Annotated in this window: 388 protein-coding genes, 19 tRNA genes, 3 rRNA genes, 1 other RNA gene, 1 CRISPR repeat array and 1 riboswitch (1 of these 413 running past the window's edge); of the genes, 148 read left to right on the forward strand and 263 right to left on the reverse strand. The window is 61.3% G+C overall.

Translation table 11 applies throughout. From position 1 onward, the window contains the following. Positions 1 to 3,112, forward strand: partial view of a DNA polymerase III subunit alpha gene (dnaE, locus tag FFA61_RS03980; RefSeq protein WP_005963606.1) — the 3' portion only. 614 nt of this gene lie to the left of the window's left edge; the window shows 3,112 of its 3,726 coding nt (coding positions 615–3,726); its start codon lies beyond the left edge, outside the window; its stop codon occupies positions 3,110 to 3,112. A gap of 252 nt (positions 3,113 to 3,364) precedes the next feature. Here the strand turns inward: dnaE and FFA61_RS03985 are convergent, their stop codons facing one another. After that, on the reverse strand, positions 3,365 to 4,120 hold the full coding sequence (locus FFA61_RS03985) for an HAD hydrolase-like protein (RefSeq protein ID WP_005963607.1): 756 nt from the start codon (positions 4,118 to 4,120) through the stop codon (positions 3,365 to 3,367). Here FFA61_RS03985 and FFA61_RS03990 point away from each other — a divergent pair. From FFA61_RS03990 to FFA61_RS04015, 6 genes are all read left to right on the forward strand, one after another. After that, positions 4,119 to 4,634: a MarR family winged helix-turn-helix transcriptional regulator gene (locus tag FFA61_RS03990; protein WP_005963609.1), complete on the forward strand. Its 516-nt coding sequence runs from the start codon at positions 4,119 to 4,121 to the stop codon at positions 4,632 to 4,634. The two genes, FFA61_RS03985 and FFA61_RS03990, sit on opposite strands and share 2 nt — an antisense overlap. A 161-nt stretch (positions 4,635 to 4,795) precedes the next feature. Then, positions 4,796 to 4,881 (forward strand) — tRNA-Leu (locus FFA61_RS03995). 74 nt (positions 4,882 to 4,955) lie between these two features. Beyond that, the gene (locus tag FFA61_RS04000) at positions 4,956 to 5,636 is read left to right on the forward strand and encodes a DsbA family oxidoreductase (protein ID WP_040314123.1); all 681 of its coding nucleotides are present in this window, start codon (positions 4,956 to 4,958) and stop codon (positions 5,634 to 5,636) included. A 2-nt stretch (positions 5,637 to 5,638) separates the two neighbouring features. After that, a complete protein-coding gene (locus FFA61_RS04005; RefSeq protein ID WP_005963613.1) occupies positions 5,639 to 6,679 on the forward strand; it encodes a GNAT family N-acetyltransferase in 1,041 nt (346 codons plus the stop codon). 91 nt (positions 6,680 to 6,770) lie between these two features. Then, a complete protein-coding gene (locus tag FFA61_RS04010) occupies positions 6,771 to 7,868 on the forward strand; it encodes an FAD-dependent oxidoreductase (protein WP_040314124.1) in 1,098 nt (365 codons plus the stop codon). A gap of 32 nt (positions 7,869 to 7,900) precedes the next feature. After that, positions 7,901 to 8,191: a hypothetical protein gene (locus FFA61_RS04015; protein ID WP_005963617.1), complete on the forward strand. Its 291-nt coding sequence runs from the start codon at positions 7,901 to 7,903 to the stop codon at positions 8,189 to 8,191. A 67-nt stretch (positions 8,192 to 8,258) separates the two neighbouring features. Here FFA61_RS04015 and FFA61_RS04020 read toward each other — a convergent pair whose 3' ends face one another. Next, positions 8,259 to 9,197, reverse strand: a complete 939-nt coding sequence (locus tag FFA61_RS04020; protein WP_005963619.1) for an aldo/keto reductase — start codon at positions 9,195 to 9,197, stop codon at positions 8,259 to 8,261. 86 nt (positions 9,198 to 9,283) lie between these two features. On the opposite strand from FFA61_RS04020, the gene FFA61_RS04025 reads away from it, so the two are divergent. Then, positions 9,284 to 10,141 carry an undecaprenyl-diphosphate phosphatase gene (locus tag FFA61_RS04025; RefSeq protein WP_005963621.1) on the forward strand — a complete coding sequence of 286 codons (858 nt, stop codon included), beginning with the start codon at positions 9,284 to 9,286 and terminating at the stop codon, positions 10,139 to 10,141. Further along, positions 10,141 to 10,812, forward strand: a complete 672-nt coding sequence (locus FFA61_RS04030) for an HAD family hydrolase (protein ID WP_005963623.1) — start codon at positions 10,141 to 10,143, stop codon at positions 10,810 to 10,812. Before FFA61_RS04025 ends, FFA61_RS04030 begins: the two co-directional genes overlap by 1 nt. 281 nt (positions 10,813 to 11,093) lie before the next feature. Here the strand turns inward: FFA61_RS04030 and FFA61_RS04035 are convergent, their stop codons facing one another. Further along, positions 11,094 to 11,942, reverse strand: a complete 849-nt coding sequence (locus FFA61_RS04035) for a RecB family exonuclease (RefSeq protein WP_005963626.1) — start codon at positions 11,940 to 11,942, stop codon at positions 11,094 to 11,096. Positions 11,943 to 12,021: 79 nt separating this feature from the next. On the opposite strand from FFA61_RS04035, the gene FFA61_RS04040 reads away from it, so the two are divergent. From FFA61_RS04040 to lnt, 36 genes are all read left to right on the forward strand, one after another. Then, positions 12,022 to 13,101, forward strand: a complete 1,080-nt coding sequence (locus tag FFA61_RS04040) for a tRNA (adenine-N1)-methyltransferase (RefSeq protein WP_005963628.1) — start codon at positions 12,022 to 12,024, stop codon at positions 13,099 to 13,101. Then, on the forward strand, positions 13,094 to 14,653 hold the full coding sequence (gene arc / locus FFA61_RS04045; RefSeq protein WP_005963630.1) for a proteasome ATPase: 1,560 nt from the start codon (positions 13,094 to 13,096) through the stop codon (positions 14,651 to 14,653). Before FFA61_RS04040 ends, arc begins: the two co-directional genes overlap by 8 nt. After that, positions 14,650 to 16,161, forward strand: a complete 1,512-nt coding sequence (gene dop / locus FFA61_RS04050) for a depupylase/deamidase Dop (protein WP_005963632.1) — start codon at positions 14,650 to 14,652, stop codon at positions 16,159 to 16,161. The genes arc and dop overlap by 4 nt, the downstream gene beginning before the upstream one ends. Before the next feature lie 17 nt (positions 16,162 to 16,178). Next, complete coding sequence (locus tag FFA61_RS04055) at positions 16,179 to 16,361, forward strand: ubiquitin-like protein Pup (protein WP_005963634.1); 183 nt, start codon at positions 16,179 to 16,181, stop codon at positions 16,359 to 16,361. Between the two features lies 1 nt (position 16,362). Beyond that, positions 16,363 to 17,751 carry a Pup--protein ligase gene (gene pafA / locus FFA61_RS04060; RefSeq protein ID WP_005963635.1) on the forward strand — a complete coding sequence of 463 codons (1,389 nt, stop codon included), beginning with the start codon at positions 16,363 to 16,365 and terminating at the stop codon, positions 17,749 to 17,751. Beyond that, on the forward strand, positions 17,748 to 18,719 hold the full coding sequence (locus FFA61_RS04065; RefSeq protein WP_005963637.1) for an FKBP-type peptidyl-prolyl cis-trans isomerase: 972 nt from the start codon (positions 17,748 to 17,750) through the stop codon (positions 18,717 to 18,719). Before pafA ends, FFA61_RS04065 begins: the two co-directional genes overlap by 4 nt. 76 nt (positions 18,720 to 18,795) lie before the next feature. Then, on the forward strand, positions 18,796 to 19,569 hold the full coding sequence (gene hisF, locus FFA61_RS04070) for an imidazole glycerol phosphate synthase subunit HisF (protein ID WP_005963639.1): 774 nt from the start codon (positions 18,796 to 18,798) through the stop codon (positions 19,567 to 19,569). A gap of 44 nt (positions 19,570 to 19,613) precedes the next feature. Next, a complete protein-coding gene (aroC, locus tag FFA61_RS04075; protein ID WP_005963641.1) occupies positions 19,614 to 20,825 on the forward strand; it encodes a chorismate synthase in 1,212 nt (403 codons plus the stop codon). Continuing rightward, positions 20,822 to 22,411 (forward strand): 3-dehydroquinate synthase, encoded by a 1,590-nt coding sequence (gene aroB / locus FFA61_RS04080; protein ID WP_005963642.1) that lies wholly within the window; start codon positions 20,822 to 20,824, stop codon positions 22,409 to 22,411. Before aroC ends, aroB begins: the two co-directional genes overlap by 4 nt. Further along, complete coding sequence (locus FFA61_RS04085; protein WP_005963644.1) at positions 22,408 to 22,938, forward strand: shikimate kinase; 531 nt, start codon at positions 22,408 to 22,410, stop codon at positions 22,936 to 22,938. Before aroB ends, FFA61_RS04085 begins: the two co-directional genes overlap by 4 nt. Positions 22,939 to 22,962: 24 nt before the next feature. Next, complete coding sequence (gene efp / locus FFA61_RS04090; RefSeq protein ID WP_005963646.1) at positions 22,963 to 23,526, forward strand: elongation factor P; 564 nt, start codon at positions 22,963 to 22,965, stop codon at positions 23,524 to 23,526. Beyond that, on the forward strand, positions 23,526 to 24,200 hold the full coding sequence (gene nusB, locus FFA61_RS04095; protein WP_005963647.1) for a transcription antitermination factor NusB: 675 nt from the start codon (positions 23,526 to 23,528) through the stop codon (positions 24,198 to 24,200). The genes efp and nusB overlap by 1 nt, the downstream gene beginning before the upstream one ends. 191 nt (positions 24,201 to 24,391) lie before the next feature. Beyond that, complete coding sequence (gene pyrR, locus FFA61_RS04100; protein ID WP_005963648.1) at positions 24,392 to 24,961, forward strand: bifunctional pyr operon transcriptional regulator/uracil phosphoribosyltransferase PyrR; 570 nt, start codon at positions 24,392 to 24,394, stop codon at positions 24,959 to 24,961. A 1-nt stretch (position 24,962) separates the two neighbouring features. Then, entirely contained in the window at positions 24,963 to 25,955 is a 993-nt protein-coding gene (locus tag FFA61_RS04105; RefSeq protein WP_005963649.1) for an aspartate carbamoyltransferase catalytic subunit, read from the forward strand. After that, on the forward strand, positions 25,948 to 27,267 hold the full coding sequence (locus FFA61_RS04110; protein ID WP_005963650.1) for a dihydroorotase: 1,320 nt from the start codon (positions 25,948 to 25,950) through the stop codon (positions 27,265 to 27,267). The genes FFA61_RS04105 and FFA61_RS04110 overlap by 8 nt, the downstream gene beginning before the upstream one ends. Further along, a complete protein-coding gene (locus tag FFA61_RS04115; protein WP_005963651.1) occupies positions 27,267 to 27,857 on the forward strand; it encodes a carbamoyl-phosphate synthase domain-containing protein in 591 nt (196 codons plus the stop codon). Before FFA61_RS04110 ends, FFA61_RS04115 begins: the two co-directional genes overlap by 1 nt. Beyond that, positions 27,857 to 31,153, forward strand: a complete 3,297-nt coding sequence (gene carB, locus FFA61_RS04120; protein ID WP_005963652.1) for a carbamoyl-phosphate synthase large subunit — start codon at positions 27,857 to 27,859, stop codon at positions 31,151 to 31,153. The genes FFA61_RS04115 and carB overlap by 1 nt, the downstream gene beginning before the upstream one ends. Next, positions 31,150 to 31,989 (forward strand): orotidine-5'-phosphate decarboxylase, encoded by an 840-nt coding sequence (pyrF, locus tag FFA61_RS04125; RefSeq protein WP_005963653.1) that lies wholly within the window; start codon positions 31,150 to 31,152, stop codon positions 31,987 to 31,989. The genes carB and pyrF overlap by 4 nt, the downstream gene beginning before the upstream one ends. A gap of 300 nt (positions 31,990 to 32,289) precedes the next feature. Continuing rightward, positions 32,290 to 32,601: an integration host factor, actinobacterial type gene (mihF, locus tag FFA61_RS04130; RefSeq protein ID WP_005963655.1), complete on the forward strand. Its 312-nt coding sequence runs from the start codon at positions 32,290 to 32,292 to the stop codon at positions 32,599 to 32,601. A 41-nt stretch (positions 32,602 to 32,642) separates the two neighbouring features. Beyond that, the gene (gmk, locus tag FFA61_RS04135; RefSeq protein ID WP_005963657.1) at positions 32,643 to 33,200 is read left to right on the forward strand and encodes a guanylate kinase; all 558 of its coding nucleotides are present in this window, start codon (positions 32,643 to 32,645) and stop codon (positions 33,198 to 33,200) included. 47 nt (positions 33,201 to 33,247) lie between these two features. Then, a complete protein-coding gene (gene rpoZ, locus FFA61_RS04140) occupies positions 33,248 to 33,514 on the forward strand; it encodes a DNA-directed RNA polymerase subunit omega (protein WP_005963659.1) in 267 nt (88 codons plus the stop codon). Positions 33,515 to 33,519: 5 nt separating this feature from the next. Continuing rightward, complete coding sequence (locus FFA61_RS04145; RefSeq protein ID WP_005963661.1) at positions 33,520 to 34,839, forward strand: bifunctional phosphopantothenoylcysteine decarboxylase/phosphopantothenate synthase; 1,320 nt, start codon at positions 33,520 to 33,522, stop codon at positions 34,837 to 34,839. Continuing rightward, the gene (metK, locus tag FFA61_RS04150) at positions 34,836 to 36,029 is read left to right on the forward strand and encodes a methionine adenosyltransferase (RefSeq protein ID WP_005963663.1); all 1,194 of its coding nucleotides are present in this window, start codon (positions 34,836 to 34,838) and stop codon (positions 36,027 to 36,029) included. The genes FFA61_RS04145 and metK overlap by 4 nt, the downstream gene beginning before the upstream one ends. Beyond that, positions 36,026 to 36,658: a vitamin K epoxide reductase family protein gene (locus FFA61_RS04155; protein WP_005963665.1), complete on the forward strand. Its 633-nt coding sequence runs from the start codon at positions 36,026 to 36,028 to the stop codon at positions 36,656 to 36,658. The genes metK and FFA61_RS04155 overlap by 4 nt, the downstream gene beginning before the upstream one ends. 81 nt (positions 36,659 to 36,739) lie before the next feature. After that, the gene (locus tag FFA61_RS04160) at positions 36,740 to 38,689 is read left to right on the forward strand and encodes a primosomal protein N' family DNA-binding protein (protein WP_005963667.1); all 1,950 of its coding nucleotides are present in this window, start codon (positions 36,740 to 36,742) and stop codon (positions 38,687 to 38,689) included. Between the two features lie 31 nt (positions 38,690 to 38,720). Continuing rightward, on the forward strand, positions 38,721 to 39,662 hold the full coding sequence (fmt, locus tag FFA61_RS04165) for a methionyl-tRNA formyltransferase (RefSeq protein ID WP_040314125.1): 942 nt from the start codon (positions 38,721 to 38,723) through the stop codon (positions 39,660 to 39,662). Then, positions 39,662 to 41,137 (forward strand): transcription antitermination factor NusB, encoded by a 1,476-nt coding sequence (locus FFA61_RS04170; protein WP_005963670.1) that lies wholly within the window; start codon positions 39,662 to 39,664, stop codon positions 41,135 to 41,137. Before fmt ends, FFA61_RS04170 begins: the two co-directional genes overlap by 1 nt. A gap of 36 nt (positions 41,138 to 41,173) precedes the next feature. Then, complete coding sequence (gene rpe / locus FFA61_RS04175; protein WP_005963671.1) at positions 41,174 to 41,836, forward strand: ribulose-phosphate 3-epimerase; 663 nt, start codon at positions 41,174 to 41,176, stop codon at positions 41,834 to 41,836. Positions 41,837 to 41,902: 66 nt separating this feature from the next. Beyond that, positions 41,903 to 42,028: riboswitch (FMN riboswitch) on the forward strand. 86 nt (positions 42,029 to 42,114) lie between these two features. After that, positions 42,115 to 42,858, forward strand: coding sequence for an ABC transporter permease (locus FFA61_RS04180; RefSeq protein ID WP_005963672.1), 744 nt, complete (start codon positions 42,115 to 42,117; stop codon positions 42,856 to 42,858). Positions 42,859 to 42,868: 10 nt separating this feature from the next. After that, positions 42,869 to 43,894, forward strand: a complete 1,026-nt coding sequence (locus FFA61_RS04185) for an ABC transporter substrate-binding protein (RefSeq protein WP_005963673.1) — start codon at positions 42,869 to 42,871, stop codon at positions 43,892 to 43,894. A gap of 112 nt (positions 43,895 to 44,006) precedes the next feature. After that, positions 44,007 to 44,270, forward strand: a complete 264-nt coding sequence (locus FFA61_RS04190) for a phosphoribosyl-ATP diphosphatase (protein WP_005963674.1) — start codon at positions 44,007 to 44,009, stop codon at positions 44,268 to 44,270. A gap of 153 nt (positions 44,271 to 44,423) precedes the next feature. Next, positions 44,424 to 45,269 carry an ATP phosphoribosyltransferase gene (gene hisG / locus FFA61_RS04195; RefSeq protein ID WP_005963677.1) on the forward strand — a complete coding sequence of 282 codons (846 nt, stop codon included), beginning with the start codon at positions 44,424 to 44,426 and terminating at the stop codon, positions 45,267 to 45,269. 39 nt (positions 45,270 to 45,308) lie between these two features. Then, the gene (locus tag FFA61_RS04200; protein ID WP_005963678.1) at positions 45,309 to 46,232 is read left to right on the forward strand and encodes a helix-turn-helix transcriptional regulator; all 924 of its coding nucleotides are present in this window, start codon (positions 45,309 to 45,311) and stop codon (positions 46,230 to 46,232) included. Next, a complete protein-coding gene (locus tag FFA61_RS04205) occupies positions 46,225 to 47,214 on the forward strand; it encodes a helix-turn-helix transcriptional regulator (protein WP_005963680.1) in 990 nt (329 codons plus the stop codon). Before FFA61_RS04200 ends, FFA61_RS04205 begins: the two co-directional genes overlap by 8 nt. Beyond that, the gene (locus FFA61_RS04210; RefSeq protein ID WP_005963681.1) at positions 47,211 to 49,976 is read left to right on the forward strand and encodes a DEAD/DEAH box helicase; all 2,766 of its coding nucleotides are present in this window, start codon (positions 47,211 to 47,213) and stop codon (positions 49,974 to 49,976) included. Before FFA61_RS04205 ends, FFA61_RS04210 begins: the two co-directional genes overlap by 4 nt. Then, positions 49,961 to 51,541 carry an apolipoprotein N-acyltransferase gene (gene lnt, locus FFA61_RS04215; RefSeq protein WP_005963682.1) on the forward strand — a complete coding sequence of 527 codons (1,581 nt, stop codon included), beginning with the start codon at positions 49,961 to 49,963 and terminating at the stop codon, positions 51,539 to 51,541. The genes FFA61_RS04210 and lnt overlap by 16 nt, the downstream gene beginning before the upstream one ends. Before the next feature lie 4 nt (positions 51,542 to 51,545). On the opposite strand, the gene FFA61_RS04220 is transcribed toward lnt, so the two are convergent. Then, on the reverse strand, positions 51,546 to 51,911 hold the full coding sequence (locus FFA61_RS04220; protein ID WP_005963683.1) for an RNA polymerase-binding protein RbpA: 366 nt from the start codon (positions 51,909 to 51,911) through the stop codon (positions 51,546 to 51,548). A 218-nt stretch (positions 51,912 to 52,129) separates the two neighbouring features. Between FFA61_RS04220 and FFA61_RS04225 the strand changes: the two genes are divergently transcribed. Together FFA61_RS04225 and FFA61_RS04230 are read left to right on the forward strand one after the other, a co-directional pair. After that, entirely contained in the window at positions 52,130 to 52,933 is an 804-nt protein-coding gene (locus tag FFA61_RS04225) for a phosphatase PAP2 family protein (RefSeq protein ID WP_005963685.1), read from the forward strand. Beyond that, entirely contained in the window at positions 52,930 to 54,441 is a 1,512-nt protein-coding gene (locus FFA61_RS04230) for an Hsp70 family protein (RefSeq protein ID WP_005963686.1), read from the forward strand. The genes FFA61_RS04225 and FFA61_RS04230 overlap by 4 nt, the downstream gene beginning before the upstream one ends. Before the next feature lie 53 nt (positions 54,442 to 54,494). On the opposite strand, the gene FFA61_RS09290 is transcribed toward FFA61_RS04230, so the two are convergent. From FFA61_RS09290 to pepN, 12 genes are all read right to left on the reverse strand, one after another. Continuing rightward, positions 54,495 to 55,142 carry an IS3 family transposase gene (locus FFA61_RS09290; RefSeq protein ID WP_217495741.1) on the reverse strand — a complete coding sequence of 216 codons (648 nt, stop codon included), beginning with the start codon at positions 55,140 to 55,142 and terminating at the stop codon, positions 54,495 to 54,497. Further along, positions 55,099 to 55,341 (reverse strand): IS3 family transposase, encoded by a 243-nt coding sequence (locus tag FFA61_RS09605; RefSeq protein ID WP_207382578.1) that lies wholly within the window; start codon positions 55,339 to 55,341, stop codon positions 55,099 to 55,101. The genes FFA61_RS09290 and FFA61_RS09605 overlap by 44 nt, the downstream gene beginning before the upstream one ends. A 41-nt stretch (positions 55,342 to 55,382) precedes the next feature. After that, positions 55,383 to 55,706: a helix-turn-helix domain-containing protein gene (locus tag FFA61_RS09300; RefSeq protein WP_217495740.1), complete on the reverse strand. Its 324-nt coding sequence runs from the start codon at positions 55,704 to 55,706 to the stop codon at positions 55,383 to 55,385. 468 nt (positions 55,707 to 56,174) lie between these two features. After that, complete coding sequence (locus FFA61_RS04240; RefSeq protein ID WP_005963688.1) at positions 56,175 to 56,555, reverse strand: hypothetical protein; 381 nt, start codon at positions 56,553 to 56,555, stop codon at positions 56,175 to 56,177. Beyond that, positions 56,552 to 56,761, reverse strand: coding sequence for a hypothetical protein (locus tag FFA61_RS04245; RefSeq protein ID WP_131247325.1), 210 nt, complete (start codon positions 56,759 to 56,761; stop codon positions 56,552 to 56,554). The genes FFA61_RS04240 and FFA61_RS04245 overlap by 4 nt, the downstream gene beginning before the upstream one ends. A gap of 408 nt (positions 56,762 to 57,169) precedes the next feature. Further along, positions 57,170 to 57,724: a MerR family transcriptional regulator gene (locus FFA61_RS04250; protein WP_005963691.1), complete on the reverse strand. Its 555-nt coding sequence runs from the start codon at positions 57,722 to 57,724 to the stop codon at positions 57,170 to 57,172. Between the two features lie 123 nt (positions 57,725 to 57,847). Continuing rightward, positions 57,848 to 58,621: a transcriptional regulator FtsR gene (gene ftsR / locus FFA61_RS04255; RefSeq protein WP_005963692.1), complete on the reverse strand. Its 774-nt coding sequence runs from the start codon at positions 58,619 to 58,621 to the stop codon at positions 57,848 to 57,850. Then, complete coding sequence (locus FFA61_RS04260) at positions 58,618 to 59,049, reverse strand: FHA domain-containing protein (protein WP_005963693.1); 432 nt, start codon at positions 59,047 to 59,049, stop codon at positions 58,618 to 58,620. The genes ftsR and FFA61_RS04260 overlap by 4 nt, the downstream gene beginning before the upstream one ends. A gap of 62 nt (positions 59,050 to 59,111) precedes the next feature. Continuing rightward, positions 59,112 to 59,885 carry a DUF881 domain-containing protein gene (locus tag FFA61_RS04265; protein WP_005963694.1) on the reverse strand — a complete coding sequence of 258 codons (774 nt, stop codon included), beginning with the start codon at positions 59,883 to 59,885 and terminating at the stop codon, positions 59,112 to 59,114. A 1-nt stretch (position 59,886) separates the two neighbouring features. Further along, entirely contained in the window at positions 59,887 to 60,219 is a 333-nt protein-coding gene (locus FFA61_RS04270) for a small basic family protein (protein WP_005963696.1), read from the reverse strand. 1 nt (position 60,220) lies between these two features. Then, the gene (locus FFA61_RS04275; RefSeq protein WP_005963698.1) at positions 60,221 to 61,078 is read right to left on the reverse strand and encodes a DUF881 domain-containing protein; all 858 of its coding nucleotides are present in this window, start codon (positions 61,076 to 61,078) and stop codon (positions 60,221 to 60,223) included. Positions 61,079 to 61,085: 7 nt separating this feature from the next. Beyond that, the gene (gene pepN / locus FFA61_RS04280) at positions 61,086 to 63,635 is read right to left on the reverse strand and encodes an aminopeptidase N (protein ID WP_005963699.1); all 2,550 of its coding nucleotides are present in this window, start codon (positions 63,633 to 63,635) and stop codon (positions 61,086 to 61,088) included. Positions 63,636 to 63,717: 82 nt separating this feature from the next. On the opposite strand from pepN, the gene FFA61_RS04285 reads away from it, so the two are divergent. From FFA61_RS04285 to FFA61_RS04295, 3 genes are all read left to right on the forward strand, one after another. Continuing rightward, on the forward strand, positions 63,718 to 65,301 hold the full coding sequence (locus FFA61_RS04285; RefSeq protein WP_005963701.1) for a UDP-N-acetylmuramoyl-L-alanyl-D-glutamate--2,6-diaminopimelate ligase: 1,584 nt from the start codon (positions 63,718 to 63,720) through the stop codon (positions 65,299 to 65,301). A gap of 94 nt (positions 65,302 to 65,395) precedes the next feature. After that, entirely contained in the window at positions 65,396 to 66,853 is a 1,458-nt protein-coding gene (der, locus tag FFA61_RS04290) for a ribosome biogenesis GTPase Der (protein WP_040314264.1), read from the forward strand. A 27-nt stretch (positions 66,854 to 66,880) separates the two neighbouring features. Next, a complete protein-coding gene (locus tag FFA61_RS04295; RefSeq protein WP_207382570.1) occupies positions 66,881 to 67,378 on the forward strand; it encodes a methylated-DNA--[protein]-cysteine S-methyltransferase in 498 nt (165 codons plus the stop codon). A gap of 104 nt (positions 67,379 to 67,482) precedes the next feature. Continuing rightward, positions 67,483 to 68,894: direct repeats of the CRISPR family, unit length 37 nt; unit sequence GTCTTAATGCACCTTATGGCGCGAGGTGCTTTCTGAC. Between the two features lie 393 nt (positions 68,895 to 69,287). Here the strand turns inward: FFA61_RS04295 and FFA61_RS04300 are convergent. The 4 genes from FFA61_RS04300 to FFA61_RS04315 form a co-directional block, all read right to left on the reverse strand. Continuing rightward, a tRNA-Pro gene (locus tag FFA61_RS04300) sits at positions 69,288 to 69,361 on the reverse strand. Between the two features lie 92 nt (positions 69,362 to 69,453). Next, positions 69,454 to 69,972: a signal peptidase I gene (locus FFA61_RS04305; RefSeq protein WP_165544468.1), complete on the reverse strand. Its 519-nt coding sequence runs from the start codon at positions 69,970 to 69,972 to the stop codon at positions 69,454 to 69,456. Positions 69,973 to 70,140: 168 nt separating this feature from the next. Next, positions 70,141 to 70,779: an alternate-type signal peptide domain-containing protein gene (locus tag FFA61_RS04310; RefSeq protein WP_005963713.1), complete on the reverse strand. Its 639-nt coding sequence runs from the start codon at positions 70,777 to 70,779 to the stop codon at positions 70,141 to 70,143. A gap of 163 nt (positions 70,780 to 70,942) precedes the next feature. Continuing rightward, entirely contained in the window at positions 70,943 to 73,618 is a 2,676-nt protein-coding gene (locus FFA61_RS04315; protein ID WP_005963716.1) for a sialidase family protein, read from the reverse strand. A gap of 449 nt (positions 73,619 to 74,067) precedes the next feature. On the opposite strand from FFA61_RS04315, the gene FFA61_RS04320 reads away from it, so the two are divergent. Then, complete coding sequence (locus tag FFA61_RS04320) at positions 74,068 to 75,240, forward strand: aminotransferase class I/II-fold pyridoxal phosphate-dependent enzyme (protein WP_005963722.1); 1,173 nt, start codon at positions 74,068 to 74,070, stop codon at positions 75,238 to 75,240. Positions 75,241 to 75,402: 162 nt separating this feature from the next. On the opposite strand, the gene cmk is transcribed toward FFA61_RS04320, so the two are convergent. The 7 genes from cmk to xerD are packed head-to-tail and all read right to left on the reverse strand — an operon-like array spanning position 75,403 to position 81,327. Continuing rightward, the gene (cmk, locus tag FFA61_RS04325; protein ID WP_005963725.1) at positions 75,403 to 76,134 is read right to left on the reverse strand and encodes a (d)CMP kinase; all 732 of its coding nucleotides are present in this window, start codon (positions 76,132 to 76,134) and stop codon (positions 75,403 to 75,405) included. Positions 76,135 to 76,179: 45 nt separating this feature from the next. Next, positions 76,180 to 77,319: a prephenate dehydrogenase gene (locus tag FFA61_RS04330; RefSeq protein WP_005963728.1), complete on the reverse strand. Its 1,140-nt coding sequence runs from the start codon at positions 77,317 to 77,319 to the stop codon at positions 76,180 to 76,182. Between the two features lies 1 nt (position 77,320). Next, complete coding sequence (locus FFA61_RS04335; protein WP_005963731.1) at positions 77,321 to 78,070, reverse strand: pseudouridine synthase; 750 nt, start codon at positions 78,068 to 78,070, stop codon at positions 77,321 to 77,323. After that, positions 78,067 to 78,642, reverse strand: a complete 576-nt coding sequence (gene scpB / locus FFA61_RS04340) for an SMC-Scp complex subunit ScpB (protein WP_005963734.1) — start codon at positions 78,640 to 78,642, stop codon at positions 78,067 to 78,069. The genes FFA61_RS04335 and scpB overlap by 4 nt, the downstream gene beginning before the upstream one ends. Next, a complete protein-coding gene (locus tag FFA61_RS04345) occupies positions 78,632 to 79,471 on the reverse strand; it encodes a segregation and condensation protein A (RefSeq protein WP_005963737.1) in 840 nt (279 codons plus the stop codon). The genes scpB and FFA61_RS04345 overlap by 11 nt, the downstream gene beginning before the upstream one ends. Continuing rightward, positions 79,455 to 80,318, reverse strand: coding sequence for a ParA family protein (locus tag FFA61_RS04350; protein WP_005963739.1), 864 nt, complete (start codon positions 80,316 to 80,318; stop codon positions 79,455 to 79,457). The genes FFA61_RS04345 and FFA61_RS04350 overlap by 17 nt, the downstream gene beginning before the upstream one ends. Positions 80,319 to 80,376: 58 nt before the next feature. Continuing rightward, entirely contained in the window at positions 80,377 to 81,327 is a 951-nt protein-coding gene (xerD, locus tag FFA61_RS04355) for a site-specific tyrosine recombinase XerD (RefSeq protein ID WP_005963742.1), read from the reverse strand. 135 nt (positions 81,328 to 81,462) lie between these two features. On the opposite strand from xerD, the gene tkt reads away from it, so the two are divergent. The 4 genes from tkt (at position 81,463) to pgl (ending at position 87,552) form a co-directional block, all read left to right on the forward strand. Continuing rightward, positions 81,463 to 83,571: a transketolase gene (gene tkt / locus FFA61_RS04360; protein WP_005963745.1), complete on the forward strand. Its 2,109-nt coding sequence runs from the start codon at positions 81,463 to 81,465 to the stop codon at positions 83,569 to 83,571. A gap of 365 nt (positions 83,572 to 83,936) precedes the next feature. Continuing rightward, on the forward strand, positions 83,937 to 85,463 hold the full coding sequence (zwf, locus tag FFA61_RS04365; protein ID WP_005963751.1) for a glucose-6-phosphate dehydrogenase: 1,527 nt from the start codon (positions 83,937 to 83,939) through the stop codon (positions 85,461 to 85,463). Further along, on the forward strand, positions 85,460 to 86,407 hold the full coding sequence (locus FFA61_RS04370) for a glucose-6-phosphate dehydrogenase assembly protein OpcA (RefSeq protein ID WP_040314129.1): 948 nt from the start codon (positions 85,460 to 85,462) through the stop codon (positions 86,405 to 86,407). The genes zwf and FFA61_RS04370 overlap by 4 nt, the downstream gene beginning before the upstream one ends. Further along, entirely contained in the window at positions 86,404 to 87,552 is a 1,149-nt protein-coding gene (gene pgl / locus FFA61_RS04375) for a 6-phosphogluconolactonase (RefSeq protein ID WP_005963756.1), read from the forward strand. The genes FFA61_RS04370 and pgl overlap by 4 nt, the downstream gene beginning before the upstream one ends. Before the next feature lie 656 nt (positions 87,553 to 88,208). Here pgl and secG read toward each other — a convergent pair. From secG to uvrC, 9 genes are all read right to left on the reverse strand, one after another. Beyond that, positions 88,209 to 88,454, reverse strand: a complete 246-nt coding sequence (gene secG, locus FFA61_RS04380) for a preprotein translocase subunit SecG (RefSeq protein ID WP_005963759.1) — start codon at positions 88,452 to 88,454, stop codon at positions 88,209 to 88,211. Positions 88,455 to 88,620: 166 nt separating this feature from the next. Beyond that, a complete protein-coding gene (gene tpiA / locus FFA61_RS04385) occupies positions 88,621 to 89,397 on the reverse strand; it encodes a triose-phosphate isomerase (RefSeq protein WP_005963762.1) in 777 nt (258 codons plus the stop codon). A 3-nt stretch (positions 89,398 to 89,400) separates the two neighbouring features. After that, entirely contained in the window at positions 89,401 to 90,591 is a 1,191-nt protein-coding gene (locus tag FFA61_RS04390; protein ID WP_005963763.1) for a phosphoglycerate kinase, read from the reverse strand. Between the two features lie 117 nt (positions 90,592 to 90,708). Then, a complete protein-coding gene (gene gap / locus FFA61_RS04395; RefSeq protein WP_040314130.1) occupies positions 90,709 to 91,716 on the reverse strand; it encodes a type I glyceraldehyde-3-phosphate dehydrogenase in 1,008 nt (335 codons plus the stop codon). Positions 91,717 to 91,913: 197 nt separating this feature from the next. Next, the gene (gene whiA, locus FFA61_RS04400) at positions 91,914 to 92,897 is read right to left on the reverse strand and encodes a DNA-binding protein WhiA (RefSeq protein WP_005963765.1); all 984 of its coding nucleotides are present in this window, start codon (positions 92,895 to 92,897) and stop codon (positions 91,914 to 91,916) included. A 71-nt stretch (positions 92,898 to 92,968) separates the two neighbouring features. Then, positions 92,969 to 93,973, reverse strand: a complete 1,005-nt coding sequence (locus FFA61_RS04405; protein WP_040314131.1) for a gluconeogenesis factor YvcK family protein — start codon at positions 93,971 to 93,973, stop codon at positions 92,969 to 92,971. Next, positions 93,973 to 94,911, reverse strand: coding sequence for an RNase adapter RapZ (gene rapZ, locus FFA61_RS04410; protein WP_242600900.1), 939 nt, complete (start codon positions 94,909 to 94,911; stop codon positions 93,973 to 93,975). The genes FFA61_RS04405 and rapZ overlap by 1 nt, the downstream gene beginning before the upstream one ends. 8 nt (positions 94,912 to 94,919) lie before the next feature. Further along, positions 94,920 to 96,143, reverse strand: a complete 1,224-nt coding sequence (gene purT, locus FFA61_RS04415) for a formate-dependent phosphoribosylglycinamide formyltransferase (RefSeq protein ID WP_005963770.1) — start codon at positions 96,141 to 96,143, stop codon at positions 94,920 to 94,922. Positions 96,144 to 96,215: 72 nt separating this feature from the next. Next, complete coding sequence (gene uvrC / locus FFA61_RS04420) at positions 96,216 to 98,228, reverse strand: excinuclease ABC subunit UvrC (RefSeq protein ID WP_005963772.1); 2,013 nt, start codon at positions 98,226 to 98,228, stop codon at positions 96,216 to 96,218. Positions 98,229 to 98,434: 206 nt separating this feature from the next. Here uvrC and glnA (FFA61_RS04425) point away from each other — a divergent pair, with 206 nt between their 5' ends. The 5 genes from glnA (FFA61_RS04425) to FFA61_RS04440 all read left to right on the forward strand — a co-directional run bounded on the left by glnA (FFA61_RS04425) (position 98,435) and on the right by FFA61_RS04440 (position 104,549). Then, positions 98,435 to 99,859: a type I glutamate--ammonia ligase gene (gene glnA, locus FFA61_RS04425; protein WP_005963774.1), complete on the forward strand. Its 1,425-nt coding sequence runs from the start codon at positions 98,435 to 98,437 to the stop codon at positions 99,857 to 99,859. A gap of 95 nt (positions 99,860 to 99,954) precedes the next feature. Beyond that, a complete protein-coding gene (locus tag FFA61_RS09180) occupies positions 99,955 to 100,116 on the forward strand; it encodes a hypothetical protein (RefSeq protein WP_165544469.1) in 162 nt (53 codons plus the stop codon). Beyond that, on the forward strand, positions 100,100 to 101,932 hold the full coding sequence (locus FFA61_RS04430; RefSeq protein ID WP_005963779.1) for an AMP-dependent synthetase/ligase: 1,833 nt from the start codon (positions 100,100 to 100,102) through the stop codon (positions 101,930 to 101,932). The genes FFA61_RS09180 and FFA61_RS04430 overlap by 17 nt, the downstream gene beginning before the upstream one ends. Then, a complete protein-coding gene (locus FFA61_RS04435) occupies positions 101,929 to 103,842 on the forward strand; it encodes an AMP-dependent synthetase/ligase (protein WP_005963782.1) in 1,914 nt (637 codons plus the stop codon). The genes FFA61_RS04430 and FFA61_RS04435 overlap by 4 nt, the downstream gene beginning before the upstream one ends. A 2-nt stretch (positions 103,843 to 103,844) precedes the next feature. Next, a complete protein-coding gene (locus FFA61_RS04440; protein WP_005963786.1) occupies positions 103,845 to 104,549 on the forward strand; it encodes an SDR family oxidoreductase in 705 nt (234 codons plus the stop codon). 192 nt (positions 104,550 to 104,741) lie between these two features. Here FFA61_RS04440 and uvrA read toward each other — a convergent pair whose 3' ends face one another. After that, positions 104,742 to 107,657 (reverse strand): excinuclease ABC subunit UvrA, encoded by a 2,916-nt coding sequence (gene uvrA / locus FFA61_RS04445; protein ID WP_005963788.1) that lies wholly within the window; start codon positions 107,655 to 107,657, stop codon positions 104,742 to 104,744. A gap of 813 nt (positions 107,658 to 108,470) precedes the next feature. On the opposite strand from uvrA, the gene FFA61_RS04450 reads away from it, so the two are divergent. After that, positions 108,471 to 108,752 (forward strand): YciI family protein, encoded by a 282-nt coding sequence (locus tag FFA61_RS04450; RefSeq protein WP_005963795.1) that lies wholly within the window; start codon positions 108,471 to 108,473, stop codon positions 108,750 to 108,752. 905 nt (positions 108,753 to 109,657) lie between these two features. Here the strand turns inward: FFA61_RS04450 and FFA61_RS04455 are convergent. The 6 genes from FFA61_RS04455 to coaE form a co-directional block, all read right to left on the reverse strand. Beyond that, positions 109,658 to 112,351, reverse strand: coding sequence for a cation-translocating P-type ATPase (locus tag FFA61_RS04455; protein ID WP_131247327.1), 2,694 nt, complete (start codon positions 112,349 to 112,351; stop codon positions 109,658 to 109,660). A gap of 12 nt (positions 112,352 to 112,363) precedes the next feature. Continuing rightward, positions 112,364 to 113,362, reverse strand: a complete 999-nt coding sequence (locus FFA61_RS04460) for a TerC/Alx family metal homeostasis membrane protein (RefSeq protein WP_005963804.1) — start codon at positions 113,360 to 113,362, stop codon at positions 112,364 to 112,366. After that, complete coding sequence (locus FFA61_RS04465; protein WP_005963806.1) at positions 113,362 to 114,462, reverse strand: TerC family protein; 1,101 nt, start codon at positions 114,460 to 114,462, stop codon at positions 113,362 to 113,364. The genes FFA61_RS04460 and FFA61_RS04465 overlap by 1 nt, the downstream gene beginning before the upstream one ends. A gap of 317 nt (positions 114,463 to 114,779) precedes the next feature. After that, positions 114,780 to 116,882: an excinuclease ABC subunit UvrB gene (uvrB, locus tag FFA61_RS04470; RefSeq protein WP_005963809.1), complete on the reverse strand. Its 2,103-nt coding sequence runs from the start codon at positions 116,880 to 116,882 to the stop codon at positions 114,780 to 114,782. A 15-nt stretch (positions 116,883 to 116,897) separates the two neighbouring features. Then, positions 116,898 to 120,149: a tetratricopeptide repeat protein gene (locus FFA61_RS04475; protein WP_051057861.1), complete on the reverse strand. Its 3,252-nt coding sequence runs from the start codon at positions 120,147 to 120,149 to the stop codon at positions 116,898 to 116,900. Positions 120,150 to 120,165: 16 nt separating this feature from the next. Further along, on the reverse strand, positions 120,166 to 120,828 hold the full coding sequence (gene coaE / locus FFA61_RS04480) for a dephospho-CoA kinase (protein ID WP_005963814.1): 663 nt from the start codon (positions 120,826 to 120,828) through the stop codon (positions 120,166 to 120,168). 118 nt (positions 120,829 to 120,946) lie between these two features. Between coaE and brnQ the strand changes: the two genes are divergently transcribed. Further along, positions 120,947 to 122,290 carry a branched-chain amino acid transport system II carrier protein gene (gene brnQ, locus FFA61_RS04485; RefSeq protein WP_005963816.1) on the forward strand — a complete coding sequence of 448 codons (1,344 nt, stop codon included), beginning with the start codon at positions 120,947 to 120,949 and terminating at the stop codon, positions 122,288 to 122,290. 1,045 nt (positions 122,291 to 123,335) lie between these two features. Here brnQ and rpsA read toward each other — a convergent pair. Then, a complete protein-coding gene (rpsA, locus tag FFA61_RS04490) occupies positions 123,336 to 124,775 on the reverse strand; it encodes a 30S ribosomal protein S1 (RefSeq protein WP_005963826.1) in 1,440 nt (479 codons plus the stop codon). Between the two features lie 324 nt (positions 124,776 to 125,099). Next, positions 125,100 to 127,814 carry a DNA polymerase I gene (polA, locus tag FFA61_RS04495; RefSeq protein WP_005963828.1) on the reverse strand — a complete coding sequence of 905 codons (2,715 nt, stop codon included), beginning with the start codon at positions 127,812 to 127,814 and terminating at the stop codon, positions 125,100 to 125,102. Positions 127,815 to 127,833: 19 nt separating this feature from the next. Here polA and FFA61_RS04500 point away from each other — a divergent pair, with 19 nt between their 5' ends. Continuing rightward, a complete protein-coding gene (locus FFA61_RS04500; protein ID WP_242600901.1) occupies positions 127,834 to 128,379 on the forward strand; it encodes a PaaI family thioesterase in 546 nt (181 codons plus the stop codon). 318 nt (positions 128,380 to 128,697) lie between these two features. Here FFA61_RS04500 and FFA61_RS04505 read toward each other — a convergent pair. Then, positions 128,698 to 128,771 (reverse strand) — tRNA-Leu (locus tag FFA61_RS04505). A 65-nt stretch (positions 128,772 to 128,836) separates the two neighbouring features. Between FFA61_RS04505 and FFA61_RS04510 the strand changes: the two genes are divergently transcribed. Then, a complete protein-coding gene (locus tag FFA61_RS04510) occupies positions 128,837 to 129,430 on the forward strand; it encodes an ANTAR domain-containing response regulator (RefSeq protein WP_005963833.1) in 594 nt (197 codons plus the stop codon). Between the two features lie 514 nt (positions 129,431 to 129,944). On the opposite strand, the gene FFA61_RS04515 is transcribed toward FFA61_RS04510, so the two are convergent. The 8 genes from FFA61_RS04515 to mltG all read right to left on the reverse strand — a co-directional run bounded on the left by FFA61_RS04515 (position 129,945) and on the right by mltG (position 137,563). After that, entirely contained in the window at positions 129,945 to 130,160 is a 216-nt protein-coding gene (locus FFA61_RS04515) for a hypothetical protein (RefSeq protein ID WP_005963835.1), read from the reverse strand. A gap of 599 nt (positions 130,161 to 130,759) precedes the next feature. Further along, the gene (gene pyk / locus FFA61_RS04520; protein ID WP_040314277.1) at positions 130,760 to 132,208 is read right to left on the reverse strand and encodes a pyruvate kinase; all 1,449 of its coding nucleotides are present in this window, start codon (positions 132,206 to 132,208) and stop codon (positions 130,760 to 130,762) included. Between the two features lie 115 nt (positions 132,209 to 132,323). Then, positions 132,324 to 133,412, reverse strand: a complete 1,089-nt coding sequence (gene lgt / locus FFA61_RS04525; RefSeq protein ID WP_005963841.1) for a prolipoprotein diacylglyceryl transferase — start codon at positions 133,410 to 133,412, stop codon at positions 132,324 to 132,326. A 104-nt stretch (positions 133,413 to 133,516) separates the two neighbouring features. Continuing rightward, positions 133,517 to 134,362 carry an indole-3-glycerol phosphate synthase TrpC gene (gene trpC / locus FFA61_RS04530; protein ID WP_040314280.1) on the reverse strand — a complete coding sequence of 282 codons (846 nt, stop codon included), beginning with the start codon at positions 134,360 to 134,362 and terminating at the stop codon, positions 133,517 to 133,519. Positions 134,363 to 134,509: 147 nt separating this feature from the next. Then, on the reverse strand, positions 134,510 to 134,875 hold the full coding sequence (hisI, locus tag FFA61_RS04535) for a phosphoribosyl-AMP cyclohydrolase (RefSeq protein ID WP_005963847.1): 366 nt from the start codon (positions 134,873 to 134,875) through the stop codon (positions 134,510 to 134,512). Positions 134,876 to 134,903: 28 nt separating this feature from the next. Next, positions 134,904 to 135,620 (reverse strand): prepilin peptidase, encoded by a 717-nt coding sequence (locus tag FFA61_RS04540; protein WP_005963849.1) that lies wholly within the window; start codon positions 135,618 to 135,620, stop codon positions 134,904 to 134,906. Then, positions 135,611 to 136,444 carry a shikimate dehydrogenase gene (locus FFA61_RS04545; protein ID WP_005963852.1) on the reverse strand — a complete coding sequence of 278 codons (834 nt, stop codon included), beginning with the start codon at positions 136,442 to 136,444 and terminating at the stop codon, positions 135,611 to 135,613. The genes FFA61_RS04540 and FFA61_RS04545 overlap by 10 nt, the downstream gene beginning before the upstream one ends. A gap of 3 nt (positions 136,445 to 136,447) precedes the next feature. After that, positions 136,448 to 137,563 carry an endolytic transglycosylase MltG gene (gene mltG, locus FFA61_RS04550; RefSeq protein ID WP_005963855.1) on the reverse strand — a complete coding sequence of 372 codons (1,116 nt, stop codon included), beginning with the start codon at positions 137,561 to 137,563 and terminating at the stop codon, positions 136,448 to 136,450. 203 nt (positions 137,564 to 137,766) lie between these two features. Here mltG and FFA61_RS04555 point away from each other — a divergent pair, with 203 nt between their 5' ends. Then, complete coding sequence (locus FFA61_RS04555) at positions 137,767 to 138,240, forward strand: hypothetical protein (RefSeq protein ID WP_131247329.1); 474 nt, start codon at positions 137,767 to 137,769, stop codon at positions 138,238 to 138,240. 24 nt (positions 138,241 to 138,264) lie between these two features. Here the strand turns inward: FFA61_RS04555 and ruvX are convergent, their stop codons facing one another. From ruvX to aspS, 8 genes are all read right to left on the reverse strand, one after another. Continuing rightward, complete coding sequence (gene ruvX, locus FFA61_RS04560; protein WP_005963860.1) at positions 138,265 to 138,747, reverse strand: Holliday junction resolvase RuvX; 483 nt, start codon at positions 138,745 to 138,747, stop codon at positions 138,265 to 138,267. After that, positions 138,744 to 141,443: an alanine--tRNA ligase gene (alaS, locus tag FFA61_RS04565; RefSeq protein ID WP_005963863.1), complete on the reverse strand. Its 2,700-nt coding sequence runs from the start codon at positions 141,441 to 141,443 to the stop codon at positions 138,744 to 138,746. The genes ruvX and alaS overlap by 4 nt, the downstream gene beginning before the upstream one ends. Positions 141,444 to 141,550: 107 nt before the next feature. Continuing rightward, entirely contained in the window at positions 141,551 to 142,174 is a 624-nt protein-coding gene (gene rpsD / locus FFA61_RS04570; RefSeq protein ID WP_005963866.1) for a 30S ribosomal protein S4, read from the reverse strand. 123 nt (positions 142,175 to 142,297) lie between these two features. Next, positions 142,298 to 143,641 (reverse strand): replication-associated recombination protein A, encoded by a 1,344-nt coding sequence (locus FFA61_RS04575; protein WP_005963869.1) that lies wholly within the window; start codon positions 143,639 to 143,641, stop codon positions 142,298 to 142,300. Positions 143,642 to 143,862: 221 nt separating this feature from the next. Further along, positions 143,863 to 144,480 carry an L-threonylcarbamoyladenylate synthase gene (locus tag FFA61_RS04580; protein ID WP_005963875.1) on the reverse strand — a complete coding sequence of 206 codons (618 nt, stop codon included), beginning with the start codon at positions 144,478 to 144,480 and terminating at the stop codon, positions 143,863 to 143,865. Between the two features lie 19 nt (positions 144,481 to 144,499). Next, positions 144,500 to 145,993: a hypothetical protein gene (locus tag FFA61_RS04585; protein ID WP_005963878.1), complete on the reverse strand. Its 1,494-nt coding sequence runs from the start codon at positions 145,991 to 145,993 to the stop codon at positions 144,500 to 144,502. A gap of 55 nt (positions 145,994 to 146,048) precedes the next feature. Then, the gene (locus FFA61_RS04590) at positions 146,049 to 146,414 is read right to left on the reverse strand and encodes a PadR family transcriptional regulator (protein ID WP_005963881.1); all 366 of its coding nucleotides are present in this window, start codon (positions 146,412 to 146,414) and stop codon (positions 146,049 to 146,051) included. A gap of 145 nt (positions 146,415 to 146,559) precedes the next feature. Next, positions 146,560 to 148,359, reverse strand: coding sequence for an aspartate--tRNA ligase (aspS, locus tag FFA61_RS04595; RefSeq protein WP_005963884.1), 1,800 nt, complete (start codon positions 148,357 to 148,359; stop codon positions 146,560 to 146,562). Between the two features lie 103 nt (positions 148,360 to 148,462). On the opposite strand from aspS, the gene FFA61_RS04600 reads away from it, so the two are divergent. Continuing rightward, a complete protein-coding gene (locus tag FFA61_RS04600) occupies positions 148,463 to 149,833 on the forward strand; it encodes an MFS transporter (RefSeq protein ID WP_005963887.1) in 1,371 nt (456 codons plus the stop codon). Between the two features lie 453 nt (positions 149,834 to 150,286). Here FFA61_RS04600 and FFA61_RS04605 read toward each other — a convergent pair whose 3' ends face one another. The 16 genes from FFA61_RS04605 to FFA61_RS04680 all read right to left on the reverse strand — a co-directional run bounded on the left by FFA61_RS04605 (position 150,287) and on the right by FFA61_RS04680 (position 168,573). Next, entirely contained in the window at positions 150,287 to 152,581 is a 2,295-nt protein-coding gene (locus tag FFA61_RS04605) for a DEAD/DEAH box helicase (RefSeq protein ID WP_083879498.1), read from the reverse strand. A gap of 450 nt (positions 152,582 to 153,031) precedes the next feature. Next, the gene (gene hisS, locus FFA61_RS04610) at positions 153,032 to 154,381 is read right to left on the reverse strand and encodes a histidine--tRNA ligase (protein ID WP_040314283.1); all 1,350 of its coding nucleotides are present in this window, start codon (positions 154,379 to 154,381) and stop codon (positions 153,032 to 153,034) included. Positions 154,382 to 154,453: 72 nt separating this feature from the next. Next, positions 154,454 to 155,170, reverse strand: coding sequence for an MBL fold metallo-hydrolase (locus tag FFA61_RS04615; protein ID WP_005963895.1), 717 nt, complete (start codon positions 155,168 to 155,170; stop codon positions 154,454 to 154,456). Next, positions 155,170 to 156,510 (reverse strand): DUF349 domain-containing protein, encoded by a 1,341-nt coding sequence (locus FFA61_RS04620; protein ID WP_005963897.1) that lies wholly within the window; start codon positions 156,508 to 156,510, stop codon positions 155,170 to 155,172. The genes FFA61_RS04615 and FFA61_RS04620 overlap by 1 nt, the downstream gene beginning before the upstream one ends. 168 nt (positions 156,511 to 156,678) lie before the next feature. Beyond that, positions 156,679 to 158,985, reverse strand: a complete 2,307-nt coding sequence (locus tag FFA61_RS04625; RefSeq protein WP_005963899.1) for a RelA/SpoT family protein — start codon at positions 158,983 to 158,985, stop codon at positions 156,679 to 156,681. 46 nt (positions 158,986 to 159,031) lie between these two features. Continuing rightward, a complete protein-coding gene (locus FFA61_RS04630) occupies positions 159,032 to 159,577 on the reverse strand; it encodes an adenine phosphoribosyltransferase (RefSeq protein ID WP_005963901.1) in 546 nt (181 codons plus the stop codon). Beyond that, positions 159,574 to 160,659: a protein translocase subunit SecF gene (gene secF / locus FFA61_RS04635; protein ID WP_005963904.1), complete on the reverse strand. Its 1,086-nt coding sequence runs from the start codon at positions 160,657 to 160,659 to the stop codon at positions 159,574 to 159,576. Before secF ends, FFA61_RS04630 begins: the two co-directional genes overlap by 4 nt. Next, the gene (gene secD, locus FFA61_RS04640; RefSeq protein WP_005963907.1) at positions 160,656 to 162,623 is read right to left on the reverse strand and encodes a protein translocase subunit SecD; all 1,968 of its coding nucleotides are present in this window, start codon (positions 162,621 to 162,623) and stop codon (positions 160,656 to 160,658) included. Before secD ends, secF begins: the two co-directional genes overlap by 4 nt. A 33-nt stretch (positions 162,624 to 162,656) precedes the next feature. Beyond that, complete coding sequence (gene yajC / locus FFA61_RS04645) at positions 162,657 to 163,049, reverse strand: preprotein translocase subunit YajC (RefSeq protein WP_005963910.1); 393 nt, start codon at positions 163,047 to 163,049, stop codon at positions 162,657 to 162,659. 89 nt (positions 163,050 to 163,138) lie between these two features. Next, on the reverse strand, positions 163,139 to 164,188 hold the full coding sequence (ruvB, locus tag FFA61_RS04650) for a Holliday junction branch migration DNA helicase RuvB (protein WP_005963913.1): 1,050 nt from the start codon (positions 164,186 to 164,188) through the stop codon (positions 163,139 to 163,141). Further along, entirely contained in the window at positions 164,172 to 164,774 is a 603-nt protein-coding gene (gene ruvA, locus FFA61_RS04655; RefSeq protein ID WP_005963916.1) for a Holliday junction branch migration protein RuvA, read from the reverse strand. The genes ruvB and ruvA overlap by 17 nt, the downstream gene beginning before the upstream one ends. A gap of 45 nt (positions 164,775 to 164,819) precedes the next feature. Beyond that, positions 164,820 to 165,449, reverse strand: coding sequence for a crossover junction endodeoxyribonuclease RuvC (gene ruvC, locus FFA61_RS04660; protein WP_005963918.1), 630 nt, complete (start codon positions 165,447 to 165,449; stop codon positions 164,820 to 164,822). After that, complete coding sequence (gene pdxT / locus FFA61_RS04665; RefSeq protein WP_005963921.1) at positions 165,446 to 166,045, reverse strand: pyridoxal 5'-phosphate synthase glutaminase subunit PdxT; 600 nt, start codon at positions 166,043 to 166,045, stop codon at positions 165,446 to 165,448. Before pdxT ends, ruvC begins: the two co-directional genes overlap by 4 nt. Next, positions 166,039 to 166,938 (reverse strand): pyridoxal 5'-phosphate synthase lyase subunit PdxS, encoded by a 900-nt coding sequence (gene pdxS / locus FFA61_RS04670; protein ID WP_005963923.1) that lies wholly within the window; start codon positions 166,936 to 166,938, stop codon positions 166,039 to 166,041. Before pdxS ends, pdxT begins: the two co-directional genes overlap by 7 nt. A gap of 2 nt (positions 166,939 to 166,940) precedes the next feature. After that, on the reverse strand, positions 166,941 to 167,702 hold the full coding sequence (locus FFA61_RS04675; RefSeq protein WP_005963926.1) for a YebC/PmpR family DNA-binding transcriptional regulator: 762 nt from the start codon (positions 167,700 to 167,702) through the stop codon (positions 166,941 to 166,943). 379 nt (positions 167,703 to 168,081) lie between these two features. Continuing rightward, on the reverse strand, positions 168,082 to 168,573 hold the full coding sequence (locus tag FFA61_RS04680) for a SixA phosphatase family protein (RefSeq protein WP_005963932.1): 492 nt from the start codon (positions 168,571 to 168,573) through the stop codon (positions 168,082 to 168,084). A 39-nt stretch (positions 168,574 to 168,612) separates the two neighbouring features. Here FFA61_RS04680 and FFA61_RS04685 point away from each other — a divergent pair, with 39 nt between their 5' ends. After that, positions 168,613 to 168,837: a hypothetical protein gene (locus tag FFA61_RS04685; RefSeq protein ID WP_005963935.1), complete on the forward strand. Its 225-nt coding sequence runs from the start codon at positions 168,613 to 168,615 to the stop codon at positions 168,835 to 168,837. 175 nt (positions 168,838 to 169,012) lie between these two features. Here the strand turns inward: FFA61_RS04685 and FFA61_RS04690 are convergent, their stop codons facing one another. From FFA61_RS04690 to glgA, 7 genes are all read right to left on the reverse strand, one after another. Further along, entirely contained in the window at positions 169,013 to 169,684 is a 672-nt protein-coding gene (locus FFA61_RS04690) for a histidine phosphatase family protein (protein ID WP_040314133.1), read from the reverse strand. Positions 169,685 to 169,790: 106 nt separating this feature from the next. Next, positions 169,791 to 172,733, reverse strand: a complete 2,943-nt coding sequence (locus FFA61_RS04695) for a bifunctional [glutamine synthetase] adenylyltransferase/[glutamine synthetase]-adenylyl-L-tyrosine phosphorylase (RefSeq protein WP_005963941.1) — start codon at positions 172,731 to 172,733, stop codon at positions 169,791 to 169,793. A 16-nt stretch (positions 172,734 to 172,749) separates the two neighbouring features. Next, positions 172,750 to 174,084 carry a type I glutamate--ammonia ligase gene (gene glnA / locus FFA61_RS04700; protein ID WP_005963945.1) on the reverse strand — a complete coding sequence of 445 codons (1,335 nt, stop codon included), beginning with the start codon at positions 174,082 to 174,084 and terminating at the stop codon, positions 172,750 to 172,752. A 46-nt stretch (positions 174,085 to 174,130) separates the two neighbouring features. Next, on the reverse strand, positions 174,131 to 175,027 hold the full coding sequence (locus FFA61_RS04705) for an SPFH domain-containing protein (protein ID WP_005963948.1): 897 nt from the start codon (positions 175,025 to 175,027) through the stop codon (positions 174,131 to 174,133). Between the two features lie 29 nt (positions 175,028 to 175,056). Continuing rightward, a complete protein-coding gene (locus FFA61_RS04710; protein WP_005963951.1) occupies positions 175,057 to 175,485 on the reverse strand; it encodes an NfeD family protein in 429 nt (142 codons plus the stop codon). Positions 175,486 to 175,496: 11 nt separating this feature from the next. Then, positions 175,497 to 176,288: an ABC transporter ATP-binding protein gene (locus FFA61_RS04715; protein ID WP_005963953.1), complete on the reverse strand. Its 792-nt coding sequence runs from the start codon at positions 176,286 to 176,288 to the stop codon at positions 175,497 to 175,499. A 41-nt stretch (positions 176,289 to 176,329) separates the two neighbouring features. Further along, positions 176,330 to 177,553 (reverse strand): glycogen synthase, encoded by a 1,224-nt coding sequence (gene glgA / locus FFA61_RS04720; protein WP_005963956.1) that lies wholly within the window; start codon positions 177,551 to 177,553, stop codon positions 176,330 to 176,332. Between the two features lie 119 nt (positions 177,554 to 177,672). On the opposite strand from glgA, the gene glgC reads away from it, so the two are divergent. Beyond that, a complete protein-coding gene (gene glgC, locus FFA61_RS04725; protein ID WP_005963959.1) occupies positions 177,673 to 178,911 on the forward strand; it encodes a glucose-1-phosphate adenylyltransferase in 1,239 nt (412 codons plus the stop codon). 5 nt (positions 178,912 to 178,916) lie between these two features. Continuing rightward, positions 178,917 to 179,606 carry a phosphoserine phosphatase SerB gene (gene serB, locus FFA61_RS04730; RefSeq protein WP_051057883.1) on the forward strand — a complete coding sequence of 230 codons (690 nt, stop codon included), beginning with the start codon at positions 178,917 to 178,919 and terminating at the stop codon, positions 179,604 to 179,606. Positions 179,607 to 179,766: 160 nt separating this feature from the next. Here serB and FFA61_RS04735 read toward each other — a convergent pair whose 3' ends face one another. The 12 genes from FFA61_RS04735 to FFA61_RS04790 form a co-directional block, all read right to left on the reverse strand. Next, positions 179,767 to 180,354 carry an NUDIX hydrolase gene (locus tag FFA61_RS04735; RefSeq protein ID WP_005963962.1) on the reverse strand — a complete coding sequence of 196 codons (588 nt, stop codon included), beginning with the start codon at positions 180,352 to 180,354 and terminating at the stop codon, positions 179,767 to 179,769. After that, on the reverse strand, positions 180,351 to 181,460 hold the full coding sequence (locus tag FFA61_RS04740) for a PrsW family intramembrane metalloprotease (RefSeq protein ID WP_165544470.1): 1,110 nt from the start codon (positions 181,458 to 181,460) through the stop codon (positions 180,351 to 180,353). The genes FFA61_RS04735 and FFA61_RS04740 overlap by 4 nt, the downstream gene beginning before the upstream one ends. A 221-nt stretch (positions 181,461 to 181,681) precedes the next feature. After that, positions 181,682 to 182,311, reverse strand: coding sequence for a phosphatidylinositol phosphate synthase (pgsA, locus tag FFA61_RS04745; RefSeq protein ID WP_005963966.1), 630 nt, complete (start codon positions 182,309 to 182,311; stop codon positions 181,682 to 181,684). Continuing rightward, positions 182,311 to 182,874: an HIT family protein gene (locus FFA61_RS04750; protein ID WP_005963968.1), complete on the reverse strand. Its 564-nt coding sequence runs from the start codon at positions 182,872 to 182,874 to the stop codon at positions 182,311 to 182,313. The genes pgsA and FFA61_RS04750 overlap by 1 nt, the downstream gene beginning before the upstream one ends. A gap of 1 nt (position 182,875) precedes the next feature. Beyond that, positions 182,876 to 184,903 (reverse strand): threonine--tRNA ligase, encoded by a 2,028-nt coding sequence (gene thrS, locus FFA61_RS04755; RefSeq protein WP_005963971.1) that lies wholly within the window; start codon positions 184,901 to 184,903, stop codon positions 182,876 to 182,878. Positions 184,904 to 185,147: 244 nt separating this feature from the next. Next, a complete protein-coding gene (locus tag FFA61_RS04760) occupies positions 185,148 to 186,179 on the reverse strand; it encodes a lipid II:glycine glycyltransferase FemX (protein WP_005963976.1) in 1,032 nt (343 codons plus the stop codon). An 11-nt stretch (positions 186,180 to 186,190) separates the two neighbouring features. Continuing rightward, positions 186,191 to 187,438 carry a carboxylate--amine ligase gene (locus FFA61_RS04765; RefSeq protein ID WP_005963978.1) on the reverse strand — a complete coding sequence of 416 codons (1,248 nt, stop codon included), beginning with the start codon at positions 187,436 to 187,438 and terminating at the stop codon, positions 186,191 to 186,193. Between the two features lie 142 nt (positions 187,439 to 187,580). After that, a tRNA-Val gene (locus tag FFA61_RS04770) sits at positions 187,581 to 187,655 on the reverse strand. A gap of 1 nt (position 187,656) precedes the next feature. After that, positions 187,657 to 187,727 (reverse strand) — tRNA-Cys (locus FFA61_RS04775). 39 nt (positions 187,728 to 187,766) lie between these two features. Beyond that, positions 187,767 to 187,839 (reverse strand) — tRNA-Gly (locus tag FFA61_RS04780). Positions 187,840 to 187,900: 61 nt separating this feature from the next. Further along, positions 187,901 to 187,972, reverse strand: a tRNA-Val gene (locus FFA61_RS04785). A 1-nt stretch (position 187,973) separates the two neighbouring features. Continuing rightward, positions 187,974 to 188,046, reverse strand: a tRNA-Gly gene (locus FFA61_RS04790). Positions 188,047 to 188,631: 585 nt separating this feature from the next. Here FFA61_RS04790 and FFA61_RS04795 point away from each other — a divergent pair. Then, positions 188,632 to 189,183, forward strand: a complete 552-nt coding sequence (locus tag FFA61_RS04795) for a DUF3000 family protein (protein WP_005963982.1) — start codon at positions 188,632 to 188,634, stop codon at positions 189,181 to 189,183. Positions 189,184 to 189,201: 18 nt separating this feature from the next. After that, positions 189,202 to 190,431: an HRDC domain-containing protein gene (locus tag FFA61_RS04800; RefSeq protein WP_131247384.1), complete on the forward strand. Its 1,230-nt coding sequence runs from the start codon at positions 189,202 to 189,204 to the stop codon at positions 190,429 to 190,431. 15 nt (positions 190,432 to 190,446) lie between these two features. Here the strand turns inward: FFA61_RS04800 and dxs are convergent, their stop codons facing one another. Continuing rightward, positions 190,447 to 192,336: a 1-deoxy-D-xylulose-5-phosphate synthase gene (gene dxs, locus FFA61_RS04805; RefSeq protein ID WP_005963988.1), complete on the reverse strand. Its 1,890-nt coding sequence runs from the start codon at positions 192,334 to 192,336 to the stop codon at positions 190,447 to 190,449. A gap of 175 nt (positions 192,337 to 192,511) precedes the next feature. Here dxs and FFA61_RS04810 point away from each other — a divergent pair, with 175 nt between their 5' ends. Both FFA61_RS04810 and FFA61_RS04815 read left to right on the forward strand, forming a co-directional pair. Further along, entirely contained in the window at positions 192,512 to 194,512 is a 2,001-nt protein-coding gene (locus tag FFA61_RS04810) for a S9 family peptidase (RefSeq protein WP_040314293.1), read from the forward strand. Beyond that, positions 194,509 to 196,350, forward strand: coding sequence for a chloride channel protein (locus tag FFA61_RS04815; protein WP_005963992.1), 1,842 nt, complete (start codon positions 194,509 to 194,511; stop codon positions 196,348 to 196,350). The genes FFA61_RS04810 and FFA61_RS04815 overlap by 4 nt, the downstream gene beginning before the upstream one ends. A 225-nt stretch (positions 196,351 to 196,575) precedes the next feature. Here FFA61_RS04815 and rnpB read toward each other — a convergent pair. Next, an RNA gene (rnpB, locus tag FFA61_RS04820) (RNase P RNA component class A) lies at positions 196,576 to 196,933 on the reverse strand. A 40-nt stretch (positions 196,934 to 196,973) separates the two neighbouring features. Here rnpB and yaaA point away from each other — a divergent pair. After that, positions 196,974 to 197,789: a peroxide stress protein YaaA gene (gene yaaA, locus FFA61_RS04825; RefSeq protein WP_005963994.1), complete on the forward strand. Its 816-nt coding sequence runs from the start codon at positions 196,974 to 196,976 to the stop codon at positions 197,787 to 197,789. A gap of 252 nt (positions 197,790 to 198,041) precedes the next feature. Here the strand turns inward: yaaA and FFA61_RS04830 are convergent, their stop codons facing one another. Both FFA61_RS04830 and FFA61_RS04835 read right to left on the reverse strand, forming a co-directional pair. Further along, entirely contained in the window at positions 198,042 to 198,782 is a 741-nt protein-coding gene (locus FFA61_RS04830) for a zinc ribbon domain-containing protein (RefSeq protein ID WP_005963996.1), read from the reverse strand. Then, complete coding sequence (locus FFA61_RS04835; protein WP_005963998.1) at positions 198,779 to 199,627, reverse strand: Nif3-like dinuclear metal center hexameric protein; 849 nt, start codon at positions 199,625 to 199,627, stop codon at positions 198,779 to 198,781. The genes FFA61_RS04830 and FFA61_RS04835 overlap by 4 nt, the downstream gene beginning before the upstream one ends. 150 nt (positions 199,628 to 199,777) lie before the next feature. Here FFA61_RS04835 and lipB point away from each other — a divergent pair, with 150 nt between their 5' ends. The 5 genes from lipB (at position 199,778) to FFA61_RS04860 (ending at position 205,049) form a co-directional block, all read left to right on the forward strand. After that, complete coding sequence (lipB, locus tag FFA61_RS04840) at positions 199,778 to 200,407, forward strand: lipoyl(octanoyl) transferase LipB (protein ID WP_005964002.1); 630 nt, start codon at positions 199,778 to 199,780, stop codon at positions 200,405 to 200,407. Then, positions 200,404 to 201,462, forward strand: coding sequence for a lipoyl synthase (gene lipA / locus FFA61_RS04845; protein WP_005964004.1), 1,059 nt, complete (start codon positions 200,404 to 200,406; stop codon positions 201,460 to 201,462). Before lipB ends, lipA begins: the two co-directional genes overlap by 4 nt. Before the next feature lies 1 nt (position 201,463). Further along, positions 201,464 to 202,978 carry a class I adenylate-forming enzyme family protein gene (locus FFA61_RS04850; RefSeq protein ID WP_005964006.1) on the forward strand — a complete coding sequence of 505 codons (1,515 nt, stop codon included), beginning with the start codon at positions 201,464 to 201,466 and terminating at the stop codon, positions 202,976 to 202,978. A gap of 79 nt (positions 202,979 to 203,057) precedes the next feature. Then, entirely contained in the window at positions 203,058 to 204,389 is a 1,332-nt protein-coding gene (locus FFA61_RS04855) for an NAD(P)/FAD-dependent oxidoreductase (protein ID WP_005964009.1), read from the forward strand. A gap of 327 nt (positions 204,390 to 204,716) precedes the next feature. Further along, positions 204,717 to 205,049 carry a NifB/NifX family molybdenum-iron cluster-binding protein gene (locus FFA61_RS04860; protein ID WP_005964012.1) on the forward strand — a complete coding sequence of 111 codons (333 nt, stop codon included), beginning with the start codon at positions 204,717 to 204,719 and terminating at the stop codon, positions 205,047 to 205,049. Between the two features lie 280 nt (positions 205,050 to 205,329). Here FFA61_RS04860 and FFA61_RS04865 read toward each other — a convergent pair. Then, positions 205,330 to 205,406 (reverse strand) — tRNA-Val (locus FFA61_RS04865). Positions 205,407 to 205,490: 84 nt separating this feature from the next. Beyond that, entirely contained in the window at positions 205,491 to 205,889 is a 399-nt protein-coding gene (locus FFA61_RS04870; RefSeq protein ID WP_040314299.1) for a DUF3052 domain-containing protein, read from the reverse strand. Between the two features lie 338 nt (positions 205,890 to 206,227). Here FFA61_RS04870 and aceE point away from each other — a divergent pair, with 338 nt between their 5' ends. Further along, on the forward strand, positions 206,228 to 208,975 hold the full coding sequence (gene aceE / locus FFA61_RS04875; RefSeq protein ID WP_005964023.1) for a pyruvate dehydrogenase (acetyl-transferring), homodimeric type: 2,748 nt from the start codon (positions 206,228 to 206,230) through the stop codon (positions 208,973 to 208,975). Positions 208,976 to 209,158: 183 nt separating this feature from the next. Here aceE and FFA61_RS04880 read toward each other — a convergent pair whose 3' ends face one another. The 22 genes from FFA61_RS04880 to rpsB all read right to left on the reverse strand — a co-directional run bounded on the left by FFA61_RS04880 (position 209,159) and on the right by rpsB (position 230,344). Beyond that, positions 209,159 to 209,794, reverse strand: coding sequence for a thymidine kinase (locus tag FFA61_RS04880; RefSeq protein ID WP_005964026.1), 636 nt, complete (start codon positions 209,792 to 209,794; stop codon positions 209,159 to 209,161). A gap of 272 nt (positions 209,795 to 210,066) precedes the next feature. Next, positions 210,067 to 211,539, reverse strand: a complete 1,473-nt coding sequence (gene aspA / locus FFA61_RS04885) for an aspartate ammonia-lyase (protein ID WP_005964029.1) — start codon at positions 211,537 to 211,539, stop codon at positions 210,067 to 210,069. 217 nt (positions 211,540 to 211,756) lie between these two features. Beyond that, positions 211,757 to 212,503, reverse strand: coding sequence for a succinate dehydrogenase/fumarate reductase iron-sulfur subunit (locus FFA61_RS04890; RefSeq protein WP_005964031.1), 747 nt, complete (start codon positions 212,501 to 212,503; stop codon positions 211,757 to 211,759). Beyond that, entirely contained in the window at positions 212,500 to 214,503 is a 2,004-nt protein-coding gene (locus FFA61_RS04895; protein ID WP_005964033.1) for a fumarate reductase/succinate dehydrogenase flavoprotein subunit, read from the reverse strand. Before FFA61_RS04895 ends, FFA61_RS04890 begins: the two co-directional genes overlap by 4 nt. After that, positions 214,500 to 215,210, reverse strand: coding sequence for a succinate dehydrogenase/fumarate reductase transmembrane subunit (locus tag FFA61_RS04900; RefSeq protein WP_005964034.1), 711 nt, complete (start codon positions 215,208 to 215,210; stop codon positions 214,500 to 214,502). Before FFA61_RS04900 ends, FFA61_RS04895 begins: the two co-directional genes overlap by 4 nt. Before the next feature lie 116 nt (positions 215,211 to 215,326). Further along, on the reverse strand, positions 215,327 to 215,644 hold the full coding sequence (locus FFA61_RS04905) for a phosphopantetheine-binding protein (RefSeq protein WP_005964036.1): 318 nt from the start codon (positions 215,642 to 215,644) through the stop codon (positions 215,327 to 215,329). A 1-nt stretch (position 215,645) separates the two neighbouring features. Further along, positions 215,646 to 216,149 (reverse strand): DUF3145 domain-containing protein, encoded by a 504-nt coding sequence (locus FFA61_RS04910; protein ID WP_040314308.1) that lies wholly within the window; start codon positions 216,147 to 216,149, stop codon positions 215,646 to 215,648. 153 nt (positions 216,150 to 216,302) lie between these two features. Further along, positions 216,303 to 216,794 carry a peptide deformylase gene (gene def, locus FFA61_RS04915; protein ID WP_040314135.1) on the reverse strand — a complete coding sequence of 164 codons (492 nt, stop codon included), beginning with the start codon at positions 216,792 to 216,794 and terminating at the stop codon, positions 216,303 to 216,305. Between the two features lie 2 nt (positions 216,795 to 216,796). Then, positions 216,797 to 218,608: a proline--tRNA ligase gene (locus FFA61_RS04920; protein ID WP_005964044.1), complete on the reverse strand. Its 1,812-nt coding sequence runs from the start codon at positions 218,606 to 218,608 to the stop codon at positions 216,797 to 216,799. 91 nt (positions 218,609 to 218,699) lie between these two features. Next, positions 218,700 to 219,134 (reverse strand): hypothetical protein, encoded by a 435-nt coding sequence (locus FFA61_RS04925; protein WP_005964046.1) that lies wholly within the window; start codon positions 219,132 to 219,134, stop codon positions 218,700 to 218,702. Between the two features lie 97 nt (positions 219,135 to 219,231). Next, a complete protein-coding gene (locus FFA61_RS04930; protein WP_005964048.1) occupies positions 219,232 to 219,723 on the reverse strand; it encodes a hypothetical protein in 492 nt (163 codons plus the stop codon). 35 nt (positions 219,724 to 219,758) lie between these two features. Continuing rightward, positions 219,759 to 220,895 (reverse strand): flavodoxin-dependent (E)-4-hydroxy-3-methylbut-2-enyl-diphosphate synthase, encoded by a 1,137-nt coding sequence (ispG, locus tag FFA61_RS04935; RefSeq protein ID WP_051057884.1) that lies wholly within the window; start codon positions 220,893 to 220,895, stop codon positions 219,759 to 219,761. Positions 220,896 to 221,039: 144 nt separating this feature from the next. Beyond that, positions 221,040 to 222,089: a threonine aldolase family protein gene (locus FFA61_RS04940; protein ID WP_005964053.1), complete on the reverse strand. Its 1,050-nt coding sequence runs from the start codon at positions 222,087 to 222,089 to the stop codon at positions 221,040 to 221,042. 24 nt (positions 222,090 to 222,113) lie between these two features. Further along, entirely contained in the window at positions 222,114 to 223,352 is a 1,239-nt protein-coding gene (locus FFA61_RS04945) for a M50 family metallopeptidase (protein WP_005964056.1), read from the reverse strand. Further along, positions 223,352 to 224,587: a 1-deoxy-D-xylulose-5-phosphate reductoisomerase gene (dxr, locus tag FFA61_RS04950; protein ID WP_005964059.1), complete on the reverse strand. Its 1,236-nt coding sequence runs from the start codon at positions 224,585 to 224,587 to the stop codon at positions 223,352 to 223,354. The genes FFA61_RS04945 and dxr overlap by 1 nt, the downstream gene beginning before the upstream one ends. Further along, positions 224,584 to 225,135 (reverse strand): DivIVA domain-containing protein, encoded by a 552-nt coding sequence (locus tag FFA61_RS04955; RefSeq protein WP_005964061.1) that lies wholly within the window; start codon positions 225,133 to 225,135, stop codon positions 224,584 to 224,586. Before FFA61_RS04955 ends, dxr begins: the two co-directional genes overlap by 4 nt. Beyond that, positions 225,132 to 226,367 (reverse strand): dual-specificity RNA methyltransferase RlmN, encoded by a 1,236-nt coding sequence (gene rlmN / locus FFA61_RS04960; protein WP_005964064.1) that lies wholly within the window; start codon positions 226,365 to 226,367, stop codon positions 225,132 to 225,134. The genes FFA61_RS04955 and rlmN overlap by 4 nt, the downstream gene beginning before the upstream one ends. After that, a complete protein-coding gene (locus FFA61_RS04965) occupies positions 226,364 to 227,251 on the reverse strand; it encodes a phosphatidate cytidylyltransferase (protein WP_005964067.1) in 888 nt (295 codons plus the stop codon). Before FFA61_RS04965 ends, rlmN begins: the two co-directional genes overlap by 4 nt. Positions 227,252 to 227,256: 5 nt before the next feature. Continuing rightward, complete coding sequence (gene frr, locus FFA61_RS04970) at positions 227,257 to 227,814, reverse strand: ribosome recycling factor (protein WP_005964070.1); 558 nt, start codon at positions 227,812 to 227,814, stop codon at positions 227,257 to 227,259. 17 nt (positions 227,815 to 227,831) lie between these two features. Continuing rightward, entirely contained in the window at positions 227,832 to 228,548 is a 717-nt protein-coding gene (gene pyrH, locus FFA61_RS04975) for a UMP kinase (protein WP_040314138.1), read from the reverse strand. A 95-nt stretch (positions 228,549 to 228,643) separates the two neighbouring features. Further along, positions 228,644 to 229,471 (reverse strand): translation elongation factor Ts, encoded by an 828-nt coding sequence (gene tsf, locus FFA61_RS04980; RefSeq protein WP_005964077.1) that lies wholly within the window; start codon positions 229,469 to 229,471, stop codon positions 228,644 to 228,646. A gap of 30 nt (positions 229,472 to 229,501) precedes the next feature. Next, positions 229,502 to 230,344 carry a 30S ribosomal protein S2 gene (gene rpsB, locus FFA61_RS04985; RefSeq protein WP_005964079.1) on the reverse strand — a complete coding sequence of 281 codons (843 nt, stop codon included), beginning with the start codon at positions 230,342 to 230,344 and terminating at the stop codon, positions 229,502 to 229,504. A 205-nt stretch (positions 230,345 to 230,549) separates the two neighbouring features. Here rpsB and FFA61_RS04990 point away from each other — a divergent pair, with 205 nt between their 5' ends. Beyond that, a complete protein-coding gene (locus FFA61_RS04990) occupies positions 230,550 to 231,488 on the forward strand; it encodes a M23 family metallopeptidase (RefSeq protein WP_083879485.1) in 939 nt (312 codons plus the stop codon). A 414-nt stretch (positions 231,489 to 231,902) separates the two neighbouring features. Here the strand turns inward: FFA61_RS04990 and FFA61_RS04995 are convergent, their stop codons facing one another. The 12 genes from FFA61_RS04995 to rpsP all read right to left on the reverse strand — a co-directional run bounded on the left by FFA61_RS04995 (position 231,903) and on the right by rpsP (position 241,170). Then, positions 231,903 to 232,826, reverse strand: a complete 924-nt coding sequence (locus tag FFA61_RS04995; protein WP_005964083.1) for a tyrosine recombinase XerC — start codon at positions 232,824 to 232,826, stop codon at positions 231,903 to 231,905. 1 nt (position 232,827) lies between these two features. Beyond that, complete coding sequence (dprA, locus tag FFA61_RS05000) at positions 232,828 to 233,967, reverse strand: DNA-processing protein DprA (RefSeq protein ID WP_005964085.1); 1,140 nt, start codon at positions 233,965 to 233,967, stop codon at positions 232,828 to 232,830. After that, on the reverse strand, positions 233,957 to 235,492 hold the full coding sequence (locus FFA61_RS05005) for a YifB family Mg chelatase-like AAA ATPase (RefSeq protein ID WP_005964087.1): 1,536 nt from the start codon (positions 235,490 to 235,492) through the stop codon (positions 233,957 to 233,959). The genes dprA and FFA61_RS05005 overlap by 11 nt, the downstream gene beginning before the upstream one ends. Further along, on the reverse strand, positions 235,489 to 235,941 hold the full coding sequence (locus FFA61_RS05010) for a YraN family protein (RefSeq protein ID WP_083879499.1): 453 nt from the start codon (positions 235,939 to 235,941) through the stop codon (positions 235,489 to 235,491). Before FFA61_RS05010 ends, FFA61_RS05005 begins: the two co-directional genes overlap by 4 nt. Before the next feature lie 171 nt (positions 235,942 to 236,112). Beyond that, a complete protein-coding gene (locus FFA61_RS05015; RefSeq protein WP_005964093.1) occupies positions 236,113 to 236,412 on the reverse strand; it encodes a DUF2469 domain-containing protein in 300 nt (99 codons plus the stop codon). Between the two features lie 75 nt (positions 236,413 to 236,487). Then, on the reverse strand, positions 236,488 to 237,156 hold the full coding sequence (locus tag FFA61_RS05020) for a ribonuclease HII (RefSeq protein ID WP_005964095.1): 669 nt from the start codon (positions 237,154 to 237,156) through the stop codon (positions 236,488 to 236,490). Further along, a complete protein-coding gene (lepB, locus tag FFA61_RS05025; protein WP_040314315.1) occupies positions 237,156 to 237,773 on the reverse strand; it encodes a signal peptidase I in 618 nt (205 codons plus the stop codon). Before lepB ends, FFA61_RS05020 begins: the two co-directional genes overlap by 1 nt. A gap of 208 nt (positions 237,774 to 237,981) precedes the next feature. Beyond that, a complete protein-coding gene (rplS, locus tag FFA61_RS05030; protein WP_005964099.1) occupies positions 237,982 to 238,338 on the reverse strand; it encodes a 50S ribosomal protein L19 in 357 nt (118 codons plus the stop codon). Between the two features lie 174 nt (positions 238,339 to 238,512). Further along, entirely contained in the window at positions 238,513 to 239,856 is a 1,344-nt protein-coding gene (trmD, locus tag FFA61_RS05035) for a tRNA (guanosine(37)-N1)-methyltransferase TrmD (protein ID WP_005964100.1), read from the reverse strand. After that, positions 239,853 to 240,377, reverse strand: a complete 525-nt coding sequence (gene rimM, locus FFA61_RS05040; RefSeq protein WP_005964101.1) for a ribosome maturation factor RimM — start codon at positions 240,375 to 240,377, stop codon at positions 239,853 to 239,855. The genes trmD and rimM overlap by 4 nt, the downstream gene beginning before the upstream one ends. A 102-nt stretch (positions 240,378 to 240,479) precedes the next feature. After that, on the reverse strand, positions 240,480 to 240,719 hold the full coding sequence (locus tag FFA61_RS05045) for an RNA-binding protein (RefSeq protein WP_005964103.1): 240 nt from the start codon (positions 240,717 to 240,719) through the stop codon (positions 240,480 to 240,482). Position 240,720: 1 nt separating this feature from the next. Continuing rightward, positions 240,721 to 241,170, reverse strand: coding sequence for a 30S ribosomal protein S16 (rpsP, locus tag FFA61_RS05050; RefSeq protein ID WP_005964105.1), 450 nt, complete (start codon positions 241,168 to 241,170; stop codon positions 240,721 to 240,723). 237 nt (positions 241,171 to 241,407) lie between these two features. Between rpsP and FFA61_RS05055 the strand changes: the two genes are divergently transcribed. Next, a complete protein-coding gene (locus tag FFA61_RS05055; protein ID WP_051057864.1) occupies positions 241,408 to 242,337 on the forward strand; it encodes an inositol monophosphatase family protein in 930 nt (309 codons plus the stop codon). 28 nt (positions 242,338 to 242,365) lie between these two features. Here FFA61_RS05055 and FFA61_RS05060 read toward each other — a convergent pair whose 3' ends face one another. The 5 genes from FFA61_RS05060 to FFA61_RS05080 all read right to left on the reverse strand — a co-directional run bounded on the left by FFA61_RS05060 (position 242,366) and on the right by FFA61_RS05080 (position 248,618). Next, positions 242,366 to 243,463, reverse strand: a complete 1,098-nt coding sequence (locus tag FFA61_RS05060; protein WP_005964110.1) for an amidohydrolase family protein — start codon at positions 243,461 to 243,463, stop codon at positions 242,366 to 242,368. Continuing rightward, a complete protein-coding gene (ffh, locus tag FFA61_RS05065) occupies positions 243,460 to 245,046 on the reverse strand; it encodes a signal recognition particle protein (RefSeq protein WP_040314145.1) in 1,587 nt (528 codons plus the stop codon). The genes FFA61_RS05060 and ffh overlap by 4 nt, the downstream gene beginning before the upstream one ends. 114 nt (positions 245,047 to 245,160) lie before the next feature. Further along, positions 245,161 to 246,396, reverse strand: coding sequence for a signal recognition particle-docking protein FtsY (ftsY, locus tag FFA61_RS05070; protein WP_005964115.1), 1,236 nt, complete (start codon positions 246,394 to 246,396; stop codon positions 245,161 to 245,163). Between the two features lie 53 nt (positions 246,397 to 246,449). Next, positions 246,450 to 246,785 (reverse strand): hypothetical protein, encoded by a 336-nt coding sequence (locus FFA61_RS05075; protein WP_005964119.1) that lies wholly within the window; start codon positions 246,783 to 246,785, stop codon positions 246,450 to 246,452. 234 nt (positions 246,786 to 247,019) lie between these two features. Then, positions 247,020 to 248,618 carry an RNA polymerase sigma factor gene (locus FFA61_RS05080; RefSeq protein WP_005964122.1) on the reverse strand — a complete coding sequence of 533 codons (1,599 nt, stop codon included), beginning with the start codon at positions 248,616 to 248,618 and terminating at the stop codon, positions 247,020 to 247,022. Between the two features lie 295 nt (positions 248,619 to 248,913). Here FFA61_RS05080 and FFA61_RS05085 point away from each other — a divergent pair, with 295 nt between their 5' ends. After that, the gene (locus FFA61_RS05085) at positions 248,914 to 250,011 is read left to right on the forward strand and encodes a polyprenyl synthetase family protein (protein ID WP_005964124.1); all 1,098 of its coding nucleotides are present in this window, start codon (positions 248,914 to 248,916) and stop codon (positions 250,009 to 250,011) included. Between the two features lie 163 nt (positions 250,012 to 250,174). Here FFA61_RS05085 and FFA61_RS05090 read toward each other — a convergent pair whose 3' ends face one another. Then, a complete protein-coding gene (locus FFA61_RS05090; protein ID WP_005964127.1) occupies positions 250,175 to 250,525 on the reverse strand; it encodes an Rv2175c family DNA-binding protein in 351 nt (116 codons plus the stop codon). 101 nt (positions 250,526 to 250,626) lie between these two features. On the opposite strand from FFA61_RS05090, the gene pknB reads away from it, so the two are divergent. Next, complete coding sequence (gene pknB, locus FFA61_RS05095) at positions 250,627 to 252,666, forward strand: Stk1 family PASTA domain-containing Ser/Thr kinase (protein ID WP_005964130.1); 2,040 nt, start codon at positions 250,627 to 250,629, stop codon at positions 252,664 to 252,666. A gap of 50 nt (positions 252,667 to 252,716) precedes the next feature. On the opposite strand, the gene FFA61_RS05100 is transcribed toward pknB, so the two are convergent. The 3 genes from FFA61_RS05100 to FFA61_RS05110 form a co-directional block, all read right to left on the reverse strand. After that, on the reverse strand, positions 252,717 to 254,156 hold the full coding sequence (locus FFA61_RS05100; protein WP_005964133.1) for a class II 3-deoxy-7-phosphoheptulonate synthase: 1,440 nt from the start codon (positions 254,154 to 254,156) through the stop codon (positions 252,717 to 252,719). Continuing rightward, on the reverse strand, positions 254,153 to 255,370 hold the full coding sequence (locus tag FFA61_RS05105; protein ID WP_005964135.1) for a pyrophosphate--fructose-6-phosphate 1-phosphotransferase: 1,218 nt from the start codon (positions 255,368 to 255,370) through the stop codon (positions 254,153 to 254,155). Before FFA61_RS05105 ends, FFA61_RS05100 begins: the two co-directional genes overlap by 4 nt. 123 nt (positions 255,371 to 255,493) lie before the next feature. Next, positions 255,494 to 256,312, reverse strand: a complete 819-nt coding sequence (locus tag FFA61_RS05110) for a lysophospholipid acyltransferase family protein (protein ID WP_005964138.1) — start codon at positions 256,310 to 256,312, stop codon at positions 255,494 to 255,496. Between the two features lie 48 nt (positions 256,313 to 256,360). Here FFA61_RS05110 and FFA61_RS05115 point away from each other — a divergent pair, with 48 nt between their 5' ends. Further along, positions 256,361 to 257,221 (forward strand): 3'-5' exonuclease, encoded by an 861-nt coding sequence (locus tag FFA61_RS05115; protein ID WP_051057865.1) that lies wholly within the window; start codon positions 256,361 to 256,363, stop codon positions 257,219 to 257,221. Between the two features lie 155 nt (positions 257,222 to 257,376). Here the strand turns inward: FFA61_RS05115 and FFA61_RS05120 are convergent, their stop codons facing one another. The 5 genes from FFA61_RS05120 to FFA61_RS05140 form a co-directional block, all read right to left on the reverse strand. Beyond that, positions 257,377 to 257,769 carry a response regulator transcription factor gene (locus FFA61_RS05120; protein ID WP_040314149.1) on the reverse strand — a complete coding sequence of 131 codons (393 nt, stop codon included), beginning with the start codon at positions 257,767 to 257,769 and terminating at the stop codon, positions 257,377 to 257,379. A 112-nt stretch (positions 257,770 to 257,881) separates the two neighbouring features. After that, positions 257,882 to 258,850 carry an FKBP-type peptidyl-prolyl cis-trans isomerase gene (locus FFA61_RS05125; RefSeq protein ID WP_005964147.1) on the reverse strand — a complete coding sequence of 323 codons (969 nt, stop codon included), beginning with the start codon at positions 258,848 to 258,850 and terminating at the stop codon, positions 257,882 to 257,884. A gap of 4 nt (positions 258,851 to 258,854) precedes the next feature. Continuing rightward, positions 258,855 to 259,208, reverse strand: coding sequence for an iron-sulfur cluster insertion protein ErpA (gene erpA, locus FFA61_RS05130; protein WP_040314324.1), 354 nt, complete (start codon positions 259,206 to 259,208; stop codon positions 258,855 to 258,857). A 151-nt stretch (positions 259,209 to 259,359) separates the two neighbouring features. Beyond that, complete coding sequence (locus FFA61_RS05135; RefSeq protein ID WP_005964153.1) at positions 259,360 to 260,340, reverse strand: glycerate kinase; 981 nt, start codon at positions 260,338 to 260,340, stop codon at positions 259,360 to 259,362. After that, the gene (locus FFA61_RS05140) at positions 260,337 to 261,710 is read right to left on the reverse strand and encodes a M20/M25/M40 family metallo-hydrolase (protein WP_005964156.1); all 1,374 of its coding nucleotides are present in this window, start codon (positions 261,708 to 261,710) and stop codon (positions 260,337 to 260,339) included. The genes FFA61_RS05135 and FFA61_RS05140 overlap by 4 nt, the downstream gene beginning before the upstream one ends. A 93-nt stretch (positions 261,711 to 261,803) precedes the next feature. On the opposite strand from FFA61_RS05140, the gene FFA61_RS05145 reads away from it, so the two are divergent. The 4 genes from FFA61_RS05145 (at position 261,804) to FFA61_RS05160 (ending at position 265,007) form a co-directional block, all read left to right on the forward strand. After that, positions 261,804 to 262,394, forward strand: coding sequence for a DUF3043 domain-containing protein (locus FFA61_RS05145; protein WP_131247335.1), 591 nt, complete (start codon positions 261,804 to 261,806; stop codon positions 262,392 to 262,394). A gap of 169 nt (positions 262,395 to 262,563) precedes the next feature. Continuing rightward, entirely contained in the window at positions 262,564 to 263,067 is a 504-nt protein-coding gene (locus FFA61_RS05150; protein ID WP_131247337.1) for a hypothetical protein, read from the forward strand. A gap of 18 nt (positions 263,068 to 263,085) precedes the next feature. After that, positions 263,086 to 264,144: a quinone-dependent dihydroorotate dehydrogenase gene (locus FFA61_RS05155; protein ID WP_005964164.1), complete on the forward strand. Its 1,059-nt coding sequence runs from the start codon at positions 263,086 to 263,088 to the stop codon at positions 264,142 to 264,144. Then, positions 264,141 to 265,007 (forward strand): TrmH family RNA methyltransferase, encoded by an 867-nt coding sequence (locus FFA61_RS05160; RefSeq protein WP_005964167.1) that lies wholly within the window; start codon positions 264,141 to 264,143, stop codon positions 265,005 to 265,007. Before FFA61_RS05155 ends, FFA61_RS05160 begins: the two co-directional genes overlap by 4 nt. An 89-nt stretch (positions 265,008 to 265,096) precedes the next feature. Here FFA61_RS05160 and FFA61_RS05165 read toward each other — a convergent pair whose 3' ends face one another. The 5 genes from FFA61_RS05165 to FFA61_RS05185 form a co-directional block, all read right to left on the reverse strand. Further along, the gene (locus FFA61_RS05165; RefSeq protein WP_005964170.1) at positions 265,097 to 265,237 is read right to left on the reverse strand and encodes a methionine/alanine import family NSS transporter small subunit; all 141 of its coding nucleotides are present in this window, start codon (positions 265,235 to 265,237) and stop codon (positions 265,097 to 265,099) included. Beyond that, complete coding sequence (locus FFA61_RS05170) at positions 265,234 to 266,820, reverse strand: sodium-dependent transporter (RefSeq protein WP_005964172.1); 1,587 nt, start codon at positions 266,818 to 266,820, stop codon at positions 265,234 to 265,236. The genes FFA61_RS05165 and FFA61_RS05170 overlap by 4 nt, the downstream gene beginning before the upstream one ends. Before the next feature lie 181 nt (positions 266,821 to 267,001). Beyond that, positions 267,002 to 268,141, reverse strand: a complete 1,140-nt coding sequence (gene glf, locus FFA61_RS05175; protein ID WP_005964173.1) for a UDP-galactopyranose mutase — start codon at positions 268,139 to 268,141, stop codon at positions 267,002 to 267,004. Between the two features lie 153 nt (positions 268,142 to 268,294). Continuing rightward, complete coding sequence (locus FFA61_RS05180; protein ID WP_040314150.1) at positions 268,295 to 269,314, reverse strand: glycosyltransferase family 2 protein; 1,020 nt, start codon at positions 269,312 to 269,314, stop codon at positions 268,295 to 268,297. A 252-nt stretch (positions 269,315 to 269,566) separates the two neighbouring features. Continuing rightward, positions 269,567 to 269,917 carry a TM2 domain-containing protein gene (locus tag FFA61_RS05185; RefSeq protein WP_005964179.1) on the reverse strand — a complete coding sequence of 117 codons (351 nt, stop codon included), beginning with the start codon at positions 269,915 to 269,917 and terminating at the stop codon, positions 269,567 to 269,569. 381 nt (positions 269,918 to 270,298) lie between these two features. On the opposite strand from FFA61_RS05185, the gene FFA61_RS05190 reads away from it, so the two are divergent. The 3 genes from FFA61_RS05190 to FFA61_RS05200 all read left to right on the forward strand — a co-directional run bounded on the left by FFA61_RS05190 (position 270,299) and on the right by FFA61_RS05200 (position 271,943). Continuing rightward, positions 270,299 to 271,120 (forward strand): HAD hydrolase family protein, encoded by an 822-nt coding sequence (locus FFA61_RS05190; RefSeq protein ID WP_005964182.1) that lies wholly within the window; start codon positions 270,299 to 270,301, stop codon positions 271,118 to 271,120. A gap of 134 nt (positions 271,121 to 271,254) precedes the next feature. Then, complete coding sequence (locus tag FFA61_RS05195; RefSeq protein ID WP_005964185.1) at positions 271,255 to 271,485, forward strand: PTS sugar transporter subunit IIB; 231 nt, start codon at positions 271,255 to 271,257, stop codon at positions 271,483 to 271,485. Further along, positions 271,482 to 271,943 (forward strand): PTS sugar transporter subunit IIA, encoded by a 462-nt coding sequence (locus FFA61_RS05200; RefSeq protein WP_005964187.1) that lies wholly within the window; start codon positions 271,482 to 271,484, stop codon positions 271,941 to 271,943. The genes FFA61_RS05195 and FFA61_RS05200 overlap by 4 nt, the downstream gene beginning before the upstream one ends. A 152-nt stretch (positions 271,944 to 272,095) precedes the next feature. Here FFA61_RS05200 and malQ read toward each other — a convergent pair whose 3' ends face one another. Further along, a complete protein-coding gene (gene malQ / locus FFA61_RS05205) occupies positions 272,096 to 274,246 on the reverse strand; it encodes a 4-alpha-glucanotransferase (RefSeq protein ID WP_005964189.1) in 2,151 nt (716 codons plus the stop codon). Positions 274,247 to 274,556: 310 nt separating this feature from the next. Next, positions 274,557 to 274,796: a PTS sugar transporter subunit IIB gene (locus FFA61_RS05210; protein WP_040314332.1), complete on the reverse strand. Its 240-nt coding sequence runs from the start codon at positions 274,794 to 274,796 to the stop codon at positions 274,557 to 274,559. Positions 274,797 to 274,938: 142 nt separating this feature from the next. Between FFA61_RS05210 and FFA61_RS05215 the strand changes: the two genes are divergently transcribed. Beyond that, a complete protein-coding gene (locus FFA61_RS05215; RefSeq protein ID WP_005964193.1) occupies positions 274,939 to 275,898 on the forward strand; it encodes an acyl-CoA thioesterase in 960 nt (319 codons plus the stop codon). 189 nt (positions 275,899 to 276,087) lie between these two features. On the opposite strand, the gene ettA is transcribed toward FFA61_RS05215, so the two are convergent. From ettA to orn, 3 genes are all read right to left on the reverse strand, one after another. Beyond that, positions 276,088 to 277,770, reverse strand: coding sequence for an energy-dependent translational throttle protein EttA (gene ettA, locus FFA61_RS05220; RefSeq protein ID WP_005964195.1), 1,683 nt, complete (start codon positions 277,768 to 277,770; stop codon positions 276,088 to 276,090). Positions 277,771 to 277,938: 168 nt separating this feature from the next. Continuing rightward, positions 277,939 to 278,649: a single-stranded DNA-binding protein gene (locus tag FFA61_RS05225; RefSeq protein ID WP_165544471.1), complete on the reverse strand. Its 711-nt coding sequence runs from the start codon at positions 278,647 to 278,649 to the stop codon at positions 277,939 to 277,941. 255 nt (positions 278,650 to 278,904) lie between these two features. Next, positions 278,905 to 279,492, reverse strand: coding sequence for an oligoribonuclease (orn, locus tag FFA61_RS05230; RefSeq protein WP_040314335.1), 588 nt, complete (start codon positions 279,490 to 279,492; stop codon positions 278,905 to 278,907). Between the two features lie 160 nt (positions 279,493 to 279,652). Between orn and ilvA the strand changes: the two genes are divergently transcribed. Continuing rightward, positions 279,653 to 280,954, forward strand: coding sequence for a threonine ammonia-lyase IlvA (gene ilvA / locus FFA61_RS05235; protein WP_040314151.1), 1,302 nt, complete (start codon positions 279,653 to 279,655; stop codon positions 280,952 to 280,954). A 223-nt stretch (positions 280,955 to 281,177) separates the two neighbouring features. On the opposite strand, the gene FFA61_RS05240 is transcribed toward ilvA, so the two are convergent. From FFA61_RS05240 to FFA61_RS05250, 3 genes are all read right to left on the reverse strand, one after another. Beyond that, the gene (locus FFA61_RS05240; protein ID WP_005964202.1) at positions 281,178 to 281,612 is read right to left on the reverse strand and encodes a winged helix-turn-helix domain-containing protein; all 435 of its coding nucleotides are present in this window, start codon (positions 281,610 to 281,612) and stop codon (positions 281,178 to 281,180) included. A 329-nt stretch (positions 281,613 to 281,941) separates the two neighbouring features. After that, positions 281,942 to 284,248 carry a 5-methyltetrahydropteroyltriglutamate--homocysteine S-methyltransferase gene (gene metE / locus FFA61_RS05245; protein ID WP_005964205.1) on the reverse strand — a complete coding sequence of 769 codons (2,307 nt, stop codon included), beginning with the start codon at positions 284,246 to 284,248 and terminating at the stop codon, positions 281,942 to 281,944. An 84-nt stretch (positions 284,249 to 284,332) separates the two neighbouring features. After that, entirely contained in the window at positions 284,333 to 285,319 is a 987-nt protein-coding gene (locus tag FFA61_RS05250; protein ID WP_005964207.1) for a methylenetetrahydrofolate reductase, read from the reverse strand. A 325-nt stretch (positions 285,320 to 285,644) separates the two neighbouring features. Here FFA61_RS05250 and FFA61_RS05255 point away from each other — a divergent pair, with 325 nt between their 5' ends. The 5 genes from FFA61_RS05255 to FFA61_RS05275 are packed head-to-tail and all read left to right on the forward strand — an operon-like array spanning position 285,645 to position 292,544. Next, the gene (locus FFA61_RS05255) at positions 285,645 to 286,232 is read left to right on the forward strand and encodes an ECF transporter S component (protein WP_005964209.1); all 588 of its coding nucleotides are present in this window, start codon (positions 285,645 to 285,647) and stop codon (positions 286,230 to 286,232) included. Next, a complete protein-coding gene (locus FFA61_RS05260; protein WP_005964210.1) occupies positions 286,229 to 288,133 on the forward strand; it encodes an ABC transporter ATP-binding protein in 1,905 nt (634 codons plus the stop codon). The genes FFA61_RS05255 and FFA61_RS05260 overlap by 4 nt, the downstream gene beginning before the upstream one ends. Next, positions 288,130 to 289,059: an energy-coupling factor transporter transmembrane component T gene (locus FFA61_RS05265; RefSeq protein ID WP_005964212.1), complete on the forward strand. Its 930-nt coding sequence runs from the start codon at positions 288,130 to 288,132 to the stop codon at positions 289,057 to 289,059. Before FFA61_RS05260 ends, FFA61_RS05265 begins: the two co-directional genes overlap by 4 nt. A gap of 6 nt (positions 289,060 to 289,065) precedes the next feature. Then, positions 289,066 to 290,796 carry an ABC transporter ATP-binding protein gene (locus FFA61_RS05270; protein WP_005964214.1) on the forward strand — a complete coding sequence of 577 codons (1,731 nt, stop codon included), beginning with the start codon at positions 289,066 to 289,068 and terminating at the stop codon, positions 290,794 to 290,796. Further along, on the forward strand, positions 290,793 to 292,544 hold the full coding sequence (locus tag FFA61_RS05275; protein WP_005964216.1) for an ABC transporter ATP-binding protein: 1,752 nt from the start codon (positions 290,793 to 290,795) through the stop codon (positions 292,542 to 292,544). The genes FFA61_RS05270 and FFA61_RS05275 overlap by 4 nt, the downstream gene beginning before the upstream one ends. A 58-nt stretch (positions 292,545 to 292,602) precedes the next feature. On the opposite strand, the gene FFA61_RS05280 is transcribed toward FFA61_RS05275, so the two are convergent. Further along, positions 292,603 to 292,675, reverse strand: a tRNA-Arg gene (locus tag FFA61_RS05280). A 327-nt stretch (positions 292,676 to 293,002) separates the two neighbouring features. Next, a complete protein-coding gene (gene rpmF, locus FFA61_RS05285; RefSeq protein WP_005964219.1) occupies positions 293,003 to 293,173 on the reverse strand; it encodes a 50S ribosomal protein L32 in 171 nt (56 codons plus the stop codon). A 531-nt stretch (positions 293,174 to 293,704) separates the two neighbouring features. Between rpmF and FFA61_RS05290 the strand changes: the two genes are divergently transcribed. From FFA61_RS05290 to FFA61_RS05305, 4 genes are all read left to right on the forward strand, one after another. Next, the gene (locus FFA61_RS05290) at positions 293,705 to 294,361 is read left to right on the forward strand and encodes a YigZ family protein (protein ID WP_040314154.1); all 657 of its coding nucleotides are present in this window, start codon (positions 293,705 to 293,707) and stop codon (positions 294,359 to 294,361) included. A gap of 211 nt (positions 294,362 to 294,572) precedes the next feature. Further along, positions 294,573 to 295,505 carry a cysteine synthase A gene (gene cysK / locus FFA61_RS05295; RefSeq protein ID WP_005964225.1) on the forward strand — a complete coding sequence of 311 codons (933 nt, stop codon included), beginning with the start codon at positions 294,573 to 294,575 and terminating at the stop codon, positions 295,503 to 295,505. A 182-nt stretch (positions 295,506 to 295,687) separates the two neighbouring features. Then, positions 295,688 to 296,296: a serine O-acetyltransferase gene (gene cysE / locus FFA61_RS05300; RefSeq protein ID WP_051057867.1), complete on the forward strand. Its 609-nt coding sequence runs from the start codon at positions 295,688 to 295,690 to the stop codon at positions 296,294 to 296,296. 68 nt (positions 296,297 to 296,364) lie between these two features. Then, positions 296,365 to 296,856 carry a GNAT family N-acetyltransferase gene (locus FFA61_RS05305; RefSeq protein WP_005964230.1) on the forward strand — a complete coding sequence of 164 codons (492 nt, stop codon included), beginning with the start codon at positions 296,365 to 296,367 and terminating at the stop codon, positions 296,854 to 296,856. A 7-nt stretch (positions 296,857 to 296,863) separates the two neighbouring features. Here FFA61_RS05305 and FFA61_RS05310 read toward each other — a convergent pair whose 3' ends face one another. Together FFA61_RS05310 and FFA61_RS05315 are read right to left on the reverse strand one after the other, a co-directional pair. Continuing rightward, complete coding sequence (locus FFA61_RS05310) at positions 296,864 to 297,826, reverse strand: Fpg/Nei family DNA glycosylase (protein ID WP_005964233.1); 963 nt, start codon at positions 297,824 to 297,826, stop codon at positions 296,864 to 296,866. 115 nt (positions 297,827 to 297,941) lie between these two features. Continuing rightward, positions 297,942 to 300,875: a leucine--tRNA ligase gene (locus FFA61_RS05315; protein WP_040314343.1), complete on the reverse strand. Its 2,934-nt coding sequence runs from the start codon at positions 300,873 to 300,875 to the stop codon at positions 297,942 to 297,944. Positions 300,876 to 300,990: 115 nt separating this feature from the next. Here FFA61_RS05315 and FFA61_RS05320 point away from each other — a divergent pair, with 115 nt between their 5' ends. Beyond that, entirely contained in the window at positions 300,991 to 301,437 is a 447-nt protein-coding gene (locus FFA61_RS05320; RefSeq protein ID WP_040314156.1) for an HIT family protein, read from the forward strand. 442 nt (positions 301,438 to 301,879) lie between these two features. Here FFA61_RS05320 and FFA61_RS05325 read toward each other — a convergent pair whose 3' ends face one another. Next, positions 301,880 to 302,623 (reverse strand): metal-dependent transcriptional regulator, encoded by a 744-nt coding sequence (locus FFA61_RS05325; RefSeq protein WP_131247341.1) that lies wholly within the window; start codon positions 302,621 to 302,623, stop codon positions 301,880 to 301,882. Between the two features lie 99 nt (positions 302,624 to 302,722). Here FFA61_RS05325 and FFA61_RS05330 point away from each other — a divergent pair. From FFA61_RS05330 to FFA61_RS05350, 5 genes are all read left to right on the forward strand, one after another. Beyond that, positions 302,723 to 302,795: transfer RNA gene (locus FFA61_RS05330), tRNA-Lys, on the forward strand. Positions 302,796 to 302,825: 30 nt separating this feature from the next. Further along, a tRNA-Lys gene (locus FFA61_RS05335) sits at positions 302,826 to 302,901 on the forward strand. Between the two features lie 831 nt (positions 302,902 to 303,732). After that, entirely contained in the window at positions 303,733 to 304,179 is a 447-nt protein-coding gene (locus FFA61_RS05340) for a hypothetical protein (protein ID WP_005964251.1), read from the forward strand. A gap of 1 nt (position 304,180) precedes the next feature. Beyond that, on the forward strand, positions 304,181 to 304,510 hold the full coding sequence (locus FFA61_RS05345; RefSeq protein ID WP_005964254.1) for a PadR family transcriptional regulator: 330 nt from the start codon (positions 304,181 to 304,183) through the stop codon (positions 304,508 to 304,510). A gap of 146 nt (positions 304,511 to 304,656) precedes the next feature. Then, positions 304,657 to 305,217: an SMI1/KNR4 family protein gene (locus FFA61_RS05350; protein ID WP_005964256.1), complete on the forward strand. Its 561-nt coding sequence runs from the start codon at positions 304,657 to 304,659 to the stop codon at positions 305,215 to 305,217. 104 nt (positions 305,218 to 305,321) lie between these two features. Here FFA61_RS05350 and FFA61_RS05355 read toward each other — a convergent pair whose 3' ends face one another. Next, positions 305,322 to 305,798 (reverse strand): peroxiredoxin, encoded by a 477-nt coding sequence (locus FFA61_RS05355; RefSeq protein ID WP_005964259.1) that lies wholly within the window; start codon positions 305,796 to 305,798, stop codon positions 305,322 to 305,324. A 528-nt stretch (positions 305,799 to 306,326) separates the two neighbouring features. Here FFA61_RS05355 and FFA61_RS05360 point away from each other — a divergent pair. Both FFA61_RS05360 and FFA61_RS05365 read left to right on the forward strand, forming a co-directional pair. Continuing rightward, positions 306,327 to 307,193, forward strand: a complete 867-nt coding sequence (locus FFA61_RS05360; protein WP_040314158.1) for a DUF1266 domain-containing protein — start codon at positions 306,327 to 306,329, stop codon at positions 307,191 to 307,193. Between the two features lie 102 nt (positions 307,194 to 307,295). After that, positions 307,296 to 308,342: a hypothetical protein gene (locus tag FFA61_RS05365; RefSeq protein WP_005964264.1), complete on the forward strand. Its 1,047-nt coding sequence runs from the start codon at positions 307,296 to 307,298 to the stop codon at positions 308,340 to 308,342. Between the two features lie 378 nt (positions 308,343 to 308,720). Here FFA61_RS05365 and FFA61_RS05370 read toward each other — a convergent pair whose 3' ends face one another. The 7 genes from FFA61_RS05370 to FFA61_RS05400 all read right to left on the reverse strand — a co-directional run bounded on the left by FFA61_RS05370 (position 308,721) and on the right by FFA61_RS05400 (position 314,476). Beyond that, the gene (locus FFA61_RS05370; protein WP_005964267.1) at positions 308,721 to 309,413 is read right to left on the reverse strand and encodes a hypothetical protein; all 693 of its coding nucleotides are present in this window, start codon (positions 309,411 to 309,413) and stop codon (positions 308,721 to 308,723) included. Further along, complete coding sequence (locus FFA61_RS09185) at positions 309,410 to 309,964, reverse strand: hypothetical protein (RefSeq protein WP_175406556.1); 555 nt, start codon at positions 309,962 to 309,964, stop codon at positions 309,410 to 309,412. The genes FFA61_RS05370 and FFA61_RS09185 overlap by 4 nt, the downstream gene beginning before the upstream one ends. Positions 309,965 to 310,005: 41 nt before the next feature. Beyond that, a tRNA-Leu gene (locus FFA61_RS05380) sits at positions 310,006 to 310,089 on the reverse strand. A gap of 215 nt (positions 310,090 to 310,304) precedes the next feature. Further along, complete coding sequence (mnmA, locus tag FFA61_RS05385) at positions 310,305 to 311,423, reverse strand: tRNA 2-thiouridine(34) synthase MnmA (protein WP_005964273.1); 1,119 nt, start codon at positions 311,421 to 311,423, stop codon at positions 310,305 to 310,307. Beyond that, on the reverse strand, positions 311,423 to 312,688 hold the full coding sequence (locus FFA61_RS05390; protein ID WP_083879490.1) for a cysteine desulfurase family protein: 1,266 nt from the start codon (positions 312,686 to 312,688) through the stop codon (positions 311,423 to 311,425). Before FFA61_RS05390 ends, mnmA begins: the two co-directional genes overlap by 1 nt. Further along, positions 312,685 to 313,683, reverse strand: coding sequence for an electron transfer flavoprotein subunit alpha/FixB family protein (locus FFA61_RS05395; protein WP_005964278.1), 999 nt, complete (start codon positions 313,681 to 313,683; stop codon positions 312,685 to 312,687). Before FFA61_RS05395 ends, FFA61_RS05390 begins: the two co-directional genes overlap by 4 nt. Position 313,684: 1 nt before the next feature. Further along, a complete protein-coding gene (locus tag FFA61_RS05400; RefSeq protein ID WP_005964281.1) occupies positions 313,685 to 314,476 on the reverse strand; it encodes an electron transfer flavoprotein subunit beta/FixA family protein in 792 nt (263 codons plus the stop codon). Between the two features lie 219 nt (positions 314,477 to 314,695). On the opposite strand from FFA61_RS05400, the gene glgX reads away from it, so the two are divergent. The 5 genes from glgX (at position 314,696) to FFA61_RS05425 (ending at position 324,704) form a co-directional block, all read left to right on the forward strand. Further along, positions 314,696 to 316,987, forward strand: a complete 2,292-nt coding sequence (glgX, locus tag FFA61_RS05405) for a glycogen debranching protein GlgX (RefSeq protein ID WP_005964286.1) — start codon at positions 314,696 to 314,698, stop codon at positions 316,985 to 316,987. Between the two features lie 179 nt (positions 316,988 to 317,166). Further along, positions 317,167 to 318,267, forward strand: a complete 1,101-nt coding sequence (gene trpS, locus FFA61_RS05410) for a tryptophan--tRNA ligase (RefSeq protein ID WP_005964289.1) — start codon at positions 317,167 to 317,169, stop codon at positions 318,265 to 318,267. 300 nt (positions 318,268 to 318,567) lie between these two features. Further along, positions 318,568 to 320,616 carry a maltotransferase domain-containing protein gene (locus FFA61_RS05415; RefSeq protein WP_005964290.1) on the forward strand — a complete coding sequence of 683 codons (2,049 nt, stop codon included), beginning with the start codon at positions 318,568 to 318,570 and terminating at the stop codon, positions 320,614 to 320,616. A 198-nt stretch (positions 320,617 to 320,814) separates the two neighbouring features. After that, entirely contained in the window at positions 320,815 to 323,010 is a 2,196-nt protein-coding gene (gene glgB, locus FFA61_RS05420) for a 1,4-alpha-glucan branching protein GlgB (RefSeq protein WP_005964293.1), read from the forward strand. Positions 323,011 to 323,261: 251 nt separating this feature from the next. Beyond that, a complete protein-coding gene (locus tag FFA61_RS05425; RefSeq protein WP_040314160.1) occupies positions 323,262 to 324,704 on the forward strand; it encodes a phosphotransferase in 1,443 nt (480 codons plus the stop codon). A 56-nt stretch (positions 324,705 to 324,760) separates the two neighbouring features. Here the strand turns inward: FFA61_RS05425 and FFA61_RS05430 are convergent, their stop codons facing one another. The 24 genes from FFA61_RS05430 to FFA61_RS05545 all read right to left on the reverse strand — a co-directional run bounded on the left by FFA61_RS05430 (position 324,761) and on the right by FFA61_RS05545 (position 347,369). Beyond that, a complete protein-coding gene (locus tag FFA61_RS05430) occupies positions 324,761 to 325,621 on the reverse strand; it encodes a tetratricopeptide repeat protein (RefSeq protein ID WP_005964299.1) in 861 nt (286 codons plus the stop codon). A gap of 39 nt (positions 325,622 to 325,660) precedes the next feature. After that, positions 325,661 to 326,665: a hypothetical protein gene (locus tag FFA61_RS05435; protein ID WP_005964301.1), complete on the reverse strand. Its 1,005-nt coding sequence runs from the start codon at positions 326,663 to 326,665 to the stop codon at positions 325,661 to 325,663. Further along, positions 326,662 to 328,074 (reverse strand): hypothetical protein, encoded by a 1,413-nt coding sequence (locus FFA61_RS05440; RefSeq protein ID WP_005964304.1) that lies wholly within the window; start codon positions 328,072 to 328,074, stop codon positions 326,662 to 326,664. The genes FFA61_RS05435 and FFA61_RS05440 overlap by 4 nt, the downstream gene beginning before the upstream one ends. Positions 328,075 to 328,254: 180 nt before the next feature. Then, positions 328,255 to 328,554 carry an Rv1322 family protein gene (locus FFA61_RS05445; RefSeq protein WP_005964307.1) on the reverse strand — a complete coding sequence of 100 codons (300 nt, stop codon included), beginning with the start codon at positions 328,552 to 328,554 and terminating at the stop codon, positions 328,255 to 328,257. Then, on the reverse strand, positions 328,551 to 329,768 hold the full coding sequence (locus FFA61_RS05450; protein ID WP_242600902.1) for an N-acetylglucosamine-6-phosphate deacetylase: 1,218 nt from the start codon (positions 329,766 to 329,768) through the stop codon (positions 328,551 to 328,553). The genes FFA61_RS05445 and FFA61_RS05450 overlap by 4 nt, the downstream gene beginning before the upstream one ends. Before the next feature lie 63 nt (positions 329,769 to 329,831). Next, entirely contained in the window at positions 329,832 to 330,530 is a 699-nt protein-coding gene (gene nucS / locus FFA61_RS05455) for an endonuclease NucS (protein ID WP_040314163.1), read from the reverse strand. 103 nt (positions 330,531 to 330,633) lie between these two features. Beyond that, entirely contained in the window at positions 330,634 to 330,984 is a 351-nt protein-coding gene (locus tag FFA61_RS05460; protein ID WP_425326410.1) for a DUF2550 family protein, read from the reverse strand. A gap of 124 nt (positions 330,985 to 331,108) precedes the next feature. Then, positions 331,109 to 331,372, reverse strand: a complete 264-nt coding sequence (locus FFA61_RS05465) for a F0F1 ATP synthase subunit epsilon (protein ID WP_005964318.1) — start codon at positions 331,370 to 331,372, stop codon at positions 331,109 to 331,111. Further along, positions 331,372 to 332,820, reverse strand: coding sequence for a F0F1 ATP synthase subunit beta (gene atpD, locus FFA61_RS05470; protein WP_005964321.1), 1,449 nt, complete (start codon positions 332,818 to 332,820; stop codon positions 331,372 to 331,374). The genes FFA61_RS05465 and atpD overlap by 1 nt, the downstream gene beginning before the upstream one ends. A gap of 23 nt (positions 332,821 to 332,843) precedes the next feature. Next, positions 332,844 to 333,773 carry a F0F1 ATP synthase subunit gamma gene (locus FFA61_RS05475; RefSeq protein WP_005964325.1) on the reverse strand — a complete coding sequence of 310 codons (930 nt, stop codon included), beginning with the start codon at positions 333,771 to 333,773 and terminating at the stop codon, positions 332,844 to 332,846. Between the two features lie 3 nt (positions 333,774 to 333,776). Beyond that, complete coding sequence (gene atpA / locus FFA61_RS05480; RefSeq protein ID WP_005964328.1) at positions 333,777 to 335,414, reverse strand: F0F1 ATP synthase subunit alpha; 1,638 nt, start codon at positions 335,412 to 335,414, stop codon at positions 333,777 to 333,779. A 41-nt stretch (positions 335,415 to 335,455) separates the two neighbouring features. Continuing rightward, positions 335,456 to 336,274 (reverse strand): F0F1 ATP synthase subunit delta, encoded by an 819-nt coding sequence (locus FFA61_RS05485; RefSeq protein WP_005964331.1) that lies wholly within the window; start codon positions 336,272 to 336,274, stop codon positions 335,456 to 335,458. Continuing rightward, entirely contained in the window at positions 336,271 to 336,834 is a 564-nt protein-coding gene (locus tag FFA61_RS05490) for a F0F1 ATP synthase subunit B (protein WP_005964334.1), read from the reverse strand. Before FFA61_RS05490 ends, FFA61_RS05485 begins: the two co-directional genes overlap by 4 nt. A gap of 5 nt (positions 336,835 to 336,839) precedes the next feature. Beyond that, a complete protein-coding gene (atpE, locus tag FFA61_RS05495) occupies positions 336,840 to 337,046 on the reverse strand; it encodes an ATP synthase F0 subunit C (RefSeq protein ID WP_005964337.1) in 207 nt (68 codons plus the stop codon). Between the two features lie 55 nt (positions 337,047 to 337,101). Continuing rightward, positions 337,102 to 338,007, reverse strand: coding sequence for a F0F1 ATP synthase subunit A (gene atpB / locus FFA61_RS05500; protein ID WP_005964340.1), 906 nt, complete (start codon positions 338,005 to 338,007; stop codon positions 337,102 to 337,104). Positions 338,008 to 338,116: 109 nt separating this feature from the next. Continuing rightward, the gene (locus tag FFA61_RS05505) at positions 338,117 to 338,521 is read right to left on the reverse strand and encodes a hypothetical protein (RefSeq protein WP_051057871.1); all 405 of its coding nucleotides are present in this window, start codon (positions 338,519 to 338,521) and stop codon (positions 338,117 to 338,119) included. Beyond that, a complete protein-coding gene (locus FFA61_RS05510) occupies positions 338,508 to 339,635 on the reverse strand; it encodes a glycosyltransferase family 4 protein (protein ID WP_005964345.1) in 1,128 nt (375 codons plus the stop codon). Before FFA61_RS05510 ends, FFA61_RS05505 begins: the two co-directional genes overlap by 14 nt. Before the next feature lie 45 nt (positions 339,636 to 339,680). Then, positions 339,681 to 340,328 (reverse strand): L-threonylcarbamoyladenylate synthase, encoded by a 648-nt coding sequence (locus FFA61_RS05515; RefSeq protein WP_005964347.1) that lies wholly within the window; start codon positions 340,326 to 340,328, stop codon positions 339,681 to 339,683. Next, the gene (gene prmC / locus FFA61_RS05520) at positions 340,325 to 341,212 is read right to left on the reverse strand and encodes a peptide chain release factor N(5)-glutamine methyltransferase (protein ID WP_005964349.1); all 888 of its coding nucleotides are present in this window, start codon (positions 341,210 to 341,212) and stop codon (positions 340,325 to 340,327) included. Before prmC ends, FFA61_RS05515 begins: the two co-directional genes overlap by 4 nt. Continuing rightward, positions 341,209 to 342,315, reverse strand: coding sequence for a peptide chain release factor 1 (gene prfA / locus FFA61_RS05525; RefSeq protein WP_005964351.1), 1,107 nt, complete (start codon positions 342,313 to 342,315; stop codon positions 341,209 to 341,211). The genes prmC and prfA overlap by 4 nt, the downstream gene beginning before the upstream one ends. Before the next feature lie 145 nt (positions 342,316 to 342,460). Then, positions 342,461 to 342,682 carry a 50S ribosomal protein L31 gene (rpmE, locus tag FFA61_RS05530; RefSeq protein WP_005964353.1) on the reverse strand — a complete coding sequence of 74 codons (222 nt, stop codon included), beginning with the start codon at positions 342,680 to 342,682 and terminating at the stop codon, positions 342,461 to 342,463. Between the two features lie 428 nt (positions 342,683 to 343,110). Next, positions 343,111 to 344,859, reverse strand: a complete 1,749-nt coding sequence (rho, locus tag FFA61_RS05535; RefSeq protein ID WP_005964359.1) for a transcription termination factor Rho — start codon at positions 344,857 to 344,859, stop codon at positions 343,111 to 343,113. 247 nt (positions 344,860 to 345,106) lie between these two features. Continuing rightward, complete coding sequence (gene thrB, locus FFA61_RS05540; RefSeq protein ID WP_005964362.1) at positions 345,107 to 346,060, reverse strand: homoserine kinase; 954 nt, start codon at positions 346,058 to 346,060, stop codon at positions 345,107 to 345,109. A gap of 1 nt (position 346,061) precedes the next feature. Next, positions 346,062 to 347,369, reverse strand: coding sequence for a homoserine dehydrogenase (locus FFA61_RS05545; RefSeq protein ID WP_005964365.1), 1,308 nt, complete (start codon positions 347,367 to 347,369; stop codon positions 346,062 to 346,064). 479 nt (positions 347,370 to 347,848) lie between these two features. On the opposite strand from FFA61_RS05545, the gene pflB reads away from it, so the two are divergent. The 8 genes from pflB (at position 347,849) to FFA61_RS05585 (ending at position 356,232) form a co-directional block, all read left to right on the forward strand. Then, positions 347,849 to 349,963 (forward strand): formate C-acetyltransferase, encoded by a 2,115-nt coding sequence (gene pflB, locus FFA61_RS05550; RefSeq protein ID WP_040314166.1) that lies wholly within the window; start codon positions 347,849 to 347,851, stop codon positions 349,961 to 349,963. 76 nt (positions 349,964 to 350,039) lie between these two features. Beyond that, a complete protein-coding gene (gene grcA2, locus FFA61_RS05555; RefSeq protein WP_005964370.1) occupies positions 350,040 to 350,291 on the forward strand; it encodes an autonomous glycyl radical cofactor GrcA2 in 252 nt (83 codons plus the stop codon). A 216-nt stretch (positions 350,292 to 350,507) separates the two neighbouring features. Next, positions 350,508 to 351,329, forward strand: a complete 822-nt coding sequence (pflA, locus tag FFA61_RS05560; RefSeq protein WP_051057886.1) for a pyruvate formate-lyase-activating protein — start codon at positions 350,508 to 350,510, stop codon at positions 351,327 to 351,329. A 195-nt stretch (positions 351,330 to 351,524) separates the two neighbouring features. After that, positions 351,525 to 351,950 carry a hypothetical protein gene (locus FFA61_RS05565; RefSeq protein WP_040314168.1) on the forward strand — a complete coding sequence of 142 codons (426 nt, stop codon included), beginning with the start codon at positions 351,525 to 351,527 and terminating at the stop codon, positions 351,948 to 351,950. 128 nt (positions 351,951 to 352,078) lie between these two features. Then, positions 352,079 to 352,843, forward strand: a complete 765-nt coding sequence (locus tag FFA61_RS05570) for a hypothetical protein (RefSeq protein WP_005964379.1) — start codon at positions 352,079 to 352,081, stop codon at positions 352,841 to 352,843. Between the two features lie 12 nt (positions 352,844 to 352,855). Then, on the forward strand, positions 352,856 to 354,169 hold the full coding sequence (locus tag FFA61_RS05575) for a hypothetical protein (RefSeq protein ID WP_005964381.1): 1,314 nt from the start codon (positions 352,856 to 352,858) through the stop codon (positions 354,167 to 354,169). Between the two features lie 394 nt (positions 354,170 to 354,563). Continuing rightward, the gene (locus FFA61_RS05580) at positions 354,564 to 356,024 is read left to right on the forward strand and encodes an NAD(P)/FAD-dependent oxidoreductase (RefSeq protein WP_005964383.1); all 1,461 of its coding nucleotides are present in this window, start codon (positions 354,564 to 354,566) and stop codon (positions 356,022 to 356,024) included. Between the two features lie 25 nt (positions 356,025 to 356,049). After that, entirely contained in the window at positions 356,050 to 356,232 is a 183-nt protein-coding gene (locus FFA61_RS05585) for a hypothetical protein (RefSeq protein ID WP_005964386.1), read from the forward strand. Between the two features lie 135 nt (positions 356,233 to 356,367). On the opposite strand, the gene FFA61_RS05590 is transcribed toward FFA61_RS05585, so the two are convergent. Then, positions 356,368 to 357,705, reverse strand: coding sequence for a C1 family peptidase (locus FFA61_RS05590; protein WP_005964389.1), 1,338 nt, complete (start codon positions 357,703 to 357,705; stop codon positions 356,368 to 356,370). A gap of 140 nt (positions 357,706 to 357,845) precedes the next feature. Between FFA61_RS05590 and FFA61_RS05595 the strand changes: the two genes are divergently transcribed. Then, the gene (locus FFA61_RS05595) at positions 357,846 to 358,745 is read left to right on the forward strand and encodes an aldose-1-epimerase (RefSeq protein ID WP_005964392.1); all 900 of its coding nucleotides are present in this window, start codon (positions 357,846 to 357,848) and stop codon (positions 358,743 to 358,745) included. Positions 358,746 to 358,893: 148 nt separating this feature from the next. On the opposite strand, the gene FFA61_RS05600 is transcribed toward FFA61_RS05595, so the two are convergent. The 5 genes from FFA61_RS05600 to FFA61_RS05620 form a co-directional block, all read right to left on the reverse strand. After that, positions 358,894 to 359,676 (reverse strand): 16S rRNA (uracil(1498)-N(3))-methyltransferase, encoded by a 783-nt coding sequence (locus FFA61_RS05600; protein WP_005964395.1) that lies wholly within the window; start codon positions 359,674 to 359,676, stop codon positions 358,894 to 358,896. Next, positions 359,673 to 360,788: a molecular chaperone DnaJ gene (gene dnaJ, locus FFA61_RS05605; protein WP_005964397.1), complete on the reverse strand. Its 1,116-nt coding sequence runs from the start codon at positions 360,786 to 360,788 to the stop codon at positions 359,673 to 359,675. The genes FFA61_RS05600 and dnaJ overlap by 4 nt, the downstream gene beginning before the upstream one ends. A gap of 67 nt (positions 360,789 to 360,855) precedes the next feature. Beyond that, positions 360,856 to 361,875, reverse strand: coding sequence for a heat-inducible transcriptional repressor HrcA (gene hrcA / locus FFA61_RS05610; protein WP_005964400.1), 1,020 nt, complete (start codon positions 361,873 to 361,875; stop codon positions 360,856 to 360,858). Between the two features lie 103 nt (positions 361,876 to 361,978). After that, entirely contained in the window at positions 361,979 to 362,779 is an 801-nt protein-coding gene (locus tag FFA61_RS05615; protein WP_040314354.1) for a DUF3097 family protein, read from the reverse strand. A 227-nt stretch (positions 362,780 to 363,006) separates the two neighbouring features. Beyond that, complete coding sequence (locus tag FFA61_RS05620) at positions 363,007 to 364,974, reverse strand: OPT family oligopeptide transporter (protein WP_005964406.1); 1,968 nt, start codon at positions 364,972 to 364,974, stop codon at positions 363,007 to 363,009. Here FFA61_RS05620 and FFA61_RS09190 point away from each other — a divergent pair. Continuing rightward, a complete protein-coding gene (locus FFA61_RS09190) occupies positions 364,907 to 365,095 on the forward strand; it encodes a hypothetical protein (protein ID WP_165544467.1) in 189 nt (62 codons plus the stop codon). The genes FFA61_RS05620 and FFA61_RS09190 overlap by 68 nt on opposite strands. Positions 365,096 to 365,173: 78 nt before the next feature. Here FFA61_RS09190 and hemW read toward each other — a convergent pair whose 3' ends face one another. From hemW to FFA61_RS05640, 4 genes are all read right to left on the reverse strand, one after another. Next, positions 365,174 to 366,427 carry a radical SAM family heme chaperone HemW gene (hemW, locus tag FFA61_RS05625; RefSeq protein WP_005964410.1) on the reverse strand — a complete coding sequence of 418 codons (1,254 nt, stop codon included), beginning with the start codon at positions 366,425 to 366,427 and terminating at the stop codon, positions 365,174 to 365,176. After that, positions 366,424 to 367,251 (reverse strand): tRNA (guanosine(46)-N7)-methyltransferase TrmB, encoded by an 828-nt coding sequence (gene trmB, locus FFA61_RS05630; RefSeq protein WP_005964413.1) that lies wholly within the window; start codon positions 367,249 to 367,251, stop codon positions 366,424 to 366,426. Before trmB ends, hemW begins: the two co-directional genes overlap by 4 nt. Then, positions 367,248 to 369,116, reverse strand: coding sequence for a translation elongation factor 4 (gene lepA, locus FFA61_RS05635; protein WP_005964414.1), 1,869 nt, complete (start codon positions 369,114 to 369,116; stop codon positions 367,248 to 367,250). Before lepA ends, trmB begins: the two co-directional genes overlap by 4 nt. A gap of 239 nt (positions 369,117 to 369,355) precedes the next feature. Continuing rightward, positions 369,356 to 370,405, reverse strand: a complete 1,050-nt coding sequence (locus FFA61_RS05640) for a tetratricopeptide repeat-containing protein (RefSeq protein WP_040314171.1) — start codon at positions 370,403 to 370,405, stop codon at positions 369,356 to 369,358. A gap of 432 nt (positions 370,406 to 370,837) precedes the next feature. On the opposite strand from FFA61_RS05640, the gene rpsT reads away from it, so the two are divergent. Beyond that, positions 370,838 to 371,101 carry a 30S ribosomal protein S20 gene (gene rpsT, locus FFA61_RS05645; RefSeq protein ID WP_005964416.1) on the forward strand — a complete coding sequence of 88 codons (264 nt, stop codon included), beginning with the start codon at positions 370,838 to 370,840 and terminating at the stop codon, positions 371,099 to 371,101. A gap of 159 nt (positions 371,102 to 371,260) precedes the next feature. Here the strand turns inward: rpsT and holA are convergent, their stop codons facing one another. Genes holA through FFA61_RS05660 form a run of 3 tightly spaced genes read right to left on the reverse strand, consistent with a single transcriptional unit; the run spans position 371,261 to position 374,641 of the window. Further along, positions 371,261 to 372,238 carry a DNA polymerase III subunit delta gene (gene holA, locus FFA61_RS05650; RefSeq protein WP_040314358.1) on the reverse strand — a complete coding sequence of 326 codons (978 nt, stop codon included), beginning with the start codon at positions 372,236 to 372,238 and terminating at the stop codon, positions 371,261 to 371,263. Positions 372,239 to 372,263: 25 nt separating this feature from the next. Continuing rightward, positions 372,264 to 373,826, reverse strand: a complete 1,563-nt coding sequence (locus tag FFA61_RS05655) for a ComEC/Rec2 family competence protein (RefSeq protein ID WP_005964419.1) — start codon at positions 373,824 to 373,826, stop codon at positions 372,264 to 372,266. Next, positions 373,823 to 374,641 (reverse strand): ComEA family DNA-binding protein, encoded by an 819-nt coding sequence (locus FFA61_RS05660; protein ID WP_005964422.1) that lies wholly within the window; start codon positions 374,639 to 374,641, stop codon positions 373,823 to 373,825. The genes FFA61_RS05655 and FFA61_RS05660 overlap by 4 nt, the downstream gene beginning before the upstream one ends. Positions 374,642 to 374,833: 192 nt before the next feature. Between FFA61_RS05660 and FFA61_RS05665 the strand changes: the two genes are divergently transcribed. Together FFA61_RS05665 and proC are read left to right on the forward strand one after the other, a co-directional pair. After that, entirely contained in the window at positions 374,834 to 376,774 is a 1,941-nt protein-coding gene (locus tag FFA61_RS05665; protein WP_005964425.1) for a helicase HerA-like domain-containing protein, read from the forward strand. A gap of 106 nt (positions 376,775 to 376,880) precedes the next feature. After that, a complete protein-coding gene (proC, locus tag FFA61_RS05670; RefSeq protein WP_005964428.1) occupies positions 376,881 to 377,699 on the forward strand; it encodes a pyrroline-5-carboxylate reductase in 819 nt (272 codons plus the stop codon). Between the two features lie 107 nt (positions 377,700 to 377,806). Here the strand turns inward: proC and FFA61_RS05675 are convergent, their stop codons facing one another. Both FFA61_RS05675 and FFA61_RS05680 read right to left on the reverse strand, forming a co-directional pair. Continuing rightward, on the reverse strand, positions 377,807 to 379,021 hold the full coding sequence (locus FFA61_RS05675) for an amidohydrolase family protein (RefSeq protein ID WP_175406557.1): 1,215 nt from the start codon (positions 379,019 to 379,021) through the stop codon (positions 377,807 to 377,809). A gap of 65 nt (positions 379,022 to 379,086) precedes the next feature. Then, positions 379,087 to 379,665 (reverse strand): TetR/AcrR family transcriptional regulator, encoded by a 579-nt coding sequence (locus FFA61_RS05680; RefSeq protein ID WP_040314175.1) that lies wholly within the window; start codon positions 379,663 to 379,665, stop codon positions 379,087 to 379,089. 206 nt (positions 379,666 to 379,871) lie between these two features. On the opposite strand from FFA61_RS05680, the gene valS reads away from it, so the two are divergent. The 3 genes from valS (at position 379,872) to FFA61_RS05695 (ending at position 386,075) form a co-directional block, all read left to right on the forward strand. Then, positions 379,872 to 382,607, forward strand: coding sequence for a valine--tRNA ligase (valS, locus tag FFA61_RS05685; protein WP_005964435.1), 2,736 nt, complete (start codon positions 379,872 to 379,874; stop codon positions 382,605 to 382,607). Between the two features lie 167 nt (positions 382,608 to 382,774). Next, positions 382,775 to 383,956, forward strand: coding sequence for an ATP-binding protein (locus FFA61_RS05690; protein WP_005964438.1), 1,182 nt, complete (start codon positions 382,775 to 382,777; stop codon positions 383,954 to 383,956). 226 nt (positions 383,957 to 384,182) lie between these two features. Continuing rightward, a complete protein-coding gene (locus FFA61_RS05695; protein ID WP_005964441.1) occupies positions 384,183 to 386,075 on the forward strand; it encodes an AMP-dependent synthetase/ligase in 1,893 nt (630 codons plus the stop codon). Between the two features lie 225 nt (positions 386,076 to 386,300). Here the strand turns inward: FFA61_RS05695 and FFA61_RS05700 are convergent, their stop codons facing one another. The 9 genes from FFA61_RS05700 to tig all read right to left on the reverse strand — a co-directional run bounded on the left by FFA61_RS05700 (position 386,301) and on the right by tig (position 394,660). Continuing rightward, positions 386,301 to 387,503: an ABC transporter permease gene (locus FFA61_RS05700; protein ID WP_005964445.1), complete on the reverse strand. Its 1,203-nt coding sequence runs from the start codon at positions 387,501 to 387,503 to the stop codon at positions 386,301 to 386,303. Then, a complete protein-coding gene (locus FFA61_RS05705) occupies positions 387,496 to 388,191 on the reverse strand; it encodes an ABC transporter ATP-binding protein (RefSeq protein ID WP_005964448.1) in 696 nt (231 codons plus the stop codon). The genes FFA61_RS05700 and FFA61_RS05705 overlap by 8 nt, the downstream gene beginning before the upstream one ends. Next, the gene (locus tag FFA61_RS05710; protein ID WP_005964450.1) at positions 388,188 to 389,330 is read right to left on the reverse strand and encodes a peptidoglycan-binding protein; all 1,143 of its coding nucleotides are present in this window, start codon (positions 389,328 to 389,330) and stop codon (positions 388,188 to 388,190) included. The genes FFA61_RS05705 and FFA61_RS05710 overlap by 4 nt, the downstream gene beginning before the upstream one ends. Next, positions 389,327 to 389,797, reverse strand: a complete 471-nt coding sequence (locus FFA61_RS05715) for a hypothetical protein (protein WP_005964453.1) — start codon at positions 389,795 to 389,797, stop codon at positions 389,327 to 389,329. Before FFA61_RS05715 ends, FFA61_RS05710 begins: the two co-directional genes overlap by 4 nt. A 231-nt stretch (positions 389,798 to 390,028) precedes the next feature. Then, on the reverse strand, positions 390,029 to 390,388 hold the full coding sequence (locus tag FFA61_RS05720) for a chorismate mutase (RefSeq protein ID WP_131247349.1): 360 nt from the start codon (positions 390,386 to 390,388) through the stop codon (positions 390,029 to 390,031). Positions 390,389 to 390,420: 32 nt separating this feature from the next. Then, positions 390,421 to 391,677, reverse strand: coding sequence for an ATP-dependent Clp protease ATP-binding subunit ClpX (clpX, locus tag FFA61_RS05725; protein ID WP_005964458.1), 1,257 nt, complete (start codon positions 391,675 to 391,677; stop codon positions 390,421 to 390,423). A 174-nt stretch (positions 391,678 to 391,851) separates the two neighbouring features. After that, complete coding sequence (locus FFA61_RS05730) at positions 391,852 to 392,496, reverse strand: ATP-dependent Clp protease proteolytic subunit (RefSeq protein ID WP_005964461.1); 645 nt, start codon at positions 392,494 to 392,496, stop codon at positions 391,852 to 391,854. After that, positions 392,496 to 393,101, reverse strand: a complete 606-nt coding sequence (locus FFA61_RS05735) for an ATP-dependent Clp protease proteolytic subunit (RefSeq protein WP_040314365.1) — start codon at positions 393,099 to 393,101, stop codon at positions 392,496 to 392,498. The genes FFA61_RS05730 and FFA61_RS05735 overlap by 1 nt, the downstream gene beginning before the upstream one ends. A 212-nt stretch (positions 393,102 to 393,313) precedes the next feature. Continuing rightward, positions 393,314 to 394,660, reverse strand: a complete 1,347-nt coding sequence (tig, locus tag FFA61_RS05740) for a trigger factor (protein WP_040314177.1) — start codon at positions 394,658 to 394,660, stop codon at positions 393,314 to 393,316. A gap of 207 nt (positions 394,661 to 394,867) precedes the next feature. Between tig and FFA61_RS05745 the strand changes: the two genes are divergently transcribed. Further along, on the forward strand, positions 394,868 to 396,289 hold the full coding sequence (locus tag FFA61_RS05745; protein ID WP_005964470.1) for an MBL fold metallo-hydrolase RNA specificity domain-containing protein: 1,422 nt from the start codon (positions 394,868 to 394,870) through the stop codon (positions 396,287 to 396,289). Positions 396,290 to 396,525: 236 nt separating this feature from the next. After that, entirely contained in the window at positions 396,526 to 397,449 is a 924-nt protein-coding gene (locus tag FFA61_RS05750) for a cation diffusion facilitator family transporter (RefSeq protein ID WP_005964476.1), read from the forward strand. 196 nt (positions 397,450 to 397,645) lie between these two features. Here the strand turns inward: FFA61_RS05750 and FFA61_RS05755 are convergent. After that, positions 397,646 to 397,719: transfer RNA gene (locus FFA61_RS05755), tRNA-Pro, on the reverse strand. Positions 397,720 to 397,829: 110 nt separating this feature from the next. Between FFA61_RS05755 and FFA61_RS05760 the strand changes: the two genes are divergently transcribed. Then, positions 397,830 to 397,903, forward strand: a tRNA-Gly gene (locus tag FFA61_RS05760). A 312-nt stretch (positions 397,904 to 398,215) separates the two neighbouring features. On the opposite strand, the gene FFA61_RS05765 is transcribed toward FFA61_RS05760, so the two are convergent. The 7 genes from FFA61_RS05765 to FFA61_RS05795 form a co-directional block, all read right to left on the reverse strand. Next, positions 398,216 to 398,593 carry a TRADD-N-associated membrane domain-containing protein gene (locus FFA61_RS05765; RefSeq protein ID WP_005964481.1) on the reverse strand — a complete coding sequence of 126 codons (378 nt, stop codon included), beginning with the start codon at positions 398,591 to 398,593 and terminating at the stop codon, positions 398,216 to 398,218. A 410-nt stretch (positions 398,594 to 399,003) separates the two neighbouring features. After that, positions 399,004 to 400,038, reverse strand: a complete 1,035-nt coding sequence (locus FFA61_RS05770; protein WP_005964484.1) for a hypothetical protein — start codon at positions 400,036 to 400,038, stop codon at positions 399,004 to 399,006. A gap of 356 nt (positions 400,039 to 400,394) precedes the next feature. After that, positions 400,395 to 400,470: transfer RNA gene (locus FFA61_RS05775), tRNA-His, on the reverse strand. A gap of 171 nt (positions 400,471 to 400,641) precedes the next feature. Next, entirely contained in the window at positions 400,642 to 400,995 is a 354-nt protein-coding gene (locus tag FFA61_RS05780) for a metallopeptidase family protein (protein WP_005964487.1), read from the reverse strand. 18 nt (positions 400,996 to 401,013) lie between these two features. Next, the gene (locus FFA61_RS05785) at positions 401,014 to 401,931 is read right to left on the reverse strand and encodes an ATP-grasp domain-containing protein (protein WP_040314179.1); all 918 of its coding nucleotides are present in this window, start codon (positions 401,929 to 401,931) and stop codon (positions 401,014 to 401,016) included. A gap of 114 nt (positions 401,932 to 402,045) precedes the next feature. Continuing rightward, positions 402,046 to 403,182 (reverse strand): D-alanine--D-alanine ligase family protein, encoded by a 1,137-nt coding sequence (locus FFA61_RS05790; protein ID WP_005964491.1) that lies wholly within the window; start codon positions 403,180 to 403,182, stop codon positions 402,046 to 402,048. 149 nt (positions 403,183 to 403,331) lie between these two features. Next, positions 403,332 to 404,363 carry an NAD(P)H-dependent glycerol-3-phosphate dehydrogenase gene (locus FFA61_RS05795; protein WP_005964493.1) on the reverse strand — a complete coding sequence of 344 codons (1,032 nt, stop codon included), beginning with the start codon at positions 404,361 to 404,363 and terminating at the stop codon, positions 403,332 to 403,334. Between the two features lie 51 nt (positions 404,364 to 404,414). Here FFA61_RS05795 and FFA61_RS09415 point away from each other — a divergent pair, with 51 nt between their 5' ends. After that, positions 404,415 to 405,062 carry an AMIN-like domain-containing (lipo)protein gene (locus tag FFA61_RS09415; protein ID WP_005964495.1) on the forward strand — a complete coding sequence of 216 codons (648 nt, stop codon included), beginning with the start codon at positions 404,415 to 404,417 and terminating at the stop codon, positions 405,060 to 405,062. A gap of 100 nt (positions 405,063 to 405,162) precedes the next feature. On the opposite strand, the gene FFA61_RS05805 is transcribed toward FFA61_RS09415, so the two are convergent. From FFA61_RS05805 to leuC, 5 genes are all read right to left on the reverse strand, one after another. Then, positions 405,163 to 405,942, reverse strand: coding sequence for a lysophospholipid acyltransferase family protein (locus FFA61_RS05805; RefSeq protein ID WP_005964497.1), 780 nt, complete (start codon positions 405,940 to 405,942; stop codon positions 405,163 to 405,165). 27 nt (positions 405,943 to 405,969) lie between these two features. Next, complete coding sequence (locus tag FFA61_RS05810) at positions 405,970 to 406,947, reverse strand: diacylglycerol/lipid kinase family protein (protein WP_005964499.1); 978 nt, start codon at positions 406,945 to 406,947, stop codon at positions 405,970 to 405,972. Next, the gene (gene murA / locus FFA61_RS05815) at positions 406,944 to 408,269 is read right to left on the reverse strand and encodes a UDP-N-acetylglucosamine 1-carboxyvinyltransferase (protein WP_040314369.1); all 1,326 of its coding nucleotides are present in this window, start codon (positions 408,267 to 408,269) and stop codon (positions 406,944 to 406,946) included. Before murA ends, FFA61_RS05810 begins: the two co-directional genes overlap by 4 nt. Positions 408,270 to 408,452: 183 nt before the next feature. Next, entirely contained in the window at positions 408,453 to 409,157 is a 705-nt protein-coding gene (leuD, locus tag FFA61_RS05820; RefSeq protein WP_005964506.1) for a 3-isopropylmalate dehydratase small subunit, read from the reverse strand. Between the two features lie 24 nt (positions 409,158 to 409,181). Further along, positions 409,182 to 410,582, reverse strand: a complete 1,401-nt coding sequence (leuC, locus tag FFA61_RS05825; protein ID WP_005964509.1) for a 3-isopropylmalate dehydratase large subunit — start codon at positions 410,580 to 410,582, stop codon at positions 409,182 to 409,184. 177 nt (positions 410,583 to 410,759) lie between these two features. On the opposite strand from leuC, the gene FFA61_RS05830 reads away from it, so the two are divergent. Beyond that, positions 410,760 to 411,494, forward strand: a complete 735-nt coding sequence (locus tag FFA61_RS05830) for an IclR family transcriptional regulator (protein ID WP_005964512.1) — start codon at positions 410,760 to 410,762, stop codon at positions 411,492 to 411,494. A 273-nt stretch (positions 411,495 to 411,767) separates the two neighbouring features. Here FFA61_RS05830 and FFA61_RS05835 read toward each other — a convergent pair. The 4 genes from FFA61_RS05835 to gltX all read right to left on the reverse strand — a co-directional run bounded on the left by FFA61_RS05835 (position 411,768) and on the right by gltX (position 414,036). Then, positions 411,768 to 411,840: transfer RNA gene (locus FFA61_RS05835), tRNA-Glu, on the reverse strand. Positions 411,841 to 411,908: 68 nt separating this feature from the next. Continuing rightward, positions 411,909 to 411,981: transfer RNA gene (locus FFA61_RS05840), tRNA-Glu, on the reverse strand. A gap of 26 nt (positions 411,982 to 412,007) precedes the next feature. Beyond that, positions 412,008 to 412,079, reverse strand: a tRNA-Gln gene (locus FFA61_RS05845). Positions 412,080 to 412,530: 451 nt separating this feature from the next. Further along, positions 412,531 to 414,036 carry a glutamate--tRNA ligase gene (gene gltX, locus FFA61_RS05850; RefSeq protein ID WP_040314182.1) on the reverse strand — a complete coding sequence of 502 codons (1,506 nt, stop codon included), beginning with the start codon at positions 414,034 to 414,036 and terminating at the stop codon, positions 412,531 to 412,533. 237 nt (positions 414,037 to 414,273) lie between these two features. Here gltX and FFA61_RS05855 point away from each other — a divergent pair, with 237 nt between their 5' ends. Beyond that, positions 414,274 to 415,455 carry a MalY/PatB family protein gene (locus FFA61_RS05855; RefSeq protein ID WP_005964528.1) on the forward strand — a complete coding sequence of 394 codons (1,182 nt, stop codon included), beginning with the start codon at positions 414,274 to 414,276 and terminating at the stop codon, positions 415,453 to 415,455. Between the two features lie 281 nt (positions 415,456 to 415,736). Here the strand turns inward: FFA61_RS05855 and FFA61_RS05860 are convergent, their stop codons facing one another. Beyond that, entirely contained in the window at positions 415,737 to 416,510 is a 774-nt protein-coding gene (locus tag FFA61_RS05860) for a fumarylacetoacetate hydrolase family protein (protein WP_005964534.1), read from the reverse strand. Between the two features lie 369 nt (positions 416,511 to 416,879). Further along, complete coding sequence (locus FFA61_RS05865; protein WP_005964536.1) at positions 416,880 to 418,337, reverse strand: alanine/glycine:cation symporter family protein; 1,458 nt, start codon at positions 418,335 to 418,337, stop codon at positions 416,880 to 416,882. 154 nt (positions 418,338 to 418,491) lie between these two features. Between FFA61_RS05865 and FFA61_RS05870 the strand changes: the two genes are divergently transcribed. From FFA61_RS05870 to FFA61_RS05885, 4 genes are all read left to right on the forward strand, one after another. Continuing rightward, entirely contained in the window at positions 418,492 to 421,164 is a 2,673-nt protein-coding gene (locus tag FFA61_RS05870; RefSeq protein WP_005964537.1) for a DEAD/DEAH box helicase, read from the forward strand. Positions 421,165 to 421,333: 169 nt separating this feature from the next. Beyond that, complete coding sequence (locus tag FFA61_RS05875; protein ID WP_005964539.1) at positions 421,334 to 421,636, forward strand: type II toxin-antitoxin system Phd/YefM family antitoxin; 303 nt, start codon at positions 421,334 to 421,336, stop codon at positions 421,634 to 421,636. Then, positions 421,633 to 422,040, forward strand: coding sequence for a type II toxin-antitoxin system VapC family toxin (locus tag FFA61_RS05880; protein WP_005964541.1), 408 nt, complete (start codon positions 421,633 to 421,635; stop codon positions 422,038 to 422,040). The genes FFA61_RS05875 and FFA61_RS05880 overlap by 4 nt, the downstream gene beginning before the upstream one ends. A 183-nt stretch (positions 422,041 to 422,223) precedes the next feature. After that, on the forward strand, positions 422,224 to 423,537 hold the full coding sequence (locus FFA61_RS05885; protein WP_005964543.1) for a CapA family protein: 1,314 nt from the start codon (positions 422,224 to 422,226) through the stop codon (positions 423,535 to 423,537). 140 nt (positions 423,538 to 423,677) lie between these two features. On the opposite strand, the gene FFA61_RS05890 is transcribed toward FFA61_RS05885, so the two are convergent. After that, positions 423,678 to 424,064, reverse strand: a complete 387-nt coding sequence (locus FFA61_RS05890; protein WP_040314184.1) for a YccF domain-containing protein — start codon at positions 424,062 to 424,064, stop codon at positions 423,678 to 423,680. 351 nt (positions 424,065 to 424,415) lie between these two features. Here FFA61_RS05890 and FFA61_RS05895 point away from each other — a divergent pair, with 351 nt between their 5' ends. Beyond that, complete coding sequence (locus FFA61_RS05895) at positions 424,416 to 425,114, forward strand: YggS family pyridoxal phosphate-dependent enzyme (protein WP_005964555.1); 699 nt, start codon at positions 424,416 to 424,418, stop codon at positions 425,112 to 425,114. 59 nt (positions 425,115 to 425,173) lie between these two features. Here the strand turns inward: FFA61_RS05895 and lplAB are convergent, their stop codons facing one another. The 8 genes from lplAB to FFA61_RS05935 form a co-directional block, all read right to left on the reverse strand. Then, positions 425,174 to 426,223 carry a lipoate-protein ligase LplAB gene (gene lplAB, locus FFA61_RS05900; RefSeq protein WP_005964558.1) on the reverse strand — a complete coding sequence of 350 codons (1,050 nt, stop codon included), beginning with the start codon at positions 426,221 to 426,223 and terminating at the stop codon, positions 425,174 to 425,176. A gap of 342 nt (positions 426,224 to 426,565) precedes the next feature. After that, positions 426,566 to 428,182, reverse strand: coding sequence for a citramalate synthase (gene cimA, locus FFA61_RS05905; protein ID WP_005964561.1), 1,617 nt, complete (start codon positions 428,180 to 428,182; stop codon positions 426,566 to 426,568). Positions 428,183 to 428,258: 76 nt separating this feature from the next. Further along, on the reverse strand, positions 428,259 to 430,130 hold the full coding sequence (gene ilvD / locus FFA61_RS05910; RefSeq protein WP_040314186.1) for a dihydroxy-acid dehydratase: 1,872 nt from the start codon (positions 430,128 to 430,130) through the stop codon (positions 428,259 to 428,261). A 96-nt stretch (positions 430,131 to 430,226) separates the two neighbouring features. Continuing rightward, positions 430,227 to 431,372, reverse strand: a complete 1,146-nt coding sequence (locus tag FFA61_RS05915; RefSeq protein WP_005964567.1) for a branched-chain amino acid aminotransferase — start codon at positions 431,370 to 431,372, stop codon at positions 430,227 to 430,229. A gap of 122 nt (positions 431,373 to 431,494) precedes the next feature. Then, positions 431,495 to 432,553: a 3-isopropylmalate dehydrogenase gene (locus FFA61_RS05920; protein ID WP_005964570.1), complete on the reverse strand. Its 1,059-nt coding sequence runs from the start codon at positions 432,551 to 432,553 to the stop codon at positions 431,495 to 431,497. Between the two features lie 230 nt (positions 432,554 to 432,783). Further along, positions 432,784 to 433,809 (reverse strand): ketol-acid reductoisomerase, encoded by a 1,026-nt coding sequence (gene ilvC, locus FFA61_RS05925; protein ID WP_040314188.1) that lies wholly within the window; start codon positions 433,807 to 433,809, stop codon positions 432,784 to 432,786. Positions 433,810 to 433,811: 2 nt separating this feature from the next. After that, positions 433,812 to 434,324: an acetolactate synthase small subunit gene (gene ilvN, locus FFA61_RS05930; protein WP_005964579.1), complete on the reverse strand. Its 513-nt coding sequence runs from the start codon at positions 434,322 to 434,324 to the stop codon at positions 433,812 to 433,814. Between the two features lie 3 nt (positions 434,325 to 434,327). Then, on the reverse strand, positions 434,328 to 436,112 hold the full coding sequence (locus FFA61_RS05935) for an acetolactate synthase large subunit (protein ID WP_005964582.1): 1,785 nt from the start codon (positions 436,110 to 436,112) through the stop codon (positions 434,328 to 434,330). Positions 436,113 to 436,368: 256 nt separating this feature from the next. Here FFA61_RS05935 and FFA61_RS05940 point away from each other — a divergent pair, with 256 nt between their 5' ends. Continuing rightward, positions 436,369 to 438,006: an aspartate:alanine exchanger family transporter gene (locus FFA61_RS05940; protein ID WP_005964587.1), complete on the forward strand. Its 1,638-nt coding sequence runs from the start codon at positions 436,369 to 436,371 to the stop codon at positions 438,004 to 438,006. A gap of 420 nt (positions 438,007 to 438,426) precedes the next feature. Here FFA61_RS05940 and FFA61_RS05945 read toward each other — a convergent pair whose 3' ends face one another. The 8 genes from FFA61_RS05945 to gatC all read right to left on the reverse strand — a co-directional run bounded on the left by FFA61_RS05945 (position 438,427) and on the right by gatC (position 450,975). Further along, positions 438,427 to 439,656 (reverse strand): threonine/serine exporter family protein, encoded by a 1,230-nt coding sequence (locus FFA61_RS05945; RefSeq protein ID WP_051057873.1) that lies wholly within the window; start codon positions 439,654 to 439,656, stop codon positions 438,427 to 438,429. 353 nt (positions 439,657 to 440,009) lie between these two features. Next, positions 440,010 to 440,126, reverse strand: a 5S ribosomal RNA gene (rrf, locus tag FFA61_RS05950). 147 nt (positions 440,127 to 440,273) lie between these two features. Beyond that, a 23S ribosomal RNA gene (locus tag FFA61_RS05955) occupies positions 440,274 to 443,413 on the reverse strand. A 329-nt stretch (positions 443,414 to 443,742) separates the two neighbouring features. Beyond that, a 16S ribosomal RNA gene (locus tag FFA61_RS05960) occupies positions 443,743 to 445,294 on the reverse strand. Together the 16S, 23S and 5S rRNA genes form the textbook arrangement of a ribosomal RNA operon. A 534-nt stretch (positions 445,295 to 445,828) precedes the next feature. Beyond that, a complete protein-coding gene (locus FFA61_RS05965; protein ID WP_005964600.1) occupies positions 445,829 to 447,280 on the reverse strand; it encodes an NAD-dependent malic enzyme in 1,452 nt (483 codons plus the stop codon). Between the two features lie 397 nt (positions 447,281 to 447,677). Then, positions 447,678 to 449,174, reverse strand: coding sequence for an Asp-tRNA(Asn)/Glu-tRNA(Gln) amidotransferase subunit GatB (gatB, locus tag FFA61_RS05970; protein ID WP_005964603.1), 1,497 nt, complete (start codon positions 449,172 to 449,174; stop codon positions 447,678 to 447,680). Beyond that, positions 449,174 to 450,679, reverse strand: a complete 1,506-nt coding sequence (gene gatA / locus FFA61_RS05975) for an Asp-tRNA(Asn)/Glu-tRNA(Gln) amidotransferase subunit GatA (protein WP_040314191.1) — start codon at positions 450,677 to 450,679, stop codon at positions 449,174 to 449,176. The genes gatB and gatA overlap by 1 nt, the downstream gene beginning before the upstream one ends. After that, positions 450,679 to 450,975: an Asp-tRNA(Asn)/Glu-tRNA(Gln) amidotransferase subunit GatC gene (gene gatC / locus FFA61_RS05980; protein ID WP_005964609.1), complete on the reverse strand. Its 297-nt coding sequence runs from the start codon at positions 450,973 to 450,975 to the stop codon at positions 450,679 to 450,681. The genes gatA and gatC overlap by 1 nt, the downstream gene beginning before the upstream one ends. 101 nt (positions 450,976 to 451,076) lie before the next feature. Here gatC and FFA61_RS05985 point away from each other — a divergent pair, with 101 nt between their 5' ends. After that, a complete protein-coding gene (locus FFA61_RS05985; RefSeq protein WP_005964610.1) occupies positions 451,077 to 452,342 on the forward strand; it encodes a phospholipase D-like domain-containing protein in 1,266 nt (421 codons plus the stop codon). A 103-nt stretch (positions 452,343 to 452,445) separates the two neighbouring features. Here FFA61_RS05985 and ligA read toward each other — a convergent pair whose 3' ends face one another. After that, positions 452,446 to 454,806, reverse strand: a complete 2,361-nt coding sequence (gene ligA / locus FFA61_RS05990; RefSeq protein WP_005964612.1) for an NAD-dependent DNA ligase LigA — start codon at positions 454,804 to 454,806, stop codon at positions 452,446 to 452,448. Between the two features lie 287 nt (positions 454,807 to 455,093). On the opposite strand from ligA, the gene FFA61_RS05995 reads away from it, so the two are divergent. Together FFA61_RS05995 and FFA61_RS06000 are read left to right on the forward strand one after the other, a co-directional pair. Further along, positions 455,094 to 458,582 (forward strand): FHA domain-containing protein, encoded by a 3,489-nt coding sequence (locus FFA61_RS05995; protein ID WP_005964614.1) that lies wholly within the window; start codon positions 455,094 to 455,096, stop codon positions 458,580 to 458,582. Between the two features lie 134 nt (positions 458,583 to 458,716). After that, positions 458,717 to 458,965 (forward strand): WhiB family transcriptional regulator, encoded by a 249-nt coding sequence (locus FFA61_RS06000; protein ID WP_005964615.1) that lies wholly within the window; start codon positions 458,717 to 458,719, stop codon positions 458,963 to 458,965. A 219-nt stretch (positions 458,966 to 459,184) separates the two neighbouring features. Here FFA61_RS06000 and FFA61_RS06005 read toward each other — a convergent pair whose 3' ends face one another. Then, positions 459,185 to 460,645: a sensor histidine kinase gene (locus FFA61_RS06005; RefSeq protein WP_005964617.1), complete on the reverse strand. Its 1,461-nt coding sequence runs from the start codon at positions 460,643 to 460,645 to the stop codon at positions 459,185 to 459,187. Between the two features lie 88 nt (positions 460,646 to 460,733). On the opposite strand from FFA61_RS06005, the gene FFA61_RS06010 reads away from it, so the two are divergent. Continuing rightward, positions 460,734 to 461,207 (forward strand): DUF2505 domain-containing protein, encoded by a 474-nt coding sequence (locus tag FFA61_RS06010; protein ID WP_005964619.1) that lies wholly within the window; start codon positions 460,734 to 460,736, stop codon positions 461,205 to 461,207. Positions 461,208 to 461,373 lie beyond the last annotated feature (166 nt).

Raw genomic sequence — 461,373 nt, forward strand, 5'->3', positions numbered from 1 at the left:
GCTTGCCCTTCTCGCACAAGAACGCGGGCTCCGACTCCTCGCAACGGGAGCGGTTCGCTGCGCGACTCCTCGCTCCCAGGGGCTTGCGGATGTTCTTTCGGCAATACGGATCGGGGAGCCCCTCGGGCGCGTCGAGCCTCATCTGGGTGCATTCCCGCCCTTCCTGCGTTCGGCGCAAGAGATGCTCCGCATTCATCATCGCAATCCCCAAGCCGTGTCCCAAGCAGCTCATATTGGAGGCGAGATCGCCTTCGACCTGCGTCTTCTCGCCCCGCGTCTGCCGCGCACCCACATACCGGAGGGATACAGCAACGCCTCCTGGCTCGCAGAACTCACCAGGCGCGGGGCCCTTGAACGCTACGGGACACGCGAGAAGCACCCGCGCGCCTGGGAGACGATTGACCATGAACTCGAGGTTATTGAGACTCTCGGATTCCCCGGCTATTTCCTTATCGTGAAAGAGATCGTCGATTTTTGTCAGGAGCGCGGAATCTTGTGTCAGGGGCGCGGCTCGGCTGCGAATTCGGCGGTTTGCTACGCCCTGGGGATCACCGCAGTCGACGCCATTCGACATCGTCTTCTTTTTGAGCGTTTCTTGTCGACGGGGCGCTCCTCTCCGCCCGATATTGACGTTGATATCGAAGCTGGGCGCCGAGAGGAAGTCATCCAACACGTCTACGAGTTCTACGGACGCGAGCGGGCCGCCCAAGTTGCGAATGTCATCACCTATCGGCCCAGATCCGCCATGAGAGACGCCGCTCGCGCCCTCGGATACCCTGCGGGGCTCGCTGCTGCCTGGTCGAAGGGGATATCTCGTCACTCCTTTGCGTCCCTGGAGGAAAACAGGGCTAAGGGGAGTGGGCGGGGAAAGAAAGAGGACGAAGACGGGGCAGAAAGGAACACGGGGGAAGGGAGAGCGGGAAAGAAGGACGAGGACGGGCCTGGAAGGAAGGACGAGGGAGGAGAGGGGAAGAGTGCGAGGGATAGGAGGCCGGGGAGAAAGGACTGGGACGGAGTAGGAGGGAGCGCAAAAGAGGATAGGCCGGGAAGGAAGAGGCGCGAGACGCGGGGGAATAGGGCTGAAAAGGGTGAAGACAACTTGGGGGCGCCCCCGCTCGTCGTCTCAGTTGCCTCCGCGCTACACAAACTCCCCCGACACATGGGGATCCACTCAGGTGGCATGGTGCTGAGCGATCAGCCGGTTTCGGGGATCTGCCCGATCGTGTGGGCGGCGAAAGAGGGCAGGAGCGTTCTGCAATGGGACAAGGAGGATTGTGCGGACGCAGGACTTGTGAAATTCGACCTCCTCGGGCTGGGAATGCTCTCCGCCCTGAGAATCGCTTTCGAGCGACTGAGGGAACGTGGAGTTCTTGGCAGGAACGGATCGCCATTGGGGCTGCATAATCTGCCCGAAGAAGATCCAAGAGTGTACGAGCTCCTCTGTGCGGCAGACACCGTCGGCGTCTTCCAAGTGGAGTCGCGCGCACAGATGAACACCCTTCCCCGGCTCGCACCCCGCTGCTTCTACGACATCGTCGTAGAAGTCGCCCTCATCCGCCCCGGCCCCATTCAAGGCAGGGCCGTGAACCCCTATCTGCGTCGACGCAGGGGCCGAGAAGAAGTCTCCTACCTGCATCCCCTGATGCGCCCCGCCCTTGAGAAGACCCTGGGGGTCCCCCTGTTTCAAGAGCAACTCATGCAGATCGCGATTGACGTCGCAGGATTCACTCCCGCTCAGGCTGATCGTCTGAGAAGGGCAATGGGTGCGAAACGATCTCCTGAACTGATGGAGGAACTCCGCGGGCCCCTCATGGAGGGGATGAAGGCTCGCGGCGTGGAAGAACAAGCACGAGAGGGGATATTCACTCAACTCAAAGGATTCGCGGACTTCGGTTTCCCCGAATCCCACGCCTTCTCCTTCGCGCACATTGTGTACGCCTCCGCATGGTTGAAAGTCCATCATCCGGAGGAGTTCTATGCGGCGATCCTTGCCGCCCAGCCGATGGGTTTTTACAGTCCGGCCTCCCTCGTGCATGACGCCCGAAGGCATGAGCTCAGCGTCCTCGCTCCCGATGTCAACGCCTCTGAGCTTGAGGCAAGCGTCGAGTTCTCAGCAAATAGCGATCCGCGTGCGAGAACAGGCGTCGGCGGGGAGGAGGGTCATTGCGCGAAAGCAACTCCTTCGGCGCCAATGAGCCCGCAAAGAGGAAGAAGCGATCAAAGAGGAAGCTGCACTCACAGGGGAATCGGCACTCACAGAGGCACCGGCCGCGAAAAGGGAATAAGCCCGGAAAGGGGAATCAGCCTGGAAAGGGGAAGGGACATCGATACCGCGGGTTGGCTTCGGAGTGAAAAGACAGAAGCGCCGCCCCCGAGTACAGCCCCGATCCGTCTCGACACGACCCCTGGTGCGCATGTGCGTCTCGGTCTCAACGACATCTCCGGCCTGGGCGCCGATGCCGAAGCGATCCTTGAAGCGCGCAGGGAGGGGCCCTTCACCTCCGTGGAGGACCTTGTCATCCGCGCCCAACTCGACGAGCCCTCGATCGTCAGACTCGCGAAGGCAGGAGCCCTCTCAAGTCTTGGCATCTCACGGCGAGAAGGAGTGTGGGCAGCAGGGGCCCTGGGAGTCTCCTCCTGGATTCAACCCTGCCTGCCCGGCACTCAAGTGGGCGCAAAAGCTCCGCTTCTGCCGGAGATGAACGAGGAGGAGGCCCTCATCAGCGACTATCAGTCCATGGGTCTTTCACCTCAGCGTCATCCTTTCGAGTTGCTGCGCGACGAACTCGCTGAGCGCGGAGTCCTTGCGGCCCAGCAGGTGGGGGCTGAGCACTGTGGTGAGGTGATCTGCGTTGCGGGCATCGTGACTCACAGGCAGCGGCCCCACACCGCCCAGGGAATCATTTTCCTCAGCCTCGAGGATGAAACGGGGATTGTGAATATTTCCTGCTCGCCGGACATGTGGAATGCGCATAAGGGGATTGCGCTCGGATCGAAGGCTCTTGAGATACGAGGACGGGTCGAATACGGGGATGGTGCCGTGAGCATCACGGCCCACCGGATGAAGGCAATCGCCCTGCCCGTGCACACCTCTTCACGCGACTTCAGATGAACATCACCTATAGGAAAGAGGAGGCCAGGTGCATAACGAAGCAGCTGCAAGACAATGTGCAAGCAGCGAAGGGGTGGCCACAATCGGCACTGAATGGAACGGTGCGTTGCAACGCGCCTGAAGCAAAGGAAACAACGCGTGCAAGGAGGCGCACAAAACCCTCTGGAAGGACTATCTCAACGCCAAAGCGAGGTCCTCGCCAGTATAGAAACTCGCATCGTGACCCCGTAGTGCGGTAAAAAGGAGGCGCCCTCACACGGGCTCTGAAAGCCCGAGAAGCTCAGCAAGCTCTTGAGGAGAAGAAACACGGGCCGTGCACGAATCCAAATCACCCGGCTGCGCATAGCCCCAGCTCACACCAATGACATCAATCTGAGCTAAAGCGGCTCCCTCGACATCCCAAATGGAATCCCCGATGAGGACCGGGCGGGACACATCATGACCTTGAGCTTCGAGTCGACTCAGCGCATCGGCGATGACACTCGCCTTCGTGGAATCACGCCCCGGGGTCGCGCCGGCGACCACATCAAAAGAATCCTCGAGCCCCAAGTGCGTGATCTGCGCAAGAGCCATGGGCTGCTGCTTCGAGGTGGCCGTGGCAAGAGGAAAACCAGCCGCGTGGAGCAGGGGGATGAGCTCCGTGATTCCGGGGAAAGGAAGGGGCTCAAGGTAGAACTCAATGTATGTGCGTCGATAAGAGGTGACGAGCTCTTCAACAAGATCACCCTCGAATCCCAAATCAGTGAAAGACCACCACAAGGGCGGACCAACATACTTCATGAGCGCCGATTCTTCAGGAACCGGGAATCCCCTTGACGAGAGCACGATCCCGAAGACTTTCGTCACGACGGAGGCTGAATCAACGAGGGTCCCGTCAATATCAAAAAGAACGCTGCTCCAGCGTGAGTGTGAACTCATCGGGATCTCCTTAGATGTGCGTTGACGAGCATCTTCGGCAAGGAATGCGACGAGGGTGAGCCTCTTTGTCGCGGTTATGATGATCGTCATGATCCAGCAGGACGAAGCTTCACGATATACGACGCCCGATTCATCGGATAAGCACGACCCTTCGGATGCGGAAGGCACGAGGATGTGTGCCTGGAGGATCTTCTTCGAAGCATCCGCCCGTCTTCAAGGGATCCTTGAGAACCGCTTGAAGCGCCAATTCGGCTTGACCCTGTCCGACTATAATGTCCTGCTCGCCCTCTGGGAGTCTCCGCATCATGCGCTCCGCATGGGAGAACTGGCCCAAAGAGTGATCTTCTCCCCTTCGCGATTGACCTACATCACGACTCATCTTGAACGTGACGGGTGGATTGAGAAGACGAGCGTGAAGGAGGATCGACGCAGCTCCTGCGCGTGTCTGACCTCACAGGGTGAAGAGGTTGTGAAAAAGGCGAACGCACTTCACCAAGGGATGATCCGCGAATACCTCCTCGAGGGCTTCAATGAGGAGGAAATCTGCGACATCGTGCGAATCGTCCAGGGGTTTGGCGACAAACTCTCCAAGATCCGCGCCTGAGTTCACTCATTCACCGCGAAAGGTGAATTCGGCCAGATCCGGCGAAAAACCCTGCTGGGAGCCTCAATCATGGACCTCGATTTGGTATTCGAAGGTGAGATCGTGTTAGAGTCTTCCTCGTCCGAAGCGAGGGAAACTTCGCTGAGAACACGCAGTCACCTGCGCGGGTGGCGGAATAGGCAGACGCGCTAGCTTGAGGTGCTAGTCCCCGTATTAGGGGGTGGGGGTTCAAGTCCCCCTCCGCGCACGATGAGAGCCCGGGGCTTTAGCTCCGGGCTCTCCTGTTATGTTCACAGCCTCTTGAGCCAAGGAGGAACCCTCGTGCATATCGATGTATGGGCGGAGCTGAGCTGCCCCTGGTGTTATCTCGGCATTCGCCACCTTCGGCGCGCTCTCGCCGAGTTCCCCCACGCCACGCAGGTTGAGGTCTGCCTGCACGCCTTCCTCCTCGAAGCAGAACTCGACCACGCCCTCGACGTCCCCAGGAAAGTTCACCGCATTGAGGACCTCGGTGAGAGTCTCGACGAGGTCCTCGCCGAGGACGCCCGCTTGGAGAAACTCGGAAGAGCGGAGGGGATCGTCTTCGACTTCGACCATGCGATCGTCGCCCCGACCACAAGCGCGCATCGTGCAGTCGCGGCCGCCACGGACTTCGACCTCGTCAATGACACGAGCTGCGGAGCAGATACGAGCGCCTTGAAGCTCGCCGAGGCGATCGGACGCGCATATTTCGAAATGGCGCTCGACATCTCCGACCCGGATGTGCTCATCGGATGCGCCCAAGACATCGGCATGCCCGCCGAATACGTCGTCGAAGCCCTCGCCTCAAGCGAGTACGCGTCCAGAGTCTTCTCAGACTTCCAGATCGGCATCCAAATGGGGATCGGGTGCCTGCCGACCTACCTTTTCGACCGCCGCTTCGTCGTCGAGGATCATCAAACGGTGACGGCGCTGAGCAACATCTTGGCAACCGCCTACGAGAACTCGGGAAAGGATCTTTGAAGATGCCCCAGGAAGAGCCGCGCCTGATCGGAGAAACGCTTATCCTCACGCCGATCACGAGCAAGGATGCCAAGGAGCTGTGCGAGTGCCTCCAAGATCCTCGGATCAGCGAGACGACGAGCGTGCCCTTCCCCTACACCCTCGACATGGCCCGGGAGAACCTCGCCGAATCTGAAGAGAAATGGGCGAAGGGAAGCGCAGACTTCGCGATCAGGAGCGCAGCTGACTCGGCGCTGCTCGGACGCATCGAACTCATCCGTTCCCCGAGAACCCCCGAAGCCTGCGAAATCGCCTTCTTCATTCGCCAAGACCAGTGGGGCAAAGGATTCATGACCGAGGCCGTGGGCCTCGCGCTCGACTACGCCTTCGGACACATGCGCGTCGAACGTGTCGAATGGCGCGCCCAGGTCGGCAATTGGGGATCCTGGAAACCCGTGTGGCGCAATGGCTTCACCCGGGAGGGAGTGCGCCGTTGCCTCAAGGGCCCGGACCAGTGGACTGCGGCCCTGTTGAAGACGGATCCTCGAAAACCCGTGGCTCCCTGGGACGGGCCGGGAGCTGGCCGCGGCCCCGCCCTCGACCCCTCCCAGCCTCAAAAGCTCGTTGAACAATTCCATCGGACCTATTCGATGCCGGTGCGCCTGGGGACGGGGAATGCACCGACGATCGACTACGAGCGCATCCACATGAGGATGTCGCTCATCCAAGAAGAGTTCGCCGAGCTCATGGGCGCGGTCTACGGGGCAGCCGCTCGCTCCATCGTGGAAGTCGCGAGCGAGCAGGCGGTCGATTCAGATGATTGCACTCGTGATCTCATTGAAACGGCCGACGCCCTCGCCGACCTCGTTTATGTCATCTACGGGATGGCGATCGAATCGGGGATCGACCTCGACAAGGTCCTCGCAGAAGTACAGGCCTCGAACCTGTCGAAGCTCATGCCCGATGGTTCCGTCAAGCTTCGTGAAGACGGGAAAGTCTTGAAAGGCCCCGGTTTCTTCGCCCCGAATATTCGCCGCGCCCTCGGACTCGACGCCGAGAACTAAGCCTTGCGCTTCAAATTCGCTCATCGTCCCAGGCGAGGAAGCGAAGGCAATGACACAATACGTACAGCTCGACACATTGAAGGAGAACACCATGGCTCGTGTTGTCGTCATCGGCGGTGGATACGGCGGAATCACCGTCGCGAAGGGCCTCGACCCGATCGCCGAGGTCGTCCTCGTTGAACAGAAGGACCAGTTCGTGCACCACGCAGCCGCTTTGCGTGCCGCCGTGGACGAGGTCTGGGAACAGGCGATCTTCATGCCCTACACAAACCTGCTCACCAGGGGGCGTTTCGTTCACGGCACCGTCTCGCGCGTCGAAGGCACCACCGTGCATGTTTACGGGCACGACCCGATCGAGGCTGACTACCTCGTGTTCGCCACAGGCTCGACCTACCCCTTCCCCGCGAAGTACTCCTCGTCGAATTCGGCGGTCGCGAGGGCGCGCCTCGCCCAATTGCATGAGAACTTCAAAGGCGCACGCTCCGTGATGCTCGTCGGCGGTGGCACGGTCGGCATTGAATTCGCCGGGGAACTCGCCCACACCTTCCCCGGGATGGAGATCATCATCGTCGAGAAGGAAGACACGATCCTTTCTTCGCCCGGATACTCCGAGGAACTGCGCGAAGAGATCTCCGCTCAGCTCGCCGAACTCGGCATACGCGTGATCACCGGATCCGAACTCGCTTTCCTTCCGCCGCATAATGTCGGCGAGCTCGGACACTTCCAGGTCTCGACCCTTGGCGGTGAGCAGATCGAGGGTGATATCTGGTTCCAGTGCTATGGGGCGGCTGCGAACACGGGCTATTTGCACGGCACCGACTATGAGGAGTTCCTCCACCCCAATGGCACCCTCCGGGTTAAGAAGAGCCTGCAGGTCGTGGGCCATGAGCGCAGCTACGCCGTCGGCGACCTGACGGATGTGCGCGAGTCGAAGAGAGCGGATGCGGCGCGCCAGCAGGCTCGAGTCGTGATCGCCAATCTTTCCGCTCTGATCGCAGGGGAGCCCCCTGAGGCCGTGTATGAGCCGACGAAGGAGTGGGTGATTTTGCCGCTTGGCCCGAATATGGGCGCTTCGCAGCTTGTAGACGCCGAGGGCGTGTCGCGCATCGTCGGTGCGGATCAGACAATGGAGATCAAGGGGGCTGATCTCATGGTCTCCGTTATCCGCTCGCAACTCAATCTTCCCTGATCGAATCGTGTTCTCAAGGCTAAGATCGAAGCATGACTGAGGATCCCCGCGGCGCCCTTGAGCGCCTCATCACAGCGTTTCATGAGCATTTCGCTATCGCCCGGCAGGGGGATGACGCGGATGCTGAGGCCTTGGAATCGGCCGAGGAAACGCTGCGCGATGCTTTCTTCACTTACGATGATGAGCTTTTCACCGGTTTCGGCGTTGAACTGCCCTTCGATCTTCTCGACGACGATTACGACGAGGACGAAGACTACGAAGAGGATGAGGATTTCGAGGACGACGAGGATTCCGATGATGGTTTCGTCGACGTTGATGACTGATTTTTCGGCGTGAGACCTGGGGCCTTGGACGTTGAGTCCAAGGCCCCAGCTGCGCCTCTACGGGCCTTCACAGACCAGCGATCTCATCAAGCACCCTCCTGATCGGCTGGGGAAGAGGAGCACCCCCTTCAAGGATCTGCTCCAATTGGCGCGATGCTCTCGGTCCGATCAGAGCAGTCGTCACACCGGCGGCATCTTTCGCCCACGTCAAGGCCACATCCAGGGGCGTGCGATCCAAGCCTTCAGCGGCCCTCACCACGCCTTCGGTGATCGCGCGATTCTCCGCATCAAGGAAAGGATCGACGAGCGCGCGCATCCGCGCAGAAGCAGCCCGAGAATCCGGGGGAGTGGAATGGCGGTATTTTCCGGTGAGAACCCCACCTGCGAGAGGAGAAGCTGCGATCACCCCGATACCCGCATCAGTGACCCGATTGCGAAGCTCCAGGCTCTCGCTCGCCGTGAGAATCGAGAAAGGCACATGGATCGCGGCAAGGGGAATGCCTTTGAGGGAGTGAAGAAGAGTGAGCGCTTGAGCCGCATCCCACAGTCCAAAGCCCGCGAGCCCGATGTAGCGCGCCCTTCCGCTTCGATAAGCGGTCTCCACAGCCCCGAGAGTCTCCTCCACAGGGATGGAAGGATCATAGGAGGCGAGCCACAGATCAACATCGTCGACCTCGAGACGGGCAAGGGCATCATCGAAAGAACGGAGCATGTCCCCGCGCGCCCCCGAGGACGCCCAACTCCCATCGGGAAGACGCCGGGCCCCTCCACGCAATGCGAGGACGAAACGATGGCGTCCGAGCGGGCGAATCGCTTCGGCGCACACATCGAGCGCACGCCCATCACCATCCAGGGGACCGCATTCAATGAAGGATCCCCCTTCGTCGGCGAAACGGGCGAGCATATCAACGGCCTCAGCCGCCTCGGTGTCTCGCCCCCAGGTGAGGGTGCCGAGTCCCAAGTCGGAGACGCGAAGGCCACTTGATCCGCACTGGCGAAAGTCCATGTGGCCAGGGTAGCCGTGTTCGGTTCCACACCGCGATCGGGCATCGTGAAAGCGGTGAAGGCGCGCCTCGCCCGTAGGGTGAGAACATGACGTGGTTTGATGCGATTTTCCTCGGTCTGGTCCAAGGCCTCACCGAATTTCTCCCGATCTCCTCCTCCGCGCACCTGCGCATCCTCGGTGAACTCGTGGGCAAGGAGGATCCGGGCGCGGCCTTCACAGCAATCACCCAGATCGGCACAGAGACTGCGGTGGTCATCGTGTTCTGGAAGGACATCGTGCGGATCCTTTCGCACTGGTGGAAAGCTTTGCCGTTCATCCCAGCTGCGAAACGCCTGCCCTCTTCAGATCCGGATGCCCGCATGGGGTGGATGATCATCCTCGGTTCTTTGCCGATCGGCGTCCTTGGCCTCCTCCTGCAGGACTGGATCGACACGAGTTTTAGGAACCTGTGGATCACGGTCGTCATGTTGGCCCTTTTCGGCGTGCTCCTCGGCTTCGTGGATTCGAAGATGCGTCAGGTCCGCACACTCGATCGCATGTCGTGGCGCGATGCAATCCTCTACGGCCTCGCCCAGGCGATGGCCCTGATCCCAGGCGTGTCGCGTTCGGGTGGGACGATCACCATGGGACGCGCCCTCGGGTATACGCGCGAAGCCGCCGCACGCTACTCCTTCCTCCTCGCAATGCCCGCAGTCTTCGCTTCGGGTCTGTACAAGGTGTACAAGGTCTTCTCAGGCGGAGATGTGGTCGCCGTCCCGCAGACGGCGGTCGCGACACTCATCGCCTTTCTCGTCGCCTGGGCGGTCATCATCTGGTTCTTGAAGCTCGTGTCGACGAAGTCCTATAAGCCCTTCGTCTACTACCGGATTGGCCTTGCGATCGTGGTCGCCGCCCTCTTACTCACAGGTGTTCTCATGCCCGCCTCCACCGCAGGGCTCGCCTGATGTTGCCCGAAGCCCTCCTCCTCGACCAAGACGGCACCCTCATCGACTCCGAACCTCTGTGGGAACAGGCCGAGGCGGAGATGATGCGTTCCCTTGGGGGCGAGTTGACGCGTGACATGCGCGAGAAGATGATCGGCGGTCCGCTGCGCACCACGATCGACATCATGCTTGAGGCGACGGGCGCGAATCGTGATCCTCAGGAGTTGGAGATCCAGCTCGTGTCCGAGGTCGCTCGACTTGTCCAATCGGGGGGAGTGCCGTGGATGCCGGGCGTTCATAGCCTCTTCAATCGGATGAACGCCGCAGGAGTGCCCCTCGGCCTCGTTACCTCCTCGTGGCGTCAGATCGCTGATGGGGTTGCCCAGGCCGCGCCAGAGCCGGGTTTTGCCCGCATTGTGACGGGTGAGGATATCGCTCGGCCCAAACCAGAGCCGGACGCTTATGTGAAGGCTGCGCGTCTTTTCGGGGCGGATATCCGCAGATGCGTCGCCGTCGAGGATTCTTTGACGGGGATTCGATCGGCCCTCGCGTCGGGAGCAATCGTCGTCGTGATCCCCGGGGTTGTGGATGTCCCCGCTTCGTCGGCCTACTCGCGTGTGACGTGCTTTGATGATGTGAGCATTGAGCTGCTTGAGGCACTGATGGCGGGGGAGCGCTTCGACCTCCTGTGAGTGTGAGGCGCACAGAAGGCATGGCCCCCGCCCGCGCCGCACATGCGTCTTTTCGTTCTTGTGCATCGCTTGCGAGTGCAGGCCTCCGCCTGCGGCGCATATGTGCCTCTTCGACCTAGCACATCGTTTGCGAGTGCATGCCCTCGCCCGCGCTCCTCGCAAGAAACTTGGGCCCTCTCCATCAGCTGAGCCCCGCACACACCAATGAGCCCCGCACACCAACGGGTCCTGCCACGAGCCTATCGTCGTTAGACACCCGAGTGCGCAGCTCAGGACACTCTTCACGACACCCTGGTACGCAAGAGACGCTCGAATCCCCCCTCAGGGGGCTCGGGGGCCCGCCCCTCGAAAAGAGGACACAGGTGCTTGACGCCGCACCAATTGCACAGCGGATTGCGGCGAGGCATGAACTCCTCGCGCCTGGCATCCGCTTCAATGCGCCCCCACAACTCAGAAATCTGATCGCTAAAACGCGCAATATCACCAGGATCGGGGTCGAAAGTAAGGACCTGCCCCGACTTCAAGTAGAGGAGCTGAGCCCTGGCGGGCAAACGATCCGTCAACTGCAAGAGCAGAGCGTAGAAACGCATCTGGAAGAGCGCCTCGTCCTGGAAACGCGGCGAGGGCGCACGGCCCGTCTTGTAATCCACGACCCGCAGATCTCCCGCAGCGGAACGATCAATCCGATCAATGAACCCGCGAAGACGGATCCCATCCGCAGTGACAGCATCGACCAACTGCTCACGGGCCGCGGGCGCAAGCCACTGGGGATCCTCAATCGAAAAATACGCGGTGACGATTTTGCGGGCCGACTCGAACCACGGGCCCTCTTCCTCGGGGGTCTCAAAAACAGAGAGAACCTCAGGGGAGGACACCTTCTTCGCATCCCATTCCTTTTCCAGCAGTCCGATCGCGGCCTCGACGCTGCGCTCTTTGAAAGGAAGATCGTAGAGGCGCTCCAACACCGAATGCACGAGGGTCCCCAGCGCGGTCGCTTTGCTCGGCGGGTCGCTGATCTTGTCGACGACATGGAGACGGTACTGGTAGGGGCAGCGCTCGTACTCCTTCGCGCGCGAAGCTGAAAGAGCGGGGCCCTTCAGGCCCTGGGTTCGTGGCGTCGGAGAACTCATGACTCAACGCTAGCGCGCCCCATCTTCATCTGCGGATCTCACAAAGGGCGAAGCGGACTCGGAGGATAGACTGAACAGGATGAATGAGACCCCCACGCCCGACAAAGCCCCCGCCGCGCACATCCAGCAGACTCGACTCAGCCAGCAGACACGACTGGGCCAAGAGAATCGGCGCGGCCCCCTCACCCAGGGCGATCGCGTCCAAGTCAAAGACCCCAAGGGACGTTTCCACCAGATCATCCTCGTGCATGGCGGGAAGTTCCAATCAAATCGCGGAGGCTTCTTACACGACGAAGTCATCGGCCGCCCTGATGGTCAGGTCATCATCACCGAAGAAGGACGCGAATTCCAGATCATGCGTCCCCTCATGGTCGACTACGTCATGTCAATGCCCAGGGGCGCGGCCGTTGTCTACCCCAAAGACGCCGGTGTCATCACCCATATGGGTGATATTTTTCCCGGCGCGACCGTTGTCGAAGCTGGAGCCGGTTCGGGAGCCCTCTCGATGGCGCTCCTCAACGCCGTCGGCCCAAAAGGCCACCTCATCTCCGTCGAGCGCCGACAAGAATTCGCCGATATCGCCAGAGCGAATGTCGATCTGTGGTTCGGGGCCGCTCACCCGGCCTGGGATCTGAGAGTCGGGGACCTCGCCGCCGAACTCGCCACAATGGAAGAAGGCAGCGTCGACCGGGTCGTTCTCGACATGCTCGCCCCCTGGGAGAACATCACGGCGATCACCCGAGTCCTCGCACCCGGCGGCGTCCTCGTCTGCTACATCGCGACCGTCACGCAGCTCTCGCGCCTCATGGAGGAACTACGCGGCGCCCAATGCTTCACAGACCCGATCACCTGGGAGGACATGCGCCGCGAATGGCATGTCGACGGCCTCGCCGTGCGCCCCGAACACCGCATGGTTGCCCACACCGGCTTCCTCCTTTCAACTCGGCGCCTCGCTCCCGGGGTCTCGCCTCAAACCCGTTCGACTCGTCCCGCAAAGTCCTCAGAAGGACTCGGGGGCCAATGGGACGAGGAAGACTCCTGGTCCGATACGGCGGTGGGCCTGAGAACAGCTTCCGAGAAGAAACTGCGCAAAGTCCGAAGGGACGTGCAGGCGAAGGCCGAAGCCTGGGTCGAGGGGAAGAAGAAGACCGATGAATGAGGACCTCAAGGCTGAGCCCACGGAGGACATGCGCCGCCTCATCGTCTCCCTCGAGGAGAAGAACGATCGCCTCGCGAAAGCCCTCCATCAGGCGCGCGGTGAACTCGTCAAAGCACAGGCGCAACTCCTCGAAGTGAATCGTCCGCCGCTTACTCTTGGGATCTTCCTCAACGCCGACATCGCTTCCCGGCAGGTCGAAGCAGTCGTCAATGGGCGCCACATGCGCCTCGCCGTCTCCCCCTCATTGGACTTGCACAGCCTCGCCTACGGTCAGCGCATCCGCATCGACGACAACCTTGTCGCCGTCGCTCCCGATCGTTTCCAACGCACAGGCTCGATCGTCTCCGTCCTTGAACTCGTCGGAGACGATCGCGTCCTCGTTTCAGGGGAGGGCGGGCAAGAGCACATGCTGTTCCTCGCGGGCCCTGTGCGTCACGGCAACCTGCGCCCCGGCGATTCCCTCGTGGTGGACCTGCGTTCGGGAATCGCCTTGGAACGCATTATCCGCTCCGATGTCGAGCAACTCCTCACCCCGGAGATTCCGGACACGAACTACGAGGACATCGGGGGCTTGGACGAACAGATCGCCCAGGTCCGCGACTCGATCGAATTGCCCTTCACCCACCCCGAGATGTACCGCGCCTACGGTCTTCGACCCCCCAAGGGCATCCTCTTGTACGGTCCGCCGGGCTCGGGCAAGACTCTGATCGCGAAAGCCGTCGCGAATTCCCTATCGAAGGCGGGCAGCGGGAAACGCACCTACTTCCTGTCGATCAAAGGACCGGAGCTTCTCAACAAGTTCGTCGGAGAGACGGAGCGGCAGATCCGCGCGATTTTTTCGAGGGCGCGCTCCCTGGCCGCTGGGGATGTGCCCGTCGTCGTGTTCTTCGACGAAATGGAAGCGCTTTTCAGGACCCGCGGAACCGGTGTCTCCTCCGACGTGGAAACCATGATCGTCCCTCAGCTCCTCGCGGAAATGGACGGGGTTGAAGCCCTCGACAATGTCGTCATCATTGGAGCCTCGAACCGGGCTGACATGATCGACCCTGCGGTCTTGCGGCCTGGTCGTCTTGATGTGCGCATCCGCGTCGAACGGCCCGACCGGGTCGGAGCGCGAGACATTTTCACGAAATACCTCACCCCCAGGATTCCGATCCGTGAAACGGAAATCGCGGCCCACGGCTCCCTCGACGCCGCGGTCGATCACATGATCGACCAGGCCGTGGAACGTCTCTTCGTCACAGACGAGACGAGCGCCCTTTTTGACGCGCGCCTCGCCTCGGGGCGGACACAACGGATCTACTTCAGGGACGTCATCTCAGGGGCAATGATCGCGGGAATCGTGGAGCGCGCGAAGAAACTCGCCATCAAAGATGCTCTCAAAGGTGAAGAACACGGCCTGTCAGTGGCCCACATCCTCTCAGGCGTTCACGAAGAGATGCGCGAGTCGGTGGAACTGGCCCAGACCTCCTCCCCGGAGGATTGGGCACGCACCATTGACCTTCGAGAAGAGATCGTTGCGATCTCACAACTCAGAGGAGGGGATGAATGAGGATCATCGGGACTGAAACCGAATACGGCGTCTACCGGCCCGATGACCCCTGGGCGAACCCGATCGCCTTGTCGACTCAAGCCGTTCGCCTCTACGCTGAGATCTCCCGGCACGGTACCGAGGCCGAGGGCGCGGCGCCGGTGCGTTGGGACTATACGGCAGAAGACCCCCTCAACGATATGCGCGGCATGCGTCTATCACGGGCGGCAGCCGACCCTTCCCTATTGACGGACGATCCCTACCATTTGGCGCCTTCGGGCGGCTCAGAGACGATCGCGCGCCCAAGTCCAGAAGAGCTCGCCCTTCCCGCGCAAACCACAGCGGTCTTGAAGAATGGTGCGCGCCTCTACGTTGACCACGCGCACCCCGAATACTCCTCCCCGGAGGCGCTCGGTGCATTCGACGCCGCACTGTGGGACCGTGCGGGCGAAGTCATCGCCCGGCGCATCATGGAACGCGCCGAAGCCGAGGGCATGCCCCTGGTCCTCGTGAAGAACAACACCGATGGGAAGGGCGCCGCCTACGGAACCCATGAGAACTACCGGGTCCAACGCAGCATCGACTTCGAGGACATTGTTCGGGGGATGACACCCTTCATGGTGACCCGTCCCGTGATCTGCGGAGCCGGGCGCGTCGGCCTCGGGCAAAAGTCCCAGATCCCCGGGTTCCAAATGTCGCAGCGGGCGGACTTCGTTGAGAACGAGGTCGGTTTGGAAACGACCTTCAACCGTCCGATCATCAACACTCGCGACGAAGCCCACGACAACCCGGCGAAACACCGCAGATTCCACGTCATCGGCGGCGACGGCAATCTTTTCGACGTGTCGATCCTGCTCAAACTTGGCACGACATCCCTCGTGCTTTGGGCCATTGAACAGGGGATCGGCCTCGAATGGGAAGCCCTCGGCCTCGACGACCCGGTTCAAGAAACCTGGAACGTCTCCCACCACCCCGAACTCGATTATCAGATCGCAACCGCTGGGGGACGCTCCTATAACGGGGCAGAACTCCAACAGCTCTACCTTGATCTGGTCCTGGAAACCTTCGAGCGTCTCGGAACCACTCCCGACGAGGTCGACGCCCGGGTCCTCGAAATGTGGCAATCCGTCCTCGACCGGATGCGCGCCGATCTTTTCTCAGTCGCCGCAGATGTCGAATGGGTCGGAAAATACCAGCTGCTCGCCCGCGCGCGCGAGCGAGCAGGCTGTGAATGGTCAGACCCGAGGCTCGCGGCAATGGACCTGCAATGGGCGGATCTTCGCCCCGAGCATTCCCTCGCGATGCGCCTCGCGAAGGCGGGGCGCGTCACGAGGCTCTTCACCGAGACACAGGTTGAAAAAGCGGCAGACACTCCTCCGACGAACACCCGCGCCTACGGGCGCGGCTTGGCGGTCGCCCAAAGAAAAGACCTCGTGAAGGCATCGTGGACCTCCCTCGTCCTCGACCCCGGGGTGGGCGACCTGATCCGTCACCCCATCGCCGATGCCGCGAGCAGCGGCGAACTGTGAACCCAAGGAGAACACACATGGACAGCAGGCAGATCTTCGCCCCCTCCGGCCCGGACAACGAGCCGGAGGAACTCGGCGGCGCAGGCCAGGTTCAGGCCTTCACCCAGTCCCTCGATGATCTTCTCGACGAAATCGACTCCGTCCTCGAAACCAATGCAGAGGCCTTCGTTCAGGGCTTCGTGCAGAAGGGCGGCCAGTGAGGTGAGGCGCCGAGTCGTCGGAATCGAGACCGAGTACGGGCTCATGGCCGCCACCGCCGAGGGCGGAGCCTCCAGCATGGACGCCGAGCACGCGGCAGCGCAGCTCTTCACCCCCTTCCTTCGCGCAGGACGATCCTCCAACCTTTTCCTGAGGAACGGGGGACGCCTCTATCTCGACGTCGGCGCCCACCCTGAATATGCGACCGCCGAATGCGACCGCCTCGAAGACCTCCTCGAACAAGACCGCGCAGGTTCGCTGATTTTGGCCGAGCTCGCCCTCGAAGCCGATAAGGCCTTCGAAGAACTCGGACAGCCTGAAAGGCTGCACCTATTCCGCAACAACCTCGATTCTCAGGGCAATTCCTGCGGCTGCCACGAGAACTACCTCCTGCACCGCAGACGCGACTTCCGCCAGGTCGCCGACGCCCTCGTCTCCTTCTTCACGACCCGTCAGATCCTCGTCGGCAACGGCAAGATTCGCCACAGCGCTTCAGGGGCGGCACTGAGCTTCTCCCAACGCGCCGAACAGATGTGGGACATGGTCTCCTCCGCGACGACGCGTTCACGACCGATCATCAACACCCGAGACGAACCCCTCGCCGATTCGGGCTCCTATCGACGCATGCACGTCATCGTCGGCGACACGAATGTCGCAGAACCAACAAGCGCCCTGAAGATCGGCATGACGGAGCTGCTTTTGCAGGCCGTGGAAGACGGACTTGTCATCGAGGATCTCGCTTTGGCGGACCCGATGCGGGCAATCCGCGAGATCTCAGTGGATCTGAGCGGCTCAACGCGGATCGAATTGGCCAATGGCCGCTGGGCGACTCCGATCGAGATTCAAAAAACGATCCGCGAGCGCGTGCTTGACTCCATTGACCCGGATTCAATGGATGAGATGCACCTGTACCTCGTCGACTTGTGGGGGCGCGGCCTCGACGCGATTTCAAGTGGCGACTGGTCCACTGTGGAAACGGAACTCGATATTGCGATCAAGCGCAAGCTCTTATCGACCTACGCGGCGAAGATCGGCACGACACTTGCAGACCCCAGAGTCGCGCGACTCGAACTGTCGTACCACGACATCACCGCCCAGGGGCTCTTGCCAAAACTCGAAGGCGCGGGCCTGGTCAAGCGCCTCACCTGCCCTGAAGGTGTCAGGCGCGCGATCACGACGCCCCCGCAAACGACCCGTGCGCGCCTGCGGGGCGCGATCATTGGCGCAGCGGAAGATGCTCGCGCCGATGTGAGTGTCGACTGGGTGCACGCCCGATTGGATGACCATATGACGCCCCCGCTCTCCCTCCAAGATCCTCTGGCAAGCGAGGATCCGCGCGTCGACGCTTTCATTGAGAAGATCTACGATCACGCCCCGGTGTTGCCAGCATGAGCTCTCCTTTCCCTGATCGACGCCACAGGAAACGTCCGAAGAAGAGGCGCCTGCCTTGGGTTCTCCTCGGCCTCGTTCTTGTGCTGCTTTTCAGCTTGGGCGTACTCGCAGTCCTGCGCCCCTGGGAAGAAGCGACAGAGACGGCCCAATCAGCGCCCCTCGGGGCTTTGGATGCGGTGTCTGTTTCCGGGCGCGCGGGAGCGACCCCCGTCATCTCTTTGACGAGACCACTGACAGTTGGGGCCCTGAAATTCAGAGTCCTGGAAAACGGGGAGGGCAGGGACATCAGCTCGGGTTCCCCGGTGCTCTTATCCCTCAGTTCTTTCGACGGGGCCTCCGGAGCGTCGAAGTCCCCAAGGGGGCGCCCCCGCCTCGTCGTCGGGCATGCGCATCCCGAAGCACTCGGCGTGGATCTGGCGAGCCTGGTCATCGGCCAGAAGGAAGGGGCCCGGATCGTCACGATCCGTCCCCTCGGTTCTCAGGCCGATGGTACGACGCCAAGTGAGATCACAGTGATCGATATTCTCGCTTCAAGCGCCTACGGGGATGAGAACACTGGAGAACATGCGGGGCCCCTTCAGGTTGAGATGACCGCAGACGGTCCCCTCGTTACGCACGATGCGAGTGTGCCGCGGGGGACGAGCGTCCAAACGCTCATCCGCGGCGACGGCCCCCAGGTGAGGGAACATGATCGCGTTGTCGCACAGTATGCCGTGATCGGATGGTCCGATTCCCTCGTCCGCTCGTCGACTTGGCTCGATGGGATGCCCCAACTTGTTCCCCTCGACTCGACGATGAAGGGACTTTCGGAGGCTCTGGTCGACCGCAGGGTCGGTTCACGCCTGGCGATCACGGTCCCACCCGATCTTGCTACCGGAGATGACACCTTGTGCATTGTCATCGATATTCTCGGAACGGAGCCCGCCGGGGAGGATGAGCCCGAAGCTGAGGACGAGTCCGCGCGTTGAACAGGGCGGGGTGGCGAGCGCCCACTTTTCTGGACTGCGCTCGAAGAAGCCGCATCCGGGCAACTAGGATCAGAGCATGCCCGTAGCTTTGCGTATCATCCCCTGCCTTGATGTTGATGCTGGTCGCGTCGTCAAAGGCGTGAATTTTGAGAATCTTCGCGATGCCGGGGACCCGGTGGAACTCGCCTCCCGCTACGGCACAGAAGGCGCTGACGAAATCACCTTCCTCGACGTTTCGGCCTCCTCACAGGGACGTGCCACAATGCTTGATGTCGTCGCCAAGACCGCCGAAGAGGTTTTCGTGCCGCTCACGGTCGGTGGTGGGGTCCGCAGTGTCGAGGACGTGGCCCGCCTCCTGGCCCACGGCGCAGACAAAGTCGGCATCAACACGGCCGCGATCGCAGACCCTGATCTCATCTCAAGGGTCGCGGATCGTTTCGGCGATCAGGTCCTCGTCCTGTCCGTTGACGCACGCAGATGTCCCGAGGGCGTGACCACGGCCTCCGGTTTTGAGGTGACGACCCACGGCGGCAAACGCTCCACCGGCATTGACGCCCTCGAATGGGCTCTGAAAGCCGCTTCCCTTGGCGCAGGGGAGATTCTGTTGAATTCCATGGACGCTGATGGGGTGCGCACGGGTTTCGACCTTGAGATGCTCAACGTGTTCCGCTCCGAAGTCACCATCCCACTGATCGCCTCCGGGGGAGCGGGCACTTCCGAGCATTTCCTGGAAGCGGCGCGAACGGGCGCGGACGCGCTCTTGGCCGCTTCGGTCTTCCACTTCGGGGAGGTCGCGATCTCAGACGTGAAGAGCGCACTTCACACGCAGGGGTTCGAGGTCCGCATCTGAGGACCACACCGGGCCAGGGCCCTTCGCTGTGGGAGACTGAGGGCATGCTCAGATGGATGACCGCGGGAGAATCACACGGACCGGCGCTGGTCGCTGTGATCGAAGGGGTTCCTGCAGGTTTGGAGTTGCAGACCTCGGACTTTGAAAGGGCGCTGTGGAGGCGCCGACTCGGACACGGGCGAGGAGCCCGTCAAAAGTTCGAGAAGGACCGGGTGAGGATCCTCGGCGGGGTTCGCCACGGCCTGACTTTCGGCGCTCCGATTGCCATTGAGATTGCGAACTCGGAGTGGCCGAAATGGGAGACCGTCATGTCGGCCGACCCAGTGGACCCCCAAGCCCTGCTCATCGATGCGGGAAGCGGGGACGAACGCGAAATCGCGCGCAACAAGCCCTTGACCAGACCCCGCCCCGGACACGCCGACCTGGCGGGAATGCTCTCCTACGAACTTGAAGACGCCAGGCCCGTCCTCGAGCGCGCCTCGGCGAGAGAGACCGCGGCGCGCGTCGCCCTCGGGGCGGTGGCGGAAGCGATCCTCTCCCAGGTCGGGGGAGTGCAACTCCTTAGCCACGTCATCCAGGTCGGAAACCTGCGCGCCGAAGAACCCATTCAGCCGATGCCGGGCGACGAGGAAGCGCTCAACGCCTCCGCGATGCGGACCCTCGACGCGGATCTCGATCAACGATTCCGTGAACTCGTGGACCACACGAAAGCCAATGGCGACACCATCGGAGGGGTCGTGGAGGTCATCGCCTGGGGTGTTCCAATCGGCTTGGGAAGCCATGTGAGCGCCCGCGCACGCTTGGACGCGAAGATCGCTCACGCCCTCATGTCGATCCAATCAGTCAAAGGCGTGGAGATCGGTGACGGCTTCGCCCAGGCGGCGATGCTCGGCTCTGAGGCCCACGATGAAATCCTCAAAGGCCCAGACGGCCACCTGCTGCGGGCCTCCAACCACGCCGGCGGAATCGAGGGCGGCACCTCGAACGGCCAACCGATCGTCGTGCGCGCCGCATTCAAAGCGATCTCAACCGTGCCCCGCGCCCTGCGCAGCGTTGACCTGGCAAGCGGAGAAGAAGCCCTCGGCCTTCACCAGCGTTCTGACACCTGTCAGCTCGTGCCCGGCGCACTGATCGCCCAGGCCGAACTCGCCCTCGTCCTCGCCGATGCCCTCTTCGAACACGCCGGAGGAAAAAGCGTCGCCGAAATGAGGCGCAATCTTGAGGCCTACCGCCAGCGAGTGGGGGAGCGCGCATGACGTCCCTCTCGCTGCCGATCGTGCTCGTCGGTCTTCCCGGTGCCGGAAAGACGAAAGTCGGGCGCCTCGCCGCTCAATCCCTCGGTGTTGCGCATATCGACACGGACCGGCTCATCGAAGAAGAAGCGGGATGCTCGATCTCGACGATCTTCGCCCAAGAAGGCGAAGCGGGGTTCCGTGAGCGCGAGGCTCAGGCCGTGGAACGCGCCCTCAAGATGAAAGCGATCATCTCCTTGGGAGGCGGGGCCGTCACTTCGCCCAGGGTACGTGAACTCCTCAAGAACGTTGACGTCGTACGGATCGAAGTCGAACACGAAGAGCTCTTACGCAGGGTCACGAAGAAGAACCACCGTCCACTGCTGCGAGAGGACCCTGATGGGGTACTGCTCAGGCTGCGCGAGGAGCGCGAACCCTACTACCGGGAGGTTGAAACCGTGACACTGCCCTCCGATGATGGCCCCGCCCTAGAGGTCGCCGAACGCCTCCTCGGTCTCATTGACACGCACAGGAGCACGATCCACGTCAAAGGCAGCGCCCCCTACGATGTGCTCATCACACGGGGAATCACCGCCGAAGCGATCCTGGAGGTCCTCCGCCCCCAGGCAACGAAGGTCCTCCTCGTTCACGCCTCCCCAGTGGAGGAGGCGGCGCAGGAAATTGCTGAGGGCTTGCGCGCCCAAGGACTCGAAGTTCATCTTGCCTCCCACCCCGAGGGCGAGGCCGCGAAGAGCCTCAACGTCGTCGCGGGCCTGTGGGATCTGGCGGGACGGATCACACTCGGGCGCGCGGACGCGCTTGTCGCGATCGGTGGTGGAGCGACCACCGACATGGCCGGTTTCGTCGCCGCGACTTGGCTTCGGGGCATCGACCTCGTGACCATGCCGACGACACTCCTGGCGATGGTGGATGCCGCAATCGGAGGTAAGACGGGGATCAATACGGCGGCGGGTAAGAACCTCGTCGGCTCCTTCCACCCTCCCAGGCGGGTCCTGTGCGATCTCGATTTCCTCTCAAGCCTTCCGGAGCGTGATTTTCGGGCCGGCATGGCTGAGGTCCTCAAATGCGGGTTCATCAGTGACGAGAAGATCCTCACCATCGTCGAGGAAGCGGAGCCGGACACTCTGATTGACCCGGCTTCACCTGAGCTTCGTGAACTCCTTGAACGGGCGATCGGTGTCAAAGCGCGGGTCGTCTCCGAAGACCTCAAAGAATCGGGGCTGCGCGAGATCCTCAATTACGGGCACACTTTCGCTCACGCGATTGAACGCTGCGAGGACTACACCTGGCGTCACGGTGAAGCGGTCGCCGTTGGCTGCGTTTTCGCCGCACACCTGGCGCAGCTGCGGGGGCTGCTCTCCCAAGAGGATGTGGCGCGCCATATTCGCGTGTTGTCGAAAATGGGGCTTCCAACATCCTACGAGGGCGCGACGCTCGGGGGATTGAAGGATGTGATCGCCTCCGATAAGAAGGCGCGTCAGGGGCGCATGAGGTTCATCCTCCTCAAAGGAATCGCCCGCCCTGAAGCCTTCCAGGTCGAGCCCTCTGAGCTGGATGAGCCCGCAGAGCGGATCGGGATTCACTCATGAACACGCCGCTCCTCGTGCTTGTCGGCGTGTCCGGCGCGGGCAAAACGAGCGTCGGGCGCCTCCTCGCCGACACACTCGGGGTCGACTTCCTTGAGGCCGATGACATCGTGGAGAACACCCTCGGAGCGCCCATCGCTGAGCTCGTGATCCGCAATGCGCCAGGGCTTGCCGAGGCCCGCAGGAATGCCGCACTGAGGGTTTTGACGAGCCCGGGGGCGGTGGTGACGCTGGGCGCCAGCCAGATCGAGGACGAGCAGACGCTGCGCGCCCTGCACGATGCGAAAGCCCAGGGCACGAGAGTCGTCGAGCTGAGTGTCGAGATCAGCGAGCTCGCGAGACGTCAGGGCTTGAACGCTCCACGTTCACTAGCTCTGGGTGCACCGAGGGCGCAGCTCGCCATGATGATGAAGACTCTTCGGGCCCGGTACCTGGATGTGGCGGATTCATCAGTACAAACCGGTGGCCGTGAGCCCCGGCAGATCGCGGAGTCGATTGTGCGGGAGTGTAGACTTACGGGCGATTCTTAATCTCCCCGACAGTGAGGTACCCCTGTGGCAACGACGAATGATCTGAAGAACGGCCTCGTGATGGTCATCGACGGCCAGCTCTGGCAGGTCGTCGAGTTCCAGCACGTCAAACCGGGCAAGGGCCCCGCGTTCGTGCGCACAAAGATCAAGAACGTCCTTTCCGGTAAGACCGTCGACAAGACCTTCAACGCTGGCCTCAAGATCGAGACTGCGACCGTCGACCGCCGTGACATGACCTACCTGTACCAGGACGGCACCGACTACGTCTTCATGGACCAGTCGACCTACGAGCAGATCAACGTGTCCGCTGAGACCGTCGGCGACGCGAAGAACTTCATGGTCGAGAACCAGGATGTCATCGTCTCCCTCCACGAGGGCACCGTACTCTTCGTTGAACTGCCCGCCACCGTCGTCCTCGAGATCACCCACACCGAGCCGGGCCTGCAGGGCGACCGCTCCTCGGCGGGCACGAAGCCCGCGACCCTCGAGACCGGCTACGAGATTCAGGTTCCCCTCTTCATGGAGGAAGGCACCCGCGTCAAGGTCGATACTCGCGACGGCTCCTACTCCGGCCGCGTCACCGACTGATGTCGCGCGCGTTCCGCTTCACCTCCCGCACGAAGGCCCGCAAACGCGCGGCCGACGTCGTTTTCGAAGCCGACCAACGCGGCATGGGACGCGACTCGGAGGTCCTGCGCGACCTTTTGCGTCAGCGCCGCGTCATCACCGCCGCGGAAACCCCCCTTCCCGAGTACTCGATTCAGATCATCGAGGGCGTTGCGAATAACCTGCGACGCATCGACGATCTCATCGCCGCTCGCGCGAAGGTCTCGGGACTGGACCGCATTGCGGCCGTGGACCTTGCGGTCATGCGCGTCGCAGTGTGGGAGATGCTCGAAAACTCTGAGGATGTCTCTGCGATCATCGCGATCGATGAAGCGATTTCGATCGTGAAGTCCTTGTCAACGGATGCTGCGCCGAGCTTCGTCAATGCGGTCCTCGATGCGATCCGTAAGGATCTTGAGGCTCCGGCGTGGACGCGCCGTGAAGCCTCAGTCGTTGAAGACGAGCCCGCACTCGATTCTGAAGACGGGCCCGCGCTCGACCTCGAGGACGAGGGCGAAGAGCCCACGGAAGAACACGACGACGCTGAAGACGCGCCACTATCACCCGAGCTTGCGGAACCTGGTGAGGAAGGGCCCACAGACGAGCTCAGCGATGAGGAACTCGCCGAGCTTGACGAACTCCTCGACGAATACTGATCGACTCACACGCCTGGGGCGGCCGACCATGAAGGTGGGCCGCCCTAAACGTGTCCCTGGGAGGGGATTGCCCCAGGATGGATTGTGTTCCACGGGATGAACGTCTGGCTATTCCCACCTTGGGCCCGCTATCGTTGAGCGCGGAAGCATTCCTTTAAGGACCGTCCAGAGAGGCGGGGAAGGAGATCCGCATGGGATCAGTGCATTCAACCGACGAACGAGCTTTGAGAGGCAAAGAAGTCCTCGGAGCCGATGACGTGGCCAGATCCCTGACCCGGATCGCCTTTGAAATCATTGAACGCAATGGCGACACCGAGGAACTCGTCATCGCGGGAATCCCGACGCGCGGAGCTTTTCTCGCCAAGCGCCTCGTGGAAAGGATCAGCGAAGTCGGCGGCCTCACTGCGGAGTACGCGATCATCGATCCGACAATGTTCCGCGACGACTTGGCCGACAAACCACTGCGCACTCCCAAACCCACGCTCATTCCCCCTGCGGGAATCGACGGGCGTACCGTGATCCTCGTTGACGATGTTCTCTACACCGGACGCACCATCAAAGCAACCCTTGATGCCCTCAGCGGCATTGGACGCCCCAGCCGCGTCCAGCTCGCCGTCCTCGTTGACCGCGGACACCGTGAACTGCCGATCCGTCCCGACTACGTCGGCAAGAACCTGCCGACCTCTCGCCAGGAGACTGTGACCATTCTCCTGAAGGAAAGTGACGGACGTGACGGCGTCCTGCTCGGAAAGGAGAATTGAAATGAGCCTCGATCACCTCATCTCCATCCGCGACCTCGAATACCGTGAGGCGCTCCTCCTCCTTGACACGGCCGAGCAGATGGCCGCAACCCAATCCCATCGAGTCAAGAAGCTCCCGACTCTGCACGGGCGGACGGTCGTCAACCTGTTCTTTGAGGATTCGACGCGCACCAGGATCTCCTTCGAGACCGCCGCCAAGCGCCTGTCCGCAGATGTCATCAACTTCTCCGCGAAGGGCTCCTCCCTGTCCAAAGGCGAGTCCCTCAAAGACACGGCCCTCACCCTCCAAGCGATGGGCGCCGATGCTGTTGTCGTACGACACTCCTCCTCCGGGGCGGCACACCGCCTCGCTCACGCGGGGTGGATGGAACTGCCGGTCCTCAATGCCGGAGACGGTACGCACCAGCATCCGACTCAGGCGCTCCTCGATGCGATGACCCTGCGCCGCCACTACAAGAGGGACCCGAGCTCGCCTGAAGTTGAGCCCCTCGCACCCGGCACTGACCTTGAAGGAGCCCGGGTCGTCATCGTCGGCGATGTCCTGCACTCGCGTGTTGCCCGCTCCAACGTTGACCTCCTCACCCTTCTGGGAGCGCAGGTCACCCTCGTTGCACCTCCGACCCTGCTGCCCGTCGGCATTGAGGGCTGGGCCTGCGACGTGGACTACGACCTTGACCATGCTCTCGCTTCAGAGCCCGACGCGGTCATGATGCTGCGCGTCCAACGTGAACGCATGAGCGCCGCAGGCGGAGGATTCTTCCCCTCACCCGGTGAATACCACGCAGCCTACGGCCTCGACCGTCAGCGTTTCGAAAAGCTTGCCGAGAAAACGATCGTCATGCACCCCGGCCCGATGAATCGAGGCCTGGAAATCAGCGCGGAAGCCGCAGACTCACCTCGTGCTGTCGTCGTCGAGCAAGTCTCGAACGGCGTCAGCGTTCGTATGGCCGCCCTCTACCTCCTGCTCGCACCCGAAGGACACTCTCATGACTGATTCGACTCGCACCTGGTTCATCTCCTCCGCTGATATCCTCGGCGAGGGGCGTCACGACATCCTCGTCAAGGACGGCGTGATCGCCGCGATCGGAGATGAGGCCCGCGATGGGGCGAAGGATGCCCGCAGGGTCGACGCCGATGGACTCATCGCCCTTCCCGGCCTCGTCGATATTCACACGCACCTGCGCCAACCCGGCCAAGAGGACGCCGAGACCATTGAAACAGGGACCCGAGCGGCAGCGGCGGGCGGCTACACCGCAGTTCATGCGATGGCGAACACCACCCCGGTTGCCGACACCGCTTCGGTCGTCGATCAGGTCTGGGAGATCGGCCGCGAATGCGGATGGGTGGAAGTCCGTCCCGTTGGCGCCGTCACCAAGGGCCTCAAAGGCGAACAGCTCTCCGCGATGGGCGCAATGGCGAACTCGCGCGCCAAAGTCCGTGTCTTCTCCGACGACGGCAAATGCGTCTCCGATCCGGTGCTCATGCGCCGCGCCCTCGAATACGTCAAGACCTTCGACGGTGTGGTCGCCCAGCATTCCCAGGACCCGCTTCTGACTGAGGGCGCCCAAATGAACGAGTCCCCGCTTTCGGGTGAACTCGGCCTGCCCGGCTGGCCCGCCGTCGCCGAAGAGGCGATTATCGCCCGCGATATTCTCCTCGCGAAGCACGTCGGCTCGCGCGTGCACGTCTGCCACCTGTCGACCGCAGGATCAGTCGAGCTCATCCGCTGGGGCAAGAAAATGGGAGTGAAGGTCACCGCCGAAGCGACCCCGCACCACCTGTTCCTCACGGAGGAACTCGCTCGCTCCTACGATCCGCTCTACAAGGTCAACCCGCCCTTACGTACCGCCGAGGACGTGGAGGCGGTCCGTCAAGGCCTGGCCGATGGGACGATTGACGTCGTCGGCACGGACCATGCGCCCCACCCGCTCGAATCGAAGGACTGCGAATGGCAGGCCGGAGCTTTCGGCATGACCGGACTGGAGACTGCGCTGCCGATCCTCATTGAAACAATGGTGAACACGGGCCGCATGACCTGGGCGGATATTGCGCGCGTCCTGTCGACCACGCCGGCGAAGATCGGCCGCGTCTCAACGCAGGGGCAGGGCCTCGTCGTCGGTGCTCTTGCGAACATCACCCTCGTCGATCCTTCGGTGCGCCGCATCGTCGATCCGGCGACCCAGCAGAGCCGCTCTTCGAACTCACCGTATCGTGGAATGGAACTGCCCGGACAGGTGCTCTACACCTTCCACCGGGGCGAATCCACGGTCCTCGCGGGCGAGCTCATCTCCAAGGAGAACCGCTGATGCCCGCTGTTGCACTTCTCGTCCTCGAGGACGGGAGCGTCCACCTCGGCGCCCCTTTTGGTGCCGAGGGGATCGCCCAGGGTCCCGCCGACTTTTGCGTGGAGATGAACGGCGAGTACAAGGCTCTTACCGACTCGGATCATGCGGGTAAGATCCTCGTGATGACGAGCCCCCATGTGGGGATTTCCGGTTTCGATTCTGAGGCTGAGCCGACGAGGATCACAGCCACGGGACTTGTCATCCGAGAGGGGGCCAGACCCGCCTCGTGGACCCGCAGGCGCGAACTCGTTGAAGAACTCAAAGATCAGGGCGTCGTGGGAATCAGTGGCATCGACACGAGGGCGGTGACGCGTCGCCTGCGCGCAAATCCCTCAATGCGGGCCTTCATCGTTTCCGGGCGGGCTTTGCCCGCTTCGGCCCAGGTCCTTGTCGATAGGGGAGTGCGCCGCCTCTCATTGGACGATGCGGCAGCACAATTGTTCCCGCAGGGCGTGGAGGAAGCGGGCGCGACGCCCCTTTTTGACCGCTTCCTTTCGCATGTCACCTCTAGGTGGGCCGCGACCGCCGATTGTGAAGGAAGAAGCCTCTGATGCCCCGCAGAACAGACATCGAATCGATCCTCGTCATCGGTTCTGGGCCCATCGTCATCGGTCAGGCCTGCGAATTCGACTACTCGGGAACCCAGGCGTGCCGCGTCCTCAAATCCGAGGGCTACCGCGTGATCCTCGTCAACTCCAATCCGGCGACGATCATGACCGACCCGGGAATGGCGGACGCGACCTACGTCGAGCCCCTGACCCTCGAGGTCATCACGTCGATCATCGACAAGGAGCGTCCTGACGCGCTGATCGCGAACCTGGGTGGGCAAACCGCGTTGAACGCGGCCGTTGAACTCGGCGAGGCCGGAGTCCTCGACAGTTACGGCGTCGAGCTGATCGGAGTGTCCCTCGAAGCGATCAAGTCAGGTGAGGACCGAGACGAATTCAAAGCCATTATTGAACGCTGCGGCGCCGAAGTGGCGCGCTCCTTCATTGCGCATAGCCTCAAGGAGTGCCACGAGGCGGCCCGTGAACTCGGCTACCCCCTCGTCGTGCGCCCCTCCTTCACCATGGGCGGCCTGGGCTCAGGATTCGCCCACACCCCTGAAGAGCTTGAACGCATCGCCGGGGAGGGCTTGGCGAACTCGATCACGAACGAGGTCCTCCTCGAGGAGTCCATTCTCGGCTGGAAAGAGATCGAGTACGAGGTCATGCGCGACAGCGCCGACACCTGCATTGCCGTGTGCTCGATCGACAATGTCGACCCTGTGGGCGTCCACACGGGAGACTCCGTGACCATTGCTCCCGCCTTGACGCTCAGCGAAGAACAGGCCTCGCAGCTGCGTGAACTGAGTTTCAAGATCATCCGCGAAGTCGGTGTGGACACGGGCGGCTGCAATATCCAATACGCACTCGACCCGAGCTCGGGGCGCGTCATCGTCATTGAAATGAATCCCAGGGTGTCGCGTTCTTCCGCATTGGCGTCGAAAGCGACGGGATTCCCGATCGCGAAGATCAGTGCGAAGCTCGCGATCGGCTACACCCTCGATGAGATCACGAATGACATCACGGGCAGGCCTGCCTCAAAGGATCCGAGCGTCGACTACGTCGTCGTGAAGGTCCCGCGTTTCACTTTTGAGAAGTTCCCGGGTGCCGACCCGAGGCTCACGACCTCAATGAAGGCCGTGGGTGAGGCGATGGCGATTGGCCGCACCTACACGGAAGCCCTGCAAAAGGCGTTGAGGTCGATCGACAAGCCGGTAGTCCAATTCCACTGGAACGAGCCCGCACCCACGCCGGAGGAGACCACGGCCCTCGTTGAAGCTGTGAAAGTGCCGACCGAGGCGCGCTTCGTGCAGATCCAACAGGCGATCAGAGGTGGAGCGAGCCTTGAAGAACTGCATGAGGCGACGAAGATCGACCCCTGGTTCCTTGACCAGATGTTCCTCCTCGACGAGGTCGCCCAGCGTCTGAAAGGCGCTCCGGCTCTGAACCGAGAGGTCCTCGAGGAGGCGAAGCGTCACGGGTTTTCCGACTCGCAGATCGCCACGATCCGTGGCCTGTCTGAGGAGACTGTGCGTGAAGTGCGCGGCGCCTTCGAAATTCACCCGGTCTTCAAAATGGTCGACACCTGTTCGGCCCGATTCGATGCGAGCACTCCTTACGCGTATTCCACCTACGAGGAGGAAAACGAGGTCCGTCCTCGCCAGCGTGAGGCCGTCATCATTTTGGGCGCGGGCCCGAACCGGATCGGCCAGGGCATCGAGTTCGACTACTCCTGTGTCCACGCCGCGATGGCCTTGCGCAGTCGTTTCGACACGATCATGGTCAATTGCAACCCGGAGACCGTGTCCACGGACTACGACATTTCAGACCGCCTCTACTTTGAGCCCCTCACTCTTGAAGATGTGCTTGAGATCTACCGCGCGGAGTTGGCCGCAGGTCCGATCCGTGGCGTCATCGTCCAACTCGGCGGCCAGACCCCGCTTTCTCTTGCGGAGGGTCTGAAGAAGGCGGGTGTGCCGATCCTGGGGACGAGCCCGGAGTCGATCGAATTAGCTGAAGACCGTGAGGAGTTCGGCAAGATTCTCGACCAGGCCGCTTGCCCCGCGCCGGCGCACGATGTCGCTCATTCGGTGGCGCAGGTCCACGAGGTCGCAGAAAGGGTTGGTTTCCCGGTCCTCGTGCGCCCGAGCTTCGTTTTGGGCGGACAGGGCATGGCGATCATTAATGACACTGCGGCCCTGTCCGACTATCTTGACCGGCCCGATATTGATCAGCTCTTCGAACGCGGCCCGCTGCTTATTGATCGTTTCCTCGATGCCGCAACCGAGATCGACGTCGACGCCCTGTACGACGGCGAGGAACTTTTCCTCGGAGCGATCATGGAGCACATTGAGGAGGCCGGGATCCACTCAGGCGACTCGGCGTGCGTCCTGCCTCCGATGACCCTTTCCTCACGTCAACTCGAAAGGATCGCCGCTTCAACGGAGCAGATCGCCCGAGGTGTTGGCGTGCGGGGCCTGGTCAATATCCAGTTCGCTCTGCTTTCCGACACCCTCTACGTCATTGAAGCGAACCCGAGAGCCTCACGAACGGTTCCTTTCGCGTCGAAGGCGAGTGGTGTTGCCCTCGCGAAGGCTGCGGCACTCATCCAGGTGGGTGAATCGATCGCGTCCTTGCGCGAGGAGGGGATCTTGCCCGCCCAGGATGCGCGTTTCATTGACGAGGGCGGGTCTATCGCCTTGAAGGAGGCTGTGCTTCCCTTCCGTCGATTCCGCCGCGAGGATGGTTCCGTGGTCGATACGATCCTTGGGCCTGAGATGCGTTCCACCGGTGAAGTGATGGGCATTGACCGGGATTTCCCGAGGGCTTTCGCGAAGTCCCAGTCGAGTGCTTGTGGTGAACTGCCGACTGAAGGGACGGTCTTCATTTCCATTGCGGATTCGGATAAGCGGGCGATTGTGTTCCCTGCGGCCCGGATGCGTGAGCTCGGTTTCACGATTCTCGCGACAGGGGGAACGGCTTCGGTACTGCGGCGTAATGGCATTGAGGCGACTGTTGTTCGGAAGAGTTCGGCTGGGCGGGGCCCCAATGGGGAGCCGACGGTTGTTGATCTCATCAATGACGGCCTCATTGATCTGATCGTCAACACGCCACAGAAGTCTTCGAATCGTCACGACGGCTATCAGATCCGCACGGCCGCTGCGGCGAATGACCGGACGATTATCACGACCCTGCAGGCCTTCAACGCGGTGGTCCAGGCGATTGAGGCTCGTCTTTGTGGGGCGTTTAGTGTGCGTTCACTCCAGGAGTGGGATGCCGTGCGCAAGGGGGAAATGAGATGAGCCTGGGATTCGGTGACCGCCTTGCGGCGTCCATGAGGGAGTGCGGCCCAGTGTGCGTCGGCATTGATCCGCATCCGGCCCTGCTCGACGCTTGGGGTCTTCCCCTTTCCCTTGAGGGGCTTCGTCACTTCTCCCTCGGTGTTGTTGGAGCGTTGGGGGGAAGGGTCGGCGCTTTCAAACCCCAGTCCGCGTTCTTCGAGCGTTTCGGTTCGAAGGGCGTGGGTGTCCTCGAAGAGGTGATTGCTGCCTGCACTGGGGTGGGGAGCTTGTGCATTGTGGATGCGAAGCGCGGCGATATCGGTTCAACGATGAAGGGTTATGCGGATGCGTATCTCGCTCAGGGCTCGCCTCTGGCGGCGGATGCGGTGACTCTTTCCCCCTATTTGGGAGTCGGGTCTTTGCGTCCTGCCCTGGAGCTCGCTGCCGAGAACAATAGGGGAGTGTTCGTGCTTGCCCTCACCTCTAATCCTGAGGGGGCCTCTGTTCAGCATTGCCGGGATAGTGAGGGCCGTTCGGTCGCAGCCCGGGTCGTGGAAGAGCTCGCGGCTTTCAATGCAGAGTGCGGTTTTGACTCCCTCGGCCCTGCGGGGGTCGTTGTTGGCGCGACTGTGGGAAGTGCGGTGAAGGACCTGGGGATCGACCTTGAATCCTTGCATGGGGCGATCCTCGCTCCCGGGTTCGGCGCCCAGGGTGCGGGGCCCGATGAGCTTGCTGAAGTGTTCGGGCGTGCGCGTCATGCGGTGCTCGCTTCTTCGTCGAGGGCGGTTCTGGCGAAGGGGCCGAGCCCGGATGCTTTGCGCGGCGCCTATGAGGAGGCGGTGAGTCTGCTTTCTTGAGGCGCGGGGGCTCATTGAGCGTGGCGGGTAAAGAAAGAACCCCGCCTCCTCTTATGAGGCGCGCGGGAGCGGAGTCCAGCGCCAGCTGGTGTGCCGACTGCATCCGCGCTTCGCTTGAGGCACGCCGGGGGCGGAGTCCAAGAACAGTCGAAAGGGGCGCTGGCGTGAGTTGTCTCTCCTCGGGCGCTTAGGGCACAGCCTCATTACGATTCGCCAAAGCGCTGCCCATTTCTTCCACGGAATGTGAGCTGAGCTATACACTTTGCGAAAGGTTACCTCCACGTGAAGGAGTGGGCAGCGATGGCACTACCGCATCTGACCCCCGAACAGCGTGCTGAAGCACTTGAGAAGGCAACCGTTGCCAGGCGTCGCCGCGCTGAGATCAAAGGCAAATTGAAGAACCGGGAGCTCAGCCTCTCACAGGTTCTCGCGCTCGCTGAGAATGACGAGGCCGTCGCGAAGATGCGAGTCCTCGCTCTTCTTGAGTCTTTACCGAGAGTCGGAGTCACCACCGCAGATCATCTGATGGATGAGTACGGGATCGCCAGGACCCGCCGCGTGCGCGGCCTCGGGCATGTTCAAGCCCAGGCCCTCATCGACAGGTTCGGGTGAAAGGATTCGGCTGAACGTCCACGCGATGGCAGGATGGTTTCATGGCGACTCCACGACTCACTGTTCTCGCAGGTCCGACGGCTGTTGGCAAGGGGACTGTCGTCCAGGCCCTTCGGCTCCGGCATCCTGAACTCGTCGTTTCGGTTTCGGCGACGACGCGCGCACCACGGCCCGGAGAGATCGACGGAGTCCACTATCACTTCCTCAGTGACTCCCAATTCGATGAGCTTGTCGAGGACGGGGGAATGCTCGAATGGGCGAAGGTCCATGGGCTTCACCGCTATGGCACTCTGCGCCGCCCCGTTGAAGAGGCTCTCACTGCGGGCAAGAGCGTGCTTTTGGAAATCGACTTGGATGGCGCGCGCCAGGTGCGTCGTTCCATGCCCGAAGCCCATTTCGTTTTCCTCGCACCGCCGAGTTGGGATGTGCTTGTTGCGCGTCTGCTCGGGCGGGGCACCGAGGACGAAGAGGAGAGGGCGCGGAGGCTGGAAACCGCGAAGACTGAGCTGGCAGCGGAGTCCGAGTTCGATGTGACTGTGACGAACGACGACCTCGATGTGGCCGTGGCGGAACTGGCCCGCGTTATGGGCCTGGAGTAGACTGACGAGCCGTGGCCGTTTGGCCGTGAAGAACCAGGAGGAGTCGAATGTCCGGAATTGTCGCGCAGCCCGAAGGCATCACGTCCCCGCCGATCGACGATCTTCTTGAGCACGTCGACTCGAAGTACGCGCTCGTGATCTTCGCCGCCCGTCGCGCCCGGCAGATCAACTCGTACAATCTTCAGCTCGAGCAGAACATGATCCAGTACGTGGGCCCCGTCGTTGAGACCGCTCCCGACGAGAAGCCCCTGGCCATTGCTCTGCGCGAAATCAACGAGGGCCTGTTGTCCCTCGAGGCCGACGAGAAGGCCTGAGAATCATGGCCCCCACGGTCGTCGTTGGGGTGGGTGCTGGAATCGCCGCCTATAAGGCGGCGATTCTTGTACGTGCACTCATGCGCGCTGGCGTGAATGTCCACGTCGTCCCGACTCCTCGCTCCCTTGATTTCGTCGGACGCACCACCTGGGAGGGGCTGAGTGGCCAGCCCGTCTTAACGGGAGTCGCGGATCTTCCCGGAGCTGACCATGTGGAGTTGGCTCGAGTGGCGCAGCTCATCGTCATCGCACCTGCCACAGCCGACCTCATTGCTCGTCTACGCTCGGGCGTTGCGGACGATCTTTTAACGACGAGTGTCTTGGCGGCTCACTGCCCGGTCCTCATCGCCCCGGCCATGCATTCGAATATGTGGACGAACCCAGCGACTCAGGACAATGTTCGTGTCCTCAGGGAGAGGGGAGTGCACGTCCTCGACCCTGATACGGGTGCCCTCGGCTCAGGAGATTCTGGGATTGGCAGGCTCGCCGATCCTGAGGCGATCGCCGAGAAAGCCCTTGCGCTCTTGGACCAGGGGAAGGCGAAAGACAGCCTCGAGGCAGCTGTGAAATTCGACGCAGCTGCGAAAACTGAAGCACCTGCTAGAACTGAAGCACCTGCGAAAACTGAACAGAAGCAGGTCCTCGTGGGTGCGCGCATCCTCATCACCGCAGGTGGCACCCGAGAACCTATTGACCCGGTGCGTTTCATTGGGAACTGCTCCTCGGGGCGTCAGGGCATTGAGATCGCGAAATCGGCTTTCGCGGCGGGCGCGCAGGTCACTCTCCTCGCCTCGAATATTGAATCCGAGATGCTATCCGAACTTGATCCTCAAATCGAAGTCGTCCCCGCGCACTCCTCTTCGGACGTTGAAGAGGCCGTGATGAGCAGGCTCAAAGACTGTGACGCGCTCGTCATGGCCGCTGCGATCGCGGACTTCAAACCCGGGGTGGCCAGGGAGGACAAGATCAAGAAGGACCCGGACTCTTCGGATGCGCCGATCCTTCACCTTGTTCGCACCACCGACATCCTGCGTTCAGTGTGCGTGTCCAAGGACCGGCCGAAAGTGGTGCTCGGTTTCGCCGCAGAAACCGGAACACCCGAGGACGTGTTGAAGCTCGGCACCGAAAAAGCCCTGCGCAAGGGAGCGGATCTGCTCGCCGTGAACCGCGTAGGCGGGGGAGTGGGTTTCGGTGAGGTCGATAATGAGGTGTGGCTTCTCGACTCGGCGGGCGTGATGCTTGAGAGCGCCAAGGGCTCGAAATCCAGGGTTGCTCAGGCCCTTGTCAGCGCGATCGGGGATCGACTCGCTAGACTGTCCAGGTGACTTCAAACCGCCTGCTTTTCACTTCTGAATCCGTTACCGAGGGCCACCCGGACAAGGTCTGTGATCGGATCTCCGATTCGATCCTTGATGCGATCCTCACCCAGGATCCTCATGCGCGTGTCGCCGTTGAAACGATGACGACGACGGGCCTGGTCCATGTCGCGGGTGAAGTGACGACGGAAGCGTACGTCGAGATCCCGCAGATCATCAGGGAAGAGGTCCTCGCGATCGGCTACAACTCCTCGCGAGTCGGATTCGACGGCGCCTCGTGCGGCGTGTCCGTATCGATTGATCAGCAAAGCCCCGACATCGCCGGTGGCGTGGACCGCGCACTCGAAGCGCGTGAAGGCAGTGCCCGTGACGAAAGGGATTCACAGGGCGCTGGAGACCAGGGCATCATGTTCGGCTACGCCTGCAATGACACCCCGGACCTCATGCCCGCGCCGATCTGGCTCGCACACAGGCTCGCGAAACGACTCGCTCAGGTTCGCCACAGCGGCGAAGCTGAGGGGCTGCGCCCCGATGGCAAAACCCAGGTGACTCTCGCTTACGAGGAGGGGCGCCCGGTTGCGATCGACACGGTGCTCGTCTCAACCCAGCATGACGAAGCCCTGTCGAACAGGGCCCTGACTGATCTCGTGACCTCAAAGGTGATCACCCCCGTCCTCGACGAATGCGGACTGGAACTGGCCCGCGCCGACATGTCCATCCTCGTCAACCCTTCGGGACGTTTCGTCATCGGCGGCCCAGCGGGTGATGCGGGCCTGACCGGTAGGAAGATCATCGTTGACACTTATGGGGGCATGGCCCGCCATGGGGGCGGCGCTTTTTCCGGTAAGGACCCCTCGAAGGTCGACCGTTCTGCCGCCTACGCTGCACGCTGGGCCGCGAAGAATGTCGTGGCAGCTGGGCTCGCCTCCAGGTGCGAGCTGCAGCTCGCCTACGCGATCGGACGCGCGCACCCTGTGGGACTCTACGTCGACACTTTTGGAACGGGAATCGTTGAAGACCACAGAATCGCTGATGCGATCACTGAAGTGTTCGATCTTCGCCCGGCTGGCATGATCGAAGATCTTGATCTGCTGCGCCCGATCTACAAGGAGGCCTCCGCTTACGGCCACTTCGGACGAGGACTCTTCCCCTGGGAGGCTCTCGATCGGGTTGATGCGCTGAAGGCAGCGATTGGATGAGCTCTTTAGATGAGAGCGCCAGCGAGCTTTCCCTGAGCACGCCTGACTTTGATCTGTCGTGGCGGCGAAGGTCTGCGATCGTTATGGCCGTGGCCTCGCTCCTTGGTTTCGTGTCCGCAATGGTCCTTTCTGTTGAAGCCTGGCACCTCGCGAAGGATTCTGCTGCGAGCTTCGCCTGCGATGTGAATTCGGTCCTGTCCTGTTCGGCGGTCGCGCAGACCCCCCAAGCCCAGGTTTTCGGCTTCCCGAACGCGTTCATGGGGATCGCTTTCGAAGCGGTCATTTTTTCTCTTGCAGTGGCCTTGGCTTCTGGGACGCGTTTTGCCAGGTGGTACCAGCTGGGTGCGACTCTCCTTGGAGCCGGTGGAATCCTTTTCGCAGGCTGGCTGTTTTACCAGTCCTACTTCGTGATCCACGTGCTGTGCCCCTGGTGCCTTGTCACCGCTGCGACGACCGTCTTCGTTTTTGCGACAATGACGCGCATTTCGATCCGCGAGGGCGCACTGCCCGCCCCCCGGGGGCTGCGCCGTATCATCGCCCTGGGCTACGACTGGGCTTTCACCTTCTTGCTGCTTTTCATCATGGCCGCGATGATCGTCGGACGATACGGGCTTGCACTCGTGTCGTGACCGCTCACACTCGTGTCGTGACCCTGGTGGGCAGGCCCCTTCAGGCACGCAAATGCCCATGGCGCGTGTTCCAATAGGAGCATGGACATGCAGGGTGCGTTCGAAGGATTCGAGGAGGACTCGGCCCCCATCCGGGTCGCCGGAGTCATCGTCGACGCGGACCTCGCACACCTCGACCGGCCCCTCGACTATGAGATCCCCGACGAGCTCGCTGATCGCGTCGAAGTGGGGGTCCTGGTTCGCGTCAGACTCGCAGGCAGGCGAATGAGCGGCTGGGTCCTCAGTGTTCGAATAGAACATCCGATCCATCGTGTCAACCCGATCGAAGCCGTCGTCTCAGCGCTTCCTCTCGTCACCCCCGAAATTTTTGCCGCCGCCCGCAGGATCAGTGACGCGAATGTCGCGACCCTCTCCCAGACCCTCTCCGTGGCGGTGCCGGCCCGCCACGCCTCCACGGAGAAGGCTTTCCTTGAAGAACCAGCCGTTCACCCCCCCACCCCGAGTGCGCCGAGTGGCCTGGCCTGGGCGGACCACCCGGCGGGCCCTGCCCTTCTCAGACGATTGGGTGAGGGGGATGCGCCCAGAGCCGTGTGGACGGCTCTGGGACCGACGCGCGATCAGCGGCTCATCGAAATGGTCTGGGCCTGCGCCTCCTCGGGCAAGGGCGTACTCCTCATCGCTCCGACCGCAGCCCAAGCCGAAGCTTTCTGGCAGATCCTCTCCGAGGCGCTGTCGATCCCGGTCGGCCTCGTGGATACGGATTCTTCTCCGGCGCAGCGCTACCGATGCCATCTCGAGGCCATGACGGGCAGGCTCCGCGTCCTCGTGGGAACACGTTCGACGGCCTGGACTCCGATGAAGGACCTCGGGCTCATCATCATCTGGGATGACGGGGATGATCGTTTGAGGGAACGGCGCGCCCCCAGATGCGATGCCCTTGATGTGGCGATCACCCGGGTTCTTATCGAAGGGTGCGCACTCGTCCTCGCTTCCTATTCGCGTTCCGTGAAAGCACAGTCCCTCGTGTCCTCCTCCTGGGCGGTCTCCCTCACGGATGATCTGCCCATCAGGCGTTCCTTGTGTCCGACAGTCAGGGTCCTCGACGACATTGATGCCGCCGCAGCGGGCGACGCGGGAACCTCCAGGATCCCACCGCAGGTGACCCGCACCATCAGGGAGAGCCTGGAGAACGGTCCCGTCCTCGTTCACGTCGCCTCCGCGGGCTACGTCGCGGTCGTGTCTTGTCAACGCTGCCGGGCGATCGCCCGTTGCCCCTCTTGCCAAGGACCCCTGCAGATGAATGCGGATGGGCAGGTGGCGTGCGCATGGTGTTCCAAACCCGTAAATGATTGGCGTTGCCGAAGCTGTTCGGGAACGCGCTTGAGGAACGCGAGGATCGGTTCAGAACGGACGGGCGAGGAGATCGCCCGAGCAATTCCAGGCGCCCCGGTCCTCGTCTCCTCTTCAACACACCAGATCACCAGAGAGATCCCGAACTCGAAGAAGATCGTCGTGGCGACTGCGGGCGCGGAACCGAGAGCCGAAGGCGGATACGCGGGGATCATTATTCTCGACGCGCGCGCGATCGCGGGCCGTGCGGAACTTTGGGCCCCCGAAGAGGCCTTGAGGCGCTGGTTCAACGCCCTTTCCCTCGCCCGGGCAGGAGCTCCCGCGCTCATCGCCGGAGGAGTCGAACCCACGATGGCGCAAGCCATGATCCGCTTCGACCCGGCCGACTACGCCCAGCGTCTCTTGGATGAACGCGTCGCCCTCGGTTTCTTCCCCGCAAAGACCCTTATCGCCATTGACGGCGAACCACGAGATGTCACGGCCGCAGCACAAGCCGCAGGAGGGGAGCTGATCGGCACCCTGCCCCTAAGTGACACGGAACCCACGGTGCGGGCGCTGGTGAGAGTCGAACGTGAGGAACGCACACAGGTCCTCCTCAGTCTTGCCTCCCTCCAAGCCCACCGCTCTTCAAGGAAACTCGAGCCGCTGCGCATCAGCGTCAATCCCCCTGAGCTCTTCTGAGCTCCCTTCCCCTCCCCGTTACACTGGCTTGGTGCGCATAGTCTTCGCGGGAACACCCGCCCCTGCCGTCCCCACGCTCCAAGCCCTCCTCGACTCTCACCACGAGGTCGTTGGGGTTGTGACGCGTCCGCCCGCACGGGCCGGGCGCGGTCGCAGCCTCGTCCCCTCCGCGGTCGCCACTGTCGCCGAAGAAGCCGGAGTGCCCCTGATCGAAGCGAGTGGCTTCACAGACACGAAGGTCATGGATGCTGTTGAAGCTTTGAACGCGGACCTGGGAGTCGTGGTCGCCTATGGTGCGCTCATCCCACCCGCGGTCCTCGACATGCCGAGATTCGGCTGGGTGAACCTGCACTTTTCTGATTTGCCGCGTTGGCGTGGAGCAGCCCCCGTCCAATGGGCGATCCTTTCCGGAGATGAAAGAACCGCGTCGAGCGTGTTCCAACTCGAAGAAGGGCTCGACACGGGGCCGGTTTTTTCACGCCTGCCCGTGCCGATTGGGCGTGAGACTGCCGGCGAACTCCTCGAGATCATGTCCGAGCTCGGAGCGGGGCAGATCCTCGAGGTCGTTGACTCTATCGCTGAGGGCACGGCGTGCGCCGTCCCCCAAGACGAGGAAGATCCGGCGAAGAGTCGGGCCCGCCAATTGACCCACGATGACGGTTTCATTGATTTTACGAAGAGCGCTCAAGAGGTCGATCGCATCATCCGCGCTGTCACCCCGAACCCTGGGGCGTGGACACTCCTGCCCGGGGGAGTGCGCCTCAAACTCGGACCCGTGACTCCTGATCCTCAGGGGCAGGCAGGAGCGGGCGTGATCCGCGCTTCAAAGAAGAGTGTCGAGGTCGGCTGCGCTCAGGGGCAGGTCAGCTTAGGGCGGGTCGCCCCGGCGGGTAAGGGGTGGATGGATGCTGCCGCCTGGGCTCGCGGTGCACGCCTCGAAGAGGGCACCCGCCTGGGCGTGAAGGAGGACTGATGGGGACCCGCAAGTACTCGGATGGATACCGTGCTCTTCGTGATGCGGATGCCCCGCGGAGGATCGCCTTCGATGTGCTCATGCAGGTCGAAAGGGACGGGGCTTTTGGGAACATCGCCCTCGCGAAGGCTCTGCGTCAAGCTCGACAGCACGAAAGGATCGATGCGAGGGACGCCGCTTTCGCTTCGGAACTCGTCAATGGGACTCTACGAGGGCGAGGTCGCCTCGACGCGGTTCTTGCGCGGTATTTGACGCGCCCCATTGACGAACTCGACCTGCCGGTCGCGGTGCTCCTGCGTCTCGGTGCCCATCAGCTCCTCAATATGCGTGTACCCGATCATGCGGCGGTTTCAACGACCGTTGATCTTGCGCGGATGAATCTGACCGACGGGCCGACACGAATGGTGAATGCGGTTCTTCGTTCCATCACCCGTGAGGAGGAGGGCGCGATCGAAGAGGCTTTGGATCAGATTGAGGATCCCATTGAGCGTCTCGGAGCACTGACCTCACATCCGACGTGGATGGTGGAGGCTTTCTCCCAGGCCCTCACAGCCCACGGGTATTCCTCAGACGAGCTCGAAGCTCTTCTCGAGGGCGATAACATTGCGCCCCATGTGACTCTCGTGGCCCGACCCGGGCTCATTGAAGCTGAGGAGCTTGCCGACGAGGCTGAGGAAGTGCTCGACACGCGTGTCGCGATGGGCACTGTGAGTTCCAGAGCGGTCCTGATCGAGTCGGGTGATCCTGCGGCCCTCGAATCGATCCGCAGTGGGGCTGCCGGGGTCCAAGATGAGGGTTCTCAGTTGTCGGCTCTGATCGCCGCTGCGGCTCCTCTCGAAGGCCCTGACGTGTCCTGGCTGGATCTTTGCGCAGGTCCTGGCGGTAAAGCGGCGTTGCTTGGTGCCCTGGCTCGCCAACGTCAGGCTCATCTTGTCGCCAATGAACTCCACCCTCACCGCGCCCGCCTCGTCGAGCGGGCCTGCCGCAGGCTCGACAATGTTGATGTCGTCTCTTCCGATGGTCGTAGCTTCGGTGGGCGCAACACTTCTTGGGCTCTGGGGTCTTTCGACCGGGTGGTTGTTGATGCGCCTTGCTCGGGAATGGGGTCGATGCGTCGTCGTCCTGAATCCCGGTGGCGCAGGTCACAGGCGGATGTTGGAGAACTCGTGATACTCCAGGCGCAGCTTTTACGTCGTGCCCGTGATCTTGTGCGCCCCGGCGGGGTCCTGACCTACATCACCTGCTCTCCGCATAAGGAGGAGACGGTCGATCAGCTTGAGGCTCTTCTTAGCGAGGGCGGGCTCGAATTGCTCGATACTGTCGCGATCGCAGAGGACCTGGTTCCCATGTCTTTGGAGATTCCCGAAGGCGCGGGACTCGTGGCCGGGGCGAAGGGAAGGAGCTTGCAGCTCTGGGAGCATCGCCATGGGACGGATCTGATGTTCATCGCCGCCCTTCGGCGAGTGGGAGAATAATCACAGGATGGTGCTCTGAGCTGTAGCATTGCCCCCATGACTGTGACTATTTCACCTTCCATCCTCAACTGCGATATTGCGAATCTGCGCGCTGAACTCGAGAAGATCTCAGGGGCCGATGTGGCTCATGTTGATGTCATGGACAATCACTTCGTCCCGAACCTCTCATGGGGCCTGCCGGTGGCCGAAGCGGTTGTGAAGTCGGGAATCCTCCCGGTCGACGCGCACCTCATGATCGAAGACCCGGACCGTTGGGCGCCCGCCTACGCTGAAGCCGGATGCTCCTCGGTGACTTTCCACGCGGAGGCCGCTCACGCGCCCCTACGTCTGGCCCGTGAACTTCACCGCCTCGGCTCGAAGGTCGGTCTGGGGTTGAAACCTGCGACGGATATTGCGCCTTTCGTGGATATCCTCTCCGAGTTCGACATGATCCTCGTGATGACGGTCGAACCCGGATTCGGAGGCCAGTCCTTCATTGACTCGATGATCCCGAAGATTCGCCGCACTCGCGAAGCGATCAACGCTTCAGGTTTGGAAGTGTCGATCCAGGTTGATGGTGGAGTGTCGAGGAAGACGATCGAACTGGCGGCCGAAGCTGGTGCGGATAACTTCGTTGCAGGCTCCGCGGTGTTCAAGGCCGAGGACGCCTACGCGGAGGTCGAGGCTTTGCGAGCTCTTGCGGCCCGCCACCAGCACTGATTCACAATCAATCCTGTTCATTTTTGAGCCCCGTTTCACATGAGACGGGGCTCAATGGCATGATGGAGTCAGCTCCGGGGTCGGTGTAATTCCGAACCGGCGGTGAAAGTCCGCGACCCGCTCGCATAGAGGGCGGTTGAATCGGTGTAATTCCGATACCGACGGTGAAAGTCCGGATGGGAGGAGCATGAGTACGCGCGTAGCGCGTACTTCGCGCCGCGCGTACCCGGATGCCGGAAGGGCTGGAAGTGGCACGCCGCCGAGTCACCTCGAGACGCATGACGATCATGGCACCCATTGTGCTGTTCATCGTTCTCATTGCAGCGTGGTGGGCCACAACCGCTTTCACCGGCATCGAATCTTGGCGACTCCCTTCGCCTCTTGATACGTGGAACCGCGGCGTTGCGATGACGATGAACACGTCGATGTGGCGCATGGCGGCACTTACCGCTTTAGAGGCTCTTGCGGGCTCCCTCGTCGGCGCTTGCGTGGCTTTGCCGCTCGCGTATCTCGTCTACCGCTCTCCACTCGTCTCGGCTGCGGTCGAACCCTTCCTCGGCGCCACTCAAGCTCTCCCTGCGATTGCGCTAGCGCCCCTCCTGGTCCTGTGGATCGGCTACGGGCTCTGGTCAATCACCGCCTTGTGCGCCCTTATCGTGTTTTTCCCGATCCTCGTTTCCACTGTCGTGGGCCTTCGCCATCTCGACATTGAAGTGCTGGAGGCGGCCGAACTTGATGGAGCCTCGGGGTGGCGAATGGCGTTCGGAGTTGAACTGCCACTCGCCGCGCCCTCCATTCTTGGCGGCCTGCGCAACGGATTCACCCTCTCGGTGACCGGCGCAGTCGTCGGTGAAATGGTGATGGGCGGCAAGGGCCTGGGCCAGGTCTTGGTCCAGGCGAGGTCGAATGTTGATACCGCCGGGATGTTCGTCGCGATCATCCTCCTGTGTCTCATGGCGACGGCGGTGTACATCTTCGTGTATCGGCTTGAGTGCACCAGCAAATACACGATCTCCGAATGAAAGCAGTCTCATGATCCCCAAGCGTTTCCTCACCGGCGCCTTCGCCCTTCTCGCTTCCCTCTCCCTTGCCGCATGCTCAACGGCGGCCACATCCTCAACTGGAGAGCCGGAGCTCAAGACGAGCGCTGAAGCGGTCACGGTCGGCTTGACATACATCCCGAATGTCCAGTTCTCACCCGTGTACCTTGCGGAGGACGCAGGCCTCTACAAGGAGGCAGGCCTTGATGCGACGGTCCGTCACCACGGCTCTGACGAGGGCCTGTTCACCGCGCTTTTGTCCGGCGAAGAGAACTTCGTGATCGCCTCCGGGGACGAGGCCCTTGTCGCCGCTTCACAGGGAATGGACCTAGTGTCGGTCGGCGCCTTCTACTCGCACCATCCGGGTGTCGTCATCGTCCCGGCCTCTTCGCCGATCCACTCTCTGGCGGATCTCAAGGGGCGCAGCCTGGGTATTCCCGGTGAATACGGCTCGAGCTATTTCGCAGCTCTCGCCGCAATCCAGGAGGCTGGCCTGACGACGGAGGATGTCGTGCTCACCTCCATCGGCTACACGCAGCGGGCGGCGATCGCCCAGGGCAGCGTCGACGCGGTCCTCGGTTTTTCGAATAATGATCTCGTCCAGATGCAGGTCGCGGGCCTTGATGTGCGCGCCATCCCCCTCAAGGAAGACACGCCCCTGGTCGCAGCTGCGATGATCACGACTCGCGAATGGGCCCAGGCGCATCCGGAAGCGACGAGGGCGCTCGTCCAGGCGACCTCTGCTGGTGCAGCCCTCGCGGTTTCCGACCCGGAGAAGGCCCTCGATTCGACGGCGACGCGCGATGAGTCCCTGTCGGACACAAACACTCGGGCGACTGCGAAGGCGGTCCTTGAAGCGACGATCCCGCTGCTGAAGAACTCCTCGGATCAGGTGAGCCCCGTCCAAGACGCTGACACTTGGGCGCGGATGGGTGATTTCCTTGCGAAGGTGCCAGGGCTTCTCCAAGGCCCGGTTGACGCGTCGAAGGTGATGACAAACGAGTACGCGAACAACTGAAACCCTAGGGTTCTGATCGGCCCAACAGGCTGATCGGAGCCGAGTAATGGGCGCGGGGTCCGGGGAGTGGTTGAATTCCTCGGACCCCGCCGCCTGTGGTTAGAGTGTGCGCGTGACTACTTTTGAAGATCTTTTTGCCGAATTGTCGAAGAAGGCCCAGACCCGCCCTGAAGGGTCGGGCACAGTCGAGGAACTCGACAAGGGCGTTCATTTCATCGGGAAGAAGATCATTGAGGAGGCCGGTGAAGTGTGGATGGCCGCCGAATACGAAAGCCTCGATGACTGTGCTTTGGAGATTTCTCAGCTCTTCTACCATGCTCAGGTGATGATGATCGCGAAGGGGCTGAGCCTCGAGGACGTGTACCGGCATCTCTGATCCGGGCTTCACCGGCGCTTGCGCCTGATCCGAGTCTCACGCCACTTGCGAATGGTCGGGGCTTCACCGGAGATGGCGCCCCCGCCCCAGCTCTCAGCGATCTCTCTTGTGAACGCCCCGCAAGCCCACTGACTCATCGACTTGAAGGAAAACATGCTCCGTATCGCAGTCCCCAACAAAGGGTCCCTGTCCGAACCGGCGATCTCGATCCTCGCGGAGGCCGGGTACAAGACTCGCCGCCGCGGCCGTGAACTCGTGCTCACTGATTCAACGAACGATGTTGAACTCTTCTTCCTGCGTCCCCGAGACATCGCCGTGTACGTGGGGCGCGGTTCCATCCAGGCAGGCATCACCGGCCGGGATCTGCTTCTTGACTCGGGCACGAGCGCGATCGAGCACCGAGCTTTGGGTTTTGCCCGCTCCACTTTCCGTTTCGCAGCCCCCCTCGGCAAGATGACATCCCTTGCAGACATTGCGGGCAAGAGAGTGGGCGCCTCCTACGATCACCTGGTCCGCCGCTACCTCACAGAACACGGTATCGAGGCCGAGGTCGTGCACCTCGATGGCGCCGTCGAATCCTCCGTCCGACTGGGCGTCGCTGATCTGATCGCCGATGTCGTGGAAACCGGTTCGACTTTGAAGGCTGCGGGACTCGAGGTTTTCGAAGAGCCCATCTTGGAATCGGAGGCGGTCCTCATCACCCGTGAGGATTGCGTGGACGACCCCGCCCTCGCGACCCTGGATCGGCGTTTGCAAGGCGTGCAACTCGCCCGCTCCTATGTGCTTGTCGACTACAACGTCCGCGAGGGTGATCTGGATGCGACGATCGAGATCGCCCCGGGTTTTGACTCTCCGACGGTGAGTCCGCTGATGAACTCAGAGTGGCGGGCCGTGCGCGTCATGGTGCCCGCGAAGGGCGTGAATCTTGTGATGGATCGTCTGCACGAGGCCGGGGCGCGCGGCATTATCGTCACCGAGTTGACGGCGTCCCGCCTCTGATCCGGCCCAGCCCCCTCCTCGCGTCTTAGGCTTGAGCCCGTGGATGGGAAAGTATCGACGAGTACGCGCGTATTGGGCCTCCTCATCGAACTTCTCGGCGCGGAACGCCCTCGGACGAAAACACAACTCAGGAGACTTCCGGGCTATGTCGGACTCGGGGACGCGGCCTTTGAATCACAGTTCCAACGCGACAAGGCCGCTTTGCGTGAAGCAGGGGTGATCCTTGAGATCGTGAACGCGGGCGCGGAGTCGTATCGGGTCGACCCCGCTTCTTTCCAGTCTTTACAGGCTTCGCTTGATGCCACGGATGTCGCACTGATCCAACTCGCCGTTTCAGCCTGGCAGTCTGCGGGCCAGGACCTGTACACGATCGGACCGAAGATCGCCGCCTCGAGCTCAGCAAAAGCAGAGGACACCCCGCTTTTACCTCTTGGCCTTGAGGGCGCGGAAACGGTCGCGAAGATTGTCGAAGCGATTGAGGAACGCAAAGTGATCGGCTTCGACTACCGTTCCGAGTCGGGCTCTTTCGAAAGGGCCGTTGAACCGTGGAAGCTCATCATCAGGGGCCGAGCCCTGTACCTGTGGGGCCGCGATCTTGATCGTGAAGATGAGCGCGTGTTCCGCTTGTCCCGCTTCAGATCCGAGGTCGAGTTCTTGGGCGAAGCCCAAGACGCGGCCCCCATGCCGAAGGACCTCGAGGATCCTTTCAGTCAGCTCATGGTCTCACCCGTCATGGCGCTTCGCAGCGGCGGAGCTCAACGGGTCAGAGCCTTCCTTGAGTCTGTGCACGAAGGCGATGAGGACGGGTGGGAGCGGGCGATCGGAGAGCCCGGCGAAAAGGGGGAGTGGATCTCAAGGATCTTGAACGAGGGCGAAGACATTGTCCTCCTTGAACCCGAGGAGCTTCGTGAAGAGCTGTATCAGCGTCTTGTGAGTGCCGCGCAATGGGGGAGTCATGCCTGAGCTTGTTCCCATCACGATTTCCCGACTCATTTCCCTGGTCGCCTGGATTGGTGAGCATCCGGGTGTGAGCCTGGGGGAAGCGGCTGCGCATTTCGGACGAACCCGTAAGCAGATGAAACGCGATATTGAGGCGATCGGCTCAGTCGGAGATTCATTGCCGGGACAGTCTTTCGAGATCGATTGGGATGCCTACGCCACTGAGGACAAGCTCCTCGTCCATTCGAATATGGGGATCAGCCTGCCCCCGCGTTTGACTGCTCGTGAGGTCACGGCGATCCTTGTCGGCCTTGAAGCTCTCGCCCCGAACCTCGATCCGGATTTGCGTGCCCGCATCCCGAGAACCGCGTGCCAGGTTCGCGCCCTCGTCAACTCGAGTGAGGAAACGACAACTCAGGACCCTTTTTCTCAAGAGGATTCGCAGGTGGGAGAGGCTTTTCCGCTCCTTGCACCCCAGCCGGACACTGATCTGTCCACTCGTCTTGAAACTGTGGCGGAGGCGATTTCGGCTCGCCGCCCGCTGTCTTTCACCTACACTCGCGCCGATGGGCTCCGATCACACAGGCGAGTCGACCCCTGGGAACTCAGATTCGAATCGGGCGGGTGGATGCTGCACGCCTGGTGTCACGACGCCCAGGATGAAAGGGTTTTCGCGCTTTCAAGGATTGATGACCTCCTCACCGAAGAAGGACGCTCCCAGCTGCGCACACACACCACCGTCGAAGCTCCGACCAAGATCGAACTCGAGCTCGGCCCCGGCGGACGCTGGGTGGGCGAGGAGTTCGGAGAGGGAGAACCAGTGGACACTCCCCATGGCTGCAGGGTCACGATCCCCGTGTGGAACCCCGCCTGGGTTGAAAGCCTTCTCATTGATGTGTCACCCGTCCTGATCAGCGCCCCAGACGAGCTCAAACGCCAGGCGGGGCTAAGGGCCCGAAGAATCCGTGAAGTATGGGACGAGTACGCCCGGAAGGATGCGCAATGAGTCCGAAACGTCGACGCGCCCACGCCCCCTCGCATGAGCCCGCCCAGGCGCCGGAACTATCAGCCGCCGAAAGGATGGCGGCTTTCAAGAAGGCCATGAAAGTTGAACGCTCGCAGCGTTTTGCCTACTCCGAGGGCCTCGACTTTTCTCTCGACGATTTCCAGATCCAGGCGATGGACGCTCTCGAAGCTGGACGATCAGTGCTCGTCGCAGCACCCACAGGAGCCGGCAAGACCGTCGTCGGCGAATTCGCGACCCACCTGGCCAGGACGCGAGGGAGACGCTGCTTCTACACGACTCCGATCAAGGCCCTGTCGAATCAGAAGTTCCTCGACTTGCGCGCCCGCTACGGCGAGGACGAGGTGGGCCTGCTCACCGGCGACACCTCAATCAACCCGGGCGCACCGATCCTCGTCATGACGACTGAGGTTTTGCGCAACATGATCTACGCAGGAAGTGACCTTTCGGACTTGGAATCGGTGGTTCTCGATGAGGTCCACTATCTTGCCGATCGTTTCCGGGGCCCCGTGTGGGAGGAAGTCATCATCCACCTGCCCGCTGATAAGACGATTATCGCCTTATCAGCGACCGTCTCGAATGCGGAGGAGTTCGGCTCGTGGATCGCGCAAGTGCGCGGCGGATGCGAGGTCGTCGTCTCCGAAGTCCGTCCCGTCCCCCTCTACCAGCACATGATCGTTGGGCGCATCCTTTACGACCTGTACGAACCGGGCAGGAAAGGGAGCACCGAAGGACGATTGAATCCCGAACTCCTGGCCGCAGTGAGCCCCCACGCTTTACAGCGGGGAGGACGGGGAGCGAGGAATTGGCAGGCTCGCGGCCCCGCTCGTCCGGAGAGCGAATCGAGGCCCTCGACCCTCATCGCCCTTGAACGCGCAGGACTCCTACCGACCATCACCTTCGTGTTCTCCCGAGTCGGCTGCGAGGCCGCAGTCGAACAGGTCATGCGCGCGGGTATTGTGCTCACCAGCGCCGAAGAGGCGCGCCTCATCCGCCAGGCGATCGAGGAAGTGACGCAGCTGATCGCGCCCGAAGACTTCGCCGTCCTCGGTATTGCACATTGGGCGAGCGCCCTCGAACGCGGCGTGGCGGCACACCACGCGGGAATGCTCCCACTGCTCAAGGAGACCGTCGAAAAGCTCTTCGCCCGCGGCTTGATCAAGATGGTGTACGCGACGGAAACTTTGGCCCTTGGAATCAATATGCCGACCAGGTCCGTTGTCATTGAGTCTTTGACGAAGTGGAATGGGGCGGAGCATGTGCGCCTGACACCGGGGGAGTACACGCAGCTTTCCGGTCGGGCTGGGCGCAGGGGCATCGACTCGGAGGGGCACAGCGTCGTCTTGCATCGCGGCACGGTCGCCCCCGAAGAGCTCGCCTCCCTTGCGTCGAAACGCACCTATCCTCTGATCAGCGCATTCAAACCGAACTACAACATGGTCGTGAATCTTCTCGACCATTCGACCCGCAAGTCGACGAGGGATGTGCTCGAGACGTCTTTCGCGCAATTCCAAGCCGATGGTCAAGTCGTTGAGCTTGCGACTCGGGCGAAACACCTTAGAGGGGAGCGCGACTCGATCGGACAGAGCCTTGTGTGCGAAAAGGGCGATGCCCAAGAGTACTTCCGCTTGCGCGACGAACTCGTCCTCGCTCAAAAGGCGGCTTCGAAGAAAAGGAATCAGACGCAGAGGATTGCTGATTCTCAGCTCCTCGCAAGACTCGTGCCCGGCGATGTCATCTCCTATGGGAAGGGGAGGCGCAGACTCTATGCGGTCATTGCATTCCAGGAGAAGACCGCGATCGGTCGGGTCGCGACAACAGTTGTTGGCATGGACGGGAGATTCCACACTCTTGCCCACGGTGACGCTTCCACCGGCGCCCAGCATCTCGCTCACCTGAGAATCAGTGGGGGTTCGGCTTTGCGTCGGAACAAGGAGCGCATGAGGATCGCCGAAGAGTTGAGACACCTGGTGCGTTCAGGGAACTTCAAGGCTCTTTCATCCCAAACGCTTCCTTTCGACAGCGCCGAGGTCGAGCGCCTCGAAGCCGCCTTGCGCGCTCACCCGGTGCATCAGTGCCCCAAGAGGGAAGAGCATGCTCGCGCCGGCCACCAGTGGGCGAGAATCGATCGGGAGCTCAGGAAGCTTGAAGAGTCGATTGATCGGCGCACGAACTCGGTCGCCAAGCACTTCGACCGGGTGTGTGATGTCCTCGAAGATTTGGACTTCCTTCGGGGCGATGAGGTGAGTGAACGCGGTCAAAAGCTCCGCATGATTTTCGGCGAAAGAGACCTCATTGTCATGGAGGCGATATCGCACGGCTGCTGGGATGATGTGACTGCCCACGAGCTTGCCGCGATCGTGTCCACCTGCGTGTACGAGTCTCGTTCAGAGGAGGCGAGCCTTGTTCCCCCAGGTCTTCCCGCCTCCCTCCTCAAGGCCTGGGGAAAGACTCTTCAGGCTGTCGACAGGGTTCATGCTGCTGAGAAAGCTCATAGCGTGGAGGCTTCCCCACAGCCCGATCCTGGTCTGCTCGCCCCCTGCCTTGCCTGGGCACACGGCGCTTCGCTATCGACTGCGCTCGCCGACGATGAGATGCAAGGTGGGGATTTCGTCCGTTGGATCCGACAGGTCATTGATCTGCTCGACCAGATCCGCGGACTTGAGGATCCGGTGCTCTCAGCGAAAGCGAAGCAGGCTCGTGATCTTCTCGTCCACGGGGTGGTGGCATGGTCCGCCCTATGAGGCTCTTTCACCGTGATCTGTTCCTCAGTGCTCTTGCCGGTTGGGGCGTGTGGGCGAGCTTTCCGAGCCTGTCTTGGTGGTGGGCGTTGATCCCCTCGCTTGCCCTGTTCTTCTCGCGGGTTGATGGGCCCTCCACCTCTCGTTCCCTGCTCAACACCCTGGTTTTCGCCTCATGCTGGTGGCTGCCTCTTGTGCATTGGGTGACGCTTGCGACGGGCGGGTGGCTTCCCTGGGTGGCTTTGGCTGCGACGCAGATCCTCCAGATCCTCGCTTGGACGCTGATCGCGCGTCTTTGCCGTGTGTGGGTTTGGGCGAGGACCCTGCCCGGGCAGGCTTTCGCTTACGCCCTGACCTGGGTGGGCGTTGAGCAGTTCCGTTCGCATTACCCCTGGTCGGGATTCCCCTGGGGAAATATTGCGATGCCGCAGGTGGATTCCCCTTTGGGGCACCTGGCTCCCTGGGGAGGCGAGGTTCTGGTCTCCGCTAGCGTCGTCGTGCTCGCTGTACTGGTCCGCAGGGTGTTCTCCTTGCGCTCCGGTTCAGATGCGGAGCATTGGTATACGAGGCCGCTGGCCCTGCTCGTGGGAGCCGGGGTGTTGTGCGCAAGTGCTTTCCTTCCTCTTCATACCGCGCAAGAAGCTGGTGCTGTGAAACTCGGGGTGGTTCAAGGAGATGTTGAACTTCCCGGAAACCAGACCTTCGGCATTGAGGGCAAGGTCGCTTCGAATAATGCGGCTCAGACCTTCTCCTTGGCTGAGAACGGGGGAGAGGTCGACCTCGTCATCTGGGGGGAGACTGGGGCGGACCGGGACCCTCGCGCCTCGACTCGTGTCGCCCAGATCCTTGAAGAATCTGCGACGAGGGCGCAGGCGCCGCTCCTTTTCGGTTTTGCGAACACCATCGAGGGTATGCGTTGGAACTGGTTGGGCGTGTGGAACGTGGGGGAGGGGCTTGATTCTTCCACCCTCTATGCGAAGCAAAAACCCGTTCCTTTCGGCGAGTTCATCCCGTATCGCTCGCTCATTTCGAAGCTCGCGACCGAAGCCGCGCAGGTGAGTGTGGATATGGCTGCGGGCAGCGAACCTGGCGTGATGAGGGTTCGTTTGCGTGACGGGCGAAGTGTTCCTCTTGCTGTTGGGATTTGTTTCGAGGCGGGGTATTCTTCGGTGTTTTCCGAGGGCGTGAATCTGGGCGGGCAGATCCTCATTGAGCCGTCGAATAACTATCATTTCCGTTCTTCTGCAGAGTCACTTCAGCAGGCGCAGCTCATGCGTTTCCGGGCGATGGAGTTTTCACGTTCAGCGGTTCAGGCATCGACGACGGGAGTGTCGATGGTGATTCGCCCTGATGGGGCGATCCAGGCGCAAACGGAGCCTCAAAGCGCTGCCTGGCTCACAGAGAGCGTTCCTTTGAGGACGAGCATCACTGTGGCTGCGCACATGGGTGAGCGTCCCGCGCAGATTGTGATGGTGTTGACGGGTGTGTTTCTGCTCGTGTCCCTTGGTCGGTGGAGCGCAATAAAGAAGGGCCCCAGGCGAAATAGCCCGAGGCCCTTGCGAGGATGAGAGCTCAGCCCTTGCGGTAGTGACCCTCGGGGCGCAGTCGTCCCTCACGGAAGAGCGTCAGCTGTTCATTGAGGACGACCTCGAGTTCTTCAAGGGAACGACGCTCGCAGAGCATGTCCCAATGAGTACGGACCGGCTTTGCGGGCTTGGCCTCCTCGTCTTCGGGAGCCTCACCGATGAGTTCCCCTTTGGCACCGCAGCGGCATTCCCAGTTCGCGGGCGGAGCGGCTTCGGTGGAGAGTGGAACTTCGAACTCGTGGCCGTTCGGGCACTCATAGCGGACGGTGTAGCGCTCCGCGAAGACGACTCCGTCCTCGGATTCCATCGACTTTGCACCGATCTGCATTCCTCGAAGCGCGCGATCCGCCATGGCATACTCCTTGCAAGCGTAGAGCTGAACATGCGCAGTCTAGCGGATTCTCCCCCTCCCCATAGATCCGATAATGTACATTATGTCAGAATCGCGGAAGAGTATTGAGGATCACCCCGACTCGCGCCGAAGTGGCCACTTCCACCATGCTCATCCCCCTCCCGCCCTCGTACGATGAAAAGCGGAAAGAATCGACTGGATCAAAAGGAAGAAGGCGCGTGAGTTCCACACCAGAACATGTCACCCCGGCAATGGCCGCGCCCAGGCGCTCCAGCCTATTGGAGATCCTCCTTGTCGCGGCAAGCGCCCTCGCATACTCCGTGCTGTGTTACATCGCTCCGGTCACACCCACACGCGCCTTCCTCAACGCCTACGACATCCTTCGAATCGAAGACGCCCTCGGCATTGATATTGAACTCGGGCTCAACCACTGGCTGCACTCCCATGAATGGATCGCCCAGCTTTCAACGAGCTTTTATTCCATTTCCTTCTTCCTCGTCACCTTCGCCTCACTCACCCTGATGTGGAGACTGCGCCCCGAGCGTTACCGCTTCGCACGAAATGGCCTCTTCATCATGACAATCGGCGCGATGATCACCTATTGGACCTACCCCCTCGCACCCCCCAGGCTCTTGTCGAACCTTGGATATGTCGATGCCGTGGCGACCCAATCTGCGATCGGATCCTCCTACTCCCAAGCGGCCGCTTCTCTGGCGAATCCCTATGGGGCGATGCCCTCCATGCACACGGGATGGGCCCTGTGGGCTGCAATCGTTCTCGGAGCTTTTGTTTTCAAGCGAGGGTGGCAACGCCTCCTCCTCGCGCTCCACCCCCTCGCGACAATCTGGATCATCATTGCGACCGCGAACCACTACGTCCTCGATGCTGTAGCCGGAGTCTCCTACTGCCTCGTCGGCCTGGCGCTTTCCGCGGTTCTCATGTCGTATCTCTCTGTCAAATCTCAGCCCTCCACGAGCGGCGCGCCCGAAGAGGCTCGCCTCAGCGATACCCTGAAGGTATGAAGTTTGGCGTAGATTTTGGCACTACTCGCACGACCCTCGCCCAAGTGGACAGGGGCAACTACCCGATCGTGTCCTTCGTGGATTTGTGCGGCGATGACCGCGACTACATCCCCTCGATCGTCGCATACGAGGACGGGCACCTGAGCTTCGGCTTCGACGCCGAGGAGGCGGCCCTGTCCGGCGCCGAGCATCTGCGCTCTTTCAAACGCCTCCTCGCAGACCCTGGGATTTCCCCCACCTCGACTCTGCGGCTCGGCAATCGTGATTTCCAGATCGTCGAGGTCGTCACCCGCTTCCTCCATTACGTGGCGCAGATGGTGCGTGAGAACTCCTCCGTGCCCCTTCCCTCCCCCGATGAGCCCCTCGAAGCGGTCATCGGCATTCCTGCGCACGCATGGTCCGCGCAGCGCTTCCTCACTCTCGAGGCTTTCAAGAACGCCGGATGGACCGTTCTAGAAATGCTCAACGAGCCCTCTGCAGCGGGCTTTGAATACACGCATCGCCACCCCGGCACCATCAACTCGAAGCGCACCTCCGTCCTCGTCTACGATCTTGGCGGCGGAACCTTCGATGCTTCCCTCGTTGAGGCGAAGGGAACGGCTCACTCAGTGATTGCCTCGCGCGGTGATAATCTGCTCGGTGGCGACGACTTCGACCTTGTTTTGGCACAAGAAGCCGCGAAAGCAGCCGATATCAGCCCCGCTGAACTCGGTGAGAAGGGCTGGATGCGCCTCATTGAGGATGCTCGCCTTGCGAAGGAGGCCCTTTCCCCTCAGAGTCGGGCGGTGGCTCTCGAGGTTGCGGGCAAGGCCGTGCGCGTGCCCGTCACCGAGTACTACGAGGCTGCGAAGCAACTCGTCGACCACACTCTCAAGATCCTCGACCCCCTGCTCGTGGACGGCCCCGATGGAGGGCGCGTTCTGCCTGAGTCTGTTGCCGGGCTTTACGTTGTCGGCGGCGCCTCCAGGCTTCCCCTGGTTGCGAGGATCTTGCGGGAGCGTTTCGGCAGGCGAGTGCATCGTTCCGCACTATCAGGTGGCTCGACCGCGATCGGTTTGGCGATTGCAGCTGACGAGGGTGCAGGCTACTCCGTGACGGATCGCCTTTCCCGCGGCGTTGGAGTCTTCCGTGAGGTTGACTCCGGGCAGGCTGTCTCCTTCGATCCGCTCCTGGGCCCCGATGCGAGGTGGACTCCTGGAGAATCGACGGTGCTGACGAGGCGCTACCGGGCGGCCCACAATATTGGCTTCTACCGTTTCGTCGAATACCGGGCCGTGGACTCTCAGGGTGTCCCGAGGGGCGAGGTCGCACCCTGCGGTGAACTGCTCATGCCCTTCGCTCAAGAGCTCAGGGACCCCAGAATCGACCTTAGTCGCCAGGAGATCCTCAGGACCGAGGAGGGGCCTCTGATCGAAGAGCGCTACCTCGTTGACGAGAACGGCATTGTTGACGTGGAGATCTCCGATCTCGACACGGGCTACACGGTTCGCGCAACTCTGGGTCGCTAGGAGAGCGTGCACTCGGGCATACTGTGGGGGCCGGCATTCTGGACTGCTCCCCGTTAGTTGGACGGGTTAAAGGGTACCTGTCGTTCTAGGCTGCAAGGGGCCTGGTTTCGGAATTCTTCCGGGGTCAGGCCCTTGAGTCGTTCTTGGATTCGGTGGTGGTTGTACCAGGTCAGGTAGTCCTGGAGCCTGGTGAGGAAGTCTTGGACGCTGGTGAAGCGTTGCGGGTGGTAGAACTCGGCTTTGAGGTGGCTGAAGAAGTTCTCGGCCAGTGAGTTGTCGTAGCAGTTGCCTTTGCGGGACATGGACTGGATCGCTTTGGCTGCTTCGAGCTGGGTGCGCCAGGAGATGTGTTGGTAGTGCATGCCTTGGTCGGTGTGAACGATCAAGCCTGGTTCTGGGTGTTCACTAGCAATGGCCTTAGACAGGCAAGCAGCGGTCAGCTTGGTTGTGGGGTGTAAGGCATGGGTAGCGGCGATGACCTTGCCGTCATACACATCAATCATTGGCGATAGGTAGACCTTGACCCCAGCGATGCGGAACTCGGTGACATCACTAACCCACTTCTGGTTAGGCCGCTCAGCGTGGAACTGGCGGTTTAGAACATTGGGCGCGATCTTGGAGACGCCACCCCGGTAGGAGCTGTAACGCCGCCGAGGCCTAGTGATACAGACAAGCCCCTTCTTGGGCCATGAGCTTGGCAACCAGTTTCTTAGAAACCTTTATGCCCAGCCGGGCCAGGGCCAGACGAACGCGCCGGTGACCATACCTTGCCTTGGCTGCGTGGAAGACTTGGCGGATGTGCTGGCGCAGCTGCGCATGCTTGCAAGGAACTCCCAGGCGGGCCTGGTGGTAGTAGAACGTGGAGCGAGCAAGACCAGCAATGGCTAGAAGAACCGTCAAGGGGTAGCGGGACTTGAGAGCAACAACAACCCGTACTCGGGTTAGGACTCGTTGTTCATCAAGTCCCTTAACGCTTTTAGGTAGGCGTTCTCAGCTTCCAGGTACTCCACCCGACGTTGAAGCATCTCCAGCTCACTGACCCCACCAGCGGCCAAGGATGAGGCCTTGGGTGGGCGTCCTTTGGGTTTAGGGCGTAGTCCGTCTTCACCATGGACCCGGTAGGCCCGTATCCACCTCTCCAAGACCTTGGGTGAGGACAGCCCCATGTCCTTGGCGATATGAGGCTTGGTCTGTCCAGCAAGGAAACGCTTGACCGCCTCTAGCTTGGTCTCAAAGGAGTAGAACGCTTGGGATGGCTTGCGCATAAGGGCAAGCCTGCCATGAAGACGCCACCGGTCCCACAAGTTCCTAGCCGTCTTGACCCCAACCCCAACCCCCCTAGCAGCGGCCGTGAAACCCCAACCATCCTCGAACAACTCAACCAACCGCTCACGCTGGACCTGGCTGGCCTTACTCGATGACAACACAGAAATACTCCCCGGAAGAAGGAACCCGATTACCAAGTCCAACTTCCGGGGAGCAGTCCATTCCGTTGGGAATGCCGACCCCCTTTCTGCGCCGCCCTTCGAAGCAGCCGGTGGCCTGTCCACAAGTCGAACGCTGCTCCTTGGTTCTTTGAGGAAAGTCCAGGTCAGAGTTTGAATCATCCGACTTGTGCCCCCTCGGTGTCCGACTTGTGCCTTCACTCAGTGGGCTTCCTGTCCCCCAATCTGGTCAAGCGTGAACGAGATAGGGATAAAAGATCTCGCCCGATAGACCGAACCCCCACCCGTTCAAGCGTGGGCGAGCTGGGACACGCGCTGGGGGGAGATTCCCATCATGGAGGCGACATCTCTGAGGGGCAGGCCATCTTCGCGCATCGCGGCGACGGCCCTGCGTGACGCGCTCGCGGCCTCATGTTCTGCTTCGAGGGCCTCATGGGCACGTATTTTGTATTCGTTCACGAGGTCGACGTATCGGGCGTCGGTGACCTCGTAATCGATGATGAAGTCGGATTCGGGCCGTCCAGTCATCAAGGAGGCAGCGTCGGCGACCATGTCGTTGATCTGGTCGAGGCGCTTGGCCTGGGTGCCGAACTCGGTCCCGTCCACGCTGAAGGTCACCACCCACCAGCCGTTGCCGCGTTCTGCGGTTGCGTGAATCTGCGTCGTCATCGTCCTTCCTCCTTCTTTAGGGCCTGCTCGCATCGCCGGATGATTGCTCGGGCGAGTAACTCGTCGACTTCCCGGTGTCGGGGAAGAGGCTCTTGCCAGGGGCCGATCTGGGCTTTTGAGTGTCGGCCGCCTTCGGTCAGTGTGAGGGTGTGCCCGTAGCGGTTGGCGATTCGCCTGAGTTCTCGCTCCAAGTCTCTCCGCTTCACACCGGGAACTCTAGCCGCATTGCTCACTGTATTCAAGGGGTGTTGATTATGGTGGTGTTCTCCTCTCAACTTCCCCTTGTATCGTGCCGGAGGCAGATATGAATGTGAATACTGGCGCAGGGAGTGTGTGAAGGCGTGTGGACAATGAGCATCCGTAAAAAATGAGCAATTCCTGAGGGATGAGTGAACGCTAAAGCCCCTCAATAAAGGAGTGGGGAGCCCTGAGGCAGACTTCAACTCACAGAGGAGGGCGCGGGGAGCCGCTGAAAGAAGGGGGAGCGCGAGGGGTTAGGAAGCGCGAAGGTTGAGAAGACGCGAAGATTCAGAAGGCGGGAGGGGCAGGAAGGCGCGACGGGTCAGAGGACGGGAGGAGGCAGGAGCCGCTGAAAGAGGGAATAGCGCGAAGACTTAGGAGGCGCTGCGCTTGCGCCGACGACGCTCCGCAAGCTCATCAACCGGTTCGCCGCCGAGCCTTTCGATCGGTAGATCCGCAAGGGTCCCTTCGACCTCGCGCCAGACGCGACCCACGGCAATCCCGAAAACTCCCTGGCCGCCTTGGAGCAGGTCAATAACTTCGTCGGTCGAGGTGCATTCGTAGACGGAAGCACCATCACTCATAAGGGTGATCGAGGCGAGGTCGTCCACTCCCCTGTCCTGGAGCTGCACAACGGCGGTGCGCACCTGTTGAAGGGAAACTCCCGTGTCAAGGAGTTTCTTCACGATCTTCAAGACGAGAATGTCTTTGAAGGAGTAGAGCCTTTGAGAGCCTGAGCCGCGCGCGGCGCGCACGGAGGGTTGAAGCAGGCCAGTGCGGGCCCAGTAGTCGAGCTGACGGTAGGTGATGCCGGCTGCAGTGCAGGCCACGGGACCCCTATAGCCGAGGCCATCGCCCTCAAGGCCTTCAAGAGGGTCGCCGAAGAGCATGGCCTGCCGCGTTGCGGCTTCATGGGGTTCGGCGCTCACTGAGCACTCCTTTGAGAAACGATCGACACCGATTTGGGATGGTGACTTCACGCTAGGCGCTTTGCAGGTGTGGGTCAACGAACCACGCGGAAAGTCTGAACTTCAAGTTCAAGGTGAAGGTTGTTAGGTGCCCTTGACTTGGAGCTGCGTCAGGCTCACCCGCAGCAACTCACGATGCAACTCAGCCAAAAGCTCCCCACACTCCAAGATCCTGGCATTCGCGCGCTCAGCATCACCCGAACGTACCCTCGAACGCTGAGAACTCACAGTCTGGTCGACAATATCGGCACTACGCTCCGCGCCAGTACGCACTGAACGCAAAATCCGCGCATCGAAACCCGCAGCCTCAAGACGCACGAGGATCTGAACGATCTGAACCGCCCGAGCAGGGAAATACCCCGCAATATCCGGGGAGATCAAACCGAAACGGACATAACGCTCCAGACCCTCAAGATCCACGCCGGTCAGGTCCGCGAGGTCCCTAGCCGAAATCGGCCGACCATTCGAGGGAGTGACAATCTTTCCCTCCGAAGCGACGACGCGGGCGTGACGGGCGGGCTCGACCTCGTGCCCAGCATCGAGGGCGCGAAGCTGATCCCCAATCACCTTCAAAGGGGTGAAGGAATCGCGCTGCGCGCTGAGCACGAAGCGGAGACGCTCAATATCGGCGCGCGAATACTTCCTGTATCCCGAGCCAGTGCGCGCAGGAGAGACGAGCCCCTGCTCTTCCAAAAAACGAACCTTGGAGAGGGAGATCGCGGGGAACTCGGCTTTCAACTCGGACACGACCTGGCCGATCGACAAGGAAGGAGTGCGGTCCACTCCCCTTGGCCAGGGTCCGATTTCAGCCTCCGATGCCTCCTCTTGGAGGACCTGACTCTTCACGGGTGTGCTCATGCCGTCCTAGGCGAGGGCTGGTAGGTGAGACGGTACTTGCCGATCTGAACCTCATCGCCGGTGTTGAGGCGCGCCGAATCCACTCGCTCGCGATTGACGTAGGTGCCGTTCAAAGATCCCGAGTCACGCACAACATGTCCCCCGTCCACTGCGATGAACTGGCAGTGAGAGCGCGAAACCGTGACGTCATCAAGGAAAATGTCCGATTTCGGGGAGCGACCGGCGCTGGTCGCCTCCGCGTCGAGAAGGAAGCGTGCTCCTGTGTTCGGGCCGCGCTGCACGATGAGGAGCGCAGACCCCGCCGGAAGAGCGTCAACGGCTTCACGGTCGCGTGCCGACAAGGGCATTGTGGTATCGCCCGACTCATCAACGGGGCTGATACCGAAGACGCATGTGGCTGTCGGATCGAACTCCTGAGACTGGTCCATCGAAACTCCCCTATCCTTCGATGCGGTACTCACCGATTCTAGACGTTTTATCAGCCGAGTACTCATTCAGGGTGAAGATCTTCTGTCATGGGGGTCGCGAATTGGGGTTGGGGCACCGTGGCGACGGACTCGATCCTGAAATCGGGATTCTCCATGATTGAGACCTGCGCGCCTTTCGCTCTCATCTGCGCGGCAGAACCCGCTTGAATCTCTAAAGCGGTTGAGATCGTCTGTGAAGCTCCGATTGCCCGCCAATCGTAGGGTGAGAAAATTGGCGTGCCATCGACGTGGATCTGCCCTCCTGCTCCGACGAAGGCGGATCGTGTGGAGAGGCGGATTCCATTCAATTCGATCGCTTCTGCCCCGGCGTTTCGCAATTCTCCAAGAGTCATGACGAACTCGGTGGCGCTTAAAGCCCCCTCGGGGTCGGAAACCCTCATGATGACGCCGGGCCCGTGCACGGGGACGGCCCCGGCGTTGATGCGGGCCTGGAGTTCAGCGGCTTGAGCGGCTTCGGCTTGGGCTTCTTGCTCATTGGCGGCGGATTCGAGTTCAGCGACTTTGACTTGCAGGTTGGCCCTTTCGAGGCGCAAAGCGTTCTCCTGCGCGTTCAATTCGGACAGGAGCACCACGAGGTCTTCTTCACTTAATGATTCAAGAGGGTCGGATCGTTGGGCGCGGACCTGGGTGACGAGCGCGAATCCGAGGAGGACGCAGATGAGTAGGAGGAGCAGGTGGATTGCGCGCGGAGCTGCGAAGATCGCTTCGCTCAGTCGCGTGAGGAAAGGAATTTTTCGAGGGTGTCCCGTCCGGGTGGGGGTCGTGTCTTCGCTCATCTCAAGCCTTGAGGATCAATCGGCGGATGGAAGCGGTGTTGGAGAAGATTCGGATGCCGAGGACGACGACGACGGCGGTTGTCATCGCGGAACCCACGCCCAGCTGGTTGCCCATGAGGACGAGGAGGCAGGCGACGACGACGTTCCAGAAGAAGGAGGTGATGAAGACTCGGTCGTGGAAGGCGCCTTCGAGCCATGCTCGGGCTGCGCCGAAGAGAGCATCAAGGCCTGCGACGACGGCGACGGGCAGGAAGGGCTGGAGCCAGCTCGGCACCGTCGGGTCGAAGTAGAGGCCGAGGAGGATTCCTACGATGAGGCCGATGATCGCGGGCACCTTAATCTCCTTTACCGGTTTCGAGTGGCTTGGCCTCGCGTGTTGTGCGCAGGTCAAGGGCGGGCAGATCAAGTGTGGAATTTCCGGCCGTTGACAGGGTGATTCCGTTGATGGATTGGGCGCTGGAGAGGAAATCCCCGGTTTGGTCGCGTACGAGCGCGACAGAGAGGGCGTTCGCGTCCCCGATTGCGCTGACGAGGTAGGGCGATTGCACGGGAGTGATGTTCACGAGGATCACTGAGCCGGCTGTGCGGATGAAGGTTCCCGGGCCAACGCGAATACCGTTGATGGCGATCGCTTCGGCTCCCGCGCCCCACAGGGCGTTGACGACGACGTTGAGGTCGAGGTCGCGCACTCGTCCTCTGCCGCTTTTCGACAATGCGGCGGCGGATTCTGAATCTTTGAGGGTGACGACGAGGCCGGGGCCGGACACTGGGGCGAGGGAGTTCGCGACGAGGAGGCCCGTATCGAGGCTCGAGGCGCCCCCTTCTTCACCGGTTGCAGTGTCGAGGCGTGAGGATAGGGATTGGACATCGTCTTGTAGCGAGCCGACGATCCTTTGTTGGGATTGTGCGCGGTCTCGAAGATCGTTGACGACGTCATGCGCGGACGCAGTTCTCAGTGAGGTGATTGCTGTGACGGAGGCGAATCCGAGTCCGAGCGCGAAGAGGAGGACGAGGACGCGCTGCCACCAGTATTGTTTCGCCTCATGTCCGGCGTATTCCGTGTATCCGGCGTCGAGGGGGTTTGCGAGGAGCTGGGTGAGCAAAGACATTGAGGCCGCAGGGTCCACTGGAGCCCGGTCATTTTCGGGAAGCTCTTTCCCGTGAAGGTCCTTGCTGTCTTTGCTGTCTTTCATTTCATGCTCAGCGCTCCTGGACCCTCACTCGCCGCTTCGCGTCGTCGAGGTGTTCGATCATGAGGCGCCTCAAGGCGGGGGCCGCGTCCTCGTGAGAGTCAAGCCATTGCGAGACCTGCTCGACGAGGTCGTTGAGGCTCGCCGGGTTTTCGATGTCTATTCCGCCGAGGAGGGAGCCGTTGACGAAACGGATCGCCAATCCGATCGTGTGCAAGCCCCAGAACTCTTCCATCACTTCCAAGGCCCGCCTCACGATCGACTCGCCCGACCAGGTCGACAAAGCGAGGCCTTCGAAAGCGGCGCTGAGGTGGTCGTTTGAAACTTGAGGGGAGGTGATGAGTTGCCATGCAGCTTCTCGTTGTTCGCCCCGCGGGATTGCTGCGAGTGCTCGGACGCGATGCGCCGCAGCCTCCCCGCTCGGATGCGCTAAGAACCACTGCTCAATGTCTTGTGGTGAGGCTTCGTCGCGGGCGGCGAGGGCGGCGCGGGCGAGCCACCCGCTGTGGGAGGAGTTGTGTTCGGCGAGCTCGCGAACGAAGAGAAGCGTCTCCTCTTTTGCTGCGAGGGGAACCAGAGAAAGCATCGCCTTGACCCAGGGGCGAGCACGATCAGCGCTGAGGGTGCGGGCAAGACGAACCGCAGTCCTCGACAGCTCGTGGATCAGCGGGGCACGTTTCGAGGAGGGCAGGTAGGAGGTCATCGCGCTTCGGGCCATGGTGACGATTTCGGCAGCGAGGGAGGCATCTTCTTCGTCGAGGGCACAACGCATTGCCGAAAAGGCGAACTTCTCCGGGTCGAGGAGGCCATCGCGCACGGCGTTCCACAGGGATGACCAGACGACTGAACGGGTCATCAAGTCAGGACAGGTGGAGATGAATCCGAGGGCGAGCTCGGTAGAAGAAGAATCCAGGCGCGGCACCGCATAGGTGAGGTCATTGTCGTTGACGACGACGAGATCCATATGCGAGCGACCCCCCGAAACATTGAGGATCCCCTCAGGGTCGATCGGCGCTTCAACGCCGTTCATCCGCACGTCAAAGGAATGGGTTTTCTCGAGCTTCCCTCCCCTTAAAGCCCAAGTCGACACTTCGAGGCGGTGGGGGCATTGGCCAGGCTTTTGAGCTTCGTCACGCAAGGTGAAGTCGAAGACGCGACCGCTGAGATCAGTTTGCCAGGAGGCTGAAAGGATGGCGGGGCCGCTCGTCTTCAACCAAGCTTCGACCCACCCGGAAAGGTCGTGAGAGGAAGCCTCTTCCAAGCAGGAGATGAGGTCTTCTAAGCGGGTCGAAGAGTAGGCGTAACGCGTGAAGTACAGGCGAGCACCTTTGAAGAAGGCATCTTCGCCGACCCAAGCGACGAGTTGGTTGAGGACCGCAGCGCCTTTCGCGTAGGTGATCCCATCGAAGTTCGTTTTCGCCGCTGCAACATCGGGGATATCGGCATCGATCGGGTGGGTTGTCGGCATCTGGTCTTGTTCGAGGGCCCAGGCTTTGCGTCCGACGACGAAGGCGGCGCGCTCCCCTGCGTATTTCGTTGCTCTGGCTGCCGCGATCGCTCCCTGGTTCTCCGCGAAGGACTCTTTCAACCACAGGCCGTCCCACCATTGGGGGGTGACGAGGTCGCCGAACCACATGTGGCACATTTCGTGAAGGATCGTGTTAGCGCGGCGCTGGCGTTCAAAGAAGGTCGGGTGTTCGCGTGAGAGGTAGGACTCGTTGAAGGTGACGCAGCCGGGGTTTTCCATGGCGCCGAGGTTGTATTCGGGGACGAAGACCTCGTCGTATTTCCCCCAGGGGTAGTTGCTTGCGTAGACCTCGTGGAAGAAGTCGAGGCCCGCTGTGGTCACTTCGAGAATGTCGCCGGAGTCCATTGAGGGGGCGAGGGCCCTGCGGCACATGAGGCGCAGCGGAACTTCGAGCTCCTCGCCGCCGGGGGCTCCCCCTTTCCACACTCCCCCGTCGACGACGGCCCAGTCCCCCGCGACGAGGGCGGTGATGTAGCTCGACAGGGGCAGAGTCTGGGCGAAGACGTGTCGCACCCCGTCTTCGATCGCCTCGGTTGAGACTTCTTGGCCGTTCGAAGCGACAATCCAGTGGGTGGGGGCGTCAACGGTGAAGGACCAGCGTGCTTTCATATCGGGCTGGTCGAAGCAGGGCCAGGCCCGGTGGGCATCTTGGGGTTCGAATTGCGTGTAGCAGTACACCCGAGCGTCCTCGGGATCCTCATAGCGGTGCAGTCCCTCACCTGTGCGCGAGTAGCTGTAGTCGGCGTCGACGGTAATCGTGATTGGCGTGCCCGTGGGGAGATCTTCGAGGGCGAGTCGTTCCTCGTCTTGATGGAATTGCCGTACGTGGCCGTTGACGCTGAGTGAGGTCACGGTCCCCGCGACATCAAGGAAGGTCGAGGAAGTGGTGGCGGTGAGGCTGAGCGTGGAGCGGACCTGGAAAGTCGAGGCCCTGGGAGCATCTCCGCCGCGCACATCGACGTGCACGGCCATCTCGTCGAGGGCGATGCTTTGTGCTCGCTCGTGGGCTTCGGTCCGGGTGAGAACTCGCATGTGTCGAAGTCTACGGACTCATGGGCGCTGCCGCTGGTGCGCAGCCAGCGGGTCGGGAGTGTCTGGGCGCTAGAGTGGGCCCATGACTTCTGTCGTTGACATTCGCCCCACAGTTGAACCACTCCCCCTTTCCCAGGCCCTCCAGGGCCTGAACGTCGAGGCATTCCTTGATGCGCGCGGCAACGCCCTTTCCGCCTCCCAGCTTGACGCGCTGAAGGTTAGTGGCGCCACCGTTTCCTCCTTGGATTGCGAAGCGGGGTGGGTTTTCGTTGCCATTCCGGGGCTCACTCAGCATGGAGTGCGTTTCGCCGCAGCCGCACAGGTCAATGGGGCGAGTGTCCTTCTAACGGACGTTGAAGGAGCTGAGTTGGCCCGCCAGGCGGGGGTTGACCTTCCGGTTGTGGTGGTCGCTGATCCTCGCAGCGCCGCGGCCCTCGTTTCGAAGAACATCTACGGCTCGCCCGCCGAAAAGCTGAAGACAATGGCGGTGACGGGGACGAATGGGAAGACAACGACCTCGTTCCTCATGCGCGCAGCCCTCGGCATCGAGTTCGCGGACCCAGCGATCTGCGGCACGGTTGAAACTCGCATCGGTGGCCTGCGTTTCCGTTCGGATCAGACGACCGCTGAATCTCCGGTCGTTGAACGGCTCCTTGCTGTCACCCTGGAGAAGGGCCTGGGTGCAGCGGTCGTTGAGACCAGTTCCCATGCTTTGAGTTTCGGGCGGGTTGACGGCATTGTTTTCGACGTCGTCGCCTTCACGAACCTCCAGCACGACCACCTCGACTATTACGGGGAGATGGAGAACTACTACGCGGCGAAGAAGATGCTTTTCACTCCCGCCCATTCCAAGCGGGGCGTCGTGTGTGTGGACGATGAATGGGGACAGCGTCTAGCTAAAGAGGCGAGCGTGCCCGTAACGACCGTCGCCGCTTTGAGTGAGGAAGAAGCCGATTGGACGGTCCGTAACGTCCACCCGGATCAGGGGCTCGGGAAGATTGTTTTTGAACTCGTCGACCCTGAAGGCGTGGCCCACCCAGTTGCCATGCCGATCCTCGGTGAGGTGAATGTGCAGAACACGGCGGTCGCGATCGTGGCTGCTTTGAGCCTCGGTTATGACACGGATGAGGTGATCGCCGCCCTCGAAAGGGCAGAGCAGATCCCGGGGCGCATGCAAAAGATCAACCCCGAGCCGCGTAACCAGCCCCTCGTCATTGTGGATTATGCGCATACTCCCGAGGCGCTCGAGTGGACGCTGCGTTCGACGAGGGACCTCACTGTCGGCAAGCTCGTCATTGTTTTCGGCACGGATGGTGACCGTGATGCCTCGAAGCGCGAGGTCATTGCCGGAATTGCGGCGCGTGAAGCGGATGTTTTGTGGGTGACAGATGAGAATCCGCGCACTGAGGATCCGCAGTCGATTCGTGATTACCTCATGCGGGGGATTAAGAGCGTGCGCCCGGACCTTAATGATGTGACGGAGGTGACAAGCTGCCGCCGGGATGCTGTGAGGAAAGCGATTCTTGCAGCTCAGCCTGGTGACACTGTCATCATCACTGGGAAGGGTTCGGAGTGGTATCAAGACATTGAGGGCATTAAGCACGAGTACAACGATGTGCCCGTCGCCCGCGAGGTCCTCACTTACGATTTGCGTTCGCACGTGTGACATCTGGCGGAAAACCGCCCGATGAGGCCCGCTCCTTGGCCATATCACCCGCCCTCCGATTTAGGATGGGCGGGTGATTGACAAGGATCTGCCCATGGACGCCTCCCTCGACGAGGACGCCGAGCTTCGTGCCAGCCAAATGAGGCACAGCCTCGACATGTTCGAACTCGAGGAGGAAGATCTTGCTCTCCTCGACTCGGAGGGCGTTTTCGACGCCGATGAGGAGAACAGGGCGGGCCTGCCGGTCCTCGCGATCGTTGGCCGTCCGAACGTCGGCAAATCGACCCTGGTCAATCGGATCATCGGTCGACGAGAAGCGGTTGTCCAGGACACTCCGGGCGTGACTCGCGACCGCGTCTCCTACCCTGCCGAGTGGGCGGGAACAACGTTCACCGTGGTCGACACGGGAGGCTGGGAAGTTGATGTCAAGGGCTTGGATCGTTCGGTCGCCGAGCAGGCGGAGATTGCCGTCGATTTGGCGGACGCGGTCCTCCTCGTCCTTGATGCGACAGTCGGGGTGACCGCTTCGGATGAGCGGATTGTCACGATGCTGCGTTCGAAGGGCAAGCCCGTTGTTTTGGCAGCGAATAAGGTCGATTCACCTCAGCAGGAGGCTGATGCTGCTTACTTGTGGAGCCTGGGCATGGGTGAACCGTATCCCGTTTCGGCTCTGCACGGGCGCGGCACGGGTGATTTGCTTGACGCGGTCCTTGAGGTCCTCCCTGAAGAGTCCGCGGTTGCCGCGAAGATGCCCGAGGGCGGGCCGCGCCGCGTAGCGCTCCTGGGCCGTCCGAACGTCGGCAAGTCCTCTTTGCTCAACGCTCTTGCTGGTTCGGAGCGAGTTGTGGTCAATGAGTTGGCTGGTACGACTCGTGATCCGGTTGATGAGCTGGTCGAGCTTGATGGCGAGTTCTGGTGGTTCGTTGATACTGCGGGTATTCGCCGCAAGATGCATCGGACGACAGGCGCGGATTATTACGCGTCGATCCGCACGCAGGCCGCTTTGGAGAAGGCCGAGGTCGCCCTCGTCCTTTTTGATGGCTCTGAGCCGCTGACTGAGCAGGATATTCGGGTCGTGCAGGCCGTTGTCGATGCTGGTCGTGCTCTTGTCATTGTGAATAACAAGTGGGATCTTGTTGACGAGGAGCGCCAGCTGGCTTTGCGCGCTGAGTTGGAACGTGAGCTCGTGCAGATGTCGTGGGCGCCGCGCATTAACTTGTCGGCGAAGACTTCATGGCATACGAACCGGATCACCCGGGCGCTGAGGACTGCTCTTGAGGGGTGGGAGACGCGTATCCCGACTGGTCAGCTCAATGCTTTCCTCGGTCAGCTTGTTGCCGCTCATCCGCATCCTTTGCGTGGTGGGAAGCAGCCGCGTATTTTGTTCGGCACTCAGGTGTCGAATCGTCCGCCGAGGTTTGTGCTTTTCACGACGGGCTTCCTTGATCCGGGCTACCGGAGGTTCATTGAGCGTCGTTTGCGTGAGGAGTTCGGTTTCGAGGGCACGCCGATCCAGATTTCAATGCGGGTGCGCGAACGAAAGAGGAAGTGAACTGGGGCGATGCTGAGCTGGGCGACGATGGATTCCCCTATTGGGGCTTTGCTTCTTATTGCGAGCGATCGGGGGCTTGTGCGGATCGCTTTTGAGCAAGAGGGTTTTGAGTCTGTTCGCCTTCGCGTCGCCCAGGTGCTTGACGAGGAGATTCACGAGGACGCCACTGCCCTACTTGACTTGGCGAAGCGCCAGTTGACTGAGTATTTCGCGGGTGAGCGTCAAAGTTTTGACCTGCCTCTTGACCGGTGTTTGTCAAGCGGCTTTTTCGCCGAGGTTCAGGCGATTCTTTCCACGATTCCTTTCGGGGAGACAATGAGCTATTCGCAATTGGCTGCCGCAACCGGGCATCCGAAGGCTCATCGCGCTGCCGCAAACGCATGTGCGGCGAATCCTTTGCCGTTTATTCAGGCGTGTCATCGCATCACCCGAAGTGACGGGACGTTCGGCGGCTACCGAGGCGGAGTCGAAGCGAAACGCTTCCTTCTGGATTTTGAACGGCAAAGGGCTTCTTCTGCCCTCTGAGTGTGGGGCGCTGCGAGAATGGGGTGAATGTCCCCGAGGCGTGGGGCGTGGCGCTTTCTGATCCAAGGTCGTGTCGTGTCCTGCGTCTCCCTCATCGTCGACACGTCCAAATGCACCTTATGGCGCGAGGTGCTTTCTGACCCGTCATGACTGAATGGAATCACATCAGCGAGTCGTCTTAATGCACCTTATGACGCGAGGTGCTTTCTGACGAACATCATCTCTGATCTTCAGCACTTTTCTCGCCGCGTCTTAATGCACCTTATGGTGCGAGGTGCTTTCTGACCGGCCAACGGCGTTGAGGGTGTGCGCATAAGTCTTAATGCACCTTATGGTGCGAGGTGCTTTCTGACGAACAAATGGAACTCACAAAAGAGAATCTGGAAAGCGTCTTAATGCACCTTATGGTGCGAGGTGCTTTCTGACAAGAGGATGAAGAAAAAAGGTACCATGTTAAGAAAAGTCTTAATGCACCTTATGGCGCGAGGTGCTTTCTGACTGCGTAGTATTGCTAGCTAGTGGACATTTTTTCTTGGGTCTTAATGCACCTTATGGCGCGAGGTGCTTTCTGACACACGCCCACGGGAGGCGGTCAGTGACCCCAGAGGTAAGTCTTAATGCACCTTATGGCGCGAGGTGCTTTCTGACAATCGTGGAGGAAAACCCTTGATAAGTGTGGAGTGCGTCTTAATGCACCTTATAACGCGAGGTGCTTTCTGACGAAGGTAAAGTTCACTCTTAGTAATAGCCAGGCGTCTTAATGCACCTTATGGCGCGAGGTGCTTTCTGACAAAACAGCGCTGGCTGCGATGGAAGGAGCATGGGAGTCTTAATGCACCTTATGGCGCGAGGTGCTTTCTGACGCGGGATCCTTGGTGAGGTCGTTCTCCTCACCGAGGGTCTTAATGCACCTTATGGCGCGAGGTGCTTTCTGACTCGCGACACATGTCAACGAGTGCAAGACTTCGAGGTCGTCTTAATGCACCTTATGGCGCGAGGTGCTTTCTGACAAAAGTGTTGAGCGCGCGTAGAGTACCTTACGCATGTCTTAATGCACCTTATGGCGCGAGGTGCTTTCTGACAAGAGAAAAAGACAGACGCAACGCTGTCCGATGTCGTGTCTTAATGCACCTTATGGCGCGAGGTGCTTTCTGACGAAACATGGACTCCCACAAGCCGGACCGGGTGCCGTCTTAATGCACCTTATGGCGCGAGGTGCTTTCTGACTTTTGGAGGCGGCTGGGGAGACGCTGGGTTCGGGTCTTAATGCACCTTATGGCGCGAGGTGCTTTCTGACGTGTGCGGGTGGCATCAGCTCATCCGAGACATTGAGTCTTAATGCACCTTATGGCGCGAGGTGCTTTCTGACGTATGGGTATCGCATGGGAACTTGTCCGCCTGAGGGTCTTAATGCACCTTATGGCGCGAGGTGCTTTCTGACGCCAGCTCCAGGGAGGAGCTGGTGGATTTCTTCTCCGAGTCTTAATGCACCTTATGGCGCGAGGTGCTTTCTGACTCCACCCCGAAAACACTGCCTGTGACCAGGCAGAACATCCGAGTTATCGCCACTGACCCGAAAAGCACCACTCGAATCGTCCAGCACCACCTCCATTAAAGCACATATACCCAGGTCATGGGGTGATCGCCACCGAAGCGCTCACAGCGCGTTCGTCCGCCGGATCTCAACGCGTTCTTAAGGAAAAGTCGGCCTGTTCGAGAGAAACTTGGCACACGAGGAACAGGAAACGGGCGCACAGCTGACTCTGAGTGACGATCCTACGCAGCCAGGGCCCAATAGAGGGAGGGCCCATTGAGAGCGTCTTGCCCCAACACAGACCAAACACAGATCACACGCACTAATGAGGAAGTCCCGGAACACTGCTCAGCAGGGTTCTGGGACTTTCATGCGTCGGGCTGGCGGGATTTGAACCCACGACCCCTTGACCCCCAGTCAAGTGCGCTACCAAACTGCGCCACAGCCCGTATTCAATTCTTCGCCGCTCACGGCGGCTGGCCGCTCGAGGCGACTGGATGATGATATCCCACTTCGATCCTGAAACGCCAATCGGCCAGGATCAACGTGAATCCTCAGGGGAATCCACTCCCCCGCCACTCGCAGACCCACCCAGGCCCTGGGCTTTCGAGCGTTGCGAACGCTCCTTGAAACTCATCCTGATCTGCCAGAGCGCATACACGAGCAACACTGAAGCCAAAAGGATCCTCCCGATGAACTTCACGTCCGGAGTGAGCAGCCTCAGCATCCGCCCAGCGAAAGGGATCGAATACTTTTTCTCCGCCCGAATCTGCTTGGGCAGAACCGGAGCAGAATCAGGGCTGTCATTGGCGTCGCCCTTGAGGATGTAGGAGACACTCCCATTGCTCGCAGTGTTGCGCACGATCACACGGTGAGTGACAAGCTCATCCGAATCCGGGTGAGGCATGTAGGTGATTACTGTCCCGATCGGAATGTTCTCCCGCTCGTCAACGTCAATGGGAGCGACCACGGCGAGGCTCCCAGCAGGCATTGAGGGCGCCATGGAGCCGCTGAGGATTGTCAGGGGCACCCACCCCATGACCGCTGGGATGACAGACACCAGGGTGATGAGCAGCCCAAGGACAATCAGGGCGACATACTGAACCGCCTGAAACACCCCAAAGCGTTTCCCCTCCCGCTTTGTGCGAACGCGCGAAACCCCCGCCTCCTCGCCCACCCTAGGGAGCGAGGAGGCGGAAGCTACGGACTGGGTGCTGTTCAGCGCCGATCAGCCCCCGAAAGGAACCTGAGCAGGACGCAGGTTCTGCTCAAGAACAACCTTGAACCCGGTGATCTCAACAGCAACACTCTGCTCAGCAGGAGCTTTCGCCCAGCCTTCCGAATGGGGTTCCTTCGTGGAATTGCCGCGAAGCTCAGGGAATGCCGAAGTAGAGTTGTCCTTCGAGCCCTGCTCGTAGACGATCGTGGCCTTCGCGGTGCAGGTCGCGCCATTGTCCGCCTGGGTGAGGGCCGCAAGGTTCGCGCTGCCGCAATCGAACTCCGAGCTGACGCTCAGCCCATCGACGGAAGTGTCAAGGCCCTCGGGCAGGAGAGCAGCGGAAGCCCGAAGGTTCTTGCCCTCAAGGTGGAGGGTGAAGGTCGTGGAGTAGGTGACGACGTCACCGGGGACGATCTTGTCGTTCGCCGGGTCGAAAGGGACCGTCGCATCGGCGGTGTCATCAGAATCGGGGGTGTTGATGAGCCAGGATTCAGAGCCGGGGGTCTGCTCGATGGAAAGAACACCGGTGGTGACATTCGCGTCGCTCAGGGCTTTCTCGTCGTACCAGCGGGCGAAGCTCGCGCCCGAACCTGCGAGGAGGGCGACAGCTGCGGTAATGGCAAGGGCTGCACGAGTGTTACGTGACATGAAGAGTCCTTTGTCTATTCGGATGATGATTCGTGTTGGGGATTTCGCTCCACCAGAGCCCGCAGGGAGTGTGCGGGCTCCGCATGGAGCGCGAGCTCGGGGGAATGCAAGCCCGAGGCTGCGGGGCCCGGCCCGGTGAAAAGTCGGGCCCCGCAGCCTAAGGTCACTGGGCTGCGACGAGGACGTCCCGGCCTTCGACCCGCTCAACCTTCAGAGGCCCCTTGGGCACGCTGATCTTTGTGGTCTTGGGCGAGGCCGCATTCACCTGCAGGTAAGCGGTCGTGCCTCGGACGAGGGCGAGGCTATCAGCCCCATCGCCGTCCCAATCGCCGACGTACACGGTGTCGGTGACGCGACCGAACTGCACGATCGACGTGGGCTTCGCATCGATCGCATTCGCATCGAAGGTCACGAAGCGAGAGAAGGAACGCACACCGAAGGTAGGGACTCCGTCGCCGTCCCAGTCGCCCCGCAGGATCTTCGTGTTCTTCTGCCCGATCGAACGCTGCACGTAATCAGGCTTGACCGGCCCGTTCAGCGTGAGTGTGACGGGAGTTGAGGCGAGGACCTTGTCATCGGCGCTGCGGAGTTCAGCGTTGAAGGTGTAGGTGTCGGCCTGGGCGTTCGCGGGAATGTTCAGGGTGAAGGTTCCCTCAGCGGGACCCGATGCAGTGTCAGCGACTTCAGCAGGTGTGGCGCTCCACCCTTCAGGCAGCTGCGTGGCGTTGAGCGTGCCGCCCTTGGCTCCGGGAGCGACATAGTTCGTCACGGAAACAGGGACCTCAAGGGTTGTCGTTCCGGCCTCGGCGCTCAGCGCCTGAGCGGACATGGTCTGGCATGCGCCCTCGACCCAGCCGATCGGGAAAGAACGGTAGTAGATGCCCTCGGAATTGTTGTTGTCTTCGCTGAGCAGGCCGATCCGCCCATCAGGCAGGACGGTGATCGTCGAGTAGGAGGTGTTCTCCTCGCGGAACACCTTCTTGAAAGGCCAGGTCTGCCCATCGTCACAGGACATCCAGATCGTGCCGTGAGTGCGGTCCCAGCGGTTGTAGTCCGAGCCTTGAGCGTTCGAGAAGAGAAGAACCTTCGCCCTCGGGTCATCGGCCGTGGCATTCGGGAAGGCGCGGATGATTTGTGCATTGTTCCGAGAGTCAATGAGGTTCGGGTCCATGTGCTCTTCAACCCAGGTTTCCCCGGCATCGTGGGACAGGGCGATGATGCGTTTTCCTGAGGAGCGGATGTCGCGCGAGTTCAACATGAGCGTCCCATCGGAAAGCTCGACGACCTTGTTCTCGTCCATATGTGAGCCGACAGGGGTTCCACGATGCCACGTGGCGCCGTGGTCATCGGAGTACACGGACACGGCCTGAGTGCCGCGCCAGTTCTTCACGGTGTACTGCTGGATGAGGCGTCCCGGGTGCGGGCCGGAGACCGTCTGAATGCCCTGGCCGGAAGCTGCGAAGTTCCACAGGTCCTCCGACTCCGGGTTCACGACCGGGGTGATGACCTTGTGCTCCCAGGTGTAGCCGTTGTCCTTGGAAATGGAGACCTCCGCCTGCATCACATCATGGTCATTGACGTCATTGCCGTACTTGCGGGCGTTGGGAAGGCCCACGCGGAAGCTCTTCACATGGAAGTTGAAGATCGTGCCCGTCTCATGATCGACGATGTAGGAAGGATCGGAGTAGCCTTCCTGTTCGTCGCAGTCCATGCTCGGGATGCCCTTGTGGATGTAAGTCTTCGGGCCCCAGGTCACTCCTCCGTCCGTGGAGCGCTGCTGGACAATGGAGTTCGGGTTCGGCGAGTCACCATTGGGGTTCCCCTGGCAGGTCGCAACGGTGGGGCGCTCATCATAGGAGGCGAGCAGGTCACCATTCGTTGCAACGGTGATCGCGGGGATGCGGTACCGGTTCGAGCCCGCCCTGTGGATGAGTTCGATCGGGTTCGTCATCTCCCCTTCGAGGGTGGCGTCAGCATCGTGGCGCGGCCCTCCCACGGCATCGGGATAGACGCCCTGGAGGGTGAGGGGCTCGCCACTCATCGACTGGGTGCGGACGACCTCGCCATTGGCTGAGGCGCTGATCTTCACGAAGGGCGTCCAGGACTGGGAGTTCGCTTCCTCGCTGGTGAAGACGTGGCTGAGCGGGCCGCACAGCTGCGTGTCCTCCGTCTCTCCTGGGTGGCACTCGAAGCTACCCTCTTCGAAGGTGGATTCGGTGACGGCGTAGCTTTGAGTGGCAGAGGTGTCGGCGAGTTTCACCGTATAGTTCACGCGGTCTCCGGCCTTGTAGACCTCCTGAGCCCCCTGCTCGTCAAGAGTGAGGGATTCGATCGTGAACAGGCCCGAGGGGATCTCAACGGGGTCGCCTTCGACGCGCAGGGCGTCGATGTAGACCTTGCTCGGGTTCCTCACTTCATTCGTGTGGACCTGAACCCAGGGGGTGAAGGAGCCTTGGGCGATGTCCTCGGCTGTGATGGTGTGGGTGATGAATCCCTTGGAAGAGCGGCAGTCGGAGCGAATAGAGTCCGCGCCGGTGGTGTTGCCGCCGATTCTCCACCACTTGCAGGGCGCGTACCTTTCGAGGTTTGAATCCGTGATGGAAACTGCGCGGTCTGCGCTCGCCGTGTTCGTGATGATGAGCTGGAACTGAAGAACATCGCCGACGCGGTAGGAGTCCTTGGGGCTCCACTCCGGTTCGGCCTGGATCTTCACGTCGATGGTTTCTTCCGCGTTGTCTTCGGCATACGCGGGTGCTGTACTCATCCCTGTGATCGCGAGTACGCCGATGGCCAGGATTGCTGGCAGACGGCGAACGCGAGAGGGCAACTTCGTCCTCATCGTGACTCCTGTGTCGGGGGCAGGACACGTCTTCATGTCCCAGACTTTGTTGTCTGACAAATAATATGAAGGAATGCGCGTGAATCAATACGCGACAAACCTGACCCTGTGTCATATCGTTCGAGAAGGTGAAGCTTCTTCCAGGTCATAGGGCATCTCAGTAACCCATCCAAGCGCCGATCCAACTTTCTGCACGTTTGTTCACCGCCTGTTTGGCTCACCCAACGACGAGCACTACTCAGCTTTGAACGCATGAGCTCCACGCTTTTCGAGCGAAAAGGAGTCGACATACGCCTGCCCCTCCCCCACCACGGCACGGCACATCTCTCTGCCTCGATTCTTCCCGTACTCCCGCACTCCTCCTCACGAAAATGCCACCCCACCTCGCCTTTGAGCGCGGAAGTGGAACGCGAAGACACGAATGACGAGGGCGTGGGCACAATAGCGGCATGACTCGACTGTCCCAGCGCGCCCGCGATTTCCAACCCTTCTACGCGATGAGCGTCGCCACCGAGGCCGGACGCCTCGCAGCAGAGGGCCACGATGTCATCAAACTCAGCCTCGGCGAACCTGATTCCGGTGCGCCGCCGCGCGTCCTCGCGGCACTTAAAGAACTTAGCGATGGGCGCCCACTGCCCTACACGGATGCCCTCGGCGCACCTGAACTGCGTCAAGCGATCGCCACACGCTACAAAGAGCTGCACGGCCTTAAGATCACGCCCGAACGGGTCTGCGTCACCTCAGGAGCATCCGCAGCCCTTCTCCTCGCCTCAGCCGCCCTCGTGAACCCGGGAGACGAGGTCCTCCTCGACGACCCCTCCTACCCGTGCAACCGGCAGATCCTCTCCACATTCGGCGCGAAAGTCCGACTCATTGACACGACTCCCGAATCGCGTTTCCAACTCGACTCTAAGCTCGTCGAAGCGAATTGGAATGAGAAAACATGCGGAGTCCTCATCGCCTCCCCCTCCAACCCGACGGGCACCAGCGCACCCCTGGAAGAACTGGAGAAAATCGGAAACTTCGTCCAATCCAAAGGCGGCTGGCGCGTCATTGATGAGATCTACCTCGACCTCGCCGATGAACTCCCCGATGGTTCACGGCCTCGAAGTGCGCTGAGTGTTGACCCGGATGCGATCATCATTTCGAGCTTCTCGAAGTACTTCGGCATGACCGGTTGGCGGCTGGGCTGGGCGATCATCCCCGAAGACATGATCGAACCCATGGAACGCCTCTCCCAAAACCTCTTCATCTGTGCGCCGACTCCCGCGCAGATCGCCGCACTTGAATGCTTCCACCCCGAGTCGATCGCCTGGTGCGAACAGCGGCGCGAACTCTTCCACGAGCGTCGCCAAGCAGCTATCGAGGGCTTGGCTGAACTTGGACTTCCAATCAGCGTCGAACCAGATGGCGCGTTCTACGTGTACTTCGACGTCTCACAAACCGGGATGAGCGCCGACGAATTCTGCGATCGAGCCCTGCACGAGCATTTCGTGGCGCTCACTCCGGGACGCGACTTCGGGCCGCTCACGGCCACGACCCACGTTCGTTTGTCCTGCGCGGCTTCCCTGGAAGCGATCCGCGAAGGGATCTCCCGGCTCGCTCCCCTGCTCAGACACTGAGAAGCATCCACAATGCCCACGAGTGGGTGAGCCGCCTGCCCTAGACATAGGAATGCCCAGGGCATCGGGGTATCCCGGGCAGTGAGGGGGGAAAGATCAGCACAGCAGTTGAGCCTTCCGCTCAAAGCCTGGTGCGAAAAGCCTCCTTCGAGGGCCCGAAGCTCAGATCACAGCACGCGACTGAAGATTGCGGTCCACAAGGGTAAGGATCTCCTCCGCGACGCCCTCAATTCCCAGACCAGAAGAATCGACGACCTCCACGCCCTCGGCGGGAGTCATGAACTCTGAGACCGTCGCATCTGCCGTGTCGCGCTTCGTGATCTGCTCGCGCACCGACTCCATGAGCTCCGGCGTCGCCTCCCCGTGCAACTCCAGAGTGCGACGCCTCAAACGCTCCTCCTCATCGGCGAGCAAAAGGACACGCACATCCGCGTCAGGGCACACCACCGTCGTGATATCGCGCCCCTCCGCAATCATCCCAGAGCCAGATTCACGGGCCTCCATCATCCTTCGGCGCTGCTCAAAGGCCATCCACTTGCGCACCAACAGGTTCGTCGACACCGCAGGAATCGCCAAAGCAATACGCGGCTCACGGATCGCCCGGGTGATCTCCACCCCGTCCACGAAGTACGAGGGCGACACCGGATCCGGGTTCATCACCAAAGGCATGCGATTCGCCGCTTCAACGACGGACTCGTGATCGTCAAGGTCCAAGCCCTGTTCGAGCGCATACCAGGTCAGGGAGCGGTACATTGCGCCCGTGTCCAAGTAGCCAATGCCGAGCCTCATGGCAAGAAGCTTCGAAATCGTCGACTTGCCCGAACCTGCGGGGCCGTCAATGGCGATGGTGATGCCGCTTCGGCGAATCGCTTCCCGGCGCTCTTCGTCATTCATCTTCCGATTGTCCTTTCCAGCCCGTACCCACTTAGCGGCCAGCGCTCACACAGCGTTCGTGATGAGCCGCCAGCCGCGGCGTTCCAATTCCTTCTCCGCCTCATTAAGGCGCCCCGGGTCCACCATGATTCTCGCCAAACCGACCGCCTGGCCCGCAGAATGCTCGAGAGACAGATCTTCAATGTTGATGCCGATCTCACCGAGTTCAGTGAAGAGCCTGCCCAGTTCGCCAGGCTTATCAGGGATGAGGACTTCGAGGAGCGCATAGCGCCTGGGCGCACCACCGTGCTTACCGGGCAGGCGAGATACTCCACGATTCCCGGCCTCCATCACCTTGTTCACCGCGCCCACGCTTCCACCCCTCAAAGGCCCACGCTGGGCAGCAGCCTTCAAATGAGCGAGCAGATCATCAAGATCGGCGCGCAAGGGCTCAAGAACCTCAACGACCGGGCCGGCATTGCCCGCGAGGATCGCCGTCCACAACCTCGGATCCGAAGCCGCGATCCGGGTCGTATCGCGCACTCCTTGACCCGCAAGGCCCAAAGACTCACTGCGAGCTTCAGCGAGCCTCGCCGCAAGTAAAGAGGACACAAGTTGGGGCACATGCGACACGAGGGCAACCGAATCATCATGGGTCCTCGCATCCATCTCCACAGGCACCGCACCCACGTCTCCGGCGAGCATGCGCACCGCGAGCACCGCCTGCGGGGCCGAATGCTCATGGGCGACCACCACCCACGGGCGACCGTAGAAAAGATCCGCGTCCGCTGCGCCAGCCCCCGAACTTTCACGCCCCGCCATCGGGTGACTGCCCACATAACGGGCGGCGAACCCCTCCTGCTGCGCTGTGGCAAGAGTAGTGAGAACCCCATCGACAACCGCTGACTTCACGGATGCAACATCGGTGACAATCGCTGAAGGGAAAGTGCGAAGTGCATCAAGGATGCACAGGTCAGCGACATCCGGGGGCGCTGCGACAACAACGAGACTCGGGGAAGGATCCGTGATATCCGACAGGGGCACTCCCGCGCCAATGTCTTGGGCGAGACGCAGAGCCGTCGGCGAAGTGTCATGCAAATACACGTCAACGCCCGCGCCCCTCAGGGCGAGCCCAAGGGAAGCGCCGAGGAGCCCCGAACCGACAATGAGGACGGGTCCACTGGTCGCGACGGGGCGGGAAGACATCTCAGAGCCCCACGCACGAGTAGAGGGCCTTAAGGGCATTGCCCTTCACACGACGCGAGTTGCCCGGCTGGAGGCGGTCCAAGTGGATCGGCCCGAAAGCGGTGCGCACGAGTTCACGTACCGGGTATCCGACCTGGTCCATCATGCGGCGCACCAGGCGATTACGTCCCTCGTGGACGACGATCTCGACGCTCGTAATATCCCCATAAGTGTCGATCACCCGGAAAGCATCAGCCTTGATGGGGCCATCTTCAAGCTCAATACCTTCCATGAGCTTGCGCTTGACATAAGGCTTGACCTCGCCGTGAACGCGCGCCACATAGGTCTTCGGGACCTCATAAGACGGGTGAGCGAGACGATTCGCGAGCTCACCATCATTCGTGAGCAAAAGCAGACCACTGGTGTTGATGTCGAGGCGGCCCACGTTGTAGAGCCGCTCAGGATAGTCGACGACGAGGTCCGCCAAAGTCGGACGCCCCTCCGGGTCGCTCATCGTTGACACCACGCCGACCGGCTTGTTGACGGCGATGACCACATGCTTCGCCTCGTCAAAGAAGACCCGCTCCCCGTCAACGTGGACGCTTTGCTTGTGGGGATCAATGCGGATCCCCTGGGAGCGGACGACCTGCCCATCGACCTGGACCCGTCCCTCGGCGATCAGTGTTTCAGCGGCACGACGCGAGGCAACTCCAGCCTGGGAGAGGGCCTTTTGCAGGCGGATTCCGCCTTCGACGTACACATCTTTCCTCATAGGAGTTCCTCCAATTCGTCCAGCTCCTCGCCGGTCGGTAGATAGGGTGCGAGAGGTGTCAGCTCATCAAGGGAAGCGAAACCCATTTTCTCAAGGAATTCGCGGGTCGTTCCATACAGCCTGGCACCGGAAACGGACTCTCCGACTTCTTCGATGAGTCCCCTCGCCACTAGCGTACGCACGACAGCGTCAACGTTCACGCCACGAATATGCGAGATGCGCGACCTCGACACGGGCTGACGGTACGCGACAACCGCAAGAGTTTCCAGGGCAGCTTGGGAAAGGCGTGAAGTCGCAGAACCCACAATGAAACGGCCCACGAGATCAGCCCAGGGGCGCGCCGAGTAGATCCTCCAGCCCCCTGCGCTCTGCCTGAGTTCAAAACCATGCTCCCGGCCCCCATCCTCACCCCGGTACGAGGCCGCAAGATCCTCCAAGGCTTCGAGGACAAAAACCTCTTCCGCGTTCACAGCCTCGGCGAGCTGGGCCGCTGGGATGGGTTCGGGGGCGACCATGAGCACCGCCTCAAGGGGCGCGAAAAGTTCACGAGTGCGTGGACACTCATTCGTCATCTGCTTCTCCTTCGATGAATCCAAGCCCGGAGTAGTCGGCCTCGTCAATATCGATCACCGTATCCTCATCTCCCGTCCACACGAGCTCAAGCTCGGCAAGAGGCTCATCTTGGTTCACGTCGAGGGCGTGGCGGCGGTAGAGCTCAAGGACTGCGAGGAAACGGGAAACGACGACGCGAGCGGATTCGGCGTCCGCAATGAGCTCATGGAAAGTCAAAGCCCCCACCGTTTTGAGCCTCTCGGCAACGAGGATCGCCTGTTCCCTGACGGGCACGAGCGGATCATGCAAGTGAGTGGTGACGACCTCGGGGTCTTTCGAGGACAGAGCATGGGCTGCGGCGATCGCGAGGTCTTCGGGGCTGAGCGTCCAGATGAGTTCAGGCAAAAGCGCCGCAAAGTGCTTCTCGAGAGGCGCTTGACGTGGGATATAGTCGGCGTTCACTTCCAGGGCTTCGTGGATCTTCTCAGAAGCGCCCTTGAAAGCCCGGTACTGCAAAAGCCTGGAGAAGAGAAGGTCTCGCGCCTCCAGGTCCTCTCTTGAAATGTCCGAGTCGACCTCGGTCCTGGGCAGCAAACTCACCGACTTCATATGAAGCAAGGTCGCGGCAACGACGAGGAACTCGCTGGTGCGCGACAAGTCGGGAAAAACCTTCATATGGGCGAGGAACTCGTCCGTCACCTCGGAAAGGGCGACCTCGGTGATGTCGAGGCGTTTGCGTGCGATGAGTTGGAGGAGCAGATCGAAAGGCCCCTCGAAAACATCGAGGACGACCGTGAAGTCATCAATGACTCCCTGGCTGCCAGAATCGGAATCAGGCTGCGTCGCCACGGGCGATGAGTTCACGTGCCAGGCGCCGGTAGGCCTGGGCTCCTGGATGGGTCGGCGCGTAGGTCGTGATCGGCTCGGTCGCAACCGAAGCGTCCGGGAACTTCACGGTGCGCGCAATCCTCGTCGTGAAGACTAGGTCACCGAAAGCTTCATCCAAACGTTCAAGGACCTCACGTGAATGGAGGGTCCGCGAATCGACCATCGTCGGGACGATGCCGTCGATCTTGAGTCGCGGGTTAATCCGGTCGCGCACCGTCTCGATCGTCTCCACGAGGAGCGCTACGCCGCGCAGCGCGAAGAACTCCGTTTCAACGGGGACGATCACACCATGAGCTGCGGTCAGGGCATTGATCGCGAGTAGGCCGAGAGAGGGTTGGCAGTCGATGAGGATGATGTCGTAGTCGTCCTCGACGTGGCGCAGAACACGGGCGAGGGCGGATTCGCGTGCGACCTCGGTGACGAGCTGGACTTCCGCAGCGGAAAGGTCAATATTCGCCGGAATGATGTCGAGGCCTTCAACGCAGGTGGGACAGATCGAAGACTCGACCTGAGCTTTCGGGTTCATGAGGAGGGTGTAGATCGTTTGATCCATGTCGAGGGTGTTGATGCCCAATCCGACAGAAGCCGCGCCCTGAGGGTCGAGGTCGACAATCAGAACCCTGCGACCGTATTCGGCGAGAGCAGCCCCCAAATTGATGGTGGTCGTCGTCTTGCCGACACCGCCCTTTTGGTTGCACATGGCGATGACGCGCGCCGGGCCGTGTCCGCTCAGGGGCACAGGAATCGGGAAATCATTGGGGTCAGGGCCAATGTCACCGGGCAAAGTGGGCTGCACGTCTTTCGTCACACGACGATTCTAAGTCATGAGGCCTCTTCAGGCGCCCTAGCGAAGCTCTTCAGGCGCCCTAGCGAGCCTCCTCAGGGGCCTTCGCGAGGGCACGCGGGTGGCTCGAACGATAAACCTCCAGCAGGGTCGTCGGCGTCACTTTCGTGTAGATCTGCGTCGTCTGCACGGAGGCGTGTCCGAGGAGCTCTTGCACATCACGGATCGAAGCCCCGCCCTCGAGCAAATGGGTCGCAAAAGAATGACGCAGAGTGTGCGGGGAAACATGTCCTTCAAGGCCCGCGCGTTTCGCTGCGCGCTGGATGATCTCCCAGGTGCTTTGACGTGAAAGCGGGGCGCCGCGCGTGTTGAGGAAAAGAGCTGCATTCCCCTTGCCCTTGTGTGCGAGCCCCGGGCGGCTCCTCACAAGATATGCCCCTAGCGCGTCTTTCGCGAAAGAGCCAAGAGGGACGATGCGTTCCTTGCGGCCTTTACCGTAGAGGCGCACGACCGGCAGGGCCTCGTCAAGATCGAGGTCATAAACACTTAGGCCCACGGCCTCCGACACTCTCGCGCCCGTCGCATAGAGGAGTTCGAGCAGCGCAGAGTCGCGCAATGCGAGCACGTCTCCTCCTGTTTTCGCGGCCTCGAGAAGTGCTGTGACCTCGTCGATGGGCAGAGCTTTGGGCAGGCGCGTCCCCAGCTTCGGGGAAGTGATCTTCGCGGAAGGATCCTTCGAGCTCAGGCCCTCGGCGAGGAGGAAACGGTGGAATGAGCGGATGGATGCGCTCGCTCGTGCGATAGAGGATGCGGCGGCCGGTTTTCCGGTGACTTCGCCGCCAGACAAGGCAGCCAGGTGCTGTTCAATATGAGAAGCGCTCACCTCCTCAGTCCGGGTGATGCCCTGGGCGCAAAGGGCGTCGAGGTAGCGGTCAACATCGCGCCGGTAGTTGGAGACGGTGTGTGCAGAGGCTCCGCGTTCAATCCTCAAATGCGCGAGCCAGTCCTCTTCCGAATCCTTCAAGGAGTGCATGTGCTCGAGCCTAATCTGTCTCGCGTGTCCTCATGGTTTTCCAACTGTGGGAGATAAACCTACTTCGTGTAATTCCTGTGCTTTCCACCTCGTATTTCTTCGCTACACTTTTCAGCGCATAGGAAATGCCCGAAGATGGGCTTTAACGGCATGGAGGCCGAAGTGACACTCAAGTGGAACGAACTTGACGACCGTGCGGTAAAAACCGCGAAGATCCTTTCAGCTGACGCAGTGGAGAATGTGGGCTCTGGCCATCCCGGCACCGCGATCTCCCTCGCCCCCGCCGCCTACCTGCTGTTCCAACGCCACTTGCGTTTCGACCCCAAGGATCCGCATTGGCTGGGCCGTGACCGTTTCATCCTCTCTGCCGGCCACTCCTCGCTGACCCAGTACTGCCAGATGTACCTCGCCGGTCAGACCCTTGAGCTTGAGGACATTAAGGCCCTGCGCTCTCAGGGGTCCCTCACCCCGGCGCACCCCGAGTACGGCCACACCGAGGGCGTTGAGATCACGACCGGCCCGCTGGGTACCGGCATCGCTTCCGCCGTCGGATTCGCGATGGCCGCGCGTCGCGCGCACGGCGTTTTCGACCCTGAAACCCCGATGGGCGAATCCGTTTTCGACCACAATGTTTTCGTCGTCTCCGGTGACGGCTGCCTCCAAGAGGGCGTCTCCGCTGAGGCCTGCTCCCTTGCCGGCACGCAGAAGCTCGGCAACCTCATCCTCCTGTGGGACGACAACCACATCTCCATCGAAGACGACACCGACATCGCTTTCACCGAGGACGTGCTCGCCCGCTACGAGGCCTACGGCTGGCATGTTCAGCGCGTGGATTGGCTTTCCGAGGACGGCTCCTACAGTGAGGATGTCGTGGCCCTTGACGCGGCCATCGAAGAGGCGAAGGCCGTCACGGACAAGCCCTCGATCATCGCTCTGCGCACGATCATCGGCTGGCCGACCCCCGGCAAGCAGAACACGGGTGGCATTCACGGCTCCAAGCTCGGCACCCAGGCACTGCGCGGCCTGAAGGAAGCTCTCGGCACCAACCCCGACGCTATGTTCGACGCTGATCTTGAGGCCGTCGAGTACGCCCGCCAGAACGCGGCCGCGAGGGCCGCTGCGGCGAAGGCCGAATGGGAGCCCCGCTTCGACGCGTGGAAGGCCGCGAACCCGGAGAAGGCCGAACTCCTCGAACGCATCCAGACCGGCGCTCTCCCTGAAGGCTGGGAGGAGGCTCTGCCGAGCTTCGAAGACGGCAAGGCCGTCGCGACGCGCGCCGCATCCGGCAAGGTCATCGCCGCCCTCGCTGATGTTCTGCCTGAACTCTGGGGCGGTTCGGCCGACCTCGCGGGTTCGAACAACACTCTCATGCCCGGCCAGCCCTCCTTCATCCCGGAAGAACGCAACACCAAGGCCTTCCAGGGCAACCCCTTCGGACGCAACCTGCACTTCGGTGTGCGCGAATTCGCGATGGGCACGATCATGAACGGCATCGCCGCCGATGGCCTGGCCCGCCCCTACGGTGGCACCTTCTTCGTCTTCTCCGACTTCATGCGCGGCGCGGTACGCCTGGCCGCCCTCATGGACCTGCCCGTCACCTACGTGTGGACCCACGACTCCATCGGGGTCGGCGAGGACGGTCCGACCCACCAGCCGATCGAGCATCTCGCCTCTTATCGTGCGATCCCGAACCTCGCTGTGGTTCGCCCCTCCGATGCGAATGAGACTGTGGCCGCGTGGAAGGCGGTCCTTGAGCAGCGTCACCCTGCGGCCCTCGTCCTGTCGCGTCAGAACCTGCCGAACCCGGCTCGTGGCGGCGAAAGCGGCCTGGCCGGTGTTGAAGGTGTCGTGAAGGGCGCGTATGTGCTCGCCGACGTTGAAGGAACCCCGGACGTGATCCTCATGGCCTCCGGTTCCGAGGTCCAGTACGCGCTCGAGGCCCGTGAGCTTCTTAGCGCTGAGGGCGTCAAGGCGCGCGTCGTGTCCGTTCCCTGTATGGAGTGGTTCGAGGCTCAGCCTGAGGAGTACAAAGAATCGGTTCTCCCGGCCGGGGTTCGTGCCCGAGTGTCCGTCGAAGCAGGAATTGCCCTGTCGTGGCGCGGCCTCGTCGGCGATGCGGGCCGTTGCGTCTCCCTGGAGCACTTCGGTGAGTCGGCTTCGGGCGATAAGCTCTTCGCCGACTACGGTTTCGACGCCGCTCATGTCGTTGCCGCCGCGAAGGAGTCCATCGCCGCAGCCAAGTGACGATTCTTCCCTCTTTTCGGCCCCGTCCTCGTTCTGTACGAGGGCGGGGCCGACCCGTATTCGAATGGAATTGCTCGGGGCCCTCCCGTATTGAGGAGCCGTGTCTGCACCTGTTCTCAGCAAAGGGGCTACCCGCATTGCTCTGAGCACAAAGCGCCACAGCAGCGGGCACCCGTCTTCACCCCTTGTCTCAAACCCTCGACCCACAGCATGCTTACACGGAGGCGATCTGCGAATCCTCCTCGCAGGCCACGAATCGTGAATCGCCCTTGGGCCACGTCAGGCACGAAAACGCCACGGCGAATACCATCGAGGAATCGGAGGAGGCTAGGAGGTCTCTTTCCCAGTGACCTGAAAGGAAACCCGTGCCCACACCCACGGTTAATCTGCGAGATCCACAGGACCGGCGCCTGCCGAGAATCTCCCCACCCTGCGGGCTCGTCATCTTCGGGATCACCGGCGATCTCGCCCGCAAGAAACTCCTCCCAGCGGTCTACGACCTCGCGAACCGGGGACTGCTCAACCCCGCCTTCGCACTCACCGGCTTCGCCCGGCGCGATTGGAGTCCCGCAGACTTCGAAAACTACGTGCGAGAAGCCATCGAGAAAGGGACACGCACAGGCTTCGACGAGCGCACCTGGAACCAACTCCGCTCAGGCCTTCGTTTCGTCTCAGGCACCTTCAACGACCCAGAGGCCTACCGCAGACTCGCCGACACCGTCGCCGAACTCGATGACACACGCGGCACCGGCGGAAACCACGCCTTCTACCTGTCAATCCCGCCCTCCTCGTTCCCCCTCGTTTCCCAACGGCTTGCCGAAACCGGCCTCAACCAGCGCAAAGGCAAAGAGTTTCGCCGAGTCATCATTGAAAAGCCCTTCGGACACGATCTCGCCTCCGCACGCCTCCTCTCCGATGTGGTCTCACAGGTCTTCGACGAGAAAGACGTCTTCCGCATCGACCACTACCTCGGTAAAGAGACTGTTCAAAACATCCTCGCAATCCGTTTCGCGAACACAATGTTCGAACCCCTGTGGAATGCGAACTACGTCGACCACGTGCAGATCACGATGGCGGAAGATATCGGAATCGGCACCCGCGCCGGCTACTACGACGGGATCGGTGCCGCACGGGATGTCATCCAAAACCACCTCCTGCAACTCCTCGCCCTGACCGCGATGGAAGAGCCCGTGCGTTTCACCCAGGAAGCGCTGCGAGTCGAGAAAGAGAAGATCCTTTCTGCTGTGCGCCTTCCCGAGGATCTCGATGCTTCAAGCGCTAGAGGCCAATACGCGGCTGGATGGCAAGGCGGCACACAGGTTGCCGCCTTCCTCGAAGAGGAGGGGATTCCAGCTGACTCGACGACGGAGACCTTCGCCGCCGTCAAACTCTTCATCGACTCGAGGCGTTGGGCCCACGTGCCCTTTTACCTGCGTGCAGGCAAACGCCTGGGTAAACGCGTCACCGAAATTGCCGTCGTCTTCAAAAGAGCCGCTCACGTGCCTTTTGAAAACTCCGAACTCACCGAGTCCGGACAAAATGTTCTCGTCATCCGAGTCCAACCCGATGAAGGCATGACTTTGAAGTTCGGTGCGAAAGTCCCCGGCACTGAAATGCAGGTCCGTGATGTGACTATGGACTTCGGCTACGGCCATGCCTTCACAGAGGACTCACCGGAAGCCTATGAAAGGCTCATCCTTGACGCTCTCGTCGGATCGGCGCCACTGTTCCCCCACCAGAGGGAAGTGGAACTGTCCTGGCAGATCCTCGACCCGATCCTCGCCCATTGGGAGAGGACAGGCGCTCTCGAACAATATCCGCCCGGCTCTTGGGGTCCTGCTTCGGCGCACGACATGATGGCCCGCGACGGGCGAGCTTGGAGGCTCCCGTGATCATCACCCTCAAGGACACCACCAGCCACGAGATCGCCTCCCGGATCGTGAGCCTTCGCGAGGATCGCGGTGCGACAACTCTTGGGCGCGTCCTTACGCTCATCATTGTCGTACCCGACCTTATTGACGTTGATCGTGCCATCGAGATCTCGGACGCCGCTTCGCGTGAACACCCCTGCCGGGTCATTGTGGTTGTTGATTCGCCAGATACTGAAGGGGCGGCTCGACTCAACGCGCAGATCCGCGTAGGAGACGCGGCAGGTCCCTCTGATGTGATTGTTCTTGAGCCGAAGGGCCAGGCTGCCTCCGCCCTCGACACCCTCGTCATGCCGCTCCTCTTGTCGGATACCCCGGTCGTCACCTACTGGCCCGTCGCCGCCCCGCACAACCCCGGTGAGCATCCGCTCGGCCGGATCGCGATTCGCCGGATCACGGACTCGAGGGGTAGTGAATGCCCTTTGAAGACCCTCCTTGGGCTTTCGCAGCATTACACGCCTGGAGATACGGACTTGGGATGGGCGGGAGTGACTTTGTGGCGTGCGCTTCTCGCGACGATTGCCGCCGAGTTCGACCAGATGCCCGTTTCCGTGCTGGTGAGAGGACACGAAACTCATCCTTCCTCCTACCTCGTTGCTGCCTGGATTCACCGGATGCTCGGTGTTCCCGTAACGCGCCAAACGGATCCGCATGCCTCAACCATCACAGGGGTGCACTTTTATTTCGCTCATGGTTCGCAAGTGTCCTTGCAGCGTCGGGCGAGCTCGAATGTTGCGCATCTGCATCGCAGCGGCCTGGCAACAGCGGATGTGAATCTTCCGAAGAGGAGTGTGCAGGATTGCCTGATGGAGGAGTTGCGCCGACTTGATCCGGATGTGCTTTACGGGGAGTTGCTCACGAGGGACCTGTATCTGCTTCCCGAGGCTGCAGAGCGGATCGCGCAATGAGTGAGCTGCGTGAATCTTGTTCCCCTGAGCTCCGCGTCTTCGATTCTCCCGATCTCCTCGTCGAAGCTGCGGCTCGCACGATCTGCGCCGAGCTTGCGGCGCTGAGCACCGGAGCCGAGGCTCTTGAGAAGAGCGCCGGTCCTGTGGCGCTGAGAAGCAGGGACGTAGCTGACCAGACAAGTGCCGGTCCTGCGGAGCTGAATACCAGGGCCGTGCTTCATGAGCAGAGTGCCGGGCCTGCAGAGCTGCGTACCGGGGTCAAGGTTCATGAGCAGAGCGCCGGGCATACAGAGCTGCGTACCGGGGTCAAGGTTCATGAACAGAGCGCCAGGCATGCAGAGCTACGTACCGGGCTACGTACCGGGGACAACGTTCATGAGCAGAGCACCGGGCCTGTGGCGCTACGTACCGGACCTGAGGTTCATGAGAAGAGTCCTGAGCCTGCGGAGCTGAAGACCGGGGCTGAGATTCATGAGAAAAGCGCCTGGCCTGCAAAGCTAAGCGTTGAGCATGAGCGTGTGTCGATAGCGATTGCGGGAGGCTTCGTCTCCCACAAGCTCCTCCCCTGCTTTCGAGAATTCGCCGATCGGATCGATTGGAACAGAATCGACGTGTTCTGGGTGGATGAACGCTTCGTTGCCGCCGAAGACCCGGATCGTAATGACGCCGAGGCAATGCGGGCTCTTTTCAACGAGTGCGAAGGCGTGCGCCTTCACCCGATGCCAAGCGATCAAGGCCAGTCCCTGGACGAAGCGGTCGCTCGTGCCACGTCCCAGTGGAGAGACATCACTGGTGGTGCAGCCTTTGACTTGGTGATCCTCGGGATGGGGCACGATGGGCATATTGCGAGCCTCTTCCCCGGGCGTCCTCTCCATGAGGATTGTCCGCTCTACGCGCTTGACGACTCCCCTAAGCCTCCAGCTCGTAGGATCACGTTCTCGCTTCCCGTGCTTCGTGCGTCGAAGCGGATTCATCTCATTGCGGCGGGAGTTGCGAAAGCGGAGGCGCTTGCCCGGGTCCTCGCTGAGAACGAAGAGCTCGAGCACAACCAGAGCACGTCAGCGGATTCCCTCCTGCCTGCTGCGCGAGTACTTTCCGATTCTTCGCTCGTCTGGGCGGACTCGGAGGCTGCGGCGCTCATCTGAGCTCAGTCGTACAGAATGGGGGTGTCGGCCTGAACACCTGGTGTGGCAGGTGCGCTCGGCCTCGATACCACGGGCTGCAGGGGCTTTCGTTCTTACGCTCGTGCGGATTCCAGGATTCCCCGTCCTATTCCTGCCCTATGACGCTCATTTCTGCCGGGAAAGCTAGAATAGGCGAGGTCGTCCGTCGGGAAACCTGGAATAGGCGAGGTCGCCCGCCCGGAAACCTGGAATAGGCGAGGCCGTCCGTCGGGAAACCTGGAATAGGCGAGGCCGCCCGCCCGGAAACCTGGAATAGGCGATGGTAGTCGGCATGGTTTCGTCGTATCCCAATGAGCCCGTCCTGTCTGGGCTGCCGTGCTCCACAAAGGTAGACGATAAACGAAAGTGGGGCCTAAATCCCCGGTACATGTTGTGAGGGGCGTGCCCCTGACTACTCCTCTTGAGGGACGCACTTCTGACAGCATCTCTTGAGGGACATGCCGCTGATCTTGTTGAATCCCGGTCCTGTCAACGACTAAATGCGACTACAGGCAAGCAATTCTTGCAAACAGAACAACCCCACTCGCAGGTCTCTCACGGAAAGAAAAGCCTTCAAACGAAGGAAGGGCTAAGCCGACTCAAAGCCCTGCAAAACCCGAAAGCTTCCACAAAGAGTCTTAGAAGACCCACTTCTGCATGAGGCCGTAGCCGACAATGACGACGACCCACACGATGAGCACACCCAGGGTGATCCTATTGAGGTTGCGCTCTGCGACACCGGAAGAGCCTGCGCTCGAAGAAATGCCTCCGCCGAACATGTCAGAGACACCACCGCCCTTGCCCTTATGCATGAGCACAGTGAGGGCGAGCAGGATGCTCGTCAGGACGATGAGCACGAGGAAGGTGATCTTCAGAGCGGCCACAGTGTTCCCGATTCTTCAGTGGAGAGCCTCGGCGTGAAGCTCAATCGATAGTCAACCTGTTCGAGTTTAACGGAGCAGCATGAAGGGGGCCAAGCGGCATGCCGCTTGGCCCCCACTCAGCCTCATTCAGGCTCAGGCGTAGAAACACGCCTCACCCTGAACAGACTCAGGCGTAGAAGCGCGCCATCTCGGCGAAGGACTCAGCCTTCAGCGAGGCACCTCCGATGAGGGCACCATCGATGTCGGGCTGAGCCATGAGCTCCTTGATGTTGCCCGGCTTCGCGGAGCCGCCGTAAAGGACACGAGTGGCCTCAGCGGTTTCAGTTCCGAAGTCCTCTGCGAGGGCCTTGCGGATCGCACCGCACACTTCCTGCGCATCCTCGGAGGTCGCGGTCTCACCCGTGCCGATCGCCCAGATCGGCTCGTAGGCGATGACGATCTTCGCGACATCCTCAGCGGACCAGCCAGCGAGAGCCGCGCGGATCTGGCCGAGCACGAACTCGACGTGAGTACCGGCCTTGCGGACCTCAAGGGCCTCGCCGCAGCACAGGATCGGGGTCATGCCCGCATCCAGGACCTTGCGAGCCTTCTGGCCGACAAGCTCATCGGACTCGTTGTGGTATTCGCGGCGCTCCGAGTGGCCCATCACGACGTAGGTGCAGCCAAGCTTATCGAGCATCGCGGTCGAAATCTCGCCCGTGTAGGCGCCATTGTCGTGGATGGAGACGTCCTGGGCACCGTACTTGATGCCGAGTTCGTCGGCGTCAACGATCGTCTGGACAGTGCGGATATCGGTGAACGGGGGGATCACGAGGACCTCGCACTGGGCGTAGTCGTGGTTGTGATCCTTGAGTTCCATGGCGAGGCCCTGGACGAGGTGGTTCGCCTCGAGGTGATCGAGGTTCATCTTCCAGTTGCCGGCCATCAGCGGGGTGCGTGCCATGTTTCAGTCCTCCAGAACTGCGATACCAGGCAGGACCTTACCCTCGAGGAGTTCGAGGGAGGCGCCGCCACCAGTGGAGATATGGGAGAAGGTGGACTCGTCGAAGCCGAGGAGTCGAACGGCGGCAGCGGAATCTCCGCCACCAATGACCGAGAACATATCGCCCTCGGACAGGGCCTTGGCAACAGCCTTCGTGCCCTCAGCGAAAGCCGGGAACTCGAAGACGCCCATCGGGCCGTTCCACGCGACGGTCTTCGCCGAGGAGATCTTCTCAGCGAAGAGCTTGCGGGACTCGGGACCAATATCGAGGCCCATCTGGTCTGCGGGGATCTGGTCGACGGTGACGACGCTCGCAGGCGCGTCCGCTGCGAACTCGGGGGCGACGACAACATCGATGGGCAGGATCAGCTCGACACCACGCTCGGCGGCCTCGGCGATGTAGCCCTTCACGGTGTCGATCTGTTCCTCTTCGAGCAAGGACTTGCCGACCGAGTGGCCCTGGGCTGCGAGGAAGGTGAAGGCCATGCCACCACCGATGAAGAGGCGATCAGCCTTCTTCAGGAGGTTTGCGATAACGCCGAGCTTGTCGGAGACCTTCGAACCACCAAGCACCACGCCGTAGGGGCGCTCCGGATTGTCAGTCGCCTTGCGCAGGGACTCGATCTCCTTGAGGACGAGGAGACCCGAAGCGGAAGGCAGGAGCTTCGCGATGTCGTAGACGGAAGCCTGCTTGCGGTGCACGACACCGAAACCGTCGGAAACGAAAGCGTCGCCGAGCTCGGCGTAGGCAGCAGCGAGTTCGCCGCGCTCCTCATCAACCTTGGAGGTTTCGCGCGCGTCATAGCGCACGTTCTCGAGGAGGGCGATCTCGCCGTCCTTCAAAGCCTCAACGGTGGCCTTCGCGGATTCGCCAACAACATCCTTCGCAAGGGTGACGGGCGCGTCGATGAGTTCGCCGAGACGTTTGGCGACCGGGGCGAGGGAGAACGCGGGGTCGACCTTGCCCTTCGGGCGGCCGAGGTGCGCCATGACAACGACCTTCGCGCCGGCCTCGACGAGGCGGGTGAGAGTCGGCAAAGCCGCGCGGATTCGGCCGTCATCGGTGATCTTGCCGTCCTTAAGCGGAACGTTGAAGTCGGAGCGGACGAGGACGCGCTTGGAGCGCAGATCCCCGAGGGTCTCAATGGTCCTCATGGGAACCAGCCTTTCTCTTCGGGCTTCGAGCCCGTGGATGGGGGTAAACACGGGCGCCCGCGCACCGCAAGAGGTGCGCGGGCGCCGTATCAGCCGATCACTGCGTAGCTGGAAGGCTCAGGCGAGCTTCGAGCCGACGAGGACAGCGAGCTGGACGAGACGGTTGGAGTAGCCCCACTCGTTGTCGTACCAGGAGAGGACCTTCACGAGGTCGCCGATGACCTTGGTCTCACCGGCGTCGAAGATCGAGGAGTGCGGATCGCCGACGATGTCGGTGGAGACGATCGGGTCCTCCGTGTACTCGAGGATGCCCTTGAGTTCACCCTCGGCGGCAGCCTTGACGGCAGCGTTGACGGCCTCAACGCTGACCTCCTTCTCAGCCTGGAAGGTGAGGTCGGTGAGGGAGCCGGTCGGGGTGGGGACGCGGACGGCGAGGCCGTCGAACTTGCCCTTGAGCTCGGGAAGGACGAGGGCGACAGCCTGGGCGGCGCCGGTCTTCGTCGGGATCATGTTGAGGGCGGCGGCGCGGGCGCGACGCAGATCCGAGTGGGGGGCGTCGAGGACACGCTGGTCGCCGGTGTAGGAGTGGATCGTCGTCATGATGCCGCGGACGATGCCGAAGTTCGCGTGGAGAACCTTGGCCAGGGGCGCGAGGCAGTTGGTGGTGCACGAGGCGTTCGAGACGATGTTCATGGTCTCACCGTCGTAGTCGCCCTCGTTCACGCCCATGACGAAGGTGCCGTCGACGTTCTTCGCGGGAGCGGAGATGACGACCTTCTTGGCGCCGGCCTCAAGGTGGGCCTTGGCCTTCTCACCATCGGTGAAGAAGCCGGTGGACTCGACGACGACATCGACGCCGAGCTCGCCCCAGGGGAGGTCAGCAGGATTGCGCTGCGCGAGAACCTTGACGGCCTTGCCGTTGACGACGATCGAGGACTCGTCGTAGGAGACCTCGCCGCCGAAGCGACCGAGGATCGAGTCGTACTTGAAAAGGTGAGCGAGGGTCTTGGTGTCGGTGAGGTCGTTAACGGCGACGATCTCAATGTCCGCGCCCTGCTCAAGGGCGGCGCGGAAGAAGTTGCGGCCGATGCGGCCGAAGCCGTTAATACCAACGCGGGTGGTCACTGTTGTCCTCCTGCTCATGCCCTTTGCGGGCACGTTCTTTCGGTGCAACCGGGGTCTCACGGATTGCGAGCCCGGCCCGCAGATCACTGCGGTTCAAGCACCTCTAATTTACACCCGAGACCGGTTGAGGACACCTGTAGTTTCGGATTGACACTGTGACGCAGATAACGAATATGGAGTATCCCGGACCTTAGTCCTCAGTCTTCTTCGAGCATCTCCAGTGTGAGCGCGGCCTCCGTATCGGGGATGCCCCGCTCATGCGCCGCCTTATCCGCCATGGCAAGAAGACGACGGATCCGACCCGCGACCGCATCCTTCGTCAAAGGCGGATCCGTGTGCTTACCGAGCTCTTCAAGGGAGGCCTGTTTGTACTGCAAACGTAGCTTTCCCGCCTCCAGAAGATGAGCGGGAACCTCATTTCCGAGGATCTCAAAAGCTCTCTCAACCCTCGCTCCGGCGGCGACCGCTGCCCTTGCTGAGCGGCGAAGATTCGCGTCATCAAAGTTCGCCAGACGATTCGCACTCCCCCGTGCCTCGCGACGCTCCCGGCGGTCCTGCCAGGTCTTGAAGGTTTCCTTAGCACCCATCGCTTCGATCAGCTGTCCGATTGCCTCGGAATCACGAACAGAGACCCGGTCAGTTCCCCGCACCTCCTTCGAACGTGCAGCAGCGCCGAGTCTTCTCGCACATCCGACCATTGCGAGGGCGACCTCGGGCCCTGGACAGGTCACCTCAAGGGAAGTAGAGCGCCCCGGCTCCATGAGCGAACCCCGCGCAAGGAAAGCTCCGCGCCAAATCGCCGCAGAATCCTCATGTCCAGAGGCAACAAGGCTCGCAGGCAACCCACGAACCGGACGACGTAAAGAATCAACAAGTCCAGTCATCCGGGCAAGTTCATCGGCCTTGTGCACGACACGCACAACATAACGCTTGCCTCGTTTGAGAGACCCTCCCGATACGACGACCACCGTTGACTCCGCGTTGTAGAGCAGCTGAAGGAATGCCCGAAGCCGACGAGCCGCGACCGGGGAATCGAGTTCCGCCTCAATGAGGATCCGACCCGAGACGAGGTGGAGTCCGCCAGCGAAACGCAGGATCGTCGCGACCTCTGCGGCCATCGCCTGCTGAGTCACCGGTTGGATCCTCGCGAGCTCGTCCTTCAGATCAGTCGTCAGAGACATCGTCCTCTTCCTTCAGGCTCAGGCGAGCCAGTTCTTCTTCAGGCTCAGGCGAGCCTGGTTCTCCTCAAGGCTCAGGGGAGCCAGTTCTCCGGGCGACCCACTTCCCCGAGGAAACCATCGAAGGCGTCCCGAAGGGCAGCGGCTAGGCGCAGCGGATCATGATGCGAACGCCCATCGCCGGTACGGACCTGACGTAAAAGCACGCGCGCCCCCAGTTCCTCAGCCGCGACGATCAACTCGTCAATGTCATCAGTGGCAGTCGGATCGGCGATGACGACATCAAGTTTGAAATCGGGAGCGTACTTGCGAATGACCCGCACATGGTCTGCGGTCGTCATCGTGTCAGTCTCGCCCCTTTGACGAGAAAGATTCAAGATGAGCGCCCGATGCGCGTTCGTCGTGACGAGCGCACGGTGAAGATCAGGGACGAGAAGATGCGGGATGACAGAGGTGTACCAGGAGCCCGGTCCGAGGACGACCCACTCGGCCTCGGAAATCGCACGAATGACCTCTGAAGGGACTTTCGGCTCCTCAGGATGAATACGGATGTCCTCAACAGTTCCGGGGGCGACCGCAACCTTCGACTGGCCCGACACCGTGTACTTGCGTCCGTCGTCGTCCATATCCGCTTCAATGTCGATCGGGTCGATCGCCATCGGCAGGACCCGGCCCGTCGCACCGAGGAGGCGGGCCACCCAGTCCAAGCCCTCAACCGGGTCGTCGAGGAGTTGCCACAGGCCCGAAATCAACAGGTTGCCGAGCGCATGGCCATTGAGGGGCCCCGTCGTTTCCAAACGAGTCTGCAAAACATCACGCCAGGTCAATCCCCATTCGGATTCTTCACACAGGGAAGCGAGAGCCATCCGCAAATCACCCGGCGGAAGGATCTCCATCTCCTGGCGCATCCGCCCCGATGAACCCCCATCGTCGGCGACGGTCACGACCGCCGTCAAAGAGCGCGTGATATGGCGCAGTGCGCGAAGCGTCGCTGAAAGGCCGTGCCCACCGCCCAGAGCGACAACGGAATCACCGGTCTCTCCTCGCTGGGTCCAACCGGCTGCATCGAGGTAGGTCATCATTCCCTCCCGAGATCACGGTGATGGACTCGGACAGAATAGCCGTAATCGCGTAGCGTCGCCGCGATCAGCTCGGCGCACGCGACCGAACGGTGTTTGCCGCCCGTGCAGCCCACCGCGATCGTTGTGAATGGTTTGAGTTCTTGCAAATACCCCTGAAGCATCGGGGCGAGAAGTTGCGCGTAGGATTCGACGAACTCGCGGACACCGGGCTGGGCGAGCACATACTCTGCGACGGCGTGATCACGCCCCGTTAAATGACGCAGCTCGTCAACCCAGTACGGGTTCTTCAAGAAACGCACGTCGAGGACGTGGTCGGCGTCAATCGGAATGCCCCTTTTGAAACCGAACGACTCAACGGTGACGCGCAGAGCCCGGGTCCCCTCCCCCGCGACGACATCGCGGATGTGGCGCGTCAAGTCGTGAACGTTCATCCTCGAGGTGTCGATGATCTCGTCGGCAATGCGTCTCACTGGCGCGAGCAGGCTCTTCTCCGCGGCGATGCCATCGAGCAGAGTGCCTCCGGCCTGCATGGGGTGGGGACGCCGATTGTTCTCGTAGCGCTTCACTAAAGCCTCTGCGCTCGCCTCAAGGAAAATCACCCGGTAGAGGGCGCCCGTGTCCTTGAGTTGCTCGAGGGTTTTCGTCAGGTCCGAGAAATAGCTTCGTGATCGCGCGTCAACGACGACCGCGAGACGGTGAACACCCGCACCATCGGGGCTCATCATTCCCACGAGGGCGGGGATCATCGCCGGAGGCAGATTATCGACGACATACCAATCGAGATCTTCGAGCGCACGAGCAGCTCCCGTGCGTCCCGCTCCGGACATGCCGGTGATGATGAAGACCTCATTGACGGGAGCTGTGGGGTCTTCCGTCGCCTGATCGTCGAGCAGGGGAATGCCCGAGGGGACGGTCGTAGGTTCTTCCTGATTCATCTGATCGCTCATTCGACCTCCCGGGATTCGACGACAGACACTAATGAAGCTCCACTCGAGGCGCGCCTGCGGGCCTCTTCGGCGGTAGCACCGGTAGCGAGGACGACACCGAGGCGACGCCCCGCCCTCGTCACGGGTTTTCCGAAGATCCGAACCGCATCCGCGACGTCCAAAGCGGCAGCGACACCCCGGTACTCGGGGTGGGCAATGCGTTGACTCGACTTCACAACCGCTGAAGCTCCGGGCGTGCGAAGCGAGGGGTTGACTGGAAGCCCGAGGATCGCCCGCGCATGCAATTCGAACTCGGATTGGCTTTGGGAGGCCATTGTCGTCATGCCCGTGTCGTGAGGGCGCGGAGACAATTCGGAGAACCACACGTCTTCACCTTTGATGAAGAACTCCACTCCGAAAAGGCCGAGCGCAAGAGCTGCGCCCTTTTCGGCGAGGGCATCCGTGACGGTCTTCGCCATGCGTTGAGCAGCTTCGAGAGCGAGCGGGCTGATCTTGGCGGGCTGCCAGGACTCGACGTAGTCGCCGTGTTCTTGGCGGTGTCCAATGGGGGCGCAAAAACTCGTGACGACACTGGCAGATTCACGATCCCAGGAGCGGATCGTCAAGAGTGTGATCTCCGAATCGAAGTCCACTTCCTCTTCGACAATGACGCGCCCCGTGTCCGAACGCGCCCCCTCGAGGGCATAGGTCCACGCAGCCTCCGCCTCCTGGGCGGAAACGATGCGGGACTGGCCGTGACCGGAAGAAGACATGGTCGGCTTGATGAAGGCCGGTAACCCCGTGTGTTCGAGGGCTTCGCGTACTTCCTCCAGGGAGGAGGCGAAACGGAACTTCGAGGTCCGCACCCCTTCGAGGGAGGCTGCAAGAGCGCGAATGCTTTGGCGGTCCATCGTTGCCTGCACAGCGAAAGCATTGGGGACAATGCGCGCGCCGGAGTGCTCTTCAAAGTCGGCGAGCTCATCCGTTGCGATCGCTTCAACTTCAGGGACGACGAGATCGGGTTTTGTCTCTTCGAGGAGGCGACGCAGGGCGGGCCCATCCGACATGTCAATCACCCGATGATCGTCCGCGAGCTGCATCGCCGGAGCACCCGGGTAAGAATCGACGGCGATCACCTGGCACCCGAGACGCTTGAGTTCAATCGTCACTTCTTTGCCCAGCTCACCAGAGCCGAGCAGGACGATACGACGGGGCATCGGGAAGTCATCGCTTGTCGACATGGGGCTCCTTAGCGAGTGCGGATGCGTCCAGGGTAGTCGAGGCTCCTCCATTCGAGCCCGCTTTAGGGGCCCTCAGCGGCCGTCAGTGTGTTTCGGATCGAGGGCTTCAAGGATCGTTGAAGCCAAGGACAACCCGATTCCGGGCACTGAGGCCACTTCCTCAAGCGAGGCGAGGCGCAGGCGTTTGACGGAACCGAAGGCCTTGAGGAGGGCCTTTTGACGGGCAGGCCCAACGCCCGGAATCGCATCAAGGACGGAACGGGTCACCCCCTTGCCCCTGCGTTGACGATGCTTCGTAATCGCGAAACGGTGAGACTCGTCGCGCAGATACTGCAAGAGGTGCAGTGCGGCCGAGGAACGCGGCAGGATCAGCGGGAACTCGTCTCCGGGGATCCACACCTCTTCAAGCCGCTTCGCCAGGCCGACGAGGGGAATATCAACCCCGATCTCATCAAGGGCACGCCTGGCGGCGTTCACCTGGGGAAGCCCGCCGTCAACGACCACCAGGTCAGGGCGGTAGGAAAAGCGCCTGGGGCGTCCAGTGGTGGCATCAATCGGTCCCGACTCGTAGGCGACTCCCTCCTCGTCCTCGCCCTTGATTCCCGCTTCCTCGGCGAGCAGGCGCGAGAAGCGGCGCTTGAGTACCTCATCCATGGCACTCGTGTCATCGGGGGTGCCCTGCCCGTCCTCGCCACGGATGTTGTACGCGCGATACGCGTCCTTCCGGGGCGCACCGTCCTCGAAGACAACCATTGAGGCGACCTGATCCTGGCCCATGGTGTGCGACACGTCGTAGCATTCGATCCTCAGCGGAGTGGTGTCCAATCCGAGGTTCTCAGCGAGTTCCTCCAGAGCTTTCGCACGTTCACTCAAATCGGAGGCCCGACGGGTCCTGTGCACCTCGAGCGCCTGGCGTGCATTCTCCACGACGGTTGCCATGAGTTGCGCTTTCGGACCGCGCTTAGGTGTGTGCACCACGACCTTCGATCCGCGCCGCTCGGAAAGCCACTGGGCGATGATCTCAGGGGTCGAGGGCATGTGGGAGAGCAGAATCTCGCGCGGGATCGCCGAGGTCGGAGTGTGTGCGACATCGTCAACTGAGGAAGGCCCCTCTTGTTCGCGGCGTTGTCGCGTGGGCGGCGCCGGAGGCAACTGAGAGTAGACCTGTTCAAGCAGGCGCTCCATGAGCTGCGCCTCATCGGCCTCGTCGACTCGGTCGATCACCCAGCCTCGAGTACCGCGGATCCTGCCTCCGCGGACGTGGAAGACGTGGACGGCGGCGTCAAGTTCATCGGCGGCGAGGGCGAAGACATCCGCGTCGGTCCCATCGTCGAGGACGACCGCGTTCTTCTCCAGGACCGTTTCAATCGCGGCAATATCGTCTCGAAGGTGAGCGGCCGTTTCATAGTCGAGTTCTGCGGCCGCTTCTTTCATTCGTGTGCGCAGGTCGCGGACAATGGGGCCGGTCTTTCCTTCCATGAACTCGCACAGTGATTCAGCCAGGGCCCGGTGCTCTTCCTCGCTGATTCGCCCGACGCAGGGCGCGGAGCATTTCTCAATGTCGGCGAGAAGACAGGGACGCCCCTGCGCCCTCGCCCTTTGGAAGACTCCCGGGGCGCAGGTCCTCACGGGGTAGACACGTGAGAGGAGGTCGATTGTTTCTCTGATCGCCCAGATCTGCGTGTAGGGGCCGTAGTAGTTCGTGCCCGCTCGTTTCGCCTGCCGGGTGACTTGGACCCTGGGGAAGCGCTCCCCCATTGTCACCGCCAGATAGGGGTAGGTCTTGTCATCTTTGAAGATGACGTTGAATCGTGGATTGAATTCTTTGATCCACGTAAATTCGAGGGTGAGGGCTTCGATTTCGCTGCGGACTACGGTCCATTGGACGCGGGTCGCGGTGAAGACCATCTGCTGTGTGCGCGGATGCAGATTCGCGGGGTCTTGGAAGTAGTTCGTCAGGCGGTTTCTCAGGTTTTTCGCCTTGCCGACGTAGATGACGCGACCGTGCCCATCACTGAAACGGTAGACGCCCGGCGAGGTGGGGATGTCTCCTGTGGGGGGCCGGTAGGTCGCGGGATCTGCCATTACTTCAGGATACGCGAGCAGGTGAGACGAGTGCCGCGAGGGGTGGCGGGGGCGTGCACCACAAGAGTGGATTTCGCCGGTATTTGGACGAGGAAGACGGCAGGGCCACAGGCGTGGATTACCATTTACGTGGCTGACGCTTTGCCATGCCTTTACCGCTCAGACTCACTCACTCGCTCGCGCTCGGGCGTGAGGAAGGACGAAACATGTTCACGAGTTCGGCCGAAATCGCAGAATTCATCGAGAAGGAGCAGGTCGAATTCGTCGACGTTCGTTTCTGCGACGTGCCCGGAGTCCAGCAGCACTTCACAATCCCCGCCGCCGTTTTCGTCGACGACGCCCTCGAAAACGGCCTCATGTTCGACGGCTCCTCCATTAGAGGATTCACCGCAATCCACGAGTCGGATATGAAGCTCATCCCCGATATCTCCTCCGCCTTCCTCGACCCCTTCCGTGCTGCGACAACCCTCATCGTGAACTTCTCCATCGTCGACCCCTTCACGGATGAGCCTTTCTCACGTGACCCGCGCCAGGTCGCAGCGAAGGCCGAAGCGTATCTGCGTTCCACCGGCATTGCAGACACCTGCTTCATCGGCGCTGAAGCCGAGTTCTACCTCTTCAGTGATGTCCGCTACCAGGTCTCCCCGAACTCGACTTTCTTCTCGATTGACTCCCCTGAAGCCTATTGGAATACCGGCACGAAGGAAGAGGGCGGCAACCTCGGCTACAAAGTGCCGATCAAGGGAGGCTACTTCCCTGTTTCACCCCAGGACCAGTACTGCGATATTCGCGATGAGATGGTCCGCAAGCTCGCGGCAGTCGGCCTCGACATTGAACGCGCCCACCACGAGGTCGGATCGGGCGGCCAGCAGGAGATCAACTACCGCTTCGCTCCTCTGCAAAAAGCCGCCGACGACATGATGAAGTTCAAGTACGTCATCAAGAACACCGCCCTTGAACTGGGGCATTCGGCGACCTTCATGCCCAAGCCACTTTTCGGTGACAACGGCTCGGGAATGCACACGCACTTGTCACTGTGGAAGAACGGCGAACCCCTTTTCTACGATGAGCGCGGCTACGGTTCCCTTTCAGATCTTGCCCGTTGGTTCATCGGGGGCCTGCTCGAGCACGCCCCCGCGCTCTTGGCCTTCACGAATCCTTCAGTGAACTCCTTCCGCCGCCTCGTCCCCGGTTTCGAAGCGCCCATCAACCTCGTGTACTCGGCGCGCAACCGCTCAGCCTGCATTCGCATCCCCGTGACCGGGACCTCCCCGAAGGCCAAGCGAGTCGAATACCGGGTCCCGGATCCTTCAGCGAACCCGTACCTGTCTTTTGCTGCCTGCCTCATGGCCGGAATCGACGGCATCAAACGCCGCATCGAACCCGCCGCCCCCATCGACAAGGACCTCTACGAGCTTCCGCCCGCCGAATACTTGGACATTGCGAAACTGCCTTCCTCTTTGGAGGCTGCGCTTGAAGCGCTTCGTGAGGACCACGAGTTCCTCACCGAGGGAGATGTCTTCACCCAGGATCTCATCGACACGTGGCTCGACTACAAGGAGACTCAGGAAGTTGCACCAATGCGGGTCTACCCGCATCCTTTCGAGTACCAGATGTACTACGACCTCTGAAAGCTCCCTGCGCCTTTCTTATCAATCCCTCCCGGTTTTCGCTTCACGCGTCTCGATGTGCTTCGCCACCTCGGCTTTCATGTGATCATGTGATTGTGGGCGTGACGGTTTTGTCGAACATGAGGCATCTCGCGCTCGACCTGGGCGTGTTCGAGCACCGGGCGGCGAAGACCCCGTTACCCTTCGAAGTCGGCAAGCTGTTCAAAGTCTTAAATCAATTCGGCAGCGAAAGGACCCTCCATGAAGAAGCTGCGTGATGGCTCGTACACCGTGAAAGCCAAATTCACGATCGATCCGGCAGACACGGCCACCTCCCTTTTCGCTGCTCGGGCCAAGACCCGCCCCCAGCAGGTCGCCGTCCAGGAGCGCACTCCTGTCGGCACGACCCGCCCCATCACAGCAGGTGAGCTCCAACGCAGAATCGACGACACGGCTCGCGGCCTCATCGGCCTCGGAGTGCGCCACGGTGACGCGGTCGCGATCCTCTCCCCCACATCTTTTGAGTGGATGCTCCTCGACTTCGCAATCCTGTCAATCGGCGCCGTGACCGTCCCGATCTACGAATCCGATTCTGCCGCGCAGATCACACACATCCTTTCCGACGCGAAAGTCACGCGGGTCTTCACACAGAGCGCCCAACAGGCCGAACTCGTTTCCTCGGTTATTCCCAATTCCCTCGTCTGCGTGTCCGCGATCGACACGGGCGCCATGCGCGAGATTGCCAGCGCCGCCCAGCGCATCGACGCTCAAGAACTGGAACGGCGTAAAGCCGCAGTGCGCAGTGAGGATCTCGCGACAATCATCTACACCTCGGGAACGACCGGCGTTCCCAAGGGCGTTGCCCTCACGCACGCGAATTTCGTCGGAACCTGCCACTCGACCCGTCAGCTCCTCGGCTCCGTCATCGACTCTCCCGATACTCGAATCCTCCTCTTCCTGCCCCTCGCCCACGTGCTCGCCCGCCTCGTCATGCACGTCATCCTCTCCGGCCAGGGAGTCATCGGCTTCTCGCCCAATATCAAGAACCTCCTGCCCGACCTCAAAGCCTTCAAACCCTCCATCCTCCTTGTCGTGCCCCGCGTCCTCGAAAAGATTTACAACGCGGCCTCAGCGAAAGCAGGCAAGGGATTGAAGAAGACGATCTTCTCGTGGTCCGCGAAGCAGGCGAAGGCCTATGCCCGTGCACAAGAATCACGTCTGGGCCCCTCCCCCTTCCTCAGGATGCGCCACCACCTCGCCGACTCTCTCGTTTTGAAGAAGGTCCGCCAGATCATCGGCCCGAACCTTCGCTACGTCATCAGCGGTGGCGCGCCACTTGCGGCGGATCTTTCCCAGTTCTACTCGGGAATGGGACTCACCCTCCTCCAGGGCTACGGCCTGTCAGAAACGACCGGTCCCCTTGCCGTGCAAAGCCTCGACCATCACCCCTCCGGCTATGTGGGTCCCGTCTTGCCGGGCAACTTCGTGAAGATCGCGAAAGACGGGGAGATCCTCGTCAAGGGCGTGTCCGTCATGCGCGGCTACTACAACCTGCCCGATGAGACAGCGCAGGTCATGGAGCACGGCTGGTTCCACACCGGCGACCTCGGCTCCATGGACCGCAAGCACGGCCTGCAGATCACGGGCCGTAAGAAGGAACTCATTGTGACGGCCGGAGGTAAGAACGTCTCCCCGGAGGTCCTCGAAGAGCAGCTCATCACCCACCCGCTTCTTGCCAGCGTGATCGTCGTCGGCGACGCCCGCCCCTATATCGGCGCGCTCTTCACCCTCGACCACGACATGCTCGGCTCTTGGCTGACGAATCACGGCCTGCCCGTCGTGGATCCGGCTGCCGCCGCGAAGCTCCCCGAAATTCAAGCCTCCCTGGAAAGGGCAGTCGCGAAAGCGAATAAGGCCGTCTCCCGGGCCGAATCGATTCGCCGTTTCAGGATCATCGACACGGCTTTCACAGTGGAGAACGGCTACCTCACCCCTTCCCTCAAGCTCAAACGATCGGCCGTCCTGCGCGATTTCGCCCACGAGGTCGACGCCCTCTACGCCGAAGGCGAGAACTCAAGGAAGAAGAACTCATGACTCTGCGCCACATCGACGCTGCGACCTGGGAGAACACTCCGACCCGGCAGGCCGATCCCACGTGGAACCTCCCGAAGATGATTCATCTGCGGGCCCAAGAACATCCCGGACAGGTCGCAATCGAGCGGCGTGACGCTGTGGGCGTGTGGAGGCCAATGACAATCAATGACTTCGCCCGCCGAATCGACGATTTCGGGCGCGGACTCATTGGATTGGGTGTCGAAGCGGGTTCCCGTATCGCAATCCTCGCGCCGACCTCCTATGAGTGGGCCCTCATCGACCTCGCCTGCCTTTCATGCGGAGCGGTCACGGTGCCGATCTACGAAACGGATTCCGCCGCGCAGATCACGCACATCCTTGCCGATTCGGATATTTCCCTGGTCTTCACCGCCACTTCCCAACAGGCAGAATTGGTGCGCTCCGTTGCCGATGAGAGTGTGCGCATCATGGCTCTCGATCAGGGAGCTGAGCGTGAAATCGCGGAAGCCTCACTGGGGGTTGAGCAGAGCGTCCTTGAGGAGCGTCGCGATGGTGTCGAACTCCATGATCTCGCGACGATCATCTACTCCTCGGGCACCACGGGAATGCCGAAAGGCATTGAACTCACCCACGGCAACTTCATCGAGTCCTTCATTCAGGCCTACGATTTCCTGCCCGAGCTCATCAACTCCCCGAAGTCTCGTTCCCTACTGTTCTTGCCCGTCGCGCACTCGCTTGCACGTTTCGTCATGTATGCGCTGCTCGCGGGCCAGGGGCGCCTCGCTTTCGCTCCCGACACGCGCAACCTCCTCTCTGACATTGCGACCTTCAAACCCACGATGCTCCTAGTCGTTCCCCGCGTCCTCGAGAAGGTCTACAACGCGGCGACCGCTAAGGCGGGTCAGGGCTTCAAGGGTTCCGTTTTCTCCTGGGCGACGAAGCAGGCGCGCGCACTGTCCCGTTCAACCGCATACGCGCCTGCGCCCGAGATTGAAGTGACTCCCGGTGTGGGTGTGCCGACCGCCGACACCTCGCAGATCACGGATCCGAATGCTGCCGGCTCTCCCGGCCCGTCTTTCGGCCTGTCGACCCGCATCAAGATCGCCGACATGCTCGCCCTGAAGAAGGTGAAGGCCGCCCTCGGGCCGAATTTGCACACGATCATCTGCGGTGGTGCGCCCCTTGCCGCTGATCTTGCGCACTTCTACCGGGGTCTTGGGCTCACCCTCCTGCAGGGGTATGGCCTCACGGAAACGACCGGCCCGATCGCAGTGGAATGGCCTAGTGATTTCCCACCCGATTCTGTTGGTTTCCCTTGGCCGGGCAATTCGATCCGGATCGCCGAGGACGGGGAGATCCTCCTCAAAGGGGTCTGCGTGTCGAAGGGCTACCACAACCTGCCCGAGGAGACCGCCCAAGCCTTCCAGGATGGATGGTTCAGATCCGGTGACCTCGGGGCGATCGACTCCACCGGCCACCTGCGGATCACCGGCCGTAAGAAGGACCTGATCGTCACAGCCGGTGGGAAGAACGTGTCCCCGGAGATCCTCGAAGACTCCCTGCAGACTCATCCTCTGATCTCCAGTGTTGTCGTTGTTGGTGATAACCGCCCCTATATTGGTGCGCTCATCGCCCTCGATACGGAAATGCTGCCCGTCTGGTTGAAGTCGAAGGGCTTGGACACGGTGGATCCTGCGGCGGCCGCGGAACTGCCGCTAGTGCGCGAGTCTTTGGACAGGGCGATCGCCCGGGCGAATAAGCGGGTTTCCCGCGCGGAATCGATCCGCCGATACCGTATTGTCAACGCCGCTTTCACGGTGGAGAACGGGTATCTTACGCCTTCTTTGAAGCTCAAGCGCCGCGCGGTCCTGCGCGACTACGCCTCCGAGGTTGATGCCTTGTACGCCGACGCTTCGCAGAAAGAAGCCTGAGGATGACGCCAGAGGCTCCGGTTGCTCTGATTACGGGCGCGACTCGTGGCTTGGGGGCGGCGATCGCGAAGGAATTGTCGAGCACTCATCGCATCATTGTGGGGGGTCGGAGCGCCGATTCCGTGATGCCTGCGCTTCAAGCCTTTCCCAATGCTCTTCCTCTGATCGCTGATCTTGCTGATGAAAAAGCCCTCGCAACGGCTTTCGATCGGGCTATGGAGGTGGCGGGCCGACTCGATGTGCTCGTGAACAATGCGGGCATCGGGAAGAAAGCCACGATTGACGAGACCGACCGTGTTCAGTGGCGCAGCGTCCTTGAAACGAACCTTGTCGCCGTTGCGGATCTGACCCGCATTGCTCTGCCGTTCCTGCGTGAGAGTGTAGGGACCATCGTCATGACGAACTCCGGGGCGGGAGTTCGGATTTATCCTTCGGACGCGGCCTATTGCGTCTCGAAGTGGGCGCTAAAGGCTTTCACCGAATGCCTTCGGGAGCAAGAAAGGGGGCGCGTGCGCGTTGTCTCTTTGCATCCGGGCAGGATCGACACGGATATGCAGGTCGAGATGCAAGCACAGGCGGGTAGGCCTTACCGTCCTGAGGAGCATATGCGGCCCGAGGACGTGGCCCGCACGGTGCGTCTCGCGCTGGACCTTCCGTCCTCAATGAACATTGACGAGATCCACCTGCGCACCACGGAAAAGAAGTAGGGCGAGGCTCAGCCCTTCAGCACTGTGAGGGCTCGGCCCTTCAGCGCTCTGAGGGCTTTTTCGACTGCCTCCACGGCTTGCTTGACGGCTTCCACAGGACCGCTTCCAGGGCTCCCTCGACCGCTTCTACGGCTTGCTCAACGACCTGCTCGGGCATCCCCTCCGCGACGACACTGCCGCCACCAGCCCCGCCTACTTCTCCTTCTTCGTGGCGCTCACGTGTTTCTTCTTCGAGCTCTTCTTCACGGCTGCGAGCTCATGTGCGGCACGATCCTTCACCAGAACATCCTTGAGGAAGAGCCCCGTGTAGGAGCCCTCGACCTCGACGACCTGCTCGGGGGTTCCCTCCGCGACGACTCTGCCGCCTCCGGCCCCGCCCTCGGGCCCCATGTCGATCAGCCAATCCGCTGACTTGATGACATCGAGATTGTGTTCGATGACGATGACGGTGTTCCCCTTGTCGACAAGGGACTGCAAAACGAGGAGGAGCTTGCGGATGTCCTCAGAATGCAGGCCCGTGGTCGGTTCGTCGAGGACGTACACGGTGCGCCCCGTTGAACGCCGGTGAAGCTCAGAGGCGAGCTTGACGCGTTGCGCCTCGCCGCCCGACAGGGTCGTCGCCGACTGGCCGAGTCGCACATAGCCCAAGCCGACCTCGACAAGAGTGTTGAGGTGGCGGGCGATCCTCGTGATCGGTGCGAAGAACTCGGCGGCCTCGGCAACCGGCATGTTGAGCACATCCGCAACTGACTTGCCCTTGTAGAGAATCTCGAGGGTCTCACGGTTGTAACGCGCCCCGTGGCAGACCTCGCAGGGCACGTACACGTCCGGCAGGAAGTTCATTTCGATGCGCAAAGTCCCATCACCCCGGCAAGCCTCACAGCGTCCGCCCTTCACATTGAAGGAGAAACGACCCGGCCCATAACCTCGGACCTTCGCCTCGGGAGTCTCAGCGAAGAGCTTGCGGATCTGGTCCCACACTCCCGTGTAGGTCGCGGGGTTTGAACGCGGGGTGCGCCCGATCGGCGACTGGTCGACGTGCACGACCTTGTCGAGGTGCTCCGTTCCGGCGACGCTGCGATGGCGGCCTGGGACGAGTCGCGCGCCGTTGAGACGAGAAGCGAGGGAACGGTAGAGGATCGAATTGACGAGAGTCGACTTGCCCGAGCCCGACACTCCGGTCACAGCGACGAAGCAGCCAAGCGGGAAATCCACGGTCACATTGCTCAGGTTGTGTTCCCTCGCCCCTTTGACGGTGAGGATCCTCTTGGGATCGACGGTGCGGCGTTGCTCGGGTGCGAGGATCGCTCTGCGGCCCGAAAGGTAGTCGCCGGTGATGGATCTCGTGTTCTTCTTCAAGTCCTTGAGGGTGCCGGAGTGGACAACCCAGCCGCCCGTTTCTCCAGCTCCCGGCCCAATATCGACGATCCAGTCGGCCGCCTCCATTGTTTCCTCGTCGTGTTCGACGACGATGAGAGTATTGCCGAGGTCGCGCAGCCGTTTGAGGGTGTCGATGAGCTTACGGTTGTCGCGCTGATGCAGGCCGATCGAAGGTTCGTCCAAAACGTAGAGGACGCCCACAAGGCCCGAACCGATCTGCGTGGCGAGGCGAATCCTTTGTGCTTCCCCACCTGAAAGGGTGCCGGCCGCGCGAGAGAGCGTCAGGTAGGTCAAGCCAACGTCCACGAGGAAGTCGAGGCGGGCGCGGATCTCTTGAAGGATCGGAGCGGAAATCGCCTGGGAACGCTGATCCAATTCGAGGTGTTCGAGATGCTTGCGGGCGTCGACGATTGACAAATCGGAAAGCTCGGCGATCGAAAGTCCACCCACTGTGACGGCCAGGACTTCCGGGCGCAGGCGCGCGCCCTTGCAGATGGGACAGGGGATCTCGCGCATATACGCTTCGAGCTTTTCGGAAACGGATTCGGACTCTGTTTCGGAAAGCTTGCGCTCAATGAAGTTCACTGCCCCTTCAAAGCCCGTCGTGTAGGAGCGTTCACGCCCCCAACGGTTGCGGAACTTGACTTGAACCTCGTAGTCCTTACCGAAGAGGACCGCGTCGCGCACCTCGTCGGGCAGGTCCTTCCATGGGGTTTTCATGGAGAAGCCGAGTTCTTTGGCAAGTGAGCTGAGCAGGCGCTTGTGGTAACTGAAGTTCGAGTTCCACACAATGACTGCGCCCTCGGAAAGGCTCAGCTCCTCATCGGGGACGACAAGATCCGGGTCGACTTCGAGGCGCGTCCCCAGGCCCGTGCATTCAGGGCACGCGCCGTACGGGGCGTTGAATGAGAAAGTGCGCGGTTCGATCTCTTCGAGGGCGAGGACGTGGTCGTTCGGGCAGGAGCGCTTCTCTGAATAGCGTCTCCTGCGTTCCGGGTCGTCCTCGGGAAGGTCGACGGCGTCGATGATGACGAGGCCCTCGGAGAGTCTGAGAGCTGTTTCCACCGAGTCCGTCAGGCGTTGGCGCATTCCTTCGCGGACAACGAGACGGTCGACGACGACCTCGATGGTGTGGCGGAGTTTCTTCTCCAAGACGGGAGCGTTCTCGAGGCGAAGCATTTCCCCGTCGATGATCGCGCGCGTGAAACCTGAAGTGCGCAGCTCCTCGATGAGGTCCTGGTATTCGCCTTTGCGGCCCCTGACGACCGGTGAGAGCACTTGGAAGCGGGTGCCCTCGTCCATGGCGCGGACCCTGTCAACGATCTGCTGGGGTGTTTGGGCCTGGATCTTCGCCCCGCAGCTCGGGCAGTGCGCTGTGCCCGCGCGAGCGAAGAGGAGACGCAGGTAGTCGTGGATTTCAGTAATCGTGCCGACCGTGGAGCGCGGGTTGCGGGAAGTCGACTTCTGATCGATCGACACTGCTGGGGAGAGGCCTTCGATGAAGTCCACATCGGGCTTGTCCATTTGCCCGAGGAATTGACGCGCATAGGAGGACAAGGACTCGACGTAGCGGCGTTGCCCTTCGGCGAAGATCGTGTCGAAGGCGAGGGAGGACTTGCCTGAACCCGAGAGCCCGGTGAAGACGATCATCGCGTCTCGAGGAAGCTCGAGGTGAACATCCTTGAGATTGTGTTCGCGGGCGCCCGAGATAATCAGAGAGTCATGCACCCTTGAATCCTACCCGTGTCCGCCTCTCAGTGTCGTACAGGTGTTCCATCCTGGGGCGAGTGTGAGAACTGGCATTATTTATCGGGCCTTGGGGTCTGTTGAGACCATGTGATTGGTGTCAAGGTCCTGGAGTGGATCGAAGGTCGTGGGTTGGATTAAGGGTCCTGGGTTGGATTGAGGCCATTTGAGGTGTCTTGGGGGCATGGGGCCTTTTTCAGCCAATGACGTCATTGCACTCCGCATCGCGTCCCTCTTGCTTCTCTGGGCAGGCGTTGTTCACTGCCTGAGGCCTTGGTGCGGGAGCGGTTCTCGACCTCAGGCCTTGGTGCGGGAGCGGTTCTCGACCTCAGGCCTTGGTGCGGGAGCGGTTCTCGACCTCAGGCCTTGGTGCGGGCGCGGTTCTCGACCTCAGGCTTTGGTGAGGGTGCGGTTCTCGACCTCAGGCTTTGGTGTCGGAGTGGTTCTTGACCTCAGGCCTTGGTGCGGGAGCGGGTGATCGTTTTGCAAGTTTCTTGTATCTCTCTGATCCAAGAGGCCTTTCGGACCGTCCTCGGAACATGCTGCGCGGCACACGTGCGCCTCACGCCCCATTGCCCTCCAGCGCCCCATGACCTCCAGGAGTACGGCGCACTCCAGCTCATCGCACAACCCCTCGCTGTCGCGTAACAATGCGCCAAGCCGATCCGTTTCACGTTGCCATGGGACTTGATCAGCGTTGTCGGAAAGCCTTGTCCCCTGCAGTTTTTGAAAGAACCTCATCCCCATCGTTCCGTTTGAACACCACAACGCCCGTGATGCCCCTACGGTGGAGCCATGGCTTTCTTCGCAGTGACTTACGCATACGATCCCGAACTCAGCGAACTCGCCGACGAGATTCGCCCGACCCACCGCGCGTTCCTCTCTGACTTGCGCGATAAGGGACTCAACGTTGCCTCCGGCCCGCTCGGCGGCGACACCCCCGGAGCTCTTCTCATCATTGAGGCCGAAACTCTTGATGAAGTCGAAGCTCTTCTCGATGAGGATCCCTTCAAGAAGGAGAAGGTCGTGAGCGAACGCGTCGTCCGACCTTGGAATCCCGTGATCTCACGATTCTGATCTTTTCTGCAAAGAATCCGCGCACGCCCTATCGCCTGCGCGGATTCTTTGTGCATTCGCGGGACATATTGAGCGGGTCGCTTCCAGCATTCCGCAGTGCTGCTCCCCAGTGGCGGAGGGGAGCGCCACCACTCTGCCCCATCGGATTCCACGGTTCCCGACGTTCATTCCCTGTGACGTCGGCAAGTGCCACCACTCTCCGCTGCTGGATTCCAGGGTTACCGTCCTATTCCTGCCCTATGACGCCCATTTCTGCCGGGAAACCTGGAATAGGCGACGAAGCATGTTGGAAGACCTGGAATAGGCGATGACGTCGGGAAGCTTCACCACTCTCCTCTACTGGATTCCATGGTTCCCGTCCTCCTCCTGCCCTATGGCGCCCATTTCTGCCGGGAAACCTGGAATCGGCTGCGCGGCATGTTGGGAAAGCTGGAATAGGCGATGAAGTCGGCCAGCGCCACCACTCTCCTCTACCGGATTCCAGGGTTCCCGTCCTCCGCCTGCCCTATGGCGCCCATTTCTGCCGGGAAACCTGGAATAGGCGGCGAAGCATGCCGGGAAACCTGGAACAGGCGATGACGTCGGCAAGCGCCACCACTCTGCCCCCATCGGATTCCAGAGTTCCCGTCCTCCTCCCGCCCTATGACGCCCATTTCTGCCGGAAAACCTGGAATAGGCGGCAAAGCATGTTGGGAAACCTGGAACAGGCCATGACGTCGGCAAGCGCCACCACTCTGCCCCATCGGATTCCACGGTTCCCGTCCTCCTCCTGCCCTATGGCGCCCATTTCTGCCGGGAAACCTGGAACAGGCGGCGAAGCATGCCCGGAAACCTGGAACAGGCGGCGAAGCATGCCCGGAAACCTGGAATAGGCGAGGCGGACTCCCCTCCCTACTGCACAATACTCAGGCGCGCCCCTCGGCCTCGGCTCGGGCGTGAATTCTCCCATGGTGAGCGCGGTGCGAGATCTCAATGAGCGCCGCCGCAAGCACACCACAGGCGATGATGATCCCCCATTGGGTGGCGCTTGGCCATTCCAGGGCAAAAAAGTGCCTCGTAAAAGGGATCAAAACTCCCAAGACCGACGCTGCGATCATGGCGGCGAGCAGCGCGACCCTCCAGGGCACAAAAGGCCGGGCCGTCACCGAAAGGAGGAACACCGCGCCGATCATCAGCGACAAAGTCGCGCCGGTCTGCCCTTCGACTCGGCCGCTCCCGATCAGCAGGTAGGCGCTAAGAGCCGCAGCCGAGAGGATCACTCCAGCAGGCACAGCGAGGGCAAGGGTCCGCTTCAGGAAGCCGGGCACATAACGCCGAGAGTTCGGTGCAAGCGCAAGGAAGAAAGCGGGAATCCCAATCGTGAAAGCATCAATGTACGTGAAATGCCGTGGCAAGAAGGGGTACTGCAAAGCGAGGATCGCACAGGCGAAAACAATGACCGCCGCGTACACGGTCTTCGCGAGGAAGAGCGCGGACACTCGTTCCATGTTCGCAATGATCCGACGCCCCTCGGCAACAACCCCGGGGAGCACCGAGAATTTCGAGTCGACGAGGACGAGTTGTGCGACCGCTTTCGTCGCCTGCGCGCCATTGCCCATGGCGATCCCAAGGTCAGCATCCTTCAAGGCCAGAGCGTCGTTCACGCCGTCGCCGGTCATGGCGACGCAGTGACCGTCCGCCTGGAGGGCCTGAACCATTGCCCTTTTCTGTTCGGGAGTGACTCGACCGAAAACATCAGTGGTGATGACGGCCTTTTGGAACTCGTCGGAGAGAAGATCATCAGGCAGATCACGGGCATCCGCGATGACGAGCGGTTCCCCATCGGGACGCCCCAGCCCCGCCCTCGTCGCGATCGCACCCACGGTGGCTGGATTATCGCCCGAGATGACGCGGACCCGGACCTTTTGCTGCGCGAAGTAGTCGAGCGTGTCTTTCGCATCGGGGCGCAGCTCTTCAGCGAGGACGACGATGCCCACAACATCGCGCTGCTTCGGCAACTCCTCTGATTGCACGGCGCCCGGTGAGTGGGCGAGGGCGACGACCCTCATGCCTTCACGAGTTCGAGCGGCGATGAGCTCTGTGAAGGGCGAGTCTTGAGACGAGTCTTGAGAATGGGGGGAGAGAATTTCGGGGGCGCCCAGGTACCAGGCCCCTTGCTCGTTACCGAAGGCCGACCATTTGCGCGCCGAGGAGAAGGGCATCACCCACGTGGCCTCCTCACGTTCTTCGCGAGCCACGTCTATTCCGTGTTGTCCGTGGTCCCCGCGTCCCTCGTGCACTCCGTTAGTTCTAAGTTCCGCGCCTTCCCCGTGTTGTTCGCGTCCCTCGTGCACTCCGTTAGTTCTAAGTTCCGCGCCTTCCCCGTGTTGTTCGCGTCCCTCATGCACTCCGTCAGTTCTAAGTTCCGCGCGTTCAACGCGTCCCTCGTGCACTCCGTCTTTTCCGCGTTCCCCGTGTTGTTCACGTTCTCCACGTGCTCCGCCGTTTCCGGGTTCCCCGAGTCCTGCGCCTTCCCGGCGCCGCTCCGCTTCCCCGCCTCCCCCATCGTCGAGATAGTCGGCAATCGCCCGCGCCGTCTCATTGGTCCGGTCCCGCACGAGAGTCCTCAAAGCTACCAGGCCCCTGGCCTCATCCCCCGTGAGAACAATGTCCTTCGCGATAATCTCCCCCGTGGTCAGGGTGCCAGTCTTGTCGAGGCAGAGCGCATCAACGCGTGCCAGGACCTCAACGGCGGCAAGCTCTTGGACGAGCACTCCCCTGCGCGCGAGCGTCGCCGATCCGATCGCGAAGTTCAAGGAGGTGAGGAGCACGAGCCCCTGGGGAATCATCCCGACCACTGAGGCGACCGCGAGGACGATCGCATGATTCCACCCGGTGTCAGAGTCGGCGATCCGGGTTTGCGACCAGAGAGTCAGGATGATCACCGGGATGAGGAGTGCAGAGATGACGCGCAGCACCCGGTTAATGCTCACTTGGATGTGCGACACCGTGCGGATGTAGGCGCGCGCTTTGCGGGAGATCCCCTGCGCGTAGGTCGCGGACCCCACTGCGGTGGTGCGTACAAGGGCGCTTCCAGCGACGACGGAGGTTCCTGAGAGGACCTCATCGCCCTCGTGTTTACGAACCGGAGCGGATTCACCGGTCAGGATCGATTCATTGACTTCGAGCCCGGAGGAGTTGAGAACGATCCCGTCTGCGCACACCTGCTCGCCGAGTTTGAGCACGAGCACATCATCAAGGACGACGTCACCGGTCGGGATCGGACGCTCTTCTCCTTCCCTCACGACGAGTGCCTGTGGCGCATCGAGGATCGCGAGGGCGTCGAGGGTGCGTTTGGCGCGAACCTCGGAAACAATCCCGATGATCGCGTTGAAGACCATGACGGCCCCGAACACGACATCTTGGGGATGGCCGAAGATGAGGACGAGGGTGGCCGCGCCAACGAGGATCGCGTTGAACAGGGTGAAGATGTTTTCGCGAATGATAGAGCGCAGCGAACGCGAAGTCTTTTGCCGAACGTGGTTCGTCTGGCCCGCTTCGACGCGTGCGAGAACCTCGGCCTCGCTCAAACCTTGAATCTGTGTGGATTCGGTGTGCACCAATCCGTCCGCTCAGTCGTTCTTCTCGTTCGAGGCGCGCTGGGGCGTCCTCGATGATTTCCACAAGGAAGTGAGGATCGTGATCGTGAGGACCCCGATGATGACGATCAGGGAGGTCGCGGTCCCGATCTCCGGTCCCCAGTGAATCGGCTCGCCGCCGTTGAGGAAGAACAGGGAGTTCGTGTGCATCGCGTGCAGGATCAGTTTCGCGCCGATGAAGGCGAGGATCACGGCCAGACCGTAGGACAGGTAGACGAGTTTTGACAGGAGTCCGTCCACGAGGAAGAAGAGCTGGCGCAGTCCCATGAGGGCGAAGGCGTTGCAGGCGAAGACCAAGAAGGCCTCGTGGGTGAGTCCAAAGATCGCGGGGATCGAATCGAAAGCGAACATGAGGTCCGCTGTACCGAGTGCGAAAACCACGAGGAACAGGGGCGTGAAGTGCGTGCGTCCACCGTGACGGAAGAGCATACGGCCCCCGATGAAGCCGTCTGTCACGGGCAAGACGCGCCGCACGACGGAGATCACCGCGTTGTCGTGGTATTCCTCTTCTTCCTCGTCGTCTCCGCGCACTTGGGTCCATGCGGTGTAGAGGAGCCAGAGGCCGAAAAGGAAGAAGATCCAGGAGAATCGTTCAACGAGTGCGGCTCCCGCAAGGATGAACACGAGGCGCAGGACGAGGGCGATGACGATGCCGAAGAGGAGGGCTTTTTGTTGGTGTTCCCTGGGGACTCTGAAGGCTTTGAGGATGAGGATGAAGACGAAGAGGTTGTCGATTGAGAGGGACCATTCGGTCACCCATCCCGCGTAGAACTCTGCGGCGTAGACACCGCCGTTCGTCACCCAGACGATCAGCCCGAAGACAAGTGCGAGCCCGATGTATCCGATGGTCCAGGCCAGGGATTCTTTCAGGGATGGTGGATGGGGGTTGCGCACGTGTCCGGCGAAGTCCAATCCGATGAGGAAGAGGACGATGAGCGCGAGGATTGTCCATGAGATGGGGCCGACGGACATCAGTGATGTGCTCCTGTTGCGAGTGGGTCGAGGCTGGTCGTGGGAATGGGATCGTCCTCGGCGATGGGTGTGGACCGGGTGTTTGCTTTCCTGGCGGTTGGTGTGGACTGGGTGTTGTCTCTCCTGGCGGAGGCCGTCAGGGAGGCGATGATCGTGATGAGAAGGACCGTGAGGATGAAGGCGAAGGAAACTCCGATGGAGGGCTCGGGGATCAGCTCAACGGGGTGTCCGTCATTGATGACGGCCACTTCGTTCGTGTGCAGCGCGTGATTGACGAGTTTGAAGCCAATGAAGCCGAGGATCGCGGCGAGCCCGTAGTGGAGGAAGATGAGGCGGTCGAGGAGGCCGTCGATGAGGAAGTAGAGCTGTCGCAGGCCGAGGAGGGAGAAGGCGTTGGCCGCAAAAACGAGGTAGGGCTCCTCTGTGAGTGAGTAGATCGCGGGGATCGAGTCGACGGCGAACATGACATCCGCGGTGCCGATCGCGATGATCGCGAGGAGCAGTGGCGTGATCGTGGTTCGTCCGGCGTGGCGGTAGAGGAGCTTCGCCCCGTAGAAGCCGTCTGACACGGGGATCACTTTGGCGAGCGTGCGCACGAAGAGGCCCGGTTTGTAGTCTTCAGCTTCGTGTTCGCTCGGTTCTTGCGTGCCTTCGCGCACTTGGGAGAGGGCGGTCCAGATGAGCCAGGCGCCGAAGATGTAGAAAACCCAGGAGAAGTTTTCGATGAGGGCGGCGCCGAGGAGAATGAAGACGAGGCGCAGGACGAGGGCGATGACGATGCCGAAGAGGAGGACTTCTTGTTGGAGGATCCTGGGCACCGTGAAGGCGGCGATCATCATGACGAAGACGAAAAGGTTGTCAATGGACAGGGCCTTTTCGGTGACGTATCCGGCGAAGTATTCCTGGCCGTATTCTCCGCCCCACACTGCCCAGACGATTCCCCCGAAGAGGATCGCCATCGCGATGTAGGCGATTGACCACCAGCTCGCTTCTTTCAGGGTGGGTTCGTGGGGGGTTCGGATGTGTCCGACGATGTCGACGATGATCATGGTGAGGATGAGAGCGGCGAGCGCAGCCCATCCGAGTGCGTGGACCTCCACGTGGATGTTCCTCCGGTACGGGTCGGGTACCGGAGGTCTCCTTCCGCCACTCCGCTTCGCGTTCTGGCCTGCGGCGCCGGTGAGTCGGGCTTTCGCCCGATTCAACGTGATGACGACGTCGCTGTTGGTGGAAGTACTCCCCTCCGATTGGACCTTCTCATTCTAGCTTCCGATCCGGTTTCTCCGGCTGGGGGCGGCGAATCTGTGGAGGAGGTCTCCCCCGCTTTTCCGCGCGCCCTTGCGCCTGCTGTGGGCGCACTGTGACTGATGTTGCACTTCCTCTTTCAGTTCGCGACCCTCATGTGGCGCAGTTCCTTTCAGTTCGCGGCCTTCATCTGGCGCAGTTCTTTCTTCAAGTCGGCCACTTCATCGCGCAGGCGGGCCGCGACCTCGAATTGGAGGTTCTCCGCGGCGGCGAGCATCTGAGCGGAAAGATCTTCGATGAGTTCCGCAAGCTCCGTTTCGGCTCTTTTGCCGAGGGCGCTGCCTCTCGCGGCTTTGCGTTCGGCGGCGGACTTTTCTTTCCGGTATCCGCCTTCAAGGAGTTCTTCAGTGTCGATTTGTTCGCGGGCAAGCATGTCGGTGACGTCCGCGATCTTCTTGCGCAGGGGTTTCGGGTCGATCCCGTGTTCGGTGTTGTAGGCGATTTGGATTTCTCGGCGGCGTTCGGTCTCGTCGATTGCGGCGCGCATTGAGTCGGTGATCGTGTCGGCGTACATGTGGACTTCTCCGGACACATTGCGCGCGGCTCGTCCGATTGTCTGGATGAGGGAGCGGGTGGAGCGCAGGAATCCTTCTTTGTCCGCGTCAAGGATGGACACGAGGGACACTTCAGGCAGGTCGAGGCCTTCTCTTAGCAGGTTGATGCCGACGAGTACGTCGAATTTGCCTTGGCGCAGTTCGCGGAGAAGTTCGACGCGGCGCAGCGTGTCGACGTCTGAGTGCAAGTATTCGACTCTCACCTCGCGTTGAGCGAGGTAGGTCGTGAGGTCTTCGGCCATTTTCTTCGTCAGGGTGGTAACGAGGACGCGCTCGTCCTTTTCGACTCTTTCTCGCACCTGTTCGAGAAGGTCGTCGATTTGTCCCTTCGTGGGTTTGACGACGATCTTCGGGTCGACGAGGCCTGTTGGGCGGATGATTTGTTCGACGACCCCGTCGGAGCGTTCGAGTTCGTAATCGCCCGGGGTGGCTGAGAGGTAAACGGTTTGGCCGATCCTTTCGACGAATTCGTCCCATTTGAGGGGGCGGTTGTCCATTGCTGAGGGGAGGCGGAATCCGTGGTCGACGAGAGTCCTCTTGCGGGACATATCGCCTTCGAACATGGCTCCGATCTGTGGGACGGTGACGTGTGATTCGTCGATGATGAGCAGGAAGTCCTCGGCGAAGTAGTCGAGGAGAGTGTGCGGGGGTGTTCCTGGTCCACGTCCGTCGATGTGGCGCGAGTAGTTCTCCACTCCGGAGCAGATTCCGATTTCGCGGAGCATTTCGAGGTCGTAGGTGGTGCGCATGCGTAGGCGTTGTGCTTCGAGAAGTTTGCCTTGGGTTTCAAACCATGTGAGGCGTTCTGCGAGTTCTTCTTCGATTGACGCGAGTGCGCGTTTCATCCGTTCTTCGCCTGCGACGTAGTGGCTCGCCGGAAAGAGGTAGACGTGGTCGACTTCGCTGATGACATCGCCTGTGAGGGGGTGAAGGACAGCGAGTGCGTCGATTTCGTCTCCGAACATTTCGATGCGGATCGCAAGTTCTTCGTAGACGGGGATGATTTCGATTGTGTCTCCGCGGACTCGGAAGGTGCCGCGTGTGAAGGCGATGTCATTGCGGACGTATTGCATGTTGACGAAGGCGCGCAGCAGGTCCTCGCGGTCGATGATCATTCCGCGTTCGAGTTCAACCATTCGGGCGACGTATTCTTCGGGGGTGCCCAGGCCGTAGATGCAGGACACGGAAGCGACGACGACTGTGTCGCGCCTGGTGAGGAGGTTGTTCGTTGCGCTGTGGCGGAGGCGTTCGACTTCGTCGTTGATCGAGGAGTCTTTCTCGATGTACGTGTCCGTTTGGGGAATGTAGGCTTCGGGCTGGTAGTAGTCGTAGTAGGAGACGAAGTATTCGACGGCGTTGTTCGGCAGGAGTTCTCTGAACTCTGCGGCAAGTTGGGCGGCGAGGGTCTTGTTGGGTTCAATGACGAGGGCGGGGCGCTGTACTTCTTCAATGAGCCAGGCGGTTGTTGCGGATTTACCGGTGCCGGTTGCGCCCATGAGGACGATGTCTTGTTCGCCGTCGCGGAGCCTGGCAGCCAGCTCACGGATGGCTTTCGGCTGGTCGCCCGACGGCGTGTATTCGGAGATGACCTGGAAGGGGTTCTCCTGGCGCAGGACTGGTCGCTCACTCACGGCCTCAACGCTAGCGCACGCCGTGTGCATCTTCGTTGCGGCCGGCTAGTGGCTAGTTTTGTCGGAGTGGCGGTGGATTCGTTTCAGGGCTGCTTGGATGAGGAGGCCTATTCTTCGTCGTGCTTCAATCCGTTGGAGTTGGTTTCGGACAGCCCGAGTCAGGTCGTCGTTCGAAGGCAGAGCCCGTCCGCAATCCTTGAGTAATTCTGTCAATTCGACGAGCGCAGCTTGGTCATCTCCGGCATCGATAAGCCATGATGCACAATTATTCCTCGCGATCAGTGTATTGGGATGGTCAGGACCGAGAATACGCGCACAATCGGCAAGCAACGGCTGGTACATTTCATAGGCTTTCTTAACCTGCCCAGAACGGCCAATTAAATCGGCGAGATTGCCGCGTGTTCTCAGAACGTCGGGATGGTCTTTACCGAACACCCTAACCTGATCATCGTACAAGGATTCGAATTCCACGATTGCGTCGTTAATCTGCCCCAGATCACCGCGTAGGCTGGCGCGAGTACTTCGTGTTCTCAGGGTGAGAGGATTATCAGGGCCTAAAACACGCAACTGATCCGCGAGCAGCGGTGTCAACATCGTCATGGCTTCGTCATACCGGTGGGCCCTCCTCATCACCGTAAGGAGAGCTGCCCGCGTCGCGAGTGTGTCGGGGTGATCAGCGCCCAGCACACGTGTGATGCGTTTTCGCAGCACTGTCAACTGTTCAATCGCCTTGTCAACCTGCCCGTCCTCACTCAACCAACCGGCAAGATTCCGACAAGCTCTTAGCGTGTCAGGATGGTCGGGCTCCAGCACGCGTGTGATACGTTTTCGGAGCATTTTGAACTGCTCAATCGCCTGACCAATCTGCCCAGCTGAACCCAATGCAAAAGCAAGATTACCCTGAGTGTTCAGAGTGGACGGATGAACAGTTCCAAGGATTCGCGAACGATCATCAAGCAATGCCTTGTACTCATTGACAGCGTCGCGAACCCGCCCGAGCTCAAACAATACAAAAGCGATGTTGTTCCGAGTATCCAGTGTCCCAGGATGTTCGGCACCCAGCAACCGTGTCTGGTCTATCAGAAGATTCCTAAACTGCTCGAGTGCTTTCTCGAGGCGTCCAACTTTTCCCAGCTGAAAGGCTAGGCTGCTCCTTGTATTCAGAGTAATGGGGTCGTTAACACCGAAAATCCGTGTGGCATCATCAAGTAATCGGTCGAGCTCGTCGACTGCCTCTTGATTACACCCAGATTCGCCACGCAGAGAGGCGAGATTCCCTCTGGCGATCAGAGTTTCCCGAGCTTCGTCACCGACTATCCTCATACAGTCCTTATACAGAGTCTCGTATCGTTTAATTCCATCTTCGATCTTCCCCGACCTAGCAAGCATCAATGCTAAGTTTCCCCGCAACATCAATCTGGTTGGATTGTCTTGTCCGAGAACCTCGGAATCTACAGAGAGCAGTCTTTCAAGGACATCAGCAGCTTCAGCTGGCCGCCCCGAATCACCCAGGAACATGGCGTGTAAACCCCGAAGTTCGAGCAGGTGAAGCGGGTCAAACTCCGGGAGTTGCTCGGCAGCATTGATTGCATCCGTAATGTGAGCGATAGCCGTCGTGTAGTCATACTGCTGCTGGGCGAAGAGAGCAAGAGTACTGAGTACGATGACATCTTCGGTAGATCTATTCTCTGCTGGAAGCCGCCGCTGCCATAAGGCAAGATTCAACGCCCTCGGCACCAAGGGCATCGAGATCCCGTCTCCTGCTTCATTCTTGATGTGCCTCGAGGTGATACCCCGTAGTTGGGCTATGAACTCTTCTACTTCCTCAGTGGCAAACTGTTGACCTATCTCATCACGGCAACGCTCTGCCAGCAGAGCCTCCGTAAATGCTTCAACCCCTTCAGATAAACGGCACCATAGTGCAGGATCCACCGCCCTTACAGCACCTTCGGATATCTCTTTCGAATTGAGAAAATTGCTTGACGCTGCAAGATCTTCCAGGACGCCAGGAACGAAGGAACAGAGGGGATCTTCGATGGGATTGATAGCGACAGCGAGGCACAAAGCCTGCTGGATATGACTTTCAAGGCTGCGCCAACGGAGTCGAAGGATCTCATGAATATCATGAGGAACTGTCAATCCTGAGTCGCCCAGAACAACTGCGTCACCGTGCAGCTGAATCTGCCGCTGAATAGAGGGGACCGTCAGCCACAGCTTCACATAGTGAGGATTCGGCAGCTGAGTCGCCACCGCACGAGCAACATTATCGGTGGTGTTCGGCGCATGGGATTTAACGAGTAAAACGAGGTCTTCCTCGTCGAGGTTCGGCACCGCAATACGTACCGCAGTATCCGCTTCCTCTGCATCCTCCAACCATTGTGAGAACGGATCCTCCGCATTGCGTTCGGGCCACGTCGTCGCGACCACCATGATCCTGCGTTCTTTTCGGGCGACGAGAGTACTCAAGAACTTGGAGAAGTCATCACCCATGAGGTGGATATCCTCCACTGCCACCACAACAGGAAAGCCCGAATGAGTAAAATTCGCCAGTGCTTGAGCGAGTTCGACTGAACGGGACTGATGCTGCCTCCGGACCCTTTCGCCCTGATCGATCGTCATGCGCAAGTCATCCTGATTCAGGGCTCTCTCATTGGACGCCTTCAGTCCTCGCCACCCAAGCTTGACAAGGGTCGCCAGCCCCGGTGCCACGAGATCCAAACTGACGCTCGCCCCGGTTGCTCCTTCAATAAGCAACTCCAAGACCCCATCAATTGCCTGCGTCGTTCCCTCTTCGCTATAGGTCGTGCGCAGTTCTCTAAGGGTCTTTTTCAAAGGTGCTGCGAAAGCAGCAAGCTTCTCCCACGATGAGCGTCGTTCCTCCAAGGCGAGCATAAGTGGAACCGTGTGAGCATCAAGCTGAGGACGCAACTCGGCAACTGCATCCAAATAGCTGCCCCTGCTCAGCCGTTCACAGTTCAGTCCCCACCATCCGAAAGAGGGCAAGGCACCAGCGGGCCAGGTGAAATCCTTCGGATTGGGAGCCACGAGTTTCCGCGCAGCCATCGGGTCCGCGCCAGCAGTCTCAACACGAACAGGTTCTTGCATCGGTGGCCAGTACGGATCATTCTCTCTCAGCTTCTGGTAAAGCTCTTGGATGATTCGAGTCTTCCCGACCCCAGAAGGGCCCTCAAGGACAACAACACGCGGCGAAGCCGTGTCCCCATTTTGGATGTCCCGCAATTGCTTCAAGAGATCATCGACGATCTGAACATGAGGGCCCAGGAGCTCATTCACCATGTGGCCAATATTACGTTCAACTCGCTTTCAGCCACGTAGTAACAACAGTTCCGATCAAACTCTGGCATTCCTCAACACTGCCAGCATTCGTGACCCAAATTGAGGCAAGCGCACGTCTCTGTTCCTCACTCGCCTGCATCCTGATCCGGGCTTGAGCATCCGCCCGACTCATGCCACGCGCCTCCAAGCGCTGCAATCGAATTTCCAATGGAGCGTCAACAACAATGACCACGTCGAAACCTGATGCTGTTCCCGCTTCGGCGAGAAGCGGCACATCATATACGGCAAGCCCCCCAGGCGGCGCAGAAGACAGAACCTCATCCGCTCGCTGAGCAATCAAAGGATGGGTGATCGCCTCAAGATCAGCGCGCGCCACCGGATCAGAAAACACAATCTGTGCCAGCCGTGAACGATCGAGCGCCCCGTCCTCGTCAATGAGAAAAGCGCCGAAACGTTTCGCAATCGCGTCAAGCCCAGGGGTACCCGGGGCGACAACCTCGCGGGCAATCTGATCCGCATCCGCAACCACCGCACCCAAATCCTCAAAAGCGCGGGCAACCGTCGACTTACCGGCACCGATCCCACCGGTCAGAGCAATGAGAAGAGCACGATCGCCCGGTTTCTTCCAGGTGCGAAAAAGCTCAGCCTTCGCCCGGCCAACACGAATCACAGTGTCCATACGCTCAGCCTAATGCGAACGCCACCACCCGTTTTCCCTTGGAGCCACGAGCATGGCACGATAGCGAAGGCCACTCACCACGAAGCCTGAAATACATACGCCCATTTAAGGACCCATTGTGTCGACGACGGTCGAAACCGGAAAGAAGCGCACGTCAAGCGTTCGCCTCATTGCAACCTCCCTCACCCTGTTCTCCATGTTCTTCGGTGCGGGTAACCTCATTTTCCCACCAATGATCGGCGTCGAAGCAGGCACATCCTTCCTTCCCGCCATCACAGGATTCCTCCTCGGCGGTGTTGCACTCCCCGTCCTTTCAATCATCGTCATCGCCCTATCAGGCACAGACCTGCGCGACCTGTCGAACAGGGGCGGGCGTATCTTCGGCGTCATTTTCTCCTGCGCCGTTTATCTGTCGATCGGGGCCTTTTACGCTCTGCCCCGCACCGGAGCGGTCAGCTTCTCGACAGCGGTCAGCCCCCTGACCGGTTGGACCTCGACAAGCGTCTCCGTCATCTTCAACGCCCTCTTCTTCGCTCTCGCCTTCTACCTGTCGTGGAAGCCCGGCGAAATTATCGACCGCCTCGGGAAGATCCTCACGCCGCTACTTCTCGGCCTGCTGACCCTCCTCGCGATTGTCTCCGTCTTCACCTTCGACAGCACACCCGGCGCACCCAGCGAACAATACGCATCACACCCGCTCACCGCAGGCATCCTGTCCGGCTACCTCACAATGGACTCCCTCGGCGGGCTCGCCTTCGGGATCATCGTCGTCACCTCCTTCACGCGCACCGGAGGTGGAATCGGCGCGAAGACCGTCAAGCGCACCTCCATCGCCGCGACAATCGCCGGCGGCCTCCTCGCGCTCGTCTACCTCAGCCTGGGTTTGATCGGCCTGAAGATGCCCGGAGCGCACGCCTTCGACAACGGCGCCGAACTCCTGTCGCAGGCTTCCAACCTGGCGCTCGGCCCCTTCGGTCAGATCGCCTTCGGCCTCATCGTCGTCACGGCCTGCATGACGACCGCAGTCGGTCTGCTTGTCGCGACCTCGGAGTTCTTCGCGCGCCTCATGCCCAAGATCCGCTACGAGACGTGGCTCGCCGGATTCGCAATCATTTCCTTCATCATCGCATCCGCCGGTTTGAACAAGGTCCTCGCGGTTGCCGGTCCGATCATCGGGCTGCTTTACCCGGTCGCGATCACGATCATCTTCATTACGATCTTCACCCACCCGCTGCGCCACATCACCCGTTGTGAATTGGCATTCAAGCTCGCCGCGTGGACCGCATCCGCATTGTCGATCCTGGCGACCCTACAGGACCTGGGGATCGCCGCTGAAAGCATTGAAGGCTTTATCGGATGGCTGCCCGGCCACGCCGAATCCGTCGCGTGGGTGATCCCCACAATCCTCATGGCGATCATTGGGCTGCTCATTGACTTCAGGCTGGCGCGTTCGCGCAACTGAAGCGAGCTGTGGCATCGCTTGCTGCCCCGATTGTGCTTTCGGAGCTGTGCTGGGCGCCGCTATGGTGCCGAACTCATATTCGGGGTTCACCAGCGAGTTTCATCCGGGCTCCTCGATACCCCGATTATGATCTCGGCACTGTGCCGGGCACCGCTAGAGTGCCGAACTCATATCTGGGGTTCACTAGCGAGTTTCATCCGGGCTCCTCGATACCCCGATTGTGCTTTCGGAGCTGTGCCGGGCACCGCTAGAGTGCCGAACTCATATCCGGGGTTCACAAGCGAGCCCCGCCAGGGCTACTGCGCACCCCAATTATGCTTTCGACGTTAGTCGAAGCCCCCGTTGAAGCACTGAGACTGCTTTCAGGGTGAAGAACTCTTCTCGGGTGAGCAGGATCGCTATTGTCCGTGATCTCTTGAGCCATGTGGACTATCCAAGGCGCATCAAACTGCAGGTCCTGGGTGTTGTCCATTCAGAGCTACCTGGGTGATATCCATTCATACCTACGCCGCTCAAACAAGAATCAGACGAAAAGTACTCTTCCTGCTTGGTTTCTAAGTGGAACTGCCTTATCCGTCTTATCCGTATAAGTAGCCCAGAATCTCTTTCACCGAGAACAAGGTCGCTTCACCGCTGATAGGAAACAACGAAACCACCGCAGACTTCACCAACACCCTGGGCACTGAGAAACACCGCTCGATCATCTCCGGATAGGAGGCGCCTCCATGTAAGCCACTGCTCCGAACATGAAGAAGAAGCAAGCGATCACTGAACTCGCTGCCTTCCTGGAGGGCCCCTTCTCCGAACATGAAGGGAAGACAACTAGCCAAAGATCCCCTAGGATCCTCGCTAAGTGGCCACACGTCACGGACATCCGGCAGTAACTCGCAGTAAATCCAGGTTCCAAGGCAAGGCCGCCAAGTCCCCTGCTTTCCACGCTAGGTGCGCTCCTCCCCGCTCCATCAACTCATAACGAAAGCGTGCGCCCCGCCTAATCGCGGGGCGCACGCCCAAAGCTGAATCCTCCGGCTATCGCCGGGCTGGATCAGTTGTTGTTCGTCAGCTTCTCACGCAGGGCCGCGAGGGCCTCATCCGAAGCGAGAGTGCCGGCGTTGTCCACGGGGGTGGAGTAGGAAGCCTGCTCCTCGACCGACGGGGCGGCCTCGGCATCCTCTTCCTGAGCCTTGAGGACCTGAGCCTTGTGGGCCTCCCAACGAGCCTGGGCCTCAGCGTACTGAGCTTCCCAAGCCTCACGCTGAGCCTCGAAGCCTTCCATCCACTCCTGGGTCTCAGGATCGAAGCCCTCGGGGTACTTGTAGTTGCCGTTCTCGTCGTACTCGGCGGCCATGCCGTAGAGCGAAGGATCGAACTCTTCAGAGCTCGGGTCCACGCCCTCGTTCGCCTGCTTGAGCGACAGGGAGATGCGGCGACGCTCGAGATCAATGTCGATGACCTTCACGAAGCAATCGTCGCCAACCTTGACGACCTGGTCCGGCAGCTCGACGTGACGCTGAGCAAGCTCGGAAATGTGAACGAGGCCCTCGATGCCATCCTCGACGCGAACGAACGCGCCGAAGGGGACGAGCTTCGTGACCTTGCCGGGCACGACCTGGCCGATGGCGTGGGTGCGGGCGAAGGCCTGCCACGGATCTTCCTGGGTGGCCTTGAGGGACAGGGAGACGCGCTCGCGATCCATGTCGACGTCGAGAACCTCGACGGTGACTTCCTGACCGACCTCGACGACCTCGGAGGGGTGATCGATGTGCTTCCAGGACAGTTCGGAGACGTGCACGAGGCCGTCAACGCCACCAAGATCAACGAAGGCGCCGAAGTTGACGATGGAGGAGACGTTACCGGTACGAACCTGGCCCTTACCGAGGGTGTGGAGGAAGTTCGAACGGACCTCGGACTGGGTCTGCTCGAGCCAGGCACGGCGAGAGAGGACCACGTTGTTGCGGTTCTTGTCGAGCTCGATGATCTTCGCCTCGATCTCGCGGCCAATGTAGGGCTGGAGGTCGCGGACGCGACGCATTTCGACGAGAGAGGCGGGCAAGAAGCCGCGCAGACCGATGTCGAGGATGAGACCACCCTTGACGACCTCGATGACGGTGCCATTGACGACGCCGTCCTCTTCCTTGACCTTCTCGATCTGGCCCCAAGCCCGCTCGTACTGCGCACGCTTCTTGGAGAGGAGGAGGCGGCCTTCCTTGTCTTCCTTCTGGAGGACGAGGGCCTCGATCTTGTCACCCACGGCGACAACATCGTCGGGGTTGACGTCGTGCTTGATGGAGAGCTCGCGAGAGAGGATCACGCCCTCAGTCTTGTAGCCGATGTCGAGGAGGACCTCATCGTGGTCGACCTTGACGACAGTGCCCTCGACGATGTCGCCATCGTTGAAGTATTTGATGGTCTCGTCGATGGCGGCGAGCAGGTCCTCGGTGGAGCCGATGTCATTGACCGCGACCTGCGGCGTGTTGGTGGTCATGTAGTTGTGTCTCCGAAACGGACTGAATAGTAGATGGACAGAAGCGGTTTCCCCTTGGGCTTCGAGTGCGGACGCACTGATCCCGCGGATCACCGCGAGTCAGTCTAGCAGGACGATCCGCCGCTGTGACCCCCGCTTCGGGCACGAAAACGTGGCTCGCGCCTCAAATCCGGGGCACTCTCCCCGCTTCCAAGGCGCTTGTCTCCGCTGTGGAGGTCTTCTCACCGGGTCGCACCTCGCATGCCTCGAGTGCATCCGCGAGTTTCGCAGGACCGAAGCAGACCCTTGAGCCCCAAGGCCCCGCGCACCGCCCGAGGACCGCTCCTAGTGCGCGGCCGCCATCCAATTCGGGCCGATCCCGACCGCAACATCTAGCGCAACCGACATCTCCACCGGACTTGCCATCTCCCGACGCACAATCTCCTCAACCCGCTGCGCTTCACCCTGAGCGATCTCCACAAGAAGCTCATCGTGGATCTGAACCAGGAGCCTGGACTTCAATTCCGCTTTCGTCAAAGCCTCAGCAACGTTCACCATCGCGATCTTGATAATGTCCGCGGCACTGCCCTGGATCGGCGCGTTCAAAGCGGCACGCTCCGCCATTTCACGGCGCTGACGGTTCGAACTCGCCAAGTCCGGCAGATAGCGTCGCCGCCCGAACATCGTCGCCGTGTACCCGTCGATCCTCGCCTGTTCCACAAGGGATTCAAGATAGTCGCGCACTCCCGCGAAACGCTCAAAATAGCGGTCGCGAAGCGCTGCGGCCTCGGGCACGGGAATCTTGAGCTGACGGGCAAGCCCATAAGAAGACAGGCCATAAGCGAGGCCGTAGGAAGTCGCCTTAATGCGTGAACGCTGCTCAGGAGTAACCTGCTCAACCGGGGTTCCAAACACCATGGACGCCATGGTCTTATGCAAGTCCTCCCCAGAGGCAAAAGCCTCAATCAACCCCGCATCCTTCGACAGGTGCGCCATGATCCGCATCTCGATCTGCGAATAGTCGGCGCTCATCAAAGACTCGTAGCCTTGACCCGCGATAAAAGCAGAACGGATCCTCACCCCATCGGGAGTGCGCGCAGGAATGTTCTGCAAATTCGGATCCGCCGAGGCAAGACGCCCAGTCGCGGCGACAACCTGGGAGAAGGACGAGTGAATACGCCCATCAGGCAGGACCGTCGAAATGAGCGTATCGACCATCTGCTTGAGTTTGATCCGGTCGCGATGCATAAGGAGCCGGTCGAGGAACACGAAACCCGGGCCCCCTTGGAAACGCGCACGTTCCCGCAAGTCAAGAAGAGCCTCAGCGTTCGTCGTATATCCGGTTTTCGTCTTCTTCGTCTTCGGCAGATCAAGGACCTCGAAAAGGATGCGTTGAAGCTGCTTCGGGCTCGACAGGTTCACGTCCTCGCCGATCACCTCGATCGCTTCAGCGCGCGCCGCCTCAACTTCGACACCGAAGTCGCGCGACTGGGCTTCGAGAACCCCAAGGTCCACTCGGATGCCCGTGTCCTCCATGTCCGCAAGGACCTTGGAAACAGGAAGCTCCACATTCTCCAGAAGTGACAGCTCTTTCGATTCTTCCAGGCTCTTCGCCAAGATCTCCCACAAGACCGGCAGGGCGCGCACTGTTCTGGCTGCCCGCAACTCCGAGGGGCTCAAAAGCTCTTCAGCGCTTGCCCCCATTTCGAAGAGCGCATCCGAGGCGGCTTCTTCCTCTTTGGGAACGTCGAGGTAGCGGTTGAGTAGATCGTCAATTGAGACCGAACGTGAGTCCGGTCGCACGAGGTAGGCGGCGAGCTGCACGTCTTTACTCGGCCAGGGCATCTCCCATCCCTGCGCGCGAAGCGCATGACTCAAGGCTTTCGCATCATGGACGATCAGCTGCGCGCTTGCCAGGCGTTCAAGAAGTTCCGCCTCCTGCTTCGGATCAAGAATCGCAGGATCGAGGATGAGGGCCTTGTCTTCGGCCCATATCGCGAAGCGCTCGATGTGTCCCCTGGCAGGAACGCCCGAGCCGAGGACGAAGACCGCCTGCAAGGGCCCCGCACTGCGAAACCACCGAGCAAGATCGCTTGACGCGCCTGCGAGGGTCACATCCATGTCCGCATCCCACGAGAATCCACCCGGCCCCGCGTCCTCGTTCTCCTCACCAGGCTCCGCGCCAATCCCCGACACGGCCATCACCCGGGAACGCAGGTTCCCGAACTCGAGAGAATCGAAAAGGGAGAAAAGCTCCGCCTTGCGCGTCGCCCCCCGGTTCAGATCCCCCACCTGTACATCGAGTTCGAGGTCGGTGAGCAGGTGGTTGAGGCGACGGTTCCTCTTCACGTCCTCCATGTGTTCACGCAGCGCTTCACCGCGTTTGCCTTTGACCTCGTGAGCGCGACTCAGGAGATTGTCGAGGCCGTCGAAGGAATTGATCCACTGAGCCGCAGTCTTCGGGCCGACCCCGGGAACCCCCGGCAGATTGTCGCTGGTTTCGCCGACGAGAGCTGCGATCTCCGGGTAACGCTCAGGTGGTACACCGTACTTCGCTTCAACCGCTTCGGGGGTCATACGCCGAAGATCACCGGGGGACATACCCGGGTAGAGGACCGTCACCGAATCGGTCACTGTCTGGAAGGAATCCCGATCCCCGGACACGACGAGGACACGCATCCCCTCCTCAGACCCCTGCTTGGCGAGGGTCGCAAGAATATCGTCGGCCTCATAGCCGTCTTTACGCAACGAAACGATCCCCATCGTGTCGAGCACCTGGGAAATGAGTTCGACCTGGCCTTTGAACTCCTCGGGGGTCGCGTCACGAGTCCCCTTGTAGTCCGGGTACTCCTTCGTGCGGAAGGACTCGCGTGACACGTCGAAAGCGACGGCAATATGCGAGGGCGACTCGGTCTCGAGGAGTTTGACGAGCATCGAGACGAAACCGTAGACCGCGTTCGTGCACTGGCCCGACTTCGTGAAGAACTTGTCCGCCGGAAGAGCGTAAAAGGCTCGAAACGCCATCGAATGACCGTCGATGATCAGCAAGGTGTCACTCATACGTGCCACCCTAGAGGCCATGAACGATTCAGTCCCAATGACGAGCCGAAACACTCCCACGCCCGCACGCCCTGATCTTTCTGTCGAAGGGGGACCTGATCCTTCCGTAGCCCCAGATCCTTCCGTCGAAGGGGGATTCGTTGGCGCCACCTGGCCCGGGTCCCTCATGGAGGCGATGAGCATGGAGGTGCTCGTTCACTCCCCCACTCGCACGCTCGTCTCAATGCCCGTTGAAGGCAATACCCAGTCCGCGGGAATCCTCCACGGCGGAGCTTCCGCTGCGCTCGCGGAAACGGCAGCGAGTTTTGCATCGCAGATCCACGCGCGAGCGGTCCACGGAGAACTCGGATTCGCTGTGGGCACAGAGTTGTCGATCTCGCATATTTCTTCAGCGCGCACTGGGACGGTCACCGCTGAGGCGCGCGCGGTTCATCTAGGAGGGTCGTCCACTGTGCATCTCGTTGAGCTTCGCGCCGAGGATGGGCGGCTCATTTCGACTTCGCGGGTGACGAACCGCATCCTCAAACGGAGAGTGACCGAGGGGGCCGAGCGACGAAAGGAATAGATGAGTCGCGGGATGGATTCGATGCGGCGTCGAGCCTCGATTCGCCGGAAGGTGATCAGTCGATCGGAGCCCGGCACAACACGGGGACGTGTTGACTCGACGGGAGTCCGACACAACGCCGGAAGGTGATGACTCAAGGGAAGTCGAGCCTAAGGACTGGAGTCGAGCTAAGGAGGAATGACTCGCGCCAACGTAGCGCCGATCAGAGCGGTTCATGCTGAATGCCGATCGGGCCGATTCATACTGATCCGCTCGGTTCAGGCCGGGTTTCTGATCGAGTGTGAAACACCAGTATCGGTACTCGAGCGCTTGCTAAAGTACCCCGAGTGGGATTCGAACCCACAACAAGCCGGGTTTGAGCCGACCGCCTCTGCCAGTTGGGCTATCGGGGCTACGCGCATTAGGCGTGTAAGAAGCATATGATAGCCATGCTCAAGCCACAAAACGAGGATGTGCCATGACCGCTGAGAACCAGAACGCACCGCGCCGTGTGCTCGTCGCCGAAGACGAGGGCCTCATCCGACTCGACATCGTAGAAACGCTGACCAGCGCGGGTTTCACCGTCGTCGGAGAAGCTGCGGACGGCGAAGAGGCCGTTCAGCTTGCTCTCGAACTCGAACCGGATCTGTGCGTCATGGACGTGAAGATGCCCCGCATGGACGGGATCACTGCAGCTGAGAAGATCCTCCAGGAGCTGTCCTGCGCGATCGTCATGCTCACTGCTTTCTCCCAGACGGAGCTGGTCGAACGGGCTCGCGACGCCGGTGCAATGGCGTATGTGGTCAAGCCCTTCTCCCCTGCCGACCTCATTCCCGCAATCGAGATTGCGCTATCGCGCCACCAGGAAATCGAATCCCTCGAAGAGGAGATCGCCGATCTTTCCGACCGTTTCGAGACCCGTAAGCGGGTGGACCGTGCCAAAGGCCTTCTCATGAAGAACATGGGGATGAGCGAGCCCGAAGCCTTCCGTTGGATTCAAAAGACCTCGATGGATCGTCGTCTTTCCATGCGTGAGGTCGCCGACGCCGTTATCGATCAGGTCCAAGACTGAGGCGAAGCTGCGGCTTGAGAGCTTAATGCCCATCCTGGTCTTGAGCGCGAGCCGAAGGGATCGGATTCTCGAGCGCAGACTGAGCCGACACCGGCTTCTCGAGCGCAAACTGAGCTGACACCGTGTTCTCAAGCGCAAACTGGGCCAACACCGGGTCTCGAGCGCAGGCCGTGCGTTAAAGCCATCCCTGAGGCGACAAGTCGGACACTAGGTTCACTGGGTTTGGGCACAAGTCGGACACTAGGCGTGCACAAGTCGGACGACTCAAACTTTGACCTGGGCTTTCTTCAAGGATCCAAGGCACAAGGTTCGACTTGTGGACAGGCATAGCGGCGCCCTCGAACGGCGCGACACATTTTGGCCGCCATTCTGCGGCGAAAGCACCTGTAGCCCCTGCCGTCAGGCACTGAAACCTGTCGCACGGCACTCACACCTGTTACGCGGCACTGAAAGCGCTTTCTTTCAGATACGACGAAGCGCCGGGAACGGAATCCCCGGCGCTTAATCGTGCGCCTCATGCGACCGGAATGAGCTCCAGTCCGAGGAACTTGGCCGCCTCGAGACGAGTCTCGGGCATTTCAAGCTCCGTGATCGCCTGAGCGATCTCGGCATCGACAAGATCGTCGAACCACGGCTTGACTGCCGACGCGAGGCTTTCAACATCCAGGTTCAGGGCCTGGCGGTCGAAGACCGTCGAATGGACCGACACGGTCCGAGTGTTCGTATTCATTTTTCTTCTCCATCATTCATCAGCTCACCCTCGGGTATGCGCAGGTGTTGCGCAGGCAACCACGAGAGCCAGAGCTTCTCTTGCACCTCCAGACGGGAATGCCGCCATTGGCATTCGCCTTGGGATTTGAAAGAGTCTAGCAAGATTTGAAGAATCCGCTAGTGGAACTGCGTCACATGGGGAGGAAGTCACAGAAACAAGGTGTGCCGCGGCGGGAAAAGCTGGCAATACGAGTGAATCCTCCCCATCGGGGTGAGAAGAAGTATGGCGTTCGGAAAGCACTGTGGACAAGAGACTGCTGAGCAATGCACAACTACCAAGTGACGCAAGGGAAGCTAGCAGGAGCGGTGCAGCGTTAGTGAGATCCATCTCCTCAGGGCGAAAACCCAACCCCTCAGAGCGTGAGAAGCGAAGCCCTTAGGACGAGAGAGCCGCAACCCGAAAATGAGAGAGCCACAACCCCAGGACGAAACAAGCAAAGACTCCAGGCCTAAGAAGCGAACCACCCGCGGCAAGAGGAGCCAAACGAAATAGATGCCGATGAAAATGCGCCGGAACCTCCAATAAGGTCCCGGCGCATCCCAAAGGGTTGAGGAGGATCAGCTGTTCACAGCTCCACCGATGGTGTAGTCGACCTCATCGCCCACCTCGTGAACCCGCAGGAGGTTCGAGGAGCCTTCAGTCCCCGGCGGCATACCAGCGATGATCACCAGTTCATCGCCGATCTCAGCCAGATTCGAGGACTGGACGACCTGGTCGACCTGCCACACCATGTCATCGGTGTGACGAACCTCAGGAACTCGATAAGTCTGGATACCCCAGGTCAGGGCGAGACGGCGCCTCGTCGATTCAAGGGGAGTGAAGGCGAGCATCGGGATCGGACGACGCAGACGCGACATCTTGCGAGCCGAGGTACCCGACTGGGTGAAGGTCACGAGGTAGCGCGAATCAAGATGTTCGGCGATCGACGCAGCAGCTTCACAAATGACGGCCGCACGGTCATTGTCGTAGTAGCCCGAAAGACCAGCAATCATTTCGCCGCCGTTCTCCTCGGTCGACTCAATGATGCGCGCCATCGTGCGCACCGCCTCAATCGGGAACGCACCGACAGAAGTCTCACCGGAAAGCATGACAGCGTCGGCACCATCGAGAATGGCGTTCGCACAGTCAGAGGCTTCAGCGCGCGTCGGACGCGGATTCTTAATCATTGAATCCATCACCTGGGTCGCGACAATGACCGGCTTCGCTGCTCGACGGGCAAGTTCAATCGCGCGCTTTTGAACCAGGGGGACCGATTCGAGGGGCATTTCCACGCCGAGGTCGCCGCGGGCAACCATGATGCCGTCAAAAGCATCCACGATTTCAGGAAGGGCTTCCACGGCCTGCGGCTTCTCGATCTTCGCAATGACCGGGATGCGGCGACCGACCTCGTCCATGATGGCGTGAACATCATTGATGTCTTTCGCGGAACGGACGAAGGAGAGCGCGATGAAGTCCGCGTCCTGCTTCAGACCCCAGCGCAGATCCTCCTTGTCCTTCTCCGAAAGGGCGGGCACGGAGACCGCGACACCGGGAAGGTTGAGGCCCTTATGGTCGGACACGACACCGGGGACCTCGACTCGGGTCACGACATCGGTTTCGGTGACCTCGACGACACGGACCGCGACATTGCCATCATCAATGAGGAGGCGATCACCTGGAGCGCAGTCGCCCGGCAGGCCCTTGAAGGTCGTGCCGACGAGTTCCTTCGTTCCGGGAACCGTGCGAGTCGTGATGGTGAAGGTGTCCCCCACCTCAAGAGCCTGCGGCCCCTCCTCGAAAGTTTCGAGGCGGATCTTCGGTCCTTGAAGGTCGACGAGGACGGCTACCGCCCGACCGGAGGTGGCAGCAGCTTTACGGACTTTCTGGATGACTGCTTCATGCTCTTCAGGCTTGCCGTGAGAACGGTTAATGCGGGCGACGTCCATGCCGGCGTCGACGAGCGCTTGAACCTGTTCTGAAGAATCTGTGACGGGCCCGATGGTGCAGACAATTTTAGCTCGGCGCATGGAACCCATCCTAGCCGTTGCCAGCATTCTTGAGGAGCCCTGACTCGCCCGCTTCACAGTGATCGCACCCATGAGAATCCCCCAGGGACGAGAGGGCTGTCACTTCTTCCTTCTCTTATCGCCTGGTCTCCGCATCTGCTTGCGAATCGCTGCTCGTATCCGATTCCAAGTCGACGCTCGCATCCGATTCCAAAACACTGCCCCCTGCCGCCTCGACGCCCGTATCCGCTCGCGAGGGATCATCCGTATCTGTTTCTAGCTCGCCGCACGTATCCGCCCCCAAGGAATCAGTCGCATCCGCTCCTGAGGCACCGTCCGCATTTGCTTCCGAGTCGGCGCCCGCATCCCCATCAGCGGCCTTCAAGGATTCTTCCGCCACATAGCGTTCATCGCCCACAAGGCAGGTCGAACGGTTAAGGCGCGCTGCAACAACGAAGATGACGAGCGCGAGGACGAGCATCCCAATGGATGTCCACGCGTTCAAACGGATCCCGAGGAAAGAGCGGGCCTCGTCCAGGCGCATCGTCTCCATCCAGATCCTCCCGATCGGATAAGCGATGAGATAAAGGCTGAACACCTGCCCGGATTTGAAGCGGAAACGACGATCCGCCCAAGCGATGAGCGCCGCCATCGTGAGGTTCCACATCGACTCGTACAAGAAAGTCGGATGGAACAAGGTCCCAGAGGCGTACCCGGCTGGCAAGTGCCGATCATCAATCTCAAGCCCCCAGGGGAGCGTCGTCGCCGAGCCGAAAAGCTCCTGGTTGAAGTAGTTGCCCCAACGTCCAATGCCTTGAGCCATGATGAGAGCAGGCGCAACAGAGTCCGCAATTGGCCCTAAGCGCTGTCCCTTGCGTTTAACCGCAATGAAGACGCCCAGCGCCCCGAAAGTGACGCCACCCCAAATTGCGAGACCTCCCTCCCAGATCCTCAGGATCGCCCAAGGATCGCTTCCAGGGGAGAAATAGCCGTAAGGGGTTGTCACCACGTGGTAGAGGCGTGCACCAATGATGCCCAGGGGTATCGCCCACAGGGCGATGTCGTACATGAGTTCAGGGTCTCCCCCGCGTCTGGCATAGCGCTTCCCAGTCCACCACAACGCCAGAATCATTCCGGTGACGATGATGATCCCATAGGCGCGAAGAGGGATCGGCCCGAGATACCAGACCCCCTGAGGCGGTGAGGGCAGTGATGCGACGAACATGCAGTTCCTTCCAGCACGAGACAGCGGTCGCCCCAAAGCCCCGGGCATTGCGCACGGTACTCCTCAGCTTTTTGGCCGCGTCAAAGTGTTCTTCGGCCGCACCCCTAGTGGTCTTCGAGGGCGCGGCGGACCCTGGCCTTCCGGTCTTTCAACAAAGCCGGATGCGATCCGGCACTTACCATATCCTTCACATCCGCCAAAGGGTCGGCTGAGGTGACGAGGGCCTCTCCGACGAGGACGGCGTCGGCACCCCACTTCGCGTATTGGAAGACATCTCTGGGGCCACGCACCCCTGATTCAGCGACCGCTACGACCTCGGGGGGAATAACGTCGAGGACCTGCTCAACTTTGTCGCGGTCAACCTCGAAAGTATGCAAATCTCTTGCGTTCACACCAATGATCTTCGCTCCTGCTTCCAGGGCGCGCAGAGCCTCCAGACGGGAGTGGACCTCAACGAGGGCGTGCATTCCGAGGGAGTGGACCCGGTCGAGGAAGCACACGAGCGCAGGGTCTTCTAAGACACTTGCGAGGAGGAGGACAAGGTCGGCTCCGTGCGCCCTGGATTCGTGGATCTGATAGGGCGTCATGATGATGTCCTTGCGCATGATCGGCAAGTCAACGGCTTTCCTCACCGCGTCGAGGTCTGCGAGGCAGCCTCCGAAATGATGGGATTCAGTGAAGACGGAGACCGCTGAGGCACCCCCGGCCTCGTAAAGGGAGGCGAGCGCGCCCGCGTCGGGAATCGGCGAGAGACGATCCTTGGGAGGCATGTTCCGTTTGATCTCAGCGATGATGGAGACCGCGCCAACGCGTCCTTTGAGCTTGGCGAGTGCATCGAGTGCGTCAGGGGCGCGAAGTGCCCGCTCTTTGATCTCCTCCATCGGCACGAGTGCCTCACGCTGATGCAGATCCGCGAGGACGTCCTTGATGACCTCGTTCAAGAAGCTCATGGATTGCTCCTCCTCCTTGACGACAGGTGAGGCGATAGTATCCCGGTAAGTGCGAGACGCTGAAATCTGTTCAGGATACGAAGCGGAATCACCGAGGCGGAACAGTTCGTGGATGCTTCGAGCATCATTCACGAAAAACGGCGATTTTTAGCCATTCTTTGCACTGCCGACGACGGCTCCCAAATCCCCTCCTTCGAGGAAGCACGTGCGTTTACCCGTATGACATGCGGCGCCGACCTGGTCGACTTCGATGAGCAGAGCGTCCCCATCGCAGTCCAAAGACACGGACTTCACGTACTGGACGTGTCCGGAGGTGTCGCCCTTGCGCCAATACTCCCTGCGCGAGCGCGACCAAAATGTGACCCTGCCGGAGTTGAGGGTCCGGTCGAGTGCTTCTTCGTCCATCCAGCCGAGCATGAGCACCTCACGAGTGTCGTACTGCTGGATCACTGCAGCGACAAGCCCGTTCGGGTCTCTTTTCAAACGCTGGGCGATCTGCGGATCAAGAGTCATGTGCTCCTCCTTAACGCTCGACGGATTCTTATGACAGGAACTTCGACCAATCGGGGATGAACACCCAGATCACGTGTGAGACCGCTGCGCCGAAAATCAGCCAGGGCCCCAGGGGCATGCGGGCATGAGTTCCCGCAGAACCCACAACGATGCGCCAGGTCGCAGCAAAACCCGCGGCGAGGAAGGAAAAGATAAGACCGCCGACAGCTGCTTCAACGCTCACCGCCCCGAGCATTGCACCCAGGACTGGCGCGAGCTTCACATCCCCGAAACCGACTCCCCCAGGGAGTCGTGACAACAGCCACAGGGGAATGAGCCAGGCGAAGAGGCCGGCGAAGACCTCGAAAAGGACTCTGAGTGGCGTGGCGGATAGGGCGATCGTGCATCCGACTCCGAAGAGGACTCCAAGGGCCATCGCCGCCGTGTAGGCGTTCGGTAATCGATGCGTTCGGTAGTCCGTTATCGCTGAGAGCACCCCAATCATTGAAACAGCGACGATCGCAGGTGCTGAGGGGCGAAGGTGGGAGGCGATGATCGCGATGACCCCGATGATCGCGGACGTCCATACGATGCCGTTGCGACGATAAGGGGTAAGCGTCGCTTCAATGAGGTAGCGGCGTTGGACTCGCCAACCGGAACGCCACAGCCAGGCGACGACAATGCACCAGACCAGGAAAGCCGAAGCGAGGGAAAGATCGTCAAGAACGGGTTTGAGGATCGAGTCTTGGACGGGTTCTAGGAGCATTGCCGAACCCCGGCTTTCATTGAAGCAAGATCCGGGTCTCTTCCGGTCATGAGGCGCACCTGCTGGTGGGCTTGATGGACGAGCATGTCCAGGCCCCAGGCGATCACTCCCCCGCCCAGGTTCCACGCTCTCACGAGGCCCGTTTCTCGTGGCGCGTAGACGACGTCGAGGAGAGTCTGGCTCTCTTGGATCTTCACACGCTTAGCAAGCTCGTCTGCGACGCCAAGCGGCAGGGTCGAAATGACAATGTCTGAAGCTTCAATACTTTCTGCGACTGCCTCCTCATCGGCCCACATGACCTGGTGGATCTCAACGCCCAGGCGTGAAGCTGCGGCGAGGATCGAGCCGGGGCCTGCGAAGCGCCTCGCCGCGACGGTCGAACTCGTGATCCCCAATTCCCCAAGAGCGGCGAGCGCCGAAGCGGCGGTCGCTCCCGCTCCAAGGATCGTCGCCCTGCGCGCTTCGCCAAGCCCTCGAGGTGAGCGGGCCTCACGAATCGCACTGACGATCCCATGCACATCGGTGTTGAAGCCCGTGAGGAGCCCCTGGGAGGGGATGAGAGTGTTGACCGAGCCGACTGCCGCTGCCATCGGATCGACAATGTCCAAGAGCGGGATGATCGCCTGTTTGCAGGGCATTGTGACCGACAGGCCGAGGCAATCGGCGTCAATCGAGTTCACAAGCTGGGGTAGGGCTTCGACGCTCGTCTCATAACGTTCGTAGCGCCAGCCCTCCCCCAGGCCCAGTGATCGCCATGCTGCGCGGTGCAACTGGGGTGACAAGGAATGCTTGATCGGCGATCCGATGACCGCAGCCCAGGGCACAGCTCAGCACTTCCCGGGGTTTGCGGTGCAGTATTCCCTGAAACGCGCAGTGTTGGCCTCTTGTTCGGCAAGGGTTTGCGCGAAGAGGGTTTCTCCCGTTTCCAGGTTGACTGTCACGTAGTAGAGCCACGGACCGTCAGCCGGTTTGAGGACCGCTTTGATAGCCGCTTCAGAGGGTTGAGCGATCGGAGTCGGCGGCAGTCCCTTGTGAAGGTAGGTGTTATACGGGTTGTCGTCGGCCATGTCATCGGCTGAGGGAACTCCACCGGTCTTGCCCACTCCATACAGGACTGAGGAGTCCATTTGCAGATATCCCATGGTCTCCGCGTCTGGATTGTTCAGACGGTTCTCGATCACTCGAGCAACCTTGGGCAGATACTCGTCGATGTTGACCTCGCGCTCGAGAATTGACGCTTTGTTGAGGATGAGCTCTCGTTGGTCTTTCGGAACACCCAAAGCGTCAAGCTCTCCGATTGTCCGTTTGATCATTTGAGACAGGAGCGTCGTGGGAGTGTCTGATGAGGACACCTCATAGGAGCCCGGAGCCAACCAGCCTTCCACATTGCCTCCGGCTTCCTCGGGCAGACCAATTGCCGTGGTGTCCTTCAAAGCGGCGTTGACCTCGTCGGCTGTGAAGGATGTGACTGAGGTGATGCGCTCGACGATCTGCCAGGTCGTTTGCCCCGGCGTGACCGTGACCGTGTTCTCCGAACGGTTCTTCTCATCGAGGAGTGCAGCGATCGCGTCTGATGCGCTCATCTGCTTTTTCAGACGATAGGTGCCGGGCCGGATCGAGGGCGCAGCCTTATTCGCTGCGAAAGCCCGGTTGAAAGCCTCAGTGGATTTCACGACACCGGCTTCCACGAGTGTTTCGCCGATGGAAGTTCCAGTTGCACCGATGTCGATCGTGACTTCCACTTGTCCGGTACCGGGCCCGGGGTAGTCGTCGGTGTAGGCGGAACTTTGTTGGCCTGTGAGGTCGAGTTGTTTGAGGGCGAACCATCCGGCCCCGCCGAGAAGGACGAGGACGAGGAGGATGATGAAGAAGGAGCGGATGCGCCGATTGCGGCGCCGTTTGCGAGCTCGGCGTCGTTCATATTCGAAGCGGCGTGAACGCATTCCCGTGGTTTCAGCGGGAAGAGAAGAGGTCTTCTTCGCCCGAGCCGCCGTCGATTCGCTGGGCCGGGGGGTTGCTGTGCTACGTGAAGGCGCGGCCTTAGAGCGAGAGGAAGCTGCTTCACGGCGCGAGGATGCGAACTCTCGACGCGAAGGGGGTGCCTCACGACGTGCAGCGGGGGTCTTGGGCTGTGAAGGAGTGGGCGATGAAGATGAAGAGACCCGATTACGTGGTGAAGAGACGCTCGATGCCCGAGACGCGGCTGCCTGCGAACGCGAAGGCTCCATCTCACGACGCGAAGCTGGTGTCGTACGAGCTGAAGAGGCGGTCCGGGCGCGAGGCGCGGCCGCCTGAGAAGAAGAGGGGACATCGGCGCGAGAAGATGCTCCTTCTCGGCGTGAAGAGAGTGTCTCACGGCGTGAAGGAGGCGGAGTCCTGCGTGAAGGGGGCGTCTCAGCGCGCGACGCTCCCCTCTGATAACGAGAGCTCGCCGTCTGAGAACGCGAATGCCATGTCGGCGCAGCGGAGGAAGGCCCCTGAGAGCGAGAATCCCGTGCCTCCCGAGAAGAATCCTGTGCCTCGGGGCGGGAAGAGGTGGCCTCCGGGCGAGAAGAGTCCGTCTCAGGAGTTCGACGAGAAGTGGGGGCCTGCCCGTGGTGAATTTCTCGACGAGACTTGAACGGAGGACGTGGGGTCGGAGTCGTCACTGAGCGCTGCTCCCTTCCAAAGTGATCTCTTTACCCGGTGCGCGCCCGGACATGCGCTCTTCTTCGAGGGCCTGTTCGAGGATAATCTGTGCTGCCACCTGGTCAATGATCGGTCGATGGTCCTTCTCGGAAATACCTGAGGCTCGCAGCCGAGCATGCGCCTGATTCGAGGTCAGGCGCTCGTCGACAAGAGCAACACGGATCTCCGGTCTGAGAGTCTTGATCCTTAGAGCGTACCTGCGTGCCGCTTTCGCTGAGACCCCTTCGCCGCCTTTCAAGTGCCGTGGCAAGCCAACGATCACTTCGATTGCCAAGAACTCGTCGACAATCTCACCAATGCGATCAATGTCGGAGCGGTCCTCTTGGCGAATGAGTGTCTCAACGGGCATCGTGAGGATGCCGTCCGGATCGCAGCGAGCAACCCCGACCCGGACGGTTCCAACATCAACGCCAATGCGTACGCCCTTGCGCTCGATCACGAGTCAGCGACCTCGCGGCGAATCGCCTCCAGGGCCTCTGCGATCGCGTCCAGGCGAGTGCCACCGCCCTGTGCGATGTCATCACGGCCCCCGCCGCCACCGCCAAGGTAGGAGCCGACAGCTCTCACGATCTTGCCGGCTTTGATCTTCGCGTCGCGAGCACGCTGATTCGCGGCGACAACGATCGAGGGCTTGCCAGAAACCCTGGCAATGAGGGCGACCACTGCGGGAGCCTCTCCCATCCGGTCGCGCACCTCCACAGCGAGGCCGCGAAGCGCATCGGCGGAGGGAAGCTCACCAGCGTCCTTCGCGACCAGAGCAATGCCATTCAATGACTCATGAGCTTGAGCCAAAGTGGCGGCCTGGGCGAGGGCCTGCTTGGTGCGGATCTTGTCGAGTTCCTTCTCCGACTCCTTCACACGCGCAAGCAGGGCCTCGATTCGAGCGGGCAGCTCTTCAGAACGACCCCCAAGAAGAGCGGAGATCTGAGCGACCAGGGCATGCTCCTTCGCTTGGAAGGAATAGGCGCCCTCACCGACGAGTGCGTCAATTCGACGGACACCCGAACCGATTGAGGCCTCACCGAGAAGCGCAACCCGCCCGATGCAGCCCGTCGAAGCGACGTGAGTGCCGCCGCACAGCTCCTTATCGAAGCCATCACCAATGGTCACGACACGGACCTCGGCGCCGTACTTCTCACCGAAGAGGGCGATTGCGCCACTCTTTCGGGCCTCGTCAATCGACATGATCTCGGTCGTGACGAGCAGATCTTCAGCAAGCTTCTCATTGACGAGAGCCTCAAGATCCGAAAGCTGCGACTGCTCAAGAGCTGAGGAGTGACGGAAGTCGAAACGCAGGCGCGAGGGCGAGTTCTCAGAACCGGCCTGCTCCGTGTCCTGCGACAACACCCTGCGCAAACCCCCGTACACCATGTGAGTCGCCGTGTGTGCGCGGGCGATCGCCAGGCGGCGTTCAGAGTCGATCTGCGCCCACGCTTTCTGGCCCAGCGCAGCGACGCCTTCGGTGAGGGTGCCACGGTGAACCGACAGGCCTTTCAAAGGCGCTTGGACATCGTGAACTTCAATGATGCCGCCATCTGCGAGGCGGATCGTCCCGTGGTCTGCGAGCTGGCCACCCATCTCCGCGTAGAAGGGGGTTTTGTCGAGGACGACCTCGACCTCGGCAGGAGCGCTCAGCGCGGGCACGGGCACACCATCAACGAGAAGCCCCGTAATCGTCGCCTCGAGTGCACTCTCCGTGTACCCGAGGAAGAGAGATCCGCCCTTCATTTCCCGTTCAATGTCTTGGAAGACACGAACATCCGTATGCCCGGTCTTCTTCGCTCGGGCGTCAGCGCGGGCGCGATCCTTCTGCTCTTGCATGAGGGTCTTGAAAGCGTCCTCATCGACTGCGACTCCCTGCTCTCCAGCCATTTCGAGGGTGAGGTCGATGGGGAAGCCATAGGTGTCGTGAAGGGCGAAAGCCGAAGCCCCATCGAGGATCTTCGTGCCCTTCTCCTTCGCCTGGGCGACTGCGGTATCGAGGATGGTTGTCCCGGCGCTGAGAGTACGGCGGAAGGCATCCTCCTCCGCGTAGGCGACATCCTGGATGGTGTCCCAGTTCGAGTTGAGCTCGGGATAGGACAAGGACATGACATTCTTCGATGCGGTGAGCAGGGTCGGCAGTGCCGCGTCCTCGACTCCGAGGAGGCGCATGGAACGCACGGCGCGGCGGATCAGCCTGCGCAACACATAGCCTCGTCCGTCGTTTCCGGGGCGCACTCCATCATTGATGAGCATCAGGGCGGAGCGAACATGGTCTGCGACGACGCGCATGCGCACATCATCCTCGTAAGCATTCCCAGCGCTGGGGCCCGCAGCTCCAAGGCCGTAGGTCTTGCCGGACATCTCCTGGGCGGCGGCGATGACGGGGAAGACCTCGTCGATCTCGTACATGTTCGGTTTGTCCTGCATGATGAAGGCTAGGCGTTCAAGGCCAGCGCCCGTATCGATCGCGGTCTTGTCGAGTTTGCCGACAAGTTCGAAGTTGTGGCCCTCGCCCTCGCCTCGGACGAACTCGTCGAAGACGAGGTTCCAGATCTCAAGGAAACGATCGCCGGCGACATCAACAATCGGCCCGCCTTCGGGACCGTATTCGGGACCGCGGTCGTAGTGGATCTCGCAGCACGCACCGGCTGGTCCTGGCTGTCCAGTCGACCAGGAGATCTCTTCGAAGGGGAGGCGCTGAATGCGTTCGGGGTCGACGCCGATGGTCTTCGTCCAATGGTTGAAGGAGACCTCGTCCTTCTCCCAGATTGTCATCCACAAACGATCGCCATCCAGGCCGTAGCCGCCCTCGGCCTCGGGCTTCGTCAGGAGCTCCCAGGCGTAGTCGATCGCCCCCTCCTTGAAGTAGTCCCCGAAGGAGAAGTTACCGTTCATCTGGAAGAAAGTGCCGTGACGTGTTGTCTTGCCGACATTGTCGATGTCATTGGTGCGGATGCACTTCTGGACGGATGCTGCCCTCGGCCAGGGGGCCGCTTCGGTTCCGAGGATGTAAGGGATGAAGGGCACCATTCCCGCGACGGTGAAAAGAATGGAGGGCTCTGGCGAAATGAGCGACACGGAAGGAGCCACGTGATGGTCCTTGGACGCGAAGTAGTCGAGCCAGCGGGAACGGATCTCAGAGGTGCGCATGGGTCCTCATCGTAATGGGTTGGAGGTGGCCCGAGCACATCCGTCCCGGGCGGGAAGCAACAGTGAGACCCCGGGAACCAAGATTCCCGGGGTCTTTAAGAAGAAGATCAGCGCGAGTAGTGCTCGACGACCATTTGAACGTCACAGGTCACGGGGACCTCAGCGCGCTTCGGGCGGCGCACAAGGGTCGCCTTGAGGCGCTCGAGCTCGACATCAAGGTAGTCGGGGACGGCAGGGAGAACATCGCGGTGGATGCCCTGCGCGGCGATCTCGAAAGGCACGGTGGTCTGCGACTTGGGCTTGACCTGGATGGTCTGGCCGGGCTTGACGCGGAAGGAGGGGCGGTCGACGATCTTGCCGTCAACGAGGATGTGACGGTGAACGACGAACTGGCGGGCCTGCTGGATCGTGCGGGCGAAGCCTGCGCGAAGAACGAGGGCGTCGAGGCGCATCTCGAGGAGCTCGACGAGGTTCTCACCGGTCAGACCGGCGGTGCGGCGGGCCTCTTCGAAGGCGCGGCGCAGCTGCGATTCGCGGATGCCGTACTGTGCGCGAAGACGCTGCTTCTCCTTGAGACGAACCGCGTAGTCGGATTCCTGGCGGCGACGCGAACGTCCGTGCTCGCCCGGGCCGTAGGGGCGCTTCTCGAAGTAGCGGACGGCCTTCGGGGTGAGGGCGAGGCCAAGGGCGCGCGACTCGCGCACCTGCTTGCGGGAACGGTTCTGAGCCATTTCCTCTTTCTTTCCTGTCTCGTGGGTCGTGGTCCGAGATTCTCTCGGGTCACGGGGTCGACTCCCGGAACAGGTGTTCCTTCGGCTAAGACCCCAGGGTTGCCTAATGGCAACTCGAACACCCTACCTCATGGTGAGGAGTTCTCTAAGCGCAGCAAGACGCTTCGTGATGAGGGCCTCATGCCCGATCTGCGTCGGCTCGTAGTAGCGAGTACCCCTGAGGTCCTCGGGCAGATACTGCTGAGCTGCGACGTGATGCGGGGCGTCGTGAGCGTAGACGTAGTCTTGGCCGTGCCCGATCCTCTTCGCTCCCGAATAGTGGGAGTCGCGAAGATGCATCGGCACTGCTGCCCCCTTGCCGCGTCGAAGGTCCGCGATCGCCCGATCAATGGCGAGGTACGCGGCATTGGATTTCGGTGCGCTCGCAACAGCGATCACCGCCTCGACCAAAATGATTCGAGCTTCTGGCATGCCGATCATAGCGACCGCTTGAGCTGCGGCAACTGTGGTTGCCAAGACTTCGGGAGCAGCCATTCCCACGTCCTCGGAGGCGCAGATCATGATGCGCCTGGCGATGAACCTCGGATCCTCCCCCGCTTCGAGCATCCGCGCCAGATAGTGCACGGCAGCATCAACATCCGAGCCGCGCATGGATTTGATGAAGGCGGAAACCACATCGTAGTGCTGGTCTTTATCCCATCTGACGAGGGCGGAGTCCGCTGCCGATTCGACGTGCGCCAGGCCGATTGTCTCGCACTGGTCCTGTGCGGCGGCTCCGGCTGACGCTTCCAGGAGTGTTAAGGACTTGCGCGCATCCGAGCCCGCGACCCTGATGAGCGCGTTTTTGGCGTCCTTGTCGATCCGAAGGAGGCCTTTGAGCCCGCGTTCGTCAACGAGGGCGCGATCAATGAGTTGACTGATCGCCTCCTCGTCAAGAGGTTCGAGGGTGAGGAGCAAAGAGCGCGACAAAAGCGGGGAGATCACTGAGAAGGAGGGATTTTCGGTGGTCGCGGCAATGAGTGTGACCCACTGGTTCTCGACTGCAGGAAGCAGGGCGTCTTGCTGTGACTTGGAGAAACGGTGGACCTCGTCAATGAAGAGGATGGTGTCCTCACCCTTGGCGGCAGTGTTCCTCCGAGCGGCCGATACGACATCGCGGATGTCTTTCACCCCGGAGGACACTGCGGAAAGCTCTTCGAATCTTCTCCCACTGGCGCGTGCGACGAGGTAGGCGAGGGTTGTTTTCCCCGTTCCCGGAGGGCCCCACAGGATCACAGAGGACACCTTCGGCGCCCCTGGTGCGGGGACTTCAAGGAGTCGACGCAAAGGAGAACCCTTGGCGAGGAGGCGTTCTTGCCCGAGGACCTCGTCAACGCTCAAGGGACGCATCCGCACGGCGAGGGGAGCATCCGGATCGAATGCTGGAGCTCCGCTGGGTTCTGTGCTCAGTGATTCGAAGAGGTCCACTCACGCCTTCTTCTCTTTGAGGGCGAGCCCCGGGCGCACACACGCGGCCCTCACAGGGAGCGCGAGGGCATTGAGTGGACTACCTGGGAAAGTGAGGGCGGCGTGAAGCCCGACGAGGCATGGCCCTCTGTCCTTCATGATCCTCCTTGGACGTGCCGCGTTCGAAGCTGAAGATGTTTCTCCAAGGCTAACAGCGGGCACTTTCAGGAGGACAGATCGGACTATTCGAAGAGTGAGGTGTCTCCGGCTCCGCGCCTGGCGATCACCCCCGAGCCTTCGGTGAAGTCAATGACCGTCGTCGCCTCGTCTCCGCCGACCGGGCCGACGATCACCAGATCAACGAGCTTTCCGATCGCCTCATCGACCTCGTAGCCATTGATCAGGGGAAGCTCTTCACCCGGCAGGATCAGGGTCGAACACAAGAGGGGTTCGCCGAGAGCTTCAACGATCGCCTGAGTGATGACATGATCCGGGATGCGAACGCCGACCGTGTGCTTCTTCTTATTCAAGGTCATCCTGGGTACTTCCTTCGTTCCGGGCAGAATGAAGGTGTAGGCGCCAGGGGTCAGTGCCTTGATCGTGCGGAACTGCGAGTTGTCGACGAGGACGAGTTCACCGAGCTGGGCGAAGGAGTGGCACAGCAGGGAGAAGTTGTGTTTCTCATCGAGTTTGCGGACTTGGCGGATGAGGTCCATTCCCGTTTTGTTCCCCAGCGCGCAAGCGATCGCATAGCCGGAGTCTGTGGGCAGGGCGATCACTCCCCCGCTGCGGATGATCTCGACGGCTTTCGAGACGAAACGGGCTTGGGGATTCACCGGATGCATTTCCACGTACGACATGCATCTATTGTGCCGCTTTTCACAGTGCCCTTGGGAGTGAATGAGAGGCGCTGTGCGTGTCCACTGGGATGCATCTGCGCACGGTCCAGACTCTGATGATCACCAGGAGGCTAAGGAGCGGATTGAAAAAGAAGGGCGTCCCCATGATGATGAAGAAGGAGATGAAGAACCAGGCGAATGCGACGAGGACGGCACTCAAGAGACGAATCGGCAGAGCCTTGGGAAGGAAACGGTCGACCATCCAGATGACCGCCACAGTCGAAGCGGGAGCGAAGCACACGATGATCGCCCCGAAACCTTTCGGGTCACCCGTGACCAGTTCAAGCGCGTCGTAAAGGTGGCGCACCAATGGGCTCGAGTTCATTGGTGGGACCATCATTATCGTGACCATCACCCAGGAGGCCATGAGTAAGATGATCGGCCCCCAAATGTGCAGACGCGAGTCTTCGCGTTGAGCAGACTCGCCTACACCCCACGCAGCGAGCATGGGGAATACGCCGATCCAGGCGCAGGCGGAGATCACGAGTGAGGCCACTTCCCCGCTGTGCTCCTCTGCTCCTGCACCTCCAGCGATGAGATGGATCAGACCGGGAAAGAAGCCGAATGTGCTGTCCATGAAGGCAAGGACGAGCCCGAGGGCGGCGAGCAGGGTGACTGCTATACGAGTGCTGAGCGCGAGCTTCACAGGGCGCATTCGTATGCTCGGCCGATCCGTTTCATCCGCCGCAACTCTGCGCCGCTTTCGCAGCTCCATCATCACTGAGGCGAGGAAGAGTGGAACAGCGAAGACGATCCAGGCGAGGGGAATCTCCACGAGGGCGGCACCCATGACTGCAAAGGACACGCCGATGAGCACAGCGAAAACCCACCGCAGGAATATGGAGGACACGCGAGCTTCGAGGAGTTGATCCACGATCAGGGCGACAGCAATGGCGAGGGTGAGCATGCCCGCCCACCACAGACCATTGCCGACTTTCTCCATCGTGTGATCGGGCAAGCCTTCGCCTTTTCGGGCGGCAAGGATCCACATCATTCGCGTCATCATGTGGACGAACGAGGCAAGGGCCGCCACTGTGGTGGATGCCAATGCTCGCGGTGGAGTGAGAAGGGATCGTCCGGCGATGAAACAGACCGCTGCAGTCATGACGAGGATTGGAAGGAGCAGATTGCCGACAAGAAGCTCAACGACTCTCAGAAGCGGCTCGTACGGAAAGTCCTCCGGGTTCGATGGGAAAGCGCCCAAGTTGTCGAGCAGGGCTCGCGAGTACACGGCCTGGTAGAGCACAGCCAAGGGGATCGAGATTCCCGACAGGATGATTGCCATTTTCGAGTTCAGCCGCATCCCCCAAGCGTGAACGATTGCGGACGCCCACAGAGCAGCGTCGGGTCTGCTCAGACCTTTGGCACGAGCATCATCTGTGACGGTGGCGAGGAACACCTCACCATTGGCTTCGCGCCAAGGTTTGGGATAGAGGCGCAGGAGACGCTCAAAAGCTTCGTCTTCGAATGGCATGTCGATCCCCTCCTCATAATGGCTTTCTCGGTGTGTGAACTCACCAGGCGTGTACTCACGGGGTGACGCAGGGAACGCTCGGGCAAGCGCCTGCGCCCAGGCTCCTCATGCTGATGAGGCGCGCTTTCGCGATTGAGGCTCGCATTTCTAAAGCTTTGGCTTCATCATCGAGAGCATCGGCTCCCTCGTCGCTGAGGCGGTAGTAGCGACGCGCTCGTCCGTCAACGATCTCCTCGCCGTCTTTAAGGATGAGTCCCTCGGTTTCGAGGCGGTCGAGGGCCGCGTACAAAGTGGTCGCTTTCAAGGCGACTGAACCCCCGGAGAGTTTTGCGGCCTCTCGCATGATGTCGTAGCCGTGTCTGCGTCCTCGGGCGAGGACGGTGAGGATCCAGAAGGAGTTCTGCGTCATTGAAGCACCCATAGGACATTATATGCACAGAAATAGTCCCACCGTTGGACTATTGCGGAAAGAGAGAAAGAAGTGGGGCGGCACCTTCACCATGCCGCCCCACAGCCCCTCAGCTCAGTTGCGAATCACACGAAGACGAGCAAAGGGAAAACACGATTCACTCCGCAGCTTCAGCCTCCTCGCCACGCTTCTTCGGCGCCGCGTCAACACCGGCCTCCTTACGCTGCAGCGGGGTGATCGGAGCCGGAGCCTCAGTGAGCGGGTCAAAGCCTCCGCCCGACTTCGGGAAGGCAATGACATCACGGATCGACTCCGACTTCGTCAACAAAGCGACGATCCGGTCCCAGCCGAATGCGATACCGCCGTGCGGAGGAGCACCGAACTTAAAGGCATCAAGCAAGAAGCCGAACTGCGCCTGCGCCTCCTCAGCGTCAATCCCCATGACATTGAAGACGCGGTTTTGGATATCGCGGCGGTGAATACGGATCGACCCCCCGCCGATCTCATTGCCATTGCAGACAATGTCATAGGCATAGGCGAGGGCGTTACCCGGATCCTCATCGAAACTGTCGAGCCATTCGGGCTTCGGCGAAGTGAAAGCATGATGGACCGCAGTCCAGGCGCTGTGCCCGAGGGCAACATCGCCCTCGGCCTCGGCTTCACCAGTCGCTTTAAAGAGCGGAGCGTCAACGACCCAAGTGAAAGCCCAGGCATCAGGGTCGATGAGACCGCAGCGCTTGCCGATCTCCAGGCGGGCCGCACCGAGAAGCTCCCTCGAAGCAGTGGGCTTGCCGGCGCCGAAGAAGATGCAATCACCGGGTTTCGCACCGGTCGCGGCCGCCAGGCCCTCGCGTTCGGCCTCGGTGATGTTCTTCGCGACCGGACCGCCAAGAGTGCCGTCCTCGCCCACAGTGACATAGGCGAGACCCTTCGCCCCACGCGCCTTCGCCCATTCCTGCCACTTATCGAAGGTACGACGCCCCTGCGAGGCACCTCCCGGCATGACAACGGCACCCACATAAGGGGCCTTAAAGACGCGGAAACTCGTGTCCTTGAAGTACTCGCTCAGGTCCGTCAATTCGAGCCCGAAGCGAAGATCCGGCTTATCCGAACCATACTTCTCCATCGCATCCTTGTATGTCATGCGCGGCAGCGGAGTGGGCAGCTCATAGCCGATGAGCTTCCACACGTTCTTCAAAACATCCTCAGCAACCGCGATCACATCGTCCTGGTCGACGAAGCTCATCTCAATGTCAAGCTGCGTGAACTCAGGTTGACGGTCCGCGCGGAAGTCCTCATCGCGGTAGCAGCGCGCGATCTGGAAGTAGCGCTCCATCCCGGCGACCATGAGCATCTGCTTGAACAACTGCGGAGACTGGGGCAGCGCGTACCACGATCCGGGGGAAAGACGGGCCGGGACAATGAAATCGCGCGCCCCCTCGGGAGTCGAACGAGTCAAGGTCGGGGTTTCGATCTCAACGAAATCGTGCTCGTAGAGAGTGTCGCGGGCAGCTCTCGACACCTTCGAACGCAGTCGGAGGGCGTTTTGCTCCACCTCGCGACGAAGATCCAGATAGCGGTACTTCAAGCGAGTTTCTTCGCCGACATTGCCCGAGTCTTCAGCGTGCGAGGAAACCTGGAAAGGAAGCGGCGTGCAGGTGTTGAGGATCTCAATGTCATCTCCCATGACCTCGATCGCACCCGTCGACAGATTCGGGTTCTCATTGCCCTCAGGGCGGGCACACACCTCGCCAGTCACTTTCAGGACGAACTCGGAGCGCAGCTCGTGAGCGACAGATTCATCGCGCACAACGACCTGAGCAATACCAGAGGCGTCACGAAGATCAATGAATGCAACCCCGCCATGATCGCGTCGGCGGTCAACCCAGCCGGTGAGAGTGACGGTCTGTCCAATCAGATCGACCCCGAGGGTGCCGATGTTGTGAGTGCGGAGCACGTGTGTCTTCCTTTCATCATCGCCATCCGCGAGACAGGCGGCGGCCCCAGAAGTCTACGCCCGTCGATTGGCCGCAAGAGAGCCGACATGACACCATTCCTGAGTGACTGCTGTCCCATCCTCACGCACGCCATGGACTCCCCTGGAGATCTCCCTCCTTATCGGATCCGTCCTGCTCATCACCCTCGCAGCTTTCGAGGGGCTCGCAACGACGACAATCATGCCGAATGTCGTGCAAGATCTGGATGCGGAATCCTGGTTTTCTCTTGCCTCCGGGGCGACTCTGGCAGCGCAGATCGCGTCAACAGTCGTAGCCGGTGGCCTCGCCGATTCCAAAGGGCCGAGGGCGGTCCTCGTCGCCGGCCTCGTGTTCTTCACCACGGGACTGCTCGTGTCCGCATTCTCACCGACGATCGCCCTTTTCACCCTGGGGCGCCTCATCCAGGGAATCGGGGGCGGCCTCGTCATCGTGCCCCTCTATGTCTTCATTGGCGCGATCGCAGACCCCTCGCATCGGCCCTTCTTCTTCGCCGCGTTCTCCCTGGCGTGGGTCTTTCCCGGCCTCGTCGGCCCCGCAATTGCCGGATGGGTCGCGGCGTCGATCGGTTGGCGCCCTGTCTTCTGGGCGGTGCCGATCCTTGCCGCTTTCGCGGTCATTCCGCTCATCTCGGTGCTGCGTAAGCTCCGCACACACCACCTCACCCCCGCACCATTGAAGCGACTGCTGTTCCTCGCGCTGCTTGCGGGCACGGGCGTGCTTCTCCTTCAACTCTCCGGGGCTCTTGGCGGCACAGAGCTCATCCTCTTGTCATTGAGTGGGCTCTTTCTGAGTGCTTTATCCCTGCCCAAGCTCCTGCCCAAGGGAGCCCTCCGACTTCGCAGAGGCGTCCCCTCAGCAATCATGACGAGGCTTGCGGCAATGGGCGCCCAGGCGGGTGGGGCAGCGTTCTTGCCCTTAATCCTCCAAAGGGTCCATCACTGGGAAGCAGACTCCGCTGCCCTCGCGGTCACGATCGGTTCCATTTCCTGGGCGACTGGAGCGACCCTGCAGTCCCGTTTCCGTGATCCCGGGATCCGTATGCGCCTGCCCCTCATCGGCACAATCCTGCTCGCTGTCGGACTCACCCCGACTCTGCTCCTCGTCGCCCCGACGATGCCGGTGTGGCCCTCAATGCTCGGCTGGTTTCTTTGCGGCGCGGGAACCGGTCTGATGCATTCGACCCTGTCCGTCCTTGCCCTCGAACTCACTCCATCTCGTGAACACGGGAAGGTCTCGAGCTGGCTCCAGGTCGCGGACTCGGCTGGAAGCGCCGTCGAACTGGCCATCGCCTCCATTGCCCTGTCCGTGTGGGGGTTCTTCGGTGTGACGGGTGCCGTGTCTTATCTTCCTGCCCCGGTCATCGCATTGCTTATCTCAGTATTCGCAATTGTCTCCGCCACGAGGATTGCGCCTGGACAGACCGAGCAGCATTGATCCCGACCGGGCCCACTAGTTCGCTTTTTCACCTGCGGCTGTGCGATGTTTGCTCGGGCAGGCCGAAAGAAACGCGATCACGAGCAAAACCCGCTTCGGGCTCGAAACAGAAAGTCGCAACCAATAGTTCGCCCTGCGTTCCTCCCTGGGAGTCTCCACCCACGACGTGAGAACACGTCTCGGCCCCCCTCATCGAAAGCTCTGCGCAATGCGGAGATCTCCTCTGATTCCATATGGAAGTCAGCCGCGAGACACTCACCAGCCCATCCCAGTGTGCAGCAAATCACATTAAGGGGGAACAATAGCACACCCAGTTAAGGGGGACCAATAGCACCCAGAGGACTCCCCTAATCCACCTACTCAGCATGCTCGGCGGCACCGCTGAAAGCACGATGCCGCCGAAAACTCTGGAAGTGAAGAAATGAAATCTCCGAAATGCTGAGCTAGAGCCTCTCAGCGATCACGCTGGCCGAATTCCCGGCCGCCGTGCTTTTCACGGTCCTTTTTGCCGAAGCGACGCTGGGATGCACCCCGGTCGAAACGCTCTCGTCGTTCCTCGTCACGGAACCGGGAAGAAGCGCGCTCCCCACGAATCCCACGCCGATTATCAAAACGCTCCGCTCCCTGATCCGCATGCCTCTTGCGATCCTTCAACCCGCGAAGCCCATCATGGTCCCGGTCTCGATCTGCGCCTGTGAAACCCTCACGTTTCTCATAGCGACGGGGATACTCCCGCTTTGCGCGTTCGCGTTCCGAACGATCAAAGCGTCGAGCCTTATCGAAGGAGCGCGCCCTCTCGGCGCGGCCCTTCCCGGGCCCCTCATCCACGCGGATGCGCAGCGGACGGCCCTGGACGTAGCCCCTGCCGATCCGAGACAGCTGATCTTCACTGAGCTCACCGGAGATTTCAACGAGTGAGAAACTCGGGAAGATTTCAATATGCCCGATATCGCGGCCTTCCACGCCTCCTTCACCTGCGATCGCACCGACGATCGAACCAGGTTTAACGTGATCCTTCTTTCCGACCTCAACGCGGTAACGGACAGCAGAGCCCAAGGATTTTGGCGCGCGTCGTCGAGACGAATCCCGACCGGCTTTAAGAGGACGGTCCTTATCCCGTCCTTCGAAGCTTGCACCCAGGAATTCACCACTCTCGTCGAGTTCGCCCTCGTCCTTCGAACGCTTCGGGCGAGAATCCTTCACGACGCGCGGCTTAGGGCCGTCATCGCCCACCGCGTTCGCCATGAGCGCGGCTGCGAGGTCGAGGATCGAGTTGTCCCCCTCTTCGCTCGCCTTTTCCAACAACCCCTTGTACAACTCGAGGCGCCCCTTTTCGATGCGGGCGTTCAAGCCTTCAAGCAGACGGGTCGCACGGAACTCCGAAACCGCCGCCGGTGAGGGGATCTGCACTTCTTCCATGCGAGTGCCGGTCAGCTTCTCGATCCTGCGGAGTCGGCCGTGCTCGCGGGGCGTGAAGAAGGTAAGGGAGCGTCCCTCTCGTCCGGCGCGGCCCGTACGGCCAATGCGGTGAACATAGGCTTCCGGCTCGCGGGGAACATCGAAATTCACCACAAGAGAGATGCGTTCAACGTCAAGCCCACGAGCGGCAACATCCGTCGCGACGAGGACGTCAAGGGTGCCTGCGCGCAGACGCTCAACCATGCGTTCTCTTTCGGTCTGCGCGACATCACCGGAAATGCCCGCCGCCCTGAAGCCCCGGGCGGACATCTCCAAGGACACTTCCTCAACATCGACGCGGGTGCGGACGAAGACGATCGCAGCGTCGGCGTCTTCCTGTCCTTCAGCGATGTGTTGAGCGCGGGTCGCAAGAACACGGGTCAAGGCCCCGAGCTTGTGCTTGAAAGGCACGACCGCGTAAGTCTGGTGGATCGTATCGACCGTTGAAGACTCTTCAGAAACAGCGATCCTCACGGGGTTCTTCAGGTGAGTGTTCGCGATCCGTTCAATCGCAGGAGGCATTGTCGCGGAGAAGAGCGCCGTCAAACGATCCTCGGGGGCGGAGGCCGTGATTGTCTCCACGTCCTCGGCAAACCCCATGCGCAGCATCTCATCCGCCTCGTCGAGGACGAGCATACGGATCTGAGACAGATCAAGGGCGCCCTTCTCAATAAGGTCGATAATGCGACCGGGCGTGCCGACAACGACCTGGGCTCCGCGCTTAAGGGCGGAGATTTGCGGACCATAAGGCGAACCACCGTAGACGGGTACCACGTCCAGGCCCCGCGTCATCGAGGCGAAGTCGTCAATCGCCTGCGCGGACTGCATGGCGAGTTCTCTCGTCGGTGCGAGGACGAGGGCTTGTACCCCGCGCTCTTGGGCATCCACGATCGCGAGCATCGGCAAAGCGAAAGCCGCTGTTTTCCCTGTTCCGGTCTGGGCGATGCCCACCACGTCGTTGAGCTCGAGGAGCGCCGGGATCGCCTCAGCTTGGATCGGAGTGGGCGTCGTGAAGCCCATTCGGGTCACGGCATCAAGGATCTCCTCGGGCAGACCGAGATCGGCGAAAGCAACACCGGCCTCCTCATCTGCTGGAGTCTCTTCCTCTTCGGCGAGGGCGTCTTCCTCTTGAAGGTCATCCTCCCCGGCAAGCTCGTCCTCGACATGAACGTCGATTGGTTCGCAGTCGGCAACAGAAGCGTTCTGCACATTCGTGGCTTCGGTGTTCTGGGTCGATTCCTCTGCCCAGAAGATGGTGTCCTCGTGAAGATCTGAGGTGGAGTCGGTCATTTTCGCATCGTCAAAATCGGGCACAGTGGTCCTATCAGGATCGAAGGTCAATCGAGGCCGACACACTGCCGGGCCGGGCCCTTGTGGGCCTTCGGCGCTGCCCCTCTCCCACAACACTCACCGCACGGGTGCCCATCACAACATGGAGGCGCGCCTTATCGCCCCTCAAGACTAATCGCCACTGCCCTGAACGCAGAACTGCGCCCCGGTGAGATCACTCACCGGGGCACGCGCACCTTTTCGTCCTCGAGCCGCTCAACCTGCTCTTGAAAAGCGCGGATCTTCGGGAAGACGAGTCATCCTTCTTCACGGCTTTGCGCCCATTTCAGCAACAGCGGGCCGTTCCTTAGCGCTGCGGCCAATCTGCACAAGCCTGAGCCTACTGTGAAGTCTTCAGCCTGCTTCGACGCCTGCGCTCCGCTCTGAGGTCTTCAACCCACCTCACAAACTTCAGTCGAGCGCAAGGACCCGGGGCCTCAAATCCTCCTGCGATGGCATCCACGTCGAAGAATCCGCGTCAACCTGGAGGCCTGAACGAATATCCTTCACCGTGTCCCCCTGAGCATCTGTGCCGGGGAACCACACGAAGGGGATTCCCCTCTTATCCGCGAACTTGATCTGCTTGCCGAACTTTGCGGCCGTCGGAGCGATATCCGCAGCAATCCCCCTGCTTCTCAGCGCAGCGGCGATGTCCTCCGAACGAGCACGATCCGCCTCATCATTCACGGCAACGAGCACAACGCTCGGCACTTTCCGAGTCGCCTTCACCATCGGCGTGGAAATCATCCGCGACACGAGCCTTGACACACCAATCGACAGACCCACACCCGGGTACGTGCGTTTGCCGTCCTTCGCAAGAGAATCGTAACGACCACCCGAGCAGATCGAGCCGAGGTCCTCATGCCCCTCAACGACGGACTCATACACGGACCCCGTGTAATAGTCGAGGCCCCGCGCGATCTTCAAATCCGCCAGGATCGCTCCGGGCATACGCCTGGCCGCCGATTCGAGGAGAGCACACAACTCTGAGACACCCTCGTCCAGGAGTTTTCCGGAAACACCAAGAGCATCAATCTGGTTTCGGATCACCGCCGGATCAGCTGAACGGATCTGAGCCATCGCTAAAAGCGTCTCGGCCTGCTCGCCTGAAATTCCCGATTCCGCCAGTTCCCGGGCCACGCCCTCGGGACCGATCTTGTCGATCTTGTCGAGGCCGCGCAGCGCCGCCTCCACATCGTCAACCCCAAGGGACTCACACACCCCTTGGACGACCTTGCGATTGTTCACGAGAACCGTGACCTTAGGGATGGGAAGACCCGCGAGGGCTTGGGCCATGACGAGTGGAAGATCAACCTCGAAGTGGAAAGGCAACGAACCCTCCCCCACAACATCAATGTCCGCCTGGGTGAACTCGCGGAAACGCCCCTCCTGTGGGCGTTCTCCACGCCACACCTTCTGAATCTGGTAGCGCTTGAAGGGGAAATCCAGTTCATTCGCGTTCTCGACAACATAGCGCGCGAAAGGAACAGTGAGGTCGAAGTGGAGTCCCATGCGCCGTTCCTTCGAGGAACGACGCCCCGCTTCCGCTTCCTTCACCGCCTGAAGGCGGTCGAGGACGTAAACCTCCTTCGAGGTCTCCCCCTTCGCTTCGAGTTGTTCGAGAGTCTCCACCGCCCTCGTCTCGATCCCGGAAAAGCCGTGGAGTTCGAAAACCTCACGAATGTGGTCGAGAAGGAACTGTTCAATGATGCGGCCCTCGGGGAGCCATTCGGGGAAGCCGGAAAGAGACGTGCGTGCCATGGAAGCCATTGTTCCACGACACGCACGTCCACAAGAATCCGAACCCGAGAAGGGCCTTGTCACTCCCCTGGCTCAGCCGATCTGGCGTGCCCTTCGCAGATATGGGTTCGTTTCGATCTCACGGGCAAGAGAAGTGATCGGACCGTGCCCGGGAATGAGGAGCGTTTCCGGGTCGAGAGCATTCGACAGCGTCCTGAGTGAATGACGCATCTGATACTCATCCCCACCAGGAAGGTCAGTGCGTCCCACAGAACCCGCGAAAATCACATCACCGGCAAGAGCCCAGGGCGCGGGCACCTGCGAAGAAGCGATGACGCGCCCCTTGGCGAGCACCTCGAAATCGCAGTGGCCGATGAACACGGACGAACCCTCCGTGTGTCCGGGCGCGGGGACCATCTTCATCCACAAGCCCTCAACGAGTTCGACCGAGCCCGCAGGGAAATCACGAAGATCACTCGGCTCACGCCAAGTGCACAGCTCCAAGGGGGCCGGCATGCCCACATGAGCGAGAGGATCCTCCATACGGTATCGATCCGGTCCAGGAATCCACACGGGGGCAGGCACTTCACCCGCCCACGATGCAATCTCGGCACAATCCCACACATGATCGGGATGCCCATGCGTCGCCAGAACCCCGGCCACCGAAGCACCCTCAGCCTCAAGGACCGTGCGGATCTCTTTGCGGATGCCCGCAGAAGGATCCACGACGAGCGCACGATCCGAATCCTGCGCAACGATCACGACGCAGTTCGCCGCGAAGAATCGCGAGGTAATGACGTGGAGACGCATCACTGGATGGAGGAGTTGATCTGAGCGAGCCACGCGCGCTTCGTCTCAATGGCCTCCGACAAGGACTTCGCCCTCTTCTCGTCGCCACGTTCCTCAGCGGCCTTGAGCTCTGCTTCGAGAGAGGCGAGCTGGGATTCGAGTTGGCCGAGCATGCCCTGGGCGCGTGCACGAGTCTCCGGGTTCGAGCGACGCCATTCAGACTCTTCAGCGTCGCGGATCGCCGTTTCGACCGCGCGTAGGCGTCCCTCGATACGATGCAGGTCCGAGGAGGGAACGCGCCCCACCTCATCCCAACGATCCTGAATGGAGCGCAGCGCAGTCTTCGCAGCCTCAAGATTCTCAATCGGGAGGATCTTCTCAGCCTCGTCCGCGAGGGCCTCCTTCGCGAGGAGATTTTCCCGGTACTCCAAGTCCGTGGCCTCATCCTTCGCGCGGCGAGCATCGAAGAAGACCTGTTGAGCGGCGCGGAAGCGCGCCCACAAAGCGTCGTCTTCCTTGCGGGAGGCGCGCGGCGCGGCCTTCCAACGGTTCATCAGCTCCCGGTAGGCTCCTGAAGTCGCGCCCCAATCAGTTGAAGTCTGGAGGACCTCGGCCTCAGCGATGAGGGCCTCCTTGATGCGCTTCGCCTCAGACTGGGCTTGGTCGAGGGCGGAGAAGTACTGGCGACGATGACGATCGAACTGGGTGCGAGCAGCTGAGAAGCGCTTCCACAGCTCATCCTCGATCGATTTGTCGAGGCGCGGGCCCTTGCGCTGCAGGTTCTTCCATTCTTCGAGCAGATCACGCAGCTCTTGGCCCGAGCGCTTCCAATGAGTGTGCTCAGGATCCTGGGCGACGATCTCTTCGGCCCGCTCAACGACCTTCGTTCGTGCTCCGAGGGCCTCTTCGCGGGCGGCGGCGCGTTCAGCTCGGGCCTGTTCCTTGCGTTCAACGGCTCGAAGCACGACCGCTTCGACGCGGGCACGCAGAGCCGCAAGATCGCCGAGGGCCTGCGGAGCTTCAACAGCCTGTTTGATGGTCTCCAGTGTCGAGTCGATGTCCTTCGGAGACAGTGTCGCCAAACGGTCCTCGAAAAGCTTCACCGTCGCTTCAAGATCGGCGAAACGACGCTCATAAAGGGCGAAAGGCTCTGCGGGAACGCCCTCCGGATAGGCACCGATCACGCGTTCGTTCTCACCCTCACGGACGTAGACCGTTCCGGCCTCGTCAATCCGACCGAACTCGTGGGTCCGGGGTTCGCTGGGAGCCACTTGGGGAGCGTCGACTCCGAGAGTGGGGGCGGCGGGCTCAGTGGACTCGGGAAGCGAAGCGGTGGTCTGCTCGTTCGGCGTCGTGGTCACAATGTTCCTTCAGGGGTTTGGGGTGCTCAGCACCCGTGCATGGATGAGGCTCCACGCTGTGTAGCGCTCGGCGCGCCAATGTGGCGCACTTCTCCTAGTCTACGGCCCACGGGCCCGAGTATTGAACCCCGTTTTCTCCTTCGAGACTTCTTCAGGGCGTTCAGCGCGTCACACGCCGTTCTCGCCGGTCAAACGAACAGCCTCAAAAACACTATCGACTCGCCGAAGCGCAGCGAGCACAGCATTCAAATGCCCCATATCCGCCATTTCGAAAGAGAAGCGCGCAACTGACACCTGATCGGCGGAAGTATTCATCGAGGCCGAGACAAGATTGACCCGATAGTCGCTCATGACCTTCGTCAGATCGGAAAGCAAACCCGCACGGTCCAAAGCACGCACCTGGATCCGCACCCTGAAGACCTGGCCGCTCACGCCCTCGGCCCACTTCACATCAACGAAACGTTCAGGCTGAAGCTCCTTGAGACGCACGGCGTTATGGCACGAGGCGAGGTGAACAGAAACCCCCTGCCCACGCGTAATAAATCCGACAACCTCATCGCCTGGAACCGGGGTGCAGCATTTCGCGAGCTTCACCCAGATGTCTTTCGCATCCATTCCCGCGACACTAATCCCCGAATCGCTTCCGATCTGCGGGTTCGGACGCGTCAGCCCCGGGGTGATGCCCTCCGACAAGGTCTCTTCAGTGCCGTCTCCCCCGCCCAGGTTCTCCACGAGCTTCGAGACGACGTTCTGCGGCGATACCTGGTTCTCACCGACAGCCGCATACAGCGCAGAAACATCCGGGTAACCCAAAGAATTCGCCACCGACAGGATCGACTCATGGTTCATGAGTCGCTGCAGGGGAAGGTTCTGCTTGCGCATCGCCCTCGCAAGCGCTTCCTTCCCGTCCTCGGTCGCCTCCTCGCGCCGTTCCTTCGAGAACCACGACTTGATCTTCGAGCGCGCCCGAGGCGAAGCCACGAAAGCCAGCCAATCGCGTGAAGGGCCGGCCTTATCCGACTTAGAGGTCACGACCTCCACCGTCTCCCCGGACTCGAGACGCGTATCGAGGGAGACGAGGCGACCATTGACCTTCGCACCAACTGTGCGGTGGCCGACCTCGGTATGAACCGCATAGGCGAAGTCAACGGGGGTCGAACGTGCAGGAAGGACCACGACCTCGCCCTTCGGCGTGAAGATGTAGACCTCATCGCCGGCGATCTCATAACGCAAAGAGTCGAGGAACTCCTCAGGGTCGCCGGTCTCCCTTTCCATCTCGACGAGGGCGCGCAGCCAATTCGCCTGCTCATCGGAAGTCATCCGATCCCCGTCCGCACCTGTCGCATTCGGGTTCTGCTTGTACTTCCAGTGCGCGGCAACACCATGCTCGGCGCGCTCATGCATTTCGAAAGTCCGGATCTGAATCTCCACCGGTTTGCCGCCCGGGCCCACGACCGTCGTATGCAAGGACTGGTAGAGATTGAACTTCGGCATCGCGATGTAGTCCTTGAAACGGCCAGGAATTGGGTTCCAATGGCCGTGCAGAGCACCCAGGACCGCGTAGCAGTCCTTCACGGACTCCACAAGAACCCTCACCGCGACAAGGTCGAAGATCTCGTCGAAAGCCTTCCCCCTGACGATCATCTTCTGGTAGATCGAATAGTGGTTCTTCGGTCGTCCGCTCACCGTTCCCTTCGTTCCCGAGCGGCGCAAATCCTCTTCAATCTGAGAGATGACATCGCGCAGGTAGACGTCGCGCTGCGGGGCGCGCTCGGCGACCAGGCGGTCGATCTCAGCGTAAATCTCCGGATACAGAGTTTTGAAGGAGAGCTCTTCGAGTTCCCACTTCACCATGTTCATTCCGAGGCGATGTGCGAGTGGAGAATAGATCTCGAGGGTCTCTCGGGCTTTCGCCTGTGCAGATTTGGCGGGCACGAAACGCCAGGTCCTCGCATTGTGGAGGCGGTCGGCGAGTTTGATGAGGAGAACTCGAATGTCGCGGCTCATTGCGACGAGCATCTTGCGCAGGGTCTCCGACTGAGCGGCGGAGCCGTATCGGATCTTGTCGAGCTTCGTCACCCCGTCAACGAGTTGCGCGATGGCATCGCCATACTCCGCGCGAAGCTGGTCGAGTGTGTAATCCGTATCCTCCACCGTGTCGTGCAGGAGGGCGGCAACCAGGGTGGGGGTCGTCATCCCCATTTCCGCGAGGATCGTTGCGACCGCAACGGGATGGGTGATGTAAGGTTCACCCGATTTGCGCACTTGAGTGCGATGTTGTTTCTCCGCCGTGCGATACGCGCGTTCGATGACAGAAACATCAGCCTTCGGGTGGTTCGCCCTCAAGGCCCTGACCAGAGGATCGATCTCAGGAATTGTCTGGCGCGAGCGCGCCCCGAACCACACGAGGCCGGATCTCACAAGAGATCCGGCCACGGGCGGCTTTGAAGCTGGGGCCGAGTTCTGGTCTGTCATGACCACATCATACTCAGTTGTGATCTGCCATATGCCCCGGACGAGTTCAGACGAGGAGCGCCGATTCCACCGAAACTCCCTTGTCCGCAAGGACTTTCCGACCCGAGAAAGCCTCGAGTTCAAGGAGGACCGCAACTGTAGCGACCTCAGCTCCGCATTGACGCAGCAGATCCACTGAGGCTCCGGCCGTGCCTCCAGTCGCGAGAACATCATCAACGATGAGGACCCTAGCCCCCGGAGTCACCGATTCGGGGCGGATCTCCATGCGTGCGCTCCCGTACTCCAAAGCGTAGTCAACACCGATCACGTGGCCCGGGAGCTTGCCCGCTTTGCGGATCGTCAACATGCCGATCCCCAATTCGGTGGCCAGCGGAGCACCGAGGATGAAACCACGAGACTCCAGTCCGGCAACGGCGTCAATCTTGCCCGCGTAGCGCTCCCCCAGGACCTGCATGAGTTCCCTAAAGGCGGTGCCGTTCGCAATCAAGGGGGTGATGTCGCGAAACAGGACTCCCGGCTCGGGAAAGTCCGGGATCAGTCCGAGGTTCGCTGAGACCAGTTCGCCGACGTGGTCGCCGAGTTCACCGCTCATCGTTGAGTCTTCTTCCTCTTGGGTTGGTGTGCATTCGAGAGACGACGTCCCGCAACGACGGGCGCGACCTTCACAGGGGCGGGAGTCCCCTGAGAGGAATCAGCTGCGCGGGCCTGACGGTCCTTCGCCACGATCCCATCATGCTCACGCGTCTTCTTCATCCGCTCCTGCAGCATAACGAGCAAGGGTGAGGCGATGAAGATCGAAGAGTACGTCCCCGCGATCATGCCGACAAAAAGCGCCAGGGAAATGTCCGTGAGGGTGCCTGTGCCTAAGAGCAGCGAACCGATGATGAGGATCGCGCCGACGGGCAAGAGGGCAACCACCGAGGTGTTGATCGAACGCACCATCGTCTGATTCACCGCAAGGTTCACGAACTCCGCGAAGGTGAAGCGCTTCTGGTCATACACGTCACGCGTAAGCTCACGGACCTTATCGAAGACCACGACAGTGTCGTAGAGCGAGTATCCGAGGATTGTGAGGAAACCAATCACCGTCGCCGGGGAGACCTCCACCTGGGTAATGACGAAAACGGCGAAGGTCACCGCGATGTCGTGCACGAGCGCGAGGAGCGCTGCGGCGGCCATCGTCCACGAGCGGAAGTACACGGTCATGAGCACGGCGATCAGCGCCATGAAAATGACAAGTGATTGAAGGGCCTTTGTCGTCACCGACTTACCCCAGGAGGGGCCGATTGTCGAGGACTGCACATCGGAGGCGTCCACACCGTAGGCGGAAACAAGGGCGTCTCGGACTTGAGCTGTCTGATCCGAATCGAGAGATTCGGTTTGGATGCGGACCCCGTTTGTGCCGACCCGCGTGACCTTCGCGTTCGGCACGAGGCCGGTTCCCGTCACGATGTCAGAAGCCTTCGCCTCAGACTGGTCGGAGACATTCGTGACATCGAATTGTGCGCCGCCGGTGAACTCGATCGAACGATTGAATCCGATCGCGGCTGCGAGCATGAGCCCCACGACGATGACTGCGGCCGCCAGGGAGACGAAAACCTTGCGCTTCGGAACGACGGCGTAGGACTTGTCACCGGAGTAGAGGGCGTTGCCCCACTGGGCGAAGGACATCATCGCTTATCCCCTTGCGTGTCGGTGGCGGAAACTCCGCCTTTAGCTTTCAAGGCCTCCTGACGAGCCAGTCGCTCTTGGCGGCGACGGGCCGCAATGGACGTGCCCGCCTCGCTGCCCTTGGATGAAGCAGAGGAAGAGTCTGAGGAGTCGAGGGAGCCTCGCGACACCACCCGGCCCCGCCCCGCGTACACGAGGCCGCTCTTCGCGCCCAGGTGCTCAGGGTCAAGACCTGAAAGAGGATGTCCTTCACCGAAGAAACGGGTTGCGATGAGAAGCTCCATCATCGGATGGGTGAACATGAAAATCACGAAAAGGTCGATGACGGTCGTCACGCCAAGAGTGAAGGCGAAACCTTGAACGCCACCGACGGCGAGCAGGTAGAGAACAACAGCGGCGACAATGTTCACCATGTCGGAAACGACGATCGTGCGTTTGGCGCGATCCCAGCCCTCGTCGACCGCTGCTTGGAGGGGGCGTCCGTCACGGACCTCGTCCCTGACTCGTTCGAAGTAGACGATGAAGGAGTCCGCCGTCACGCCGACCGCCATGATGAGGCCCGCGACGCCCGCGAGGGAAAGCCGGTATCCGATCCCGCCCGAGAGCAAGGTGATGACGAGGTAGGTTGCGACCGCGGCAACGACAAGCGAACCTCCCGAGATGATCGCCAGACCACGGTACTGCCAGATCAGGTAGACGATGACGAGGAGGAGGCCGATCAACCCGGCAAGGAGGCCCTTCTCGAGATGATCAGAACCGAGGGTCGCGGAAATGCGCTGCTCGGACTGGACCTCGAAGTTCAAGGGCAGCGACCCGAAGCTCAGCTGGTTGGCGAGGGCGGACGCCGACTTCGCGGTGAAGCTTCCTGAGATCTGTGCTCGACCATCAGAAATGATGGCATTCATGGAAGGAGCTGTGATGACGGTGCCGTCGAGCACGACCGCGAAGTGATTGCGGTCGGGGGTGTTCATCAGGGATTTGCCCTCGGGATCCTGATCGTGGAAGGAATACAGGATCTTCGACGACTCGGCGAAAGCTTGAGTGCCCTCGGAGTCGAATTGGAGGTCCACGCCCCACTGTCCGGTCGTCTGACCAGTGGAGTTCGTGATCTGCCCTGCCGAGGCGGTGTCGAGATTCGCACCTGCGACCGTCACCGGGCCAAGAATGTACTTGATTGAGCCGTTCTCATCGCAGGCCGCGAAAGGCTTATCGGCCGGGCCCTCCTGGTTGGAGGCCTGAGCCGTACAGTCCAAGGTGTAGAAGTCGAAGAGCGCCTGTTCGGTCACCCACGCCAGCGAGGAGGCGTTCTCCGGTTCAGATTCGGGAGTGTCGGACAGGACGCCGTCTTGATTGCGGTCGGCAAGAGTCATCGCGCTCGCCTCGTCGAGGGCGGTGGAGATCATCTCATCAGATTGAGCCGAATCTGCGGACTCGCCGGATTGGGCGGACTGAGCCGAATCCTGTGCAGAGGGATCGGACTGGCTAGCCTCGTCACCTGATTGTGCCTCCGGCTGAGCGCCATTGCCCGAAGCATTCGCCTCAGCTTGCTTGAGGGCAGCCGCACTCGTCTGGGCGACTCCCATCTGGAGGACCGGTCGGAAGTTCATCTGCGAAGAGGAGCGGATCAGGTCCAAGGTCTCCTGTGAGGGAGTTCCCGGGATCGAAACAACGATGTTCTCCGAACCCATCGAGGTGATCTCTGATTCCGATACGCCAGAAGCGTCGATCCTATTGCGGATGATCGAGATCGCCTGATTGAGGTCCTCTTCGGTGATCGCCCGCTCATCAGCCTGAGTGGAGGTCGGCCTCAGAATAAGCTGGGTGCCACCTTGAAGGTCGAGCGCGAGTGAGGGGACCAGTGGTGTCCCCTTGGTTGTGTTGCCGATAACGAGCGCCGCCACTGCCGCGAGCATCGCGACGATCAGTGTGACGAGCGAGCGCACGGGTCGGCGCTTACGAGTTGACACGGTTGTTCTCCAGGTATCCCGTTTCGCGGGAGTTCACTTGTTCTCAGAGGCGCCAGTCGACGTCTCGGGGTCGTTCATGCCGAGGATCGGAGTGTCCGACTCAGCCTCATCAAGCTCTTCGTCCTCATCGGTCGCGAAAGGCGGTTCAACTCCGACCTCGCGGATCATCTGTCGGTCCCAGTACATTTCGGTGCCGTCAGAGGTTTCAAGGACGATCACATCGCCGTCCTCGTCAACGAAACGCCCCCAGAATCCGACGGCGGTGTGGACCCAGGCTCCCGGAACGAGCTTCTCGGCGAGCGTCTTCCTCCGTTCTTCCTGCTGGGCAGCCATCTTCTGGCGTGAACGGCTCGAGAACCAGAACATGGCGATGAGCCCGATGCCGATGAGGATCAGCGTGGAGTATTGCTGAAGGAACGATGCCACAGGGTGCCTCTTTCGTCGTCAGGGTGCGCGTAGTGCGCCCGCGCCAGTGTAATGCCCTAAGCGGTCTCGCGCGAAGACAGCGTACGTAATTAGCCGAAAAGTGTCGATTCTTGCGGGGGCGTCAAGCCCAGATGAGCCCAAGCTTTCCCCGTTGCCGCGCGCCCCCGGTTGGTGCGTACCAGGAAGCCCTCGCGCACGAGATAGGGTTCGGCAACGGTCTCGACCGTTTCTGCTTCCTCTCCGACAGTCACCGCGAGAGTTGTCAATCCGACCGGCCCACCGGCGAAGCGCCGACAGATCGCCTCAAGAACAGCACGGTCCAAGCGATCCAAGCCTGATCGGTCCACTTCGAAAAGCTCAAGCGCCCCCTGGGCGGCTTCAAGGTCCAGAACGCCACTTCCCCGAACCTGCGCATAGTCGACAACCCTTCGCAAGAGACGGTTCGCGATTCGGGGCGTACCGCGCGAACGCGAAGCGATCTCATGGGCGGCCTTCGCATCCAGGGGCGCTCCGAGTAGCTCCGCGGAGCGGGTGACGACCGACTCCAACTCACTCGTCGTGTAAAACTCCAGGTGGGCGGTGAAGCCGAAGCGGTCACGCAGCGGTGCGGGAAGCAAGCCCGAACGAGTTGTCGCGCCTACGACGGTGAAAGGAGGCAGGGTCAGAGGGATCGAGGTCGCACCCGGCCCCTTGCCGACGACGACATCGACGCGAAAGTCCTCCATCGCGAGGTAGAGCATCTCTTCGGCAGTGCGTGCCAGGCGGTGGATCTCGTCAATGAACAGGACATCGCCTTCTTGCAGACCCGAGAGGATCGCTGCGAGATCACCAGCGTGCTGGATCGCAGGTCCCGAGGTGAGGCGCAAAGAGGTTCCCATTTCGGCGGCGATGATCATTGCCAAGGTCGTTTTTCCCAGGCCCGGTGGTCCTGCGAGGAGCACATGATCCGGTGCCACTGCCCTGCCCCTGGCGGCGTCGAGGACGAGTTGGAGTTGGTTGCGCACGACCTGTTGGCCAACGAATTCGCTCAGGCGTTTGGGCCTCAGTGCGGCTTCTGCGGCGCGCTCGAGTTCACCCGCGTCCGGGGCGACAATCCGGGTGGCCTCGGAGGTCTCGTCGAATTCAGCCACGATCACCACCGAGCTTCACGAGGGCGGCGCGCAAAAGATCCGAGGCTCCCAGGCCCTGGCCGCCCAGAGCGTCGATGGCTCCCTGGGCTTGTGCCTCCGACCAGCCGAGGGAGACGAGGGCGCTCTTCACCTCCGACTCGACTGCGCCGAAGTGGGGGGCGCTCGTCGCTGGGCTCGGCGAGTCCAGGTGCGCGGGCATTCCGAGTTTGTCGCCGATTTCGAGGGCCATCCTTTGAGCGGACTTCTTTCCCACCCCGGGGATCTTTTGAAGAGTGGAAAGATCCTGATCGCGCACGGCTCGGCGCAGTTCATCGGGAGACAGGACCGCGAGGGCCGCAAGGGCGATTCTCGGTCCAATACCGGAGACCGTGAGCAGGGTCGTGAATACCTCTCGTTCATCTGCGGAAGCAAAACCCATGAGGGTCATTGAGTCTTCTCTGACGATGAGGCTCGTGTGGACCGTCGTTTCCTCTCCCCTGCTGAGTGTTTGTGCGAAGGCCGGTACGACGTGGATTGAAAAGCCAATCCCTCCGACTCCGAGGATGAGTGAATCGAGGCCAGTGTGAAGGACTCGACCGGTGAGTTGAGCGATCACGGGTGATTCCCTTCTTCAACTCCTGATACGAACATATGTACGATCCTAGCTTCGGCGCAGCCTCGGGTCGACGGCACCCGTACGGCGTTGCGCGGCCTGTGCCTCTGCCCAGGCTTTTTGCGCCGGAGTCATCCTCCCCTTCGAGGTCAGACGCCCGGACAGCGACACCGTCACCGATGAGTCATCCCCAGCGCCAAGCAGACCGGTCCCCCGCCACGCGTGACAGATCGCGATCGCGAGAGCATCAGCAGCGTCAGCTGGTTTGGGCGGCGTATCGAGACCGAGGATCCTTTGGACCATCGCCTGCACCTGTGTTTTCCCTGCTTTCCCATTGCCCGACACCGCTGATTTCACCTCCGAGGGCGTATGCACCGCCATCGGCAGGCCTGCACGACCAACGCAGGTCATTGCCGCACCCATCACCTGCATCGTTGTCGTCACGGACTGGAGGTTCTCCTGAGCGAAAACTCTTTCAATCGCAACGACCTCAGGCTTGTATATGCGGATGACCTCGTCGATCGCATCCGCGATCGTGCGCAGCCTGAAATGGGTGGCAAGATCCTTGTCCGAGCGGGCAACGTCGACGTGCACGAGCCTGGCCCGACGCGAAGCATCAACGTCAACGACACCAAGTCCACAACGCGTCAGTCCCGGGTCGATGCCCATGACCCTCACCTGGTTGACTCCTCCACGATCGAGGTGAAAAGAGCGTGCATACGGTCATCTCCCCCAAGTTCGGGGTGGAAAGAACATGCCATGAAAGGTCCCTTGCGCACCGCGATAATCGGACCATCCTCGCTGTTGTCGGCCCTGGCGAGCACCTCGACGCCCTCGCCTAGGGATTCCACCCAGGGCGCGCGGATGAAGACAGCGTGAAAAGGGCCCCCTTCGACTCCCCTGATCTGAAGGTCCTCCTCGTAGGAGTCGAACTGTCGGCCAAAAGCGTTGCGCCTCACCACCATGTCGAGCGCCCCGAAACTGCGCTGATCCTCACGACCGTCGAGGATGCTTGAGGCCAGCATGATCATGCCCGCGCAGGTACCCCACACGGGAAGGCCGGAACGGATCCGCTGCGCGAGGGGGTCAAACAGGCCGAAGGAGGTCAAGAGCTTCGACATGGTCGTCGACTCCCCACCGGGGATGATCAGACCTTCGATCTGCTCGAGTTCATCTGCTCTGCGGACGCGAAGCGCGCGGGCGCCGGATCTCTCCAGCGCCCGCATATGCTCATCGACATCGCCTTGCAGGGCGAGAACACCGATGGTCACCATCCGCGTTCCGCCAGACGGTGGCTCACCGGTACATCGTCAACGTTGATGCCGACCATCGCCTCACCCAGGCCCCGTGAAACCTCTGCAATGACCTTCGGATCGTCGTAGAAGGTCGTCGCCTTGACGATCGCGGCGGCGCGCTTCGCCGGGTCCCCGGACTTGAAGATGCCAGAACCCACGAAAACGCCCTCCGCGCCGAGCTGCATCATCATCGCCGCATCCGCTGGGGTGGCGATGCCTCCTGCGGTGAACAAGACGACGGGCAGGCGTCCCTCGCGGGCCACCTCGGCGACGAGCTCATAAGGAGCCTGAAGTTCCTTCGCGGCCACGTAGAGCTCATCTTCGGGCAGGCTCGTCAAGTGACGGATCTCGTCGCGGATCTGACGCATATGGGTCGTCGCGTTCGAGACATCACCGGTCCCGGCCTCGCCCTTGGAGCGGATCATTGCTGCGCCCTCGTTGATGCGACGCAGAGCTTCGCCAAGATTCGTCGCGCCGCACACGAAAGGAACCGTGAAGTTCCACTTGTCGATGTGATGCGTGTAGTCGGCGGGGGTGAGGACCTCGGACTCGTCGATGTAGTCAACTCCGAGGGACTCGAGGACCTGTGCTTCGACGAAGTGGCCGATGCGGGCCTTCGCCATGACGGGGATCGAAACGGCGTCAATGATGCCCTCAATGAGATCCGGGTCGGACATACGGGCCACGCCGCCCTGAGCGCGAATATCGGCGGGCACGCGTTCGAGTGCCATGACGGCGACTGCGCCGGCGTCTTCCGCGATCTTCGCCTGCTCGGGGGTGACGACATCCATGATGACGCCGCCCTTGAGCATCTGCGCCATTCCCCGTTTCACCTGGGGAGTTCCAATTTCGCGAGTGCTGGTGGCGACCATCGTCACTCCTCCTCTTCGAGTTGGGCCCGGACCTCATCCGAGACCGTCATATTGTGGTAGATGTTCTGCACGTCATCGGAGTCTTCGAGGGCGTCAACGAGGCGCTGAACCTTCACAGCACCCTCAAGGTCGAGCTCGACCTCCGTTGCGGCAACGAATTGGACTTCGGCGGAGTCGTAATCAATGCCCGCCGCCTGAAGGGCCTTGCGGACCTCGACGACATCGGAAGGATCAGATTCGATGACGAAGCCGCCTCCCAGGTCCTCAACTTCTTCAGCTCCAGCCTCGAGGACCGCCTCCATAATGGAATCTTCATCAACGCCCTCAGCCGCTGCGACCTCGACGATGCCGCGGCGAGAGAAGAGGAAGGCCACCGAACCGGGGTCAGCCATGGAACCGCCCGAGCGAGTGAAGGCGAGGCGAACATCGGAGGCCGCGCGATTGCGGTTATCGGTGAGGCACTCGACGTAGAAGGCGACGCCGCCCGGGCCGTAGCCCTCGTACATGATCGTCTCGTAGTTCGCGCCACCGGCTTCAGCTCCCGAGCCGCGTTTGACGGCGCGCGTGATGTTGTCGGCGGGCACCGAGTTCTTCTTCGCCTTCTGGATGGCGTCGAACAGGGTCGGGTTGCCTGCGGGGTCGCCGCCTCCGGTGCGGGCCGCGACCTCAATGTTCTTGATGAGGCGTGCGAAGAGTTTGCCGCGCTTGGCGTCGATCGCTGCTTTCTTATGCTTGGTGGTCGCCCACTTAGAGTGTCCCGACATCAGTGCTCCCTTTTGGGGTGGATTGAATACTTGCCCATAGTAGCCGGACCTTCCTCTCCTCCTCCTTCCAGCGCTTGAAAAGTGGAAGGTTTTCCTTGAAAGATCACAGGAAGTGCCTGAACGCTACGCGGCTGCTCGGCTGGGCTTCTTTTGACGCTCGTCGAGGAAGCCCGGGATTCTCTGTGTGCCAGTCGAAGGGACGTCCGGGCCTTCCTTAGGCGATGCTCGAAGGTCTTCACCCCTTGTGGACGCCACCTTGCCCCCTCAGCACAGTGCAGCTGTCCCCTCAGCACACCGCGCTTTATCCTTGAGGTCTTCGCACTTTTCCTTGCCCAGGCTTGGCGCTTGCCTCGAAACGCCGTCCCTTTTCACGAAGGGCTCACAGGCGCGTGGGGGCGCATAAGGTTTCAACACTCAGTTCTGCGCCAATCAGGGGACGGCTCGCATCGGGGATCTCAATGATGAGGGCCGTTGCGGTCCTCACTCCCCTGCGCAGCTCTTCCTTCGCCGAATCGTCTCCAAGGAAGTAGCCGGTTTCAGAAATCGTCGGCTCGTGTCCGACGATGAGCAGGGTCCGGGCGTTGGACTCCACTGCCATGTCAATGAGTTCAGGAGCGTCCGCTGTGTAGAGGGCGCATTCGATTTGGGTGTCAGCGACCGGCAGATACTCTCGGATCTTGTCAAGGGTACGCCTGGCCCTGAGCGCATCTGAGACGAGCGCGAGGTCCACTTTTTGGATCCGCGTCTCAAGGAGGGCTCCCAAATGTTGAGCCCGACGCCGCCCCATGCCCGTGAGATCGCGTTGCCTATCGGAGGCAGCATAATGTTCCGCGTCGGAGTGTCTGACGAGGACGAGGGTGTGCAAGCTCATGGCCGAACACTACAGTGCATCAGTGCAGGAGGTAAACGAATGGCATTGGCTCGTGGCCCCGAAGATGGAATCTGTGCGGCGAGGGAGTGTTCTCGGCCCGCGACTTTGCAGATCACCTGGACAAATCCGAAGATCCCCTGGTCGGATTCCAAGACCTGGCTGGCCTGTGAGAACCACCGGGAGGAATTGTCCGATTACATGCGGTATCGGGGCTTCCCTTTCACTGTGACTCCCCTGGGCGAGCAGACGAAGCCCACTTCGTGACAGAAAAGCGACGCTGGCCCGGGCTCTTGCCCGCGTTACCCTGGGCCCCTCCCCCGCGCTCGACCTAGACTCGCCCTTGCGTTTCGCTTCGGTTCTTGTGCCACTATTTTTCAGGCGACCTCTTCTTCGGTTTTCCGCCGTTTCTCAGCCTCTTCTTACTGAGCTGTTCCCCCGCTCAGTATTCCCAGTCTTCGACTCTTCGATCATTCCACGTCAGGGCTGTGAGTGCCCCGAGCAGCTGCCCCGCCTGCTTTACCTCCAAGTCTTCGGGCCATTGCAGGACAACGGTTCCGGTATTCCCCATGTAATGGGTCATGACGAGTTCGCCCTCGATATTGTCCGCGAGGGATGAGGCGAGGAGACGCAGCATCGCGCCATGAGCGACGATCACCCCAACTCCCCTCGGATCTTCTTCTTTGACAATGTGGGCCACTTCAAGGACGACGGGGAGAGCCCGGGCGAGGGCCTCCACACCGTTTTCTCCCCCGCCCATGCGGTAGTGCTTCAGGCCATACGCCCAGGCGCCGGTACCCTCGATGTAGACGGAATCGGAAAACGCGTTGGCGTTCATCTCGATATCACCCGAACGCAGCTCACGAATCCCCGGTCTGATGAGCGGCTGGAGACCGTATTTGCGTGCCAGAGGCGCAGCCGTCTGGCGTGTGCGCGTCAAAGGGGAAACAGCGATCGCTGTTGGCGGCTCAGCCACTTCCTCTTCCCAGCGCTGAGCCAAGGCCTCGGCTTGTGAAAGGCCCTCTTCGGTGAGTGGCAATCCTGGTCGGGCAGTGTCCAGGGCATGCGCCCGATTCGCCGCGGTCTGTCCGTGCCTGACGAGGACGATCTTCATTGCCCCTTCTCTCCTTATTCCCAAATCCATGAGCCTTGCGCCTGATGCGAAGCTCAGGCTCCCCTACGCGATGCCCACAAGTGCATAAGCAGCGCCAATACTCCCACTATTCCCAGAACAGACGATCCATGACCTTTCGGGCTCTTCTCGCACAGCGCATCCAATCCTCTTCCACGTCCCCCTCGTGCCCCGCCCGATAGCCCAGGGCACGGGCAAGAGACTTCAGATCGCGCAGATCACGGGGCAGTATGTCGAGTTTGACCCCCGACATGCGCCCGCTCGTTAAAACATTGCCCGCACGAATCCTCGATGCTAAAGACCACGCGTCCTCAAGGGTGGAGGCGTCCTCGAAGGAGATTCTTCCGCTCTCGCGCAAGGCTCTGAGCGCATCGAGGGTTGAAGTCGTCCTCATCACAGGGCATTCGGGTCCGTATCTGAGTTGGAGGAGCTGGACGACCCACTCGACATCGCTGAGCCCTCCCCGTCCGAGTTTGACATGACGCTCAGGCTCCGCGCCTCGTGGAAGACGCTCGGATTCCATTCGGGCCTTGAGGAGTCGAATCTCTTTGAGTTCTTCCTTCGTCACCGGGCTCCCGTATCGAATCGAGTCGATCAGTACCATCATCTCTTCGAGGAGGGGCTCTGGCCCCGCGATCGGGCGGGCCCGCAGGAGTGCTTGTCGTTCCCAGGTTGAGGCCCACTTGCCGTAGTAGTCGGCGTAGGAGTGGGGGGTGCGAGTCATGGGGCCCGAGCGCCCCTCGGGGCGAAGTCCAAAATCGACGCTGATGCTCATTTGTGTGGTGACCGATCCGAGCAGGGCTTTCACCCGGTTAACGATTGCGGTCGCCGATTCAGCCGCTTCCGCCTCACTCGCCTCCCCTGCGCTCCGGTGGCAGGCGATCACATCAGCATCTGAAGCGTAGGAGGACTCTCGGCCCCCGTATCGACCCATGGCGATGAGTCCCACTTCAGCGCGAACCCTGCCGTGGCGCTCCTCATCTTCACGAGAAGCAATGGCGAGGGCTCCCAGGAGCGCAGCATCCGTCGCATCTGAGATCGCGGGCCTTCTGGGGCTGATCGCGCTGTGCAGATCAGACATTGCTGCTCGAAGGAGTTCCCGCGAGCGGACCGCCCTCACTCGTGAGGCCGCATCTTCAGGATTCGCATGCCGATCAATGAGAGAGGCGGCCTCGCCTTTGAGAGCCTGAGGATCGGGCGCTTCAAGCTCCCGATCCGAATCGAGCCACGCGATCGCCTCGGGCCGATTGGAAAGAGCCTCGGCAACCCACTTGGAGTTCGGGAGCATCTGGCACAGCCTGGAGGCCGCGACACCGGAGTCGCGCAAAAGCGCAAGATACCAGTGCGAATCTCCGATCTGCTCGGACAAAGCTCTGAAACTTAAAAGACCAAGGTCGGGGTCCGCGCCATCGGCGAGCCAGGAGATGAAGACCGGCAGCAGATGGCGTTGAATCATGGCGCGCCTGCTCGTTCCCCTCGTCAGGGCTGAAATATGCGAGAAAGCCCCATTCGGGTCGATGTATCCGATCGCTTCGAGTCTGGCACGCGCCCCCTCCTCGTCGAGCGCGGCAACATCGGGGGACAATCCTGCGGTCGCCTGAATGATCGGCCGGTAGAAAACCTCCTCGTGAAGTTCACGAACCCGCGTTCGCACCCGCTCCAGTTGGGAGATGAACGCCTCGGTATCGAAGAAAGCGTCAAGGTCGAGGGAGCGTCCAATGACGCGGACTTCGTGTGTGGAAGCGGGAATGAGATGCGTGCGGTGCATCTTCGCGATCTGTGCGCGATGCTCAACGCTCCTGAGGAATCGGTAGCATTCTTCGAGTTCATCAGCATCTTTGCGGGCGATGTAGCCTCCCGCACGCAGCGCCTCAAGGGCGTCAATGGTTGAGCGGACCCGAAGTGACTCATCACTCCTGCCGTGAACGAGCTGGAGAAGTTGGACAGTGAACTCGACGTCACGAAGTCCTCCCCGGCCAAGTTTCAGATCCCGATCAACCTCGCGCCTGGGAATGTTCTCCTCGACACGTCGGCGCATCGCCCGGGCATTCTCAACGAATCCGGGGCGCCCCGCCGCAGTCCACACGTATTGAGCGGCCACAGCGTGGAATTTATTCCCGAGTTCCAGGTCCCCTGCGGCGCAGCGAGCCTTGAGGAGGGCCTGGAACTCCCAGGACTGCGCCCACTTGTTCCAATAGCTCTCATAGGATTCGAGGGTGCGCACGAGGGCACCGTTGCGCCCCTCGGGGCGCAGATTCGCGTCAATGGTCCACAGAGGCTGTTCTGCTCCAGAACCTGAACAGGCCTGGGCGGCCATGGCGGCGAGCCGCGTGCCGATTTCAACGGCTTCGCGCTCCTCGACACCGTCTTTTGCTCCGACGACATAGAGGACATCAACATCGGACATGTAGTTCAGTTCCTGCGCCCCGCATTTGCCCATCGCGATGATGGCGAAGTCGACGCGCAACTCAGGGTCGATATCTCGCCTCGCGAGGGCGAGAGCCGCTTCGAGTGCCGCATCAGCCAGCTCTGCGAGCCTCGATCCGACTTCCGGCATATATGCACTCGGATTGCCTCGGGCAAGGTCATCTGCGACGAGGTCAAGGAGGACTTCGCGATATGCGCGCCGAAGATCATCCCCATTCCTCGTGGGGCCAGCAATGGGTGAGAGGGAAGCAGGATCAGCGTCGACGGCTCTCAAGAGGGCCTGGCGGGCTTGGCCTGGTTCAACCCATAGTCTTTCGGCCCGCGAGGGTTCGGCGATCAGATAATCGCCCCACCAAGCTGAGCCGCCCAAGAGAGCGAGGAGGCGGGCGAGGCGGTCACCCCCCTCGGTGATCACCCGTTCCAAAAGATCGGGGGCTGCCTCGTGAAGGCGCAGCGCCTGGAGGACCGCCAAGTCCGGATCTGCGACTTTCCTCAGGAGCGGCACCCAGATCTCAGGGGTCCCGGGCAATCCTTCGAGCCGTGTGGCAGCTCTCGCGGGGTCGAGGAAACCCTCGCCGCGCAGATCCTTGGCGCACAGCTCCATCAGTCGACCTTGTCCATCAGTAAACCTTGAGGAACTGCCGAATCTCCTGAGGAGTCACCTGGCGGCGGTACTCATGCCATTCCTTCTCCTTATTGCGCACGACGTAGGCGAAGACCTCCTCGCCGAGCGCCTCTGCGACAAGATCCGACTCGCGCATCCCCCGAACCGCAGAGGACAAGGAGGAGGGCAGTGCGCGAATACCGAGGACCTGGCGTTCACGATCCGTGAGGTCCCATACATTGCCTTCCGCTTCGGGCATGAGTTCACGCTTCTTCTCGATCCCATCGAGGCCCGCCATGATCAAGACGGCGAGCGCAAGATAAGGGTTCGCCGCAGGATCGAGCGCACGATATTCGATCCTGGCGGCGCGGCGCTTATCCGGCTTGTACAGGGGAACTCTGACGAGCGCGGAACTGTTGTTGTGCCCCCAGCACACATAGGCAGGCGCCTCTGCCCCGCCCCACAGGCGCTTGTAGGAGTTCACGTGCTGGTTGGTCACGGCCGTCAGCTCATAAGCGTGCTCAAGCAGACCGGCGATGAAACGCTTCCCGGTCAAGGAGAGCTGGTATTCACCGGAAGGCTCGTAGAATGCATTCTCATCGCCCTCGAAAAGGGAGATGTGCGTGTGCATTCCCGAACCCGGGTGGTCGATAAAAGGCTTGGGCATGAAGGTGGCGACGAGGGATTCGCGCAGCGCCACTTCTTCAATGACGGTGCGGGCCGTCATGATGTTATCGGCGGCCGTCACCGCGTCCACTGCACGCAAGTCGATCTCGTTTTGACCTGGGCCGCCCTCGTGGTGGGAGAACTCGACCGCGATGCCCATGTCTTCGAGCATTCTGACGGCCTGTCGGCGAAAATCGTTGGAATCTCCGCGTGCGACATGGTCGAAGTAGCCGGCGTTGTCGACCGGGATCATGTGGTCAATGGAGACAGGCTGACGCAAAAGGTAGAACTCGATCTCCGGGTGCACCATGACGGTGAAGCCGAGGGCGCGGGCCCGCTCCACGGCGCGTTGGAGGACGGCACGAGGATCTGAATGTGCTTTCTGCCCGTCCGGGGTGTGCACATCGCAAAACATCCTCGCGACCGACTCCTTCGCGTTCCTCCACGGCAGGAGTTGGAAAGTCTGGGCGTCGGGGACGAGAAGCATGTCGGACTCGTGGACGCGCGTGAGGCCCTCGATCGAAGAACCGTCGAAACCAATGCCTTCGGTGAAAGCATCCTCAAGTTCGCCCGGGTCGATCGCGAGGGACTTCAACACGCCTGCAACATCCGTGAACCACAGGCGGATGAAGCGGATGTCGCGTGCGGCGACCTCGCGCAAGACGCGCTCCTGGTGCTGGTCCATTCCCGCTCCCCTTTCAGGAGATTCTCTTCAGGCCCAAGCCTTCCGATCAGTTCTGATCCTCGCCCGAGCCTTTGAAGCCCTTCGTGATCGCATCGAGGGCGGCGGTCAGTTCCGTCGGCACGACCCAGACCTTGGAGGCATCGCCCTTGGCGATCTCCGGCAGTGTCCGCAGGTACTGGTAGCTCAAAAGATCCGGGGTCGGTTTGCCCTCGTGGATGGAGGTGAAGACCGTGTTAATGGCCTCAGCCTCGCCCTTCGCGCGCGTGATGGCGGCCTGGGCCTGGCCCTCGGCGCGCAGGATCGCGGACTGTTTCTCACCTTCTGCCTGAAGGATCTGAGATTCGCGCACGCCCTGCGCGGTGAGGATCGCGGCGCGCTTATCGCGCTCGGCGCGAAGCTGCTGTTCCATGGCGTGCTGGATCGAGGGCGGCGGGTCGATCGCCTTAAGCTCAACGCGGTTGACGCGAATACCCCAACGGCCGGTCGCCTCATCGAGGACGCCGCGCAGCTGTGTGTTGATCGAATCACGGCCCGTAAGCGTCGCTTCCAGATCGAGGGAACCGATGACGTTACGCAAAGTCGTGACGGTGAGCTGTTCGATGGCCTGGATGAAGTTTGCGATCTCGTAGGTCGCATACATTGGGTCGGTGACCTGGTAGTAGATGACCGAGTCAATGGAGACGACAACGTTATCCGCTGTGATGACGGGCTGGGGCTGGAAGCTCGTCACCTGCTCGCGAAGGTCCACTCTCGCGGCGATGCGGTCGATGAAGGGGACGAGGACGTGCAGGCCGCCGTACATGACGCTGTGGAACTTTCCGAGGCGTTCAACGACGAGGGCTCTGGGCTGGGGGACGATCTGGATTGCCCGTACAAGAGCGACGACGACTAAGACAATGAGGAGCAGCCCGATGATGCTCCCCGCGGACAAGAAGAAACTCATAAGAATCCTTTCACTGCGGTCAGGGGTGTTCAGAGGAAAAGTGGCTCGATGACCGCGGTCGCGCCGTCAATCCTTACAACTCGTGCTTTCGCTCCCACACCGAGGGGCTCGGAGCAGGTGGCGGACCAGACTTCACCTTGAAGGCGGACCCTGCCACCATTGGCGTCCACGGCCTCGAGGACCCTGACTTCCTCGCCAACTAAGCCTGCCGCGTTCGTCTTCACGTTCGGAGTCGATTTGTCGAGGCGAGTCTTGATCCAGGGGCGAAGCGTGAAGAGGAGCAGGGAGGACATGACAACGAAAACACCGGTTGACATGAGAGGCTCGGCGCCCGCCCAGGTTGCGGCTGACGCTCCGAGCGCACCAATGGCGAGCATGAGGAAAGTCAGATCGACGGTCGCCAGCTCAACCAATCCGAGGAGCAGGGCTCCGATCAACCACCACACAGCGAGAGACATGATCACTTCCTTCAGCTTCGCTTCAGGCCACGCGCCCACCAGCGGCCCGCGTCACAACCGGCGCTCAGTGGCAGCTCGTAGGCATGGGAAAGATTGACGCCCGTGAGCGTCTCGTCAATGGGTCCCTGGGCGATAATACGTCCCTTCGCCATGATCGCGGCGTGGGTGATCCCCGCGGGAATGTCTTCCATCTGGTGGGTGACGAGCACGACCTGGGGCGCGCGCGTACCGCTCATGATCTCCTCAAGAGCAGACAGGAGTAGTTCTCGGGCCCCGAGGTCGAGGCCTGCGCCGGGCTCGTCGAGGATGAGGACCTCGGGGTCCGACATCAACGAACGCGCAAGGAGAACCCGTTGAGCCTCCCCCTCCGACAGGGTGCGGAACTCGCGCTGGGCCAGATGGGAGATCCCGAAGACCTCGAGCAGATCCTGGCAGCGCGCCTCGTCCTCGGCCTCGTATTCCTCCCCCCGGTGGACGCTGATCCCCCAGGCGGCGGTGCGCACAAGGTCGAGGACCCTCTGGCCGCCACGGATCGAAGGCGCGGAGGACTTCGAGACGAGCGCCACCCGGGTCGCCAATTCTGCAGGGTCAATCCCCTTGAGATCCTGAGAATCCAGGGTGGCGTTTCCTCTGTTCAAGGAGAGCCTGCCGGAGGCCGCGCGCACGAGCGAGGTTTTGCCCGCGCCGTTCGGGCCGAGCACGACCCAGTGCTGCCCCGTTTCGGTCTTCCAGCAGACACGATCCAGGAGGGTCGTAGCGCTCTTCACGAGTTCGGCGTTGACGAGTTCGAGCACAGAATCCATGCCCTTAGCCTACCCGCGCTACCTCACCCCGTCCCGAGGAGTCAGACCAGTTCAGAGTACAAGGCGGCGGTCTTTGCGCCGATCGCATCCCAGGAGAAGGAATCGCGGGCCCTCGCGAGTCCGGCCTCCCCCATGCGCTTGGCGAGAGCCTCATCATCAAGGACGGCAATGAGACGTTCAGCCATGTCATGTTCGAAGCGCTCGGGGTCGAGAGGCGTGCCCGTCCCATCGGTCATTTGCTCGATCGGGACGAGATAGCCGGTCTGTCCGTCAACGATGACATCGGGGATGCCGCCTGTGGCAGTGCCGACGACGGGCAGGCCGAGGGCCATTGCTTCGAGGTTGACGATGCCGAGGGGCTCGTACACGGAGGGGGTGATGAACACATTCGCACTATCGAGGATCGCCGCCACCTCGGGCTGGGGCAGCATCTCGGAGATGAGAACAACCCCGGAGCGAGTCTCCTTGAGCTCATTGACGAGCCCGTCAACTTCAGCGGCGATCTCCGGCGTGTCGGGCGCTCCCGCACACAAAACGATCTGGACGTCCTCGGGGAGCAGGCGGGCCGCCCGTAGGAAATGGGGCAGGCCCTTTTGACGGGTGATGCGCCCAACGAAGACGACGGTGCGCCGACTCGGGTCAATGCCGTGTTCAGCCAGGATGCGCGCCTTGAGTTCACGTCCTTCTTCCCCTTCGGGGGCCTTCCATTTCGCCAGGTCAATGCCGTTGTGGATGACTCGGACCTTCGCGGGGTCGACCTTCGGGTAGCAGCGCAAAATGTCATCGCGCATGCCATTGGAGACGGCGACAATCGCGGCTGCGGCCTCGTAAGCGGTCTTCTCCACGTACGAGGAAACGCGGTAACCGCCGCCGAGCTGTTCGGCTTTCCAGGGGCGCAGGGGTTCGAGGGAGTGTGCGGAGATGACGTGGGGGACGCCGTGTAGCAGCGAGGCGAGGTGTCCGGCGAAGTTCGCGTACCAGGTGTGCGAGTGGACGAGGTCCGTGCCCTCGCAGGCTGCAGCAATCGAAAGGTCCACGCCCAGAGTCTTCAAGGCAGCATTTGCGCCTTCGAGTTCTGCAAGGGGCGCATGTCCAGTCACCCCCGGGTCTGCGCCTTCGGTCCCCGGCTCGCGAGGGCCGTCGAAAGCCTGGACGCGAAGGTCCTCAATACGAGGACGAAGCACCTTCGCTAGTTCGAGGACGTGAACGCCAGCTCCTCCGTAGACGAAGGGCGGATACTCGCGAGTGAGCAGATCAACGCGCATGATTAGGGTCCTTTCAAGGCGGCGGCCATCACGTCGAGCATAGCGCGTCGTGACGGCGCTCACGGGTTGCTCGGGTCGAACACCTGCGAGATTCGCCTGTGCGCCCGTAATCTTGGACCATGGCCAAATACAACGTCCTCGCTATCGTTCTCGCTGGCGGCGAAGGCAAGCGCCTGATGCCCCTCACCGATGATCGTGCCAAGCCCGCAGTCCCCTTCGGCGGCCACTACCGGCTCATCGATTTCGCTTTGTCGAATATTGTGAACTCCGGGTATCTCAAGATCGTCGTCCTCACCCAGTACAAGTCCCATTCTCTGGATCGCCACGTCACGAAGACCTGGTACACCTCCCCGCTCTTGGGCGATTTCATCGCGCCAGTGCCCGCCCAGCAGCGCCGCGGGCCGCACTGGTACCTCGGCAGCGCCGATGCGATCTACCAGTCCTTGAACATCGTGGATGACGAGAAGCCCGATTACATCGTCATCATCGGTGCGGACAATATCTACCGCATGGATTTTTCCCAAATGGTGGACGCCCACATCGCCTCCGGACTGCCCGCAACGGTCGCGGGAATCCGTCAGCCGATCGAACTGGCCCCCGCCCTGGGTGTCATCGACTCCAAAGATGGGGTCATCAAGGAGTTCCTCGAAAAGCCCCAGAACCCCCAGGGCCTGCCAGACGATCCGACGAAGGTCCTTGCCTCCATGGGCAACTACGTTTTCACGACGAAGGATCTTGTCGAGGCCCTGCGCGCCGACGGGCACAATCCCGATTCGAAGCACGACATGGGCGGCAACATCATCCCCTGGTTCGTCGAACGAGGAGAATGCGGCGTCTACGACTTCAAAGACAATGACGTTCCAGGCTCGACCGATCGCGACCGCAACTACTGGCGAGATGTCGGTACCCTCGACGCTTACTACGACGCGAACATGGACCTCATCTCCGTCCACCCGGTATTCAACCTGTACAACCGCACGTGGCCGACGATGACGATGATCGACGGCGCCCTGCCGCCCGCGAAGTTCGTCTACGGTGAGGAGCATTCGCGGATGGGTCATGCGGTCGACTCCTTCGTCTCGCCCGGGGTCATCATCTCCGGCGGCGAGGTCTACCATTCGATCGTTTCGCCGAACTGCTACGTCCACTCCTGGGCGCAGGTCACGGACTCCGTCGTCATGCACGGATGCCGGATCGGCCGCCACTCGGTCGTCTCGAAGGCGATTCTCGACAAGAACGTCGTCTTGGAGGAGGGTGCGACCGTCGGTCTCGACCTCGAGCATGATCGTCAGCGCGGATTCACCGTCACCGATTCGGGCATCACGATCGTCCCGAAGGGCATGGTCATCACCCGTTGAATCACCTGAACACTGAGGTCCTCCCGAACGCCGAATCGTTCGGGAGGACCTCTTCGTCCCCTCATCCCCTCCTCATCGTCACGGATGTTGATTCGACCCTCATCGCGGAAGAAGTCATTGAAGAACTCGCCGAACGCGCCGGCACCCGCGAACTCGTCGCCGAGGTGACCGCCCGGGCGATGAACGGGGAGATCGACTTCGCGCAGTCCCTTCGCCAGCGCGTCGCAACCTTGAAGGGTGTGCCCGAGTCAGTCTTCGGCGAGGTTCTCGCTCAGGTCCACCCGACTCCGGGTGCCCAAGCGCTCATCGATGCTCTTCATTCGAAGGGCGGTTTCTTCGGTGTCGTCTCCGGGGGCTTCGAGGAGGTTGTCGCTCCCCTGTGTGAACGTTTGGGAATCGACCATTTCCTCGCGAATCGCCTCGAAGTCGAAGGCGGGCGCCTGACCGGTCGGGTGCTGGGTGATATCGTCACCGCCGAGTCGAAGTTCCAGGCCCTGAGCCGATGGGCTGAGGATCATGGGATCGACCTGTCCCGAAGCGTCGCGATTGGCGATGGTGCGAACGATGTGCCAATGATGAAGACTGCGGGCTTGGGGATCGCTTTTTGCGCGAAGCCCTCAGTCCAAGAGGCGATGGAGTATTCCCTGAATATTCGTCGCCTCGATGTCCTCATTGGGCCACTCGGATTGTCCTGAAACGCTGCCGGTCCCGTTTCGGTTTCGAGGTCCCCTGAGCCCCTGCTGGGCCCAGGCGAGTATTCGCCCGGAGGTATTCGCCCGCTGAGGCTTAGGCGCACCCGCCTGCGCGACAGCGATCCAGATAGAGGATGGAGTTTCGACTCTTGCGCTTGACGGCTTAGGATTCCGTGGTTTCGTCCCTGTCCTGCGCGGATTCTTCTCGGTTTGAACGGCTAGGAGCGCCCACCTCAATGATCCGCTTCACCACCCCATCCCAGCCTGCGAGCCACTCCCTCGCGAACTCGGTGAGGCGCCTGGGGTAGATCTCGCATTCCTCAGCGTCGATCTCATCAAGCCCCCACCAGCGCTGCTCATCAATGACGTCACGTTCCAGTTCCGTCCACCCGTCATTGACGAGGACGAGGCTCTTTCGGGTCCGAGCGATGAAGAACCACTCGTCCTGGCGGGCAGTCACCGCAAGGAAGTCGAATTCGGCACTCCGATAGGCGACAGGGCCGAGGAGCTCATTCTCCTCCAGCCTGATGCCAGTCTCTTCGAAGAGTTCACGAACCGCAGCCTCACGGGTGCTCTCCCCCGCCATGATTCCACCGCCGATCGTGAACCACCAGCTCCGCTCAGGCTCGTCCCGGTCGTGGCCTCGGGCGAGGAGCAGACGATCCTCCTCATCGAAAAGGACCACCCTGGCGGCCTCGCGATGAGGATATCCCTCGGAATCCACAGGCCATTCGTCACCCAGAGCGCTCATCGCAGTCCGTGGTGGAAATGCGGGGCGGAAAGGATCTGCTGGCGATGGGCCGTCATGGAACGCAAAACCTCCTGATCACGCAGAACACGCAAAGGATGCGGACCGACCCTCATCTGAAGATCCTGATCGAGACCAAGGAGAGAGAGCTCGACCAGGAAGGCATTCATAATGCGTTTGCGTTCTTTACCAATCCAGCGCTTCGCGAAACGTCTGGCGTTCGAAGAGGACGCCAACTCCGCTTCAGCGGGAAGGACCCAGCCGGCCACAACATAAGGGGCAAGACCTCTGCGAATCCGCAAGGCATCACGAGAGGAAATGACGAGGAGGGCGGACATCCACGCGACGAAGAGCGGAACTTCAATGAGCAAATAACCCGCCAGCCAGGTCTCATTGCCGATCGTGCCGAGCAGATTCCACAGGGAGTGGACGAGGATAGCGCCAAGCCAGCCAAGAACCGGAACCATGATGCGTGCGCCTGGGTTCTTCGCTCGCACGACCGCCCACGCAAGTGCAAAGCCGCTCAGGGAAGTCGCCATCGGATGAATGAAAGGACTGAAGACCCCGCGCATGATGACAGTGAGTGTGAGCATCGCAGCCGACTCTTGCGAAGCCTCGATAAAGTACTGCATATTCTCAATGAATGCGAAGCCCGCTCCAATGACCCCCGCGTAGACGATGCCATCAACGATGGAGTTGATTTCATTGCGACGCCAATACACCACGAGGAGCACGCCCAGCCCCTTCATGGTCTCCTCAACGACGGGTGCCACTGTGACCGCAGTGAAGGCCATCGCACCGTATTCATCCTGGAGTCGAAGGCTCGCGCCGACATAGGCGAGGGAATTGGCAAAGGAGGCGCCAATGATCGCGACTCCCGCTCCCCACATGAAGGTGGCGAAAAGGGTCTGCGGGGGTTCTCTCTCCCATCGGTCGAGGTAGATGAAAAGGGTAAGGACCGCGACGAGGGGACCGATTGCGAGGAATGCGACGAGCCCGACGGTGAGCACATTGGACAAGAGGACATAACCGATCACGGAGAGTTCCACACAGAACAAACCGATAATGCCCAAGACGAGTTCGAAAACCGGAATGGCAGGTGAAGGCACACGAGGAAGCGCCCATGCGGGGGCCGGAGCCGTGGGCGCCTGCCTGGTGTAAGCAAAGCCGGGGTGGACAGCTAAGTCCGGGCGCTGAAAGGGCACGCCTGGTCCGCTGGGCACAGCGGAGTGCGGGAAAGCGTGATCCCCTCCGCCTCCGTTTAGGCCGTTTGGGATCGGTCCTTGGTCTTTCATTCGTCCTCCTCGGGGCGAGAGGTCATACCCCCACGTCACGCCTGAGTCTCCTCCTTCACGGTCTTCGCGGTGAAGACGATCCTTTGGATGACTGTGATGAAAGAAGCGAAGGCAACCCATCCAAGACCGATGACGAGCCACCACGCACCCCATCCAAAGTCGGTGAATACGGCGCTAAGGATTGCGATAAGGAGGCGATCGGTCCTTTCTGCGATCCCCAGTTTCGCTTCGACCCCAATGGACTCGGCGCGCGCCCTCGCGTAGGGAACCGTCCCCGCGCCGATAATCGCTGCAAGCCCGAATCCGATCGCAAGAGTGCGTGGGAGTCCTTCGGGAAAAGAGAAAACCGCCCAGGCCGTGAGCGAAGCGAAAACAGCACCATCTGCGATGCGGTCAAGAGTCGAGTCCAGGAAGGCTCCGAATCGTGTTCCGCCGTTCGTCATCCTGGCCAAAGTGCCGTCCACAGAATCTGCGAAAAGCACGAGGGCGAGGGCGAGGGCCCCCTGCCAGACGTACCCGAAAGGCAAAGTGGATACGGCGATCCCCACTGAAAGCAGTGTTCCCGTGACCGTCACCTGATTTGGAGTGATCCCCGCTTTGGCGAGGAGACGCGCAAGCGGTGTGAAGACCCTTCGGGTAATGGAGCGCCCGTGGTTGCCGAGCATCACTTCTCCTTCGGCCAGGCCGCAGCCAGGCGCGAGCGTGCATCCTCGAGGAGCTCAGGAACGGCTTTCGTCCTCGCAATGATCGGAAGGAAATTCGCGTCCCCAAGCCAGCGGGGCACGATGTGCTGGTGAAGGTGAGCGGCGATACCAGCGCCAGCGACCTCGCCCTGATTCATGCCGATATTGAAACCTTGAGGCTGAGCCGTTTCCTTCTCGACGAGCATCGCCTGCGCGGTGAGCTCACCGAACTCGATGCGCTCTTCCTCGTTCAAGTCCGTGTAGTAGGAGACGTGACGGTAGGGGCAGACAAGAAGGTGGCCCGAGTTGTAGGGGAAGAGGTTCATGATGACGAAGCAGCTTTGACCCCGATAGACGATGAGTCCCTCCTCGTCCGATTTTGCGGGTGCAGCGCAAAAGGGGCATTCAACGTCACTCGAATCGCTGGGTTTGCCCTCCCCATGGATGTACGCCATCCGATAGGGCGTCCAGAAGCGATTAAATCCGTCAGGCACGCCCGCAAGAGTGCGGGCGTCCTCAGTCGGGAGGGGCTCTTCGAGGGACATCTCAGGCCCCGGTCTCGAACAGATCAGCATTGTTTCGGCTCGCGATGTGGCGGTGGATGCGTTCCACGGCCTCCTCGACGGGTACGCCATTGTCCTGGGAGCCGTCGCGGAAGCGGAAAGAAACAGCTCCAGCTTCGACGTCCTCGCCACCGGCGATGAGAATGAAGGGGACCTTCTCCTTCGTGGCGTTGCGGATCTTCTTGCCGAAGCGGTCGTCCGAATGGTCGACCTCGACGCGGACCCCTCGGGCGCGCAACTTCGAGGCGAGCTCAAAGCAGTAGTCGTCGAAAGCATCGGCAACCGGGACGATCTTGACTTGGACCGCACTAAGCCAGGCCGGGAATGCGCCCGCGTAGTGTTCGGTGAGTACGCCGATGAAACGCTCAACAGAGCCGAGCTTGGCGGAGTGGATCATGATGGGACGCTGGTGGGTGCCATCGGCGGCCGTGTACTCGAGGTCGAAACGTTCGGGCTGGTTGAAGTCGTACTGGATGGTCGACATCTGCCAGGTGCGCCCAATCGCGTCCTTCACCTGGACGGACACCTTCGGTCCGTAGAAGGCGGCGCCGCCCGGATCGGGGACGGTCTGAAGTCCGGAAGCTTCGCAGGCATCACAGAGGGCTTTGGTCGCGCTCTCCCAGTCCTCGTCAGAGCCAATGAACTTGTCCTTGTGGGCACCCTCGGTATCGCGAGTGGAGAGTTCGAGGTAGAAGTCGTCCAAGCCGAAGGCCTTGAGGATCGACAAGAAGAAGTCGATCTGCTTGCGGATCTCCTCGCCCGCCTGTTCAGGGGTGCAATAGGTGTGCGAATCGTCCTGAGTGAATCCGCGCATGCGGGTCAGACCGTGGACGACACCGGACTTCTCGTAGCGGTAGTCGTGACCCATTTCGAAGAATCGGACGGGCAGTTCACGGTAGGAGCGTCCTCGTGAACGGAAGATGAGGTTGTGCATCGGGCAGTTCATGGCCTTGAGGTAGTACTCCTGGCCGGCCTTCGTGATGTTCCCCTCCTCGTCGCGCTCCTCATCGACGTTCATCGGGGGGAACATCGTGTCCGCGTAGTAGGGCAAGTGACCGGAGGTGTGGAAGAGCCCGCCCTTGGAGATTTCGGGGGTGTGCACGAAGTCGAAGCCGAACTCCATGTGGCGATCGATCACGTACTTCTCGATCTCGTGGCGCAGCATCGCGCCCTTCGGATGGAAGACGACGAGGCCGGGGCCGATCTCCTCGGGGAAGGAGAAGAGGTCGAGCTCTGTTCCGAGTTTGCGGTGGTCGCGTTTGGCGGCTTCAGCCATGCGGTCCTGGTAGGCCTTGAGGTCGTCCTTCGACGCCCAGGCGGTTCCGTAGATGCGTTGGAGGGAATCGCCGGACTGGTCGCCCTTCCAGTAGGCGGAAGAGGACTTCGTCAGGGCGAAACCATTGCCGATGAGTCTCGTGGAGGGCAGGTGCGGGCCTCGGCACAGGTCTTTCCATGCGACGCTTCCGTCGCGGCGCACATTGTCGTACATGGTCAGCCCGCCTGCGCCGACCTCAACATTCGCTCCTTCAGCGCCTTTGCCTTTGGTGGTGACGAGTTCAAGCTTGTAGGGCTGCTCGGCGAGTTCGACGCGCGCCTCCTCCTCGGTGATGGTGCGGCGCCTAAAACGCTGCCCCTCTTTCACGATGCGCTTCATGCGCTTTTCGAGTTCACGCAAGAGCTCGGGGGTGACCGCGTCAATATTGCCGAAGTCGTAGTAGAAGCCGTCGGTGATGAAGGGCCCGATTCCGAGGTTCACATCGGGGAACATGTCCTGAACGGCCTGAGCGAGCACGTGGGTTGTGCTGTGGCGGAGAATGTCGAGTCCCTCCGGGGAGTCGAGGGTGATCGCCGTGACCTCGCAATCGGCCTGGAACGTGGAGTCGAGGTCGGTGGGGGTGCCGTCGACCATGATCGCGACGACGTCCTTGCGGTTCTCATACCAGGTCGTGCCCGTGGTGCCAGTCGCAACGCTCTGTTTCACTCCGTCGATGACGAGCTCGATCTCGGGCACGAGGTCCTCCTTATGGTTGGTGATTCCAGGCTCCCGAAAGTCTACTCGTTCGACTCCCCCTTCTCCGAGTCCACCCAGCCTTGCGCACCGACAAGAGTCGATTCGAAGGCGTGTGGGCGGGCTCAACGGGGATGTTCGGCTCGTCAGGAACCCACAGTCGATCCGAAGACGTGTGGGCGGGCACTCAGAGTCTGCCCCCTCCCCTTGCCCGAGTAAAAGTCACCGGGCAAGGGTCGGATGGGGCTTAGCGAGAGGAGGAGGGCTTTGTCAGCGTGCGCTTGACTCCCATGAGGGTGCGCACCAGCTGGTACTGCCCAGTCGAGACCGGCAAATCCCAAGCTCCTGCGACATCGGTGAAGGATTGGGCGAAACTGCGCTTGTACTTTCCGACGGTGAAGAGTTCGGGGACGCGAACCGAGTGGGCGCCGCGAAGGTCGAGCCCCGTGTAGCCTTCGGCTCCGAGGAGGACCGCGAGTTCGAAGTCGAGGAGCACGGGGGCGCCCATCTGGCGCGAACGAGCCGTTGAAGCACCGTATTCCGCCTGTGCTTTCTTGCCGTTGAGCAAGACGAGATCCCAGCACAAAAGCTCGCCCTCGCCGTCGCGCGCGACGAACAATCTGGCGTGCTCCTCACCGAGGGTGGAGAGCAAATCCGAGTAGACTTCGCTCGCGTGCGGACGGAAACCGTCGCGCTCGGCGGTCTCCACCATGACCCGATAGTATTCGGAGAAATCGTCGCGAGCCTTGTCGGTCTCCTCCACGATGTGTACTCCCGCAGCTTCACACTTCTTCACTGCTCGGCGCACAGAGCGCTTGCCGTCATTGGGCATTGAAGCGAGGACCGCTTCACGCTCGCCCTTGGCGCAGTCGATGATGACCGTCCGGTCGTAGGTGATCGTCTGGAGGACGTCTTCGAGTTCGGGGGCGCTATACCACGCGTGCAGGCGCACGAAAACGATGCCCCGGTCCTTTTTACGGACCCATTCGACAAGATCGCGGCGAAATGCCGCCTCGCGATCCGGTGTCGCCTCCTTGATCCACACCGGACCGTTCTTCGCCCACAGGTATCGCCAGGAGCGCAGGCGGTGCTCGTAGAGGGCGATGACGGCGAGGCACTTCTCGCCCTCGTACCAGCCGAGTAGGCCCCACAGGCTGTGACCTTGAGTAGTGGCGAATGCCTCCCAGTGTTCGGACTGCTCAACGGGCAGACCCCCGATTCCTGAGGCTGCGCGCCTCATGTCCTCGGCCGAGAGTTCTCGAATCTGCGTCGTGGGCATACTGGATCCTTTCAGAACGACCGATCGGTCGCCTCGGGGTAGTAGCGGGCGAATTTTCGATGATGGTTGAGTTTTTGCAGGCGAATCGTGAGATTTCGCCGAAGGTCCTTCTCCACGGGATTGAGGAGAGGATCGAAGCGGAGCCCCGAACGGATGAGTCCCTTCACATGGGCGCGCAGCGAGTCCTCCCGAATGTACTTGAGGAGCAGGGAGTCTGGGACCATCGAGTAGAGAATCTCACGGCTGATCCTCCCTGGTTCGACCCGGCGGTGCTCAACGAGGTCGGCGACCATGACTGTCATCGGGTTGAGTCCGGCGGCGCTCATGTACCAGTTGTTGCGCCCGATGCGCGGGTTGACTTCGAAGAAGACCGCCCGCCCATCACGAGGGTCAATCTTCACGTCGAAATTCGCAAAACCACGGTAGCCGGAGGAGGTGAGGAGGCGTTCAGCCGCGTCCCACAGCGCTGGGAAATCCTCCGTGATCATCGCGACGGGGTTGCCGATCATTGTTGGGGCGTGATCTTCGAGGAGGACGCGCGCCGAACCGATGAGGGTCACCTCCCCGTGTGAATCCACGTAGGCGGTGATGGAACGCATCGCCGTATTGTCCCCGGGGATGAGTTCTTGGACGAGGAAGACGTCGTCAAAGCCTGCCCGGGCGAGCATCTCCCACAGTTCTTCGAGCTGCTCAGCGGACTCGATGAACCAGATCTTGCGTTTTCCTTCGAAGTGGAGGCGATCATAGGGCTCGCCCTTCGCGGCCTTCGCGACCACGGGGAAGGCGAAAGGGATCTCGGGCGGGCGCCAGTTCTCGTCGTAGTGAGCGAAATCAGCTTCAACGCTTCTGGGCGTGTCAATACCCAGCTGCGCACAGGCGCGGGCGAACCCCGCTTTATCCGTCAGCTGGTCGATGATCTCCTGGAAGGGGAAGGGCAAGGCGTAGACGCGGGCGAGGGCGTCGAAGTTTCGTGCGATGAAACTCGAGTGCAGATCATGATTCGCCATGAGCACCAGCTCTTGGCCCTCGTTCGCTTGGGCAATGGCGAGGAGCGTAGCGAGCAGATCGGCATCTGAGATCCCGGATGGGATGTGGTGGACATCGAAGAAGTTCGAGCGGGTAATGGCCACAGCCGGCGAGTTCGACACGCACAGGCACCGGCAGCCGAAAGCCTCGTTGAAAGAGCGGCCGATCCCGTAGACGCCGAAGTCTCCTCCAAGAATGACGGGCAGGAGCGCTGTTGAAGCGTTCGAGGGCATGACACCACCTTGATTGATGAGAGGACAGCCGATTGAGCGCCCCAGCTAAGGATATGGGGCCTGAGCCTGATCCAGCCCGAGGATCGGCAGCGATGAATCAAAATGAGAGAAAAACCCGGAACCGATGGCTCCGGGTTTTCTCTGGTGGGCGATACTGGGATCGAACCAGTGACCTCTTCCGTGTGAAGGAAGCGCGCTACCCCTGCGCCAATCGCCCGAGGTGGGTACGGGATTCGAACCCGTGTATACGGCTTTGCAGGCCGCTGCCTCGCCTCTCGGCCAACCCACCATGTTCTCACCGGAACCGCGTGGGAGTCCGGATTCAACGAGCGGATGACTGGACTCGAACCCGCGACCCTCACCTTGGCAAGGTGATGCTCTACCAACTGAGCCACATCCGCGACTGATCGTTATGCGATCTGTGGAAATACCTCGTCGAGTCCGAAGGAACCGGAACGACAGTGGGCGATACTGGGATCGAACCAGTGACCTCTTCCGTGTCAGGGAAGCGCGCTCCCGCTGCGCCAATCGCCCGAGCGGATGACGGGACTCGAACCCGCGACCCTCACCTTGGCAAGGTGATGCTCTACCAACTGAGCCACATCCGCGTCTCGCTCCGCTCCCCGAAGGGCTCGTTGCGAACAGGGAAAACACTAACAGGCATTTGAGGAAAAGGCGAAATTGAGAGCGAGTTACCCGTGTCACAAGCGGGTGAAAAGTGCAAGATTCCGCGGTTTTCGCGCCGACCGAAACTCTTGGGCAGTTCCGCCTGCGCTTCGAGCGAGCACAAGGTTTTCACCTTCGAAGACGAGCTTGCTGGAACTCAAAGAGCGATCAGAAGCGAACCTTTCCACAGCTGCCGTGATGCACGCTCGTTTCTGGGGTGAAACGATGAGGTACAACAAGTCTTAGCGAATGTGTGGTGACACGCACTCACGCTCAGGCAGGAAGCCCTCTACAGCCTTAACACAACCTTCGACACCGTGACGCACACCCTGGCAGGTATCGATGGCACGAACACCGCCAATTACTGGAAAGGGTGACGCACGCCCACCCGGGTAGGAGACTCCTGCCCCCGCTTGCTTATGGCCACAAGCACCCCCGGCCGCTTGTGAGCGCCGATTCACAGCTCATCTGTGCCAGGGGCGGCGCGCCGGAGGAGGCTGAGAGCCTAAGAATCGTAATCTGAGGCGGTGGACGAGCACGCACTGCCCGATGACTTCGTTCAGGCTCTGCTCAGCCTGCGCGAAGCACCCCGCCACCCCAAAGTCGTTCTCGCAGAGGCTCCCGGCCCCTCCAGGCTCGCACCTTACACGGCTGCGATCGTCATGCGAACTCTCGATGAAGAATTCGACGAACCCTTGGCCACTGGCCGTCTCGTGATCCTCTACGACCCCGACGGCAGTCCCGGTTGGAATGGCACTTTGCGTCTCGTTGCCCAATTCCGCAGCCATATCGACCCTGAAATGAGCGCAGATCCTCTCCTTGCAGAAGCCCTGTGGGCATGGACGGACGAATGCCTCACTGAGGCCGGGGCCGAGTACCACGACCTCAGCGGTACAGTCACCCGGGAAATCTCCGAATCCTATGGGGGCCTCGTTTTGCGTGGCTCCACAATGAATGTTGAAATGCGGGCCTCGTGGACGGCCGTTACCTGCGCCCTCGGCGAACACCTCAACGCGTGGACGGATGTCATGCTGCGAACCTGCGGGGTGTCGTCCCAACGTTTCCTCGAAGGAGTGTGAGGCGTGAAAATCGCCAATATGGATGGGCTTCCCCTCGGGGACACCGAAAACCCCGAGCTCATCGTCACCCCGCGCGGCGGCGTGCCCGCCGTCATCGACACCCCCGATCATTTGAAGCGCGCCGCCAGAGCTTTGAAGAAGGGGCGCGCACCCGTCGCCCTCGATGTGGAACGCGCCCAAGGATTTCGATACGGTAACGATCCTTATCTCGTGCAGATCCGCCGCGAAGACGTCGGCACCTATCTCATCGACACGCACGCCCTCACAGACCTCACGATCTTGAACGAAGGCCTGAAAGAAACGTGGCTCCTGCACGATGCGGCGCAGGATCTGCCCAATCTTCGTCAGCTCGGGCTCGAACCGCCCCTGCTCTTCGACACGGAGATCGCGGCGCGACTCATCGGCTTGGAACGCTTCGGATTGGCCGCAGTGTGCGAACAGGTCCTCGGCCTCGGCCTCGTGAAAGATCACCAGGCCTCCGACTGGTCGCTGCGCCCGCTTCCCAAGGACTGGCTGCGCTATGCGGCGCTCGACGTTGAACTTCTCACCGAGTTGTATCGCAGGCTCTCGCACCGTTTGGATCAACTTGGCCGCTGGGAGTGGGCCGTCGAAGAATGCGCGTATATTGCTTCGCTTCCCGCGCCAAAACCGAAGAAGGAGAAGTGGCGTTCCCTTCCTGGGGCTGGGAAGATCCGCAATCGCCGTGGTCTCGGTGTTCTTGAGGCCCTGTGGAGGACTCGCGAGGAGATCGCACAGGACATCGACCTCGCTCCGGGGCGTCTCGTACGCAATGCTGCTCTTGTTCGAGCGGCGATGGTGCCCCCGCGCAATAGGCGCTCCCTTTTGCAGATCAATGAGTTCCGCTCCCCCGTTGCCCGCCCCTACACCGATCAGTGGCTACGAGCAATCACTCGGGTGATGACCGCCTCAGAGGAGGAGCTTCCCGAAGTGAAGAAGCCTCGCGCTCCAGGTGCCATCCCTGAGCCTCGCTCTTGGGCGCGCATTGACGAGGACGCGGCCCAGCGTTTGCAGGTGGTCCGCACCGCCCTCCTGAAGGTGTCGGAGCGGATTGGGGTTGCGCCCGAGGTGATTCTCGAGCCGAGGATTCAACGCTTTGTCGCGTGGGCACCCCTGGAGGTGAATCGTCCCTCCGGGGATGAGATTGAGGAACGCATGTACGAGCAGGGGGCGAGGAACTGGCAGATGGACTTGTGCCTCGACCCGCTCGCCGACGCCCTCGAGGGGTGAAAGTGAGGCGGGGCCTCAGCCCGCCCGCACATCACCCAGGCTTTCACGCACACGCTGGGCAATCGACTCTGGATCCAGGCCGAGGGCAGCGAGAATATCCGAGCGATCCCCATGCTCGAGGAATGTCTTCGCAATGCCGAGCGTGAGCACCCGAGTTCCCACGCATTTGTCACGCAGGGCCCATCCGAAGCCGCCATCGACGAGGCCATCTTCAATAGTGACAACAAGATCAGCGTCTTTGGCGCATTCGAGCAGTCCTTCTTTCAGGGGAAGCACTCGAATCGGATCGACGACCCGGACCCGAATGCCCTGCTCTTCCAAGATACGAGCCGCTTTCAAGCCCGAAGGAGCGAGAGCTCCCGTCGCAACGAGAAGCACATCAACTGCGCCCGGATCAGGTTCGGAAAGGACATCGACTCCTCCCACGGCGCGCAGCGCGGACATCGCCTCGGGAAGAGATCCCTTGGGATAACGCACCACCGTGGGCCGATCCTCGGCAGCGATGGCCAAACGAAGTGAGTGGCGCAAGCTCGCCTCATCGCGCGGAGCGTAGAGTTCAAGCCCGGGGATGATCTGGCACATCGCAATATCCCACATGCCGTTATGCGAAGCACCATCAACCCCGGTGACCCCAGCCCGGTCGAGCACGATCGTCACCCCCGCCTGATGCAGGGCGACATCCATGAGGAGCTGATCGAAAGCCCTATTGAGGAAGGTCGCGTAGAGGGCGACAACCGGGTGCGCACCCTCGTAAGCCATTCCCGCAGCCGAGGCGAGCGCTTCTTGCTCCGCGATGCCAACATCCACAACCCGCTCGGGGAACTCCTTCTTCATCGGAGCCAAGCCAACGGGCTCCATCATTGCGGCGGTGATACCCACCACCTTCGAGTTCTCTCGAGCGATTTTCACAATCTCTTCAGCGAAGACGCTCGTCCAGCCGAATCGGGCGGGAGCGACCGGCAAACCCGTCTCAGGGTGGATCGGGCCGACGGCGTGGAATCGGTCGGCGATGTCCTCTTCCGCGGGCGTGTAGCCCCTGCCCTTTTGGGTAATCGCGTGCAGGATCACCGGACTGTGCTGCGTTTTTGCGAGCATCAGTTCGTTTTCGAGGGCGACGATGTCGTGTCCGTCGACCGGGCCGAGATACTTCAAGCCGAGATCTTCGAACATGACCTGTGGGACAAGAGCGTCCTTGAGTCCCGTCTTGACGGCGTGCAAAGCATCAAAAGCCGCTCGCCCCGGTTCCCCGAGGGAGAGGAGTTGGCGCTTGCCCCAGGACAGAGCACGCTCATAGCCTTCGGAGGTCCTGAGCGCATCAAGGTGAAGCGCAAGCCCCCCGATAGTCGGAGCATAAGAACGCCCATTGTCGTTGACAATGATGAGGACACGCCGATCCTTCGAAGCGGCGAGGCGGTTGAGCCCCTCCCAGGCCATTCCGCCCGTCAGAGCACCATCACCGATGATCGCGATTGTCCAGGAGTCTTCCCCTTGGCGTCGCTTCTCCACAGAGATCCCATCGGCCCAGGCGATTGAGGAGGAGGCGTGCGAAGATTCGAGGACGTCATGAATGGATTCTTCGCGACTCGGATAGCCCGAAAGACCGCCCGCTTCGCGCAAACGCGTGAAATCCTTACGGCCCGTGAGCATTTTGTGCACATAGGACTGGTGTCCGGTGTCGAAAACGAAGGTGTCCTTCGGGGATTCAAAGACCCGGTGCAAGGCGATTGTCAGTTCGACGACTCCAAGATTCGGGCCGAGATGCCCGCCCGTCTTCGAGACGGAGGAGATGAGAAACTCGCGAATCTCGCGGGAAAGATCAACGAGTTCGGTCGGCGTGAATGCCTGAAGATCCGAGGGCGATTCGATCCGGTCGAGCAGACCGTGTTCCTCTTCCTTCGTGTGCATGATTCGGATTCTAACGGTCCAATGCCGATCAGGAGGAATGGAGCATTCCGCTCGCCCCGCTCGGCGCCTGATGATGGAAGCTTCCGACGAGCAGCCGACCGTGCAGGACTTCATCCGACTAGGATGTGCATCACGAAGCGAAAGACACTTCGAAACGTTCTTCCAAGGAGGAAGCATGTCCGTGAACGTCGCTCCTTACGGCGAGTGGAAGTCCCCCATTACCGGTGAATCCTTCACGGCGAGGAGCGTGACCCTATCTCAGGTCCGAGTCGACGGTCCGGACACCTACTGGGTCGAGGGCCATCCCAAAGAGGATGGACGAGGAACCCTCCTGTGCCGCTCCGCTTCGGGCGTCACCTCCGAGGTCCTCCCCCTCATTGACGGCGTCCGCCTCCCCGATGTTCGCACCAGGGTCCACGAGTACGGCGGGCGCGCCTACGCGGTCCTTGACGGCTTCGTCGTCTTCTCAGACGGTTTTGACTCGCGTGTCTACCGTTTCGACTCGAAAGATCCACATCGAACGGTCACCCCGCTGACGACCCTGTCGAAATCGCGTTTCGGTGACTTCGAAATAGACGAGGTCCGGGGCCTCGTCTACGCCGTAAGAGAAGACCACTCGGGGGTCGGCGACCCCGTCAACACCCTCGTCGCAATCCCCCTCGATGGGAGCGCCGCCAGAGATGACTCCGCAATCATCACTGTTTTCGAAGGCACTGACTTCGTCGCCTCCCCGGTGATCTCCCCCGATGGCACGAAGCTCGCCTGGTTGAGCTGGAATCAGCCGGAAATGCCCTGGACGCGCAGTGCCCTGCATGTGGGCGCCCTCGACTTTGAAGGCCGAATCGGGGTTTCCACGGTCCTCGTCGATACGCCGGATGTGTGCGTGTACGAGCCGCGTTGGACCCTCGACGGCGACCTCATCCACGTTGATGACACGACCGGTTGGGCGAATCTTTTCCGCACGGAGGGCTTCACCTGGCATGAGGGGGATCCTGCGGATGCGTGGGTGTCGAAGACGCGCACCCGGGCCCTGCATCCGGGTACTCAGGCCTTCTCCCACCCGCATTGGCAACTCGGCCTGCATTCCTACGACAACTTCGACAACAACTATCTCGTGTGCTCATGGGCCGAAGACCTCACCTGGCACATTGGTGCGGTCTCCATCTCTAATGGTTTGGCTGAGGAATGGGCGACCGGCTGGTGGCCCATCGGCAATGTGGCCTCCGCTGATGGCCGCGTCGTCTTCCTCGCAGACTCTGCAACCCATACTCCCGCAATCGTGGAGGTCAAGAACGGCAAGACGAGCATCATCCGTCCCTCCTCAGAAGCGGAGATCCTTCCCTCCTTGATCTCCCCCGCTCAGATCGTGTCTTGGCCGACCTCGGATGGCGCCCTCGCCTACGGCTTCTACTATCCGCCGAAGAACCCCGAGTTCCAGGCCCCCGCCGAGGATCTGCCTCCGCTGATCGTCAACGTCCATGGTGGCCCGACCTCCTCGACCCGCCCGGGATTGTCGGTTCCGACCCAGTATTGGACGAGTCGCGGCTTCGCGGTCCTCGACGTCAACTACCGGGGTTCAACCGGTTTTGGCCGCGCCTACCGTGAACGCCTCAACGGGAACTGGGGCGTCATGGATGTGCAGGACTGTGCGGACGGCGCGAAGTCTTTGATCGAACGTGGGCTCGCTGACCCGAAGCGCATCGCGATCCGTGGTGGTAGTGCTGGAGGCTTCACGACTCTCAATGCTCTGGTCCGATCTGATGTCTTTACCGCGGGCACCTCCTTCTATGGGATCGCCGATTTGAAGATGCTCGAGGCGGAGACCCACAAGTTCGAGGCCGGTTATTCTTTCCGTCTCCTCGGCTCTTCCGATTTGTCCGATCCGGTCTGGGAGGATAGATCCCCCCTTTTCCACATCGATGAGATCACGGCTCCGCTCCTGCTCCTGCAGGGTGCTGAGGACCGTGTCGTCCCGCCGAGCCAGGCGCACGCCATGTATGACGCGCTCGTCGCGAAGGGCAATGCCGTCGCTGTGAAGATCTACGAGGGCGAAGGGCACGGTTTCAGGCGCGCAACAACGATCCGGGATGCCTGGGCTGCTGAACTCGCCTTCTACTCGCGGGTCTGGGGACTGGATGTGGAGGTCGAATCCGATCTAGTCGTCACGAACCTGTGAACACTGAGCTCCCACGTTTGAAGGGCCTCGAAGCCTTCGGGGCCCTTCTTGGGCGGCATCGTTTCCTCATCGGCCTCGTCGCGGCTCTCGTTGGCGCGGTCGTCGGGGGCGCTGCCGTCCTCTTTAACCTCATGATCCGAGGCTGGACCTGGGTGTCGACGGGCTATGAGGAGTACACGACGCATACGGGTGCCCCTCATGGTGTTCTCGGGATCGCCTCGTGGGTGTTCCTCCTCGCCTCCCCTGTGATCGCAGCCCTCATCTACGGGCCTCTCGTCCAAAGGTTCGCTCCCTCGGCACGCGGACATGGCATTCCCGAGGTGATGCTCGCAGTGAGGCGCAAAGGTGGGAAGATCCCGGGGCACATCGCCTTCATCAAACTCATCGCCTCTTCCCTCACGATCGGTTCTGGTGGCTCTGCGGGAAGGGAGGGGCCGATCGTCCAGGTCGGCGCTTCTATTGGTTCCTCCTTGGCTTCGAGTCTTCGTCTCCCTCCCTCCAGGGTCGTGCTCCTTGCCTCTTGCGGCGCCGCCGGTGGTATTGCCGCGACCTTCCACGCGCCTCTCGCGGGCGCGGTCTTCGCCCTCGAAGTGATTCTGACGAGTTTCTCGGCGGAGACCTTCGGCTATGTCGTCATCTCCTCGGTGATGGCTTCCCTTGTCGCCAGGGCTCTTCAAGGCGATGAGGCTGTGGTGCGCGTCGGAGGGGATTTGGCTTTCACACATCTTGCGGACATGTGGTGGGTCGTCATTCTCGGCCTCGTCACTGGCCTGGCCGGTTTGGGTTTTTCAAAACTCCTCTACGCGGTCGAAGACCTCATTGATGTCCTGTGGAAGCCCTTGCATCTTCCCGAATGGTCGCGCCCCGCCGTCCTCGGGATTGTTCTCGGCCTCGGTCTCCTGGTCTTCCCTGAAATGTACGGCTCGGGGTATCCAATCCAAGAGGCCGCGATCGCTGGAGAGTATTCACTCGGCTTCCTTCTCCTGCTCGTCTTGGGGCGTGCGCTGTACACCTCTTACACGATCGGCATTGGTGGTTCGGGAGGTGTTTTCGCGCCGACCCTTTTCATCGGTGCGGCCGCTGGCGCCGCTTTCGGGCAGCTCATCGCTCCCCTGACGAATACTCCTGCCGCAGTCTTCGCCGTCATCGGGATGGGCGCCGCTTTCGCCGGTGCCGCCCGCGCCCCCATGACGGCAGTGCTCATCATTGTGGAAATGACCGAACAGTATTCGCTCATCTTGCCGATGATGCTTGCCGTGGTCCTCGCCACTGGGATCTCCCGTTTCCTCACGCGCGCAACGATTTACACGGAAAAGCTGCGGCGCCGCGGCGATATTCTCGACGATCCCGTGGATTCGACGCTCCTGGGGCCTCGGCCTGTGCGTGAATGGATGGGACAAGTCCCCGATTCTCTTCTCGCGTCAACAAGTATTGGTCGGGCGATTTCGAAGATGCGCGCCGCTCATCTTTCCGATCTGCCCGTGGTCGATGAGGATGGGCGTTACCTCGGGCTCGTGTCCGCAATCGATCTTGCTTTGGCCCGCCAAGCGGATTCAGGTCTGGATACTCCCCTTTCGGCGCTCCAATTGTCCGCTCCCTCGGTCTGCGACGATGAGCTTCCCAGTGTCGTCTTGTCGAGACTCCACTCGGCGAATTCTTCTGGTCTTCCGGTCGTCGATGCCAACGCCCAGATCATCGGCTGGGTCTCTCAGGGTGATCTTGTGGAAAGGATGCACCGGGATCAATTGCGCGCCCTTGCGGCACGTACGCAGTCTTCTTTCGGTTCCCGTTGGCTTGAGCGCCACGGACGCTCAGCGCGGTCCCACCACCTCCAGTAACCTTTCCCGGCTACGGACACTGGGAATGCCAGCCTCGCCACGCCCGCTGAGAACCCCGCCCTGGGCCGCTCGGTGAACTCCACTCCGCTCTTTTCTCAGCGGAGAGTTCATCTTTCGAATGACATGGGGCTCTGCACATTCTCGCGATTCTGCGGGGCGATGGGGACGAGAGGCGGTTGAAGCGCTGATGCTGCTCAGTGAGCCTGGCGCGCAGAGAAATGAGAACGGATGAGCCAGTCTGTACGCCGGGTTCTGTACCGTCGAAGACGGTGGCGACCATCTCTCTAGGACCCGCGTTACCACGGGCCTCAAGCGACCTACCCGCAGGACGGGGACGGGCCATCCGCTGCCTGCTGCTCGGTCTTGCTCCGGGTGGGGTTTTCCAAGCCGATCCGGTCACCCGAACCGCTGGTGGGCTCTTACCCCACCGTTTCACCCTTGCCTCGGGCCCAAACCCCAGGCGGTCTATTCTCTGTGGCACTATCCCTCGGGTCACCCCGGGTGGCTGTTAGCCATCACCCTGCCCTATGGAGCCCGGACGTTCCTCGGGAGGTTTCCCTCACGCGGCCGCCCGACCGACTCATCCGCGCGGACCATCATAGCCGAGCCGCTAGCATGCCGATATGTTCATCTGGCTACCGCCCTCCGAATCGAAAAGCACCCCTACCTCGGGTCCGACACTGAATCTTAAAACGCTGACGCACTCTTCGCTTGAGCCTGAACGGACAAGGCTCATCAATGCGCTCGAAGCTTTGGGGGCCGATGAGCAGGCAGCGAAACTCTTAGGACTCGGCCCGACAAAGGCTCATGAGGCCCGCGCGAACCTCCATCTTCTCCACTCCCCCTGCGCTCCAGCCCGTGAGCTCTTCACCGGGGTTCTCTTCACTGCACTCGACCTCCCCACCCTCAATGCGGAGCAGAAAGAATGCGCTCATCGGAGCATCCGCATTTTCTCAGGACTTTTCGGAGTACTCAGCCCCGAAGATCTCGTCCCCGATCATCGCCTCTCCATCGCCTCGAAGCTTCCCGGATTCCTCCCTTTGGCGAAATACTGGCGCCCAGCCCTGGACGAAGCGCTACGCGCAGAGGCTGAGGGCGAATGCGTCGTCGATGCGCGCTCAGGCGGTTACGCCGCCGCCTGCAAAGCTCCCTGGGCGCATCTCATCTCGATTCGCGCAGCCCGCGAAAGGGAGGGCAAAAGACAGATCATCTCCCACGATGCCAAACGCTGGCGCGGACTTGCCTGTAGGGAGCTGCTCGCCCTCGGGGCGAATGCTTCCCCCGACGAGGTCGTTGAGGCCTTGTCCGCATTAGCGGGAACAATCTCGATCACGGATGCCAAGGGGCGGGTCCACCAGATCATTGATGTTGAAATCTTGGAGGCGAAGCCAAGTCGGCAAGGCGGCTCGACAAGGGCTCTGACTCTGGTGACGGATTGAAGAGTTTTCATCAGGGAGTGGCGCGGCTTCCTCAGGGATTGAGGACGCGTCATTGCGGATCGACGAGCTTCGTGCGCGAACAGATGTTGAACCGCGCTCATCCAGCATGGAGCACGGCTGGTCCTGTCGGGCTCGCCAAGGAGGACGCCCAGGGTGAAAACGCCTGAGCGTGAGACGCCTCGACATGCACGCCTCACGCTCAGTCGCGATCTTCAATTTTGCGCCTCAGTCGTGGGCCTGGAGTGTTCAGCCTCAGTCACGCGCCTGCTGGGTCCTGACGACAATCGCTCCGGTGTCTTCGGCCCAGTAAACCTCGTCAGCGGGAGTGGTCCGAATCGTCTCACGCTCCAAAGGAGAGATCTCTGCGGCCATTCCGATTCCCACACCATTGCGCACTTCCAGGACGGCGAGCGCACCGTTCAACGCCCGGACCCTCTCATACTCGTCCAGCAAATCCTTCGCAATAGAAGCGGCGAGTTCACGGCGCTTTGCAATCACCGCGCGGAGCTCATCATCAGCTTCGGCGACCTCCGCCATGAACTCGGCCTTCGTCTGCTCAATCGACGCCTTCATGCCCTCGATCTCACTGAGCATCGATTCGCGAGCCTTCTGAGCGTTCTCGCGCTGTTCCTCAACTGAGAGCTGGTCGTCTTCCAAACGGGAAAGACGAGTCTGCATCTGAGCGATCTCATGCTCCATGGAGGAGATATCACGCAAGGGGACCTCATTCGCCTCAATCCGTCCTCTCTGGCGATCGCGGCGAGCACTGACGAGTTCAATCTCGTGAGTGATGCGCTCAATCTCCCGGGAAAGATCGGAAATGACACTGTTCTGCGTGATCTGTGAACGCTGCAGGTCGTCGATGCGTCCGGCGAGTTCACGCACTGTGGCGTGAGCCGGATGCGAGTCGCGCTGATGGCGCAGCACGGATTCGCGCTGGTCGAGGGCTTGCAGATCCAGCAGAGTCAGCTGATCGCTCGGTTTCGCCTTCACTTCAGTCCTCCTCGTGTCGGCCGGTGGCTGATCCACGGCTCCGTCGCAATCGTAGAGACTTTCACGTCCACAGACACATCCGCCAAACCTACGGCGGCGTCGAGCTTCGATTTGAGTAGCGGCAGCCACGGCCATTCCGTTGCCCAATGGGAACCCGCGAGCAGAGCGGGCGCCCCGCCCTCGAGATGCTCCGAGGCAGGGTGGTGGCGAAGATCCGCCGTGAGGAAGGCGTGCGCACCCGCCCGGCGCGCGTCCTCGAGGAAGGAATCACCCGCCCCTCCCGACACTGCGACCCGAGTGATGATCCTCTCCCGATCCCCACCGAGCAAAAGACCCGTCGGACCCGCAGGCAGGACGGATGCAATGCGATCAGCGAGGGCTTCAAGACTCATCGGCTCGACGCTACCGATTCTGCCGTGGCCGATTGGCCGCCCTTCCTCGTCAACACCCATGGGGACGAGGACCCTCATGTCTTTCAATCCGATGAGCCGACCAAGCGCTTCGCCCACGCCCTCGGGGGATGCGTCCGCGTTCGTGTGGGCGTTGAAAAGTCCAATATTCGCGCGGATGAGGCGGGCGACGCTCCTTCCCTTCGGATCGGATTCCGCAATGAAACTGGTGCCGCGCAAGTAAAGGGGATGATGAGTGAGGAGCAGGTCTGCGCCCCAGTCGATCGCCTCACTGACCGTTGCCTCCACAGGATCCACGGCCAAGAGGATCCTCTCCACCTTCTGGCCCGGATCTCCCAGGATCAGTCCTACCCGATCCCACGACTCGGCACGTTCAGCCGGATACCACTCCTCCATGAGGCTCATCACGTCTTCGAGGCTCCATGTCTGTGTCATCACCCCAGGATACTCAGGGCAAGAGCACTCAGGAGAGGCGAACTCGGGCCCTTCTCCTCCCCATCCCGGTTACGAGTCGCTTCGTGCAACGGTTTATCATGTGAAGTCGTGCGAGTCATTGAGTGTTTAGGACTGGCAAAAGCGGACTACATGGACGTTGACCGCCTTCAACGCGAACTCCATGAGCAGGCCATTGCCGGTGGAGGCGACGCGATCATCGTGTCCGAAATGCAGCCGGTATGGACTGCGGGCCGCCACACCAAACCCGAACACATCCCTGACACCTCGATTCGGGTTATCCACGTCGACCGTGCGGGTTCAGCAACCTGGCATGGTCCCGGTCAGCTCGTGTGCTACCCGGTCGTGAAACTCAAAGAACCTGTCGATCTGTATGCGTGGATCCGGGCAGTCGAAGCCGGGGTGATCGCAACGATCCGCGAAGAATGGCAGCTCCCCGTCCACCGAGTCGAGGGGCGCGCCGGAGTGTGGCTCACCGAAGAGGGGCGGGCGGACCGCAAGATCTGCGCGATCGGTTTGAAGGTCGCGCGAGGAGCGACATTGCACGGCATTGCCCTCAATGTCGATATTGATCCGGCCTCGGCTTTCAGCGGCATCATCCCCTGCGGCTTGAGTGACGCAGATGTCACGAGCCTGTCGTGGGAGGGGGTCCACACGGATGTGCGCTCCGCAGCCCATCTGCTTCTCCCCCACCTATTCGCCCACATCCGCCCCCTGCTCGCCAAGCCCGATCAAGAACTCGAAGATTGGATCGTCCGATGAGTACTCTGCCCGATCCTGAAGGCCGCAGACTTTTGCGCGTCGAGGTGCGCAATGCTCGAACCCCGATTGAGAAGAAGCCGGAGTGGATTCGAACGACGGCGATCGCGGGCCAGAACTATCAGGACATGCGCGATCTTTCTCACCACAAGGGCCTTCACACGGTGTGCGCGGAGGCGGGTTGTCCGAATATTTACGAATGCTGGCAAGACCGCGAGGCGACATTCCTCCTTGGTGGCGCCGTGTGCACGAGGCGCTGCGATTTTTGCGATATCGCGACCGGGCGCCCCAGCGAATACGACCAAGACGAGCCGAGGCGCATCGCCGAATCCGTTGCGCAATTGGAACTGAGGTACGCGACGATCACGGGAGTCACCCGCGATGATCTGCCCGACGGCGCGGCCTGGCTCTACGCCGAAACCTGTCGCCGCATCCACGAGCTGAGCCCGTCGACGGGTGTCGAGCTCCTCGTCGATGATTTTCGGGGTCACAACGAGTCAATCGACATGGTGATCGAGGCGGCGCCCCAGGTTTTCGCCCACAACCTCGAAACGGTTCCCAGGATTTTCAAGAAGATTCGCCCCGCTTTCCGCTACGAGCGTTCCCTTGCCATGATCCAGCGAGCCCACGACGCGGGCATGGTGACGAAGTCGAATCTCATCCTCGGGATGGGCGAGACGCGCGAAGAGATCTCAGAAGCCCTTCACGACTTGCACTCTTCGGGATGTGATCTCCTCACCGTCACCCAGTACCTGCGGCCCTCTGCCCTGCATCATCCGATTGACCGGTGGGTGCATCCCGAGGAGTTCCTGGAAATCGCAGCCGAGGCTGAGGAGATGGGTTTCGCGGGAGTAATGGCCGGGCCTCTTGTGCGTTCCTCGTATCGGGCGGGCCTGCTGTGGGCGAAGGGCATGAAGGCCCGTGGCTTTGAGATTCCTGCCCGCTTCGCGCATTTGGATGACTCGGCGTCAACTCTTCAGGAGGCGAGCACGGTCTTGGTGAAGCTTCGCGAGCGCCGGGAACGTCGCGCCGCTGTCCGCGAAGAGGTGGGCGCCTGAGGTGTCCACGCCGGACTACTCGCCCGCCAGGGCACTCATGAGGGCCGCGCGTCAGCGCCCTCATCGTGATTCGATCATCTGGCTTCCCGAGGGGCACAAGTGGAGTGTCTCCGATTCTGCTGAGGCGGTGAGGCGAACAGCTTCTTATCTGCGTGCCCTGGGGATCGGCGAGGGCGATCGGGTCGTCCTCGCCGCGGCGAATACCCCCTGGTGCTATGTCCTGCATTGCGCCTGCTCGTGGCTGGGCGCCGTCACCGTTCCCCTTTCAGAGCGCCTCCCCCTCCCTGTTTTCAAAGAGCTGCTCGTCTCGGTTAAGCCCCGTCTCCTCCTCCTTGACGAGGGCCTTGCCTTACCCGGGACTCTCCTTGACGAGGGCCTTGCCCTGCCCGGGACACTCCTTAAGGATTTCACCTCCGAGGCCCTGTCTGCTGAACCGATTGAGGGCGAGCCGCCGAAAAGGAGCGATGAGATCGCGGCGATCGTTTTCACTTCTGGGAGTGCGGGACGCACCCGAGGTGTCGAGCTCACGCATTCGCAGCTGTGGTGGGGGTCGATGTGCTTTCGTGACGGTTTCGAGTACTGCCCGGGCCACGAGGTCTTGGGGGTGTGCGCACCGATCTCCCATATCGGGGGCTTCAATGGGACGACTATTGATGTCTTCACTCACGGCGGCACCCTGGTCGTTTTCCCCACTTTCGACCCCCGCCAGGTTCTTCTCGCGATTGAGGAGCATCGGATCACGATGATGTTCCTCGTGCCGATCATGTGTCATCTCCTCCTCGATGAGAATGCCCATGTGCTCGCCGATCTGTCTTCTTGGGCGCGTCCCCTCATCGGGGGTGATCTGCTCTCTGCCGCGCTCGCCGCCAGGATGCGCGAAGCGGGGCTGCGTCCGATTCACGTGTGGGGAATGACGGAAACGAGCGGTGCCGGGCTCATGGCCTCCCCGGATTCGGGGGCTCCTACGGGGGCTTTAGGAGCTCCCTTCCCCTATGTGGATGTCCGCCTCGTGGACGAGGACGGGGCCGAGACGCCTGCCGGGACTGTCGGGGAGATCGAGGTACGAGGCCCGGGGGTTGCCTCGTCTTTCCTCAACGCTGGAGAAGAAGGTCCTGCCAGGATCCGGGAGGGTTGGCTGCGCACCGGCGACCTCGCGACTCGCGACGAGGCGGGCTGGTTCATGATGCTGGGCCGCAAGTCGCGGATGATCAACACGGGTGGTGAGCTTGTCGCCCCCACGAGGATTGAGGAGCTTCTCCTTTCACTTGCCGAAGTGGAGGGTGCCTGTGTTGTGGGAGTTGCCGATGCGAGATGGGGGCAACGAGTGGCGGCCCTCCTTGTTCCCCGTGCAGGTGCAGACGCCCGTGATGCCCTCGAGATCGCCCGTTCGCTCGATGAGCTTCTCGCCCCTTGGGAGCGCGTCCGACAGGCCCTATGGGTCGAGGCGATCCCGCTTCTTCCCAATGGGAAGCCGAATGCTCCTGAGGTTCAAAGGATTTTGGAGGCTCTGGGCTGAGGCCCATGAAGTTCCTCGTATTCCAGATCACCAAAGCAATTTGCTAACATTCTCCTTGCTTAATTATTGAGGAGGATTCGTGCACCGCATCGTCATCATCGGCTCCGGCTTCGCCGGACTCACCGCAGCGAAGTCTTTGAAAGGCGCCGACGCCGAAATCACACTGCTCGCAAGAACGAGCCACCACCTCTTCCAACCCCTGCTCTACCAGGTGGCCACCGGAATCCTCTCCGAAGGCGACATCGCACCGACGACCCGCGAGATCCTCAAACGCCAGAAGAACGTCAAGGTCTTCCAAGCGCTCGTCGAAGACATCGATACCGAAAACAGAATCGTCATCTGGCGCAATCACAACGACACCCACGAAACCCCCTACGACACCCTCATCGTCGCCGCAGGCGCAGGCCAGTCCTACTTCGGTAAGGACGAGTATGCCGTTTTCGCACCCGGTTTGAAGACAATCGACGATGCCCTCGAATTGCGCGCACGCATCTTCAACTCCTTCGAAAAGGCCGAGATCGCCACCGATCCTCGCGAGGTCGACAAGCTCCTCACCTTCGTCGTCATCGGAGCAGGACCGACAGGCGTGGAGATGGCCGGCCAGATCCGCGAACTCGCCTCCCACACTCTCAAAGAGGAGTTCCGCAGCATCGATCCGAAGAAGGCCCGCATCCTCCTCGTCGACGGGGCTGAGCGCCCGCTCCCCGTCTTCGGAGAGCACCTCGGCGATGTGACGCGCCGTGAACTCGAAAGCCTCGGCGTTGAGGTCATCACCGGAGCCCTCGTCACCGCCCTCGATCACGACTGCGTCGAGTTGAAGTTTCACGATGGAACGAGCAAGAGAATCGAATCCGAGTGCAAGGTCTGGGCCGCCGGCGTCCAGGCGAGCGAACTCGGACGGGTCCTTGCGAAGCGGACCGGGGTCGAACTCGACCGCTGCGGACGAGTCCTCGTCGAGTCCGATCTCAGCGTGCCCGGACACCCTGAGATCTTCGTCCTCGGAGACATGATGAGCGTCCCCGGCGTCCCCGGTGTTGCGCAGGGGGCAATCCAATCTGCACGCCATGCGGCTGCCACAATCATTGCGCGCTTGAAAGGGCGAAAGGCTCCAACGGCGTTCTCCTACCGCGACAAGGGGTCCATGGCGACTATCTCCCGCTTCAAAGCGGTCGTTAAAATCGGCAACTTCCGTTTGAGCGGGGTCAGTGCCTGGCTCGCTTGGTGCTTCTTGCATCTGCTCTACATCGTCGGCTTCAAGTCCCAGCTCACGACCCTCGTGCACTGGTTCTTCAGCTTCACAACGAATCTGAGGCCCCAGCGCACAGTAACGAACCAGCAGCTCGTCGGCCGTCTTGCCCTCGAAAAGCTCGGGGCGGGTTCTTCGGGTCGTCTCGTCGCGGGCGAGGAATAGCTCCGGGCATCCTCTTTGCGTCACAGGGAGATTTGAGCCTCGAAGTGTGCACAGGGCGCGCACGAGGCTTGAAGCTTGCGAGCGTGGCGCCCAAGCGGTCTGAGCGCCACGCTCGGCTGTGCTGAAGATCCACGCAGCACTGAGCTCCTTGAGCTTCGAAGTCCTCGAGGAAGTCCTGCGTTTTCGCCCCTGGCTTCACCAGGTGTTTGCCCAGCTCTGCACACACATGAGCTGCCGAGGGGCGGGCCGGGGAGTAGCCTCTATAGAACGAGCCCCGAGGCATTGCTCCTGATGCGAGGCAAAGTTCGAGATGATTGAGGAGAAAGCATGCGGATCGCACTGCCCGTCAACGGTGAGGATCTTGATCCCCGTTGGGGAAAAGCCCATGACGTCGTCGTGACTGAAGTGGACCACGGGGAAATCTCTTCCTGGGAGCTTCATGAAGTCGAATGGGACCGCCTCCACGATGAGGGGCCCCACGGAACGCATCACGCCAGGATCGTCCGCTTCCTCATTGCCAACAAGGTCGACACGGTTGTGATCGATCACGCCGGTCAATCGATGCTCAACACTATGGCCAAGATGGGGCTTCGGGTGATCACAGGGCAGACGGGCTCGGCACGTCAAGCGGCCCTTCGTGCGGCCGCACCGCAGCCCTGAGTTTGAGTCTTTGTCGAGGGCGGGGCGGTTTCGAGTACTCACTCTTCACCTTCGAGCGCTTTCAAGTACCAGCCGCTTCGCCCTCGGGGATCGTGCGAATACACTCTGCGTCGCAGCCCGGCGAACAACGAGGTGTGCCCTGTGAAAATGCGGTACCTCGCACTCAAGGATCAGCCGTTCTTTGTGTGGATCGTCGAGCTGTGTCTTTCCAGCCCTGGTCTCCCCTGAGGCTCCTGTGCTCTGCTCATGCCTCGACGGTACTCGCAGGGCAGATCCCATATGGTGGGCCCGGCCGGGTTCGAACCGACGACTTCTGCGGTGTAAACGCAGCGCTCTGACCAACTGAGCTACAGGCCCTTAGCGGCAAGCGGCCAGTGTAGCGGCCACCGCCTCAGGGCGCATCTCGCCTCATCAGTGGCGAGATGCGTTCCTTGTGAATAATCAGCGGGTACGCGGACGGGCGGTCAAACGAATACCCGCCCAGTCGGAACCAAGAGAAGCGGCCGAGGTCGAATGCAAGCCCGCGACCTTCGCAGCATCCTCAACATCGGCAACCGGAAGGAAGCCGGTGCGCCCCGGCTTGGGGATGAGGACCCAGATCAGTCCGCCATCGTCAAGATTCGACATTGCATCGACGAGGAGATCTGCAAGATCCTCTTCTTCGGCGTCCTCCGAACGCCACCAGACGATCGCGCCGTCAACGACGTCGCCGTAGTCTTCGTCAACGATCTTTTCGCCGGTTTCAGATTCGATCGAATCGCGAATCCCCTGGTCGGCGTCCTCGTCGACGTAGAACTCCTGAACGATTTGTCCCTGAGTGAATCCGAGGCTCACCGTCATGAGCAACCGCCCTTCGACGAGAGCGCTCGGTGCGCTGAAGATGTGAACACCCGGCCATCGTAGTCCACTAAGGTCCTTCTTCTCCATCTGCTTACAAAGGGCCTGTCCCACACGCTGACAAGCGGCCTTCCCCACACACCTCTTGAGCCCCGCGTCTTCACCTCAACCCCAAGTGTGAGGAGCTCAATACTTCTCAGGGAAAGGCGCCCCAAATGAGTGATGAATCATGGGCCTTCAGTCCCGAATGCACTCGCCAAGCGTGCGCGCGCAGTGGAGAATGGACGTCGGGAGCACGCAGATGTGCACACCAGCCGACACGAGGAAGAAGAGGGTGTTTCGTGAGTTATTCAAACGAGAGCCATCCCGTCGTCAACGGACTGCTCAGCCAAGTCCCGGACAATGATCCGGAGGAAACCTCGGAATGGGTTGAGTCCCTCTCCGGGCTGATCAATGAGAAGGGCGGCCCTCGAGCCCGCTACATCCTTCTCCACATGCTCGACAAGGCGCGCCGCGAAGGCGTCTCCCTTCCTGCCGAGTACACCACCCCTTATGTCAACACCATCCCGGTTGAACAGGAACCCTACTTCCCCGGCGATGAAGCCATGGAGCGCCAATACCGCCGTTGGATCCGCTGGAACGCGGCCGTCCAAGTGACGCGCGCGCAGCGCCCCGGTGTGAAGGTCGGCGGGCACATCTCCTCATACGCTTCCGTCGCGACCCTCTACGAGGTCGGCCTCAACCACTTCTTCCGCGGCAAGGACCACCCCGGCGGTGGCGATCACGTGTTCTTCCAGGGGCACGCCTCCCCCGGTCCCTACGCCCGCGCATTCCTCGAAGGGCGCCTGAGCGAAGCAGAAATGGACGGCTTCCGCCAGCAGGCCTCGAGCGAGCACGGGCTCCCCTCCTACCCGCACCCGCGTCAGCTCCCCAACTTCTGGGAATATCCGACTGTCTCCCTCGGTCTTGGCCCCGCTGAGGCGATCTACCAGGCGTGGTTCGACCGTTACCTGCACCTTCGCGGAATCAAAGACACCTCCCAGCAGCACACGTGGGCCTTTATCGGCGATGGCGAAATGGATGAGCCAGAATCTCGCGGCATGCTCCAGCTCGCCGCCCAGCAGGGCCTCGACAACCTCACCTTCGTCATCAACTGCAACCTGCAGCGCCTTGACGGTCCGGTCCGTGGCAACGGCAAGATCATTCAAGAGCTCGAAGCCTTCTTCAAGGGCGCGGGCTGGAACGTCATCAAGGTCATTTGGGGACGCGGCTGGGATCAGCTCCTCGCATCCGATAAGGACGACGCCCTCGTCAATGTCATGAACGAGACCCTGGACGGCGACTACCAGACTTTCAAGGCGAATGACGGCGCCTACGTGCGCGAACACTTCTTCGGTCGCGACCCGCGCACGAAAGCGATGGTCCAGAACTGGACTGACGAGCAGATCTGGGCCCTTCAGCGCGGCGGACACGATTACCGGAAGGTCTACGCCGCCTACAAGGCCGCCATGGAACACACGGGCCAGCCGACCGTGATCCTCGCGCACACCATCAAGGGCTACATCCTTGGATCGCATTTCGCGGGACGCAACGCGACTCACCAGATGAAGAAGCTGACGCTCGAGGACGCCAAGCAGTTGCGTGATCGCCTGCAGATCCCGATCTCGGACGCCGAACTTGAGCGCGATCCCTACATGCCGCCCTACTACAAGCCCGCAGATGACGACCCGGCTCTTCTGTATATGAAGGAACGGCGCGAAAAGCTCGGCGGTTGGGTCCCCGAGCGTCGAGACGAACGCAACCCGAAGCTGCCTCCCCTGCCGACCAGGCCATTCGAAGGCCTGTCGAAGGGATCAGGCTCGCTCGAGGTCGCCACGACCATGGCACTGGTGCGACTCCTCAAGGACCTCTTCAAGGACAAGCAGCTCGGTCGCTATTTCGTTCCGATCATCCCGGACGAGGCCCGCACCTTCGGCCTTGATGCGATCTTCCCCTCCGCGAAGATCTTCAACACTCACGGTCAGAACTACACGGCCGTTGATGCCGAGATGATGCTCTCCTATAAGGAGTCCGAGCAGGGCCAGGTCATGCACACGGGCATCACCGAGGCGGGTTCGGCTGCAGCCTTCCAGGTTGTCGGCACGGCCTACGCGACCCACGACCTGCCGATGGTCCCCGTCTACATCTTCTACTCGATGTTTGGCTTCCAGCGTACCGGCGACCAGTTCTGGGCGGCCGGGGACCAGCTCGCCCGTGGTTTCGTCATTGGGGCGACCGCCGGTCGGACGACTCTTGCGGGCGAGGGCCTGCAGCACATGGACGGCCACTCCCCGGTGCTCGCCTCCACGAACCGTGCTTTCGTCATCTACGATCCGGCCTACGCCTACGAGATCCGCTACATCATGGAGGACGGCCTTGCCCGCATGTACGGCGAGGACGATGGTCGCGACCCGAATGTCATGTACTACATCACCGTCTACAACGAGCCAATCCGTCAGCCCGCCGAACCTGAGAACGTGGATATCGAGGGCATCAAGCGCGGCATCCACCGCGTTAAGGAGCATTCGAATAATGGTGGCGCGAAGGTTCAGCTCCTCGCCTCAGGCGTGGGCGTTCCTTGGGCCTGCGATGCGAAGCGGATGCTCGCCGAGGACTGGGGTGTTGACGCGGCCGTGTGGTCGGTGACCTCCTGGAATGAGCTGCGTCGAGACGGTCTTGAAGCGGATGAGCACAACTTCCTTCACCCGGAGGAGGCTCCGCGCACCGCGTATCTCACGGAGAAGCTCTCAGGTTGCGAAGGCCCCTTCATCGCGACCTCGGACTTCGACACCCTCACGCAGGATCTCATCCGTCAGTGGGTGCCGGGCGAATACCGGGTGCTCGGTGCCGACGGCTTCGGCATTTCCGACACCCGCCGCGCTGCGCGCCGCTTCTACCACATCGACGCCGAGTCCCTGGTGGTACGCACCTTGCAGACCCTCGCAGATCAGGGGCGGATCGATCGTTCTCTCGTCAAGCAGGCGATCGATCGTTACGAGCTGTTCAATTGCCAGATCGCGCCTGCAGGAGACCTTCCCAACGAAGACTGAGCGCACAGACGATTGAATGAGTGAGCTGCCCTCCCCACAAGGGGAGGGCAGCTTCCTTGTGTTTCCGTCGCTCTGGCATTTTGCCGTTCTGGGACTTTCCCTCTCTCGGATTCTCACAAGCTGGGGTTCTGATCGTTTAAGAGCCAAGTCCTTCACGCGCTCGGACAGTGGTACACCTCGAAGTCAGTACGCCCCGCCGTGGCAGCGCTCGGCCTCGTAGGGAAGAAGCCCCCCGGCCTCGAAGTAACACGCCGGGCACAGCGCCTCATAGCCGACCTCGACTCCATCGATCGCCACTTGTTCCCCGGAGAACACGAAAGCCCCGTCAATGGTGCGCCCATTGAACATCGCTTTCTTCCCGCAGCGGCAGATCGTCTTGAGTTCCTCAAGGGAATGGGCGATTTCAAGGAGCCTGCGCGAACCGGGAAAGGAATGGGTGAGGAAATCCGTGCGGATCCCATAGGCAATCACCGGGATCGTGAGTTCAACGGCGATCCTCAACAAATCATCAACCTGTGCGGGGCTGAGGAACTGGGCTTCGTCAATGAGAAGACAGGCGATCGGCTCTTCCCCTTGTGCCTCAGCCTCGGCGACGAGGGAGCCGAGGAGTTCACGAAGATTCGTCTTCTTATCGACGAGAAGATCAACGTTGCGAGACACTCCGAGCCTGGAGACCACCGCCGTATCCCCCTTCGTATCGACGGCGGGCTTAGCGAGGAGGATCCTTTGTCCCCGTTCCTCATAGTTGTAGGCCGCCTGGAGGAGCGCCGTTGATTTACCGGAGTTCATCGCCCCGTAGCGGAAGTAAAGCTTCGCCATCCTGGTTCCTTTCGCGCCCCTCGATCCTAGCCTTTCACCCCTGCTCCAAGGATCATCACGCTCATAAGAAAGACAGCGCATGCCCCCCTGCTCAGCCGTGCAGATCCGCCGAAACGCATGCTCCACGCGCGCGGGTTTGCTGGAGTCATGGAAGCACGGTAGTATGCCTCTAGGCGCGCGGGCCCACTACCGGTTTTTCAAGCGGAAGGACAAACTGGGACACCATGTTCCACACGCGCCTGTGCTACGAGCACAGGACGATAGAGGCAGCGTCAGCGGAGCGCAGGGTCCTCGGGCACTTCAACGACCGAAGGATCCGCGCCCGAGTAATAGTTCTTATCCCGGTACTTCGGACGCAAAAGATTCTCCACACTCAAAAGCTCATCCAGGGTCTTCTCATCAAGGAGCCCCATTTCGAGGACGACTTCTGCCACATTGCGCCCCGACCTCGCACACTCCCTACCGACCGCATCCCCGTTCGCGTGCCCGATCACCTCATTGAGGTAGGTGACAATCCCAATGGAGTCAAGCACATTGCGCCTGCACACCTCCTCGTTCGCTTCAATCCCGATGATGCAGAACTCTCTGAGGGTCCGCATCGCCGAGGTCAGCAGGTTGATGGATTCGAACAAGCACTGCCCGATCACGGGTTCCATGACATTGAGCTGAAGCTGGCCGGCCTCGGAGGCGAAAGAAAGGGCCACATCATTGCCGAAGACCTTGAAGCAGACCTGGTTGACGACCTCGGGAATCACCGGATTCACTTTCGCGGGCATGATCGACGAACCCGCAGCGCGTTCCGGAAGGCGGATCTCCCCCAGCCCCGCGCGGGGCCCGGAGGACAAAAGGCGCAGATCATTGCAGATCTTCGACAGTTTCACTCCGAGGCGCTTGATCGCCGCATGCATCGACACATAGGCACCGGTGTCGCTCGTCGCCTCGAGGAGATTATCTGCGCCCTTGATCTCAAGTCCCGTGACTTCGCGAAGATGACTCACGACCGCATCCTGGTAGCCCTCGGGAGTGTTGAGTCCCGTTCCAATGGCAGTGGCACCGAGATTCACTTCAAGCAGGAGCGCTGAATTGTTGCGCAAGCGAGGGATTTCCTCGCCGAGCAGGACCGAGAAAGCTTCGAACTCCTGGCCCAGGCTCATCGGCACCGCGTCTTGAAGCTGGGTGCGTCCCATCTTCAAAACATCCTTGAACTGCAAGCCCTTGGAGGCGAGGGAATCGATGAGGCGTTCGAGTTCGGCGATGAGCGCTTCGACTTTCTCATAGACCCCCAGGCGAAAGCCCGTCGGGTAGGCATCATTGGTCGATTGGGATTTGTTCACATGGTCGTTCGGGTGAACGTGGGTGTAGCGTCCCTTCGCGTATCCCAAGTGTTCGAGGGCGAGGTTCGCGACGACCTCATTGGTGTTCATGTTCACGCTCGTGCCCGCGCCACCTTGGAAAACGTCGATCGGGAATTGATCGAGGCAGCGCCCGTCCTCAAGGATCTCATCGCAGGCCCAAATGATGGCGTCGGCGATCTGCGGATCGAGGATCCCGAAATCCCTGTTCGCCAGGGCCGAGGCTTTCTTCACTTGGACCATGCCGCGCACGAAGGCGGGTTCGTCGCCGATCGTGTGCCCTGAGATTTGATAGTTCTCGATCGCTCGGAGCGTGTGGATGCCCCAATAGGCTTCGAGTGGAACACTGCGGGGGCCGAGGAGGTCCTCTTCGATCCTGCCGACGGTCTTCACCTGATTCTCCCTTTTCGCTGGCTTTCGCGCTCCGTTGCGCGACACAGCGATTCTCTCGCAACCTGGGACGATCGGCCTAGACTTGCCGAAAGATCATGTAGAGTTCACCATCTCATAAGACCAGCTTGGCAAAATCTTGACGAAAAGCTGTGGGGGTGCAGCGCCCTCTCCTTCGGCGCACGACCCCAGCACAACCAGGCGTCAGAAGCCCGCCTTCTCAGTTCTTGCGGTGGAAAAGGGCACCCCAACGCTCCCGAGTCACCACTCCCGTCACCCCCAATGGGAGCTTGGCGGGACAGGCGCGAACACACTCCGCGTAGCCAGAGCACCCCCCGAAGAAACTCTCCAGCACCTTCGACATGTCACGAGCCCGCTTGCGACGCTCTTTGGAGGGGATCGGCAAGAGTGCAAGAGAAGCCAGACGCGCCCCCGCATAAAGGGCGGCAGACCCATTCGGGCAGGCCGCGACGCACACTCCGCACCCGATACACGCTCCCAAGTCCAAAGCCTCAAGGGCCCTGTCTTTCCCGATTGGGAGTCCATCGGCGTCCGGCGCAGCCCCGGTCTTCGTCGAAGCCGCACCACCCGTGCCCATGAGGCGGTCAAGGATCGAACGGTCGACAACGAGATCACGGATCACCGGATACAGGCCGGAGCGCAAAGGCTCAATGGTGATCCTCGTTCCCTCTTCCAATTCGCCCAAACGCTGATGGCATGCGGGCAGGTTCTGAGCAAAACCATTGGGACGGCCATTGACCATCAACGCGCAGGCCCCGCAAATCCCCTCCCGGCAATCCGAATCGAAAGCGATGGGCGCAATATTCTGTTTAACGAGTGAAGCGTTTAAAACATCGAGCATTTCAAGAATGCTCATCAAAGGATCCGCATCCTCGAGCACATACTCTTCGAAACGCCCCTTCTGCTCACGCCCGTCCTGCCTCCAGACTTTGACTCGAAGCATCATCGGTAATCCCTCGCCTTCACTTCAACACTGTAGAAGGCGAGGTCTTCACGCCGGTGAAGGAAGCTCGGGGTCTGATCCCAGCCCTGAGACTCCCAAGCGGACACGCACCGCCATTCCTCATCGTCTCTTCTGGCCTCCCCATCTGCCGTGACGTGTTCGACGCGGAAGTGCGCCCCGCACGACTCCTCGCGGTGAAGAGCATCGACGCACATGAGTTCAGCGAGTTCGAGGAAGTCCCGTACGCGCATCGCTTCAACGAGATCCTGGTTGAACTCGTGTGCTGTACCGGTGATTCTCACGTCCTCGTCGAAGGCCGTTCGGATCTGTCGAATGTCATGGATCCCCCGGATGAGTCCCTTACGCGAGCGGGTCACACCGCAAGACTCGTACATGAGCTCTCCGAGTTCGCGATGGAAATCCTTTGCGCTCGTCGTGCCCACCGCAGAAAAAGCCCGGTCGATCCGCTTCTCGGTCCGTTCGAGTGCTTCGCGGAGCGCCGAATCTTCCACGCTGATGAGGGGCTCTTTGAAACGGGTCGAAAGGTAGTCGGTGACGACGTGCGGGATCGTGAAAGCCCCGTCGACACAGGCCGCGAGAAGGGAGTTCGCGCCCAGTCGGTTCGCCCCATGATAGGCGGCGTTCGCCTCGCCGGCAACGAAGAGACCGGGAATGGTTGATTGGAGGCGGTAGTCCACCCACAGGCCTCCCATTGTGAAATGGGCGCCGGGTGCGATCCTCATTGGCCGCGTGTACGGGTCCTCCCCCGTCGAATCCTTGTACATGTCGAAAAGATTGGAGTACTTCGCTTCCAAAGCCTGCCTGCCCTGGGCAGCCAAAGCATCACGGAAGTCAAGGTACACAGAGTTTCGGGCAGGGCCGACTCCGCGCCCCGCACGGATCTGAGCATGAGCCGCCCTCGATGCAATATCACGAGGCGTGAGATTGCCGTATGCGGGGTATTGGCGTTCGAGGTAGTAGTCCCGTTCCTCTTCAGGAATGTCGCCGGGCTCTCGCTGATCCTGGGCACTCAGGGGCACCCAGATCCGCCCATCGTTGCGCAGCGACTCCGACATGAGAGTCGTCTTCGACTGCCAGGGATTCGACATGGGCAAAGCTGTGGGATGGAACTGAACGAAGGAAGGTGAGGCGAAAGCCGCGCCCGCACGATGCGCCCGCCACACCGCTGTCACATTGGAGTTCTTCGCGAGGGTCGAGGAGAAGTAACAGCTCCCATAGCCGCCCGTCGCGAGCACAACTGCATGCGCTCGAATGACGTGGATGCGCCCGCTCTCGAGATCACGGACGACCACTCCGGCCGCCCTGCCCTCGGCGAGAAGAAGATCAAGCATCTCCGTGCGCGCATGCAGGCGAATCCTGCCTGCAATCGCTTCTCGCAAGAGCGCACTTGATGCTGCGATCTGGAGCTGCTGGCCCGTTTGCCCCCGCGAGTAGAAGGTCCGGGAGACTTGAACGCCGCCGAAAGAACGTTTGGCCAAGTGGCCCCCGTATTCGCGAGCGAAGGGGACTCCGAGGGCATTCATGTGGTCAATGACTTTGCTCGAAAGCTCGCCGAGGCGGTAGACCTCGGATTCTCGGGCGCGGAAATCCCCGCCTTTCAGCGTGTCGGTGACGAAGCGTTTGAGGCTGTCCCCGTCCACTCCCCTCCCTCGAGCCGCGTTGATTCCTCCTTGAGCTGCGACTGAGTGGGCACGTCTTGGCGAGTCGTGGAAGGTCACCGCATCCACTGCAAAACCGAGTTCGGAAAGGGAAACTGCAGCTCCCGCCCCAGCCAGTCCCGTGCCGACGACGACGATGCGGAGCTTAGGGCGGTTCGCGGGGCTGATGAGGCCCGCTGTAGAGACGAAGTGCGCCCACTTGTTCTCCACGGGCCCTTCGGGTTCGTGGGCGTCGAGTGCGGGGCCCTCCTCGACTGCGGGGGGCGTGATTCGTGCCATGCGCAGGTCGATCCTGGAGGTGATGGGTTCTTCTTCGTTGATCATGCGGCGAGTCCCTTCATCAGGGAGAAGCACAGGACCGCTCCGTCGCCCAGGACGATTGCGACGGCGATTCCTGCTCCGATGATTTCTGCGATTCTCAGTCCTCGCCTCCCGGTCATGCCCAGGTCTTTGACAGCCAGGCCGATCCCGTGGAAGAGATGAAGGCCGAGTGCGATGAGGAAGAGGGCGTAGCCCGCGCCCGCCAGGGGGCGAGAAAGAGATGCGAGGACATTCGCGGCTGCATGGAAAGCCGGGTCTGGTGGTCTGAAGGCTGCGGAGGCCACAACGACTCCGAGGGTCAGGTCGAGGATGTGCAAGACGATGAGAATGGCGAGGAGGATTCCCGTGGGGAGCATCGCGCTCGCGAGGATACGACGCGCATGTATTCCGCCGGCCCCCGGTGTTCGGGTTCTCAAGGCTGAGGCTTTAAGGGCGAGAGCGCAAAGAATATGCGTGAAAATCGCCAAGAGGAGAAGAATCCTGAAGATCCACAAGGCCCCCTCGTAGGGCATGAGGGGGACGAGGAATTCACGAAGCCACGCCGCGTAGGCATCCATTGAGTCCGGGTCGATGAGGATCTTGAGGTTTCCGAGCATGTGAATGGCAACGAAGGCCACCATGAACAGGCCCGTGAGCGCAAGAAGCGGCTTCGCGACCCACACGGGGATGAGCCCGCGCACAGACTGTGAGTGTTCCTGAGCAGCATCCACGCTGATGCACCTCCTCCTCCAAGCCTAGAGAAGGCGCGGCACTCCTGTGGCCTTTCGCACATTCCGTCTCATATTCATCTCAGGCAGCACGAAAGAGAGGAAGCGCCCGGAGTATCTCAGCGCGTGGCGGCCTCTACTCCTGTGAGGAGGTCTTCCATGGTTGTCCACTCTCCGATGGATGCGTCGGGGATCTGGATGTGCAATTCGTGTTCGATTCTCGCGATGATCGCGTAGAGGACGAGGTCGTCAAGGTCAAGGTCCTCAACGAGTCTGAGATTTGCGCGCGCTGCCTCGGGCTCGAGGGGAGTTTCGTCGAGGACGGCCGCCATCGCTGTTTCGCGGATGCGATCCGAGTCCTCTTGCGCCCGAGTATGAGTGTCCTCTGGTTCTTCAGACGTGAGTGAGTATCCGAGTAGCTCCGCGATCGACCCCATCTCAGCCGACCCTGTTGTTCAACCAGCGCACGGGCGCGCCGGCTCCGGCGTGACGGAAGGGTTCGAGTTCCTCATCCCAGGCCGCACCCAGGGCGAGGTCGAGTCCTTCGCGCAACTCTTCAAGGGAAGAAGCTCCTTCCAGGGCCGCGCGGATACGGTCCTCGGGGACGACCATATTGCCGACGGTATCCATCTGAGAGTGGAAGATCCCCAGTGAGGGCGTATGCGACCAGCGCCCACCGTCATTGTGTGGGCTCGCTTCCTCCGTCACCTCGTATCGCAGGTGTTCCCATCCACGAAGCGCGGAGGCAAGGCGCGCCCCTGAGCCCGTTGGCCCGGCCCAGGAGAATTCGCTTCTCACCATGCCGGGGGCGGCATCTTGTGCGATCCATTGAAGATGCACTTCCTGGCCGAGGGCGGTGCCGACAGCCCATTCGATGTGCGGGCACAGTGCGGGCGGCGTCGAGTGCACGAAAAGTACACCGCGGGTGTATGTCCCTCTCAATGTGACCTCCGGTTCTTCTTGAGGATCGTCTTCCCCTACGTCCTCTGAACCGAACATCCACTGTTTTCACGGTGCACCCTCATCATAGCTGACCCGCCCCAGCTTCCAGAAGGAACCTGCGGCGGGTCGCTCACTGATCATCAAGGAATGCGTTCACCACTCCTGATTGCGGATGTCGCGCAACGCCTTCTTACGGGTCTTGCGATCGAGGCGATCAATATAGATGTAGCCGTCCAGGTGATCGCACTCGTGTTGGAGGCAACGGGCCATGAGCTCTTCGCCCTCGAGGGTGATCTTCTTGCCGTCCAAGTCAATGCCCTCAACGCGCGCATACCAGGCTCGCTCAGTCGGATACCACAAGTGCGGCACCGAGAGGCAGCCCTCGTCGCCATCCTGATACTCATCCTCCGATACCTCGACAATACGAGGGTTGAGGACGTAGCCGATCTCGCCGTCAATGTTGTAGGAGAAAGCCCTCTTGCTCACGCCGATCTGGTTGGCGGCAAGACCTGCACGCCCATCCATATCAACATTCTCGAGGAGGTCTTCGACAAGCGCCTTGATCGAGGCGTCAATCTCGCGGATCTCCTCGCACGGAGTACGCAGAACAGGGTCTCCGATGATTCGGATTTCACGATGCGCCATCTTCACTCTCCCTTGATCAACTGCTCATGAGCGGCCACGAGTACCTCCACGGCCTCTTCGATAGCAAGCTCCCTGCGTTCACCCGAAGCACGCTCACGGACTTCAACGAGGCCTGTGGCCAGTCCCCTGCCAACGACGAGTGACAGCGGAACACCGAGGAGTTCCGAGTCGGCGAACTTCACTCCCGCACTCACCTTGCGCCGGTCATCGAAGAGGACATCCAAGCCCCGGGCCTCGAGCTCTTGGGACAGGGCCTGGGCGGTTTCGAACACCTCATTGCCCTTCCCGGTTGCGAGAACATGCACATCGAAGGGGGCGATAATCGCAGGCCAGGCGAGGCCTTTGTCATCGTGGTTCGCTTCAGCAAGAGCGGCGAGTACACGGGACACGCCGATCCCGTAGGAGCCCATGGTGACGACCTGAGCCTTGCCGTTCTCATCGAGGACCGTCAGCCCCAGGGCCTTCGCATACTTGCGGCCAAGAGCGAAGATGTGACCGATCTCAATGCCCCGCTCAAGGTGGAGCGGACCTGAACCGTCGGGAGCCAAGTCGCCCTCACGGACCTCAGCGGCCTCGATCGTGCCGTCAACCTGGAAATCCCGTCCCATGACAAGGTCGAAAACGTGATGCTGATCCTTATTCGCGCCGGTCACCCAGCTCGTCCCTTCGACGATCCGAGGATCAACGAGATAGCGGACCGAACCGCTCACGCGCCCGTCCTCGTCAATGGTGCGGGCAGGCGAATTCGGACCGATGACCTGGGGGCCGATGTAGCCGCGAACCAGTTCGGGATGGTCCTCAAGCTCCTTGTCGGTCGCCATCTCCACTTCAGCCGGGGCGAGTGAAGCCCCGAGGCGCTTCATATCGATCTGACGATCACCGGGAATGCCGACGACGAGGAGTTCGCTTGCCCCATCCGGGTGCGTGAGGGTCACCACGACATTCTTCAAAGTGTCGGCGCCATTCCAGGGGCGCCCATCGCTGCGCGGATACTCCGAGTTCAGCAGCTCCACGAGGGTCTCAATGGTTGAGCATTCGGGAGTTGCAACGACGCGAGGCTCTCCCACTCCGGAAGCGTCGACGGGTTCAGGAGCGGGAGTCGTCACGGCTTCAGCGTTCGCCGCATAGCCTCCGGGGGAACGGACGAAAGTGTCCTCTCCGATCGGGCTCGGGTGGAGGAACTCCTCCGAACGCGAACCTCCCATCGCGCCCGACATGGCCGACACGATGACATAGTCGAGTCCGAGGCGGGTGAAGATGCGCTCGTAAGTGTCGCGTTCGGCGTTATAGGAGGCATTGAGCCCTTCATCCGTCAGATCGAAGGAGTAGGCGTCCTTCATGATGAACTCGCGGCCACGAATCAGGCCCGCGCGTGGACGAGCCTCATCGCGATACTTCGTCTGGATCTGGTAGAGCATCGTCGGCAGATCCTTGTACGAGGAGTACATGTCCTTGACGAGCAGGGTGAACATCTCCTCATGAGTCGGCGCAAGCAGGTAGTCGCCCTGCTTGCGGTCAACGAGTGTGAAGAGAGTCGGACCGTACTCCTCCCAACGCTTCGTCGCCTTATAGGGTTCAGCCGAAAGGAGGGCCGGGAAATGAACCTCCTGGGCTCCCATTCGGTCCATTTCCTCGCGGACAATCGCCTCCACCTTGCGCAGGACCCGCAGACCGAGAGGCAGCCAGGTGTAGATTCCAGGGGCTGCACGTCGAATGTAACCGGCTCTGACGAGGAGCTTATGGGAATCGACCTCAGCATCAGCCGGGTCCTCGCGCAAAGTGCGCAGGAAGTATGAAGACAAAGTTCTCAGCACCCGTCCAGGGTAGTCCACGCCCCCGCCCCGAAGCGACCTCGCTCCACTTGAGCTCCACCTCCCCTCCGGGCTCAGGGCCTCTTCTTCTCTCTCAGTGGCGCGGGTCGAGGAGCATCCTTTGCAGTTCTGTGCGAGAGCGCTCCGGATGGCGCCTGTAGAAGCGAGTGGCCATCCACCCCGGGTACATCCAATCCGGTAAGGCTCCGCCCATGAAAGACCAGGCCGCGATCACCACGATGGCGCCGAAAAGGACAACGACAAGGGTGGACTCGAAGATCGGATCGCGTCCCACGATCATCCTGGCGCTCACAGCTCCCAGAACAATCCAGGTGAGCCCCGCGAGGGGCACAAGAGGCCAGATCACAGCTTGAATCTGAGGAATCGCCGCCCCGGAAGAGAAGGGGTAGCAGCGCAGGATCGCGATCCTGCGGGCCCTGAGGCTCACTCCCGACCACAGCCAGCCCCAGGCAGCGAGGATGAACACTCCCGTCACGACGAGCATCGATACGCCGAACCATTGGCTCATGAGTGTTCCCCCCTCAAAGCAATGTTCTATGGCACGCCGACGTGCTCTGGCATCGCTTCAGCGTAGCCGAAAAGAGACGCCACCTGCTCCGCAGCACTCAGAGCACTAAGGCTGCCCGCTTAATATCCCTCAGCATGCGCATCGCGGTGAAGGACTCCACCGCAAGACGCGCCCCCAGTGCCACGGAGGATGCCTCCGGAGCCGCCACGTGCCGTTCTCGCAGGTGAAGCAAGGTTCGTTCCGGTGTCAAAGGCAAAAGCGCAAAAACAACAGTCCCCGTGCGGCCCTCGTCTTCAAATCCGGGAGTCGGGACGCTCAGAATCAGGCAGGAGTTCTCCTCGCGAGCCAGGATGCGCGAAGCCTCCTCATCCTCGAAGGCCTGCTCAATGACTCGCCACACGATCTCGGGTGAGGCGTCGATGCGCACGCCGCGGTCGAGCACCGTATCAGCGGTGGGCACGAGCAGATCGCCCGGCAGGGAGACCGCAGCCTCCGATGCGCTCAATCCGATCCGCCGCGGGAAACCGCTCGCAACAGCGGCCCCGACAAGGGCTGCGCCCGTCAGCGCGAGACAACGAGTGAACTTCATCAGTCTTCCTTCCTGACTGCTCAAATCTTTCGCATTCAGCGTCCGAGGGGAAGGACTTGAACCTCGCCGTCGCCAGGTTCAAGGCCCATTTCCTCAGCAAGGGCATTCGCTCGATTGATCAGGGTCTCGACGATCTGATCCTCAGGGACCGTCTCGACGACCTCACCGCGAATGAAGATCTGTCCCTTCCCATTGCCCGAAGCGACACCGAGGTCGGCCTCGCGAGCCTCACCGGGACCATTGACAACGCAGCCCATGACGGCGACGCGAAGCGGGACCGTGAGCTCCTTGAGCCCCTCGGTCACGTTCTCGGCAAGAGTCCACACGTCGACCTGCGCGCGTCCGCAGGAGGGACAGGAGACGATCTCGAGGGTCCTGTCACGCAGTCCCAAGTACTCCAAGAGCTTCGTGCCGACCTTGACCTCCTCGACCGGGGGCGCGGAAAGGGACACGCGGATCGTGTCGCCGATTCCCTGGGCAAGAAGCACCGAGAACGCGGACACGGATTTGATCGTGCCCTGGAAAGCGGGGCCGGCCTCGGTCACGCCCAGGTGGAGAGGCCATTCGCCCGCTTCGGAGAGCTGCCGGTAGGCCTCGATCATTGTCAACACATCGTGGTGCTTGACGGAGATCTTGAAATCGTGGAAATCATTCTCCTCGAAGAGGGAAGCCTCCCATACGGCGGACTCAACGAGAGCCTCAGGTGTGGCCTTTCCGTACTTCTTGAGCAGGCGCGGATCCAAAGAACCAGCGTTCACGCCAATGCGCAGGGAAGTCCCATGGTCCGAGGCCGCCTTGCAGATTTCCTTGACTTGGTCATCGAACCTTCGGATGTTTCCGGGGTTGACGCGCACTGCACCGCAGCCCGCCTCGATGGCGGCGAAGACGTACTTCGGGTTGAAGTGGATATCGGCGATCACCGGAATACGTGATTGCTTCGCAATGATCGGGAGAGCTTCAGCGTCCTTGTCCGTCGGGCAGGCGACACGCACAATGTCACAACCCGCGGTGGTGAGCTCTGCGATCTGCTGGAGGGTCGCACCAATATCGTGGGTCTTCGTCGTCGTCATCGATTGGACGGAAACCGGTGCCCCATCGCCGACGGGAACATCGCCGACCATAATGCGGTGAGTCTTCTTACGCGGGAAGGATGAGGTCTTCACGGCGGGCATGCCCAGAGCAATTTCAGTCACGCCCCTATTATCGCCCGCTCGCCGCTGCGCCAGGCTCGCCAGCTCTGACTTTGTGTCCTGTCCCTCATGAGCGCCCCTGAGGCGCAGCCCGGGCTTCATGAGCCTGTCACGAATGCTCGGCCTCTATTTCGAGACCTTGGCAATCCATTCGAGGATCGCCGCCTCGTCCTCCTTCGTCGTCGACCACGACACCACGACGCGAGCGCACACCCGATCCGGTGACAGTCTCTCCCATTCGAGCAGCTCAAAACGTGAAGAAAGATCCTCCCACACATCAAGGGGCACGATCGGGAAGATCTGGTTCGTCGGCGAATCCACGAGCATCTCGAACCCGGCCTCCTCGAAGGCTCGACGGATCCTCTGGGCGCGCAAGGTCGCTTCCCGGGTCACGGTGAAATAGTCCCCCCTCCTGAGCAAAGCCAGGAACTGCGCCCCCAAGAGCCATCCTTTCGCGAGAAGACCACCGTGGATCTTCATGAGGGGACGCAGATGCTCACACTCCTCGTGCCGGGGCAAGACGAGGGCTTCTGCGCCCAGGGCTCCACATTTCGTCCCCCCGATCGTGAAAGCATCACTGAGACGGGCAATGTCTTTGAGCGTGACGTCATTCGTTGTCGCACCGAGCCCGTAGCCCATGCGGGCGCCATCAATGTAGAGAACAAGACCGTGGGCATGACACACCTCGGACAGGGCTTCCAAGCGTTCAAGAGAATACAAGGTCCCGAGCTCCGTCGGCTGGGAGATGCACACGAGGCCAGGTTCAGCCAGATGCTCGCGCATCCCGCCATCACGCCACTGAAGGATGAAATCCTCGACTTCACTGGGGTCGAGGAGGCCATCGTGGGAGGCCAAGAGCTGGATCGAATGGCCGGAATTCTCAATCGCCCCGGCCTCGTGCGTGGCGATATGGCCGGTCGTGGCGCACAGGACCGACTGCCAGGGGCGCAAGAAAGAATCGATCGCAATGTCATTGACTTGTGTGCCGCCGACGATGAAGCGCACACACCCCGAAGGAGTACCGCACAGCTCAAGAATCCACGATTCAGCTTGAGAACACAGTTCATCCATCCCATATCCCGCAAATGTCCTCGTATTCAAGGAGGTGATCTCCGCTAAAACCGCGGGATGGGCGGTCACAGAATAATCATTCGTGAAAACCGGGCGGCGAGTCACTCTTTCTTCTTCCCCCTTGTGGAATCACTCCAATGCAATCGGTCGAATGATATCGGCGAGTACGAGAAGCAGCGTCATCGCGATGAGCAGTGCGCCGACCGTGTAGCTCACAGGCATGAGCCGTGCAGTATCGACGGGCCTGGGCTGTGGCTTGCGGGCAAGCCTCGCAAATCCTGTGCGCGCCCCCTCGAAGAGGGCCGCTGCAATGTGCCCGCCGTCGAGGGGCAGAAGGGGAATGAGATTAAACAGCCCGAGTGCAATGTTCACAGAAGCCAAAATCGACAGAAGAACAGACCATGTGTAACGCAGCGAATCCGGATTGGCGCCGCTCGAATCCGCGCTCACCTCTCCCGCGATTCTGCCGACTCCAACAATGGAGACGAGGCCGTCCTGATCGCGTTGTGTGCCAGCGACAAGAGAGTGAGCAACATTCCACAGTGCGCTCGGAAGCGAGATGAGGGCATCACCGGTTCTCGTGAGCATCTGAATATAGGCGCCGATGAATTCGCTGGGCGTGGCAGCCCGATACTCTTTGGCGGCAACGACGCCGATAACGGGCCGCTCGTCCTCGCCCATGAGAGGAGTGACGGGCACACTCACCAGCGCATCTGCCCGTTCGAGGGTGAGCTCGATCGGGCCGTGTCCAGCTTCTTTCACAGCGGGGCCAAGCTCTGACCACCGCGAGATCGGCCTGCCCTCAACGGCGACGATCCGATCCCCTGGTTTCACTCCAGCAGTGGCCGCAGGGCCGGGGAGTTCACCCGAGGAGGTATGAACAGTGGCGCGAACTTCGGAAAGCTCAAGAGTCGCTACGGGTGAGCCGATTCCGAAAGCCGCGACCGCAAGGAAGACGAAAGCGAGAAGCAGGTTCACCATCGGCCCGCAGGCCATGACGATCACTTTGCGCCACCAGCTCAGACGATAAAAGGCTCGAGCCTCCTCGCCTTTGGGGATCTCCTCTGCACTGGCGCGGCGCGCCTCCTCCGCGAGAGTGAGATGGCCCGAGCGTCTCCATCTTTTACGTGAGGGCGAGCCGGGGGCGAACATGCCAAGAAGACGCACATAGCCGCCCAGGGGCAGAGCGCGAAGAACGTAGTGAGTTGTCCCTTTCTTCACTGAGAAGAGTTTCGGCCCGAAACCGATCGCGTACTCGGGGACGAGGGCGCCAAAGCGTTTCGCCGGAAGCATATGTCCGAGCTCATGCAAGGCGACGGAGAGGGTGAGGCCGATCAGGACCACGAGGATTCCGAGGACCTGTCCCATTACTTCCAGCCCTCCTGGGCCACGGCCTCCTCGGCGCGGGCCCTGGCCCACTCCTGGGCCCCGATGATGTCCTCGAGCAGGGGATCTGCGATGCCCTCATGGGCGCCAACCACATCGCGCAGCACATCAACAATGCCGAGCCAGGGTAGGCGTCCCGAAATGAAAGCGTCGACAAGGACCTCATTGGCGGCGTTGAAGACTGCGGGGTGGGTCGCAGATGCGGCCACAGCCGAGCGCGCAAGACTCACCGCTGGGAATGTCGTCTCGTCAATCGCTTCGAATGTCCAAGACTGGGGTTTGCTCCATGTCAGGGGCTCTTCGACCTTTTCGAGGCGTTCGGGCCACGACAATCCGAGGGCGATCGGCAGGCGCATATCCGGCGGGGATGCCTGCAATGTCGTCGCCCCATCAATCCAGGTCACCATCGAATGGACGATCGACTGGGGGTGCACGACCGTGAGCACATGCTCAGGGGCAACATCGAAAAGCAGATGCGCCTCAATGAGTTCAAGTCCCTTGTTGACGAGAGTCGAGGAGTTGATCGTGACGACCGGTCCCATATCCCAGGTCGGGTGGGAGAAGGCCTGAGCGGGAGTGACATCACGAAGCTCTTGACGAGTGCGGCCCCTGAAAGGACCTCCCGAAGCGGTAAGCACCAGATCGGCGACCTCGGACTTACCCGTAAGAAGCGGCGAGGTCAGTCCCTTCTCATGCACGCCCGAAGCGAGTGCCTGAGCGATCGCGGAATGCTCCGAGTCCACTGGGACGATCTGGCCGGGCCGCACGCAGGCGCTCCTGACGAGGTGGCCGCCCACGACGAGGGACTCCTTATTCGCCAAAGCGAGAGTCGCCCCCGATTGAAGGGCCGCGAGAGTCGGAGCGAGCCCCACTCCCCCGGTGATGCCGTTGAGAACAACACCCGAGGGGACGAGGCTGGCGGCCTGAGTGACGCCTTCTTCTCCCTCGAGTATCTCGGGGATCTTCGCCTTCGGATCAAGAGTCTTCAGGACGTCGATCAGCTCCTGGGCGCCGAGTGAGGCGAGGGCGACGAGCTGGGGGCCGAACTCGAGGACTTGGCGTGCGAGGAGTTCAATACGGCCTCCACCCGCTGCCAGAGCGTGTACGTCGAATCGTCCGGGGTGCGAGCGGATGACCTCCAAAGCTTGGGTGCCGATGGAGCCGGTGGATCCGAGGATGACGACCGGGGAGGCTGCAAAGTGGGTGGGAGCGCTCATTCGACTGCGAGGAGGATCTCGACTGCTCGCCCCAGATAGGCATCTACCGGCCCTTCGAGGTATCCCTTCTTTCCGCGCGCAGGCTTAAAGACCGCGGTGCGCACTTCGTCGACACTCAAGGGCCTGCCCTCGTCGAAGTAGGCGGCCAGGCGATCGAGGAGGTCGTCAACTGCGACGACGTCGTAGCCTCGTCCCTTCTGAGGGTGAGCGAAGCGCTCACCGCGCGGGCGCAAGAGCCTGTCGTACAAGGTGGTCGCACGGTCCGCGATCTTCTCAAGCCATGCCGCTTCACCGTTGACGGCGACGTGATCGAGGCGGTCGCGTTGAACGAAAGCCGCTTCGAGACGGTTCATCGCTGCATCGACCGCGTCCATCCGGTAGCCGCCACGTTTGAGGGGAAATGTCGCTTGGCGGACCTGTTCAGAGGAGAATCGCTCCGCGGGCACTCCGCCCTCATAAGCCCTGCGTGCGTCTTCGAAGAAGGCGTCCACGTGTTCGGGCGCGTATCCGTTCCTCAAGAAGCTCACCTTCGGGAAAGCGTCACTCATCGGTTCTCCTGCTCGGATCGTTCCTCGTTTGCTGCTGTTGTCGCTCCGCCCTGAGTAACGGCGGTCGCGAGCTGACCGCATGCGCCGTCAATGTCGGAGCCGCGGGTATCGCGAATTGATGTCGAGATCCCATTGTCGCGCAGGGTCTTCACAAATGCGTCCTGAGCGCGCCGCGTCGAGGCGGTCCAGATCGTTCCGGGCGTCGGATTCAAAGGGATCGGATTGACATGGGCCCAGCCGTGTCCGCGCTTATTGAGCTCATCGGCGAGGAGTTGAGCCCGGTAACGCTGATCGTTCATGTCCTTGATGAGCGCGTATTCGATCGACACGCGCCGACCGTTTGTGAGGAAGTACTCACGAGCCGCATCGAGGAGTTCACCGACTTTCCACCGCGAGTTAATGGGGATCAACTCGTCGCGAAGATCGTCGTCTGGCGCATGGAGCGAAACCGCGAGAGTCACAGGAAGGCCTTCGCCCGCGAGTTTCTTTATCGCGGGGACGAGGCCGACCGTTGACACCGTGATATTGCGCGCCGACATGCCAAAACCTTCAGGACTTGGATCAATGAGACGGTGGAGCGCCGAGACGAGCATCTTGTAGTTCGCGAGGGGCTCTCCCATCCCCATGAACACGATATTGCTTAGACGCGTGGGCCCACCTTCGAGGAGCCCTTCCCTGCATGCCACTTGAGCCTGACGCACTTGGTCGATGATTTCCGCGGTCGACAGATTACGGGTGAGCCCCATCTGTCCGGTCGCGCAAAACGGACAGGCCATACCGCATCCGGCTTGGGAGGAGACGCACAGGGTCGTCCTTTCCGGGTAACGCATGAGGACCGACTCGACCTTCGCCCCGTCGAAGAGGCGCCACAGGTGCTTGAGAGTCATTCCTCGGTCGGCGCGTTGGACGACGACCTCGGTGACGAGTTCGGGAAGGAGCACCTTGACCAGGTTTTCTCGCATCGAGGCGGGGATATCCGTCATCGTATTCGGGTCGACGCTGAAATGATCGAAGTAGTGGCGAGAGAGCTGATCGGCTCTAAAGGCTGGGAGGCCAAGATCCTTCAAAACCTTCTTACGTCCGGCGAGGTCGAGATCCGCCAGATGCGCAGGGGCCTTTCCCCTGCGTTTGGGTGCGAAAGAAATGATCGGCTTCGCGTCGGCGCTTGTGGCGCCTTCGGGCGGTTGATCGCTGGGACGCACCTCTGGGCGTGCGGCGTGTGCGAGAGTCATTGGGCTCCTAGGAGAGTCCAGGACAAGATCAGGTACATGATGGGAGCGACCATGAGGAGTGCATCCACTCGATCAAGAATCCCCCCGTGCCCTGGCAGGAGCGCCGACATGTCCTTCAATCCCGCTTCTCTCTTGATCAGTGACTCGGTGAGGTCACCGAGAGTGCCGATCATGCAGGCTCCCAGGCCTGCGAGGACGCCGAAACCCCAATGAGCTCCGAGCGCCCAGAAGGAGGCCGCACCAAGGCCTGCCGCTGCGATGGACGAACCGGCGAAGCCCTCCCAGGACTTCTTCGGGGACAGGCGCGGCGCCATCGGGTGCTTCCCGAACAGAACTCCTGCGACCCAACCGCCGGTGTCAGATGCGACGACGAGGCCGACGTAGACGAGCACGAGCCACGGGTCCTGCAAGTCCTTGACCATGAGGACCACGAAGGATGCGAGGAAGGGAATGTAGACGGCCGCGAACACGGAAGCCATGACATCTTGGATGCAGCCCTTCATATCACCTTCGAGGATCCTCCAGGTGACGACGGCGAAGAAGGTCGCATACAAGGCGAAGAGGAGAGCCTCAGGACCAAGAGTCCAGGCGCAGGTGAGCATCCCGATAGCCCCAATGTACAAGGGGGGCATCATCAGGGATGTTCCCAGTCGCGCGAAGGCGCCGCCGAGCTCCCACAGGCCGGCCAGGACGAGGACGCCGATGAAAACGACGAAGAGCCAGGGCACATAGACGAGCGGCAACGAGGCCGCCACGATCAGCACGATAGCCGTCGTGACCGCTGCTGGGAGATTACGACCGGCTTTGCCGGAGGCGGCAAGGGGCTCCCCCTGCCGGGTCGGCCCCGGATGGAGGATCCGTCCGACGAGGGAGGGGGAATCCATTGGGCTCACAGCGTGAGGAGCTCGCTTTCCTTCGAGGCGAGGAGCTTGTCGATCTGCTCGACGTGGCTCTTCGTCGTGGACTCGAGAGACTTTTCCGCGCGATCGACTTCGTCTTCGCCGGCCTCCCCATCCTTCTTCAACTTATCGAGCGTGTCCTTCGCCTTTCGGCGAATGTTACGCACGGACACTCGGGCTTCCTCGGCCTTCGTCTTCGCGAGCTTGACGTACTCGCGGCGACGTTCCTCGGTGAGGGCGGGAAGGACGACTCGGATGACGTTGCCGTCATCGGTGGGGTTCACTCCCAAGTCGGACTCGCGCAGGGCCTTGAGGATCTCCTGGGTCGCGGTGCGGTCGAAAGGAGAGATGAGGACGGTGCGTGCCTCGGGGATCTGGAAGGAGGCGAGCTGTTGCATGGGCGTGGGAGCGCCGTAGTAGTCGACGGGGATCTGATCGAACATCGCCGAGTTGGCTCGTCCGGTACGGATGTTCCCGAACTCGCCTCGGGCGGCCTCGACGGCGCGATCCATCTTGTCCTCGGCCTCGAGGAGAATGTCATCAATCACTGGGGCTCCTATGTTGATCAGTTGTCAGCCGTGACAAGAGTACCGATTCTCTCGCCGAGAAGAGCAGCAGTCACGTTACCGGGCTCGGACATCCCGAAGATCCGGGTCTTGAGCCCATTGTCGCGGCACAGGGCCAGCGCGGTCGAATCGACGACCTTGAGTTCATGAGCCAAGGCGTCCGAGTAGGTGACGAAGTCGAGCTTCTTCGCTTCTGGGTTCGTGCGCGGGTCATCATCGTAGACGCCGTCGACCCCGTTCTTCGCGACGAGGAGTTCATCGCAGTGGGTTTCGAGGGTCCGTTGAACCGAGACCGTGTCGGTTGAGAAGTAGGGCATGCCGGCTCCGGCACCGAAGATCACGACGCGTCCCTTCTCCAGGTGACGAATCGCGCGAAGAGGAATGTAGGGCTCAGCGACCTGCGTCATGGTGATCGCGGACTGGACTCGAGCAGGAACTCCCGCTTGTTCGATGAAATCTTGGAGGGCGAGGGCGTTCATGACGGTTCCCAGCATGCCCATGTAGTCCGCGCGGGAGCGGTCCATGCCCGCTTGGGCGAGGGAGGCTCCCCTGAAGAAATTACCGCCACCGACGACGACTGCGACTTCGACTCCGCGGCGCACCGCAGTTGCGATCTGTCCCGCGATATCGCGGACGACGAGCGGATCGAGGCCAACGGCTCCGCCGCCGAAAGCTTCACCGGAAAGTTTGAGGAGGACCCTGCGGGACTTCGCCATGTCGATTGCTCCTAAAGAAGTGAGGATGAGAACTGAGGAGAAGATGTGTGGGTACTGTAATGGCCCCGCCACTGGGGCGGGGCCATTACGAAGCGTCAGGCTCCGACGTGGACGCGGACGAAGTCAGTGATCTTCGCGCCGGCCTCTTCGAGGACCTTCCCGACCGACTTGGAGGGGTCGCGGGCGAAGGCCTGGTCAACGAGGCAGTTGTCCTTGAAGTAGGCCTCGAGACGACCGGTGACGATCTTGTCGACGATCTTCTCGGGCTTGCCCTCTTCGAGGGTGATCTTCACGAGAGTCGCACGCTCCTTCTCGAGTACATCGGCCGGAACGTGGTCGCGGTCAAGGTACGCGGGCATGTAGGCGGCGACGTGCATCGCGATGTCGTGGGCGACCGAAGCGCCAGCGGCGTCGGTCACGACGAAGACGCCGACCTGCGGGGGCAGGTCCGGGCTGGTCTGGTGGAGGTAAAGATCAACGTTCTCGCCCTCGACGCGCACGACGCGACGGATCTCGAGCTTCTCGCCGATGATCGCAGCCATGCCGTTGAGCTTGTCCTGAACGGTCTCTCCACCCATGGGGGCGGCGAGGAGGGTCTCAAGATCTGCGGCCTTGGAAGCGACAGCGGCCGCGAGGACCTCGTTCGCGAAATCGATGAACTTCTGGTTCTTCGCGACGAAGTCGGTCTCGGAGTTGACCTCGACGAGGACGCCGACGCCATCTTCGACCTCGGCGACGAGCAGGCCTGCGGAGGCCTGACGGTCTTCACGCTTGGAGAGCGACTTGAGGCCCTTGAGGCGGATGATCTCCAGTGCCTTCTCAGCGTCGCCATCGGCCTCGGTGAGGGCCTTCTTCACATCCATCATTCCGGCGCCGGTCTGCTCGCGCAGAGCCTTCACGTCGGCAGCGGTGAAATTCGCCATTGACAGTGTCCTTTTCTTCGAGCTGCGGTTTCAGTCCTGCTTGGGAGCCTCTTCGGCGGGCGCCTCTTCAGCCTTGGCCTCTTCGACCTCGGCGGGAGCGGCTTCTCCTTCGAGGAGCTCGCGCTCCCATTCGGCGAGAGGCTCGGCGACGGTCTCGGCCGAATCAGCGGACTTGCGGGTCTCAGAACGCGCGAGGAGGCCATCGGCGACGGCGTCGGCGATCACGCGGGTGAGGAGGGAGACGGCGCGGATGGCGTCGTCGTTACCCGGGATGCGGTAGTCGACCTCGTCCGGATCGGCGTTGGTGTCGAGGATCGCAACGATCGGGATGTTGAGCTTACGAGCCTCAGCAACAGCGAGGTGTTCCTTCTTCGGATCGACGATCCACAGGGCCGAGGGGACCTTGGCCATGTCGCGGATGCCGCCGAGGGTGCGCGAGAGCTTCTCCTTCTCGCGGCTCATCATGAGCAGTTCCTTCTTGGTGTGGCCGGAGGCGGCGACATCTTCGAAGTCGAGCTGCTCGAGTTCCTTGAGGCGCTGGAGGCGCTTGGCGACGGTCTGGAAGTTGGTGAGCATGCCACCGAGCCAACGATGGTTCACGTAGGGCATGCCGACGCGGGTGGCCTGCTCGGCGACGGCCTCCTGAGCCTGCTTCTTCGTTCCGACGAAGAGGATCGAACCGCCGTGGGCGACCGTCTGCTTGACGAAGTCGTAAGCGATGTCGATGTCGGCGATCGTCTGCTGGAGGTCGATGATGTAGATGCCGTTGCGCTCGGTGAGGATGAAGCGCTTCATCTTCGGGTTCCAACGGCGAGTCTGGTGTCCGAAGTGGACGCCGGACTCGAGGAGCTGACGCATGGTAACGACTGCCATGATCGTCCTTTCCCCGCGTTCGCGGGATCGTGGGGTTTCCACCCCGGTTCGGTTATTGCCCAAGATTCACACCCGGGCCCTAGCGCCGTGACCGCCGACCGCCTGAAAAGGACCGGGTCGGCGCGCCCCGCGATGCAGCTCAAGGCTGCGCTGCGGCAACGACGCGCGAAGTCACCTGAGAACAGGTGCCCTGACAGTTTAGACCATGAGATCAGGCGGACTTTCCAGCGTCATTGTGACCCTCGTCGCCGAATCCGCTTCGTCTTCGGCCTCTTGCGCTATCGACACCTGTGCGTGTTCTGCCAGCGCCGGTGCTCTCCCCCTTTCCACAGGCCTTCGCGCTCCCACGACGCATCCACATCCTCAGGGGATCGTCATGGTCTTCCGCTTGAATACTGTGGAGGCTGGGCTCGTGCTCAGCCGCCTTGTGTTTCTCGTCTTCGCCCTCAGTGCTTCTTTGCTCGTCGCACCCCTTGAGGCGCCGCCTCGCGGCGCTTTGGGGCTCCTGCCCTCTTCGAAGACTGGTGTCTTCTTCGCGCCTCCGGGTGCAGTGCCGCTTAGAGCTGGTGGTCCAGCCCTAGGTGAAACACGGGGAATGCTCTCACGTGAAACACCAGAACGCCTCGCGGATGCCATGACGGGGCCCGGCATATTCGACGTGGCACGGGCACTCGAATACGAGGACGCGGGGGCACTCATATTCACAGAGGCTGGCTCAGCCGCCCTCGAAACTTCCCCAGCCGATTCTGGCTGGTCGTGGCCCTGCGATGGGCCGGCTCGGGTTTTGCGTGCATACGATCCTCCGGCCCGCCCCTGGCTGGCCGGTCATCGGGGCGTCGATCTGGATCTTCCTCCAGGCTCGATCATCCGCGCTCCAGCCGCCGGTACCGTGCTCGTGGCGGGCACAATCGTGGACCGTCCCGTCATTTCGATCCAACACGGAAGGCTGCGCTCGACCTTCGAAGCGGTGGAGCCCCTTGTCCTTCCCGGCCAATTCGTCGCCCGTGGTGAAGCGATCGGGGTCCTGGGCGAGGGGAGTCACACTCCGGGTCTGCATTGGGGCGCGAAACTCTCAGCGACAGAGTATGTGGATCCGCTGCGCCTGCTCGTCGGCGAAGTCGTGCTCTGGCCCTGGGAGGGCTAAGCCTGAGCTCAAGCCTTCACCACTGGCGCCAGCGTTTCACGAGGCGTGAGGAGGGTGGCGTCGCTGCACATCGATTGGCTCCGATGGGGGCGGTATTTGGCCTGAGTGTGAGCGGGTCGTGTTTCGAGGGCGAAGGAGGGATGTGGACAAGGCAGATCGCATTGGGCCCGCCTGCAGTCCTAGAGCTGAGTTCCCCGGCCCCGGGCACAGCTTTGTGCCCCCAAAGCAGGCCCCATGGGCGCGGGTGGGCCGGACAGCGTGGAGGTTAAAGCGCACTGTCTGGCGCAGGCCCCCATGGGCGCGGGTGGGCCATGTGCTCGGCTTGTTGCCAGTCCTGCAATGCCGCAGGCCCTCAGGGGCGCGGGTGGATCGACTGCGACACAGTGCTAGATACGCGGAGCCGCAAAACGCCTCCTAAGCGCGCGGGTGGGCCCTCTGGTAGATCGCAGAAAGCCGATCAGCGTCAACATGCGTGTAACGCTGAGTGGTCCTCAGCGAAGAATGCCCGAGAATCTCTTGCACGCTGCGCAAATCCGCTCCCCCCTGGAGAAGATGGGTCGCAGCAGTGTGCCTGAGAGCATGCGGAGCCAAATCCGGCACACCCGCTCGGGCCGCCTCACGGTGAATCATCGAACGCACAATCCTCGCATCGACACGTTTTCCACGTTCTCCGACGAAAAGCGCAGAACCAGAATCTTCATGTGCGAGCGAAGGACGCCCCTGCCCCAGCCAGCGTTCAATCGCCACAAGAGCAATGGGAGTAAGAGGAACGACACGCTCCTTATTTCCCTTGCCGACAACGCGCAACGTCGCCGAAGCCCGCTCGAGGGAAGTCAGCTCGAGCCCGCAAAGCTCAGAGACGCGGATTCCCGTCGCGTAGATCGTCTCGAGGATCGCCCAATCCCGCAGCGCGACGCTCCCCTCGTCCCTCGCCCGCGAGCGCGCATGCTCCATGAGACGCTCTGCATCGTTCCGGTTCAGGACCTGGGGAAGCCTCTGCTCGGCTCTGGCGGTCGCGAGAACGAGAGCGGGGTCGGAGGGGAGGATCCCCCGTTCGTGCGCCCAAGAGGTGAAGGCCCGAAGCGAAGCCGTTTTGCGTGAGAGCGTTGAACGCGAGGCCCCCTCCTGAGCGTTCGAGCCGAGCCACAGGCGGATCTTGCGGGTTGTGAGGGTCTGGGCGAGCTCATCCGCGCTCGCTCCCTCATTGCTTCCGAGGAAGTCAAGACAGGAGGCGAGGTCACTGCCATAGGCGCGGATCGTGTGCTCGGAAAGGCCCCGATTATGGCGCAGATGAGTGATCCACGCGTCAAAGGGCGCTTCCTTCGTCATGGGGATCATCCTATGCCCTGCGGCGAGCCCACCCCCGGGAGTCAGAAACGATGAGTCCTGCAAGTTCGAGTTCTGCCAGGGCCGTGAGCACTTCCGATTCTGAAAGCCCTGCGGCCCTGCTCAGGCGGGAAAGACGAGCGAAAGAGCGTTTCGGCAGGGCTTCGAAGACTCGTCTGGGGATGGGGTTGAGAGCATCAACTCCTCGGTCGCGCATCACGGGAGCCCCAAAGAGCGTCCCCTGTCCGCCAAGAGTGAAGGGCTCGAGGAGTTCGAGGACATCTTGGGCATCACGGATCAGGGTTGCAGAGTTGCGGATCAGTTCATGACAGCCCTCACTCGAACTTGAACTCAAAGGTCCGGGCATTGCTCCGACTTCACGGCCGAGCTCCATCGCTCTCCTCGCGGTCGCCAAAGCACCGGAGCGTATCGAAGCTTCGACGACGACGGTGACCGGACTTAAGGCGGCAATGATCCGGTTGCGCGAGAGGAAACGCCATTTCGCGGGACGCCACGAACTCGGACATTCGGAGATGAGCGCACCGCCCTCTGCGATGATCCTTGCGAAATCCTCCTCATGGGCAAGCGGGTAGGGTTTCGACAGGCCACCGGCCATGACGGCGATCGTCGGGGCGCTGGCCGCCCGACACCCGCGATGGGCGGCAATGTCAATCCCGAAGGCCCCGCCCGAGCAGGTCGAGACTCCCGCTTGGGCAAGACCTGCCCCAAGGTCGAAGGCGTTGCGCTCGCCCGCGCTGCTCGCCGCTCGGGCGCCCACGATTGAGACTCGGGGATTGTTCGGCAGGGTTCCGATTGTCCACAGTCCCAGGGGGCGCAGGGGGCCAAGATCGTTAAGGCTTTCGGGCCATTGCGCGTCCCCGGGCACGATGAAGCGTCCTCCGAGTTCCTCGAGTTGCTCAAGTTCGGCTTGCACTCCTGGGGCTTTGGCTCGAGGAGCCCAACGTGCGTGCGCTTCTTCCCATCGTCCCTGCCCCTCCAGGGCGTGTGGTAAAGCGCCAGGCAGTGGTGCTTGCGCCCAGGCCCGCGCTTCTGTGGGCCCCAGAGCCGAGATGAGTGCTACGGCATGGGGATCTGCGGGTTCGGCGACGCAGGACCACCAGGCGATGTCGAAAGCCTGCGCTTCAATTCGCATTGAGTCCCCCGTTCCTCAGCATCAGTGCGCGTGCGAGATCCTCATCATTGGGAAGTGGCCGCTCATGAAGGTCGGCGAGAGTCCACATGAGGCGCAAGACCCTATCGGCTCCGCGCATGGTGACGATTCCTTCATCAACGGCCCGGTCGAGAGCTTCGATGAAACGCTCGGGAATACCGGAAGAGTGGCGAATCCACGCTCCGGGAAGCTCGGAGTTCATCTTCCACCCCGTGTCCTTCAAACGCCGGGCGCCCCTCGCCCTCGCTTCCTCAACGCGTTTTCGGACCTCGGCTGAAAAGCGTTGGCGCGAAAAACGAAGATCAGCCTTCGTCGGTTGTCTCATCGCGATGGTGATGTCGATCCGGTCAAGCAAAGGGCCTGAGAGCCTGGAAGCGTAGCGTCTTCTCTGCATTGAGGTGCAGCGGCATGCTCGTCCCCCGTGTCCGCATGGGCACGGATTCGAGGCGAGTACCAATTGGAAGGCTGAGGGATAACGAGCCGAAGCCTTCGAACGGTGGATCGTCACGAAACGCTCCTCCAAGGGTTGGCGCAAAGAATCGAGGACCGAGGGCGAGAACTCTGCGGCCTCGTCGAGGAAGAGGACTCCCCCGTGGGCAAGAGACACCGCCCCCGGTGCTGCGATCCCAGATCCACCCCCGATGAGTGCGGGGATCGTCATCGAATGATGCGGCGCCTGAAAAGGAGGGGTTCGGATGAGACTCGAATCTTGAGGGAGTATGCCCGCAAGGGAATGGATCGCTGTGGTCTGCAGGGCTACCGCTTCCTCGAGGGGCGGCAAGATCGAGGGGAGCCTGGAGGCGAGCATCGTTTTGCCCGCGCCGGGTTCGCCGATGAGGAACAGATGATGCCCTCCGGCTGCTGCGACTTCGAGGGCGTCGATCGCAGTGTCTTGTCCGCGAACATCTGCCAGATCCGGGGCCTGCCGGTATGTGGTCGAAGACTGCGGGCGCATGGGAGCGGGGTCGAGGAGCTGGGGCTTGCTGGCTCGTCCCCCCGCCCATACGACGACATCTGCGAGGTGGTCGAAACCGAGGACCTCAATGTCGGCGACGAGGCTAGCTTCTGCGGCGCTCGCGGCGGCAACGATGATACGTTTCGCGCCGATCTGTTTCGCAGCGGCGACCGCGGGGAGGGTGCCTTTGATGGGGCGCAGCCCTCCATCGAGACCGAGTTCGGCGAGGAGGATCGTATCTGCGAAGGCCTGGGGGTGGATTGCCTCGGCGGCTTTGAGGATCGCCGCTGCGATCGCGAGGTCGAAACCGGAGCCAGATTTTGGCAGTCCCGCCGGTGAGAGATTCACCGTGATATGAGCATCGAGGACTTCGCATTCAATGGCTTGAAGTGCTGAGCGGACACGATCCTTGGCTTCCCTGAGGGAAGCGTCGGGCAGGCCGACGAGGGTGAAGGTGACGAGGCCGCGGCCGACGTGTGCTTCCACGTCGACGCCGTATCCTTCCAAGCCCAAAAGCGCGATTGAACGGGCGGAGGCGATGCGCGCGCTCATGCGACTCCCCTGACCCATGTGACCTCGGCGCCTAAAGTGCGCAGATCCGTATCCTCTTTGATGTGGGGGAGGCGCTCTCGGGCTTGAGGGGGAAGGCCCAGGGCGATCACGTCAATGCAGATCGGCTGGCGCAGCCGGTTCTGGCTCGACCACTGGCCTGCGAGTCTTCTCAATTTCGCGATTTTGCGCCTGTCCACCGATTCAAGGGGCGTGCCCAGGCGCTGACCAATGCGGGTACGCACTTCAACGATGATGGTTTTCTCGCCCTCGTGCGCGATGAGGTCAAGTTCCCCTATGCGCCCTGCCCTCCAATTGCGTTCACGTATCACGAGGCCGGCTTCTGACAGGATTTTCGCTGCGGTCTCCTCCCCCGCCTTGCCCAGGATGCGCCGATGGTCCTTCGTTTCTCGCTTCGCCCCGTTCTTTTCGGGCAGTGTGAGCGTGTTCATTCCTCCACCTCCGCTTCCAGGCTTCCCCGTGGAAACGATCAGGGCGAGGCGGAGCATCGTCGCCTGTGGACGCGGCGGAGAGCCCGATGGGGTGTGGATAAGGAAAAGAGCCCGGGCCTCTTTCAGGCTCCGGGCTTCTTTTCCCTTCGATTCACGCGACGAGTGTGCGCCTCAAGGGATGTTGAGTTCCGGTTTGGACAACTCCTCAACGTTCACGTCCTTGAAGGTCACAACGTGCACGGAACGGACGAAACGCGATGAACGGTAGATGTCCCACACCCACGCGTCAGTCAGTTTCAGTTCGAAGTAGACGTCCCCACCCACCGGACGGGCTTGCACATCCACCTGATTGCACAGGTAGAAACGTCTTTCCGTTTCGACAACGTACTTGAACAGGCCAATAACATCCCGGTACTCACGAAAGAGCGCGAGCTCGAGCGAATTCTCGTAGCCTTCGATGTCCTCATTCACCCCACCATGATGCCTTGAGAACCCCCGGGGAGCACTCTCAGTTCACGGCGCGCCGAATGCCAGGAAAGCTCACGTTCAGATCCCCGGGAGGCTCCAGGAGCGTCGATGCGCGAAACTCGGCCCCAGGGCCTTGAGCCCCGCCACATGTTGGGGTGAGGAATATCCCTTATTCGACGCCCAGCCGTAGCCGGGGTCTTCCAGCTTCGTCATATGCTCATCCCTCGCGACCTTCGCAATCACCGAGGCTGCGGCGACGAGAGTGCACTGGGCATCGGCCTTCACTCGCGTCATCACTTCCCCAAGAGTCACATCTGGCATTTCGGGCCCCTCCAGGGAGGCGAAAAGATCCTCCGGGGGCGTGAGCCAATCATGGGAGCCATCCAAGAGGACCAGCGCGGGAGCGCCGATCTTCTCCTCGATGCGAGCAAGGGCACGCATTCCGGCCAAACGGAGCCCCACGATGATCCCGAAACGGTCGATCTCCTCATTCGAAGCCCAAGCGACGGCCGAGGCCGCAGCCCAGGAACGAACCTGGGGTGCGAGCTCCTCGCGTTTTTTCGCGCTGAGGAGTTTCGAATCCGCCAGGCCCGAGGGCGCCTCCCCTTCACTGCCGGTGATGGCACAGGCGCCGACCGCGACGGGGCCTGCAAGGGCTCCACGCCCGACCTCGTCCATTCCGACAAGAGGAGAGTATGTGGTGAGGAGTTCGAGTTCGAACTGGCGAGAAGCGAGAATCCTCGGCATCACTTCACCTGTGAGAAAACCTCAGGAGCTGAAAGCCCCCAGTGGGCCCGATTAAGGGGCAGGATCACGGCCTTCACCGTGCCGACGACCGCGCCAACGGGCACAAAAGGGCTCTCCCCGTTTTGCCTGTGGTAACGAGAGTCTGCGGAGTTACCGCGATTATCACCCATCACCCACAAGGTCCCCTCCGGGACGACCTCGTCGAAAGGAATCGTCGAGGGGACCTGGCCCTGGGCGATATAGGGCTCCTCAATGGGCACTCCATTGACGCTGATCCTCCCCGTCTCAACAGAGAAGGAGACCCGGTCGCCGCCGACCCCGATGACGCGTTTGACCAGGGTCTGTTCATCGCCTGCGGGAACGATCCCGAAGAACTCTCCGACGCGCCTCAAAGGAGAAGAACCATGCGAAGAGCGAAGCCAACCGAGTTCATCATGGAAAACGACGACATCCCCGCGCTGAATCGAACCCGTCCAAGCATCAATGCGTGAGACCACGATCTTGTCGTGTTCGACGAGAGTGTCGCGCATCGAGGGCGAGGGAATCCAAAACACTTGGAACACGAAAGCCCGAAGCAGCGCTGAGATGATCGCGGCAACGAGAATCACAGACAGCATTTCCTTGATCCAGCCGAAAAACCCAAGAGGTTCTAGCTCCGCTGGCTCTTGAGCTTTGGGCAGATGCTGGGGGGCGAGCTTGACTCTCATGTGTCTCGTGCCCGTCGACCCAGCGCTCATTGGTCCTCGTTTCTGTGTGTGGCCGGAATGCGAAGCGCCCGGCACTCTGAAACAGAGTACCGGGCAGTGGGGGCTTGTGCCCGGAGGGTCACTCCGCGCTGCCCGAACGGTGCTCCTTGATCTTCGCGGCCTTGCCGTGACGCTCACGCAGGTAGTAGAGCTTGGCGCGGCGGACGTCACCCTTGGTGACGACCTCGATGCGGTCGATCGTGGGGGCGTGCAGCGGGAAGGTACGCTCCACGCCAACACCGAAGGAGACCTTGCGGACGATGAACGTCTCAGAGACGCCGTGACCGCGACGGGCGAGGACAACGCCCTGGAAGATCTGGATACGAGAACGGCTGCCCTCGATGACCTTCACATGCACCTTGACGGTGTCACCGGCGCGGAAGGCCGGAAGGTCGGAACGGAGGGAAGCAGCGTCGACTGCGTCCAGCTTCTGCATGTGTACTCCTTGACGCGCTCGCCGCAGGTCGAAAGCGTCGAATACGGCAGGCCGAGCCTGCGATTCATTCGATAATGCACCCTGACGGAGGCCCCCTGCGGCAGGTTCACTCCGGGTGCACCAAAGCACCAGTGTGCCACATGCTCACGCCCCGAAGCGAGACGCTCGAGCGCGTCACTGGCCGCGAAGCCCCGTGAGATCGCGCACGAAGACGAGGTCGCGGTTCACCACCCCGCCGACGTTGAAGCTGCGCCGAGCGGCCTTCTTGAAGCCGTGCTTCTTGTAGAAGCGCTGGGCCCGCAGGTTGGCCTCATTCGTCGCCACAACAATGCGAGGAGCATGACTCTTCTCAGCTGCGTCACGCACCGCGGCCTCAAGCAGGGCGCTCGCCAATCCGCTCCCCCGCCACGTGGAATCCACATAGCACTTCGACAGGTAGGCGTCACCCTTCTCGATGCGACCCTTTCGCACCATGGCCTCGTCGAGTGCGTCTTCACCGAAGAGCGTCAGAGTGTAGCCAACGGCCTCCCCCTCGACGAGGGCGAGAAGGATGCGGTACCGCTGCGGATCGGCGAGGTATCGCGCGAAGGACTCTTCAGAGAGTTCAGCCGCGATGAATGCTTCTATGGCTTCTTGGCACAGTTCGGGTGGGCAGGCATCGGGGAAAGTCCGTGCTGCAATGGCGCCAAGAGCGCCGACTTCCTCTATCTGTGCGCTGCGGATCTTCAGTTCATGTGTCCGCCCCTCGCGAAGGAGGATCCCCAGCCCGGCGAGCAGTTCCAGATCGGAAGAATCGAGTTCTTCGGGTTTGAGGGAGGCAAGGAGGTCGGGGCGCCTGGCCGCCGTACGTTCCAAGGAACGATCGCGCCTCCAGCGGCTGATCGCACCGTGGTCGCCGCTGAGCAGGATCTCAGGGACCTCCAGTCCTCGCCACGAGCGGGGCTTCGTGTACGCGGGATATTCGAGCAGCCCCTGCGAGTAGGACTCTTCGACGATCGAATCGGGATTCCCCATGAAACCGTCGAGGAGGCGCGTCACTGCTTCAACGAGGACGAGGGCCGCCACTTCCCCGCCGTTGAGGACATAGTCGCCGATCGAATACTCGAGGACCTCAAATCCCGCTTCCCGGTAATGCTCTGCGACGCGCTGATCGATCCCCTCATAGCGGCCGCAGGCGATGACAAGCTGAGTCACATTCGTCAGGTCCTGAGCCATGGCCTGGGTAAGGGGCACCCCCGAGGGAGTAGGGATTGCGAGCACCCGACGATCCGATTTCCCGCCCGTCTCAGCCTCTTCGAAGACCTCGTCGATCGCTTCGCCCCATACGCTCGGCATCATCACCATTCCAGCGCCCCCGCCGTAGGGGGTGTCGTCAACACTGCGATGACGATCATGAGTCCATTCGCGAAGATCACGGATCCTCAGGTCCACGAGGCCGTGCTCGCCCGCCTTGCCCAACAGTGAAACCCCGAGGGGCGCGAAGTAATCGGGGAAAATGGAGAGAAGATCGATCCTCATCTTTGACTCCTCGTTTCCCCAGTATCGACAACATCGTCATCGAAAAGGCCGGGGGGCGCGTCAATCGTGACGACTCCGCTTTCAAGGTCGACCTCGGGAACGATCTGAGCGACGAAGGGCACCATCACCGTGCCTTCGGGGGTTCTCACGAGCAACAGATCCTGAGCCGATCCGAAGCGGACCCCCGAAACGGTGCCGAGCTCCTCACCCTTAGGGGTGAGGGCCTTGAGGCCTTTGAGTTGATGTGGATACCAGGCGTCCTCTTCTTCATGTTCTTCAACGAGCAGGCGCACGCCACGCAGCTCCTCAGCCTTTTCGCGGCTCGTGACCTCTTCGAAGGAGACGAGCAGACGCTCCTTGTGTATGCGGACGCCACCAATGGTGAGCTCAGCGAGAGGAGAATCCTCGAGGGAAAAGAGGGAACCGGGAGCCCACAGCGCAGGGTCGTCGGATCGGACGTCAACGAGGACTTCACCGCGCAGGCCGTGTGCGGGTCCAATGATTCCAGCTGTCATCCTCATGGTCTTCTCCTTCAGTGTTCGGCATACATTTCATCACAGCGGATACCCATGCAGTGAAGGGGCCCGGCTGAGCCGGACCCCTTCACTGCATGATCTGCGATCTTATTCGCGATCAGTATCGACGACGTCGACGCGGACCGGGCCGCGGGTCGACAGCGCGCCAATGACGGTGCGCAACGCCCTGGCGGTGCGTCCACCGCGACCGATCACTCGCCCAAGGTCATCGGGGTTCACCCTTACCTCGAGGAGTTGGCCGCGACGCATCGACCGAGTGGAGACCTGGACGTCCTCGGGATGATCAACGATCCCCCCGACGAGGTGTTCCAGTGCATCGGCGAGCATCTCAGGCTTCCTCGCCGGCCTCGGTGGCCTCTTCGGCCGAAGCCTCAGCGGCAGCCTTTGCCTCTTCCTCGGCCTTCGCGGCGGCCTTACCGGCCTTCGACTTCTCGGCCTCGGCCTCGGCGGCCTTCACGGCTTCGGCTGCTGCAGCGGCCTTATCGGCCTCGGAAACCTCGACGCGGGAGACCGCGTCGGCCTTGCCGTTGAACTTCGCAATGTCGCCAGTGAGGACGAGCAGATTGCGAACCTGGTCGGAGGGCTGTGCGCCCACGCCGAGCCAGTACTGCGCACGATCAGAGTCGATGCGGATCTTCGAGGGGTTCGGCTGAGGATCGTAGATGCCCAGCTCCTCGATGACGCGACCATCGCGCTTCTTGCGCGAATCGACGACGACGACACGGTATGCGGCGGCGTGGGTCTTGCCCACGCGCTTCAAGCGGATTCGAACTGCCACTGGTGTGGTCACTCCTGTTTCTCAAGTGGTGGAGCGCCCGCCGGAAAGGTGGGAAACACAATCCGATGTTGACTCCGGGACACGTTCCGGCGAAGTGAGAGGGTCTTCGACGGACCGGGTACAGTCCTCGATTCTGCCATGCCTTGAGCGGATTCGACCAACCCTCAGCTCTTCCCAGGCATGTCGGGGGCCGTGGAATCAGTCACGTTTAGCTTGTTTCGTGGAAGGATGAAGCCCATGACCACCCCTGCTCCGCTCGATTCTGCACTTGTGTGCATCGCTCGCACCGCCGCGACCCACGTCGGCGACTACTTGCGAAAGGTCGCACGAAGCGTCGATTCGGTGGAAACGAAAAGGGACTTCCACGACCCGGTGACGGTCCATGACAAAAGCGTCGAAAGGGCGCTGCACCTCATGCTCGGTTCCGCCCTTCCCTTCTCCCGTGTCCTCGGCGAAGAGACGGGCGCGCATGTTCTTCAGCCGAATGATCTTCCTGAGCTTCCTGAGGGAATCGTCATGCCTGAGGGCGAGGAGTGGGAGCGGGCCCTCAGGGCCGTAGCTGATCTGGGTGAAAGGGTCCGCTGGATCGTCGACCCGATTGATGGGACCGCGAATTTCGCTGCGGGCCTGCCCTGGTTCAATACCTCGATCGGCGTGGAATTGGATGGGCGCATGGTCGCGGGAGTCGTCAACGCCCCGCTCCTGGGGGAACTCTTCTCAGCCGATTCGAGGCGCGCATGGGTTGAAGCATCCCAGGGTGTGCGCGAGTTGGATGCCAGGGGCGCCGATGAGGAATCAAAAGCCGTCATCATCAGCTACTACCCCGGAGTCCATGCGCTCGCCAGCGACCCGAAGAGGGCGGTGGAGCGTGAACGTAAGATCGCCTCAGCCTTCCAGTCGACCCGGCGTTACGGAGCGGCCGCCCTCGACCTCGCCTATGTCGCCGCCGGGTGGATCGGCGCAATGATGGGGACCTCCTTCAAACCTTGGGATGTGGCAGCCGGCCTGCACATCCTTTCAGTCTCAGGGGGTAATGTCATGAACCTTGAGATGGGGACGGGGCTTGGCGAGGGGCTTCGTCCCGGTGTCGTCGCATCGAATCGGGGGTTCCTCGCGCCAAGCGCCCGCGCAGTCCTCCTTGAGATCGCCCAGGAAGACACTCTCTAAAGGGAAAGAAACCTCAAAAAAGATGCGGCTACTCGCAGGGGGCGATGAGCTTTCCGCCGAGAATCACCGCGTCCGGTGCGCTCAGATCGCCGCCCGTCCTCGGATCCTGCGAGTAGATGAGCAGATCCGCGCTCGCCCCGGGGTGCAGGGCTTCGAAGCCGAGGTGGCGCCTCGTATGCCAGCTCGCGATATCCAGTAGTTCTGTGCGATCCACTCCCTGAGCCTGCCAGAGGGCGAACTCCTTGCCGATCGACCCGTGCTCCTGATAGCCGCCTGAGTCCGTGCCCATGAGGAGAGTGACTCCGGCTTCGCGTAGCATCGCGAAGTGCTCGCGGCGGCGCTCGAACATTTTCATCATCGTCTCGGCATAGACCGGATACTTCGAGCCTGCTTGGGCGGCGAATTCATTGAATAGACCGACCTGCAGGAGCGTCGGTGTGACGAGCACTCCCCGGCGCGCAGCCTCATCGGCCTGATCCGCATCCATTCCCGTTGCGTGCTCAATGTCGTCGACGCCCGCTGCCAAGAGGTCGTTGATCGTCGAATGGGCGAAGGAATGGACTGCGACGCGCGCTCCCGCCTCATGGGCGGCGGCGACCGCGTCAAGGAGAACCTCTTGGGGCCACAGGGGTTCAAGATCCGAGTCCGCTCCTTTGGAACGGTCGATCCAATCCCCGACAAGCTTGACCCATCCGTCCGAATGGCGTGCCTGTTCGGCGAGTGCCTCGGGAAGATCTTTGACGTCCTCGAGTTCAATCGGTAGTCCACGGATGTAGCGCTTAGGGCGGGCCAGGTGGCGACCGGCGCGCTTGAGCTTGGGCAGATCGGCCCGAGAGTCGATCCAGCGAGTATCCACGGGTGAACCGCAGTCACGAATCGCGAGCACGCCCGTGGATCGTTGCGCAAGGGCCTGCTCGAGTTGCTGTGCAGTGCCCAGTCCCCCGTGTTCTCCGATGCCGATATGGGCGTGAGAATCGACGAAACCGGGGATCGCATAGCCACCGAGTTCACCCGGACGTTCCTCGATCCTGTCGATCACGCCGTTGTCGATCCTCCACGTCCCCCGAGTCCACGAGGGGGTTATGGCCTGGGATGGGGCCCACAGGAGGGAGCCTGTGAAGATCATTGAAGCCCCTGGAGCATCCGTTTAACGTCATCGGGGAGATCATCCATGCTCGGACGCTGCGCCTCCTGTGTGGGGGCACCAAAAGATGCTCCTGGGGCACTCGCCTTGCGTTGGTCGCGAGGAAGGAGCGCCTCAAGCTCTTGTTGACGGCGCTTGGCAGGGTTGCCCGAACGGGCTTTCTTCTTTACCTTCGCACGATCGGCCTTCGCCTTACGGGCATTCGCCTTTTGTTTCGCTTTGCCTCCCCGGCCGGGCATTGAACCGAAGCCGGGCATTGCCCCGCCTGCCTGGCCCATCTGGCTCATCATCTCTTTGGCCGCTTCGAAACGCTTCACGAGGCCGTTGACATCGGCGACACTCGTTCCCGAACCGCGGGCGATGCGAGCACGACGCGAGCCATTGAGGATCGACACGTCTTCGCGTTCCTGCGGGGTCATGGAGCGCACGATCGCCTCAACGCGGTCGACTTCGCGCTCGTCGAAGTTCTCGATCTGCTCGCGCATCTGGGCCGCGCCCGGGATCATGCCGAGCATCTTCTTCATCGAGCCGAGCTTTTTGATCTGCTGAAGCTGGGAGAGGAAGTCTGCGAGGGTGAGTTCCCCGGATAGCGCTTTGGCGGCCATACGCTCGGCCTCTTCGGCGTCGAGGCGTTTCTCGGCCTGCTCAATGAGGGTCAGGACGTCACCCATGTCGAGGATCCGACCGGCCATGCGGTCGGCGTGGAAGCGCTCGAAATCGTCGAGGCCCTCACCGGTGGAGGCGAAAAGGATCGGAGCGCCGGTGACGCCACGCACGGAGAGCGCGGCACCTCCTCGGGCGTCACCGTCGAGCTTGGACAGGACGACACCGGTGAATCCGACGCCATCGCGGAATGCCGTGGAAGTCTGGACCGCGTCCTGACCGACCATGGCGTCCAGGACGAACATGATTTCGCGCGGTTCAACTGCGTCGCGGATCGCGATGGCTTGAGCCATCATCTCCTCATCGACGCCGAGGCGGCCTGCCGTGTCGACGATGACAACGTCAATGCCGGTTTCGATCGCGTGATTGAGGCCTGTGCGGGCGACGTGGACCGGGTCACCGACACCATTGCCGGGTTCGGGCGCCCACACCTCGACGCCGGCCCTTTCGCCGACGATCTGGAGCTGTTGGACGGCGTTGGGCCGCTGGAGGTCTGAGGCGACGAGGAGGACCCTCTTGCCTTCTTCGCGCAGCCACTTGCCGAGTTTGCCTGCAAGGGTCGTCTTACCGGCGCCTTGGAGACCGGCGAGCATGAAAACGGTGGGACCCCGGTCAGCGAAACTCAGTTCACGGGTCTGGCCGCCCAGGACCTTGATGAGTTCCTCATGAACAATGCGGATGACCTGTTGACCGGGATTGAGGGCTTTGGAGCGCGCCGCACCGTAGGCCTTCTCCCGAACCTCGTTCGTGAACTGACGGACGACGGGCAGGGCGACATCCGCGTCAATGAGGGCGCGGCGGATCTCGGAGATCGTCTGGTCGACATCGGACTCGGTGAGCACTCCACGAGAGCGGAGCTGCTTGAAGGATTGCATCAACCGGTCGGACAGATTCCCGAACACTGAGGTTCCCCCTGTATGAGCGTGGCGGGGGCGCTCCCCCATGACTCGGACCAGCCTATCGCACGACGCCCCCGCCTCTGATTCGGGGCGGGGGCGCGTGGGGCTGAGGAGTCCTCAGGAGTTGACGATCGCGTCGACGAAGCTCCTCGGATCGAAGGGAGCGAGGTCGTCCGCTCCTTCACCGAGGCCGACGAATTTGACGGGCACTCCCAGGGTCTTTTGGACGGAGACGACGATCCCGCCCTTCGCAGAACCATCAAGTTTCGTCAAGACGATTCCCGTGACGCCTGCGACCTCGGCGAAGACCTGGGCTTGTTTGAGGCCGTTTTGTCCGGTCGTCGCATCGAGGACGAGAAGAACCTCGCTGACGGGAGCTTGCTTTTCCATCACGCGCTTGACCTTGCCGAGCTCCTCCATGAGGGTCGACTTGGTTTGGAGACGTCCGGCGGTGTCGACGAGGACGACATCCACTGCGCGCATCGCCCCCTGTTTGACAGCGTCGAAGGCGACGGCCGCTGGGTCTGCGCCTTCGCGATCCGATTTGATGACATCGACGCCGACGCGTTCGCCCCAAGTGCTGAGTTGTTCGGCGGCGGCCGCGCGGAAAGTATCAGCTGCGCCGAGCAGCACGCTCTTACCTTCAGCGACGAGGACGCGCGCGAGCTTACCGACGGTCGTCGTCTTACCGGTTCCGTTCACGCCGACCATGAGGATGGTGGCGGGCAGTTCGCCGTTCTCGCCCTGTTTGTCCAGGTGCAAGGATCGGTCGAGGTTCTCATCGACGAGGGCGAGCAGTTCTTCTGCCAAGAAGGTGCGAATCGTGTTCGAATCGGAGGCTCCAGCGATCGCTACTCGTTCCTTCATGCGGCTCATGAGTTCGTCGGTCGCATCGAGGCCGAGATCAGCGATGAGCAGAGTGTCTTCAATCTCCTCCCAGTCAGTGGCTTTGAGTTCGCCGCGCGAGAGGATCTGCACGATGGCGCGTCCAAGAGAGCCAGAACCTGAAAGGCGCGAGCGCAGGCGCTGCATGCGCGAGGGGAGGGATTCGGGGGCCTCGATGAGGGCGCCCGTCTCAGCTGCTTCTTCAGCCTCCTCGGGCTGTGTGCTCAGAGTCGGGACGGATTTGTCAGCGGGACCGGCCCTGGCCTCAGGGAGTTGAGACGAGTCAGTCTCTAGGGCTTTGGCTTGTGTGGATTCAGGCGCGGGCGCGGGCGGGGGCTCAGGAACAGAAGGGCCCGCAGCGCCAGAGCGGCGCACGACCAGCACGACCAGGGCGATGAGTGCCGCAATGATCAGGGCTGCCAGGCCGATGCCCGCAGGGGTGCTAAGGAAAGTGAGAACAGCGTCCATGGGGCCATCATCCCCTAAAGGGGCAAGGGGAGTACAACCCTCAGGCGTGAAACTCAGGACTCCTCTGTGTTCTTACGAGGAGGGATCGCTTCGAAACGCTCCGTGACGGCTTCGATTCTTTCGATCCCGGGAAGACGGTCGGCGTCGAAGTAGGCGTTTCGTTGGGTGGTATTGCGCTCAATGAGGTCACGAAGAGTCGTCTGTTTGACACCCACGAGCTCGTCGCGCTTGGGCGCTTCTTCGGCCGCGAATTGGGCGTTTTGCTCTTTGAGGTGTTCTTGCCAGGCTTGGGCGGGTCGACGCACGAGGGCGAGGCCGACAATAACGCCGACTGCCGCGGTCAGCATGACGGCGAGCATGAAGAAGATGACGATGAACCCCTCGAGCATGTATCTATCGTCTGATGATTACTCGAAAGTCGCCACCTCGGCGCACCGGCCGATTCCGATCCGTGACCATGATGTCGCTCACCGCAAGGTGAAGTGGGCTCCCCTGGGGGCCAGGAGAAGACCTCAAGAATCTAAGAGTTCAGGCATGACAAGTGGGCGCAGTCCGAATCGGTATCCGTTCTGCGCCCACTGTGCTCTCAGTTGCTGATCCGCTCAGCCGCCGAGGTGATCGCCTCAGTCAAGGTAGTCGCGCAACACTTGCGAACGCGAAGGATGACGCAGCTTCGACATGGTCTTCGACTCGATCTGACGGATGCGCTCACGTGTCACCCCGTAGACCTTGCCGATCTCATCGAGGGTCTTCGGCTGACCGTCGCCCAAGCCGAAGCGCATGGAGACAACACCGGCTTCACGTTCGGAAAGGGTATCGAGGACATTGTGCAGCTGCTCTTGCAAGAGGGTGAATGACACCGCGTCTGCGGGAACAATCGCCTCTGAATCCTCAATGAGGTCACCGAACTCCGAATCCCCATCCTCGCCAAGAGGAGTGTGCAAAGAAATCGGCTCTCGACCGTACTTTTGAACCTCCACGACCTTCTCGGCCGTCATATCGAGCTCTTTGGCGAGTTCTTCAGGGGTGGGTTCGCGCCCGAGGTCTTGGAGCATCTGACGCTGGACTCGTGCGAGCTTGTTGATGACCTCGACCATGTGGACGGGGATGCGGATCGTGCGCGCCTGGTCGGCCATGGCCCGGGTGATCGCCTGACGGATCCACCAGGTCGCATAGGTCGAGAACTTGTAGCCCTTCGTGTAGTCAAATTTCTCGACCGCGCGGATCAGACCGAGATTGCCTTCCTGGATGAGGTCGAGGAACTGCATGCCCCGGCCCGTGTAGCGCTTCGCAAGAGAGACGACGAGGCGCAGATTCGCCTCGAGGAGGTGGTTTTTCGCGAGTTGACCATCCTGGGCGAGGAAGTGCAATTCGCGACGCTCCTTCGAGGTCATCTCGTCTGCTTCGTTTTTCAGCTTGTACTCCGCGTACAAGCCCGCTTCGATTCGACGGGCAAGATCGACTTCTTGTTCGGCGTTGAGGAGCTGAACCTTGCCGATCTGCTTGAGGTAGTCCTTCACGGGGTCGGCGGTCGCCCCCGCGACGGTGACTTGTTGGACGGGTTCGTCGGACTCGTCCGAATCGGAGACGACGAAGCTGCCCTTCACCCGGATGCCAGAGGCGGTGCGATCGCGCAGTTCCTGGCGGGCCTTCGCATCCTCCTTCGATTCTTCGGATTCCGTATCCTCGTCGTGAGCCAAGTCCTCTTCGACCTCATCGCTTTCCTCTCCCGCGAGCTCGCCATGAGCATCTTCGAGGTCCTCGTCGCTGAGTTCGATCTCTTCTTCTTCGACTTCCTCGACCTTGTCGGGCTCAGCTTCAGCCTTCGCCGCAGTCTTTCGAGTCCTCGTTTTCTTGGAAGGTGCCGTCTCCTCACTGGCGGCCTTTTTGCGCGTGGTGCGCCGAGTGGTCTTCTTCGGTGTGCTGTCTTCTGCGGCTTCGCTCTCAGTGGTCTTCTTCGAGGCGCGCTTCGTCGTTTTCTTCGCAGGGGCCTTCGCTTCTGGCGTGTCTTGTGTCGCGGTGGCCTTGGTGCTCTTGCGCGGCGTCTTCTTCGCCGGAGCCTTATCCGTCGCCTCCTCGGGGGCATCGGTCTTCTTCGTTGTGCGACGCGTCGTCTTCTTCGCTGGGGCCTTCGCCTGCGCCTGCGAATCAGTGGTCTTCTTCGTCGTGCGACGCGTCGTCTTCTTCGCAGCTGTGCTGGTCATCGCGTCTTCGGTCTTCATATCCGACTCAGCAGCGCTTGGGTTTCGCGACGATCCTTTGGCAGTGCTCGATGCGGCCACACGAGCCCCTTTCTCAGAAGATGGGATGAACGATCAGCGTGAGACGCTGACACACCTTTCCCAATTATAGTCCGAAACCCTGAACAGACCCTCCTAGGAGAAAGAGAGCACAGTGAATCCCCAAAGCTGAGCGTGTCGGACATGTCCTCGGGGCAGCGCAGCATTGAGCATCTCACAAGGCCTGGGCGGGGGCTCAGTCCTCATCTTCTCTTGCCCTCAGCCTGGGCATTAGCCTATGTGCATGACCTCTCTCGCAGCCCGCTTCTTCGAGCTCCGTCCCCTGATCGACCAGCAGACCCAAGAGGATCTGAGCGCTCTGCTCGTCCAGATCGGCTCAGGCGAGGCTTCCTCGGACTTCCTCGACTCCGCTTTCGGAGCCATTCGCTCAGGAAAACGATTCCGCGCACTCCTCGCGCATTTCGGTGCCGCTCTCGTTTCCGGGAAAGAACTCGGCCAGGCCCCCGTCGCTCACCTCGGCGCCGCTCTTGAGCTGTACCAGGCGAGTGCCCTCGCCCATGACGATGTCATCGATCACGCCGATACCCGCCGAGGCGCCCCGACGCCCCACATTCGCCTTGCCACAATCCACCGGGAACGCCAATGGCTCGGCTCAGATGAGCGATTCGGTGCCGCAGCTGCGATTCTCTTGGGCGATCTGCTCTTCTCCGCCGCGGAGAGGTCGATCGGCTTGCAATGTGAAAGCCTCGAGCCGAAGATCGCGAGTCGTCTTCTTGCCCGCTACACGACAATGCACGCGGAGGTTGCCCTCGGTCAGTACCTTGATGTGAGAGCCGAGCACCTGCCCCTGGACCTTCACAATCCGGATGCGATCCCCCTTCGCGAGGTCCGTGAGGTCGTCATCCGCAAGTCGGCGCACTATTCGATCGTCCACCCGGCTCTTCTCGGCGCGATCGCAGCCGGAGGCAGTGAGGAGCTCGTGCAGGCACTTGAAGAGGCTCTCACCCCCTGGGGTATTGCCTTCCAATTGCGCGACGATGATCTTGGAGTGTTCGGCGATCCGGAGGTGACGGGCAAACCCGCTGGAGATGACCTGCGCGAAGGTAAACGCACGATGCTGCTCTCCTTGTCGTGGAAGAATGCCAGCGTTGCCGAACGGGAGATTCTCGCCGGAGTCCTTGGGGATGAGAAGGCGAGTCCCGACAGTATCGCGAGGGCCACCGAGGTCATCGCCACGCGGGGCCGCGACGTTCATGAGGCACTCATCGCTTCCCTCGTTGACGAGGGCGAGGCCCAGCTCGAGGATCGTTTCTCAGAAGCTGAACGAGCTGATCTTCTCGAACTCGCCCAGATCATCACAGCTCGACGCGCCTGATCAAGGGCCCGATATGCCCTGCCTAATATGCGCGGAAAGCCGCCTCTGTCCTCGAAGTGCTATGGGCTAGTCACAATTCCACAAGCACTTTAGGGCATCACAAGTCAGCCCAGTAGGGGCCGACTCACAAGGACCTGGCAGACTCACAAGGCCAGGGCTCCGCTCACAAGGCCAGGGTCGAGGCGATCGCATTCACCCTGTGGTGACGCCCGGCGAGCATCGCCTCCATCGGGGTCTCCCCCAATTCATCATGCTCCGTGTAGAGCCATGCCGCTGCCTCGTCCTCGGTGAAACCACCATCGGCGAGCAGCGTCAAAGTCCCCGGAAGACTGAAGAGGGGCTCCCAACCGTCCGCGGCCTTGACGAGAATCTCCCGGGGGATTGCCCGCCCACCCTCAGGCAAGGGGATTGTGAAGAGGTGGCGGTCGCGCACGAGCTGTTTAATCCTACGAGGCTCGATTCCCAGCAGACGGGCCGCCTCCTGGGCGCAGATGGTCTCAGGGTAAGTCGTCATGGGCCCAAGACTAGCCCAGTGATCCGCAGGGCACACCGATCCGCAGGGCACGCCGAAGCCGACTTCTCAGACTTCTTCCGCGCGTCTCATAGAATCCGGGGGTGAGCGAAATCGAGAACGTCAACGACGCCTCGGTCCCCCTCGAAGGGGCGACCGAGGTCTTGCGCGCCAGCACTGGCATTCCCGATGAATCCTCCGCTCCGCCTCATGAAAGCACTCCTGAGCACGCCGCGCCACTGCCCGATCCCCTCATCGGTTCCCTCCTCGACAATCGTTATCGGATCGTCCGCAGACTCGCCCGCGGCGGAATGGCAACGGTGTACGTCGCCCACGACGACCGTATGGACCGCCCAGTCGCGGTCAAAATCATGCACCCCCACCTTGCCGATTCCCAAGACTTCGTCGCACGTTTTCGCCGCGAAGCTCGCGCTGCCTCCCAGATCAGCCATCCCGGCGTCGTCTCAGTCTTCGACCAGGGGGTGCTCCACGACCAGAGCTACCTCGTCATGGATTTGATCGCAGGGCCGACCCTGCGTGCCCTCCTGCGCCGCGAAGGCGCATTCACCCTCAGGGATACTCTGCGCTACCTGCGAGATGTCCTTGAGGCTTTACGGGCCGCGCACCGGGTCGGCGTGATCCACCGCGATATCAAACCGGAGAACGTCCTCGTCCCCCAAGATCCTCCGGCCAGGGTCACTGATTTTGGCCTCGCCCGAGCAGCCTCCGAAGTGTCGATGTCCTCAAGCGGCTCAATGCTCGGCACGATCGCCTACGTCGCTCCCGAAGTCGCTCTTTCCGGTGCGATCGATGAGAGAACGGATTTTTACGCCCTGGGCATTATGGGCTTCGAAATGTTGACGGGCTTTGTGCCCTGGGAAGGCGAAAGCGCACTCGCCATCGCGCAGCACCACGTCAAGGACCCGATCCCAGTCCCCTCGAGCGTGCTTCCCTGGCTTCCACGCGAAGTTGACGATTTCATTTCCTCCCTCGCCGCGACAGACCCGAATGAACGTCCCTCCGACGCCTCTCAAGCTCTCCATCAGCTTGAGGCCCTCACTCAAGCTCTCCCCACTGAGCTCTTGGATCGGCGCGCTCAGGTCCAGCCGAAACTGAAGGACAACATCGGCCAGATGACCCAATGGGATGGCGCGGCCCTCACCTCTTCACTGCCGCCTCTCATGCCGTCGAACTCTCAAACGATTGTGCGCGCATCCGCATCGGCCCGCGCCCCACACCCCAAGAAGCACAAGCGCCGACTCGGGGGCCGCTTCCTTGCTCTTTTCGCCATTCTTGCCCTCGTCGGTTCTCTTGGCGGATGGTGGTGGTGGGCCGAGTATGGTCCAGGTTCCTACCTCGAGATGCCCCTGACTGCACAACGCTCACTCAAAGCCGTCGAATCTGAGCTCAGCGTCCTGGGCCTGGGCGTTGTCATTGAAGAGGCCTACTCGGATTCCGTCCCGAAGGGCTCCGTCATTTCCTCGGTTCCCGAGGGCGGCCAAGCCGTTCACAAGAACTCCGATGTTCGCCTCATCGTGTCCAAAGGCGTTGACATGAGGAGTGTGCCTAAGCTCGTTGATCTCACGGAGACGCGAGCAAGCACGCTTTTGAGCGACGCCGGACTGAAAATGGGCACAATCACCCGGGAATACTCCGAGGATGTCGCCCAGGGGCGCGTCATTTCGCAGTCGATCCAAGCGCAGACCTCAATCCCCCACGACACTGCGATCGACCTCGTCATTTCGAAAGGACGAGAGCCCATCGAAGTGCCCAAGCTCGAGGGAAAAACCGCAGCCGAGGCGAAAGCGATGATCGAAGCCCTCGGACTCGTCGCTTCTCCCAGTGAGGAATACTCCGATTCAGTAGCTGAAGGACTCGTGATCTCGCAGTCGACGGAGGCGGCTTCAACCCTTCACAAGGGAGATGAGGTGTCCTATGTCGTCTCCAAGGGCCCTGAGACTGTTCAGATTCCGAATGTGACGGGTAAACAGGAGGCAGCGGCCATTGACACGCTGCGCGCTGCCGGCCTTGAGGTCACTGTGGAAAGAATCCTCGGCGGAGTGTTCGGCACTGCGCGTTCAACAGATCCCGCTGCAGGAACGAGCGTCACGAAAGGTACGACCGTCACCCTGTACGTCGTGTAAGTCGCTCGGGGCGCCCGCCTCTCGGCAAGGGTGCCCTCCCGGGCGGTGGTTCAGGCCCCCTCGACCTTTCCACGACGCAGATATTCGGCAACCTGGAACGCCATCTCCAAGGACTGCTGATGGTTCAAACGCGGATCGACAACAGTCTCGTAGCGTTTCGCCAGCTCTTCTTCATCAAGCTCTTCCGAGCCCCCGACGACCTCGGTCACATCATCTCCGGTCAGCTCGACATGGATGCCTCCGGGCACTGTACCGACCTCGTCATGAGATTCGAAGAAGCCCCCGACCTCGTCCATGATCGTTTCGAAACGACGAGTCTTGTAACCGTTCGAGGAGGTGATCGTATTGCCGTGCATCGGATCGGTCATCCACGTCACCGGACGGCCATCGGCTTTCGCGGCTTCGAGGAGGGGCGGGAGGGCTTCTCGGATCTTCGCCGCGCCCATCCTCGTAATGAAGGTCAGGCGTCCTTCCTCTCCGTCCGGATTCAAACGCTCCACGAGGCCGAGCATTTGTTCGACTGTGGTCGTCGGACCAAGTTTCACGCCGATCGGGTTACGGACCGAACGCAAAAGTTCAATGTGGGCACCCTCGAGGTCACGAGTTCGCTCCCCCACCCACAAGAAATGCCCCGAGGTGTCGTAGGCGAGGCCCGTGCGCGAATCGATGCGGGTCATCGCCGACTCGTATTCGAGCAGGAGGGCCTCATGGGAGGAATACAGGTCCACTTCGCGCAGGGAATCGAAGTCCGCGCCCGCGGCCTGCATGAACAGGACGGCCCGGTGGATCTCCTCAGCGAGAGACTCATAGCGCGAATACGCGGGGTTTTGCGTAAAACCACGATTCCAATGGTGAACGAGGCGCAGATCCGCGTAGCCGCCCTTCGTGAAGGCCCGAATGAGGTTAAGGGTCGAAGAGGCGTGATGGTATGTCTCCAAGAGCCGACCCGGATCCGGGATCCTCGCCTCGGGAGTGAACTCGAAGGAGTTGACCGCATCGCCCCTGTAGGAGGGAAGAGTCACTCCACCGCGAGTCTCAAGATCCTTCGAGCGGGGCTTGGCATATTGGCCGGCGATCCGCCCGATCTTCACGACAGGCAGGGAGGCCCCGTAGGTCAAGACGACGGCCATCTGCAAAAGGGTTTGGATCTTTAAACGCAGATGATCTGCGGTCGCCTCCGCGAAGGTCTCCGCGCAATCACCGCCGGTCAGGACGAAAGCTTCTCCTCGTCCGGCAGCGCCCAACCACACGCGCAAGTCATCGACCTCGCCTGCGAAAACGAGGGGCGGTTGGCGCCTGAGAACCGCCGTCACATCGCGCAAGGCCTCATCATCGGGGTACTTGGGCTGTTGGAGAGCCTCATGCGCGCGCCACGAATCCCAAGGGGCCTGCGTACCTGACTTGGGGGACCAGAGCTGCTCTGGGTCGCGGCGGTCAGGATCTGAAGAGAACCTGGAACCGCCGCGACCGGGCTTGACGGGAATCGTCACTTCGCTGCAGGCTTCACGTCCTGGCCGATCTCGGCCATCATCTCGGTGAACCACTTCTGCGTGATGTCGAAGGGCTTTCCACCGGCGATGCGCGGGAAGGGGATCGCGCGCAGGCGGTCGCCGTTCTCCTCGTCATGACCGATGACGCCAGACTCGCCGCGCAATGCGCACTCGACGGCAAGATCCGTCATCGACTTGATGAGACGAAGATCATCAGCGTTCGCACGCGAGGAGCGCGAGAAGTAACCGGACTTTTGGACCATGACTTTCTCAGCCTCGATCTTGGAGGCGAACTGCTTGGCGAACCACTGGCCGGGGTTGATGGTGTCGAGCTTGACGTGGCCGAAGGGGTCACGCTGGACCTCGACGCCCGCGGCTTCCATCTCGGCAATGATCTCCGGGACGCCCGCGCCTTCGGAGAGGAAGATATTGACATTGCCCTGCTCGTCCATGATCTTTTTCAAACGAGCGGCTTCAGCCTCAATATCGAGCGCCATCTCGGGAAGGAAGACGGCGTGGATGTCCCAGCGTTCCTTCGACAGTCCGATCGAGGGAACCCATTCCTGGGTCTTGAGCCACTCGTGGTATTCCCTCGAACCTGCGGCGGTCAGCCACCCGCAATTGCGGCCCATGATCTCGTGAATGATGAGCATGCGCGGATTCGAGCGGTGCTCGCCGATGACGTTCTGCGCGTACTCGGAGACCTCTTCAGCGGCAGTCCAAGCGCCCAGAGACTGACGAATCGGCACGACGTCGTTGTCGATCGTCTTGGGCAGGCCGACGACGGTGAGGTGGTAGTCGTGCTCTTCAAGGTAGGCGGCCAGGTCCGCTGCGGTGGTGTTGGTGTCGTCTCCACCGATGGTGTGAAGGACATCAACGCCATCCTTGCGCAGCTGTTCGGCGGCCTTCTCCAGGGGATTCTCGCCCTCAGCAACGAGTCCGCGCTCCACGAGATTCTTCGCATTGGTCAGTTTGACGCGAGAGTTGCCAATCGGAGAACCTCCGAAGCGGTGGAGGACGGCGGCTCGGGCGCGGGCCTCTTCATCGACGACGACGAAGTTGCCGGTCAGGAGACCATGGTAGCCATTCTGGTACGCGATGATCTCGATCTCGGGATCGATCTCGTTGTAGCGCTCAATGAGACCTCCGACAGCGGAGGACAGGCAGGGGGCGAAGCCACCGGCGGTGAGCAGTGCGACGCGGCGAACCGACATTAATGACACCTTTCAGTGTGGGTTTCGTGCGACCGGACGATCAACACGCGACGCGAACAGTCTACCTGGACGCGCCTTCAAAACACGTGGCCGCAGGTCCTGTGTAGGGGCAGAAAACCTGGGTCAGGACTGAGCGGGATCCGCTGATTCGAGGGGCTTTTCGGGCTGGTCTTCCGGCCTCGTTGGCACCTCAACGATGGGGGCGCTTCTTCCGCCAGGAGCGGGACGCCCATTCGAGGGGACGGGCCCGTCGAACTTGCCTTCTTCGGCGAGTTTCGCCTTCACATCGGCGGCATAGGCGTCCACGTACTCCTGGCCGGACAAGAGCATGAGGTTGTACATGATCTCGTCCGTAATGGCGCGCAGGACGTAGCGGTCCTTGTGCAATCCCTTGTATCGCGAGAAGTCGAGGGGCTGACCGATCACCATTCCGATGTTCGTGCGCGAGGGGATCTTCTGGCCGATCGGCTGGGCGGCGTGAGTACCGATCATCGCGACCGGGATGACGGGGGCCCCGGAGAGGAGAGCGAGGCGGGCGACACCAGTCTTGCCCCGGTAGAGGCGCCCATCGGGGCTTCGCGTCCCCTCGGGGTAGATCCCGAAGAGTTCTCCGCGTCCGAGCCGGTCAAGGCCCGCCTTCATAGCCCCTTCGGAGGCGCGCCCCCCGGAGCGGTCCACCGGGATCGTGCCGACGGCGCGCATGAACTCTTTGGTGACCCAGCCCTTCACGCCGGTTCCCGTGAAATAGTCCGCTTTGCCCATGAACACGACTTCACGGTCGAGCATCATCGGCAGGAACACGGAGTCCCACACGGCGTTGTGATTGGATGCGAGGATCGCCGCACCTGTGTCGGGGATGTTCTCCTTGCCACGGATCCACGGCTTGTACGCAGCCTTCAAAACTGGACCACCGGTCGCCTTCAATGCTTGATAGAACGCCACTGTTCCTCCACGGAGTCGGAGCCTGGTCGAGGGATTAGAATCCACTGTATGCCCAATTCCGCTCCTGCGCAGTCACAGTCCAGCGGAGGAATCGTTGCATCGGACACTCGTGCGTTCGCTCGTGCACAAGCGCCCAGTCTTGTGGGTGAAGCTCAACGCGCCGACACGATGCTCCTTGAACTGCCCGGACTTGAGCAAAGAATCGAGGATGCGAGTTTCCTCATCGTTGATCTGGAAACCACCGGACTGGGAGCCCGCGCCCGGATCACGGAAATCGGCGCCATTATCGTCAGCGGGGGAAGTATCCGTGACGAGTTCCAATCAATGGTGAACCCCATGCAGGCGATCCCCCCACGAATCACTTCTTTAACGGGCATCACTCAATCCATGGTCGAGGAGGCCGAGACCATTGAACGCGTCCTGCCCAGCTTCCTCACCTGGTCCGGGCTCCTCAGTACAACTCCCCCGCTCCTCGTCGCCCACAACGCAAGCTTCGACTTGGGGTTCTTGAAGCGAGCAGCCCGGCGCTTAGAGATCCCCTGGCCGAAAAGCGGGGTTGTCGATACTTTGGCTCTTGCGCGTCTGGCTCTGCCCCGCCCCCTGGTGTCCAACCACAAGCTCTCGACCCTCGTCTCACATTTCAAGGTCGATCCGGGACATGCCCACCGGGCCCTCGCCGATGCGCGCGCCACCTGGCACGTCCTGGAGGCTTTGGTCCAACTCATGCAGCCCAATGGGATGAGCTCGGTCAGTGATCTGCTGAAGTATGCACGGCCCCTGCCCCGCGGCCGCTATCCGCACACCCCCTCAGGCTCCATTCCTCAGCCTTTCTCCCGCTCGCAGCCCACTGAACGCAGTCCCGAGCGCGAAAACTCAGCAGTCCCGCGCGCGAAAACTCATAAGTCCTGAGCGCGAAAACCCAAAAGTAGTAGCACCGAGGGGCGCATGAAAGGTGCCCTCAAGGCGCTGCCTGTGTATTTCCTTCTCGCCGCAGTACCCTGTGCGCGCTGATCGAAGCTCCTCACACGCCTTGAAGGGGCGCTGCTCAGTGATCGAGGAGAGGCTCAGTCGGCATTCTCCAAGAGTTGCGCGATCGTTTCTTGAAGGACGAGGGGATCGAGAGGATCGGGAATAGCGGCTGCGCCTCCAGCCCAGCTCGCCAGCCAATCGTCTTGCTGACGCGCCGTGAGAAACACGATCGGAGGAACATCCTCCATCGTATTCTTCAGTTCCTGCGCGAGGGACATTCCGCCTTCTTTTTGAGTTTCAGCATCGAGGACGAGGAGCGCGAAGTCGTGTGATTCAACGAGTTCTTTCGCGCCAAAAGGAGTGGCGGCTTCAGACCATTCGATCAGCGCAGAGTTCTTCGAGGCGCGACGCCCGACACCGGTAATGACGGCGTGACGCTTGGTGGCATCGCCGCTGAAAACGAGGACGCGAACGGTATTCTCACTCACTGATGTGCACTCCTGTGATCTGGACCTATCGGACAGGTCGACAACCGTGCCCATTGTACGCGTGTGCGGGCGCTCACCACTGACGGTGAACGCCCGCACTGCACGAGACACTTCAGTTGACTGTGAGAATCCCGACGATGTCCAAGACGATGAGGGTGGGAATCGCACCCTGCTGCTCATTCGCTCCTGCGCCGAGAACAAAGACGAGCCTGGAGCCGACGGACTGTCCAACAAGATCCGCTTGCATCGCATTAATGAGCTGAGGCTTCAACGCCCACGAGGAGTTGATCTGCTCATTCGAGCCAAAAGGGCCACCTACCGCGCGATACAGGACGTAATCGCCCTCGACAATGGTCTGACCCGCGCCCTGGACGAGCAGGGTGCGGCTATTTCCGCTCGGTGCGCTCGCTCCCTGGGCGAAGGACACTGTCGGTTCCGCGCCAGGCTCGCCCTCGACGGTCACTCCCTCGGGAAGTGCTTCGCCGGTCGGGGTTCCTTGCGATTGGAGGGATTCGTCAATGGCGACATTCGCCGAAGAGTCGATGACATCAACGACGAAAACGAGGGTTGAGCCCGCAGGGATCTGTCCCGAGGCGCGGTCTCCGTAGCCCCATTGAGCTGGGACGACGATCTCGACACGGTCGCCGACATGCTGCTTTTCCAAAGCGTAGGTCCACCCGGGGATAACCTCTTGGAGGGAGAAGAGCGCTGCTCTTCCGTTCTCGAAGGAGGACTCGATCTTCGTGCCATCCCAGAGCGCGAGCTCATAGTTGACGACGAGGCTATCCACGACGGAAATCTCGGCACCCTCGCCCTGGTGAATCGTTTTCACCGCGACCGTCGAAGGGGCTTGTCCTTGACCTGCAAAGATCTGCGGGTCTTCGCCAAATCCGCCGGTCACATCTGGGAAATTCGCTGTCCCGCTCCGGTCCACCTCGGGGATGGCAGAGCCTTCGGATTGCAGGGAGGACTGGGAGCTTTGCGCATCGGATTGCGCAGTGTTGGTACCGCAGGCCGACAGGCTCGTCGTCAAAGCAAGGACGAGGGCCGCAGCGGCGGCGATCTTCACGCGTGGATTCATCAGCTCAGTGGAAGGATTCTCCGCAGGCGCAGGTGTTTTGCGCATTCGGGTTGTCAATGGTGAACCCCTGACGCTCAATCGAGTCAGCGAAGTCGATCGTCGCCCCATTGAGGTAGGGAACGGACATGCGGTCAACAACGACCTCAACGCCGTCGAAGTCACGGAGGGCATCGCCGTCGAGGAGGCGATCATCGAAGTAGAGCTGGTAGATCAAGCCGGAGCAGCCGCCGGGCTGAACGGCGATGCGCAGGCGCAGATCGTCACGGCCCTCCTGAGCAAGAAGGCTCTTGACCTTCGCAGCTGCGACCTCGGTGATGAGGACCTCGTGCGAGGGTGCTTCGATACCGGTGTCGGACATGATGCTCCAATCGATTTCGACTTCACTCTTTCGGTGTCCCACCCTATGTGCCTCACCAATTCGATGCCATGTCGCAAGCGGAGATGAGATGCCCGCGTGATCGAGTCCACGTCTCACTCGAAGGTCAAGAGCTGTGATCAGTGCCCAGCTCTCAGCGCCCCCAGGTCTGGGCGATGCGGACCCCCGCTTGGAACAGGCTGAGTTTTCCTTCGGTGATGAACTGCCCATTGAGTCCCCATTGTGCGCGCTCATGTGCTGATAATGAGGACTCTTCTCCGATTGCGACGACCGGCAAGGCATGCTGCGCGGCAGCATCGCAGATCACGTCGAGGAAGGAATCGGACAGATTCGGCGAGTGCAGCTTCGCTTCGAATACGACGACGAGGTCCGCATCCGCAATGCGCTCATCCAAGCGGAGGAGGGTGCGCAAGAAGAGGCCCGTATCGATGATCCTGCCTCCGATGGCGTGAACCATCGCACCGACTCCCCCACCGGCCCCCGATCCGGGGATTCTTCCAGCCCCCCTCGACTGGGTCCTTGAGTCCAGAAGAGGAAGGCTTTTCTCCTCAGAGCAGGAAAGAAGGCGGGTGAGCAGGGACGTCAATCCCCTGTCCTGCACACTTCGAGCATTGAGCTCAGGATCGACTGCGAGGACGGAGGACAATCCCAGGAGGGGACGGCGAGTGGATGCTGCCGCGATCATGTCGCGCCTTGCAAGGATCTGCCGGGCCGTCGAGAGAGCACGGGGAAGAGTCTGCTCGAGCGTCGAAGAATCCGACACCTCGATTCCGCTCAGACTTGAAATGAACCCGATTCCGCAGTCGAGAGAGTGGGGATGCCCCCCTTCGAGGATGGGGACAAGGCCGAGTTCCAGTGCTTCCCTGGCTTTTCTGCCCGCCCAGGCGCTCCCCTGTTCATCATCGGGAACGACAATCGGGGCATAGCGGGAAGATCCTGGTCCTCTGACAGCTTCTTTGAAAGCCGAGCCGGGTCCGAAGGGGATCAACTCCACTTCCCAGTGCACAGCCGAGGAGAGGAAACCCCTGCCGAACTCTTCTAAAGCGGCAAGCGCCGTCGATGAAGCGGGACTCCCCCCGGACCAATGCCCGGCGATGAGGACTCGGCGTGTCACTGGGACGCGAGGCGAGTCAGGAGCATCGCCTCAGCGAGGATCGCGGCGCGAAGATCGGAAATGCACTGCGATTCGTCCTCGGAGTGGGCGTTCGTCAATGGATCTTCAACACCGGTGACGACGACCTCGGCATCGGGGAAGAGACGCTGGAAGTCGGAGATGAAGGGAATAGAGCCGCCCACGCCGATGTTCACCGAGGGGACGCCCCAGGCTTCACTCAAGACCTCGTGCAAAAGCCCCGTCAGTGCAGAGTTCATGTCGGCCTGGTAGCCGGGGCCGAACTCGTTCGGAGTGACCTCGACCTTCGCCCCGAAAGGAGCATGGGATTCGAGGAACTCCACGAGGCGGTCCATCGCTTCGTGCGGGTCGACGCCGGGAACGACGCGCATGGAGAGTTTGAAGCGCGTGTGTGGGGCGATCGTATTGGACGCCTCAGACACGGGACACGCATCGAAACCGATGACGGAGACGGAGGGCTTGGTCCACACTCGAGCCGCAAGATCCCCCGTGCCGACAAGTTCGACGCCCTCAAGCAGGCCCGCTGCGGCCCGGAACTCTTCCTCAGACCACTCCACATCCGCTTCAAGGGTCCCGCCGAGCCCGGGGATCACGAGATCACCTTTCTCGTCGTACATGGAAGCGATGAGCATTGAGGCGCAGGTGACGGAGTCGAGCATGGGGCCGCCGAACATTCCCGAGTGGACGGCGTGATCCGCGATCGTCACATCGACCGTTGCGACCGAATTGCCTCGCAGGGAGGAGGTCACAGCAGGCTCTCCGGCCTTCCAATTGTCCGAATCGCATACGACGATGACATCGGCTTGCAGTTCTTCCTTGTAGGTCTGAAGGAAAGTCGTGAAAGAGGGGGAGCCGAGTTCTTCTTCGCCTTCAATGAAGACGACGACATTAACGGGCAACTCGTCACCGAGGAGGCGCAGGGCCCCCAAGTGCACTGCGATTCCCGCGCCATCATCGGAAGTGCCGCGCCCGTAAATCCGGTCGCCGCGAACCTCGGCGACGAAAGGATCAGAGGACCAGCGAGAAACATCCCCACACGGTTGGACGTCGTGGTGGGCGTAGAGAAGAACCGTTGGCGCACCCTCGATCTTCTTCGTCCTGGCGACAACTGCGGGCTTGCCTTCGATTCCCTCGGGGGTCGTGACCCGCAAGATCTTCGCGTCCAAGCCCGTGGCAATGAAACGATCGCGCACGTGGAGGGCCGAAGCCTCAAGATCAGCGGCATGGGCCGGGTCGGAGGAGACGGAGGGGATTGCAACGATGTCTCGCAGTTCATCGAGAATGGCCTCGAAGATCCCTTCGAGTCTTGAGTCGAGCAGGTCACGGGTCAATGCAGAAGTGTTGTCGGACATAGGGTCAGAGTAGTGGACTCGAGGTGGCTTCGCTGCGCTCATCGGTTAGCCTTGTGGGGTTGAATGCTGACGAGTGGCACGAGGAGATCCCAGGTGGCTGATACGGACCAGACCCGACAATCCCAGAGGAAGGGGCGTCCGACGCCGACCCGTAAGCAGGCGCAGGCGCGAAACTCCAAGCCCCTCGTCCCCGCTGATCGTAAAGAAGCCAAACGCATTGCCCGCGCCAAACGCGACGCCGCCTTCCAGCGCGAGCAGACTGCTTTGAGGACCGGCGATGAGCGCTACCTCCCCCTGCGCGACAAGGGGCAGGTGCGTCGTTTCATTCGCGATTCGATCGACGCGAGATGGACTCTTTCAGAGTTCCTCTTGCCGGTGATGGTTCTCTTCCTCGTCGCCATGATGGCCGCTTCCCTGGTCCCCTCTTGGCAGGAGACGATCGGCACCTGGGTCATGGTCTCCGTGACCGGCACCTTGTACGCGCTCTTCGCTGTTTCAATCCTCGAGGGCGTTGTCGTGTGGCAGCGACTCAAGAAGCTGCTCAAGAAGCGTTTCCCGAATGAGGAGATCCCGAAGGGCTCCTGGTACTACTGCTATTCGCGCATGATCATGGCGCGTCGCTGGCGCAGCCCCCGTCCCCTCGTGGCTCGCGGTGAATTCCCCGGTGTGAAGAACAAAGGCTGAGGCCTGTCTCCTCGCCTTTTCTAAGTCCTGTCTCCTCCTCATCTCCTTCCTCTGCCGCAGTCTCATGCACAGGTAGCGAGGGCGAGTGGCCCCATCCACAGGGACCATGTCCTCGTCCTCGTTCATAAGGAGCTGATCTGTTCCCATGGTGTCACTGAAAGGAGACACCATGACCCCTTCCGTCACCACCCCTTTGCGTCCTCCGCTGTATTCCACCTACGGGTGGACTGAGCGCCTCGGGATCCTTGATCTTCTCACCCCTTTTTTCCTCTCATGCCCCGACTCCTCTGACTTCGTACGCTTCGAAGGCCTCGGCGCCACGGAGGCCGAGGCCCTCTTGGAGATCATGCCCGCCGATGCTCTCCTCGACCAGCAGAACAACGGTCCTTACCTATGCGAACTGCTGCGCCTCGCGGTCGAAAGACCCGGCGTCACCCTTTCGGGGTACCGTATTGCACCCCCACGCTGGGATGAGCGGATCAGTGTTGACGGGGTTTCGATCCCTCAAGCCCCCGATCTTCCAGAAGCGATCCCCTCTGATCCTCTTGTCTTGTACAAGTGGCCGAAATTGCGTGCCCTACTCGCTTTGAACAGCGCAATAGGCGAGCCCGATGAGCTTCTTGCTCTCCCACTCGAAGGCGGTGGCTACGGCTGGTGGATCTGGTGGGACTGAAACGCCTAATCTTGAGTCATGATCCGCGCCGCATACTCCTGGTTGTTCCGCAATCTGATCCGATACTCGGACCCTGAGATGGCCCATCGAGTCGGCCTTGGTCTTATCGCCGCAGCAGGTCGATGTTCACCAAGCCGCGCCCTCATGCGCGCCACCATCGGGCACCTCAATCCGCCAGATCCTGCCCGTGCAGCGCACGCAGGCCTCGTCCGTATCGGCGAGCGCGTCGTTCCCGGACGAGTGGGCCTGGCGGCTGGCATGGACAAGAATGCGCAGGCCGTTCTCGGGCTGAGTGCACTCGGATTCGCTTTCCTTGAAGTCGGCACGATCACACCGAAAGCCCAGCCCGGCAACGATGCTCCCCGATTGTGGCGCCTCATGGAAAGCAATGGCCTGCGCAACCGGATGGGCTTCAACAATGCGGGAGCCAAGGCGGCGGCCGATCATTTGAAGAAGCTGCGCTCGTCGAAAGCCGGTCGCGCCGCAATCGTGGGCGCGAACATCGGCAAGAACAAGGTCACCTCGGAGCAGGATGCTCCCAAGGACTACGAGTACTGTGCGCGTGTGCTCGCCCCGTGGGTGGATTTCGTGGTGGTCAATGTGTCTTCGCCCAACACCCCGGGGCTGCGCAAGCTGCAGTCCCTTGATCATCTGCGTCCCATCCTCGAGGCTGCGCGCCGGGGCTGTGAAGCAGCCGTCAAGCGCCGCATGCCCTTGTTCGTCAAGATTGCACCTGATCTTGCCGACGAGGAGATCTGTCAGATCGTCGAGCTGGCGAAGGAACTCGACCTCGCTGGCGTTGTGGCAACGAATACGACAATCAACCACGAATTCGGCGAAGGGGGCGTCTCTGGCGCTCCGCTGCGTGACAGGGCCCTCGAAGTCGTCAGCCTCGTCGCCTCCCATCTGCGTGACGATCAGATCCTGATCGGCACCGGAGGCGTGTTTGGCGAGTCCGATGCGCGCGCAATGCTCGCCGCAGGTGCAGACCTCGTGGAGGTTTTCACCGCCTTCGTTTTCGAAGGGCCGAGTTGGCCCGGCGAAATGAACCGCGCCCTGTCGAAGGCACACGCGTGATCATTCCCCTTGTGAGTGCCGATCTTTGCGCTGATCCGCGTCTTGCCGACTACACCTCTTTGAAAGATGTGGCGCTGCGCTCCAAGCTCGAACCCGAACGCGGCCTATACATGGCAGAGTCGACGAATGTCATCATGCGCGCCCTCCAGATCGGGCATTCCCCCCGTTCCTTCCTCATGTCTGAGCGTTGGCTCCCCCAGCTTGCGCCCCTCATTCGAGAAGCGATCGGTGATGAGGACGGGGGTGAAGTGCCGATCTTCACGGCGAATGAGGATGTGTTACGTCAGATCACCGGGTTCCACCTGCACCGGGGAGCCCTCGCCGCCATGCAGCGTCCGCTTTTGCCCACAGTATCCGAACTCCTCCCACGCGCCAGAGGAGGTGAGCCTGCGCGCCGGATCGTGATCTTAGAAGATCTTGTCGATCATACGAACGTCGGAGCGGCCTTCCGTTCCGCTGCAGCACTGGGTGTGGACGCGGTCCTCGTCACCCCGAGTTGTGCTGACCCCCTGTATCGGCGTTCGGTGCGCGTCTCCATGGGAACCGTCTTCCAGGTCCCATGGACTCGCCTGGAGGAATGGCCCACGACGGATGAGCTCCACGAAGCAGGGTTCACCCTCGCAGCCCTTGCCCTCTGCGATGACTCCATCTCCCTTGAGGATTTCGTCGAATCCTCACTGTGCACCGCCCCCGACGCGAAAGTCGCGCTCGTCATGGGGACCGAGGGCGATGGTCTGAACCGTAAAACGATCGCTGCCTGCGATGTGGTCGTGCGAATCCCCATGTCGGGAGGCGTCGATTCTCTCAACGTCGCCGCAGCCTCAGCTGTGGCCTTCTGGGCGACCCGCAAGGTGGGTGCCTGATTCTTCCAAGAGAGTAACGCGGCGGCGGCCAAGGGAAAGGACCCTTGGCCGCCGCCTGTCGATTCATGACACTCATCGAGCCCCGACAGCTACTCCTTGTGCGAGGACGACTCTTCCTCCTGCGATTCCCAGGTGTTGGGAAGAACCTTGAGGAGAACGGTGGAGGCGACGAGGCCTCCCCACACGAGGATGATCGTCACAACCATCATGAAAACCGCGATTGCACTCACTGTGCTTCTCCTTCCGAAAGTGTCGAGTGGGCCTCGTCCTCGTCAATGATCTGAGCGAGAGCCTCAGGGCTGATGGGACTGTGTTTCCAGGGCAACAGGGTCATGATGATCGAACCAAGGATCACGAAGCCCACCGCTCCCCATCCGAAGATCCACACGAACGTCTGATCGTAATCGCCGTAGCCATCCGCCACGTAGGAGACGATGGCGGAGAAGAGCATGAAGATCAAGACCGCGGGCACAACGATTCCAACGAGAATCTCCCAAGCCTTGGGGACCTTCACTGCGGAGACCGCATTCAAATGCTCACGCAGTCCCTTCAGACGCGGCGCGAAGGCCGCAGCAAGGATCGCCATCATCACTGCCGAAGCGACGACACCAATGTTGTTGATGAAGGTATCGACGATGTCGAGGTTGTTGAGACCGGACTTCGTTCCGAAGAGGGAGACGGAAACAATGCCAGCGGGGATACCAAAGGCCATCGCGGCTTTCACGGGCGACAATCCGAACTTGTCTTGCAGGCCCCCGGAGACGACCTGCAGGAGCGAGAGCAGCGAAGTGATGCCGGCGAGGACGAGAGAAGCGAAGAAGAGGACGCCGAAGAGCGAGCCTCCCGGCATCATTGAGACGATCTGTGGGAAGGTCACGAAGGACAGGATCGGACCACTCAGGCCCTCAATGTCGGACACGCCAACACCCTGGGTGCTCGCCATGAAACCAAGGGCTGAGAAAACGCCGATACCAGCGAGGATCTCGAAAGATGAATTCGCGAACCCTGCGACAAGGGCCGTGCCCGTGAGATTCGTCTTCGGCTTGAGGTAGGACGCGTAGGTGAGCATGATGCCAAAACCGACCGAAAGGGAGTAGAAGACCTGAGAGAAGGCATTGAGCCACACATGCGGGTCGGAGAGTTCTCCCCATTGCGGGGTGAAGAAGGCATCGAGGCCTTCAACCGCTCCGGGCAGGAACAGTGCGCGGATCACCATGATGAGGAAGAGGGCGACGAGCAGGGGCAAGAAGATCTTGTTCGCCGCCTCAACGCCTTTGGACAGGCCACGTCCGAGGATGAGCAGGACGAAGATCCAGATGAGGGCGAGCGGGATCGCGACTGCAGCGACGGGGCTCCAGGAGAAGGTGTCCCCTGCGGCGACCTGGAGGAAGTCAGAAGTGAAGAACGTCAAAGGATCGTCTCCCCAGGATTGTTTGACTGAGAAGATCGTGTATTGGACGCCCCACGCGATGACGGCGGCGTAGTAGGTGAGGATGACGAAGGACACGAACACCTGGAACCAGCCGATGAACTCGCCTCCGGCTTTGATGCGGCGCAGTGCCCAGGCGGGTGATCCGCGGAACTTATGACCAAGGGCGTAGTCGAGCCACAGCATCGGAATGCCGACGAAGAGGATCGCAACGAGGTAGGGAATCAGGAAGGCGCCTCCGCCATTGGTGTAGGCGACGCCAGGGAAACGCCAGATATTGCCCAGGCCGATCGCTGAGCCGATAGCGGCCAGGAGGAAGCCGGTCTGCCCGGTCCACGTGTCCTGGCGTTTCGGCTGTTCGACCGAAACTGTGGTGCTTGACATGGGGTGAACTCCTCTTGAGGGATTTTTCAGTCAGGCTACGCATTGAAGGTAAAGAGGAGGAAAAGCGTCCACCACGTAGACAACACCTCCATATCCCGGCCGCACCTGGGTAGTGGAGGTGGCCCATCCCCGCAGGAACACCCCGGAGAAACACCTGACCTGGATCGGGATTCAGCTGGCGTCACCAGGTGGACACGATCTCATCGAAGCGGTTAAGAGCCGATCCGATCGCCATGTGCATATCAAGGTACTTGTAGGAGCCGAGACGCCCGCCGAACACTACCTTGTCCTCCCCCGCCGCCAAATCGCGGTAGGCAGCGAGCATCTCGCGGTCAGCGGGCCCGTCCACCGGGTAGTAGGGCTCGTCCCCGGCCTGGGCGAAGCGCGAGAATTCGCGCATGATGAAGGTGTTCTTCGCCCCCGTTCGTTCGCGCTCAGGGTGAAGATGGGCGAACTCGTGGATGCGGGTGAAGGGAACGGACTCGTCTGAATAGTTCATGACCGAGCATCCTTGAAAATCCGGGGTGTCGACGACCTCGCTTTCAAAGTCCAAGGTCCTCCAGGTCAACGAGCCGAGCTCGTAGTTGAAATAGCGATCGAGGGCGCCAGTGTAAACGACGCCCGTCTGGCCGACGACCTTCGACTTGGAGTAGGGGTGCGTCTCGTCGAAAAAGTCGTGGCCGGTGAGGACCTCAATGTTCTCATGGTCGGCGAGGCGCTCGAGCCACGCGGCGTAACCATCGAGGGGCAGTCCCTCGTGGGTATCGCGAAAATAACGGTTATCGTAGGTGAAACGCACCGGGAGTCGCGAAATGATTGAGGCGTTGAGATCCTTCGGATCGGTCTGCCATTGCTTGTGCGTGTAGCCCTTGATGAAAGCCTCGTAGAGGGGACGGCCGATCAGGCTGACCGCTTTCTCCTCGAGGTTGGCGGGCTCTGTGTCACCCAGCTCCGCGGCCTGCTCGGCGATGAGTGCACGCGCCTCGTCCGGAGTGTAAGCGGAGGCGAAGAACTGGTTGATCGTGCCGAGGTTGATCGGCAGAGGGTAGACGACGCCCCCATGATTCGCATAGACGCGATGCTGGTAGGAGTTGAAGGAGGTGAAGCGATTCGCGTACGCCCACACGCGTTCATTCGAGGTGTGGAACAGGTGCGTGCCGTAACGGTGCACCTCGATCCCGGTCTCGGGGTCGATTGAGGACCAAGCGTTGCCGCCGATATGATCGCGCCGTTCGAGGACGGTGACTGCGCGTCCCGCTTCGGCGGCCTGACGTGCGATAGTAAGGCCGAAAAAGCCGGAACCGACGACGATGAGATCCACTTGCGAAGTCCTTTCACGAGGATGGGTAGTCCGATCCTACCGAGGCCCGCCACTTGAGCCACTCCTGCCCTAAGTTTTTCCTATTCGCCAGTTGAGCTCCTTGAGCGTGCACCCGGTCGTAGTGATGAAGTGGAAGCCTAGGCCTGTGAGCCTTCAGTTGAATCCCATGACGGCCCGCACCAGCGAATACGCCGCCGTGACGAACCTGCGTGAGCGAGAGCGCGCGAGGCGTGCGAGCAGATCCGACTCGACAGCTGCGCCAGCCGCGGGGTCAGTGGCCTCGAGTTCGTTCCACATCTGATCTTTCATCTCCAGATGCTCAGGGGTGCCCGAGAGTTGAGCCATCACGGTCGTGACCACACAGTTAATGCGCAGATAGTGAACCATGTAGCGGTAGAGATTCGCAGGCACCTCCTCGGGCTTGGGCATCGCGGCAACCATTTCGCGGTTCACACGCAGGAGCTGATCCAGGCGAGAGATCATGACCTTCTCGTTCACGGATTGGTCATCGCGTCCAATGAAGTACCGGTACAGGTCGACATCGAGGTAACGGATCGTGCGCACCAGAGGCAGCGGAGTATGCGAGTAGAGGTAGTCGACGTAGAAAGTGTGCTCGGGCAAGGTGAGACCGGATCGGCGCAGGATCTCGGTACGCATGGTGAGCGAGTGCATCATCATGTACTGGTCGTAGCGGCAGGGCTTGACCTCCTCCCAGGTGATCGTCTTTCCCTGGGGGAGGACATTACGGTAGCGGACCACCGTCTTATGCGCCTTGCCCTGCTTCTCGTAGACGTAGTTCGTGACGATAAGGTCGAGGTCACGGCCCGCGGCGCGCTCTTCGCGCAGGAGATCGAGCAGGCGGTTCATCGCCGGGCGATCCACCCAGTCATCGGAGTCGCACACGCGCACATGGGTACCATTCGCCGCCCTGATACCCGTATTCACCGCGCCGCCGTGCCCCTTGTTCTCCTGGTGGATGGCTCTAACTATTCCCGGGTAGCGCAGAGCCCACTCATCGGCCATTCTCGCGGTGTCATCCTTCGACCCGTCATTAACGATGAGGACTTCAACCTCGTCGTTGTAATCGACGAGCGTCGCGAGCGCCCGATCAAGATAGTCCTGGGAGTTGTACGCGGGGACAACGACTGAGAGCAGCGGGGCGGTGGCGGACATTGACTCTTCTTTCAGCTTCACGTTCACTCTCGAGAATCCAAGGGATTTTGAATCCCGACAAGGATACGGGGCAGAACGGGGAAAACCGAGTCACCCCTACTTGTTTTCCACGAGGGGGGCAGTAGCGTAGGCACGGCCGAGCGCTTCATTTTGAGCACATGCATGCCTCGGGATGCCTGAGTCTCAGATTCCTGCGCAGACGAAAGGAGCCGCCATCGCGAGGATGGCGGCTCCTTTCTGCGGTTGATCAGATCAGGCGAGAGGCTGACCGTTGGCGTCGGTCGCGTAACGGCCCTTCTTGATGAGCACCTGAATGAAGGTGACAAGCGCCCAGACGCCGACGACCATAAGGAGGAGCGAGCCAAGGATCATCATGAATCCGGGGCCGGCCGAAAGGTCCCCAGCCATGAGGGACTGCACGTAAGAGGCGTAGCCCGGCATGTACAGAATCATGCCGACGGCCCAGACGACGAGCTTGATGATGCCGACCTTCTTGTAGCCGAGGTAGAAGTCCGGCGCACCGAAGCCGCCGAGGAAGAAAGCGAGAAGAGCCGCGACGGTCTTGGACTTCGCGGGCGTCGAAGGAACAGAGGGGTAACTCATGAGAGTGCCTTTCACAGTTGAATGAGACAGCCCCCATACTGACACAAGGCGCAGGAAAATTGAAATCATTTGGCCCGCTCGATTCATTACCCACCCTATTGGAGTGAGCTTTGCCACACAGTCTGGCATCCATCTTTCCGCCCTCAGCGCATAGTCGCTTTCCAACAATTCTTGCGACGTTTCTGCCTATCTCGAGCCGTGATTCTTCCGGGCGCCCCTCCCCATTGCGATCTCTTCTCCGTTCTCGGCATTTAGGCCTTCATGAGGTGCATCCCAGAGGAGACTCGTGGGAATATGGAGCAGGAATCACATCGCTTCGCCCCTTCCACACACCCGCGAGGGCGAGCAGCGCCGGAACGAGTGAATCGGGGGATTGTCGCGATGCCTGAGTCGAAACTCGTCTTCATTGACCTCGATGGGACACTGATCGCCCCGGACCAAAAGGTTCCTTCTTCAGCGGTCGAGGCCATGAGGGCAGCGAAGACGAGGGGGCACATTCTGATCATGTGCACCGGCCGCTCAATGCCGGAGATCTATTCTTTTCTCTGGGACTACGGTTTCTCGGGCGCTGTGACGGGCGCAGGCAGTTACGTCACCCTCGATCAAGAGGTCCTCATTGACCGTCGCCTCGGAGCACAAACGATCCACGAAGTCAGCGAAGTCTGGCAATCCCTGAACGGCCTATGGGTCTGGCAGAGCCCCGAAGAGATCGCGCCTTCTCCTGATTTCATGGACTTTTTCGTTGAGAAGGCCGGCTTGGCACCAAACGACTGGGCCGTGTACGCCGAAACGATCAGCCCCTACCTGAAGGAGGGAGTGCCTTCTTCTTCCGCCAAGTGCACGGCCTACATCTCAAAAGGGATCACAACTCCCGAGCGCCTTCGGGAATTGATTCCCGAAGAGTTGTCAATCACTGAGGGCTCTGTTGGTGCCGGTGACACTCTCGTCTACGAGGTCGCTCCACGTGACATCTCCAAGGGAACAGGTGTAAAACTCGTCGCCGACAGGCTCGGCTACGACATTGAGGACACGATCGCCATTGGCGATTCCATGAACGATGTGGAAGCCCTCCTCGCCGCAGGAAGGGGTATTGCAATGGGCGGCTCCCCTGCGCCGGTGGTGCAAGTCGCGGATCATGTGACAGATTGTCTTGAAGATGATGGTCTTGCGAAGGCTTTTGCTTTCCTCGGGCTCATCGACTGATCCTCCCCTGCCTCAAGCGACATGCACCCTTTGTCCTTCGCTTCTTCTTTTGCGCGTTGAGCACCTCAAACGCGGACCAAGCAGAGTATCCTTGATGTGACGCACGCCCCATTTTTCTTTTTGAGGAGGACGCGATGAACCAGGCGGAAACCATCCTGAAAGCCCTTGGAGGCTGGGACAACATCACAGCGCTGGAAGCATGTATCACCCGCATCCGCGTTGAAGTGAAAGACGATGAGGCCGTCGACGAAAAGTCCCTCCACGATGCAGGGGCTTTCGGAGTCGTCGCCGTCGACAAGTCCATCCAGGTTGTGATGGGACCAGAAACCGAAGCAATCGTCGACGCCATTGAGGCCCTTCGGTGAGTTTCACCATTCAGGCGCCCCTAGACGGTAGCCTGATCGGTCTGCGTTCCGTTCCCGACCCCGTCTTCGCAGATCAACTGGTCGGCCCCGGCATTGCCATTGTCCCCGCACATGCCGACGGCCCCAGCGATGTCTGCGCGCCAGTCTCCGGCACGGTGAAGACACTGCATCCGCATGCCTTCATCATCGAACTCGAGGCAGGCCCCCTCGTCCTCGTCCATATCGGAATCGACACAGTGTCCTTACAAGGACGAGGCTTCGAGGCTCTCAGCGAGGTCGGCGCCCAGGTTGAAGCCGGAGCGCCACTCATCCGATGGGACCCCCGAGTCGCGAAGGATGCGGGCCGTGCTCTCGTGGTCCCGATCGTTGTTCTCTCCTCTCGAGCACAGTGCCGCTTTGTGAAAGGAGTGGGCGCCGAAACCCGACAAGGAGAAGCGATCCTCACAGTGAAGCCTTGATCCGCCCTCGAAAGAGACTCCGGTGGTGCGATGTGGCATCTCCTAGGCAATCGCACTCCCGGATGCGCGCTCCCAGATGATCTTCAGCGTCAACATGGAGGGGCCCGGATGCTTCCCCCGCATCCGGGCCCCTCCGTGTCCTCAATGCTTCTTCAGTTCTTCATCTCGGCATTCATCACGGAGAAGAGCGAATTCAAACGCGGATTAGTGGGCAGCGCGTCGATCAGGACCTCAATCCCGTCATCGTCGCACAGCGGCACGCACCAATTTGGATACTCACGGTTCGTTCCCGGAAGGTTTTGCGGGTGGCGGTCTCCGACCGCGTCGACGAGGGCTGCGACCACGAGCAGAGACGGCGTCCGCGAAACATAAGCGTGAAGTGCCTCCACGAACTCGCGTTCGCTCGGATCGACCGACTCCAGCAGAGAATACTCACGCAGACGAGCACTCACCTGTTCGAGTTCCAAACGATCCTGTGCCCGAACCGACTCGACATCATCCACAAGCAGACCCAGCTCATGGCGCAAGGTTGTCTGGACACCCGCCATATATCCGGCGGTCGGCGGAAGATCATGCGTATTCACCGCAGCGAGGCACTCTCTCCTGTACGCCTCCGGGTGCAGGGGCCAGCCGCCCTCGTCCTTCTCGAACCAGAGGATCGACGTACCCAGAACGCCGCGTTCACGCAGATAATCACGAACCCAGGGCTCAACCGTGCCAAGGTCTTCTCCAATGACAACCGCCCCGGCCCTCTCAGCCTCAATGAGGACAGCTCCGAGCATCGCCTCATGGTCGTAGTAGACGTAGGTCCCCTGATCAGCGGTCTTCCCCGCAGGGATCCACCACAGTCTGAAAAGGCCGAGAATGTGGTCGATTCGGATGGCTCCTGCGTTCTTCAAAGAGGCGCGCAGCATGTCACGAAGAGGCTGATAGCCCGCTTCGGCGAGGGCGCGAGGAGACCACGGTGGCTCCGACCAGTCCTGTCCCTGCTGGGAATACATATCCGGCGGAGCTCCCACCGACATCCCGGGCGCGAAGACCTCCTTTCGCGACCACACTTCTGAACCCTGAGGGTGAACGCCGACGGCAAGATCCGCCATCATTCCGATGTCCATGCCAACAGACTTCGCGACGCGTTGCGCATCCTCCATCTGTTCGGCGATAATCCACTGGCACCACTGCCAGAACTCCACGCGATCCGCGAGCTCAAGGCGAGCGCGATCCGATTGCGGCATCGAGGAAGACGCGACCTCTTCTGGCAGGATCATCGACTCATTCGCTTCCACCAGGGCGCACCAGGTGGCGAAGTGGCGAAGGTCCTCTCCCCCTTCGGTGATGAAGTGCTGGAACTGGGCCTCACGGTGATAGGAACGAGGCAGGGGGAAGATCATCTCAAGGGCCCGGCGCTTTGCCTCCCAGGAGCGATCCCGATCCACAAGGGCATCGGTCGTATCCGATGAGTTCGCCAGGACGCGCAGCTCTTCAATTGCCTTGACCACGGCGAGGGAGGCGTGGGAGTATTCGTCGATCATCTCCGGGCGGATGTAGATCGGATTGAGCCACCGGCGCGACACCGGCAGATACGGAGAGTTCTCGAGTGGCGCGATCGGCGCCGAAGCGTGAATAGGGTTGATGAGCAGGAAGTCCGCTCCCCGATCGGCTGCAAGGGCCGCCAAGTCCGCGAGATCTTCCGCATCGCCAAGGCCCCATGAGCGCGTCGAGCGGGTCGAGTACAGTTGCGCGGCAACACCCCAACGACGTTTGCCGTCGGCGGTGGCGCCGCCGTGACACCGATTGGGGGCGATGAGGAGGGTTGTCGAGTGGACCTGGCCCCCCTCAAGAGTCGCAATGACACGATGCCAGCCTGAAGGAAGATGATCGGGAACCTCGAAGGTCGCTCGGCCAACCAGAGCCCCGTCGATTGAACGAGGGGGCACCCAGCGGTCAAGCTGCACGCACTCGCCGCTGCGCCCGTCCTCTGCAATCCACGACACCCGCACCCAGGTGCCATCGGGCACGTGAACGGGAAATTCGCGACGCTGTCCCTGTCGAGCGACAATGGTCGCTGGAAGGACTCGTCGCCATTCTCGATTCTCAACTTCTGCCAGCGCATCGTGCAGGTCGTGCACACTCGATTCCGGCCCGACCCCAACTCCCAGTGATTTGAGCACCTCGAGCAGGGTGTGCGCGCTGACATCGCGACGTTGCCCATACCAATCCCAGAAGAAGGTGGAAACGCCGTTTTTGTCTGCGAGTGTCCTCAACCCATCGATATCTTCAGCTGCGGGGGTGACGTAATCCACGAATCAACTCCTTCGGTGTGGGCTGTGTTCCACAATCCTATTACGTAAACCTCAATGGGACACAGATCTGTCGATATCGAGACGAAAAGACACTACTCCTCAAAATTCCTCGGAGTTGAAGACCCCCGCCCCTCATAGGCTCAGGCTTGGCGCGATCGCGAGGCGCGGCGCCCCATAGCATTCTCCGTGCCCCTCGCAGGCTCAAGCTCGACGATTGGCGAGCCCGAAAGCGAAAGCGGGCGACGAGCGCAGAGGGTGGAGCCCGGAAAGGGTGAAGACTAAGCGACTCTTCACTCTTTTGAGTGAGTCCTCAGGGAGAAGAGATCTGTTCCCTCATCTTGTGGGCGATGACTTCAGACTCAGGTCCAGCAATAACCTGAACGAAGGAGCCCGAACGGACGATCGCGAGAACTGGGGGAATGCGAAGCGCCGCCTCATCGACCTCGCGCTGACTCTTCACCTCGACGCGGATACGCAAAGAACAGGGCTCGACGTCCACAATGTTCGAGATGCCGCCGAGTGCATCGATCAGTGCGAGAGCCTCTTCCATGACCCTTTCTTCTTCCCTCAGTGTTCGCCGCGTTGAACGCGCTCCCTTTCGCACACTAGTGAAGGAGCAGACCTCGGGCAAGGCGCACACGTGATCTTCTTCATTTCCTGAACGAATTGCGCCAAGGGTGAAGAATAGGGGCATGACTCGTCCAGTCGACATCCCCATCATCTCGAAGGAGCCCGTTGCCTCCGTTTTGAGGATCCTCGCGCTTGAAGAAATCGGTGAGGACCTGTTCCGCGCCCATTCACTGCCCCAAGTGCGCCGCGTCTACGGCGGACAGGTGATCGCTCAAGCCCTCATCGCCGCCGCCGCGACAATGGACAAGCCGCGACTTCCCCATTCCTTTCACACCTACTTCGCTCGCGGAGGCACCCCTTCTCTCCCCTTCGAACTGCGAGTCGAACGCCTACGAGATGGACGCTCCTTCTCTTTGCGTCGCATCGTGTGCCTTCAGGAGGGCAAAGAGATTCTCGCACTTCAGGCCTCCTACCAGGGGCCCGAGGACGGCCTCGTCTTCACCAGCGAAGCCCCCGAGGCCACCCCACCGGAAGAGTTGCCGAGCGCATTTGAGATTTTCCGGGCGATCGACCACCCCGTCGGCAGATTCCTCGGTAAAACCACAGCCTTCGATGTGCGCCACGTCCAACAATCCCTCTACACGAAAGCCGACGAGAATCCTTCGAATCGCCAACAGCTGTGGATGCGCCCGCGTGCGACCATTCCTCAAGGGGCGGATCAGCACGTCCACCGCGCTCTGCTCGCCTATGTCATTGACCAGGTCATGCTTGAACCTGCAATGCGTGTCCTCGGGCTTTCCTGGATGACACCGGGCATGTCCGCAGCTTCTCTCGACCATGCAATGTGGTTCCATCGCGATGTCGATATCAATGAGTGGCTCCTCTTCGACGGCGAATGCACGAATGTCAACAATGGTCGGACTCTGGTCACGACCCGCGTGTTCACTCGCAATGGCGTCCTCCTCGCTGAGGCCACCCAGCAGGGAATGCTGCGAATCCCGGGTCACGGGCGAAAGGGGTCTGGCCGTTGGGGTTTTGGGATCGATCCGAAGACGGGCGCCTCACAGCTGAGCTTCGCTTAAAACGCCAGCCCCCACCTCGACCCGTGTCCCGCGCGCCCCTGCGTCTGTGTCTTCACGAGTAGCGTCCCGCTGAGATTGTGTTGACCTGGGAAAGCCCGCACTGCCCGGCTTTGACCCAGCTGATCTGAAAAGCACGTGGAGCCGAGGCATGAGCCTCGACCCCACGATTGCGTACTTCTGGGACGAAGATCAGTCTCGCGTGAGCTTGCGGTGCGTCACACGATGCGGAGCGGCAGCCTCCTGGCCGAGGCGTTCAATCTTGTTCTTCTCATAGGACTCGAAGTTGCCCTCGTACCAGTACCACTGGGCCGGGTTATCCTCAGTGCCCTCCCAAGCGAGGATGTGCGTCGCAACGCGGTCAAGGAACCAACGGTCGTGGGTGACGACGACCGCACACCCGGGGAACTGGAGGAGAGCATTCTCCAGGGAACCGAGGGTCTCGACATCAAGGTCGTTCGTGGGTTCGTCGAGGAGCAGAAGATTACCGCCCTGTTTGAGGGTGAGCGCAAGGTTGAGACGGTTGCGCTCACCACCGGAAAGGACCCCCGCGGGCTTTTGCTGGTCAGGCCCCTTGAAGCCGAATGCGGAAACGTAGGCGCGCGAGGGCATTTCCACATTCCCGACCTGGATGAAGTCGAGACCATCGGAGACGACCTCCCACAGGCTCTTATCCGGGTCGATACCAGCCCGGTTCTGATCCACGTAGGAGATCTTCACTGTCTCGCCGATCGTGAGCTCTCCCCCATCAAGGGGTTCGAGGCCGACGATCGTCTTGAAGAGGGTCGTTTTGCCCACGCCGTTCGGGCCGATGACCCCAACGATGCCATTGCGCGGGAGGGAGAAAGAAAGGCCCTCAATGAGAGTGCGCTCTCCAAAACCCTTCTTCAGATCCTTCGCTTCGATGACGACAGAACCCAAACGCGGGCCCGGCGGGATCTGAATCTCCTCGAAGTCGAGCTTACGAGTGCGCTCGGCCTCGGCAGCCATCTCCTCGTAGCGTTCAAGACGAGCCTTCGACTTCGCTTGGCGGCCCTTCGGATTCGAACGAACCCACTCGAGTTCTTCCTTGAGGCGCTTCGCGAGCTTCGCGTCCTTTTGCCCCTGAACCTGCAGACGCTTTTCCTTCGTTTCAAGGTAGGTCGAGTAGTTGCCCTCATAGGGGTAGAGGTGGCCGCGGTCGACCTCGGCGATCCAACCGGCGACGTGATCGAGGAAGTAACGGTCGTGGGTGACGGCAATGACGGCGCCCGCGTAGGTCGACAGGTGCTTTTCGAGCCACAGCACGGACTCGGCATCCAGGTGGTTCGTCGGCTCGTCGAGGAGGAGCAGGTCCGGAGCCTCAATGAGGAGCTTGCACAGTGCAACACGACGGCGCTCACCGCCGGAGAGCACATTGACGGGCTGGTCCGCAGGCGGGCAGCGCAGAGCATCCATCGCCTGCTCAAGCTGGGAGTCGATGTCCCAGGCGTTAGCGGCGTCGAGGGCGTCTTGGAGTGTGCCCATCTCCTCCATAAGGGAGTCGAAATCCGCGTCCGGGTTCGCCATCTCCTCAGAGATCTCGTTGAAGCGCTGAAGCTTCGAGTAGATCTCACCGGCGCCCATGCGCACGTTCTCGATCACGGTCTTCGACTCGTCAAGTTTCGGTTCCTGCTCGAGGATGCCGACTGTGTATCCGGCAGTGAGGCGAGCCTCGCCATTGCTCGGTTCGTCGAGCCCGGCCATGATCTTGAGGATCGAGGACTTGCCCGCACCGTTCGGACCGACCATGCCGATCTTCGCGCCCGGGAAGAAGGACATGCTGACGTCGTCGAGGATCACTTTGTCCCCGTGCGCCTTACGAGCCTTAATCATCTGGTAGATGTACTCAGCCACTGGTCTCCGTCCAAGGTGGTGGGTGTGCGACGCCAGCGCCGCCTTATCCCCTCCATGCTAGGACACGCCCCGGCTTTTGAACCCCTCCCACTGCCCTCCGGGAGCGTGGCCATGACCACGAAGCCACTGCACTACTCGTGCTGCGCACTCCTCAAACACCTTGGTCCTTCACTCGTAGCGCATCCCCACGACATTGAGATCCGCAGGGGACTCCTGTGCTTCCTCTTCCACGGCCTTTCCTGAAGTCGATGCTTGACCTGCAAAGGCGCTTCGCTCCGCGTCCCCGACGTCCTCGTTCGGGCTGATCGGGGCAAGCAGCGGGGAGGATTCCTCTTGAGCCGTACCGCACAGCACCTCATCTTCTCCGGGCAGTGCGGGGCGCATGAACTTAGCGTCCTGGACCGGCGAAGAACTCAAGGATGGAGAGACCTCTTCAAGAGGCGAGGGAGGCGCGTTCAACTCTCCTGCTTCAACTTCACCCGAGCTGGGGTCGCCATTGTCCCGCTCGAGCCAATGCCTTTCCCTTTTTTCATAGCGCGCCCGACCATTGGCAAGATCGTGGCCGATCGACTGGGCGGTAATAACGAGTTCCGATCGGGCGAGACCATCATCTTTAGCGATCCACGCGTTCGCCGTGGGCCGCCCTACGACGATGACGGGTTCGCCCTTCCTCAAGGATTGGAAGACGTTCTCGGCGAGACGCTCCCAGGCTCGGACCGTGTACCAATGAGTGCGTCCTTGAGTGAGGACTCCGTCCGCCGAAGCAAACCAGTTGGTGACTGCCAGACGAAAACGAACGGTCATCTGTCCGTTCTTCGTTCGGGTCGCCGCCAGGTCTGTTCCGACGCGTCCGCGCAGTGTGATGGTGGTGTCGCTCATGATTCCTCCTTGTCGCTCCATGCCGATTCCTTGTCGGCGAGTTTGAGTGAACTCAGAATCCACCAGGCAGGAAACGCAGGCGGCTGTCCGTGCCTCCCCTTGTGGATCCAGAACAAGGGGGCCCTGGACTGTGGACGAAAACAGAGAGACAAGATGAGGCCGGGACGGGGAAGAGGATGCCGAGACGGCGAATGCGGGAGCGCACGAAGACGAGGGGCAACACAATCGCAGCCCCTCGTCCTAATCAGCGCAGGACTACTCGTCCTCGCCGATCGCGGGGATCTTCAAGGCGAGAGCATCCTTGAGCGCAGCCTTCGCCTGAGCGCGAGTCACAGGTTCAGCGGGGAAAAGGACACGACGGTAGTACTCGAGTTCCTGAATGGATTCAAGAATGTCCGCGAGCGCCCGGTGGCCCCCGTGCTTCACGGGCGCGTTCTCGAAGGCCCGCCGGTGCCAGCGCTTGGCGAGTTCCTTGACGGAGGAAACGTCAACGATGCGGTAGTGGAGGTGGTCGATGACGCTGGGCATGTAGGCCTCGAGGAACATCTTGTCCGTTCCGACGGAATTGCCCGCCAAGAGGGCCTTGCCCTGCTCGGGGACGAAGCGGCGAATGTAGTCGAGGACTTGCCCAGTGGCTTCTTCGAGGCTCAGGCCACCTTCGAGTTCGTCAAGGAGGCCCGAAGTAGTGTGCATGTTTCTCACGAAATCGTTCATGTTCTCCAGCGCTGCGGCTGGCGGTTTGATGAGGACATCGATTCCCTTATCGACGATCTTGAGATCTGCGTCGGTGATGACGACTCCGACCTCGACCAGTGCATCCTTGTGCACATCGAGGCCGGTCATTTCGCAGTCGATCCAGACGAGAGGATCCTTGAGCTGTGCAGTCATGCCCACTAGTTTAAGTCGCGCATGCTCACGGGCTGAGCGCGCCACCTGGTTCGGCGAAGAGGCCACTAGACTCCTGAAGAGTTTGCGGGCGTTTACTTCGTTGAAGGAGGAGAAGATGAGTGATACGGCCACACCCTGGTCCACACCGGGAGCGACTCCCCAGGATATTGAGGACGCCGCTGCCATCCTTCGCGGGGTCGTGCATGAGACCGAGCTCTTCTCTTCCGCGCGACTTTGTGAGCACACCGGGGTTGAAGTTCTTCTCAAGCGTGAAGACCAGCAACGGTGCCGCTCTTTCAAGGTTCGTGGTGCTTTCGCCCGTATGAGTGCCTTGTCCCCTGTCGAGCGCGAACGCGGCGTCGTGTGCGCCTCGGCGGGCAATCACGCCCAGGGCGTTGCCTATGCCTGTCAGACTCTGGGGGTTCATGGGACGATCTACCTGCCGTCGAACACTCCCCGGCAAAAGCGCAACCGCATTGCAGTGATCGGCGGGGACTGGGTTGAGCAGGTGATCGTGAATGGCACTTTCGACAAGGCGAATGCCCTCGCTCAAGAAGCTGCTCGTTCAACCGGCCGGATCTACGTCCACCCCTATGATGATCCGCTGACGATCGCCGGTCAGGGCACGATCGCCGTGGAGTTGTGCGATCAGCTTCCCGCCGACACGGCCGCAGTCCTCGTCCCCGTTGGCGGTGGGGGTCTTCTCGCGGGTATCGCGACCTGGCTCAAGCACGCGCGCCCCGAGATTCGCGTCATCGGCGTCGAGCCCGAGGGGGCGGCCTCAATGCGCGCCGCACTGGACGAGGGCGAGCCCGTGAAGCTGGAGAGAGTGGATCCTTTCGTGGACGGCACCGCCGTTGGCCGCGCCGGTTCCCTTGCTTTCGACACGGTCCGCCGTCTCGTCGACGATGTGCTCCTCGTCCCCGAGGGGGCTGTGTGCACAGAGATGCTCAGCCTTTACCAATCCGAGGGGATCATCGCCGAGCCTGCGGGCGCTTTGGCCTCGTGTGCGATTCACGAGCATTTGGCAAGCCCCGAGCAGCGTCTGAAGATTCTTGGCCGATCCGATGGGGCGCTCCTTGCGATCGTGTCGGGAGGCAACAACGATCTCACCCGCTACGCGGAGGTCATGGAGCGTTCGCTTCGCCACGAGGGCTTGCGCCACTACTTCCTCGTCACCTTCCCCCAGCAGCCGGGAGCCTTGCGCATGTTCCTCGAAGATGTTCTGGGCCCGAGCGACGACATCGTTCACTTCGAATACACGAAGAAGAACAACCGGGAGTCGGGGCCGGCACTCGTCGGCATTGACATCGCGTTCAAGAGTGACATTGATGGGCTGCGCCGACGCATGGAGGACTCCCCTCTTCACGTCGAAGAAGTGCCTGCTGATTCGGAGATCTTCCGCCTGCTGGTCTAAGCCTTCGTCTCGACTTCGGCCCCTCACCCTATCGCCGTTCCTCCTGCCTGTGTGCGGATCTTCCCAGGTGGAGGAGGGGCCACTTCATCTTGTGCTCTTCCCCTGCTTTTCCATGCTTGCGGCTCTTCGTGTGCGGGCTACTTCCTCGCATCCCCTTGTGCACCTCATTCGCCGCATGATGATGCTCTTCGTGTGCGGGCTCCTCAGTGACCGCCTGCGCGGATCACGCGGCGAGGGTGTGAACCCTGAAGGACTTGACTCGGACCCCGGGAGCGGAGTTGAAGCGGTATCCCTGGCCACGCAGGGTAGTGATGAGTTCGGGGGCGCCCTCGATCTTCTTGCGCAGACGCCGAATATGCGCGTCAATGGTGCGCGAGGAGGAGTCCAGGCCTGAGCCGTGCCAGACGGTGTCGTGAAGCTCTTCGCGACTCACGGTGCGGTCGGCGTTCTTCGCCAAATAGCCGAGCAGTTCAAGTTCTTTTGCGCATAGCTCGATGCGTCCGCCGTGGATATCCAAGGTTCCGCGGTCGATGTCAAACTCGACATGGGCGGGCGTGAGGCGCAGGCCGGCGAGAATGTCGACAAACTCTTCGAAACTTGTCTGCGGGGCAGCGTCGAGATCAATGCTGGACGTGGAGGGGGTGTTGACGAGGGTCATGTCGTGTATCCGATTCTTCGGTGCCGCAGGACCCGGCATATGGGGGCCTTCTTCAGGGCGGCAGTGATCGACTGGGGATGGGAGGGTCGATCAGATACACATTCGCGCACGCATGGAACCGCACAGGCTGCGGGGCATAATGCAGGCGAAAGTCGTCATGGCCACGAGTATGCCCTGCGTTGAACATCCACGCCAGCCGAGTACCGCATGTCGAGACTGTGGAACACGACATGCGCGACACGCGGGAGGGGCCCGGCGCTGCCGAACCCCTCCCAGGTCAGAGCGCGCAATCATTGCGCGCAGGTCCCATGTTTCGAAGCTCCCCCGACTCAGAGGGCTTCGCGAGCCTCCTTCGTCGCCTCAACGAGATGCGAAAGAGAGGCTAGGGTCTCCTCGTAGCCGCGGGTCTTGAGGCCGCAGTCGGGGTTGATCCACAGGCGCTTCGCCGGGATTGCGCCGAGGGCCGCGTCGATGAGCGAGCGGATCTCCTCAACCGAGGGGATGCGCGGCGAGTGGATGTCCCACACGCCCGGACCGATGCCGTGGTCGAAACCGGCTTCGGCGAGTTCAGGGAGGACCTCCATGCGTGAGCGGGCCGCTTCGATCGAAGTGACATCAGCGTCGAGGGCGGCGATCGCGTCGATGATCTGCCCGAACTCCGAGTAGCACAGGTGGGTGTGGATCTGTGTATTGGGTCGAACGCCTGCGGTTGCGACCCTAAAGGAGTCGACCGACCAGCGCAGGTAGTCAGCGTGGTCCTCGGCATCGAGTGGGAGGAGTTCACGCAGGGCGGGCTCGTCGACCTGGATGATCGCGATTCCAGCGGCCTCGAGGTCCTCGACCTCGTCACGCAGTGCGAGGCCGATCTGGTCGGCAACTTCGGCGAGCCCCAGGTCATTGCGCGGAAAGGACCAGGCAATGATCGTCACCGGGCCGGTGAGCATTCCCTTGACGGGCTTGTCGGTGAGCGACTGGGCGAAAGCGGCCCAGTCGACGGTCATCGCCTTCGGGCGGGCGACGTCGCCCCACAGGATCGAGGGGCGGGTGCAGCGCGAACCATAGGACTGGACCCAGCCGTTACGAGTGGCGGCGAATCCGTCGAGGAGCTCGGCGAAGTACTGGACCATGTCGTTGCGCTCGGCCTCACCGTGGACGAGGACATCGAGCCCGAGCTTTTCTTGGAGGGCCACGACCTCGGCGATCTCCCGCTCAATGCGGGCGCGATAGTCGGCGTCGGAGAGAGTACCCTTCGCGTGTGCTGCGCGCGCCTTGCGGATGTCGGTGGTCTGCGGGAAAGAGCCGATGGTCGTCGTCGGAAGGGCTGGCAGGGCGAGACGCGCATCTTGTGCCGCGGCCCGTTCACCATAGGGCGCCCGGGCGCGTTCGGATTCGCCGAGTGCGCCGACCCGTTCGCGGATCTCGGGGCGGACAACCCCAGGGGCTGTGGCCCGCTCGCGAAGAATACGGGTGGATTCCTCGATCTGGGGGGCGATCGCGTCGAATCCTTCGTTGATTCCCTTCGCGAGGGTAACGACCTCGCCGACCTTCTGATCGGCGAAGGCGAGCCAAGCGTGGAGGTTCGCGTCAAGTTCGGGGTCGTCCCAGGTTTCGAGGGCGGTGTCGTGGGGCACGTGCTGGAGGGAGTTCGTCGTCGCGACGCACAGCGAGCGGGCCCCGAGGAGTTTCGCTTTTTCAAGGAGTGCTGCCGTCTGGGCAAGGTCTGCGCGCCAGATCGAACGGGCGTCGATCGCGCCCACAACAAGGTCGACGCCGCCAAGGTCGAGCGTTCCCGGCTCGGGCAGGGCGCCGAGTCCGAGGGCGAGATGGATCGCCTCGACCCCGCAGCTCGCGAGCGCAGGCAGTGCGCTGAGCCCGTTCCCGTAGGGCGTGGTGACGAGGATTCTGGGGCGATTGGAAGTGCCTGCCAATTCCGTGTACGCCGATTTGGCGAACTCGGCGAGCTCGAGCCTCGTGCGCGAAAGGTTGTCGGAGACGAGGGCGGGTTCGTCGAATTGAACCCAGGTCGCTCCCGCTTCCTCGAGGCGCGAGAGGAGCGTGGCGTAGACGGCTTGGACTTCAGGGAGGCGCTCGAGCGGGTCGTAGCCTTCGGGCGCCTGCTCGTCTGCTTTCGCGAGGGCGAGGTAGGTGACGGGGCCGACGATGACGGGGCGGGTGAGATAGCCCCAGTTCTTCGCTTCGAGGAAACGTTCGACGTAGCGGTCATCGGCGTAGGAGATCGGGGTATTGGGGCCGATCTCAGGGACGAGGTAGTGGTAGTTCGTGTCAAACCATTTCGTCATCTCCTCCGGCGCGCTCCCCTGGTCGCCGCGGGCGAGGGCGAAGTGGAGTTCGAGTCCGCGCCGGCCCTCGAAGCGCGCGGGCACGGCTCCGAGCAGGCTTGTCACGTCGAGGACCTGGTCGTAGAGGGAGGAGTTCTCCGGAAGGGAGGCGTCCTGGGCGCGCAGGCCGAGTTCGACGAGGCGCGCGAGGTTTGCCTGTCGCAGCTCGGCTTCGGCTTTGAGGAGCTCTTCGGCGCTCGTCCGTCCGGCCCAATGGGCTTCGAGTGCTTTCTTCAGTTCTCGGTTCCTCCCAATGCGGGGGTAGCCGAGGATCGTTGCTGCGGGGAAGGTCGTCATGCTTGGCTCTCCTGTGGTGAGTGCGGGGGTTCGGGGGGCGACGCCGAGGCGCCGCTGTGTTCAGTCGATCAGTGGATGATGGGGTCACTCGGTGACGGAGGCACCGAGGCGTCCGGATTCGGGAAAGGGCGTGGGGCCGTGGCCGAGCCGAGAGAGGATGTCCAGGGCGGGACGCGCCTTGTTGAAGGTGAAGAGGTGCACGCCGGGGGCTCCTCCTTTGACGACCTCATCGGCGAGGCTGGCTGCAAGACCGACCCCGAGCTCGTGTCGACTCTCGGGGTCCTGTGCCCCTGAGAGGGTGTCGACAATGTGGGGTGGGACTTCAATACCGGATAGTTCAGTGACGCGCTTGAGGCGGGCGAGCTCGGTCGGTGGGAGGATCCCGGGGACGATGGGGATCGTGACGCCGAGGCGACGGCAGCGCTCAACGAAGGACAGGTAAGTGTCGGCCTCCCAGAAAAGTTGCGTAATCGCGAAGTTTGCGCCTGCGGCTTGTTTGAGCAGGAGGCGCTCGGCCTCCTGCTGCGGGCTTGTCCCCGCTGCGGGGTTGCCTGCGGCGAAGGCTGCGACGGCAATGGTGAGGGGCGCGAAGGCGGCACGCAGGGCTTCTGCGGGGTGGTAGTCGCAGCGCCGTTTTTCGACGGTGCGGATGAGGTGGATGAGTTCGATGGCGGATCGGACTCCCCCGGCTTCTGGCTCCCAGTCGGGGTCATCGGCCGGAGGGTCGCCCCGCAGTGCGAGGAAGGTCCGTGTTCCTGAGTCGAGCGCGTCGGCGACGGCGTCGAGGACGTCGACGGTTGAGTTGCCGACGCAGGTGATGTGGGCGATCGGGTGGACGGGCGCGTTGCGGGCGAGTTCGGCGACGACTTCGCGGGCACTCGAGCGGTCTTTCCCTCCGGCCCCGTAGGTGACGGAAAGGAAGTCGGGACGGGCGGTGAGGAGTTCGTCGATTGTGTGCCAGAACTTCGGGGCGGCCGAGGGCACACGCGGCGGCATCACTTCGAATGAGATGAGGGAAGGCTCGTGCTCGTGTGTGCAGGGGGTCGCGTACGCCTCGTCGGGCGGGGTCATGGTGGGTCCTGTCTCCGGGTGCGCCTTGTGGCGCGGGGTCACTGGTGATCGTGGGGAGGAGTCAGGAGCGCATTCGGGCGCGCGCGTTGCCGAGTCGGGCGGCAAAGGCTGTGTGCGTCATACACGCATTGTGCTCATGATCGTCGAGCGGGCAGCAGTCTGGGTCCGATAGTTGAACGCGTGTAACACGAGGAGTTCGGAAAACAAGAGAGAAGCCGCGAAGGGGTGGAACCGCTTTTCATTTGTTGACCCTCACTTTACTTAGGTCGCCCTTAGCTGTTATGAATGTGGGGTCATCCACACTGATCATCGGCTAAGGAACACCATGTCGGACCTCGCAGAGCACATCCACACCTCCAAGCACTCGGGTGTGCGTAACTCCGTTCTCGGCACTCGAAACCTCATGACGATCGCAGCGCTCAGCCTCGTCGGTTCCCTCCTCGTTGTTCCCCTCTCGATCTTCACCCCGGTCTTTGCGACAACCCCACGCGCTCTGATCATCTTGTGCGCCCTCATGGGGGCCTGGTACATCGCCTACCTCCTGCCCGGCCTCTTCGTCCCCCGCCCCGGAGCCTTCCTCGTCGCAGGCCTCCTTATGGGTATCATTGCCACTTTCACCACACCCCTGGGGCCCTCGGCGATCATCGGCAACCTCATCGGCGCCGCTTTCCTTGAGATTCCCGTTCTCCTCTTCCTCTACAGGAAATGGAGCTGGTGGGTTCACGCGATCGGTGCGACCATCTTCGGCGGATTCAACTCCACCATGTACGGCAGCGCCTACCACATCGCCCAGGACTCCCTGCAGTTCAGCCTCGGGATCGTTTTCTCCCTCGCCTCCTGCTATCTCACTCTCGCCCTCGCGCTCCTTCTCAAGCGCAGGCTCGCTCGAGCCGGAGTCGGAGTGAAGCAGTGAGTACGCTCGCCCGTCTCATCGAGGCGAGCGTCCAATACCACGGCTGCGAGCAAAGGATCCCACGCACCCCGCTGAGTCTCACCCTCGAAGAGGGCACCTCCACTTTGCTCATCGGCCCCTCCGGCTGTGGGAAGTCGAGTCTCTCCCTCACCCTGAACGGGCTCATCCCTCACTCTGTGCCCTCCTCCTACCGCGGGTCGATCCTCGTCAAGGGCCTCGAAGTGGCGGACACCGATATTGCTGAACTTTCCAGGCTCGTCGGGATCGTCATGCAGGATCCGGACGCGCAGATCGTCACGAAATGCGTCTGGGACGAAGTGTGCTACGCCCTCGAGAACTTGTGCATGGAGCGAGAAGAGATCATTGAGCGCGCAAGCCGTGCACTCCACTTCCTGCGCATCGCACATTTGGCTGAACGCGACCCGTGGACTCTGTCGGGAGGTCAGCGTCAGCGCGTCGTCCTCGCAGGAGCACTCGCCCTCGAGCCGCGTCTGCTCATCCTCGACGAGCCGACTGCGAACCTCGATCCGGCCTCCGCACAAGACTTCCACGATGCGCTCTTCACCGTCATGGACGAGGGAACAAGCATCCTCATCGTCGAACACACCCTCGATGAACTCGCGCACCGGGTCGACGCGGTTTATGCCCTGGACGCCACGGGCGCGCTGATCGCCCAGGGCCGCCCCGAAGAGGTCTTCTCCGATCATGCCCGCGAACTCGTTTCAGCCGGGATCCGCGTCCCCACAGCCATTACCCTCGGTCTGCGCCTAGGCCTCGAGCGCCCGCCCCTTCACCCCCAAGCCGCCGTCAAGATGCTCGCCTCCCTGCCCCTATCACGCCTCGTCCACTCCACGCACACCAAGGAGAACGAGGACGCCTCTCCAGCTTCGCAAGGCCGTCAACGCTTCAATGACGAGGGCACACAAGAGAATCGGCGCGACACGAGAGCGGGCGTGAACACTCACAATTTACCCGAGCATGCTCCTCAACAGGCGCACCCCCCACTGTCGGGCGCAGGGCTGAAGCACAGCACCGCCTGGAACCTCGATCCTCAACACGAGCAGACCCCGCCTCCTGTTCTTTCCCTGCGCTCACTCGAAGTCAATCGGGGCTCAACGCAGATCCTCAAAGGAATCGACCTCGATATCTTCCCCGGGGAAATGATCGCCCTCCTCGGAGCGAACGGATCAGGAAAGACAACGCTCCTGCGCAGCCTCGTCGGACTCGAAAAACCCGCTTCGGGCACCATCCGTGTCCACGGCGAAGAACTCACGGGCTGGAATCGGCCCAGGAGTCTGCGAAAAGCGGCGACCCTCGTCACTCAGAACCCCGAGCACCAGTTCGTCACTTCCTCCGTGCGCAATGAACTCGCCCATTCCATGAGGCTCGCGAGACACCCTCAGGAACGGATCGACCAGGTCATCGCCTCACTTCTCGAGGAATACGGGCTCAAAGACTTGGCCGAGGACAATCCCTTCACCCTCTCAGGCGGGCAGAAGCGCCGACTGAGCGTCGCAGCCGCATTAACGGTCCCGCGAGACCTTCTGCTCCTCGACGAGCCGACTTTCGGACAAGATGAACATTCGATCGACGCTCTCATGACTCATATGCGTAACTTCGCCCGCAGTGGAGGTTCTGTCCTCTTCGCCACCCACGATCTCGAACTCGCTGCCTCCTGTGCCGACCGGGTCCTCATCCTCTGTGCGGGACGGATCGCAGGCTCAGGTGACACGACAGCGCTTATGGGAGACGAACAGCTCCTCGAATCTTGTGGACTTATTCCCACTCCCCTGGCTCGCTTGTGCGCCTCAGCGCGTCGGCGGGGGATTCCTGTGCCCGCATGGACGTCCTGGAAGGACGTTCCCGATCTGAGGACAACTTCAAAGGACCGTCGCCTATGACTCTCATCGATACGCGCGCCCAATCCGATTTTCGAGCGCATCCGAAGCTTGTGGGCTCCTCTTCCCCTCAAGACAGGCTCGAAGACCACGCCCCGAGTGCGCCAGTGCCCCAGTCGCTTGTGCTTGCACCACCAGAGCCCGTCATACCGGGCCTTGCAGGCCGCGTCCGGTTCGATCCTCTCGCTCCCCTCGTGGCGATCCTCCCCCTCATCGCGCTCACTGGAACCAGCCTCTCTTGGCATCCAGCTGCCCTCATCCTCGTCCTCGTCGCCCCCATGCTCCTCGTCGCTCAAGCTCGACGCGGCTCCCTCAGCCTCCTTTTCCTCCTCCTGTTCATCGTGCTCCTCACCCTCGGCTGTGCGAGCGCGCCCCCAAGCGTGAACCTCCACGATGACGCGAGCCTGTTCACCGCTTGGCCCTGGTTCTCGCCCGAGCATTGGAACTCCGCTTTCAACGTCTCGGCGCGCATTGGCGCAATCCTCGCGCTCATCCTCCTCGCAGGCCTCTTATCCGATCCTTCCGACACGATCCGTGCCTTCGTTGTGCACCTGCGCATGCCCTCGCGAATCGGGCAGGCCGGAATCGCGGCCCTCGGATTTACAAGCCTCCTGCGCCGTGAGCACCGTGCGATCCGCGAAGCCCACCTCCTTCGCGGCTCCAGCTTCGATCTACCCATCCTCGAAACGGGGCTGCGATGGCTCAGATCCGCTCCCGCTCTCATCGCCGGAGCCATCCGCCACGCGGAAAGAGTCTCCATGTCCATGGATGCTCGCGCCTTCGGAGCCTACCCCCGGCGAACTGAACGCTCCGACTTTTCCTGGCGCCGACGCGACACGCTCCTCCTCATCTGCGCCTTCACCGCCACCGTCGTCCTCGTGAGATTCATGTGGGACTCCGGCTTCGTCTTGACCCCCACTCGCTCCTGAAAACTCATGACACCACCAATCACACTCTCACAGCTCCTACGCCCCGTCCGCGTCCCACTCGCGGCGGTCTTCACCTGCGGTTTCCTCTCCGCAGGCTTCACTCTTCTGTCCCCCATCGCCGTTACCCGCCTCGCAACTGAAGCGCTCGAAGCCTCTTTGAGCACCGAAGAGATCTGGTTCTGGCTCTCGATGATCCTCCTCGGATTGGCAAGCGCCCACATCCTCTCCCACGGGGCGACCGGATACGCGCACTACATCGAGTTCCGATTCCGGCGCGACCTTCGCGAACGCATCTCCCGTCATGTCAGCGCCCTCCCCTTAGGCTGGTTCGTCAAGGAATCCTCGGGCCGAGTGCGCACAATCATTGCCGAGGATGTCACGAAGATCCACACGATCATCGCCCACCTGGGGACCGACCTCGGTGCCGCCCTCGGCACTCTCCTCCTCGGCTCGATCTACCTGTTCTCCCTGTCCTGGGCCTACGCCCTCATCATCATCGCCTGGGTCCTCATCTCCTTGACGATCTTCACGATCGCCATGATGTTCACCCCCGCCTCCGGGATCGCGGAGTTCACCGAAGCGGAAAAGGACCTTGCCTCCTCCACCGTGGAAATGGTCGATGGTATCGCCACCGTCAAAGCCTTCGGCCTGTCGGGCACCCTTTTCAAGCGCTTCTCGAACGCCCTCGAGCGCTACACCACTGCCTCCTACGAGTGGATCAAAGGGCCGGGCAAGCCCATGGCGATCCTTCTCGTTCTCATCTCCCCCGCCGGGATGCTCGCCCCCATCATCATCGGCGGCACAGCGCTCGCTTTCATAGGAGTCATCGAGCCCATCCTCATCGTGCCTTTCCTCCTCGTCGGCGTCACACTTCCTGCGGGCCTCGACTCCGTCGTCCCCCTTGTCCACCTCATCGCTCAGGGCCGGGATGCGGCCGAAAGGATCGGCCAGATTCTCGGACTCCCCCAGTTGCCCGAGCCCTCCCATCCCCAATCTCTTGATCCCGAGGCGCCCGCGGAGGTCGTATTCGAGAAGGTCTCTTTCCGCTACCAGGAAGACTCCCCCGAAGTCCTTTCAGACGTCAACGCCGTCTTCCCCGCAGGTCAGGTCACCGCCATCGTCGGTCCTTCAGGGTCCGGCAAGTCGACACTCGTCAAGCTCATCGCCAGATTCTGGGATGTCAACGAGGGGAGGATCCTCATTGGAGGCATCCCCATCACCGAGCTGCCAAGCTCGGCTCTGCTCTCCGAACTCGCCATCGTCCTCCAAGACGGGGGACTCATCGCCGACACGGTGAAGGCGAATATCCTCCTCGCCCGCCCCTCGGCGATCCACGAGGAGGTTGAAGCCGCCGCCCGCTCGGCACGCATCCACGAACGCATTCTCGAACTGCCCGAAGGCTACGACTCCATTATTGGTACCGAGGGGGTTCACCTCTCAGGGGGTGAAGCTCAGCGCGTCGCACTGGCCCGAGCTTTCCTCTCCAACGCGCCAGTGCTTCTCCTCGATGAGGCGACTGCACAGGCCGACCCTCACTCCGAGCGGCGCATTCAAGAAGCACTCGGAGCACTGTCGAGGGGGCGGACCACCATCGTCATCGCCCACCGTTTGTCCACCATCGTTGACGCCGACCAAATCCTCGTCCTTGATTCGGGGCGGATCGTTGAGCGCGGCACCCACGCCGAGCTCCTCGCGCTCGACGGCACCTATGCGGCACTGTGGAAGGCACAGCAATGATCTCTTTGCTCTTCTCGCTCATTGACTCTCCTCGCTCGATGATCATCACGATCGTCTCTCATGTCCTCTCTGGCGCATTCCAGGGACTTGCTCTCGCTCTGCTTGTCCCTTTCCTTTCCTCTTTCCTCGACTCGGGGCGGGTTGAAGCTCGCTGGCTCATCATGGAGCTCCTTGCGATCGGTGCCTCCATGGCCCTGTCGATGATCGGTTCCGTCACGGCCTTCAAAGTCGCGTCCTTCGACATATGCGGAGACCTGATCCGCAAAGTCGGCTCGCGAGTCCAGGCACTGCCCCTGGGGTGGTTCGACGCGAACTCGGCCGGCCGGGTGACGACGGCGACCTCAACGAGCATCTCCCTCCTGTCTCATCTGCCCTCGATCGTTGTGCCTAAACTCGCCTCAATGGCAGGGACGGCCTTCACGCTCCTCCTCGCCGCCCTCATCTACGACTGGAAGATGGCGCTCGCCATGGCGGCCTGCATTCCGCTGTGCATCATTGCCCTACGCCTCCTCGCTCGCAGTGTGGTGCGCGAGCATGCCGCCGAAGAGGCGGCCATGCAGGATCTGAGCACGAGGATCCTCGAGTTCGCCCGCCTCCAGGCGGTTTTGCGTGCCACGGATTGTCTGAAGGACGGGTGGGAGCCGCTGAATCAGAGCTTCGTACGCGAGCATGAAACGACGCAAAGGGCGGGCCAGGCGAAGGGCCCCGCAGCTTCCCTTTTCCATGCCTCAGTCGTGGCTTCCCTCCTCCTCGCCGTGGGCGTCGCCGCCTTCCAGGTCCTCGGCGGCGTCTTGGAGCCGGGCGTGTTCATCGCCTTGTCGCTCATGGCGGTCCGTTTCGCCGAGCCAATCGGCATGCTCGCCTTCTACGTCGATCCCCTCCACGAGGCCCGCGTTGCTCTCGAGGACATCGCCTCGATCGTGCATGCGCCCCTTCTGCCCAAGGTCGATGAATCTCAGGCCCTTGTCCCCGCAGATCCTTTCGACCTCGAGTTCGATCATGTTGATTTCGCCTACGTGGATGGCACTCCCGTCATCACAGATCTCGATCAGGCTCTGCCGGGTCGCTCCATCACAGCGCTCGTCGGCCCCTCAGGTTCGGGCAAGTCGACTCTTGCTCGTCTCATCGCCCGTTTTTGGGATGTGGATTCCGGTGCGATTCGCCTTGGTGGGCCCGATGTCAGAGAAATCTCGAATGAGGTTCTCATGCAGCGGATCTCGATGGTGTTCCAGGAGGTCTACCTCTTCAATACCTCAATCGAGGAGAATGTGCGGATCGGCCGTCCCACTGCGAGTGACGCGGAACTTGTTGAGGCCGCCGAGCGAGCCGGACTCAGCGAAGTCGTCGAGCGCCTGCCCGAGGGGTGGAAGACCATCGTCGGGGAGGGAGGCTCTGCCCTATCGGGTGGGGAGAGGCAAAGGGTTGCGATCGCTCGTGCTTTCCTCAAGGACTCCCCGGTTCTTCTCCTCGATGAGGCGACGAGCGCCTTGGACGGCGTGAATGAAGCCTCCGTGACCTCCGCTTTGGCGGAGCTGTCCGCGGGACGCTCCGTTGTCGTCATCGCTCATCGTCTCTCCACGATTCGTCGAGCCGACCGCATCCTTGTTCTTCGCGATGGAGCTGTGGAAGCACTCGGCTCGCACGAAGAGCTCTACGAAGCCGGTGGCACCTACCGAGAGTTCTGGGACGACCAGTCGCATGTCGAGCGCTGGAGGATTCGAGGCGAGGAACCCCGGGCTTCGCTGTGAGTTCGGGGGCTACGTGGGCTCGCTCAAGGAGCCCCCGTAGCCTCCGCCGTCGTATCTGCGCCCCCGACAGGACTCGAACCTGCAACCATCGGATTAGAAGGCCGGTGCTCTATCCATTGAGCTACGGAGGCAAGCGCTGGCGCGCATGGTCAAGCCTAGCGGCGATCCGCCTCTCACCCCAATTCGAAGACGCTGTTGTGCGCTGCGCCCCGTGAAGGTGGCACAGCCAGCCCCAATTGACCGAAAACTCACCGCAATTCGGAAAAGGTGTTGTGTGCTGCGCCTGCCCCGCTTTGGGAGCTGCTCACTTGCGATGATAGTTCCCCGCAGATTCTCACCACAGGGGCTGGTCAAGTTGCACAGGTGCGTGCGCTCGCCAGTTCGGGTGTATGCGCTCGCCAGTTCGGGTGAAGAAAAGGCCCGGTGCTCTCGCACCGGGCCCAGCTGCGGATTCGAGGTCAGGCCTCGATGTCCAGCAGACCGTTCTTGTACGCCTTCGCCAGACGGCGCGGAATACGCACCTCACGGCCAGCAACCTTAACGGTGTTGAGCTCGGTGAGATTGGCCTTCCACGTGGAACGGCGAGTGCGGGTGTTTGCACGGGACATCTTTCGCTTCGGAACTGCCATGATCGTGCCTCCCCTCTCTTCTCGGTAGTCGTATGGTCGTTTGGTGGTCTGAGGACCGCCGCCCGACGCTCGGCGCCGCAAGAAGGGCCCGACCGGCCCGTCCCAGTGACGGCAACCCTGAAATATTAGCACGTCACGATCTGCGCTCCGAAGCCAGGCCCCTTCACCTGCGCTGCGATTCTCATTACATCTCCTCCCCGTCTTGCGCTCCCCTCACTACCTTGTGCTCCCCTCAGCATCTTGCGCTTCCTCACTACCTTGCGCTTCCAACACGTGGTGCTTAGGACTCAGTGGACATGAGCAGGACATCAACGAGGTCGAGGCACCCCGAACACCACAGGACGAGCAGTGAGAAAGAGCGCGTACTCATCGCCTACCCTGAAAGATAAGAAGGAGCCCCCAAGGAGCATCGCTCGACGTGCTCTGCGTGTTGAACACAACCCCACGTGTTGAACACAAGCTCCATGGGCCCGCACCAATGTGCCATTGCCCGCGTGGACGCTCAATCGAACCCGGATGAGGAGCATGAAGATGGCGATCATTGAGACGATCCGTGAGGGCAGCGTGATCCACCACGAGATCGAAATCAAGAAGTCCCGCTTCTTGACGACTCTTGCTCGCACGGATTCACCCGAACAAGCCCGAGCCCTCATTGACGCAGTGAAAGCCGAGCATCCGCAGGCGCGCCACAACTGCTCCGCCTATGTGATCCAAGTAGAAGGACGCGATCCGCACCAACACTCAAGCGACGATGGAGAGCCCTCAGGGACAGCCGGCACCCCCATGCTCGAAGCTCTCAAGCTCGCGGGCGTATGGAACGTGACCGCAGTCGTCACCCGTTATTTCGGAGGAATCCTCTTAGGGGGCGGCGGTTTGATTCGCGCCTACTCCACAGCGGTTTCCGAGGCCCTGGCGAAGGCCCCAAGGGCGCATCTCAAAGACATTGAGGTTCTTGAGGCCCACCTTCTCCCAGGCGACGCGGGACGGATCGAAGCGGAGCTTCGTCACGGCAGAGCCGAAATCCTTGGCGTCGACTGGGGAAACGAAGTGAGTATTCGTATCGGCGTGAATCCCGGCGAGCGCGAACCCTTCGATGCTCTCCTCGCTTCACTGTCTTCTGGTGTTTCACAGTTCCACATGGTGGCCACTCGCCGAATCGAGGTGGACGGATCCCACCTGAAGTTGTAAAAGTGTCAGCATGATTGAGCCCCAGCAGATGGACCGGGGAATCCACCCCCACCTCGCTTCGGTGTGCCTGTGTCACTGTCTTGCGGGCGAATGACCCCCATAGTGCTCTTATGCACTGTCATTCGCCCTGAGCCTCGCCTGAGCGAGCGCCCCTCCTCCCCTTCTTTCGCGCTGTGGTTTTTCAGCGCTTTCACCATTCCTGAGGAAATTCATGTCCCGTATCGCTTCTTGTGTCGCTGAACTCATCGGCCACACCCCCCTCGTCCGCATCAACTCACTCATCACCACCGATGCGCATGTGATCGCCAAACTCGAGGCTTTCAATCCCGCGTCCTCGGTGAAGGACCGCATCGCCGCTTCGATCATTGACGCAGCAGAGGCCTCTGGCGAACTCAATCCCGGAGGCACAATCATCGAAGCGACTTCGGGCAACACCGGCATCGCCCTTGCAATGGTTGGCGCCGCTCGCGGATACAAGGTCGTGATCGTGATGCCCGAATCCATGAGCGTCGAGCGTCGCATCATCGTCCGTGCTTTCGGCGCTGAACTCGTTCTCACCGACCCCAAGGGCGGGGTCGCAGCAGCAGTCGCCGAGGCTGAGCGTATCCACGATGAGCGCCCCGGTTCGATCATCGCCTCCCAATTCGATAATCCCGCAAACCCCGCAGCACATGTCGCTACGACCGGCGAGGAGATCTGGGCCGACACCGAGGGCCAGGTCGATGTTTTCGTGGCCGGTGTCGGCACGGGGGGCACTATCTCGGGGATCGCGAAGTCCCTCAAGGCGAAGAACCCGAATGTCACGATCATCGCGGTTCAGCCCGCCGAATCTCCGCTCCTGACTGGTGGGAGTGCAGGGCCGCATGGCATTCAGGGCCTGATGCCCAACTTCCTGCCCGGCAACTACGATGCCTCCCTCATTAACGAGGTCGTCTCCGTCAAGACCGTTGAGGCATTGGAATACGCGCGTCGAGCCGCCGCCGAAGAAGGGCTCCTCGTGGGGATCTCCTCTGGGGCGGCGCTTGCGGGAACCGCCCTCGTTGCTGCACGCGAGGAATTCGCGGGCAAGACGATCGTGACTCTTCTTCCCGACACCGGTGAGCGCTACCTTTCAACCGCGCTCTTCGATGATCTGAGGGAGTGATGACCCGGGCGGATGGAGAGAACTCTCTCGCTCTCCATCTGCCCCGTTGGCTCAGGTTCAGCACCCTCCCACTGAGCCCAGCTCAGAGCTCCCCCGCTGAGCCCAACTCAGAACTCTCCCACTCATTCAAGACCAGCGCCCTCCAGCCGATAGACTGGAGGAGTTTTAGCGAAGGGACGATCATGGTGATGAATCCGTTGCGAGCCGCACGCCTCCTCAAAGAGGATCTTCACACCGCTTGTCACCGTGATCCAGCCGCAACCTCGGCCCTCGAAGTCGCCCTCACCTATCCCGGGGTCCACGCTCTATGGGCGCACCGCCTCTCCCATGCCCTCTGGGTCCGCAAGGTCAAGCTTCCCGCGCGCATCCTGTCCTCGATTTCACGTTCCTTCACGGGAGTCGATATCCATCCGGCGGCGGTCATTGGACGCCGTGTCTTCATTGATCATGCGACCGGTGTCGTCATTGGTGCGACGACCGAGGTCGGCGAGGATGTCGTGATCTTCCACGGCGTAACCCTCGGCGGGGTCTCCATGACCCCCGGCAAGCGTCACCCCACGATCGGCAGTCACGTCATGATCGGCGCCGGGGCGAAGGTTTTGGGGCCGATCACCGTCGGCGACGGGGTGAAGATCGGTGCGAACGCGGTGGTCGTGAAGGACGTGCCCTGTGGCTCGGTCGCGATCGGCGTACCCGCGAAGCTCTTGCCCAAGCCCTGCCAGGACACGAAAGACGATGATCTCATCATTGATCCCGTCTACTTCCTCGACGAACCTGAGTTGTACATCTGAGCTGCTCTTTTCCCCACTCAGCACCCCAAACGCATCCGATTGTGATGCGCACCACCTATGCTTGAGGCATGGAACAGCGCACTCTTCACGCACCGGTGAATGCGTTGACCGATGTCGATCGCCCGGCAGGAGTCGAAATCGCGACGCTCACCCGTTACGACATCCCCGTGCTCGCCGTCCTCACCCTGGACGCCTACGGCGATCCCACGACAGCTGAAGCACTCCTGGAGACTTCTGAAGAGCTCAGACTCACCTTCGACGGCGCCTTCGGTCCGACGACCGAAGATTCCTTCGTTGGCGCTTGGGACGGCGGGACCCTCGTCGGAGCAATCCTCGTCGTCCGAGAATCCCCCTGGGATGACGCCCCCGATGGTCCTTTCGTCGTCGACCTCGTCATCGACCCCGAGTATCGGCGCCGAGGCATTGCCACGGCCCTCATCGCCGAGGTCGCGAGCCGTTGCAAGGACTGGGGTTTCGATTCCCTCGCCCTGCGGATCGATGGCCGCCACTCAGGAGCGGCCGAACTCTACGACGACCTCGGATTCGAAGAGATCGACTGATAGCACCTCAACGCTGGCACGAAGGACACCAGAAGAGGCGACGGTTCTGCATGAGCGCTTCTCGCACAGGAGTGCCGCAGCGCAGGCAGGGCCTGCCCGTCCGGTGATAGACGTACCAGCGCGACGCTTCCTCATCACCTTCAAGGGGAGGATTCGGGGCCTCAAGCGGGTCCATTGTCTCCAAACGCCCGGCGGCCAATCCCCTGTTCATCAGATCGCAGATGAGGACCCACAGGTCTGTCAAGCGCTTGGCGGAGATGTTCGATCCCTTGCGGTAGGGGGAGATCCCCGCAAGGAAGAGGGCATCCGCCCGGTAGATATTGCCGACCCCCGCGATGATTGCCTGATCCATAACGATCTCGCCAATGGCGCGCTTCTTCGCGTGCGCAACCTCGGCGAATCTCTTCGCCGCCTCTCGGTCCTCGCGCGCGCCCTCGTCGAGAGGATCCGGGCCAAGCTTCGCCTGCGCTGCGATCCGTTCCTCATTCGAGATGAGTTCACAACGGTTCGGTCCGATGAGGTCGGCGACGGCGTGTTCGTTATACATGCGGAAGCGCACCTGGCCGACGGGTTCGGGAGGCTCCCACTCGCCTTTCGCGGCCTGACCATAGCCTTCGCCCCAACGGGTTTCGGAGTGCCCATCCCACTCCCCTTTCGCGACGGGGGCAATACGATGGGCGACCCCGTGGCCCTCATCGACGACGCTTTCGTCACCGTTGAAACGCCACCATCCGTATAAGCCGAGGTGGATATGCATCCACTCCTGCGGTTCACTGCCCACGGCCTCGGGGGGAACGAAACCGATGAACATGTGCTTGCCGTGAACGCGGATCCGCTCGAGGACACGCCCGTTGATCTTCTCGGCCGAGGCCGCGAAGCGCCCCTGCGGGGAGGAGGCGAGGACGCTCCCACCCGTGAAGAGTTCGTTCATCGTGGACGCGAGCCTGCGAATCGCATCGCCCTCGGGCATGAATCCTCCTCAATACTGTCGGGGCCCTGGCGCCCCGGGGCACGAGCCTACCCGCTCAGCGAAGACCCGGCCCCTCGAAAAACGAAGGGCCGGGTCCAAGCCGTGATGCAGAGGTTCAGCCTCGAGGCACAACGAGGTTCACCAGCGAGGGCGCGCGAAGGATGATCTTCACAGGATCACGACCGTCCAAGATCTTCACAATCGGCCCTTGAGCGAGGGCCCGCTCACGCAGCTCGTCTTCACTGATCGACGGGGGAACTTCAAGTTTCGCGCGGACCTTACCATTGACCTGCACGATCGCGGTGACGCTGTCCTCAACGAGGAGAGACTCGTCCTCGACGATCGGGAAAGGCTCACGAGCCAGGGACTGCGAGTGTCCCAGACGCATCCAAAGCTCTTCAGCGATATGCGGGGCGACCGGGGAGAGCATGAGGATCAGGGGCTCGATGATCTCGCGGGGAACGGACTTCAGGCCCGTCAGGTGATTGTTCAAGACGATGAGCTTCGAGATCGCAGTGTTGACGCGCATGTTCTCGTATTCGACTGTCACATCCGCGATCATGCGGGCGAGCAGGCGCTTCGTCTCAAGGTCGGCGGGCTCTTCACAGATGCTCGGCTCACCGCTCTCCTCATCGACTGTGTTCCTCCACAGGCGCTGCAAGAAGCGCTGAGAGCCAACGACTGCGCGAGTCTCCCAGGGGCGGGACACGTCAAGCGGGCCCATGCTCATCTCGTAGACGCGGAAAACATCAGCCCCGTAGGCGTCGTACATCTCATCGGGCGTCACGATGTTCTTCAGCGACTTGCCCATCTTGCCGTACTCGCGGGTCACCGGCTCGCCCTCGTAGGTGAAGCCGCTCGACTCCTCACCTTCGACCTCGTCGGCGGGAACATATTGTCCGCGCGCGTCCTTGAAGGCGTAGGCCTGCACGTAGCCCTGGTTGAAGAGCGTGTGGTAGGGCTCAGCGTCGGGAACGTGGCCAAGGTCGAAGAGGACCTTTTGCCAAAAGCGCGCGTAGAGCAGGTGCAGGACCGCATGCTCAACGCCGCCGACGTACAGGTCCGTGCCACCGGTCGGCTTGCCTTCGCGCGGCCCCATCCAGTAGTTGAGGTTCTCCTGATCGGCGAGGGCCTGAGGGTTCTTCGGGTCGGTGTAGCGCATCTCGTACCAGCACGATCCCGCCCACTGCGGCATCGTGTTGGTTTCGCGCCTGTAGGTCTTCACCCCATCGCCGAGGTCGAGTTCAACCTTCACCCACTCCTCGGCTCGGCTCAGCGGCGCCTCGGGCGCCGTGTTCGCGTCTTCCGGATCGAAGGTGCGAGGCGAATAGTCCGTGATCTCGGGAAGATCAACGGGCAGCATCTCCTCGGGCAAGGCGTGGGGCAGGCCGTCCTCGTCCCAGACGATCGGGAAGGGCTCGCCCCAGTAGCGCTGGCGGGAGAAGAGCCAGTCGCGCAGACGGTAGGTGATGGTGGAGCGGCCCAGGCCCTTTGTTTCGAGCCATTCGGTCATCGCCGTTTTCGCCTCGTCCTTCGCAAGCCCGTCGAGGCTGATCTCCTCGTTCGAGGAGTCCACTGCCAGGCCGTCGCCCGTGAAGGCCGACTCGTCGAGGTTATGAGAGTAGGGGTCTTTGGCCGGGCCGATCGTGCGGATGATCTCGAGCGCGTACTTGCGGGCGAATTCCCAGTCGCGGTCGTCGTGGGCAGGAACCGCCATGATCGCGCCCGTACCATAGCCCCAGAGGACGTAGTCGGCGACGAACACGGGGATGGGGCGTCCGTTCACGGGGTTAATGCCGAAGAAGCCGGTGAAAACGCCGGTCTTGACGCGTTCTTCGTCCGTGCGCTCGGACTCGGTCTTGGCTGCGGCCTGCGCGCGGTAGGCTGCGACTGCCTCTCTGGGAGAGGGCGCGCCCCCGGTCCACTCTTCCTTCGTGCCTTCAGGCCAGGAGTCTGGGACGCTGAGCTGGGCGGCGTCATCCGCATTTCCTGCAAGGGTGCCACCAAGGATCGGGTGTTCGGGTGCGACGACCATGAAGGTTGCACCGAAGAGGGTGTCGGGACGGGTCGTGTAGACGTCGAGAGAGGCCTGCGAGGCTCCGGCTGCTTTCGCTTCGGGCACCTCGAAGGTGACGGTGGCGCCTTCAGAGCGGCCGATCCAGTTGCGCTGCATCGCGCGGACCTTCTCCGGCCAGTCGATCGTGTCGAGGTCGTCAGCGAGGCGCTTGCCGTAGGCGGTGATCCGCATCATCCATTGACGCAGGTTGCGAGTGAAGACCGGATAGTTGCCGCGCTCGGAACGCCCTTCAGAGGTGACCTCTTCATTCGCCAGGACGGTCCCCAGGCCGGGGCACCAGTTCACGGGCGCTTCAGAGACGTAGGCGAGGCGGAAGGAGTCCACGACCTTGGCTCGCTCGATTCGGTCAAGCTCAGCCCAGGAGCGCCCGTCGGGGACGGCGACCTCGCCTGAGGCGAGTTTGTCTTCGAGCTCACTGATCGGGCGTGCGGCACCCTGCGAACCGTCGGGGGCGGTGGCTTCCGGGTCGAACCAGGAGTTGAAGATCTGCAAGAAGATCCACTGGGTCCAGTGCACGTATTCGGTGTCGGTCGTTGCCAAAGAGCGGCGACGGTCGTGCGAGAGGCCGAGGCGACGCAGCTGTCGGCGCATGTTCGCAATGTTCTCTTCGGTCGTGACCCGCGGATGCTGGCCCGTTTGGACGGCGTACTGCTCGGCGGGCAGTCCGAAAGCGTCGTAGCCCATTGTGTACAAGACGTTCTCGCCCTTCATGCGGCGGAAGCGTGCGACGGTGTCGGTCGCAATGTAGCCGAGGGGGTGTCCGACGTGCAGGCCCTTGCCCGAGGGGTAGGGGAACATATCGAGGAGGAAGAAGGGCTTTTCCTGTGCAAGAGGACCGGCGAGTTCTCCCACAGGGTTGTCCGCGTTGAAAGTTCCCCACTCGTCCCAGCGATCCTGCCACGCCTTTTCGATGGTGCCGGCGAGCTCGGCGGTGTACCGCTGGGCGGGTTCCATACCCGGGGTCTGGCTCATCAGGACCTTCTCCTTCACGATCGACGATTCAACCCTTAAAGGGTAGACCATCGACTCGGCAGGAAAACGGCGCAGAACGGGGCACGAGACGAGCCCGATGAGTGACAATGAGTGCATGAGCACTGTCTTTGAGAACATCATTTCCGGCAAGTGGGCTGGACGCTTCGTCTGGGCCGATGATCTCTGCGTCGTTTTTGCGACGATCGAGCCGACTGCACCTGGCCACGTCCTCGTCGTTCCGCGTCACGTCTACGAGAAGTGGACGGATGCGCCCGCCAGTGTCGTCGCCCATCTGGTGGAGGTCGCCCACACGATCGGCGCCGTCCAAGAGAAGAGCTTCGACGTTCCCCGTTCGGGCCTGGTCATCGCGGGTTTTGAGGTTCCCCACACGCACCTGCATGTCATTCCGCTGCGCAGCGAGGCGGATGTTTTGCTCTCGAATGCGGCCCCCGCCTCGGATGAGGCACTCGATGAGACGATGGGCAAGCTGCGCGAGGGCCTGCGCGCGGCCGGATATGGTGCGAATGTTCCGCTTGAGATGAGCTCTCCGACCTTGGCTTGAACCCCTCTCAGTGGCCTTGCCTGAGCGCGCCTTATCGCTCCCAGCCCGAGCTCTTCCTGCGGCTTGACTTGCCTTCCCCCAGTTCCCCGACCTGAGCTCTTTCTATTGCCCTGAGCGACCCTGGCCTGGGCTCTCTATTGCCCCGATCTGAGACCGCTCTGTATCCCCACCCCTGAGTTCGCCCTGTGGCGCCTGGTCTGAGCCCTCCCCTATTGCCACGACTTGAGACCGTGGGCTGCCTCCAAGCCAGCACCGACACTGTGTTCTGCCTACGCCTTGACCTGAGCCCACCTTGCGGCTCTGGCCTATGCTCTCTCTATTGCCCCAATCTGAGCCCTTTCTGCATCTCCACCCTTGAGCCCGACTTGCCCTCCTTTGCTCTGTCTGAGCACAAGTGCGGGACGGATGGGGCTCAAAAAGGTGGTGCAGACGCGAACGCGGATCAGGCGCGAACGCGGATCAGATTCGCGGTCGTCTCATCGAGGAGGACCTGGTTGACCGTTCCCACCCCATCTTGAACATCCACAGCGACTTGCTCCCCTGCTGGTCCAGTATTTCCGGCACAACCCGCCCCGTCCTCGTCATTGGGGAGCCGGGCCAAGCGGATCTGCGAGTCGAGGCCGATCCCGGCTTCGTCAAGATTACGAAGCCCTTGCGGGTCCTCATCGGAGAGGCGGGCGACTGTCACCCACTCCCCTTGTCTTTGCTCACTGAGTGGAACTGTGGCTCCCGTACGAATCCGCCCATCCGCGTCCGGGATCGGATCACCGTGGGGGTCGCGGGCGGGCCACCCGAGTGCTTCGTCGATGTGTTCAAGCAGCCGATCGGAGACCGCGTGTTCGAGGATTTCCGCCTCTTCGTGAACCTCATCCCACTCAAAGCCGAGGCGGTCATGGAGGTAGGTCTCTAAAAGGCGGTGACGACGGACCATGCCAAGGGCGATCTGTCGGCCCTGAGCGGTGAAGTGCACCTTCTTGTAGGGCTCGTGTGTGACGAACCCCCAGGAGGTGAGGCGCGCGACGTTCTCAGAGGCAGTTGAGGCCGCAACCCCCATGCGCGCAGCGAGGTCGTTGACCGAGATGCCGTCGCCGCCCGCTTCTTCGTTCCCCCACATCTCCTTGAGATAGTCCTCGGCGACTTGACTATTCTTCGCGCCGATCGCCCCGAAGGCTGAAGCTCGTGTCATGACTCCCCTCAACTCCACATATGTGGCACTGTTCTCACCGCTCAATTTTGCATCCCCAGGGCGAAGGCGGTAAAGTCTTATTCCGGTCGAAAGGCCCCCGCGTCATTAGCTCAATTGGCAGAGCAGCTGACTCTTAATCAGCGGGTTGAGGGTTCAAGTCCCCCATGACGCACTGCTCCTAGCGATTTTCGCAGGGAGCCCCGCGTCATTAGCTCAATTGGCAGAGCAGCTGACTCTTAATCAGCGGGTTGAGGGTTCAAGTCCCCCATGACGCACCAAGAGGCGCGGCCGTATGGCTGTGCCTTTTTCGTATCCACGGCCCTAGGTCTTACGTGGAGTCGTCTTACGTGGAGTCTCGCATGAAGATGGAGTCACCGACTCCCCCTCAGAGATGAACTCACTCACTCCCCCCATCTCGAATGTCGGCCAATATCTGTGGTGCCCTTCGGGGTATGACGGTCAGGATGACCACAAGTCGAACCTTATGTCTTGGATCCTTAAAGAAATCCCAGGTCAGAGTTTGATTCGTCCGACTTATGCACGTTCAGTGTCCGACTTGTGGCCTCTCCCGAGGGATATAAGCCCTCCACTTGCCGCCAAGGGCGGGCTTGGTGTCCCGCTTGTGGCCTCCCCCGGGGATGCCCGCCAGAATGTGGGGCATATTCTGACGGACCGCTGGAACCTGAGGGAGAGCAAGGGTGCGCCTGGTAGCAGCGGAGCACTCGGTTTCGCACGGACAGGGTCCAAACGACCCCAAACACCATCTCGGCACCACCAAGCAGCCCTCACCTCAACCGAAATCACAACCGGGGTACCCGAACACCACCCAACACCCACCCAAACGACCCCAAACACCATCTCGGCACCACCAAGCAGCCCTCACCCCAACCGAAATCACAACCGGGGTACCCGAACACCACCCAACACCCACCCAAACGACCCCAAACACAATCTCGGCACCATCAACATCAGGAAAACCCGAGTCAACGCCACACAATCTGACCGGTAACACCCCTCTCTTCACCAACACCCCAAAATTGAATGATCGGTGGTGTACCATTGGTACAGTACCTATCAAGAAGAGCCGATCAAGAAGAAAGGCGCAACCCATGAACACCGCACCCCCCGAAGCGAAGACCACCAGCGCCCGCAGGGCACTCACCCCCTTCGCTCTTTCCATGCTCGCCGCCAATATCGGCTTGCACATCGTGATCGCCCTTACGGGCAACACCGTCGGCCTTCTCACCTACTTCGGCGTCGTCCTCATCGCCCTCGGATACGCGGTGTTCATCCTCGTCTACGGCAAACACCTCAAACGCGTGCGATTCGGCAGCCTCGCGGCGCACACGATGACCTACGCATCGGTCAGCGGCGGCTTCCTGCTCCACTTCTTCATTCTCGCCGTCACCGCCAATCCGGTCCTTGATGGAGAGTCCGCGCACTTCGTCACCGCTCCCGCATGGTTCGGCGTCGCCATCGCCATGCCGGCCCTCTGGGGAGTCGGCCTGACCCTCCATGCCCTCGGCGCAATCCTGTCCCGTGGATTCGAGAAGTGACGTGAGCGAAGCCGATGAGTTCCTCGACGACCTGGTGGAGAGCTGGGTCGAGGTCTATAAGAAATCTGCGACCACTGTGTTTCTCCTGCGCATCATCTCCAAAGAAGAAGAGCTCTCCACAGCGCAGATCTTGACGCGCCTGAGTGAGGTGAGCGGATGGTCCTTCACCGAGCGCGGCCTCTACAGGACCCTCCAACGACTCGTCTCAAACTACTTGCTCGCAGTCGACACCCGGCCGGGAGTCCGTTCCGGTCTCAAACGCAAAGTCTTCACGGTGACGGACTTCGGACGGGCATACCTGGCGCGCATTGAGGCCGAGTATCGAAAGTAGAACCCCGCGCTCCTGAGCCGGGCATCGTCTCTTCTCGAGGAGGAATGCGGTTTCTCCAAGCAGAACACCAGCCAGGGCTTAGATACGCTGGAAACCATGAGCGATACGTCGAGGCACTCCTTCAGCGCCTCAGATCTTGATGACGTATGGACCGATCACCCCTACTACGAGGAGCACTGGACTCAGCCCCCCAACCCGATGAGGAAACGATCAGCGAGGTCGAGAAGCGCTTGGGATACCGCCTGCCCGCGGCCTACATCGAATTGTGTCATCACTGCAACGGCGGCGGATTTAATCGGGACTGTTTCCCTACGATGGAAGAAACCTCGTGGGCAGAAGATCACGTCGCCATCACCGCATATTCCGCGATCGGCCCGGACACGGCGAATTCTCTGTGCGGCAGTTGCGGCTCGCAATTCATGATCGAGGAATGGGGATACCCGCCGATTGGAATCGTCTTCGGTCAATGCCCGAGCGCGGGCCACGACGTCATCATGCTCGACTATTGCGAATGCGGTCCCGAGGGCGAGCCTCAAGTCGTCCACGTCGACCAGGAGTTCGACTACGCTCGAACGCTCCTCGTACCCGATTTCGCGAGCTTTATCAAAGGACTCGTTCCCGCCGAGGATTTCGAAGACGTCGAAGAGGAGGAACGCGAAAGGCTTCACGCCGTGGAATCGGCGCTCGTTGGCACTCTTCCACCTTAGGTCCTTCGTCTCCTTGAAGCCTCGGACAAGGTCTTTCCCGAAGGGGAACTCGTTTTTCGCAAGCAGTTGGCGAGGATCGCGCAGGATAAGGGAAGCCTTCTCCTTCAGTCCTCAATGCCGAGTTCTCGTCGAAGCCTCGCGACGTGACCGGTGGCTTTCACGTTGTACAGGGCCTTCATGACGATGCCTGCAGGATCGATGACGATCGTCGAGCGGATGATGCCGATGGATGTCCTCCCGTAGTTCTTCTTCTCCCCCCAGGCTCCCCATGATTCGAGGATCTCGTGATCCGGATCGGAGACGAGGGGGAAGTTGAGGGATTGTGTATCCGCGAAACGCTCGAGGGGGCCCATCTGGTCGGCGCTGATACCGATCACCGAATAGCCGATGCCTTTGAGCGAGTTCAAGGAGTCGCGAAAGTCGCAGGCTTCCTTTGTGCATCCCGGCGTCGAGGCCTTCGGATAGAAGTAGACGATGACGCCTTTTTCGGACTCCTTGAGGAGTTCCGCCAGGTGAATGGTGCCGTGAGTGGATTCGGCCGTAAAATCGGGGGCGATCTGCCCCACTTCGAGCTTGCTCATGACCTCGAGTCTACGGAGTATGACGCGCACTCACACGCCGAGCATTTCGCAGGCCGACGGTAGGGGTGAGAAGACAGCAGCGGTGAGAAGTTGGCTAGGGTGAGAAGCGGCCCAACGCTCGACAAGCAGGGAGCAGCGGGCAGCGCAGGGTACCGGGAGCACGCACGGGGGCTCTCGCGTGTTCTTCCACGAGGATCACTTCTTCCAAGGCGTGCGGGGCGCATGGGCGGCTTCTCTCGACGCAGGCGCGGGAAATGAATGCGAGGCTCGCGCTTCACCTTCTGTCCCACGCGCCAGCAGAGCACCCTGCAAAGCGGTTTCGAGGATCTCAGGCGGCTCAGCCTGTCCCACGCGCCAGCAGAGCACCCGAATCCCCACCTCATCGCCCACTCCGATCTCGCCCTCTGTCCCACGCGCCAGCAGAGCACCCCAGGGAGTCAGCCTCACGCGAGCTGGATCTTGTGCGCTCTCCACGACGCATGCAATGCTGCTTGGGACCCCAACAGTCGTAAAGGAGAACGTCACCTCATGGAGTCCATTACCTCTGTGTTCGATTGGTTCCTTGCGCCGGAAAATCGCCTCATCATGTGGATCGCTCTCGGCTTCCTCGGCATCATTGTGTTGTTCCTTGTGCTCAAGTTTTTCGCCAGGTTCTCGAAACTGGCCTACAACAAGGATTTCCCCGTCGATACCCGCGAAGCGAACCTGCTCGCACTCGGCTTCCAGCAGATCACGAACGCTCAGAACTACTGGAATGACCCGACTGCAAGTTTGTCGAGCACGAGCTCGCTTCACAAGCTGCGCGACATGTGGGGATTGAACAGCAGCAATGACGTCTACGAGAATGTCGAGCGCTTGTTCATGCAGCGCCGTCGACGCGAACTGTGGCAGCAGCTACTCACCCTGCGCGCACAAGCAGCCCAGGCGAATGGCGGAAAGAAGCCGAGCAGCCGCCAGTGGCTCGCGGCGATCAAGGAATCGGGTGGCACCGGCAAGGGCGAGGAATTGGAGTTCGTGCGCGCCGTCGAATACTACGAAAAGGCCTTCGGTAAGAAGCACTTCCCCGCTGACGAGCCGGTCCTGAGCTTCGACGCATATGCTCTCGGCCAAGCCGTCGCGGTGTGCACCTGGGGCGTGGGGCTGGGACTCATCTCGCGCGAGGACTCTTTGAGGATGATCGAGGAGATCAATCGTGTGGCGCGCCAGGAGTTCGATTCCTGGGCCGCCTTCGGTCGCAGCTACGTCCTCGGACGGGTCATGCACTGGAGCGAGGGGCGCGCCGACGAGGACCATGCCAAACAGTGCCGCGAGGCTGTGGTCGCGATGGAGATCGCTCTCGACGCCAAGCAGCGCGGGCCCTGGGGACTGCTGCCCTGGCGCCTTCCCGCGAACTGAGTGACCCGGACTGTGGCGAGCGATCCGCCTCGCCCCCTGCTCGGGGAGGCCTCCTGTCTGCGCCGCCCGCCCTCTGGAGAAGAGGCTAGCTGGTATCGGCGAATGGCCGGTGTCCCCTGGTACCGGAGCATCACCGCTATCACGGCCCTCGTGGTGATGAGCGAGGCGGGGCTTCTCGGCGTTCTCGTCCTCGTCCCTCGTCTGTTCGAGGTGGATGCCCTCTCTAGCGCGACTCGGCTGCTCCTGGTGATCTTGCCGATCGTCTACGCGCTGGCGGTGGGCGCCTCCTACTCGTACTGGTTGGTGTGGCGTTTGCGCGATATCCGACTCTGGCGCTTCGCAGTCTTGAACGATCACTATTTCTCCGATGCGATCGAGACGGGGCCCGGGGTGAGGCCGAGCGCTTTGGCGGGTACGGGATTTCCGAAGAACATGCGCATTGTCATGCGCGCCGTGTTCGGCGGCCATGATGAGCGCTATGGCGAGATCATGGTGGGCCGCAGTCGTGCGATGCGCAGCGAGACGGCGAATCGTGTGAATCTGCGTCGCCCCTTCGCCTTCGCGCGCATGGACTTGCCCGCGAAGAGCCCGCACGTCATTGTGAGGAACAGGCGCTCGCCCATTCTGTCGCTTGCGGGTTTGAGTACGGGCACGCAGGTGGATCTCCTCCCCGAGGGCGATCCCGATCATGGCTTCACCGTGCTGTGTCCTCAAGGCTTCGAGCAGGAAGCCCTCAGGCTCTTCACCTCCGAGGTCTTGAGGACGCTCTGGATAAGTGCTCGCTCATGCGAGTTCGAACTCATTGATGACGAGCTCTACGTCTATTTCGCCCATTCCACGCCCCTGTGGAAGCCTGAAGCGATGGAGCAGCTGCAGACGACGCTTGCCCTCCTTAGACGGCGCGTGGTGGAGCGCATACCGCGTCGCTTCGATTCGGAGCAGGCCTTGAAGCTCGGGGCGGCGCCGATGCACGGAACGTGGGGGTCTCCTGGAAGTTCACCGCATCGCGTGGACCTGTCGGGACGGCGAATCATCAACAAGGACGGGGTTTCGGCAATGACATGGGTCTTTCTCCTCGGCGTACTCCTGTTCAACGCCTTGGTCACGGTCTTCGTGCGCTTCGTGCTGCCGATACTCCTGCAAGGATAAGCCGATCCTTCCGCAGGGATAAGAGCTCGGCGCTCCCCGCGTTCTCAGCACGAGGCAGATGAGTGAAGCTCTCGATAAGAGCTTTGTCCGAGCAATCATCCGCGACTGCGAGCACACTCGCGACGACTCTGGCGCACTGTGTGGTGGCAGTGGGGGTGTAGAGGACGGGGCTTGCTCGAAAACTGCGATTCTTGCGCGGGGACTCGAGGTGGCGTGTTTGAGGGCGTGAAGCAGCTCCGACTCCGCTCATATTGGATGTCATCACGAGCAACGCCGGACCCGTCTCGCGTCGATTCTTCACGTGCACAGCGCACAAGCAAAAGCTGGACGCGGCGGGTTTGGGCTGAGCTGTCGCGGGGAACAAGCTATGGGCGGAGTTCAATCTCCGATGAAGTCTGTCGTCGTCTGCGCAGCGATTCCGCGTGCAGTGGGAACGGTGAAGCCAAGAAACCACTTATCGACCATGCGCGGAAGACTTTGCACGAATAATCCTCGGCGTTCCCTCTTAAGGTGCGCGCTTGTTAAAATCCCCATGCCGTAGGTTTCGAGCGTGATCGACCGAAGAAGCACGAAGTCGATAGACCCTCCCGAGATGATGTCGAGGCATTGGTTGATGAGGCTGAGCATGTACCAGCGGACGTTCTCTGGCAGCTCCGTTGCACCGCCGAGCATCTTACGCATTTCCTCAAGGGCTTCTTGAAGAGTGTCGAGTTCTGCCGTTCCGAGGACGGGAGGCAGGTGCGGAGTAATATCTTCGGCGTCTGCAACGTTGCGCAAGGCAGTCAAGGCGAAGGCGTCAACCTCGGGTACAACGTTGGTGTCCCAGCAGTCGTCGGGTGTGATGAAGGCATTGCGCATCACGTCCAAGACTTGAGCGTTCGCCTCAAGCCGTCCGGACATGGTGAGCAATTCGCGGGTACGCAGAAACAGATTCATACCGCGTGCCTGGACCTCCCACTTATCTTCGCCATCTCGGGCGAGCACACTCAGGGCCTGTCCGACTGTTCCACCAGCCTTGCAGAGCCGCTCGACGAAGCCGACGAATTCGTGAATCGGGTTGTATTTCTTCACTGGATCTCCTCCTCTTGTCTGAGGCATGTGCGAGCTGCGAGATTCGGCCTTTGGTCACGCCGAGCACTGTCGCGATGTCCTGCATCGTGAGGCCTTCCTCTCTCAATTCTGCAACGGCGCACTTGTTCTGCGCGAGCATCTTCTCGGGCTGGGCGAGCATCTTCTCGGGCTGCTTCTGTGGCTTGGGCGGCAGTCTTGACTGCTTCGGCGGTCTTCTGTACAGCACCGTCGATGGCAAGGATGATTTCAGCGGTGCGCGAGGCATCGTCGTCAAGCTTTTCGGCCCACATCGACCCGAGATCTTCGGTCTTGAACTGCGCTTCGACCAAAATATTGCCTCGCGTGTACTGGGGCTTCCCGTTGATGGGAGCCGCGAGCGTCCACCAGCCTCCGTCGCGGTAGGCGAAAGCGCCGTCTTTGTTGATGATCGGGCGCTGTCCTCGTTGACGATTGGAAACGCTTTGGGCGCGACGGAGCCCTTCTTCTAAGATCCCTTGTGTCCTGGCTTCATCACAGATGATCCTGGCACCGGTCACCGCTCGTCGAGGCAACTGTCATACTCGACTTTCCAGCAGGATCCTAAAGAAAACTCTGGTGCGCGAGATGGGACTCGAACCCACACGTCAAAGACACTGGAACCTAAATCCAGCGCGTCTGCCAATTCCGCCACTCGCGCGCCCGCCAAGTCTACGGGAAAGAGGGAAGAAACGCGGATTCGAGGCTTGGGCCTCCGGGGGGAGGCTGCTCCGTTCACCTCAGGCCCTCTTTCCACTGGTCCTTTGCCCGCAGCGCCGCAGCCTCTCACGCTTTCTCGTTCCCGGGACGTGCACCCCCACCCCGAGGCCGCGCACACACCCCCGTGACGCGTACCCACCCCCGGGACGCACCAACTCAGCCCCGGGATGCGCGAAGGATCGTCCCCTCGCCGAGAACACGGCTGCCGCGGTAGACCACCAGGGACTGTCCGGCGGCGACCCCTCGGATCGGCTCGGCGAGGCTGACGAGGATTCCACCCTCTACGCCCATGACTCGCGCCGCCTCGCGATCCTCGTGGACAAGCCCAGACACCGCCGCGGGCACCCCATGAGCGCGCACCTGAACGAAAAGATTCCTGCACTCCTCAGCCATGTCATCCTCAGCGAGCCAGACGACATCATTGGCCTCAATACGCTCAACCGACAGCAACTCCGCTGCCCCTACGATCACTTGATTCGTGTCGGGGCGCGTCTCAATGACGTAGCGCGGGCGCCCATCGGCCGCTGGGTTCTTAAGGCGAAGGCCTTTGCGTTGGCCGACGGTGAAGTTCCAGTAGCCATCGTGGCGGCCCACAAGCTCACCCTCGGAGGTCACAATGTCACCGGGTGCAAAGCCCAGGCGGGCTCGGAGGAAGCCTTGAGTATCCCCATCGGGGATGAAACAAATGTCATAACTATCAGGCTTGTTCGACACCCCAAGTCCTCGCGCCTCAGCCTCGGCTCGCACCTCGGCCTTCGTCGCCACCTCACCCAGAGGGAGGATCACCCTGGACAGTTCTTCACGTCCCATGACGGCGAGAACATAGGACTGATCCTTGAGGGGATCTGCCCCACGATGCAGTTCACGTCCCGACTCGCCTTCGCGGATCGAGGCGTAGTGGCCGGTACACACCGCGTCAAAACCAAGAGCGCGAGCCCGCTGGGCGAGCTCACGGAACTTCACAAACTCATTGCAGCGCACACAGGGGTTGGGCGTGCGCCCGAGCGCGTACTGTTCGACGAAGTCCGCAATGACGCGCTCTTCGAAATCTTCAGCGAGGTCCCACACGTAGAAGGGGATCCCCATGACTTCCGCGGCACGAGCCGCATCTGCCGCATCCTCGAGAGAGCAGCAGCCGCGCGAACCGATCCGGCACTCCTGAGGCTGTGATGACAGGGCCATGTGGACGCCAACGACCTCGTGACCGGCATCCACGGCTCTGGCCGCTGCGACCGCGGAATCGACTCCGCCGGACAAGGCTGCGAGAACTCGCATCAGTCCTCCTTCATATTCGAGTCGATCATGGGAGTACCTTCCAGGCGGGCGCCTCGAGCTGAGGCGGAGCGCCGATCAGCCCTGCGGGTTTCGCGCGCATCAAGGGCCTGGCCTGCCAGGATCGCCTGCGGCAGTGTGCGAAGAAAAGCATCAATGTCCTCGATCGTGGTGTCCAGGCCCGTCGATACCCTCACAACACCGAGCGCCTCGGCTTCAGTGGCCCCCATCGCGAGGAGCATCTGCGAAGGCCGAGTGACTCCCGCATGGCAGGCCGAACCTGCGGACACGCTGATTCCGGCGGCGTCCATCGCCATGAGCACAGCCTCGGGATGCCAGGTGTCCAGACTTAAGTGAATGATCGAGGGTAAGGCATCGGCCGGGTCGACGCTCGGACGAGCATTCTCAGGCAGCCCCGCAAGCAGCTGAGCACGCAAGTGGAGCGCATGCCGATGCGCCTCCTCGCGCTGCGCGAGTGTTTCCTCTAGGGCTACGGCGAGGGCGACGGCTCCTGCAACATCGGGCGTGCCCGAACGGATGCCCCGCTCATGGCCTCCTCCCGGACGGTCCGTCACTGGCTTCAATGCGCGGCGCACCAGGAGGACTCCCGTCCCCACCGGGGCACCGATCTTATGCCCTCCAAAGGAAGCCAGGTCCACGCCCAGGGAGGCGAAATCGAAGGGGAGCAGGCTGAGCATCTGAGCCGCGTCCGTGTGGATGAGGGGACGCTCTGTGCTCTTGCCTCCCCCGCCCAATGCTTCGACGAGCCCTGCTACGGGCTGGATCGTCCCGAGTTCGGAGCAGACGCTCACGAGGGAGGCCAGGGCTAGACGATGCGCCATTGCCTCCAAAAGCTCGGGGTCACAATCGACGAGGCCGGAGCCGCCGAGCGGGAGAAGCTCAAGGGCGAAACCTTCCCTGACAAGGACCTCGCTTTGTTCCTTGACCGCATCATGTTCAAGGGCAGACATCAGGACGGTGGAGCGTCGGGGGTCGCCACAGCGCGCCAGCCGGGCACCGCCCACGACTGCGAGGGCATTGGACTCCGTCGCGCCGGAAGTGAAGACGACCTCGCTGCGATGAGCGCCCAGGGCTGCGCCAATGCGTTCGCGAGCGTCTTCGAGCATACGACGAGCCCGGCGTCCCCCCGCGTGGAGGGATGCCGGGTTGCCGGGGCTTTCAGCCAAGTCGCGCTGCGTCCTCGTCCATGCTTCGAGGGCCGAGGGGCGCAGCGGGCACGTTGCCGCGTAGTCGAGGTAGTGCGTCAGTTCTCCTCGCGAGCGGCTCGGATCGCTTCAAGGGCCTGGGGAACAACTTCGAAAAGGTCCCCGACGACACCGAAGTCGGCGATCTCGAAGATCGGTGCATCCGGGTCATCGCAGACGGCAACGATATGGCCCGAGGATTGCATGCCGACGGTGTGGTGGATCGCGCCGGACACGCCAAGCCCGATGTACAGGTTCGGAGAAACGGACACACCGGTCTGGCCGATCTGGAGGGTTCGCGACGCCCAGCCCTCGTCGCAGACGACACGGGTCGCACCGATGGCGGCTCCGAGCTCATCGGCGAGGGACTCGACGATATCCATCTCACCATTTGTTCCGCGTCCCGCGACGACGACGGTCGAGGCCTCACTCAAGGAGACTCGGCCCGAACCCGCTTGAACGCTCGAAGAGAGGACCTCCACGGCGAGCGCCTCCGGAGAGGGCGTTACCTGGATCTCTTCGATTGCGGCAGCCTCGGGCTCTTCGGCGGGGGTCTCATCGAAAGATCCCGGGCGGACCGCCGCGACCGGGAGGGAGCCGGACACGCGCAGTCTGTTCGACCAGGAGCCCGCCAAGGCGGTAGTCGTCGCGATCAGGGAATCGTCCTCGACCTCAAGGTCGGTGGCGTCTGCGACAACCCCTGAGTCCATCAGTGTCGCAATGCGCGAGGCGACCTCTCGGCCACGGTAGGTGGACACAACGAGGAAAGCACCGAAGTCCTGCGCCTCAAGAGCCGCGATGACGGCGTCGGCAACGCAGGCGCTCACCCGGGGAGCGGATTCGCCGATAGAGGGAACGAGGACCCGCGAAACACCGAGGCGGCCCAGGGCCACCAGATCCGCGTCCTTCGTCAGGGAAAGGACGAGCACACCCGCGTCGCTCAGGGTCCGTGCATGGGAGACGAGCTGAGCGGAAGCCGGGGACAGGCTCCACCCCTCAGCATCGGAACCAGAGTGATCAACGAGGACGAGGATCGGACGGGACAGACTCTTGCTCATGTCACTTCACCACTTCAAGGAGGTAGGCGGCCAGACGCGCACCCGCGTCACCGGAGTCCGGGATGATTGTTCCGGTACTCTCGCGGACGACTTCATCGGTTTCGAGGACCTCAATCACGCGAGGACGTCCTTCGATGAGCGCACCTGCGGGAGTGGAAGCGAGTTCTGCGAGCTCTACTTGATCCATCGGCTTCTTACGCGCGGCCTTCATTGCCGCGAAAGCCGGGTAGCGGGGCTCGTTGATCTGGTCTGTTACCGACACGACGAGGGGCATTGCGGCGGCCAATTCGTCGTCGTAGCCATCGACTGTGCGCCCGATCGTGACTCGACCCGAACCCGGGTCGACCTCGATCGAATGCGCGAGGCCCAAAAGGGGCATTCCCAGGCGCGTTGCGAGGGCCGCCGGGAGCATGGAGGTCATTGAGTCGAGGGACGCCATGCCGGTGACGACAAGGTCAATTCCCCCGTCCTCGTTGATCTTCTGGATCGCTGCCGCGAGCGCGAGGGCGGTCAGGCCCGCGTCCGCGCCGGCGAGACGCTCATCGGTGATGAGGACGCCGCGGTCTGCTCCCATCTGGAGGGCCCTCATGAGGGCGTCTTCAGCGTCTTCGGGGCCCATGGTGAGGGCGATGACCTCGCCGCCGTGTTCTTCGACGAGTTGGACTGCCGCTTCGACGGCGTTCTCGTCGAGTTCGTTGAGGACGTCATCCTCACCGCGCACGAGGCGGCCATCTTCGAATCGGCGCTCGGACTGGGTGTCCGGGACGTGCTTCACGCAGACGATGATTCTCATAGGGACAAGCGTGCCATATGAGCGCACAAAGGCCCTTTGTCAGGGGGCTCGCATGGGGATTCCCACATTAAGGGGTGTGCTTTGGGGGCGTTCTCGTGTATTCCCCGCTCTCTCGGCATACCCTGGATTGCGTTGAGGGGCGCAGCCTTCGCATCTCGCCAAGATTCGAGGAAATCGCAGGCTGAGAGCGCCTGATGAGGAGCATGAGGAGAAGCAACGATGACTCGCGGTCATTCACACGGCCATCATTCCACCGTGGTGCAGGTGAGCGACCCGAATCCGGTTCCCGGTCGTTTGGGCGTCACCCGCCGCGGCAATGGTCTCGATGTCGCCGTCGTCGCAAGGGCCGCCACCACAGTGGAGTTCTGCGTCATCGAACCCGAAGGCTCAGAAACCCGCTATCGTCTACTCCCCTCGAATGAGGGCATCTGGCACGGGCACATCGAGGGCCGCGGAACGGGAACACGCTACGGTTTCCGCGTTCATGGTCCCTGGGACCCGGACTCGGGGCTCTTCCACAATCCGGCGAAGCTTCTTCTCGACCCTTACGCGAGAGGGCTCGAGGGCACCGTCGACATGGTGCCTGCGGTGTACGCGCATATGGTGGACGAGGACCTGTATCCCACTCATCACCCTTTCAAACGCTCCCCTCTTGATTCGCGCGGTCATGTCCCCTACTCGGTCGTTGTCGATAATCGTTTCGCGGTCGCACCCAAACCCCGTGTTCCTTGGGAGAAGACGATCCTTTACGAGATCCACGTCAAGGGGTTCACGAAGAATATGCCCGGCATCCCGCCGGAGCTTCAGGGGACCTACGCGGGCCTCGCTCATCCCGTGTGCGTGGCCTATCTCAAAGAACTTGGTATCACCTCGATTGAACTCCTACCGATTCATGCGAAATGTGAAGAGCCTTTCCTCTCCGAGCGAGGGCTGACGAACTATTGGGGCTATTCGACTCTGTCCTTCTTCGCTCCCGAGGCCTCCTACGCGACTCGCGCCGCGCAGATCAATGGCGCGCAGGCGGTTGTCGACGAGTTCCGCGGCATGGTGTCGATCCTCCATCAGGCCGGTATCGAGGTCATCCTCGATGTCGTCTACAACCACACCTGCGAGGGCGGGGACGGCGGGCCCTCCCTGTGCTGGCGCGGTTTGGATTCCGATCTGTACTACCGCCATACCAACACTCACCCCGTTCAAAACATTGACGACACGGGCTGCGGGAACACGATGAACGTCGACAAGCCGAGGACGATCGCGATGGTCCTCGACTCTTTGCGCTACTGGACGACCTCGATGGGCGTTGACGGCTTCCGCTTCGACTTGGCGGCGACCTTGGGGCGTTTCTCGACGGGCTTCAGCCCGATGCATCCTCTGCTCGTCGGAATGGCGACGGACCCGGAGATTTCGACCTCGAAACTCATCGCCGAACCCTGGGACATCGGGCCGGGGGGCTGGCAGACGGGAAATTTCCCGGCCCCCTTCTCCGAGTGGAACGATCACTACCGCGGCGTACTGCGCAGCTTTTGGCTTTCCGATGTTCAAGCCCTGGTCGAGGGACGCAGGGCCTCGGGTCCGAATAACCTGGCGACCCGGCTCGCAGGTTCGCGCGACGTGTACGACCATGGTGTCGGCGTCGGCCGTGGACCTCGCGCCTCGATCAACTTCGTGACGGCCCATGACGGTTTCACTCTCGCGGATCTCACCGCGTACAACGCGAAGCACAATTGGGCGAATCTCGAAGGCAACCGGGACGGTTCGGATGATAATCGTTCGTGGAACCACGGCATCGAAGGTCCGGTGACATCCCGCGAGAGGGCGACCATCGCTGGCGCCTCTTCGGAGGCCGAAGACGGACGGGCGCTTACTTTCCGTCGCCGCAGGCGCACGCAGCGCAATCTACTCACGACTCTCCTCTTGTCCTCGGGGACTCCGATGCTGGTGGGCGGAGACGAGTTCGCCCGCACCCAAAATGGCAATAACAACGCGTATTGTCAGGACTCGCCGATCTCCTGGGTGGATTGGGAACTCACTGCTGAGCAGATCGATCAAAAAGAGTGGACGAAGTGGCTGATCGCCCTTCGCCTGGCGCATCCGGTTTTGCGTCCCAGTATTTTCGCGACGGGAATGCCCTTCCCCGGTGACACGATTCCCGACCTGTCCTGGTACACGGCTTCGGGTGCACCCATGCCCTCTGAAGGATGGTCGAAGGAGGAGAACCGGGTTTTCCAGATGCTGCGCTCAGGCGCGAGCTGGCACGACCGTGATGCTCTGCTGATCGTGAATGGGACTTTGGAAGCCGCCGAGGTCACGCCCCCTGAGGGCCACGGTTTCGACTGGCTCCTCACGGTGGACACCGCTTGGCCTAACCTTGATGAGGCTTTGCCAAAGGGAATCAAGGCCGCAGAGTTGAGCCTCGATTTGAAGCAGGTCGCCAGTGGAGAGGCTTTCGAAGTCGCCCCTGCCTCTGTGCGCCTGCTCATGTCCGATGTGAGCTATTCGCCTCGGCGTTGACTCCCCGCTGAGACACGCCCTTTTTCTTCGGCCCTGGGCATTGTCTTGCCTCTTCTGTTTTTCTCCCCTCCCCCGATCTTGAGGACAAGAGGCAGCGCCCCTTGACGCTCGAAGCTGCTCGCCTTTGCCCTCCCCACCTTGAGGATGGGAAGTGTTTGTGCTCGCGATAAGATCTGCCCATGACGACCAGTGAAGACGCACTCGCAAACTCCACGTCTGACGCCTCGCTCGCGCGTTCAAAAGAACGCTCAGCCCAAATTGATCTCGCGATCGATGAAGATCCTTCACGTTTCAGGATCCTCACGGGCGACCGTCCGACTGGACACCTGCACCTCGGCCATTACTTCGGTACTTTGCGCAATAGGGTTCTCCTGCAGGACCGGGGCGTCGAAACCTGGGTCCTCATTGCCGACTACCAGGTGATCACCGACCGTGATGGCGTCGGCCCGATCCGTGAGCGCGTGCTCAGCCTCATCGCCGACTACCTTGCTGCGGGTATCGACCCGAAGCATTCAACGATCTTCAACCACTCCGCCGTCCCCGCGCTTAATCAGCTCATGCTGCCTTTCCTCTCCCTCGTGACGGAGTCGGAACTGCACCGCAATCCGACGGTGAAGTCCGAGCTTGAGGCGAGTGATGGTCGGGCCATGTCGGGCCTCATGCTCACCTACCCGGTCCATCAGGCTGCCGACATCTTGTTCTGCAAGGCGAATCTCGTGCCCGTGGGTCAAGACCAGCTGCCCCACCTTGAGCAGGCGCGCCTCATCGCTCAGCGCTTCGACAAGCGCTATGGCCGGGCAACCCCTGAGCGCCCGGTCTTCCCACGCCCCGAGGCACTCTTGTCTGAGGTTCCCCTCCTTTTGGGCACGGATGGCCTCAAGATGTCGAAGTCTCGCGGGAACACTATCGAACTCGGTATGAGTGCCGATGAGACAGCGAAAATGTTGAAGAAGGCGAAGACTGACGCGGAACGCATGATCACTTACGATCCGAAGAATCGCCCTGAGGTTTCGAATCTGCTCATGCTCGCCTCCCTGGCGAGCGGCCAAGATCCTCTTGTCATCGCAGATTCAATCGGCGATCGGGGGGCCGGTGCTTTGAAAGCCCTCGTCACCGAGTTCCTCAACGAGATGCTCGCCCCTATACGGGCCCGCCGCGCCGAACTCATCGCGAACGAGGACTACCTGCTGGAGATCCTCCATGAGGGCAATGAGCGCGCGAATGCCCAAGCTGATGAGACTCTCCTCGAGGTTCGCCAAGCCATGCAGATGAACTACTGACTCTCTTCGTTTCAGGAGGAGAAAGACTGCTCGTCAGTGAGGGTGTTCTTGGCGGTGTGAGGACACCCTCACCATGGTTTTCCCAAAGCTTGTTCAGCTTCGCTAGTTCTTGCCGGAAAGTCGAAGGCCTTTCCTCCTCGCGTCTACGCATGCCCCCAACTCCGATACACGGGCCGAGATCGGGGCGTTTTCCTCCTCATGCTTGCGTATGCCCCCTGAGCGTTTCGGGCGTGGAATCTGAGCTGGAGGCAATTGCCCATGAAGGGCACGAAGGAACACTCTCTTCGCTAACCTGGTGACGTGAGTGACAATCTTTTGCCCCGTATCCCCGTTACCGAGCTCTTCCCCGTCGTCGAGGGCGGCTGTATTCCAGCCAAGGCGACCGAGAACGAGCCCTTCCCCATCCGGGCCACCGTCTTTCGTGAGGGCCACGACGCCTACGCCGCTGAAGCAGTGCTCATCGACCCGAAAGGCAAGGAGCACTCTCGTGCTCCTATGAGCGACATCGCTCCAGGACTCGACCGCTACGAAGCCTGGGTGATGCCCGATCGACCGGGGGACTGGGGCTTTCGGGTAGACTCCTGGTCCGACCCTTATGCGACCTGGCGTCACGACGCGGCCATCAAAGTGGATGCGGGGGTCGACGTTGATCTCATGCTCGAAGAGGGTGCTCGTCTCTTCGAACGCGCCATCACCGGAACTGCAATTCTCAATCCAACCCAAGAGCCCCTCTCACCTGAGGAAACGGCTGTCTTGGAAGACGCAGCTGCTCATCTTCGAGATTCTTCCCGCTCACCCCAGCAGCGCTTATCCGCAGGCTTGTCCTCCCGCGTGCGCGCGGTGTTCCGCGCTCACCCTGTGCGCGACCTCATCGGCTCTTCACGCACCTATCCTCTTCAAGTCGCCCGCTCCCGAGCACTCAGCGGCGCCTGGTACGAGATCTTCCCCCGTTCGGCCGGCGCCTTCCAGCGCCCCGACGGCACCTGGGTCTCCGGCACTTTGAAGACCGCCGCCACTGAGCTCGAACGCATCGCCGATATGGGCTTCGACGTCGTCTACCTGACTCCGATCCACCCGATCGGCGTGACAAACCGCAAGGGGAAAAACAACACCCTCGTCGCACTCGAAGGCGACCCCGGTTCCCCCTATGGCATCGGCGCCGAAGCCGGAGGACACGACGCGATCCACCCCGAGCTCGGAGATTTCAATGACTTCGACGCTTTCGTCGATCGTGCCCGCTCCCTGGGCATGGAAGTCGCCCTCGACTTGGCGCTCCAGTGCTCACCGGATCATCCCTGGGTGAAGTCCCACCCCGAGTGGTTCACAACCCGCGCCGACGGATCCATCGCCTTTGCGGAGAACCCCCCGAAGAAGTACCAGGACATCTACCCCCTGAACTTCGACAACGACTACCCGGGAATCTACGCCGCGGTCCGAGAGGTCCTGGAGGTCTGGATCTCTCATGGCGTCACGATCTTCCGCGTCGACAACCCGCACACGAAGCCCGTGCGCTTCTGGCAAGAGATCATCGCCGATGTGAAGAGGACGCACCCGAACATCATCTTCTTGGCTGAGGCTTTCACCCGTCCTGCGATGATGCGCACCCTCGGCGCGGTCGGTTTCGACCAGTCCTACACGTATTTCGCGTGGCGCACAACGAAAGACGAGATCGAATCCTACTTGGACGAGCTCGCTCACGAGACCGCCCACGTCCTGCGACCGACTTTCTGGCCGACGACGCACGACATTCTCACCGCCCAGATGACGACAGGTGGAACGGCGATCTTCGCAATCCGCGCTTTGCTCGCCGCCCTCGGCTCGCCGAACTGGGGGATCTACTCGGGTTACGAGTTCATTGAGAACGTCCAGCGCCCCGGTTTCGAAGAGCAGAACGACAATGAGAAGTACGAGTTCCGCCCGAGGAAGTGGGAGGAGGCCGAATCGATCGGCATTACGAAGCTCTTCACCCTCCTCAACGCTGCGAGGGCGAAGCATCCGGCCTTGCGCCAGCTGCACTCCTTGAAGATCCATCCGACCTCGCACCCGGGGATCATATGCTTCTCCAAGCAAGTCCCCGCCCGTTTCACCGAGTCCGGACAGCCCGACACCGTCATCTGCGTCGTTTCTCTCGACCCGCATCAGGGCGTGTCGGGAACGGTTGAGATCGATGTGTCTTCCCTCGGAGTTGACGCGCCCGGCGGCCTGTTCAAGGTCGTGGATGAACTCGATGGTCGCACCTACACCTGGGGCGCGAACAATTGGGTGGACCTCTCCCCCGTTACGCGCCTGGGTCATGTCTTCTCGGTCGAACCAGCGACGGATTTCGATCCGTGGACGAGCGGACACTGAACGCCGCTGATTCCGCTTCATCCGAGCTCTCCACCGGCTTGGCCCCTGATTTTTCTGTCAGGGGCCAAGCCCCGTTTCTTTTCAGGGCTCTTCCTCTGCTCCGCACCGAGACGCACGATCGCTCTTTCAGTGATTCTTCTTGAAGATGATGTGTCGCGCCGCTCACACGAAGGAGCGTGACGTGCGACAATTAGTCCCATGGATACGGATATGACTCCCATCCCCGTTGACGACGGCGTCCTCGACGCGATCGGCTCCGGGTCTCATTACATGCCCCACTCCGTTCTCGGAGCTCACCTCGGCAATGGTTCCGTGACGGTTCGCACGGTTCACCACCTTGCCGATGCCGTCGACATCGTCACCGCTGACGAGTCATATCCGGCAACGCACGAACGCTGCGGCGTGTGGGTCGTGGTCCTCCCCCTTGAGGAGATCCCCGACTACCGCGTGCGCGTCACCTACGGCGATCAGATCACCCTCCTCGACGACCCTTACCACTATCTGCCGACCCTGGGCGAGATGGACACCTACCTCATTTCCGAGGGACGTCACGAGCAGCTCTGGAAGGTTCTCGGCGCCCACGTCAAGACCTTCCAAGGAACCATGGGCGAGGTCGAAGGCGTGGCCTTCGCCGTGTGGGCACCGAATGCTCGTGCTGTCCGCGTCGTCGGCGATTTCAATTTCTGGGATGGCAGTGCAACTGCGATGCGTTCCCTCGGCTCTTCTGGAGTCTGGGAGATCTTCATCCCCGGAGTGAAGGTCGGCGCCCGATACAAGTACGAGATCCAAGGACCCGGCGGCGACTGGTTCCAAAAGGCTGATCCGCTCGCACGCGCCACTGAGATTCCCCCGGCCACTGCCTCCGTCGTCACCGACTACTTCCATGAGTGGAGCGATGACGAGTGGATGGCCAAGCGCGCGCAAAGCTCCGTGCACACCGGCCCGATGTCGATCTACGAAATCCACGCGGGATCGTGGAAGCAGGGCCTGGGATACCGCGGACTCGCTGATGAACTCGTCCCCTACCTCAAGGAGATGGGCTTCACCCACGTCGAGTTCATGCCCCTCGCCGAGCACCCCTTCGGAGGATCCTGGGGCTACCAGGTCACTTCCTACTATGCGCCGACTTCGCGTTTCGGCACTCCCGACGACTTCCGCTACCTCGTTGATGAACTCCACAAGGCCGGGATCGGCGTCATCCTCGACTGGGTGCCCGCCCACTTCCCGAAGGATGATTGGGCGCTCGCCCGTTTCGACGGCACTCCCCTGTACGAGGACCCGGATCCCCTGCGCGGGGAGCACCCGGACTGGGGTACCTACGTTTTCAACTTCGGTCGACGCGAAGTCCGTAACTTCCTCGTCGCGAATGCCTTGTACTGGCTTGAGGACTTCCACATCGACGGGCTGCGCGTCGACGCCGTCGCCTCCATGCTCTACCTCGATTACTCGCGCAAGGACGGCCAATGGCGTCCGAACCAGTACGGAGGCCGCGAGAACCTGGAGGCGATCGAGTTCCTCCAGGAGGCGAATGCGACCGCCTACCTGCGTCACCCGGGCATCGTGATGATCGCCGAAGAGTCGACCGCATGGCCAGGAGTCACCGCACCGACCAGTGGTGGGGGCCTGGGTTTTGGCATGAAGTGGAACATGGGCTGGATGAACGACACCCTGCGCTACCTGTCCGAAGACCCGGTCAACCGGCGCTGGCACCACGGGGAACTCACCTTCTCCCTCGTGTACGCCTTCTCTGAGAACTATGTTCTGCCCCTCTCCCACGATGAGGTCGTGCACGGTAAAAGGACCCTCGTTGAGAAGATGCCGGGTGATGACTGGCAGCGTTTTGCAGGCCTTCGCGCCCTTTTCGCCTACCAGTGGTCGCATCCGGGCAAGCAGCTCGTTTTCATGGGCCAGGAGATCGCTCAGCGTCAGGAGTGGAACGAGTCCTACTCCCTCGACTGGTGGCTCACGGACTTCGAAGGACATGCGGGCGTGCAGCGTCTTGTCGCTGAACTCAACCGGATCTACACGAAGAACTCGGCGTTCTGGGATGACGATTACACCGGTTTCGAGTGGATTGACGCCTCCGATGGCGATCACAATCTCATCTCCTACCTGCGCAAGGGACAGAGGAGTGGTTCTGATCAGCCCGTTGTCGTGTGCGCCGCGAACTTCGCCGGAAACCCGCATGAGGGCTACCGGATCGGCCTGCCCTTCGGCGGCGAATGGACGGAGATCCTCAACACCGATGCAGAGGACTTCGGAGGCTCTGGAGTGACGAACCCGGGAACGATCATCGCCGAGCCGATCCCGTGGAACGGACGCCCCTACTCGGTCGAGTTGCGCATCCCACCCCTCGGTGTTCTCTGGCTCTCTCCCGCTGACGCGGCGAACTGATCTGTTCGACTCTCGTGGTGCCCCGGCCAATGGTCGGGGCACCGCCTCGTGCAGGCCGTGGATGAGATCGATGAAGCTGTGCGCTTGCGTACCGCTGTAATCCCTCCCGCATCCAGGATGCCCGAGCTCAGCCTCTTCTTATCTCTTCGACAACTCGTCGATTCACTCCCCCTTTCAGCCCCGATCACTTCCCCGTTCGCGCCTCGCTCTAGCCGCTACCGGAAACGCTTCCAATGAGGGATGATGGAGGAATGGTCCCCCTCAACTCAGCACACGAATGGCCCAGCGAATCCGAACTCCTCAGCCTCCTGCTCAAGTGGATGCCTGAACGTCGATGGTTCCCTTTGAAGGGAAACGCCGTTCCCACGCTCGAAGAGCTGTCAATCGCCGTCGAGGTTCAGCTCGCCTGGAATGTCAAAGACCTCCTGATCGCAGCCAAACGCCCCAATGAGGATGCGCCCGTTCTCATCCATGTTCCCCTCGTCCTGGCTGCCGCCGAGGACCTCGATTCTTTCGCCTCCCCGGGAGAGTCGGCGGGCACATGGGGTTTCGTCATCCCGGGTTCCTCCTCCGCCCTCGTCGATGGACCCCACCACCCCGACTTTTGGCGGGCCTGGGCCCACGCCGCCCTCGAAGCCGGAAGCGTCATGGGCGCAGGAGCAGAAGCAATCTCGTCTCGCGCAGATTCGGGCAGGGTCATGACCGGGGAACAGTCCAATACGAATGTCGTCATGCCCTCTCCCCATGACCGTTCAGACGGCTGTGATTCCGATATTGTCGTTAAGCTCTTCCGTGTTCTCGCTCCCGGACGTAACCCGGATGTTGAAGTCTCTGCGGCCCTTGCGGGCGAGGGCTGGGACCGTGTGCGTACCCCCGTCGCCTGGTCCACTCTCAGCTGGGAAGACCCCCTCACCCATCTTCCGGTCCTCTCCGATTCGGCGGTTGCCTGCGTCTTCATCCCGAAGGCCGACGATGGTTTCGAATTGTTCTGCGAGCTTGCACATACCGATGACGTGGATGGTCCCATTCGTGCTCGAGCGCGCGCTCTCGCCCGAGAATTGGGTGAAACGAGTGCTCAGATGCACGTGTACATTCAAAAGGCCCTCGGTACTGCCACGCCCTCTTCACCCCGTGAACTCGCAGCATCGCTTCGTTCTCGCGCCCGTTGGGCGATCGACGAGGTCGGAGAACTCGAGGCCCGAATCGAGGGCCTGAGACAGCGGGTCGAAGAGGTCCTTTCCAAGTTGGACACGCTTGATTGCCTGGAGCCCGCGAGCCGTATTCACGGCGATTATCACCTCGGGCAGGTCCTGCGTGAAAAGGAGGTTCCCGAAGGGGCTCAGGAGCGCTGGTTCGTCTTGGATTTCGAGGGCGAGCCTTTGCGTCCCCTCGCCGAGCGTTCAATGCCGGACCAGCCGATGCGCGATGTCGCCGGTATGCTCCGCTCCTTCGACTATGCCGCAGCCGTGGGGAAAGCAGCAGATCCCACGTGGCTTTCTCAAATGCGCCATTCCTTCCTCGAGGGCTACACCCAGGCCTCATCGCCGCTCAACGAGGAGCAGTCCCGAACCCGCGCAATCCTGCTGGAGGCTCTCGAACTCGATAAGGCCCTCTACGAGGCCGTCTACGAGGCGAGGAACCGTCCCGATTGGTTGGCGATCCCCCTGGAGGGGATCAGCGCCCTCCTCGGCTGAAGAAGAGGTGAAGGGGCTGCCCGAAAACGGGCAGCCCCTTCACAGAGGTCTGAAGCTCAGATCATCACGAGCATTGACAGGCGAGTGCGGGCCTTGAGCACCGCCGGGGTGTTGCCCGCGATACGGAAGAGGTCAAGGAGGCGCAGACGCGCCGCGTCCTTCACGTCCTCTTCGTCTTCGCCTCCAATGATGTCCAGCAGCAGATCGTAGGCCTGCTCCTCTTGCCCTGCTGAGAAAAGGGCGTCGGCTTTGGCGGCCGGGTCCTGCACAGGAGTATTCGCACTGCGCTCCAGGAGGCGCACGCGCGCCAGATGCGTCTTCGCCTTCGTGTCACGAGGATTGAGTTCGATCACGCGCTCCCATTGGGCGATCGCGCTCTTGAGATCTCCTGCGGTCTCCGCTGCAAGGGGGGCCTCGTGCTCAGGGGGGATCGGCTCGGCGATGTCCTCAGCGCTCAGCGCGACGCGGCCGGTGACACCCATCTGCGAGGCGGCCTCCAAGACCTGTTCGATAATCGGTTTGACCTGCTCCTTTTGCGCCGCCCCTTGGAAAAGGGGCAGAGGGCGCCCACCGATGAGCGCAACCGCCGTAGGAACGCCCTCGATCTGGAAAGCCTGGGCGATCGCGGGATTGGCGTCGATATCGATGGAGACGAACTGAAAGCGGCCCCCGAACTCTCGGGCAAGTCCTTCGAACACCTGGAGCGTCGGCTTGCTCTCAAGGGAACGGCCCGAATACATGGTGATAATGACCGGCAGGTTCTGCGAGGTCGCCATGATCGCCTGGAAGTTCTCTTCCGTTCCCGAAAGGACCAGAGGAATGTTCAGCCCCTCCCCCGCCCCGGGGGCCTCTTTCGTTGGAGCCTGCGATGGTGAAGCGGAAAGGTCGATCGCTCCATGAGAGTCGGCCGGGTTCATCTGCTCTGTCACTGTTCGAGCTTCTTTCCTTCAGATCTCTTAGTTGCCGTCTGGGTTGGAGGAATCATCCATGGTGACGGATTCGATCATTCGCTCAGCACCCACCACTCGGGCGACGCCGCCCTGTTTGGCGGAGGGGATATTGAGCAGGATGGTCGCCACATAGCTCACAACGGCGCTGCCCTTCACAGTGTCGTCATCCCCAGCGTTCATCGTCGCGGTCTGACCGCCCAGGCGCATTGTCGATCTGGCGATCGTTCGTGAATAGGTGAGCGTATAGGTGAAGTGAGCGGCGACCAGAGCAGAACCGTCCTGCAGGACTACTCCTGACACGGGCTCCTCGCTCGGCGTGGCAAGAGCCGAGATCGTTCCTGCCTTCTCGAGGCTCGAGGACAGGTTCTGCACGGTGTCAACGTATTGCGTGGTGAATTCGTCGGTTGCGAAAGAGGCATTCGAGACTTCGGAGGCGTTGAGCATATCGGTGTAGGCGCTCAGTGCCTCACCGGGAGTCATGACGAAACCCGTCGAATCATTGCTCACATACGCCGAGCCCTCATCGATCGAGGGGATCGTGACTGAGGTGCCCCCGAGCATTCGGCACCAGGCCGTGAGCGCATAATCAGAGCGGGCATCGTCTTGGACGAGAACCTCAATGAGTGGAAGCTCCGAAGGCGTGGCCTGTCGGATATTGAGAATCGCACGAGGCCATTGCTGCGAGTTCGTGATCGCAATGTGTTGCGGGCTCAGGTCCAGTGCAGGTACGGAGTCCCCTGAGGCCGTGGCGTAAGCGTACTGGGCGGCGCGCACGCGCTTGGCTCCTCCTCCCACGCGAGGCTCGAGGAGCGCAGAGTCGCGCGCACTATCGGCGGCGTCAATGGTTTCCTGCACGGAGGCCAAGACCTCTGCAATGCGTTCGGAGTCCAGGTTCGGCCCGGTTTCGGCCGATTGAGCCGGATCGGGGGCGACAAGCTCACCCGTAGAACAGGAGGTCAAAGCAATGACGGAGGCACAGGTAACGAGGAGGGACAAGAGGCGACGTTTCATCTTTCCTTCCCTTCTTCGCTCTTCTTGCGCCATGCAGGCATGAACGAGGTCCATTCGCTCTTCGTGGCGCGCCCGGCTAAATCATCCGCATCTCCGTCTTGGTCCCCTCCAGCGGATTGGGCATCGCCCGAGGAGAGGTGTTCATCTCGGGCTTCGGTGTTCTTTTTCCCTTCGATCACGGGGATGAGACCGGTGTCGAATTCACGCCCGTCAATGATGAGCGTGCCCTCACCCTTCTGACGCGCCTCACGAAGGGCCCGGCGACTCGGCAAGGTCATTCCAGGACGGATACTCGACAGATCAATGACACCCGTATCCGTCGACTCCCTCTCGGGAGGATCCTGATCGATGGGGCTGCCTGATCCGTGCCGCCCCACAACCCGGGTTTCTTCTTCAGGAGCTTCGTCCTCGCACGTTTCAACGGACGGTGAAGACTCTAGCTCCTCGGGGCCGGAAGAGACCTCAAGAGGATCCCTTTCCTCGCCAGCTGCGCGACTTTGAGCCTGCTCTTCTAAGAGCTCCTCGTGTTCTTGGCTGTCCGAGGGGGCTTCAGACTGCACCCCCTCGTCCTCGACATTCATTTCTTCTTGTGCAGGCTCAAGACTCTCAGTCGTGGCCTCGGCACCCGTGGCGATCTTCGAGCTGCGTCGCTGAGCGCGATTCAGATGGTGGAAACGGGAGAAAGCGGCAATCGCAGCGACGAGGACGAAAACGAGGGCTGCCAGCAGAGAAATGATCGCGAGCCAATTTGCGCGTTCGCTCGGCCAGGTCAGAGTCAGTTCGAGATCGCCTACTCCCCCTGCGGAAACGGCGAGAAGAGAACGAGATGCAGGGACCTCAGTCAAAGACAAAGCGGCTGTGCCATCATTCGTCGCGACTTGGAGCCACATATCCGAAGCGAGAAGCGCATCGAGGAGTTTCGAGGCTTCAGGATCGATGCGACCACCGGATTGAGCTGCGGATTGGGCTCCTGATTGAGCTGAGCTCTGAGATTGAGCCCCTGGCGTGCCCACTTGGGTGCCGGACTGAGCGTGTCTACCGGATTGGGCTCCTGACTGAGCGTCCCCCACAGCCGAACGATCCTCGGTTTTGAGAAGGGAACGATCTGAGCTGAGGCCGACAACCTCGGTATAGGGGTCATCGCCGATCCATCCGAGCACGTCACCTGGGGTGCCCAGTCCCAAAGCCACGGGGGCGCCCGATTTCGAAGTCGCTGTGACGGTGACATTTTTCGCCATGAGGCGCAAGACACCATCACGAGTCATCACAAGCGTGTGCTCAGGAACGACCGAAGAGGAAAACTCCTGGGCGGGCTTAAAGACCGTCAGCGCAAGAACACCGACGATCAGGAAAATGAGTGACAAAGCTGCGGCGATCACCGCCGCCGTGTACTGCTTGAGGCGCCCCACTCGATTCTCTCCTGTCGTAGAAGAACACTATCCGTCTCACAATAATGCGTATTGGGCCGCTACTGCTCATCAGCAGCGCCGTCGTGACGCATTTATCCGCACCAACACCCAGGGGGTGCGAAGGATAATCACCATCGCACCCCCGGAGAAAAAGCTGTTGTCTTCGAGGTTGTCACCCACTCACAGTGGGCGTAAGCCACGTCTCCAGCATTCCGAATGCCAGTGACGCCGGGCCTCAAGCCCTTCGGGCAGGCCGAAGGGCTGCTGCTCGGGCCAGGCGACCACATGCGCAGTGCCCACGCGGATCGGGTGAAGACACGCCGGGCAGGTGTATTCCTTCGAGGAGGAGCGCAGATGCTGGACTTGGTAGTCCCTCCCATCGGGTCCGATCTCGCTCCTGGGCACGGAGGCGAGGGCACCGAGATTGAGGTCGCGGTGTCCCTTAGCCCATGGTCGCTTCTGTGAGCGTTTGCCTTTCACTTCACGAGTGTTCCGCCGCGCCACACGCGCTGTGGACGCAGTTGCTCATCCAGTTCGAGCACATCGGCACGCATACCTGCTTCGAGTTTGCCGATGTCATATCGCCCGAGAATGCGCGCGCCCTGAACGGTGGCCATGAAGACAGCGTCGACGAGGTCGATCCCGCCTTTGAAGGTGGCGACGCGCACGCAATCCAGGAGGTGTGCGGTTCCCCCGGCGAGAGTCGTCGTGCCCGCGATATAGGCGTAGCCGTCCTTCACATCGACTGTCTGGGAGCCGAGTTCGTAGGTGCCGTTCGGCATGCCCGCAGCTTCCATCGCATCGGTGACGAAGACGCAAGAGTCCCGACCGAGCATTTCATACACGTCGCGCACGAGCGAGGGATCGAGGTGGACGCCATCGCAGATCATCTCAGCGATGACACCCTCTCTTGCCGCATCGGACAAGAACTCGCCGATCGGGCCCGTATCACGGTGATGCAGGGGGCGCATGCCGTTGAACAGGTGAGTGATGGTGGCGCGCGCACTGCGCGGATTCGTGGTCTCTTTGATGGCCTTGCGAGAGAACTCGAGGGCTTCGCGCGCAGGGGCGGAACCGGAATCAGTGTGGCCCCAGGAGGGCAGGGCACCGCCCTTGATGAGCACCTCGGCGACAGATCCGGGGCCATAGGCCTTGTCCTTCTCGGGGGCGAGGGTCATAGTGAGCGCGTAGCCCTTGCAGATCTCGAGGAGTTCAGCGGTGAGTTCAGGATCCGGGTCGATGATGTACTTCGGGTCTTGTGCCCCGCAGCGGGCGTGAGAGACGAAGGGGCCTTCGAAGTGGATGCCGGCGAGTTCACCTTCTTCGGCAAGTTCAGTAAGGAGGGCTGCTCTTTCGCGCAGTACATCTGCGTGCGCGGTCACGAGGGAGGCGACGAGGGTCGTCGTCCCATGGTGACGGTGCTCGTCGATTGCGGCCTGGGCCTTCTCAATGGAGGTCGCATTCGGGAAGGAGCTTCCGCCCCCGCCATGACAGTGCACATCGACGAGGCCGGGGAGGATATAGGAGTCAGAGGCCGGGACGGCGGCGATGAGTTCGCGGTCTTCCTTGGACAGCGAAGGATCGTGGGCATCGATGATCCTGGTGATTACGCCCTCTTCGGCGATGAGAACACCGTCCTCGAGGATGCGGGATTCAAGGACGAGACGGCCACGGCACACAAATGAGGTTTCCACCTCTTCATTGTGCCACGCAAAAGATTTGTCTGACAGCTTTTTGAGGATCTTCCTGCCCTCGGATCAGAAGAGTCTCGATTCTGGGTCGTCAAAGCCGCGCATTGCGTCATAGTCGAGGATCAAACAGCGAATACCGCGATCCTCCGCAAGGATCCTTGCCTGCTTCGAGATCTCTTGCGCAGCGAAAATCCCTCTAAGGTCCTTGATGAAGGGATCACGATCAAGCAGGCTGAGATAGCGAGTGAGCTGATCGACTCCGTCAATACCGCCTCGACGCTTCACCTCGATCGCAACATTCGCACCCGAGGGGTCCGTCACCATCAGGTCAACCGGCCCAACCGGTGTCGGAAACTCGCGACGCACCAACTCCCATCCATCGCCGAGGATCTGCGGAACCTGTTCGGCCAAGAGCTCTTGCAAGTGTGTCTCCACGCCGTCCTTCACGAGGCCGGGGTCCACCCCCAGGTCTTCAGCCACATCCGCGACGACATCAAAAATGCGGATGACGAGGCGATCGTCTGTTTTGGCGGCCTGAACGGTCCAGACCTCAGTGACGCCGTCCATTTCTTCGCCCTCTTCGAGGAGTTGCGTGGTCACCGTACACGGCGCGTTCATCCAATTGAGAGGCTTATACGAGCCCCCATCAGAATGAATGAGGACGGAGCCATCACTTTTGACCATGATGACGCGCTTCGCCAAGTCGAGATGCGCCGATAGGCGCCCAGAATAGTCGACGGTGCAGGTGGCGATGAGAACTCTCACGGGTGAGAGCCTATCAGCGCTTGCGAGCACGAGTGCACAGCGAAAAGCACCACGCCGCTCGCGAGATAAGCTCGAACGGCGCTCTGGCGCCGAAGAAGAGTTCTCAGGCCCTGCCAATCGGGGGACCCGACTCCACCCAGGAGACGATCGCATTGTAGGTCTGGGGCGCAACCGCAAGCTCATAACGGTGATCGCCCGACTTGAGGCGAAGCTCCACCATCGACCCATCTGCCGAATGCTGGATCGGAGCGGAAACCTCCAAGCCCCTCCTGGCCACCGTGTACACCGGCTTACCGCCAAAACCGATCAGGCGGTACCAGCTGAGAGTCTCAACCCCGAACAGGCCGATGCCCGAGGCCCAGCCGGACTGAGTGTCGGGCCTAGACCAGGAACGAAAAGCCCCAATCCGTCCATCGAGGCGGCGCGCCCGAACATTGATGTACACCCACACCATCACGCTAAGAAGCACAAGAGCGCCCAGAACCCACCCGGTGACATACAGAAATGTGTTCATTGCTGCCTCCTCGAGATCGGATGCGGGGAGCCCCTGTCCGGGTCGCGGACAGGGGCTGCCTCTATTAGGAAACTGTAGCGTGATCGGCCACGACCGTCACGAAATCAGAATCAACAGACGCGAATCCGCCCTCGACCTCGAAAGTTTTCACTCCTTGCGAGGTTTGGACCGTGACCGTGCCTGCTTTGAGCATCGCGAGCAGGGGCTGACGCCCCGGCAAGACGCCGAGTTGGCCGTCAACGACGGGGACCTGAACGGAGCTTCCAGCACCGTGCCACAACCGCCCTTCGTGCGAAACGACTTCGACTTGAAGTACCCGATCCGCCATCAGGCGTCCTTCTCAAGCTCGTGCCAGCGGCGCTCAAGGTCCTCGATACCACCGATGTTGAAGAAGGCCTGTTCGGGCACATGATCGTAGTGGCCCTCCGCGATGCGCTTGAACGCCTCAATCGTCTCCGAGAGGGGAACAGTCGAGCCGGGCACGCCGGTGAACTTCTCCGCCATGTAGGTGTTCTGGGAGAGGAACTGCTCAATGCGACGTGCCCTCGCGACCGTGATCTTGTCCTCTTCAGAGAGTTCATCAACGCCGAGGATCGCAATGATGTCTTGGAGTTCCTTGTTCTTCTGAAGGATCGCCTTGACGTGAATCGCCGTGTCGTAGTGCTCGCGTCCCACGATCACCGGATCGAGGATTCGCGACGACGACGCCAGCGGATCGACCGCTGGGTAGATACCCTTCGAGGCGATTTCACGGGAGAGCTCCGTGGTCGCATCCAGGTGGGCGAAGGTCGTCGCCGGAGCGGGGTCCGTGTAGTCGTCGGCGGGCACGTAAATCGCCTGCAGCGAAGTGATCGAGTGTCCCCCCGCCGATGTGATGCGTTCTTGGAGCTGGCCCATCTCATCGGCAAGATTCGGCTGGTACCCCACGGCCGAAGGCATACGGCCCAGCAGGGTCGACACCTCAGAGCCCGCCTGAGTGAAGCGGAAGATGTTATCGATGAACAAGAGCACATCCTGATGCTGAACATCGCGGAAGTATTCCGCCATCGTCAGCCCCGTCAAGGCGATGCGCAGACGCGTCCCCGGCGGCTCATCCATCTGACCGAACACCAGCGCTGTCTTATCGAAAACGCCGGCCTCGTCCATTTCGTGAATGAGGTCATTGCCCTCACGGGTACGCTCGCCCACACCAGCGAAGACCGAGACGCCTCCGTGGTCTTGGGCGACGCGCTGGATCATTTCCTGGATGAGGACCGTCTTACCGACGCCCGCACCACCGAAGAGGCCGATCTTACCGCCCTGAACGTAGGGGGTAAGAAGGTCGATGACCTTGATGCCCGTCTCGAACATCTTCGTGCGGGCCTCAAGCTGATCGAATGCCGGGGGCTGGCGGTGAATCGGCCAACGCTCGGTGATCTCGAGGGTCTCTCCCTCGGCGAGGTTGAGGGGTTCGCCGGTCACGTTGAAGACGTGGCCCTTCGTTATATCACCGACGGGAACCGTGATCGGGGCACCCGTATCGGTCACCTTCGCGCCGCGGACGAGTCCATCCGTCGGCTTCAAAGCGATGGTCCTGACGAGATTGCCTCCAAGGTGCTGGGCAACCTCGAGAGTCATCGTGAAGGAGGACTCCCCCTCCCCCTGGCCCGTCAGATTGACGTCAACCTTCAAAGCGTTGTACAGCGGAGGGATGCTGTCCGGCGGGAACTCGACGTCGACGACCGGTCCGACGACTCGGGCGACGCGCCCCTGCGCGACTGTTTCTTCCTGGCTCATGTTTCTTCTCCGTGTCCTTGGGCTCAGCCCGCGACCAGTGCGTCGGCCCCGCCCACGATCTCGCTGATCTCCTGGGTGATGTCCGCCTGACGGGCCGAGTTGGCCAGGCGCGTGTACTTGGTGATGAGTTCCTCGGCATTGTCCGTGGCCGTATGCATCGCGCGCTGGCGCGAAGCGAGCTCGGAAGCCGCCGATTGGAGGAGCACATTGTGGATGCGACTCTCGATGTAGAGCGGAAGGATCGCGTCGAGCACAGCCTGTGCCGAGGGAATGAACTCGTACTCGGGGAAAGTCGCCGAAGGATCGTCGTGATATCCGCGCTCCGCATCGCGTTCCGCGTCGCCCTCAGGTGCGTCGACAACGCTCAAAGGGAGCATCTGACGAACCTCGGGGAACTGCTTCATCACGGTGGCGAATCGCGTGTAGACCAGATGAACCTCAGAAACCCCGGAGGTCAATCCCTGATCCATGAATCGTTCGAAAAGCTCATTCGAGATCGAACGGGTCGTCTCATGGGTCGGAGCATCTGACTCGCCCTCCCAGCTCTTCTCAACCGCGACACCGCGGAAACGGAAGTAGGAGCGGGCCCTCTTGCCGAAGGTGTACACCACCGGCACCTTGCCCTCGCTCTTGAGCTTCGAGATGAGCCTTTCGGATTCACGCAAAATGGTCGCCGAGTAGGCGCCCGCCATGCCACGATCCGAAGCGATGACGAGAACCGCCACACGTGGAGTGTCGAAACGCTCGCGCGTGAGGGGATGATCGAGATCCGTGTGGACCGCGACTGCCGCAACCGCCTGCGTCAGAGCCTTCTCGTAGGGCCCGAGAGCGGTGGCAGCGCGACGCGCCCCGCCGATCCTCGAAGCCGCGATCATCTCCATCGCGCGGAAGACCTTCGCGAGCGTCTGCGTCGAGGCGATGCGCTGCTTGTAGATCCTCTGCTTGCCGCCCATGTCTCAGGCCTTCTGCGAGGAGGGACGGACGCGAGTGATCTCTTCGCGCGTCACCTCGGCCTCCACCTCGGCATCGTCGAGGCTCGCTCCCCTTCCAGCGGAGATCCACTGATCGTGGAAGGCCTCGACCTGAGCCTTGAGCTCAGCCTCGGTATCGCTTTCGAGCAGTCCCGTCGACTCGATGGTGTCGAGGACCTTCGAGTTCGCCTTGAGGTGATCGAGGAGTGAACGCTCAAAGGTCAGGACATCGGAGACCTCAATATCATCGAGGTAGCCGTGCGTCCCAGTCCAAATGGATGCGACCTGCTCGCAAACCATGTACGGCGTCGACTGGGCCTGCTTGAGCAGCTCCATGAGACGCTCGCCACGCGTGAGCTGCGAACGGGTCGCCGGATCGAGGTCGGAAGCGAACATTGCGAAAGCCGCCATCGAACGGTACTGCGCGAGGGTGATCTTGAGCGTTCCCGCAACCTTCTTCATGGCCTTGACCTGCGCGTCACCGCCGACTCGCGACACGGAGATGCCGACGTCGACCGCGGGACGCTGATTCGAGTTGAACAGGTCCGATTGGAGGAAGATCTGCCCGTCGGTAATGGAGATGACATTCGTCGGGATGTAGGCCGACACGTCATTCGCCTTCGTTTCAATGATCGGAAGTCCCGTCATGGATCCGCCGCCGAGCTCGTCGGAGAGCTTTGCGCAACGCTCAAGGAGGCGCGAGTGCAGGTAGAAGACATCGCCTGGGTAGGCTTCACGCCCCGGCGGACGGCGCAGGAGCAAGGAGACCGCACGATAAGCCTCCGCTTGCTTGGACAGATCGTCGAAGACGATGAGGACGTGCTTGCCCTCGTACATCCAGTGCTGTCCGATCGCGGAGCCGGTGTAGGGCGCCATGTACTTGTAGCCCGCCGGATCAGAGGCCGGGGAAGCGACGATCGTCGTGTATTCCATTGCGCCGGCGTCTTCAAGGGTCGAGCGCACCGATGCAATGGTGGAGCCCTTTTGACCGATGGCGACGTAGATGCAGCGGACCTGCTTCTTCGGGTCGCCTGACTTCCAGTTCTCACGCTGGTTGAGAATGGCGTCGAGGGCGATCGCGGTCTTTCCGGTCTTGCGGTCGCCAATGATGAGCTGGCGCTGCCCGCGTCCGATCGGGATCATCGAGTCAATGGCCTTCAGACCGGTGGCCAGGGGCTCGTGAACCGATTTGCGCATCATGACACCGGGGGCCTGGAGCTCGAGGGCGCGTCGACCCGCGATATCCGTGATGTCACCAAGGCCGTCGATCGGTCGGCCGAGAGGATCGACTGTGCGGCCGAGGTAGCCGTCGCCGACTGGGACTGAGAGGACTTCACCGGTGCGATGCACGCGCTGGCCCTCTTCGATGCCTCCGAAGTCGCCGAGGATGACGGCGCCGATCTCGCGCTGGTCGAGGTTCATCGCTAGGCCGAGCGTGCCGTCGGCGAAGCGGAGGAGTTCGTTCGCCATTGTCCCGGGCAGGCCCTCGACATGGGCGATACCATCGGCGGTTTCCGTGACGTAGCCCACTTCCTCCGTGGCCACTTCGGAGGGACGGTAGGACTCCATGAAGGAGTCCAGTGCGCCGCGGATCTCCTCGGGACTGATTGACAGGTCAGCCATGAGTATTCCTTCTGTCTGCGTGATGAGTTCTGGGGTGCGGTTCAGCCCGCAAGGGAGCGCTTCATATCGGCAATGCGCGCTGCAAGGGAAGCGTCGATCGCTGTGGTGTTGGCGCGTAGACGGAAACCTCCGACAACACCAGGTTCGACCGAGATCGACAAGGTGATGTCGCGCTCGAAGCGTTGCTCGAGCAGACGGCGAAGGCGCGTCACCTGTTCAGGGGTCATATCGACCGCTGATTCGACCGTGACGAGCAGCTTGTTTTGCAAGGTTGCCGCCCACTCGGCGAATCTCCTGAGGTTGTTGAGGAGGCGCCCGTGGCGCGAACGTCCAACCGCTCTGCGCAGCAAACGCATGCTCCACCGGCTCAGGCGCGCCGAGAAGAGGCGGGTGGCGAGGTTCGCGCGTTCGTGCGGAGTGCCTGTCGACATATCCGACAGGGTCAGACGCAAGTCTCGCTCGGCCGCAAGGAAACGACGAGTCTCGAAGAGCTCGTCATTCACCTCTTCAAGGGCGCCGGCCCGGAGGGCGTCGGTGAGCACTGCGAGAATGCCGAGCACCTCTGCGGCGTCGTGCAGATCCTCTGGCTTCGTCCAATGCGCGCTGACCAGTGCCTCGAGGACCTGCAAGCCGGGAGCGGACATATGCGCATTGAAAAGGGAGTGCGCGAGTTGCGTCTTGTCCTCGGCGTTCCTCGAAGGATCGGTAAGGGCACGACGAAGTCGAGCATCCGTCTTGACGAGGTCAGAAAGGGCGAAGATTTCTTCGGCGACCTTCATTGCATCCGCGTGTGGCAGGGCAAGCGCATCCCCGAGTTCACCTGAGAAGGGAACCGATTGCAGTGCTCCAATGGTCTTCATCGAGTCGCACCCTCAGAGGCTGAGAGGTTGTCCTTCTCAAGGTCGTCAAGGAAACGGTCGATGACACGGCTCGTGAGCGCTGTGTCGGCGAGATGCTCCCCAACGATCTTCTCGGCAAGCTCGGTCGCGAGCAGACCCACGTCAGCGCGCAAGGAGATCTCCGCTGCTTGCTTTTCAGCGAGGATCTGACGCTGAGCGCCCTCGAGGATCCGATTGGCCTCTTCCTGCGCCTCGGTCCTGGCGGCGGCAATAATGCCTTTCGCTTCCTCTCCGGCGCGCTCACGAATCTCATGAGCCTCGGCGTTCGCCTCGACTAGGGCCTGCGCGCGCTCACGAGCGGCAAGCGCTTGGTCTTCTTTCGCTTTCTCAGCGGCGGCGAGTCCCTCAGCGATCTTCGCTTGGCGTTCATCCATCGTGCGATAGATCTTCGGCAGTGCGAACTTTCCAACGAGGAGGAGGACGATGAGCAAGACGAGCGCCGACCAGAAGATCTCGTACAGAGGCGGCAGAATGACGGCGAGGCCGCCGACTTCTTCGCTCGCAGGGAAAATCTGGTGCATCGCGGTCACTTGACGATGAGCGGGAGGATGAAGCCGATGAGGCCGAGGGCCTCAACCATGCCGGCGCCGATCACCATATTGGTGAAGAGTCGGCCGGCGACCTCGGGCTGGCGCGCGGTCGCTTCCTGGGTCTTGCCGACGAGCAGGCCGATGCCGAGGCCGGGGCCGAGGGTCGCAAGGCCGTAGCCGATGTAGGCGAGGGAGATACCCATGATGTGTCTTCCTTTTCTTCTGGGCGCCGAAGGGCGCTTCAGCGGATTGTGGGGATCAGTGGCTCTCGATCGAGAGCTTGATGTAGACGGAGGTGAGGATGGTGAAGATGTAGGCCTGCAGGAAAGCGACGAACACCTCGAAGCCGGTCATGACGAACATCGCCACTCCTGTCAGGATTCCCGCGGCCGAGAGGGCGGAGAGCTCTTGAAGCAGGAGCGCGGTCCCGAAATAGGTCATGCCGAGCAGGAGATGGCCGGCCATCATGTTGGCAAGGAGTCGGACTGTGAGGGTCACCGGGCGAACGATGAAGTTCGAGAGGAACTCGATCGGAGTGATGAGCAGGTACATCGGCTTGGGAAGCCCCGGAGGAAGGAGCTGCGATGCGAAGAAGTGTCCAAGTCCGAGGGCCTTGATGCCGCTGCCCACGTAGGTGACGTAGGAGATGATGGCGAAGACTGCGGGAACTGCCACAACAGAGGTTGCAGCAATATTCGTACCGGGAATCACACCAGCGAGATTCATCGCGAGGGTGGCGAAGAATGCGAAGCCAATGAAGCCGGCGTATGCGCGTCCTTTCTTCGGGCCGAGCATCTCAATGGCGACATTGTCGCGGATGAAGCCTGCGAGGAATTCGACTGCCATCTGGCCGCGGCCAGGGACAAGTGTGGCCTTCGCTGCGACCCCGAGAAGGATCGCGCTGACCAGTGCAGCCATCGCGATACGAATGAGGACGAGGCGGTTGAACTGGAAGATCGTGCCCTCGCCGAAAATCGGCTTGGGGAAGAAGTCTTCGAGTCCGGGCTGGTGCACGTGCTGCGTGAAGGCGGGAACCGCCGTTGCGGCAATGACCACGAGAAGAAGAATAAGAAGGGTCCAGTACCACAGGGGCTTGGATCTACTTCCCCGTCGGTTAGTGGGGGGCGTTGACGTGGACAGCGTGTGCTCCTGAGTTCGAATCATCGGTGATGGGAGAGCATATTGGCCGCAAGAAGCGACTTGAATACTTTAGCAGGCAAGAACGCTTGCTTCAGCACAATTTGACGATTTTGCACGAATGGCCACTAGTTCTTTAGTCCCGTTCATCAACGGTGAAGTGCGGCGTGCGCACCATCACAATCGCCTCGGCGAGCATCGAGAAGAGAATCACGAGAATCGAACACAGGGCCGCACAGCGTACATCCACATTGAAAGAGCGCGGCACATACAAAACGATGACAAGGATGAGGATCCTGATCGGATAGGACGCAAGGACCCACACAATCCCTCTCCCCTGAGAAGCACTCGCTCGAGAAAGACACGCATACTGCACGCCGAGAAGAAGCATTGGCGCGACGATGCACAATCCGATTGCTGCCAACTCGAGCCCATAGATCACGGAGACGAACACAGTGAAGAGAAGGGCTCCTGCGCCAATGAGGGCCATAGGTACTCGCAGTCGAGTCAAGGCTCGAGCAAGGGAATCAGAGTTCGACATTATTCTCCTCCTCGCCCCCGCTGGAGCGGTAATGGGAAGTCGGGAATTGTCGCACGGTCGCAACCAGAGCGATCACGAACACTGGCAGTGTCGCGAGGGCAATCTTCCACCAGTCGAAAATGAGCAGGGCGACAGAAGGAATGCATACGATCGCAGTCCACATCCACATGATCGCGACGACACCACGATGCGAATGCCCGCGAGCGATGAGGCGGTCGTGAAAGTGCGAGGTGCGGTCGGCGTGGAAGGGGCTCGTCCCCCGCGCGATGCGGCGGAGCGAGGCGACGATAAGATTCAACACCGGTATGAAGATCACAGACAGGGGCAGGAGGATCGGCAAGATGCCCACGAAGAGTTGCTGGGTTCCCAGGACTGAGGGGTCGATCTGTCCAGTGACGATGATGCTCGCCGATGCGAGGACGAGACCAAGAGTCTCAGCCCCGCCTCCCATCATGATCGACGAGGGGTGGAAGTTGAACCAGAGGAAGCCCAGACACACTCCCAGAAGGGCGATGACGACCAGTGAAGCAGTCGTCGCATATGAGGTGGCCCCAATGATCCTCGACAGGAGGTAGGAGTAGACGAAGAAGGCTCCCGCTCCGATCGCGATTGTCCCGGCGGCGAGGCCATCAAGACCATCAATGAAGTTCACCGCATTCACAATGCCGACGACAAGAACGACGGTCACAATCAAGGAAAGACGAGAAGAACCGATAGTGACACCGAACAGGGGAAAGGAGATGAGCTGGACTCCCGTAAAGGCCATCGCCCCGGCAATGAGCACCTGTCCCGATAGTTTCGTCATCCAGTCGAGTTCCACGAGATCATCAACGAGGCCGAGCACAGTCATCGCCGTTGCCGCACCGATCACCGCCCAGGGGATGCTCGTGGTGTACAGGGGGACCATATAGGGGATGTGTGAGGCAACGAGGAGAGCGACGACGAGGCCGATCGTCATGGCGATGCCGCCGAGCCTGGGCACTGGTTGCTTTTGAATATCGCGAGAACGAAGCTCGGGGACGAGCCCCCATCGAATGCACGACCATCTGACGAGAGGCGTCATCAGCACGGTAACGCCCATCGCGATGAGCATGAGGAGGAGATAGACCTTCATGCGAGCTTCGGTCCTTGATCCTTCGGTAGTTCTTCTTCGAGGGTTTTACTCGGCACCCATGAGGGTGACACCGGCCGCTTCGGACAGCTCCTCCAAGGATAAAGTCCCCAGGCGGATGACACTCGCATCACCATGGGCGAAGTCGAGGATCGTTGAGGGCGTCGATCCAGGGGTCGGACCGGAGTCGATATGAAGAACCGAATCAGGAAAGGAGGCAATGGCTTCTTCGATGGACGTTGCGGGGGGCGCTCCAGTGAGGTTTGCGCTGCTCACCGCGAGAGGACCGCTACGAGCAATGAGTTCGAGGACTTGCGCGTGATCGGGCATCCGCAAAGCGACGGTCCCTCCGTTTGTTCCCAGATTCCAGCCGAGCTCAGGGCGGGCCCTGACAATGAGCGTCAGTCCTCCCGGCCATGCGGCCCAAGCGAGCCTGCGGGCTGCCTCGGGCACATCGACGGCGAGGCGGTCAAGGGCCTGAGGGGAATCGACGAGCACGGGGGGAGGCATTGACGGTCCGCGGCCCTTTGCTGCGAGCAGGGCTGCCACCGCATCCGGATTCGAGGCGAGGGCCCCAATTCCATAGACGGTATCGGTCGGAATGACGATCAGCCCGCCCTTTTTGACATGAGCGACAGCCTCGTCAAGATCAGCGGGAACCCATGCGGGAAGGCAGCTCAAAATCCTAGGGGTCACTGGGAGATTCTCCCACGAGTCGCGACGAGCGCACGAGGGGCGCCGGCCAGATCCTTTTTTGTGAAAACCTCAATGAAGCCCGTTTCCCGGGCCGCCTCGCGCATGAGGGCGGCTTGACTCGCAGAGTGCTCGAGGACGAGGAGGCCGCCTTCTTTCAAGAGTCCTGCGGCTCGGCAGATGATCCCTCTGGGAATGTCCATCCCAGCCTCTCCCCCACCGAAAAGAGCGAGCGGCGGGTCGAAGCCCGCTTCAACCTGGGTCGGTGCCTCATCGGCGGGCACATAGGGAGGATTGGAGATGACGATATCAATGCGGCCATCCAGATCGGCGAGAGTGCGCGGGTGCGTGGCGTCGCCGCGAAGGAGTTGGACACGAGAAGGAACGAGCGTCTCAATATTGCGCTGTGCCAGGGCGAAGGCTTCTTGAGCGAGTTCGACCGCCCATACCTGCGCTTCTGGGAGTTCCGTGGCGCAGGCGATCGCAATCGCCCCCGATCCGGTGCACAGATCAACGATTCGAACCGTGCCCTGCTCGGCGATCACTTGTCGTGCGGCCTCAATGCCGATCCCTGCGACGATTTCGGTTTCTGGGCGGCAGATGAAGACCTGTTCGGCGCTGTGGAGGGTCAAGCCCCGAAAATACATGCGCCCGGTAATGCGTTGAAGGGGAATTCGGCTCGCCCGCAGCTCAACGGCGTTGTAGAAGCGCTCGGCAAGCTCAGGCTCGATGGGTTCTTTGATCCTCCAGATCGAATCGGTTTTCGCCACCCATTCGAGGAGTTCACGAGCGTCCTGCGCGGGGTGTGCGGCTTCGAGTCCTTCGAGGCGATTGCGCGCCCAGGCCAGGAGAGAGCCGACACGGCTTGGATCGGCGGGGCGCTTCACCTGCTGGCCGCCTGGGCGAGGCGCTCTGCTTCATCTGCCTCGCGCAGAGAATCGATAACAGGGCTGAGTTCGCCTTCGAGAACACGATCGAGGTTGTGCGCCTTGTACCCGGTGCGGTGCTCTGCAATCCGGTTCTCCGGGAAGTTGTAGGTCCTCACACGTTCTGAACGATCCACGGTGCGAACCTGGGAGAGCCTCTGGGCGCAAGCCTCCGCTTCCTTCTTCGCTCTCGCCTCGGCTGCGAGTCGTGAGGCGAGAACCCTCAGGGCCGCTTCTTTGTTCTGCAATTGCGATTTCTCGTTCTGCATTGAGACGACGATCCCCGAGGGAATATGCGTCATGCGAACCGCTGAATCCGTTGTGTTCACGGACTGTCCCCCGGGCCCCGAAGAGCGGTAGACGTCGATTCGCAGATCATTCGGGTCAATGACGATCTGTGTGTCGTCTTCAATCTCGGGCATGACGAAAACGCCCGCCGCCGAGGTGTGGATCCGCCCTTGAGATTCGGTGACGGGGACGCGCTGGACACGGTGCACTCCGCCCTCGTACTTGAGGTGGGCCCATACTCCCTCTTCTGGCAGGGGCGTGCCGTGGGCGCGAATGGCCAAAGAAATCTCTTTGAAGCCCCCAAGCTCGGTCGGGGTCGAGGAAAGCTCGGTGACGGACCATCCTTTCGATTCGGCGTATCGCGAGTACATGCGGGCCAGATCGGAGGCGAAGAGGGCGGACTCCTCGCCGCCTTCTCCTGCTTTGATCTCGAGGATGACGTCAAGGGCGTCCTCGGGCTCACGGGGGGCGAGGATCTTGAGCAGACTCTCGTGCGCAGCGCGCAGCTCATCTTCGAGCTCTGGGATTTCCGAAGCGAATGAGGGGTCCTCTTGGGCGAGTTCTCGAGCGGCAATGAGGTCGTCTTTGGCTCTCAAGTAGCGTTCGGCTCCGGTTTTCACGCGGGAGAGCTCGGCGAAACGTCGGCCCATCTTGCGCATGAGCATCGGGTCGGCGAGGGTCTCGGGCGCCGACATTGCGGCTTCGACCTGCGCGTATTCCTCAAGGAGAGGGGCGAGGGCGTGGAGCTCCTCATCGATTCCCTTATCCAGAGCCATGACTGCCTTTCAATCGAATGCGCCGGTGAGGCAGGCGCCTCGTCGTGCCGGACGTAAGTCGCACACGAGTCTTCATGCGGCTCGGCGCCGAGGGCTTTCACCCTCGGCGCCGAGAAGGACTACTGCGCGAAGTAGAGCCCGAAACTCACTTGGAGGGACGGACGCGCTTGCCGTAGCGGGCCTCGAACTTGGCGACACGACCGCCGGTATCGAGGATCTTCTGCTTGCCCGTGTAGAAGGGGTGGCAGGCCGAGCACACGTCGACGCGCATCTCGCCAGAGGCGATGGTCGAACGGGTGTGGAAGCTGTTACCGCAGGTGCAGGTCACGAGGGTATCCACATAGGTGGGGTGGATGTCCTTCTTCATGGATGTCTCCTGGATTCGTTGGTGCCCCGGGTCCGGATTCGCAGGTCTTTCCGCATCTGGCGGATCGCTCCCCTTCCGTCCGAAGTACGTCGAACGGAAGCGAACCGGTGAACCGATGGCCGATTCGGCTATTGTGCCATTTCTCTTGCTCCGAGCGGAATTCGGGAGGAGTTTTTCGACGTGAGTTCGCCGACAGCTTTTCGAGCTTCGGGAATACTCGCCACGCTGCACACGCCAGACATGACTTCACGCCCGGTGAAGAGCTGAGATTTCAACAGGAGTCGAAGTCCCGATACGGCCCAGAAGATTGGGCCGCGCTCAAACGAGAGGCGCGCCCCGGAGGAGCCTCCGGGACGCGCCTGCACTCCTAGTTCCCAGCAGCGTCTGACACTGCGCGGCCCTCGAATAGCTTCGGCGCAGTGCTGGCCTTAGTCCGCGCTCGGCGTCGTCTTTTGCACGAGCATGAGGAACTCGGCGTTCGACTGGGTCTCCTTGAGCTTTTCGAGGATGAGTTCGAGTCCCGACTGCTGGTCGAGAGTGCCCAGGACCCGGCGCAGCTTCCACATGATGCGTAGTTCTTCGGGTGTGAAGAGCATCTCCTCACGGCGGGTGCCCGAAGCGTTGACGTCAATCGCGGGGAAGATCCTGCGGTCCGCGAGCTGACGCGACAGGCGCAGCTCCATATTGCCGGTGCCCTTGAACTCTTCGAAGATGACCTCGTCCATCTTGGAACCGGTCTCGACCAGAGCCGAAGCGATGATGGTGAGGGAGCCGCCCTCCTTGAGATTTCGGGCCGCGCCGAAGAACTTCTTGGGCGGGTAGAGCGCCGAAGCGTCAACACCGCCGGATAGGATGCGCCCCGAGGCGGGGGCCGCGAGGTTATAGGCGCGAGACAGTCGCGTCAACGAGTCGAGGAGGACGACGACGTCCTGGCCGAGTTCAACGAGGCGCTTGGCGCGCTCGATCGCGAGCTCGGCGACAAGGGTGTGATCGGATGCGGGGCGATCGAAAGTCGAGGCGATGACCTCTCCCTTGACGATCGAACGCATGTCCGTGACCTCTTCGGGGCGCTCATCGACGAGGACGACCATGAGGTGGACCTCGGGGTTGTTGAGTTCAATGGCCTTGGCGATCTGCTGGATCACCATGGTCTTGCCCGCCTTGGGCGGGGAGACGATGAGGCCGCGCTGGCCCTTGCCGACGGGGGCGACGAGGTCGATGACGCGCGGAGTGAAGGCCTTCGCAGAGGTCTCCATGCGCAGCTGCTCGCTCGGGTATACGGGGGTGAGCTTGCCGAACTCGCGGCGTGCCTGCGCCTCTTCGATCGTCATGCCGTTAACGGAGTCGACGCGCACGAGCGCGTTGTACTTCTGACGCTGACGCTCGCCCTCTCGGGGCTGGCGGACCGCACCCGTGACGGCGTCACCTGCACGCAAACCCCAGCGCCTCACATTGCCCAAGGTCACGAAAACGTCGTTCGGGCCGGGCAGGTAACCGGAAGTCCTGACGAAAGCGTGGTTGTCCTTGATGTCGAGGATGCCGGCGATGGGAGCGAGCTGGTCGTCTTCACGGACGACCTCCTCGCGATCTTGGCGTTCCTCGCGATTGCGGTTGCGACGGTTGTTGCGATCATTGCGCTCGTTGCGATCGTTTCGGTTGCGATCGCGGCCCCGACGCCGATTGTTGCGATCGCGACGATTGCGCCCTCGTTCTTCTGCGTCCTCGCCCTCGGGAAGCTCGATCGAGTCGAGAGCCGTTACCGGGGCCTCGTTCTTCTCCGGGGGCGCCTGAACTGCGAGGGGGGTCGGCAATTCGATGTCAATGACGGGCTTGACCGAAGCAGGATCGATCGGTTCAGAAACTGCGACACGACGACGCGATTTGCGCGGAGTCTGAGTGACCTCTGTGCTCGCCTGGGCGGAGGCGGCCGTGGTCTTCTCGCTGGGCTCCTCGCTGTCCTTGACGAGTTTTTCGACGGGCTTGCCAGTCTTCGACGAAGGGGCGGCGCGGCGCGCACGCGGGGCCGGGGCTTCTGGCGAGGAGAGAAGCTCGATGAGTTGGGACTTGCGCATCCTTGATGTGCCTTTGAGTCCCCTGGAAGAAGCGAGGGCCTGAAGTTCGGCCAGCTTCATGCCCTTCAGGTCGGAGGCGACCGGGGCGGTGTTTTCGTTGCTCACGAATGATCCTTACTGGATATCTGCCCAATTAGGGCTCGTTGAGTCTTCCTCAATGGAATGCTTCGGAGGAAAGTGCGCGACGGAAGAATCGCCAGCGCGTCAGTGCCGTGAATCGGCCGGTCCATGGGAACCGCTGGCCCGAGTGTAGCAATGCTCGCCCTGTTTCGGAATATTGAGCGAGAATCTGCACCTCCCTGCGGAAAAGATCACAGGAGGAAGGGGGAGCAAAGGCAAACAAGGTGCAGATTCAGGCCCGCATTCCGCAAGGGCCCGCAAGGCGTCCTCGGGTGATCTGAGCCCCTTGGGGGGCGACCGGGAGCGAAAGAACGCGCCATCCCGCTCCCTCGGCATCATGCTTCAGGCTGGCGGACACTTTTTCGAGGGAAAGGACCGTCGGCCCCGCCCCGGATACGACTGCAGGCATTCCTCCGGCGCGCAACCAGTCGACGAGAGCAAGGGAGGATTCCATCGTCGCCCTGCGCTGTTCCTGGTGGAGCCTGTCCCCTGTCGCGTCCATCAACAGCTCATGAAGAGTTGCCCCTGCGGGAGCCTCATAGGCGCCCGAAAGCAGGGCGCTGAGCAATGCGGCGCGGGAGATGTTGTAACGGGCGTCCCCATGCGCGATCAGCTCGGGCAGAGCCGATCGCGCTTTTTCGGTTGCGAGTTCGAAATCGGGAATGAAAGCCACGGGTGAGATCTGCACCGGGGGCGTGAGTCTGAGCGCGCCCGCAGTGCTGCCTTCCATCCAGGCGACGGTCGCGCCACCGAAGATCGCAGGGGCAATATTGTCGGGGTGGCCTTCGAGTTCAGTACCAATGTCGAGCACGTCCTTTGGACCCAAGACCTCTTCTTCACCGATCAGCGCCCTCGCAAGGACGAGACCCGCGACGATTGCAGCTGCGGAGGAACCCAGGCCCCGTGAATGCGGGATCCGGTTGTGGCAGTGCATGCGAATGCCGACCTGCGGTGCGCCGAGTCGATCAAGAGAAAGACGGAGCGTCTTGACGATGAGGTTCTTCTCCCCCTCGTCGACTTGTCCTGCGCCCTCGCCCTCGACAACGACCGCGGTGGGGCCGACGGTCGCGTGCACGGACACCTCATCCCATAGGTCGAGGGCGAGGCCCATGGAGTCGAATCCGGGCCCAAGGTTCGCGCTGGTCGCGGGGACGCGGCAGGCGACGAAGTCGTCGGCGAGGCGCATGTCATTCTCCTTCAACGTGAAGAGTGCTCATCACCGAACGAACCGAGTCGGAGTCTTCGAGGGCGGCGATGAGGGCTCGAAGATCAGCCTCCTTCGCGCGGTGAGTCGTCAAGGTGATGACGCTCGCGCCGTCATGGGCGTCATCTCGCTGATGGAGGGCCTGAATCGACACCCGATTGGAGGCGAAGAGACCCGCGACCTCGGCGAGGACGCCGAGGCGATCTTCCACCTGGAGGCGAATCTGGAAGCGTGAGAGGTTTTCTCCAGATTCGAGGAGCGGCAGTTGCGCGTAGACGGATTCCCTGGGCGCATGTCCCCCATACGCACGGTGATGAGCGGCGGCAACAAGGTCGGAGAGGACAGCCGAGGCAGTCGGTGTGCCACCGGCTCCCTGGCCGTAGAACATCAATCGACCCGCGTTCTCGCCCTCAACGAGAATCGCATTGAAAGCACCATCGACGCTCGCTAGGGGGCTATCGGCGGGGATCAGGGTGGGGTGGACCCGCACGGACACGCCCTCGACCCCCTGATCGTTCTTCCGCCGTTCTGCGATTGCGAGGAGTTTGATCGTCCGATTCGAGAAGGCTGCTTCTTCCATGTCCTCGGCGGTGATCCTCGTGATGCCTTCGACTTCGACATCCTCGATCCCGACTCTCGTGTGGAATGCGAGGGAGGCGAGGATCGCGCATTTGGCAGCGGCGTCGAGTCCTTCGACGTCGGCACTCGGATCTGCTTCGGCGAAGCCGAGTTCTTGGGCTTGCTTGAGGGCCGCCTCGTAGCTGAGATTGCGAGTCGCCATGGCGTCGAGGATGAAGTTCGTCGTGCCGTTCACGATGCCGATAACTCTCGTGATGCGGTCCCCGGCAAGGGACTCGCGCAGCCCGTAGACGACTGGGACGGCGCCAGCGACGGCGGCCTCGTAGTAGAGGTCGGCGCCTGAAGCGTCCGCTGCAGCGTAGAGTTCGGGCCCGTGAGCGGCGAGGAGGGCCTTATTGCCCGTCACGACGCTGATTCCGGCATTGAGGGCGCGCAGGACATGAGTGCGAGCCGGTTCAATGCCGCCGATGAGTTCAATGACGATGTCCATCCCGTCGATCGCTTCGGCGGGGTCGGTTGTCAGCAGTTCCGGGGCGATCTGAGTGTTGCGCGGCGCATTGGGGGTGCGGACGAGAACTGCACCGACGTGCATCCGAGCTCCCGATCGGGCGGCAAATTCCTCGCCTTGTTCGGCGAGGAGTCGGATCACTTGGGAACCAACTGTTCCGGCACCGAGGACGCCAAGGCGCAAGGTGGGGAGCTCTTCGGTCACTGGGCACTCCTTCTTCACATTCACGAGGCTGGGGGCGAGGAGATCTTCGCCGAGAAGGAGCCCGAGGACTGAGCATCCTTCCTCCTGTCACACAGCATATGCGTCACCATGAGCATCTGGCAGCACACGTCCGCGTCTTAAGGCTTTCCCTGGTGAAGAGGTGTTTCTCTTGTATCGCTTGAGGCTTGTGAAACTCCTGGGCCCCCTGGGGCATTACCTTGCCAGGGGGCAACTTCAGTGCCGTCCAAGGAATCGAAACAGAAAGAAAAAGGGACTATGGTCCCAGTCCAAAAGTCCTATACCTTCCGCCGCTCCCCCTCTGTGACAACACACATAGCCTTCAACGCCTCAAGCCGTAGCGCTTCTGTCCCGGAAGGAGGAAACTCTTTAACAGGTGCCGATCCGGCATGAGTTGGACATTCATCCACATCCTCGGCCCGACACCACAAGGCCGTGGATACACACCGAGAAGAGGAATGATGACGACAGAGCAGAACGCTCCTATCGAAGCCGAAGCCTGGGCTGGTTTCACAACCGGCAACTGGGACAAGGAAATCGACGTCCGCGACTTCATCCAGCGCAACTACACCCCGTACGAGGGCGATGCCTCCTTCCTCGCCGGTCCGACCAAGAAGACCCTGAGAGTCTGGGACACCCTCGAAAAGGAATACCTCAGCGAAGAACGCAAGGTCCGCATCCTCGACGTCGACACCCACACCCCCGCCGATATCGACGCCTTCAAGCCCGGCTACATCTCCTCCGACGATGACGTCGTCGTCGGTCTTCAGACCGATACTCCCCTCAAGCGCGCAATGATGCCCAACGGCGGCTGGCGCATGGTCGAGACCGCAATCAAGGAGGCCGGCAAAGAGGTCGACCTCGAGGTCAAGAAGATCTTCACCCAGTACCGCAAGACCCACAACGACGCGGTCTTCGACATCTACACCCCGCGCATTCGCGCTGCCCGTTCTTCGCACATCATCACCGGGCTTCCCGACGCTTACGGGCGCGGCCGCATCATCGGCGACTACCGCCGAGTCGCCCTCTACGGCGTCGACAAGCTCATCGAATGGAAGCAGGCCGATAAGGACCGTTACGCTGACCAACCCTTCTCCGAGCACTGGGCCCGCTACCGCGAAGAGCACTCCGAGCAGATCAAGGCTCTCAAGAAGCTCAAGAAGATGGCGGCCGACTACGGTTTCGATATCTCCGGCCCGGCGAAGACTGCGAAGGAAGCGGTCCAGTGGACCTACTTCGGCTACCTCGCTTCCGTGAAGTCCCAGGACGGCGCGGCCATGTCGATTGGCCGTCTCTCAGCCTTCTTCGACTGCTACTTCGAGCGCGACCTCAAGGCCGGTCTCATCACCGAAGCCGATGCCCAGGAAATCATTGATGCTCTCGTCATTAAGCTGCGCATCACCCGCTTCCTGCGCACCATCGACTACGACCAGATCTTCTCGGGCGACCCCTACTGGGCGACCTGGTCCGACGCCGGCTTCGGCGACGACGGGCGCACCCTGGTCACCAAGACCTCCTTCCGTCTCCTCCAGACCCTTCGCAACCTCGGCCCCGCTCCGGAGCCGAACATCACGATCTTCTGGGACGAGAACCTGCCGAAGGGCTACAAGGAGTTCTGCGCCGCTATTTCGATCGAGACCTCGTCCATCCAGTACGAGTCCGATGGTCAGATCCGCGAGCACTGGGGAGATGACGCCGCCATCGCATGCTGCGTCTCCCCGATGAAGGTCGGCAAGCAGATGCAGTTCTTCGGTGCGCGCGTCAACGCCGCTAAGGCTCTCCTCTACGCGATCAACGGCGGACGCGATGAGATGAGCGGCAAGCAGGTCGTCCAGGGCTACGCCCCCATCAGCGGTGACGCCCCTCTCGACTTCGACGAGGTCTGGGCGAAGTACGAAGAGATGCTGGACTGGGTTGTCGGCACCTACGTTGAAGCCCTCAACATCATCCACTACTGCCACGACCGCTACGCCTACGAGTCCATCGAAATGGCGCTGCACGACTCCGAGATCGTGCGCACCATGGGCTGCGGCATCGCGGGCCTGTCGATCGTTGCCGACTCCCTCGCGGCCATCAAGTACGCGAAGGTGACCCCGGTGCGCGACGAAACCGGCCTGATCGTCGACTACGTCACCGAGGGAGAGTTCCCGACCTACGGCAACGATGACGACCGCGCCGACGACATCGCCGCGACCATCGTTCACACGATCATGGACAAGATCCGTCAGATCCCCATGTACCGTGACGCGATCCCGACCCAGTCGGTGCTCACGATCACCTCCAATGTCGTCTACGGCAAGGCCACGGGCAACTTCCCCTCGGGTCACCGTGCGGGCACCCCCTTCGCCCCCGGTGCCAACCCGGAGAACGGCATTGACACGCACGGCATGGTCGCCTCCATGCTCTCGGTCGGCAAGCTCGACTACAACGATGCGCTCGACGGCATCTCACTGACGAATACGATCACGCCCTCCGGCCTTGGCCGTACCAAGGATGAGCAGATCGAGAATCTCGTCGGTATCCTCGACGCGGGCTTCGTGCCCGACGACAGCTGCGAGATGATCGTTCAGAAGTGACCATTCCTGTGGGAGGGCCACCCATGCCCTCCCACAGGACCACCTCACCACCACCCCTGAGAAGGAGAAATAAGAAATGACTGTCAAGACCTACGAAGAGCGCCTCGCCGATATGAAGGCCGCCCGCGAAGAGCGCGGCGAGAACGACGGCCTCTACCACGCCAATATCAATGTCCTTGACCGCGCCACCCTCGAAGACGCGATCGAGCACCCCGAGAAGTACCCGAACCTCACGGTCCGCGTCTCCGGCTACGCCGTGAACTTCGTCAAGCTCACCCGTGAGCAGCAGCTCGACGTGCTCTCCCGCACCTTCCACCACTCCGCCTGAGCCGTAGCGGCTCGGCTGTCAGTGAGTGAACGCTTCGTGGGGCGCAGACCAATGGTTCTGCGCCCCACAAGCATCCCCCACTCTTTTCAATGAGGAATGATGACGACACCGCTTTCCGCAGGCATCCCCGTTGGCGACGGCTCCAGTATTGTCGCCAGAGCCCGCCGCAGCGCTGACGACGACAAACAGCTTCGCGACCAGGACTTCCAAGCACCCATGTCGCGTGCTCTCGGCCTGGGCACGGCGGGTCTTGTTGAGCTCACCGAGATCGAACGCCATGAGCGCCTGACTCGTATGCGCGAAGGAACCCTCGGCTCCGTACACTCCTGGGAGCTCGTCACCGCAGTCGACGGCCCGGGCACTCGTCTCACTGTCTTCCTCAATGGATGTGGCCTGCGCTGCCTCTACTGTCACAACCCCGACACCTTCCTCATGAAGGACGGCGCCCCTGTCTCCAGTGACGAGATCCTTGGCCGTATCCGCCGCTACCGGCGCATCTTCCGCGCCACGGGCGGGGGGATCACCATCTCGGGCGGCGAAGCCATGATGCAACCGGAGTTCGTGCGCCGAATCTTCCACGGCGCCAAGGAAATGGGCGTCCACACCTGCCTGGACACCTCCGGCTTCCTCGGCGTCAACTGCGACGACGACATCCTCGACCACCTCGACCTGTGCCTGCTCGACGTCAAATCCGGCCTACCGGACACCTACAAGCGAGTCACCTCAGGAGAATTGCAGCCGACCATTGATTTCGGCGACCGATTGGCCGCCCGCGGCACCACCCGCGTGTGGATCCGCTTCGTCCTCGTCCCGGGGCTAACGGACGACTGGGACAACATCCACGCGATCGGCGAGATCATCAGCAAGTGGAAAAACGTCATCGACCGCGTCGAAGTCCTCCCCTTCCACCAGATGGGCCGCGACAAGTGGCACTCCCTGGGACTGAAGTACGAGTTGGAGGAGACGAAGCCCCCGACGCCGGAGGCGACCGCAAAGATCCGTGAATACTTCGAGTCCCTGGGCTTCGAGGTGCACTGAACCGGACCGGACCGCCCGGCTCTACCCAGGAGCCCGTGAACTCATCACAGAGCCGCCCCCGCGAATGCGGGGGCGGCTTGTATTTCGTAGCGATGGAACACGGTTCCCTCCCCATCCACTCAGGCCTGTGTTCTGTTTCATAGATCTGATACGCTCGAAGTGTTCTCGTCTATTCGCGAGCATCAGGAGACGAAGATGTCCATCTTCTCACCCCTCGGCCCCGCCGCTCTCGTTGGAGTGAGCCTCGCCGCCATCGCCCTGACGGCCAGCGCATGTTCCCCCTTGACTCCGAAGGAGGACGCCGTTCAGAGTTCTGCTCAGAGCTCCGCCGAGGATACTGATCAAAGCGCTTCGCAGATCGGCAACTGTCGAATCATTCCACTGAGCGGAGTCAGTCCAGACACTCTCGAAGAGTTCTGCGAACTCTTCCCTGAAACAAAAACTGTACCGAACGATGTTCTTCTAGAAGAGCTCACTAAAGAAGTCGAGGACGCCGAGACAATGGGCATAACGCCCGAGGAGTACTTCAGAAATGCCATTGAGGCGGTTCGCATGAACGACGAGGCCATGCGGAGGGCCGTAGAAGAAGCGACCGGAGACGCCCCCGCACAATCGCACTGAAGCATCTTCACGATCAACATCCCGCAAACTCCTGAACCCGCACCTTCCCGGATATCTTCGTCGTCTTCTCCGAAGATTCGACAGTATTAAACAAAAGTTCCTCATCCCACTGATTGAGAGGTCCAAGGATGAACCGCACGCTCTTCAAAACAATAGTAGTGCTCACCCTTTCCCTTCTCGCCATTATCGGCACTACTCCGCCAACGAGCGCTAACGATCGGGACTTGGTAGACAAACTTATCGAAGTTTATCCCTCATTGAAAGAAGTGCCCGCAGATGAGATTCTTAGCGATTTTAAGAATCAGGCCGAGGAAGCTGGCCTGCCCCCCGATCAATTCCTAGCACAAATCATTGAAGCAACTCGCCTCAACGACGAGGCAATGCGCCAATCAACCGGCAGACAAGCACCCAGCGATTCAGGCGATACCCGGACACGCGCAGCGTACCCCAACCTTCCGGATTCCTATTACAAGGGCGACATCTATATCAGCCCCTCGACTCATGTTTTCAATCACGGGCATACCGGAATCTACGGCGACACCTACTGGGTCGTCGAGGCAAGCGGTCCCAACACCCTCAGCAATTGGCATTACACGAATGAAATCGCAGGGCCATCCGGCACGAAACTCTTCGAAACAACATTGAGCCAGCACGCTCAGAACCTCGCCGCCGACTACGCCTATACGTCCTTAAGAGGATACCCCTACCCAACAGTTCCGGCGAGCAGGCGAAACCTTCATCCAAACACCCTCACATGCTCTCAGCTCGTCTGGCTCGCCTATCTGCGAACCACCGGAGTCGATCTCGACGGGAGCGAATCCATTCCGGGATTTATCTTTCCCTACGATATCGAAAAATCCCCCTATACGAAACAGAACTGGGAAGTACAATAGAGGTTGTAAGAAATGACGAGGAACACACGCGCCCTTCTCCCCCTTCTCATCCTGAGTACTCTCGGCCTCGCTAGCGCCTGCACGCCCCTGTTTTCCGCGAGTGATCCGGACGCCCCTCAAAGCTCGTCGGCAGACGGAGCCGAGGCATCGATCACCGCTTCTGAGGAGGATTTCGCCCTCGACGATGCGGTTCTCGCCATCCAGCTCAGCGGCAGGGTCACTCCCCTTTACGGCGAGGGGTCGAAAGGCTACCTCGCCCTCGTGAATGAGAAGGGTGCGGCGCGCGTTCGCGAAACGGGGATCATGGAGTACGCGACTCCGCTGTGGACCGAGGACGGCCTGTACTTCGGCATGCCCGATCACGAAGGGTTCATCGACGGCTCGGGCCTCCATCTCCAAGAGCGCCGCCATCAGTACCACGAACTCGATCGCTACCCCCACCCGCACGACGGCGGTTACACGACCTTCTACAACCAAGGGGGAAATGGCACCGACTTCATCCAATATCTCGTCCACGGCGACTCCGAAGGATTCACAGGAGTCGAGGCGCCCGGAGTATTCACCAACTTCGGCTCCTGCGACGGCCGCTTCTTCATGATCGGCGAAACATCGTGGGCACCCTCCCTCAGGGACGAGGCGATTGCACACCTTTCTCCGGACATCGTTGCAGACGAGGGGGCGCACTACCAATTCCTCGCCGAGCTCCTCCCCTCAGACCCCGATGAACCCGTAAGAGTACTCGCGAGCGCCCCCCTGGACGAGCAGAGCTTCAGCGGCTCGAAGCACATCGCCTGCCGGGAGAATCAGGTCTACTTCCCCGGCTTCCGGCGCCTTGAGGCGCATCCGGCGCCCGAGGAGAGGGACAAGCGGAAGCAGGGCTCTCCCGCGTTCATCGTCTGGAACCTCACCGACGGAACACGCTCCGTCGTACCGTGGGTTGATGAAGCTGGGGTCCCCATCAGCCTGCGAGCCGATGACCTCACGAATCCCGAATTCCTCCAAGACGGCAAGACCGCCTATGTCGTCCTCTTCGACGGCAGAGGATTCGTTGTCGATCTGGACAGCGCCATCGCCCGCCAGGCGTTCACGGCGACGAACACCGGCCCCGACTTCTGGCCACAGAGCTTCCATTTGACGAGGAACTACGCCTACGCCCTCGACTACGGGGAGGATCCCGGTCAGGTTCTGGAACTCGCCCGCTACGACTGGGCGAAAGGACGCAAGGAGAGCCTCCTCACCATCGACTCCCTCGGCCCGCATCGGGAGGAATCCGTCGTTGAAGGAATCGCTGTGAACCCGTCGTGGCTGAGCACGATTGAAGACTGACTCCTTCGATTCTCGCATGTTCGCCGCTGCATCCCGCTTCGTCCCCGCAGCGCGATGGGCTCGCCGCTGATCCGCTCAAGACTCCGGCCTCGCAGGCCGAGACTCAGGCAGCCGGGGCACACTTCCGGAACTGAGCGCAATGCCACTCGGCGGAATGGCGTCCAGTCTGCTCCCGGGGTAAGGCCCTTCCTCGCAATTCAGGATCGAATAAGGCGCAATCGGGACTTACATCGCTGACGTATACCGGCCTGAATGCGCAGATTCATGCGACTCTCGCGGTTCACGAAGGCGAAAATGGGTCATTAGTCCCAACTTCTGCTTTCTGTGGATATACTTGGACCTGCGGCGGTCAGGAAGCCGACGCAGATTCCTAAGAACCGAGGTGCACACAACCATGGCACGTGTCGTTGTACTCGGCGCCGGTGTCGCAGGCCATACAGCCGCCCAACACCTGCGTCGAATGCTCTCCAAGCAGCACGAAGTCGTCGTCATCAGTCCCAACTCCCAATGGAATTGGATCCCTTCGAATATTTGGGTCGGAACGGGCCGAATGGACAAGTCAAAGGTCCTCTTCCCGCTCCGCCCCGTCTACGACAAGAAGGGCATCATCTTCCACCAGGCAAAGGCCTTCGAAATCTACCCGGAGGGCCGGGGCGAAGACGAAACCCCCGTCGTCAAGATCGAATACACCGATCCGAGTAAGGCCGGCACCACCGACTTCATCGCTTACGACTACCTCATCAACGCAACAGGCCCGAAGCTCAACTTCGATGCCACCCCCGGCCTCGGCCCGGACAATGGCGGCAACTCGCTGTCCGTGTGCACCGCCGATCACGCGGATGAGACTCAAAAGGAACTGAAGAAGATTATCGAGGCCGCCAAGGCGGGCAAGCCTCAGCGCCTCGTCATCGGCACCGGCCACGGCACCTGCACCTGTCAGGGTGCCGCCTTCGAATACGCCTTCAATGTCGAGTTCGAACTTCGCGAAGCCGGTGTGCGCGACCTGTGCGAGGTCGTCTACATCACCAACGAATACGAGCTCGGTGACTTCGGCGTCGGAGGAATGCGTTTCAAGCAGAACGGCTTCATGACGACTTCCCAGCTGTGGACCGAATCCCTGTTCCGCGAACGCGGCGTCAAAGCCATTTCCGGTGCTGCCGTCAAGCGAGTCAACAAGGGCAGCCTCGTCTACGAGACCCTCGACGGAAGCGAGCACGAACTCGACTTCGACTTCGCGATGCTCCTCCCACCATTCTCGGGCCATCCCTTCAAGGCTTTCGCCAAGGACGGATCGGATATTACGAGCACGATCTTCGCCCCCTCCGGCTTCATGAAGGTCGATGCCGACTACTCCGGTAAGGCCTACGAAGACTGGGATGCCGAAGACTGGCCCAAGACCTACCAGAACCCCACCTACGACAATCTCTTCGCAGCGGGTATCTCCTTCGCGCCGCCGCACCAGATCTCGAAGCCCCGTTCAACCCCGAACGGCACCCCGGTCGCCCCGGCTCCGCCGCGCACGGGTCAGCCCTCCGGCACCATTGGCCGCACGGTTGCTGAAACCATCGTCGACCGCATCAAGGGCAAGAACAAGCCAGCGAAGCGCGCATCGATGACCGAAATGGGCGCCTCATGTGTCGCATCGACCGGTGCGAGTCTTATGAGCGGTTCCGCAGCCGCGATGATCATGTACCCGATCGTGCCCGATGAGAAGAAGTATCCTCTGACAGGACGCCACCCCTATCACACCCGTGGTGAGATCGGCCTCTTCGGTCACTGGATCAAGTTCATGCTCCACTACCTGTTCATTCACAAGGCCAAAGGCCGCATCGGCTGGACCCTGATCCCCGAGTGATCCTGTTTCCCAAAGGAGAAGATCGATGAGTGATAAGCCTTCAGTCGAAGAGCTCGATCCGGAGCAGCAGACACGGATTCAGCGCGCGCCCCTGCCGACGCCCGCAACGCTGCGTCATCGCCGCAATAAGATCTACCAGCTGGGCAAGTTCATTGTCATGAACCTGCGCATCATGGACATCGTCTTGCGCGAAAAGCTCGCAAAGTAGAGCACGAGTCGAAGAGGGGGAGGCTAAGGCCTTCCCCTCTTCTCTTCACGTAGTCTTTTTGCTGCTCAGGTACTCCCCTGTGCTCGCACACGCCTCGAAGCGACGAGCACACATGAGAGCGCACATCGCGAGCGATCAGGCGAGAGTCCCCATCGGATCCCACGCCGGCAAGACTAGGGGCTCGGAGGTCACAGCGGGCCTGAGCTCATCTGGCAGCTCACTGATCTTCACGACGACCTCAAAGACGTATTCGCTGAACCAGGCGTCATCCATGGTGAAGAACCCCTTCTCCCCCACGTCCTCGCCCCAGGAATTCTCAACGCGCCAACGGCGCGGGTGCCCGTCCTCGTCGATATCGACTCCGGTGAAGAGCATGGCGTGATTCATCGCGGACTCGCCACTGAGGACGCGCTGCTCCTTCGTTGTCTTCAAGTCGACGCCGAAGAGTCCCGAATAGTCGTGCAGCTCCTCGACGAGCAGACCAAGATCGCGCTCGGACTGCTGGGAAACATCCGCGCCGAACCAGACCGGCTCACCTCGGGCGATCATCCGCGAGGCGATCTTCTTGATCGTCGCCATCTCGGTATTGATGTAGCGGATCTGTCGCCCTCCGATGACATTGCCCAGATGCTCGACCGTGAGCGCCTGCCCTTTGGCGTGTGCGCGACGAGGATCATCCACGAGGCACACGTATTCGCTCAGGTCAACACCGACATAACGATCAAAGAACTCCTTCGGGGTCACGGTCCCGTCACGGTGGAATTCTCCCGCATCATCGCGCCACTCCCAGTCGAAGGAACGCGGAGGCTCCCCCAGGCAGATCACGAGGATGCGCCACACGGCATCGAGGACCGTGGAGATCAAGGCCTCGACCTCTTCTGGCGAGGCGCCGGAGGCGAGGAGCTCGCGCACCTCGAGGGCGCTGCGGCGCAGCAAAACCTGCAGGCGTGTATTCATCCGAGAAGTATTCGAAGAGGACTGTGTCTCAGGCATCGCCTCCTTGGGGACCAGCCCGTGCTTCTGGTAGAGAGAGACCGCCATATCCCACTGGCCGCCGTCACCTAAAACCTCCGATAAGAGGAATTGCACGAGGCGAGAATCCACAGGCTCGGAGGCGCATGCGACCATGTCCCTGAGGAAATAGTTCGCGCGCTCCAATTTGTCGAAGAACAACACATAGTTCTGGGAGAACTCGAAGTCTTTCACCCCAATGCGCTCGCGCGTCGTATCGCGCAAAAGATTGAGTGAAGAGAACAGCCAGCAGCGTCCCGACTTCTTCTGCGAGGTCGCCTTCCACTGATCGAGGCGATGGGACATCACAGTGGGCGTTCCCACGACTTTCGCACGGTCAAGGCAAGCCGCATCAATCCCGGCATTGGTCACCGCATTGCGTGCGATACGGCTCGCCTCATCACCGGTGCTCGCAAAGAGCGCGTCGAGACGAGCAGAGTCTAGTTCATCGATCAGAGCCATTGAGTCAGCACAGTCCTTCCGTACACGAGTACCCTTGTGGGGTTCTCCCCGATGCTACCTGCCGTGCGTGCCAGGCGGTGAGTGGGCCTCGAGCGCCCTAAAATGGGGCGCTGAGAAGTTTTACCGATGAAGGAGTCCCCATGAGCACGCGCAGCGCATCCGGCCGTGAGATCGTTCTTGAATCCGGCGATTATCGGGCCAGGATCGTCACCGTCGGTGCTGGCCTGGCGGGATTGTCGCTCGCGGGCCACGATCTCGTCATTCCCCACAGTGTTGAGGAGATCCCTGCGGGTCATCTGGGCAAAATGCTCCTCCCCTGGCCCAATCGCATCGCGGATTCCACCTATGAGTGGAATGGGGCGCGTTACGAGGTCGATCGCACTGAGCGTTCAACGGGGGCTGCTCTCCACGGCCTCATGTCCTGGGTGGAGTGGGACATCGTTCACGCGGATCAGGACTCTGCGACCCTCGGGGCTTTCCTTGCGCCCCGTAAGGGCTATCCCTGGGCGCTCGAAACCTGGGTCACCTATGCGCTGAACGCGGATTCGGGTCTGAGCGTCAGCGTGCACACGAAGAACATTGGGACTCAGGCCGCCCCTTACGGGGTCTCCTCCCACCCGTATGTGACTCTCAACGGGGCCCCTAATGATTCTTATGAGCTCTCTATTCCTGCCACGAGCATCCTCGAGGTCGACGAGAAGCTCACCCCCGTGGGCAAACGCCCGGTCGCTGAAATGGGACGCGATTTCACCCGGCCGCGCATTCTTGGCGATTTAACCATTGATCATGCCTTCACTGATTTGCCTGAAGGCGAATGGACTGTGACGATCCGCGACCCAGAAAGCGGCATGAGTGTTGCTTTGAGTTCTGATGCGAAGTGGGTGCAGGTTTACACGGCGGAGGTCCTGGATCGCGAGGGCATTGCGGTGGAGCCGATGACCTGCCCGCCGAACGCCTTCAACTCTCATGAGGATCTCATTGTGCTTGAGCCCGGGCACTCGCATACTTTGACCTTCTCAATCAGGGGTTCTTTGTCCTGATCTTCGTATGCTCCTCCTGGTCCCCATTGCTGGGGCTTCTTGTACTGGGGCTTGTTGAACAGCGGGGCTTTCGGGTGGCACCCCTGCATCTGAAAGCAGGCTCCACTCGTGCACCTGGACGCGGGTTTCGAAGCCTCGAAACCCGCGCTCAGAGGCGATTGAGGGCCGCGCTCAGCAAGGTCAGGCACACTGCGCCCGCAGTCGATGAGCGTAAAACATTACGACCAAGGCCGATGAGCTCGGCCCCCGCCTGCTCAAAGGCTGAAGTCTCCTCCGGGCAGATCCCGCCCTCGGGTCCCACGATGATCCAGATTTCACCGCCAGGCTCGCATTCGGTGAGCGGATGAGTCCGCAAATGCACGCTCAGCGTCTCAACTGCTTCTTCATGACAGATGAAGGCGCGTCCGCCCTGGCAGATGAGCGTCTCAATACCTTGAAGGAGTCCTCGGCTATCGACCACGTCCTCGACGAGGGGAACCCAGGCGCGACGAGCCTGCTTGGCTGCGGCACGCACCGTGTTCTCCCACTTCGCCCGCCCCTTCTTCGCCTTTGCTCCCGCCCAGCGCACGATCGTACGATCCGATTGCCATGGGATGACACCGTCAATGCCGATCGCCGTGCAGATCTCAATCGCCTGTTCATCGCGTCCGCCCTTGGCCAGGGCTTGAACGAGGACGAGTCGGACGCGGGGGGCCTCTTCGTACTCGAGGGAGAGAAGACGACAATCGAGTCCCTGTTTATCAGCCGAGACGACTTCGCACAGGGCTCGGGTTCCATGTCCGTCGACCAGATCAAGGCCCTCGCCCTCACGGATCCGACGAACTGTCGCCGCGTGTCGTCCCTCCTCAGCTCCGAGGCGCAACACCTCGCCGGGCTGAACCTGCGAAAGCTCGCTGGCAGGATCGCTGAAGTAGAAGACGGGCCTGGTCACTGTCCGGCGAACTTCTCTTTGAGTTTTTCAAACATCGAGTGATCGCGACGCTGGGGTTCAACCCTTCCTTCTTTGCGCAGTGCCGCGAGTTCTTCGAGGAGTTCACGCGAACGCGCATCCAGTTTCTTCGGGATCTCCACTTCAATGTGAACGTGGAGATTACCGCGTCCGGGACGTTGGAGGCGTCCGACGCCGAGCTCTTTGAGAATGATCTCTTCACCGGGCTGAGTGCCCGCGGGGATCGTCACCGTGCGCTCCCCGTCGAATGTTGACAACATGAAGTCGGTACCAAGAGCGGCCGTGGTCATCGGGATTGTGGTCCACATGTGCAAGTCATCCCCGCGGCGCACGAATACCTCATCTGTGAGTTCGCGGATCTCCAGGTAGAGGTCTCCTTGTGGACCGCCACCAGGACCGACCTCGGCCTTATTCGGAACCCTGATCCGCGTGCCCTCAGTGACGCCGGCGGGAATGTCGATCGGATAGCTCCGGCGTGAACGAACTCGTCCCTGACCAGCGCATTCCTGGCAGGGGGAAGAGATGATCGTGCCATAGCCCCCGCAGGCCCCGCAGGCAGCGCGTGACTGCATCTGACCGAACATCGTATTGGAGATCCGCGTGACCGTGCCCGAACCGCCGCAGTTCGAGCAGGTGACCGGTTGAGTGCCCTCGGCGCACATCGAACCATGACAGGTCTCGCATTCGATATAGGTGGCGAAAGAGACTGTCTTTTGAGTGCCGAAAACCGCTTCCTTCAAGGTGATGTCCACGCCGATGAGCTGATCGGCTCCGCGCCTCCTGCGCGGGGTCGGTCCGGAGGAGGCGCCGGAAAAGCCTGAGAACATCGCATCGAAGAAGTCGGAAAAACCACCCGCGCCTTGGAAGGGGGAGGCGCCACCACGAAGTGCATCCGCACCTCCTGCATCGTAGAGACGACGCTTCTCCGGGTCGGAGAGGGCCTCATAGGCGATGGACAGCTCCTTGAAGGCCTCCTCAGATTCCGGTCCCGCATAGTCGGGATGGAGTTGGCGAGCCTTCTTGCGGTACGCCTTTTTAATCTCGTCCTGACTCGCGTCGCGGGTAACACCGAGGATCTCGTAGTAGTCGTTCACCAGGATTCGTTCCTTGCTTGGATCGGGTTGAAGAGGGCGGGGTGTGCCGAATGTGGAGGGGTGGGGCTCATCGGTCGAGGAAACGCGTGAGATAAGCGGCCACGGCCCTTACGGCGGACATCGTGCGAGCGTAGTCCATTCGTGTTGGTCCAACGATGCCGAGGTGAGCGAGTCCATCCCCTGATTGTCCGAAGGAACGATAAGTTCCTGCGACCACGCTCGCCTCAATGAGGGCGTCATGCGGGTTCTCTGTTCCGATCGACACGTGGATGTCATCGTCGGCTCCGAGCTCGGCGAAGAGCCTCATGAGGACGACTTGTTCTTCGAGGGCGTCCAGCAGGGGCGCGATGTCTCGAAAATCAATCGCCCCGCGTGCCAGGTTCGACATTCCGGCGATCGCGATCCTCGATTCGCCCGTCGCCTGGAGCAGGTCCACGAGGGCAGTGCACACGGCCTCTGCGATCATGCGCTGCGCAGGAGGGCACGCCGATAAGGCCTCGTCGATGCGGGGCAGGATCTCCTCGGCGGAGCGTCCCTCCCACAGGGCGTTGAGTTGTTCACGCAGGAGGGTGATCGTCTCTGGTGCGAGCGGAGCGGGGAACTCAAGCATGCGTTCTTCGACGTGTCCGCTCAGGGTGACGACAATGACGAGCAGGCGCGGACCGAGGTCGACGAGTTCACACCTGCGCAGGCGTTCACGGACGAGTGTTGGATATTCGACGACTGCGACCTGACGTGTGACCTGTGCGAGGAGGCGCACGGTCTTCGCGACGACCTCGTCAATATCGCAAGAGTCCGTGAGGAAGGATTCGACCGCGTTACGCTCTGGCCCGCTCATTGGTTTGACGGAGGCCAAAGAGTCGACGAATACGCGGTAGCCCTTATCGGTGGGGACTCTGCCTGCGCTCGTATGCGGCTGGTAGATGAGGCCTGCCTCCTCAAGGAGAGCCATGTCGTTGCGGATCGTCGCAGAAGAGACCCCGATGTCGTGCTGCTGGGCGATGACTTTGGAGCCGACGGGTTCGCGCGTGTGAACGTACTCGGAGACGATCGCACACAGCACGTCGAGCCTGCGATCATCGCTCATGGGCTTCCTCCTTCGCGCTCCCGGGCGGGCATTCTCAAGGCCCTGGCACTCATCACTTCCGAGTGCCAATAATACTCCTGCCCCGCAGCTTCGGCCCCAGGGCTCAGGAAAGACCCGGGGCGGTCACGAAGTCGATGAGCTCCTCAACTCTTCCAAGGAGCGCTGGCTCAAGGTCCTTGTAGTTGCGCACCCTCGATAAGATCCGCTTCCAGCCCATGGCGATATCCACCTGGTTCTCGTGGGGCCAGCCGAGTGCTTCAAGCGTCCCGTGTTTGATATCGATTCCCCGTTCAATCTGCGGCCAGGCCTCCAAGCCGAGACGAGAGGGTTTCACCGCCTGCCAAATATCCACATAGGGGTGGCCGAGGACGAGAACGCCCTCCCGCCAGCGCCGAGTCACAGCCTCGGCGATTCGTGATTCTTTCGATCCGGGGACCAGATGGTCAACGAGGACGCCAGCACGAACCCGATCATTCGGGCCGAAAACTTCAAGGACCTCTTCGAGCTTGTCGACGCCTTCGAGGAGTTGAACGACAACACCCGCTTCTGCGAGATCATCACCCCACACGTGCTGAACGAGTTCGGCGTCATGACGTCCCTCAACCCAGATCCTGGAGGCCCTGGCGACTCTGGCAGCCGACTTAGGAGCCGCGATCGAACCGGAGTTGGTCAGTGCCCGCCCCCTCGCAGTGGTGAGCCCGGAGGCATTCTTCGCCTGTTCCATTGGTGTAGGACGAGGCGGGAGGGCAATGATGGGGCGCCCCTCGAGCCAGAACCCCGCACCCAAGGGGAAAGAACGAGTCCGCCCCCTGCGGTCTTCGAGTTCGACCAGGTGTACTCCCCCGGATTTTTCCACGCGGACGACCGCGCCCACCCATGAGCTCGCCACGTCCTCGAGTACCATTCCCACTTCGAGGTGCACCCGGGTCGAACGTGGGCGGATCGCATTCGGCCCCTCACGATGGGGGTCATTGCTCAACACATCAGAGCCGTAGGGGTCGAAGAAGTCGGAAGCCACCCAGACACTGTAGCGGCCTTGGCGCCCTCTAGCCCGAAAGCCGAAAGGAAACTCCCGGCTCCCCTGGTGGGGAGCCGGGAGGCGCGAGGATCATGCGGGGAACGGGCCCTCGATCAGTGGGCCTTCGCCTTCGAGCGCATATCCTTGTACAGGTAGGTGGCGGCCGCGACGAAGAGGATCGTGCCGATCCACTGTGCCGGAGTAGCAAAGGATTCGCCGAAGAGCGCGAGCGGCGTGTCCTTGCCGGAGAAGCCGACGATGCCCGCATAGACGACGCCCCAGAGGGACTCGCCGACGATGAGGCCCGTCGCGACGAGAGTGCCCATGCGCTTGGCCTTCTCCGGATCTGTCTGGCGCTCGGCCCATTGGTCGTGCAGGAGGCCCAGGAGTGCGCCGATCGGGATCACAATGGTGATCGCCATTGGCAGGTACATGCCCATGCCGACGGCAAGACCGGGCAGGGAGAGTCTCTTCGTGGCGCGTTTGAAGACCTCATCGATGATGATGACGATCATGCCGATGAGAGCGCCGGTTCCGAGGAGGCCCCAGTTGAGGTCGCCGCCGAAGACGCCCTTGATGAGGTCGGAGATCAGGGATGCCTGAGGGGCGGCGAGAGCGTTCTGCCCGGCACCGGGAGCGCCCTGGAAGCCGAAGGCCCTGTGCATGAGGTTGAGGACCGGCGGGATGATGATCGCGCCGAAGCCGACGCCGATGATGAGGGCGAGCTGCTGCTTCCAGGGGGTTGCCCCGACGAGCTGCCCGGTCTTGAGATCCTGCAGGTTGTCATTCGAGATCGTCGCAATGCCGAAGACGAGCGCCGCGGTGAAGAGCGTGTACGCCACGAGGACGGAGAGCTCATCGCCGGTGATCGTGCCGTGAACGGCCTTCACCACGAGGGCCGCAGCGATGGCCACGAGGATGCCGACACCGGAGATCGGAGAGTTCGATGCGCCAATCAGACCGGCCATGTATCCACAGACCGAGGCGACTGCGAGGCCTGTGATGAGAATGAAAAGAATCGACACGAGGACGAGCCCGATCCAATGGTGCACGAGTGGAGTGTCCTTGAGGAACAGCCACAGCAGCACTCCGATCGGAAGCATGGACCCGATCGTCACGCCGATGACGACTTTGCCGGACAGATCCTGCTCACTGAGGGGGAGGACCTCTCCGGAAGCGCGCTTCGAGGAGGAGGCGAGAGAGTCGCGGATCCCGCCGATGATCGGGGCGAGGAGCTTGAGGAGCGTCCACACGGCCGCGACGGCGATCGCTCCGGCGCCGATGAGGCGAACCTCGGAACGGAAGATCGTTGAGACGAGTTCAGACGCACTCGCGGGGTCGCCCACCAAGCCCCAGCTGCGCATCGGGAGGAGCACGCCGTAGGAAATGAGCAGGCCGACGATCATGGCGATGCCGACAGCGATGCCAACGAGGTGGCCGACACCCAGGAGAGCGAAGGACAAGGATGCGGAAGCCATGGTGCCGCCGGCGCCGACTGTGAAGACGGTGCCGATCTCAGTGCCCACGGCCTTGGCAGAGCTAAGGATCGCGAATCCCGAGGAGGTGACTGCGCCCTTGATGATCGCAAGGAGACCCCGACGCGACTCCTCCTCACCCTCAGTGGAGTCGCCGACTCGCAGAACTTCGGCTGCGGCGACGCCCTCGGGGTATGGCAGATCGGAGTGGGTGACGAGGGCCCTGCGCAGGGGGATCGAGTACATGACGCCGAGGACTCCGCCCAAGGCGATCACGGCGACGGACTGCCAGTACGGGAAGCCCTGCCACCAGCCGATCATGACGAGACCGGGGAGGACGAAGATGATCGCGGATAGCGTTCCCGCCGCAGAAGCGATGGTCTGGACGATGTTGTTCTCTTGGACGCTGTGGTCCTTGAAGTAGCGGAGAATCGCCATCGAGATGACGGCCGCCGGGATCGAGGTCGCGAAGGTCAGGCCGGCCTTGAGGCCGAGGTAGACATTCGCGGCTGTGAAGATGATGGTGATCATGCCGCCGATGACGATTCCGCGAATCGTCAACTCCCTGATGGAGACTCCGGTCGACTCTGTTTGTGGACAAGACATTGATGGCTCTCTTCTTGTGAACTATCCCGAAAAAGCCTACACCGGCTGGGAAGAACCCTCTTCAAGGGCCGCTGGGGGCAAGCTACGATGCGGCCTCACGACAAGGCCGACGCAGCTCTGAACGGCGCCTATCGGCGAGACGCCCCGTCGGCGAGACGTCCCCTGTCCGCGATGTCGACAGGGCCGTGAGGTGCCGCCTTTAGAACCCCATGAGTCGACGCGTCACTGCGTCCGCGAGGAGCCTTCCGCGAAGGGTGAGGACGATCCGAGAGTCCAGCACCGCCTTCTTCTCAATCAGTCCTTCGGCGCTCAAATCGTCGATGGCCTGCGGATTGGGGACATCCGCGATCGCGAGCCCCTCAGCGGTGCGCACGGCGAGCATGACTTTCTCGAGACTGCGCGAATCAGCGTCGAGGATCTCCCCGGCGGCTGCCGGACTCATGCCCGCCGATACTCTGCTCGCATAGGCTCGGGGATGTTTAAGGTTCCACCAGCGGTAGCGGCCCACATGAGAATGGGCTCCAGGACCCAGACCCCACCAGTCACAGTCCCTCCAATAGGCAAGATTGTGCTTCGAGGCGTAACGAAGCTCGCTCGCTACCATGTCGTCCTCACCGCGCTGGGCTCTGGCGAAGTTGGAAATCTCGTACCAGCGGTATCCGGCTTGAGCGAGCATGGCATCCGCAAGCTCGTATTTCGCGGCCTCCTCATCAGAGTCGGGCTCGGGTATGGCGCCGCGGGAAAGCATGCGCCCCATCTTCGTTCCCTCTTCAATGACGAGGGCGTAAGCGCTGATGTGATCGGGCGACAATCCGATCGCCACCTCGACAGAGCGTCTCCAATCCTCAAGACTCTCACCCGGCGCCCCATAAATGAGGTCGAGGGAAACATCAAGGCCCGTATCCTTCGCCGCCTCGACGACGATCGGCACACGCTCGGGATCATGCGTGCGATCAAGGGTCGCCAAAACGGAGGGCACGGCGGATTGCATGCCGAAAGACACTCGCGTCACCCCGGCGGCGCGAAGTTCTTCAAGACCTTGAGCGTCAATCGAATCCGGGTTCGCCTCAACGGTAACCTCCGCGTCTTCAGCGATTCCGAAAGTGGAACGCAGATGGTCGAGGATCCGGGCGAGCTCACTACTTGCCAATAATGTCGGCGTTCCCCCGCCGAGGAACACCGTTGACGCCGCTCGTGGCGCCCATCCGGCATCGGCGAGGATCCGGGTGGCGAGCCGGGCCTCGGCGAGGATCGAGGGCGCGTAGTCACCGGGGGCGGCGCCCGGGCCAAACCCGGTCGTGTAGGTGTTGAAATCGCAGTAGCCGCAACGCACCGAACAGAAGGGGACGTGGACGTACAGGCTCAGGGGCCGACACGAGTCCCTTTCAGCCAGGGCGGCCTCGAGGCTCCCGTCTTCTGGCCAAGCGCTCCCCTCCGGCGAAGCGGGGCTCACTCATCCTCCGAAGAGGCGCCTTCACGTGGAAGCCTCACGGCGACGAGGTCGTGGGCTCTTCGCCCAGCATCAATTCCCCGGGTCTCGAAGTGCGTTTCGACACGACCCGAGAAGCGTGGCGCGAATCCGCCGCGCAAGGGTTCGGGGTCATTCGGGTCGGGGCGTTCGCCCTCGTAGGGATTCTCGAAAAGCTCACACCCCTCGATCACGTCACGCATCTGCCAGGCGTAATCATCCCAGTCGGTCGCCAAACGCCACAGTCCCCCATCTTCGAGGACGCGCGCAACCTCGGGCGCGAAATCAGCGGAGACGAGACGGCGCTTGTGGTGGCGGGCCTTGCGCCAAGGGTCGGGGAAGAAGGTCCATACCTCCTGGGCGATGGCCTCGTCGAAAACGATCGGCAGGGCCAGCTGGGCATCGGCCTCGACGACTCGAATGTTCTCCACCCCCGCTCCGACGGCCTTCGAGATGAGCTTCGCGATGCCGGGGACCCAGACTTCGAAGGCGAGGTAGTCGCGATCCGGGTGAGTGCGGGCCGCCTCAACGATCTGTTCTCCCGTACCCGAACCGATTTCAATGGTCAGCGGGGATCGGCGGCCGAACAGCTTCTCGGGGTCGAAGTGCACGGAATCGGCGACAGTCGTATAGCCCAGGCCGCGCTCGACCTCAATGACATAGTGCGAAGCGTGCTCATCCCAGGTGCGTTGAAGATTCGCAGGAAGCTCACGGCTGCGGCGGGTGAAGGACTTCGTTCGCGCGAGGAAGACCTCACCTGCCTTCGCCCCACCGGAACGCAAAGAAGCTCGCTCGGACACGCCCTTCACTTCTTCCCGCTCGGAACATCAGAAGTGAGGGCCGCGATGAAGGCCTCCTGAGGGACATCGACACGCCCGATCGACTTCATGCGCTTCTTGCCCTCCTTCTGCTTCTCCAAGAGCTTGCGCTTACGGGAGATGTCGCCGCCGTAGCACTTGGCGAGCATGTCCTTGCGCAGGGCTTTGATGGTTTCTCTGGCGATCACGCGCGCACCCACCGCAGCCTGAACGGGGATCTCGAACTGCTGCCTGGGGATGAGTTCCTTCAGGCGCTTCGTCATCTTCTGACCGTAGCCGTAGGCCGCGTCCTTGTGGACGATCGCGCTGAAAGCATCGACGCGCTCACCATTCAAGAGAATGTCGACCTTCACAAGATCAGCGACCTGTTCCCCATTCTCCTGGTAGTCCAAGGAAGCGTATCCGCGGGTCCTCGACTTCAACTGGTCGAAGAAGTCGAACACGATCTCCGCCATCGGAATCGAATAATGGAGCTCGACGCGCTCTTCGGACAGGTAGTCCATGCCCTTCATCGTGCCGCGGCGCTCTTGGCACAGTTCCATGACTGTGCCGGTGAAGTCCGTTGGAGTGAGGATCGTGGCGTCCACGAGGGGCTCACGCACCTCTGAAATCTTGCCCTCCGGGAAAGCTGAGGGGTTCTCGACGCGGATCTCCTCGCCGTCTTCTGCTTTCACCGTGTACACGACGTTCGGTGCGGTCGCGATCAGGTCGAGGCCGAACTCGCGTCCGAGGCGCTCGCGGATGATCTCCAGGTGCAGCAGGCCGAGGAAGCCGCAGCGGAAGCCGAAGCCCAGGGCCGCGGAGGATTCGGGTTCGAAAGTGAGGGCCGCGTCATTGAGCTGGAGACGTTCGAGGGCGTCGCGCAGGTTCGGGAAGTCGGTGCCGTCGACCGGGTAGATGCCGGAGAAGACCATCGGCTTGGGGTCTTGGTAGCCGACGAGGGGTTCTTGCGCTCCGGCGATGTGGGAGGTGATGGTGTCGCCGACCCTGGATTGGCGCACGTCCTTCACACCGGTGATGAGGTATCCGACCTCGCCTGCGGCAATGCCCTCAGCGGGGGTGGGTTCTGGGGAGATGACGCCGATTTCCAGCAGCTCGTGGCTTGCCATCGTCGACATCATCTTGACTCGCTGGCGTGTGGAGAGACGACCGTCGACGACTCGGACGTAGGTGACGACGCCGCGGTAGGTGTCGTAGACGGAGTCGAAGATCATTGCGCGGGTCGGGGCATCCGGGTTTCCCGTGGGGGCGGGCACGACCTCGACGATGCGGTCGAGGAGTTCGCAGACGCCTTCGCCGGTCTTGCCCGAGACTTTGAGGACTTCGTCCTCCTCGCAACCAATGAGAGCAGCGACCTCGGCCGCGTATTTCTCGGGCTGGGCGCCGGGCAGGTCGATCTTGTTGAGGACCGGGATGATCGCCAGGTCGTTCTCCATTGCGAGATACAGGTTCGCGAGGGTTTGTGCCTCGATGCCTTGAGCGGCGTCGATGAGGAGGACAGCTCCTTCACAGGCCGCAAGGGAACGGGAGACCTCGTAGGTGAAGTCGACGTGCCCGGGTGTGTCGATCATGTTGAGCGCGTAGGCTTCATCACCGAGCGCCCAGGGCATGCGCACGGCCTGGGATTTGATCGTGATTCCGCGTTCACGCTCAATGTCCATGCGGTCAAGGTATTGGGCGCGCATGTCGCGCTGTTCAACGACCCCGGTGAGTTGGAGCATGCGGTCCGCGAGCGTCGATTTGCCGTGATCGATGTGCGCGATGATGCAGAAGTTTCGGATGCGGCTCTGCTCGGTGTGAGCAGGTCGAATCGACTCAACTTGAGTGGGCGTAGGGATCGGCACATCAACCTCCATCGAATTAGCCTCTCCATCGTCCCATCATCCCCGCTACCGGCGCCAACTGCCTTGGGGCGAAGTCGGGCACATCCGGGGCCTTGACGCCCCTCCAGACCTCGACTCCCCTCCGAGCCCCCGACTCCCCTCCAGGCCTCGACTCCTCTCCAGACACTGGCTTCCCTCCGAGCCCCCGACTCCCATTCGAGTCCCGATTCCTCTCCGGCCTCCGACTCCTGTCTATCTGCGTGCTGCTCCCATCAGGACACTATCCCGTCTTCTTCCCCGCTTCGCCCGGCACCGCGAATGCGCACGCTCTTGCGCACCGCCTCTTCGCCGAGTAGCAAAGCAAAACCCTCCAGATCCAGAGCATCGAACTCCGGGGGTGGATCGGAGATGAAGCGCTCAGCAACTTCTTTCACCATCTCCTCATCCTCGAGGTCGAGGGCTGCCGCTAAAAGGAGGGAGAAGATCTGGACGCTGCGCGGATGGTGGCGCCCCAGAAGGCGCGTACTGAGCTCTCCGAGTTCCTTCCATTCCTCTACCGCCCCTTCCTCGTCCCCAAGGAGGAAACGCAGGCGCGCAATTTCAGTGCGGATCCTCAAGACCCTCGGATCCTCTCCGCCCCATAGGCGCTTCGCCTCTTCGAGCAGGGAATCGAATATCACTTTGGCCTCCCCGTAGTGGCCGGCCAATTCCAGTACTTCGGCGAGGTTGTCGCGAACCGTCATGAGCAGGACGTCATCGGCGGGCAGTATTCTCGCCATGTCGACGATGAGCTCGCGGTAGAGCATGCTCGCACCTTCGAAGTCTCCTGAGGCTTTGAGGGGCATCGCGGAGTTCACCCTCACTGCCCATGCCAGTTCTGAATCCGCTCCGAGCGCGCGGCTCACGTCCTCGAGTAGAGCGGGGAATCGCCGTGCGGCAAGGCGGTCGTAGCCGACCTCGCACATCCAGTAGAGCTCGGAGTTGCGCGCCATCAGCACTGCTTGTGAAGTCTCCCCCAGCGTCCTCGATCCCCATTGAACAGCGCGCGACGCGAATTTCTTGCAGTCCATTGGTCGTTCCAGCTGTGAGCTCCACTCGACGAGGAGGCGATAGAAAGCCATACGAGCGAGGGGCTCCTCGCTTTCCTCAAGCTCGTCGAGAAGAACCCGGCCGAGTTGAAGTGCACCCTCGAGGTCTCCTTTCGAAGCAAGGTCGAGCGCCATTTCAATCCCCGCCTGCTCCGGGCTGATCCGAGGGGCGGAGGTTTCTTCCTGGTCTTGTGTTGTGGCGGCATTCGTGGGCGATCCCGTTTTCATGCTCATGCTCATTCCTCTTCGCCAAGCGCCCAGGGCGCTGTGTGTCTGTGCCGTGACTCCACTGTCCGTGGATTCATCTGTCTCGTCGAGGCAGGGAGCTCGAAGCTGTGGATAGGCGAGGCGCCCGGCGCTTCTGTGGATCGGCTACAGCCGCTTTCGCACCTGAGAGCTGTGGCCCCATCACCGGGAACGCGACTCGTCCCCGACGTGAAGACAGGAGAATGTACGAGGCGTGAAGTGAGCGCATTCACGCGCCGCGAGCCTTCAGTGATTAGCGTGCGCGTCTGCGACGCTGGTAATCTTGTCAGTCGGACTCCCAGCCCGGTCGGGCAGGGGGTCTGGTCTGAACCGTTTGCGGATGTCCCCACGTCCTAGTCCCGGTTCTGACACAGCCCTCACCGACCCAGCATTTTCAATCTGTCAAGGAGTTTTCCTACCGTGGCAAACATCAAGTCCCAGATCAAGAGGATCCGCACCAACGAGAAGCGCCGCCTACGCAACCAGTCTGTGAAGTCCGAGCTCAAGACGCTCGTTCGCAAGACCCGCGAGGCTGTCGAGGCCGGCGATAAGGAAGCAGCGGTTGAGTGCCTTAGGGCCGCTTCCCGCAAGCTCGACAAGGCCGTCTCGAAGGGTGTCATCCACAAGAACCAGGCCGCGAACCGCAAGTCCAAGCTTGCCCGACGCGTCTCCAAGCTCGGCTGAATCCAGCCTCTTGTGCTAGGCGGGCCGCCCCGATCGGGGCGGCCCGCCTGCGTTATCAGCACTCTCCAGCTCTTGTCGTGAACGCCGTTTCACTTCCGGCTCTCACCCTTGGGCACCTGTGCCCCACAAGGCCCAGCGTCCTTCAGCGCCCAGCGCCACTCAAGGTCTCGAGTGAAGACGACACAGGGTGATGACGGCCTTTTCAACAGCCCGCTGAGGATCCTTCGACGCGCCCTTCAACTCCTCATCAGCCAAGGCCAGTGCCTTGATCGCCCCTGCGAGAGAAGGGTCGCTCCACCCGCGCAGTTCGCGCCTCGCACGATCAATCTGCCAGGGGGCCATGCCAAGTCCTTTGCCCGTCCCCGATGCCGATACCTTCGCCATAGCGCGAATCTTCATCGCAATGGCCGCGACAATCGGAATCCCCTCGACACCTGTTGCAAAAGCGTGACGCAGCAAAGTGAGGGCCCTCGCCGCATCGCCTGCGATCACGGCATCTGCGACATCAAAACCACTCGCTTCGATCCGACCGGCGTGATAGCGGCGCACATCTTCCACTGTCACATTTCCCTCGACATCTGTGAGGAGCTGATTGACCGCCGCCATCATTGAACGCAAATCAGATCCGAGCGCGTCAACGATCGCCTGCATCGCGTCCGCGTTCATCCTGCGATGAGCGCTGCGGACTTCCTCTTTGATGAGCTCAAGCTTGTCGCGGTCATTCTTGATCTCCTCGGCCGAGATAACGGGGAATCCGGCTTTCGCGATCGCTTCGACGACTCTTTTGCCCGCAGCATTGCCGCCCGGGTGGATGGCGATGATCCACACATCGGGCGCCGGAGAGGACACATACTCAAGGAGGTCATCAGCCAGGGCGCCCGTCATCTGTTCAAGCTCAGGAATGAGAATGAGGCGCGCTTCACCGAAGAGCGAAGGGGAAGTGAGGACGTCCAGGTGACCGGCCTGATAGTTCGAAGCCTGCACATCGCTGCGCTCCAGATTTGGGTCCTGTTCATAGGCCTGAGCGCGCAGCGTGGCCATAGCCCGGTCGATGAGCAGGCCCTCCTTGCCTTTGATGAGGACCACCGGCGCGAGCTCGACTGGGACAGGAATCTTCTTCCCTCTGGGTGCCGCCATGAAATCCCTTCCCTCGAATGCGACCTCAAGTGTCGCACGTCCCCCAGGCATTACGCGCTCGTACTCGAAACAAGCGGAAAATCACGACACCGACGCCCAAAACCAATGCGATCAGCACCACCCCGATCAGGTCCTTCGGCTCGCTCCTCGCTCCTGGGAGGGAGGAGAAGACGAGCGCAACCTTCGCGATCCAGGCGGTCGCATAAGAAGCGAGGACCGCTAGGACCTTTCCGGCCTGGAGCGAAAAGGGAGCGGCGAGCGCGGCGCTCAGGGAGAGGAGGGTCGCCGGCGCAACAGCGGGAGCCGCGGCAATATTCGCAGCGAGGGAATAGACGGGGAAGGCCGGGTCGAGCAGGAGCAGGATCGGAATCGTCATGATCTGACACCAAGCCGACACGCACACGAGCTCGAAGAGACGATTGAAGAAGCGTCCCACTCGGCTCTTGACTTTCAGGTGTTTCTTGCCCCATCTCCGGCAGGCCGCAGCGGGAACGACCACTGCGAAGGTCGCGCAAACGGACAAGGCGAAGCCGAAATCTCTGACCGCCCAAGGGTCGAGGAGCACAATGACGAGGACTGTCAGGCTCAGTGCGGCAAGGCCCTGTCCTCCGCGCGACAGGGCCTGTCCGAGGATTCCCGCTGTGCTCGTCACGGCAGCTCGCATGACCGCCGGAGTCGGGCCGACCACCATGACGAGGAGGACGAGGACCGTGAGCGCCCCGAAGATTCTTGCGCGTCGGCTCCTGGGCAGGAGGAGTGGGACACTTGAGAGGACGATCGCCATGTGGGAGCCCGACACTGCGGTCAAATGACTCAAACTGGACGCACGGAATGCCTCTTCCAATTCTTCACTCATCGCTCGGTCATTCCCGATCGCCATTCCCGGGACGAGGGCCCGGCCCTGATCGTCAAGCCCTTCAACAGCCCTTTCGAGGTGGAGACGGAATCGCCTCGTGATGCCCACATAACCACCCGGTCTTTCCAGAAGAACCGGAGTCGTACTCATGCTCCCCGCATAGGGCAGGGCGCCGGGGAAAGTGGGATCGATGAGGCCTCTGACTCTCACAATGTCACCGCGGTAGAGCTCGTGTCCGCCCGATATTCGGAGCATGAGGCGCACAGGAGGCGAAGGGAGTTCCTCTTTCCCGACGCTGAGGATCGTGATATTCACCTGTTCTTTCCTCGCCCCGAAAGAGCCGTGTGAACTCTTGGGGTCCGCGTCGACGCGGCCATTCAGGGTGATGAGTGCTCCCCTCGTGGCCGCCTCATTCGCCTCACACGATTGGAAGGAGGCGCAGGCGAGTCCACCGACCGCGAGCGCCGCCAAGCCGGCCGCTGCGAGAGCGAGGAGGGCGCTTCTGATGGAACCTGCAGGTGTGAGCTGGTGGCGTCCTCCTACTCGGGGTGTGGAGCGTAGGGAATGAGTCGAAGCGGCTGCAACGATGAACAAGCCGAGGATGAGGAGACTATGCGCCCATCCCCACGACCTGGACACCGCCCACCAGGTGCACGCCCATGTCGTCAAGGCTGCGGGGAACAGGCGCCAATCCATCATGATCGGGATGGCCGCGTGCTCGGTGGAGCTCATTGGCAGACTCCTTCACGCAGACGCGCCAGCAGGGCCGGTCCGATCCCGGGGACGGCGTCCAAATCTTCGACCGATTCGAAGGGGCCGGAGGATTCGCGAAAGGAGATGATCCTTTGTGCGAGCTTCGGCCCGATCCCGTCGAGGGTTTCGAAAGCCGCAGCATCGGCGGTTCTAATGTCCACGCATGAAGAGGCGGAGGCACCCTGGGGGTGTGCGGAGGCCTGCGTTCCTCCGAGTGCGTTCGTCCCCAGATCCCCGATTGTCGGGATGAGGATTTGTTCCCCGTCGTTCACTGGTCGCGCGAGGTTCACGGCGTCGAGGTTCGCCTCGTGCAGGGCTCCTCCGGCGGCGTTGAGGGCGTCAATGACTCGAGAGCCTGCGGGGACGTGCACGACGCCCGGGTCGCCAACCGCCCCGGCGACGTGAATGATGAGAAGAGGAGTGTCTTTTTTCCCTCCACGTGGCAGGGATGATGCGGAGCCGGAGGCTTCCGAGCTTTCCCTCCCTTCCGCATCCGTGTCCTTCTGCGTTCCGCCTCTCCCGTACTCCTCATCCATGCGGAGGCCGCTCTGCTCATCTTCTGGCTCTTGCCGTGAGTCGCTCGCCGATTCGATGGCGTGGGCGTTTCCCGGGATTTGTGCGCGCACGATGCCGAAAACTGCGAGCACAAGGAGGAGAAGGACGAGGGCGAGGGCAGATAAAGGCGAAGGGAGGAGCCTGATGACGCGTTCTGGGCGTTCGCGCGCAGCACACTCCTTCGCGCTGTAGACCGCGCGGGTCAAGCGTTTCAGCCGTAGCCTCCTGAGAAGGTCCATGCCGTGACGCTAGGGGGTGTTTCCTTCAGCTTCACCTGAAGTCATCTGTCGTTGTGGATCGGGGATGTCGACCTCCTGCGCATGTGGATGGTAGTGTCCTGCGCTCTTGGATTCTGTCTGGGGGAGCGCACATGACGCTTCCTCCCCCTACGATGTTCACAACGGTGCGAAGACGCCCGGGAAAGGGACGCAATGAGCGAGAACATCGACGATCTCAAGGCTCAACTCGCCGAGGCCGAGGCCCGGGCGAAACAAGCGGAAGCCGAGGCGGCGCGTGCGCAGGCGGAGGCGCTGCGCCTCAAACTCGAAGCTATCAGCGCTGCAGGGTCCGATTCGCTTGGTGAGCCCGATCCGGCGGGCGCACAGTCCTCCCCACAAGAACCTTCCCCACAAGAAACGGCGCCACAAGTCCCCTCCCAAGGACAGTCATCCGCAGAAGACTCCTCACCACAAGAGGCTTCCTCATCGGATCCTTCTCCCTCGTCCTCGGCTTTCATTGATGAGATCCGCCGGGCCTACGACTTCTCCACCCCCTCGATCACGATCGGCACTCTTCTCGACGGCACGACGCGCGTTGTCGGCACGACCACGAAGATGCCCCTTTCAATGTTCAACCGTCACCTCCTGGTCGCCGGAGCGACTGGGACGGGCAAGACCCGCACTCTTCAACTCCTCAGTGAGGGCCTATCCGCAGCGGGCTCTTCGGTCCTGTTGTGCGATGTGAAGGGCGATTTGAGCGGCCTCGCCGAGAAGGGCGCCTCCTCCGAAAAACTCCTCGCCCGCACCTCGGCAAATGGTCAAGACTGGACCCCCGACTCCTTCCCGATCGATCTGCTCACCCTCGGTGATGCGAAAAACCAATTCACGGGCATTCCGATTCGTACAAGCCTCAGCGATTTCGGCCCCCTCCTCCTGGCGCGAGCACTTGGCCTCAATTCCACGCAAGAACAGGCCCTCCAGCTCATCTTCGCCTGGGCCGACAAAGAGCAACTCGAACTCATCGACCTTCCGGATCTGCGCACAGTCATCTCCTTCCTCACCTCCGAGGAAGGATCCCCCGAGTTTGCGAACATCGGCGGAGTCTCGAAGGCCACCGCGGGTGTCATCCTGAGGGCTCTGACGGTCCTCGAATCTCAGGGGGCCGAACAATTCTTCGGCGCTCCCAGCTTCGACACCCATGATCTCCTCCGTCTTTCCCCCGAGGGGCGAGGCGTGATCTCTCTCCTCGGCGTCGGAGACATCTCCCAGCGTCCCGCATTAGTGTCCGCACTCATCATGTGGCTCCTCGCCGACCTGTACTCCACACTTCCCGAGGTCGGTGACCTCGAGCGCCCGCGCCTCGTGTTCTTCTTCGACGAAGCCCACCTCCTCTTCGCGGATGCGACGAAAGAGTTCATCCGCCAAGTCGTTCAAACCGTGCGCCTCATCCGTTCAAAAGGAGTTGGCGTCGTCTTCGTGACTCAAACCCCGAAGGACATTCCCGCCGATGTCCTCGCCCAAATCTCTTCGCGGATTCAGCACGGGCTTCGCGCACTCACCCCCGATGAACAAAAGCGCCTCAAAGCGAGTGTTCAGACCTTCCCGAACACCTCCCTTGATCTTGCGGAGATCCTGACGAACCTCGGCACCGGTCAAGCGGTCGTCACGGTTCTCAACGAGCACGGCACACCGACCCCCGTGTCTCCGACCTCCATGTGGGCGCCCGTCTCCCTCATGGGTCCGGCCTCTGCGCAGACCCTGGCCCTGACCCTGTCCGCTTCCCCGATCGCTTCGAAGTACTCGACCGCAGTGAATCCCGATTCCGCGCAAGAAAAGCTCATGCAGCGCATCGAAGAGGCCGAGGTTGAAAAGGCTCGACTCGAAGCGGAAAAGAGAGAGCTCCTCGAAGCGGAAAAGGCAGCGGCGATGCAGGCGAAGCAAGAGGAGAAGGAGCGAGCCGCCCTCGAACGGGCTCTCGCCAAGGAGAAGGAACGGGCAGAACGGGCCGAGGAGCGGGCCCGCGAGAAGGCGGAGGCCGAAAGGCAACGCAAGTCCGAGCGTCGTGCGAAGCAGGTTGAATCCGTGATCGGCCAAGTGCTTCGGACTGCGGGCTCGGAGATCACCCGTTCCGTTTTCGGGACTCGTCGCCGCTAAAGTCTCCGCCAGTTCCGCTCGTGGACGCCTGTGCGCCACCGAGCATGCACGTACTAGGGTGTGTCCGAGCTCTCATATCGCTCCCTCAACCAGGAAGGACCCCATCATGCGCATCGGATTCATCGGTTCAGGTGCCATGGTCGCCGCCATCGCCAGAGGTGGCGTCGCAGCCGGAATGAACGCTTCGGACTTCCTCTTCACCGACGCTCACGGGGTCCACGCTCCCGCGCTCGCAGCCGAGCTCGGCGCAAGCGTCGCCTCCTCCAATGGTTCCCTCGCCCACCAAGTCGACATCCTCGTCCTCGGCGTGAAACCCCATGTGCAAAGCGCGGTCATCAAGATGATCGCGCATATCGTCCGCGAGCGCCCCGAAATGTGCGTCGTTTCCCTCGCCGCCGGACGCACCGTGGAGTCGATCGCGAAGGACTTCGGCGCGGCCGTACCGATCATCCGCGTTATGCCGAACGTGAACGCGCAGATCGGCCGCTCGATGAGCGCGATCTGCTCCTTAGGCGCATCCGAGGAGCAGGTGGCTGCGGTCGAGGCTCTCATGAACAAGGTGGGTCGTTCGATCCGTATTGAGGAGAAGGACTTCCCTGCTTTCCAGGCCCTCGCAGGATGCTCTCCCGCGTGGGTCTTCCAGATCATCGAGGCCTTAGCCAGGGCGGGGGTGAAGCACGGTTTGACGAAGGAGGTCTCCGTTGCAATCGCCGCTCAGGCACTCGCGGGCTCGGCCGACCTCGTCCTCGAGGCCTCCGAGCAGGGCACGGTTCCCTCCGAGCTCATCGATAGGGTCTGCTCACCCGGGGGCACGACGATCGCGGGGCTGCTCGCCGCTGAAGCGCAGGGCATGTCGACGTGCCTGATCAGCGCCGTCGAAGCTGCGATCGCGCGCGACGCCGAGATCTCCACCCGCACAAGATAGGCGCGTAGGCGGCTTCGACGCCTGCAGATCCAGCGGAGTCGCCCTCCGGTCGCGCATGTCACCCGCGCAACAGTTGATTTCAGCCGGAGTAGTACCGTGCGTTGCTTCTAACGGATGACTTTCCCACCTTGGATCACAGTCGAGATATCAGCCAAATGAGTCATTGATGCGGTGATTTCAGCGGGCACGAGGAGACAATCGGCCAAAGCTCCCGGCGTAATGGTGCCGATGTTCTCCTTATGGGAGAACACCCGCGCCGCATTCTGCCCCGCAGCTTGAATGGCCTCGACGGTATTGAGCCCCGCTTCAACCATGAGTTCCATTTCCCGCACCGGCGTGCCATGAAGGGAGAACCCGAGCGCCGAATCCGTCCCAAGAGCGATAGTTCCACCTCGTTCGATGTACTTCGCAACATTGCGCAGCTGGTTCTCCGGAACTGCCTCCCACTCTCTCTTAGGAAGAGACACGAAGAAGCCAGGCACGGGCTCATCCGGCGGGCACTGCTCATAGTGCGTCGTGAACTCGCGCATATTGCGCACGAGCGCAGGCGGCAGTCCAGCGGTGAACTGGGGGTCGTCGCACCAACGATATTGCATGCCATCGATCAAGAGACTCGCCAAACTCAAGGTCGGAACGAAAACGACTCCTGCTTCGATCAGCTCATCAGCTACCCGATCAGTGATCACACCATCGAAGGCGGCATGATGCACACTATCGACCCCGCACCTGGCGGCCTGGACGTAGTCAGCTGCGTAGGTGAGATGTGCGCAAACCATCAGCCCATGACGGTGGGCCTCGTCAGTGAGAGCATTCAATTGGGCATCCGACCACCCGCGCACCGGCTTGCCGTCAAAAGTGCGCGATACGACGGCGGTCTTAATGGCCGAGACTCCCACCCGCGCCAGCCGCCGGACGGTTCGGCGGATTTGCGCCGGGCTCTGGCATTCGCGTACCGCTCCCATCCGGTAGAAACGCCTCGGCATGTATTCAGCGGGGTACCCGCCCGGGTTGGTGACGATGGAGATAGCGGTGTGGATCCTTGGCCGCACAACGGGGGCGTGTCGTAGGACATGGATGATATCGGCCGATCCCAGGTCGAGGATCGTCGTCACTCCGCCTCTGAGCATTGTGGCGAGGTTGTCGAAGACGCCCCGAGGGGTGAGGCCGACGGCCATGTGATCGCCGCCGTTATTCATGATGTGTTTGTGCGCGTCGATCAGCCCCGGAATAAGGGCCTTTCCTGTACCGTCGATGCGCTGGGCTTGGGCGATGCTCACCTTGGAAGGCGTGATGCGGGTGAAGCGGCCTCCCTCGATAGCCACCGTCATTCCGTCTCGGGCAGCGCGCCCGGTGCCATCGATCAAACGAACATTGGATATGACAGTTTTCACTTTTCCCCCCAAAGGCGTGAGATCAATGCGTGCACGGTGGAGAAGTCGGGGTATTCGCCCTGGGATTCGACCTGTTCAATGGCCCAGGCGTCGAGTACTCCCAGTAGGGCGAGCGTTGAGTCGGCGACAAGATCGCGCGGCAGGTCATCATTGACCATCCCAATCGCACGAGCGTTGTCGAAGGCGGTGAGGATCCACTCTCGAATAACAGGAATCCGAGATGGTATCAGGTAGGTTCGCAGAATCGTACCGGCCGAGGGATGTTCACTCAGGAAACGGAGCGCTCTTTGAACGGAGCATTCCCACTGCTCCCACAGTTCCTCCTGCGTTTCGACTGTTTCCCATTGCCCTAATGAGGTGCCTAAACGTTCGGTGACCCGCCGAATGAGGGTGTCTACAAGGTCTTCGCGGCCATCGAAGTAGGTGTAGGCCGACGCCCTCGGCAACTGCATCGCTTCGAGCAGCTCGTTCCACGAAACGGGGACGCGCCCGGCTTGAGCAAGGCGGATTTCTGCAGCATCCAGCAGCGCAGCTTGCTTGTGTTCAGGTAAACGGGAAAATCGCATCAGCGGCATAGACATAGAGTATAGACATACTGTCTACACATGTCCATGGCCACTTCTCACAACGCCAAGGCCTCCGGTCACACATACAACCCGCACAACAGCCAATTTTGTAACCCGCGCAACAGTCGATTTCAGCCGAGGCATTGGTATCGTCCAGCGTTTACCACCTAGGCTTAGACGTCACATGTCCACGACTCGGATGGAGAATACAGACTATGGGCGAGCGTCCCGACACCACTGCGACCTCAGTTCCCGCCCCGAAGGTGCCCGAGCGCGTCGGCGCTGAAGGCCTTGAAGCCAAATGGGGCAAGACCTGGGAGGAAGACGGCGTCTACGCCTTCGATCGCACCGCGGTCCGCGAACAGGTCTACTCGATCGACACTCCCCCGCCGACGGTCTCGGGCTCCCTCCACGTCGGCCACGTGTTCTCCTACACGCACACCGACGTCGTCGCCCGCTTCCAGCGCATGACCGGTAAGGCCGTCTTCTACCCGATGGGCTGGGACGACAACGGCCTGCCAACGGAACGCCGCGTGCAGAACTACTACGGTGTGCGCGTCGACCCGAGCCTGCCCTACGTCGAGGATTTCGTCCCTCCGCACGAGGGCGGTGAGGGCAAGTCCATCAAGGCCCGCGACCAGCAGCCGATCTCCCGCAAGAACTTCGTGGAGCTGTGTGAACGCCTCACCGTCGAGGACGAGGCGCAATTCGAGGCCCTGTGGCGCTACCTGGGGCTTTCAGTCGATTGGAAGCAGAACTACCAGACCATCGGCAAGCGCGCCCGCAAGATCGCCCAGGCCGCATTCCTGCGCAACCTCGAACGCGGGGAGGCCTACCAGTCTGAAGCTCCGGGCCTGTGGGACATCACCTTCCAGACGGCGGTCGCCCAGGCCGAGCTCGAATCCCGCGAGTACCCGGGCTTTTATCATCGTCTCGCCTTCCACCTGTGCGATGCGGATGCGGGCGCGAAAGCAGCGGCCCTTGGAGCTCCGATCGAGAACGGCCAGGACGTCTGCATCGAAACGACCCGCCCTGAGCTTCTCGCCGCCTGCGTCGCCCTCGTCGCCCACCCGGATGATGAACGCTACAAGCCGCTCTTCGGCACGAAGGTCGCCTCGCCCGTGTACGGCGTGGAGGTTCCCGTCTTGGCCCACCCCGCAGCTGAAATGGACAAGGGCGCGGGCATCGCCATGTGCTGCACCTTCGGCGACACCACCGACATCGACTGGTGGCGCGATCTTGAGCTGCCTTTGCGCGCGATCTTGCGCAAGGATGGGCGCATCCAGGCTGAGACTCCCGAGTGGATCGTCTCCGACGGCGGGCGCGAGGCTTTCGCCGAGATTGCGGGCAAGACAACCTTCAGTGCCCGCGAGGCCGTGGTCGCCCGTTTGAGGGAGTCTGGTGAATTGCGCGGCGAACCGGTGAAAACCGTGCGTCAGACGAATTTCTTCGAGAAGGGCGATAAGCCCCTTGAGATCGTGACCTCTCGCCAGTGGTATATCCGCAATGGCGGTAAGCCCTGGACGAATCCGGCTTCTAGGCTGGACCTCAACGAGGAGCTGGTGGGCCGTGGCCGCGACCTGAAGTTCCACCCGGATTTCATGCGGGTCCGCTACGAGAACTGGGTGACGGGCCTGAATAACGACTGGCTCGTGTCCAGGCAGCGTTTCTTCGGCGTTCCTTTCCCGCTGTGGTACGAGGTCGATGAGAACGGCGAGGTCGACTATTCGAAGGTCATCACTCCTCGTGAAGACGCCCTCCCGGTTGATCCTTCGACCGATGCACCCGCCGGTTACTCTGAAGAGCAGCGCGGCAAGGCTGGCGGCTTCGTCGGAGAGCTCGACATCATGGACACCTGGGCGACCTCGTCCCTGTCCCCTGAGTTGGCCTGCGGTTGGCTTCATGACGAGGACCTGTTCGAACGGACCTACCCGATGGATCTGCGTCCTCAGGGTCAAGACATTATCCGCACCTGGCTTTTTTCCACGGTCGTGCGCGCGAACCTTGAGTTCGGGGCTCTTCCGTGGCAGCACGCGGGCATCTCCGGGTGGATCCTCGATCCTGACCATAAGAAGATGAGCAAGTCGAAGGGCAATGTCGTCACGCCCATGGGCCTGCTCGAGAAGTACGGTTCGGACGCGGTGCGTTATTGGGCGGCTTCAGCCAGGCTCGGCCTTGATGCGACCTTCGATGAGGCACAGATGAAGATCGGCCGTCGCCTTGCGATCAAGGTCCTCAACGCTTCGAAGTTCGCTTTGACGATGGGCGGGGAGAACACGGCTCTTGATCTTGATCCGGCTCGGATCTCGTTGGAGTTGGATCGTTCGGTGATCGCCGAGCTGCGTCGTGTTATTTCGGTGGCGAGCGATGCTCTGGCCGCTTACGACCATTCGCGCGCTTTGGAGGTCACGGAGTCTTTCTTCTGGACTTTCTGTGATGACTATTTGGAGCTCGTGAAGGAGCGCGCCTACAACCGCGATGGCAAGTGGGCCGAGGACGAGGCCGTTTCAGCCAGGACCGTGCTCGCGATTGTCATTGACACGGTGATCCGCCTGCTCGCCCCCTTCTTGCCCTATGTGACGGAAGAGGTCTGGTCGTGGTATCGCCCCGGCTCGATCCATCGTGCTCCGTGGCCGACGCTTGAGGGGCTCGAGGACGTGGCCGGTGACCCGGAGGTGCTGCGCGCCGCATCCGCAGCACTTATTGCGCTGCGCCGAGTGAAGTCGGAGGCGAAGGTGTCTCCTCGTACGCCTTTCCTCAAGGTCAGCCTTGAGGTGCCACAGGCTTCGAAGGCGGCGATCGAGGGGGTTCTCGCGGATCTCAGCGCCGCGTCGAAGGTCGAGGGGCCCTTTGAGCTTGTCTCCTACGAGGCGGCCGAAGATGGCGAGGCTGAAACTCGCGTCGTCTCCTTCGAACTCGGCGAGGCTCCGGCCAAGCGCAAGAAGGCCTGATCCTTGTGATCCCGACCAGTGGGCATCGGCATTCGCCGGTGCCCACTTGGCGTCATTGGTGCTTCGAGGAGCGCTGGCTCTCACACGTCGCAAGCTCGCCCGTATAGCTTTGTATAGCCCTGTATAACAAAACCCTATACAGGGTTATACGAAGCTATAATCAGTGCATGGACGCGTCATCGAATCCTTACACCCCCGGCTCTGGCCGCCCGCCCGTTGAGCTGGTCGGCCGTAACGAGGATCTTAAGCTCTTCTCTTCACTCATCACCCGAAGCGCCCGTAGTCTTGGCCCCGATCAGCCGATTCTCCTCCTCGGATTGCGCGGCGTCGGCAAGACGGTGCTGCTCAACCGTATGCTTCAGGAGGCAGAGAACGCGGACTGGGTTGCAGTGAAGTTTGAAGCCAGTCCGGGAACAGCCGGGGCCACCACGGCGCGCCAGATCCTCATCCAGGGATTGAACGCCGCATCTTTCGCCCGATCCGCACAGGCATCCACATCGCGCGTCCGTCAGATGCTCGCCACGATCACATCTTTCAATATCTCCCTCGGGCTCACCGATGTGTCCTTCGGCGTTGCCCGAGACCCCGGTCGGGCGTCGACGAGCAACTATGAACTCGATCTACTCGACGCCGTCATCGACACCGCAGAGGTCCTCCGCGACGAAAACAAGGGAATCGCGTTTTTCATCGACGAACTCCAAGACCTCGACCCCGGTCTGCTTGCAGCTCTGCTCTCGTGCCAGCACGAGTGCAGCCAACGTGCACTGCCTTTCTACATCATTGGAGCGGGACTACCGAATCTTCCCAAGATCCTCGCAGAAACGAAGTCCTACGCGGAGAGGATGTTCAATGTTCGTATTATCGATTCCCTCAACGCCGAAGAGACCCGTGCGGCATTCCTCGGCCCCGCACACGCCATGGATGCAGAATTCGACGATATAGCTCTCGGAATCCTTGCCAAGGCCTCCCAAGGCTACCCCTACTTCATCCAGGAGCTCGGCTCCGCCATGTGGAGGGTCGCCGAGGGTTCTCCTTTCACCGTGCACGACGCCCGTAACGCTCTTCTTCTCGGTTTCGCACAGCTCGACTCGGGTTTCTTTCCGGCCCGTTGGGATCGGGCGACGCCCGCAGAACGGAATTACCTATCGGCGATGGCATTCGACGGCCCTCAGCCCTCGACAACTTCTTCCATTGCCGAGCGCTTGGGCAAGAAGGTGCAGTCTCTCGGGCCCATCCGGGCCTCTCTCATCTCCAAGGGTCTCATCTACTCACCCGAGCTCGGCAGAGTCGCTTTCACAGTCCCTGGCTTCCACGATTTCATCCAACGCCGCACGACCCTCGCCGAATAGAGTTCTTCTCGTCTTCCGTCCACCTCAGCGCTACTACGACAAAACCCCTCTTTCCCAGCGCAGCATCTCAGGCCCGCTGTCCTTAGTGGTGGCTGGAGCGAAGCTGATCGTGCCCTTTGAGGCATCCGATCCTCCTTCCTCATCATCTTCTCTTCCCCCTTATCCAAGCCGACACACGGTTTAGGCTGGATGCACTCCCCTCATGCACACCCGGATAGGAGCTCCGATGACCCCAGATGAAAATCCCGTCGAGGAGGACCTCGCTCAGGACGCCGAACTCGCAGAAGAGGGCGCGACGAACGCCCTCGAATGGCATGCTCCGACCCTCGTGCGCATCGACGACTCAACGACAATTCCTTTCCTCCTCAAGCAAAGAGTGCAGCGTTCAGCTCCTCGTCCCCTGATCCTGCGAAAACTTGGCATGGGCGATGCATGGCGGCCCCTGAGTGCCCGAGGTTTTTACGAGGAAGTTCAACAGGTCGCGGCCGGGCTCATCGCACGAGGATTAGCGCCAGGTCAAAGAATCGCGATCATGAGCCGCACCCGCTACGAGTGGACTCTCCTGGACTTCGCATCCTGGAGCGCGGGTTTGATCCCGGTGCCCATCTACGAGACGAGTTCAATCGAGCAAGTCACCCATGTCCTCTCCGATGCCGAAGTCGACCTGGTCATCACCGAGACCGTGTCAATGGCGGAGATCGTGCGCGCCGCCGCTGAGCGGAGCGGCCGCCACCGCGTCACCGTTCTCTCCCTCGACTCCGAAGCGATTGAGACCCTCATCGCAGAGGGCGCGGGCATTCCCCGCACTCAAGTCACGGCGCGCACTGATGCCCTGAGGAAAGACGATATCGCCACGATCGTGTACACCTCGGGAACGACCGGCACCCCTAAGGGCACCGTGCTCACCCACGAGAACTTCACGAACCTGTGCCTCAACGCCCACGCGTGGATGCCGGAAATCGCAGCGGGGAAGGACTCGCGCCTCTTGCTCTTCCTTCCCCTCGCGCATGTGTTTGCCCGTTTCTTACAGGTTTTCCAAATCAGCGGTAACGGGGTTTTGGCCCATGTTCCGAATATTAAGAACCTGCTGCCCGACCTCGCGTCCTTTAAGCCTTCCTACCTGCTGGTGGTGCCTCGCGTCTTGGAGAAGATCTACAACTCGGCTGACGCTAAAGCCTCGAAAGGCGCGAGGAAAACAATCTTCCGCTGGGCGGCCCATGTGGCGATTGAATACTCCAAGGCCTTGGACACCGCTGAGGGGCCCTCGCGTTCGCTGCGAGCCCAGCGTGCTCTGGCGGACAAACTCGTCTACCAGAATATTGTGAAACTGGTGGGCGGTAACGCGCGCTACATCGTGTCGGGCGGCGCTCCCTTGGCGACCTGGCTCGGCCACTTCTACCGGGGGTTGGGCATCCCCGTCTTGGAGGGCTACGGTCTGACGGAAACAGTGGGGCCGGTGTCGGTCAATACCCCCAGTCTGTCGAAGATCGGGACCGTGGGCCCCGCATTGCCGCCTATGTCCTTCAAGATTTCCGACGAGGGCGAGATTCTCCTCAAAGGTCCCTCTGTTTTCCATGGCTACAATAACGACCCCGAGGCGAGCGCTGCTTGCTTCACCGAAGATGGATGGTTCAAGACAGGAGACTTGGGTTCTTTGGATCGTGACGGTTATGTGCGGATCACGGGGCGTGCGAAGGAGATCATCGTGACCGCTGGGGGCAAGAACGTCGCCCCGGCCCTCTTGGAGAACCCGATGCGTTCTCATCCTTTGATTTCGCAGGTCCTCGTTGTCGGCGATCAGCGGCCCTTCGTGTCGGCGATCATCACTCTTGATGCGGAAATGCTTCCCGTGTGGTTGGAGTCTCACGGCCTGCCTCCCATGAGTGTTGCCGATGCGAGGACGAACGTCGAGGTTCTTGCCTCCTTGCAAAAGGCTGTGGACTCTGCGAACGCTCATGTTTCACGCGCTGAGTCGATCCGTAAGTTCACGGTCCTCGCATCGGATTTCACCGAGGCGAATGGGATGCTCACTCCCTCTTTGAAAGTCAAACGCGGTGAGGCGGTACTGCGTCTCACCCCCATCATTGATGAGCTCTACGGCGGCCCTGTTCAGGCATGAGTTCCCTGTACAAGCCGAGTTTCCTTCCGCACTTGAGTCACCTTGCAAGCCTGAGTCCCACGCAAGCCTGAGCCCCCCATTCCGGGGAGCGAAGGCTGTGGCCGCACCCCTGGGGCGCAGGATTCTGACAGCATGCAGTTGGGCCCGCCGACCATATGGTCGGCGGGCCCAACTGTTCGCGTGAATACCCCTTCCAGGGCTGGATGCGCCTTTTGAGCTGAGCTCCTACTGGGCGTTGAGCGCCGCGGTCGGAGGGGTACGCGAGGCGCGAACCGCCGGGTAGAGACCCGCGACAGCGCCGATGAGCATCGTGACCGACAGGCCCGCGACGACGACATACCACGGAAGGGTGAAGGGCCAGCCGTTAGCGACACTCATGCCGAGCGTGACGCCAATGCCGAGCACGCACCCGGCGGCTCCGCCCAAAAAGGCCAGGAGCAGTGCTTCGGCGAGGAACTGGATGAGGATATGACCGCGCATAGCGCCCAGAGAGCGCCTCAAGCCGATCTCCCTTCGCCTCTCTAGCACCGAGATAATCATCGTGTTCGCCACGCCAATGCCGCCGACCAGCAGAGCAATCGAACCGACTCCGACCAGCAGAGCAGTGAAGGTCTGATCTGCCGCGTTCTTGGCCGCGAGGGCGTCAGAGGGGCGCGAAACCTCGACCGAAGTCGGATTCTTCGGGCTGAGGGTGGGGCCCAGCAAGGCGCGCACGTCCTCGACCTTGTCCTCGGCCGAACGCTCGTAGACCGTGGTCGGCTCACCCTTGTAGTCGAACTGCTGTTTCGCAATTTCCGTGCCGATCAGCGCGGCATTATCCAGTTCGGGTGCAAGGGTCACGGGGTCGAGGATGCCGATGACCGTGAAGGATGTGTTGCCGATCCAGACCTGGGTGCCCGGATTGACGACGCCGAGCAGCTGAGCGGCTCTGGCTCCCAGAACCGTCGCAGGATAGCCGGCTGTGGCGTCATTGAGCCACGTGCCCTTTGCGACCGAACCGGCGACAACGTCAAGCAGGGACTGTTCGGCAGCCATGGTGATCGTACCGCCCGTCGCGTTCTTGTCGACGAGGCGGGAACGGTAGACCGACACTCCCGAAAGCGTGGAGGTGGAGGTCGCCTTCTCGACGCCATCAATCAGGCGGGTTCGTCCGACCGCGTCACTGGGCAGCTTCGTGGACACACCGGACAGGTCGTTACCGGCCTGAGCGGTGAGCATATTGGTGCCCAGTGCACGCAGCTGTTCGGCGAGCTGCGCCTGGCTGGAGGTGGAAACGCCGATGACGCCCACCATGGCGGCGATACCGATGGCGATCCCCAGTGCGGAGAGAATCGCGCGCGTCGGACGGGCGCGGATCCCGGTTCCACCCAGGCGCGCCACGTCAGACCAACGCAGTTTTGAATGCATATTCATGGAGTGCTCAGACATGGGCCACCTCTTTGGCGGCGGAATCGTGAACGATGCGCCCATCCTTGATGGCGATCTGTCGGGGCAGCTGCAAGGCGAGATCGTTGTCGTGAGTGATGACGACGATGGTGGTGCCCTGTTCGTGGAGCTCATGGAGCAGTTCCACGATGGACGCACCCGACACGGAGTCGAGGTTGCCCGTGGGCTCGTCTGCCAGCAGCAGCGGCGGATCGCCGACAACAGCGCGGGCGATGGCAACGCGCTGACGCTCGCCGCCCGACATCTGATGGGGCTTGTGATAGAGGCGGTGGGATAGTCCAACGCGAATGAGAGCAGCTTCAGCTTTCTGTCGTCTTTCAGCGCGCGGTACCCCGAGGTAGAGAAGGCCGTCGGCGACGTTATCGATCGCGTTCATGCCTTCAGAGAGGTGGAACTGCTGGAAGACGAAGCCGATGAGGTGAGCGCGCAGAGCCGACAACTTGCGGTCCGAGAGCCGCGACACGTCGATCCCATCGATCTCAACCGTGCCCGAGGTGGGACGGTCGAGGGTCCCGATGAGGTTGAGCAAGGTGGACTTGCCCGACCCCGACGGGCCGACGATCGCGACGAATTCCCCCCGCTCGATTGCGAGGCTGACCCCGGCGCAGGCCGCCACGGGCGGTTCGCCATAGGTGCGGCGCACGTCATGCAGTGACAGGATTCGGCTCATCGGTCGGGCACCACCACGCGCTGATTCTCAGACAGCTCGTCGCTGGTCACTTCGACACGGTCCCCGGCGAAGAGGCCAGTTGTCACCGGCACCTTGCGCGTGGTGTTGTCATCATTCACCACCTCGACTCCGAACTGGTCGGGAGTGAGGGCGATGAGGGCGCTCAAGGGCACCGACAAAACGTTTTCGCGCTTTTCGCTGATGAGTCCGAGAGTCACTGAAGCCTCTTGCAGGTTCTTCGTCGCCTCCGGGTCGTCGGGCGTCACAGTGATCGGGATAATCCGTTCCTTTTCGGAACTCGAGTCCTGCGAAGAATCAGAGTTCTTCTGGTCGCCCGCAGCGGACTTATCCGTCGGAGGCTCCACAGCGGAGATCGTCCCCGTGGTCGTCTCCCCGCCGGGCAGGCGGAGCTTGACGCTATTGCCCACCACACCGAGCTTCTGGTCGGAAAGCTTGAGGTTGGCGCTGACGATCTGGCGCGTGCTTGAGACATTGAACAGGTCCGTCTCGGCATTCGCGCGATCCCCGACGCGAGCGATCATGGTCCCCACGCGCAGGTCCTCAGGTGCGAAGACCACGCGGCCCAGCGGCAGGATGCCGTTCTGGACGAGGTCGTTGTCTTTCTGCCACTTCTGGATCGCGGAACGTGTGAGCCAGTCGTAGTGAGAATTCGGCTCCCCAGTGAAGTAGCCGAGCTGTTGGAGCGCGGTTTCCAGCTGGGTGACATCCTCACCGTTACTCATATCGGGTTCGAAGGTGCGCCATGCAGGAGTGTTGCCGTGCATGAGGTAGCTGGGTTCGTCACCGATCTGGTGGATCATGTCGCCCTGTGTCAGGGTCGTGCCGGGGGTTGGCAGCTTCGTGACGACGCCTTCAAAGGCGCCGCGGAACTTGTAGCGGTCTGCGTAGTGCAGGGTCCCGACTGCCGTGGTCTCGCCTTCAAGGGTGCCGCGCGTGACGACATCAGTGGAGCCCGTGAAGACGTTCCCTTCTGATTCGTTCTTCTCAGCGGCGGAGAAGGTGCCGAGGGCGGCAGCCGTTCCCACTCCGACGAGCCCTAATGCCAGAACAATGGTGGCGCCGATGATCACCTTGCGGCGCTTACGCGCGGGTTTCGTGTCTGTTGACTCCGCGGTCATTTGGTTTGCGCCCCCTGGTTGCTGAAGCACTTCTGCAGGGCATCGGAGGGGATGTCCTTCACATTCAGGCCCTTGCCGACCTCGGGATCTGCGACGTCGTAGCCGAGGTCGCGCAGGCATTCAGCGCCCTTGACGAGCTGTTCTTGAGCCGCGGGATCCTTGGTGAGGTCGTTCTCCTCGCCGAGGGCGGGGCCGACCTTCTGCTGACACTCGTTGATCGCATCGTTGAAGGCGTCGGAGGTGTCGTTGAGGTTGTCTGCGGTCAGACCGGTGTCCGGCACATCGAAGCCCTTGTCGCGCATGCACTGGGCAAAGATGAGGGTCGCGTCCTCTGCGGATTTGACGGTGCTCGAGGCGTTGGCACCGGGCTTGTCGCCCGAGGCATTGGAAGAGCAGGCGCCGAGAAGGCCCATGGTGAGTGCCAGGCCGGCAGCGACAAGGATGTGGCCGGATCGGTGATTCTTCATGTGAAGGCTCCTTGTATTTTTCGGTGTCAGTGCGGCGGGTCCCGCTCGCTGTCTGACATTTAAGGGAGCTTTTCTGGGAGTTTCCTCGAAGGAAGCAGCAACTCAGCCAAGAATGCGCAAAATGTGAAGCACCCTACCCTGAAGTGAGAGGATCAGCGCCTCAGAGCACAGGATGCTGTCCCCCGCCCTACAGAGAGAATGAGGCCAGCGCGGATCATGCCCGTCTTGGCTTTACTCGCCGCTCTCGTACTCGGCTTTGATGTCCTCGTGGTGGCGGATGACTTCGGTGATCATGAAGGCGAGGAATTTCTGAGCAAAATCAGGGTCGAGACCGGACTGTTCGGCGAGGGCCCGCAGGCGGGCAACCTGACGAGCCTCACGGGCAGGATCAGCGGGCGGCAGTTCGTTGAGGGCTTTAATGTGGCCGACACGCTGAGTGCAGCGGAAGCGCTCCGCGAGGATATGGACCAGGGCCGCGTCGATATTGTCAATCGTTTGGCGCGCAGCGGCGAGCTCTGGGGGGATGTCAAGACCGGCAGGATCCGCAGGTCCATGATTGACACGATTCGTTTCGTGCCCCGATTCACTCATGGTTTCTCCCCCGTTCATATTTCCCCGCCCCCTCAGGCGGAGCGAATGTCGTCGCCTCGCTGCGCGTACAATTCTGGCTCCCCTGTTCCCTCAACATACTCGCGGGTGATGACGACGCGTGCGACGTCGTCACGGCTGGGAAGCTCGAACATGAGGTCCGAAAGGGTCCGCTCCATGATCGAAGAGAGGCCACGCGCCCCTGTCTTGCGTTCATTGGCGAGGGCGGCGATGGCGAGCAGCGCCTCATGAGTGAACTCCAAGTCGATTCCGTCGAGTTCGAAAAGGTGCTGGTACTGGCGGAGCAAAGAGTTCTTGGGTTCTGTCAGCACCTTCACGAGGTCTTCCTCGGCGAGTTCCTTCGTGGAGGTCAAGACGGGCAGACGACCGATGAATTCGGGAATCATGCCGAACCTATGGAGGTCTTCCGGGGTGATCGCCTCATACAGGTCCCCCATCTCCGCTTTCGACTTCAAATCGGAACCGAAACCTGTGGATCGCTGCCCAATGCGGGCCTTCACAATGTCTTCAATGCCAGCGAAGGCGCCCGCGGCGATGAAGAGGATCCCGGAGGTGTCGATTTCGAGGAACTGCTGGTGGGGGTGCTTGCGTCCTCCCTGTGGAGGCACCGAGGCGACCGTCCCTTCGATGATCTTCAGGAGAGCCTGTTGGACGCCCTCGCCGGAAACGTCCCGGGTGATGGAGGCGTTCTCGCCTTTGCGCCCGATCTTGTCGATCTCATCGACGTAGATGATGCCGCGCTCGGCTTTCTTAATGTCGCCGTCGGCCTCTTGGATGAGGCGCAGAAGGATGTTCTCCACGTCCTCGCCGACGTATCCGGCTTCTGTGAGGGCAGTCGCGTCGACGATCACGAAGGGGACGTGCAAGAGCCTGGCGAGGCTGCGCGCAAGATGCGTCTTTCCGGTGCCCGTTGGGCCCAGGAGGAGGATATTCGACTTGGTGCCGAGCATGTCCTCTTCATTACCGGCCTCGCGCGAGCGGACGCGCTTGTAGTGGTTGTACACGGCAACAGAGAGTGCACGTTTGGCTCTGTCTTGGCCGATCACCCACGAATCGAGGAACTCCTTGACTTCGCGGGGCGTGGGCAGGGGTGTCGAGGAGGTCTCAGTGGACTTTTCGCCGAGTTCCTCTTCGATGATCTCATTGCACAGCTCAATGCACTCGTCGCAGATGTAGACACCGGAACCGCCGATGAGCTTGCGAACCTGCTTCTGGCTCTTCCCGCAGAAGGAGCATTTGAGTAGTTCAGCTCCGTCGGTCAATCGAGCCACGGCTGGCCTCCCACTATTTCGGGGCGCCCACGATGGTGGGCACACGCTTCACAGTTTCACCCTAATTGAGGCCTCCATGTGACGCCATTCGGCACACTGAGCACCCGATAATCGAATAAGTGTTGGGGGTCGCAGCATCACCGGATGCTGCGACCCCCAAAGCGATTCTCGATATCACTCGCCCTTGCGGGAGGCGAGGACCTGATCGATCAGACCGTATTCCTTCGCCTGAGCGGCGGTGAGGATCTTGTCGCGCTCAATATCGCGGCGAATCTGCTCAACCGGTGTGCCCGAATGCTTGGCGAGAGTCTCCTCCAACCACACGCGCATCCGATCGATCTCATCGGCGACGATCTGAATATCGGAGGCCTGCCCCTGCACGCCTTCCATCGCAGGCTGGTGGATGAGGACACGAGCGTTGGGCAGTGCGAGGCGCTTGCCGGGCGAACCTGCGGCGAGCAGCACTGCGGCAGCGGAAGCGGCCTGCCCCAGGCACACGGTCTGGACCTGCGGTTTGATGTACTGCATCGTGTCGTAGATGGCAGTCAGAGCGGTGAAGGAACCGCCGGGGCTGTTGATGTACATCGTGATGAGGGAATCGGGGTCCTGCGACTCTAAGACGAGGAGCTGCGCCATGACATCATCGGCGGATGCGTCATCGACCTGGACGCCGAGGAAGACGATGCGATCTTCGAAAAGCTTGGCATAGGGGTCTTGACGCTTATACCCGTAGGCGGTGCGTTCCTCGAAGCTCGGCAGGACGTAGCGAGACTGCGGCATGGTGCGGGCGATGCCCTCGAAATAAGGGGTGGTGCTCATCACTTCGCTCCTTCTTCAACGCGGTGACCGATCTCCTGCGGGGTCTCGATGACGCGGTCGACGAAACCATATTCGAGAGCCTCGCGCGCGCTGAACCAGTGATCGCGATCCGCATCCACTTCGATCTGCTCGACGGACTTACCGGTGCGCTGCGCGGTGATCTCCGCCAGTTCCTTCTTCATCTTGAGGATGAGGTCGGCATTGATGCGGATTTCGGTTGCAGAACCCCCTGCCCCACCGAGGGGCTGGTGGAGGAGGACGCGAGTGTGCGGCGTGATGTAGCGCTTGCCGGGTGTTCCTGCGGTGAGGAGGAACTGCCCCATTGAGGCCGCAAGGCCCATCCCCACGGTGACTACATCGGGCTTGATGTACTGCATCGTGTCGTAGATCGCCATACCCGCTGTGACAGAGCCGCCGGGGCTGTTGATGTACAAGTAGATGTCACGCTCGGCGTCTTCGGCTGCCAGGAGAAGCATCTGCGCGCAGATCGCATTCGCGTTCTCGTCGCGCACTTCGCCTCCGAGCCAAATGATGCGCTCTTTCAAGAGTCGCTGGTAGACGGAGTCGGAGAGGTTCGCCATTGAATCGGCGCCTCCCCTGGCCATCTGCGCGTCGCTCACGTGCTCCTCCTCTATTCGATGGATCCTCTTATCGGATCCTGCTGGCATCCAAGCTACCGCTTGTGGATCGTTGAACGCGGCCCGCGCGCCCTCTTTTCGCTGTCGGCGCATCCCAAGCTCGAGGGCGAGTGGCCAGGTGACGAGTGTGGGCCGACATCACCTAAGGATGTCGGCCCACACTCTCACAGTTGAGAAGCTCACTCCTCGATGGAAGTCTCTTCCCCATCTGCGGCTTCGGCGCTTGTCTCCTCAAGGGTCTCAGCTTCAGAAGCCTCCTCTGCGGTGTCACCGAGGAAGGCGGACAGGTCAACGTCATTGCCTTCGGAGTCCTTGACGCTCACGAGACGCAGAACCTCGATGAGGGCCTTCGCGCGTCCGAGGTCGGCGATGACGGCCGACATCTGCTGCGGGGAGGAGAAGAGCTGGTTGATGTCAACGCCGAAGTTCTGCGACATCTGGATCGCGTAGTCGATGAGTTCCTGCTGCGAAACCTGGACGTCGAGCTTCTTAGCGATCGCCTCGGAGAGGAGCTCGGAGCGCATCTCCTTCTCAATGGCCGCGCGGGTCTCCTTCTTCTCCTTCGGCTTCGCATCCTCGCCAAGGCGCTGGCTGAGCTCGTGCTCAACGACCGATTCAGGCAGGAGGATCTCCACCTTGTCGAGCAGATGGTCGAGGAGGTTGTCGCGGGCCTGGAGGGCCTGCTGGGAGGACTTCGAGGAAGCGGCCTGGGTCTTGAGGTCTTCCATGAGTTCGTCCATCGTGTCGAACTCGGAGACCATCTGAGCGAAGTCGTCGTCGGCCTTGGGCAGTTCGCGGGCCTTGACGTTCTTCACCGTGATGGTGACATCGGCCTCTTCACCCTCGTGTTCGCCGCCCTTGAGGGTGGAGACGAAGGTGACGACCTCGTCGGCCTTGGTGCCGCGCAGGGCCTTGTCCTGGCCGTCAAGCATCGTGCCCGAACCGATCTCGTAGGAGACCTCGGAAACGGAGTCGACTTCTTCGCCGTTGACGGTGGCGACCATGTCGATCGTCGCGTAGTCGCCGGTCTTCGCCTTACGGGTGATGGTCTTAAGGGTCGCGAAGCGTCCGCGCAACTCGTCGAGTTCGGCTGTGACGTCCTCTTCGGTGACCTCGGTGGAGTCGACAGTGATGACCGTGTTCTCGTCGAATTCGGGCAGCTCAAAGTCCGGGACGACGGCGACCTCGGCGGTGAAGATCAGTTGGCCGCCCTGCTCGCCGGTGGTGTTCGGGATCTCGGTAACCTCAACCTCGGGCTGAGCCATGGGGCGAAGTCCCTGCTCGGCGACGGCGTCCGAGTAGTGGCCCGGAAGGACTTCGTTCACGACCTGCTCGATGACGGCGGCACGGCCGAAACGCTGGTCGATGATGCGGGCCGGCACCTTGCCCTTGCGAAAGCCTGGGATGGAGACCTGCTCGGCGATATCCTTGTAGGCCTTGGCCATCTCGGAGGACATCTCCTCGTAGGGAACCTCAACGGTGAGGCGGACCTTGGTGGGCTCGAGAGTCTCAACGGTGCTCTTCACGTGCGTGCACTCCAAAACGTTTACGGGTATGGGGCGCCCGAAAGGGCGCATGACAACTCGGCCAGTCTACGACAGGCGGCGGGCGGTGTCGCCGTCGCAGGCGCCTTAGGGCTGTAATGCAGCCGATTCCACTCGCCGCCCTGCCCTTTTGCCCGCCCCGCCCACGAAACTCCCGCACCAAGCAGTGACGCAAGGCACACTTGTGTCATGGCTGCGACACGTCTGACTTTCCTCGGAGGAGCTGGCACGGTCACCGGCTCGAAATACCTCATCGACCTCGACACTGCCTCGGGACCCAGGAGAATCCTCATCGATTGCGGCATGTTCCAGGGGCAGAAGAAACTTCGCCTGCTCAACTGGTCCAGATTCCCCGTTCCGCCCTCGTCGATCAGCGATGTTCTCCTCACCCACGCACACATGGACCACACGGGGTATCTGCCCAGGCTCGTGAAAGAGGGCTTCAATGGCGCGATCTGGGGGACGGACTCAACCCTCGCGCTGACCGAGATCATTTTGCGCGACTCTGCTTTCTTGCAGGAACGCGACGCGGACTTCGCGAACGCTCACGGCTTCTCACGCCATGCGAACGCGCAGCCCCTCTATCGAATCGGGGATGTTGAGCGTACCCTCCCCATGTTCCGCACGATCGAGTTTGCTCGTCCCCTCGACCTCGGGGACGGTATGGAAGCGACTTGGACGAGGGCGGGGCACATCCTCGGCTCGGGCTCGATCCGCCTGTCGACCCCGGACGGTTCGATCCTCTTCTCGGGCGATCTGGGGCGCGCCACCCATCCGGTCTTGCGTCAGAGAGAGATCCCTGAAGGCGCGGACCTGGTCCTCGTTGAATCGACCTACGGTGACCGTGAACATCCTGATCCTGTAGGTCCCGCCCACGAAGCCTTTGCGGAGGCGATCCGTTCCACTGTGGATTTAGGCGGCAGCATCCTCATACCGGCCTTCGCCGTGGATCGCACGGAAGTGGTCCTGCTCGCCTTGGATGAGATGTTGCGCGAGGGGCGCATCCCGGATGTGCCCGTGTTCGTTGATTCGCCGATGGCTTTGTCTTCCCTGGAGATCTATCGGGCGCGAAGCCAGGCCGATGAGCTTTGCGAGGAGGCGGGGGGATTGCGTTTGTCCCACCTGGATCTGCATGAAGTACGAAGTGTGAACGAATCGAAGGCGCTCAACACTTTCGGCAGGCCGGCGATCATTATTTCCGCATCCGGCATGGCGAGCGGGGGCCGAGTCTTGCATCATCTCGAGCGCATGCTGCCCGGGGAGAACAATTGCGTCATCCTCACCGGTTATCAGGCGATCGGGACGCGAGGACGCTCGCTCCTTGATGGTGCGACTTCTGTGAAGATGCACGGAATGGAGGTGGCGGTGCGCTGCCGGGTCGTGCGAGACGAGGAGTTCTCAGTGCATGCGGATGCTTCTGAGTTGCTCGATTGGGTGGGGGCCCTCAAGCCCGCTCCCCGGCAGGTTTTCTGCGTTCACGGCGAGGACGACTCGACGAAGGCGCTCGCGAAGCTTCTGGGCGAGAAGCTTTCGCTGGCGGCTATTCCAGCCCGGGCGAATCAGAGTATTGACGTGCGAGCCACGATCTCCAAGGCGAATCTGCCGGCGTGAGCCTCTGCACTATCCGTATGCGAGCCTCTGCGCTATCCGCCTGTGAGCCTCTGCACTATCCGTATGGGCCGAGCGTTCTCCTCACCCCAGCTTTGAGCAGTCGCGAGCTTCAGCATTCCTTTCCTGAAGGCGATCATCATGTGTACCCTGAGCAGGGACGCCACTACTAAGGTCACCCTTGCCTCCTCGCCTTTGAGGGGGGCCACGGAGTGGCAGAAGGAAGGCATTCATCTCCCATGAGCCACTCTCACGCTCACTCTCACTCTCACTCCTCCGCGCATCGCGGACGCCTCATCTTGACGCTCATCATCACGACGACAATTCTCATTGCCGAGGTCATCGGGGCGTATTGGACTTCATCACTGGCCCTTCTCGCCGACGCCGGGCACATGCTCACCGATGTCGCCGGACTCGCCATCGCTGTGACCGCGGCCTCGCTCATTGAAAAACCCGCAACCTCGGAGCACACCTGGGGGCTGCGCAGAGCCGAAGTCCTCGCGGCGGGAGCACAAGCCACTGTTCTGCTCGGAGTCGGCACCTTCGCCTTCATTGAGGGCATCGAACGGCTCATCACCCCGCGCCCGATCGCCTCAGTCGGGCTCCTGGTCTTCGGCATCGTGGGCCTGGTAGGCAATGTCGCGTCAATCCTTATCCTTGCGAGTGGGCGCGGCGCGAACCTCAATATGCGCGCCGCTTTCCTCGAGGTCGTCAACGATGCCCTCGGTTCGGTCGCAGTCATTGCCTCCGCCGCCATCATCGCCCTCACCGGCTGGACCCGCGCAGACGCGATCGCCGGCATGCTCATCGCAGCCTTCATCGTTCCCAGGGCGATCACGATCATCCGCGAAGCAGGGTCGATCCTCATGGAATCGACCCCCAAAGGCCTCGACCTTTCGGAGGTTCACGAGCATCTGTCCTCAGTCCCCCATGTTCTCGATGTTCATGATCTGCACGCTTACGAGATCGCCACGGGTCTTCCCGTCTTGACCGCCCACATCGTCCTCGCTGATGAGTGCTTCGCCGATGGGCATGCCACCACTCTTCTCCACCAGTTCCAAGACTGCGTCGCCGAGCATTTCCCCGTGTCGATTGAGCATTCGACTTTCCAACTCGAGTCCCGCACACATGCCGAACACGAGATTTCAAGCTGTAGACACTGATTCTTCTTCGCAGTTCCTCTTCTCCGTCGATTCTCTTCCCCACCCAAGGCGCGAGCGCTCATCGCCTCTTCTCAGGTTGCTTTCGTCTCTTCCCGGGGACGCTGAGCTTCGTACTCGCAGTGCACTGACTATTCACATCGGATACGCGAGAAAGCCCCAGAACCTCTGGAAATGAGGTTCTGGGGCTTGTGAGAAGTCGGGGTGACAGGATTTGAACCTGCGACATCCTGCTCCCAAAGCAGGCGCGCTACCAAACTGCGCCACACCCCGTGACAGAGCCTGTACGAACTCTTCGCTTCCTAGATCATAAGGGGCCGAGGCGGATAATTCGCAATCGAGCGCTTTGCCGGTTAAGATTGTGCCTGCACGCTTCGTGCGCTGCGGATGTAGCTCAATGGTAGAGCCTCTGCCTTCCAAGCAGATCACGCGGGTTCGATTCCCGTCATCCGCTCCAGGAAGCCCCGGAGTCCTCGAGATTCCGGGGCTTTTCACTTCAAATGTGCTTCTTGCCTGCTACTCCCCCGGTCTTCACTGATTGAGCCATGTGAGTGGCACGAGCGCTCCGAAGCTTCTCACTGATGTCTTGAGGAAGGCAGCGGCTCGATTCAAGTCAGCGGCAGGTGAGCGGCAAGCCCGGATCAACACTGTCTTCCCCACGATTCACGATCCGAAGTACCTCTCTTAGACGCACAAGCGCGATCCATATCGGCGGAGGTCCCGCATTGAGGCGAGGGCCCTCGCGCCAGGGCTAGTGCCCTCCTCAGAGCTAGATGATGGACATGAGGCTCTCAACAAGGTCACCCATGCCCTCGCCGACTCCTCGAGTGGTTGAACGGGTTGTCCCCGCTTCCTTCCAATGCTCCAGCAGTGTGCTCTTGGCACGCTCGAGCTCCTCCACAGCATCGTTCTTCATCTTCACTAAGAAGGCGCTCCCAGCACCTCCGAGGAGTGTGGCCACCCCGGTGACGATCGCTTGAACCGAGTGCCCCAAAGTGGCGAGGAGTATCCCCACTATCAAGGCCATAGCTGTGGCGGTGCCAACAGCGTAGAGGAGGTTCCAGAATCGTCTCGCATTGCGCGAAGCCCGTTGTACCTCACTCAATGCGATGCCCACGGGGATGGGGGTTTCAGACGTGGGTGTCATTGCTCTCGCACCTCGCCACATGTGATTCGGCGCCCTTGCGAGGCTGGACCTTCGTAGCAGGATGCCCCGCCAAGAGCCTTCAAATGAGTCTACTTCAGCACCGCCTTCATAGACGATGCTTCAGGAGCAGCGCCTCAATGATCGCTGGAGTGTGTCCACCTCGCACTATTCCGCTGCCAAGCACTTGATCGACAGCTCGGCGGGGCGATGATCCAGTGTTCGAAGAGGCGCCAGCTCCTCAAGCTCTTTTCGTGCACCTATCGGCCCGTGGCACACGGGGCTCGTCAGAGCTTGCCCCTAAAACGTCAAGCCCCGGGTTTTATGGAGGGTGTTCCATCTGGTTTTCACCAGCTTGTGCTGGTGGCTGTGGTTGCGGCTGGGGCGCTTGTTCGGGGGTGGCGCAGGCTCGCTCAGACGCGGCGTCCGCGCTTGAACGCCAACGCCACAGTGCCGACTGCGGTCAGCAGGAGTGCGGCACCGAGTGGGCCAACGCTCATCGCACCGGTCCTGGCCAGTCTCCCAGAGTTCTTGGCGCTCTTGGTCACCGGCTTAGTCGGATTGGCATCCGACGCGGCGGGGGGAGTCGCATCGCTGGGTGCTGTGGAGGCGCTGGATGATCCGTTCGAGGCCGGGGCCGGGGCCTTGGTGGTGATGCGGAAGGAGGGTGCCGCCACGGGCTTGTCGTCCACGGTGATCTCCGGGGTGTAGACGGCCTCCTTGCCGTTGGCATCGGGGGCCTGACGGGTGACAGAGACGCTTGCTCGCCATGTCCCCTCGCCGTCCACCTTCCCGGTCACGGCCAGGCCGTCGGCAGTGACCACAGGCTCAACGCTAGGGGCTTCCGGGGCCGCCGGCGCGGGCTGCGTCTGAGAGCCCAAGGTCCAGGCGGCCAGGTTCTCCCCTCCGAAATCCCCACGACGGAACGCGGTGAGCCGCGCTCCGCTTTCGGGGACCGTGCAGGTCACGGTCGTCTGCTCACCCGGGTGAAGTTTTTGTTCCTCGGGAGAGCACGTTCCGCCAGGCAGTTCGTTCCCCGAGGCATCAGTGATGTGGAAGCGCATGTCCGCGGGGTGGGCGAACAAGCTGTTGCCGTTCTCAATAAGCAGCGAGACCCTATGCGGCGAGGTCGGTGAAACCTGAGAGGGGATGGTGATCTCGTAGGTTCTCGTGACCGTGGCGCTTGGGTCGACGTCCAGGGCGTCGGGCGGCGAGTCTAGTAGGCCGACCTGCGGGGTGCTCCAGACTGTGTCAGGTCCAGGCTGGTCAGTCGTATAGGAGGCGGAGAGACTGCCGAAGGAGTTCGGACCTGCACACTGGAATCCCAGACCGGTACACGCTAAGGGCGGCTGATCCGCAGCGAACGCGGTGGCGGACGAGAGGAAGACACCTCCGACCACTGTGGCGGCGGTGACCGCAGACACAGCGAATGGACGACGGAATTTCATGGGGAACCTCGTTCTGGAGAATAGGACACACAACAAAGTGAGGACAGCCTAACCGAGTTTCAGCTGTGACGGTAATACGGAACCGGAGGAGTTCTGGTGCAGGTTGTGGTGACACTAGGGATGAGAGCTTTGTGGAGTTCCCTTCGACCGAAACTGGCCACTCCCGAACGGTTGCGCACAATGCATCCAGCAAGGTCGCCTGGCATACAAAAAGGGCGTTGAACAGGCGCATCTCATGCGATGCGGAGCGCCTTTTCGTGTGGGACCCGATCGCATAGCCGACGATCCAATTGGAGAACACGTCCCAAGGAGTGCAACGCAAGACCCCCGGAATGCAGGCTTCCGGGGGTCTTATCTGGGGTGGCTGACGGGACTCGAACCCGCGACGTCCTGGACCACAACCAGGTGCTCTACCAACTGAACTACAGCCACCATCGATGCGCATCACACGCAACGAAGGGAACTCTAGCAAAAAATGCGCGCCACGCGAAATCCAGGAGAATCAGGGGCAAGTGGCATCCGGCACGTCACTAGTCCCCCCGCTCCTCGACAAGGAAAACGGGGCGCACCCTGTTGGAACGCGCCCCGCCCGGCCTCCATCACCTAGGCCCAACCCAGCTCGTGGAGGGCCTCGTCATCGATTCCGAAATAGTGTCCGACCTCGTGGATCACGGTGATGCGGACTTCTTTGGCGACTTCCTCCTCCGTTTCGCACATCGCCAGAGTCGGCTTGCGGAACACAAGGATCCTGTCAGGCAGAACACCCGCATAATCACATCGTTGCGTCAAAGCAACGCCGTCATACACGCCGAGAGTATCGGGCTCCATATCAGTAGGCGGCTCGTCTTCAACGAAGATCGCGACATTGTCCAGGCGATCCCAGAACTCATCGGGGATCTCCTCAAGAGCATCAGCGACGAGATCCTCAAAAGCCTGGGCACTCATTTCAACAGGCACGCTCAGGCAGACTCCCGCTCACCAGTGGGCGCGCACGGAGATCGCGTCAGCAAAGTTGTCGAGCGCTTCAGGAGTTGCCGCAAGGTAGAGGTCGGCGTCGACGAGCGACACCTCCATCACCCTGAAGGACCCCTCATCATCGGGCACAATGTCAACACGGTTGAAGAGGAACTGCTCGTCGCGTCCAATGCGCTCACGAACATAAGAGTGCAGGACCCGGCGAATCTGCTCACCCCACTGCCATGCAATGTGATCAGCGGCTTCCGCAGTGACCACAGCCTCGTGCATAGTGGGTTCGGTGATCGTCGCAGGGTGGAGGACCGCTCGCTTCTCAACGGCGTGGGACACCAGACCATTGAAGAACACGAGCGAAATCTCACCGTGCGTGTCGATCTCTTCGAGATAACGCTGAAGCATGACAGTACGTCCCGCGCCCAGGAGCTGCTGAACCTGAGCAATAGCGGCCTGGCGCTGCGCCGTCGACAGGGTCGTGTACCGGCCAATGTCCCGCACGCCTGAAGACACCGCCGGTTTGACGATGAACTCGCCGGAAGCCGGGAAGCGCGTGTGGATCTGATGCTTCGACAGATTCTGCTCCGGTTCCAGCCACGCCGTCGGGATCGTGGGAAGACCGCGCTTTTCAAGGGAACGCAAGTAGGTCTTGTGGGTGTTCCACTCGAGAATATCCGGGTGGTTCAAGATCCTTGGGACCTTCTTGGTCCACTCAAGGAAAGCCTGACGCTGGAGAGGATAGTCCGACACCGAACGGACAATGACTGTTCCAGCGTCCGTCCAATCAACATCCGGGTCATTCCAGATCTTGATGCTCGGGTCGCAGCCGCGTTCAGCGAGCGCGTCGAGTAGGCCTTCCTCGCCGTGGTACAGATTCGGCATTGCGGAAGAAGTTGCAAGAGTAACTTTTGGCTTCGTTGTCATACGTTCAAAGATACCCGGCATTCCTCATCGCCGAGGACGCGATGACTGTCCCTTCGGGGCCGAAGTCCCATGAGTTCGGTCCCATTCAGTCTGCGCCCCACAGACCCCAGGGGCTCAGCGAAGACCGAGGTCGCGCTCAAGAGCCTGCTCAAGAAGCTCGTCGATCAGGGCCGCATAGCCCATTCCTGCCGCTTTCCACATCTGCGGATACATCGAGATCGGAGTGAAACCGGGCATTGTGTTGACCTCGTTAATGATGACCGTGCCCGCTTCCTCGTCGTGGAAGAAGTCCACCCGGGCAAGCCCCTCGCATTCGAGGGCTTCGAATGCTTTCGCTGCGGTCCAACGGATTTGCGCCTCGAACTCGGGAGCAACCTTCGCCGGGCAGACCAGGCCGATCGCTTCGGTGTCGATGTACTTGAGTTCGTAGTCGTAAAACTCGCCTTCAGGGACCTCGATCTCACCCAATGGAGCGGTCCTCGGACGCATTCCAGTGCCCCCAAGGACGCCGCATTCGATCTCGCGCCCCGAAATCGCCGCCTCCACGATGACACGCGGATCCGAGTTCTGCGCTTCCTTAATCGCCGTCGCCAAACCCTGAGGGGAATCGACTCGGGTAATGCCGATCGAGGAGCCCGCCCGGCAAGGTTTAACGAACACCGGGTAGCCGAGTTCCCCTACGCGCCTCGCGCACTCCTCAGGGTCATCCTCCCAGTCCATCGGGGTGATGAGCTCCCAGGTTCCGACATCAATGCCCGCAGCTGCCAGGACAGTCTTCGTCAGATGCTTGTCCATTGAAATCGCGCTCGAGGTGACGCCGCAGCCGACGTAGTGCACATTCGCCATCTCGAACAGGCCCTGGATTGTTCCATCCTCACCGTAGGGTCCGTGCAGGAGCGGGAAAACCACATCCACATGCCCCAAGTCGCGCACATTCGCAACCTTCGATTCGGGGGACGCGGGATCGCCCTCGTAGGTGACTTCCAGGAGAGAACCAGAGCCGGGAGCAAGGACGACTCTCGAGGCGCCCGCTTGAACCGATTGTCCGCGCCCCTCACGAAACTCCAAGAGTGAGGGCTTGTCTTCGACGAGGACCCATTCGCCCTCGTGGGTGATGCCGACGGGAAGAACATCCCATTTCGTCCGATCAATGGCCTTGAGGATTCCGGCTGCCGTCGCGCACGAGACCTCGTGCTCGCCCGAACGACCGCCGAACACGATGAGGACGCGACGCTTGGAGGTTTGAGTCATGGGCACCAGGGTATCGCCCAGGAAGTCTCCTCCCCCACTCGAGAGGCCGCGCGCCTTAGAGCAAAGTCAGCGCCGTCCCCTCAAGACCGCAGTTCACACCACTTCAAGCAGGGCCAACCCGCGTTAAGCATCGCCTCGAAGGAGCATGCCTAAACGAGTTCGATCCTCCATCCGTCCATCTTCTGCGGACGCGAGAGGAGCATCTGCCCCATCTGCTCGATGGACGCCCCATCTCGGACGACCGCTACGACGGCACTGATGATCGGCACGTCCACGTTCAAAGACTTCGCGAGGGCGAGGATCGGTTCTGCTGAACGGGCACCTTCAACGACGCCGGGAGAAAGGGCGATCGCCTCTTCGACGCTCATCCCCTGACCGACCCGGTGGCCGAAAGAGAAGTTGCGTGACAGGCGCGAGGAGCAGGTCGCCATGAGATCCCCCACTCCCGCGAGCCCAGCAAAAGTCTGGGGGTCCGCGCCCAGCGCAGTTCCCAGGCGAGTGATTTCCGCAAGACCTCGGGTGATGAGGGTCGCCCTCGTGTTCACGCCAAAGCCCATGCCTTCTGCGGCGCCGATCGCAACGGCGATGACATTCTTCGCAGCTCCCGCGATCTCTGAGCCGATGACATCGGTCGACACATAGGGACGGAAGTAGGAGGTGTGGCAGCTTTTCGCGAGGGAACTCGCAAGCTCAAGATTCGTCGAGGCGATGACGGTTGCCGTGGGGTTGTGCTCGGCGATCTCGCGCGAAAGATTGGGGCCGGAGAGGATGGCGATCCTCGATTCATCGGCTCCACTCGCTTGAGCGATGATCTCGTCCACGCGTAAAAGGCTCTCGAGTTCGAGGCCCTTGGCAAGAGAAAGGAAGACCGCATCCTCAGCGAGTTGGTCGCGAGCGGACTCGAGGGTGGGACGGACCGCAGCGACCGGCACGGCCACGACGATCATCTGCGAGCCTTCGACGGCCTGAGCGATGTCGCTCGTCGCGCTGATCCTCTCCGATAGTTCGATTCCTGGCAGGTAGCTCGCGTTCTCACCGGAATTGATGAACTCCACGACGTCCGCGTTGCGGCCCCACATCGAGACCTCTAGTCCCGTATCGGCGAGAATCTGCGCGAAAGTCGTTCCCCAGGCTCCAGTGCCCAGGACTGTGGCGCGCGAGAAGGCACGTTCATCACTCATATGTGAGAGCCTACCTGTAGTCCTCGCCTCACAGTGCTCAAGGAGTCAGTAGTGTCTCGTCCTTTCATCTCTGCCCCGCTTCTCATTGCTTCGCTGCTCGTCCTCGGAGCTTGCCAGGCGACTCCAGGCGAGCAGTTCTCCTCGCAGGCTCCTCAATCCGCTCACAGCACCCCTGCACCTCACGCGCAGTCCTCTTCCCAGTCCTCGGCTCTTCCCTCCACTCAAGACCCCGCAGAAACCCAAGCCCTCTCAGCGATCAACGGCGAGCAGTGGGTTACTTCCCTTGAGCCTCTCATGGCTCAGGTGGGCGAGGCGCCCATGGTCTTCCATGATCTACGCCTAGGCGATCACGAGAGCTTTTACCGGGTCGTCGTCGAATTCAGCGGCGAAGGCGTCCCCGGATACTTCCAATCCTGGACGGATGCTCCTGTCGAACAGGGCCGAGGTCGGCCGCTTCCTGTCGCAGGTGACGCATTCCTCGACCTCGCGATCACGGGCACAGCGATGCCCTCAAGCGATGAACTCAACGCCGAGTATTACGCGGGCGAGCGCAATCTTGAGCTCGGGCCCCTTGATGTTCGCGAGGATGGGACCTTCGAAGACACGACGCATATCGTGATCGGCATGGACCAGGCGAGGAAGTTCCAGATCGGCTTCTTGGACAACCCGACTCGAATGGTCATTGACATTCAAAAGTGAAGCGCTGAGGTGGAGCTCTGGGAGAAGGGGAGCCTGAATTCAAGGCACCCCCCAGTGCGGGCCAACCTCAAGAGCCAAGCCGCCCCAGGATCCGAGTGGCTCAGCTCTTCTTCCTCTTCGCGGCCTTCTTCGCTTTCTTCGCCTTCTGCTTTTGTTCGTCTTCCCACCAGGGGCCGGCCTTCGTGTAGGCCTTCCAGATCCGCTCCGGGGCTTTCGCCCCGCGAAGGTCCTCAACACCCGCAGTAACGGCATCGCGGATCCGCGTGGTGAGTTCTTCGACGGCCTCGTGGTCCTTCGAGCCGGCTTCCGAGATGAGATCGTCCATCTTCACAGGGGGCATGAAGGTGTAGGAGACCTTCTGGCCAGGGCGCATATTGGGCATTGAGGCGAAACGATCCATAATGTCCTGCGGCCCCCACTGTGCAACCGGGATGACGGGCACACCCGTGTCGAGTGCGAGGCGAGCGGCACCCGTCTTGAAGGACATCGGCCACATATCCGGTTCTTGGGTGTGAGTCCCCTCAGGCCAAATGCACACGACCTCGCCACTGTTCAAGGCCCGGGTCGCAGGAAGGAGGGCCTGGGATGGGTTCTTCTCCCGATCAACGGGGATCAATCCCATGCCATGAATGATCTTGCCGAAAACGGGAACGCCGAACATGGACTTCTTCGCAAGGAAACGCACGGGGACACCCCGTTTCATGAAATACCAGCAGACGCACAGCGGATCCACATCCGACAAGTGGTTGAACACGAGCAGATAGGGACCCTTTTCTGGAATGTTCTCAGTTCCCGTGGCCCTGATCTTCACCCAAGGAGTCATGATCGGCGTCAAAACGGCTTGAGCGAAGCGATAGAAACCCGTGATTGAACTCGTCATGACTTTGAGTCTAGCGAGGAGCGCCGCTCAGACGAGAACGTCCACCGCATGGGGCGCGCCGATCACCGTGAAGGGGATGTCGGCAACTCGATCGCCGTCGGCCATCGCGGTCATGCCACGAGGCTCGAGGATCTCCACTTCTTTAATACGTTCAACCTCAATGACCTCGTGTCCTTCGGCTCGCCCCACGACCACACCTGCGAGCACCGGGACCGCTTGCCGAAGAGGAAGGGCCCCAACGTGGCACAGCTCGATCCGCCCATCGTGTAGGTCGGATTCGGGCACGAGGCGGATACCTCCGCCAAAACAACCCGAGTTCGACACCGAGGTGATCCACCCCTTGAATTCGCGTTCGATTCCGTCGACCTTCGCGAGAATCCTTGAGGGACGATAAGAGGCGAGTGCGCCAAAAGCCCCGTAGCCGTAAGCGAGGGGCCCAGAGGTGAGGAAGGAGTCGTTCGCGAGGATATTCGCCCTCGCATCCAAACCCAAGGAAACCAATCCCAGGACGAGGATCTTGCGCCCGTCCTCGCTCTTCACCCACATCCCATCGAGGGGCTTGAGGCGAGAGACCAGTTCCTGATCCGATTGTGATGAGCGAAAACCGAGTTCGGCCAGTGAGCGGGCGCGTTGCATCGGGTCGTGACCGATGCCGAGGGCCCGACATAAGTCGTTCCCGCGTCCGCCGGGGATCGGCGCGAAGGGCAGGCCCGCTTCGTGGCATCCACGGGCGATGGCCGAAAGGAAACCGTCTCCACCTAGTCCTGCGACGACTGAGGTTTCGGATGCGGCCGCCAGGGCCACGGGATCATCACTCGCAGTCGTCACAGATACGCGCACGGACCACCCTCCGGCGCGAAGGGCGCGCACAACATTGGGGCCGACTGCGACGGAGCGTCCTCCTGCGGACATGGAAGAGACGAGGACGTGGATGCTCCTGCCCTCTTGACGCACAGGACTCGAAATGCGCTCCTCGGGCTTGTCTTCGTGACGGATGGCGCTCATGCGTCGAGGTATCCGACGCGAGCATCCAGCTGCTTGAGCTTCGTCGTGAAATGCTCATAGCCCCGGGAGATGACGTCAATGCCGGAGACCGTGGATGTTCCCTCGGCGGCGAGCGCCGCGATGAGATGGGAGAATCCGCCGCGCAAATCCGGGACCGTGATGTCTGCGGCGTGCAAAGGCGTCGGACCGGAGATCACCGCAGAGTGGAAGAAGTTGCGCTGCCCGAAACGGCAGGGCGTGCCACCCAAGCATTCGCGGTAGACCTGGATATTCGCACCCATCTTGCGCAGGGCCTTAGTGAAGCCGAAACGATTCTCGTACACGGTTTCGTGAACGATCGACAGACCCCTCGCCTGCGTGAGGGCAACAACGAGGGGCTGCTGCCAGTCGGTCATGAAGCCCGGGTGCACCGCAGTTTCGAGAGCGATCGAGTTGAGCTCACCGCCCGGGTGGTAGAAGCGGATCCCCTCGGAGTCAATATCGAAGGCACCACCAACCTTGCGGTAGGTGTTGAGGAAAGTCGTCATATCGGGCTGGTGGGCGCCGCGCACATAAATATCGCCGCGAGTCGCGAGGGCCGCAGCCCCCCAGGATGCGGCTTCAATCCGATCGGGAAGGGCATTGTGGCGGTATCCGTGAAGAGTCGAGACCCCTTCAATGCGGATCGTCCGATCGGTGTCGACCGAGATGATCGCACCCATCTTCTGCAAAACGTTAATGAGATCCATGATCTCCGGCTCAACGGCAGCACCCTTCAAAATCGTGATGCCCTCAACGCGAACAGCAGTGAGGAGGGTCTGCTCGGTCGCGCCAACGGAGGGGAAGGGAAGCTCGATCAGGGCACCGCGAAGTCCTTCAGCGGGTTTGCGGATACGTACACCATCAGGGCGCTTCTCCACGACCGCGCCGAAACGGCGCAAAGTGTCAAGGTGGAAGTCGATCGGGCGACCGCCGATATTACAGCCCCCCAGCTCGGGGATGAAAGCCTCCCCGAGCTGGTGGAGCAGAGGTCCGCAAAAGAGGATCGGAATGCGCGATGCCCCGCCAAGGGAGTCAATATCCGAACGCGAAGCGATCTTCACATTCCTCGGGTCGAGCGTCATCACGCCGGATGTCTGGTCGAAGTTCACCTCAACGCCGTGCAGGCGCAGAAGATCAGAGACGACGTCGACATCACGGATGAGGGGGACGTTGGACAGTTGAGAGAGGCCATCGCCGAGAAGGGCCGCAACCATCGCCTTCGGGACGAAGTTCTTGGCCCCACGGACTGTGATGGTTCCCTGGAGGGGGTAGCCGCCTTCAACGCGCAGCACGGAGGGCATGGTCATCGTCTCCTCGATCTGTCCTTTAGAACTGTGCACAACTCTAGGACAGGACGCGCTTCGAGCGCTCACCTCGGGACGTTCACTCCCCCACATGTGCGCCTATTCAGGGCCTTCATCCTCGTCTTTCACTCGCGTTTGACCGAGCAGCAGGTCCTTCCTCCACTTGCGTGAAGACTCGGCTTATACGCAGAGTCTCCCGCCACAAGAGCCTCCCCTTCCTCCACTTGCGTGAAGACTCGGCACACCAAGATTCACAGGACGCGCGGAGACGACCTCTTCTTTTGGCAAGTACTTCGCCGGAAGCGTTGTCGGTTTGAAGTCAGGACGTTTTGCTTCGTAGGCGCAGATCGCGTCCTCGTCGCGAAGGGTCAAGGCGATGTCGTCGAGGCCCTCCAAGAGGCACCAGCGCGCATAGTCGTCGATCTCGAAGGACGCGGTGACGGGACCTGCGGTGACGGTCTTAGCCTCAAGGGACACTGTCACTTCGGTGCCCGGTTCGTTCTCGAGGACTTTCCACAGGGAATCGCCGTCCTCCTGGGTGATGACCCCGGCGACAAGACCCTGCTTGCCCGCGTTGCCACGGAAGATGTCCGCGAACTTCGGGGAGAGGACGACGCGGAAGCCATAGTCCTTCAGGGCCCAGACCGCGTGCTCACGAGAAGAACCGGTCCCGAAGTCGGGGCCTGCGATGAGGACGGAGCCCGAGCGGTAGGCGTCTTGATTGAGGACGAAGTTCGGGTCGTTCCTCCAGGCAGCGAAGAGCGCATCTTCGAAGCCCGTGCGGGTAATGCGCTTGAGGTAGACCGCGGGGATGATCTGGTCGGTGTCGACGTTCGAACGGCGGAGCGGGACTCCGATGCCGGTGTGAGTCGTGAACTTGTCCATGAGTGTTCTCCTTCCGCGCCAGTCTTAGAGGTCCGCCGGGCTCGACAAGGTTCCGCGCACCGCTGTGGCGGCGGCGACCAGTGGCGACACGAGGTGGGTGCGCCCGCCCTTGCCCTGTCGGCCCTCGAAGTTACGGTTCGAGGTCGAGGCGGAGCGTTCGCCGGGGCTGAGCGTGTCGGGGTTCATTCCCAGGCACATCGAACAGCCCGCATTACGCCATTCGGCTCCGAACTCCGTGAAGACCCTGTCGAGTCCTTCGGCTTCGGCCTGCAGGCGGACTCGGGCGGAACCGGGCACGACGAGCATTCGGATGGAGTCGGCTTTCTTGCGTCCCTTGATAATGGCCGCTGCGGCCCGCAGGTCCTCGATGCGCCCATTCGTGCACGAGCCGAGGAAGACCGTGTCGATGCGGATATCGCGCATCGCAGTGCCGACTTTCAAATCCATGTATTCCAGGGCCCTTTCGGCGGCGAGACGCTGTGATTCATCACTGAAGTCCTTGGGGTCAGGCACCTTCGAGGAGAGGGGAACACCTTGGCCTGGGTTGGTGCCCCAGGTGACGAAGGGTTCGATGTCGACCGCTTCGAGGATGACCTCGGCGTCGAAGACGGCGTCCTCATCGGAGGGAAGGGTCTTCCAGTATTCGACGGCGCGCTCCCATTCCTCGCCCTCGGGTGCGTGCGGACGGTCTTTGAGGTATTCGAAGGTCGTTTCGTCGGGGGCGACCATTCCGGCTCGGGCACCGGCCTCGATCGACATATTGCACACCGTCATGCGCCCCTCCATGGAGAGTTCACGGATCGCTTGTCCCCGGTATTCGAGGACGTAACCCTGGCCCCCACCGGTTCCGATCTTCGCGATGACGGCAAGGATGATGTCTTTCGCGGTCGACCCTTGAGGCAGGGAACCGTTCACGGTGATCGCCATCGTCTTGAAGGGGGCGAGTGGCAGGGTCTGGGTCGCGAGGACGTGTTCAACCTGGCTGGTCCCAATGCCGAAAGCGAGGGCTCCGAAGGCGCCGTGTGTGGAGGTGTGCGAGTCGCCGCAGACGATCGTCATGCCGGGCTGGGTCAGTCCGAGCTGCGGGCCGACGACGTGCACGATTCCCTGGTCGGCGTCGCCGAGGGAGTGCAGGCGGATCCCGAATTCCTTCGCGTTCTCGCGAAGGGTATTGATCTGCAGGCGGCTCGTCTCATCGGCGATCGGCAGGTCGATGTCGAGGGTCGGAGTGTTGTGGTCCTCGGTGGCGATCGTCAACTCCGGGCGGCGGACCTTGCGGCCTGCGAGCCTGAGCCCTTCGAAGGCTTGGGGGCTCGTCACCTCGTGGACAAGGTGGAGGTCGATGTAGAGCAGGTCGGGGGCACCGCCCTCGCCCTGCTTCACGATGTGGTCGCGCCACACCTTCTCTGCCATTGTGCCGGTCACGCTTCCTCCTTGGTCCGGGCATTTCGCGCTTGGTCCACGCGTCGTGCGCGAAGAACTGCGAGTAGGGGAAGTGGAGTCGTCGGGTGCGATTCATTCTTCCCCATTGATATTCATCGTCTGCCGTTCCACCATTCGAAGATTTGAAGTCTCACCGTTTGAGATGGCAGACTGTGAAGCATGGAGGACTCGACAACGAGCGGAGTCGGTGTTCTGGACAAGGCGGCGCTGGTTCTCGGCGCCCTGGAGGCAGGTCCCGCCACCTTGGCCCAACTGGTTTCCGCGACAGGTTTGGCACGCCCGACCGCCCACCGTCTTGCGGTGGCCCTCGAGTATCACCGCATGGTCGCCCGAGACATGCAGGGACGCTTCGTTCTGGGCCCGCGCCTCCAAGAGCTCGCCTCTTCGGCAGGCGAGGATCGTCTTCTTGCTGCTTCTATGCCCGTGCTCCAGGCGCTGCGCGACCACACGAAGGAGTCTTCGCAGCTCTTCCGCCGTCAGGGCGACTACCGGGTGTGCGTCGCCGCTTCGGAACGTGAGATGGGGCTTCGCGACTCGATCCCAGTCGGTGCAACCCTTTCGATGGCTGCCGGTTCTGCGGCTCAGGTGCTTCTCGCCTGGGAGGAGCCTGATCGCCTGCACCGGGGCCTGTATGGAGCGTCCTTCAACGCGACGATGCTCTCACAGGTTCGACGCCGCGGCTGGGCGCAGTCCGTCGGAGAGCGCGAACCCGGGGTCGCCTCCGTGTCCGCCCCTGTGCGCGGCCCATCCGGTCGTGTTCTTGCTGCATTGTCGATTTCGGGCCCAATTGAGCGCATGGGCCGCCAGCCCGGTCGCCAGCATGGTCCCTCGGTCGTCGCCGCGGCGAATCGGCTTTCCGATTTCCTGCGCAGCGTCGAAGACTCGGATCTGTAGGCCCCTCTTGATTTCAAGCGCTGAGCCAGTGGGTTCGGCGCAGCCTCACAACCCACCCCTGCGGCCCCTGCAAAGCCCCCGCCGGGCTCAGCGCCGCCCACAAGTCGGACATTAGGCGCACGCAAGTCGGACGATTCATACTTTGACCTGGGGTTTCTTCAAGGATCCACGGCATAGCGTTCGACTTGTGGACTGGCAACCGAAGGCCAAGCACCAGACAGCCCGACGAGAAACAAGAGAAGCGGAAGCCCAACTGGGCTTCCGCTTCATTCGTACCCCCAACCGGATTTGAACCGGTGTTAACGCCGTGAGAGGGCGTCGTCCTAGGCCGCTAGACGATGGGGGCCTTGATTCCTAAGAACGTGATTTCAGGATCAGAATCTCAGGATCAGTGTTACCGGCGAACCGGTTCCGTACCCCCAACCGGATTTGAACCGGTGTTAACGCCGTGAGAGGGCGTCGTCCTAGGCCGCTAGACGATGGGGGCCTTGTCGCAAGCTGAACTTGCGATCGCTGGGGTACCAGGACTCGAACCTAGAATGGCTGAACCAGAATCAGCTGTGTTGCCAATTACACCATACCCCAATGGGTATCACCCCCAGCCCCGTGGAGCCGGTGGCGACAAGAGAAGAGAATAGCCGAGCCCTTCCTCCAACACCAAATCAATGAAGCGTGCTCCCGCTCACGTTCACAGCTCACAGCACTGTCGCAGCTCACATCGGATTCGCAGCTCTGCCCGGCTTCGGAGCTCAGAGCGCTTTCGCAGCTCACATCGGGTTCGCAGCTCGGCTTCGCTGCGCCAACTCAGATTCACAGCACGAACTCACGTTCACAGCACCTTCGCAGCTCTGCTCACGTTCACAGCTCAACTCCTGCTCACGGTCACGCTCACGCTCACAACTCCCACTCACGCTCACGGTCAGGCTCAGGCTCAGGCTCAGGCTCAGGCTCAGGGGAGTATCGCTGCGTTTACGCGGCATATGCACTGCGGGCGCGGCCCGGAGGTCGCGCCCGCAGCTGGGAGAATCTCAAAACCTCAGCCCAGCCGAACCAGGAGCTGATCGATGCGCCTGAGGACCTCTTCGCGACCGAGGATCGCCATCGAATCAACGACCGGCAGGGACACATTCGTGCCGGTCATCGCCACGAAAAGGGGACCGAAGGCAAAGCGGGGCTTGACACCCATCTCCTCGACGAGCTTCGCATCGAGGGCGGGCTTGCTCGCCGCAGCACTGAAATCCTCAATCCCCTCAAGAACCTCGCGCGCGGCCCTGAGGACCTCGTGAGCGTTCTCTTTGAGCTTCGAAAGAGCCTTCTCGTTGTATTCAATCGACTCGGCGCCGGTGAAGAGGAAACGCATGAGGGGCCCGACCTCGCCGAGAAGCTGAATACGGGTCTGCGCGAGCGGAGCCGCCTGGTCGAGGATCGTCTTCTCGTCCTCGCCAAGCTCTTCATAGCTTTGAGCCGAGACGAGACCATCGCGCTGGAGGAAGGGCACGAGCCGCCTCTTGAAGTCCTCGCCGTCGAGACGACGGATGTGCTCGGCGTTGATCGCGACGCACTTCTTGTAGTCGAAACGAGCCGGATTCGGGTTGACCTGCTCAATGTCGAAGGCTTGAGCAAGTTCACTCATCGTGAAGATGTCGCGGTCGGGCGCGATCGACCATCCCAGGAGGGCGAGGTAGTTGTTGAGGCCCTCGGGAATCATCCCGGCTTCCTTGTGCAAAAGGAGGTTCGATTCGGGATCACGCTTGGAGAGTTTCTTGTTGCCCTCCCCCATCACGTAGGGGAGGTGGCCGAAGCGCGGCATGAACTTGGCGACGCCGATCGCTTCGAGGGCGCGGTACAAGACGATCTGACGCGGAGTCGAGGACAGGAGGTCCTCACCGCGCAGAACATGGGTGATCTCCATCAGAGCGTCGTCAACCGGGTTGACCAGAGTGTAGAGGGGGTGGCCGTTTGCGCGGACGATGACGTAGTCGGGGACGGAGCCCGCTTTGAAGGTGATTTCACCACGAATGAGGTCAGTGAAGGTGATGTCCTCATCGGGCATGCGCATGCGCAAAACGGGCTTGCGACCTTCGGCTTTGAAAGCGGCGATCTGCTCTTCACTGAGTGTGCGGTCGAAGCCGTCGTAGCCGAGCTTCGGGTCTTCACCCTTCGCACGGTGACGTTCTTCGATCTCTTCCGGGGTCGAGTAGGACTCGTAGGCGTAACCGGCTTCGAGGAGGCGCGCGGCGACCTGGGCGTAAATGTCCATTCTCTCGGACTGACGGTAGGGGGCGTGCGCCCCGCCCTTGTCCACGCCCTCATCCCAGTCGAGGCCGAGCCACTTGAGGGAGTCGAGGATCTGGTCGAAGGATTCTTGGGAGTCTCGGGCCGCATCGGTGTCTTCGATGCGGAAAACGAAGGTTCCGCCCGTGTGACGCGCGTATGCCCAGTTGAACAGGCAGGTTCGCACCATACCCACGTGGGGGGTACCGGTCGGGGACGGGCAGAATCGAACGCGCACTTCGGCGCCGGAGGCTGTCGTTTCACTCATGATGGGCCGATTCTACTCCGGGAAACGCCTCTTCCTTCCCCGCTATTGCCTTCATCGGCTTGGAAGCAAGGGGGTGTTCCAAGAGATGAGGACGGGTCCTCCTAAGGAAAGACGAGGGCGAGGCCGCTTCCGGGAAAGACGAGGGCGGGGTCGGTCCTGAGAACCGAAGATGAGCGGCGTAGCCTGTTGAGGGATCGCCCGCACAGGATTCTGAGCGCCCACAAGCGAGGTTCATTCATGATTCAGACCTTCACCCCCGAACAATTGCGCCGCATCGGGTCCCTGAAGTGGAGCGGCATCACGAGTTCAACGGGCGCGCCGACGATCGGGGCGTGGGTCGCGGAAATGGATTTCGGCACCTCTCCTCGTCTTGAGGAAGTGATGATCTCGGCGATCCGCAATGGCCTCCTGGGCTATCAGCCGAAGTGGCTCGCCCCAAGACTCGCCGAGGCAACCACTGTTTTCCAGGCACAGCGCTTCGGCTGGCAGATCGCACCAGAACAGGTCCGTCTTGTCGAATCCGTCCTCTCATCGCTCCGGAGTGTGATCACACACTTCCTGCAACCCCAAGCTCCCGTGATCGTCCCAACTCCGGCCTACATGCCCTTCCTCACGATCCCGAAAGCCCTGGGCCATCCGGTGATCGAGGTTCCCTCCCTCCATGGTGAAGCCGCAGGCCAGCGGGGCTGGATGCTTGATCTTGAGGGGATTCGAGCTGGCTTGGAGGCCGGTGCGGGCCTCATGATCTTGTGTAATCCGTGGAATCCTGTCGGCCGCGTGTTCTCCGTCGAAGAACTCACTGAGCTTCATAAACTCCTCGCCGGGTACGAGGTACTTGTCTTCTCCGATGAAATCCACTCCCCTCTCGTCCTCGCGGATGTTCCCTTCGTGTCATATGCGAGCCTTGGCGCGGACTTCGCGGCGCATACTGTGACCGCGACGGCGGCCTCCAAAGGCTGGAATATCGCGGGCCTGCCCTCCGCGCAGCTGATCGTGCCTGATGAGAGGCTTCGCGAGCGTTGGGATCGGGTCGGCGCGGAGCTCCAATTCGGGGCGTCCACAATCGGCACTCTCGCGACGATCGCGGCTTATCGTGAAACAGATCCCTGGCAGGATGAAGTTCGCCGCTACATTGATCTCAATATGGAGGCCGTCGAGCAGGCGATCGCGAACTCCCCCATCGATTTCACCCGCCCGGAGGGCGGTTATCTCAGTTGGTGGGGTTTTGAGGGGCTCGGCCTCGGTGATAATCCTTCGGCAAAGATTCGCGAGCTTGCGGGAATCGCGGTGAATGAGGGGGCGAGCCTTGGCGCGGACTATTCGCAGTGGGCTCGTTTCAACTTCGCGTGTTCGCATGAGGTGACCGCCGAGATCATTGAGCGGATGCTCAACCTCATCCAAGGGGCCTCATTGGCGTGATCGCATCCCTTTGAGGGGTGAAGAGGATCGGCTCGAGCTGTTCATCAGGGTGAGGGACGGCGTGGCGCGGCAAAGAACCGCAGGTCTTCGTGCCAACAGTGAAGCAGCGCAACAACAGCGAGCCGCATTCGTGCCAACAGTGAAGCAGCGCAACAACAGCTAGTAGCAGCCAAAACCGCCGCACCACAGCAAAAAGCAGCCAAGCGCCGAGGGGCGAGGCCAGCGCTTCCACGCTTCACCTCGCCCCTCGCCACCGGGGTGGAACTCTCCTCCCGGAGTATTCATCGGCGAATGACCGGGTTCGTGAGCCGACCGATCTCGGGGATCTCGAAAGAAACGGTGTCGCCTGCTTCGATCGGTCCGGACACTCCCGGGCAGCCCGTGGTGATGACATCTCCAGGGAGCAGGGTGAAAAGGGTCGAACAGTAGGCGACGAGTTCGCGGACCGTGTGCAGCATGTACGCGGTCGAGCCGGTTGTGTGCGCATCGCCGACACTGCCGGAGATCACAAGGTTTTGCACATCAAGTTCGGGGTCCACCACGATCCAAGGGCCGAGCGGACAGGCAGTGTCGAAGGACTTGCCTTTCAGCCAGGGGCCGCCGTCCATTGCGTCGCGGGCGGTGACATCGTTGCACAGGGTGTAGCCGAGGATCACCTGGTCGACCTCGTCAAGGGGCACATCCTTCGCGAGGGACTTGATGACGACAGCGAGTTCGCCCTCGTAGATCACATCCTGGCTCCACTTGGGCAAGACGATCGGATCATCCGGGCCAATGACCGAAGTGTTCGTTTTCATGAAGATCGGGGGCATCGTCTCAGGTTCGGACGAGCCTGGAACGCGGACCTCCTCGCCGAAGTTCGTGCCGATGCCGATGACTTTCGAACGGGGGATCACGGGTGAGAGGAGGCGAACCTCTTCAAGTTCGACAATGCGTCCATCGGGTTCGATTTCGCTGAAGAGGGGGTCGCCCTTGAGGACGACGATGCGGCTGGATCCCTCTTCGAGGGCGCCGTAGCGGGGTGATTCACCATCAGAAAAGCGCACGATTCTCATGGGATGAGCCTATTCCTTCGTGGGGTGTGTGCATCGGCGAAGCGCCCTCGAATCCGCAATTTGTCGGACAAGTGGGGTGGCTTGTCTCCTCTTCAAGGGCTCAACGTCCCGGTGCTCCACCCCTGCGCTGTATCGACGCCCGGGGTTCGAAGAGACTGAATTGTTCGTGCTCGGCCACAAGTGCCACGGCATCAAGGTCTCAGAGTCCAGCGAGACCAGCCACAACGAACCCCTTTCACAAAGACCCCGTTGCGACCACCACGAGAACCTGGCGCCCTCTGCAAGCACCCCGCTCAGAAGCAGCACCCCTCTTCTGTCCAGGAGTCTGTGGGGACATCGTTGACCGAGGCTGGCTGCCAGGTGCGCGTGTTATCCCCTCCACGAGTCCGTGGGCACATCTGTGGGCAAAAGCGGGTTGTCTACGCCGCTGAAGACAGGCTCTGCCACTTTCTCACGACGCTGGCGCTCATAATCGCGCAAAGCACCACGCCCCCACTTCGACAAGCTCAGGAGCGCCACGAGGTTCGTCACCGTCATGACGGCCATCGCGATATCAACCGTGTTCCACACCAGGTCCAGGGAGGCCAGAGCGCCGAGAACCACCGAAAACACCGAGACGACGCGGACACTCCACACTGCCCACTTCGTGTTACTCACAAAGGTCATATTCGTTTCGGAATAGACATAAGCCGCGATGATCGAGGAGTAGGCGAGAACAAAGATCAGGATCGCCATCGGCATGATCGTCCATGCGCCAAGTTCATGGGCAACGGCAAGTGAGGTGAGGTTCGCTGGATTCGCGCCTTGAGCGCCCCAGACCTCCGGGCCTGCGATGAGGATGACGAAGGCGGTGGCGGTGCATACGACGATCGTGTCAATGAAGACCCCGAGCGATTGAATGAGTCCCTGCGTCACTGGGTGCGACACGGTCGCGGTCGCAGCCGCGTTCGGCGCGGTCCCCTGGCCTGCTTCATTGGAGAAGAGCCCGCGTTTCGTACCGTTGATGAGGGCGGCGAAGATTCCGCCTCCTAGTCCACCCACGATGGGAGCGGGAGCTGCGGCCCCTCGGATGATCTGGGCAAGGACCGTACCGAACTGGTCGATGTTCATGACGACAATGATCGCGACCATGATGACGTAGATCGTCGCCATGATCGGGGCCATCCATTCGGTGACGCGGGCGACTGTGCGGATCCCACCGAAAATCACCATCGCGGAGAACACGAAGAGGAGCGCGGCGATAATGAGCTGCGCCTGCGAGAGCCCCCAGAGCGCTGGATCGTCCCCTGCATCGCCGAGGGCGGAGAGCACAGTGCCGGCGATCGCATTCGACTGAACCGAGGTGATGACGAAAGCACAGGTCACGACGGTGATGATTGCGAATACCGTGGCGAGTGCCTTGTTCTTCATTCCCAGAGAGATGTAGTAGGCAGGGCCGCCGCGGAAAGAGCCATCTGCGGCACGGACTTTGAATATCTGCGCGAGGGTCGCTTCGAAGAAGGCGGTCGCCATGCCGACGAGGGCAACGATCCACATCCAGAAGATCGCGCCTGGCCCGCCCATGAGCAGGGCAGCGGCTACGCCGAAAACATTGCCGACACCGACTCGCGCGGCGAGGGAGATCGTGAAGGCCTGGAAGGAGGAGATACCTCCCTTCGCTCCTTGACGCGAGCCCGTGACCGCGCGGATCATGCTCGGGAAATGACGGAGTTGAACGGCGCGGGATGTGATCGTGAGGAAGAGGCCAGTCCCGACGAGAAGCCAGACCGTCACATGCAATGTGAGCCAGTCCGCGACCACCAGGATTTGGTTTGCGAGATCTTCCACGCCGCACTCCTTTCTCCTCCACCGATGCGGTGGTTCGTCAATAGGACCTGATCAGGCTCCCATAAGTGCGAAAAGGAGCTTGTCAAGGGTCAGCACGTGGGACTCGAGGGGCGAGGATCAGGAAAGCCCCACGGCTTGCACGGATAATGAGGATATGACGGCTCCCCTCAATGACCTCCTCGACGAACTCGAGGACGATGGCTCTCTTGACGACATCGACGCCCTCTATGAGGCCTTCACTTCGTGGGCTGAATCGAATGGGAGACCGTTGTATCCGCATCAGGACGAGTCCCTCATGCAGATCCTCGACGGCAAGCACGTGATCGCAGCGACTCCGACGGGGTCGGGCAAGTCGATGATCGCCCTCGCCGCCCACTTCGTGTCAATGGCGCAGGGTGGACGCAGCTACTACACCGCGCCTCTCAAAGCCCTGGTGTCGGAGAAGTTCTTCGACCTCGTCGCCCTTTTCGGCGCAAAGAACGTCGGAATGATCACCGGTGACTTCTCCTTGAACGTTGATGCCCCCATCATTTGCTGCACTGCTGAAATCCTCGCGAATCAGGCTCTTCACGACGGCCCCTCCTTGGATGCGGACATGATCGTCATGGACGAGTTCCACTTCTATGGGGATCCTCAGCGCGGCTGGGCCTGGCAGCTTCCCCTACTGGAGTTGAGCGAACCGCAGTTCATCGCGATGTCGGCAACCCTTGGCGACACGAGCACCTTCGAAAAGGCGTGGAAGGAACGCACCGGACGCGAGGTCGGACTCGTTGACGACGCGAAACGCCCCGTCCCCTTAGAGTTCGAGTACGTCGTCGATCGTCTGGAAGACACGGTCGAGCGTCTTTTAAAAGAGGGCCGTTGGCCGGTCTACATCGTTCACTTCGCACAAAAGGATGCTGTGACGACGGCGCAGTCCTTCGACAAACGAAAGCTCATCGACAAGGAGAAGCGAGAGAAGATCGCAGCGGAACTGCGCTCAGTGTCTTTCGGCCGGGGTTTCGGCCAAACTTTAAAATCCCTGCTCTCCCAGGGGATCGGCGTCCATCATGCGGGGATGCTCCCGCGCTATCGTCGCCTCGTGGAGCGCCTCGCCCAGCAGGGACTCTTGCCGATCGTGTGCGGCACCGACACTCTCGGAGTCGGAATCAATGTGCCGATCCGTACTGTCCTCATCACCTCCCTCGTGAAGTTCGACGGGAAGAGGATGCGTCATCTTTCTGCCAGGGAGTTCCACCAGATCGCAGGGCGCGCGGGCCGCGCCGGTTTTGACACGATCGGTTTCGTCAGGGTCCTCGCTCCTGAGCACGAGGTCGAGGCCGCCCGCGAGCGCGCCCGTTTGACCGCCGCTCAGGAGGCCGCGAGGGATGCACGGGATCTGAAGAAGGCGAAAAAGAAGGCCCAGAAGAAACGCAAGGGCCCTGCGGACGGGACGATCTCGTGGACGAAGGGGACTTATGAGCGTCTTCTCTCCGAGTCGCCAGAGCGTTTGCGTTCACAATTCGCCTTCACTCATTCGATGGTGCTCAACGTGCTCGCGGGCGCGCAGAAGGCGCAGAGGGACCCGGGTGAGCATCTTGTCTTCCTCGCTCGCCATAACGATGATCCCCCGAGCGAGGTGAATCCTCATCTGCGTCGTCTGGGCGAGATCTACTCCTCGATGAGGGTCGCCGGAGTGGTCGAGCATGTTTCCACTGAGCAGGCTGTGCGCGATGGTCGCCCTCGTCTGCGCGCCGCTGGGGATCTGCCCGATGAGTTCGCCCTCAATCAGCCCCTCTCACCCTTCGCTCTCGCTGCGATGGATCTGCTCGACCCTGAGTCCCCCGATTTCGCCCTCGATGTTGTGTCCGTCATCGAGTCCGTTTTAGAAGATCCTCGTCCTTTGCTCTTCGCACAGCAGTCTGCTGCCAAGGGCGCGGCCGTGGCCGCGATGAAAGCCGAGGGCATGGAATACGAGGAGAGGATGGAGGCTTTGGAGGAGGTGAGCTGGCCTCGTCCACTTGAAGAGTTATTGAGCGGCGCCTTTACGAGTTATGTGAAGGCAAATCCTTGGGTCGGAGCGCTCGAGCTCTCCCCCAAGTCCGTGGTGCGTGAAATGGTGGAGAACGCCATGACCTTCACGGAACTCGTGTCCCGCTACGATCTCGGGCGTTCTGAGGGCGTGATCTTGCGCTACCTCTCCGACGCTTATCGGGCGATGCGTCAGATTATCCCGGATTCTGCGATGACGCAGGAGGTCCAGGCGATTATCGAGTGGCTCCACGCTTTGATCCGGGCTGTCGACTCGTCCCTCTTGGACGAGTGGGAGGCGCTCGCCGAGGGCCGCGAGATGACACCCGATTCGCAGACCGTAGGCACGGAGCTCGCTTTCGGCGCTAACGAGGACGGGAGTGTCGCTTTCAGTGCGAACCTTCATGCGCTGCGCACCACCGTCCGCAAGGCTCTCTTCCACCATGTCGAGCTCATGAGTCGCGACGCGGTGGAGGCTTTGGCCCGTGAGGATTCGGATTCGGCTTGGGATGAGGCTCGCTGGGATGATGCGCTCGCCCGCTATTGGGCGGAGTACGACTGGATCGGTATTGATCAGGCGGCTCGTTCGGCCAGTATGTGCGTGATTAATGAGGAGCCGAACGCCGCGGATCTTGCCGCTGCAGGAGACGAGGAGGCCGCGGAGCATGCCACGCCGGGCCGCTTTTGGCTCGCCACTCAGACCCTCGCTGATCCTAAGGGCGATGGGGACTGGAGGATTACGGCTCTGGTCGATTTGGATGAGTCCGATCGGCGCGGTGGCCTCGCCCTGCGGCTCCTCGACGTCGGGCCGAGGTGATCGGCTACCTCGGACAGGCGAAGGATGTGACGAGGCGCTTCGCACAACACCGGCACGGCGGCAAACACCACCCTCCGTGGCCGGACATCGTCAGTCTCGAGACGTGCAATCGACTCTCACATGACACGCAAGTCTTACATGTAGAACATTGGAGAGGTAGCCTTGCCTTATGGCTGCCGCCCCCCTCTCCCTCGAAGCAACGATCTCTTTGCGCACGCTCAACCAGCATTCGGGGCGAATCGTCCACGCAGTCGTCGACTCCGGCCGCGCCGTTACTATCACCGACCGAGGTCGCCCCGTCGCGCGCCTCGTGCCCCTTGACACGGACGAAACCCCTCTTGAAAGACTCGTGCGCGAGGGGAAGGTCAGAGTGCCGACACGACAGGGGCATTTTGTTCCGACAGTGCACCCCTTGCCCGAGGGAGTCAGCTTAGAGAGCCTCCTCGCTGAGGATCGTGAGGAACTGTCGTGATCTATCTCGACACGTCCTTCGTCGGCCTTATCTTCCTCAACCAGGAACATGCCCAGGAAGCGAACCAGATCCTCCATGATCTCGGGAAGGACAACTTTTTTGCCTCATCCAGACTCCTTGAAGTCGAACTGATTCGTTTGATGCGCAGAAACGGGCTTGCACTTGATGATGTCAATGAATACCTCCGCGAGCTCTACCTGCTCCCCATCGACGATGCTGTCGTTGAACGCGCTTGTACCCTCACAGGATCATTAAAGTCTCTTGATGCGATTCATCTTGCGACGGCCTTGACCATTGATTCTCCTCGAGATCCTGTCACTTTCTTAACGCACGATGCGAGGCTCCTTGCCGAGGCGAAGCGACTGGGCCTCAATACGCTCCCCCTCACTGGGGACGTCTGTTGATCAGCTGAGCGGGTCGAAGGAAAGAAGGACCCATCGGTGGGAAGATCTTCATTTCTAGGAGAAGGACTGTAGATTCTCGCCCCCTCAGCAAGTTCAGCGAGCCCGAAGTAGCAGAGGCGAACTCATGTGCCTTTGCGATGCGTAGAGCGCACCTTTTCTTGAGGTGACAGATACGATCACACTATGTCCCAGATCACACCAAGGCCTCGTCTCCGTCTTCCGCGCGGCAGTGGTCTTGCGTTCATCTGCGCCCTCATCCTCTCCTGCGTCCTCATGGTCATCTACGCCCTGCCGCTGGCGCCCGGGGGTCCGATCGACGCTCTGTCTCAATCCGATCAATCCGCCGCTTCTCCTCAGTCTTCCGATTCGCAGACTCAAGACAAACCTCAGCCTTTTAAGCCCCGCACTCTGTCCGTCGTGATGAGTGGAGACCTCCTCTGGCACTCGGGACTGTGGGACTCCGCCGCCCAGGTCGCCTACGAAACAGGTCGCGGCCCCTACGACTTTTCCGTCCTCTTCGGCCCTATCCGCTCGACCATCGAAAGCGCAGATCTTGCGATCTGTCACGAGGAAGTGCCCCTCGCCCCCGAAGGTGTAGAACCGAGCGGCTATCCCGTTTTCGCAGCCCCTCAGGAAGTGGCCGCAGCCATCGCCGAAACCGGGTGGGACCTGTGCACGACCTCTTCGAACCATTCACTCGATCAAGGATTCGGCGGCATTGAGACGACTCTGCGCAAGTTCGACGAGGTCGGGATTCTTCACACAGGGACCTTCCGCTCTCCCGAAGAGCGCTCCACCCCGACGATCTACACGAGCCAAGAAGGGGTGCGGATCGGGGTCGTGTCCGGCACCTATTCAACGAATGGGATTCCCCTTCCCGAGGGGCAGGAATGGTCGGTCGCTTTCCTCGACGTGGAGGACATGATCTCAAGGGCGCAGGCCGCACGAGAGGCGGGCGCAGACATCGTGCTCGCAGCCGTCCACGGGGGCGAAGAGTATGTTGCCGAGCCGAACGCCCAGCAGCTTGAGGTCGCCGAGGCTCTCACGGCCAGTGATGCGATTGACCTCGTGTACGGGCACCACGTTCACGTCGTCCAGCCATGGTCCATTGTCAATGGGAAGTGGGTCGTCTACGGCCTGGGGAACATGGTGGCGACGCCACCCTTCGAGTATCGGCGTTCGCACGAGGGCGTGACCGCCCGTTTCGTCTTCACGCAGTCCCCTGAGGGTGGATTCGTTGTGACGCGTGCTCAGTACATTCCGACGCTCATCGATTCCTATTGGGCGGGTGAGCGTCCAGTCCTTCGCCCTGTCCTCGCGGCTCTCGCTTCGGGCGAGGGCGTCACCTCCGACCTTGAGATTGCACGGATCGTGACCCACGATACGGTGTTCTCCCTCGGGGTGCCTGAGGTCCCTGCCCTCGGACCCGAGGGCGATGCCCCAAGTTTCGACGCGCAGGGCGAGCCGATCCCTGCGGCTGGTCTTGAAGAGGGGTGAGGGCGCTGAGCGCCACTCCTCCTTGCTAGCACCAAGTTCAAGGCCCCAATCAGGCCTCAATCACCACGATCGCCCCTAAGTTCTCCATTCTTTTCTTCTGCTCTGCTCTCTTCTCGCCCAGCAGCGAGGTCTTCGTCCAATCAGATGATCGCCTTGGGATCTGTGACGACCATCTTCCCGAAGGGGAAGCAGGTGATCGGAATCATCTTGATATTCGCGATTGCAACGGGGATGCCGATGATCGTGATCGACTGGGCCAGAGCCGTCATGACGTGACCGAGTGCGAGCCATAGGCCCGCGACGAAAAACCAGACGATGTTCATGAGCGCTGAGCCCGCACCCGCGTTCGGCATGTCGACGACGCGCTTACCGAAAGGCCAGAGCACGTAGCTCGCGATCCTGAAGGATGCGATACCCGCAGGGATCGTCACGATGAAGATGCAGGCAATGATCCCGAAGAACATGTAGCCGAGCCAGAGCCACACCCCTCCGAAGAGGAACCAGATGATGTTGAGCAGGGTGCGCATTTCGTCCTCCTTATCGAAGCCTGAGTGACACTCACCAGAGCCTTCAATTATTCTCCACTTCTTGCGAAAGCACATGAGGCGTGTCCCTGAGTGATCCCTGATTCTGCTCAGAGGCCTTCGCCTCGAGTGCGCACGCACTGCGACGAACGAGGACGGGGCCCAGGCACACGAAGACGCGAACTGGGCATCCTCTTACGGCTCCTCCACCGCGCGGAGCATCCGGCGCTCCAGCCTGATATCTGGACGACCAGCACGCAATCCTCTGTCTTCGCCCGGAGGCTCGCACCTGCGCAGGGGCGGGGTTCAAGGGCACGGGCACAGGCATGGGCACCTCGTTCTAGGATCATCCCCATGAGCATCCGCAGCGGAATCGAACAGGCCCTGGTACGTATTGAAAACGCCCGAGACAAAGCGGGCAGGCCAGATCCGGTGAAGCTCGAACTCGCAGTGAAGACGAGGACCCCCGAGGAATGCTACGAAGCCGCCCACGTCCTTGCCGAATTGGGCCGTCCGATTCTGCTCGGCCACAATCGCGTCCAGGAGGCTCGAAACACCGTCACAGCGATCCGACAAGTCGAAGGAGCTGAGCTCCACCTCATCGGCCCCTTACAGTCGAACAAGATCAATCACGCGCTGGGATGCGTCGATGCGATCGAATCAGTGGATTGTCCCGTCCTCGTTGAGAAGATCAATGCTCGAGCCAATCGGGAAGTCCCCATCTTCCTCGAAGTGAATGTCTCCGGGGAAGAGACCAAGCACGGGTGCCACCCCAGCGAGGTGGATGCCCTCGTCGATGCAGCGCTCGGAGCCGAACACCTCAGGCTCTGCGGCTTCATGACCGTCGGTTTGAACTCGCCCATTGAAAAGGATGTTCGCGCCGCCTACGCTCAGCTGCGTTCGATTTGCGAGCGAACCGAAGCTGCGACCGGGTTGCGCGGCCTCGAACTCTCCATGGGGATGTCCGCAGATCTCGAATGGGCGATCGCGGAGGGGGCGAGCATCGTGAGGATCGGCACCGCAGTGTTTGGCGAACGTCGGCCTCGCGATTGAGCACCGCCGAACACTCAGGAAGCTCCGCCCTCGCGGCTCACCGAGGCCGCCCAAGCCGATCAGGGAATCCGGTGCGTCCACTCTTCGGTCGCGAACTTCGTGACACAGCGCTCCTCGGCCTTTGCAAGATCCGCTTCCGTGATCTCACTGGGGGTCGCGCGGTACTTCTGCGTGAAATGGTCGTAAAAGGCCTTGAGGATCGTCTCTCGGGGAAGGCCCGTCTGTGAACGCATGGGGTCAACGCGTTTGACTGCGCTACGCGTCCCCTTATCGCGGATCTTCTCCATGCCGATGCGCAAGACCTCGTTCATCTTCTCCGCATCAATGTCGTAGGCCATCGTCACATGGTGAACCATGTAGCCATTCGACCAGCGTTTTTGAGCGGCCCCACCGATCTTGCCGACCTCGGAAGCGATGTCGTTGAGGGGCACGTACTTCGCTTTGATTCCGACCTTCTCCAAGACCTCCATGACCCATTGATCGAGGAAGGGATAGGACTGTTCGAAGCTCATCCCCTCGACGAGGGCGGTCGGGACGACCAGCGAGTAGGTGATGCAATTGCCAGGCTCCATGAACATGGCTCCGCCACCTGTGACTCGGCGCGACACCAAGATGCCGTGTCGTTCCACTCCTTCGGGTTGGATTTCGTTCTGGTAGGACTGGAAGGAGCCGATGACGACCTGCGGGCCGTTCCATTCCCACAATCGCATGAAAGGCTTGCGTCTTCCGGCTGCGACATCCTCAACCAAGGTCTCGTCCAAGGCGACATTCACCATCGGGTCAACGACCGGACCGTGAATCACCTCGAAATCGATGTCCTCCCAGCTCAAGGCATGCCCGAGAGCGCGTCTCACTGCAACGCCCACAGCTGCGGGGGTGATGCCCATGAGGACATCATCGGATTCAAGGGAGGCTTCGACGAGCTCGGCGATCTCTTTGGCGGAGGCGGATGCGCACACCCCTTCAAGGGCCTGCGTCATCCGTGTCAGAGCGCTATCGGGGTCGAGAAAAAAATCACCCGAGAGCGTCACATCGACGAGGGCATCCTGGTCGACTTCGAGGTCGATGACAACGAGCTTGCCTCCGGGAACCTTGTATTCACCATGCATGGTGATGATTCTCCCTCATCACAGCACAAACGCACGAGTTGAGGGGTGTCCCTCCTTCTTTTCCTTCGTCACTAATCCCTGCACGCGTCATTGATTCTCGCATGCGCCGCTGACCCCTTCCGCACGCCGCTGATTCCTGCACCCCCTGGGCCTCCCGCACGATCGGCTGAACCCGAATCGCGCCAGGCACATCCTTGTGGCAATCTTCCTTTTCCACCGGGTGCGTTCTCACTGCCCACCCGCGAAGAGGCGCGCGAGCCTCACTCCCCGCCGATAAGGCCGTGTTCTCGCTGCCCGGGAAAGAGGCCTCGCCATCCTATTCAATGAGCAAAGAGTCCGCTCCTATTCAATGAGTAAAGAGTCCGCTCCCGAACGCAGCAGGCCCCACCAGTAGGCTTCGAAAAGAGCCTCCCAGGACGCTTCGATGACATCGGTACCGATACCGACAGTCCACCAAGAGCGGTGACCATCACTCATCTCAATGAGCACACGGATCGTCGCATCAGTTCCGGCGCGTTCCTCGTCGAGGATACGCACCTTGAAATCAGCGAGTTCAAAGTCCGCGCACACGGGGTAGTCGCGAGTCATGACATGGCGAAGAGCTCGGTCGAGGGCGTTCACCGGGCCATTACCCTCAGCAGTTCGGATGTGGCGCCGATCCGTGTGGATCTTCACCGTCGCTTCGGACTGGGCGAAAGGCTCGCCCTTAACCTCGGTGATCTCCTGCGACATGACTTTCCAGGACTCGACCCTCAAGAAGCGCGGGAGGCGCCCGAGTTCGTTCAAGGCAAGTAGTTCGAAGGAGGCGTCGGCCGCGTCATAGGTGTAGCCCGCCGCCTCGCGTTCCTTCACCTTCACGGCAATACGAGCCGCAGCATTGGGAAGCGACTCCAAATCAATGCCGAGCTCTTCGGCTTTGAGTTCGATCGAGGACTTTCCGGCCATTTCAGAAACGAGCATCCTCATGCCGTTGCCAACAGTGGCCGGATCGATGTGCTGGTAAAGGTCAGGATCGACGCGGATCGCTGAGGCGTGCAAACCGGCCTTATGCGCGAAAGCGGAATCGCCAACATAAGGTTCACGCGGGAAGGGGGCGATGTTGACGAGCTCCGATATGCGCCGCGACACCGATTCAAGTTTCGCCAGCGATTCTTCAGGAATCACGTCGAATCCACACTTGAGCTGCAGGTTTGCAGCGCAGGTTAAAAGATTCGCATTCCCGGTCCGCTCCCCGTAACCATTGACGGTTCCTTGAATCTGACGAGCTCCGGCCTCGACCGCCGCAATCGTATTCGCGACCGCACACCCCGTGTCGTTATGCGCATGAATACCGAGGACGACGCCCGTGCACCCGGCGTCATCGAGGATTGCTCGCGCGCGCCTCATCGCCTGTGAAACCTGAGAAGGGAGGCTGCCGCCGTTCGTGTCGCACAGGATCACCGCGACCGCTCCGGCGAGCGCCGCCTCCATCATCACGGACATACCGTAGTCCGGATCGTAGGCAAGCCCGTCGAAGAAGTGCTCGAGGTCCACCATCACATCAATCCCCTCTTCCGAGAGGAAGGCGACAGTGTCGCGCACCATGCGCAGGCCCTCGTCCTCGCTGGTGCGCAGAGCCCTCTTGACGTGGCGGACATCAGACTTCGCGACAAGGGTGATGATCTGCGCGCCCGAGTCAAGGAGGGCCCGCACTTGCCGGTCCTCAGCTGCCGCGACTCCCGGCCTCGTCGTCGCACCGAAGGCGACCAGGCGCGCGTGACGCATCCTGATGGAGCGAGCACGTTCGAAGAAGACGGTGTCCTTCGGGATCGCCCCCGGCCAGCCGCCCTCAATGAAGTCGGCTCCAAGATCGTCAAGGATCGGCAGGGCTGCGAGCTTATCGGCGACTGATAGGGAGATCCCCTCCTGCTGGGCGCCGTCGCGAAGGGTCGTGTCGTAAAGTGCGACGTGTTCGGGCATGTTCGTTCCTGTCGACGAAGAACTCAAAGGAAGAAGAACTCAGAAGAGTCCGAGTAGGGCTTTGATGCGCTGGGCCTTATCGGAGCACGCGCGACACGTCTCGTGCGGCGCCCTTCGATGCGGACATCGCGGTGGCCGCGTAAAGCTGGAGCGCCGGAGAGACGAGGCGGTCTCGACTCTTCGGGGTCCAGGGGTGTTCACGCGCTTCTTCACGGGCCCGGCGAGCTTCGATCTCCTCTTCGGGCACGTCAAGGAGCAAGAGTCCTTCGTTCACGTCGATGATGATCCGGTCGCCGTCCTCGACGAGGCCGATGAGGCCGCCGTCAGCGGCTTCGGGCGAGATGTGCCCCACGGAGATTCCCGAGGTCCCGCCCGAGAAGCGGCCGTCGGTGATGAGTGCGCAGGCCTTGCCGAGCCCTCGTCCCTTAATGAAGGAGGTCGGGTAGAGCATCTCCTGCATGCCCGGGCCCCCTGCAGGCCCTTCATAGCGGATGACAACAACGTCTCCGGCCTGGACGGTCTTGTCGAGGATCTTCTCGATCGCTTCTTCTTGGGATTCCATGACGCGGGCTCGGCCCTCAAAGTGGAAGAGGGAGGGGTCGATGCCTGCGGCCTTGATGATCGCGCCCTCGGGGGCGAGGTTGCCGGAAAGGACGGTGAGTCCGCCCTTCGCGGTGTAGGCGTGTTCAATGTCGCGCACGCAGCCCTGTACTTCATCCAGGTCGAGTTCGCTCCACTGGTTTGAGGTTGAGAAGGGCTCGGTGGTGCGCACATTACCGGGAGCGGCTTTCCACAATGCGATGGCCTTTTCAGACACGCTCTGAGATTTCGGGTCCCACTCCCCCAACCATTGGGAGAGCGAGGGTGAGTGGATCGTGTGGACCTTGTGGGAGAGGAAGCCGCCTCGGTCGAGTTCACCGAGGATTCGGGGGATCCCTCCGGCCCGGTGGACGTCCTCCATGTGGTAGTCGTTGTGGTTCGGCGCGACCTTCGACAGGCAGGGGACGCTGCGGCCGAGTTCAGCAATGTCCTCCAGGTCGAAGTCGACTCCGCCTTCGTGTGCGACGGCGAGCAAGTGGAGGACCGTATTGGATGAGCCGCCCATCGCCATGTCGAGGGTCATCGCATTGCGGAAGGCCTCCACGCTCGCAATGGAACGGGGCAGGACCGAGTCGTCTTCCTCCTCGTAGTAGCGCCTGCACAGGTCGACAATGAGTTCGCCGGCTCGCAAGAACAGATCGCGGCGTGCGACCTGGGTCGCGAGGGTTGAGCCATTGCCCGGCAGGGACAGGCCGAGCGCTTCGGTCAGGCAGTTCATGGAGTTCGCGGTGAACATTCCCGAGCAGGAGCCGCAGGTCGGGCAGGCGAGCTTCTCGATGGCGAGGAGTTCTTCATCGGAGACCGCGTCATTGGCCGTCGCGTTCATGACGGTGACGAGGTTGCCGTGACCGCTGTGCGCGGGGCCGATGATCGCGGAAGGATCAATGTTCTTCCCTGCCTCCATCGGGCCTCCCGACACGAAGACGACCGGGATGTTCAGGCGCATCGCGGCGATGAGCATTCCGGGGGTGATCTTGTCGCAGTTCGAAATGCAGACCATCGCGTCTGCGCAGTGGGCGTTCACCATGTATTCGACGGAGTCCGCGATGAGTTCGCGCGAGGGCAGGGAGTAGAGCATCCCGCCGTGGCCCATTGCGATGCCGTCATCGACCGCAATCGTGTTCATCTCCTTGGCGACTCCTCCCGCCGCGCTAATCGCATCGGACACGAGTTTGCCGATATTGCGCAGGTGGACGTGGCCAGGGACGAATTCGGTGAAGGAGTTGACGACGGCGATGATCGGTTTGCCGAAATCCTCGTCGCCCATGCCTGTTGCCCGCCAGAGGGAACGGGCGCCCGCCATATTGCGGCCGTGGGTCGATGTGGCGGAACGGAGCTGGCGGCTCATGGGATTCTCCTTCATTCGGGTGCTGGCTTCAGCCTAGGAGTCGCGCTTACCCCGAACCTGCGAAGACCGCACGCTGGACGTCTGCAGGGCATTCGTTCACACCAATCGGTACATCCACCCGAAGGGGTCTTGCGCGTAGCCCATTTGAATGTCGGTGAGCTGCTTGTGGATCCGCTTCGTGGTCTCGCCGACCGGGAGTTCCACGTCAAAGTCGTCGTTCGCGAGGCGAGTGATCGGAGTGACGACCGCCGCCGTGCCGCAGGCGAAAACCTCCGCGACCTCGCCCGAGCGGATTCCCGCAACCAGCTCATCGAGAGCGATCATCTCTTCACGCACGGGTGTGCCTTGAGAGCGCAGCATCTTGCAGATCGCAGAGCGGGTGCCGCCTTCGAGGATGACGCCTGTGAGCTCGGGGGTGCGGACAGTGCCATCAGCCATGACGACGAACATGTTCATACCGCCAAGCTCTTCAAGGTATTTCTCCTCGTATGTGTCAAGGAAGCAGACCTGGGAGAAGCCCTTCTCGGCCGCCTGCAGCTGCGGCATAAGGGAAGCCGCATAATTCCCGCCGCACTTGGCAGAACCCGTGCCTCCGGGGCCCGCCCGGTGGTAGCCCTTCACAACCCAGATCGCAACGCCGGTGAAGCCGGAGGTGAAGTAGGGGCCCGAAGGGGAGCCGATCACGTAGTAGTCGACAACACTGGAAGCGTGAACGCCCAGGAACTCCTCAGAAGCGAAGAGAAGAGGGCGCAGGTAGAGGCTGGTGCCATCTCCTGTGGGGACCCATTTCTCATCGGCGCGGACGTAGTCGACGAGGGAAGCGAGGAAATCATCGCGATCAACCTTCGGCAGGGCGAGACGTGAAGCCGAATGGTTGAGGCGCGCAGCGTTGTAGGCGGGGCGGAAAGTCCAAATGGAGCCGTCGGCGTGACGGTAGGCCTTAATGCCTTCGAAGACGCTTTGTGAGTAGTGGAGGACGGCAGCACCTGGGGTGAGGGCGAGGGGGCCGTAGGGGATGATTCCTCGCTCGCTCCAGCCTTCTTCCTTCGTCCATCGCATATGCGCCATGTGGTCGGTGAACTTGTTGCCGAAGGTGAGTTCGGACATGACCTGTTCATAGTCGGCTTGGGAGGCCGGATTCTCATTCAGGGTCAGGGGGAATCGGCCTGCGAGTTCCTCAGCGGTGGAGATCTCCAGCTCGGAAAGAGCTTCGAGTTCTGTCGGGACGTGCGTTGTCGACATGGGTGCTCCTAGGAATCGATTGCCTCCAGCATATTGCCGTAATGCGCCCCTCCCGCCCGGGTTCCGTCATGTGACCCTGGGCGGGAGGTGGAAAAAAGAGAACTTTGAGTGGATCTGCCTGCTCAGTTGAGGGCTGCGACGAGGGCGTCGCCGATCTGCGAGGTCGAGCGTTCGAGCGGAGCCCCTGTGGCTGCTGCATGGGCCCGCGCCGCCATATCGGATTCAATGGCGGCCTCGATCTTTGTGGCGAGGTCGGCGCGTCCGATGTGATCGAGGAGGAGCGCAACGGAGGCGATCGTGGCGGTCGGATCGGCTTTACCCTGTCCCGCGATATCGGGGGCGGAGCCGTGGACGGGTTCGAACATTGAGGGGAAGGCCCCCTCAGGGTTGATGTTGCCGGAGGCGGAGAGCCCAATGCCACCGGTGACGGCCCCGGCCTCGTCGGTGAGGATATCGCCGAAGAGATTGTCGGTGACGATGACGTCGAAACGCTGCGGGTCGCTCACCATATAGATCGTGGCGGCATCGACGTGACAGTAGTCGACGCGAACCTCGGGGTACTCGGCTCCGAGGGCTTCAACGGTACGGCGCCACAGGTGCCCGGCGTTGACGAGGACATTGTGTTTATGCACGAGGGTCAGGTGCTTCGCGGGCCTGGCGTTCGCTTTCTCGAAGGCGAAGCGGACAAGGCGCTCAACACCGAAAGCCGTGTTGACTGACACTTCGGTCGCGATCTCCTGGGGGGTGCCGACGCGGACGGCTCCCCCGTTGCCGCAGTAGAGGCCTTCGGTGCCTTCACGCACGACGATGAAGTCAATCCCTTCGGGGGCCATGAGGGGGCTGGGCACTCCTTCATAGTGCTTCGAGGGGCGCAGGTTCACGTAGTGGTCGAGGGCGAAGCGGAGCTTGAGGAGTAGGCCGCGTTCGAGCACGCCGGAGGGGACCGAGGGGTCTCCGACTGCGCCCAGCAGGATCGCGTCATGCGTTTTGATCGCCTCGAGGTCATCTTCTGTGAGGGTGTCGCCGGTGCGGTGCCAACGATCCGCGCCCAGGTCGAAGCTCGTGGTTTCGAGGGTGATGTCGGAGCCTTCGAGGACGGCGCCCAAGACTTTGAGGCCTTCGGGCACGACCTCCTTACCGATGCCGTCGCCAGGGATCACTGCAAGCTTGAGAGTCGTCATGACTCTAATTGTCAGCAAGCGCGCCTCCCCCTTTCAGGCTCGTCCGCCCACTGGTCGCCGTCCTCGAATCATCCACGAGCTGTGGGGAGGGCGTCCCTGCGTTCCAAGGCTCCCCGCTTTGACGCCCTTGTGCCTCGAGGTCCTTGCGTTTCAGGAGAGCTTCATTACGCGACTGGGCGGTGCGGCAGCTCAGAGCTGCCGCACCGCCCAGTAACAAGCGGAAGACGAGATCAGCGGGCGGCGGAGCCGTCCGTGTAATCAGTGTCAACCGAGGTCCAGCCGAAAGCCTTACGGAGCTTTTGACCGGTCTTCTCGATCGGATGATTCTCACCCTCAGCGCGCAAAGCCTTGAACTCGAGGCCACCATTGTCCTGGTCGGCGATGAAACGCTTCGCGAAGGTCCCGTCTTGAATATCGGCGAGAACCTCCTTCATCGCTTCCTTCACCTGCGGGCCAATAACACGCGGGCCGGACACGTAGTCGCCGTATTCGGCGGTGTCGGAGCACGACCAGCGCTGCTTCGTCAGACCGCCCTCGTTGATGAGGTCAACAATGAGTTTGAGTTCGTGGCAAACCTCGAAGTAGGCCATCTCAGGCATGTACCCGGCCTCGGTGAGGGTCTCGTAGCCGTACTGGATGAGGCGCGAAACGCCGCCACACAGGACCGCCTGCTCGCCGAAGAGATCAGTTTCGGTCTCCTCGGTGAAGGTCGTTTCGATGACGCCGGCGCGAGTCGCACCAATACCCTTCGCGTAGGACAGGGCGAGGGCGAGCGCCTGACCTGAGGCGTCCTGCTCCACGCAGACGAGGGCGGGAACGCCTCGGCCGTCTTGGAACTGGCGGCGCACCGTGTGGCCGGGGCCCTTGGGGGCGACCATGCAGATGTCGTGTCCCTTCTCGGGCACGATGTAGCCGTAGCGGATATTGAAGCCGTGGGAGAAGAACAGTGCCGCGTCGGGCTTGAGGTTCGGGGCGATCTGCTCGGCGTAGACGAAGCGCTGCACCTGGTCGGGGACCAGGATCATGACGACATCGCCTTCCTTGACGGCTTCGGGAACGTCCTTCACTTCAAGGCCGGCGGCCTCGGCCTTCTCCCAGGAGGAGGAGCCGGGACGAAGACCGACCACCACGTCGACGCCCGAATCCTTGAGGTTGAGCGCGTGAGCGTGACCCTGCGAGCCGTAGCCGATGATGGCGACCTTCTTGGACTGGATGATCGACAGATCAGCGCCATCGTCGTAGATGATCTCGGTCATTGTCATTTCTCCTTCAGTTGATCCGTGATCGAACGCGATCCGCGGCCGATGGCCACGGCGCCCGATTGGACGATTTCAGTGACGCCGAAAGGCTCAAGTGAATGCAAGAGGGCTTCCAGCTTGGAAAGGGAGCCAATGGATTCGATAACGACCGTTTCGGTCTGCACATCGACCACGTGGGCTCGGAACAGGTCGACCACCTGCAAGACGCTCGTGCGACGGGTTTCGTCGGCGCGCACCTTCAAGAGGATGAGGCGGCGTTCCACCTTCTCCTCCGGATCGAGTTCGACGATCTTCAAAACGTTGACCAGCTTGTTGAGCTGTTTTGTCACTTGTTCGAAGGGGGCTTCATCGACCTCGACGATGATCGTCATCCTCGAGATCTCGGGGTGTTCCGTCTCCCCCACGGCGAGGGACTTGATGTTGAAGCCGCGGCGAGCGAAGAGTGCGGCAACCCTCATGAGGACGCCGGGCTTGTTCTCCACGAGAACGGAAAGCGTATGCATCTCAGCCATTTCTCAGTCCTCCAGGTCCCAATCGGGAGCCATGTCCCGTGCGTAGCGGATTTCATCGTTTGACACGCCTGCGGCGACCATCGGCCACACCATCGACTCTTTGGAGACGCGGAAGTCGATAAGGACCGGTCGGTCGTTAATGGACATCGCCCATTCGATCGCTTCGTTGACCTCGTCGATGGAGCGCACGGTTCTCGCTGCCATTCCGTAGGCGGTGGCGAGCATTTCAAAGTTCGGGATCTGCTCGCCCTCGTCGGGGTTGAGGGTCGTGTGCGAGTAGCGCTGCCCGTAGAAGAGGTTCTGCCACTGGCGCACCATGCCGAGCACGGAGTTGTTGATGAGGCAGACCTTGATCGGGATCTTGTTGATCGAGCAGGTTGCGAGCTCCTGATTCGTCATCTGGAAGGAGCCGTCTCCGTCGATCGCCCACACGACTGTGTCGGGTTGGGCGACTTTCGCGCCCATGGCCGCCGGAATGCAGTAGCCCATGGTGCCCAGTCCACACGAGGACAGGAAATGACGCGGCTCCTCGTAGGAGATGAACTGCGCGGCCCACATCTGATGCTGTCCGACGCCCGTCACGTAGATCGCCTCAGGGCCGACGATCTTCGAGAGTTTCTCCAAAACCTCCTGCGGGGCCATCATCCCGTCCTCCGGGGCGCCCCATCCGAGCGGGTATTCCTCTTTCAGGCGCTCAAGGTAGGCCCACCACTGCGAAATGTCCGCAGGTTTGCGTTTCTTCTTCAAGGCGGTGATCTCAGTGATGAGGGCGGGGATCGCTTCAGCGAGATCACCGACGATCGGCACATCGGCGTAGCGGTTCTTCGAGATTTCAGCGGCGTCAATGTCGACGTGTACGACCTTCGCTCCTGTGGCGAAGGAGTCGAGTCGACCGGTGACGCGGTCATCGAAACGCGCCCCGAGGGCGATGACGAGGTCGGCCCTTTGCAGGGCGCCCACTGCGGGGACGGTGCCGTGCATTCCGGGCATGCCGAGGTTGCGCCGATCCGAGTCGGGGAAAGCGCCCCTGGCGGTCAGGGTCGTGACGACTGGTGCGTTCGTCGCATCGACGAGGCGTGCGAGATCCTGAGAAGCATTCGCGCGGATCACGCCACCGCCGACGTAGAACACGGGGGCTTTCGCTGAGAGGATCGCTTCAGCGGCTGCGCGGACCTGCTTCTTGTGGGGTTTGGCGGGCAGCTTGAAGCCCGGAAGGTCAATGGCCGGTGGCCAGGAGAATTCGAGGGACTCGGTCTGAGCGGAGCGGGTCACATCCACGAGGACCGGACCGGGGCGCCCCGAGGAGGCGATGATGAAGGCTTCTGCGATCCGGGAGGGGATGTCCTTCGGGTCGGTGACGAGGAAGGAGTGCTTCGCGAGGGGCATCGCCGCGCCGACAATGTCGGCCTCTTGGAAGGCGTCCGTTCCTATGAAGGAGGCGCCGACCTGGCCGGAGATGACGACCATGGGGACGGAGTCCATGTTCGCGTCGGCGATCGCAGTCAAGGTGTTCGTCGCGCCCGGCCCCGAGGTGACGATCGCGCACCCGACTTTTCCGCTTGCCAGAGCGTAGCCTTCAGCTGCGTGAGCGGCTCCTTGTTCGTGGCGCACGAGGATGTGGTGGAGTTTCGAACTCATCAGGGGGTCGTAGGTCGGGAGGATGGCTCCGCCGGGCATGCCGAAAACATCGCTCACGCCAAGAGCCTCCAGGCTCGCGACGATCGCTTGAGCGCCGCTCATCGTCTGTGTTGCCGCAGTGTCCTTCACTGTGTGGTCCTCTCGTTTCATCGGTGGATCTCATGAAAAAATCCCCAGCGGCCTTTGCCTTGGGGATTGGGCGTGCGATCCATCCGTTTTCACACAGCAGGAACCGCACGCCCGGGTACGAGGACCAGGACGCGAATTCCGAGCGCGTGAATGTTGAGCACGTCTCTACCGTAGAGCGCGTCTTGGCCTACGCTTGAGACGTCTCACACTTCGGAACCTTATTCCTTCTCACTCTTGGGACGATGGACCGACGGGAAGAATCGTGATCCGCGAGATAATGCACCCGAGTCCTCAACGACACACGACATCGGAGTTCAAGACTGTGGAAACAGTGTTCTCGCTTCTGGCCGATCAGCCAGTCCTCTTTCTCTTCCTCCTTATCGGCGTCGGCATGGCCTTCGGTCATGTCAAGGTCAAGGGAATCGGCCTCGGAGCTGCCGCAGTTCTCTTCCTCGCGATCGCACTCGCTGCCTGGGCTCAGGCCTACGGCATTGAGCTCGTCGTGACGAAGCAGCTCGGCACCCTGGGCCTGACCCTCTTCACCTTCGCGATCGGCATCAACTCCGGCGCCTCCTTCTTCCATAACCTGAAGACCGCAACCGGCCCGATCCTCGCGGTGGTCCTCTTGTACGTTCTCACCGCGACCACCGGCCTCTTCGTCGGCAAAGCGATGGGCATGGATATCGCCTTAATCTCCGGTACCTTCGCCGGTGCCGTCACGAACACTCCTGCTCTCAATGCCGCGGGTGAAGCGTCCGGTGATCTCGCCACTGCGACCGTCGGTTATTCCATCGCCTACCTCTTCGGCGTTATCGGCATGCTCATCGCCTCAATGGCGGCCCTCGCTTACGGCAAGAACGACCGCGACCAGCCATCGCCTCTTGCGAACCGGACGATCCGTGTTGAGCGCGACGATCATCCTTTCGTCGGCGATATCTACCAAAAGCTCGGTTCGAAGGTCACTTTCTCTCGTTTGCGCCGTGGAGAAACCGGCCCGATCACCCGCCCCTCCATGTCGGACACCCTCGATCAGGGCGACCTCGTGACCGTTGTCGGGCCTCGTGAACTCGTTGCACGCGCCGCCACAGAACTCGGCCACGCCTCCTCGCACTCGCTCATGCAGGACCGTAGCTACCTCGATTTCCGTCGCGTCACCGTCTCGGATCCGAAGGTCGCCGGTCGGACCATTGCCGACCTGGATTTCGCCACTCAGTTCTCGGGCACTATTTCGCGTGTGCGCCGTGGTGACGTCGATATGGTCGCCGAGCCCGGCTTGGTCCTCCAGCAGGGCGACCGAGTCCGCGTTGTCGCTCCGACTTCGAAGATGGAAGCGATTACGAAGTTCTTCGGTGACTCCGCTCGTGGGCTTTCCGATCTCAACCCCATTGCACTTGGCTTGGGCATGGCTCTTGGCATCGCGATTGGTGAGCTGCCGATCCTCACTCCCTCGGGCGAGTACTTCTCGATCGGCTCTGCTGCGGGCACCCTGATCGTCGGTCTGATTTTCGGTCGACTGGGCCGCATTGGACCGATTGTGACGGCTCTTCCTTTCACTGCGAGCCAGGTGCTCTCTGAGCTCGGGCTTCTGGTCTTCCTCGCGCAGGCCGGCGCGAATGCGGGCGGGCAGATTGCCCATGCCTTCACCTCTGGCGCGTGGATCAAGATTGCGGTGCTCGGCTTCATCATGACGACGATCATGGCGGTCGGCATTTACGTGACGATGCGTTGGATCTTCAAGATGGGTGGCACGCAGCTTTCGGGTCTTCTGGGCGGCGCTCAGACTCAGCCTGCGGTTCTCGCCTTCGCGAATGGTCGTACGAACTCCGATCCGCGAGTCGCTCTCGGTTATGCGCTCATCTACCCGATTGCGATGGTCGGCAAGATCCTTGTCGCCCAGATTCTGGGCGGTATGTGAGGCGCGCACCCTTCGTGCTCTTATGCGGGGAGGCGCTCAGTGCTGTGGCTTCAGCACTGAGCGCCTCCCTCGTAGTTGTCCTCTTGCCTCTCTTCTTACGCGCTTTTCTGGGGTTTCCTGTGCTCCTTTGCGCGCTGGTGTGTGCTTCGGTCCTCCTTGGCGCTTCGACCTGCGCTCGTGTTTGCCCCCGGGGCTGAGCAATTCTCAACTGCCGCTCAAGGCCCTTTTTTGCCCAGTGAAACTCTTGGGACTATATCCGCGGCGTTGACCGGCGCGCCCGAGGATACGCCCTGCCCTGATACACAGGGCCCTCGGCCTCGTCCTATGCCCACTGAGGCAAAGCACCCCCGTCCTCGCCCTCTGGGGCACAGTGGTCGTCCTCGTCCTTCCCAACTTGCTCAGGGCTCGAGCAGGGAGAAACTATTCGAGGGGCTCGAGGGCGGGAACACCCGCCATCGGGGCTTCCTGGAGCCAATTGCGATCAGTGAGCATGCGGGCGACTGCGAGCCCAATCCCGATGCCGACGATTGTGAAGATAACGGTGAACAGAGCTGTCAGAGCCTCGATCATCTGGCCGTTGTTGAGATAGGTGAGAGAGCGGTACAGGGGCACGCCCGGGATCATAATGACGACGGCAGGTACCGACAGGGTTACTCGAGAAAAACGAGTCTTCGAGGCCGCGAAGGTTGCGAGTAGACCCGCAGCTAAAGCGGCAAGACCAACCGCTGCGGGCACCTGAATATGAGCTTCATTGACGAGAAGGAGACGAGCCGTGTTGATGAAGGCGCCAATCATGGCAGCTACCGCGGCGACCTTCAGGGGCGAGTTGAACAGCATCGCGAAACCGAAGGCCGCGACAAAACTTGTCAGAGCTCTGAGGATGTACAAGAGCCATAGCGGCAACACATAGGAGTACTCCGGGGTCACGGACCAGTGGAAGAGGGTCGAGACCGTCCATGTCGCAACTCCCGCTGAGACCAAAAGCATGAAGACATAGGTCAAGCGGGCAATTCCACCCTGGAAGTCGTGGCGCACTAGGTCGATGATGCCTGTGACCAGCGGGAAACCGGGAACGAGGAAGAGGAGCGCGGAAATGAAGCCCGCCTGGTGTGTGGGTTCGAGGCCGAGGAACTGTTGAGCCGGGGCGACGAGGAGGATGTAGATGAAGGCTGCTAAGCCTCCGCAGGCCATCCAGACTCCGAAGTGGTTCATCCGCCGATGCAGCATCTGTCGGCGCATCGCCTGGCCGAAAAAGGCCGCGACGGCAACCGCCGAACACTCCACCCATCCCCCGGAGTTCAAGAAGGAGAAGGCGGCGCAAGCGAGACCGGAGGCTGCAGCGTTTAAGAACCAGTCGTAGAGAGGCTTTGTCTTTTCGATCTCGTCGAGGGAGCGTGCGACATCCTCAGCGAGGACGGTCCTGCCCTTGAGTGAGGCGACGAGATTGTTCAAACGATCGATACGATCTGCGTTGACCCCCATGGTCCTTTGCTCGGCGAGCCCCGTGCGGAAGGTCCCGTTCGCATATGAGGTTGCAATGATCTCTGTATAGGTGACCTGCGCACGGTGTTCTGAGATTCCTACCGCATGGGCGAGAGTCGCCATTGATGCTTTGACACGATACGCACTTGCGCCCGAGGAGAGGAGCATCTGCCCGAGTCTGAGTACGACTTGTGATTGATGGGCAAGACGGTCATGAGCTTCCCGAAGGGCCTCATGGGGGTCGACGGTAGCGTGAAACAGTTGAGACGAGTGCGAATCTGCATCGGCTAAGGCAGGAGCTGAGGTGGACTCTGGTGACGTGTGCGCTTCGGTCATGAGGCCTAGTGTTTCACCTTGAAGGTCAGGAACTGGGCGACGAAAGACTTGCTTGGCGTGTCTGGTGCACCACTTGCAGACATTGGTGTGTGTGAAAGGGGGGTGGGGGTGGAGCAAAGGGAACCAAGGAACACGAACGTGTTCCCTATCCTTTGTTCTACCCCCCACCCCTTTTTGTGGTGTGGTTGCGGCGGTTTCCTACTCTCCCACACCCTGTCGGGTGCAGTACCATCGGCGTTGTTGGGCTTAGCTTCCGGGTTCGGAATGTTGCCGGGCGTTTCCCCAATACTATGACCACCGCAAGTTTGGTGTATCCACTCCCCTCCCCCCACAGGCGCGTGGTTTGCGCGCGTGTTTTGGGGGGTTTGTGGGTTGGATGTGATTCGTATAGTGGTTGTGAGCACAAGCGTGTCGTGTTTCCCCCTCCTTGTTTGTGTGTGGGGGGGGTTTGTGTTTAGTGTTGGCCGATTAGTACCAGTCGGCTTACGAGCACATTACTGTGCTTCCACCTCTGGCCTATCTACCCAGTAGTCTGCTGGGGGCCTTCACACCCCACAAGGTGGGGTGTTGGAAACCTCATCTTGGAGCAGGCTTCCCGCTTAGATGCTTTCAGCGGTTATCCTTCCCGAACGTAGCTAACCAGCCATGCACCTGGCGGTACAACTGGCACACCAGAGGTTCGTCCATCCCGGTCCTCTCGTACTAGGGACGGGCCTCCACAAGTTTCCTACGCGCACAGAGGATAGGGACCGAACTGTCTCACGACGTTCTGAACCCAGCTCGCGTACCGCTTTAATGGGCGAACAGCCCAACCCTTGGGACCAACTCCAGCCCCAGGATGCGACGAGCCGACATCGAGGTGCCAAACCATGCCGTCGATATGGACTCTTGGGCAAGATCAGCCTGTTATCCCCGGGGTACCTTTTATCCGTTGAGCGACCACGCACCCACGTGCCATGGCCGGATCACTAGTTCCTGCTTTCGCACCTGCTCGACCCGTCGGTCTCACAGTCAAGCTCCCTTGTGCACTTACACTCGCCACCTGATGACCAACCAGGCTGAGGGAACCTTTGAGCGCCTCCGTTACTCTTTAGGAGGCAACCGCCCCAGTTAAACTACCCACCAGGCACTGTCCCCAACCCGGATCACGGGCCGAGGTTAGATGACCGCTTGAACCAGAATGGTATTTCAACTTTCGACTCCACACAGGCTGGCGCCCACGCTTCACAGTCTCCCACCTATCCTACACAAGCCCAAGCGAACACCAATACCAAGCTATAGTAAAGGTCCCGGGGTCTTTCCGTCCTTCTGCGCGAAACGAGCATCTTTACTCGTAATGCAATTTCACCGAGTTCACGGTTGAGACAGCGGAGAAGTCGTTACGCCATTCGTGCAGGTCGGAACTTACCCGACAAGGAATTTCGCTACCTTAGGATGGTTATAGTTACCACCGCCGTTTACTGGGGCTTAAATTCAAACCTTCACCACACGAGTGTGGTTGAGTCTTCCTCTTAACCTTCCAGCACCGGGCAGGCGTCAGTGCGTATACATCGCCTTACGGCTTCGCACGCACCTGTGTTTTTGATAAACAGTCGCTTCTCCCTATTCTCTGCGACCCCCAGCCACACCACCCACGCAAAAACGGTGGGCGCATCGCCAAGGGTCCTCCTTATCCCGAAGTTACGGAGGAATTTTGCCGAGTTCCTTAACCATGATTCACTCGAACGCCTCGGTATACTCTACCTGACCACCTGAGTCGGTTTAGGGTACGGGCGCGTAACACCCTCGCGTCGAGGCTTTTCTTGACAGTTGAGGATCACCACCAGACACCCCACACGGGGCACCCCCATCAGTCCTCACCCCTTCATGTTCCCCGGATTTACCTAGGAAACGGGCCACAACCTTAGACACACACAACCAACGGTGCGCGGCAGCTACCTTCCTGTGTCACCCCTGTTAACACGCTTACCTACAACAATCAGGGCCCCACAACTCCCACAACCACCACAACCCGAAAGCTGTGACGACATGAAAGCAAATGGTTAGCATAAAAGCTTCAGTATTGGCGGTTGTTACGCGGTACCAGAATATCAACTGGTTGTCCATCGACTACGCCTGTCGGCCTCGCCTTAGGACCCGACTAACCCAGGGCGGATAAACCTAGCCCTGGAACCCTTAGTCAATCGGCGGACGGGATTCCCACCCGTCATTCGTTACTCATGCCTGCATTCTCACTCCCACACGCTCCACCCACCATTACCAGCAGGCTTCACCGCACGCAGGACGCTCCCCTACCCACCCACACCACCACACGACAACTACGCTGCCCAGGTGTTACACGTGTGAGTGCCACAGCTTCGGCGGTACGCTTAAGCCCCGCTACATTGTCGGCGCGAAACCACTTGACCAGTGAGCTATTACGCACTCTTTCAAGGATGGCTGCTTCTAAGCCAACCTCCTGGTTGTCACCGCGATCTCACATCCTTTCCCACTTAGCGCACACTTAGGGGCCTTAGCTGATGATCTGGGCTGTTTCCCTCTCGACTACGAAGCTTATCCCCCGCAGTCTCACTGCCATGCTCACACCTTATGGCATTCGGAGTTTAGCTGACGTCAGTAACCCACAGGGCCCATCGGCCATCCAGTAGCTCTACCTCCACAAGGCAACACACAACGCTGCACCTAAATGCATTTCGGGGAGAACCAGCTATCACGGAGTTTGATTGGCCTTTCACCCCTACCCACAGTTCATCCCCCAGGTTTTCAACCCTGGTGGGTTCGGTCCTCCACACAGTCTTACCTCTGCTTCAACCTGACCATGGGTAGATCACCCCGCTTCGGGTCCAGAACACGCGACCAACGCCCTAATTTCAGACTCGCTTTCGCTACGCATACCCCACACGGGTTAAGCACGCCACGTATCACTGACTCGCAGGCTCATTCTTCAAAAGGCACGCCATCACCCCACAAGGCTCTGACGGCTTACAGGCACACGGTTTCAGGTACTATTTCACTCCCCTCCCGGGGTACTTTTCACCATTCCCTCACGGTACTATGCACTATCGGTCATCAAGGAGTATTCAGGCTTACCAGGTGGTCCTGGCAGATTCACACGAGATTTCACGAGTCCCGCACTACTCGGGCACCCATCCAACACACAACCGCACCGGTACGCCTACACGACTCTCACGCACTCCGGTCACCCATCCCAAGATGTTCAACTCCCAACACGATCACATGCCCCCCTCCGGCAGAAGGAAGGAAACAGACAAGCCCCACAACACCGCACACGCAACCCCCGCCGAGTATCACACGCACACGGTTTAGCCATCCTCCGCTTTCGCTCGCCACTACTCACGGAATATCTTTTCCTACGGGTACTAAGATGTTTCACTTCCCCGCGTTCCCCCCACCACCCTATACACGTTCAGATGATGGTAACCAAGCACAACCCTGGTTAGGTTCCCCCATTCGGACACCCTCGGATCAACACTCGCTCGCCAACTCCCCGAGGCATATCGCAGGCCGCAACGTCCTTCATCAGCTCTTGATGCCAAGGCATCCACCGAATGCCCAACAAAACTAAACAAAACCACAAAACAAACAAGATGCTCACAACCACTATACAAATCACAAACAACCCACCACACCACCAACCCCACACAACACGCAGAGCCAACAGCAAGCCACACACCCCCACCACAACCCCAACAAAAAGAAAAAGGAAGAGGGGGCATCACGCCCAACAGGTATTGAACGTGAACCCGACAGTGTGTCCATCACAAATGCCCAACCCCAAACGCACCCACACCCACCACCCCACAACAGGGCAGCACACATGCAAGCACAAGAAACACCCACCCACACCACCAACACATGACAGCATGAAGCGAGCATCCCCACAACGAGGCTCCCTAGAAAGGAGGTGATCCAGCCGCACCTTCCGGTACGGCTACCTTGTTACGACTTCGTCCCAATCGCCAATCCCACCTTCGACCACTCCCCCCAGACAAACCGGTTAGGCCATGAGCTTCGGGTGTTACCAACTTTCGTGACGTGACGGGCGGTGTGTACAAGGCCCGAGAACGTATTCACCGCAGCGTTGCTGATCTGCGATTACTAGCGACTCCACCTTCATGGGGTCGAGTTGCAGACCCCAATCCGAACTGAGACCAGCTTTAAGGGATTCGCTCCGCCTTACGACATCGCAACCCTCTGTACCAGCCATTGTAGCATGCGTGAAGCCCAAGACATAAGGGGCATGATGATTTGACGTCATCCCCACCTTCCTCCGAGTTAACCCCGGCAGTCCCCCACGAGTCCCCACCACAACGTGCTGGCAACATAGGGCAAGGGTTGCGCTCGTTGCGGGACTTAACCCAACATCTCACGACACGAGCTGACGACAACCATGCACCACCTGTACACCCCCAACCAAATGCCACCACATCTCTGCAGCGTCAGGGCGCATGTCAAGCCTTGGTAAGGTTCTTCGCGTTGCATCGAATTAATCCGCATGCTCCGCCGCTTGTGCGGGCCCCCGTCAATTCCTTTGAGTTTTAGCCTTGCGGCCGTACTCCCCAGGCGGGGCACTTAAAGCGTTAGCTACGGCGCAGAAACCACGGGTGGCCCCCACACCTAGTGCCCAACGTTTACAGCGTGGACTACCAGGGTATCTAATCCTGTTCGCTCCCCACGCTTTCGCTCCTCAGCGTCAGTAACGGCCCAGAGACCCGCCTTCGCCACCGGTGTTCCTCCTGATATCTGCGCATTCCACCGCTACACCAGGAATTCCAGTCTCCCCTACCGCACTCAAGCCAGCCCGTACCCACCGCACGCCCCCAGTTAAGCCAGAGGATTTCACGGCAGACGCGACCAACCGCCTACAAGCCCTTTACGCCCAATAATTCCGGACAACGCTCGCGCCCTACGTATTACCGCGGCTGCTGGCACGTAGTTAGCCGGCGCTTCTTTACCCACTACCCTCACCACAACCCAAAGCTGCGGCTTGACCATGAGCGAAAGAGGTTCACAACCCGAAGGCCTACATCCCTCACGCGGCGTCGCTGCATCAGACTTGCGTCCATTGTGCAAAATTCCCCACTGCTGCCTCCCGTAGGAGTCTGGGCCGTATCTCAGTCCCAATGTGACCGGTCACCCTCTCAGGCCGGTTACCCGTCAAAGCCTTGGTAGGCCACTACCCCACCAACAAGCTGATAGGCCGCGAGCCCATCCCCCACCAAAAACACCCAAAAGCATCTCTTTCCACACACCCCCATGCGAAGACATGTGAATATTCAGTATTAGCAGCCCTTTCAGACCGTTATCCCAAAGAAGAGGGCAGGTTACTCACGTGTTACTCACCCGTTCGCCACTAATCAACGGTGCACGCACCGCATCATCGTTCGACTTGCATGTGTTAAGCACGCCGCCAGCGTTCGTCCTGAGCCAGGATCAAACTCTCCGAACAAAAACAAAAACGTCCAAGCCCAGAAAAACCCACCACACCACAACAGCACAGCAGGCAATCCCAACCAAAAACAACTCAAAAACAAAAAACAGGCATAAAAAACAAACACACTATCGAGTTCACAAACAACACCCCACACCCAACCACAACACCCCACAACAGAGCACCACAACCAGGCAAGGCAACCACCACAACCCCACAACCAGGGCCGCAGCAACAAAACACAAACCTACACACCCCCACCCACCCACGTCAAACCCACACAACGTAACACCCACCACACCCCACACCACCCACCCACACAACACACAACCAAACCCACCCCCACAAGCCACAACACCCCCCAACACACAACAACCCCAAACACAACACACAACAACACACCACCAAGCCAACAACTCAGGAACATCACCACAACGCCAAGAGCCATCCGAGATGAAGAAGCGGGGTGGGCACCTCCTTCAAGGTGCCCACCCCGCCCCAAGCGAGCGCTACGCCACTATCTGAGCGAATCGACCGCCTCAGTCCACCAGTTCAGCGCTCATCAGCTGAAAAGAGACCCCGGTTGTCGATGTCCTCCTGGATGGGAATGTCGATCGTCTCCAAATCGCGCACAGCCTGACGCACCGCGCGCGAGACCGCTGGCGCGACCCTCTCATCAAAAACACCCGGGATGATGTAGGAGGGGGACAGCTCCTCATCAGAGATCACCGAAGCGATTGCCACGGCCGCAACGCGAAGAACCTCGGTCGTGATCTCCTTGACCTTCGCGTCGAGGAGCCCACGGAAAAGGCCCGGGAAGGCCAGGACGTTGTTGATCTGATTCGGATAATCAGATCGGCCCGTCGCCACCACTGCGGCGTGCTGGGCTGCACCAAGGGGATCGACCTCCGGTGTCGGGTTCGCCAGCGCGAAAACGATCGCCTTATCAGCCATGGTTGCGATGTCTTGCGCATCGAGGATATCGCCGTGGGAAACACCAATGAACACATCGGCATCGCGCACCCCCTCCTTGAGGGAGCCGTGGACGAGCCTCGGGTTCGTCGCCTCGGCGAGGGCCTTGCGCGTCGGGTGCATTCCCTCAGTCTCATCTGCGGCGAGGGCACCACTGCGTCCGTATCCGACGATGTCTTTCGCCCCCTGGGCGAGCAGCAGACGGATGATCGCATTGCCTGCGGCGCCCACGCCCGACACGACAATGCGCACGTCCTCGATCTTCTTGTCGACGAGTTTGAGTGCATTAATCAGCGCGGAGAGGACCACAATCGCCGTTCCGTGCTGGTCATCGTGGAAGACGGGGATGTCGAGTTCGGCGCGCAAGCGCTCTTCGATTTCGAAGCATCGCGGCGCGGAGATGTCTTCGAGATTGATGCCGCCGTAGGCGGGGGCGATGGCCTTGACGATGGAGATGATCTCTTCGGTGTCCTTCGTGTCGAGGACGACCGGCCAGGCGTCGACTCCGCCGAACTCCTTGAAGAGAACCGCTTTACCCTCCATCACGGGCAGCGCCGCCTCCGGGCCGATGTCTCCGAGGCCGAGGACGGCGGTCCCATCGGAGACGACGGCGACGGTGTTCGCCTTCATTGTCAAAAGATGGGCTTTTTGAGGCATGTCGTGGATCGCGGTGCACACTCGGGCGACACCCGGGGTGTAGGCGCGCGAGAGGTCATCGCGGTTGCGCAAGGGCACCTTCGAGCGGATCTCGATCTTGCCTCCGACGTGGGACAAGAAAGTCTGATCGGCGGTCGAGGAGACGAACACCCCGTCGATCCCTTTCAGGGCCGCACGAACGCTTCGTCGATGAGTGGAATTCTCCAAGTCACAGGTGAGGTCGATGACGAGACGGCCGCGGTTGGATTCAGCGACATCGAGTCCGCGGACTTGTGCGCCCACTTCGGTGACGGCGTCAACGACCTTCGCGATGGAGGCGCGGGATTCGTCGATTTCGACACGGTAGGAAGCTGTGTAGGAGGGAGAAGTTCGCATGTCGTCCTTAGGGCAAGCGGCAAAGCCGCAGCTATTCGTTCAATCTCAATACTAAAAGGGCAGGAGTCTTCAAGTCTTGACAAGTGCGCATCGTGGACTGCACTCGTCTCCTTTCGCCCCTGAGCTCGCCGAAAAGGACGTGTTTGTACGCGCTGGCAGACAGCTCACTCGTGAATGTGGTGCGTCGAAGGCGCACCACACGCCCCGCAAGCCAGCGAAGAATCGAGGACCTTCCCAAGTGACAGCGAAACTCCACAGGTTCAAAGACGGCGAAGGCCGTGGGGATCTTGGATCCTCACGGCCTTCGCCTCAATCGGATTTCAGCTCTCGCAAGCTTTCAGCCCCGGTAACTCCAGCCCCAAAGGCTTGAATAACAAGAGCTTCAACTCCACGAGACTCAAACGCCCACCATCTCCATGATCAACTCACGCACACGCGCAGCATCAGCCTGACCACGCGTCGCCTTCATGACCGCACCCACCAGAGCGCCAGAAGCCTGGACCTTGCCTCCTCTGATCTTCTCAACGACTGCCGGATTCGCGTCGATCGCCTCTTGGACGGCCACCCTCAAAGCGTCCTCGTCAGAAACGACCTCCAGTCCTCGGGCTTCAACGACCTCGGTCGGCGAACCCTCACCCATCAAGACACCCTCGAGCACCTGGCGCGCGAGCTTGTCATTGATGCGACCGGAGTCGATCAAGCCCTGCAGTTCTGCGATCTGCGCAGGAGTGATCGGCATGTCTTCGAGCGCGGACTCGTTCTCCTTGGCGCGGCGGGAAAGCTCGCCCATCCACCACTTGCGCGCAGCCCCGGGCTCTGTACCGGCCTTGACGGTCGCCTCGATAAGTTCGAGCGCGCCCGCATTCACGACGTCGCGCATCTCCTTATCGGCGTAGCCCCACTCCTCGCGCAGACGACGGCGCTTCGCGACCGGAAGCTCGGGCAAAGCGGCTCGCAGTTCCTCAACCCATTCGCGTGCGGGCACGAGGGGAACCAGATCCGGTTCGGGGAAGTAGCGGTAGTCTTCGGCGTCCGACTTCTCGCGGCCCGCAGAAGTGGATCCGTCTTCCTCGTGGAAGTGACGGGTCTCCTGAACGACCGTTCCCCCGGCGGCGAGGATCGCTCCTTGGCGTTGCATCTCGAAACGCACCGCGCTTGCGATTCCTCTGAAAGAGTTGACGTTCTTCGTCTCCGAACGCACGCCCAGAGGAGAGTCCGGAGTGTCTCGAAGAGAAACGTTGATATCGGCGCGAACATTGCCGCGCTCCATCCTTGCCTCGGACACTCCCAGGGCGCGGAAAATGTCGCGCAGAGTCTGCACATAGGCGGCGGCAACCTCAGGAGCGCGCTCACCCGCTCCCGTGATCGGGCGGGTCACGATCTCCACGAGGGGCACGCCCGCGCGGTTGTAGTCCACGAGCGAATAGTCGGCACCGTGAATACGACCATCGGCGCCGCCGACGTGAGTGTTCTTACCGGCGTCTTCCTCCATGTGCGCGCGTTCGATTTCAACGCGGAACATGGTGCCGTCCTCAAGCTCGACATCGACATAGCCGTCGTGGGCGATTGGCTCGTCAGACTGCGAGGTCTGGAAGGCCTTCGTCAAGTCCGGGTAGAAGTAGTTCTTGCGCGCAAAGCGGCAGTACTCGGCGATCTCACAGTTGAGGGCGAGGCCGATCTTAATCGCGTACTCGACGGCGCGCTTGTTCACGACCGGGAGGCAGCCGGGCAGGCCCAGCGACACGGGGGTGACGAAAGTATTCGGGTCTCCGCCAAAAGCATTCGGGGCCGCGTCAAACATTTTCGTCTTCGTGCCGAGCTCGACGTGAACCTCAATACCGAGGACCGGGTCGTAGTTCTTCACGACCTGCTCGTAATCCATGAGCTCGCTCATCACTTCTCCTCCCAGGAAGCAGCCGGGCACACGGCCGCGACCTCGTCGCTGAGGGACTCGACGAGCCCCGCGACCTCGTACATGGTCTGATCTGCGCGTGCGGGCGCGATGATCTGGAAGCCGATCGGCAGGTTCTCACTGGACACGGCCACCGGGATGCTCATTGCGGGCACGCCCGCGAGGTTCGCGGGGATTGTCGCAACATCGTTGAGGTACATCGCCATCGGGTCATCGACCTTGTCGCCGAATTTGAAGGCCGTCGTCGGGGCCGTCGGGGAGACGAGGACGTCGACCTCGTTGAAGACGCGCTCGAAGTCGCGTTGGATGAGGGTACGGACCTTTTGCGCCGAACCATAGTAGGCGTCGTAGTATCCGGCGGACAAAACGTGCGTGCCGAGGATGATGCGGCGCTTCACCTCGTCACCAAAACCCGCCTCACGGGTCGCCGCCATGACGGAGGCCGCCGTAACCGGCCCCTCACTCGGCTCAACACGAATGCCGTAGCGCATCCCATCGAAGCGCGCCAGGTTCGAGGACACCTCGGCCGGCATGATGAGGTAGTAGGCCGCGAGCGCATAGTCGAAGCTCGGGCAGGAAACCTCATGGATCTCGGCGCCCGCTTCGCGCAGCTTCTCGACGCTCGCATTGAAGGCCGCGAGGACATCCTCTTGGTAGCCCTCGCCGGACAGTTCTTTGACGACGCCGACCCGAAGGCCCTTGATGGTGCGAAGCGCTTCAACTGCTGTCACAGTATCAAGGAGCGGAGCGACCGGCTCGTCCAGGCTGGTCGAGTCCAAAGGATCATGGCCTGCGATGAGTTCGGTGAGGATCGCAGCGTCGGACACCGTTCGGGTGACCGGGCCGATCTGGTCCAGAGAGGAGGCCATCGCGATGAGGCCGTAGCGGGACACCTGGCCGTAGGTCGGCTTCGCGCCGACTGTGCCGGTGACGGAGCCGGGCTGACGGATCGAGCCTCCCGTGTCCGAACCGAGGGCGAGAGGCACCATGAATGCGGCCACCGCAGCTGCCGAGCCGCCACCCGAACCTCCGGGGATTCGCTCAACATCCCAGGGGTTCAAAGTCGCGCCGAAAGCGGAGTGCTCGGTGGACGAACCCATTGCGAACTCATCCATGTTCGTCTTGCCGACAATGGGAAGGCCCGCTTCGTGGATGCGCTCGATCACGGTCGCATCGTAGGGGGGACGCCAATCGCCGAGGATCTTCGAGGCGCAGGTCGTCGGGATCCCACGGGTCACGATGTTGTCCTTCACGGCGATCGGAACGCCGGCAAGGCGGTGAAGGGCCTGCCCCTCAGCGCGCTTGGCATCCACCTCGGCCGCAGTCGCCAGGGCGCCCTCGCGGTCAATGTAAAGGAAGGCGTTGATCCTGGGGTTGAGTGCTTCGATGCGATCAAGGCAGGCACTCGTGAGTTCAAGCGAGGTGATCTCACCAGCTGCGAGCATGTCCGCGAGTTCGAGGGCGGACTTCTTGAGAAGATCGTTCATCATTCCTCCCCGAGGATCTGCGGAACGAGGAACATTCCCTCTTCAGAGGCCGGGGCCTGGGAGAGGACCTCCTCGCGGTCGAGGGTCGGGCTCACGACGTCCTCGCGCATAACGTTGGTCAAAGGGATCGCGTGCGAGGTTGCCGGAATGTCCGCGGTGGCGACCTCGGACACCTTCGCGACGGAAGCCGCGATGACGTCCAGTTCACCGGCGATGCGTTCGATCTCCTCGGGAGTCAATGCGATGTGGGCCAGGCCCGCGACGCGGGCGACCTCGTCAGTACTGATGCGTGACATGGGCTCGAGTCTACTCAATGACTCCGAACAAGCGTGACGCCGCTCGGACCAGGGGATTCCCTGAGGGACGAGGACGCCCAGCTCCTCGTATCCTTGGATGCATGACTCTACGACGCCCCCACCTTTTCACTGCCCGCACCTGGGGGATTGTGAAGAAGGTCGGCCTCGCTTTCGCGCTTTCTCAGGCGACCGCGATCGCGGCGATCCACACGATCGACCGCGTGCGCAAGGAGCGCATCCCGGGTGGGCGCCACGGTTTCCCCGTTCTCGCGCCCACTGACACTGCGATCGCATCGAACGAGGTGAGGACCTACACGGAGGGCCACTCACTCTATGCGGATATGCTCGACGCGATCGCCACTGCGAAAGACCACGTCTATTTCGAGACCTTCATCTGGCGTTCAGATGAGTGGGGGCAGCGCTTCAAGGATGCGATCATCGCGGCCGCGCAGCGCGGCGTCGAGGTCTACTGCGTCTACGACGGTTTCGGGGTGCTCAATCAGGATCCTCGTTTCTTCGTGTTCCCTGACCTTCCCCACTTGTGGGTGAAGAAGTTCCCGACGATCCGTTCGGGCCTGTTCACTTTGAATCTGCGCAAAACCGGGCAGGATCATCGCAAGATCCTCGTCGTCGATTCGAGGGTCGGTTTCGTTGGCGGATACAACATCGGCAATCCCTTCGCCGACGAATGGCGAGACACGCATGTGCGCGTCACCGGGGATGCGGTGTGGGAACTCGAAAACAGTTTCATCGACTTTTGGAACCACTTCAAGCCCCGACGCGCGCCTCAACTGCCCGACCGGGGGGCGCGCACCTGGGAAGCGGAGGTCACCTCCGCGATCAATATGCCCCAGCGGATCCTCTACCCGATTCGGGGCATGTACATCGACGCGATCGGACGCGCCACCGATCGGGTCCTCATCACGACCGCTTATTTCATCCCGGACAAGGAGATCCTCGAAGCCCTCATTTCCGCGGCGCGTCGAGGGGTTTGTGTGAAGGTTCTGATCCCCGAGTATTCGAACCACATTTTGGCCGACTGGGTCGCCCGCCCCTACTACGGGGCCCTGCTGCGCGAAGGCATTGAGATCTGGCTGTACCAGCATGCGATGGTCCACTCAAAGACCATGACAATTGACGGATTGTGGTCCACGATCGGCACCGCGAACATCGATCGGCTCTCAATGCGCGGCAATCACGAGGTCAATATGCAGTTCTATTCTTCTGAGCTCGCAACCCGCATGGAGGAGATCTTCGCGAACGACTTGTCGACCTCGCGCCGACTCACGGTGGAGGAATGGGAAGGGCGCAACCTGCTCACCCGCTTCACCGAGCACCTGCTGCACCCCTTCGAGTTCATGGTCTGATCCGCGCCGAGCAGGAGGTCCCAGCTTCTTGGAACACCGGCCTCGCTCAGCTGCTCAGTGCGCGCGAATCATGCGCATTGGAATCATTCGAAGCATACGGACATCATTCGAGGCCGAGGGCCGCTAGTCCCCCATCAAGCAGATCCTGGAATCGAGTCTCGTCAATGACGGGAACACCGAGCGCTTCCGCTTTCGTCGCCTTCGACCCGGCGCCGGGACCTGCAACGACCAGGCTCGTCTTCTTCGAAACGGAGCCCGTTGCTTTCCCTCCGCGAAGCACGATCGCCTCTTTCGCCCCTTCGCGGTCGTATCCGGGCATGGCGCCCGAAACGACAATCGTCAGGCCTTCGAGGACCTTCGACACCGCTTCAGTGGGCTCATCCTCCATGTGAACTCCCGCCTTTGCCCAGCGTTCCAACAGTTCATGGTGCCAATCGACCGCGAACCATTCGATGAGGGACTCACCAATGGTGGCGCCCACGCCCTCGACTTTCGACAGCTCCTCGAGCGTTGCGGCGCGAAGACTGTCCATTGAGTGGAAGGCGGAGGCGAGGGCCTTCGCAGCTGTGGGCCCGATGTGACGGATCGACAAGGCGACGAGCAGGCGCGCCAGAGACTGAGATTTGGCCTTTTCCAGTTCGGCGAGCATATCGAGGGTCGATTTCGAAGGCTGGGAAGGAGTCGGAATGAAGGCGGGCTCGTCCTTCTTCATGGAAGCCTTATAGGCCTTCGTCCAAAAGTAGCGGACCTGCATCCACTCCCCCGTGACCTCGCCCTCGACCTTCACGGGCCGCCACACGAACACATCCTTCAGCTCTCTCGCACTCAGATCGAAAAGATCTGCTTCACGGGTGAGAACTGGGCGGGCGGGTGGGGGTAGGAGGGCTTCGGCCGCGGCAAGACGCTCAGCAGGGGCCAGATGGTCGACCTCCTTGAGCAGGAGGCGCGTCCCGTCCTCGAGGATGATCGCGTGGCCGTCAACAAGTGCTGCTGCAACTTCCTCACGGGAAGCCTCCGGCTGGGTGAGGGCGAGCGCGGCCTCGTCCCCGAGACCTTCAATATCGAGGGCCGAACGGGCTCCGATATGGGCTACTCGCTCCGTGATCTGGGCTGGACACGCTTCCTTGTTCGGGCATCGAAGATCAACGTCTCCTTCTTTTTCGGCGGCGAGGGGCGCTCCGCATGAGGGACAGGTGCTCGGCATGATGAAAGGGCGTTCCTCGCCGGTGCGGGCCGCGAGCACGGGCCCGAGGATCTCCGGGATGATATCGCCGGCCTTACGCAAGATGACGAGGTCACCCAGGAGAACGCCCTTCCTGGCGACCTCCTGCGCATTGTGCAGGGTCGCTCGAGAGACCCTGGAGCCGTCAACGAGGACGGTTTCCATCACGCCATAGGGGGTGACGCGGCCGGTTCGCCCCACCTGTACACGAATATCGAGGAGGCGCGTGTGGACTTCCTCGGGCGGGAACTTGTAGGCCGCCGCCCAACGCGGGGCGCGCGAGGTCATCCCCAGGCTGCGCTGCAGGGCAAGATCGTTGATCTTCACGACGACGCCGTCGATCTTGTAGTCCAGGGAGTCTCGCGCATCGCCAAGTTCGCGGATGCGCTCAACAATGGCGCCGCGCCCTTTGAGTAGACGCGTGTGAACGGGGACGGGCAATCCCCAGGATTCGAGCCTGCGATACCAGTCGAATTGAGTGTCGGGCGCTTCGAAGCCGGAATCTCCCCGCTCGAGGAAGCCAACTCCGTGCGCAAGCATCGCGAGAGGGCGCTCGGCGGTCATCGCCGGGTCCTTTTGACGAAGTGATCCTGCGGCGGCATTGCGAGGATTCGCGAGCCGTGCTTTCCCCTGGGCTTCAAGGGCCTCGTTGAAAGCCTCGAAGTCCTTGAGTGGAATGTAGACCTCGCCGCGGATCTCCACTCGATGAGGAAAGGGGCCTCCATTCAAGGTTTGGGGAATCGTCTGGATCGTCGCGACATTCGCCGATACGTCCTCGCCCGTGTAGCCATCGCCGCGAGTCGCCGCGCGCTCGAGGCGCCCATCGACGTAGAGGAGGTTGATCGCCAGGCCGTCGATTTTGACCTCGGTCGTCATTTCGGGTTCGTCGATCCCCAGCTCCTTGGCGACGCGCTCTTCCCATTCGGCGAGTTCCTCAAAGGAGAAAACGTCGTTGATCGAGGTCATTTGCGCGAGGTGACGCACGGCGGCGAAATCGGAGCGCGCCGAACCTCCCACTGATTCCGTCGGCGAGTCGGCTCCAGCGAGTTCCGGGTGTTCGCGTTCGATGTCTTCGAGTTCACGGAAGAGGCGGTCGTAGTCCGCATCATCCATCTGGGGCGAATCGGAGTCGTAGTAGGCGTGACGCGCCTGCTCAATGACTTGTACGAGGGCATCGTGGCGCTCACGCACGGCCTGCCAGTGAGGGGTGTGTGCGAGGTCTTGGGATTCCGTTTCGCTCATGGCGTCATTCTCGCATCCGCCCACGGCATCTGCGGCCCGGGACCTGCCCCTCTCCGCGTCGGGGACGCTCCGCCACCTCCAAGCTCCTCCTCGTCCTCCAGATCCGCCCCTCCCCGCTTCGGGGATGCTCCTCTTCCTCGGGGCATTCCGCTCCCCCACGAGCGCTCCTCTCCGTTATCCACAGCCCCCTCCCTCCACGCTCCTTGCACACTCCGAGCCGAGGACGGATGCGCTTCATCCTTCTTCCAGGCGATTCTTCACAGCGAGGAAAACGTGGAGGAGGCGAAGTGGAAAGAGCAGCAGAAGCGACATGCCCTGCGCATGCCGGTGCTCGTGCAGCCCTGCGCTGCGAATATCACCTGGCCTGCATCGACGGCCCCGATACGGGGATCCTCATTCCGCTGCCCGCCGTCCTCGGACGCTCACAAACCCTGTCCCTTCATGACCCGTCCTTGTCTCGCGAGCACGCCTCGATCAGTGTGACCCCGGGGCGGCCTTCTCGCGTCGAGGTGTGCGACCTGGGCTCGATGAATGGTACCTCTGTCATCCACAGGGGCGTAGCTCGTTTTCTTCACTCCACTCGCCCCCAGCGAATGCGTCGAGGCGAACGCCTGCGCTGCGGAGCGGATGTTTTCGAGCTTCGCCACCGGCCCCCTCGTTTGGCGAAGGAGAAGCGTCAAACTCGAGGAAGGCGCTGGCTGATGATCCTCCCCTTCCTCTCTCTCGTGGTGTTGGGCGCACGTTTCCTCGCTTTCTCCGGCTCATCGTCTCGACTCGTTGCGCTCTTCACGAATGCGATTCTCGTCTGCCTCTTGATCGGCCTCGTTTTCTTCTTCTTGTCGTGGAGAAGACGAAGAAGGGCCCTCGCACCGCCCGACGAGGCTGGAACGGCTCTTCACCTCGCCCAAATGGCGGCCTCCTATTCGCCGCGCCTGCCCAGTGGTGTTCCCGGCCACGCAGGTAGTGCTCCTTTTGGATCTTCTGGTGGGCGTGCCTTTGACGAACCCATCATGATCCCTCTTCCTGGGGCGTCTCGCCCCTTGGGGATTGTGCCGAGCGCGAGCCTCGATTGCGGTACCCCTGCTTCACCGCGCAGCATCGGAGTCATTGGGGAAGGCTCACTCGAGGATGCTTCCCGTTTGGCCGCGGGACTCCTCCGGCGAATCGGAGGCGGGTGCCTCGTCCTCGCTGATGGTGCCCGCAAAGTGTTCGGCAGCGACAATGTCATTGTCGAGATCCTCGAAGCGGGACGCCCTACGCCCCACCTCCCGAAAGGGCATACGGGGCTTCCCCTTTGGAGGATCGTCGCCGCTCCAAGCATTCGTGAACTCCCGGAGTGGTGCGAACAGATCGTGTCCGCGAGCGGCAAGCCCCTCTCGCCCCTGTGGTGGGAACAATTTGGTGCGAATGATCCAGAGTCCCTTTTGCCTCCTTCGTTGGGACTCGCTGAGCTTCTTCACGATGTGGAAGCGTCCGAGCCCTTCCATTCCTTGACAGCTCCCCTTGGCGTCAACGCCCACGGTCCCCTCGTCTTGGACTTGGTTGCCGATGGACCCCATGCCCTGGTCGCGGGAACTACCGGCTCGGGCAAATCCGAAGCGCTTTTGACCTGGATTCGTGGAATCTGCGCGCGTCATTCCCCGCAGGAAGTGCGTTTCATCCTCTTCGACTACAAGGGAGGCTCAGCGTTTTCTCCTCTCGCAGGCCTTGCTCATGTGGATCGAGTGCTCACGGATCTGGATGCTTCTTTGAGCGCGAGGGCCCTGCGCGCACTGTCCGCTCTTTTGCGCAGGCGTGAAGGTGAACTCGCTGAACTCGGCCTACCGGATTACGCCGCGTGGGCGAGAGCCTATGAGCAGGGGCGCGTCGAGACGATCGGTCCTCGGATCGTCATTGTGATCGACGAGTTCCGCGCCTTGATTGATTCGCACGAGGATGGAAGCCGAGCCCTGGTGCGCCTTGCCGCGCAGGGGCGTTCGCTCGGGTTCCATGTGATCGCTGCAACCCAGCGTCCGGCGGGAGCGGTGAGTTCGGACATGCGTGCGAATCTCGAGTTGCGGATCGCTTTGCGGTGCCTGAGCCCCGCAGATTCGATGGATGTCATCGCCTCCGGGGCTAGTGCCGAGCTTGAGCGCATCCCAGGCCGGGCGATCATCGCCGATCGGGGGATCGTTCAATTCGCCATGAGCACCGGAGAGGAGCCGGTATTCACCGGGGGCGTACCCCTTAAGGGAGGCGAAGAAGCCTCCGGGGCCTGTGAGGGAGTCGCCAAAGGAGGCACGTGGGAGCGTCCTGAGCCTCTCCCCTGGGTTCCCCTGCCTCCCCTGGCGCCGGGGAGCCGTGAGCTCCTCATCGCCGAAGGCCGCGCCCGCACCAGTTCCTCGGGCTCTTATCGATTGCCCGCGCCGGGGACGGTCCTTGGCCTTGGCCTCGTGGATGGGATCGACGAGGGCGAGCACCGGCTCCTCCAATGGGATGGAGGCTGGGTAGGCCTCATTACGCCCCGAAGTGAAGAAGAGCTTGCTTCACGAGAGGCGATCGCGCTGGGCGCTCGCATTGCTGCAGCGCAGAATCTCCCCCTTCACGTGTGCGCTCCGATTCCACAGCTCGGCCAGAGAGGCTCGTCGAAGCCCCAGGCTGGAGAGACGCTCACTGAGCATCTTGCGCGTCTTCGCCGTGATTTTGGCGCCGCGACGTGGATTCCCTCAGATGAGGGCGCCGACCTTACGCTGCTCTTCACTGAAGTGAAGTCCGCGTGCGTCCTCGTCATTGCGGACGTGGAGCGTTCTCGTCGAGCAATGGAGAGCGCTTTCGGGCCTCTCGTCGCAGAACGGCTCTGGTCGGAGGGCCTTGATGCTTGTGCAGCGGCCTCAGGTGTTCTTGTGTGCGCAGCTCCGGGAGCGCGGATGAATGACCCGGTCCTCGCTCGCTGTTCGATGCGTTTTGAACGGCCCGATCCTCATGCGCCGCAGATGCGGCACATGCCTTCGAGGCAGGCTCTGGGCGATGAGCGCTGGGTGTGGAAGGAGGGGGATGTGCTGCGGATTCTTGCGCTGGTCAAGCCGTCGAGCGTGAAAACGCTCTGTTCCCCGGTGGCGCACAGAGCGACAGGAGATTCTTCTCCAAGGGATGCCCGACCTGGCTTCTCCTCGCGCCCGGCATTGGTGCCTCTGGTGCGTACCTGGGAGGAAGCGGCCTGCGAGTTCAGCGCAGCGCAAGGGATCATCGAAGCTCGCGAACTCAGGGCGACTCCCGAGTTCAATGGAGCGCGGCAAAGCCACACGGGAGCGCGTCAAAGAGAGGAGGGAGCGCCACCCCATGCGAGCAGAGCCAATGCCCGCTCTTTTCCTGTGTGCGAGATCCTGTGCGGCCCGAAGTGGCTCCCCTTAGAAGACCTGCTCTTCAGAGCAGATGAGCCCTGTCAATCGGCCTCGTCTTTCTTCGATTCCCCGTGGGTCATCGAGGGCGATGGAGGAAATCTTGAACATGCGCTTATCGAAATAGCGAGAAAACTCGGGAGAAATCCACCGAAAATCGTGAGTCACGGGGCCGAATCATGGACGAAGCCCCCTCCTGGAGCTGAAGTGAACTGGGTGCTCTTGTGCCCAAGCACCGAGCGTCTGCGTTCACTCTCTCGCGGAGCGCACCCTCTTCCCCTGCCGTATTCGGGCCGATTTTCCAGCGAAAATGCAGGTGTTGCCCGATTCCAGGGACGATGGACTCGGATCAGAGTCCTCCCCCACCAGGAGGGACGTGACCACTTCCACAGGGGTTAATAGGACCTTTATGCCGTAGACCTCTTGTCTGACATCCTTTTGTACCCAAGACTATCTGACGGGTGTCCGGGCGTTACTTCAGCGCTACGGGCGAGTGAGTTTGTTCTTCGGCATAGTTCAAAGGAGTGTCAACGATGGATTGGCGTAGCAAGGCCGCCTGTCTCAGTGTGGATCCCGAGCTTTTCTTCCCTATCGGCAATACCGGTCCGGCAATCGCCCAGGCTGCTCAGGCCAAGACTGTGTGCCACAGCTGCCCGGTGGAGGCGACCTGCCTCCAGTGGGCGATCGACAACAATCAGGACTCCGGTGTCTGGGGCGGCATGAGTGAAGAGGAGCGACGTTCCCTCAAGCGCCGCGCCGCCCGCGCCCGCCGCGCCTCCTGAGTACAGGCAGCTGACTGCGGCAGCGAACCTCGAGTTCAGCATCAATGCCACCGCGGGGCCGAGCATCTGCTCGGCCCCGCATCGCTTTGTCCTCATGGCCCCACAAGGCTCTCGCTCAGAGCTCCAGTCCCCACCGAAAACTCCAGCTCTCATGACTCGGGAACTCCAGGCCTCACGACGTTTCCAGGCCAGCCACGAACTCCAGTCCAGCTCGGAGTTTCAGTCCTGTTCGACTCGCATCTTCACAGTGACCAGTGTTCCGCCCTCGTCGCGTCTACTCCACTCGATCGAACCATTGAGCTCTCCACGAACCATTTGATGCACGATCTGCGTGCCTAGTCCCGTCATCGGGGTTCCCGGCTCGAAGCCGAGACCATCATCCGCCACGGTAATGACCATGGAGTCGCCCTCGCGCGTCACTCCGACCTCGATGCGTCCATCACGATCGGCGAGCCCATGCTCAACAGAGTTCGCGACGAGCTCATTGAGTACCGTCGCCAGGGCTTGTGCCTGATCAGCGGGGATCGTTCCGAAACTGCCGACAGTCACGACCTCGACCGAATGATCTGTTGAGGCCACCGCACCGGACATTCTCACAACGGAACGCGCGACCTCGTCGAAGTCAACGGTCTCATCAACATTCTGCGATAGGGCCGCGTGCACAGTCGCGATCGCCTGGACGCGACGCTCAGCCTCGGACAGCGCGTCCTTCACTCCCTGCTGATCAGAGCGGCGCGCTTGGAGGCGCAGCAGGGCTGACACTGTTTGGAGATTGTTCTTCACACGATGGTGGATCTCGCGGATCGTCGCGTCCTTCGTCATGAGTTCTTGCTCGCGGCGGCGGACCTCGGAAACATCTCGCGTCAAAATGACTGCACCCAGCCGCTTGCGCCCCTCAACGAGGGGAAGCGCACGTATTGTGATTGTGGAAGAGTGCGCGGTGATTTCCGTGCGCCAAGAGGCGCGCCCCATGACGACGACCGGCATGGACTCCTCGATCATCGTCTCGTCACCAACGACATTCGTCACCTCTTGCGCGAGGATCTTCCCCGTGACATTCGAGCGGATTCCAAGACGACGCAGGCACGAGGTTGCGTTAGGTGTCATATGCTCGACACGCCCGTTCTCGTCGATGACGATGACTCCGTCGAGGACGCGCGGAACGCCGTGGGCGGTGACGGAGGGCGTCGAATCATATGGGTATTCGCCTCGGGCGATCATCTGGCAGAGCATGTCCGCTGCATTCATTGTCCACGACTCGAATCCGAGGGAGAGCCTGGGCGAGGAAAGATTCGATTCGCGAGTGACGACCGCGATGATGCGCCCGTCGTGCAGGACGGGGACGCAGGTCTCCTGCATCGAATAGGTCCCCGCCCAGTAGGCGCTCGGAGACTTCACCACCTGACCAGTGGCGATGCAGCGGCGTACTTCAACCTCGCGGGCAACAGGCAAATGCAATCCGATGATGTCGTCAACGTGAACCGTCGTCGAGGTCGCTGGGCGGCAATGAGCGGCCGCGATGAAGCGTTCATCATCGGTCGGGAGCCACAAGACCAGGTCCGCGGCGGAAAGGTCGGCGAGAACCTGCCAGTCCGCAAGCAGCAGGTGGAGCCACTCAATGTCTTTCTCCGACAGGGCGTTGTTCGACGCCTCCTCTGCCAAATCCGTCAGGCTTCTCATAGGATCCACTCTAGTGCGCCCTGGAGGCGATCCCCTCCACCCCCCTTCCCCCTCTCATCCTTTCCCGTCCCACCATGATCGGAGTTTCATGAAGTTCAGCGAGACCCTCAGCTACCCGATGTCCCTCGACGATCTCGAAGCGATGAGCCTCGACCCTGAGTTCTTGCGCTCCCGATTCCAGCGCTTCACCACCGGGCTCGAAGTCGTGGTCGAGGGGCGGAGCATCCGCGCATCCGGACCGCTTAACACGGACCTTCTTCCCGGGGCGACTAAAGCCTTCATCGCCCAGGATGCTCGCCTCAAGTTCACCGAGACGTGGAGTGGCGAGGGCGAGGCTCGCACCGCCTCCTCGAGGCTCACAGCCACGGGGGCTCCGCTGAAAGTCTCAATCTCTTCGACTTTCAGCGGTGGTGCCTTAGCGACTCGGGTGGCTACAGGTGATCTTGTGATCTCGGTTCCCTTCTTCGGCTCCAAACTCGAACAGGAGGGGATCGCCCGGGCTGGCCGCATTCTCAAGGAAGAGCAGCACCTGGCCGCTGAATATCTCGAAAAGCGGGCTTAAACGCCATTGCCCAGGCCGATCCGGGTTTGAGCCAAGGCCGGGCTGGGTTTGAGCTAAGGCCGGGCGGGGATTATGCCTGGGCAGCTTGCTTCTTCCTTCCCTGCGCCCCGGCCCGAGCCTGCCCCCAAGGGTACGATCCCTCTTTCTTTTCCCCTTTGATCTGCCC

It is taken from the genome of Schaalia cardiffensis F0333, assembly GCF_005886435.1.
Classification (GTDB): domain Bacteria; phylum Actinomycetota; class Actinomycetes; order Actinomycetales; family Actinomycetaceae; genus Pauljensenia; species Pauljensenia cardiffensis.

Coding starts and splice junctions, on each gene's coding strand:
- FFA61_RS03990 (WP_005963609.1), top strand. CDS start 4,119: ATGATCCAGCAGGACGAAGCTTCACGATATACGACGCCCGATTCATCG.
- FFA61_RS03985 (WP_005963607.1), bottom strand. CDS start 4,120: ATGACGATCATCATAACCGCGACAAAGAGGCTCACCCTCGTCGCATTC.
- FFA61_RS04005 (WP_005963613.1), top strand. CDS start 5,639: ATGCCCCAGGAAGAGCCGCGCCTGATCGGAGAAACGCTTATCCTCACG.
- FFA61_RS04010 (WP_040314124.1), top strand. CDS start 6,771: ATGGCTCGTGTTGTCGTCATCGGCGGTGGATACGGCGGAATCACCGTC.
- FFA61_RS04015 (WP_005963617.1), top strand. CDS start 7,901: ATGACTGAGGATCCCCGCGGCGCCCTTGAGCGCCTCATCACAGCGTTT.
- FFA61_RS04020 (WP_005963619.1), bottom strand. CDS start 9,197: ATGGACTTTCGCCAGTGCGGATCAAGTGGCCTTCGCGTCTCCGACTTG.
- FFA61_RS04025 (WP_005963621.1), top strand. CDS start 9,284: ATGACGTGGTTTGATGCGATTTTCCTCGGTCTGGTCCAAGGCCTCACC.
- FFA61_RS04030 (WP_005963623.1), top strand. CDS start 10,141: ATGTTGCCCGAAGCCCTCCTCCTCGACCAAGACGGCACCCTCATCGAC.
- FFA61_RS04035 (WP_005963626.1), bottom strand. CDS start 11,942: ATGAGTTCTCCGACGCCACGAACCCAGGGCCTGAAGGGCCCCGCTCTT.
- FFA61_RS04040 (WP_005963628.1), top strand. CDS start 12,022: ATGAATGAGACCCCCACGCCCGACAAAGCCCCCGCCGCGCACATCCAG.
- arc (WP_005963630.1), top strand. CDS start 13,094: ATGAATGAGGACCTCAAGGCTGAGCCCACGGAGGACATGCGCCGCCTC.
- dop (WP_005963632.1), top strand. CDS start 14,650: ATGAGGATCATCGGGACTGAAACCGAATACGGCGTCTACCGGCCCGAT.
- FFA61_RS04055 (WP_005963634.1), top strand. CDS start 16,179: ATGGACAGCAGGCAGATCTTCGCCCCCTCCGGCCCGGACAACGAGCCG.
- FFA61_RS04065 (WP_005963637.1), top strand. CDS start 17,748: ATGAGCTCTCCTTTCCCTGATCGACGCCACAGGAAACGTCCGAAGAAG.
- hisF (WP_005963639.1), top strand. CDS start 18,796: ATGCCCGTAGCTTTGCGTATCATCCCCTGCCTTGATGTTGATGCTGGT.
- aroC (WP_005963641.1), top strand. CDS start 19,614: ATGCTCAGATGGATGACCGCGGGAGAATCACACGGACCGGCGCTGGTC.
- aroB (WP_005963642.1), top strand. CDS start 20,822: ATGACGTCCCTCTCGCTGCCGATCGTGCTCGTCGGTCTTCCCGGTGCC.
- FFA61_RS04085 (WP_005963644.1), top strand. CDS start 22,408: ATGAACACGCCGCTCCTCGTGCTTGTCGGCGTGTCCGGCGCGGGCAAA.
- nusB (WP_005963647.1), top strand. CDS start 23,526: ATGTCGCGCGCGTTCCGCTTCACCTCCCGCACGAAGGCCCGCAAACGC.
- pyrR (WP_005963648.1), top strand. CDS start 24,392: ATGGGATCAGTGCATTCAACCGACGAACGAGCTTTGAGAGGCAAAGAA.
- FFA61_RS04105 (WP_005963649.1), top strand. CDS start 24,963: ATGAGCCTCGATCACCTCATCTCCATCCGCGACCTCGAATACCGTGAG.
- FFA61_RS04110 (WP_005963650.1), top strand. CDS start 25,948: ATGACTGATTCGACTCGCACCTGGTTCATCTCCTCCGCTGATATCCTC.
- FFA61_RS04115 (WP_005963651.1), top strand. CDS start 27,267: ATGCCCGCTGTTGCACTTCTCGTCCTCGAGGACGGGAGCGTCCACCTC.
- carB (WP_005963652.1), top strand. CDS start 27,857: ATGCCCCGCAGAACAGACATCGAATCGATCCTCGTCATCGGTTCTGGG.
- pyrF (WP_005963653.1), top strand. CDS start 31,150: ATGAGCCTGGGATTCGGTGACCGCCTTGCGGCGTCCATGAGGGAGTGC.
- mihF (WP_005963655.1), top strand. CDS start 32,290: ATGGCACTACCGCATCTGACCCCCGAACAGCGTGCTGAAGCACTTGAG.
- gmk (WP_005963657.1), top strand. CDS start 32,643: ATGGCGACTCCACGACTCACTGTTCTCGCAGGTCCGACGGCTGTTGGC.
- rpoZ (WP_005963659.1), top strand. CDS start 33,248: ATGTCCGGAATTGTCGCGCAGCCCGAAGGCATCACGTCCCCGCCGATC.
- FFA61_RS04145 (WP_005963661.1), top strand. CDS start 33,520: ATGGCCCCCACGGTCGTCGTTGGGGTGGGTGCTGGAATCGCCGCCTAT.
- FFA61_RS04155 (WP_005963665.1), top strand. CDS start 36,026: ATGAGCTCTTTAGATGAGAGCGCCAGCGAGCTTTCCCTGAGCACGCCT.
- FFA61_RS04160 (WP_005963667.1), top strand. CDS start 36,740: ATGGACATGCAGGGTGCGTTCGAAGGATTCGAGGAGGACTCGGCCCCC.
- FFA61_RS04170 (WP_005963670.1), top strand. CDS start 39,662: ATGGGGACCCGCAAGTACTCGGATGGATACCGTGCTCTTCGTGATGCG.
- rpe (WP_005963671.1), top strand. CDS start 41,174: ATGACTGTGACTATTTCACCTTCCATCCTCAACTGCGATATTGCGAAT.
- FFA61_RS04180 (WP_005963672.1), top strand. CDS start 42,115: ATGACGATCATGGCACCCATTGTGCTGTTCATCGTTCTCATTGCAGCG.
- FFA61_RS04185 (WP_005963673.1), top strand. CDS start 42,869: ATGATCCCCAAGCGTTTCCTCACCGGCGCCTTCGCCCTTCTCGCTTCC.
- hisG (WP_005963677.1), top strand. CDS start 44,424: ATGCTCCGTATCGCAGTCCCCAACAAAGGGTCCCTGTCCGAACCGGCG.
- FFA61_RS04205 (WP_005963680.1), top strand. CDS start 46,225: ATGCCTGAGCTTGTTCCCATCACGATTTCCCGACTCATTTCCCTGGTC.
- FFA61_RS04210 (WP_005963681.1), top strand. CDS start 47,211: ATGAGTCCGAAACGTCGACGCGCCCACGCCCCCTCGCATGAGCCCGCC.
- lnt (WP_005963682.1), top strand. CDS start 49,961: ATGGTCCGCCCTATGAGGCTCTTTCACCGTGATCTGTTCCTCAGTGCT.
- FFA61_RS04220 (WP_005963683.1), bottom strand. CDS start 51,911: ATGGCGGATCGCGCGCTTCGAGGAATGCAGATCGGTGCAAAGTCGATG.
- FFA61_RS04230 (WP_005963686.1), top strand. CDS start 52,930: ATGAAGTTTGGCGTAGATTTTGGCACTACTCGCACGACCCTCGCCCAA.
- FFA61_RS09300 (WP_217495740.1), bottom strand. CDS start 55,706: ATGCGCAAGCCATCCCAAGCGTTCTACTCCTTTGAGACCAAGCTAGAG.
- FFA61_RS04240 (WP_005963688.1), bottom strand. CDS start 56,555: ATGACGACGCAGATTCACGCAACCGCAGAACGCGGCAACGGCTGGTGG.
- ftsR (WP_005963692.1), bottom strand. CDS start 58,621: ATGAGCACACCCGTGAAGAGTCAGGTCCTCCAAGAGGAGGCATCGGAG.
- FFA61_RS04260 (WP_005963693.1), bottom strand. CDS start 59,049: ATGGACCAGTCTCAGGAGTTCGATCCGACAGCCACATGCGTCTTCGGT.
- FFA61_RS04265 (WP_005963694.1), bottom strand. CDS start 59,885: ATGAGCGAAGACACGACCCCCACCCGGACGGGACACCCTCGAAAAATT.
- FFA61_RS04275 (WP_005963698.1), bottom strand. CDS start 61,078: ATGAAAGACAGCAAAGACAGCAAGGACCTTCACGGGAAAGAGCTTCCC.
- pepN (WP_005963699.1), bottom strand. CDS start 63,635: ATGCGAGTTCTCACCCGGACCGAAGCCCACGAGCGAGCACAAAGCATC.
- FFA61_RS04285 (WP_005963701.1), top strand. CDS start 63,718: ATGACTTCTGTCGTTGACATTCGCCCCACAGTTGAACCACTCCCCCTT.
- der (WP_040314264.1), top strand. CDS start 65,396: ATGGACGCCTCCCTCGACGAGGACGCCGAGCTTCGTGCCAGCCAAATG.
- FFA61_RS04295 (WP_207382570.1), top strand. CDS start 66,881: ATGGATTCCCCTATTGGGGCTTTGCTTCTTATTGCGAGCGATCGGGGG.
- FFA61_RS04310 (WP_005963713.1), bottom strand. CDS start 70,779: ATGTCACGTAACACTCGTGCAGCCCTTGCCATTACCGCAGCTGTCGCC.
- FFA61_RS04315 (WP_005963716.1), bottom strand. CDS start 73,618: ATGAGGACGAAGTTGCCCTCTCGCGTTCGCCGTCTGCCAGCAATCCTG.
- FFA61_RS04320 (WP_005963722.1), top strand. CDS start 74,068: ATGACTCGACTGTCCCAGCGCGCCCGCGATTTCCAACCCTTCTACGCG.
- cmk (WP_005963725.1), bottom strand. CDS start 76,134: ATGAATGACGAAGAGCGCCGGGAAGCGATTCGCCGAAGCGGCATCACC.
- FFA61_RS04330 (WP_005963728.1), bottom strand. CDS start 77,319: ATGTCTTCCCGCCCCGTCGCGACCAGTGGACCCGTCCTCATTGTCGGT.
- FFA61_RS04335 (WP_005963731.1), bottom strand. CDS start 78,070: ATGAGGAAAGATGTGTACGTCGAAGGCGGAATCCGCCTGCAAAAGGCC.
- scpB (WP_005963734.1), bottom strand. CDS start 78,642: ATGACGAATGAGTGTCCACGCACTCGTGAACTTTTCGCGCCCCTTGAG.
- xerD (WP_005963742.1), bottom strand. CDS start 81,327: ATGCACTCCTTGAAGGATTCGGAAGAGGACTGGCTCGCGCATTTGAGG.
- tkt (WP_005963745.1), top strand. CDS start 81,463: ATGGGCTTTAACGGCATGGAGGCCGAAGTGACACTCAAGTGGAACGAA.
- pgl (WP_005963756.1), top strand. CDS start 86,404: ATGAGTGAGCTGCGTGAATCTTGTTCCCCTGAGCTCCGCGTCTTCGAT.
- tpiA (WP_005963762.1), bottom strand. CDS start 89,397: ATGGCACGCACCCCGCTGATGGCCGGCAACTGGAAGATGAACCTCGAT.
- FFA61_RS04390 (WP_005963763.1), bottom strand. CDS start 90,591: ATGAGGACCATTGAGACCCTCGGGGATCTGCGCTCCAAGCGCGTCCTC.
- whiA (WP_005963765.1), bottom strand. CDS start 92,897: ATGTCTCTGACGACTGATCTGAAGGACGAGCTCGCGAGGATCCAACCG.
- FFA61_RS04405 (WP_040314131.1), bottom strand. CDS start 93,973: ATGACCTACCTCGATGCAGCCGGTTGGACCCAGCGAGGAGAGACCGGT.
- rapZ (WP_242600900.1), bottom strand. CDS start 94,911: ATGAATCAGGAAGAACCTACGACCGTCCCCTCGGGCATTCCCCTGCTC.
- purT (WP_005963770.1), bottom strand. CDS start 96,143: ATGTCGACAAGCGATGACTTCCCGATGCCCCGTCGTATCGTCCTGCTC.
- uvrC (WP_005963772.1), bottom strand. CDS start 98,228: ATGGCAGATCCCGCGACCTACCGGCCCCCCACAGGAGACATCCCCACC.
- glnA (WP_005963774.1), top strand. CDS start 98,435: ATGTTCACGAGTTCGGCCGAAATCGCAGAATTCATCGAGAAGGAGCAG.
- FFA61_RS04430 (WP_005963779.1), top strand. CDS start 100,100: ATGAAGAAGCTGCGTGATGGCTCGTACACCGTGAAAGCCAAATTCACG.
- FFA61_RS04435 (WP_005963782.1), top strand. CDS start 101,929: ATGACTCTGCGCCACATCGACGCTGCGACCTGGGAGAACACTCCGACC.
- FFA61_RS04440 (WP_005963786.1), top strand. CDS start 103,845: ATGACGCCAGAGGCTCCGGTTGCTCTGATTACGGGCGCGACTCGTGGC.
- FFA61_RS04450 (WP_005963795.1), top strand. CDS start 108,471: ATGGCTTTCTTCGCAGTGACTTACGCATACGATCCCGAACTCAGCGAA.
- FFA61_RS04460 (WP_005963804.1), bottom strand. CDS start 113,362: ATGTCCGTCGGCCCCATCTCATGGACAATCCTCGCGCTCATCGTCCTC.
- uvrB (WP_005963809.1), bottom strand. CDS start 116,882: ATGCACACGGCGTGCGCTAGCGTTGAGGCCGTGAGTGAGCGACCAGTC.
- FFA61_RS04475 (WP_051057861.1), bottom strand. CDS start 120,149: ATGGTGAATGAGCTCCTGGGCCCTCATGTTCAGATCGTCGATGATCTC.
- coaE (WP_005963814.1), bottom strand. CDS start 120,828: ATGGACACTGTGATTCGTGTTGGCCGGGCGAAGGCTGAGCTTTTTCGC.
- rpsA (WP_005963826.1), bottom strand. CDS start 124,775: ATGACCACCAACACGCCGCAGGTCGCGGTCAATGACATCGGCTCCACC.
- polA (WP_005963828.1), bottom strand. CDS start 127,814: ATGAGTGACACCTTGCTGATCATCGACGGTCATTCGATGGCGTTTCGA.
- FFA61_RS04500 (WP_242600901.1), top strand. CDS start 127,834: ATGAACGATTCAGTCCCAATGACGAGCCGAAACACTCCCACGCCCGCA.
- FFA61_RS04510 (WP_005963833.1), top strand. CDS start 128,837: ATGACCGCTGAGAACCAGAACGCACCGCGCCGTGTGCTCGTCGCCGAA.
- FFA61_RS04515 (WP_005963835.1), bottom strand. CDS start 130,160: ATGAATACGAACACTCGGACCGTGTCGGTCCATTCGACGGTCTTCGAC.
- pyk (WP_040314277.1), bottom strand. CDS start 132,208: ATGCGCCGAGCTAAAATTGTCTGCACCATCGGGCCCGTCACAGATTCT.
- lgt (WP_005963841.1), bottom strand. CDS start 133,412: ATGTTCGTCGCATCACTGCCCTCACCGCCTCAGGGGGTCTGGTATCTC.
- trpC (WP_040314280.1), bottom strand. CDS start 134,362: ATGAGCTTCTTGAACGAGGTCATCAAGGACGTCCTCGCGGATCTGCAT.
- hisI (WP_005963847.1), bottom strand. CDS start 134,875: ATGACTCTTGATCCGCAGATCGCCCAGCGTTTGAAAAGAGACCCGAAC.
- FFA61_RS04540 (WP_005963849.1), bottom strand. CDS start 135,620: ATGCTCCTAGAACCCGTCCAAGACTCGATCCTCAAACCCGTTCTTGAC.
- mltG (WP_005963855.1), bottom strand. CDS start 137,563: ATGCGTTCACGCCGCTTCGAATATGAACGACGCCGAGCTCGCAAACGG.
- FFA61_RS04555 (WP_131247329.1), top strand. CDS start 137,767: ATGAAGATGAAGAGACCCGATTACGTGGTGAAGAGACGCTCGATGCCC.
- alaS (WP_005963863.1), bottom strand. CDS start 141,443: ATGCGCACCTCTGAGATCCGTTCCCGCTGGCTCGACTACTTCGCGTCC.
- rpsD (WP_005963866.1), bottom strand. CDS start 142,174: ATGGCTCAGAACCGTTCCCGCAAGCAGGTGCGCGAGTCGCGCGCCCTT.
- FFA61_RS04580 (WP_005963875.1), bottom strand. CDS start 144,480: ATGTCGTACGTGGAAATGCATCCGGTGAATCCCCAAGCCCGTTTCGTC.
- FFA61_RS04585 (WP_005963878.1), bottom strand. CDS start 145,993: ATGCCATTCGAAGACGAAGCTTTTGAGCGTCTCCTGCGCCTCTATCCC.
- FFA61_RS04590 (WP_005963881.1), bottom strand. CDS start 146,414: ATGGGTGCTTCAATGACGCAGAACTCCTTCTGGATCCTCACCGTCCTC.
- FFA61_RS04605 (WP_083879498.1), bottom strand. CDS start 152,581: ATGACCGACTCCACCTCAGATCTTCACGAGGACACCATCTTCTGGGCA.
- hisS (WP_040314283.1), bottom strand. CDS start 154,381: ATGGCACGCACGTCTCTTTCCGGCTTCCCCGAATGGCTCCCCGAGGGC.
- FFA61_RS04615 (WP_005963895.1), bottom strand. CDS start 155,170: ATGCGTCTCCACGTCATTACCTCGCGATTCTTCGCGGCGAACTGCGTC.
- FFA61_RS04625 (WP_005963899.1), bottom strand. CDS start 158,985: ATGACAGACCAGAACTCGGCCCCAGCTTCAAAGCCGCCCGTGGCCGGA.
- FFA61_RS04630 (WP_005963901.1), bottom strand. CDS start 159,577: ATGAGCGGTGAACTCGGCGACCACGTCGGCGAACTGGTCTCAGCGAAC.
- secF (WP_005963904.1), bottom strand. CDS start 160,659: ATGATGTCCTTCGCCCAGTGGGGCAACGCCCTCTACTCCGGTGACAAG.
- pdxT (WP_005963921.1), bottom strand. CDS start 166,045: ATGGTGACCATCGGTGTTCTCGCCCTGCAAGGCGATGTCGATGAGCAT.
- pdxS (WP_005963923.1), bottom strand. CDS start 166,938: ATGGTCGCCACCAGCACTCGCGAAATTGGAACTCCCCAGGTGAAACGG.
- FFA61_RS04675 (WP_005963926.1), bottom strand. CDS start 167,702: ATGTCGGGACACTCTAAGTGGGCGACCACCAAGCATAAGAAAGCAGCG.
- FFA61_RS04680 (WP_005963932.1), bottom strand. CDS start 168,573: ATGAGCTTGCACACCCTCGTCCTCGTCAGACACTCCGACGCGGAACAT.
- FFA61_RS04685 (WP_005963935.1), top strand. CDS start 168,613: ATGGCATTGGCTCGTGGCCCCGAAGATGGAATCTGTGCGGCGAGGGAG.
- FFA61_RS04690 (WP_040314133.1), bottom strand. CDS start 169,684: ATGAAGATCGTCCTCGTCAGGCACGGACAGACCGCGGCGAATCGGGCG.
- FFA61_RS04695 (WP_005963941.1), bottom strand. CDS start 172,733: ATGGAGCTGTGCGCCAAGGATCTGCGCGGCGAGGGTTTCCTCGACCCC.
- glnA (WP_005963945.1), bottom strand. CDS start 174,084: ATGGACCAGCACCAGGAGCGCGTCTTGCGCGAGGTCGCCGCACGCGAC.
- FFA61_RS04705 (WP_005963948.1), bottom strand. CDS start 175,027: ATGAGTTTCTTCTTGTCCGCGGGGAGCATCATCGGGCTGCTCCTCATT.
- FFA61_RS04710 (WP_005963951.1), bottom strand. CDS start 175,485: ATGTCTCTCGCTGTGTGGTGGTTGATCGGAGCCCTGCTCCTCGGATTG.
- FFA61_RS04715 (WP_005963953.1), bottom strand. CDS start 176,288: ATGGATTCTGTGCTCGAACTCGTCAACGCCGAACTCGTGAAGAGCGCT.
- glgA (WP_005963956.1), bottom strand. CDS start 177,553: ATGCGCGTTGATCTGCTCACTCGCGAGTATCCGCCCTTCGTCTACGGA.
- glgC (WP_005963959.1), top strand. CDS start 177,673: ATGGCCAAATACAACGTCCTCGCTATCGTTCTCGCTGGCGGCGAAGGC.
- FFA61_RS04735 (WP_005963962.1), bottom strand. CDS start 180,354: ATGAGCGCTCTGGGTGACGAATGGCCTGTGGATTCCGAGGGATATCCT.
- pgsA (WP_005963966.1), bottom strand. CDS start 182,311: ATGCTCGGCAACCACGGGCGCTCCATTACCCGAAGGGTCTTCACACCG.
- FFA61_RS04750 (WP_005963968.1), bottom strand. CDS start 182,874: ATGTCCCTCGAAGAGCCCCTCCCGACTGAGGACGCCCGCACTCTTGCG.
- FFA61_RS04760 (WP_005963976.1), bottom strand. CDS start 186,179: ATGCCCACGACGCAGATTCGAGAACTCTCGGCCGAGGACATGAGGCGC.
- FFA61_RS04765 (WP_005963978.1), bottom strand. CDS start 187,438: ATGCCCTCGAACGCTTCAACAGCGCTCCTGCCCGTCATTCTTGGAGGA.
- FFA61_RS04800 (WP_131247384.1), top strand. CDS start 189,202: ATGGATGGGCTTCCCCTCGGGGACACCGAAAACCCCGAGCTCATCGTC.
- dxs (WP_005963988.1), bottom strand. CDS start 192,336: ATGCACACGAAGGAAGAGGAACACGGTCTGCTCGACCGGATCGAATCG.
- FFA61_RS04810 (WP_040314293.1), top strand. CDS start 192,512: ATGTCCGTGAACGTCGCTCCTTACGGCGAGTGGAAGTCCCCCATTACC.
- yaaA (WP_005963994.1), top strand. CDS start 196,974: ATGTTCATCTGGCTACCGCCCTCCGAATCGAAAAGCACCCCTACCTCG.
- FFA61_RS04835 (WP_005963998.1), bottom strand. CDS start 199,627: ATGACACAGACATGGAGCCTCGAAGACGTGATGAGCCTCATGGAGGAG.
- lipB (WP_005964002.1), top strand. CDS start 199,778: ATGGACGTTGACCGCCTTCAACGCGAACTCCATGAGCAGGCCATTGCC.
- lipA (WP_005964004.1), top strand. CDS start 200,404: ATGAGTACTCTGCCCGATCCTGAAGGCCGCAGACTTTTGCGCGTCGAG.
- FFA61_RS04860 (WP_005964012.1), top strand. CDS start 204,717: ATGCGGATCGCACTGCCCGTCAACGGTGAGGATCTTGATCCCCGTTGG.
- FFA61_RS04870 (WP_040314299.1), bottom strand. CDS start 205,889: ATGACGGTGAGCCTCGGATTCACTCAGGGACAAATCGTTCAGGAGTTC.
- FFA61_RS04880 (WP_005964026.1), bottom strand. CDS start 209,794: ATGGCGAAGCTTTACTTCCGCTACGGGGCGATGAACTCCGGTAAATCA.
- FFA61_RS04890 (WP_005964031.1), bottom strand. CDS start 212,503: ATGATGCTTCGAGTCAAAGTCTGGAGGCAGGACGGGCGTGAGCAGAAG.
- FFA61_RS04895 (WP_005964033.1), bottom strand. CDS start 214,503: ATGATCAACGAAGAAGAACCCATCACCTCCAGGATCGACCTGCGCATG.
- FFA61_RS04905 (WP_005964036.1), bottom strand. CDS start 215,644: ATGGGGTCGATCGCGGAGCTACTCGGATACTCACTCACGTCTGAAGAA.
- def (WP_040314135.1), bottom strand. CDS start 216,794: ATGGCGCATCGTGAAATCCGAATCATCGGAGACCCTGTTCTGCGTACT.
- FFA61_RS04925 (WP_005964046.1), bottom strand. CDS start 219,134: ATGAGCCAATGGTTCGGCGTATCGATGCTCGTCGTGACGGGAGTGTTC.
- FFA61_RS04930 (WP_005964048.1), bottom strand. CDS start 219,723: ATGAAGTTCACTCGTTGTCTCGCGCTGACGGGCGCAGCCCTTGTCGGG.
- ispG (WP_051057884.1), bottom strand. CDS start 220,895: ATGCCCGCCGTGAAGACCTCATCCTTCCCGCGTAAGAAGACTCACCGC.
- FFA61_RS04945 (WP_005964056.1), bottom strand. CDS start 223,352: ATGGGACAGGTCCTCGGAATCCTCGTGGTCCTGATCGGCCTCACCCTC.
- dxr (WP_005964059.1), bottom strand. CDS start 224,587: ATGAGCGCTCCCACCCACTTTGCAGCCTCCCCGGTCGTCATCCTCGGA.
- FFA61_RS04955 (WP_005964061.1), bottom strand. CDS start 225,135: ATGAGTGACGCTTTCCCGAAGGTGAGCTTCTTGAGGAACGGATACGCG.
- rlmN (WP_005964064.1), bottom strand. CDS start 226,367: ATGACTCTCGCACACGCCGCACGCCCAGAGGTGCGTCCCAGCGATCAA.
- FFA61_RS04965 (WP_005964067.1), bottom strand. CDS start 227,251: ATGGATTCCCCCTCCCTCGTCGGACGGATCCTCCATCCGGGGCCGACC.
- pyrH (WP_040314138.1), bottom strand. CDS start 228,548: ATGGCGAAGTCCCGCAGGGTCCTCCTCAAACTTTCCGGTGAAGCTTTC.
- tsf (WP_005964077.1), bottom strand. CDS start 229,471: ATGGCGAATTTCACCGCTGCCGACGTGAAGGCTCTGCGCGAGCAGACC.
- rpsB (WP_005964079.1), bottom strand. CDS start 230,344: ATGGCAGTCGTTACCATGCGTCAGCTCCTCGAGTCCGGCGTCCACTTC.
- FFA61_RS04990 (WP_083879485.1), top strand. CDS start 230,550: ATGAGATCAGGCGGACTTTCCAGCGTCATTGTGACCCTCGTCGCCGAA.
- FFA61_RS04995 (WP_005964083.1), bottom strand. CDS start 232,826: ATGATCCCCATGACGAAGGAAGCGCCCTTTGACGCGTGGATCACTCAT.
- dprA (WP_005964085.1), bottom strand. CDS start 233,967: ATGCGAATTGAAGCGCAGGCTTTCGACATCGCCTGGTGGTCCTGCGTC.
- FFA61_RS05005 (WP_005964087.1), bottom strand. CDS start 235,492: ATGAGCGCGCGCATCGCCTCCGCCCGTTCAATCGCGCTTTTGGGCTTG.
- FFA61_RS05010 (WP_083879499.1), bottom strand. CDS start 235,941: ATGAACACGCTCACACTGCCCGAAAAGAACGGGGCGAAGCGAGAAACG.
- FFA61_RS05020 (WP_005964095.1), bottom strand. CDS start 237,156: ATGCCGAGGATTCTCGCTTCTCGCCAGTTCGAACTCGAACTCCTCACC.
- lepB (WP_040314315.1), bottom strand. CDS start 237,773: ATGCTGTCTGTGATTCTCGTTGCCGCGATCATCTCAGCGCTGCTTCGG.
- rplS (WP_005964099.1), bottom strand. CDS start 238,338: ATGCAGAAGCTGGACGCAGTCGACGCTGCTTCCCTCCGTTCCGACCTT.
- trmD (WP_005964100.1), bottom strand. CDS start 239,856: ATGAGGATCGATCTTCTCTCCATTTTCCCCGATTACTTCGCGCCCCTC.
- rimM (WP_005964101.1), bottom strand. CDS start 240,377: ATGAGGATGACAGCTGGAATCATTGGACCCGCACACGGCCTGCGCGGT.
- FFA61_RS05045 (WP_005964103.1), bottom strand. CDS start 240,719: ATGCTCGCCGATGCACTGGAACACCTCGTCGGGGGGATCGTTGATCAT.
- FFA61_RS05055 (WP_051057864.1), top strand. CDS start 241,408: ATGACCACCCCTGCTCCGCTCGATTCTGCACTTGTGTGCATCGCTCGC.
- FFA61_RS05060 (WP_005964110.1), bottom strand. CDS start 243,463: ATGATCTTCACAGGCTCCCTCCTGTGGGCCCCATCCCAGGCCATAACC.
- ftsY (WP_005964115.1), bottom strand. CDS start 246,396: ATGGACGCTGTTCTCACTTTCCTTAGCACCCCTGCGGGCATCGGCCTG.
- FFA61_RS05075 (WP_005964119.1), bottom strand. CDS start 246,785: ATGCTCGAGGGGTTCATCGTCATCTTCTTCATGCTCGCCGTCATGCTG.
- FFA61_RS05080 (WP_005964122.1), bottom strand. CDS start 248,618: ATGAAGACCGAAGACGCGATGACCAGCACAGCTGCGAAGAAGACGACG.
- FFA61_RS05085 (WP_005964124.1), top strand. CDS start 248,914: ATGTGCATGACCTCTCTCGCAGCCCGCTTCTTCGAGCTCCGTCCCCTG.
- FFA61_RS05090 (WP_005964127.1), bottom strand. CDS start 250,525: ATGACGACTTACCCTGAGACCATCTGCGCCCAGGAGGCGGCCCGTCTG.
- FFA61_RS05105 (WP_005964135.1), bottom strand. CDS start 255,370: ATGTCGGTTCGCCGCGTCGCACTGCTCACCGCCGGTGGCTTCGCCCCC.
- FFA61_RS05115 (WP_051057865.1), top strand. CDS start 256,361: ATGCCCAATTCCGCTCCTGCGCAGTCACAGTCCAGCGGAGGAATCGTT.
- FFA61_RS05125 (WP_005964147.1), bottom strand. CDS start 258,850: ATGAATCCACGCGTGAAGATCGCCGCCGCTGCGGCCCTCGTCCTTGCT.
- erpA (WP_040314324.1), bottom strand. CDS start 259,208: ATGTCCGACACCGGTATCGAAGCACCCTCGCACGAGGTCCTCATCACC.
- FFA61_RS05140 (WP_005964156.1), bottom strand. CDS start 261,710: ATGTCCGACAACACTTCTGCATTGACCCGTGACCTGCTCGACTCAAGA.
- FFA61_RS05150 (WP_131247337.1), top strand. CDS start 262,564: ATGACCCCTTCCGTCACCACCCCTTTGCGTCCTCCGCTGTATTCCACC.
- FFA61_RS05155 (WP_005964164.1), top strand. CDS start 263,086: ATGATCCGCGCCGCATACTCCTGGTTGTTCCGCAATCTGATCCGATAC.
- FFA61_RS05170 (WP_005964172.1), bottom strand. CDS start 266,820: ATGTCAAGCACCACAGTTTCGGTCGAACAGCCGAAACGCCAGGACACG.
- FFA61_RS05180 (WP_040314150.1), bottom strand. CDS start 269,314: ATGTCCGCCACCGCCCCGCTGCTCTCAGTCGTTGTCCCCGCGTACAAC.
- FFA61_RS05185 (WP_005964179.1), bottom strand. CDS start 269,917: ATGAGTTACCCCTCTGTTCCTTCGACGCCCGCGAAGTCCAAGACCGTC.
- FFA61_RS05190 (WP_005964182.1), top strand. CDS start 270,299: ATGCCTGAGTCGAAACTCGTCTTCATTGACCTCGATGGGACACTGATC.
- FFA61_RS05195 (WP_005964185.1), top strand. CDS start 271,255: ATGAACCAGGCGGAAACCATCCTGAAAGCCCTTGGAGGCTGGGACAAC.
- FFA61_RS05210 (WP_040314332.1), bottom strand. CDS start 274,796: ATGGAAGAGGCTCTCGCACTGATCGATGCACTCGGCGGCATCTCGAAC.
- FFA61_RS05215 (WP_005964193.1), top strand. CDS start 274,939: ATGACTCGTCCAGTCGACATCCCCATCATCTCGAAGGAGCCCGTTGCC.
- FFA61_RS05225 (WP_165544471.1), bottom strand. CDS start 278,649: ATGAGCGACACCACCATCACACTGCGCGGACGCGTCGGAACAGACCTG.
- orn (WP_040314335.1), bottom strand. CDS start 279,492: ATGACCGGCCTCGATGTGCACAAGGATGCACTGGTCGAGGTCGGAGTC.
- ilvA (WP_040314151.1), top strand. CDS start 279,653: ATGAGTGATACGGCCACACCCTGGTCCACACCGGGAGCGACTCCCCAG.
- FFA61_RS05240 (WP_005964202.1), bottom strand. CDS start 281,612: ATGACCCTCGTCAACACCCCCTCCACGTCCAGCATTGATCTCGACGCT.
- metE (WP_005964205.1), bottom strand. CDS start 284,248: ATGACGACCTTCCCCGCAGCAACGATCCTCGGCTACCCCCGCATTGGG.
- FFA61_RS05250 (WP_005964207.1), bottom strand. CDS start 285,319: ATGACCCCGCCCGACGAGGCGTACGCGACCCCCTGCACACACGAGCAC.
- FFA61_RS05255 (WP_005964209.1), top strand. CDS start 285,645: ATGTCGGACCTCGCAGAGCACATCCACACCTCCAAGCACTCGGGTGTG.
- FFA61_RS05265 (WP_005964212.1), top strand. CDS start 288,130: ATGACTCTCATCGATACGCGCGCCCAATCCGATTTTCGAGCGCATCCG.
- FFA61_RS05270 (WP_005964214.1), top strand. CDS start 289,066: ATGACACCACCAATCACACTCTCACAGCTCCTACGCCCCGTCCGCGTC.
- FFA61_RS05275 (WP_005964216.1), top strand. CDS start 290,793: ATGATCTCTTTGCTCTTCTCGCTCATTGACTCTCCTCGCTCGATGATC.
- rpmF (WP_005964219.1), bottom strand. CDS start 293,173: ATGGCAGTTCCGAAGCGAAAGATGTCCCGTGCAAACACCCGCACTCGC.
- FFA61_RS05290 (WP_040314154.1), top strand. CDS start 293,705: ATGGCGATCATTGAGACGATCCGTGAGGGCAGCGTGATCCACCACGAG.
- cysK (WP_005964225.1), top strand. CDS start 294,573: ATGTCCCGTATCGCTTCTTGTGTCGCTGAACTCATCGGCCACACCCCC.
- cysE (WP_051057867.1), top strand. CDS start 295,688: ATGGTGATGAATCCGTTGCGAGCCGCACGCCTCCTCAAAGAGGATCTT.
- FFA61_RS05305 (WP_005964230.1), top strand. CDS start 296,365: ATGGAACAGCGCACTCTTCACGCACCGGTGAATGCGTTGACCGATGTC.
- FFA61_RS05310 (WP_005964233.1), bottom strand. CDS start 297,826: ATGCCCGAGGGCGATGCGATTCGCAGGCTCGCGTCCACGATGAACGAA.
- FFA61_RS05315 (WP_040314343.1), bottom strand. CDS start 300,875: ATGAGCCAGACCCCGGGTATGGAACCCGCCCAGCGGTACACCGCCGAG.
- FFA61_RS05320 (WP_040314156.1), top strand. CDS start 300,991: ATGAGCACTGTCTTTGAGAACATCATTTCCGGCAAGTGGGCTGGACGC.
- FFA61_RS05325 (WP_131247341.1), bottom strand. CDS start 302,623: ATGACACGAGCTTCAGCCTTCGGGGCGATCGGCGCGAAGAATAGTCAA.
- FFA61_RS05340 (WP_005964251.1), top strand. CDS start 303,733: ATGAACACCGCACCCCCCGAAGCGAAGACCACCAGCGCCCGCAGGGCA.
- FFA61_RS05350 (WP_005964256.1), top strand. CDS start 304,657: ATGGACCGATCACCCCTACTACGAGGAGCACTGGACTCAGCCCCCCAA.
- FFA61_RS05355 (WP_005964259.1), bottom strand. CDS start 305,798: ATGAGCAAGCTCGAAGTGGGGCAGATCGCCCCCGATTTTACGGCCGAA.
- FFA61_RS05360 (WP_040314158.1), top strand. CDS start 306,327: ATGGAGTCCATTACCTCTGTGTTCGATTGGTTCCTTGCGCCGGAAAAT.
- FFA61_RS05365 (WP_005964264.1), top strand. CDS start 307,296: ATGGCCGGTGTCCCCTGGTACCGGAGCATCACCGCTATCACGGCCCTC.
- mnmA (WP_005964273.1), bottom strand. CDS start 311,423: ATGCGAGTTCTCGCAGCCTTGTCCGGCGGAGTCGATTCCGCGGTCGCA.
- FFA61_RS05395 (WP_005964278.1), bottom strand. CDS start 313,683: ATGAGCAAGAGTCTGTCCCGTCCGATCCTCGTCCTCGTTGATCACTCT.
- FFA61_RS05400 (WP_005964281.1), bottom strand. CDS start 314,476: ATGAGAATCATCGTCTGCGTGAAGCACGTCCCGGACACCCAGTCCGAG.
- glgX (WP_005964286.1), top strand. CDS start 314,696: ATGACTCGCGGTCATTCACACGGCCATCATTCCACCGTGGTGCAGGTG.
- trpS (WP_005964289.1), top strand. CDS start 317,167: ATGACGACCAGTGAAGACGCACTCGCAAACTCCACGTCTGACGCCTCG.
- glgB (WP_005964293.1), top strand. CDS start 320,815: ATGGATACGGATATGACTCCCATCCCCGTTGACGACGGCGTCCTCGAC.
- FFA61_RS05425 (WP_040314160.1), top strand. CDS start 323,262: ATGGTCCCCCTCAACTCAGCACACGAATGGCCCAGCGAATCCGAACTC.
- FFA61_RS05430 (WP_005964299.1), bottom strand. CDS start 325,621: ATGAACCCGGCCGACTCTCATGGAGCGATCGACCTTTCCGCTTCACCA.
- FFA61_RS05435 (WP_005964301.1), bottom strand. CDS start 326,665: ATGAAACGTCGCCTCTTGTCCCTCCTCGTTACCTGTGCCTCCGTCATT.
- FFA61_RS05460 (WP_425326410.1), bottom strand. CDS start 330,984: ATGGTGTGGGTGTACATCAATGTTCGGGCGCGCCGCCTCGATGGACGG.
- FFA61_RS05465 (WP_005964318.1), bottom strand. CDS start 331,372: ATGGCGGATCGGGTACTTCAAGTCGAAGTCGTTTCGCACGAAGGGCGG.
- atpD (WP_005964321.1), bottom strand. CDS start 332,820: ATGAGCCAGGAAGAAACAGTCGCGCAGGGGCGCGTCGCCCGAGTCGTC.
- FFA61_RS05475 (WP_005964325.1), bottom strand. CDS start 333,773: ATGGGCGGCAAGCAGAGGATCTACAAGCAGCGCATCGCCTCGACGCAG.
- atpA (WP_005964328.1), bottom strand. CDS start 335,414: ATGGCTGACCTGTCAATCAGTCCCGAGGAGATCCGCGGCGCACTGGAC.
- FFA61_RS05485 (WP_005964331.1), bottom strand. CDS start 336,274: ATGAAGACCATTGGAGCACTGCAATCGGTTCCCTTCTCAGGTGAACTC.
- FFA61_RS05490 (WP_005964334.1), bottom strand. CDS start 336,834: ATGCACCAGATTTTCCCTGCGAGCGAAGAAGTCGGCGGCCTCGCCGTC.
- atpE (WP_005964337.1), bottom strand. CDS start 337,046: ATGGGTATCTCCCTCGCCTACATCGGCTACGGCCTTGCGACCCTCGGC.
- atpB (WP_005964340.1), bottom strand. CDS start 338,007: ATGATTCGAACTCAGGAGCACACGCTGTCCACGTCAACGCCCCCCACT.
- FFA61_RS05505 (WP_051057871.1), bottom strand. CDS start 338,521: ATGTCGAACTCTGATTCCCTTGCTCGAGCCTTGACTCGACTGCGAGTA.
- FFA61_RS05510 (WP_005964345.1), bottom strand. CDS start 339,635: ATGAAGGTCTATCTCCTCCTCATGCTCATCGCGATGGGCGTTACCGTG.
- prfA (WP_005964351.1), bottom strand. CDS start 342,315: ATGGCTCTGGATAAGGGAATCGATGAGGAGCTCCACGCCCTCGCCCCT.
- rpmE (WP_005964353.1), bottom strand. CDS start 342,682: ATGAAGAAGGACATCCACCCCACCTATGTGGATACCCTCGTGACCTGC.
- thrB (WP_005964362.1), bottom strand. CDS start 346,060: ATGCGCCTCGCCGACGACTTCGTCGCCTGCCGCGTCCCCGCGACCAGC.
- pflB (WP_040314166.1), top strand. CDS start 347,849: ATGACGACAGAGCAGAACGCTCCTATCGAAGCCGAAGCCTGGGCTGGT.
- grcA2 (WP_005964370.1), top strand. CDS start 350,040: ATGACTGTCAAGACCTACGAAGAGCGCCTCGCCGATATGAAGGCCGCC.
- pflA (WP_051057886.1), top strand. CDS start 350,508: ATGTCGCGTGCTCTCGGCCTGGGCACGGCGGGTCTTGTTGAGCTCACC.
- FFA61_RS05565 (WP_040314168.1), top strand. CDS start 351,525: ATGTCCATCTTCTCACCCCTCGGCCCCGCCGCTCTCGTTGGAGTGAGC.
- FFA61_RS05570 (WP_005964379.1), top strand. CDS start 352,079: ATGAACCGCACGCTCTTCAAAACAATAGTAGTGCTCACCCTTTCCCTT.
- FFA61_RS05575 (WP_005964381.1), top strand. CDS start 352,856: ATGACGAGGAACACACGCGCCCTTCTCCCCCTTCTCATCCTGAGTACT.
- FFA61_RS05580 (WP_005964383.1), top strand. CDS start 354,564: ATGGCACGTGTCGTTGTACTCGGCGCCGGTGTCGCAGGCCATACAGCC.
- FFA61_RS05585 (WP_005964386.1), top strand. CDS start 356,050: ATGAGTGATAAGCCTTCAGTCGAAGAGCTCGATCCGGAGCAGCAGACA.
- FFA61_RS05590 (WP_005964389.1), bottom strand. CDS start 357,705: ATGGCTCTGATCGATGAACTAGACTCTGCTCGTCTCGACGCGCTCTTT.
- FFA61_RS05595 (WP_005964392.1), top strand. CDS start 357,846: ATGAGCACGCGCAGCGCATCCGGCCGTGAGATCGTTCTTGAATCCGGC.
- hrcA (WP_005964400.1), bottom strand. CDS start 361,875: ATGAGCGATGATCGCAGGCTCGACGTGCTGTGTGCGATCGTCTCCGAG.
- FFA61_RS05615 (WP_040314354.1), bottom strand. CDS start 362,779: ATGGTACTCGAGGACGTGGCGAGCTCATGGGTGGGCGCGGTCGTCCGC.
- FFA61_RS09190 (WP_165544467.1), top strand. CDS start 364,907: ATGACGATTCCGCGAATCGTCAACTCCCTGATGGAGACTCCGGTCGAC.
- FFA61_RS05620 (WP_005964406.1), bottom strand. CDS start 364,974: ATGTCTTGTCCACAAACAGAGTCGACCGGAGTCTCCATCAGGGAGTTG.
- lepA (WP_005964414.1), bottom strand. CDS start 369,116: ATGGAGGTTGATGTGCCGATCCCTACGCCCACTCAAGTTGAGTCGATT.
- FFA61_RS05640 (WP_040314171.1), bottom strand. CDS start 370,405: ATGAGCATGAAAACGGGATCGCCCACGAATGCCGCCACAACACAAGAC.
- holA (WP_040314358.1), bottom strand. CDS start 372,238: ATGGCGGCACCCAGAGGGAAGAAGATTCCTGTCCCAGTCGAGCTCGCG.
- FFA61_RS05655 (WP_005964419.1), bottom strand. CDS start 373,826: ATGAGCTCCACCGAGCACGCGGCCATCCCGATCATGATGGATTGGCGC.
- FFA61_RS05660 (WP_005964422.1), bottom strand. CDS start 374,641: ATGGACCTTCTCAGGAGGCTACGGCTGAAACGCTTGACCCGCGCGGTC.
- FFA61_RS05665 (WP_005964425.1), top strand. CDS start 374,834: ATGAGCGAGAACATCGACGATCTCAAGGCTCAACTCGCCGAGGCCGAG.
- proC (WP_005964428.1), top strand. CDS start 376,881: ATGCGCATCGGATTCATCGGTTCAGGTGCCATGGTCGCCGCCATCGCC.
- FFA61_RS05680 (WP_040314175.1), bottom strand. CDS start 379,665: ATGCCGCTGATGCGATTTTCCCGTTTACCTGAACACAAGCAAGCTGCG.
- valS (WP_005964435.1), top strand. CDS start 379,872: ATGGGCGAGCGTCCCGACACCACTGCGACCTCAGTTCCCGCCCCGAAG.
- FFA61_RS05690 (WP_005964438.1), top strand. CDS start 382,775: ATGGACGCGTCATCGAATCCTTACACCCCCGGCTCTGGCCGCCCGCCC.
- FFA61_RS05695 (WP_005964441.1), top strand. CDS start 384,183: ATGACCCCAGATGAAAATCCCGTCGAGGAGGACCTCGCTCAGGACGCC.
- FFA61_RS05700 (WP_005964445.1), bottom strand. CDS start 387,503: ATGTCTGAGCACTCCATGAATATGCATTCAAAACTGCGTTGGTCTGAC.
- FFA61_RS05705 (WP_005964448.1), bottom strand. CDS start 388,191: ATGAGCCGAATCCTGTCACTGCATGACGTGCGCCGCACCTATGGCGAA.
- FFA61_RS05710 (WP_005964450.1), bottom strand. CDS start 389,330: ATGACCGCGGAGTCAACAGACACGAAACCCGCGCGTAAGCGCCGCAAG.
- FFA61_RS05715 (WP_005964453.1), bottom strand. CDS start 389,797: ATGAAGAATCACCGATCCGGCCACATCCTTGTCGCTGCCGGCCTGGCA.
- FFA61_RS05720 (WP_131247349.1), bottom strand. CDS start 390,388: ATGAGTGAATCGGGGCACGAAACGAATCGTGTCAATCATGGACCTGCG.
- FFA61_RS05730 (WP_005964461.1), bottom strand. CDS start 392,496: ATGAGCACCACCCCTTATTTCGAGGGCATCGCCCGCACCATGCCGCAG.
- FFA61_RS05735 (WP_040314365.1), bottom strand. CDS start 393,101: ATGGCCAGGGGAGGCGCCGATTCAATGGCGAACCTCTCCGACTCCGTC.
- FFA61_RS05745 (WP_005964470.1), top strand. CDS start 394,868: ATGGCTGCGACACGTCTGACTTTCCTCGGAGGAGCTGGCACGGTCACC.
- FFA61_RS05750 (WP_005964476.1), top strand. CDS start 396,526: ATGAGCCACTCTCACGCTCACTCTCACTCTCACTCCTCCGCGCATCGC.
- FFA61_RS05765 (WP_005964481.1), bottom strand. CDS start 398,593: ATGACACCCACGTCTGAAACCCCCATCCCCGTGGGCATCGCATTGAGT.
- FFA61_RS05770 (WP_005964484.1), bottom strand. CDS start 400,038: ATGAAATTCCGTCGTCCATTCGCTGTGTCTGCGGTCACCGCCGCCACA.
- FFA61_RS05785 (WP_040314179.1), bottom strand. CDS start 401,931: ATGACAACGAAGCCAAAAGTTACTCTTGCAACTTCTTCCGCAATGCCG.
- FFA61_RS05790 (WP_005964491.1), bottom strand. CDS start 403,182: ATGACTCAAACCTCCAAGCGTCGCGTCCTCATCGTGTTCGGCGGTCGT.
- FFA61_RS05795 (WP_005964493.1), bottom strand. CDS start 404,363: ATGAGTGATGAACGTGCCTTCTCGCGCGCCACAGTCCTGGGCACTGGA.
- FFA61_RS05805 (WP_005964497.1), bottom strand. CDS start 405,942: ATGACGAGTTCAATCACGGGTTTCTATCGCTTCGCTCAAGCCGTTTTG.
- FFA61_RS05810 (WP_005964499.1), bottom strand. CDS start 406,947: ATGAGCGCCATCCGTCACGAAGACAAGCCCGAGGAGCGCATTTCGAGT.
- murA (WP_040314369.1), bottom strand. CDS start 408,269: ATGCCCTCCGTGCTGCGCGTTGAAGGCGGCTACCCCCTCCAGGGAACC.
- leuD (WP_005964506.1), bottom strand. CDS start 409,157: ATGGACAAGTTCACGACTCACACCGGCATCGGAGTCCCGCTCCGCCGT.
- FFA61_RS05830 (WP_005964512.1), top strand. CDS start 410,760: ATGGAGGACTCGACAACGAGCGGAGTCGGTGTTCTGGACAAGGCGGCG.
- gltX (WP_040314182.1), bottom strand. CDS start 414,036: ATGAGTGAAACGACAGCCTCCGGCGCCGAAGTGCGCGTTCGATTCTGC.
- FFA61_RS05855 (WP_005964528.1), top strand. CDS start 414,274: ATGATTCAGACCTTCACCCCCGAACAATTGCGCCGCATCGGGTCCCTG.
- FFA61_RS05860 (WP_005964534.1), bottom strand. CDS start 416,510: ATGAGAATCGTGCGCTTTTCTGATGGTGAATCACCCCGCTACGGCGCC.
- FFA61_RS05870 (WP_005964537.1), top strand. CDS start 418,492: ATGACGGCTCCCCTCAATGACCTCCTCGACGAACTCGAGGACGATGGC.
- FFA61_RS05875 (WP_005964539.1), top strand. CDS start 421,334: ATGGCTGCCGCCCCCCTCTCCCTCGAAGCAACGATCTCTTTGCGCACG.
- FFA61_RS05885 (WP_005964543.1), top strand. CDS start 422,224: ATGTCCCAGATCACACCAAGGCCTCGTCTCCGTCTTCCGCGCGGCAGT.
- FFA61_RS05890 (WP_040314184.1), bottom strand. CDS start 424,064: ATGCGCACCCTGCTCAACATCATCTGGTTCCTCTTCGGAGGGGTGTGG.
- FFA61_RS05895 (WP_005964555.1), top strand. CDS start 424,416: ATGAGCATCCGCAGCGGAATCGAACAGGCCCTGGTACGTATTGAAAAC.
- lplAB (WP_005964558.1), bottom strand. CDS start 426,223: ATGCATGGTGAATACAAGGTTCCCGGAGGCAAGCTCGTTGTCATCGAC.
- cimA (WP_005964561.1), bottom strand. CDS start 428,182: ATGCCCGAACACGTCGCACTTTACGACACGACCCTTCGCGACGGCGCC.
- ilvD (WP_040314186.1), bottom strand. CDS start 430,130: ATGAGCCGCCAGCTCCGTTCCGCCACATCGACCCACGGCCGCAATATG.
- FFA61_RS05915 (WP_005964567.1), bottom strand. CDS start 431,372: ATGTCGACAACGCACGTCCCGACAGAACTCGAAGCTCTTTCCGAGCTG.
- FFA61_RS05920 (WP_005964570.1), bottom strand. CDS start 432,553: ATGACGACTCTCAAGCTTGCAGTGATCCCTGGCGACGGCATCGGTAAG.
- ilvC (WP_040314188.1), bottom strand. CDS start 433,809: ATGACCGAGATCATCTACGACGATGGCGCTGATCTGTCGATCATCCAG.
- ilvN (WP_005964579.1), bottom strand. CDS start 434,324: ATGGCTGAGATGCATACGCTTTCCGTTCTCGTGGAGAACAAGCCCGGC.
- FFA61_RS05935 (WP_005964582.1), bottom strand. CDS start 436,112: ATGAAACGAGAGGACCACACAGTGAAGGACACTGCGGCAACACAGACG.
- FFA61_RS05940 (WP_005964587.1), top strand. CDS start 436,369: ATGCACCCGAGTCCTCAACGACACACGACATCGGAGTTCAAGACTGTG.
- FFA61_RS05945 (WP_051057873.1), bottom strand. CDS start 439,656: ATGCTCCTCTCCTCGGGCGCAAGTGCGTATCGTGTCAAAGCATCAATG.
- FFA61_RS05965 (WP_005964600.1), bottom strand. CDS start 447,280: ATGCGAACTTCTCCCTCCTACACAGCTTCCTACCGTGTCGAAATCGAC.
- gatB (WP_005964603.1), bottom strand. CDS start 449,174: ATGAGCGAGCTCATGGATTACGAGCAGGTCGTGAAGAACTACGACCCG.
- gatA (WP_040314191.1), bottom strand. CDS start 450,679: ATGAACGATCTTCTCAAGAAGTCCGCCCTCGAACTCGCGGACATGCTC.
- gatC (WP_005964609.1), bottom strand. CDS start 450,975: ATGTCACGCATCAGTACTGACGAGGTCGCCCGCGTCGCGGGCCTGGCC.
- FFA61_RS05985 (WP_005964610.1), top strand. CDS start 451,077: ATGACTCTACGACGCCCCCACCTTTTCACTGCCCGCACCTGGGGGATT.
- ligA (WP_005964612.1), bottom strand. CDS start 454,806: ATGAGCGAAACGGAATCCCAAGACCTCGCACACACCCCTCACTGGCAG.
- FFA61_RS06000 (WP_005964615.1), top strand. CDS start 458,717: ATGGATTGGCGTAGCAAGGCCGCCTGTCTCAGTGTGGATCCCGAGCTT.
- FFA61_RS06005 (WP_005964617.1), bottom strand. CDS start 460,645: ATGAGAAGCCTGACGGATTTGGCAGAGGAGGCGTCGAACAACGCCCTG.
- FFA61_RS06010 (WP_005964619.1), top strand. CDS start 460,734: ATGAAGTTCAGCGAGACCCTCAGCTACCCGATGTCCCTCGACGATCTC.